Consider the following 461373-nt stretch of genomic DNA (forward strand, 5'->3'; position numbering starts at 1 on the left):
AGTTCACTCAAGCTTTTCCCAGGAATAACCACATTATAAGATGCTTCTGATGCTGTTTCGATCGTTGCTTTTCTCAATGCTAAGCGGTGGCTATCTGTTGCAATACAGGTTAAAGCACTTCCTTCAATCTGCCAGTTTACACCTGTCAAGATTGGGCGTGTTTCTGAGGTGGACACTGCGAAAACTGTCTGCCTAACCATTGCTTTTAGAAGGTCAGTCGGAATAGAAAAAACATTATCCTCTTCAATTTGTGGTAAATGAGGATATTCATCCGCATCAATACCGTTTAGATTGAATTGAGATTTACCTGAAGTAATAACTGTTTGTAAATGATTTTCTACATGAATTTCTACTTGGTCTGTTGGTAATTTCTTTACGATTTCACTAAAGAATTTTGCTTGCAATACAATTGAACCTGGTTGTTCAATGTTAACTATGACTTCATCTTCTTCAGTTTTAGGAATAAATGACTCAATAGAAATATCAGAGTCACTACCTGTTAAAGCTACACCTTCGTCAGATGCAACAATTTTAATTCCAGTTAAAATGGGAATTGTTGTTCTACTAGTAACGGCCTTCATCACATCTTGAACGCTTTGAACTAACCGATCTCTCTGAATCGTAAATCGCATGATTAACCTCCAATGTATATACATATATTTTTTATTTTAAAATAATAGAAGTATTAGTAGGGCTTGTTAACATGTGGATAACTAGAAAAATGAATGGAAACACAGCCTATCCACATGTGGACAGACTGTGCATAATCATTCGGTAGTTATTCACAATTATACTTTAAGTAATTCATTAATTTCTTTTAATTGCTGTTGAAATTGTGTGTCTGCATGAAGTAATTTAGAGATTTTTTCGTGGGCATGAATCACTGTTGTGTGATCTCGTCCCCCGAATTCCTCACCAATTTTCGGTAGGGAGAAATCGGTTAATTCTCTAGATAGGTACATAGCAATTTGCCTAGGAAAAGCAATAGACTTTGTCCGTTTCTTCGCACTGAAATCTTCTAATTTAACGTTATAATAGCCTCCGACAACCTTTTGAATCTCATGAATAGTAATAACTTTAGGTTTTGAACTCGGAATAATATCTTTTAATGCTTCTGCAGCTAAATCTGCATTAATATCTTTATTTATGAGTGATGAGTAGGCAACAACACGAATAAGTGCTCCTTCTAATTCACGAATATTAGAATCAATTTGATTGGCAATATATAACATGACTTCATTAGGAATGTCTAAACCTTCAGCTTTTGCTTTTTTACGTAAAATCGCAATTCTTGTTTCTAAATCTGGTGGGGTAATATCTGTAATCAGACCCCATTCGAAACGAGAACGCAGGCGATCCTCAAGTGTCGGAATCTCTTTCGGAGGTCGGTCACTCGAGATGACAATCTGCTTTGATTCTTCATGTAATGTGTTAAACGTATGGAAAAATTCCTCTTGGGTTGATTCTTTTCCGGCAAGGAATTGAATATCATCTATTAATAGCACGTCTACTTTTCTATATTTATTGCGGAAATCAATGGTTTTATTATCTCTAATAGAGTTAATAAATTCATTGGTAAATTTCTCAGAAGACAAATAGACAACTTTCGCATTTGGATTATGATCCAATACATAGTGACCAATTGCATGCATTAAATGTGTTTTCCCTAAACCAACACCACCATAAATAAACAGTGGATTATAGGCCTTAGCAGGTGCTTCTGCTACTGCGAGTGAAGCAGCATGGGCAAATCGATTCCCAGAACCAATAACAAATGTATCAAAAGTATTTTTCGTATTTAGCATATTGAAGGTAATGTCTTGGGATTCCTCTTCAACTGGCTTCTTTTTTGCCGGGCTGATGGCTTCAAGCTCTTCTTCGTTCTGGTTTTGCGGAATAATGAATTTAACTTCGAGTCGTTCACCAGTAACTTCTTTTATTGTTTCGGAAATTAAAGGAGAATAGCGCTCTTCTAGCCAATCTCGAGCAAATTCATTAGGTGCTTTGATCACTAATGTGTCTCCTTGAAGATTATGTGCTTTAGTTGATTTCATCCAGGTTTCAAAGCTTGGTTTACTAATTTTCTTTTCTATTTTTGCTAAAGCCTGCTGCCATAGGTCAGATATATTTTCCAATGATGATCCCTCCTTTTCTTTGAAAATAACGGCTGAAAATGCCCACAAAAATGTTTATATAGAAAAAATGAATAAAATAAGATGTGGAAAAATATATAATAAGGAAAAAAGGCGACATTTCGACAATATCCACCACCTGTGGACAACCTTTTCAAAGGGGCTGAATAACCTGTCCACATGATATCCACAATCTGTGGATAATAAAATATATACCGTTCAGTTATTAAGTGTGAAAACACAAATATGATAACAGAAATAACAAGAGCATGCAACGTTTTTTCAATGCTTATCCACAAGTGAAACAACCTGTTTATAACAATTGTCCACAGGTAGTGTTTTTGTGAAAAACTTGTCTATATGTAGTGTGGATAAAATAAATTTGTCGAAAAAAGTATCCACAAGTAAAATTATACGCTGAATGATAAATACGTGGATAAATGGATGTACGTCAGTCTTCTTATAAAAATGGAACATTTTAATTAATGGACGACAAACAATATGGAACTAAATTCTAGTGGATGTGGAAAAAGAATCATGAGTACAACAAAAATGGATTGCGACCATGTGACCTATCGAATGATCATGAAGGTAGTTTGTATAACCTGTTCGAATGGGAAAAATCGCAAATGCTCATAATCAGACATGGAACGAGAAGTGAAGTCTGACCCAAAAACGTGAGAATGAGGAGAGGTCTAAAGTCTAAGTCCAAAAAACTTGTGAAACAGTTTAAATCTCAAAACAGATAATTTAAAATCAGCTCTTAAAAAAAGTTATCAGTAAAATATCCCTACAATCATTGCTATACAGGCTCGTAATCAAGGGATTTCCCCAATAACCAAAAAATACTATTGAAATGAGGGTGACATTAGAGACGAAACAAAGTAAAATTCAGTACAGTACAGTGATGTTTTTTGAAAAAAGTTGCGCGTAAGGGTTAATCATCCGATGGATAGTTGACAATCTTTAGGTAGCATCTATATAATTAATAAGACTGTCTTTAACAGCTATTCCTCAGGGAGGTGTCATATAATGAAAAGAACTTATCAACCAAATAAACGTAAAAGAAGTAAAGTTCATGGATTCCGCAGCCGTATGAGCAGCTCGAACGGACGTAACGTTCTAGCACGCCGCCGTCGTAAAGGAAGAAAAGTATTATCTGCTTAGGCCACTGAAAATCAGTGGTCTTTTTTCACGTAATAGTGTAAAAATAGTGAGTAAACGCATGATTGATCGATTGCCCAAATAGAGAATATAAGACTTATTTATACATGAGCTGTTACGAACCGTGTATGAAAAAGAAGGTGTAAATGACATGAAGAAAGAATTTAGAGTAAAGAAGAATAAAGAATTTCAAGAAGCCTTTAAACAAGGTAAGTCATTTGCTAACCGGCAATTTGTTGTTTATTCTTTACAAAGAAATGACCAGACTCATTTTAGAATAGGATTATCTGTTAGTAAGAAGCTTGGTAACGCTGTCAAAAGGAACCAAATCAAACGTTATATTAGACAAGCCTTCCATGAGCTGGATCAAGAGTTAAAACCAAATTATGACTTTATTATTATTGCACGAAAGCCAACTGCTGAAATGAGCTTTTTTGAAATTAAGAAAAGCTTAATGCATGTTTTGAAGCTTTCTCGGGTTGTTAAAACACATAAACATGGAAATAATAAGTCATAATGTCATAAAAAGAGCTTTTTTTTATGAAATTTGGGAAAGACATCTTTTATTCATATGACATATGAGGAAAAGATGATAAAATACATACCATGAGTAAAATCAGTTTATTCGATTCTCAGTGAAAATGAAGAGATGATAGAAAAACTGTAACAATATTATCAAGGCATTAAGGAGGAAATAACGGTTGAAAAAGCGAATACCTTTATTGGTTGGTCTAATTCTAGTCACCGTACTTTTAGCAGGGTGTACGGAATTTAATGAGCCAATTACTTCCGAGAGTGAAGGCTTTTGGAACTCATACATCGTTTATCCGCTATCATGGCTAATTATTAAAATTGCAGGCCTTATGGGCGGAAGCTATGGTTTGTCGATTATTGTCGTAACAATTCTGATTCGTCTAGTAATTCTACCATTGATGATTAAACAAACAAAGAGTTCTAAAGCAATGCAGGCAGTACAGCCTGAGATGCAAAAGCTACGTGAAAAATATAGTTCGAAAGATCAAAAGACACAACAAAAGCTTCAACAAGAAACCATGGAATTAATGCAAAAACATGGTGTAAACCCATTGGCGGGCTGTTTACCATTGTTAGTACAAATGCCGATTCTTATTGGATTCTATCATGCGATTTCAAGAACGCGGGAAATTGCTAATCATAACTTCTTATGGTTTGATCTTGGCGATGCCGATCCATATTATATCTTGCCAGTTGTAGCAGGTATTACAACGTTCATTCAACAGAAGATGATGATGGCTGGACAAGACTTTAGTGCGAATGAAATGATGGCAACGCAAATGAAAATGATGTTATGGTTAATGCCAATCATGATCGTTATTTTTGCGATTAATTTCCCAGCGGCTCTTTCTTTATACTGGGTAGTTGGTAACTTATTTATGATTGTCCAAACTTATTTCATTAAAGGTCCAGATTTAAAAAAATCTAAAGAAACACAACCTGCGGGAGGAGCGAAAAAGTGAAAGAAATAACTGCTACAGGACAAACCGTCAATGAAGCAGTACATTCGGCTTTAGCTCAATTACAAACAACAGAGGATCGTGTAGAAATAGAGATTCTCGATGAAGGAAGGAAAGGGATCCTTGGTATATTTGGATCCCGTCCTGCAGTGATAAAAGCAACGATGAAAATGGATCCGATTGCAGAAGCGGAGAAATTTTTATTAGAGGTCAGTGAGAAAATGGGCGCGCCGGTTGAAATTGAAACTGTTAGAGACGGTAAAAATGTTGAATTTATTCTATCTGGTAATAAAATTGCTTTATTAATAGGTAAACGAGGTCAAACATTAAACTCTTTGCAGTATCTTACACAGCTTGTCGTCAACAGATATTCTGATCAATATTTTAATATTATATTAGATGCAGAAAACTATCGCCAAAGAAGAATTGATACGTTGGTGCAGCTTGCTGAAAGATTAGCAAGCCAGGCAATTAAAACTGGTAAAAAGGTCTCGCTTGAGCCTATGCCTTCCTATGAGAGAAAAGTGATCCACTCTGCTTTGTCTCATGATAAGAAAGTAGAAACGTATTCGGATGGCAATGATCCTCATCGACATATTGTCATTTCACCAGTTAAAAATTAATTTTTCTATAGAGAGTGTCCAAGCGGACGCTCTTTTTTTATGGATAAACACGCTATTTCTTCAGAACCATTTTCGGAACTTCCGAAACAGTTTAGAAAACATTCGAAGCTTTTTTCACAAAGAATTGGTCAAAGAGGAAAATAATGAATTCAGTATTGTATGATTGTTATTCACATGTGGATAAGTTAAAATGGAGCATAATACAACTTGGTTTCTGTGGATAATTTTTAGATGAAAAAAATTTGTCTATACTGTTGATAACAGGTATTTTCCTTAGTTGGAGGATTCTTAACGAGGATGATCCTGCTTTTAATAATTGTTTGCATATGATATTCTGTTTTTTTGGGAAATAATTTTTTTCATAGATTGAAGGATGAGTAATTATAGATAAAAATGAAATGAGGTGAAGCCGCTTGGAACTTGATACAATAGCTGCTATATCTACTCCCATGGGTGAAGGCGCAATTGCAATTGTACGGCTGAGCGGACCTGAAGCTTTTGATATAGCGGATCATTTATTTAAAAGTGTGGGAGATAAACGATTAAAAGAAGTCCCATCTCACACAATTCATTATGGCCATATTATTGATCCGAAGACTGACCAAGTTGCTGAAGAAGTAATGGTTTCGGTCATGAAGGGTCCAAAGACGTTTACAAAAGAAGATGTGATTGAGATTAACTGTCACGGTGGACTCGTTTCTGTCAATCGCGTCCTGCAATTGATGTTGACAAATGGTGCTCGCTTAGCTGAACCAGGTGAATTTACAAAGCGTGCTTTTTTAAATGGGCGCATTGATTTATCGCAGGCGGAGGCAGTGATGGATTTAATCCGAGCGAAAACGGATAAGGCAATGAATGTCGCCTTAGGTCAAATGGAAGGTAGATTGTCAAACTTAATTCAAAGGTTACGACAGGAAATTCTAGAAGTACTTGCCCATGTGGAAGTGAATATTGACTATCCTGAATATGATGATGTCGAGGAAATGACCCATCAGTTACTATTAGAGAAGGCCAGCTTCGTTAAAAGGGAAATCGAGCAGTTGCTACGTACATCCCAACAAGGGAAAATTTTACGTGAAGGTTTATCAACGGTAATCGTTGGACGCCCAAATGTTGGTAAATCTTCGTTATTAAATAGTCTAGTCCATGAAAATAAAGCGATTGTGACAGATATCCCAGGTACGACAAGAGATGTAATAGAAGAATATGTGAACGTAAGAGGCGTACCATTAAAATTAGTAGATACGGCTGGTATTCGGGAAACAGAAGATATTGTTGAACGTATAGGGGTAGAGAGATCACGACAAGTATTAAAAGAAGCGGATCTTATTTTACTCGTTGTGAACTATTCGGATGAGCTTACGGATGAGGATATGAATTTGTTTAAAGCGGTCGAAGGCATGGATGTTATTGTCATCGTGAATAAAACCGATTTAGAACAAAAGATTGATATGGAAAAAGTGAGACAGCTCGCAGCTAATCAGAAGCTCGTGACAACCTCTTTATTAGAAGAACAAGGAATTAACGAGCTTGAAGAGGCGATTTCTGAATTATTCTTTACTGGCTCCATTGAAGCAGAAGATATGACATATGTCTCTAACTCAAGACATATTGCTCTTTTACACCAAGCGATAAATTCAATTAATGACGCAATAGAGGGTGTTGATCTGGGCACACCGATTGACATCGTACAAATAGATTTGACAAGAACATGGGAAATTCTAGGGGAGATTATTGGAGATAGTGTACAAGATAGTTTAATTGACCAGTTATTCTCTCAGTTCTGTCTTGGAAAATAAGAAAAAAACCGTTGATATAAATATAAAAATAGAAAAGGGAGGTAAAATGAAATGGCTTATGAAGCAGGTTCATATGACGTTATTGTTATCGGTGCCGGTCATGCAGGAGTTGAAGCAGGTCTTGCCTCAGCTCGAATCGGGGCAAAAACTTTAATGGTCACAATCAATCTTGATATGGTTGCCTTTATGCCATGTAACCCTTCAATTGGTGGACCGGCGAAAGGAATCGTCGTACGGGAAATTGACGCATTAGGCGGCGAAATGGGGAAAAATATTGATAAAACCTATATCCAAATGCGTATGCTTAATACGGGTAAAGGCCCCGCAGTAAGAGCATTAAGAGCACAAGCGGATAAATTTACGTATCAGCATGAAATGAAAAAAACATTGGAAAACCAAGAGAATTTAACATTATTACAAGGTATGGTAGAAAGTTTAATTGTTGAAGATGGTGAATGTAGAGGTATTATTACACAAACAGGCGCTACTTATTATGCGAAATCTGTTGTTATTACTACCGGTACATTCCTCCGTGGGGAAATTATCTTAGGAGAACTAAAATATTCAAGCGGACCGAATAATCAACAACCATCCATTAAGTTATCCGAACACCTAGAAGCTTTAGGTTTTGATATGGTTCGTTTTAAAACGGGAACGCCACCGCGCGTAAATAGTCACTCAATTGATTATAGTAAAACAGAAATACAACCAGGTGATGAAGTACCGAGAGCATTCTCATATGAAACGACTAAATATATTACTGAACAACTGCCTTGTTGGTTAACATATACGAACGAAAAAACGCATACGCTCATCGACAATAACTTACATCGTTCTCCGATGTATTCTGGTATGATCAAAGGGACAGGTCCTCGTTATTGTCCGTCAATTGAGGATAAGGTAGTTCGTTTTAATGACAAACCAAGACATCAAATCTTCCTTGAACCAGAGGGAAGAAACACGCAAGAAGTTTATGTACAGGGGTTATCAACTAGTTTACCTGAAGATGTACAACAAGACATTTTGCGGACGATTCCAGGTTTAGAAAATGTGCAAATGATGAGAGCTGGTTATGCAATTGAATATGATTCCATTGTACCGACGCAATTATGGCCAACATTGGAAACGAAAAAAGTGAAAAACCTTTATACTGCCGGTCAGATAAATGGGACATCCGGTTATGAAGAAGCAGCCGGTCAAGGTCTAATGGCAGGGATGAATGCGGCGCTGCATTCACTTGGTAGAGAGCAAGTAATCTTAAGTCGCTCTGATGGCTATATCGGGGTCCTTATTGATGATTTAGTAACAAAGGGGACGAACGAACCTTATCGTTTATTAACTTCTAGAGCGGAGTACCGTCTATTATTACGCCATGACAATGCGGATCTTCGTTTAACAGAAGTAGGTTATAAAGTGGGCATGATTAGTGAAGAACGTTATCAAAAATTCTTGTCTAAAAAACAGCAAATTGAAGAAGAAAAAATGCGTTTAAAGAAGATTATTTTAAAACCGAATGCTGAGGTTCAAGGTTTAATTCAATCCCTAGGTGGAAGTGAATTAAAAGATGGGATACGTGCAAGTGATTTATTAAAAAGACCAGAAATGTCTTATGCTCATATTGAACAACTCGCTAAAGCAACGAGTGAGTTAGATGATGATGTAAAAGAACAAGTAGAAATACAGATTAAGTATGAGGGCTATATTGAAAAATCACTACAACAAGTAGACAGACTGAAAAAAATGGAAAACAAAAAAATTCCAGATCAAATCGATTATGATGATATCAATGGGCTTGCGTCTGAAGCACGTCAAAAATTGAAATCAGTGCGTCCTCTATCTTTAGCACAAGCATCTCGTATTTCTGGTGTAAACCCAGCAGATATTTCTATTCTACTCGTTTATTTAGAACAAGGAAGAATTGCGAAAGTGGCTAATGAATAAGAGAGGATTGAACGCATGAATACAGAACAATTTGTTCATTTGCTTGAGGAGAAGGGAATTTCCCTCTCCAAGCAGCAAATGGAACAGTATGAATTGTACTATTCGACGCTTGTTGAATGGAATGAAAAAATGAACTTAACGGCCATTACAGAAAAAGATGAAGTATATTTAAAGCATTTTTATGACAGCATCTCAGCTGCCTTTTATTACGATTTCAACCAGCCGTTAAAGGTATGTGACGTTGGAGCTGGAGCTGGTTTTCCAAGTATCCCATTAAAAATTGCCTTTCCTCAAATACAAGTGACCATCGTTGATTCATTAAACAAACGGATTGGTTTTTTAAATCATTTAGCTGAAGAACTTGGATTAGACCATGTCGAATTTGTACATGATCGCGCGGAGACGTTTGGCAAAAACAAAAAATACCGCGAAAGCTTTGATCTTGTCACAGCTAGGGCGGTAGCAAGATTGTCAGTACTGAGTGAATTATGCTTGCCCTTAGTCAAAGTCGGTGGTACCTTTTTAGCTATGAAAGGTGCAGGGGCTGAACAAGAACTAGATAAAGCAAACAAAGCGATAACAACCTTTGGTGGTAAACTGATAGATTCACACACTTTCACATTACCGGAAGAAGAAAGTGAAAGAAACATTCTAGTAATTAAGAAAGAAAAATCTACCCCTAATAAATATCCAAGAAAGCCGGGAACGCCTAATAAATCACCGATTGAATCGTGAGTTTGAGCGTATATGGTTTTTTATATCACTATAAATTGATAGACAATCGCAGGAATTGTCTACTTTGTAGAGAATAGGTTATAGGGAGTTTCGTAAAGGTGGTGCAGGGTGATGAAGCATTCTTTCTCACGCCTTTTTGGCCTAGGCGAAAAGGAAAAAACAAATGAAGACAAGCTAGACGAACAAGCAGATATGGAAATGGAAGAGGCAGAGACATTAGCAAGCAAGGAAGAGGTAAAGAAGATCCCTATCGATCAAATCGTTCCTAACCGTTTTCAGCCTCGGACAATATTTGATGATGAGAAAATAGAAGAGCTTTCTCGTACAATTCATATTCACGGTATTATTCAGCCAATTGTCGTTAGAGAATACGGTGACAATCAATTTGAAATTATTGCAGGTGAGCGTCGCTGGCGTGCAATGAATAAATTGGGTTGGGAAGAAGTACCAGCCATTGTCAAGAATATGAGTGATACAGAAACGGCCTCAATTGCGCTTATTGAAAACTTGCAGCGTGAAGAGCTTTCGCCTATTGAAGAAGCGGTTGCTTATGGAAAGCTACTAGAGTTACATAACTTAACACAAGAAGCATTGGCACAACGTCTAGGAAAAGGGCAATCAACAGTTGCCAATAAATTAAGGTTGTTGAAATTACCAGAAGAAGTACAAGAATCCCTTTTAAGAAAAGAAATAACAGAACGACATGCAAGGGCACTTATTCCATTAAAAAGCCACGAGAAGCAAGTTAGCTTATTAGCTGAAGTCGTTGAAAAACAGCTAAATGTAAAGCAAACAGAGGACCGAGTGGTAAAGCTATTAGAAAAAGATCAACCAAAGGCAAAACCAAGAAGAAAAGCATTTAGTAAAGATATGCGTATTGCTGTCAACACGATTCGCCAATCGCTCTCAATGGTCTCTGATAGTGGCATAAACTTAGATTCACAAGAAGAAGAATTTGATGAATTCTATCAAATAACAATCAAAATTCCAAAAAAGAAAAAATAAATGACCTAGCCAATCTCAAATCACCTTTTGCGAGATATGGCTCTTTTTTTATCCTGAAAATAGCATCTGGAAGATTTTCTTATTTTTCTTAAAATAATTATTCTTCCCCTCACGTTCATGATAAAATAGATTCGTGCGTTCGAAAAAGGGAATGCGCACTAAAACAATGATGTCTTTAATAGGGGTTTTTAATAGATTACATACGTAGAAAAACAAACATGTGAAGAAAGCAGGTGAGTTCAAGTGGGGAAAACGATTGCTTTAGCTAACCAAAAGGGTGGCGTAGGAAAAACAACAACAGCAGTGAACTTAGGTGCATGTCTAGCTTCTATGGGCAAAAAGGTGTTGCTTGTAGATATAGACCCACAAGGAAATGCAACGAGCGGTATTGGTATTGAGAAGGCAGAAGTGGATTATTGCATTTATGATGTATTAGTGGACGATTTAGAAGCAAGTAAAGCCATCAAACCAACAATTGTAGAGAAACTGCATATTATACCTGCTACGATTCAACTAGCAGGAGCGGAAATTGAACTTGTACCAACAATATCAAGAGAAGTTCGTTTAAAAAGAGCTTTAGAAGACGTGAAGGAAAACTATGATTATATTATTATCGATTGTCCCCCATCACTAGGATTACTAACGCTCAATTCTTTAACAGCATCTGACGCCGTATTAATTCCTGTACAATGTGAATATTATGCGCTTGAAGGATTAAGTCAGCTGTTAAATACGGTGAGACTTGTGCAAAAACATTTAAATCAAGATCTGCGTATTGAGGGCGTTTTGTTAACAATGTTGGATGCAAGAACGAATTTAGGTATTCAAGTCATTGAAGAAGTGAAAAAGTACTTTCAAGATAAAGTGTATCGCACGGTGATTCCTAGAAATGTACGCTTAAGTGAAGCACCAAGTCATGGTGAGCCAATTATCACATACGATCCAAAGTCTCGCGGAGCAGAAGTATACTTAGACTTAGCAAAGGAAGTGTTAACAAATGGCTAAGGGGTTAGGTAAAGGGCTTAATGCCTTCTTTACGAATGTGGACAAAGAAAGTGAAGAAATAATTGAAGAAATCAAACTTAAGGAAATACGTCCTAATCCGTATCAACCGCGAAAAATCTTCACAAAAGAGAGTATAGAAGAGCTAAAACAATCGATTCTCACACACGGAATCCTCCAACCAATTATTGTTCGTAAAAGTATTAAGGGTTATGAAATTGTTGTTGGTGAAAGAAGGTATCGGGCAGCAAAAGAGGCAAATATGCAGACGATGCCAGTCATTATTCGCGATCTATCAGAACAACAAATGATGGAATTAGCTATATTAGAAAACCTTCAAAGAGAAGATTTAACGCCGATTGAAGAAGGCGCAGCTTATCAATTATTAATTGAAAAACTAAAAATCACACAAGAGGAATTGGCTAAGAGGTTAGGAAAAAGCCGACCGCATATTGCCAATCATATTCGCTTGCTTTCACTGCCAGCTAAAGTACAAGAGATGATTGCTGATGGAAAATTAACGATGGGTCACGGTAGGACACTTTTAGGGTTAAAGAAAAAATCCCTTATGGATACGGTAGTAGAAAAAGTGTTAAAAGACTCTTTAAATGTAAGGCAGTTAGAACAATGGATCGGGCAATTAAACGAAAAAGTTCCACGTGAAACAAAGAAGAAGGAAAATAAAGATGTGTTTATTCAATCACATGAATCTTCGCTTAGAGAAAGGTTCGGCACGAACGTTCATATTAAAAAAGGAAAAAAGAAAGGGAAAATAGAAATCGAATTCTTTTCTAACGACGATTTGGAGCGAATACTGGATCTTTTAGATCAGCAAAAAGAATCCATCTAGCCGCTTAGTCGTTTGCTAGATAGACATCATGAAAAGATAGAAAGTATATTTGGGTAGCTCTAATGTTTTTATTAGGTACAGTAGTCAATTCACTATTAATTATTGTAGGTACATTAATCGGTAAGTTCCTTAATCGTATCCCTGAAAAAATGAAGGATACAGTGATGCAAGCTATTGGCTTGGCAGTAATGGTACTTGGTTTACAGATGGGGCTTAAGAGTGAAAACTTCTTAGTGGTCATTCTTAGCCTCGTTTTTGGGGCGATGCTTGGAGAATGGTTAAAATTAGAAGATAGACTCAATCAAGTCGGTATTCTATTAGAAAATAAAATTGGATCCAATCATCAAGGTAGCATCTCTCAAGGATTTGTCACAGCAACATTAATTTTTGTTATTGGTGCAATGGGTGTCATCGGTGCGTTAGATAGTGGGATTCGTGGAGATCATTCGGTTTTATATACAAAATCAATTATAGATGGCTTCACGGCTCTAATCTTAACGACCACTTTAGGTATCGGTGTCATATTCTCAGCCATCCCTGTCTTTATCTATCAAGGATTGATTGCGTTATTTGCGACACAGATTGATAAATGGATTCCCCAAGCGTGGATGGACAGCTTTATTCTAGAAATGACAGCTACAGGCGGCTTAATGATTTTTGCTATCGGCTTAAACTTAATGGGATTAACAAAAATCAGGGTAGCAAATCTTTTACCGGGTATTTTTGTCACAGCCCTTGTCGTTTCTTTCTATTACTTCTTTTAATTTAAGTAACGAACAATCCTTGATAGGCATGGATTGTTCGTTTTTCTTTGGTTTCAAGTCTTTAATATAGGGTTGAATGAGATATTCGAGATCCAATGCGTAGAAAGATTCATGGGCAAAAGCAGTTAGACTACTCAACCTGCTTCCTTTCTTCATCATGGTTTTATGCATTCCAGCCTCATCAAATCAGCTTTCCAAAATGTCTTTATTTATGTCGATTCCAAAGAAAATACGCGGCGATTTGCGTCTAGAAAAACGAAAATCGTCACGTATCGGTAGATCTCATATTTATTGTCAGTCGGAAACTCTTGGGTCATATTATAAAGTCTGCTCTTTCCCCCAGTCGATAGGGATAAAATTAGCTTTTTCCATCAAAGTTACTTCATGGATGCCATTGGCAATGGTTTTGGCCATATTCATGACTAAGCTCAGTCTTGTATTCTGTAATACCATAAACTCCATAAACCCGCTCACATTAACGATGCCAGCAATATGTATATCACCAACTTCAGGTAAATCCTTATTTACTCCAGCACCTGGTTTGACAGGACCATCAGCAATTTGAATAATCCCCACACTTTTTACACGCCCTAAGCAGGCATCAATGCCGATAATAAAAGCATTAGGAAATTGTTCTTCAATATATGACAGTTTTTCAGATAAATTTACTGCATGAATAGGGTCTTCTAATGTGCCGAATACATGAAGGTTAGGAATAGATCGTTCTTTTAATAAGGTTCCAACTAATGGACCGAGCGAGTCACCGGTAGAGCGGTCCGTACCGATACAAATAAGGACGAATGGTCTTTCTTGTATATTACTCGGGAGAAACTGCTTGATTTCATGAGCAAGTTTATTAGTAGCACTTTGTTCATCGTGTGGAATCCGAGAGGTTAATTTAGGTTTCTTATCAAAAATACGTGGATAAAAATTCATCAAGCGTCACTCCTTCAATGTCACTCTATAGAAAAGAGCGCTTTACTTTCTTTTTTAGCGATTGAATTGAATAGTAGTAATAGTATACGGAATATTCACTCATTCTATACGTGATTAGGACACGAAATATATTTTCCTCTGATGTTTATTGGAAATATATTAGTAGGACAAGGTATAATAGTGAAATAGAAGTTGAAGAAAAGGGTGATGAAATTGGAAGAAAAACAATTTGATCTTAATAATATTGTTGAGATGAAAAAGGCTCACCCATGTGGAGCAAATCGATGGAAAATTATACGTATGGGCGCGGATATTCGCATTAAATGTGAAGGTTGCGGTCATAGTGTAATGATTCCAAGAAGAGAATTTACAAGAAAACTAAAAAAAGTATTGGCGTAATCAATGGTAAAGGTTGTCTTTACCATTTTTTTGCAGATAAGAAAGTGTGTTTTTCAATGAGTTTTCATGTCTAGCTCCAGGCGCTATCGGCTTTATGGTCTAAGCCAATTCGTCAAAAAGGTTAAAGAACAACCTTTCCACCGGCTCGTCTTATGCTTGTCGCCGATAGACGGGCGCCTTGCGCTTTTCTTAGAACGCTTAGTGAACTTGCTTATTTTTATACAAATCTCTATAATTGTTAAAGGCTTGTATAAAAATCGATTAATAATTTTTCTTAGATAGATTAAATGATTAGGAGTGACCTAAATGGCATTAACAGCTGGAATTGTCGGTTTGCCGAACGTCGGTAAATCCACCTTATTTAATGCAATAACTCAAGCGGGTGCTGAATCAGCGAACTACCCGTTTTGTACGATAGATCCTAATGTCGGTATTGTTGAAGTACCGGATGAAAGATTAGCGAAGTTAACTGAACTTGTTCAACCAAAGAAAACGGTACCTACCGCTTTTGAATTTACAGACATTGCTGGAATTGTTAAAGGGGCAAGTAAAGGTGAAGGACTTGGTAATAAGTTTCTTTCACATATCCGTGAAGTGGACGCGATTTGCCAAGTGGTTCGTTGTTTTGCTGACGATAATATTACTCACGTATCAGGAAAAGTGAATCCGATTGATGATATCGAAACAATCAACTTGGAACTGATTTTAGCTGACTTAGAATCCATTGAAAAACGCATTGTACGTGTAAGTAAGCTTGCGAAACAAAAAGATAAGGAATCTGTTTTTGAATTAGAAATTCTTGAAAAATTAAAAGAAGCTTTCGAAGCAGATCAACCTGCAAGAACAGTAGAATTTACAGAAGAACAAATGAAATTGGTTAAAGGGTTACACTTACTAACGATTAAGCCAATGCTTTATGTAGCGAATGTTGGTGAAGATGATGTGGCTGATCCTTCTACTAATGAATACGTTCAAAAAGTAAAAGAATTTGCATCCGCAGATAATGCAGAAGTGATTGTCATTTGTGCAAAAATCGAATCAGAAATTGCTGAGCTTGAAGGAGAAGAGAAGGAAATGTTCCTTGAAGAGCTTGGTATTGAAGAATCAGGTTTAGATCAATTGATTAAAGCATCGTACAGCTTACTTGGCTTAGCTACTTACTTTACAGCTGGCGTACAAGAAGTACGTGCTTGGACTTTCCGTAAAGGAATGAAAGCACCACAATGTGCCGGTGTCATCCATAGTGACTTCGAAAAAGGCTTCATACGTGCTGAAACGGTTTCCTACGACGACCTAGTTGTTGCTGGTAATATGAATGCAGCGAAAGAAGCTGGAAAAGTTCGCTTAGAAGGAAAAGAATACATCGTTCAAGACGGAGATGTTATGCACTTCCGATTTAACGTTTGATAAAATCCCCAATGAATTCTTGTAACAAAGAATTTATTGGGGTTTTTCTATAGAGTTGCAGAGGCGTATCGTCATAATGCTTTAACCGCAAAAAATGTTTCATCGTATTCGTTTTTTTCTATTTATGTTTCGTCTCTCTGTTTTTCCTTTTGAGGCAATTGCATATTGACCAAACGTATGATATACTTTTACCTTGTGAGTAATGAATAATTGCTCCTTGCCCTCACACGGGCCGTTTAGACCAAAAGGAGGTGAAAGTGATGAAAAAGTACGAAGTTATGTACATCATCCGTCCAAACATTGAAGATGAGGCAAAGAAATCTGTAGTTGAGCGTTTCGACGCAATCCTTACTGATAACGGTGCTGAAATCAACGAGTCAAAAGACTGGGGTAAGCGTCGTTTAGCTTACGAAATCAATGATTTCCGTGATGGATACTACCAATTAGTAAACATTAATGCTGATTCTAAAGCAGTTGATGAGTTCACTCGTCTTGCAAAAATCAGTGAAGATATTATCAGATACATCGTTGTTAAAGACGAGAAATAATAAATATGCTTAATTTTATCGAAAGGAGTTGATTCTGATGATGAATCGTGTAGTTCTAGTGGGGCGTTTAACGAAAGACCCAGAATTACGTTATACACCGAATGGAGTAGCAGTGGCTACTTTTACTCTTGCTGTGAATCGTACATTTACGAATCAAAATGGAGATAGAGAAGCGGATTTCATTAATTGCGTTGTTTGGAGAAAGCCTGCTGAAAACGTAGCGAACTTCCTTAAAAAAGGAAGCCTAGCTGGTGTCGATGGGCGCTTGCAAACACGTAATTACGAAGGACAAGATGGCAAACGTGTATATGTGACTGAAGTTCAGGCAGAAAGCGTACAGTTTCTTGAACCAAGAAATGCTGCAGGCTCACAAGGTGGCTCGAATCAATATGGTGGCCAGAGAGATGATTATTCTTATGGTGGCAACAATAATCAGAATCAACGACCATATGATAATAACCGCAGCAACCAAGGCCAAACTCGTGTAGATCAAGATCCATTCGCTAATAACGGTCAAATCGATATTTCCGATGACGATCTTCCGTTCTAAACCAATAAGGCTTTGAAAAAATAATAGGAAAAGGAGTGACAAAACATGGCTGGTGGACGCAGAGGAGGACGTGCGAAACGTCGTAAAGTTTGCTATTTTACTGCAAACGGAATCACTCACATCGATTATAAAGATGTAGATCTTCTAAAAAAATTCATCTCTGAACGTGGTAAAATTTTACCTCGTCGTGTAACAGGCACAAACGCTAAATACCAACGTAAATTAACGATTGCTATTAAGCGTTCTCGCCAAATGGCTTTACTTCCATTCGTTTCAGGTGAATAATAAGTAAAAGTTCAAACACAGTAGGCTTCGTGCCTACTGTGTTTTTTTAGGTTTAATTTAGTTTGTTTGAACACATGTTTCAAACGAGTCGGAAACCTGGCGATGAGTAGAAACTTGATAGGGTTCGGGTGGAAACGCGTCAAAAACCTGGGTAAAGGTAGAAATTTGATAGGATTCAGGTGAAAACGCGTCAAAAAATGGGGGAAGGGTAGAAAATTGATAGGATTCAGGTGGAAACGCGTCAAAAAATGGGGGAAGGGTAGAAAATTGATAGGATTCAGGTGAAAACGCATCAAGAAATGGGCGCAGAGTAGAAATTTGGTAGGATTCAGGTGGAAACTCATCAAAAACCTGGCCAAGAGTAGAGATTTGATAGGATTTGGGTGGAAACGCGTCAAAAACCTGGGTAAAGGTAGAAATTTGATAGGGTTCAGGTGGAAAATCCATCAAAAACCTGGCCAAGAGTAAAAATTTGATAGGATTCGGGTGGAAACGCGTCAAAAACCTGACCAAGGTTAAAAATTTGATAGGATTCGGACAGAAACGAGTCAAAAATTGCCCCAAAGTAAAAAATCTGATTGGGTTAGAGCGAAAACAATTGGAAGATAGCTGAGTAAACCCAGTTAGCACTCATTATTTGTAGCGGTTAGAAACACAAAGCTTTTTATTTCCGCTCCTTGTGCTCATATAGAGTCTCATATGAATCAATCCGATGGTCGACATTCCCTGAGTTGAGATTATCCACATTTTTAATAATTAGAATATTTAAAAATATACCTTGCATTCTAAAAAGTTAGAACGTATTATTAATCTAGAACATACAATACAATTAGATAGGAGAGGTGAAAATGACATCTTTTGAATGGAAGTCCATGAATATTGATATACATCAACAAAAACTAATCTCTAATCCGTTGCGAATGAAAATTATCTTTTTACTGTCGGAACGTGCGCTCACAGCGAAGCAAGTAGCAGATGAGTTGGGGAAATCAGCAGGTAGTATCCATTACCATATTCAGCAACTTTATAAGGGAAACATTTTAGAGATTGAATCAACGAAGGAGTACAAAGGCATTATCGAAAAGTATTACCGAGCGAAGGCGAATCAATTTCATCTTAATCAAACAGGTGCGAATGTTGAGGATAAAGGAAAAAGCACAAGGGGAACGACTTTATCTTTAACCAAAGGAGAGCTGCAATTATTTCAAAATGAGGTAGATGAGCTGTTTTTGAAGTATTTTAAAAAGACGGTTAAACCTGATGAGCAGACAAAAAATCGTGATACTTATGAAGTGAATTGCTCGTTTAAGAAACTACCGAAAGAGGGGGAAAGTTAAATGCCATCGTCAGCAGCCATAAAAAAGAATTTGGTGCTGTTTCTCTTAGCGAAAGTAGTGATTGTGTTTGGGTCCTCTATTTATAGTTTCGCGATAGGATTATATGTTCTTGCGGTTACCGGTTCGGCCGTCAACTTTTCGATTACCCTCTTACTTACTATTCTACCTCGTATTATACTCGCCCCACTTGCTGGGACATTGAGCGACCGATGGAACCGTAAAAGAATCATTATTACAACCAATTTTGCTTGTGCCCTTTGGATTGCCGTTATTTGTGGTTTGTTTATTTTTGTCACACAGGACATTTGGCTACTTTATTTAGCGACATGCGTACTCAGTATCATCAATACCTTCTATTCTTCAGCAGTGATGTCCTCCATATACAATATGGTCGGTCCAGATTTCCTACAAAAAGCAATGTCTCTCAACCAGGCCGTGGCCTCCTTCTCCGTTATATTAGGGCCAATACTTGGAGGCATCCTTTTCGGACTATTACCTCTCTCAAGCTTCATGATGATCAACATTTGTGGATTTTTCCTTTCCGGTATAGCCAGTCTTTTTATTAACTATTACTTATTTGTCGAAAAAACAGAAAAACAACAAGCAGGAACGATTCAGACCGAGTTGAGAGATGGTCTATCCTATGTAAAAAAACAAACCTTGCTTCGGCAATTAATCTTTATGTCTATATGGGTGAATTTTTGGTTTGCAGTTTTTCCCGTAGCACTACCTTATCTCGTTCTTACGATTCGCCAAATGCCAACTTATCAATTTGGTCTGATTGAGGGTAGCTTTGCTGTGGGCATGTTAGTAATGAGTACGATTCTGTCGTTAAAAGCAGAGATGAAAAATAAATCATTAAGTATTGGAATTGGTATGGTGTGCTTGGGAATATTGTTAATGTTAATAGGGATGCCACAACTGATAGAGATTTCTAATCAAGTGGTCTTCGTTTATTTAATAGGGATTGTGCTACTCCTAGCGGCAGCAATCATGATTATTAATATTCCGGTGATGGTACTCATTCAAAAAAGTACAAAAGATGAATATCGGGGAAGAGTGATGGCCATACTCGAAACAGGTGCGAGTGCAGCAACACCTTTAGGGTATATCCTATTTGGTTTATTTCTTGAATGGTGGCCAATATGGGTGATCATGCTCGTTTCAGGAGGCAGTATTATTTGTATGATTCTTTATCATACAAGAAATAAACAGTTTTTTAACCTATTACAACAAACTGACCAAACCAAGGTCGTTTCAACCGAAGCATAAAAGGGAAAATCGTAATGAGAACCTTCTAGAATGATTGAACCTTCATTCTTGGAGGTTTTTTGCATGATTGCCTGTTTTCTATGATAGATAAGGATGATTTGGTTATGAAAGAATATATTTACACGAAATGAAGCATTCATTCAGTTGAATACCTATCCATGAGTGTATACAATAATAGATGCGGGCTTGTGCCCAATTTGAGAGGTGAATCTATTTGAAAAATGTACATAAACTTACTGAAGGGGCAGTTTTATTAGCTGCTTTTGCTGTGTTACTATTGATGTCCCTTTATTTGCCGATTATCGGAACGATTGTCACTTTCGGCTTACCGGTTCCATTTATGTTATTTGCCGCTAAAAATAAGCGTAGTGATGCGGCTATCTTTTTTGTTGCGGCTATTTTGATTTCATTCATTGTTGGAACCATTACAGCCATTCCATTAACCCTTATCTTTGGCTTAACAGGTTTAGTGATAGGAGAGTTAATTAAGCTGAAGAAAGAACGGACAGCGATGTTGCTCGGTGGTTCTTTAGCGTTTTTAGCGATGTTTTTACTCGTTTTTGCTGGCATGAACGTGCTATTGAATATCAATTTTGTTGAGGAACTAAAAGTAGTTCTTGAGCAATCAATGGATATGACAAAAAACATGTTATCTACGATAGATAATAATGAAGCAGAACAAATTATCAAGCAGTTAGAAGCGACAATTACTGCATTAGAGACATTACTTCCAAGTCTCCTTGTGCTTTCTTCTGCAATGTATGTATTTATTATTCAGCTGATTGGCGTACCCATTGTCAGGAGATTTGGTATTGAAGTGAAAAAATGGCGCTCATTTGCCGATATCAGTTTCCCGAAAAGTATTTTATGGTATTATTTATTAACCATCCTTGCCCAAATTGTCATGAGACCAGAGGAAGGTTCTTTTACAACGATGGCCATTATGAATCTCCTTTTCGTTTTACAGTTAATTATGGTGATTCAAGGGCTCGCCTTTATCTTCTTCTATAGCAGATTAAAGAATTGGCCAAAGATTGTGCCTATTGCCATCCTCATATTTACCTTTTTAATGCCAATCTTCCTTTATATTGTGAGGATATTAGGTATAATTGATATAGGATTTGATTTAAGAAAACGATTAGATAATAGGGATGCATAACACTACTGTTTAGGAGTTGAAAACATGCCCTCGTATTTAGAAAAGAAAACGATGCGTTATTGCCTGTTTGCTTTAATTGGTATAACCGTCGTTCTTCTAGCGATTATGGCGTTGTACAATTGGATATTGAGTCTCGTTGCGCTCCTCCTTTTCGGCATTCCTTTCTACCTATTATTTAAGTTTGATTATGAGCAGAGGAAGGAAACAGAGGAGTACATATCGACCTTATCTTACCGTGTGAAAAAGGTAGGGGAAGAAGCATTAATGGAGATGCCAATTGGAATTATGCTGATTAATGATGAGTATTATATCGATTGGACGAATCCTTATATGGCATCATGCTTTGGGGAAGATACATTGGTAGGGAGATCACTTTATGATGTGGCAGATGCCTTAATCCCTATCATTAAGAAAGAGATTGAATCAGAAACCATTACGCTAACAGATCGCAAATTTCGTGTGGTACATAAGCCTGATGAACGTCTGCTTTATTTCTTTGATGTAACAGAGCAAACGCAGATTGAAAAATTATACGAAGATGAACGTACCGTTATTGCTATTATCTTTTTAGATAATTATGATGATTTAACACAAGGAATGGATGACCAGACAAGAAGTAGTTTGAATAATCTTGTCACCTCTATTCTGAATAAATGGGCCATGGAAAATGGCGTTTTCTTTAAGCGCGTATCTTCAGAGCGGTTTATCGCCGTCTTTAACGAAAGTATTTTGGACCAATTTGAGAAAAGTAAATTCACCATTCTTGATTTTGTCAGAGAAACGACGGCAAAACAAAATGTGCCACTCACATTAAGTATAGGTGTCGGAGCAGGGGTTTCCGATTTGCCAGAACTAGGTGTCTTAGCTCAGTCTAGTTTAGACCTTGCTCTCGGTAGAGGTGGTGACCAAGTAGCAATTAAACAGCCAAATGGGAAAGTGAAATTTTTCGGAGGGAAGACGAACCCCGTTGAGAAACGCACGAGGGTGCGGGCACGCGTTATTTCGCACGCTTTAAAGGAATTAGTCTCAGAAAGTGATAAAGTCATCGTCATGGGTCATAAACGACCGGATATGGACGCAATTGGTGCTGCCATTGGTATTCAGAAGGTAGCAGAGATGAACCATCGTGATGGCTATATTGTCGTTAATAAAGACGAATTTGATCAAAGCGTAAATCGTTTAATGGGTGAGATAGAGAAAAAAGAAGAGCTTTATGCGAAATTCATCACGCCAGATCAAGCGTTAGAGCTGGCAACTGACGATACTTTACTTGTTGTTGTTGATACCCATAAGCCTTCTATGGTGATAGAAGAGCGATTGCTTGCTAAAATAGAAGATGTAGTTGTGATTGATCATCATCGTCGCGGCGAAGATTTTATAAAAAATCCGCTGCTCGTTTATATGGAGCCTTATGCCTCTTCAACAGCAGAATTAGTGACGGAATTGCTAGAATATCAACCGAAGAATCGTAAAATTGATATGCTTGAGGCGACTGCACTACTCGCAGGTATTATCGTTGATACGAAGAGCTTTACGTTAAGAACCGGCGCCAGAACCTTTGATGCAGCATCTTATTTAAGAGGACTAGGAGCGGATACAGTCCTTGTGCAACGATTCTTGAAAGAAGATGTCGACACGTATATTAAACGGGCGAAAATCATTGAAACGGTAGAATTTTACCGAAATGGCCTTGCCATTGCTAAAGGTGCTGAGGACGATATATACGACCAAGTGTTAATTGCGCAAGCAGCCGATACATTACTGGCAATGGACGGTGTGACAGCTTCATTCGTCATTTCTTATCGTGCTGATGAAATGATTGGTGTGAGTGCTCGCTCATTAGGTGATATTAACGTACAGGTCATTATGGAGGCGCTAGAAGGGGGCGGCCATTTGACAAATGCTGCTACTCAATTAGATGATGTCTCAATCAATGATGTGGAAGGTAAATTAAAAGAAGCAATTGATGAGTATTTAGAAGGGAGAAAAGAAGAATGAAAGTCATTTTCTTAAAAGATGTTAAAGGAAAAGGGAAAAAAGGTGAAGTGAAGAACGTAGCAGACGGCTATGCACATAACTTTTTAATTAAACAAGGACTCGCTGTAGAAGCAAATAACTCAAATGTGAGTTCATTGAATGCACAAAAAAAGAAAGAAGAAAAAGAAGCAGCAGCTGAGTTAGAAGAAGCGAAACAATTAAAAGAAACATTGGAGAAGTTGACACTCGAATTTTCAACAAAAGCTGGAGAGGGCGGTCGTCTATTCGGTTCGATTACAAGCAAGCAAATTGCCGAAGAATTAAAGAAGGCGCATGATATTAAAATCGACAAGCGCAAAATCGAATTAAGTGACGCCATTCGTACTTTAGGATACACAAAAGTACCGGTTAAACTGCACACAGAAGTATCAGCTACGTTAAATGTACATGTAAAAGAAGCCAATTAAAGAATTTAACAACGCATCAAAAGAATTCATGGTAAAATAATAGAGTGAAAAAATGTGATCGGTGAAGGCTGATCACATTTTTGTCATCTAACGTGTTTAAAATGTGTCAGTATGAGGGGGTTCTATTTGTTTTGAGTGAATTATTTGCTGATCGTCTCCCTCCGCAAAACATAGAGGCTGAACAAGCTGTTCTAGGCGCAATCTTTCTGGAGCCTTCCTCGTTAACAATGGCTTCAGAACTATTAATTCCTGAAGATTTCTATAGAGCGGCTCATCAAAGAATTTTTAATGTCATGCTGAAACTAAATGACAAGGGAGAAGCCGTTGATTTAGTAACAGTAACAGAAGAATTAAACGCAGCCAAAATGTTAGAGGATACAGGCGGAGTAACTTATTTAAGTGAATTAGCTGCATCTGTTCCAACAGCAGCAAATATAGAATATTATGCTAAGATAGTAGAAGAAAAATCGATCTTACGTAGACTCATCCGTACGGCAACAGACATTGCCCAAGATGGATATGCGAGAGAAGATGAAGTTGAATCACTACTTGGCGAAGCAGAAAAAAATATATTAGAAGTATCGCAACGTAAAAATGCAGGAGCTTTCCACAATATTAAAGATGTGCTTGTTCGTACGTATGATAATATCGAGGTCATGCATAACCGTAAAGGTGATATCACTGGAATAGCGACTGGGTTTGCTGAGCTTGATCATATGACAGCAGGCTTTCAACGCAATGATTTAATTATCGTTGGCGCTAGACCTTCCGTTGGTAAAACAGCTTTTGCCTTAAATATCGCGCAAAATGTTGCCGTAAAAACACAGGAAAATGTTGCGATATTTAGTTTGGAGATGGGTGCTGAACAGCTCGTTATGCGTATGCTTTGTGCGGAAGGAAATATCGATGCACAACGTCTCAGAACAGGTTCTTTAACCGATGATGATTGGGGCAAGCTGACGATGGCGATGGGGAGCCTATCGAATGCGGGCATTTTTATTGATGATACACCTGGTGTTAGAATCACTGAAATTCGTTCAAAATGTCGTCGCTTGAAGCAGGAACATGGCTTAGGCATGATCCTCATCGACTATTTGCAGCTTATTTTAGGTAGCGGACGTTCTGGTGAAAACCGTCAGCAAGAAGTCTCTGAAATTTCTCGTTCCCTAAAAGCACTTGCGAGGGAGCTGCAAGTACCTGTTATTGCCTTATCTCAGCTATCCCGTGGCGTTGAGCAACGACAAGATAAACGTCCAATGATGTCTGATATACGTGAATCAGGAAGTATTGAGCAGGATGCTGATATCGTTGCCTTCTTATATCGTGATGATTATTATGACAAAGAGTCCGAAGACAAAAATATCATCGAAATCATCATCGCAAAACAACGTAACGGCCCGGTTGGTACCGTCCAGCTCGCCTTCGTCAAAGAATATAATAAATTCGTCAACCTAGAAAAAAGATTTGACGATTCATTTGCTCCGCCTGGGGCATAAAGAGGGAAACAGCATTTGGCTGGTTCCCTCTTTTTTAATGGAAGTCGCGACAAATGGGTAAATATAAAAGGAGGGGTGAGATTTGCATGTGTTGTGAGATAGATATTGGTGAAAATGGTGGAGAAGGAGTGGTTTAGGGGCGAAAATTATAAAGATAAAGGGGCAGAAGTGAATTGCTTGTACATCAGTGGAGAGATGGGAAAGATAGCGGAGCAAGAGTGGATTGCTCGTTCATCAGTGGAGAAAATTGAAAAGTTAGCGGAATAAAAATGGTTAGCTTTTACATCAGGAAGAAAAAGCACAAACATATCCGAGCAAAAATAATCCCCCATATATTTAATAAAAATCAATACGATATAAGATAATAGTACAAAAACCACCTAACCTTTTTTTTATTTTCGTATATTTACTAATGGAGTTCAAATAACTGAGAAGCAGTAAAAACAGGTGTCATCCAACCCTTGATGGAAGATTACACAAATTGTTTCACGAACGTATTTTTCGTTGTATGAATAAAATGTTCGTGTTTTGTTGACTTTATCATAATAAAATTGTAGAATTAGTTTGTTTGATAAGGGAAAAAGAAACCTCGGAGGTGCATTCGTAATGTCATCAGTAGTTGTTGTAGGAACACAATGGGGAGACGAAGGTAAAGGGAAAATCACGGATTTTCTATCAGAGAATGCGGAAGTGATCGCAAGATATCAAGGCGGTAATAACGCTGGACATACAATTAAATTTAACGGTGAAACGTATAAATTGCATTTAATTCCATCAGGTATTTTTTATAGTGATAAAATTTGTGTCATTGGTAACGGGATGGTCGTTGATCCAAAAGCATTGGTACAAGAATTGGCTTACTTACATGAAAAAGGCGTGACAACAGATAATTTACGTATAAGTAACCGCGCCCATGTCATTTTACCTTACCATTTAAAATTAGATGAGGTAGAAGAAAACAGCAAAGGCGATAACAAAATTGGTACAACGAAAAAAGGAATCGGACCTGCTTATATGGATAAAGCCGCTCGTGTTGGAATCCGTATCGCAGATTTATTAGATAAAGAAGTATTTGAAGAGAAGCTAGCTCGTAACTTAGCGGATAAAAACCGTTTACTTGAAAGAATTTATGAAACTGAAGGCTTCAAAATGGAAGACATTCTTGACGAATATTATGAGTACGGTCAACAAGTGAAGAAATATGTATGTGATACATCCGTTGTATTGAATGATTCACTTGATGATGGCCGTAGAGTATTATTTGAAGGTGCACAAGGGGTTATGCTTGATATTGATCAAGGAACATATCCATTCGTTACCTCTTCTAACCCAGTAGCTGGCGGTGTAGCAATCGGTTCTGGTGTTGGACCAACAAAAATTAAACATGTTGTTGGGGTTTCCAAAGCATACACAACTCGTGTAGGAGATGGACCTTTCCCAACTGAATTAAATAATGAGATTGGTGATCAAATCCGCGAGGTTGGTCGTGAATATGGTACAACAACAGGTCGTCCTCGTCGTGTTGGTTGGTTTGATAGTGTCGTTGTTCGACATGCTCGTCGTGTAAGTGGAATTACAGACCTTTCACTTAATTCTATTGATGTTCTTACAGGTATTGATACTTTGAAAATCTGTACAGCTTATAGCTACAAAGGCGAAATCATTGAAGAATTCCCAGCGAGCCTAAAAGTCCTTGCTGATTGCGAACCAGTATATGAAGAGCTGCCAGGCTGGACAGAAGATATTACAGCTTGCAAATCTTTAGATGAGTTGCCAGCAAATGCACGTCACTACTTAGAGCGTGTCTCTCAATTAACAGGCATTCCATTGTCAGTATTCTCTGTTGGCCCTGACCGTACGCAAACAAATGTGGTCTTAAGCCCTTGGAGACAAAACTAAAAAATAAGCTTTTTAAGATCGTACCTTTAGAAGGTACGGTCTTTTTTTTCTACCTTCAACATTGTATAGGTGTTTGTACAAGCCGTTTTTATCTATTTTCATCTAGTGGGCCAATTCTTGTAACAGATAATGGTACATGTGAAGTCAATGAGTATTGTCAGCCAAATGATGAAGGAATTGCTACGAGAGCAACGGATGGGTTCCGCGTCATTAAACGGACAGGGGAGAACCAAGTATTAGTTTTGATCAAGCCGAATGATGATGAAAACCGAAAGTTAAAAAGAGACATAGCAGTGATAGAAGAGCTGCAAAAGCAAAGCGTTGTGACGATGCAGGAATATCATACGCAAAAAAGAAGAGAGTGACGTAAAGATGCAGGGCTTTACAACTGGAAAATGCAACAATTAGTCGTGAAATAAAAGATTTGAAAAATCAATTAGCTTCTCTAATGAGTAGATTGGATGGAAATAATCATCCTTAAAAATCTAAATAAACGACTTCACTATAAAGATGAAAAGGTGGAGTCGTCACTTTTACATAGAGTGATGTTGAGGATAGTAGAATGGTTTAGAAAGCAAAAAATTAGGGCATTGAACGTACAAAGGTGGTGGGAGAATTTGAAAATATTAAAAGGCATTTATTCATTGATCTTGTTTGTAGCAGGAGTCCTTCATTTTGTCCGAGAACGAAATTTTCGTAAGATTGTGCCGGAATCTTTACCGTTTAAAAAAGGGATTGTCCTCATTACAGGTGTGCTGGAGGTCGCATTTGCGATGTTACTTTGGGCGAAAAGAGGTCAAAGCCTAGTAGGTAAGCTGCTTTCATTCTTCATGGTGCTTGTTTTCCCAGCGAATATCAATATGGCAGTAAAAAATAATACTTTCTATAATGGTAAAAAGGTTCATCCGTTATTTTTATGGATGCGTTTACCGCTACAAATCCCACTTATTTTAGGGGCAATTAAACTCACACATCCATCTACTGAAAAAAAGACTAAATGACCCATGTTATTTAGTTTTTTTCTTTTTTATTAGATAAGTGATGAGAGGATTTTAACTAGAAAAAGTTTTTCTGAAAAAATATTAAAAAAGGAGTGTACAAAGCTATCACCCTATGATAATATAAAAAGCGTCGTCAAGAAAAGAAAACGCTTCAAATTTTAAAAAAGCGAGCCATTAGCTCAGTTGGTAGAGCATCTGACTTTTAATCAGAGGGTCGAAGGTTCGAGTCCTTCATGGCTCACCATTTTTATATTCGTATGGCCCCTTGGTCAAGCGGTTAAGACACCGCCCTTTCACGGCGGTAACACGGGTTCGAATCCCGTAGGGGTCATCTTTTTTAATAGTAGTAATCATAGGGATGCAAGCGCTCATTCTTTCATTGATTACGAATTTTATATAGATTTGGTCCGGTAGTTCAGTTGGTTAGAATGCCTGCCTGTCACGCAGGAGGTCGCGGGTTCGAGTCCCGTCCGGACCGCCATGATTCACTTGTATAGTGATTATGAAAATTGGATAAGCTGTTTTTATGGCTCAGTAGCTCAGTCGGTAGAGCAAAGGACTGAAAATCCTTGTGTCGGCGGTTCGATTCCGTCCTGAGCCATCAAAAAGGGAGTATGAATTTAATTCGTGCTCTCTTTTTTTATGTTTTTCTCCTTCCTCTATTACAATCATATGACAAAATGCCCCCTTTTCTATGTAGTTTTTTCCTATATTACGTCAAACTATGTCACCATAAATACAGTTTAATTACATTACAGAGACATCAAACGCGTAAAAATGACGATATGGTACATTAGTTAGGTGCAATAGTGATTAGTCTGATAGCACTAATAAGAATCAGAAGGTGTAAAGTAGTATAGGGGGAAGAACCATGAAGCAATGGAAGCAAAGACTGACTACATATACAGAACATACATCTAAGCGTGTTACACATAAATGGAAAAAAGCGGCCGCAATCGTTATGATTGGTGGTTGTTTAGCGTGGAGCGGATCCACATCAGTATTAGTAGAAGCAGAAGAGTCGGATTTGTATTATGTATATATCGGTGATCAATATGTGGGGACAGTTGATAATCCCCAAGTGATTGAAAATATAGTAGAGGATGAACTTGAAAACCAAGGGAAGTCCTATGAGGGCATACAAAAGGCGTTAGACCATGAGCTCTCCTATCTACCTGAAGATGAAGAGAAAGCCTTTAATGAAGCAACTGACAAAGAGTTAACGTCAGAAAACGCGCTGAGAGGGATCTCTATTAAAGCAGATGCTTTCGCACTAGAAATTGATGGTGAAACAGTTGCTTATGTAAAGAATCAAGAAGAAGCGAATGAAGTGCTTCAGCAACTACAGTTACAGTACATTTCTGAAAAAGACTATAAAGAGTTAAAAGAGCGCTCAGAAGAAGAAGAACCACTACCAGAATTAGCCATTGGTGATACCCGACTGTTGAATGCAAAATTTTCCGAGGAAATAGAATGGAAGAAAGAAAAAGTAGATCCGAACAAGGTGCAGTCTGTTGATGAGGTCATCAATTTCTTAAATAAAGGAACAGTAGAACAAGAGAAATATAGAGTTGAAGAAGGCGACTCTATTAGTACGATTGCTGACGAATATCATTTATCTACAGAAGAACTTGAAGACCTGAATGATATAGGTCAAGAAGATGTACTAAAGGTTGGTCAAGAACTTGTTGTTGAAACAATCGAACCGTACGTTGATGTGATTACGAATAGATCAGCATATATAGAAGAAGACATTCCCTTTCACACAAAAGTAATAGAAGATGATGATAGGTTGAAAGGGGAAGAGAAAGTAAAGCAAGAAGGGAAAAAAGGAAAACGTAACGTGTTATACCATATGAAAGAATCAAATGGTGAAGAAGTCGATAAAAGTGAACTAAAAGAGGAAATCATTGATGAGCCTGTAGAGGAAATCATTATTAAAGGAACAAAAAATCCAGATGTTGGCGATGGTGACTTTGCTTGGCCAGCAGTTGGTGGATATGTGTCAAGCGAGCTTGGTCATCGTTGGGGGAAGCTCCACAAAGGGATCGATATTGCCAGACCAAGTGATCGAACCATTAAAGCAGCCGATAATGGAAAGGTCATTTCAGCTGGCTTTAGTAGCAGCTATGGCTATAAAGTAGAAATAGACCATCAAAATGGCTACCGTACCTTGTATGCTCATTTAGATTCTCTCTCAGTGAGTACAGGAGAGACAGTTACGAAAGGCTCTAAGTTAGGTGTGATGGGCTCTACTGGTAACTCAACAGGTGTTCACCTTCATTTTGAACTATACAAAGATGGTCAGTTGAAAAACCCATTAGACTATATTAGTCAATGATCAAAAAAGCGCTGGGACATGAGTGTTTTAGCTAACATTAAGCACGAATAACTCTGCTTTGATAAACAGAAGTTATCGTGCTTTTTTGTGTGTATGACAAGGTTCCATCTAAGAGCGCTCGCAAAACAAAAAGCCCCTTCTATCTTGCTTTTCCATAACTTGTACATATATGATACATTACAAATGATGCGTACTTGTATGTAACGTGATAAAGTAGAGTAGGATACATGCTGACGAAATTTTACAAAATGCTTTTACAAGCCCAATAAGCTTAGATATGATAATCTTGAAAAAGATACATGATTGTGACGATAGTAGATAATAATTGGATAAAGGAGAACAACGATGGATAAGAAAATTCTTGTAGTAGATGATGAAAAACCAATTGCAGATATATTACAGTTTAACTTAAATAAAGAAGGCTTCGATGTAACTTGTGTATATGACGGTGTCTCCGCATTGGAAAAAGTAGAAGAAGTAAAGCCTGATATGATTCTATTAGATATTATGCTTCCACAGAAAGACGGCATTGAAGTTTGCCGAGAAGTAAGAAAGAAATATGATATGCCGATTATTATGCTCACAGCAAAGGACTCTGAAATTGATAAAGTATTAGGGCTAGAGCTAGGAGCAGATGACTATGTAACAAAACCATTCAGCACAAGGGAATTAATTGCCAGAGTAAAAGCCAATCTTCGTCGTCATCAACAAATTGCATCAAAAGTGGATGAAGAAGATGAAAGTAATGAAATTGAGGTCGGCTCACTCACGATTCACCCGGACGCATACATCGTGTCTAAACGCGGTGAAACGATCGAACTAACGCATAGAGAATTCGAATTACTTCATTATTTAGCTAAGCATATTGGACAAGTAATGACGCGTGAACATTTACTTCAAACTGTTTGGGGCTACGATTATTACGGAGATGTTAGAACAGTTGACGTAACCGTTAGACGTTTGCGTGAAAAAATCGAAGACAATCCAAGTCATCCGACATGGATCGTTACAAGAAGAGGTGTCGGATACTACTTGCGAAATCCAGAACAGGAGTAAGTAGAACATGAACAAGGTAGGATTTTTTCGATCAATTCATCTGAAATTCGTCATTATATATGTGTTGCTCATCCTCATTGCCATGCAAATTGTCAGTGCTTATTTCGTCAGGCAATTAGAGGATACGTTAAACGCTAACTTTAAAACAACGATTGAAAACCAGATGAAGCTGCTATCTTATTATTTAGAAGAACAATTTGTGAAAGAACGAGTGCCGGAAGACGGTGATGCCACATTGGAGGTGGACCTGCGCAGACTATTGCAGGACTACAACACTGATGATATTAGTGAAGTCGCCGTTATTGAGGGCACGTCTATGAGAGTGCTAGGGACATCGAATGTTTCTGATCAATCAAAGGTTGGTCAGAAGATGTCTAATGCGCTTATTCGTACGTCAATTAAAAATGGTCAACCGAATGAACAGGATAGTGTCATTAATGGCAAGCGAGTATGGATCTACATTAAACCAATTATTATTGATAATGACGTAAAAGGTGTGATTTATGTCACGTCTAAAATTGAGAATGTCTATACACAGATGAGGGAGATTATCAAAATCTTCTCAACAGGTACAGCAATTGCTCTTATTTTAACCGCTGTGCTCAGTGTGTTACTTGCGCAAACCATTACAAGACCTATCACCGATATGAGAAAACAAGCGTTAGCAATGGCAAAAGGAAATTATTCTAGAAAAGTAAAAATCTATGGCCAAGATGAAATTGGTCAATTAGCTATGACCTTTAATAGTTTGACTAGAAAGCTGCAGGAAGCACAAGCTACCACTGAAGGGGAAAGAAGGAAACTATCATCGGTCCTCACCTTTATGACAGATGGCGTTATTGCCACTGACCGCAAAGGGCGTGTCATTCTCATCAACGAACCTGCTGCAGAAATGTTGCATGTTTCACGTGAAACAGTCTTATCTAATTCAATTGTTTCATTATTAGGGTTGGAAGAAGACTACACATTTGAAGAGCTACTTGAAGAGAGAGAATCGGTTATCTTAGATTATAGTGATGAAAAGAGCAATCTTATTTTAAGGGCCAATTTTTCAGTTATTCAAAAGGAAACAGGCTTTATTAATGGACTTATAACCGTTTTACATGATATTACCGAGCAAGAAAAAATTGAAGAAGAGCGCCGCGAATTTGTGGCTAACGTTTCACATGAGCTAAGAACACCACTAACGACGATGCGCAGTTATTTAGAAGCATTAACAGATGGTGCGTGGCAGGATAAAGAGATTGCTCCGAATTTCCTTGATGTCACTCAAAATGAGACGGAGCGAATGATTCGCTTGGTCAATGATTTATTGCAGCTATCGAAAATGGACAGTAGCGATTATCAATTAAATAAAGAGTGGGTTGATTTCACACAATTCTATAACCGAATTATTGATCGCTTTGAGTTCACGAAACAACAAAATGTCACTTTCGAACGTAGGGTGCCAACAACGGCTGATTTTGTTGAGATTGATACAGATAAACTCACTCAGGTACTTGATAATATCATCTCCAATGCGATGAAATACTCACCTGAAGGAGGAAAGATTACCTTCAGTATTGAAGAACAAGAGGGGTATTTAATCATAAGCGTAGCTGATGAAGGCATGGGTATACCGAAAGAAAATGTATCAAAAATCTTTAATCGTTTTTATCGTGTAGATAAAGCAAGAACAAGAAAATTAGGAGGAACGGGATTAGGACTAGCGATTGCCAAGGAAATGGTAGAAGCGCACGGTGGAGAAATTTGGGCGGAAAGTATTGAAGGAAAAGGAACAACGATCTCCTTTAGCTTGCCGTATATCCGTTCCGAAGAGGATGATTGGGAATGACCTATGAGAAGATAAAGAATATCCTATTAATTATCTTAGTAGGTTGTAGTATCTTATTGACGTTTAATTTATGGACGTATCGACCTAATTTAACGCCTGTCGAGAACCCAGGACAAGCGATTGAACCGATAGGAGATGACAAAGAGTATAGTGAAGTCATTAGACCTAGTCAGCTTATTCATTTCTACGATGATAAGAAAATTGGAACAACCCTATCTGCGGAAATCGACCAAATCACTAATGATATGAACAAATGGGAACTATTAAATCTAGCTAATGTCTCCAACGATATCGGTTCATTACATGAATGGATAGAAGAGTCAGGACATTCTATAATGGTCTACCCAGATGACGTTTCACTTAATGCTTTTCGCGAAGTCATGCCCAATATTGATAAGAACGCTACCGATTTTTCATTTGACACAATGATGATTGACACGACTTCTATAGAGGATGATGTCGGTTTAGCCTATTTTATATCGAGAGATCAAGGTACGGTCTACCGTGGAGAAGTGCAAGGTCCATCGATGGCTGATTTCCGTACGAAGTATTACGAGACGGCCAGTGAAGATGAAGATTTCTATTCGCTTCTTGGTTATAAGGGCCAGAATGATCGCGTGATTTATGTACCGGATGAGCATATTCCTGTATCGACACAACGCATCTATTTAATGGATAAAATCAAACCACGTACATTGATGGAGTCATTATTTAGTGATCCATCTGTTGTACAAGAGAGTACAACTCAACCATCCATGATTGAATATACCGATAGTACGAGTATTATGCGTGTCTATGAAGATCGCAATATGATTTCTTATAAAAACATCTCTTCTGTTGTTGGTGATGAGTTTGTTGGGATGAATCTACTGCGACGAAGCATTGATTTTATGAATGCACATAAGGGCTGGACAGGCAATTATCGTTACTTTGAAGAGGTACCAGAGAGTAATAAGGTTGTCTTCCGATTATTTCATAACCAACAAGGAATTCCCATCTTTAGTGATTATCATCGAGCGAAGATAGAAGTAGAGCTTGGTGATACAGACATTAATGAATATACGCGTAGCAACTTCGCACTCGGAACGATTGTGAGTGGTGGGGAGGAAAGCCGTTTACTATCCGGTAAAGAAGTCATCGAAGAGATCGAGCAGCTACCTAATTTTGAGCGTGACTTGCTGCAAGATGTAACGGTGGCTTACGAGATGAAGGTAGAAAAGAATGTGGCTACAACTAATTCGGAAATCATCAATTTGCAGCCAGCTTGGTATTATCGTTATAATAATGAGTGGAAGAAGTTTACCAAGGATGAGTTTATACCAAATTGAGGCAGGAGGGGAAAGTAGATGGATTGGAGCAAAATAAAAACCATTTTTATACTGACCTTTCTTGTGCTCAATGTCTATTTATTGTATGAGTACTTTACTGTCGTCCAAGCAAAAGAACAAGAAACGGAATTTCCTTTATCAAGCACGTTAGAAGAAAAATTAAAGGATGATGACATTTCATATGACGCAAATATTTTTACGACAGAAGAAGTCAGTGGCCAGTTGTTACGGGCAACTCCTAAAGAGTTTGAAAAAGATGAATTGAAGAGCCTGAATGGAGAAGACATTAAGGTTGATGGCGGTGTCGAGTATATATTTGATGTCAATAAGCCATTGATGAAAGTAAGTGAAGACTTTGATCCAAAGGAATTAGAGTCCTTTATTCAGAGTCAAGTCTTATACGGTAATGAGTATCGTTTTTGGGAGAAGAAAGGCAATACCATTACGTATTATCAAACATACCAAGAGAAAATCATCTACCAAAATAAAAATGCTGAATTAACCTTCTTCTTAAATGAAAATAATGAAATTGTCTCTTATACACAAACATACTTGGAAACAATTGAACCAATTGAGGATGATCAAAAATTGATCAAGCCGCCATCTGAAGCATTATCTTCTTTATACAATAGTGGCAAGATCCCGTCTGGCAGTAAAGTATCAGAACCAGAGCTTGGGCTTCATACGTATGTCGATATGAGTAATCTTCAAGTATTAACACCAGCTTGGCGCTTCGTCATTGATGGTGAATACAGTCTATATGTACACGGATTCGAGCTAAATGTACTCGAACTAAATAAAAATGAGAATAAAACAATGGAGTGAGAGAAACCTATGTCTTTTCAATTTAGCGTTCTCGCGAGCGGCAGTACGGGGAATGCCATTTTTGTAGAGACCAACACCCACTCCTTTTTAGTGGATGCTGGCCTCAGTGGCAAGCAAATGGAAGCATTATTTAAAGAAATTGATCGTGATATGAGTCGTTTAGACGGGATACTTGTGACACACGAGCATAGTGACCATATAAAAGGTGTCGGTATTGTGGCAAGGAAATATGGGCTCCCGATCTATGCCAATGAAAAAACATGGCAGGCGATGTCTCCGTTAATTGGACAAGTCCCAACAGAGCAGAAATTCACCTTTGATATGGAAACCGTAAAAACCTTCGGCGACCTCGATATTCAATCATTCGGCGTCTCACATGATGCAGCCGAACCGATGTTTTACGTTTTTCATCAAGGCGAGAAGAAACTTGTGCTCATCACAGATACGGGGTATGTAAGTGATCGCATGAAGGGACTTATTTCAAACGCCGATGCCTATGTATTTGAAAGTAATCATGACGTGCAAATGTTAAGAATGGGACGTTACCCATGGAATATTAAACGTCGGATTTTAAGCGATGTCGGCCATGTCTCCAATGAAGACGCGGCGATTGCGATGAGCGAAGTGGCCGGTGATCGCACGAAAGGCTTTTATCTTGCCCACCTAAGTCAAGATAATAATATGAAGGACTTGGCACGCATGGCTGTCGCCCAAACACTTGAAACAAAAGGCATACGCGTCGGAGAGCGATTCCAGCTCTTTGATACAGATCCGAAAAAACCTACAGCTTTAACAGCTGTTTAAGGCAAGAAATAATGGGTAGAAGGAAGGGGAGGCTTAGATGCTACCCCTTCCTTTTTTGCGCTTTTTACCAAATGAGAAAGAAAGTATGAACAAATTCGTAAGATTTTCTTGTCTTATGCATTTTAGTATTTGTCTTTTTTCATCTATGCGTATAATAATAGTAGCGGAGTAAGCCTCTACACGTTTCATCAGGTAATCTTTCTCATTCCTAGTATGTTTCTAATGAAGAAGAGTTATGATAACACTAGGGAAAAAAGAGACCTCATTTTTTATAAAAATAGAAGGATATATCTTAAAAAAAGAAAATGGTATGAAAGGGTTGGTTGTGTAATGGGCTATTATGATGATCATTATAATCGTGAGGGACGCACCAAAAAGGGAAGTAAAGCAGGTTACATATTCTCTAGTCTTGTCGGTGTCATTATCGGTGCATTGCTCGTTTTATTCGTTGTTCCCCAAATGAACGGGGGCTCTAATGGGGGAGAAACATTAGGCTTATCAAACACAGATGAAAACAGCCAAGTAGAAACGAAAAAAGTATCGGTAGATGTGGAAACAGAAATCACATCAGCAGTCGAAAAGGCAAGAGGAGCGGTTGTTAGCATCTCCAACATCCAATCGGCAGGCATGTGGTCGAATGGTCAAAATGGTGAAAGCACACAAGGAGTAGAAGCAGGCTCTGGCTCTGGTGTCATTTATAAGAAAGAGGGGGACCATGCCTTTATCGTGACGAATCACCATGTCGTCGACGGTGCGGAGAGGCTTGAAGTCAATCTCTTCAATGGTGAGAAAATTGCTGCTGAGCTCGTAGGATCCGACGTATGGACAGACCTAGCTGTACTTGAAATAGATGGCTCGATTGTAGAGGATGTCGCAGAATTTGGTGATTCCGACGCTCTATCAATTGGTGAGCCTGCGATTGCTATCGGAAATCCACTCGGTCAATTTGAAGGCTCAGTCACTAAAGGGATTATTTCCGGCTTAAATCGGACCGTACCAGTCGATATCGATCAAAACGGTACAGTCGATTGGAATGCTGAAGTCCTACAAACAGATGCAGCCATTAACCCAGGAAATAGCGGTGGGGCACTCGTCAATATTAGCGGACAAGTCATCGGCATTAACTCGATGAAAATTGCTGAATCCTCTGTGGAAGGCATTGGGCTTGCCATTCCGATTAATTTTGCGCAAACGGTCATCAGTGACTTAGAACAGCATGGTGAAGTGAGAAGACCATATATGGGCGTACAAATCGCTTCAGTAAGTGATATCCCTGCCTATTATCAAGAAGAAGCGTTAAAACTTCCGAAAGATGTAGAAAATGGTGTAGTTGTGAGCGGAGTCGAGCCAAATGGTCCAGCTGCAGAAGCAGGACTGAAAGAAATGGATGTCATTGTTGAGCTAGATGGCGAAGAAATTACCGATGTCTTAGATTTACGCCACCATTTATATGGTCAGGACGTAGGAGATGAGATGAAGGTGAAGTATTATCGCGAAGGTAAATTAGCAGAAACAACCATGGCATTAAAAACCGAGAATACATTCTAAATTCATCCACAGGAAAGTGAAGGCATCACTTTCCTGTTTTTTTAAGTTTTGATAAGATGAGTTGTGGATAAATTATAAATAGATAAATGAGGAGGCACCGAAGATGATTTATAGCTGCGAAGAACATATTGATATCGCCATCGATACCATTGTAGACGAACACGAAACCTTCCCAGTGTTAACAAAATGTGCACCAGAAGAAAACTTATCAACAACCTGTGAATTTTGCCCCAACCCAGCCATATATATGGTGGCGAACAAATAATCCCATACAAGATGTGGATAGAAAATGTGGATATGTGGATAACTTCTGTGGATATTCTGTTTATGGTGTGAGGATGAGTTGTGTATATCTTTTGAGGGATGAAATGAGACTGGGACATAACTAAATGAGCTAACCTCAAAAAAGAACAATAACAAATTGATCTTAAAACATCATTTGCAAAAAAAGTCCGTTCCGTTGCGCTACAGTCACTCGCTTTCCGCGGGGAGGGGCTGAGCCTCCTCGGCATTGCCTGTGGGGTCTCAGCTTTCCCTCTATTTCCCGCAGGAGTCGAGTGTCTTCCGCTTCATTTCACTATTCTTTTCATATAAGGGTTCAAATCACACAAAAAACCGAATGATTAGATGCTAGAACTCCTAATCATTATCATTCGGATAAATCATTAGCTAGAATACTTATGTCCCAACCTCTTTCATCATTTTACTCATCTAATTCCTCTAGTCGTTTGATCATTCGTTGACTATGTTTATCCTCGGGATTTGTCTTGTACGCTTTTAATGCCTCAGTAAATTTCTTATCTAATAATAGTTGATCGGCTTCAGTTAGTGTTCTTGTTTTTAAGTAAAAAAAGGGAAGATGACCGATCGTATCATTACCTAAGCGGTACCCGTTGCTTCTCGTCAGTAATTCATCATGTTCATCGAAAGCGTCAACAGACCAAGAAAAGCGGTTGTTTGGGTTGGTGAAAGCGAGTAATGTAATAGGATCAACAGAACCTGGCCCATCACCTGACATAGAGAGTCCCACGGTATGGTTATATAAGTCTTCCACTGACCATCTATTTTGTTAGTTGCAATATGAGAGAGAAAGGGGCTAAAATCAAACCAGAATTTAATTTCATTTCCTCTTCTAGGAGCGGCAGCGTGAAGATGAATGGTTTCAACTTCGTCTCATCCTCAAGCTAATCTACCTTCTGAAAAGCAATCACAGGCGTATCTTAAACCATATTTTTCTACCAGCTGGTAATCCTTCATTAGCCAAAAAAGCAGTCCTTAGTAGATAATCACCATAGGGCATCCATCACTTCTAAATACGCCTTTTTATTCTGTTTTTAACGTTCTACAAGATGCAAGAATACGGCCCCTCCTCTCAAGATAGAATCGAGTTTAATACATAGATACTAAGAGATTTGGAAAGGTTGCGAAAAGAAGAAAATTTTTTCAGGTAACAACTAGGACCATCAATAAGTCTGCAGCGTTTATGGTAAACTAGGGAAAGAAAAAAGCACGGAAGGAAGGCCCAATATGAACATCACAATCGTATCCGTTGGCAAACTAAAAGAAAAATACTTAAAACAAGGTATCGACGAATATAAAAAACGCTTAAGCGCCTACGCCAAACTAACCTTAATCGAAGTACCAGACGAAAAAGCCCCAGAATCCATGAGTGCAGCCGAAATGGAAGAAGTCAAACGCAAAGAAGGCGACCGCATACTCGCCCACATCGCCCCAGACACCTTCGTCATCACCCTAGAAATCCAAGGCAACATGCTCACCTCCGAACAACTCGCAAAGAAACTAGACGACCTCGCCACCTATGGTAAGAGTAAGATTGCTTTTATTATCGGAGGATCACTCGGGACTAGTAAGGAAGTGGAGAGTAGGAGTGATCTGGCATTGAGTTTTTCGAAGATGACGTTTCCGCATCAGGTGATGAGATTGTTGTTGTTGGAGCAGATTTATCGGGGATTTCGGATTAATCGGGGGGAACCGTACCACAAATAGAGGCAAAAAAAGTTGAAGATAAGGTGGATATTTTCCATTTGATTCAGAAATAGAAGGTGTTGATAAGCCTTCTTTTTCTGTTTCTAAATATAGCATGTGGATAAGTGTAAATGTGTTTGAAAGGTTAACTTCCGTAAAATCAAATTCAAGCTCAACCTTATCAATTTGACGTAGCTGATCATTTGTTCGTCCAACAGTGATCTGTTTAACCAACAGCTGTAGCAATTGCTTTTGTTTATCTCTTGTAGAGGACTTATAGACTTCTACAAATTTTCCTAATAGAAGATGTACCAATTCTGGAGGAATAACTTTTGTATCAGATTTACTTATTTCCGTTATTAAGTTATTCCTCTTTTGTTCAATTGCACTCTTTTCAATAGCCACTTGCTGTAATCGTTCTTGCAAAACCGTAACAGGAAAAAGATTTTGTTCAAAAGCTTCTAGATATCTATTTTGAAGTGCTAGTGTTTCCTCTAACTTCGAATCAGTTTCTTCCAGTTCTTTTTTTAATTTTTTTATGGATTCAATTGAGGTTTTTGTTAGTGAGTTAATAGTTTCATAAAACTTTTGTTTATTGGATAAAAAGCTCTCTATACGTTGGAACAGAGCATTTTCAGCATCATAGGCTTTAACTGAATTGGCTTTACAGGCTGCTGATCCCTTGTTGTGAAAATCACTGCAAACATAATATCTGTGCTTTCTTTTGGTACCGTCACTTAAAGTGTAAGTAGTAATTGAAGGTACCATCCCTTGTCCGCAATCAGGACAGCGTAAGATACTGCTCAATAGAAACGGTTCGTTGGATTGTCTTTGCTTGAACGATTTACTTTTCCTACGAGATTGAACAAGACTCCAAAGTTCATCATTGATAATCGCTTCATGCTGACCTTCTACTAAAATAGGATTATCATTTCTGCCTCTTCTTCTCTTCTTATCCCAGTTTTCAACCTTTAACCAACTAATTTTTCCGTTATAGACCGGGTTGTCTAAAATAGTTGCCACTCCATTTATAGAAAAATGACGATCACGTTTGGTTCGATACCCATTTTTATTAAGCTGATTTGCAATGGCTTTTAAACCCTTTCCTTGGGAATAAAGAGTGTATATCAGTTTAACTACTTCAGCTTCCTCTTTATTTTTTACGAGTTCCTTTTCAATAGAATCATAACCAAAAATAACACCGCCATTCCATGAACCTTCTAAGGCTCGTTGTTTCATACCAAGCTTAACGTTCTCAGACAATGTATTTCGTTCCATTTCAGCAATAGAAGCCATCAGCTGAACGACTAGACGGCCTATTGGACTACTGGTATCAAAGTTCTCGGAATAAGAGATAAACTTTACTCCGTAATCTTCAAATTTGTCTAACAAAGTAAGAGTATCTAACATATTCCGCGATAAACGTGAGATTTTCCATACAAGTACCGCCTGAAATTTTTCCTGTTCAACGTCTGCTACAAGTCTTTGCATAGCAGGGCGGCCGGTGATATTCTTTCCAGAAATCCCTTCATCCACATACTCGTCGACGATTTCCCAATTATAAAGATTTGCGTATTGTCGAAGCGTTTGTAATTGAGCGCTAATGCTATATCCCTCAGATGCTTGTTCCTCGGTGCTAACACGTGCGTAAACAGCTACCTTTTGAATTTCCATTTCGTTACCTCCTTGTATTAATGATACAGCGAAAATAAAAAAAGGAGAAAGGACAGTTCTCCTTTTCTCCTATACTAATGACAAGTTATCGGGACTAAAATTATAAATTATGCTCTTTATTTTACGCTGTTTAGTCTTCTCTTCTTTAAAGATATGAATTTCCTTAATTATATAATGACACAGTGATTTTCTTTCCTCATCAGAAAGTACTTCATATAAATCTGAAAAATTTTTTACAGAGTAAGCAATGATTTCGTTGGAGATTTGACTTTTTTTAAATCTTATTTGAACATTAATTTCTTCTAGTATTAATTTTTGTTTATTTAACTGTTCTTGATAACCCAAAAGTCTATTTTTAAATACTTTCTCGTCGAATGGGACAGTTTCATCGTCGAGTAAGTCCATGACAGTTTCCATCTTTTTATTAATATGTTTTATTTCTTTTTCAATTTTCTCTGCCTCTTTATATAAAGGTTCGAGTTCAAAACACAGTAATGAATCTGTTGCAGATTTAATATAAGGTGCTAGATTGAGATTTTGGAAAAAATTGTTTAGCTCATGTAAAATGGTTTCTTCTGCATATTCCTTTTTTACAAGGTTTGATGAACAAGCTGCCTTGCCACTATTTTTATTTTTACTGCATTGATAATACTTATATTTAGAGCTGCTATTACCTTGAACCATAGAAGACCCACATTCAGGGCATTTTAAAAGTCCTGATAGTGGATAGGAACCCGGATGAACCTTTTCTTGTTTATAACTTCTTGTTTTCATTGTCTCTTGGGCTAGATCCCAAAGAGGTAATTCAATAATTTTCTTATGGACACCTTTTCGGTATTCTCCCCTCCACTTGGTATTTCCTATATATATTTGGTTTTCTAGAATCGTTTTGACAGCATTAATGGTCCAATACTGCTTATTTTTTGTTTTAATTCCTTGAAGGTTTAGATATGAAGCAATTTTTTTATAGCCCCACTTTTCAATTGCGTATTTTTTAAAAATAAATTGCACTACTTTAGCTTCTTTAGGTTCAATAACTAACTTTTTATTAGATGTTTTATAACCATAGACTTTACCACCTAAAAATTTGCCTTCTTCTGCTCTCTTTTCCATACCAGAGAAAGTTCTCATGTTAATAAATTCTCGTTCAAGTTCGGCTACTAATGCTAATATATGAACAAGAATTTTTGAAGCTGGATCTTCAGTATTAACATTGTCTTTAATTGATATAAGGTGTTTTCCTAATGAGTTAAGTCGTTTCATAATATACAAAGTATCTAATGTATCACGTGAAATTCGATCTTGTTTGAAGACAATGATATAGTCTACATTATCCTTCGATCTAATTACATTATTGTACATTTCTTTAAACCCATCTCTGCCTTCAAACGATTTTCCTGATTTTAGATCATCAGTAAACGTATCAACTAACTCAATATCATTTTCTTCACAGTATTTTTTAATTTCTTCAAGTTGTTTTTCAATTGATGTGTTATCAGTAAATTTATTGGGGCTTTTTCTCAAATAAGCATAAGCTCTTTTTTTTCTACGAACTTCCTTATTTCTCATGTTTTTTTTATTTTTACTCATTAACTACACTCTCTCCATTCATGAGTTTTTTTTCTAGGGTCATTGAATGTTTAATAATTAGTTCAGAAATATAATATAAAAAGTCAGAAGCATTTATTTCAGCTTGGTCCTTATCTATGAGAAATGAATCATAGTATGAATTATAGTCAGATGATATTTCCTTCTTCATAATTAATCTTCCTCGAATATAAAAATCCAAATAATTGCCGGCTATATCTGGTTGAAAGACATAGTACCTTCGAAATTTTAATATTTTAAGATATTAAGAATAAAAATTTTAAGTTTAAATATTCAGAAAAATATAATGGTATTTATGGGTGAAAAGATCGGTTAAGAATGTTAAAATAAGGAAAGTGAGGGATTAAATCCTTTGCTTCCACATGGCAAGGCCATTGTGGATTTAGAGCAAAATAATCCACCCTAACGGTTCACAGTGTAGCGGGGTGGATTATTTATTTACATCAATGTTTTAATATAAGCAAAATAACAAGATGTTTAATTCTATGAATTCTTTTTAGTATGAGGGGGGCGAATATGTATTTTTTACTATTTTTCTTAGTTCTTATGGTATTAATAATCCTAATTGTTATAAAGAGAAACAATAAAAAGATAGCCCTAGCTTTAGCTGTTATACTGTTTCTGCTTACTATTGGTGGAATTATGTTTATCAGAGATGTTGTGCAAAATTTTGCCCCATAGTTACTAACCGAGATAAGAATATAAACAGGAGTATGAAGAATGAAAAGCTCAAATAAAATAGTTGTTGCTCTTAAAGGTGTTATTGTAAATGAAGGCAGGGTATTAATAGTTCAACGTGCAAAAGAAGATAAAATCGGCGGCGGGACTTGGGAATGTGTTGGTGGAAAAATAGAGTTTGGAGAAGATTTAGAATCTGCACTCTTACGAGAAATTAAAGAAGAAGTAGGATTATCTGTTACAGTAGAGAAACTTTTATATGCTACTACCTTCATAACTGATCCAACAAGACAAGTTGTTATTTTGACTTATCTATGTAGTAGTGATAGTAGTAATACTATTCTTTCTAAGGAACATTCTAGTTTCAAGTGGGCCACTAAAGAACAATTGAAATTACTATTGTCTCCGGAAATAATAACTGATTTTGAGAAAAATAATGTTTTCTCAATAGAAGTTTTGAATTAAAATCACCTCCCTTGAAAAGTGACTGTTTCAATAAGTGGTTCACTTACCGTGGAGAAAAATCATAACAAATCATTCACTAAATAATCTAAGCTAGAACAAATAGTTAAGGGGGAAAACAATTGATAAGATATCTTATTAGTATAATTAGCTGCCTTCTTCTATTTTTTAGCGGGATGTACAATATAATTACTCATGGTTTTACATTTCCATTTCTTATTCTCTCATTGGGAGGTTTAATTGGTTTTATTGGTAGTTTATTTTACAAAGTGAAGAAAAAAGAAGCATAACAACCTTATGGACTGAAGCCTTTTCAGTCCTATTTTTTTGCTTATAACTTTTAAGAATTATAGTGAAAAGGATTCTACTTGATCAATAGAATTGCTCAAAACTCCAAAGTATTGAACATGATACCATAGTTCTATAAAATAAGGGGTATCAAGCTTAATCAATACTTATGTTCATAAATATATCTCAAATTTTAATAAAAAGTGGTGGTTATTTGAAATATGGGTATGCAAGAGTGAGTACGATGCATCAAGATTTACAGGTTCAACTGAAACAGTTAGAGAATGAAAACTGTAACAAAATATACTCTGAAAAATATACAGGGACAAACAAAAAGCGGCCTGAATTTCAGAAGTTAATTGATATGTTACAAGAAGGAGACACATTGGTCGTTACAAAACTAGACCGTTTTGCTCGGAGTACACAAGATGCTCTAGAAATCATTAAAGATTTATTTAATAGGAATATTAAAGTCCATGTACTAAATATGGGCATTATTGAAAATACACCAACCGGTCGTCTAATCTTTACAATTTTTTCAGCCTTTGCTGAGTTTGAAAGAGATATGATTGTAGAACGAACCCAAGAAGGAAAAATGTTGGCCAAGCAGAATCCTGATTTCCGAGAGGGAAGGCCAAAAAAATTTTCAAGGCAGCAAATTAATCAAGCCTTATCATTACTAGAAAATCATTCGTATAAGCAAGTTGAAGATATGACAGGTATTTCAGTATCTACGCTTGTACGAGCTAACAAGAAAAAAAGGGCAGAGAAAATTATAGAAAAGGAACTTATTTAAAAAGTACTATTGTACAGGTGTAAATAAATTTAATATAAACAAATTTAGAAGTGAGAACTTCCGCTTGATTTGATTATTAAATAATAAGTCGATTCATGTAAAATGGAAATTATAGATATGATTTACCTAGTGATTTTGAAACGAGGGATTTTTAATGGAATATTCAGCTGGTTTTACGAGCGAAGGATGGTTCCAACAGGAAATTGAATATGTTTTAGACCAACTTCACAAAGGTTTTAGCCGCAGAGAAATAAGAAGTAAAGTAATTGAGGATAATGTTTTCTTGTTAAGAAGTGAGTCGGCTATTAGTAAAAGGTTTCAAATGGTTTATCGCAGAGCAAAGACATTATATCCAACATTATCTGAATACTATTTCAATGGAACTAATTCTGATCAAAAAGTACTGCTATTATATAGCTTCCTTAAATGTTATCGATATGCCTACGAAAATTTCTATGAATTGATTGTTTATCGGTATCAACATAAGAATGGAACTTTACAGGTTTCAGATATGAATTTTTATATGGAAGAAAAGGAACAACAATCAGAGAAAATCGCAAATTGGCATATAGCTACAAAAAAGAAAATCAACAGTACTCTTCTATTATTTTACAGAGAAAGTGGTATGATTGAATTAATAGAAGATGAGTATAAAGTCTCTCCTTTACATGTGAGTCAAGATCTTAAACAGTATGCTGAAGAACAGGACACTTTGTTAAAAGCATTAATAACATTAAAGGCAGGTGGTTAAGAGTGACCATATATAAACGATTAGAACAATTGGAAGAACGTATAAATGAAGAAGGTTTTACGACACCAAGAGGGATTGGCAGTGAAATTCCACATTTTGTTTTTGATTACCCGGCTGAAGATGAATTAACAGTACGTACATATGTTGAGGGATTATTAAGAAGAACTTCATTAAATATTAAAGAAATCAATCTTTTTGAATTTCTTATCAGTTTATTCGAAGAAGATCTAGATGAACTAATCACTATTGCTGAAGAAGAAGGCTATGTTGAGCTTTCTCAAGCTATTCAAACTGTTTTAGAAGATCAAGATTTGTTGGTGAACGCATTCATTGAAAAAGCGGATAACGTGGAATTGATTTTTATAACAGGTGTAGGAACTGTACATCCATTTATTCGCTCCAGTCATTTACTTAAAAAACTATCTAATCATGCATTTAGAACACCGCTTATATTATTTTATCCGGGTTATTTTTCAGGAGTAGATTTACGTCTATTTAACAAATTCCGACATGAAGATGAATACCAAATTACAAGGATTTCATAAGGAGTGTGAATAATGATTATTCAAGAGATTTTTGAGAAGAAAATTGACCGACCAATTAATGGTGTTGTACAAGCAGGTCAAATTGATGAAGATACAATTCAAACCGAGTTAGAAGAATACGTTGTGACAGCAGAAATTTTAGATAGCTTAAAAGGATTTTATAAAAATTATGAGAAGGCGTATTCAACACCAACGAAAAATGTGGGTGTGTGGATTTCTGGTTTCTTCGGTTCCGGTAAATCACATTTCCTTAAAATATTATCTTACTTATTGGATGGTAAGAAAGTCGGGGGGGAAACGCCGTTTGAATACTTTAAAAATAAAGTTTCTGATACCGCACTTTTAGATGTAATGTCTCGGATAGAATCAAAACCCTCAGATGCATTGTTATTTAATGTTGGTTCTGAAGCAGGAGCAAGTGCAGCACGTGGAACGAAAGAAAGTATTATTGAAATTATCTTACGTATTTTTAATGAACATCTAGGTTATTCCAATACGCTGTGGGTAGCAGATTTTGAACGACAATTAGCAAGTGACCAAAAATACGATGCTTTCTGTTCGAAAATTGAAGAATTGTATAACGAAAAATGGCAAGATTTCCGTACTAAATTCCGCTTGAGATATGCAAAAATTATTGCTGCACTTTGCGAAATTGGCTATGAACAAGAAACAGCGGATTTCCTAGTCAAATCAGCACAAAAGGAATTTTCGATTTCAGCGGTTCAGTTAGGGGAGCTTGTTGCACAATATTGTAAATCTAAAGGCTCCGACTATCGCTTAATCTTTTTAATTGATGAAGTTGGTCAATATATCGGTACAGATAATAACTTGATGCTTGATTTACAAAACGCTGTTGAAGAAATTGGTGCTGCTGCGATGGGACAAGCATGGATTGCTGTTACTTCTCAGGAAAAGATTAAAGACGTCTCTAATATGAATGCAGCCAATACAAAAGACTTTTCGAAAATTCAAGGAAGATTTGAAACACGGATTAATTTATCGAGTTCAGATACAGACGAAGTTTTAAAACGTCGGTTATTAGAAAAGACAGAAACGGCTTCGAAAACATTAGAGTCCATTTTTGAACCGAATGAGCAATTAATTCGTAATCGCCTTTCTTTTGATAAAGATCGAACACAATATCGCTCAGGCTATCGTTCAACAAATGAGTTTGTTGAAACATATCCATTTGTACCTTATCAAGTAGATTTATTGCAAGCTGTTTTAGAGAAGATTGGTATACATGGTGAAGGAAGTTCTTACGCTTCAAGAGGGGAACGTTCATTATTAAAAGCTTTCCAAGAAGCAGCGATATATAATGGCCATGAAGAGTTAGGCAATCTAGTAACGATGGCGGAGTTTTATCCAACTATTCGTCAACATTTAGAATCAGCTATCGTACAGACTATTTCGAGAGCTGAAAACCGCGCAAAAAATTCGGAAGGTCTTGTTGAATATGATGTTGATGTATTAAAAGTATTGTATTTGATTAAAGGAATAGACCACATTAAAGCAACACCAAATAATATTTCAACACTTCTTTTAGAAAGTATTCAGGCTGAGAAAAATGAACTTATAATTAAAGAATCATTAAATCGTCTAGAGCAGACGATGTTTATTGAAAAGCACGCAGATGGTACGTATTCATTTTTATCAGATGAAGAGCAAGAAATAAATAAAGAAATTCGTAACGTTGATGTTAATGCTATCAAAATTAAAGAAAGATTAGGCGATACCTTCTTTGAGAAAATGTATCCAAACGCTAAATATAACTATCAAAAGGGAATGCTATTTGATTACAATAAACGTTTTGATAATTATTCAAAAACAAATATGAAGTATCCGTTAACGATGCAAGTCATTACGGGTGGGGTAACTACAACAGAAGCTGCTTTACAGGCAATAGAAGGACAAATGGTTATTTATTTAAATGAGGAATTAATTACAGAAGCAGAAGAAGCCATTCGTATTTCTGAACAAATACGTCGTTATGTGAATTTAAAACGCAATCCAAGTACAACGCAGGCACAGCATCGTATTTATGATGCGAAAATGGACAGTATTAGTGACTACGAGTTAAAGGCAGAAGAATTATTACGAAAAGCTTGTGAGGAAGCAATATTCTTCATTCAAATGCAGGAGCGTATCTTCCGAGGTAATTTTGAAAAGCAAGTATCGGATGCTTTTGATATGTTGATCCAAAATACATATAAGTATTTAGAATACATTGATGAACCAATTCAAATGAAAACATTCAAAGAACAATGGAGAAACCTAGCTGAGAAAGGTATTACAAATGATTTACTAGGTGAAACAGGTAATGTAAAAGCTTATAACGAAGTATTACGCTATTTAGATGAACTCATTCGTATGCATCAGAAACCATCGTTAAAGGATTTTATTGATAAATATAATCAGGTCCCTTATGGCTGGAGTGACTACGATACAATTGGCATTGTCCTAGCTTTAATGCAGTCCGGTAAAGTAAAGTTAATGATTGCAGATGAACACTTTACACCAACGACTTCATCTCAATTTTATGATAAACTTGCTCGAACAACAGAGCGAGATAAAATACGTGTTATTCCCGAAATTGAAGTGGACCCAAAAGTGCGTCGTGATTTCATTGGTTTATATAAAGATTTGTTTGGACGGATGGATATTGGGGATTCTTATCAAGAGTTCGCGAATGCAATTCAAACTGCAGTTAAGAATTATCTTATCCAACCATTAGAGGAAATTGATGACCGTCGAAAGAAAACTATATCTACTGAGTTCGCTTATCCTGAAGGAGCAAAAATTAGTTCTTTAAAAATTGATATTCTCCGATTAACACAAATTCGGGAACCTGAACAACTTGTAAAAGCATTTATTGATGCCGAGGATGATTTATACGATTGGCAAGATGCGATTGAACAGTTAGTTGGTTTCTATTTAAAAGCACCAATTGAACGGTTTGATGAAGCAGTATCGTTTTTAAATCAAGTTCAAAATGATTTACGTTATACTCAATCACAAAAGGTAAACCTGTTAAAGAAAAACATTACCGACATTTTAACCAAAGCATCACCATATAGTGAAATTCCGCAATTGCCTAGCTTAATTGAAAAACTTGATAAAGCAATTCAAGAAGAAGTAACAGAACAAAAACAAGGTCTTGCAAGTCAAATTACACAATTAGAGAAAAAGGTAGATGATTTAAAAGATTATTATTCAAATAATGAAATCATTACAGAATTAATAAATGATGGAATGCAGAACTTCAAAATGTTGCAACAAGAAATTTTAAATAGTAATAGCTTAATCACGATACAAATGAACTTGACCAAACTACGAACAGTAACAGAAACAATTCAAGATGAAGCAAAACGGAAAGAAAAAGAATTACTACAATTAAAACCACCAACTCCAGATACATCTGTTACGGTTGTCCGTGAAAAAGGAACAAAAATTATTTCTTCAAGCGAATTAAAAAGCATGATTTCACATACAAGCATCGAAACACAATCTGACTTAGATGCTGTACTTGCAGAGTTACGAACACAATTATTAAAAGAACTAAAAGAAAATACATTAAAAATTGAATTATAGGCAATGGAAGGGGCTTTCCCTTCCATTGTTGTAATGAGGTGGAAAAAGTGAACAAAACGGAATTAAAAAACTTTGCCATTCAATCACGTCGTCAACTAATCGATCAAGTAAAAACAAAGGCACTAATGTATGGTATTGATGAAAAGAATGGTTTAGAAATTCAAGAACAATTTGGGCAATTAATGATTAAAGATAAACCTTATCCAATGTATATGAAACCTGCGTTTAGCTCGTTAAAAAAGCAACTTGAACATAAAGGTTATAAACAGTTAGTCGAAGAAGTGGCTTACACATGGTTTAATCGGATCATTGCAATTCGTTATATGGAGATACATGATTATTTACCAGAACGAGTAAATGTATTATCAAGTAGTGTGGGACGAGTAGATCCAGATATTTTATTTGAATATGAAACGATGGATTTACCTGTTAAGAAAGAGAAAGTACGTGAAGCGTTAAATTTAGGAGATACAGAAGAAGCGTATCGCCAATTATTTATCGCACAGTGCAATGCACTAAGCACAAACTTACCTTTTATTTTTGAAAGCATTCAAAGTTATACAGAACTATTACTGCCTAACTTTTTATTAGACGTCGAATCAGTTATTGGAAAACTTGTAAATAATGACGAATTGACGAAAAGTTTCAATGAGATTGAAGTTATTGGGTGGTTATACCAATATTATAACTCCGAACCGAAAGATGTGGTTTTTGGAAATCTAAAAAATAATAAAAAAATACAAAAATACGATATTCCTGCTGCTACCCAACTGTTTACTCCTAAATGGATTGTAAAATATATGGTTGAAAATTCATTAGGGCAAATTTGGATTGAAAATAATCCAAATTCTGCTATAAAGAATGAAATGCCGTATTATATTGAACCTTCTACAAGCCCTGAATATAGAAATAGAGAAAATCACTCACTTGATTTACAAAGAATTACAATCATTGATCCATGTGTAGGTTCTGGACACATGCTAGTATATGCGTTTGAGCTTTTATATAAGATGTATGAAGAAGTGGGTTATCCATCGAGAGATATTCCCAAATTAATCTTAGAAAATAACCTGTATGGATTAGATATCGATCCTCGTGCGGTACAATTAAGTTCTTTCGCTTTAGTAATGAAGGCGAGAGAATATAATTCAAGATTTTTAAAACAAAGCTTCACTCTTAATATTTCTGAAATTCTCGAGTCAAATGATTTTATGGAAAATAACATAGCAGAAGTGTTGGGAAGTGATGAAAAGGAAATTAGTGAGTTAAATAACTTATTCGAAGAGTTTTATGATGCAAAAGAATATGGCTCTATTATTAAACCATCTGAAATTGATTGTAATTATTATCTAAGTAAAATTGAAGAACTCTCTAAGGAAGAGCTAACATTTGATTCAATATATTTCCATAATGCCACTACGGACCTAATAGAATTTTTTAATATGATCAAAATGTTAAAAAGTAATTTTGATGTAGTTATTACAAATCCTCCATATATGGGGTCTAGAGGAATGAATGACAGACTAAGGAAATATTTAGACAAAAATTATCCTCTTTCAAAGATGGATTTATTTTCTGTTCTAATGGAACGCTCTTTGAATTTTTCTAAAAAGCATGGATTTGTATCTATGATCACAATGGAATCTTGGATGTTTATTACAAAGTTTGAAAAGATGAGAGACTTAATTCTTGATAATTACAGCATTTATAATTTATTGCATATGCCTTATGAGGGAAAAGGAAAAACTAGTTTAGGAATTAATTTTGGTACGGTAGCATTTATTCTTAGAAATTCATTTGAGAAAAATTTAAAAGGAGTATACCAATCAGCGCGATATGTAGACATTGACGATGAAGGCGTTCCTTTATATTACCCACTAAATAATGATAGATTGAATGTAGTTTCTCAAGATAAATTTGATGTCATTAAAGGAAGACCTATGAGTTACTGGATGTCTGATAAGACAAGAGAATTATTTGCTGCTTCTCCTGTGTTAGAAGATATAATTGACATAACTGGAAGTCAGCATAAGACAGCGAATAATGATAAATATTTACGCTATTTTTGGGAAGTAAATAAAGAAAGATTAAATAGAAAGTGGGTATCTTATGCTAAAGGTGGCGATTTCCGAAAATGGTTTGGTAATAATGATTTAATAGTTGACTGGAGTGAAGATGCCCAAAGTTTTTATAAGAAAAATAAAACATCAAATTTATTAGAAGAAAAATATCGATTCCGTAAAGGTATTACTTGGACTGCTTCAACGAATGGTAAATTCTCAGCTCGCATTTTGGAGGAAAAAGGATTATTCGATATGAAAGGCCCAGCATTTTTTCCATATAATAAAGAAGATTTATACTATATTTTAGGGTATATCAATTCCGAACCAATTGGGCAAATTTTAGATATGTATAGTGGTACGTCGGATTATCAAGTGATAGATATAAAAAGAATTCCGTTTGTTAAAATTGATGAAAGTCTTAAAAATAGAATAAGCGAACTTGCTAAAGCAAATGTTGAATTAGCAGAAAGACTTTGGAATTATAACGAGAATGTGCCTAGCTTTTCATATCATTCTATATTAAATTTCAAATCGGTATTTAGTGTTGAAGAAGCATTTCAACAACTTGTTTCCCACGTCGATCAATTGGAACACGAAATTGAGAAGAATGAGGTAGAGATTAATAATATCATTAATACTATATTAGAATTTAATTTGAATTATACTGAAAATCATTTAGGTGAAAATTTGGTAGTCGATTATTTGAAGTCTTTTATGTCTTATTTTGTAGGGGTTTTGTTCGGACGTTTTAGGTTACCGAATGATTGTAAATATAGTCCAGCTAATATTGATCATATTCTTTTAACAGACACACATTATTTTAAATTTGATATCTATACACAATTTACGGATTTTATCAGCGGTATTTTTGGAACAACAAAATTAGAAGAAAATTTACATTGGATTGCAAACACTCTTAATACAAAATTAAACGAGTCACCAGAGATGCGAATTAGAAGGTATTTTAGTGAGGAATTTTTTGCGGAACATTATAAGATGTATAAAAAGTGTCCTATATATTGGTTGGTAGACTCCGGAAAAAATAAAGGATTACGTACACTTATTTATATGCATCGTTACCAAACGGATACAATGGCCACAATTCGTTTTGAACATTTGCAAGAAATTCAATCTAAGTATCTAAATGAAATAACGGATTTAGAAAATCGATTAGTAAATCCAAGCTTATCAGCAAGTGAAAAGAAAAAACTAACTGCAGAAAAAAATACTTTTGAAAAGAAAATGGATGAACTACGAGAGTTTGATAAACGTTTAGCTGAGATAGCTAACGAAGAGATTGAAATTGATCTAGACGATGGTGTGAAAGTGAACTATGAGAAGTTCTATCGTGGTGGCAAAGGTGTATTAGCGAAAATTAAATAAATCATGGCCTTCTTACTTTGGTAAGGAGGCTTGTTTCATAATTAAGGTATAATAAAAATTATTAGTAAATATTCATAATGAGGTGACACAATGAATGTCATTGAACTGTTAAAAGAGCGAATAGAGGACGAGCTATATAAAAAAAATAAGCCGCGCACGGTTATTTTTTGGTATGACGAGCAAGGGGAATATACTGTTTCTGATTTAATAGAGGCATTTAAAGAGCAACCGATTCATATTCGTCAATTAACGCGTAATAATTTCTTTACACTTAAATTAGAAATCGAGTTGGAAAAGAAAAAGGATTCTTTTTTATTATATGCTGATTTTGCAAAACCAGCGATAGAAGACAACTTTTTACTGGATATGGAGCTTTACGGTACAGAGTTTAAAGCTGATACGAACGCTTTACTTGCAGAGCAGTTGCAAGTAGGTGATGCTATTTTAAGACCTTTAATTAAGGAATATGAAGAGTTTTTTAAAAGTACAGAGCGTAAAAATAAATTAAAAAAGGTCTTACCACCGAATTCCACTGATCGCGAAATCGAGTATGCAATGTTAGCGGTACTAACAGGCGCACCGATTGCGAATATGGAAGAAATCACTCGTCATTTATTGGTTCGCGGTTTACAAGAAGATTCAAATGAAGTGTATAAAGCTATATCAAAACGCTTTAGCACGAATCGTATGTGGGAGCTTCTCACGGGATACTTTGGTTTAAATTACAATGATTTGACATTGCAGCATTTAATGGAACATGTACTGTATGCGCATTTTAAACGTCATGCACAATTTGAAGAACAGTCATTACATGAAAAATATGAAACAACACGCGGAAATGTATGTGCTTTATTCATTGATGACTGGCTACATACAAAAGAAAGCGACGTAGAAGTCTTAGAAACCTATATGAAGGAAATCGAACAAAGATTTTCGATTAATGAAGTCTTACACGAACGTCCAATCGAGCAATTTGCTGACATTTCAACTTTCCCAATAATTGATCATTTATTGATAAATAGGCTGACAGTGGAACTTCTTCATCAAACATCCAATTTTGATGCTTGGAAAGAAATTTTGAATAAACGTTTGAAGATGCATTGGGCGAAACGAAATGAACGAATCCTAAGCTTATTAAATGTAATGATAGATGCAATTGATTTGACAAAGTATAAAATGTACTTGAAGCAATATGATACTCGTGAGCCTTTATACGTCCAATACACAAGTGAACTTTACTTAATTGATCAAGCTTATAGACGCTTTATGACAGGGTTTATGCAATTAGAAAATAAAGAAATGCTTGAAGAACTAGCTGAGCAACTAACGAACTGGTATGAAAATAAATATTTATTGAAAATAGCTCAAGAGACCAATTATCTTTTAGAAACAGAAGAGGTAGGGAAATTACCTAAACAGGCTAAGTTTTATAAAGATGTCTTGCAGCCAATACTTGAGAAAGAATCAACACGCGTATTTGTAATTATTTCAGATGCTGTACGATATGAGGTAGGATCGGAATTAACATCTCAATTAAATTTACGTTCAAATGGGGTTGCCTCTATCAGTCCGTTAGTTGCGAATTTACCAACGTATACACAGTTAGGTATGGCTTCATTATTACCTCATAAACAATTAACAATTACTGAAAATGGGATAGTTTTAGCAGATGGTCAACCGACAAATGGACTAGCTAATCGTATTAAGATTTTACAAAATGCTCACCCAGAAGCAATTGCCTATCGTTTAACAGATTTATTAGATTGGTCAAGAGCGACAGCAGATGAAAATTTAAAAGGAAAGCGTCTCGTATACTTATACCATGATGTAATCGATGCAGCAGGTGATTCTGCAAAATCCGAACGAGATACTTATATAGCTGCAGAACGTGCAATAAAAGAATTATCAATTGCTGTTGATCGATTATCTAAATTGCAAGCAAAACGAATTTTTATAACAGCAGATCACGGATTCCTTTATCAGTATCCAAGAATTGAAAATGATATTAAAGTAGTAAGTGTTAAAGGTGAAATTATTGATTCGAATCGTCGCTTTGCTGTTGGTCATAATCTACAAATAGATGATGGAGCTATTAATGTGCCAGATGATTTTTCAACATTAGAAGGTGTTGAGAAAGTGATTGCTAAAGGCGTAAACCGATTTATTGGTGGTGGAGGATTACAGTTTGTACACGGCGGTGCAACACCTCAAGAAGTAATAGTACCACTAATTGATTATCGTCGTACTTCACAATCTCTTCCTGTTGAAATCAGTGTAGCCATGCCAAAACGTGTAATCACAGGTTACCGTATCCAAGTACCAATATATCAAGAACAAAGTATTTCACTGGAATATAAGGCACGTACAATTCGGGCTGCATTTTACCTGAATGATGAGCGAATTTCAAATGAAATTGAATGGACTTTTGATATGGTGGGAGAAAACCATGAACGTACGGAGCAACTAACGTTTAATCTTGTAGAAAACTATTATCCTACAGGGCAAACTTGTGAGCTGAGAATGGTAACCGTGGAAGATGACAAAGTCGCACCATATCGCGAGACAGAATTTACGATTCATATGTATAATGCGCTTTACTAAATAGAAACTAGAGAACTGATTATTCCGTTCTCTAGTTTTTTTGTCTTATATTTCTTCTAACAGTATCTGGGAGTTTACTATATAATTTAAACTAAGAGAACGTAAGTATTGAGAGGGATGTTATTTTGTTAAAGATAGGAGAAATTATTAAAGGATCTTTTTGGCCAGAAATTGTTGAAATTAAGCATTTTGAAGAAATTGACGATGATTTATTTTTAGTTGAATCAATTGGGCGTAAAACTAATAAATATTATGAGCAGTATTTAGATAGGGAGCAACTAGCACAATTAGAAAACATTCAAGATGAGGAAAGTTCATTTAATTCTGAAAGACTGCAACACTATTTACAATACTACATTTTAAAGACAGAGGATAAATTTTCGAAGGCTCGTGCGCGAGGAAACAAAAAGATTATCCCCCTTCCACACCAAATTGAAGCAGTGTATAGTCGCATGTTACAGTCACCTCAAGTACGATATTTATTAGCGGATGATCCGGGCGCAGGGAAAACGATAATGTCAGGTATGTTAATACGTGAGTTAATTGCAAGACAAGCAGCAGAGCGAATTTTAATTTTAGTTCCCCCGCTAGTATTGAAACAATGGCAGGAAGAGCTAAAAGATAAGTTTGGAGAAGAGTTTACCATTGTAAATCGAAGTTTATTAAAAAGCTCAAGTGAAGTAAATCCATTCGAATCACATGACAAAATAATTTCTTCAATTTATTGGGCTTCACGTGAAGAAATTAAAGCATTTATTTTAAAAGCACAATTTGATTTAGTAATCGTTGATGAAGCTCATAAAATGGCTGCATATACACATGGCGTCAAGAAACGTAAAGTGAATCGTACGAAAATTTACCAGCTTGGTGAGAGTTTACTTCGTCATACAGAGCATTGCTTATTACTAACGGCTACACCGCATAAAGGAGACAAAGAAAACTTCCGACATTTAATGAGTTTGGTAGACCATGATATTTTTTCACGTTTAAATACAGGTGATTCTATATATGAAAAGAGTAATCCTTTTGTTATTCGTCGTTTAAAGGAGACAATGAAAAATTTTGATGGTACTCCGTTATTTCCAAAAAGAACAACAACGACAATTACATTTGAATTAAGTTATGGCGAACGCGAGCTTTATGAAGATGTAACTGCTTATGCACGAGAGCATTTCAATCGAGCAAAACAAAATAATAAACCAAACGTAGCATTTGCGATGATGATTTTACAACGTCGGCTAAGTTCGTCTTTAGATGCTATCTATTTATCTCTTAAACGACGTAAAGAAAAGTTAGAAGAATTATTAGAGTCTGAGTTAACAGCTACTAAATCGATTGAGCCATTTGAATACGATGAGCTTTCAACAGATGAACAGGAAGAAATAGAGACTTTAGTTGAAGGTGAAACTGATGTTATTGATATAGAGGAACTAAAGTTAGAAATAGAAATTCTAGATGGATTAGTTCTTAAAGCAGGGATGCTCGTAAATCAAGATATTGAGCGTAAATATATAGAGCTAGAAAACACGTTATTTGGTCAGGATGGATTGCTTTCCAAAGGAGAAAAGATTCTTATTTTTACGGAATCAAAAGATACTTTATATTACCTTGAAAGAAAGCTCTTACAGCATGTCCCTGAAGTCACAAAAATCGTTGGGAACTATTCGATGGATCAACGTCGTGAACAAGTGGAGCGATTCCGAAATGATGTACAAATTATGCTTGCTACAGATGCCGGGGGAGAATCTATCAACCTTCAATTCTGTAATCAAATGATTAACTATGATATTCCGTGGAATCCAAATCGTTTAGAACAGCGTATGGGACGTATACATCGTATTGGACAAAAGAATGAAGTATTCGTCTTTAATCTTGTTGCGAAGAATACACGTGAAGGAGATGTATTGGTACGTCTACTTGATAAGATGGAACAAATGCGCACAGATTTGGGACAAGATCAGGTCTATGATTTTATTGGTGAAGTACTAGAAGAAAACAATATCGATTTATCTCACTTAATGGAGGAAGCGATTAGCGGCCGTGAAAATTTAGATGAGCTGATTGCACAAATGGAAAAAACATTATCTGAAGAACATGAACGATTATTAGAATTAGCTAAACAAGAACGCTTAGATGATTCCAGTTTTGATTTACCGGGTGCAAGACGTGCATATCAAGAAATTTCAATTAGCAGTATGCCATCGCGAGTCTATGGTGAGTTTGTAGTAAAACAGTTTGAAGAAACACGTATTAAAGTAAATATCTCAAATGATGGCAATACAGTTCGAATTGATCGTTTCCCTAAAAATATTCGTGAACTAATTAAGAAACGAAAATATTCTTTAAGAACTGATGAATCATTACGGTTTACATTAAGACCAGATAAACAAACAGAACAGTTATCTATATTACCGAATGACCATCCGTTAAAAAAATTAGCGATGGAATTAGCGAGTCAAGAGTTGCAACAAGTGGCTTTACCAATTTGCACAGTAAAAACATATGTTAGTGAACCTTTAACATTAGAAATTAGCCGTATTAGTGTAGTTGATGGTACAGGCCGGGAGTTAGATCAAGAATTAATGTTATTAGCTAAAAGGAAAACTGGGGAGTTCATTCAGGTAGATCCGTATTTCCTATTCCAAAAGCAATTTGAATTAATCAATACAGTATGTGCAGAGGATAAATCATTTAAAAAAGAATCTATTCTTCATGCGAAAAAGATACTTCAATCTGTTCAAATGAAACGCGATGATTATTTAAACCGAAAGAGTACTTATTTGCGTCGTTCGTTTGATGAACAAATGCAAACTCTACAGGAAAGAGTAACTAATTATCTAAGTGATAACTTAAATAATAAAAACAGCGCATTAATTAACCAAACCTATACTCAAATTGAAGATTTGGAGGAACGTAGTAAAGATCGACTTGAAAATATTGAGAGAGAAAGAAGTATTCAGTTACAATCCATTAAGCCGATTACACAACTGCATGTACAACCATTTGTAAGTGCAGCACGAGTTATTTCAAAAGATTTCTTAGAAGTTGTAAAAGAGTATGAATATCAAAATGGAAGATTAAACATCCGTGTTAAGAATGCGTTTGGCTTAGTCGATTTCACAAGTGAAGAAGCAGAGGGTAATACACGTTTTATTTTATTAACACCGTCTATAGAATTACTTTCACAACAATTGGAATTAAATGATTATCAAGAATTAAATGGATCGGTATATGTTTATGTGATAAATCAAGATAATATCGTGGAAGAAGTGAAGATGGAACAAATTATTGGAATTTAGTTAGAGAGATAGTTCGATATAAAAACTTCATTTTTCTCAAGAAGAGGTATTAAATAATCTAAAAATTTGAATCAATGCTTAGTAAATATTCATTTGATCAATTGTAGAGAAAGTAAATAATATTATCGAATTAATGCTGGTAAATTAAAAATTAGATTAAGAGTGCGAAAATTACCATTATCGCACTCTTTTTTTTATCAAATTAATGTTGAATTTGGATAAATATGTAATAATAGAATAAAAAAATGAATTAATACAAAATCGTTAACATGTAAGAGCTCCTTTATTTCTGCATAATTCGATAATTTTTTCTGATTGAAATTATAAGATTAATGGCTTAATTTAAATTAAATGAGAGGGGAATAACAAATGTCAGAGGAAGCAGAGGCTAATAACTTTGATAATGGTGGAGCAGAAGCTATTAAAGGATTTAATTTTCAAAAAGCAAATTTAATATTGCTTGCAGTTAACAATTATCAAAAGAACAATTTTAAGATTTTTATTGAGGCCGAAGACGACATTGTCGTCAGTTATGAAAATTATAAAGCGTTTATACAAGTAAAAAAACAAGTACATACTTTCAATAAAATTACCAAGAAAGGAACGAAGAAAATAAATGATCCGAGCGGGAAAAGTAAGAAGAAAGTAAGTGTACCTTCACCTTCAATATTGGAAAAAAATCTAAGTTCGGGAACAGAGGAAGATACATTTAAACTTATTGTAAAGGATATAGGACAACAAGATAAGAAGCAATTAAAAATAAAAAGACCGGGTTCAATATGCTCTGAATTATATGTATTAAGCGATAATGCAAAGGAAACACTTATCAAGTCTCTACCAGATGAATTAGTAAGGAAAATAGAAAACTTTTACTTTTTTATCTCTCCAGTCCATGAAGATCTTAATGAAGCGGAAAAATACTTGATAGGCAGTTTAACATCTGCAGGGATATCAGTTGATGATAAAAGAGGCAGGTTAATAATTGCAGAATTGTCTCTAACAATCGATCAAAAGGCACAATACGTTATTAATAATGAGCTCGATAAAGAGTTTAAATTAATGGATAGGAACTATTTTTCAAAAATTTTACAAACAAGTGAATCTTTAAAAAGGTTTGATAACGTTTTAAATTCCCTTGATTACAATATGATAATAAAAAAACTTGTAAAGAAAGAAAGATTAAAAATTGAGTTGAATAAGTCGGAATTAAAAGAAGAAATTAAGAAATCAATAACCGATTATATTGAGAATCGAGGTGAAATCCTGAAAATTTCCGATAAAGAGATAGTGGAACATATTGTGAACAAATTCAAATCTAGAAAGATTGAAGATGTTACATTAATCTCAGTTGCAATTGAGAGTTTGTGTGAGTTAGGGGATGAATTTTAGGTGATTATTAACAAAATAATAATTTATGATTATATAGACAAAAGAGTTCGAGAGTTTGTTTTTACACCTGATACTAATATATTTGTAAGCAAGCTCAATACCGTAGGGAAGTCTAGTTTAATAAAATCAATTTATCATTCTTTAGGATACAGCATAAAAATATGGCCGAGTAACTGGAATATAAATAATATGATGTTTCAAGTAACAGTAACGAACGGTGAAAGAAAACACATTATAACCCGCCATAAAAATTTATTTTATATCGATGGCAGAAAACAGATTCTCAATGAAAAGGAATATTCATCGTGGCTTCAAGACTTTTTAAAAATACATATAAAAATTAAAGATAAGAAAAATAAAACTTTATCTGATGTGTATGCAAGTGAGATTTTATTGCCCTTTTATATTGATCAGGATAAATCTTGGAATGGTTATATATATTCTAAATCAGCAGATTCTTTTGCTAGGTATAATAATACAGTAAAAAATATATTTGATTTTTATTTTAATATCGCTAACAAAAATATAATAGATTTAGAGATTAAAAAGAGTGGTATTGAAACTGAAATAAGTGTTATTGAGAAGAAGATAGAGGCCCTTAGTCTACTGGGGAAAGAACATAAAGAATTTTCAAGACCAATGCGTGTAATTAATATAAGAGATGAAAATGAGTTAAGTGAGAACCAAATTGATAAATACTTAATTTTTATTAACGAATTAAATAATGGTGTTGCTGATATAGATAATAAGATCATTGAACTAGATACAAAGATAAGCGAACTAAGCAGAGATAAAAAAGAATTTAATAAGCTATTTAGCTCATATGAAAAGAAATTTGCGGAAATTAAATATTCTTGTATCCATTGCAATTCAAAATTGACTCAAGAACAATCATTAACCAGATTAAGAATTAGAAATAATCAGTATGAAATTATTGAACAAATTGATAAATGTAAACATCAGATAGAAGCATTTGAGATGGAGAAGGAACAAGAGGTTTCGGAAAAAAATAAACTACTTGAGAAAATTAAAGAAACAGAAGAAACGTTACGAAAAACTAATGAGTATAAAGAAGTAGATGCCTATATAAATGATAGGGTCAATCAAGAAATAACTAATAAATATATTACAGTAGAACAAAAGCTTGTCAATGAAATATATCAAAAGGATAATAATATAAAAGAGGTAAATAAAAGTATTTCTAAGGAAAGAAAAATAGGAAATCAAAAAAAATCAGAAATTAAAAAGAAATATGAAGAACTATTAAATGAATACGAAAGGTACTTTAATGATATAAAGTTAGATGATATTAAGTTTTATAGTTTTAAAGAGGTTAAGGGTAGTGGGATTGCAGCAAACAAGAAAATGTTAGCATTATATACCATTTACACCAATTTAATAGCTAATTATGCTGAAGTGAAAGTGCCCTTTGCTATGGACTCTTTTATTAAAAATGAAACTGCTGAAGAATTAAAAAAACAAATGTTTGGTTTTTTATCAAAGCATTATCTGTCTATAAATGGACAAATTTTTTTTTCAATGATTAAAGAAAACGTAAAATACTTAGATCAAAGTATCGATTACAATTTCATCAATTTAGAAAAGCCAATTCTAGAAGAAATAAATTCAAAGAATGAAAACTTAATCAAGAATTTCAAAATAATTGATAATCAATAGTGTGCGTGTTATTTCAAACATAAATATTTACTGACTGTGGACTATAATAAAGCGGGAAGAATTTAATTTAAAAAAGAGTGCGAAAATAGATATTATCGCACTCTTATTTTATTCAGTTACATAAATTGTCTGTTAGCAATAAAACCTTTTAACGAAATACACAAGGTAAAGAGAGTACACTAAAATGGAGAACTTTTTAAGATGAATGCGCTGATAATACATATGTTTGGGGGGAAATCCATAATAATTGCTAACAGCGGATGTACATAAGGTAAAGAGAGTACACCAAAATGGAGAACTTTTTAAGATAAAATGCGCTGATAAGAGAGATCTTAGGGAAAAAACCTATTATAAATGCTATCAGCCGGATGTTTATAAGGTAAGAGAGTACACCGAAATGGAGAACTTTTTAAGAGAAAATGTACAAAAAGAGTACTTCATGGATAAAAAACCGTTCAACTACTACCAGCCAGCGAGGTGTTTACAAGGTAAGAGAGTACACCGAAATGGAGAACTTTTTAAGAGAAAATGTACAAAAAGAGTACTTCATGGATAAAAAACCGTTCAACTACTACCAGCCAGCGAGGTGTTTACAAGGCAAGAGAGTACACCAAAATGGAGAACTTTTTAGGAAGAAGTATATACAAAAGCCAGTTATTCATAAGACTAGAATAACTGGCTTTTATCGATTTGCTTCTTATTAGCATTGTAAAGAAGGAGTTTACCGTTGGATATTTCATCTATAGCAGCGAATACTATATTGTCTATATCCATTCCGTTATTATCAACTATTTCTCTCGTTATCTTATTGGTGTTTACTTTCTTTGTTTTCCTAATGACATCATTAAATAGTTCATCTTTTCTTTCATACAATGCCAAGATCTTTGCATTATACTTAAACCAGCCATTTGCTGTAGGAATTGTATAATAAGCCAACCTCTCCATGTCTTTTACGTTTCCTTCTCTAATAAATACAGGAATAAAGTATTGTTCGTATTTATCTTCTGTATCCTGATAGTATCTAAACAAAAAATCCGGAATGAAGTTTAGACTGTTTGTCGATATGCCAAGAGTTGGATAAAAGTGTTTACCGACAACCATAAACTTTAAATTTTTCCAATTCGGTTTCAACCCTGCCTTAATTAAAGTGATAAATGTTTTTTTGTAAACTTCATAGGAATATGATTTTATGTTATTGATCAGTTCTAGATATACTGCTTCAACAACTGTGTAAAATCTTTTCATACCGGTAACATAAACCTCAATTTTCCAGTCTTTGTAGTCGTTCATATGAGCAATTTCATGTTTTAGGTTGGCAATACGAATGTCTTTGTTGCTATGGATGTTCTTGGTTATTACCACATCACTATCATCCATTAAAGCGAAGATGACTTTGTGGTTATGCTCTCTATCGTTCTTAGCCAACTCTTCATATCGGTACAGTTTTCCTTCGATAGATCTAACATCATGCTTTTCGATTATCGTATTGGTATGATCACGTTTAGTTTTTATTTTTTCATTTCCACTATCCACTTCGATGTAGAGGTATGTTTCCCTAATTTTGAATATCCAATCTGGTATTAATCCAGTCTTTTCACCAAGTTGATTATTAATAAGGGTGAATTCCTGTGGGACAAAAGATTGCAGCACATCTAATTCTTTGTGTCTGTCGATGAATGTAGCCTTGTACTGTGATAACGATTTTAATGGAGGAATAAAATCATTACCGAAGTTTTGTTTCTTAAAGATAATGATAGGTTCTTCTAACTCTTCATCCTTATCTTCTCTGAACGGAATAACATATTTTCCTCCATCAGCAATATAAAAAGGCTCTTTTTGACTAACGCATTTTAAAACTTCTATAACAGATTGTTTAATAGCGAGGGTATGATCTAAGTTGCTTTTTGCTTGATATTTCAGTTTTTCTTCCATACCCAAGTAGCCGAGTTTTTTGAGAATTGTTTGGCCTGCAGGTGTTAAGTTGATAATTGCCATTTCATATCCATTTTGCATTTTTTCTTTACTTTTTTCTACAATGTTAGCATTGTCCCACCGACTCATTTTTCTACGGAAAGCAGCATCACTTATATGTTTTAAGAGAGAGTAAAATTCATAAAACTGAGGTTGTGATAATATGCCCTGTTCGTTCAAGAAAAGAAGTGCGTATATATCGACGCTTTCTAATTGAATACGCCGTTTTTTCGATTTAGATAAATAATAATATACTTTCAAATGCCTATTCTCCTTTTTTCCTTACAAAAGATAAAGGCACACTCTCTAGAGGAAAATGTGCCATCGGGTTATTCGTTCTCTATGAAGTTAGCAAGTGTTTGTTATACTGCTTTAAAAGCTCATAAAAGGTGTTATTATCCATTTCCTTTATGCTTTCAAATTCGCAATTTTTTTGTTGACTGTTTTCTTTATTGCTAAGGGATCTTGAATTATTGATGGCTTTTTTATCTTCAATAATTTCTTTGATAGAGAAGGTTTGACTGAAGATATCTATATTCCATTCGACATATACATTTGTGAATTTACTCTTTGCCTTCTCAATTTCAATATGGTCACCTAAAAATATTTTGTGGCTTACCTCAGTTTCAGTCTCGAAAAGATCGATAACATTTTTAAGTGAATATTCATGAATGAATCCAAGCCCAGAAAAACAGTACATGCCTTCCCCTTTCCAAGATATTTTCAAGGAAAGGTTCTCATCAATATCTTTGTCCTTCTCATCAAAGTAATTTTCATCTATTAAAAATTGCAACGCTTGCTCTTCTAGATCCTTAACATTTGTTACATAAAATTTTCCTTGATAATTCTCTTCATTAATTAGCATTAGCTCTTCGTAAAGCGCATCATAATCCTTTTTATTTAATATCACATAGATTCCTCCAATATATTTTAAGCAAAAATAAAAGCCCCATTGCTGAGTTTAAACGCAATAGTACGTTTGTTTAAACTCAGCAATGGGGCTTTCCCTTATTCCATTTTAAATTTATATAAATTACACGTAACGACGATTTTATGAATGGTTTAATTAAAATGACATGTCACTTAAAGGAAGTTAAAAAGTGTTTTACTTTCTTCTGCGGAGAACCACCTATCCCAAAGTTCTTGAAATAGTGTATTTCTTTTTATCATGACAACATATCCAATTGCAAGCATAGCAACAGCAACAGGCTGAATAGGGAGGCCAACGAAAATGTTAACAACAATTGTATATGTCAGAGCCACAGTAAAACAGATACCTAGGATGTTAGCGTATAGTATTATTTTGTTGAAGTCCATTAGCTGTCCTCCCTTAAATTATATCTTGACTATATTTCCCGATTATAAATCAGGAGCATCCTAGTAACAATCTAGTAAAGGTTATTGGATGCGATTAATTTGTGTAGGTTTAATTTATATCAAAAAGGTCTTTCTTTTTCTATATAGTCGGCATTTAAAAGGATTGTCCATATGGTACATAAACCATTGATATTACTGGTATTAGAGAAAGAAATAGTATACTCGTTGAACGGACCCCTTTAACGGATATACTTCAACGTGCATAGTTATCCTTTTTGTTGCTTGAAAAGCATGCTTGATTTAACTTTTATATGCCTCTTTGCACTATAAGTTTATTATTGGAAATTGCCATCATATAAATCTAAAAATGTCTCAATTGCTTTGTTAACAATGAATTTCTTCTCAAGTCCACTAGTGTTGGCAAAGTCGTCTAGTCGCTGCATTACATGCTCTTGGACTGGAACGTTCAGCTGTTTTGTTAAGGAATCTGTATTCCTATAAGCGGCATGTTCAAACAGAAGTTTTCCAAACAATTCGTATTTTAGCGTCTCAGTCTTCCTTTCATAATTCTCTTTTATATATTCTTCCGCAATTTTCTTTAGGGTGGTTATTTCCTGTTCATTCAAATCTAAATTATCAAAGGTGGTTTTTGATCTATCTTTTGAATAAGATATTGTCCAAAATGGCTTAGTAAGGATTCTTGGATCAATTTTGGTGAAGTTCCATTCGCCGTTAATATCACAGGTGGCGCCAACGGCTTTTAATCTATTAGAAACAGTAGAAGCAGCTTTGTAGCCTTTCGAGTTACAGATTTCTTGTTCTGTAGTTCCACCTTCAATTAATGAAATGATATCTTGTAAAGTTGCTTTGTCGATGTCCATCTCCATTTTAATTATTCCCTCCTTTCAATTAAAGGTAAAAACATTTTAGCTTGAACTTTTTCCAATTCGAATAGAAAAATAAAAATTATTTACTTAATCTTGAATTTTTATTGGTGTTTCCTTTTAATGAAGTTAAAACAAATAGATGTTAGTTTTTTCTAATGAAACTGATTAAGTTTTTGCTAAGTTTCATTTAAGTTAAAGTAGACTTTAATGAAATTTACATAGAACTTAAAATTTTTTTGATAAGGGGTTCGAATATCAAAAACAATAATTATAATATTTTAAGATTTTAGCTTGAAATTAAATTATCAAAAAGAAGGAGGTCCCCTATATAAGTTAGTCTAATGAATTTCTTGCTAAAAAAATAAATAAAAAAAGGGAAAACCCCAAACTTGGTTAAGAGTGGCCTTATGAGCATCTTTACTTGTTTGGGGTTTTTATTATGGAGGAAAAATATGAGTCAAAAAAACAAAGTTGCAATGGAAACTAAAAGTCGCAAAAAGTCCAAAGTAGGAAGAAGTATAGGTTTATACAATGATGTGATGGTAGGAATTGAAGATTCTTCGGCTCGTAATGAGAATGAAAATATTCAGCAAAACAATAGAAAACTTCAGTCTGATTTGTATCCAACAGGAGGATCTTTTCTCAATAGTGATTGTCTTCGAATCAATAAAGAAAAAAAGTATTATTATGTTCGAGTAAAGACAGGGGAAAATACGTATAAAGAAAATCCAATCTCTAACTTTATTGTTGTTCCGCTCTATACGACCAAAAGACAAGGTAGCAAACAGATTTATATTTTAAAACTAATCTCTGACAGTCAGACAAAAGTGGTCGAATTTGATGGTGAGACTTTAGCAATTCATACAGCTTTTAAAAAACATTGCATGAATAACGGAAGATTTAATTGGTTTGGTAAACAAACAAACTTAGATAGTCTGATAAACATGATTTTAAAAAGCCCTATGAAAGAACTTGAGTTTATATCATATATGGGGCGGAATGAAAAGGAGGATATGTGGATTTTTCCATCACATGCGTTTTGTCGTGATAAGGTAATTTTTGCAGATGAAGATGGAATTATTGCAGTGAACGGTAAGTATTTTAAAGTGGATATTGATAAAGACGACGAATATAGAATACATCCACATATTGATAAAGCTCCCACTAAGGAGGATTTAGTCACATACTTTAAATGCCTTAAATTACTCTATGGCCAATATTCATATCTTGCTTTCGGTTATATTGCTGGAACAATGAATGTCGATACCATTGTAAAGGAAACGGATTATTTCCCGTTTTTATACCTATACGGAAAACACGGTCAAGGTAAGAGTACAGCCATTAAAGAGTATACAAAAATGGCAGGTATTAATGTATCGTTGAATACTCCGCCATCGTTGGATAGTTTAAGAAAGGGTATGAGTCGAAAATCCTCTATGCCTTTTGTCGTAGACGAAGCTGAAAATAAAAATGACAGTAGCAAGGGGATGGATTTTATTAAAACCTGTTCAGATTCACTTAAAAATAATGTTTATATGAGGCAGGATTTCATTAGAGGGCATAAAGATGAATCTACTATAATTCGATTTCCCGTAAAGGCGACTTTAATGTTAAGTGGGGAAGTATTGACCAGCGTGCCATCAATAATTCAAAGATCAGTTTTATTTGATGCTTCAAAGATTAGTTTTAATGAAGAGGCTATTAGAAAGGTCAAAGCTCTTAAAGAAGTACCATATTGGGTAGGACAGTATTTAATGAGAACATCGTATAGATGGAAGCATAACTTTTTACGACTTTATCATGAAATCCTTGATTATTTTAGTAGTAGGGGATGGAGTAATATTCACATTCGAATTCGGTCGCATTATGCTATGTTTCTTGCTTCAGCTTTTGCAGCCTTTGCCCAATTAAATGACTTTTTAGAGGATGAAATATTTTTTTCTAATCCAGAAGATAGAATTGAAATTTATCAATTTGTATATCAGGAGATGAAAGAAACGCAACAACTGACAATCGAAGACCATCCTGCTATGGATTTTCTGCGCAAGATTGGTTTACTGGCTAAGAAAGGTCAATTACAGAATAATAGTGATTATAAGTGTGTAATAGAAGATGGTTCCACCTATTTATACTTGGCTCCATCTAATACCTATGAAGCTTATAGGATGTCAGAAAGAGTCCCATTCTACCCATCAAGTAACAAGGTAGTTAAAGACTTACAAACGTATTCATTTTTTATTAGGAGTGTTAAACACAGAATTGGTACTAGTAATCCTAGGGCGTGGTTAATACAATTATCTGATCCGAGTAATCCTGAATCAATTAAGGATGGCATTGTTCATCCTGAGTTGCCCGATACAATGATTTACTTCTATAAATGAAATCTGTAGAGAAAGTTCCAAATGACGTTCCGAAATTAACAGATAAGATGGAACGTCTAAAATTCAGTAATATCAAGGTTTAACAACATATTGTTCCAACGTTCCATTACTTTTGAGAGAGCGTTGGTATATAAATTACACCCTGTAGGTTATGCTTTCTTGCAAAAATAGTAAAAAAAATCAGTATTTCGGAACATAGTACTGATTTACTCATTAAAAACCTTTATATAAAAGGAAAAACAATTAAGGAATAATGTTCCGAATGGGATATATTATTCGGAACCTCTTCGGAACATAAATAGAACTGTAAAAATAATTGAGCAAAAAGTTAAGCAGTCCAATTCATAAAAGAGTCGGACTGCGTTTTTTTATGTATTTCATTCTCATTCTTTGATACTGGAAAATAAAAAAATGAACAATGCTTTTTTTTGTTCAAATGTCATCTTTGAAACTAATTCTCCGATTTTATGTTCAATTTCTTTGTCCGCATCGACAGCTTCTTCAAAATTTATATCCGAAGAAGTTTGGTGATATATACTATCCTTTTCAATCATTTGAAAAAATTGACTTCTTGTAATGTCAAATTCATGACATATAGATTCTAACAAGGAAAATGATACTTCCTGTCTTCCCGATTCAATCTTAGATAGGGACGGCTGGGATATTTTAATTTTTTTAGCGAAGTCAACCATTGTCATATTATTTTTCTTTCTAAGTTCCTTTATTAGTCTTCCAATTATTAAATCACTCATATTTCAACCCTCTGAAAATCGTCATTATTAGTAATCGTATCGTTATTGCATTTTACAATCAATATAAACCATGTTATATTCTAAATATAAATATATTCTTATTAAGAATAAAAGAGGGTGACAATAATGATCGATGGATTTCAAAAGGTAGTAAACAAGTTAATTGAAGAAAGACTCGAACAAATTATTACAAGTGAAGAGTATGTTATGTACTCGGAATTGCTTCATAAGGATCTAGATGAAAAGCTTGCACAATTTGAAAAGTTCGAGGATGAAACCAAAAAAGATGAATTCATTGATGATATTAGAGCTAACATTTTTGAGCAGGTACATATCCAAACGAAATTAGCATATCGCACTGCTTTTAATGATGCACTCGTGTTTGCAATAAACACCTTAGTAAATCCGCAGAAAATGTTTTAATGGGAGGCTCATCTTTGGCATATTCTAAACATTTAGGATTTATTCAAGTCGACTTATATAGAATTACAGAAATATATAAGGATCCTCGTACTGATATTTATGATGAACTTTTAAATGATATAATAACCGTCCTTGCAAAGTACGAGGTTGTAACTGATAACTTTATTTTTGACTTTACTAGTAGTGAAGATTGCGACAAAAAGGATATTTTTCACCTGTCACTTATAAAGGCAGGTAAGAGAATAGAGAAGGAAAATAACAGCTGAAAAAAGCAGTATATTCGCTATTAAAGGTGAGCGCTAGGGAGGACTAATAAATAGTTATAAGAGGGAGGCATCTGAGGTGCAGGTATATTCAGGAAAGCTGGTAATAGATTTAGCAACAATTGTTGATGATGCAGATGAAAACATTATGAAAAATAATGCTCATGAAGCATTAACTTCAGAAGTGACACACGAACTGCGAACGATACTGGGGGCAGCTGGATATTTTGCTGGAAGTGTAGGAGCAACATTGGAGAAAGTTGAAGATGCTAACCCGAACGATTATTCAATGATTAAGTCATATGTAGAACAATCAAAGAAAGATGTACAACGAGTATATAACAAAGCTAACAGATCTACTTTTAGAATTGAGTAACATGGTGCAATAATATAGGGCTTGCAGATTTTTATAATTCTGGGCTGTGCAGGCAATTCTAGAAAACAACTAAAAGGTTATCTTATTAATGTTGAGATAGCCTTTTTTTGGCGATATTAAAACATCGCAATAAAGGAGAAGCGAGTTCTCTTTTAATTGTAACTGAAAAAAAGGGTGTGGTTTTGGGTGGGTACTTATGTTCGTCTGTCTATTCTTCCTCATCAGATTTCACAACAAGATTGGATAAGTGTTTATAAAGAAACCGTGAAATTACTGAAAGCTTATGATTTTGCAGATTTAGGAGAAAAAAAGTTATTTGATATTCAGATCCCTGTATATGTTAAATCCGAAGAACATGAAGAGCCTTCTAGATTTTGGAGAACATGTGGGAACTTAGGCAGTAAGAAATTTGCAGAAACTTTCAGGCTTTACTCTGATATTAAAATGTATAGGGAGGCTGCGCCAGCTTTTAATAATGAAACAGATATTTTAAAGGGATACGAAAGCTCAGTTGTTGTTTTTAATGCTAAGACTCAAGGATATCCATACCATCTTTACATATTAGCCATAGCTATGCTAATTGAGAGCCGTTTCCCCAAGTTTGCTAGTGTAAGTGGAGATATAGATTATCTGCAGTGTGTAAAAGCAAAAGAATGGGCAAACACTCATCTCTTAACCCCAACAAGGTTACCGTTACGCGTTGATCCACAGCAGTTGCTTAACCGATCTTTTCCTAAAAGTGAACGTGAAAAGATAGAATTGATAGAAAGATGGACAATTGCAGATCAGGAAAAAATCATGGAGATAGTTTATAAGAACTCTGATAAAGAAACTTTCCATAATTGGATTAAGGAAAAATTAGTTAAGTACTCTTCTCCAACACAAATTGGAGCTGTTAAGCTCTTGGTCTATTATCTGAATCTAGTTAGGGACGTTAATAGTTTGTTTTCTATGGCTTGCAAGGAAGAAGATGGCCCCAAGTATATACCTGAAGAAATGTTAAGGGCAATTACTCTTACTTGGGTAAGTATCCCTCCACAAAACTATGATTTTTTGAAGGCATTTCGCAAAATTGAAGGTCATCCAGCTATTGTTGAAAGAACATTTGGAATGATGGTAATGGATATCAAATTTCCGGGCCGGGAAATTAAAACCTATATCCCTTTAACCGAGGTGGTGGAAATTTTCACCTCTTGTTTTCCAGATTGGGAGAAAAAAGCGAGACTTTTATTACAACAGGAAAATAGTAGGATAGAAGATGAACTTCTGGAATTCTATAAGAGTATTGCTCCTATATTGGCTCTAAATAATGAGAAGGAAAGCGAAGGTAGTTTTTTGGATAATGAAGATGCTTTTCTTTATTTTAATAATCATTCGGTTTTGCTTTCCGAAGAGCAGGACTTTCATTTAAAAACAGTAGCATATAGCATTGAAAAATTTTTAACGAAAAATCCTGAAATTAAAGAACGGTTGTATGGGTGTGATATTGGATCGATGAAGCTAATACTCGGAAAGATGCTTACTGAAAAGTTTCGGATGTTTCTCACAGAAGATGCTTGGCTATGGATTAAAGGAATTCGGGAAGAAGAGTTTATTATGACGTTACTTGCAAAGCTAATACTCGATGACTCTTATAATTTTAAAATGAAAGCTAATAACTATAGGCTGTTAAGAGGCATGTTTGAAAACAAGCTAATCACTGAAAAAATAACAGAGTATAGAAAAGACCCCAGAGTAATAACCCACATTCAAGAAATGATTGATAAGGAAAAGAACACTAATAAAGATTGAGGGATGCAAATGAAGCTTCTAATGTGCCTTGAATGTAATGATATATTTAATCTGGATCTGTCAGAAAAAAGCTGCAGCTGCGGAAGAAGTAAGGGGAAATATATAAATCAGCAACTTGCCGAATATACTGGTGAATTTGCATTGCCCCTTGGCTTTACTAATTCATCTTTGATACAGGCAATTAAGCATCAACCGAATGAAGGAATGGGTAAGGAATTCACCGCTTTTGTCATCCCTAAGAACTGTGAGACTTTTTTTAAGAGGTTCTAAGCACTATTTTTTTACTTTAGAGGTGTTAAATAGAGGAATAAAGATAAATTGAGCATAGTTCTAGCGATGAAAAAATTTTAATCATAGCAATTGGGTTGGCTAAGAAGGATTTCAATGAAAGTAATTCAATAGAAGTTTATTTTATCAGATGATGATAAAGATTTGATTGATTTCATTATTAATGAATTCTATTTGCTATAAGTAAAGATTTATCAACCGCATCGTTAAACAGACCCGAAAAAAAATGATTTGTTATTACGCAGTAGGTTGTAGGTGAATTTCAATGTCAGTTTCTTTATATGATAACCTGATAGAAGAGATAATCAAGAAAGGCGAAGTTAAAGTACCATTAACAGATTGTGATGCTCAATTTTATCTTGAAGATGTTTTAAGGGAGAAAGGAATACGATTTAAGAAAATTGTTCCTCTTAGAAATAGAGGAAGAGCGATTAAAACCCTAATTTTTAAAATTCAATAAAAATATAAATTAGCTATTGCAAAATGCTAATGTAGGTGTTATTATCTTTACAACTTAATAAACGAACAAGGGAAAACCCCAACAAATAAATTTACGATATTAATTAATTCGTAGGTTTATTCGTTGGGGTTTTTTGTCGTATTTAAGCAAAAATATAGAAAAGAGAGTGATTTATATGTCAAAAAGGGATAGTTTAGAGCAAGGAAACAATGAAAACTTATATCAGTACTTTTTAGAAGAAGAAAGAAAGTATAAAGCTGCGAGGATAGCATTAGGATTAAAAAGAGCAAGAGAACAAGGGCAGGTTATTATTAGCAGAGTACCTTTTGGTTACCGTTCCTCATATGGAAAACTACAAATCGATGTACAAGAAGCTAAAGTTGTAGAAAAAGTATTTCAATATTTAGCCGCAGAGAAATCTTATAAGAGGGTTTCTAACTTGCTTAATAGTCAAGGATATTCTTATAAGAAGAGGCCTTGGACTCCACGTGATATCAGATTAATAGCAAAATCTCCTATTTATATTGGGGAACTATATTTTAACAAGACAACAACTCGGTATTTAGATGACGGCAAATCTCAAATCATTAAAAATCCTCAAAGTGAATGGAAAAAAATAAGTGTGCCATCAATTGTGACACCAGAACTTTTCAACAGAGTTCAAAGGATTTTATCAATGAAGACAGTTAAAAAGATTAAACTGGAGGAAAATAATATGACTAGCAATAAGAAAATCGTATTTTACCATAGAACAAATTTTGGAAGTAAAGAAGATTACCAACCAAGCGCTCAAATACTAAAGAGTAGACTTAATAATATTGATAAATTTTATATTGACGATTCATGCTCAGGTACATCTGATCCTTTTAAAAGAGGTTCGTTTCAGAAAATGAAAAAAGACATTGAAGCTGGAATGATTGGAAAGATGGTAATAAAGGATTATAACCGTATTAGCAGAAAAAATGAGGATTTAGCTAAAGTATTAGACTTTCTTCGTACAAACGGTGTTGAAGTAGTCATCTGCAATTAATAAAAATTTTTGAGAGGTGTTATAAACTTGAGAAAATACACGAATGACATTGTATCGAAAGAAGGATTAGGCTATGTAAGAGTAAATGATAAAAGGAAGCTACAACAATTTGAAGATAAATTGTTAAAAGAGTTGAGATGCTTCTTAGAAGAATACAGGCGAATTAGAATAGCTACGGAAATTCTTCAGAATGGATACCAATAATGAATTAAAAACCGTCTTCAATTTAGACGGTTTTTTTAGTTTCATTAGGAATACCCCTATTTTTACCATTTTATTGGTGGATAACTAATTTTACTTGTGTAAATAATTCTACAAGAAAAATTTTAAAATTATTTGGATATTTCTGTTAAAATAAAAGGGATATTTATAATAAGTTAGGTTGAAAATCAATTTCATATATTAAGGGGGGACCATTGTAATGAAAATTACAAAGGGGATTATAATTGGAATTATTTTTGGTTTAATTTTATCGTTCTGTATTTCATTTATATTTATGTTAGTTGCACAAGGAATAGCAGGTGGCTTTACATCTTTATTTGGAGAGAGATGGTTATACTACGCAACGTTTATTCCCTTTGTATTAACCTTTTCAATATTAGGATCTTACTTTGCAAAACGAGAAAATGTAACAAACAAAAAACTTTGGTTATTGAGTCTAATATCGGCATTTTTTATAACCCTTTATAGTGGAACAATTGGGGCTTTATTTGGTGAGTATGTTGTAAGAGGGGGAAGTCTTAGAACTTATACAGAAAGTGGGTATACAGGTGTTAATGTAGAGGGTGTTTTAGTTTGGGGAACCATTTATGCATTTATTATGTTGCCTTTGACTGTACCATTGGCACGTTTGAGCATCCAAGTATTCTTTCAATTGCTTAGTAAATATAAAATACCGTGTTGAGCAGCAAAAAGTTATCTCTTCGGGTACTGTTATTAATTTGAAAAGGAGAAATTCCATTGGTGATGGTTGAAAAGTTTAACCTTAATGAAGAAACGTTAAATTTTATACTTGATTTTGAAAAGAAAGTTGAAAAGGGTAGAGTTTTTACAAATAAGGAATTGGTAAAGCTGTTTGAATCGTCCTCTTTCTACAACGAGGTGGTGCAGTCTTATTATAAGACGGCAATACAAAAATCTATCTGGTGGGCTGTTAAAAGGAGTAATAACTGGCTCATGGAGAGAGGGAAATATACGAAAATGTAATAGAGTTTAACTATGGGAAGATAGCTTCCAAAAAAAATCGTAGTGAAGCTACAGTCGAGAGATATGAAATGAATCTGTCGCCTTTCTTTACCTCTTACATAAAGAATTAATTGTATGTTTTCATAAACTAATTAATCCAGAAATATCTAGAGAAATAGACTCACTGCATTAAATAACTATTTAATGCAGTGAGATAGTTTTCAATAAGACCCGTCTTCCATAAACGTGCCAGATTGTGGAGTAACTCATGTATTACGTAGTAGACATATACTGCGAAGTAATGTTTTTGTGATTTTGGAATAAATAACCACATAATCGGTATCTTCTGTTATGATTTTAGTGTGGAGATTTGTGTATTGTGAAATGTTGGTCTTAAAATAACGAAGCAGGTTTGTTCAATAAGAAATCACATAAGGAACGAGCATATCAGTTTAAAATAGGATTAAACATTATTAATGTTCTAATAAAAAGTTATGTAAAAAATCGAGGTGATACACATTAGTTGTATTGAGTTCAACAGCAAGACAATTATAGACTAGTAATTGTTTATTTTACTGATAAATAGGAAAATATTGATTTGAAAGAAAGGTGAATACTATGGAAAAGAAACTTACTCCTGAATTAAAAAAATACAAAGAAGAATTTGATTTTCTTCATAAAAAGATTGGTGAATTAGAATGGGAAATTGCTACAATATCTTATGGGAGAAAAGCTTATCTTAGATCGGAGTTTGAGGCATTAGAAGATCGGCTTGAAAATTATAGACATAATATTGGAATATTAATAGAGAAGATCAGAGATGAAGTAGCATCAGCTAATAAATCCAATTAGCATGATAAATTCCAATTTGTAGTGTACCTATTACGTATAATTCTTATATTATGATATAGTGTCTAATTCACTTTAAAAACGATTTTGAGAAACATTATACTATAAACTATAGGTAGCGAATACTGAACAAGGGTATTCGCTTTTCTTTGTTGAATTGAAGGGCCAACAACGCTTTATGATGACGATAAACATCATTTTGGAGCTGCCATTCGTAAGAAAACATGGGAATGTATCTCGGCAGTACACATTGAAGCTTTTATTGAACGAGTGAGGGATGTAAGGAAGAAATTGTATTGTTTGTGCGATTTCAAATGGACAAAAGAATTTTTACACGATTATTTCAGTTAGACCCTTACTCCGATTAAAAGTTAGAAAAGAAAACTACAATATATAAGGAGCCAATAAATTGAATTTTTTAAAACGTATCAAGATTAGAAAAATGGAAAGTTGTCCTTGTGGAAGTGATGAAGTCTTTATAAACTGTTGCCACAATAAAGACTTTAATCCACCCATAGAAACTAAGAAACCACCTGAAGTATTGATTGGTGAAATGATGAGAAAATCAATGAAAAAGATCTGTATGCATCCAGATCAACAAAATTGTAAAGGGAAAATTAAGGGAGCTCATGCATTGCAAAATAATAAAATTATTTCTTTATTAGCAGGTGATGAAAGACATGTATACTTAATGGACACTAAAAGAAGTCCTTTAATAGTTCCGCTCAACAACGGTAAACAAGAACTTATTATCGAAATGAGTAGAACAAGTGCAAATGCTGCAACAACTGAAACTTGCTTTTGTGATCTACATGATAATATTGCTTTTGCAGCAATTGAAAAGGGAGCACCTGATTTTGACGAAACTAGTGAGATAATGAAATTTGTATATGCTTATAAGGCTTTTATATTTGAATATTATAAAATTTGGATGTCAATGGATATTTTCAGAACTCAATTTGCAAAGCATCCAACAGTATTTAGCAGGTCTGATATGGTTTCTAGGTACAGAAGTTTACAATTAAATATGAAAGAATTTGATTCTATAAAAGAACATTTCGATAAAGAAATCATTGCTGGAGAGCATACTGGTGTAACAACCTGTATTATTAAAATACCAGAGCAAATTAATTTTGCAAATTATGCATATGTTGCTCCTGACTATGATTTGAATGGAAAGAAAATTAAAAATAAGGTTAAAGGGGTTATCCATCGCCTTGCTATTACAGCAATTCCAAAGAAAGGACATTCTTACATCTTATTAAGTTGCTTAGACAGCGAAAAAGAAATTTACATAGACTTATTTAATCAATTACAAAGTTCACCCATAGATAAAGTGAAGTTTTATATATCTCTTATATTACCATTGTATTCTGAAAATATGGTATTAAGCCCAAGTTTATGGAACAGTTGGGACGAAGAAATACAAATGGCGTACACCTTCTATGCAAATTTGAAGGATAAAGATTTTATTATATATAATAAAATGAATGGAATGATACTGCGTAAAGCAGCTAAAATGCCGGGATTTAGCTACGGGGAAAGAAATAAAATAAACCTATTCTAGCTACTAAATTAGAGACAAATTGTGGACTTAATAGAGAAATTAGCCTAAAAACACCTGAGATTACAGGTGGTTTTTATGTAATTCCCCCATCGAAAATTTTCCCTTGAAAAGGTACAGGTAATAAAAGGGGTTAAATGTTAATTGGAACTACGTTAGAAGTACAATTAAAACCTTGTAACAAATAATGAAAAGATTCTCTTCTTCAACTAAACTTCTGTTGAACAAGAAAAAGAGAAGATAGATCTAGTTGCTGCGCAGTACAACGATACTATTCAATAGACTAATGTTATCTTCAACAATCGACGCGTTTGTGGAAAATCAAAAGCCTAATCCCTCGCAAAAAATATAGAGGGAATAGGCATTTTTTTCTTTCGAAATCCTTAACGTTGTAAATACGACTTTCCTGATGTTACCCATTGGTAACTGCATTGGTGATAAGTAGTAAATCTTCGAGAAAAAACAAGGATATTTAACATTATGTGGTAAAATTTACTTAAAGATTATGAAAACACTGTTATTCAACTAACGCCTTATTAGTTGAAAAGATATGGTGAAATATCTTGAAGAAAGGAGAGCTTTAATTGCGTAAATACTTAGGAATAGTATCCATCTTAATCTTAATTGCCACTTATTTAATTTTACAAGCTCTCGTTGGAAAACAAATTGGACATTTGTGGGTATTAATAATAGTCACTGGATATTTAGCTTCAGCAATTGCTTCTTGGTACAGTAAGAGCGGATTTTGGAGGAAGGCATCAGCGACTATTTTAATTGTACTTCCTTTGGGATATCTGGTCATTATCGCTTTATTTATATTTGGAATGTCTGACTTTTAGATATTTTCTTCTTGAACAAAGGGGAGGCTTAATGGAATAAGAGCACCCACATTTAAAACAAAAAGCTTGGGAAAAGCTTTTTTGTTTTAATTTATGTTAATTTACTTGCTATTTATGTGGAGAAATCACTTTTTAGTTAAAATTTTATGTTTTCTCCACGTTATCTGAACTACTTAATGAACTATCCATCTGTTTTTTTGCGTATTGTGTATTTTGTTTTATAACGGCATAACCTTCTTCATGAATTAGTTGCAAAAATAAATCGATAATTTCTTGCGCTTGAATTAAATCTATCCCTTTTTTATTGGATATTTCTTTAGCTAATCTATCGCGAGTATTTCTTATCATTACGTAACCCCCTATTGTTTTAGATAAAAGGCTGGAAGCTCAACATTTCACTCCGATTTTTGTAAGTAATTATTATTTTACTCCATTACTAATAATATGGAACACCTTGGCTGATTGACCTCTTACCTCCTAACATTGCTTTGTATGAAAAAAAGAATGGCTAACAAGAAAACTTGTCCTTGTGAATGTGGCAAAAGGTTAGGGTCCTGCAATTTTCACATTAGATTAAACAAATTAAGGATGGTGGCACCAAGATCATTTTATAAAAAACATTTATTAGAACTTATTTAGTAACCCTATTTTAACTGAGAAATATGAGAACCGTCCCCATGTATCTTGACTTTGTATCTCTAATTATTAGAAAGCGCAGACATGCAGCACAGACTGGAAATATATATCTGAAATGTAGTGAGATTTTAAATGATTATTAGAATGTCTCTTTATTAATTCAATCAAGCACAGACATAAAACTTGTATATAGATAATTATAGACCTGAATGTAAGGGGTATTGAAACTTGTTGGATTATATAAAGGCGTTAGAAGTTAATTATTCAGGTTGATTAATGAAGGTTTTTTTAGGGGTTATTTGTAAAAACTAATAAAAAGGAGTGTTTGGTATGAAAATAACGAAATTGATTATTAATAATTTTCGATCCTTTGGTCCGACTAATACTGAGTTAGAATTAGAAAAATTGTCAGTTCTAGTTGGAGCAAATAGCAGTGGTAAAACTTCTGCAATCCAAGCTCTACTTAAACTTTTTAGTCCGTATCAAAGAGATAGACTAATAGAAAGGTCAGATTTCCATATACCTGCTAATGAAAATCCATTAGATTATGATGAGTCTTCACTTTCTATAGAGGCTGTAATTGATTTTAAAGAACTGGAAAATGATGCTGAGAAGGTAAATACTACTATCCCCCCGCATTTTAATCATATGGTTGCAGGTGAAGTTGATGGAAGTCCTTATGTACGTATAAGGCTAAAAGCTGAGTTATCAGAAGGTAATACTTTAGAAGGAAATATTGAGCAAGCATTATATTATGTCCTATCTCCATTAGGAACGAAAGCAGAGGATGAAGATTTACAGCCAGTTAAAGCTAGTGAGCGATCCCAAATTCAAATGATATATATACCTGCAACAAGAGACCCGGCCGTACAATTAAAAAATGCATCAGGATCTATCTTAGGGAGGATTTTAAAAGGAATTAACTGGCCTAAAGAAATTAATAGTGACATACAAGAAAAAATGAAGCAAGTTGATGGGATTTTTGATGAAGTAAATGGTGTTAAACGGTTAAGAGAAATACTTAATAGTCAATGGAGAAAATACCATAATGATTTTCGCTATCGTTCAACTATGGTGGCTTTCAACCATGCAGATTTAGACTCAATTCTAAAAAAGGTAGAGGTTTATTTTGAACCAACTGAAACAGGAAGCAAATATAAGGTGGATCAATTAGGTGATGGGCTACGCTCAATTTTTTACTTAACTATAGTAAATTCTTTTTTAGAAATTGAGAATGAGGCATTACAAGATGAAGCTGAGGAAGATAAAAAAGTGTATAAACTTCAACCACCAGTGTTGACGTTACTAGCCGTAGAAGAGCCAGAAAATCATATTTCTCCGCACTTGCTTGGTCGAATAATGAAAGCCTTAACTGACGTTTCTGAAAATGATAATGCACAAGTTTTAGTTGCTACCCACTCACCTTCGATGATTAAAAGAGTTGACCCAAAGTCAATTCTCCATTTTAGAATCGATCAAAAAGCAATAAGAACTATCGTAAATTCAATAATACTTCCTGAGAAAGATAAAGAAGATGAATATAAATATATAAAAGCTGCAATTATGGCATATCCAGAACTGTATTTTTCACAATTAGTTGTTTTAGGAGAAGGTGAAAGTGAAGAGATTATACTTCCAAAGATAATTAACCTTTTAGATACTGATTTAGATCAAAGCAATATTTCTATCGTTCCATTGGGTGGAAGACACGTAAATCATTTTTGGAAATTACTACATCAACTGAATATCCCTTATTTAACTCTATTGGATTTAGACTTAGAAAGAAATGGTGGTGGATGGGGTCGAATTAAATATGCATTACAGCAGTTAATCCAATTAGGCTATGAAAAGCGTAAGATACTGTCTGTACAAAATGGAGTATTAAGTGATGAAGATTTCTCTAAGATGCACACATGGTCTATAGAAACAGAGGATGATAGAAAAGATCTCTATTCATGGGTTGAATTTTTAGAGAATTATGGGATTTATTTTTCGGCTCCACTAGATATCGATTTCCTAATGATTGAAAGTTTTCTCGAAGCATATAAAAAGATAATCCCTAAACATGGTGGTCCAAAACATGTAGATAAAAAGAAAGAGTCTATTGAATACAGAGACCGTTTAGAAAAAGGAGTAAGAACAACTCTAAAAACCGAGGGTGGTTCCGGAATTACATATTCAGACGAGCAGAAAGAATTAATGATTTGGTATGATTACTTTTTCTTAGGTAGAGGTAAACCAAGTACTCATATTATCGCATTAGAAAATATAGACCCCAAACTATTAAGTGAGCAATTGCCAATTCCACTAAAAAAGTTAATGAAGGGGATTAAATCAATTATTGATGGTGATTTTTCTGAATAACTTTGTAAAAAAAGAAGCTTGGATCTCAAAAGACGATGTAGTTTTAGAAAGCACTGCGGAAGATGTAGTAAAGTATGAGAAAAACGCTTATGTGTTAGCTGGTCCCGGAGCAGGCAAAACCGAATTGTTGGCACAGAAGGCTTGTTATTTGTTAGAAACAAACACTAGCAGATATCCTGCCAGAATACTTGCTATAAGCTTTAAGAAAGATGCAGCAAAAAATTTAAAGGAACGAGTTGAAAAACGATCTGGTAAAGAATTTTCTAATAGGTTTGTTTCCTTAACATATGACTCATTTGCAAAACAACTGATGGATAGATTTCGTTTAGCTATACCTCAATTTTATAGACCAACTCTAGAATATGAAATAGTTAATTTTAATAGAAGAGATGTAATCAAACTTAGAGAAGAAGCAGAAGAGCCTATTGAAAACAATGGTTGGAATTATTACTTTGATTATGATCTTTTTGCTAAGACATATGCAAATGATAAACTACCATTACAAACGGACAATATAGATTCAATAGAATCTTGGTATAAGTTTCAACTTTGGAAAAGTTATATTAATGATAAAGAAAATTCAATGTTAACATTTCCTATGATTTCAAGAATTGTGGAATACTTATTTAGGTCAAACCCTAAGATTTTAAGAGCAATCAGAGCTACATATAGTCATGTTTTTTTAGATGAATTTCAGGATACAACATTAATCCAATATGACTTAGTTAGAACAATTTTTATGGATTCAAATGTTTCAGTGACCGCTGTGGGTGACCTTAAACAAAAGATTATGGGTTGGGCGGGTGCAATGGAGGGCGTATTTAATCAATTTAAGGAAGACTTTGAGGCTAAAGAATTTGAGTTGGTTCTAAACCATAGGTCTGCTCCTAATTTAGTCCGAATCCAAACATCAATAATAAATGATATGATGGGCGGTTCAACAGTAATATCACCATCTGACAAATGGAAGAATGAGGGGGAGGGAATATGCGAGGTATGGAACTTCACCAAGGCTTCTGAAGAAGCAAAAACATTGGCATTAGAAATTAAAACATGGATTGATCAAGAAAAACTTGAACGAAGAGATATAGGTATTTTAGTTAGACAACGGGCAGATATGTATTGTGACATGCTTATAAATGAATTAAGTAATTTAGGAATACACTCAAGGATAGAGGATCAGTGGCAAGACTTACTAGCGGAAAATTTTATGAAATATGTAATCGACGTATTTTCTTTAGCTACAACAGATCGTGACCCTAATGCTTGGTCTAGTTTAATATCGAATGTTTTAAATTTACGTGGTGAAAATGAAACAGAATCTTATCAAGTAGAAATAGAAATTAATAGCTTTATAGTTCAATTTAAAAAGACTCTTAAAGATGAGACATTGAAAGTGACCGAAAAAGTAGTAGAGCAATGGTTATACAAAATTTTAACTTTGATAGGTTTAGATTTAATTAAAAGTAGCTATCCAGAGTATAGAAAAGGAAATTATTTAGAAATAAAAGTAAAACAAACTGCGGAGTTTCTTTTTTATTCATATGAAAAACATAAGGTTTGGAATAAAGCAGTAGACGATTTTCTGGGAATTTATTCAATTCCGATTATGTCAATTCATAAAAGTAAAGGTCTTGAGTTTGAAACTGTGATTTTATTGGGACTAGAAGACGGAGCTTTTTGGAATTTTGAGAACTTCCCAGATGACGAAACATTTACTTTTTTTGTTGCAATGTCTAGAGCAAAAACTCGAATGATTTTTACCTTCTGTAAAAACCGTTTCTATGGACAAGATAGATCTAAGATAAATGTTATTTATAAAATGCTGGAGAATGCGGACGTTAAACAATTCGAATGGACTTAAATCTGTTGATTTTAAAATCAGATAGGTTACTAATAATAAATAAAGCATTGTTAAAAAATAAGTTTACCAATGCTTTATTTTGCCCATTAAAATTGTATAACTAATTAAATCAAGTTTTTTTGAAAGAACTCTGTAATGTCCTCAAATGGGATGATATCAGTCTTGTCATACAAATCTGTATGACTAGCATTCGGAATCACCGTCAGTTCTTTATTATCACCTTTTAATTTATTAAACGCGTCTTGACTAAAGTATAAAGAATGAGCTTTCTCACCATGTATCAAGAGAACCGCATTACGAATTTCATTGCTATATTGTAATAGCGGCATGTTCATAAATGATAATGACGTAGTGATATTCCATCCATCATTAGAATTTAATGAGCGCTCATGATACCCACGACTTGTTTTATAATAATCGAAATAATCTTTTACGAACGATGGCGCATCTTCTGGAAGGGGGTCTACTACTCCACCGGCTCTTGCATACTCTCCATTTTTGTAATCTAAAGTTCTCTGTGCATTTAAACTTTTTCTTGTTTCATATCGTGCATGTTCATCCATTGCATCATGGTATCCTCGTGCCATCACACGAGACATATCATACATGGTAGAGGCCACCGTTGCTTTAATTCTTGTATCAATAGCAGCAGCATTTAAAGCCATTCCTCCCCAGCCACAAATGCCGATAATGCCTATTTTGTCAGGATTCACATTCTCTTGAACGGACAAGAAGTCTACAGCCGCTTGAAAATCCTCTGTATTGATGTCTGGTGATGCCACATAGCGAGGGGTTCCTCCACTTTCACCTGTAAAAGAGGGGTCAAAGGCAATGGTTAAAAATCCTTTCTCGGCCATCGTTTGAGCATATAAACCCGATGATTGCTCCTTAACTGCTCCAAATGGACCGGAGACAGCGATTGCTGGAAGCTTTCCTTCAAACTGTTTCGGTTCATATAAGTCAGCTACCAAAGTAATTCCATACCGATTGTGGAAAATAACTTTCCGATGATTCACTTTTTCACTTTTAGGAAAAACTTTATCCCATTCTTGTGTAATCGTTAACTCTTCTTTCATCTCTTATTCCACTCCTATACCTATTTGCCATGAATTTGTGAAGCACTATTAGGATAATCCCTAAAGCTAACTCTAGGTCAATAGATGTACAGGTAGGTTTTTATTTATTTATTTATTTGTAGGAATTTCAATACTATTCTGCTTATGAATATCTTCCGTTCCTGCATCTAATGCAGTCTTATAATACCAACATTTATGATCAATAAGTTCCATTGTTTTTTTTAGTGCTTCCATTTGAGCTTCCACACAGGATTTCCGTTCCATAAACATTTCATATCTTTGTTTTAAAGAAGAGTCTCCCTCAGAACACCATTCAAAGAAGGTTTTAATTTCCTTTATTGGCATTCCTGTAGACTTCAAGCATTCAACGATTTTTAAAGCCTCGATATCTGAATCCTTAAACACTCTTGTACCACTTGGCGTTCGTTCTACAAAAGGCATAAGACCTTCTTTGTCATAGTAACGCAAAGTATATACTGTAAGGTTCAATTCCTTTGCTACTTCCCCAATCGAATATGTGGCCATCATACATCTTCCTCTCTTTAGGATATAAACCTCTAGTTAACTTTATATTTTTGAAATGTATATTATCATGACCTATATAGAGTGTCAAAGTATAAAAAAAGGAATAATCTTTGATTTTTTGCTTTTCTTATATGTAATTATTGCAACCTAAATTGCAATATCAATTCGGTATCTTTACCACTTGACCTATAGTTAACTCTAAGATTTAAAATTGTATTTAATTGATAAGTATATAAGAGATAGTCTTAGTAATCGACAAGGAGGATTTTAATGAATATTCATGATTTTTTAGCACACTTGAACCGAGGTGAAGTGGTTGAGGGAGGGTCGGAGATGCATCAAGTAATGCACAAAGCCTCGCAAGAAGCATTGAAATTAACCGCTGAGTTGAATGGACGTTATCATACTCCACAAGAAGTTCAGGAACTGTTTTCCCGATTAATTGGCAAACCAGTAGACAAAACATTTGCCATGTTTCCTCCTTTTTATACGGATTGTGGGAAAAACATTAAGGTGGGCAAGAATGTCTTCATTAACTCAGGCTGTCGCTTTCAGGACCAAGGTGGAATTACCATTGGCGATGGTGTTCTCATTGGACACAATGTAGTTTTGGCTACTCTTAATCACGATATTGACCCTAGAAAGCGTGGCACAATGCATCCTGCCCCCATTACGATTGGTAATGATGTCTGGATTGGAGCAAATGCCACAGTCGTTCCCGGTGTAACCATTGGTGATGGAGCTATTATCGCAGCTGGTGCAGTAGTGACAAAGGATGTCCCCCAAAATGTTATCGTAGGAGGGGTGCCTGCGAAGATATTAAAGAAAATTGAAACCAGTCAGGAATAATTCTATGTGATTCCTTATGTTGGCGGTGCAAGTTTCCATCGTGAAACAGAATTAATTTTATTTGAGTAAAAGCATGTAGAAAGGATTACATAGAATGAAAAAATTCTTTTTTATCCTTTGTTTTATTTTTTTCTGTCTTGGTCTGACTGCCTGCGCTAATATTGAAACGAATGAAAGAGAAGAAACAAATCAAGAAGAATTGCCATCCAGTAACTCAATTCAAGAATCGAGGGAAATTGATATGTCAAACCCATCAACGATGATAGATTTAAACATAACAATAGGCGATCAGGTATTTTCTGCAAAGCTTTACGATAACCAAACCACACAGGCATTAATTAAAAAACTACCATTAGACATAAACATGAGCGATGTTAATAGTAATGAAAAATTCTATAGCTTCCAAGAAAAACTTCCAACAAATTCTGAGAGACCCGGAGAGATTGTAGCGGGAGATATCATGTTGTATGGGGATAATGGTCTGGTATTGTTTTATGAAACCTTCTCCAGTACTTATAGCTACACTCGTCTTGGGTATATTGAAGAGGCAAGTCGCTTTGCTGAAGCTGTAGGAGACGGTGATATAAATGTCGCTCTTGACTTGGCAGAAAATATTGAGTAAAAAACATGGAAAAGTCAGATTATGATAGTTGCTGAACTAACTGGGCAGGTTGAAGAAGAACAACAAACAAAGTTATTTGCTACGTAGTACAAATCCTTCATTGAATAAACGAAAACAGACAGGAAAGTATTGATCCTGTCTGTTTTTTTGCCTCTTAAATAACTACGGTGAACCGTATCATAAGTAATGAGGTTATTATTTAAATTGTTTAAAAGTTATTTCGACAATATAAGGTGATTTCTTTCGATGTACATTCCTTTTGTTTTATCTGCTCATACCCTTCACATTTATTACTATAATGTAAATGAAAGGACACATTTTATGCAAATGAATCTACAAATGACCCAATATTTTAGAGATAGTATTGCGGCCAAACTATCAATAGACTTCAAAAAGAGTTCATATGAGATTGTTTCTTTTGAAGATATTGGAATAGGTCAGATCTCAGAAGAGAGTTATCAAAATTTTTTTAAGGGGGCTAATAATTACTCAGGGGATAAAATAGAAATAGTAATTGTTCCAAAAACAATTAAGACCATCTTTGAAGGACAAGAAAGAGTTAATAACAATATCAAAGATTTAAGTGGGATATTTTTCATTCCAGCTTTGTTAGACGGGAGTGGAAGATTATTTCCTCCAGAGGTGAAAACTCCGTGGATACCCAGGGAATATTTATTTCCGTTAATTGATGAATCTTTAGCAGTTGGAAGTTTAGAGATTTTTGATGATTTTATGAGTGCTCATATTCATGAATTTAAAAACTGCCCTGACTGGGCATCTTACTTTGAATTGTGTAAAGGAATGTATGAGCAAATTACAGGATGTGAAATAACTGAACCTATAGTAGGTAGCATAGAGTTGGAGGATAAAATTTATTTATTTAAAGATGATACTATCATCGCAACCAGAAATATCTTGGCTTTATATGATGATTTGATAAAAGGAAATTATAAAAAATCTAAATTATATTTAAATTTCATTAAGCAAGAATTTAGTGTGTTAGAACCTTTAATTAAGAATTCTATAGAGGAGTCCCCCAAACATGTTGGCCAAATGGGGGGAGAATATGGATTATCCCCCTCACAAAGAGAATGTCTTATCCATTTTAATCATATGGAAGAAGGTGATATCTTAGCTGTTAATGGTCCACCCGGTACAGGGAAGACGACCTTATTACAAACACTTGTGGCAAATTTATATGTGAAAAGAGCTTTAAATAAAGAAAAGGCTCCAGTAATTGTCGCTTCTTCAACCAATAACCAAGCTGTTACTAATATTATCGAATCATTTGGAAATATAAAGAAAAAGTGGACTCGCAATAATTTAGAGAATAGGTGGGTTGAGGGTGTAAATAGCTTTGCTGTTTATTTTCCTTCTGCTAGCAAAGCGACTGAGGCAACAATAAAAGGATTTCACCATACGAATCCTAAAGGAGAAAACTTCTTTGAAGAAGTGGAAAGTGATGAAAATATCCAGAAATCTCAGGAGAAGTTTATAAAGGAATGTTCCACGTATTTTGATACGCCGATCCTCTCTTTAAAAGATTGTGAAGAAAAAATTTGGCATCGATTAAATGGAATAAAAAACAATAGTAATACTATTTTTAAAAATTTCAACGATTTTTTTGCAATGAATCATAATGAAAAAAGTATAGATATGTTTATTGAAGATATTAAAAAAGAGATAGAAGATGGAAAAGAAAATTTACAAAAGTTGCAAGCTAGAGTAAAAGAATGGCAAGAAGAATATAAGAAAATTCCTTTTTATTATCGTTGGCTTAAATTTTTACCAAACACTAAACATAAAGTCCAAAACAGAATAAGTGCCTTTATTAACTTAGAAGAAGCTTTTCTAGATGATAGTATGGGTATAGAAGAGATTATTTCAAATTATAGTTCGGTAATTAAAAATGTAAGAAACAGCATTCATGAAAAAGAGGAGTTAAGTAAAAAGGTAAAAGATATAAAGATAAATATTCAGCAAGTTATTGACCATTTAGTTAATTTAAATGTGCTTAAAACTGAAGATTTTGATATTTTTAGCGTAAAAAATATAGATGATTTGAATGGACTGTTGGATACTTCTTTAAGATATTTATCATTTTGGTTAGCGGTTCATTATTATGAATGTAGATGGTTAACTGCTAAAAAACTTACTGCTAAACAAAGGGGAAAAAACTTTCAAAATGTATTGACCCTATTCTATGACAATTTAAGTATGATCACACCTTGTTATGTTATGACATTTTATCAATTGCCCAAGCTTCTTCTTGCATATGATGAGGGACAGCAAAAATATTTATATAATAAAATTGATCTATTAATTGTTGATGAGGCAGGGCAAGTAACGCCCGAAATTGCAGCATGTTCATTTTCATTGGCTAAACAAGCAGTTGTAGTTGGTGATGTCCATCAAATAGAACCAGTTTGGAACATACATAGAAAACTAGATATCTCATTAGCAAAAACAGCTGAAGTGATTAAAGTAAAAGATGAATTTGATAATCTAACAACGTTGGGACTAAATACATCAGAGTCAAGTGTAATGAAGGTTGCATGCAAAAGCTGTAAATTTGAAAAGTTTGAAGAACGAGGGCTATTTTTAAGTGAGCATAGAAGGTGTTATGATGAAATCATTGATTACTGTAACAAGCTAGTCTATAAAGGGCATTTAGAGCCAAAACGGGGTCTAGGTGCAAATGATAAAGACAGTAAACTAAGTGAACAATCAATCCCTCACTTTGGACATTATCAGATAGATAGTATCCAATCTAATAAACGAGCAGGTAGTAGATATAATGAAGTAGAAGCAAGGGAAATAGCAAATTGGATAAGTGAGAATTTTGATAATTTAAAAGCTATGTATCCAAAAATTAATCATAAAAATATTTTAGGCATAATCACACCTTTTAAACAGCAGGTTTCAGAGATAAAAAAAGCATTGCCAGAGCATATAAAAAAACTGGTTGATGTGGGTACGGTTCATACTTTCCAAGGTGGAGAAAGACAGGTTATTATTATGTCGACTGTATATGGGAAGAATGATGGATGCTATTTTATTGATGCTAGTAAAAGTTTACTAAACGTTGCCGTATCAAGATCGAAAGATAGTTTTCTAGTTTTAGTGAAATAAATTGTCTCTCAAGTAGTGAAACTGCACCTAGTGGGCTATTGAGGAATATGGTAACGCAATTTAACATGGTAAAGATTTCTTAGGATTGTCACTGAGCTTCATCTCAGAATCTTATCACAATTAAATTTTAAAAAGGCAAAATAGTAACATTCTATTTTTAATGCCCTAATAAAGCCATTCACCCAATTGAATGGCTTTTTATTATAGTATAATATATACAAATAATTGGATCGATCTGTAAACGGAGTGAAGAAATGATTGAGCAACTTATTATTGAACTAGCAAAACGAATAAAATACATCAAAACCTCAAATATTCAAAAAATTACAAAGGTAGATAATCAAGGAATACATATAGAAACAGAATCATCTAGGGATGAATACAACAGAGGTAATAGTATGGTTACAAAGCACAACTTTAATTGATGAAGAGTGGAATCCAACAGAGCCTTATTTTGACACTTTAAATAAAAAGGAGCAGATCATGTCTCAAAATATACGAGAGAAATTAATCAGGATTGCGAATCAATATTTAGCTGCAAAGAGGGAAGCTTTCGGGGGGCACCAATTGGGACCCTTTGTTCGAAGTGAGGTGACTGCGGCTATACATAACCTTCCTTTTATTAACCCTTCCGAATATGTTGTGACTGGATCGGTGGGGCAAGGGAACTGGGCGGCTGTTCCTTGGATAGCGATCATGAATCGTAAAATTACTGTTTCAACGCAAAGAGGTTATTATATTGTTTATTTGTTTAGCGAGGATATGCAAAGTATCTATCTTACTTTGGGCCAGGGGGTAACGGAAACTTCTAAGGATGAGATGCTGAGAATTAAAGCTGAGATGAGGGAGTCTATTCCCGCAACTAGCAAGGTTAAGATTGATGATCATATTAATCTGGGAGAGAGTAAGAAGGCAAAGGGCTATGCGTTATCTACCGCAGCATATATTCGTTATGATGTGGATCAGATGCCAGGAGAAAATGTGATTTTAAATGATTTAAGAAGCATGATCGAGATATATGAGCATTATATTTCGTTGAATGACCGTACTATTTATGAAGACCCTTCAAACAATAGTAATGAGGAAATAATTAGGGAGACAAGCTATGAATTCTTGCCTACTAAGGATTTGATCAACCATATCTATTCTTACATACAAAACAAAGGGTTTTATTATCCGAAAGAGGAAGTCATCAACTTATATCTTTCTTTGAAAACCAAGCCGTTTGTGATTCTTTCCGGTATTTCTGGAACGGGGAAAACTAAGATGGTGCAATGGTTTGCTGAGAGTGTTGGTGCGAATGAGAAAAATGGGCAGTTTACGTTGATTCCTGTGCGGCCTGATTGGAGCGATGGTTCTGATTTATTAGGTTATGTAGATATTAAGGGAGATTTTAAAGAAGGTCCTTTAACAAAAGCCATTAAAGCAGCACATAGGCATCCTGACCTGCCTTATTTTGTTCTTTTAGATGAAATGAACTTAGCGCGGGTTGAGTATTATTTCAGTGATATTCTCAGTGTCATGGAGAGTCGTCGGTTGGAGGATGGGAAGGTGGTTACATCTGCTTTATTATCGGAAGAGATTGCGAATGGGGTGATTACACTGCCTAATAATCTATTTGTAATCGGGACCGTTAATATGGATGAAACGACACATCCGTTTAGTAAAAAGGTGTTGGACCGTGCGAACACAATCGAGTTTAATCGTGTGGAGTTGGATCATTTATCTTTCCTTCAAGACCTTGAAGAAGCCGAGCCTGTGGTGATAGGGCAGAGTCAACTGGCTTCAAGGTATTTACATTTGAAGGATCTTTATCGGGAAGATACTGAGATGATTGAGAAAGCTACAGCTGAGCTCGTGAGGATTAATCAGTCTCTCCAGCTAATTAATGCCCATATTGGTTACCGGGTGAGGGACGAAATCTCGTTCTATCTGGCGTATAACAAGGAAGGGGAGTTAATGACCTTTGAGGAAGCGTTTGATCATTGTATTCTTCAGAAGATCTTGCCACGTTTATCCGGAAGTGATGCTAGAATTGATCAGTTACTAAGGGAACTATATCAACTATTCACGAATACGGCGTATCAGGACGATGAAAATGCCATGTTCGACGTAGAGAGTGCTGCGCTGTACTCTAGAAGCGCCAGGAAGGTGGTTGAGATGCTGAGGAGGTTACAGGCAGATGGCTTTACATCCTTCTGGGTATCGTGATGATGTTGAACTGGTGAAGATCGAAACGGAGGATATGTCTCTTGTGGTGAAAGGTAAGCCGTATCACGAGCGATATGAAGGGTTGAAACAATACCGGGCAATGGATCGGCATGATGTCATGCAGTTTTCTGTTCATGGCGAAAAAGTAAGGCAGGTATTGATTTATAATATTGAAACGCAATTGCTTCAGGAATCTTCACAATTACGGCCGATTTTTTTCGAGAATGGTGTGTATCAAGTCATCGTTGTGCCGAAGACAAAGAGGGAATTGTCCTTTTACCATGAGCATCCGGGCTTAAGACAAGCCGTCGCTAAGGTAGAGATAGCTGGTACTTATATGTTGATGGGTAACTTACGATTCCAGAATGAAGTCGGGTTAACTCCTTTTGAAATTAGGGATGGTAGTCAAAAGCTGTTAGATGTGACGCTAGAGGTGTTTCCAGCAAAACTTGATTATCGAAATGACTATAAAAAGCTTCTAGAAGAGGTGAACGATGAAATTTATAATCTCGCCTTCCATTTCATTCGCAAAACTTATTTAGGGGCTAGATTAAAACTTGAGGGCAAGCCTTCAAGAAGTGAATTTTACCGTCTCATTAGTAAGCATTTTGATCAGTTCATTCAAGCTGTTAACCAGATTGAACGACAGCCACAACACCTCTTACACAAAACGTATGAAAAAGTAAGGGGAGACCAATTAAATAAATTAGACACGAGAAGTCGAACCTATTTGCAGAAAAGGCCGCATTTGTTTACGGAGGTTAACAAGGGCATCTCAATTCAGAACAATCATAAAACATTTATGCCTATCGAAGGTCTCCGGATGAAAAAAGAACTTACCTATGATACGTTGGAAAATCGATATGTGAAATGGATGATGCAACGGGTATCTCATAAGCTCTATGATTTACTGGAGACATTAAGACATAAAGGCGCGAGATGGGAAATCGAAGTGGATACAGACCTTTCTGACAAGTTGATTGAGATGATTAAGCAATTAGAAGCGAAGCAAAAAAGCCCCTTTTGGAAAGGGATTAAAAAACTGGATCGCTCCATTCATAGTTTAGTGCTGCAGATGGCACCCGGCTATCGAGAAGCATTTCAAATTTATTTGACCGTATCCAAAGGATTGATGCTACAAGGAAAACTGTATCAAATGTCGGTAAAAGACGTAGCCACGCTTTATGAATATTGGACATTCTTGAAGCTTGGGCAAATCCTTGATAAGAAGTATCAACTGATCAGTCAAGATATCATCCAGGTCAACAGGGACGGGTTGTTTGTTAATCTGCAAACGAACCGTTCAGCAACGAGAAAATACAAGCATCCTTTTACGAAAGAGGAGATTATTCTAACATACCAAAAGTACGAAAGCGGTTTGCCTACCATCCCTCAAAAGCCAGATACGATGCTTAGCATTGCGAAGAAAGGCAAGGATTTTACCTATAACTATGTATTCGATGCCAAATATCGTATCGATTACGCCCAAGAAGGCAGTTATTATCAAAATCGATATAAGCACCCCGGGCCACTTGAGGATGATATAAACACAATGCACCGTTATCGAGATTCGATTGTAGCCTATAATGAGGGGCCGTATGAACGAACAGCCTTTGGCGCCTACGTCCTTTTTCCGTGGTCCTTTGAAGAGTTGTACCAAAATCATCACTTCTATAAGAGCATTGATAAAGTCAATATTGGTGGCTTGCCATTTCTCCCTAATGCAACAGGCTTAGTCGAAAAATTTGTAGAGAGACTGATCGAAAAAAGCCCTGAAGAAATCCAACATGAAGGCATCTTACCAAGAGGGTCATTAGAAGAATGGCATTCCAATTTGGAAGAGAAAGTGCTTGTTGGCCTTGTGAAAGATCGAGAAGAGTATATTCAATCTAAACAGACAGGCAGCTATCGTATTCCTATCACTAAGCTTAAATCAGGCTGGCAAGAGACAAAGTATATCGCTCTTTACGTAAAAAAAGGTATTTTAGAACAAAACGGAGTCATCTGCTATGGCAGGGCCAAAGAAATAAGACCTGAAAAAGTAGGCAGCGAAGAATACATGCAATTTGAAGTGGACCATTGGATCAACTGCAACCCAATCATTAAACCTGTAGGCTACGGTGTGGCTGCCTATATGCAGACCACATTAAATCATTTGAAAGAGTCGACAGAGCTCCCAGAACTATTTATGAGATCGAAAGAAGAAAAAACGCTCTGGAGAATGCTAAGAAGGGTCTCCGATAAAATATCTATTGAACTGGACTCAGTAGAAATCGATATAGCAACTAAGGTAGAAGAATACAGGATTAAGAATGTTTTGATCAAAATCAATAAAGACAAAAGGGAACTGTCTCTGATAGGGAAAGATGATCAGAAAACAGTTAGTCTAGATACTTTGCAAAGGAATCCTTCTTTTGTTTTTAGGGAGTTGGTTGGTTTGTTAGGGAGGGAATCATAAACACACCAATCAAACTCTGTTTCAACATGAAATGGAAGGGAAATGAGAAGAAGCATTCCCACTATTAGTAGGAAACTTCTTCTCTTTTTTTGCACTTCTAATGGATTGTCAGGTTTATCTCCAAAACGAAATTTTGTCAGTACTTAATCGAATGGATTCGTATCCAGCTACTTTGGCTTTACCAATTGAAAGGATCATTACGGGAGTATATCGTTCTTCATCCAATTCAAAAGTTTTTGCTAGCTGATCTGCTTCAAATCCCGCCATTGGATTTGTATCATATCCGTGCGCACGAGCTACTAACATTAATTGCATTGCAAAGAGACTACTATCGATTTTTGCAATTTCAACTTTCATTTCTTTTGATAGTGTTGGATAGATTGATAGAATGGTCTCGAGTTGGCTATTTCTCACTTCAGGCGGCATTTTCCCTTGTTCTACAGCTGTATTAAATATTTCTTCTGCATACAAATAGCTTTTTGTATCACCAAAAATTAATAACATGGCAGAAGAAGTATCATTTTGTAATGTATTGAAACGTACAAGAGGTTTAAGTTTTTCTTTTCCTTCGGGAGTATCTACAACAACTACACGCCAAGATTGCATATTTGCAGAGGATGGCGCCAAACTAGCTTCCGCAATAATCTCGCTTAACTCTTCTTGCGATATTTTAAAATCTTCATCATAATGACGAACAGAACGCCTTCCTTTGACTATATCGACGAAATCGTTATTCAGAATATGGTTGAACATAAAATCGCTCCTTTTGATAACTTTAGATTATTTTGACATTTTATATGCCATTGGTTATCATAAGCACATTATGAACTATGAACCTAGGTTTATAGCAATAAAAAAAGAGGTCATATGATGAAAATAAATGAAGTTTCGAAATTAACGGATTTGCCCATATCCACATTAAGATTCTATGAACGCAAAAATCTAATTCCTGACTGTTATATTGAGCGAGATGTAAATAATTATCGCGTATATGCTGAAGAAATTGTGGAGTACCTTGAGGATGTAAAAGCACTTCTATGCGCAGATTTTTCAATAGAAGAGATAAGTATGATGGTCAATCAACAAATGAACTTATCATACGATGAAAAGAAAACAATCGTTGAACAAAAAATCAAAGAAATAGATGATATCAGGAAACAATTAACCAAATCAAAAAAGTTTTTGCAGGACATTTTGGAAGGGAAAGCAGCGTTTCAGACGAAATGTTGAGAAAATTGTTTTTTCTCAACAATTAATAGGCACCGCAAAAATTTTTCATGTCCAATTAATATAGAATGGCTCAAATTTTTCCGTTTTTTTCTTCTCGATGCTTTTTCAAACGTCGTGAAGCTTGAACCGTCTGTCCAATATAGGCGGACGGTCTCTTTTTCTCGTTATATAGTATATATAAAATCGGATAGTTATTTAGGTGCAGTGTCTTTACAGCATTTACATGATCACGAGTAAAACTTATCTTTTCAAATACTAATCCATTCATGTTTTTATCCTCAGTATGTCTTTTTTTATATATATTATCATACATTACAAATCAATTGTTTTATATTGGGGGTACAGTATTTGTGAAGCTATGTTAGGTTAAATGATGATTAACTATATATACGACACATTAAAAAACCATGAAAATTATGGATGAAATGCCGATAATTTTGATAGATAGGTTATTCCAAATACTGGATCGTTATATCCTGCTAAAAGGGTTTAATAAGGTTTTAACAAATATTTGATAATGGGAGTGAGAAGTTGAATAAAAGAGAAGATATCATAAATGCCTGGATTACAATAGAGCAGCTTTCTGAAGGTGATATTAATAAAAAAGACAAATCGCTAAAGCTGTTACATAAAAAGGAAGATGACTGGCATTATTTTTTCTCAGCCTTTTTAATTAAACAAAAAGAACAGCAAAATGTTTCAGAAAAGCAATTTAAAAAGTCAGGATTAGTATTTTATTTTGATATTTTTAATTTTCAAGAAGTTGTTGATATTTTAAGGGAAAAATACAAGATTGCTAATACATATGAAGAGGTAAGTAACTCAGATAAATTTACTTTCTCATTATTTTTTGATAATCAATTAAATTTCATAGCAGACAAATTGTTTTTTACTATGAGTGGCTATATTCATCAGCATGGTGTTTTGCCTGAAGATATTTCAAAAGTTGAAACCTCATTTAGAGAAAACTTGGTTAGGAAATTTCACGAAGATTTTAATGTCGCGATTTCCGAACTTTTACAAAAGTATCATGTATCCGAAGAGAACTTCCGCTATGCATTTGTGAAAAACTTAGATAATGGAGATGTCAATTTACATTCATTCTTTATTGAAGATCTAACCAAAGCAAAGACAATAACTAATGAAAACTTGAATCGATTTTTTAATGGTTTTTCTGGATATAGGGAAAATTTAGACGGGAATAAAAAATCAATTCACTTTAACTCAAATATTTTTGAGACAATTTTACAACCTAAATTTTATCCATTAGGGCGTTTCCCCAGTAATCCTGATTTTTCGCTTTCATTTATGCAACAAGTTGCTGTAAACCTTGCTTTAAATGATAAAAATGATATTCGAAGTGTTAATGGGCCACCAGGGACAGGGAAAACTACGCTCTTAAAAGACATATTTGCTGATTTAGTAGTACAACAGGCAGCGGAAATTATCAAGCTTCCTGATAAAACTATTCAAGGAAATCTGGTTTATTGGAAAAATGCAAGACTTGGAACATTACCCCAATCGATTTCAGATAAAAACATGATTGTTGCAAGTTCAAACAATGGGGCAGTCCAAAATATTGTGATGGAGTTACCAAAGAAAGAGGAAATTGATATTGCATTTCAAAAACAACTAGAGGAAGCGAATTATTTCAAAGATGTTTCTAATTCAAAATTGGACGGTAAAGGTTTCGGGAAGAATCGCGAAATTGAAAGTGAACTTTTAAATGATGAAAATTGGGGTGCATTTTCATTAGAAGGTGGTACGTCAAAAAATATTAATAAGTTACTTTTAAATATTGAAGTAATTGAAAAAGATCTGGAAGAAAATTATCAAGCAAATACAAGTGTAAGTGTATATCAAGAGTTCTTACAAAAATATGAAAAGATAAAAATTGTAAGAGAGAAAATACAAGAGTATAGTGAGAAAATATATTCTCTCAAAAAATTAAAAAATAAACATAAAGAGCAATCCATCGCTTTTGAACAGGAGAAACAAAAAAGAGAATCGATTTTGGAATCACAAGATAAAGAAGCTAGGCTTGAACTAGAAAGAAATAACCATGAAAGTGTAAATCTGCAAAAAGATTTATCGGATATTGTCATTGAACTTGATAACATTGCTAATATGTATACTCAAGCAGAACGGAATTTTGATGTTGTTATTTCACAAAAGCCAAGTTTTTTATGGGTTCAAAAGATATTTAAAAAGTCAAAAGTTGAACAATATTTAAGAGAACTCAATAATGCGAATGATCTTTTAAATGATCTTTCTCAACAGAAAACAAAAATTTTGAACGATCGCAAACTACTAGAAAATAGGAAAAAGGATAATGAGATAAAAGCTGAGAAGATTGAAAGAAAAATTCGGATCATTCAAGATGACTTCAAAAGATGGATGACTACTCAACAAAATAATATTAAAAAAATCGAAAATGAAATTAAGCTATTGGAAGAACTTAAGTTTCAAAGTGGAATAAGTGAACTGGATTTTTCACTCCCGTATGATGAACTACAAAAGTCTAATCCGTGGTTTACAAGGCAATTTCGAGTTTTACAATCAGAATTATTTATTTCTGCCTTGAAAGTTAGAAAGCAATTCTTGTATGAAAACAGAAAAAACTTAAAAGCTGCTAGGATTATTTGGAATAAGCAGTCTGAATACATAGGGAAACAGAATGGGTATCAGTTAATTTCAGAATCATGGCAATGGTTGAATTTCGCTATCCCTGTTGTTAGTACTACATTTGCTAGTTTTGGAAGAATGTTTAAAAATATGAATGAAAACTCAATTGGTAATTTATTTATCGATGAAGCTGGTCAAGCTTTACCACAAGCGAGTGTTGGTGCAATATTAAGAAGTAAAAAAATTATGGTTGTTGGGGATCCGTCACAGATAAAACCAGTAGTGAGTTTAGATTCAAATGTATTGACCTTGATTGGAAGACATTACAAAGTTGACGAGAAATTTGTTGCTGCTGATGTTTCTACTCAAACTATTGTGGATGACACAAGTCAGTATGGATTCAAAAAAAATGATGATGAATGGATAGGCATACCACTTTGGGTACACAGACGTTCAAACTATCCAATGTTTACGATTTCAAATGAAATATCTTATGATGGGTTAATGGTACAAGGTAAACCTGAAGAAAAGTCAAATGGTAAATCAAAGTGGTATCACTCAACTGGGAAAGCAAATGATAAATTTGTTAAAGAACAAGCTGATTTATTGAAAAATTTAATTATAGAAGGTTTGCAAGAAAGTCCAGCATTAGCAGACGATATCTATGTTATAACCCCTTTTAGAAATGTGGCATATAAACTTGCACGTGTATTAGATGAGATTAACTTCACGAAACGGGAAAATGGAAAAATAACCAATATCGGGACTGTTCATACTTTTCAAGGGAAAGAAGCAAAAATTGTCTATTTTGTTCTTGGAGCTGACTCAAATAGCAGTGGGGCAGCAAGGTGGACTGTTTCTGATCCAAATATGATGAATGTTGCAGCTACACGAGCAAAAGAGGAATTTTATATTATTGGAGATAAAAAATTATATGCATCCCTTGGTAGTGAAGTGGCAAATAAAACAATTTCTATTATTGATGATTATAATGAAACTGGAACAAAAGTTTTTTGACAAGAGAAAAATCCGAATTCTTAATCGAGAATCTTCATTCGGATTTCGAGTTAGCTCTGATTTTCTTTGTTTTAATTGTTTATCAAATCACCTTTCGGTTTTATAGTTGTGTCCTGTAGTTATGTCCCACCTCTTTGGAATAATCATATTATGATTCAATCTTTCCCCCTAAAACAGAAGTGTGGATGTTTGGTTATTGATATATGGAAAATGAATAGCCCTTTTGTTATAAAAACTACGCATTCTACTTAGGGGTGAAAGTGCTGGGTATTAAAGTTTTAAATTCAATGAAATAGATGGATAGAATTAGTATCATTTTTTTGAGGAACACCTATAACTAACAATTTCTATACTCAGGATTAGTTGATGCTGTTCTTAAAAGATATTTTTGGAATAGTAGTTAAAGACAGAAAAGAGGGGTACCGACATGAACAAACGCGACTACCTAATAAAAACTTTCTCAAGAACAAAAAGAAAAGACTATGAAAACTATATTTTAACGGCAATTTGGCATAAGTTAGACAATATGAATATTAAGCCGGTAAGCCAACAGTATGTGAAGCGGCAAAATGGCCGATATGCTTTGATGGACCTTTATTTTCCCCAATTAAAGATAGGGATAGAAGTAGACGAAGCCTATCATCTAAATAATCATACAGAAGACAATTTACGTATGGATGATATTATTTCGGCGGTTTATGAGGAATCCATTGAGGATTTTCAAGTGTATAGAATGGATGCGACGAAATCTATAGATGAGATAAATGCTAGAATCCACGAGGTCGTATCTATTATTAAAAATAAAGCGGCGGTAGTGAAAACGACATTGAATTGGATGACATATGAAGAAGAATTAAGCGAATTAAAACAAAAAGAATATCTCTCTATTCACGATAATGTGCAATTCAAGGACATAAAAGATATCGCCAATACTGTATTCGGTAAGAATGCTAAGAGGTATCAATTGAGCTATTTTCGAGTGATAGATAAAACCTGGTTATGGTGTCCGAAACTCTCCATCGTAGAAAACGGGGATACAAAATCAGTTGCCAGCGGTTGGTTAAATCTATTGGCAGAAGATTGGACTTACATAGATGAATCTCACCAGGACGTTGCCATCGCCAAAGAAAGAACAAAAAATTATATGGAAGAAATGAATGTTGGCCGAGAAAGAGCAGTATTTGCAAAATACAAAAATAATCTCGGCTTTAATAGTTATCGATTTGTAGGTGTCTTCAAAATTTCAGGGGTTTCACCTGATAATGACGAGTTTCTTAGGTATGATCGTATAAGTGAACGGGTTAGAATTATTAAATCAACGGTAAGTAAACAGTTAGAGTCGTAGAGGGGCAGATATCCCCTCTTTTCTAATCCCTTACAATATAATCCGGAAACGCCCGCTTCAAAGAATTCTCCTTAGCGCCTTCACCAGATTCCGCATGAATGAAATGATCATTTAAATAAAGGCTATAAGTTCCTTTAGGAATATTGTTCATTTCCTCGAGGTCACTTATCACTTGTGTAAAAATCTCTTCACTAGGTTCTGCTTGTTGCTCTTTCATAAACAATTGGATATTAATTTGGAAGTTTTCTTTATCAAATAAGCTTTCCTCATACGCATCTCTTAGCGTTTCAATATTCGAATCAGGGTTTTGTAAATAAAGGTCATACACGGGTTTGATGGCGGCATCATCAGGGTCAGTAGAAATAAAATAATAAGGCGTCATAAAGCCATGTCCACCAACATTCCCAAGCGCTGCTTCTGTTTTACCAACCACTTTTCCTTCTGCAACCAATGACTCAAAGTAATCATCAAGCTTCTTGAACTCATTGCTAAAAATCATATGATATAACCCGCCCTTCATAGCGTTTTCTACTTGAAAGGCATCGGCTGAAATATGCTCGGTCATTACTTTCTTTTCTTTTTCATCAATTGGTACAACAGCGTATGTATGAAAATGAGGTTCACCCACCGATTCCACAAAGACCGTGGCGGCATCTAATGCTCCGACTACATTGTGCACTACGACTTCGGTTTGGTAGTTTTCTTGAAAAAGTGCGACTGCGGCCTTTTCAATTTGTTCTCGATGATCTTCGGCAATCTGATCGGTTTCTTTTCCGTATGGTAAGGCATAGCCTTCACCGTTGTATTCCGCCACACTTACTAAGGCGTCATCAGAAGCATTTGTCTCACTCGTGTCAGTTGGATTAGAACATCCACCCAACATGATGATTATTCCCAGGCACCAAAGAGAAATCTTAGAGATAGGAACCATTTTTGTTTACTCCCTCCAAAAAGGTCTTCCTTTTATTGTAGCGAAGAAAGTTAGATATTTACAGATTGATAGGTGAAAAATTACCCTTTTTATGCAAAAATAGGAGATATGGAATAGAGGAACGAGGGGAGATTGTATGAATAATCAGAGGATTTTTATTACCACCGTATGGCTTTTATTATTGCTTATGATTTCGGCTTGTGGAACTACTGGTAATGACACAAATAAACAGTTGGATACGGAACAAATAAAACAAGTCCCTACCCAAAGCGAAAAGGAACAGCCTCCAATCACTCATAATGAGAATTCTTTAAAAGAAACCTATATAAAAGAGTTCAATCGTACGAAAAAAGAGTTGGAAGAAGTAAAACCAGCGGATGCATCCACTTATGCAATGAAAAAAGTAGAGGGTGATCGATATGATACTTGGGATGCGTTGTTGAATGAAGTTTATCAGGTGTTAGAGGAGGAACTTTCAACAGAAGAGATGGCCCATCTAAGAGAAGAACAACGAAATTGGCTTAATGATAGAGATGATACGGCAAAAAATGCGTCATTAAAGTTTGAAGGTGGAACACAGGAACAGCTAGAATATGTATCGGTGCTAGCCAATCTTACTGAAGAAAGGTGTTACGAGCTAATCAATACCTATTTGTAGTAGTAGGCCAAAAACTCCCTATACCCATCCCACGATATATCTGCTTTAATTAGTATAGTAGTGCAAATTGTTTGAAGTAGGTAAAGAATCGAGGAAGAGAAGTTGAAAAAGTTCAAGAAGTTTTATTTGGAGATTACGAGTGTTTGTAATTTGGCTTGTAGTTTTTGTCCGCCGACAGAACGGGCGAAGCAGTTTATTTCTTTGGAAGATTTTGCGAAGCGGTTGGATCAGATTAAGCCGCATACGGATTATATTTATTTGCATGTAAAGGGTGAGCCGCTGCTTCATCCGAAAATTGGGCAGTTGCTTGATATCAGTCACGAAAAAGGCTTTAAGGTCAATATTACAACCAATGGGACGCTCATTAATAAGAAGAGGGAGAAGTTATTGAACAAGCCGGCTCTAAGGCAGATGAATTTCTCACTTCACAGTTTTGATGGCCATATAGGTTCGGAGGATAAAGAAGGATATGTAAAGAGTATTCTTTCGTTTATTAAGGAAGCGACGAGTCAATCGGAGCTGATTGTGTCACTAAGGCTATGGAACTTGACGCAGGATAATGCGACGAATTTGGAGAAAAAACGAAATAGAGAAGTGCTAGAAATCATTGAAAAAGAATTTAACTTGGATTATCGCATTGAAGAAAAGGTCGTACCTGGTAGCGGTGTGAAAATTGCTGATCGCATTTATATTAATCAAGATTATGAATTTCAGTGGCCCGCTCTTCATGAAGAAGAGGATGATGGCAAAGGCTTCTGTTACGGCATGCGTAATCAAGCGGGCATCTTAGCCAATGGTACCGTGATTCCATGCTGTTTAGATGGGGAGGGTATCATCAATCTCGGCAATATTAATGAAAATTCTTTTTCGGAGATTATTGAAATGGATCGAGCAAAGAATCTCGTTGATGGTTTTTCGCGAAGAGAGGCTGTCGAGGAATTGTGTAGGAAATGTGGGTATCGTAAGCGGTTTGGGAAATAAAAAGGGAATCTAGGTCAGCCTAGATTCCCTTTTTTACCATTCCTTAGGCTCATAATTCAACTCTCTAAACAATTGATTCTTCTCTTTCTTAGACAAATCGCGCCATTGTCCAGGCGGGAGGGAACCTAAGTTGATATTCATGATGCGGATCCTTTGTAAACGTAATACGTCGTAGCCGAATTCAGCACACATGCGGCGAATTTGGCGGTTGAGACCTTGTGTTAATGTGATTTGAAAATCAAATTTGGATAAGGGGACGATTTTACAAGGTAGGGTAGTGGTCCCTAAGATTTTCACACCTTCTGACATCTGCTTCACGAATTCAGGCGTGATTGGTTTATCGACAGAAACGATATATTCTTTTTCATGCTGGTTTTCCGCACGTAAGATCTCATTCACGATATCACCGTCATTGGTCATTAAGATTAAGCCCTCTGAGTCTTTATCTAAACGGCCGATATTAAATATGCGTAATGGGTGATTCACGAGGTCAACGATATTCCCTTTGACACCCTTTTCGGTTGTGCTCGTAATCCCTACAGGTTTATTGAGCGCAATATAAACATTATTTCTGGCTACACGGATTTGATTACCGTCTACACGAACGTCATCGCCTGGTTCGACTTGAGTACCAATCGCAGCACGTTTCCCATTAATGGTGACTCTCCCGTCAGCAATTAATTTATCCGCTCCTCTTCTAGAAGCCTTTCCTGATTCACTAATATATTTATTAAGGCGCATATTGCCACATCCTTTTTAAATGATTCGTTAAGTACTAACTATACTTATTTTAAGGAATAATCACAAACGTTTCTGCTATTTTTTATTAAATTCTCCGTTTTTCTTATCGTTCTACATAAGGTGTTTACTGAATTTGATACTAACATAAACGCAAAAGAGAAGTATGATAGATTAAGAGTGTCACAAAACAAGGAAACTAAAGGACCCAATTTGTTTATGTAAGAAAGGTGGGTTGATTTTGTTAAAAATAATTCGTTATGTCTTATCTGTAGTTACTCTCTTATTTGCTACATATGGAGTAGTGACCGAAGATTTTACGTTTGTGGGTATCATGATTTTATTCTTAAGTCTTACTATGTTGGCTTTGGGGATCGAAGCATTTAAGAAAGAAGAGAAGGGAATGGGCGTATTTCTCATTGTTGTATTTTTATTTTCCTTTTATGTATCCATTGAAGGACTCTTATGAAGTAGGAGCCTATAAAATAAATTTTTCCATATCTTACCATTTTAAGCTTACCCCAAAATATTTAGTGGGCTAGGAGTAGGAAATAACGAGCCTGTGGTGATGAAAGATGTCATTAAGAAATATGTAAAGGAAGACCCTCGCAGTGATTTACCTACATACATTATCTTTTTTAGTGATGGCGGCATTTATTTGGATCATAAGATATCAAAAATCCTTATTGATTGTTCCAAGGAAAACTTATTTTGGCAATTCGTCGGCATTGGCAATGCCAATTATGGTGTACTACAAAAGATGGATCAATTACCTGGAAGAGTCATTGATAATGCCGGTTTCTTCGCATTGGATGATTTAGATAAGGTTACAGATGATGAATTATATAATCGGTTATTAGATGAGTTCCCATCATGGCTGACATCAGCTAAACACCAGGGCATGATTCAATAAAGTGATCGCGTTTCGAGGGTTGGATTATGTGTATGAACAGACCGGTTTTCTCTTTCGTATTTGGATACTGTATAATAGAAGTTTATGAACGAGAATAATAAGAAAAAAATGAGGTTTTCACATGACCAAAAAGAGTTTTTCAGATTATCCATTAAGCAATGAGATGATAAAAGCGTTGGATAGTTTAGATTATCATACACCAACAGAAGTCCAAGCAAAGGTGATACCGTTAATACTTGAGAAGATTGACCTTGTGGTGAAATCACAAACAGGGAGCGGGAAAACGGCTTCTTACGCTATTCCGATTTGTGAGTTAGTCGATTGGCAGGAAAATAAGCCGCAGGCGATTGTCTTGACACCAACAAGGGAACTAGCGGTACAGGTGAAAGAAGATATCATCAATGTTGGCCGTTTTAAACGGATTAAGGCCGCAGCAGTCGTTGGTAAACAACCGTTTCATATCCAAAAGAATGAGTTAAAGCAGAAAGTACATGTTGTCGTTGGTACGCCTGGGCGTGTGCTTGATCATATTGAAAAGGGTACGCTCGCGCTCGATGAAGTGAAATATTTAGTCATTGATGAAGCCGACGAAATGCTTAATATGGGCTTTATCGAACAAGTTGAAGCGATTATTGACGAGATGCCGAAACAGCGGAATACGTATCTTTTCTCAGCTACGCTACCTGACCGCGTAAGAACGTTATCACTTGATTATATGAAAACCCCTATAGATATTGAGGTCAAAGCTAGCGGGCTGACCACAAAGCAAATTGAACATAGTCTTTATACGGTATCAGAAAACGAGAAGTTGTCATTGTTAGCGGATGTGGCAACTATTGAAAATCCAGATAGTGCGATTATTTTCTGTCGAACGAAGGAGCGCGTTGACACACTTTGTGACGAGTTAACCGATAAAGGGTACGATTGTGATATGATTCATGGAGGTATGGAGCAATACGATCGTTTAGAAGTAATGGAAGACTTCCGCAGGGGCGAATTTCGTTACTTAGTTGCAACGGATGTCGCGGCAAGAGGAATTGATATTGATCAAATCACGCACGTTTTTAATTATGATATTCCGTTTGAGAAGGAAAGCTATGTGCACCGGACAGGAAGAACAGGGAGAGCAGGACATCACGGTAAGGCGATTACCTTTGTGACACCGCGTGAAGATAAATTTCTTAAAGAAATAGAAGCATATATTGGCTTCCAAATCCCAGCATCTGAAGCGCCTTCGAAAGCGGCAGTGTCAGCGGCGAGGCCGGCATTTTTAGAAAAGCTGAACAGCGAACCACCATTAAAAGAGGCGAAAAGCGAAAAGTTAAATAAACAGATCATGAAACTCTATTTCAATGGCGGTAAGAAAAAGAAACTTAGAGCAGTCGACTTCGTTGGAACCATCGCTAAAATAGACGGTGTCACCGCCGATGACATAGGGATTATTACTATCCAAGATACGGCATCCTATGTAGAAATTCTAAATGATAAAGGTCCGCTTGTGTTGGAAACAATGAAGCATACAACTGTCAAAGGAAAGCAATTGAAAGTCCATGTGGCGAGGAAATGAAGATAGAGAGGGGAAGAATCAGTCGGATTCTTCCCCTCTCTTTAGAATACACCCCATATGTATATAATTAAGTGATTTATTTCTGAAACAGTATTAGGGTGGGGTCTTTATTATCCATTTCTTCTCTCTCACACAATCTGTTATGATAGAGGTAAGAAGGTTTACGATGGAGGAGTTTGGATCATGCCTCGTTTTAATGATGCACAGTTAGAGTCGATACGGGAAGAACGTAAAGAGCAAATTATGAAAGCCGCTATGAAGGTATTTGCGGAGAATGGAATTAAGTTGACGAAAATTAGCATGATTGCCAAAGAGGCAGGAATTAGCCATGGTCTTGTTTATCATTATTTCCAATCAAAAGAAGAGGTACTATTTGAGAGTTTAGAATGGTCAGTTGCATTAGGAGAGTCTCAAGCATTCTTAGAAAAACTGAAACAAGAAGAACGAACGCCCGTTCAAAAGATACATAAATTTACTACCTTTGCACTGACTTCAGGATCAAATCATGTTTTTCGTGTGATTCAACATTTAGAACATAGTGAAAATGTACCTCAGCATATCCTTGCTGTATATAAAAATATTGGGCAAATGTATATTGAATTCTTTCTCCCTATCTTTATCGAGGGACAGCAATTAGGAGAAATCATGGCAGGGGACCCTGAAGAATTAGTTGGATTATTCTTAACGGTCATCTCAGGTATTATGGCAGACGACCCTGATTGGTGGAAGGATAACATTGATGAGAAGGTATCTATTCTATTGCGTATGATTACCTCAAGATAAGCAAATAAAAAAGCGTAAGGCATTAAAGAGAGAAAAAATCCTGAAATTCAGGATTTTTATTTTTTTTGACATGTATTTTGAGAAATGGTTATAAAAATAAAAGGGGGAATGAATTTATCAAAGGAATAGGGAATAAATTGACAAAATGATTAGGCATCTAGTATTATTGACTGAATGAATCAATCAATAATAAAATTAACATATAAACTATTCCTTGAATAAATTGCCCATATTATTTTTTAATTAAATATTGACTGATTAAGTCAATCATTAGGAGGTATTGTATGAACGAGACAGTTATTTCTGTTCGAAATCTAAAAAAAGCCTATCGTAATCAGCAAGTACTAGATGGTTTGAGTTTTGATGTAAGGCGTGGTTCTATTTTTGCGTTATTAGGTGAAAATGGGGCTGGTAAAACAACGACGGTTCGCATTTTATCAACATTAATTCAAGCAGATGACGGGGTAGCAATGATTGCTGGTTATGATACGAAAACCGAAGCTAATCATGTGAGACGGAAGATAAGTTTAACTGGACAGTATGCAGCGGTAGACGAGTTATTAACAGGTGAAGAGAACTTAGCGATGATGGGCAGGCTCAATCACCTAGATAAAGAACTTATAGCGAAAAGGACAGCAGAACTGCTGGAGACCTTTGAGCTCACGAAAGCAGCTCGTAAGAAAGTAAAAACTTACTCTGGAGGGATGCGGCGTAGACTTGATATTGCTATCAGTCTGCTTGCTGCACCAGAAGTGATATTTTTGGATGAACCGACAACTGGTTTGGACCCACGTAGCCGACGAAAGATGTGGGATATGATTAAATTACTTGCCAATCAAGGCGTGACAATTTTTCTAACGACACAATATTTAGAAGAGGCTGATCAGCTGGCAGATAAGATTGCTATTATTGCTGAAGGGAAAATCATCAAAGAAGGAACGGCCGAAGAACTAAAGGAAGTCATTGGAGAGGAGACATTAGAGTTAACCTTTGCCGATACAAGTGGGTACCATGAAGCACAGAATTATATGTCAGGTGAAGTAGATGAGGAAGCGAGAAAGATTTCGATACCTATACGCTCAGTGAGACAACTAAGAGAGTTGCTGAATGATCTATATGTAAAAGGAATTGAACCAGACGCGATTGTTATACGACAGCCTACACTGGATGATGTTTTTATTAAAATGACGGAGCATAATAAAGTGGAGGTGTTAGTAAATGGGTGATGCAAAGTGGATATGGGCATTAAGAGACGGTTTAACGATGTCAAAGCGAAGTCTTATGCATATTTTTCGTGATGTGGAATCATTATTAATGGCAATTGCCTTACCGGTTTCCATCATGTTGCTATTTGTCTATGTCTTTGGTGGGGCAATCCAAACAGGGACTGATTATGTAAATTACGTTGTTCCAGGGGTTATAATTACTTGTGCAGGGTTTGGCAGTTCTTTAATATCCGTTAGCGTGACAAAGGATATGAGTGGAGGCTTATTCGAGCGATTTCGCAGTATGCCCCTTCAACCTTCTTCTTTATTAGTAGGCCATGTTGTTGGAGGATATCTTCGTAATATGATTGCTACATTAGCAGTTTTTATCGTAGCTCTTCTGATTGGCTTTCGTCCAGAGGCTGGGTTGTTAGAGTGGCTTGGCGTTTTAGGGATATTAACGCTCTACATGATTTCGATTAACTGGTTATTTGTCGTCTTAGGTTTACTAACGAAAAATGTTGAAACAGCTGGTGCATTCACTTTCCCAATGTTATTCCTACCCTATTTAAGTAGTGCCTTTGTCCCAACAAATACAATGCCTGCATGGCTAGATGCCTTTTCCAAACATCAACCAATGACCCCATTAATTGAGGTACTAAGAGGGCTGTTAATTGGTACACCAATTGATTATAATCTTTGGTTAACGATCCTTTGGTTTAGTGGGTTGTTAGTGCTCTCCTATATAGCAGCAACTCTTTTATTTCGGAGACGGAAAAATGAGTAGAGTAAGTCTCGGTGGTTTGACGAAGCGCTTCTTAACAATGCCTATGATATTGATGATGTAAATCTACAAGTTCAATTTTAATAGATTAGGAGGGGGGAAAGCCCTCTCCTCTTTTCATACCCTTCTCCCAGGATAAAACCGAGCCTCCTCCACCATTTTATTCTCCTTCGCCGTCACCTCAGATGGTGTCAATTTAAAAACCAGCGTATAACTCCCTAAAGAAGATTGGTATTTTTCCACATGAGTTTGAGCCAGTTTTTTATCGTAGTATCCGGGGACGTATTTATCGAGCATGCCTTGCATAGCGGCGGTGGCTTCTGTTATGTCGGTTACGGCTTGAAGTTGCCCGAAAAGCATAACGCTCATATAGGCAGTGTCCGTTTTCGCCGGAATCGGGCTAACCATTGTACCGTAATCTTCTGCGATGGTGAAACAGCAATGAGGGTTCTCGCGGATTATTTCAATTTTTCTGCCGGCAGCAGCACCGTGAAAATAGAGCGATCCGTTCATCCAGGTATAGTTTAACGGAACGACGTAAGGATGATCACCATCAGTTAATCCCAGATAGCCTGTACGTGTATTACTGATTAGTTGTTCAATTAGGGCCTGATCTGTGCACGCTAATTTTTGATTGCGAATTTCATATGACATTTCCATCCCATCCTTCTTTGTAAATGTTAAAATAATCGTAAGAAAAATCTGTATTTAAGAAAAGTGCCAGAAAGGGAAAGTTTCTTAGGGACAGTTGGGGGTTATGTGGGATGGAAATCACACCATTTATTCACAGGGAAAAAACGATACCACTTTATAGTCAGCTTTATCATTGGATGAAGACAGAAATTGAAGAGGGACGGCTATTGCCGGGGACAAAGGTGCCATCGATTAGGCAACTGACCCATCACTTGCAGATTAGTAGAAATACTGTGGACGCAGCGTATCAGCAGTTACAAGCAGAAGGATATCTTGAGAGTATACCTCGCAGTGGGATTTGGGTGGCAGAAATAGAGGAACGACTCTCGCAATCTTCAGAAGAGGCATCACCAGCAATAATTGAAAGGAAGTCATCATCTAAGACGATGATTGACTTTGAATATGGGAACATCGATGTAGAAAAATTCCCTTTTAAAAGTTGGAAAAAATCTCTCTCTCATGCCATCGAAGAGGAAGGACAAACGTTATCTCAGTATAGCGACAAGCAAGGAGAGTGGTTATTACGGCAAGAGATTGCCACCTATTTATTGCAATCAAGAGGAGTTCATACGAGACCAGAGCAGATTTTGATTACGAGTGGCACACAATCAGCAGTAGAGATCATTTGTCGACTTTTGAAATTGCAGGGAAAAGAGGTGGCGATAGAAGAGCCAGGCTATAGTGGGGTGCGTACCGTTTTTGTTGATCAAGGCTGTGAGATGGTCCCTGTGCCGCTTGAGAAAGATGGTTTATCTATCTATCATCTACAGAAAAGTAAGGCAAAAGCCGTTTATGTGACCCCTTCCCACCAATTTCCGTTTGGGATGATTCTTCCAGTCGGTAAAAGAACGCAAATGCTTAACTGGGCTTATCAATCAGCTGGTTATATTATCGAGGATGATTATGACGGGGAGTTTCGTTATCAAGGTCAGCCTATCCCCTCGCTCAAATCGCTAGATGAAGAAGAAAAAGTCATCTACTTAGGAACTTTTTCAAAATCATTTCTCCCTTCCATGCGCATGAGCTTTATCGTTTTTCCACCTTCATTAATGAAGCAGTACGGACAGATGTTTCCTGATTATAATCAGCCAGTTTCACCAATGATACAAGTAGCTATGGCTAAGTTTATGCATGCAGGTGATTTTGAACGGCATATTCGGAGAATGAGAAAAACATATCAGAGAAAACATCAAACACTATTAAATAGTATTGAGCAACATTTAGGCAATAAAGTAAAAATTATTGGGGAAAAATCGGGCTTACATATCCTCCTAGAATTACAAGGGCAGGCAGCACCACAAGTGATTGAAAAAGGGTTAAAAAAAGGTGTAAAAGTTTACACCCCTTCACGTTTTTGGCTATATTCAATTAGCGACAGCCAAAGGTACATCATGCTTGGGTTTGGTGGACTATCCATTGAGGAAATTGAAGAGGGAATTGCGCTTTTAGCTAGTTGCATATAAACGAAAGTGATCCCACTTTAAAAGTGGGATCACCATACCTATTATTTTTTAACAACAGGAATCCACATTTCACCGTATACTGTACCGTTGTCCTCACTCATTTCCACTGTTGTGTTTGGTCCACCAACATAGGCATAGTCAGTCATTTCTACTAATGCTTGACCAAAGGCCACAGCTGTTAGTTGATTACTTAATTCTTGAGCGGAGTCAGCTTTCCCTTCGACAACGAGGTAGGGTCCTTTAGGAAATTGGATAATTCTCGTTGCATCAGGTAATGTCTTTTCTGTCATCACGCCTGCATAATGCATCATTTTGTTATTGACCGCTTCGTTGACTGCGAAAATATAATTATTGTCTGCCACGGATTTAAGCTGCTCAAGTGTGCCATCCTTTTTCACAGTTTCCCAGAAATCGCTTTTTTGTTGATTGATGCTTTCTTGGTCTCTATAGTCCGCTACAATTTCAATTCCAAAGCCTAATACGACGAAACCTTCTTTTTCTTGTAATGAGTAATTAGCCATTTTTATCGTCCTTCTTTCTTGAAATTTGACCAAATGATTGGTGTTTTCATTTGATGAGTTTATAATAACTTTAAATCATGTCAAAAAATGACACTGTTTAGGAGACTGAGATGAAAAAGGTTGAAAGAATTAATGTCATGATGCGATACATTAATAATCGTGCCCATTTTACGATTTCTGAAATCATGCAGGAATTTCAAATCTCTCGGTCAACAGCGATACGAGATATACGCGAGATCGAAAGTATGGGTGTGCCTCTTGTTGCGGAAGTGGGAAGAGACGGTGGTTATGCTGTCATGAAAAACGCTGTACTTCCCTCTGTTCGCTTCACTGATAACGAGTTAAAAGCACTATTTATAGCCTTTATGGCAACGAGAAACTTGCAATTACCTTATTTAAAGAGTCGCCAATCGTTAGCTGAAAAATTACTCGGTCTGATTTCAGAAGCGCAACAAGATGATCTCGTGCTTTTAAATAAGATTCTCTTATTTGAAGGAACGAACCCTCATAATCCTGAACTCTTAGAACTATCCGATTTACCTCATCCGATGTTAGAAAAACTGATTCAATTGATACTAACAGACCGTTATATGACCCTTTCTATTAAAGATGTGGACTATCCTATTTATCTTATGCACCTTTACCGTGAGAAAAACATCTGGTGGGTGGAAGGCTTTGATATAAGCGAAGAAAAGAAAAGACTGATAGCAGTCGATCATTTGACCGAAGTGAACGTCTTTCATACGAAAAAAAGATTTAGCAGAAACAGCATGCTAAAAAAGATGGCTGAACATCATGTGAAAGACAATATCGTCATGAAACTTGGACCAAAAGCCATTGCTCAATATAAAAAGTATCATCCTTTCAATGTGGCGCTTACCTATACAGACCCCTATCAAACAACAGCTATAGCAAAAATATATGTCACCATGGAGAAACGAGATCAACTAGAGGAAATAGCCAGTTGGTTGCTCTTTCTTGGAGAGGATGTAGAGTTGGTGGAGATGCCGAGAGAGGTTTATACAGCTTTAGAAGAGAGGCTCTATAAATTTCAGAAGAGAAAGAAAAGCTAATAATAACGCCAACCCAGCAATAAGCGAGATTGGCGTTCCGTTATGCGTATGATGTTTTTCGCCAAAAAGCACCTTTGTCACAAGAGCTAATCGGTGGGAAAACTTCTTCGGTTTCTAGTTGGATTTTCTTTTCCTCGCTGGTTGGACTAGGTGTACGTGTCCCATCTGTATAACCATCCCATTCGTAGTAAGCATGAGCAGTGGAACGTTGACCTGTTTTAAATCTTTCTCCAATTGCCATAAATCTTACCTCCTTTAGGGGTGTTTGTCTCTATTTACCCGCGTTTATACAGGCTAAACCAGAAGCAAGTTCAACTTTATTTCATTGTGGCTGTTGAGGAATTTTTTTCGAAGAAAACCTCAAAAGAACAAGCCAGTAAACGCAATGCTTCTGACTTATTCTTAACCACACAGTATGATTTTTTGACCATTTCGTTTCAATTTTTATTCTTAAAGTAAAATACAAAAACGATACTTGTAATCATATAATACAATCCGATGATAGATGTACCATCTGATAATACAGTCCATAAATGATTTTGTTTAACCAGATACATCCAAATAAAGAAACTAATTATAAATACTAAAGGGAAAAATATATAATATCCCATAAAATACAGCTTTAACTTCTTGTTCATATTCTACACTCCTTAACGTAGACATAGATTTAAGGACTTTGCCTTAGCATAATAAACATCTAACTCCGATTATGTCAAAACGGGAGTATCACTCAAGCTACTATTTATTGATTTTATGTTTAAAAATATTGCTTGTCCAAGGTCCTCATCCATTTTGCTGCTATATTTATGTGAAAATTTCTTAACGTATCTTTTCCATGTTTTGTTGGTAGAACCCCGTAATGAAAAAACAAGTAATCCATGCAGTTGTTGTAACGATTATAGCTAGAAATAACCCCATAGCCTGCATGAAAATATCCTCTCCTTGATAGGATGGCTCAAGAGTGATGTACAAAAAAGTAAATAAAACGGTTAATCCCATGTAGAAACTACTTCCAATAGTGGCTAACTTTAATCTATCCCCTTTTGAGCCCTGCCAGGCTTTATTTACTGACACCCATAAATAGATGCTTGTGCATACGGCTAAAACCATAAAAATTAAGTGAACATAGGGAATGACAAAATAGCCCACAATATAAAGAGCAAGAATGGTAGTAGAAAATAGGGCTGTATTCATGAAAAATAGGAGAATTCCAGCTCGCCAATGTGACTGGAACCATGGCGTCTTTTTTAAAAGATGCACGAATGGATTCCCTTTGCCAAGTTGAGAGAGGATGGGGTTTTTAAAGAATATAATAACTAACATGATGAGTGAACCAACAAATAATATTAAAGACATTGTAACCCTCCATAATAAAATTATTTCATATATAGGATACAAGGTTATTTATTGAAAAACAATAAAAATTTATCGATATATTCATTTTTCTCATATGGTATATTTGACAGAGGTAGAGGAGATGTGAATGATGAAACTCGTAGGTAGTCATATTTATTTAGCAAGTCCCCAATTGAAAGAATTTCCTTATGTTTGGAAAATGCTTAATGATAAGGATGCACGAAAGTTTACGGGAGGCATTCCTCAAATAAGTTATGTCGAAAGAGAGTTATTATATGCTGTGCAATGTCAGACCTTTGGTGAAAACGGTAATTGGGAATTATCCATTTATTCTAGGAAAAATAATGATTATTTGGGCTATGCAGGTTTTACTTTTGACGATGTCAATGAAAGATACTACCTCATGTATGGATTAGACAGGCAATATTGGGGAAAAGGTTATGCGACAGACGCAATCACCTTACTTCTAACATTTGCAAATAAAAAATTAAATATTTCTACTATTTATGCGAGTGTTCATCCTAAGAACGCTTCGTCTATCCATTTTTTAAAGAAATTTTCATTTGCAAAAAGGGATAACGAAGATCTTTATATTCTTAGTAGTTAAAGTTACAGGAAGTAAAAGAGGTTAGCTATTTTTTTATTTTCATAAAAGAAGAGATATAATAAAACAAATATGATACAAAAGGAGAGGCGATAAGAATGCCAGAAAGACATGTGTCAGGCTGGAATTTGCAAAATAGTTATAAGAAGCTGTCTCCCGGTCTTTTTACAGAAACAAAACCACAGCGAGCAAGTGATCCCGAGATGGTGCAATGGAATAAAGAAGTAGCCGAAAGTTTAGGGATTAACAAAGAGTGGTTACAGAGTGATGAGGGCATGAAGGTGTTAGCCGGAAACCAATTGCCAGAGGGCAGTGAGCCGATTGCACAAAGCTATGCAGGTCATCAGTTTGGTCATTTTAATCGCCTAGGTGATGGGCGCGCCATTCTTTTAGGTGAACAGGTGATGGTAAACGGTGATCTCGTTGATATTCAGTTAAAAGGTGCCGGTAGAACACCGTATTCTCGCGGTGGGGATGGCCGTGCGGCGCTTGGACCGATGTTGAGGGAGTATCTCATCAGTGAAGCGATGCATGGTTTGGGCATTCCAACAACGAGGAGCTTAGCGGTAGTCGAAACGGGTGATGATATTGCACGCGAAACTTTATTACCAGGGGCCATTTTGACACGAGTTGCGGCGAGTCACATTCGTGTAGGCACTTTTCAATTTGCAGCTACCTTCACGAAACCGGAAGAATTGCAGGCGTTAGCTGATTATACCATTGAGCGTCATTATCCTGAGCTTTTAAAAGAAGACCATCCATACGTGGCATTGTTGCGTAAAGTGATCGCAGTTCAGGCGGGTTTGATAGCTAAGTGGCAAGCGGTCGGTTTTATTCATGGTGTCATGAACACGGATAATATGACGATCTCTGGAGAAACGATTGATTATGGACCATGTGCCTTTATGGATACGTATGACCCAGCAACGGTATTCAGCTCCATTGATGTTCAAGGTCGTTATGCATATGGGAACCAACCTTATATGGCGGGTTGGAACTTGGCGCGCTTCGCAGAGTCACTGATTCCCTTATTACATGATGAAACCGAGGAAGCGGTGAAAATTGCGCAAGAGGAAATCGGCGAATACAATCGTATCTATATTCAGAAGTGGACCGGAGAAATGAGGGCCAAACTCGGTCTGTTTACAGCAGAAGAATCAGATAAGGCTCTTATTCACGATTTACTCGAAATCATGAAGGAGCAGGGGGCGGATTATACGAACACATTCATCGCCCTGACCTTTCGAACATTAGATCAGCCAGCGTTCAAAGAGTGGATAGCTCGTTGGCAAGAGCGGTTAAAGAGACAGGAAGCTTCAGAAGCGGAAGTGGAACAGTTAATGAAAAATCATAACCCAGCTGTTATTCCACGAAATTATTATGTTGAAAAAGCATTAACTGCAGCGGTGAACAAAGGGGATTATCATTTATTTGAGGAGCTATTAGCGGTGCTCGCTCATCCATATGCACATACGGCAGAGCAGGAGAAGTATAAAGAGGTACCGGTACAGGATGATAATTATCAAACATATTGCGGGACGTAAAAGAAGCGGGGGAATGTCCCTTGCTTTTTTTACGCATGTTTATGGGGATTTTTGTGGGGCTTGCAAAAATTGATCGGATACGGCGAGAAACCGAACGGGTCAAAAAACGGAAGCAGTAGGGAAAACTGGTTGGATTAAGCAGGAAACGCGTCAAAAAACGTAGTCGGTAGGAAAACCTGATAGGATTAGGCAGGAAACGTGTCAAAAAACGGAGTCAGTAGGAAAACCTGATAGGATTAAGCAGGAAACGCGTCAAAAATCGGTGACAGTAGGAAAACCTGGTTGGATTAAGCAAGAAACGCGTCAAAAATCGGTGACAGTAGGAAAACCTGATTGGATTAAGCAGGAAACGCGTCAAAAATCGGTGACAGTAGGAAAACCTGATAGGATTAGGCAGGAAACGCGTCAAAAACGGTGACAGTAGGAAAACCTGATAGGATTATTCAGGAAACGTGTCAAAAATCAGTGTCAGTAGAAAAACCTGATAGGATTAAGCAGGAAACGCGTCAAAAAACGGAGTCAGTAGAAAAAACAGATAGGATTAAGCAAGAAACGCGTCAAAAATCGGTGACAGTAGGAAAACCTGATAGGATTAAGCAAGAAATGTGTCAAAAAACGGAGTCAGTAGAAAAAACAGATAGGATTAAGCAGGAAACGCGTCAAAAAACGGAGTCAGTAGAAAAAACAGATAGGATTAAGCAAGAAACGAATCAAAAAACGGAGTCAGTAGAAAAAACAGATAGGATTAAGCAAAAAACGAGTCAAAAACCCGCGTCAGTAGCAAAAATTGCTTGAATCAGCAGTGAAACAGAAGTAACAGTCAATCACCTACCACAAAAAAACACACGAACATACAGCCCATGTGTTTTGCTAACCTAGTTCTTCTCCATCACCGCAAAATAATTCTCTTCGTTATCGGCAAAGTTGAATACTTTACCAAAAGGCATTTCAACGAGCTCTCCTACTGTGATTTCTTTATTCTTGTATGTTTGGTAGAGCTTTTCAATGTCCTTTGTATAAAACATTAGAGAGGGTGTTCCAAGGTTTAATTCCGGGCTCATCTTTGCCACGGTTTGTTTATCTTGAAGGACAATCGTTGTTTCTGTTTGTTCGGACGAAGCAACCTCATACCATTTAAATTCTCCTTCGTCATTTTCCGCAATCAGTTTGAAGCCGATTTTTTCTATCCAAAATTGCAAGCTTGTTTGTTGGTCGTTGACGTATAACATGATTTGTCCTAGTGATAGGGTCAAAATAATTGCCTCCTTTATCTTGTCGTTTGACTATCCATATATATGACTTCCCACGTATGTCCATCAAGATCTTGAAAGCCCATTTGATACATAAATCCAAAGTCTTTTGCTTCAGATGCCAATCTACCACCAGCATCTAACGCCTTTTTAATGATTTCATTGACTTGGTTTCTACTTTCAGCAGCAAAGGATGTAATGACCTCAATTTGGTCATTGGAATCAATGATGTTTTTGGCGGTAAAGTTTTTAAACTGTCCCTCTGTCATCAGCATGGAAAAAGTATGTTCATTGATGACCATACACGCGGCGTCATCGTTAGTGAAATCGTCGTTGAAAGTAAACCCAATTTGTTTAAAAAAGTCCATTGACTTCTTTAAGTCTTTCACAGGTAAATTAATAAATGTCATTTTAGGTTGAAAAGACATTTCTTGTCACCTTCTCTTTCGTAGTTAAATGGTAAGACTGATTTCACGTTAATTATAGAGACATGCTATGAGGTAGTCAATTTTAATTTAGAATATTCTGTAAAGAGAACATACTTCATTCCTTCTTATCATTCTTCATAACAGAGATACACCCCTTTTTATAAGTCTAGGAGGGGTGTATTAACTCGTTACATTTGCTTTTTTAATGCAATAACAATCTTTGTACCTTGATGCTGTTCACTAGTCAGATAAACGGTGCCACCGTGCGCTGTAATGATATCTCTCGCAATCGCCATTCCAAGCCCAGTACCTTGTGCTTTTGTATTAGTGCCACGGTAGTATCGGTCAAAAATTTGCTCTAAGTCGTCGGAAGCGATACCGTTTCCGTTATCCTCAATGATTAGTTTTCCAGCTTCTAGACGAATATGAACCTCAACGTCTGATGCATTATGCAGAAGGGCATTGTGAATAAAATTCAATAGAGCTCGTTTCATTAAATGCTGGTCGATGGACCAAATGAGTGCCGGATCATCACTTTCAAAACTGATATGATAGCCGTCATAACGAGGATCATTCAGAATGTCAATAACCATTTCCCGCGTAAATCGTTCTGCCTTTATCTCTTGTATGTGCAAAGGTAATTCTTGGTTGCGTAATCGCAGTGTAAGGTTAAAGTCATCTAGTAATTCTTTCATATAAAGAGATTGCCGCTCAATGACTTCTGAGTATTCCTGCCTCTCCGCGTGGGAAACTTGCTCCTCATTTAATAACTCGGCATAGCCGCGAATGGAGGCAAGTGGTGTTTTTAAATCATGGGAAACATTACTTATCCATTCGTTGCGCATATTTTCGAGTTTTTTACGTTCTTCCTCATGCGCTTGAAGGGTAGTGGAAACTTCATTCAGATTGGCAAACACAGGTTTATAAATACCTGCTCGTTTCGTCTTTTGAACAGCGAAATTTCGTGCTTTAAGTTGAGAAATGCGTTCAATCATATAATGAACAGGCTTGGTCAGTATTGTGCTAAAGAGTAGCCCAACAATAGCTGCGATAATCAAATCAACAATCGTTATGGCAATGATTGCTTTGAAGACGTACGTAATGACTGAAGTGGTATCCATCATGAAAGTAACGCGCTCCTCTTTACTTTGGGGGACACCTATGATGTAACTATATTCTTCGAATTCCCCGAGGAAATACGTATTAAAATGATCGTCCATATACTTATATTTATGTACAAGTTCTACAGGGCTATAATGATTTGCAACTCCATCTGGTGCAAATTTAGAGGAAATCACCTCTCCATTTTGATTTAAAATTTGCAGCCACGCACCGAATGATTCTAGCGCTTCTACTCCTTCAGCTGAAAGAGTTGGTTGTTCATCTTCTAATGTTAAATAGTTAGAAAAAGAACGGGTAAATCGTTCGGCTGAACCACTTTCTACTTGATCAATGCCTTGTTGTTGCTGATAAATAAGCAAACCAATTAAAACCATTGTATTAACAATGATGACGATGAAAACGATGCTTAAAATTGAGAATAAATACCTACCAGTTAATTTCCATTTCATTTGTCCTCACCTATTTTACATTCAGTCGATACCCGAGCCCTTTAACCGTCGTAATGAAGGTCGGTTTGGATGGATTATCTTCTATTTTCTCACGTAATCTGCGGATATGAACCATTAATGTATTATCTGCTCCGTAGAAGTCTTCACCCCACACGGTTTGAAACAATGTTTCCTTACTAAGTATTCGATTTGGGTTTCGGATAAAACAAGCCATTAACCCAACTTCCTTAGCAGTTAGTTCTATGCGTTGATCCTGCTTGTACACTTCTGTTTGTTCTTTATTTAAGGCAAAAGGACCGGCAGTCATCATCGTTGTTTCTATCATTGCTTGTTCAGATATCTGTTGTGAATAGCTGCCAGCACGTCGGAGTTGCGCTTTCACACGATAAGCAACTTCTTTTGGGCTGAATGGTTTTGTAATATAGTCATCTCCGCCAATTGCCAATCCTAATATCTTATCGACTTCATCTGTTTTGGCGGATAGGAATAAAATTGGAATTCTTGAGACTTCACGGATTTTTTTACATAAATCGTAGCCCTCACCGTCAGGAAGCATCACATCGAGAATCGCTAAATGTGGGGAGAAAGCCTGGAATTGTTCCCAACCATTCTTAACTGTTCCTGCTGTTTGTATGGATTGAAATCCTTCTTTTTTTAGAGAAGTTTGCATGAGCTGACATAAATCTTGTTCATCATCAACGATTAGAATACGAGGCTGTTCCACATTGATTCCTTCCTTTCATCTATCTATTAGCCTTATCTTAACAGTGTTTAACGATTATTATATACAATTTAAGGATTTTGTAAGGTAGAAGTGAATTTAGTGTAAGGATGGGGAGGTAAAGTAGAGACATAAGAAAGAGGTGCTTAATATATGGAATCATTATTAGTTGTAAAAAAGGTAGAAAAAATATACGGAAAAGGTGCAAACACATTTCATGCGCTTCAGAATATATCATTTGACATTAGCCATGGGGAATTTGTAGGCGTTATGGGGCCATCAGGAGCTGGGAAGTCTACCTTACTAAATGTATTGGCAACAATTGACTCTCCGACAAACGGTGATATTTATATTGAAGAAGACAATATTGCCAAAATGAAAGAAGAGAAGTTAGCGGATTTTCGCCGTGATCATTTAGGTTTTATTTTTCAAGACTACAATCTACTCGATTCATTAACTGTTCGCGAAAATATTGTCTTGCCACTTGCGATTGCTAAAAAATCAGCAAAGGAAATGGCTGAAAAAGTAGAGACATTAGCGCATACATTCGGGATTGCTCCTTTATTGGATAAATATCCTTATCAAATATCTGGAGGTCAGAAACAAAGAACGGCAGCTTGTCGTGCACTGATTTCGAATCCTAAATTGATTTTTGCTGATGAACCGACTGGTGCTTTGGATTCAAAGTCAGCAACAGATTTACTAGAAAGCATGAGCCAATTAAATGAAAAGCATGAAACAACGATTATGATGGTTACGCATGATGCTTATGCTGCTAGTTTTTGCCGAAGAATTCTTTTTATTAAAGATGGCCAATTATCAAAGGAAATTTATCGTGGTTCACATACCAGGAAAGAGTTTTTCCAAATGATCTTAGCGGAATTGGCACAACTAGGCGGTGACGATAATGACGCTATTTGATTTAGCGATCAAAAATATTCGTCGAAATGTGAAGAGTTATGGGCTGTACATCGGCTCGATGATTTTCTCTATTATCATTTATTTTACTTTTGTCACGTTGAAATATAGTGAAGACATCACTGCTTTGGCAGCAGTCTCAAAGCAAGTCAGTAGTATTATGAGTGCATCTGCATTTGTCCTGATTATTTTTGTTGCTGTGTTTATCCTTTATTCGAACTCTTTTTTTATGAAAAAAAGGAAGCAGGAAGTAGCGCTTTATTCCTTACTTGGGGTACGTAAACGCTCCATCGGTTTTATGCTTTTTTTCGAGAATATCGTTATTGGCGTAATTGCCTTAATTATTGGTGTTGGCTTGGGCTTCTTACTATCACAACTCCTCTTAATGGTTTTATTAAAATTAATGGGGCTTGAAGTAATGAGCAGTCTAGCATTTTCACCAAGTGCAGTTGTTAATACAGTCATCGTCTTTATGATTCTGTTTTTATTTACGTCATTACAAGGTTATCGTGTTATTTATCGTTTTAAGTTAATTGATTTATTTCACGCAGAAAAGAAAGGCGAGGAATTGCCGAAAGCACGTCTTATCTCGGCTGTATTAGGTGTGGCATCATTAGCAGGTGCTTATTGGTTGGCGTTGCAAGATTTGATGACTTCAGAAGTATGGCGCTTACTTAGTGTAGCTATGCCATTAGTGATTATTGGATTAACTGTGTTAGGAACGTATCTGATTTTTAATAGTGTACTTGTCTATATTTTATCGAAATTAAAAAATCAAAAGAACTGGGCTTGGAAAGGCTTAAATCTATGGACAACGTCACAGCTATTGCACCGCATTCGTGGGAATGCACGAACACTAACAGTAATTGCAACTTTAAGTGCAACAACAATTACTGCTGGTGGTGCGGTATTTGGGCTTTATTATAATGCGGACAAAGAAATAGAGACCTATACGCCTATTACATTTATGTGGGAGGGCGAGCCACAGAAAATTACACAAGACATTGTTGTGTATGAAGAGGAAATCAAAAGTAAAACTGTCCGTATAGCTGAAGGTGACATGGAAATTGACTACCAAGTAATGGATTATTCAACCTTCAAGCAATTGGCTACACAACAAGGGTGGGAGGGCCTCCCTACCATTAATCAGGAAGAGGCATTTATCCTGGATACGTATTATGATGAGCGTTGGTCGACGAAAGTAGATGAGGTTAAGCTTAATAAGCAAACATTAAACGTAATTGCTTACGAGGATCGATCCGTTGTTAATACCTTCACAATGGGAGGTAAATTATTAGTTGTAACAGATGCTTTTTTTGAACAAATTGACAGCCCTCAGGTGACCTACCAGGCAGTTCAAGTGGAAGATTATAAAAAGCAGCAAGCACTATCTGATGATTTAGCTTCTTCTACAGAACAATTTTCAAGTGCCACACAACAATATAAAGATTCCATTGAAGCTTCAGGCTCTATGCTATTTGTTGGAAGCTTTCTTGGACTCGTATTCTTAGTCGCTACGGGTAGCATCATTTTCTTTAAGATGATGACTGAAGCAGAAGAAGATAAAGGGAAATATCAAGTGTTATACAAAATTGGTGTGTCACAAAAAGAAATGAAACGAACGATTAGACATCAGGTGGGAATGATCTTTACGGCACCATTACTACTTGGATTAATGCATGGAGCGATCGCCTTAGTTGCATTTTCTAATTTGCTAATGATGAATCTGCTTATACCAGTAGTAATATGGATGCTAGCATATACAATAATCTATTTCATCTATTATTTCTTAACGATAAGAAGCTTTCAAAAAACGATATTTTCAATGTTAGGGGAGAGATAAATGAAGAAGACAACTGGGGTTATCGGGGGAATTGTCATCGTTTTTATTGTGGCAGTTATTCTATTAATGAATATGGATTTTAATCGTTTAGGCAAAGAGAACGCGTATGTTCAATTAAATGAAGAGCCGAGAGTAGAAGAAGAAACATTAGAATCAGGAGAAGTGATGAAAAGGTATTGGTATGAGCTTTCAGCTTATAATAAAGAGGGCAAAGCAATCGCAGTAGAATTCTCTTCTTCTAGAGCTTTGCGAGAGGGTGCCTACTTAATGCTTTATCTTGATGATAGTAATGAAGTCACGTCTTACGATGAAGTAAAAGAAAGTGATATTCCTTCAGAAGTAATAGAAAAAATAAATGCGTAAAGATAGGTCCCTGAAAATTTTTTTCGGGGGCTTTTAAGTATTTTGGAATAATAAATAATAAGAATGGTAAAGTTGAATAAAACAGCAAAATATCCGTTAAAAGCAAATAAAAGAATACCCACTAAGAAAAAATGCGCGGAACTTTCCAACTTTTATCTGTTTTCCATTATTTTTTTCAGTCAAATATCAAAAAATTTTATATAATATAAATAGGATTTATACTATTATAGAGGGAGAAGAATTTCTTCTATGATGGATAATTGCCAATTTTATAGTATAATTAGTATTGAGAAATATATATTTTGCAAAGATTGATGACATTTAATTTAGCGCATATTAAAGAGAAGGTGCCTGCACAATGTAAACGTTTGCCTACATCGACCAACAACTGGAAGGGTAGAGAAGCGTTTTTGGTGTAGGTTAGACTATTGTCTTATTTTCTCTGCAAATTTCACGGTATAAGGATGGTAAAAAATGAGCAACGGGGAAACCAAAGAAGTGATTTTAATTGGTGCTGGGATTATGAGCGCGACTTTAGGTTCGCTCTTAAAAGAATTAGTTCCAGACTGGAAAATCAAAGTGTTTGAGAAATTGGATAAAACAGGGGAAGAAAGTTCAAATGAGTGGAACAATGCAGGTACAGGTCATGCTGCATTATGTGAGCTTAACTATACGAAAGAAAATCCAGATGGTTCTGTTGATATTAAGAAAGCCATCAATATTAACGAGCAGTTCCAAGTTTCTAAACAATTTTGGGCTTATCTAGTTGATAGTCAATTAATTAGAAGACCACAAGAGTTCATTATGCCTTTGCCACATATGAGTTTAGTGCAAGGACAAAAAAATGTAGAGTTTTTGAAAAGACGTCATGAAGCAATGTCTAGCAATCCACTATTTGCTAGTATGGAGTATGCGACAGATCATGAAACATTAAAAAAATGGATTCCATTAATTATGGAAAACCGTGCAACTACTGATGCGATTGCCGCAACAAAAATCGATTCAGGTACAGATGTAAACTTCGGTGCTCTTACACGTTTATTATTCCAACAACTAGAGTCTCAAGGTGTGGAAATGCACTATCAGCATAGTGTAGATGATTTAAAACGCACAAGAGATGGCGGCTGGGAAGTGAAAGTACGTGACCATGCAGGTGGAAACCTGGAAAACCATAAAGCAGACTTTGTCTTTATCGGTTGTGGAGGCGGTAGCTTACACTTACTACAAAAATCAGGTATTCCTGAAGGGAAAGGCATTGGCGGGTTCCCTGTAAGTGGAATCTTTATGTCTTGTACAAACCAAGAGATCGTGGAACAGCATCATGCGAAAGTTTATGGTAAAGCGCCTGTGGGTGCACCACCAATGTCTGTGCCGCATTTGGATACAAGATACATTAATAACAAAAAATCATTATTATTCGGTCCATTCGCCGGCTTCTCACCAAAGTTTTTAAAAAATGGTTCCATGTTTGATTTAATCACTTCTGTAAAGCCAAGCAATGTGTTAACCATGTTATCAGCTGGTGTGAAGGAAATGGGCTTAACAAAATATCTAATTGAGCAAGTGCTACAGTCAAAAGAAAAGCGCATGGAACAATTACGTGAATTCGTTCCAAATGCAAAAAGTGAAGACTGGGAATTAGTCATTGCTGGTCAACGTGTGCAAGTGATTAAAGATACAGAAGAAGGCGGAAAAGGTACGCTCCAATTTGGTACTGAAGTGGTAACGGCAGGCGACGGTTCAATAGCTGCTTTATTAGGCGCATCACCAGGGGCATCGACAGCTGTTCCAGTTATGCTGGATATCATTGAGCGCTGCTTCCCAGAAAACATAAAAGATTGGGAGCCAAAAATTAAAGAGATGGTACCATCTTACGGCCTTTCTTTATCAGAAAATCCGGAGTTACTCCAAAAAGTAAATCAAACGACTGACCGAGCGCTCGGTTTAGATCAAAATAAAGCGATTCATAATTAATAGATGAGAGAGAAACCTGAACATCACAGCTGAAGTGTGGAATGTTCAGGTTTTTCTTTTTTGTGTTTATGAATGGTTATTGATTGGTGGGAAATCTGGTAAGCCTGTCCGATTGCGCAGACGCATGATAAATAGTTGAAAATCAGAAGAACCTTGATAAATGATTGTCATTAGTTACAAGTTCCAGAGTAGCGTATTTATGATTGTGCAAAGTGTGGGTATGACGAATTGTCCGCATAAACCGCGAAAACGGAGAGACTACTGTGCACATAGGCGAATTACCCACACAACCTGACAGAATAAATGTAACTATTGTGAGCACAGCCCTTTAGCTCACTTGCGTTTTCCATACAAACCCTTTTCGTCATTTTTCCTCTTCAGTTATCAATAAATCATTGATGAAATCCGTCCGTAATGTTGCTGTTCTAAACCCTATATTTGCCATGACGTGGAAGTATAATCTATTGTCAGATCCTAATATAATCTGATATGATTTATTCATAAAGTATTTAGATGTCTAAATATATTATTTTAATAAAGGGGTCTTTCTCATGAAATTGAATGGTAAGGTTGCGATTATTACTGGGAGTGCTTCTGGAATCGGAAGAGGAATGGCGCTTGCGATGGCGAAAGAAGGCGCGCATGTTGCCATTGTTGATGTGAATGAAGAAAAAGGGAAAGAGACATTAGCAGAGATTCGTGTTCACACAGAAGGTATGCTGTTTATCAAAGATATCACAGTACAAGAAAACATTACGCAAATTGTTGAAGAAGTTGTTAGGAAGTTTGGTAAACTTGATATTCTCGTAAATAATGCACATGTATCTAAACAGGTGCTCTTTAATGAAACAACTCAAGAACATTTTGACCTTTCTTTTAACACTGGTTTTTATCCAACGGTTCGCTTTATGCAAGCGGCGTATCCTGAGTTAAAGAAAAATAAAGGAAAGGTCATTAATTTTGCTTCAGGAGCGGGAATTGATGGACAAGTGACACAAACAGCTTATGCTGCTGCGAAAGAAGCGATACGTGCCATCACACGTGTAACAGCAAATGAATGGGGACCTGATTATATTAATATTAACTTGATTTCTCCAATTGCTTTAACACCAGGAGTTGAACAATGGAAACAACATGCGCCTGAAGCATATGATGCGATGGTAAATAAGATTCCATTACGCCGTTTAGGTGATCCTGAAAATGATATCGGGAAAGTAGCTGTATTCTTAGCAAGTGAAGATTCAAACTACATTACTGGACAAACTATACTTGTTGATGGTGGTTCAATAAAATTACATTAATTCAAGAATCTCCTACCAAAATAAATGGCGGGGGGATTTTTTTTGTCTCTAATCAGATTCCATCATTATAAGTAGACAGAATGTTTGTAAATGCCCGTCAAAATGACATTGTAGAGGGATTGAGCTATAATATATCCGTTATTGATTACCTTTCATAAATGGAAAGGGGGTTTATTTCATTTGATTCGAATGCATGATATAAGTAAACGCTTCGCTGATTACGAAGCGATTAAAGCGGTTGATATCGAAGTAAATGAAGGCGAGATCTACGGCATCATTGGTGCAAGTGGAGCGGGAAAATCGACATTACTACGGTTAATGAACTTGCTTGAAGTACCCGATTGCGGTGAAGTCGTTGTTGATGGAAAAAACTTGATGACGATGAAACCAAAACAGTTAAGAGAAGCGAGAAAATCAATGGGGATGATTTTTCAGCATTTTAATCTTGTGGCGAATTTAACTATTTATGATAATGTCGAGGTTTGTCTTCAGCTAGCAAACTACCCGAAGCATCAACGAAGAGAAAGAGTGATGGAATGCTTAAGGTTCGTAGGTCTTGCTCATTTGGAAAAGCAGTACCCACAAAGTTTAAGTGGCGGTCAAAAACAAAGAGTGGCGATTGCTAGAGCCCTTGCGAACGAGCCTAAGGTGTTATTATGCGATGAACCAACCTCTTCACTTGACCCTCATACAACAGCGGAAATTCTCGCTGTGCTAGAGGAGATTAATCGTACATTAGGGGTCACGATTGTCATTGTTAGCCATGAGATGGAGGTTATACAAAGCATTTGTCACCGCGTATCGGTTATGGCAGATGGCTCTGTCTATAAGACAATTGAGCTTGAACCGAAAGGCATCCCTGATGTGGACCACACCCCTGAATATTTTATTGAAAAATTAACAGGTGAGGTGAGCGGGGATGCCTGAAGTATTGCAGAGGTATGAGGCGGAAATATGGCAAGCGATTGGCGAGACTTTTGCGATGGTGGGGATGTCTATTCTTGCCGCTGTCATCGTGGGACTCCCTGTTGGAACACTACTTTTCCTTTGTAGAAAAGGGAATTTACTAGAAAGTCGAGCTGTTTTTTCGATTTTAAATTTATTGGTAAATACGATTCGTTCTTTTCCATTTTTATTATTAGTCGTCTTCTTGATTCCTTTTACAAGGTTCATTATTGGGACAGCGATAGGCACAGCGGCAGCAACTGTACCGCTTTCAATTATCGCTATCGCACATTATTCTCGCCTTGTAGAACAGTCTTTATTAGATGTCCCTAGAGGCGTAATAGAGGCAGCAAAGGCGATGGGCGCATCGGTTGTCGAAGTTGTCTTCAAATTTTTATTTGTCGAAGCACGTTCAGGGCTAGTCCTTGGCTTAACGACTTCAATTATTAGTTTTATATCCTATTCCACTATTATGGGGGTAGTAGGTGGTGGAGGAATTGGTGATTTCGCCATTCGCTATGGATATCAACAATTTATGACGGATTTAATGATATATATGATCATTATTATGGTCATTCTGGTACAGTGCATCCAGTTTATTGGGACAACTGTTGCGAGAGTGATTGATAAGAGATGACTACATACTGAAGGAGGACAATATGAAAAGACTATTTGCTTTAATGATACTAAGTATTTTGATGCTTGCTGCTTGTGGTCAAGAAACAGAAGATCAAGCAGACGATAAACAAACAAATGGTGGTGACAGTAAAGAAGAGGTAACACTAAAAGTCGCTTCACTTATTCCACCGATGACAGAGATTCTTGAGTTAGTAGCGCCACAACTGAAAGAAGAGGGCATTCATCTAGAGATGGTTGTGCTAAGTGATAATGTGCAACCCAACACAGCTTTAGCGGCAAAAGAAGTAGATGCAAACTTTTTTCAACATGTGCCTTATATGGAAGAGTACAATCGTAGTAATGATGCGAATTTAGTGGCAATACAAGAGATTTATTTTGCCAATTATGGTGTTTATGCAAAGAACTTTGAAGAAATAGCTGATTTACCTGAAGGAGCAACGATTGCCATTGCCAATGATGTATCCAATATTGACCGTTCACTCGCATTACTAGCACAACATGATGTGATTGAATTAAAAGAAAAAACAGGTCCATATTATACGAAATCAGACATCACATCTAACCCAAAGAACTATCAGTTTGAAGAGGTAGATTTATTAATGCTGGCGAGAATGTATGATGATGCTGATGCAGTCGTAATGACTCCTGCTTATGCTGCACCACTGGGCTTAACACCAAAAAGTGATGCACTACTAACAGAAGGTATTGATAATGACTTTGCCATTACACTTGTCGCTCGCGAAGATAACAAAGATTCAGAAGCGATTCAAAAACTTGCAGAAGCAATGACAAGCCCTGAAGTGAAAAAATTCTTAGAAGAAAATTATGATGAAACGGCGATTCCGGCATTTGAATAACAGATAGAAACGTGTATGATCTAGAAGCTGGAACAAAACTAAATTCTTCACTTCTAATTCTTAACTAAACTAAACACGTGAAAAATAATAAAAAACGAACTAATCTGAAGCTCTAAAATAGTGTTTCAAATATTAGTTCGTTTTTTTCATTTGCTGAAAACCATTTGTCCCAGCCTCTAGTTGCATTTTATGAATGTGTCTGTCTATGTGAGTCTGCTGCATTGAATCAGAACCTTCTTATTGAATTGGTTGGTGGGAAATGAAGTGGGATGATCGCGCAAAAGTAGGGGGAGAAAAGGAAAGAAGTGCGCATAAATAGGAGATACGCGCAAAAGTGATTAAGGAAAAGGAAGGAAGTGCGTGTAAACAGGGAATACACGCAAAAGTGAGTGAAGAAAAGGAAGAAAGTGCGCGCAAATAGGAGATACGCGCAAAAGTGATTAAGGAAAAGGAAGAAAGTGCGCGTAAACAGGAAATACGCGCAAAAGTGAGTGAAGAAAAGGAAGAAAGTGCGCGCAAATAGGAGATACGCGCAAAAGTGATTAAGGAAAAGGAAGAAAGTGCGCGTAAACAGGAAATACGCGCAAAAGTGATTAAGGAAAAGGAAGAAAGTGCGTGTAAACAGGGAATACACGCAAAAGTGAGTAAAGAAAAGGAAAGAAGTGCGCGCAAATAGGAAATACGCGCAAAAGTGATTAAGGAAAAGGAAAGAAGTGCGCGTAAACAGGAAATACGCGCAAAAGTGATTAAGGAAAAGGAAAGAAGTGCGCGTAAATAGGAGATACGCGCAAAAGCGAGTAAAGAAAAGGAAGGAAGTCCCTCAAACAGGAAATGTCCGGACAAAATCGTATCGAAAACCAGTGTGACTTTGCGTGCACATCTTTGCAAGTTTCTTTTGGAGGAGGGAGTTTCAGTTTCTGCCACTATTCCTAGGGTTACTTTGTTTTTCATTTTTTCCATCCCATTCAAGCTTTTATAATTTCGGATCGGCTTTTTGACACGTTAACGTTTCTCTCCGAAATAAAAAGCAAAAAGCCGAGTGAGTGGATCGTAACTCTCTCGTCTTTTTGCTCTTTGTCACTTAAACAATCAAGCTTAATAATAAAGTAAATACTAAGCCTGAAATGGAAATGATGGTTTCTAATAAAGTCCATGTAGCAAACGTTTCTTTCATTGATAAACCAAAATACTCTTTAAACATCCAGAAACCTGCATCATTGACGTGGGATGCAATTAAGCTACCTGCACCTGTTGCGAGTACAACGAGAGCAAGGTTAACGTCTGTTTGACCGAGTAAAGGGATAACAAGTCCAGCTGTTGTTAATGCTGCAACTGTCGCAGAACCTAAAGAAATTCTCAAGATGGCTGCGATGGTCCAGGCTAATAAGATAGGTGAAAGGGTCGTGCCTTCGAATAATTGGGCAACATAATCACCAACCCCACCGTCAATCAATACTTGCTTGAAAGCACCACCGCCACCGATGATCAGTAGCATCATTCCAATTTGTGTGATGGCTGTTGTGCAAGAGTCCATTACTTGTTTAATTGGAATATTACGGCCAATGCCCATTGTGTAAATGGCCACAAGTAGAGAGATCAAGATCGCGATTGAAGCATCACCAATGAACTTAATCACGATAATGATTATGCTATCGCTAAAGCCCATCGTTTCTTGAAGTAAAGTAACGATTGTTGCAATCGACATAAGGATCACTGGTAACATCGCTGTAAATACACTGATACCAAACCCTGGTGTGTCTTCAAGTTTAAATTGTTTTTGCTCACCTAAAGAAGCAATATTTCCGCTCTTTGTGAAAGAGTTGGGTACGATTTTCTTCGCAATTTTAGTGAAAACTGGGCCAGCAATAATCACTGTTGGGATAGCAATAATCATCCCGTATAATAGAACTTCACCGATATTTGCACCGTACTCCCCGGCAATGACGGTTGGACCAGGGTGAGGTGGTAAGAAACCATGTGTAACAGATAATGCTGCTGCCATTGGGATACCGAGGTAAAGAATCGATACTTTTAATTCTCTTGAAATCGCAAATACGATGGGAATAAGTAATACAAGACCTACTTCAAAGAATAGGGCAATCCCGATAATAAAGGATGATACGACAACTGCCCATTGGATATTTTTCTCACCAAACTTATTGACAAGGGTCATTGCAATTCTTTGTGCACCGCCAGCATCAGCGATTAATTTACCAAGCATAGCACCTAGACCAAAGATTAAGGCGATATGTCCAAGTGTTCCACCAAGACCGCTTTCAATCGTGCCAACAATTTCTGATGCAGGCATGCCAAGAGCTAGGGCAACACCAAATGAAACGATAATAAGTGAGACAAATGTGTTGAGTTTAAGCCCCATAATAAGGAGCAATAGGGCGATAATACCTAAAGCAACAATAAATAATGGCATAGTTTTCTCTCCTTTTTATTCGCTATCTTTTCCTATCAAGCCTCTTTGGTAGTTAGCGATTTTTGTATATTCCTCTGTTAATACTCTTGTCAGGTTGATAAAGCTAGGCATTAGTTGACGATACGCATTAGCTGCATCTTCATCTGGTGTATGTTTATGTGTGCTACCGATCATGTCAGAAGCTACTGCAAAATTTTCAATTTCTCCTGTAGCGTATAACCCAAGGATACATGCCCCTAAGCAGGAACTTTCATAGCTTTCAGGTACGACCACTTCAGAATCAAAAATATCCGCCATCATTTGGCGCCAAACAGCAGAGCGGGCAAATCCGCCTGTCGCTTGAATACGCGTAACAGGTTCGTCCATACACTCCATAAGTGCGAGGAAAACAGTGTATAAGTTGAAAATGACACCTTCTAATGCGGCGCGAATCATATGTTCTTTTTTATGTGAAAGGGTTAAACCAAAGAATGAGCCTCTAACATCTGGATTCCATACAGGTGCTCTTTCACCCGCAAGGAAAGGATGGAAAATAAGTCCATTTGCACCTGGTCTCACACGTTCAGCAATTTTCGTTAACACTTCATATGGATCGAGTCCTAAACGTTTGGCAGTCTCTACCTCGGATGAGGCAAATTCGTCACGAATCCAACGGAGGACAATCCCACCATTATTAACAGGGCCACCAATGACCCAGTGATCTTCCGTTAGTGCATAACAGAAAATCCGGCCTTTTTCATCTGTTTGCGGACGATCAATAATCGTACGAATGGCTCCACTAGTTCCGATGGTGACGGCGATTTCCCCTTTGCCAATCGCATTGACTCCGAGATTAGAGAGGACACCATCACTTGCACCGATAACAAAAGGGATATGAGGATCAAGTCCCATTTGTAAGGCAAGCTCACTGTCACAGTGTGTGAATATCTGAGTTGTGGGAACAAGGGTGGATAGCTGGTCCTCGCGAATGCCCGCTATCTTTAATGCTTCTTTGTCCCATGTTAATTCAGTAAGATTCATCATTCCCATTGCTGATGCGATAGAATAATCAACAACATATTGGTTAAAGAACTTCTTGAATATATACTCTTTTATCCCAATGTATTTTTTCGTTCTTTGGGCTATTTCTGGGCGTTCATTTGTAATCCATGTTATTTTACTCAATGGGGACATTGGATGAATAGGGGTCCCTGTACGTTTATAAATCTCATGGCCACCCCATTCATCTTTAATTTTATGTGCCCATGATTCACTGCGGTTATCGGCCCATGTAATACATGGAGTCAATGGTTGATCATTCTCATCGATAGCAATTAAGCTATGCATGGCACTACTAAAGGAAATGAATGCTGGCATCATTTCACTATTTTTTTTCATAATGTTCGTTATCGCCTGCTTGACCGCTTGATAGATTTCTTCAGGGTCCTGCTCAGCTGTAGACATATCTGGTGTATGCAATGGGTAGCCGATGTTTTCTTTTTGAATGACTTTCCCGTCTTTTGTAAAAAGAACAGCCTTTGTGCTGGTTGTTCCAATATCTACACCTAACATATAGGTTGTCATTTTGTTCCGCCCCCTTCTGCAAGAATTTCTTGGGATTTCCACATATCTTCAACTCTTCCTTGCACATCATCAAAATTTTGATGGAGAGATTGAATCATTAATGCTTTATCTTTTTTCTCAATCGCTTCAATATAGAGTGCGTGGTTTGTGAATATGCGTTCGAAATCGTGCTGGTTTTCTTTAAAACGCTTGCGCATGGATAATAGAATTAACCCCTCCATGACTGGTTTTAAATTATTCCAGATCATTAATATATATGAGTGATTAGCGGCTCGAATAATGGTCTCATGAAATTGTAAATCCTGAAGTGAGAATTCATCCGCATCATTATATTTAATAGAGACTTTCATCATTTCTAAAATCTTATTGAGTTCTTTTACAAGGTCTGTAATATCTGAACGTACAAGTCGTTGATAGATAAACGTTTCAATAAGAATGCGCACATCGTATATTTCTTCTATTTCTTTTTCGGATAAACCAATGACGACTGCACCCATTCGTTCTTGGCGAATAATATTTTCAGCAGAGAGAATTTTTAATGCTTCTCTTATTGGTGATCGACTTACTGAAAAGTCAGCAGCTAATTTATTTTCTGAAAGAATGGTACCGCTTTCAATACGTCCTGAGAGAATTTGCATCCTTAATTCACTTACAACGCGCTCACCTGTCGAAGCTTTCGTGAGCCATTTGGAAGGGTAGAGAAATTCTATTGGTTCGTTCATCATAACACCTTCTCATTTTAGTATACTTGTATACAAGTATTATATCTCGAATTTTCGATTATTCAAGGCGTTAATAAGAATTGTTTTTTTTCAGTATGGAGGAAATGGGGGAAGGGTGGTGGACGAATCCTCATAGAAAGGTATTCTTAGCTCAAATAAAGATTTAATTATTATTCACTATTTAAGATAAATCATTCGTCATTATTCCATTTAGGTTACATATAATGAAGCAATTTGATGTTGAAGGAGTGGGAAGGGTGTTTTGTAATGGTGAGAATATTATCTTATTGATTGTCTCCTAAGAGAAGGGTCAAGTGACACCCATTCAATGTCACCTGAATGCTTCTTCGCTCTTATATTGTGTACAGGGGCGAATAGAAGTATCATTTGTTTTACCAGATGTACATCAAATCAAGGTGTTCACTATTTCCCCCAACCAAGTAGTTAATATCCCCAAAGGATGTTGGCACCTTATACAAGCTAAAAAAGATAGCCAGTGGTTTAATGCTTTAGATTGTCCTCTACCTCAAACCATTTTTGCATCGCAGGTACAAGAGTTAAATGAGCATAGAATACTCACGTCAAAAGCACTTCGTCAACATACCGTAACGGCAATTGAAAGCGAACCCTACTATTATCATCATGGTAACTTATCATTTCCAAAAAAATAGAGCCATCGTTCTACCAGGATAAACAGGTGGGACCATGTAGGGCCCCTCCATAGAAAGCAAAGGTGAAGGCCGAACAAGTAGGATTTGCCCGTCACTTAGAGGATAAATACAAAGCGTAAAAAATACATATCCCATTAATCATTCGTACATACTATAATTAAAAAGGTACGCTGCTCTTATAACATGTACGGTTCGTGTTTGAGAAAAGCATAATGAAGGCCATCATATAAAAGAAGGAGGTGTGAGGCGTGGAAATTAAAAAAGCTAGCAATCGTCATTATGGTATTGATGATAGTGGGAAGGAACAAGGAGAAGTTACTTTTTCGGAAAGAAACGATCACACCATTGTTATTGAACATACATATGTAGAGGAAGAAGCGAGAGGTACTGGACTTGCTGAACAACTAGTGGATTCGGTTGTACAAGAGGTGAAAAGTCAAAACAAAAAAATTGTCCCAGCTTGTCCCTTTGTCGCTGCTCTATTTAAGAAGAAAGCAGAATATCGGGAAGTGCAAGCTTAAACCAAAAAAAGTAGGCGACCCCTACTTTTTTTATTTGCTTCAATCAGGTGATCCCTCCCATGTAATGTTCAAATTTAAAACACTATCGTTAGATATGATAGGAGGGTCTACCACTTATGTTTTTCATGAGGTGTTTGAATAAATACAACCCATTCTAGGTTCTTTAAAGGACTCCTATGGGGTAAATCACCTCTCCCTTAAGGCATTGTTCCCGCTTCAAAAGATTTAATTTTACAGTAATATATTCTTAAAACAAAAGTATTGGTTATTTGTTCGACAGAATTCATCATTATTTTGAAGAAAAAAGAGGTGATTCTTATATAAGAAGAGAATTATAGGCTAATAGTTTAGAATTTTTAGACTTTATAAGTTAAGTTAATTTTCTTACTATGATAAAAATTTAGAAAATGTTCAACAAAATAACGTGGTAATGCTTTAATTCGTATTTATTTTTTGTAAAGAATCTATTATAATATAATAATTCAATCTAATTGTTTATTGTTGTATAACAGAAGATTAAAGAGGAGGGAAAATGATGGAATGGCTACAGAACTTAATAAGCGTAGTAGGTAATTTTGTATGGGGGCCAGTAACCCTAGTATTGATAGTGGGAACGGGGATCTTCCTTACTTTTAGGTTAGGATTTATCCAAATAAGGGAACTTCCGTATGCCTTAAAGCTTACTTTTAGTAAAAGTGATAAAAACAATAAAGATAAAGGGGATATATCCCACTTTCAATCTTTGATGACAGCTATGGCAGCCACACTTGGGATAGGAAATATTACCGGTGTAGCGACAGCAGTGATGCTTGGTGGGGTCGGTGCTTTATTCTGGATGTGGTTAGCTGCATTTTTTGGAATGGCGACAAAATACGGTGAAGCCATTTTAGCAGTTAAATACCGTGTGACGAATAGTAAAGGTGAAATCTCCGGGGGACCGATGTATTATATTGAAAAAGGTCTCGGCTGGAAATGGTTAGCTGTATTATTTGCTCTCTTTGGATTTTTGGCTTCATTTGGAATTGGTAATATGACACAAGCAAATACTGTTGCTGGCTCATTTGAAGCTAATTTCGGGGTGAACCCATGGATTACGGGTGTTGTTCTAATGGTATTAACAGGATTAGTACTGTTAGGTGGAATTAAAGGAATTGGTCGAGTTACGGGGATATTCGTTCCTTTCATGGCATTATTTTATTTAGCTGGTGGACTTATTATTATCTTTATGAATATTACTGAAGTACCTCAAGCATTAGGTTTTATTATCTCTGAGGCCTTTAACCCATCCGCAGCAACTGGTGGTGCAGTCGGGATGGCCATTCGTTATGGTATCGCCCGTGGGGTATTCTCTAATGAAGCGGGGCTTGGTTCAGCACCCATCGCAGCTGCAGCGGCTAAAACAGATTATCCTGGTAGACAAGCGTTAGTTTCAATGACAGGAACATTTATTGATACAATTATTGTTTGTTCGATTACTGGTTTAACGATTGTATTAAGTGGTCTTTATGTGGGGCATGAAAATGCTTCTAGTTTAACGGGAGAAGCATTTGAATTCTTCTTACCTGGTGTAGGTAATATGCTTGTAGTTATTGGTATTATGTTCTTTGCTTATTCGACTATTATTGGCTGGTCTTATTATGGCGAGAAATGTTTTGGTTATTTATTTGGTGATCAAAATGCAGTGATATACAAGGTGCTGTTTGTCATAACAGTACTCATTGGCTCGGCTTTAGAGTTAGAAATGGTATGGGGAATTGCTGATATCTTTAATGCACTAATGGCCTTACCAAACTTAATTGCTCTCTTGCTTCTATCTCCAGTCATTGTGGCTGAATCTCGGAAATTCACTGAGATTAGAAAAAAAGAGAAACAAGAAGAGAAGAAACAATCAATGGCAGGATAAGTTGTTGTGTTTATTCATTGAAAGTTTAGCCTGACACCAAAATAATCATTTAAAAAAAATGCAACTGCTATCAATTAGAGTTGCATTTTTCCTTTATTTAGAAGCAATATCAAGAGCAGCTCTAATTGTACTAGCGGTTCTAAGCTTACTTGTAGGTCGATCGGCAAATGTAATTGATTTCTGTGCCATTGCCGGTTTGATTCCACATAATATCATAGACGTACCCATTAATGATAATACATTTGCTAGTTCAATAAATCTTTGCATAATTTCTTCATTATAAGTAGTTAATCCATTTACATCGATTAATAGGGTTTCAGCAAATGTATTCTCTAATGATTGCAATAATTGCGTTGTCATCTTATGGTAACGACTTTCATTCATCTCTCCAACTAAAGGGAGAACAGATACCTTATCTGTGAGTGGAATAATAGGTGTTTCAAGTTCTTCGATTCTCTGTAAGGACTGTAAATACTTTTGCTCGGCCTCTTTCTGTTCAGTTATATCATGTTGAACACCGATAAAAAAATGGGCTTCCTCCTCTTCCATATAAACCGAATCAATTGTTAAGTGATTCCAGAAAATATCGCCGTTCTTCTTATAATTTAGAACTTCACATTGTATGGATTCTTTTCTTGTTACTGCTTCTCTAATACGAGCAATGGTTTCATTACTTGTTTGCTCGCCTTGTAGAAAACGACAATTATTACCGATTACCTCCTCTTTGGTGTAACCTGTCATATCAGTAAAACCTTTAGAAGAATAGATAATAGGGTTATCATGCTGACTCGGATCGGTAATTAAAATACCAACGCGTGTATAATCAAGTGTCTTTAATATGAGTTCCATATTCATTTTATTCAGTGCTAACCCCACCTTTGGCAAATTTCCATCTATTTATTATCTCTTCCTTTTTGGCAAAAAACAAAGGAAAGACCTTTTTGTTTAAGTAGATGAAATAAAACGATATTCTGTTGTAGGTTTCGTTTATGTTTGATATGGGTAAAAAGAACTACTAGCGTATGAAAGGGAGCATGTATGAATACAACAATTGGTTTTCAGGAAAATCATCAAGTGTTAGATAATAATGAAGTGTTAGCATCACTTGAGAGAAATTTAGCCATGATTGAGTTTAATTTGGATAGAGAAGTGATATGGGTTAACGATAATTTTGCTAGAGTACTGGGGTATCAGTCAGGAGAAATGGTAGGAATGGATCATCAGAATTTCTGTACTATTGAAGAGGTGAATGGTTCAACCTATCTTGAGCTATGGCGTAATTTGAGAAGGGGAAGAAAGTTTCAAGAGAAAATCAAAAGAGTGGGTAAGTTTGGCCAATTATTGTGGTTAGAAGCGACATATATTCCTGTTATAGGAACGAAAGGAGAGGTAAAGGGAGTTTTAAAAATTGCCACGGACATTACTGAAAGGGAGCAGCATACAAATGAGATGATCTCAAAATTAAAAATGGCGCCCACACATCTTGTTGAACTGGTATTATCTAACTCTAATGAAAAGGTATTAGCTTTAGAAACGTTGAAACAACAAATGAAGCTAATCGAAGAAACATCTAAACTTATTCGAAATATTGCATCTCAGACGAATTTATTGGCAATTAATGCTGCTATTGAGGCAGCTCATGCTGGTGAAAAAGGAAGAGGGTTTGCCGTTGTTGCCAAAGAAGTTAAAAAGCTATCTGTCTCAGCTGATAATGCGATGAAAGAAGTAAATATAAATATTGAGAATATTACAGAGCAAGTCGTGAATGTGTATGAGATAACTGATGAGCTAAAAGATATTGTTTCACGGACAAAAGATGATATAGATGAAACTTTACAGTCGTTTGCGCGATTGTCTAATTAGTATGGTCCACCAGATTTCGGTTTTTCAAAGTATTGTATTTCATTAATTAGTAGATAGATTAGAAAAGCTCACCAGATGGCGAGCTTATTTTACTTGAAATCACAAATGGTATTTTTTACAAGAGTCAGAGAACATCCATCAAGTGAGGTATTTAACCAGTTACTCTTTATGCATTTGTCTAAGCCAAATCGCAAGTTGCAGTGTAATTGCATCGAGAGTATGCTGTGGGTTATATCCGGTTATTTCTTTGATTTTCTTTAGCCGATAAATGAGTGAGTTTCTATGGATAAATAAACTTTTCGCACATTCTCCAAGGTTTAAATTATTTGCAAACAAGCTTTCAAGTGTCTCAATTAGCTTCTCAGAAAGTCCATTCAGTACTCTTGTATAGTAGTAAGTTTTAGATGCTTCACTCAGTTCATTCAGTAATGCTTGTGCTTCAATATCTTTAAAAGTAGCAAAAATAGAAGACTCTGCACTTAATGTTAAAGCTGAAATGGATTGCTGATAGGAATGTTGAATGTTATTGACAGTCTTTACATTGGAACCCAACCCAATTCTTGCAGTAAGTTGATTTTCTTCTATAAATGAAATGAAACTTTGATACCGATGAATGATTTGTTCCTCTGTTAAGCCTGTATGAAGTATAAATTGTTGATTGATTCCTAGGAAACCAATCAATGTATTTTCTTTGGGAAAAAATCTTTCCACCCATTGGATGAAGTCATTTTTTTTCAATTTGGGCATATCTGTTTTAATGACTGACACTTGAAAGGGGGGCAAAAGATGAATCTCAAATAGTTTAAATCGTTGTTCAATCGATGAATCTTCAATTGAGTCCTGCAATAAATCATCGAATAAATGATCCTTCGCTTTTTGTTGCCACTCTAACTGATCTAAACTAAAGGATTGTTGAATCATCATCTCTGTAATCATTTTTACTAACTCACCAAATTCAAAAATTTCATCTGGGTCACCAGTAATGCCAATCACACCGATGATTTTTTTTTGAAAATGAATTGGTAGGTTAACACCGGGATATGAGTTTTTCCATTGTATATCCTTATCACTAATGGTGACAGCTCTACCAGTACGTAAAACTTCTGTTGCTCCCTCATGAATCATATTGATTCGATCGGGGTTACCAGATGCAATTATTTTGCCTCTATCATCCATAATGTTTATATTTCTATCCAGTCTAACCATGGTTTGCTTAACAATTTCTGCGGCAATTTCACGAGTTAACATATATGGCCCATCCTTATTCTCTTCATTTCGTTTGTTATATATCAGTAAAATAATATCACAATCTGTTTATAATAGATAAAAATTTAACCAAAATAATCTGTTTTTTTGTTCAATCATAACGATGACAAATAGTATGACACATAATTATAATAAGGATAACACAATAGATGTTAGGTGGCGAGTTTATGAAAGTAGTTATTGCACCTGATTCATATAAGGGTAGCTTATCGAGTGTTTCTGCTGCAGAAGCAATTGCTAAAGGTGTTAAGAAAGCGCTTCCTTCGTGTGAAGTTATTTCTGTGCCTGTAGCGGATGGTGGAGAAGGAACAATGGATAGTCTTGTTTCCGCAACGGGGGGAAAAAAGGTAAAAGTTAGTGTAATGGGTCCATTACACAAAAAGGTCGCGGCGGAGTATGGTGTACTCGGCGATGAAAAGACATGTGTTATTGAGATGGCGAGTGCCTCTGGTCTAGAGCTGATAAATAAAAGTGAACGCAATCCACTGATTGCTACAACTTTTGGCACAGGGGAATTAATTAAGCAAGCGTTAGATGATGGTTATCGTCATTTTATTTTAGCAGTTGGTGGAAGCGCTACCAATGATGGCGGAGCTGGTATGTTACAAGCTCTAGGGCTAAAAATGATGAACGATGCCGGAGATGAAATTGGTCTTGGGGGAGAAGCGTTAGGTGAGGTTACGTCTGTTCAATTAGACTCTCTTGATTCGCGGATTAAGGATTGTCAATTTCTAATCGCTTCTGATGTACAAAATCCGTTTATTGGTCCTAATGGTGCTTCTCATGTTTTTGGTCCTCAAAAAGGGGCAAGTCCTGAAGTAGTTGAGATGTTAGATCACTATATGGGTAACTGGGCAGATGTGATTGAGCATGCGACTAAAGTTCGCTTACATGATCGGCCGGGTGCAGGTGCAGCAGGAGGAATTGGTGGTGCTTTCCAAGCCTTTTTCAATGCAGATATGAAAAGAGGGATTGATCTTGTTATTGAGTACACTGGACTGAAGGAAAAAATGGTGAATGCCGATTGTGTATTTACTGGTGAAGGCCAGTGTGATTTTCAAACCGCCTCTGGTAAGACACCTATGGGTGTGGCAGAGGCAGCGAGAATCAATCATATTCCTGTCTTTGTTCTAGCGGGTTCTATTGGTAAAGGTATTGAAGAGTTATATGAATATGGCATTACTAGTGTCCACAGTTTAGTGACAAGCCCTATGGAGTTAGACGAGGCGATGAAGCGTTCAGCAGAATTGCTAGCGGATGCTGCTGAACGAGTAATGAGAACATTTATTGCGTTTCAAAGATAAATCCATTTTTAGGAGGGAAAAGAATGTTATTCTTCATCATTGCTATTGGGGTTTTAATTATCGTATTAGCGACAACAAAGTTTAAGATTCATCCATTTATGTCTTTACTAATAGGTGCTCTATTCGTTGGATTTGCATCAGGTATGCCATTTGATTTAATAGTTGAGAGCATTAATAGTGGATTTGGCGGTGTTATGACAAGTATCGGTCTTGTCATTGTGTTTGGAACAATTATTGGAGTGATCTTAGAAAAAGCAGGTGCGGCTTATCGAATGGCAGAGGTTGTGTTACGTATCGTGGGTCCAAAGAGACCACAGCTTGCCATGAGTATTATTGGTTTCATCGTCTCTATTCCAGTGTTCTGTGATTCTGGTTTTATTATTCTTAATAGTTTACGCCAGGCATTAGCTAAGAGAGCTAAAGTAACGATGGCTTCAATGTCTGTAGCACTAGCTACAGGATTATATGCCACTCATACACTTGTACCACCAACACCAGGCCCAATTGCCGCTGCGGGGAATATTGGTGCAGAAGCCTATTTAGGAACAGTGATTTTAATTGGTTTTATTGTAGCCATTCCTGCTGCTGCCATTGGTTATCTTTGGTCAGTTAAAGTAGCAACAAGAATTGAAGTTCCAGAGGATCGTAACACAGAGGAATTCGATTATGATAAGGTTGTCGCTTCATTTGGTAAGATGCCTTCGACTTTTCAAGCATTCTTCCCAATTATCTTACCTATTCTATTAATCGGGTTAGGTTCAATTGTTGCCGTTCTGGGATACGAAGGTTGGTTTGCACAATTTATTGGTTTCTTAGGTACACCAGTTATAGCATTGTTCATTGGTATTCTCGCTGCTCTACCATTATTACCTCAATTTAATGAGGAAACATTAACTAATTGGGTTGGTAAAGGATTATTAGATGCCGCACCTGTACTTTTAATTACTGGAGCAGGTGGAGTTTTTGGGACAGTAATCAAAAACTCTGGTGTTGCTGATATTATTCAGGGTTGGGACATTTCCGATATGTTTACAGGTGCGCTGTTCTTGATTATTCCTTTCATGATTGCTGCAGCATTAAAGTCAGCACAAGGTTCATCAACAACAGCATTAGTACTAACATCTTCATTAATTGCCCCAATGCTTCCGGTTGTTGGTATTGAAGGAGCAGTACCGCTAGCATTAGTTGTAATGGCTATTGGAGCGGGTGCAATGACCGTTAGTCATGTGAATGATAGTTACTTCTGGGTTGTTACACAATTTACTGGTATGAAGGTAACAGATGCTTACAAAGCTCAAACAATGGCGACATTATTACAAGGACTTGTTTCTATCATCGTAGCAATGATTTTGTGGGTTATTTTAGTATAAGAAGAAAATCCGAACAGTCACTCGAATGCTTTCTTTAGGGTGATATGCTCCCCTCTAGGTAGACAGATAAAAAAATAAAATCTGGCTACTAAAAGGGGAGTATATTTATGTCTAAAAGAGCTCATCCACTCGAAGTTAGGATAGAAGTAATAAATACATTAAAAGATGGTATTTTATCTGTAGCGGAGATAATAAAAAAGTATAAGGTTAGTAGAAGTGCCATTCGAATTTGGAAGTATAAATTTGATATGTATGGATTTGAAGGTCTTAAAGAATCGACATCCTGGAAAACGTACCCGAAGAATTTAAAAATATTAGCCATGAAGGACTACCTATCCGGCCACTATTCTTTAGAGGAAATTGCCAAAAGATATAAAATATCAGATGAGTCTGTCCTCAGGTTATGGTTGAAGAAGTATAATAGTCATAGTGAAATAAAGGATACGTCAAAAGAAAGGACGAGCTCTATGACTAAAGGAAGAAAAACAACTTGGAAGGAACGAATTCAAGTTGTACTTGATTGCTTGGGGAACGGAAAAGATTATCAGAAGACAGCTGACACTTTTCAAGTGTCTTACCAACAAGTCTATACATGGGTTAAAAAATATGAAGAAAGTGGAGAGGAAGGTCTTCAAGACAAACGAGGGAGGAATAAAACAGAAATTGAGTTAACACCAGAAGAAAAAATGAAACTCGAAATGAAAAAGCTAGCACAAGAAAATGAACGATTACGTGCAGAGAACTTATTCTTAAAAAAGTTGGAGGAACTCGAAAGGAGGCGGAAATAAGCAGGATTCGATTTAAAGATAAGTATGTCGCCATACAGGAACTACATAAGAAAGAGAATCTAAGCATAGTTCTTCTGTGTGATATCGCGGGCGTCACTCGGAGCGCTTATTATAAATGGCTAAGACGTCAACCGACTTCCCAAGAGATTCTGAATGAAGCTATTATGAAAGAGATGAAAATCCTCCATATACAAATGAAGGGGATTTTCGGCTATCGCCAAATGACTCTTCATTTGAATAGAAAATTTAATAAGCCACTGAATCATAAGAGAATCTATCGATTAATGAAAGTGGCTCAATTACGCTCGGTGATTCGAGTGAAGAAAAAACGATATAAACGTTCTATCCCCCAATATGTCACGGAAAATATATTAAATCGTGAGTTTACAGCTAATAAGCCGAATGAAAAATGGGTCACGGATGTCACAGAATTTAAATATGGTTCCTCCCAAAAAGCTTATTTAAGTGCCATTCGTGATCTCTATGATGGTTCTATTATTAGTTATGTTCTCGGGCATTCTAATAACAATGAACTGGTGTTCGATACACTTGACCTGGCGACAAAGCATTTAAAGGGAAAGGAGCCTCTCATTCATAGCGACCGTGGTTATCAATACACCTCCTATGGATTTAAAAGTAGGATAAAAAAGTTAAAAATGACTCATAGTATGTCTCGCGTTGGGCGATGTATCGATAATGGACCTATGGAATCCTTTTGGGGAACACTGAAATGTGAGAAATATTATTTACATAAATTTATGACCTATGAGGAACTTTCCAATGCCATAACGGAGTATATTCACTTCTATAATCATAATCGATACCAAAAACGACTAAACGGCTATAGCCCTATGGAATATAGAGCTATAGCCGCTTAGGTAACTTTTTATTATTTCCACTGTCTACTTGACAGGGGGCTGTTCAGGGTTCGTGTGCGTTCGGATTTTTACCCCTTTAAACCGATGTTCTTAGCCAATTTTCATTTCCTTATGCAGAGGACGTTCCTTTTCATAAATGTCACATCTCGTTTGATTGCGCAATAAGCTTATTCATTTCCTGGTTTAATGTTTCAAGGAAAATATCTGTCAGTCGGTTTATATGTTTTTTCTTTAAATGAACCCAGCCGTAGTGAACTCTTTCTTCTTTTAATTCTTGTATTTTCACCCCGGTAATCCCATCAATATGCTGAAATGAATAATCAAGTCCAATCGTTATCGCATTACCACTAGATACCCATTGGGTAATTGCATTTGTATGATTGGTTTTTACAACTAGATTTCTTTGGCTATTGTTATCAAGAAGCTGTTTGATCGTCTGATTAAGGTAAGCATCTTGATATAAAATAATGGGATATCTTGATAAATCTTTTTTTGAAATAAAAGGCTTTTCAGCAAGTGCGGAATGGGCTTGTACGCCAGCAACCATATAGCCTTCTAGCAGTGGTTCAAAGTGGAATTTATCTTCATTTACTTCAGAAGATGGCCCAACAACAAGCATACCCACGTCCATTTCTTCGTTGATTAGTTTTTCTGTTATCTCCTTTGGTCCTAACTCTTGAAGCTCTATGGAGACATTTGGATGTTCTTTCTTAAAAGAAAATACAGCGGCAAGTAAGGCGTTTGAAGGGCCTGGTATTGTAGAGATACGAAGATGCCCTTGGAGTTTTTCTGTTTGCGCTTGCGCGAATGTTTGAAACTCTTCCGTCATCTTCATGATTTCTTCTGCCTTTTCAATTAATAGAGCGCCTTCAGCAGTTAAATGGGCACCAGAACGGGAGCGTTTAAACAACATCAACCCTAGCTCGGTCTCTAAACTACTGATGGATTGACTTAATGCCGATATAGAAAGGAAAAGTTCATGAGCTGCCACAGTGAATGATTGTGTTTTTGCCACAGTTGAAAAATGTTTTAGTTGATCAAAGGTCATTTACTATCACCTAGTTTTTATGGATTCAAAATTAGTATACTGTTAATTCGTCCATTCTATCTATATATTTTTGAGCAGGTTTTTATAGAGCGTTTTGTGTTAAAATAAATATGTTATAGGTAAAAAGAATGTGTTTTGTTTTAATTAATTGAGAATTTAGAACTAGATTAGAGCAATTGTGTTTATAGAGAAAGTAAATAGATCCTAAAAAGGAGTAGAAAATTGAATGAAGCAACGAATAAGCAAGTAACCAAAACACGTGAGATTGTGTGTAGTGCTTTAATGGAATTGATGAATCAATTTCAATTTCGTGAAATAAAAATTTCAGCAATTACGAAACAAGCAGGGATTGCACGAATAACTTTTTATAGAAACTTTGGCACAAAAGAAGATATTATACGCATCTATTTACGTCAATTGTATAGAGATTTATTCAATATGAGGAAGAAACAAGATAATCTAACTATAGCGCAAATGATCCATATGATGTTTATGATCACAGAACTACAAAAACCAGTATTGAGAAAGCTATTTGCGCATGATTTGGAATACTTAGTTATGGAAGAATTCATTGAAATGATAGAAGAGGGGCTAGCGGAAGTATTCACTGACGTTGATATTGCAGAATACTTAATTCAATTTCAAATTGGTGGGTTCACCAAAATTATACTAAACTGGGTAAAAGAGGATTGCGAGAAAAATGCTACTCATTTTTGTAATCAAATCACGAACTTAATGAATCATTATCAATTAAATACAAAAAACTATTAAGCATTCATCAATAAAGCAACTCTAACAATCTTTATTATTGAAAGATAGTAAATATCGTTAGGGTTGCTTTTTATTTTTAATACTTTATTGTATTATTTAAATAAAATAATCTGTATAAATAGATTATTAGTATAATTGAATTTTTTACAAATAAACTGAACAGCTTAGATAAGGAGGGGTGTAAATTGAAATGGCACTTTTGTCCGTTGGGAGACCAAGCTCTTCTTATAGAATTAGGGGATCAGATTTCATCTGAAACCCAACAACAAATTCAAATGTTCTCGAATTTTCTCGAGGATCAACGCTTACCGTGGATGAAGGAATGCATTCCAGCTTACACGAATATTTCGGTATTTTATGACATTTGGAAGGTTAGTCAATTATGCGATAAAGAGCAACTGCCTTATGAATTTGTATGCGCAGAACTGAATGAATTATTAAAATCTGTGGATACACAAAATCGCCTATCTTCGAGGAAAATTGACATTCCTGTCTGTTATGGTGGGGAATTTGGTCCCGATTTACATGAGGTTGCCCGGTTAAATCACCTAACACCCGATGAAGTAATCGAAATTCATTCAGCTGGTGATTATTTGGTCCATATGATTGGTTTTGCTCCTGGCTTTCCATTCATCGGAGGAATGTCTGAAAAGATTGCGGCACCTAGGAGGAAATCACCAAGGCTACAAATTCCAGCTCGGACTGTTGGGATTGCAGGGATGCAAACAGGTGTATATCCTATTGAAACACCTGGAGGTTGGCAATTGATTGGAAGGACGCCAATCGAATTATTTACACCACAGGAAGAAATGCCAACTTTGTTAAGGGCTGGCGATCGCATTCAATTTAAGCCAATTAGCTTTGATGAGTATAAGCAATTGGAGGCTGAGCAGTCATGATAGAGATTAAGAAACCAGGTTTATTATCGACCCTACAAGATCTTGGCCGAACAGGATACCAGAAATATGGTGTAATCGCCAGTGGTGTCATGGATCAAGATGCGCATAAGATTGCGAATATGCTTGTCGGGAACACCGAAGAACAACCTACATTAGAAATGACATTAATTGGCCCACGCATTGTTTTTCACGAAGATTGTTTGATTAGTCTTTGTGGAGGAGATATCGGTCCGCAAATTAATGGACAGCAAGTAGGGCTGTGGAAACCTATTTGGGTAAATGCCGGAAGTGAGCTAACATTCGCTTCGTATAAAGAGGGCTGTCGTACTTATTTAGCCATTGCTGGTGGGTTTGATGTCGAGTTGGTCATGGATAGTTATGCTACTTATTTACGTGCACATATTGGCGGACATAATGGGCGCGCGCTTCAAAAAGGCGATCGATTAACTTTAAAAGAGAAGAGTAGCTTATCGAAAAAAATGATCGATTCATTAAAACAACCTAACAAGCCATTTGTTGAAGCAAAATGGCATATACCGGTTCAGATGAGAAGGCCCTCTAATCAAAGAATTAGGGTCATTGAAGGGAAGCAATTTTCTCTTTTTAATAAAGAAAGCAAAATAGCATTATTTAATAACCCTTATAAGGTAGCTTCACAGTCGGATCGAATGGGTTATCGCCTGAATGGTAGTGCACTCGCATTATCAGAAGAGAAAGAAATGATCTCAGAGGCTGTTGCTATGGGGACCATTCAAGTACCTCCTGACGGGCAACCAATCATCTTAATGGCTGATAGGCAAACGACTGGAGGATACCCGAAGATTGGACAGGTGGCATCCATCGATTTACATGTGTTGGCTCAAACAAAGCCTGGAGAAGAGGTGTTTTTTGAAAAGATATCTTTTACAGAAGCTCAAAAGCTCTTTATTCAAAAGGAGCAAAGGCTCTATGAGTATAAAAGGAGTATCCAAATAAAATATCGATAGGAGGATAACGATGATAAAGATTGATTTAAACTGTGATTTAGGTGAGAGTTTCGGTAACTATTCAATTGGTAATGATGAAGAAATTTTAAATTATGTGACCAGTGCAAATATTGCTTGTGGCTTCCATGCAGGTGATGCGACAACGATGCGTAAGACGGTGAAACTGGCATTAGAGAAAAAAGTGGGGATTGGTGCTCATCCAGGAACACAAGACTTAGTTGGCTTTGGTAGAAGAGAAATGAATATCTCCCCTCAAGAAGCGTATGATATTGTTGTCTACCAAATTGGCGCATTGTCCGCTTTTGTTCAGTCTGAGGGCGGAAAGTTGCAACATGTTAAACCACACGGAGCCCTTTTCAATATGGCAGCAAAAGACGCTCAGTTGTCTGAAGCTATTGCAGAAGCTGTGTACAAAGTCGATCCCGAATTAATTTTGTTTGGCTTAGCTGGTAGCGAGCTAGTAAAAGCGGGTGCGAAGATAGGTTTAAAAACGGCAAGTGAAGTATTCTCTGACCGTACGTATCAAGATGACGGTTCCTTGACTTCAAGGAGAGAATCAAATGCATTAATTACCGACCAAGAGGTAGCGGTCGCACAGGTCGTTCGTATGGTAAAGGAAGGGAAAGTAGCGTCTGTAAGTGGCAAGGATGTTGACATTTTAGCAGATACTGTTTGTATTCATGGTGACGGCAAACATGCATTGGCATTTGCTAAACTCATTCATGCGACTCTACAAAAAGAAAATATCCAAGTGAGACGAATAGGAGAAGCTTAATGAAAACACAATCAACTAGAAGTATTATTTTAGGTGCAGCCTTCCTAATGGCTACTTCAGCAATAGGGCCTGGCTTTTTAACACAAACAACTGTGTTTACAGAAAAACTAGCAGCAAGCTTTGGGTTTGTTATTTTAGTCTCGATTATCATAGATATCGGAGCACAATTAAATATTTGGCGAATTTTAGCCGTCTCAGAAAAGAAAGCGCAAGATATTGCTAATCAGGTTTTACCTGGATTAGGTTATTTCTTGGCCTTACTCATAGTGATGGGGGGACTGGCTTTTAATATTGGTAATATTGCTGGAGCTGGACTTGGAACGAATGTATTATTTGGTGTTTCTCCAGAATTAGGCGCTTTATTAAGTGGATTAGTTGCTATTGGTATTTTTGTTGTTCGAGAAGCAGGAAAGCTAATGGACCGCTTCACACAAGTGCTAGGGTTTGTCATGATTGGATTGATGGTTTATGTCATGTTTACTGCCTCTCCTCCAGTTGGTGAAGCTGTGACACGTACATTTGTACCAGAAACGATTGATATTTTAGCTATTGTTACACTAGTAGGTGGAACAGTCGGTGGTTACATTACCTTTGCCGGTGGGCATCGTTTATTAGATGCTGGTATTAAAGGGAAAGAAGCTTTACCACAAGTAACAAGAAGTGCAGTGAGTGCCATTGGAATTGCCTCATTAATGAGAATTTTCCTTTTCTTAGCTGCTTTAGGGATTGTTTCTCAAGGGTTAACTTTAAACCCTGATAATCCAGCAGCATCTGTGTTTCAACATGCTGCCGGCAATGTTGGCTATAAAATATTTGGTGTGATTATGTGGGCAGCAGCGGTTACATCTGTCGTTGGTGCGGCCTATACATCCGTTTCATTTATTCGGACATTCACCCATTTCATTGATAAAAATGCAAAATGGTTTACAGTAGGTTTTATCGCAATATCTACCCTTGTATTTGTTATGATTGGACAACCAGTGAAAATCCTCGTATTAGTTGGTTCATTAAATGGACTAATTTTGCCTATCGCTCTAGGTGTGATGTTAATTGCTGCACATAAGGCGAAGATTGTTGGCGATTATAAACATCCGTTATGGTTAACCTTGTTTGGGCTACTAATTGTCATTGTTATGGCATTAATGGGCGGTTACTCTTTAATTAATGGGATCCCACAATTGTTTGAATAATAGCTTGAAAGGTGTGAATAAGATTGAATTTAACAACAGTAAGTCCTGAAGAAGCACGTAAGCAGATTAGGGAAGGTTATTGGAAGCAGCCCACTGCTGGCATTGCTAATGGCTTTATCCAAGCGAATTTAGCTGTATTACCAAAAGAACTTGCCTTTGACTTTTTATTATTTTGTCAAAGAAACCAAAAGTCTTGTCCGATTATCGATGTAACAGAGGTCGGATCAGTTATACCAAAGTTAGCCGCACCAAACGGCAATATTATGACAGATATCCCTAAGTACCGTATATATAAGCATGGAGAACTTGTGGATGAGGTGCAAGATGCAACCGGTTATTGGCGTACAGATATGGTTGGCTTTCTAATTGGTTGTAGCTTTACTTTTGAAGAAGCGCTTTTAAATAATCATATTCCAATCAGACATATCGAAGAAAACTGCAATGTGCCGATGTATGAAACAAATATTGAATGTGTAAAATCTGGTATGTTTGAAGGGCCGATGGTGGTAAGTATGAGACCAATGAAAGAAGCGGATGCGATAAGGGCTATTCAAGTAACGAGTCGTTTTCCTTCAGTCCACGGTGCCCCGGTACATTTAGGAAATCCAGAAAAAATAGGGATTAAAGATATTAACAAACCTGAGTTCGGAGATGCGGTTACCATTAAAGATGGAGAAGTTCCTGTATTTTGGGCATGTGGCGTAACCCCACAAGCAGTGGCGATGCGGGCAAAACCAGAGATTATGATTACGCATGCCCCTGGTCATATGTTTATTACAGATGTGTTAAATGAACAATATGCAATCCTGTAAGAAAGGGCTTCTATGGAGTTATCAAACTATTTGCAGTCTCAATTTCCAGGATTAAAACTAATGCCAAGTATATATCAGCAATGGAACATCGGTATTCCTTTCACGTTCGCTGAAGAAATCTACCAATTTAACGAACAAGGTCAGTTAAATATGGATAGATTTGAGCTTGTTTATGAACAGGCAACAACCCTTTTTAAGGAGTTATTTGCTAGCGAGGATGAAGTGATGTTAGTGACTAATATGTATAAAATGGCTGAAAAAGAAAAGAGAACGAGAAAATTAAAGGTTTACCAATCTCATTTGAAGCAACGTAAAAAGTTGTATCAACTTCAGGTGGAAACCATGCCTTATCCTTTTGAAGTGGAGGATGCAGGCGCATACCAATTACAACAATTCTCTTTATTATGCCAGTGCCGAGACGTACAAATAGATTCACTTATAAAAGCAGCTGCTCATGAAGACTTTCCTTTAAAACCACGTTTTGGTGGTTATCATGTCAATTATCCAGATGTTTTCTTTATTAATTTAACGAGAGATGTCATCTTTTTCATATACGATGATCGTGGTTGTGAAGTCATTGCCCGCAATGTTCAGATTCTGAGACAGCTATATGAAAAGTATGGTAACTGGATTGATGAAGTCGATCGAGCAGATGTGGTTCGAAGATTGGGTTATTAAATGTTTATGGAGAAAGATGTATAATAACAACGGTGATGAAATCCTGCTTAATTTTACTCGAGTGGTGTGCATACTGAATTGTGCACACTACTCGAGTAATTTTCTTGTTTCTCATGTATTAGTATGGTCAAAGCTCTGTTATTTTTTTAAAGAGAGTAAGTAGTGACTATTACACCCTCTTTATTATCACCAGAAATGTGATAGTAATCGTCATCCGGTAAGGTAATAGTTTTGCCATCATGGACCGGGAAATATTGAATATGATAAGTTACATCACCTAATGTAAAGTCAATTGTCTTTTCTGTTTCTAGCAGTTTTAAATATTCCTCTAATACAAGATTTTTCTCATGCATTACTGCACTATGTGGTAAACCAACATAGCGGATATGCCATGGTTCATATGAAATGCCGGTAATATCACTTTTGTTTTCAGGGAATCGTAAAATAAAGCCATACATCCAAGCTTTCTCTTCTAACCATTGGGCTTCCTTTGCTTTATACATAGTGGTTGTTTGAGAACCGACATCAAGGGCTAGTCCGAAATTATGTTCACTATAACCAGCAGGTAGAGCGTAATCCGCCCCTTTTTCCTGATACAGCGTTTGTTGTGCGTCCCAGCTTCGATAGCCACTTGTTAGTAAAAATTGAAAATCTCCTTCTTTGTTAGCTGCATGTATCATATCATTAAATCGATATAATAAATCTATCGACAATTCGATATTAGTATCGATAAGACCAAACTCTTTCTCTAATTCATCATATTCAAATACGTTGACTACATCGTCTAGTATTGTATTTTTCTTCAATGGATGTACTTCATTAACAAGTAATAGCTGACCATCGTTTATCATATCTTCTTCTACAGATAAATTTCTATTAGAAGGTATGGGCTTGAAATCATTGTTTTCGTTCTCCTCATTGGCGTATTCAATATCATCCCTTAATAAATTGGCTTTATTCGAAGTAAGATATTGATTGATGGCTATTAATAAAAATAAAATGATGGCTAAAAAAAATCCCCACTTCTTCATACGTTTATTCCTCCTTCAATTCATAAAATTAAAGATAAAGAATAAAGCTTAAAAAAAAGTAGGGGTAAATATAAAGTTTTTCTTAAATCATCCCTTTAATGATTCAAAGTAGATGGATGAACGGGAAGTCTAATCTCAAAGCTTGTTTGTATGACGGTACTATTGACAGTGATACGACCGCCATGCTGTTCAACAATATTCTTGGCAATAAATAACCCTAACCCTGTTCCACCTTCTTGATGGGCGCGAGAAGGGTCGGATGTGTAAAAGGAATCGAAAATATAAGGTAGGTCCTTTTCTCTGATATCATCACCGTAGTTAATAATCTGCACAATCGCTCCTTCATCGTCTAATGAAGAGTGAATATCGATAAATTGTCCATCCACCCCATAGCGTATTGCGTTATTTAGGAGATTTTCAAATACACGTGCTAATTGTCTCCCATCTGCTTCAATCATTAAGGAGGGTTGTAAATGTAATCTTGCCTCTAAGTGATTCTTCTTTAGGGCAGGATACATTTCCTCACAGAGTTGTAATAATAACTCACTTAAATTAATTTCACTTTTGATAATAGAGAGTTTCCCATAATTTAATTTCGTTATATCAAAAAGATGATCAATTAATTCTTCTAACCGCCCAGCTTTTTTATAGACAATGTTTGTATAATGCTTTTTTTGTTCCTCGGTTAAGCTAGTGTCTTTTTTGATAATATCTAAATAGCCAATGACTGATGTGAGTGGTGTTCGTAAGTCATGGGCGAGATTGACAATTAACTGATCACGGCTTGACTCAGCAAAATCTCCACGCTCAATCGCCTCTTTTAGCTTGAGACTAGCTGTATTTAAATCCATCGCTATTTGGCTGAATTCATCGTTAGTAGAGATTATTGTTTCATATTGAAAATCACTGTTAGCTAATTGCTTTAAACCATGTGAAATATGACTGAAATAAGATGAAAATCGTCTTGTAAGTAATTTGAAAATGACGAGTGTAAATAGAATATATAGAATCGCAAAAATAATAAATAGACCCTTATTTCCTAATGCCCACCTGATTCGAGCTAAAGGATCATCGATGAACACAAACTGATGATAATAATATTGCATAAATGCAAAAAGTGCATAGGTGATTAAGCCAGCTAATATTATGCTAACGAAGACGAGTAGTAATAGTTTCGTTTGAAAATTAATTTTAAATTTAACCATGAAAGGCATAACCTACTCCCCAGACGGTTTTAATAAACTCGTTCTTGTCTTCCCCAAGTTTCTTTCTTAATGTGCGAATATGAACCATCACTGTATTTTGGTTGTCATAATATGCATCTCCCCATACAGTTTGAAAAATATGCTCTGCACTAAAAACCTTATTCGGGTGGTTAGCGAGTAAGAGGAGAATATCAAATTCCTTCGGGGTGAGAGAGAGGACCGTATCATATTTTGTTACTTTATGTTGATCAGGATCAATCGTAAGTCCTCGAAACTCTAAAATATTCTCTTTTGAAGCTGATTGATTATACAGCATTGTCCGGCGTAATTGTGATTTGACGCGTGCCACTAATTCCATAGGATTGAACGGTTTGGTCATATAATCATCAGCTCCAATGACAAGCCCGGTGATTCGGTCAAAATCAGATGTTTTAGCGCTCAAAAAGATAATCGGAAAAAGATAGTTTTGTTCGCGAATCATTCTAGTGACTTCATGTCCGTCTAAACGGGGCATCATAATATCTAAGACAGCCAAATCAATTGGCTGTGATTGTACAATTTTTAATGCTTCTTCTCCATCATTTACTTTGAAAATATGAAAGCCTTCTTTTTCTAAATGGAGCCCTACAAGGTCAGCAATTTCCGCCTCATCATCGGCAATCAAAATATTTACGTGCTTCACGTTGTACACCTCTAATTTTCAGTAAGAATCTCTTATAGTATAGCCGTTAACCCTGTATTCATCCAGCAAGAGAATGATCGTTGCTTTCCTTGAATTCTGTTATAATATGCAATATCTTTCGACTAGGGGGACTTTTTATGTATAAGGAGATTTTAAGCAAAATTGAACAGCCAGAAGCTTTTCAACCATCTGAAAAAATGTTTTGGCAAGATGAGTATATTGCAAAACAGCTTTTAAAAGCACATCTTAATCCAAACCATGAAGGAGCGAGTAGAGAACCGAAATTTATAGATGCTTCGGTAAGATTTATTTCACAGCTTATGAACAGTGGAGATAGAGTAGTTGATCTCGGTTGTGGACCAGGTCTTTATTGTGAACAGCTGGCAATGAGAGGCTATGCGGTTACCGGGATTGATTTCTCCGAGAACTCTATTGCTTACGCCAAAGCCCAGGCTAGTGAAAGGCATTTACCGATACAGTATCGCTTTGAGGATTATCTGAACATGGATGACGTAAATACGTTTGATTTTGCGACGCTGATCTATTGTGATTATGGTGCATTATCGCCAAAGAATCGCAAGCAGTTGTTAAAGAATATTTATCGCTGCTTAACTGAATCTGGACGCCTATTTTTAGATGTATTTACCGTTAATAAGTATCATTCTTTTGTAGAGGGAAAACAATGGTCAATGAATAATCAAGGGGGATTTTGGTCTGCCCATCCTTTCTTGGAAATCTCTCATAACAAAAAATATGATGAGGAAATTTCTCTTGAACAAACTTTGGTACTGACTGAAGAAACTGCTGATGTGTATCACATTTGGTATCAATACTTTACTAAGGAGCGGTTGATAAGAGAGCTCCGAGATGCTGGATTTAAAGTGATTAATGAGTATAGTAATGTGGCTGGAGAGCCTTACACTGATAGAAGCGAGACAATGGCTATCCTTGTTCAGAAATAATTTTTAAAAATATTCTATTTCTTTTCTTGCGAGAGGAGTACAATGGAAGTAATTTTAATACATGTATTGGTTGAGGGGGAAGATTAGATGTTTGGCATCACAAGTTTTACGGTGTTTTTAGCCGCCGCGATTATTATGAATATTACCCCTGGGACAGATACGATGTATATTGTCTCACGGAGTGTCTCACAAGGTAAGAAGGCAGGGTTATACTCTGTTCTTGGTATATCTACAGGAGCAATGGTGCATACATTTTTAGCTGCTATCGGATTATCTCTTATTCTTACAACCTCAGTCATTTTATTTACTATTGTAAAGATGATTGGTGCGGCGTATTTAATTTATCTTGGCGTACGTATGGTCATTCAAAAATCCTCACAATTTGAAGTTAAAAAGACGAAACCTTTAACTGCAAGGAAAGTGTTTGCTCAAGGTTTACTAACCAATCTAACCAATCCAAAAGTGGCGCTTTTCTATATTTCATTTCTACCCCAATTTATATCTGTAGACAATGGATATGGCCCACTTCCTTTTATCATCCTTGGTATGACCTATGTTGTAACAGGAACCATTTGGTGTTCGATAGTCGCGCTTTTTGCCTCTACAACAACGAAAAAACTTAGAAATAATCCTAAAGCAGAATTTATTATTAATAAGGTAACGGGCATGATCTTTGTCGGCTTAGGTATTAAGCTTCTCCAAACAAAGGCATCCTCATAAAGAAAGGAGCAGAACAAACTCTGCTCCGTTTTTTCATCCATTACAATATTCCCCATTTACAAAGAAGATTAAATAAATTATAGTTATTAAAGAGTGTTTATATCTATAATTAAAAAGGGGTTATTACTTATGAATGAAAAAGTAAAAAGAAAGATTAGTCATCTTGAAAATATTAATCGTTTTTCAGCTGAGGAATTATTTCAATACCTCCCCCTCAATCATAGTGACGTCGTATTAGATATAGGAGCTGGTGCAGGATACGTAGCACTACCTATAGCAGAAAGGGTAGATTTGGTTTATGCACTTGATTTGGATGAGGAAATTTTAAACTATTTGCAGCTAACAGCAGAGAAGAGAGGGATCACAAATATTCAGCCCGTAATAGCTAATTTTAAAGACATACCATTAGCAGATGAACAAGTAGATATTGCGATCGCTTCAATCTCGCTACATGAAGTAAAACCATTATCCGCTGTACTAGAAGAAATCAAGCGTACCTTAAAATCTCGAGGTACATTCTTATGCATTGATATTGAAAAAACCGCAGATGCCAGAGGACCGAGAGTATCATCTGGGGATATGATGAAGGCAATGGAAGATGCCGGTTTTAGCGATATGAAAATGACCGTTTCTCCACAGAAATTAGGAAGTGAGCCGGTTTATATCATTAGGGCAGTAAAAAAGTAATGAATGTTTACATTTAAAGCAACAGTAAACTAACATCCATTACAAATAGTCGTATATATAAAATAAGGCATGATTGAAACGTGAAATATCCGTATCCAACAAAGTTTTTTTAAACAGCAATTCAATAAGGAAAAGTAGTCCTACATCCCTTTAATTAAGAGGCACTTTTTTCTTATCTTAATTAGATAAGTCCCCACAAAAATTTCTCGTTCCACGTGAAACAAACGGTCCATCTTATGAGGGTTTTGTTAGCTGAAATGGTAAAATAGAGGCAGGGGAGAAAGTTTCTGTAATAATGAAGGTGGTTTGCTCAATTGCTCATTTTATATATACTTCTTATTTTAGTTGCATCTATATTACAGGCGAGTACGGGATATGGATTTTCTATTTTAGCGACGCCGTTTTTACTGCTGTTTTTTGAGCCGATGGAGGCCATTCAAATCAACTTAATCTTATCTTTGTTTATTTCGATTGTCATGATAGGGAAAGTCAAGGTCGATGTTGATCAAAAAGTGTTAAAACGACTCATCATCGGCAGTATTTTTGGTTTACCTTTAGGGATGGTCATTTTTCTTTGGTTACCGCTTAACTGGCTAAAACTAGGGATAGGTATTCTAATTTTGGTTTTGACTGTGTTGATGATTGCTCAATTGAAGATGAAGCAAACGAGAAATAGAGATTATGGCGCTGGTGGGCTATCTGGAACATTAACGACAAGTATTGGGATGCCTGGTCCGCCGTTATTATTGTATTTCTCGGGCACCAAAACGAATATGGAAATTCTCAGAGGAACGACAATTGCTTTTTATTTATATATTTATGTAATCAGTCTGACTATCCAAATGGTTGTCGCCGGTACCACACAAACAGTTTGGCTCGCTAGTTTGGTTGGAGCTCCTGTGGCACTAATTGGCATATTTTTAGGACAATTATTATTTAAAGTCATGAGCCAAAAGTTTTTCTCAATTATTTCATACTCCATCCTTTTATTTACTGGATTATACTTATGTATTAACCAATTATTTCTCTAATGCTGCATGGGAATGAGGAGGGAAAAAAGGCTGGTGAGGGGTTCGATTTCGCACGTCTCACTCAGCCTGTCTTTCAAGTATGGATTAATGAATGGCAAATTCTTTGTTTAATAGGGACTCAAATGCTTTAATATTTTCATTAAAGTCCGGCAGTTGTTTTGTTTCTTCTGCTTGTTTGATCAAGCTTGTGACAAGATCATTTACTGGAGTAGATACTTGTAGGGCGTTCCCTTTTGTTGAAATGTAACCATTAATATAGTCGACTTCTGTTTGTAATCCTTTTTCTAAATCTTGTAGCATACTAGCTTTGAGCAGTGCTTGAGGAGCAAATGCTTGTTTAGCAACTTGGATGACCATTGGTAGGTTGCTCTTGTCTTCGCTAATAGAGAAGATACCTACATTTACACCCGCTAGTTCGCTAAATTGAATGTTATTCGCGTATCCAACTTTTAACGTTTCATCAGCTAACATCACTGCACTTGTGACAGCTGCCTCGTTATTCAAAATATCTCCATATGTACAACCTAGTGCTGCCGACATACCGCTCATCGCTACATTAACAAGAAGTTTGGACCATTTTGTACCGATAAGATTATTTGACACGATTGTGCCACCGACATCTTCAAGAACGGTTTTTACTTGATTCACGCGATCAGTAATCTGTGCGTCTAACTCACCAATTTGAAACGCGTGAGCAGAGAATGCCTCTTTGTCTGATGTTAATTGTGATACACCTGGTTTTACCCAAGTTGCACCAAACTCAACAGAACCACCAATAATGTTGGATGAACCAAGTGATTCTACTAAACTTTCTTCTGGAACACCATTTTGTAAAGAGAGTAATATGCTTGCTTCGTTCATATGCGCTTGTAATTGTAGGAGCACTGATTCATTGTATACTTGCTTTGTTAAAAGTAAGACAAGGTCATAAATGCCATTCATTTCTTGTGGCGTGATGGCTTTTACAGAAGCCTGCAAGTTTACAGTCCCCACAACTGTTGCGCCGTTACTGTTTAAGGCATTGATATGATCAGTATTCACATCGATGCATTCCACATGATGTGTTCCTTTTGATAAGTGTGCCCCAATAATCGTCCCTAAAGACCCTGTTCCCATGATCGCAATTCTCATTATGTATCCTCCTAAAATATTTAGCTATAAAGCACTAACATAATAGTTAATCATACCGAAATAAATAAGAGAAATAAAAGAAAAAAAACCCAAATAATAGGCTTAAAGTCCTTGTTTTTGGATTAATTTAGGAGGAAAGATAATTGGGTACGCAAAAGAACGAATTATTAAGAGTTCATAAAGTGAATATGTGGGGATTGATGACATTAGCTGTTTTATTAGTCTTACCTATTGTTATTGACCGAGGTTTGAGCGATACAATTGTCATTATGTGTGCTGGGATTTCTGTCATTGTCATGGCTATTGTTCTGTACTTTTTGCGTATCAATGATTACGTAAAGGGCTTTTTGTATGCTGCTATACCAAACCTCATTGTGATGATGCTCTTTTTTGTGGACGGTTATGCTTTGAATAAGCATTATATTTTATTCTTAACGGTTGCAATGGTGGTGCTGTATTTTAAGAAAGAAATGATTGTTGCTTTTTCTGCATTCTTTAATATTAGTTTTATTGCTACCTACTTTATAATTGGCCATCAGTTATTAGGAGAAAGTAATAGTGTCCGGAGTATTTTTACTATTATTCTTGTCACCAACGGGATTTTGTACTTATTTTATTTATTAGCTAGTTGGGGTAGGGAATTGATTGACCAAGCAGAGCAAAAAGAAACGGAGTCAAAAGACCTTCTCATACAGTTGCAAGACACCTTTGGTTCAATAGATAAAGGTACAGTGACTCTAGAAAATCATATTGGACTTTTTAAGCAAAATATTGAAACGATACATGAGTCAAGCCAACAAGTATTAGAAGCTGCTCAACAGATGGCTACAAGTATTCAGGAAGAAGCGAACAGCTTAAATATTGTCAATGATTCTATGAGTCAGTCTTTACAAAATACAAAAGAATCTGTTGCCATTTCAGAAGGTGTCGTAGAAAAGTCGAAGAGTATGAATGAGAAAGTACAAGATGGTTTAACTAAGATAGTCGATGTTACATCGCATATGAATACAGTAAATACAACGATTAGTGTGACAGCATCGACGGTATCAGATGTTCATTCTAGTATGGAACAAGTGAATAAATTATTAGCAGGCATTAAACAAATTGCCGATCAAACTAATTTACTCGCATTAAATGCAGCAATTGAATCAGCAAGAGCCGGAGAGCATGGGCGAGGGTTTGCGGTCGTTGCAGATGAAGTAAGGAAGTTAGCTGAGCAAAGTGCTGAAATCACGGTGGCGATCTCTGAAGTGACGAATACTCTTTTCACTCAGTCTCTTGAAGCACGTCAAAGCTCTCTTGAAGGGGAAGGTGCTGTAAAGCAGGGACAAGCACTTCTAACAGAGATATCTGCCTTTTTCAACGAGATCCAAACATCATTACAAGAAAACAACTTAGAGTTAGTGAAAGGTGTCAATGAAGTGTCCGCTGCCACAGAAAAATTTGAGCAAATTCAAGAACAGATTGAAAATATGGCAAATATATCAGAGGAAAACGCTGCAGCTACAGAGGAAATCGTTGCCATCATAGAAGATGAACATGAGATGGTGTCAAAAGTAAACCATTCGGTAGCGGATATTAATCATTTGAGCATCCAGTTAAAAGAGTTAGCTTCAAGCAAACAAGCTTGACATTGGTAATTATGCTCTGATCAAAAGGTTGTGCGAAAAAAGGACCAATTTTCCATAGAGTTTATATTGACAGACGCTATTAAACTATTGTAGCCTAATAGATATCAAATTGAATAAACCTCACTTTTTCTGGTGGGGTAGAGGCGCGGTATTTAACAGTCTTTAGTAGAGTGATAAGGCATGATGAAACTAAAGAGAAGGAAATATCGCCGAAATGTGCTATATCCATTTGTATAGCATGTTGGGTCTGCAGTGAATAATTGCAGGACTGTCTTAATAAATTTACCCGGTTTATTAAGGTGCACTATCTCTAAAATGGGAAAAGTAGAGGATTTAGGCGGAAGAATAACAAGGACCTGAGTTCATCTCAGGTCTTTTTTTGTTATTCTTTTTCTTAATTCGGAATAGTTTAATTAGTAGAAAAATATATTAGGGGGAATAGAAATGAAAAAGAGATTTGCTTTACTAGCTATGGCTTTAGTAATGAGTATGTTTCTAGCTGCTTGTGGTTCAAATGATGAGGCTGAAGGAAGCACAGGTTCAGGTGGAGAAGATAAAGACGTGTTTCGTGTAGGACTAGAGGCGGGTTATGCGCCATTTAACTGGACGCAAATGGATGATAGCAACGGCGCAGTTGCAATTGAAGGTAATTCAGAGTTTGCAGGCGGTTACGATGTTGAGATTGCGAAGAAGATAGCAGAAGGTTTAGGAAAAGAGTTAGTAATTGTGAAAACAAAATGGGATGGTTTAGTACCATCATTAAGTTCAGATAAAATTGACGCCATTATTGCTGGTATGTCACCAACAGCAGAACGAAAAGAGACGATTGATTTTTCTGATAACTATTACGAATCTGATTTAGTCATGGTAGTGAAAAAAGGTAGCGATTACGAAAATGCCACATCCATTCAAGACTTCAGTGGAGCAAAGGTTACTGCCCAATTAAATACATTTCATTATTCAGTAATTGATCAAATTGACGGCGTACAACAGCAAACAGCGATGGAGAGCTTCCCTGCTATGCGTGTTGCATTAGAGTCTGGAATTATTGACGGTTATGTTTCTGAACGTCCTGAAGGTGTAAGTGCTTCAGCTGCTAATGATAACTTTGCGATGGTTGAATTTACTGAAGGATTTGAGACAAGTGAAGAAGATACTGCCATTGCAGTAGGGATGAAAAAAGATAGCGAATTAACAGATAAAATCAATGAAATCCTTGCAGATATTTCTGAAGAAGAACAAAAAGAATTAATGGATGCTGCTATTGAGAATCAGCCAGCGGCAGAATAACTAAATGAGCCGGCTGCATGAGATGTAGCCGGTTTTATATCGAGAAGAAGGTTAGGAGAGACATGAGAAATAAACAACTAGGGTAGCGCATCCTCTCCGTCGTATTAAACCTTTGAAGCGCAAATCCTTAGCAGATTGATTGGTAATGGCCAATCATGATGAGAGAAAAGGAGATCATTGTTATGAGTATAGAATGGATTATTCGCATCGTTGTCGAATATTGGCCAATGTTTTTACGAGGCGCCGGTGTGACATTAGTCATTGCCTTAATTGGTACCGTTTTCGGTGCCCTAATTGGTTTGTTGTCAGGCATTCTTCGAACAATACCAATACCGGAGAATGGTCCTAAACGGTTGTTATTAAAAATAGTGAATTTCTTGTTATCTGCTTATATTGAATTCTTTAGAGGCACACCAATGATTGTACAGGCAATGGTTATTTTTTACGGGGCAGCAATGGCCTTTGGCTATCAAATGGATCCGCTCATTGCTGGTATCGTTATTGTTTCCATTAACACGGGTGCTTATATGGCTGAGATTGTTCGTGGAGGGATTATTTCTGTCGACCCAGGTCAATATGAGGCAGCCCAAGCCATTGGGATGAACCATTTGCAAACAATGATGAATGTTGTTTTACCTCAAGTCATTCGAAACATTCTTCCAGCTACAGGTAATCAATTTATCATTAATATAAAAGATACTGCCGTGTTAAGCGTGATTTCTATATCTGAATTATTTTTCCAAACGAATTCAATTGCAGGGAATAATTTCCGCTACTTTGAGTCATTCTTTGTTGTTTGTATTATTTATTTCGTTATGACTTATACCGTTACATTAATTCTACGCTATATTGAAAGAAGAATGGATGGACCGGAAAATTACGTCGTTGCAGGTGAAATGGATACGGCAGAAGATATCAAAAGAAAAACAACAGGAGCATAGGTGGCGGAAAGGAGAGTTGGAAAAGTGAATACAGTTGTTGATATTCAAGGGTTAAGTAAGTCTTTTGGTAGTCATGAAGTATTAAAAGATATTAACTTCTCAGTGAATAAAGGAGAAGTAGTTACAATCATCGGCTCATCAGGGTCTGGGAAATCGACCCTATTAAGATGTGTCAATCTATTAGAAAAGCCAAGTGGTGGACAAATTATCTATAACGGTGAAAATATCCTCGACGATAAACATAATGTCCATCAATATCGTAAAAATCTCGGCATGGTTTTTCAATCTTTTAATCTATTTAATAACCATAATGTATTGGGCAATTGTGTTGTTGGGCAAATAAAAGTATTAAAGCGTTCAAAAGAGGAAGCAGAAAAAATCGCGAAGAAATATTTGCGTGTGGTCGGGATGGAGGCTTATGTAGAAGCTAAGCCAAGACAGCTTTCCGGAGGTCAAAAACAGCGTGTGGCGATTGCAAGAGCACTTTCAATGGAGCCAGATGTGATGTTGTTTGATGAACCAACCTCAGCACTCGATCCTGAAATGGTTGGCGAAGTGTTAAAGGTGATGAAGGAACTGGCTGGCACAGGCCTGACCATGCTTATTGTCACCCATGAAATGGAATTCGCCCGTGAAGTGTCGGATCGCGTTGTCTTCATGGATAAAGGCGTCATTGCTGAAGAAGGGACACCAGAGCAACTATTCAATAACCCCAAAATGGAAAGAACCAAAGCTTTCCTACAACGTACACGTAACTAAAAGAAGCTTGCCCGATTTAATAATTAAATTGGGTTGGCTTCTTTTAGTTTTAGCCTCTCGTACGGAACGTTGTTAAAAGCTTTGGAATTGGATCAGAAGTTTGTCGGACCTTTGGTAGAATTTGAGCTGCGACAAAGATGAATGAACCACATTCGTAAGACCAACTTATGCTGTCGTATTTCCGCTCCAGAATTAAGCTTATTCATGTCTAGCTCGGAAGGAATACTCTTTTTCCTTAGTTAATGATAAATTTTCTCGTCTATATTCACAGGTAAGACCTTTTTATAAATGGCTTCAATATCTTCTTTCACTGCTTTTCTTGGATTATAATGTACGGTTCCATGATCGTTCATTGCATCTTCTGCTAGTTGGGCGATATCTTCATCTGTAAAGTGGTGATCGAGATGCGAAAAATCTTGTGGAATATCAATAGAATGCATTAATTCTTCTACTAACGGAATAAGAGTTTTGGCTGCTTGTTGCATACTTACGGAATGTAAGGATGGATCAATCATGCGTGCAATTGTTGCATATTTTTCTGTTGATGCCGGAAGATTGTAGGCAATCACTTTTGGTAATATCACGGCATTCGCAAGTCCATGGGGGACACCGTAGCGTGCAGACATTGGATGTGATAAGGAATGAACAATCCCTAATCCACCAAGGCTAAATGACATGCCAGCCAATGTACTAGCAAGATGGACTTGCCCTCTTGCTTCTAAATTGTCTGCATGAGCATAGGTTTGTGGTAAATAGGTCCAGAGCATGCGAATCGCTTGAAGAGCAAGAGCATCTGTAAAAGGATTAGCAGGTAATGAAACATAAGATTCAATGGCGTGGACAAGTGCATCAGCCCCTGTAGCAGCCACATGCTTGCGTGGTAATCCTAGCGTGAGTGCCGGATCCACAAACACAACTTTTGGTACTAGATAAGGAGACCCTAGAACAAGTTTTCTACCACCGTCGCTATCTGTAATTACACTCGCAATCGTTACTTCAGAGCCAGTACCAACTGTTGTTGGAATCGCAAAAAGTAATGGTAGTTTATCTTCTATTGGCTTACCGCCAAGAGCGTATTCCAGTACATGTCCGGGGTGTGTGACTGCTACAGCCAGCGCTTTGGCAAAGTCCATAGAGCTACCGCCTCCAAGGGCAATAATCAAGTCTGCGCCTTCTAGTTGAAAGCTCTTCATGCCTTCCATAACGGAATGAGCAGACGGGTTAGGCTCGATTTCTGCATAAACTGCATATTCAATAGATGCATCTTCTAATACTTGGGTGACTTTTTCTACGACACCTGATGAAATCAGTCCTTTATCTGTACAAACGAAGACCTTCTTCTTTCCTGTCGCTTTAATTTTGTCTGAAAGCTCTTGTTGAACGACCTCATAACCAAATTTTAAATCCGTTTGTAGATTTAAGTGAAATGATGCGTTCAATAAACTCATTCGCTGATCCTCTCCCTCTAATATTTTTTTACTTATAAATAGTTAAGCGCTTACAAGGTGATTTCCTTCTTTCTATAACTAAATTTTAGAAAGAGTGTTAGAATACAAGTAAAAATGAGGGAGTGAGCTTGTTATGCAAAAATCGCTTGTACAAATAAATTCCCCTGTAGGTGTGCTATCAATCGAAGGAACAGAAAAAGCCATCACAGCTGTTCAATTTCTTGATAGAACGGAAATCGCAGAACCATTGAGGGATGACTCGCCAGATGTAATAAAGGAATGCGTACAGCAATTAGAGGAATATTTTCAAGGGAAGAGAGAAGCATTTGACATTACTTATGAGCTCAATGGGACAACCTTTCAAACGAATGTATGGCAAGCGTTAACAACAATTCCTTTCGGCGAGACTGCCTCATATAAAGACATTGCCGTCATTGTTGGAAATGAAAAAGCTGTCCGTGCAGTCGGGAGCGCTAATGGAAAAAATAAAATGGGTATCATTGTACCTTGCCATCGTATTATTGGCACAAACGGAAAATTAACTGGTTATGCAGGTGGGATGGAAAGAAAAGGCTGGTTGCTTGAGCATGAAAGAAAGTTCAGAAAATAGTATAATAGTTCTGGTAAGCAGAATGTTAGAAGAGGTGACTGGAAATGGAGAGAAAAATCGATGAAATCATCAAGGATCGCCGTTCGATTAAAAAATTCAAACAAGATCCTGTAAGCATAGATGAAATTGTAGAATTACTAGAGGTGGCAAAATGGGCACCAAATCATAAAATGACGGAACCATGGCGTTTATTACTATTCGCTGAAAAAGGGAAAGAGAAGTTTATTGACGCATTTTGCCAAACGCAAAAATTAAAGGATGGGACCATACCTGAAAAAGCACAAAATAAATCCGCTTATTTTCGCTCTATACCGTTGCACTTAGTTGTTGTGATGCCTGAGGACCCTCGTCAAAAGACATGGGATGAGGATTATGGTGCAGTGAGTGCAATGATTCAAAATTTCCAATTAGCTGCATGGGAAAGAGGCATTGGCATGATTTGGCGTACCAATGATTGGATCTATAATCCTGTCTTCCGAGAAGCGATTGGTGTAAAACCAGGGGAGAAAGTAGTAGCTACTTTAATGATTGGTTATGCCGATCATATTCCTGAAGCAAAGCCCCGAACAAGTATGAAAGAAAAGCTGCAAATTATTAAAGAGTAAAATAAGGTGACAATAAAGGCTAGGGCAGGTGCGAAAAGCAGTTCCTAGCCTTTTTTTAGCTGCTAGAATATATAATCCTTTTTTAAAGTCAATCAAATATGTTTGTAGGAAGAGTAGTTAGGTATACTATTGGTATATAAAATATCGATTAATGGCTGTTCATTTGTTAGGGGGACTAGAGTTGATTATTGCTATTATTTTTCTATTATTTGTTTCATTCTTTTTTTCAGGGAGTGAAACGGCATTAACTGCAACAAATAAGATGAGGCTGCGAACGAAAGCGAAAAACCATGATAAAAAGGCAGAAAAGCTTCTTAATATCGTCTCAAAGCCAAGTGAGTTTATTACTTCTATTCTCATTGGTAATAACATTGCTAATATCTTACTACCAACACTTGTAACAACCCTTGCTATTCAATATGGGTTTAATGTTGCGCTTGCTTCGGCCATTTTAACAGTAGTTATTATTATATTTTCGGAGGTAATTCCGAAATCCATTGCAGCAGCTTTCCCTGATCGTATATCGTATCTTGTATACCCTGTGATTCGGACCGTTATTTTTATTCTAAAACCAGTGACAGTCATTTTAAATGGCTTAACGGGGTTTATTACCCGCATATTATCAAAGGGGCAGAAACAAGAATCATCGATTTCTAAGGAAGAGCTACGGGCAATGGTGGAAATCGCTGACACGGAAGGCATCTTTAAAAAAGAAGAGTCTCATCGTATTAAAGGTGTACTTAATTTTCACAATTTAAATGTAAAAGACGTGCTAAAAACCCCAAGAATAGATCTTGTTGCGTTTCCTATTACAACTACATTTGAAGAAGTAAGAGATACTGTGATTCAACATCCGTATACAAGGTATCCTGTCTATCGGGAGGATATTGATCGTATTGTCGCAGTTTTTCATTCAAAGTACTTATTATCTTGGGCTGCGGAACCACATAAAACACTAGAGGATTATTGTGATACAGATCCCTTAGTTATTTATGAATTTGCTTCTCTTGAGCGTGTTTTTCGCCAAATGACAATGGAGAAAAAACATCTAGCAATTGTCTTGGACGAATATGGTGGAACAGAAGGAATTGTTACTCATGAAGACATTATTGAAGCCATGATTGGGTTAGAAATTGAAGATGAAATGGATCTTGATACTGAAAGGCATATTCATAAGCTGACTGACACAGAAATCATCTGTAATGGAAAAATTACATTATATCAACTCAATTCTGTATTTAAGACAGATATACCAGAGGAAGATGATGTACTGGCAGGTTACATACAAAAGCAAATAGACCATTTTCCGGCGGTAGGTGAAGTCATTGTACAAAACAATCTTACTTTTGAAATATTAGAAGTAAAAGGGAGAGCACTGACTAAAATAAAAATTACTAAAAAATGATGCTGTGCTTTTAAAGGAGTTTGAAAAAGTGAATAAGCATTCAGAATTGAAATCAATTAAAGAAGTTCGAGCATTTGTTCAAGAAAATAACTTTGCCCTCCTTTATATTTGGAGTGATCAATGTAGTGTATGTCATGCATTGTATCCCAAATTATTAGAGAGTGTGAAGGATTTTCAAAAGATAAAACTAGGAAAAGTTAACTATCAGGTTGTAAGCGAAATAGCCGGTGAGTTTTTGGTTTTTTCTGTACCGACAGTCATCCTCTTTAAAGAAGGAAAAGAGTACTTAAGAGAAGGAAGATTTTTGAGAGTACAGGAGTTTAACAAACAATTAAAGCATTTTATTCAAACTTTATGATGTAAAAAAATGCATTAAAAAGGCACCGTTCTTAAATGAACGGTGCTCTTCATTCATTACAATGCATCTTTGATCACTTTCTTATAATGTAAAATCGCTAATAATCCAAAGATGGAATAAAGCACAGTATAGATAACCATGACAATAATAGTTGGTGTCATCATTTCTGTTCCAAACAAGAACCAGCCCGATTTAACAGCGAAGTAACTATGAGACAGACTGAGAACAAGGGGGATACCAAAAGTGAAAAATTGTTTCACGCAAATGCCTTTTAGGAGATCGTTCTGAGTATAGCCAAGCTTACGTAAAATCGTATAGCCATTCTTTTCTTCTTCCCCTTCATCCATTTGCTTAAAGTAAATGATACAGCCTGAAGTGATTAAGAATGTAAGCCCTAAGAAGCCGGTAATAAATAATGTCAAACCGATAAATATTTTTACCCCTTCAAATTCTAATTGTAGGGACCAAGTATTGTGAGCGAAATCCATTGTTTCGTATAGATTATTCGCTTTTTCTATGTCTCCTGTGTTTTGCAGGTTTATTTTATAAAAATGGTTGCCTTGGTCTTGGAGATTTAATTGTAAATCAGCATTTAATTCATTTTGCAATTGCTTATATAGAGTGTCATCGACAACAGCAGTTGGTGAGCCACCGTTTGTGAAATAAAAGGGAATGACAGGTTCATCATTTAAACCAATAAAGTCTAGTTTGTATTCTTTTGCAGTTGTATGCATCACAATAGAGCTATCATGCTTTACTTTCATCAGTGAGTCATACATTGCTGGCCATCCAGCGAAGAACACTTCATTAGGCAAAACATCTAATCCTTCAACAAATTTATCGCTAACTACTGTAGATTCCATCTTCTTTACATCGACTTCTGCTAATTCGGGATCAACAGTTAGTTCAATCAAATCTATCATATTAAAGGTAGTAACTAAGACTTCCATTGTTTCTTCTGTATAAGCGATATTATGATCATTGAATGCCTCTGTTAGCATATTTGCTTCTTTTTCACTATTAGTAGAAAAATCCGCTTGTACACGTTCAAAAGCACTCTTTTCGGCTGAATAGTATTGGATATAAGATAAAGACAGTAAACCAATGGCAAGTGCCGATACCGTTGAAATAACCGTTAATAGTAACGCATTGGATTTCATGCGGAACATAATAGATGATAAGGACATAACATCTGTTATGCTCAAGTAACCACCTTTGCCTTTACGAATGACATTTCCTAAGAAGGTAATAGAACCACGGAAGAATAGGTACGTACCAACAATCACGCTCCCAAGGATGAAAATCATCACTATAAATAATTCATTTATTGAGGTGAAATCCCCACTGAACAGGCGTGATGAAACATAATAACCAGTAAGAATAAAAGCAATTCCTAAAATACCAATAATTATTTCCACAATTGTTACACGTTTGACGGTGCTTTCTGTCGTAGCTTTAACCTTAAACAGTGATAGGATGCTTTGACGATGAATAAAGAAAAGGTTGTTCGCCATAATGAGAAGGTAAATGGCAGCGAACACGATTAATGTCTGTACCAACGCCTGAGTTGAAAATTGTAATTCAGCTAATTCATCCATTGAGATTAACTTAAATAAAATCATTAGCACAAACCTGGAACAAAGAAAACCGAGAAAAATGCCAATGAATAGAGAACCGAAATACAATAAGAAGTTCTCTATTGTGAGTATGCGGAAGATTTGCCCCTTTGTCATCCCAATTAGTTGAAAGAGACCAATTTCTTGTCCACGTCGTTTAATAAAAAGGTTGTTAGCGAATAAAAGAAAAACAGCAACAATTACGATGAGTAGGACAGATGCTGCCCGTATAGCCGCTGCACCTTTTATTGTACCGCTCGCCTCATCTAATGCAGGGTCATATTGTAATGTAACAAAGGCAAAATAAAGACTAGAGCTAAAAGCAAGTGCAAAAACATAAAGGTAATAATTCTTCAAATTCTTCTTTAAATTACGCCAAATGAGCAAATTAATGTTCATTTTGTACACCGCCCAAAATGGCTTGCGTCTTCATAATATCCTTAAAGAAATCTTGCCTCTTCTCATCACCTTTGTTCAATTGGGTGTAGATATGTCCATCTTTAATAAAAATTACGCGACTGCAGTAACTCGCTGCAACAGGATCATGTGTGACCATGATAATCGTAGATTTTCTTGTTTCATTCAGTCGCGTTAATTTATTGAGTAAATCAGAAGCTGCTTTTGAGTCAAGGGCACCGGTCGGTTCGTCCGCAAAAATAATACTTGGCTCATGAATGAAAGCACGTGCTGCTGATGTTCGTTGTTTTTGACCACCAGAGATTTCACTTGGATATTTGTTTGCTAATTCTTCAATCCCTAATTCAGTGGCGATGTCAGAAAAGCGTTTATTGGCTTCAGTCCGTGATACTTTTTTGATTGATAATGGCAGTAAAATGTTTTCTTTTACTGTCAATGTATCAAGTAAATTATAATCTTGAAAAATGAAGCCAAGATAATGTTTACGGAATTCCGCAAGTTGTCTTTCTTTCATTTTCGTCATTTCTTTTCCTTCAATACTAATGGAACCAGAGCTTAAGTGATCAATCGTCGAAAGGATATTGAGCAAGGTTGTCTTCCCTGACCCCGATGCCCCCATAATACTGACAAATTCACCTTGCTTTATATGCAGGTCCAAGCCTTTTAAAACTTCTTGTTTATTCCCTCTACTACCGTAGGTTTTATGAATTTTATGTGCTTCTAATATATTCATGTGAATGCTCCTTTTTCTAAGCTTACCTACATTGTAAAGGGATAGAGGGACTTTCTCCTTCGATTCAGCGAACAAAATATCATTGTGTGTGACATTATTGTCACTTCGTTGTCATTCTTATATGAACGAAATCATTCATTTTAGGGAACACAAGTGTTACTGTCGTCCCTTCATTTATGATTGAGCTAACTTGAATGTTTATTTTTAATGTATCAGCTGCTTTTTTGGCCAAATAAAGCCCCATTCCTGTAGCAGCATGTCCTGCATGGTCAGCTGTTGAGGTGAATCCCTTGTCATATATACGCGGTAAATCTTTTTGTGAAATGCCTTTCCCTTTATCTGAAATGGTGAGAACGTTAATGTCACCAAGTGCCTGTGATTCAATGGTAATTTCGGATGAGTGACTGTATTTTACTGCATTAGATAAAATCTGCCTAATCACAAACCCAAGCCATTTACCATCACTTGTCACTTCTTTCACTGCAAGATCGAGTTCAAAACCAATCCCTTTTTGCATGCACCAAGATTGCAAGTCTCGTATTTCCCTAAATAATATTTCCTCAAGTGAGACCTTATCAATATAAAGATCATTTTCTAAAGTTGGCATACGCTTATGGTGAAGCTGCTGATCAAGCAGTAAATGAATGCGAAGCCACTCGTTAGCTAAAGCTGATTTCGAGCTTGGATGCTCTAGGCGATCAATGATGAGTTTCATTGCCGTTAAAGGGGTCTTTACCTCATGAATCCATCGCAATAATTCATCTTTCTCTTGTTCAATCTCCAATTTGATCTGTTGATTTTCCACATCTAATTGCTGCGTTTGTTTCTGAAGACTAGATTCAATGATTTTTTCAAAAGGTGAGCCGGCCTCTTCTAAATAGTGGAGATCAAGTCCAGGTGCCCAATTTTCTAATCGGCGGTAGTAGGAGGCCTCTTTTATAAACCGCAAGAATAGAAAGATAATGAAAATAACCAGCAGGATCCCAACCATATAGAGGGTCGAATACATTGATAATCCAGGATCAATATAAGCAAATACAATGATAAGCATCAGAGAGAAGAGGAAGAGAAGTATCCAACTTATTCGTTCTTTTAAAAAAGTAAACACCATATTAATAGTCCTCTTCCATTGCCATATAACCTTGTCCTACCTTTGTATGTATATGTTTGCCTAAATCGATTTCCTCCAGCCGTTTTCTTAGCCGGTTCACATTAACGGTTAAAGTATTGTCACTAATAAATCGCTCATCATCCCATAGAGCTTTTATAAGTTCATCACGGCTTAGTGTTTTATTTTTGTGTTGAAGCAATTGTTTAAGAATAAACATTTCGTTCTTCGTTAAGGTAATCTCACCGTGTTCGTTAGAAACCGCATATTTCTCATAATCGATTTTAGCTCCATACCATGTTTGTAGTGTCTGAGAATCAGCCGTATAGTTATAGGCTCTTCTTAATAAAGCTTGGATTTTTGCCACAAGCACATCGAAATGAAAAGGCTTTTGCACAAAATCATCCGCTCCAAGTTGCATAGACATGACCATATCTGTCGGGTGATCACGAGAAGATAAGAAAATAATTGGGACAGTAGAATGGTTACGAATCATACGACACCAATGAAAGCCGTCATATTTAGGCAATTGAATATCTATGATTACGAGGTCGGGCTTAACTTCTGAAAATCGTTCAATTACTTTTGAGAAATCATCAATTCCATTCACGTTATATGACCATTGTTCTAACCTTTCTCTGATCTCCCGATATAAGCTTTCATCGTCTTCTATAAGTAAGAGAGTAAACATCTTTTCACCACACTTGTTTTTCCATATATTATATTAAAAACGAAAGGGAGGACAACCTTCTAGAAAAAAAGAAGACCGTACAGCGACGATCTTCTTATCCGTTATTTTCCGATAGCTTCAACTGTCGTTGCTACTTTCCCGATAACGAGTTCGCTACCAAGCATTGGAGATTCTTTAGGCTCTTCCCCTTGTTTTGGTTCTGGGCGTTTATGTGCTTGTTTGAATATGTCACTTTCCTTCCAAGCTTGGAAGCTATCAAGGTCTTCCCAATACATATTCACATTCAATTCATCATGTTCTTCTAAGTTTTGTGTAATAACGGTTTCCACTTTAATGAAACCTTCCATTTCTTGTAGAGGACCTGGCTTGGTGAAGTTAGGTGCTAATCTTTCAGCAAAACCTTTTTTCATTTTAATGCGATTCGTTACAATATACATCATGATTCCTCCTTTTAGTGATCATGCTTTTATTATAAACTTACTTTCATCAATTCTGAAATTAAAGCCCTTCATTTGGTAAAATAAAGGCGAGAGGTGAGAGGGATGTATAGTGAAGCGTTATTAATTGATGAATTGGTGAAAAGAATCATTGCAGGTGAGTATCTATCGAATGAAAAGTTCCCATCTGAAAATCAATTAGCAGAAGAGTTTCAGTTGCCAAGAATGACTGTGAGAAAAGCGTTACAACACTTAGAAGGTCGAGGCCACCTTTATTCCGTTCGCGGAAAAGGGCGGTATTTAAAGCCTGAATCAGATGTGATTCATTTACACTTATCGGGGGGCGAAAGTTTTACAGATAAAATGCTAGCTTCCGGTTATGATTTGAAAACGGTGAATCTATTTTCCCCAGCTAATGAGATAGATAAAGAGAACCAAACCTATATGTTGTCGAGACTTCGCTATATTAATGGGGAGCCAATTGCTATTCATCAATCGTATGTCAATACAGAGGTTTTCCCTACTATTAAAAAAGATGCGCCGACAATTACATCCATGTTCGCCTATTACCGAGCTCATGGTTTTCATCACTTCACCAATAATGGAGCAGTATTAAGCGTACAATTTCCCTCCGCCTATGAGCAAGAGTTGCTCAAGTGCAATAATATCCTCCCACTTATTTGTCTTGAAAGTCATACCGTATGCGAAGACACTGAAAAAATACTAGAACGAACGTGCATTCTTTATAGAAGTGATAAATTTAAGTATCGGCTCCGTTAAAATGGGGCCGATTGCTTGGTTTTTAGATATATATAGCTAGAGAGAACGATGAGAGAGAGAGAAATAAACATGATTTGCGCGCAATACATAGTCAAATCTATAAGTATGTTGCGTGTAGCTAAGATTTGCACGCAGTACATAGCCAAATCCAAAAGAATGGTGCGTGTAACTAAGGTTTGCGCGCAGAACATAGCTAAATTCAAAAGTATGTTGCGCGAAACTAAGGTTTGCGCGCAGTACAAAGTCAAATCCAAAAGTATGTTGCGCATAACTAAGGTTTGCGCGCAGAACAAAGCTAAATCCAAAAGTATGTTGCGCGAAACTAAGGTTTGCGCGCAGAACAAAGTCAAATCCAAAAGTATGTTGCGCGAAACTAAGGTTTGCGCGCAGAACAAAGTCAAATCCAAAAGTATGTTGCGCGAAACTAAGGTTTGCGCGCGGAACAAAGTCAAATCCAAAAGTATGTTGCGCGAAACTAAGGTTTGCGCGCAGAACAAAGCTAAATTCAAAAGTATGTTGCGCGAAACTAAGGTTTGCGCGCAGAACAAAGTCAAATCCAAAAGCATGTTGCGCGAAACTAAGGTTTGCACGCAGAACAAAGTCAAATCCAAAAGCATGTTGCGCATAACTAAGGTTTGCGCGCAGAACAAAGCTAAATCCCAAAGCATGTTGCGCGAAACTAAGGTTTGCGCGCAGAACAAAGTCAAATCCAAAAGTATGTTGCGCGAAACTAAGGTTTGCGCGCAGAACAAAGCTAAATCCAAAAGCATGTTGCGCGAAACTAAGGTTTGCGCGCAATACAAAGCCAAGTCCATCATCCTCTTGCGTGAAACCATGTTTTACACACAGTCTCAGTTTTAAACGCTCATATAAGAATATATATTTTGATTGGATGAGGCTGACAACAGTTTGAAGGATATTGTCGCCAAATTTATATGGAAATGCGGACATGATCACCTTGCATGGTAGGGCGTACCAGCCTCTGATACTCCTGGCTTTTGCGGCGGAATAATTATACCCGTAGAGGCTCGATGTCAAAGGGTATCATGAAATTAAGCTCATAATTGAACAATAACCTTAACGGAATATGGTAGATAATCGCTTGATAAGCGAGAGCAACCACCGACCACCGATCTACTCACCCTACTAGCTGACAACCACATTAATAACCTCAAAAAAAGCAGCTCAAGCTCGAAACCAATATTGCTATATCCATTTTCAAAGACCCCTCACCACAAAAAGGAGAGGGGTTTTTTGCAAGGGTTAATTCTATAAAGGTGTCCGCCATGTAAATCCTTATTTACACAATATTAAAAATAAATTAAAACACAACAGCTTGGCGCCAAGTTACGATGAACTTGCGAGAGGAGGTAGGGAGATGAATCGAAAAAGAAGAACAACGATTTTAGTGAAGGCGGGAGCCTCGTTGGCTAAGGAGATGGCGAGAGAGGTGACCGAACATTACGACGTAAAAGAAATAGTTGCACCGAGAAACGGTTTAACAATGCTGAAGGTAAGAGAAACAGCCAAGCGATCCCTATTTTATCTAGGGGAAGTATTAATGACGGAGACGATGGTAGAAATAGAGGGCAGTATAGGTAAGGGAATGGTCATCGGTCTAGAAGAAGAGTGGTCTCGTGACCTTGCCATCATTGATGCCGCTTATGGAGCAAAATTGCCGATTATGGCGAGATGGAATCAACTTCTCCAAGCGAAAGAAGAAGCAATCATCAATCAGGAAAACAAAGAGCAGGCACAATTAATGGAAACAAAAGTGTCCTTTGAAACGATGTCAATTTAAGGGAGTGAAAATAATGCCACTTGATTATGTCCATGACACACAAGCTGTATTTCGCAAGGTAATGGATGGTATGGCACAGCCTGGTAAAACAAATAGTTTAGCTAAGCAAATGATTCAAATTGACCATCCAATTGATTGTTATCATTCTACCTTTTTAACGATGGTCACCTTACTCGATAGCGAGGCAACTTTCCATATTAAAGGGAACCATACGCCACTCGTCCAAAGAATCTCCCAACTGACATTAGCCAAGCATGTGGAGGAAAGTGAAGCCGATTTTATCATCATTACAGCTGATTTACCACAAGCTGGTCTAATAAGCGCTATCCAATCGGCGAAAAAAGGTAGTTTAATCGACCCTCAACTTTCTGCCACCATCATTATTGAGACCCCAGAGCTGTCATCAGGACAAGAATGGCTATTAAAAGGACCGGGGATCAAGAAGGATAAGCGTTTAAAGCTCGCTTATTCTCAGACAATCAACCAAGCACGTGAAGAGAAAAATCAGGAATTTCCGCTAGGAATCGATATCGTGATAACGGACCAAGTAGGTAAGCTTGTTTGTTTACCAAGGACAACAGTAATCAGTGAGGTGAGTAAGTAATGGGATATGTTGCCGTTAAAGGAGGGACAGAGGCTATCGAAGCCTCCATTGAACGCCTTCGTTATAACCGGCTGAAAGGTGAAAGGCATATAGAAATTGAAACAATTCTTGCCACGATGAAGGGTTTAGTAGATCAGGTGATGTCTGAAGCTAGTCTGTATGCGCCTATGTTAGCTGCGCTGGCTATTAAACAATCGGAAGGGAATATGGAGGAGGCCGTATTTACCTTGCGTGCCCATCGTTCGACATTACCACGATTGTATTATAGCGAAGCAATTCAGACAGAAGATATGCGCATTTCTAGGCGGATCTCTTCTAGTTTTAAAGATATCCCTGGTGGACAAATATTAGGAGCAACAACGGATTATACACATAGATTGTTAGATTTTGATTTATTAATAGAGAATCAACAAGAAGAGAAACAATGGTTGCAGCATTATAAAGAAAAAACCGATCAGCTGAGAGAGCAGCCATCATCACAAATTTTCCCTAAAGTTGTGGAATATTTAAGGAAAAACGGTCTTGTGCAAACTTATGTAGATGATAATCGCGAGCCTTTTGATGTCACAAAGAAGAGCCTCCAATTTCCTGCCAATCGAAGTGCAAGGTTGCAGACATTAACAAGGGGACAGACAGGTGCAGTTACTTCTCTTGGTTATGCTTCTATGCGGGGATACGGTCAAGTTCATCCCAATGTAGGGGAGTTGAGGGTGGGTATGATGCCTATTCACATCTCATCTCCACATGAATGTGAGGAAGAGCATTATTATATAGGTGCTATTGAAGTGACAGAAGTGGAATCATTTGTGCCGGTAAAGGGCGCGAGTGAGGAAAGTGAAGAAGCCCTCGACTTTGAAATCGGCTATGGGATGTGCTACGGGCAAAATGAGACAAAGGCGATAGCGATGAGTATTTTAGATCAATGCTTGCAGCACCCATCACCTGATTTTCCTACACATGACGAGGAGTTTGTTTTATTGCATATTGATTCCGTTGAATCGACAGGGTTCATTTCGCATTTGAAACTTCCTCATTATGTGACTTTCCAATCTAAGCTCGATCGTGCAAGAAAAGGACAGAAAGGAGAGTAATAATTATGACAAGACTCCATCATTTTGCTTTCTTCGATGAAGGCTCAAAAAAAGAGATTAGAAGAACGATCTTAAAAGCGATTAGTATTCCAGGTTATCAAGTGCCCTTTTCTTCGAGGGAAATGCCTATCGCTAGAGGCTGGGGTACAGGTGGATTACAGGTGACGCTATCCATCATTGGCAAAGACGATGTATTAAAGGTGATTGATCAAGGGTCAGATGAATCGGTTAATGCAGTCAATATCAAAAAACTAGTTGAAAAAACGACAGGCATTGCCATTACGGAAGGAACGGCAGAAGCAACGATTATTCAGTCAAGACATCGCATCCCTGAGCAGCCTTTAACAGAAGGTCAAGTGCTCGTCTTGCAGGTCCCTGCTCCAGAACCATTGCGGTCAGTAGAAAAGAGTGAAAGACAAACGAAAATTCTCCATGCGGAAGAAGAATACAGCGGTGCTTGGCTACAGTTATTTGAACAAATTATGAAATATGGTCAGACCAAAACAGGGGCGGACCACCCCGTCTATGTAGCTGACCGTTATGTCATGGCACCGAGTCCTATTCCCCGATTTGATAATCATAAAATGAATCATTCAGAAGCACTTATTTTATTAGGGGCAGGACGAGAAAAGAAAATTTATGCGGTTCCACCTTATACAGATGTCCGTTCATTAGCATTTGAGGATTACCCATTTACTGTCGAATCTTTCGCAGAACAAGCTTGTCATTTATGCGGGTCAACCGATACGTTTTTAGATGAGATCATAGATGCAGATAAGGATAAGGTGTATTACCAATGTAATGATTCTCACCATTGTTTAGCACAAGTAAATGGGGCGATTCAAGGAAAAGGGGATATAAGCTATGCGTGATGAACCTATCTTACAAGTCCAGCGATTAGAAAAAGTGTTTGGAAGAAGCTGTAGTCATTGTCAGCATCAAGATACGAGACAGTTAGAAAAGAATTTTTGCCCTTATTGTGGGACAGTGTATGCCTGTCGAAATATCTCGTTTGAATTATTTCCCGGGGAAATATTAGGGATTGTTGGCGAAAGTGGGAGTGGGAAATCTACGCTTATGCAATGTTTATATTTTGATGAGACTGCGACAGGTGGGGAAATGTTTATCAACCATGAAGATTTTAAGGAGAAAAACATTTTTGCTCTTTCTAATCAGCAAAAAAGATATGTGCGCAACCATATCCTCGGAATGGTTTATCAAAATCCAGCAAAAGGGTTGAAGATGAACTTTTCCTCTATTGGAAATATCGCTGAGAAACTCATTGCAGCAGGCAATCGCCATGTCGGTGAAATGGAGCGTGTCGGAACGGAATTGCTCGACAAAGTCCATCTTCCCCTTTTTAGAATGAAAGAAGAACCCAAGCGGTTCTCAGGGGGAATGCAGCAGCGTGTGCAGATTGCAAAAGCCCTTTCTAACTATCCTCCTATTCTTTTCTTAGATGAAGTAACGACCGGGTTAGACTTATCTGTGCAAGCCAGTGTCCTTGATTTAATTAAAACGATTCAACGTGAGATGGGTATCAGCATGATTGTGGTATCGCATGACTTAGCCGTTATTCGTATGCTAGCTGACCGCACAATGGTGATGTTAAATGGGGAAGTAATCGAAAAAGGGCTAACAGATCAAATCCTTGAAGATCCTCAAGACGCTTACACACAACAGCTTGTTTATTCGTTGCTATAAAAGAGGAGGGTGCATATGTATATTATTCATAACGGTGTGATTGTACTTGAAGATAGAATGCTAGAAAAACATGCAGTATTAGTAGAAGAAGAACGGATCAAGGCGATTGTAAAAGAAGATGAACTCACTTCATTTACCAATGTTGAAAGAATAGATGCAAACGGGGGTTATATTTCTCCAGGATTTATAGATATTCACTCTGATTATATTGAATCTATCATCTCGCCGCGACCGACAAGTATGATGAATGTCCAAATGGGCCTGCGTGAAGCAGAAAAGATCCTCATTGGACACGGGATTACAACGATGTTTCATTCACTTTCTTTCTACCGGGAGGATATTTTCACCCATAAGCCGATGCGCTTACCAGAAAATGTACAGAAATTAGTCGAAGCGATTACGGAAACATCCGAGCAGCAACATCTTATTCGCCATCGCCTACATGCTCGTTTTGAAATAGATAATCTGGAAGGTGTCGACCGTTTAATAGAGAACCTCCGTTCAGATAAAATTCACCTGCTATCTTTTATGGATCATACACCAGGTCAAGGTCAGTATCGTAATTTAGAAGTTTTTCGTGAAACGATGCGTGGTTATCGTGATTTAACTGAACAGGAGTTAAATCGTATTATCCAAGACCGCCTATCTTCAAAAGTGATGACGATTGACATGATGAAAGAGATTGCTGAAATAGCGATAGGGCAAGGGGTTAGCATTGCTTCACATGATGATGACCATAAAGGTAAGATTGACCTCGTCCAATCCATTGGGACCACAATCAGTGAATTTCCAATTACATTAGAGGTTGCTAAAAAGGCGAAGCAGAGCGGTCTATATACAATCGTTGGGGCGCCCAATATCCTTTTAGGCGGCTCGCACTCAGGCAATTTATCTGCAGCAGAGGCGATTCGCCATCAATGTGCAGATATTTTATGTAGTGATTATTATCCATCGGCCTTACTCCATTCTATCTTTACGCTCCATGATAAGTATGATCAGAACCTCCTAGATATGTTCCAAATGGTCACTTCAAAGCCAGCGAAGGCAGTAAACCTTGATCATGAAATTGGTTCTATCAAACCTGGCTATAAAGCCGATTTACTCATCATTGAGAAATTGGATGATGGTTTTCCAACTGTAACATTAACAATGGTTAATGGTGTTGTGATAACGACAACAAATTACCGAAAAAACCTGGCAATGGAGGAGGTAATACGATGACATTCTTAAAAATTGAAGGTCTGGAGAAGAATTTTCAAATTGTGCATTTAGGTCAGACGATTCATGCTGTGCAACAGTTGAACTTCTCAATGAACCAAGGTGAATTTATCGGGATCACGGGCAAAAGTGGCAGTGGGAAATCAACGATCTTAAAAAGTATTTATCGCACATATTTACCTGAAGCGGGGCGGATTTATTTTGACTCAGAGAAATATGGATGGATTGATCTGCAAAAAGCGTCAGAAAGGGAGATCATCTATTTACGAAAATATGAAATTGGGTATGTGTCACAATTTTTAAATGTCATGCCACGAACAACCGCCCGCGAATTAGTAGAGCAATCTGTTTTGGAGACGGGGCGGTCATTATTAGAAGCACAAAAAGAAGCAGAGGAAGTGCTTTCTCATTTTGAACTTGATCGCAAACTATGGGATACGTACCCTAATACGTTTTCAGGTGGGGAAAAGTTAAGGTTAAACATCGCCATCGCAGCCGTTAAAAAGCCAAGGCTACTCCTTTTAGATGAGCCAACAGCAAGTCTTGATCAACAGTCCAAACAAAAGGTGAAAGAAGTGATTCAAAAGTTAAAGGAAAGTGGGACAACATTGCTAGGGGTTTTCCATGATATCGAATTTATGGATGAATTATGTGATCATATTTTTGAAATGAGCCAGCAATCGTTCAAAAGGGCAGGAGCAGCCTTATGAGGAAGGCGGATTTACATGTTCATAGCGATTTTTCAGATGGCGCAGATTCCATTCAAGTGGTTATGGAAAAAGCTGCAGCGGCCGGTATCACACATATTAGCATCGTTGACCATGATACGGTAAAAGGGCAAGGGGAAGCCTTGAAATGGGCCGAAACATATCAGATTCAGCTTATTCCTGGGATTGAAATTTCCGCATTTGATTTCAAAAGAAACCGAAAAGTACACGTACTAGGCTACCATTATGATGCTAACAAAGGGCATATTTTAGCATTATGTAATGAAGTGCTTAAGCGGAGACAAGCCCATTCCATTTGGCAAATTGGGCAAATTCAACAGCAAGGCACCCATTTGTCTATAAAAGCAATATCGCAAATCGCCTTACCAAGTGAGACGATTTATAAGCAACATATTATGGCGGCCATTACGTCAGAACCTTACGACTCAGAAGCATATAAAAAGTTGTATCGTTCACTGTTTAAAGGAGGGGGAGTAGCTGCTGGGGATATTGCTTATGTGGACGTATATGATGCCATTCGAGCGATTAAAGCAGATGGTGGATTTGCTGTAATTGCCCATCCTGGTCAACTTGATTCCTATGATCTGATTGAAGAGCTTGTAGATAGTCAGATTGGATTGGATGGTGTTGAGCGTAATCATCCTGATCATAGTGAAGCGGATCACCAAAGAATTGATATCCTTATGGCAAGGTATGGTCTTCTTATGACAGGTGGTTCAGATTATCACGGTGCATTTGGTTCATCAGTCCGTATGGGGGACTATGAGTCGCCTCTAAACCGATTGTTAACTGATTATTTGGTTTGTAAATGATTAGTGAAAGCCGGTATATTTCGTGTAAAAAGACAGTAAATTCAGTCTTTTGTGTAGATTATTATGCTTAAATTAAAGTGAAATAAGTTAAATCGTAAATAAAGGGAGTGAATGAAAATGGGTAAAAAATCATATGGTTGGTTGCTGCTTGTATTATTGACTTTGTTACTTGGTGCTTGCTCAGAAGAAGGAAATAGCGAGGCTTCTGCAAGTGATGATGTTGTCGATATTGTTTGGTATCCAAGTGAATCAGGATCAGATATGAAATCATCAAGAGATGACATTGGTGAGGTAATTGCTGATGCAACAGGTCGTGAAGTAAAGCACCATTTAACAACGGATTATGCGATTTCTATTGAGACAATGGTAAATAACAATGCGGAGCTCGCTTTTATGGGTGCACAAGGTTATATAGAAGCGAAAGAGCGTAATGACTCTATTCAACCATTAGTTGTTTCAACAGGAGAATCAGGCACGTTAGACGATGCCGTTTATCATAGCTGGTTAGCTGTCAATGTTGATGATGTAAATAACTATAAAGAAAATGGGGAATTTTCTTTAGATACAATTGCTGATAAAAAAATGTCATTTGTATCAAATAGTTCCACATCAGGATTTAAAGTACCTGCCTCTGATTTGATTGCCCATTTTAGTGATAAAAGTTTAACAGAAGAAGATTTAATGGAAGGTGGCCCATTATTCTCTCAGGTATTGTTCGGCAATTCACATCAAGGGTCTGCGGTTAATTTGTTAAAAGGAAGTGCTGATGTAGCAGCTTTTTGTGATACATGTGTAGAAAATTATGTTGAGCTTGTGGAAGGCGAAGCGAATCGTCCGGGTTCGATTTATCGCGTAAAAGATAATGCAGCTGAGCCATTTAGTCTTGTAAAGGGTAAAGAATTTGTGCTCATTAGTGTCACACCGGTTTTAAATGCACCTTTTGTTGGCAATATCGACCTTTTAGGGGAGGATGGTTTTAAAAAGCTACAAGACTACTTATCGAGTGACGAAGTAGCAAATAATGAGAAAATCTTTGTTCCTGAGGGTTCAGATCAATCGGCTTTATTCTTTAAATCTGGTGAAGAAAGATTAGCGCCAGTGGATGATGAATGGTTTAACCCGATAAGAGAGCTATCTAAGTAATCTATGAGGAGGCGAAATCCTTTGGCATTATTAGAAATAAGGGGACTAAATAAATCCTATCAAGGTCACCGTGTACTAACAAATATCGATTTTACTGTTGAAACAGGTGAATTTTTATCGGTTATTGGTCCATCAGGAGCCGGAAAATCAACCTTATTGCGATGCATCAATCGCTTAGTGGAAGCGGATAGTGGCGAAATCCTTTTTAATGGGGAAAACATTCTTACACTTGGCAGAAAGTCATTGAGAAAAGAAAGAGCCAATATCGGGATGATCTTTCAACATTATAATCTTGTCCCACGTTTAACAGTTATCGAAAATGTACTTCATGGGCGCTTCGGATATAAGTCAACTTTACAAGGAATGTTCGGTATTTTTAGTGAAGAAGAAAAAGAAAGAGCTTTCTATCTCCTAGAGAAGCTGGGCATCGCTGACCATGCTTATAAACGCTGCGACCAACTAAGTGGAGGACAACAGCAAAGAGTAGGAATTTGCCGCGCACTTATCCAAGATCCGAAGCTCATCTTATGTGACGAACCGATTGCGTCATTAGATCCTCATTCTTCCAAGGTCATTATGGATTATCTGAAGTCTATTACCGAGGAAATGGGTATCACTTGTATCGTTAACCTCCATCAAGTCGAGGTAGCCCAATCCTATTCGAATAGAATTATCGGTTTAAATAAAGGACATTTAGTTTTTAATGGGCCAAATATACAATTAGACACTCATCATATTGGAGAAGTCTATGGTATGGATACAAGAGAGCTTATAACGGTATGAGGAAGGCGAATATGTTAACAGATCAAAAACGATTAAGTAGAAAATGGCAACATCTCTTCTTGCTGATTATCGTTTGTTGCTTCACATGGTTATCGATTGAGATGGTCCAATTTGACTTTTATCAAAGCTTGTTAGCTATTCCAATAGCTGGTCTATGGATGGTTGAAAATTTATGGATTACGGCGCATACTTGGCGTGAGTTTCCTGACATTATGTTGAAATTGGTAGAAACCATTCTCATGTCAGTAGCTGCGACAACGATAGCGGCATTCATTTCTTTCTCCCTCGGAATATCAGGTTCAACAACGACGAGGCGTAATGGTTTAATGGCGGGGTTATCTAGAGGGATAGCTTCTGTCGCGAGAAATATCCCTGTCGTAGCATGGGCGTTAATTCTTCTACTCTCATTTGGACAAAACTCATTAACTGGATTTCTTGCTCTATTTGTTGGTACAGTTGGCTTTTTGACGAGAGCGTTTATGGAAACGATTGATGAAGTGGGCTTAAAGTCTTTTGAAGCCTTAACGGCGACGGGGGCCACATATTTTCAAGGGATCTCTAAAGCCGTTATTCCACAGGCATTACCACAAATGTTGAGTTGGATGTTGTTTATGATCGAAACGAATATAAGAAGCGCAACTTTGGTTGGCATTTTGACAGGTACAGGTATCGGCTATACATTTGACCTGTATTATAAGACCTTAAATTATGAAGCGGTTGCGCTGGTGACATTATTAATTATCCTTACAGTCATCGCCATAGAACTCACATCGAACCGTATCAGGAAGGTGATCTTATAATGGGAATAGCCTATATAAAGCGAGATAAAACGGGTCGAATTAATATAAAAATAGGCAATAAGGTTGACTATACATTAAAGGCGATTCTATGGAGCCTCGGCATTGTAACTGTTGCTGCCTTCCTTTTTTTTGACTATACCGGCTTTCAGTTAACTTCCGCATTAAAGGAGACAATGACGAATTTACAGACAATGTTCCTTACGCCAGCTTTAACTCACTTTTCTTGGGGTGAAGCGTTGTATCAAGTTGGTGTTACATTAGCATTAGCCGTTCTATCGACAGTAATTGGAGCCGTAATTGCCTTTTTCCTTGCATTATTATCAGCGGAAAACTTATCAAATCAAGGTATAGCTAAAGTGATTAAAACGTATGTCGCGTTCATACGAGCGGTTCCAACGGTTTTATGGGTTTTGATTTTTGCTATTGCAGCTGGATTAGGGAGTACGGCTGCTGTTTTAGGCATGCTGTTCCATTCCGTAGCCTATTTGGTAAAAGCTTTCTCCGAATCATTTGAGGAAGTGGATAAAGGGGTGCTTGAAGCGTTACGGTCGACAGGTGCTGGCTGGTGGCAAACTATCGTTCATGCAGTTTTACCATCTACAATGACTTATCTTTTATCATGGACATTTCTTCGTTTTGAAATCAATTTTTCAGTTGCTGTTGCAATGGGGGCGGCCGCAGGGGCAGGTGGCATTGGCTTTGAACTCTTTATGGCATCGGGATTCTACTTTGATTTAAGAGAAGTTGGTTTTATCACCTATTGTATTCTCCTTGTTGCGATACTATTAGAACTTGCGTCGACACAGCTTAAAAAACGCTATTTCCCAAGTCAACATTAAAAGGCTGCCTTACATAGACAGCCTTTTTTAAGCTTCAAAGCTTTTTTTACCTGGTGCTTTCATACGGTAAACTTGAAATAATAATAATGCACAAACGGAAAGAATCATTCCTGAAATATAAGGAAATCCAATCGAAACAGTAAATAATAACCCGCCGAGAGGAGGACCAAGTATTCTTCCTAAGGAATCAAAAGAGGATAAAAGCCCTGTTATATTGCCATGCGCTCCTTTTGCTGATTTTGTTAATAGACTTGACACTGCAGGTCTTATCGCGCCATTGCCCATTCCGAAAATTGTAAGGAAGATTGCCGCGGTTAAGAAGGTATCTAATGTTAAAATAAGCCCCATACCAATCACACTGACGATTATGCCCCCTTGAATGACTGCTCCTTCTCCATATTTCTTAGAGAGCCTCCCGACTAACCCGCCTTGAACAAGAGCAGAACCGAAGCCCATTATCATAAAAATGATACCTAGTTCTGTTGGCTGTAGCCCTGCTTTTTGAAAAGCAAAATAAGCAAAGGTAGCCTCTAATCCTGCAAGAGACAGAGATACACACAGATTCAAGATAAATAAAATGGAGGTCGTGCCTTTAAACGCTTCCCAAAATGAAGGACGCTCTCTACCTTCGCCTGTACCTGTTGCAGGTAACGATTCTTTTAAAACAAAAAGGACGAAAAGACTCGTAATTAGCGAGAGAGTTCCTGCTACATAAAAGGGTGTACTTAAACTTGCTTGGGAAAATACCCCACCTATTGCTGGGCCAAATATAAAGCCTAAACCTGTTGCAGCGCCAATCATCCCCATGCCTTTTGCACGGTCCTCCTCTGTCGTGATATCAGCAACATAAGCCATCGCTGTTGGCATATTTGCTGCAGACAGCGTTCCTCCAATGATGCGTGCGACAAATAACATCCATAATTCACTAGATAAAGCCATTAAGAAGAACGAAAGTGAGAGACCTAATATGCCGATGAGCATGACTGGTTTCCTGCCATAACGGTCAGACACACGTCCCCATAATGGTGCGAAGATAAATTGCATAAGTGAATAAACGGCCATTAATAAACCTAATTGCGAAGGGGTTGCCCCAATTTCTTCTGCATAGAATGGTATAACCGGAATAATGACACCAAATCCGGACATAACGAGAAACATAACAGCAAACAAAATAGGTAAAGCTTTTTTCTTTTCGATCACAAAAGTCACTCCAATACTGATAACAGCTCTATAACATAAATATCATAAGGGCAGAGAAAAAGAAAGTGCTGTAGGAAATCAAAGTTATATACCTCTATTATGTCCAGTAATGCAGGATTTAGTGCAGATAATAAGAAGTATCTATTAATTATTATTCTTATAAAGTGATTTGGTGAGAAAATCTTTTACTAGCATAGCTTCTTGTGCATTCAGTCTATTATGAACCAATTAAATAAGTTAAAAGAACTTTTTTTAGAAAACTATAGATTTTTTTGTATAAATATACTATTATATTGAAAATACAATATTTTGATATTTCTTATAATTATAGGGAGGTGCTAGAATGAGTAAAGCTCAGAATAGAAAAGTATTAATTGCTAGCCTTGTTGGAAGCTCGATTGAATGGTTTGATTATTTTCTCTATGGTACGGTTGCTGCTCTTGTATTTAATGAATATTTCTTCCATAGTGATGACCCAACAGTCGGCTTAATGTTGGCATATGCTTCATTTGCGTTAGCATTCTTTATTCGACCACTAGGTGGAGTAATCTTCAGCCATATTGGTGATAGGGTAGGGAGAAAGAAAACATTAGTATTAACATTAACCATTATGGGTGGATCTACTGTATTAATGGGCTTCTTACCAACGTATGAAACCATTGGTGTCATGGCACCTATTCTGCTGATTATTCTTCGTCTTATTCAAGGAATTGGACTCGGAGGAGAGTGGGGTGGAGCTGTTTTATTAGCTGTAGAATATGCCCCAAAGGAAAAACGTGGATTATTCGGTAGTGTCCCACAAATGGGGGTAACTATCGGTATGCTTCTTGGAACGATTGCGCTGTCTATTATGACATTATTACCTGAAGAGCAGTTTCTATCATGGGGTTGGCGTGTTCCGTTTATCATGAGTGCATTACTCGTCTTCTTTGGTCTTTGGATCCGTAAAGGAATCGATGAAACACCATCGTTTAAAAAGGCACAAGAAAGTGGAGAGATTGCTAAAATACCAATCGTTGAAACATTTAAAACCTCTTGGAGAGAAGTACTCATTTCAGTAGGAGCAAAAGTAGTAGAAACCGCGCCGTTTTATATTTTCGGTACGTTTATCGTTTCATATGCAACGAGCGAATTAGGCTTTTCAAGAACAGCGACCCTAAATGCTGTGACAGTAGGAACCATTGTTACAACTATTCTTATTCCTATCATGGGGAGTCTTTCTGATAAGATCGGTAGGAAGAAACTCTATATTGGTGGTACAATAGCAATGGCTGTTTTTGCTTTCCCTTATTTTTGGATGTTACAGCAAGGAACGGTTACTTGGCTTGTCATTGCAACTGTCTTAGGATTAGGGATTGTCTGGGCACCGATTACAGCGGTCTTAGGAACAATGTTCTCAGAAATTTTTAAATCAAATGTTCGTTATACGGGTATTACATTAGGTTATCAAATTGGTGCTGCGGTAGCAGGTGGAACCGCGCCATTAATCGCTACTGCATTACTTGCCTACTTTAATGGTTCCTATGTACCGGTGGCATTATATATTATATTATGTGCTGCGATTTCTCTCATTGCCATGATTGCTGTACGTGAAAAAAGTAAACAAGAATTAGATCAAGATGTAGCCATGTAGTAGATTGTTAATTTAAAAGCTCGGTACGTCATCGTATCGGGCTTTATGAGATGTGGTCAATAGTTGTAAGGGAGATGTTTTTATGCTTGTTTTATCAGAGAAAGAAATTAAAACATTATATGTAATGAAAGATGCGATTGAGGATATGGAAGCAGCACTTGTTGCTCATCATCAAGGTAAAATCGCGAGTCCACAAAGAACTGTTTTAGATATTCCTTCAAAAAAAGCATCGGCATTATATATGCCTAGTGCAATGGAGACAATGAAGAAAGCTGCAGTAAAAATAGTCACAATCTTTCCTGAGAACCCTAAAGAAGGGTTAAAAACTACCCAAGGTGTCATCTTGTTATCAGATACAGAAAACGGTACACACGTGGCTTGTCTGAATGCATCTTATTTAACTAGATTAAGAACGGGAGCGCTTAGTGGCGTCGCAACAAAATACTTAGCAAAAAAAGACGCAAAATCTGTTGCCGTGCTTGGTTGTGGTGCAATGGCAGAGGAGCAACTACAAGCTGTATGCGAAGTCAGAAATATTGATCATATATATTTATACAACCGTACAAGGGAAAGAGCGGAGAACTTTTATAACCGAATGAGAGAGATCCTGCCAAATTATAAAGGGAAAGTGGAAGTGGTAGCAGATCCTGATGATGCTGTGAAACGGTCTGATATTGTCAATTGTAGTACACGAGCAGTGGAACCAATATTCAAAGGAGCTAGTTTGCAGCAAGGTACACATATCAATGGCATTGGATCTTATTTACCTAATATGCAAGAAGTGGACGTTGAAACATTAAAACGAGCGAGTAAAGTGGTTGCTGATACGATAGAAGGTGTAAAAGAAGAAGCTGGTGACTTTATTATTCCTAATAATAAAGGTGATTGGCATTTTAATGAGCTACATGGAGAGCTTACAGAATTAGCAGCACATACAATTAAGGGAAGAGAATCAGAGGAAGAAATTACTTTCTTCAAATCTGTTGGAGCTGCTTATTTTGACTTAGCAGCTGCAGCAGCTGTATATGATAAAGCCAAAATACAGGGAATTGGTACAGAAGTAGAAGTTTAAGCGAAAGAAAAAGATGAACCGTCGTATAGGTTCATCTTTTTTTTATGGATTTATTTAATTCCTCGCATTTTTTTCTGGATTTTTGGTGCAACCAAGAAAAGAACGAGTGAAAGGACAATGGATAAACCACCAATAATACCGAAGTAAAGTACTTCTGTTTCAGCTGAATAAAATCTAACCACTTGTGCATTGATGGCCTGAGCTGCTGCACTTGCTAAGAACCAAAGGCTCATTGTTTGTGCAGAGAATGCAGTTGGAGCTAGTTTTGTCGTTGCTGATAAACCAACTGGTGATAAACAAAGTTCACCAAGTACAACAATAAAATAACTTAATACTAACCAAAGTGGGCTTACTAATGCACCGTCTGCAGCGAAATATCCAGGTACAAGAATAACGATAAAAGAAAGACCTGCAAATAGTAATCCGAGAGAGAACTTTTGTGGAATCGTAGGTTGACGATCACCAAGCTTCACCCATAACCAAGCAAACATTGGTGCCAATACAATAATGAATAAAGGATTAAGGGATTGGAACCATGCTGGGGAAATAGTAATTCCCATAAATTCTAAATCCGTACGATTGTCTGCATAACTGGCTAAGATTGTTGAACCTTGCTCTTGAATTGCCCAAAACATAACTGCTGCAATGAACAAAGGTATATAGGCAATTAATCTTGAGCGTTCCACATCTGTCGTTTTCTTACTTCTGTACATAACAGTAAAGTATATAATTGGAATTCCTACTCCTAAAATTCCGACAATAAAGACAAGACTTTCAAATGTTAAATATCCAGTAGGAATACCTACAGCAACTAGAATAGCAACAATAAGGATACCTAATCCTATTTGTGTAAATACTCGTTTCTTTTCATTTGGTGCTAATGGGTTAGGTACCTGAGTACCTGCTAGACCTAAATATTTTTTCTTAGTTACTTGGAAAGTGACTAATCCAACAAACATACCAACCGCAGCCACACCAAATCCAAGATGGAAACTTGTATCCATTAGTGAACCAACGATTAGAGGAGAAAGGAAACCACCAAGGTTAATTCCCATATAGAAAATACTGAACCCTGCATCACGGCGACTATCATTTTCGCTATATATATCGCCTACAACACTTGATACATTAGGCTTTAATAAACCAGTTCCCAAGACAATTAATACCATGGATACAAAGAACATGGCAACGCTTCCAGGAATAGCCAATGCGATATGTCCAAGCATAATAAGGATTCCGCCATAGAAAATAGCTTTAGAAGTACCAAATATTCTGTCAGCGAACCAACCGCCAATGATTCCAGACATGTAAACAAGTGAACCATATATAGACATTATAGATAAAGCCGTTGTTTGACTAAGACCTAAACCGCCTTGTGAAACTTCATAATACATGTAGTAAACAAGGATGGCTCTCATTCCATAGTAGGAAAAACGCTCCCAAAATTCAGTGAAAAATAGTGTGAATAAACCTTTAGGGTGTCCAAAAAATCCCTTCTGAGGCACACTATCGACAATACGTTGTTTGTCGTCAGACATATAACTTCCTCCTTTTTTTACTTATACTATAATAATGTTTTTCAGATTTTTGTCAAATCAAAGATAAGTATATTTTAGCCATGTGAACGTATAAATATTGATTTAATGGGAATGATCCTTTTTGAAAAAAATTATATTAAGATTATTCGGATAATAAAATAATAATGTTTTAGGGAGAAGTATAATAGGTGGACTTTATCAAAAAGTCTAATCATGTTAATTACATTTCAGCAAATTTTGGTAATTATATGTAAATTCCGAAGACCCTCAAGTGGGAACTATAAAGCATTGATAGTATTTTCTGCTTAAATGATTCTCATACTTTCATTTATTCACTTTCAATAGACCTTCCTAAGGGCATGATAGTATCGTTCCCTTTAATATTTTTTATAAACAAATAGGAGGTAGGAAGGTTTGTGTTTACATGTATTCTGTAATTGAATGCATGTAAACGAAATAAGTGTGCAAGTTTACGTTATTGTTTACATATGATTTTTAATATGTGTGCAAGTATGCAAAAGTGTATACATATTGTTATATCAACGTGTGTGCTTGTTATGTATTCTTGTAAACATTAAAGTATACAAGTATGCGTAATTTTGCTGTTTGTTTACGTTTTTACGATTTGGTAACTTTTCACCCTGTTTCATTGCTTATTACTTCATTCTCTATTACTCTTAAACTATTAACTCAAATTTATGAGAATGAAAGGGTTGGATAAGAGATGACGAATACAAGAATTGCGGCTGTCGATGTTGGTAATGATTCGCTTAAAGCTATTTTTGGTAAGGTAGAGAACGAGCTTAATTTACCGAATGTCGTAGCAAGAGATATTGAGGATAGACCAGTCATTGGAATTGAAGAGCTAAATAGTAAGGATCCGCTAGATGGCATACATATTCGTGTCCACTCCCCTGCTTTGAAAGAGAATAATGCAATCTATCGTGTTGGGCATTTAGCAACCAAAAGTGATAACGCGTCAGAGCTTGATCCAGGCAGTAGTAAATCTGAAGAAGATCAAACATTGGTCATGTTATTTACAGCATTGGCATTGGATGCAGTTAACGAAGAAAAAGGAGCTACATTTAAGAGATCTGGTAATGTGGTGGATGCGAATTATTTATTAGGTACAGGCCTTCCATTGAGAGAAGCTAAAGAAGGTAAAGATTCAGGTTATCGTTCTAAATTAATGGGGTCTGTTCATCAAGTTGAATTTTTAATTACGCCTAAATATCAAGGGATAAAGGTTAATATTAAATTTGATGATGTTAAAGTTTATCCTGAAGGCTTTGCTGCATTCATTAATTTGGTGATGGACAATCAATTAAATATTATTAATAAAGACTTAATAGATAAACGCATACTTATTCAGGATATTGGTGGTTTATCAACAGATATCGCAGTTATTAAAGATCGAAATGTGGATGATGATAAAGCTCAAGGCTTTAATTTAGGTGTGTCTGAATCTTTAGAAGCGATTAGAGAAGAAATAAGATCAAAACATGGTATAGAGCTTGATAGCCGCCGCGATGTCGTAGAGATTATTACAAGAAAAAACAATCGCAACCATATTATGGTTAAAGGTAGCCGCACAAGCGTTCATGACATTACAGATCGCATTCTTTTAGACTTAGCGAAGAAGCAATACCGTTTATTAAGAAACGTATGGCAAAAAAATTCGCAAACCGAGATATGCTATTTTGTTGGTGGTGGCTCCATCGTCCTAAAAGATTACCTCAAGACATTGAATAATAATTTAGATGGCTTTAACATCGACTTTTTTGAAGATGAAAAAGAAAGCATTTGGATGATGGCGAATGCCTATTATAAATTGGTTGCAGATTATGCAAGAAGAACAAATAAAGATAAGCAGGATAAGAAACCTGTTAAATCAAACTAGGTGAGTTTTGATGAAAAAACCAGCTTCTTCGGAATTGAAAAGGGGTCAGTCAATTTCATTCCGAATACCATCTGATACACCAGATTATTTACTAAAAGAGCTACAAAGGTTAAAGACAACAGAGAGAAGAAATTTTTCTAGTAAGGTTGCAGAAATTGTCCTTGCGGGAGTCAATCAAAATAAGAGTAATGAGAGAGAAGCTATTACGATTCCACTTCCGAAACACTTAACAAAGGTTCAAAAGGATTGGCTAAAACACGAGCATTCTGAGGCACTACTTGGAAGTATTGTGTACCAGCTTATTTCCGACCCACTCAGAGCTACAGCATTATTAGCCTCTTTAAATAGTGGCTCAGCTAATATCGATGAAGCATTATATTTGCAGGAAGAATCAGGAGCTCGACCTGTTGATGAATGGCAGGAAACTGCTGCTGCGGAAGAACCTGCTGACGATGCGACGTTTGAAGATGAACTAGATAGTTTCGATTGGAATCAAGCGAAGAAAAACGAACCAGAACCACATAAGGAAGAAGCCGAAGAAGATATTGATGATTTATTAGGTGGTTTTTTGTCACATATGAATAAATAGCAGGAAGGTTGCCGACGTGGGTGGGCAACCTTTTTGTTATTTTTGAACCCATGTTGGGCGGGCCTGTGAAGATATGTCTTTAATTAGGGAACAAGAGAGAGAATCGCGACTAAAAAGAGAGCTCCTCAAGAAATGAGTAGGGAAAAAGGAAGAATCGCGACTAAAAAGAGAGCTCCTGAAGAAATAAGTAGGGAAAAAGGGAGAATCGCGACTAAAAAGAGAGCTCCTCAAGAAATAAGTAGGGAAAAAGGAAGAATCGCGACTAAAAGAAGAGCTCCCCAAGAAATAAGTAGGGAAAAAGGGAGAATCGCGACTAAAAAGAGAGCTCCTCAAGAAATAAGTAGGGAAAAAGGGAGAATCGCGACTAAAAGAAGAGCTCCTCAAGAAATGAGTAGCGAAAAAGGGGAAATCGCGACTAAAAAGAGAGCTCTTCAAGAAATGAGTAGTGAAAAAGGGGGAATCGCGACTAAAAAGAGAGTTTCCAAGAAATAAGTAGCGAAAAGGAGAGAATCGCGACTAAAAGAAGAGCTCCTCAAGAAATAAGTAGCGAAAAGGGGAGAATCGCGACTAAAAAGAGAGTTTTCCAAGAAATAAGTAGGGAAAAAGGGAGAATCGCGACTAAAAAGAGAGCCTTCCAAGAAATAAGTAGCTAAAAAGGGGAAATCGCGACTAAAAAGAGAGTACCCCAAGAAATGGGTAGCGAAAAAGGAAGAATCGCGACTAAAAAAGAGCTCCTCCAGAAATAAACAAAGTAAAAAGGAGTGTGCCGCAAGTCTGAGTAACTAAAAAGTTAAAAATCAAGTCACTTGAAAAGAATTTAAAGAATATTAGCACTTATCAACAGTTGTCCACAACAAAAAGTGGATAACTTAAAAAGGTGAAATGGATTCAAAGGAAGAAGTTATTTATATCACGGAGAAAAGCTATTAAACCAAGCGTTTGTTCGTATGTGTATAACCCTGTGTATATATATGGTTTATCCACAAGTTAATGTGTTTATTGTGGATAATAAGTTTTTGTTCCCCTTTTTCATTTTTTTCATCCGTTTGGAAACAATACGAAGATGAAAATGAGGAGGGATGAGGAGTATGAAATACGAATGCATCATTATTGGTGGTGGAATCGCAGGGTTACAGGCAGCGATTCAATTAGGTCGTTATAAACACCGGGTGTTAGTGCTTGATGATAATCAAGGTCGATCGTCAATCTGTCAAAGTTATCATAATATATTAGGTTATCCTAATGGCGTAAGCGGGCCTTATCTTAGGGAAATCGGGAGAGCGCATGGAGAACAATATGGTGTTCATTATCAAGATGAACGAGTGGTAGACATTGTATACGAGGAAGAGGAGTTCATTATTTGCACAAGAAGTAATAAGCAATATAGAGGCATGCGGTTATTACTTGCCACAGGAATCATGGACCATATTCCTCCTTATGAATCGCTAGGCCCATGTCTAGGTTTGACTGTGTACGTGTGTCCAGACTGTGATGGGTATGAGGTGAAGGATAAAACAACGGTTGTGATGGGTTCTGGGAACACGGGTGCTAATATGGCATTGACGCTTGCTTATTGGACGAATTCAATAATATTCGTTAATGATGAGAAAAAAGAGGTTTATCCACAAACTTATCAACAGTTAGAGAAATTAGGAATAGAAGTGATTGAAGAAAAAATAGCGGAAGTATTGGCAGAGGGCTCATCGTTTCGGGGGGTTCGATTGGAATCTGGGCAGGTGGTAGAAGGTGAGAGGGGTTTTATTGCTTATGGAGGGAATCAGGTGAAATCAGACTTAGCAGCAAAATTAGGTGTAGAACGTTTAGGTAATCAGCATATTATAACGGATGGGCGCTCGAAAATGACGAATGTCCCTCATGTTTGGGCTGCGGGTGATGTTGTGGCTCATTCAGAACAAGTGACAATTGCTATGGGTGAAGGCTCTCAGGCGGCCATATGGATTCATAAATCATTAATTAATCGTTAGTAGAAGGTGAGGAATGGGATGTGACTTGGTGGAAAAACGCAATTGCCTATCAAATCTATCCGCGAAGCTTTCAAGATTCAAATGGGGACGGCATTGGGGATATTCAAGGCATTATTCAACGTTTATCATATTTAAAAGAACTTGGGATTGATTTAATTTGGATTTGTCCGATGTATCAGTCTCCTAACGATGACAACGGCTATGACATTTCAAATTATCAAGAAATACTAGCTGAATACGGGACAATGAATGACTTTGATCAATTATTAGAAGAAGTGCATCAAAGAGGTATGCGACTAATTATTGATCTTGTTTTAAACCATACAAGTGATGAGCATGCATGGTTTATAGAGTCGAAAGCTAGCAAGGAATCGAAAAAACGAGATTGGTATATTTGGAGAAAAGGAAAAGATGGGCAAGAGCCGAATAACTGGGCCAGTATATTTGGTGGTTCTGCATGGACGTTTGATGAAAAAACGGATGAATATTATTTGCATATATTCTCTAAAAAACAACCAGATTTAAACTGGGAAAATCAAGCGGTGCGTCATGCACTATACGATACAGTCAATTGGTGGCTAGAAAAAGGAGTAGACGGTTTTAGAATTGATGCGATTAGTCATATCAAGAAAAGCCCGGGATTACCAGACATCCCTCCAACTAATAAAGAGACATATGTTCCTTCTTTCTCGAAGCATATGAATCAACCTGGAATCCATGATTGGCTTTTAGAATTAAAAAAAGAAACGTATGGGAAGTACCCTGTCGTTACGGTTGGGGAGGCAAATGGGGTTAGTGCAGAGGAGTCTCTTCTTTGGGTTGGTAAAGATCAAGGGAAAATGGATATGGTTTTTCAATTTGAGCATCTTGGTTTATGGGATGCAGAAGAAAAACCAGTCCTGGATATCATTGCTCTGAAAGAAGTATTAACAAAATGGCAAGTCGCACTAGCTTCAGATGGTTGGAATGCTCTATTTCTCGAAAATCATGATAAGCCGAGAATTGTTTCAACTTGGGGAAATGATAAAGATTATTGGTATGAAAGCGCCACAGCCTTAGCATGTATGTACTTCTTTATGAAAGGCACCCCCTTTATTTATCAAGGCCAAGAAATAGGCATGACGAATGTGCACTTCGAAGGGATGTCCTCCTATTATGATATCCTCACTCATCATCTATATAAGGACAAACAACAGAAAGGTTGGTCACACAAAGAGATTATGAAACTCATCTGGGCTTCTTCTCGTGATAATAGCCGTACACCTATGCAGTGGAGTTCTGATTCAAACGCAGGTTTTACGGAGGGCAAACCATGGATGGAGACAAATGAGAATTATACAAAAATCAATGTTACCCTCCAAAAGAATTCAAATCATTCTGTATTGCAATTTTACAAAGATATGATTACTTTAAGGAAAACTCACGCTACTCTTATTGAGGGTGAATATAATCTTCTTTTTCCAAATCATAAACAAATTTTTGCTTATACAAGAGAAGATGAAGAACAGAGGTTTCTGGTTATAGTAAACCTGTCTGAGTGTAGCGTAACTGTAAATTTAAATCACCAACTTGTCAGGGATAGTGCAAAGCTATTATTATGGAACTATCAAGCACAAGGCGATCTATCGCTATCTAAGAAAATGAAACTCCGTCCATATGAAGCTAGAGTTTATCGAACATAAGCAAATATAAATATATTTTTTCGTTATTTCTAGGAGTTGTAGATGAATGGCAAAAGGAAAAACAAATGCGATGCGGTTATTAGATCAGTCGAAAGTAAGCTATGAGATCATGACTTATGATGTCGCGGATGGAAAAATAGATGGTCTTTCGGTGGCAGAAAAAACGGGGAAATCAGGTCAAACGGTTTTTAAAACATTAGTGACAGCGGGTGCAAGTAAGCAAAACTATGTCTTTGTTATTCCAGTCGATAAGGAACTGGATATGAAAAAGGCAGCTAAGGCGTCAGGTGAGAAAAAAATTGAAATGATTCATGTGAAAGATATTCAGAAGATAACCGGCTATATTCGTGGCGGCTGTTCACCAATTGGTATGAAAAAACAATATCCTACCATTATCGATGCATCAGCAAAAGATTTGAAAAGTATGATTGTTAGTGGGGGTAAATTAGGTACTCAGATAGAATTAACGTTGCAAGACCTCATTAAAATGACAAGTGCAGAATTATACGAGATCGCTCAATAAAATACCAAATGCCTCAGAAGATGTTACTGCAGGCATTTTTTTGTTTTCTGCATAGGGATTATCGTGAATTTCTAAAGAGGTGTGAGGCCAAATAGTCATTTTTCACATAAGATGTGCATGAGGTGATTAATATGAGTCATTTTAACGTACATGAACCAAAAGGTATGAAAGGGAAGCTGTTAAAAAATATGGATATAGGTACATTCCAGCAAACCCCCTTCTTATAAACCGCCAAAAAAAATGCCCAATCTACCTGAAGAACAACCTGAATTCATTTTGAAACAAATTTGTGTGAAAGGATTATACCGTATTCACTGTATGGCGCTTAAAAATGGAGAACAACTATGGTTTTGTCCAACCTTCATAAAGGGACAAACGTTGTATGGGTGGAGGTATTATCGTAACCGATGGATCTTTTTAGTTATACATCTATCAAAAGTTCAATCAATTCAATGTATATAAAAACGCCACCTGTTAGGAATGACAGGTGACGAAAAATTATTTCCCGAGAAAGAATAACGGGTTAAAAAATAAAATGAGCAACCAATGTAATAATTGGTAAAGCAATAACTGTTCTCAGAATAAAAATGAGTACTAAATCAAAGAAAGATACAGGAATTTTAGAACCTAGTAGTAATCCGCCAACTTCAGACATATAAATGAGCTGTGATACGGATAGAGCAGCGATGACAAACCGTGTCATTTCACTTTCATTCCTGCCCCCATGACAGAAGGTAAAAACATATCTGCAAACCCAACGAATAATGTTTCAGATGCGGCAGCAGCTTCAGGTAGTCCTAAAAGCTCCAAAATAGGAATAAATGGAATTCCTATCCAAGTGAAGATAGGCGTATATTCAGCTAAAATTAACGCGAGTGTGCCGAGGGCCATAACAACCGGTGCAACACCCATCCACATATCTAAAATATTTTTAAAGCCATCGGTGAAGAAAGCCTTAACATCTTTATTTTTCTTTGCTCTATTAATAGCAGAATCAATACCCCAAGTAAAAGAATTATAGCCTTTAGGAATGTCCTCATCGGCTTCATTTGCTTTCTCTTTATAATAAGTATCCGCTTTTCTTGAAAGTGGTGGGATACGAGGCATAATAAATGCTGCAATAAGCCCTGTTGCTAGTATGGTTAAGTAGAAAGGAATAAAGTAATCCCCCAAACCAACTTGAGAAATAATAACAAGACTGAAAGTGATAGAACAACAGAAAAGGTAGTTCCGATAATAGCCGCTTCTTTTTTTGTATAATAGCCTTCTTCGTACTGCTTACTTGTTAAAAGCACTCCGATTGTGCCATCTCCAATCCAAGAGGCAACACAGTCGACTGCTGAACGACCTGGTAGTTTGAAAAGTGGTCTCATTACCTTGGTAAGTAAAGAACCAAATAACTCTAGTAGACCGAAATTGACTAATAACGGCAAAAGTAAGCCGGCAAATAAAAATACACTAAATAAAACGGGCAATAGATCAAATAATAAAAGTCCACCAGTAGCTGTAGACCAAACTGCTTCAACTCCCCATTGGAGATATGTTAGAACAGCAAATACAGCCCCGATAAAGCGGACAATTACCCATCCATATGTGACATTGAATAGGTTATTTAAAAAGGGTGAGTTTTTGAATATAGCAGGAGATATCTTGGCAATCAAAGTTCCTACTAAAGTAAGGACAATAATAACGACCATAATAAGTGGAATATATCCATTTAATAAATCCTGTATCCAGCCGGATAATATAGCGATAGGAATTGTTACCTCCCCATCAATACTAATAGGAATCATAAAGAATAGGATACCTAGAATTGACGGAATGAGGAAGGTCAACATATCCGATAATTTATATTTACGCATCAGTTGATGTCTCCTTCTAATAAAAATAAGTCAGACTACATTTTAATTCATTCTATATTAATTGCCAACCTTATACTTAAAAATGGTAGAGATGTTATTCTATTGTCAATTTTAATAATTGTCAAACTAAAAGGGGTGAGACTTAGTAAAATTATGTTAAAATGTTTGCAGATGACGTGATTTTTAAAGAAGCAGGTGGGAAGTAGATGTTCAATTATCGATTGTATTGGACGTTTGCCAAAAAGTCTTTTCTTCGTTCGGCTGTGTACCGGTTTGATGTCTGGTCTAGACTCGGTTCTAATGTGATCTTTCTTTTAATGTGGGGTTCTATCTGGACAGCGTTATATGCGGGTAGAGAAGAGGCTGGTGGCGTCAGTTTTCAAGCAATGCTTACATATATTGTAGTAAGTCAATTTCTCTCAGGTGTAAACGGGGCTGGGACTCCTCTCTGGGAAATACAAGAAAAAGTGCGTACTGGTGATATTTCATTGGAATTAATGCGTCCTTTTGATGTACCTTTACGTTATTTATTCGCAGACTTTGGCAGTGTGTTTTTCTATATGATTACTGCACTATTACCTTTGTATATTATATTATTTTTCTTCATGGACCTTTCATTACCTAACGATCCACTTATCTGGTTAGCTTTTTCATTTGCCGCTTTTATTGGGTTTTTAATTCGTTATTGTATTGAAATGGCCTTTGGATTATTAACTTTCTTTCTAGTAGAAACCGGCGGAGTGGAGGATATCTTTTATTTTGCGATGTCATTACTATCTGGTTCGGTTATTCCATTGTGGTTTTTCCCAGGTTGGCTCGCGAGCTTTGCTTCATACTTGCCCTTTCAAGGTATTTATTACTACCAAATGCGATCTTTATTGGTGAGATTGCAGGATATCAAATCCTTACTTCTATTGGGGTTCAGTTGTTTTGGGTGATCGTTACATATATCTTTTTAAGATTAGTATGGAATAAAGCATCGCAGAAGGTTGTTGTTCAAGGGGGATAAGTACATTCATGAGATATATTGATTTATATTTTAAGCTTGTTGCTGCTGGTATAAGGGCCCAGCTGCAATACCGATTTGCCTTCTTTATGAGGATTGTAGGGATGCTGACCTCGTATGCAGGAACGGCGATAACGATGTGGGTAATGCTTTATCAGTTTCAGGAGTTAGGTACATGGAATTTTTATGAGATGTTATTTTTATTTGCGATAGCTGTGCTCTCTTGGGGATTTTGCATTATTTTATTTTTCCATTTTCGTAGTCTTGATACATACATTTTGAACGGTACATTTGATCGTTTCTTAGTGCGACCGATTAATCCTTTTTTTCACTTTATGGCGATGAAATTTGATGTGGCATCCTTTGGACAGTTTATTTTTAGTATCTTTATTTTTATTTGGGTAAGTGTAGAATTACACATTCATTGGACCATTGCTAATGTCCTGTTTTTATTGGCCGCAGTGATTGGTGGAGTCCTTATACAAGGTGGCTTGCTCGTGATTATCTCAGCTTTTGCTTTTTGGACAACGAAATCGGAGCAATTTTATTGGGTAGTAATGTATCCAGCAAGAAACTTAACGAATTACCCATTAGTCATTTATCCAAAAATGGTGCAATGGTTTACGGCGTTTGTTGTTCCTTTTGGTTTTGTGAATTATTTTCCTGCAAGCGTTATCTTGGGTAAAGAAACGCCATACTTTCCAGAAAATATTGGTTATTTTTCACCATTGGTTGGTATTGTTTTCTTCATTATTGCCTATTACATTTGGATGCTAGGACTCAGCCGTTATAAGAGTACGGGCTCATAAAGCGTAGTGAAGGTTGGCAGTCATAAACAGAGTGGAGGGTAAAAAATGGCTATCATAGAAGTAGATCAGTTGATGAAAGAATTTAAAGTTGCGAAACGTGAGACCGGCTTTCTTGGTGCCATGAAAAGTCTGGTAAAACGTGAATTTTATACGAAGCATGCGGTAAAGGATGTAAGTTTCACTGTGGATAAAGGAGAAATGGTCGGCTATATCGGGCCTAACGGTGCAGGGAAATCAACAACGATTAAAATGTTAACCGGAATTCTTGTGCCTAGTGGAGGAACGGTTAAAGTAAATGGCATCGTTCCTTATGAAAACCGCCAAGCAAATGCAAAAAATATTGGTGTTGTCTTTGGGCAAAGAACGCAATTATGGTGGGATTTACCAACGATTGAATCATTCGAATTATTAAAGGAAATTTATCAAGTTTCGCATAGCCGCTATAAAGAAAATATGGATACATTTACGGAAATTCTTGGGTTAGATGAGTTCATCAATACGCCAGTCAGGCAACTTTCGTTAGGTCAGAGAATGCGTGCTGACATTGCCGCTTCCTTACTGCATGATCCTCCCATTTTATTCTTAGATGAACCAACGATTGGGTTAGACGTAGTGGCGAAAGAACGCATGCGTACATTTATAAAAGAAATCAATAAAGAACGCGATATTACAGTTATTTTAACCACCCATGATATGGAAGATATCGAGCAACTTTGTAAAAGGATGGTATTAATTGATCACGGGCAGAAAGTGTATGATGGAGAAATGGCTGTAGTGAAAAATCGATTTGGGAAAATTCGTACTCTTGTAGTAGATCTAGAACAACATTCTAAGCCATTGACGCTTGAAAAAGCAGAAGTGTTTAAAGAAGAAGCAGGTAAGTATTGGATACGCTTTAATCGAGAAGATATATCTGCTTCGGGTGTTATCACGCAAATTACACAAACACATAATATTAAAGATTTAACTGTCGAAGAGCCTGAAATTGAATCAATTATTAGTCGTATTTATCAAGAAGGCTTTGACGGTGTTGAGCAACCTATTCCTGTTAAAAGTGGGTCATAAAAGAAGCTGAGTAGAGGTATGCCTCTCTCTCAGCTTACGTTTGACTGATATTTAATTGCTTTGTAGCGAGTTGTACGTATAAAGGGTGTGATTGCAGCAATTCAGCGTGTGTCCCTTTTCCTGTGATTTTTCCATTTTCGAGAACAATAATTTGGTCGGCATCAATGATAGTTGATAGTCTGTGTGCAATGACGAGTGTTGTTCGGCCTTTCATTAAATTTTGGAGAGCTGATTGTACGAGTTGTTCGGATGAACTATCAAGATTCGATGTGGCTTCATCTAATAAAAGAATTTTTGGATCACGAATAATGGCCCTAGCAATGGCAATGCGTTGGCGTTGTCCACCAGAGAGTTTAATTCCTCTTTCGCCTACATCAGTGTTTAACCCATTTGGCAATCTCTCTATAAACTCTGCTGCATGAGCTTGTATAGTTGCTTGCCGTAATTCCTCTTCACTAATTTCTCTTTTCGTGCCATATGTTAGTTTTCTCGAATCGTGCCAGACATCAGCGGGCTCTCCTGAGAAACATAACCAATTTGTTCCCGCCAATTTTCAAGAGCATACTTGTCTGCAGGATGACCATTTAATAGAATAAGGCCACCATTAGGTTCATAAAAGCGTTCGAGCAGAGCGAATAAGGTTGTTTTACCGCTACCACTTGGACCGACAAATGCCGTCGTTTTTCCAGCTGGAATGTGTAAATTGATATCTTTAATGATCTGGTCATCTTTATATGAGAATTGAGTTGGTTAAAAGAAATCTCCTCTGGATGAATTATCCCTTTTGTTCCTTCATTCATATTCTCAGTAGGTGTATTTAACATATCCTGAATTCTTTCTGTTGCACCCATTGCTTTTTGATAAGCAGTAAAGAAGGAAGCCATTTGGGTAAATGGAACAACAATCTGGAACATATAAATAATAATAGCTACCAATGAACCTGCAGATAATTCCCCTGAAGCGACTCGTACACCGCCGTATCCAATTAGGACAACAAGAACAAACATCATAATAAAGGTCATAAATGGTGAGACGACAGCCTGGATTTTTGCTTCCTTTAAACCAAATTGGAATAAGCGCTGAATGTTTTTATTCCCTTTTTCAATCTCCGTTTTTTCAGCTTGATAAGCCTTCACAAGTCGAATATCTGATAAGACCCGACCAAGATTACTTGTAAAGTCAGCCATTTGATCTTGGGTAGATAAAGAGACTTTATATATTTTTTGCCCGAGCGGCATAATTATAAGAACGGCTAATGGAACAGCAATAAGCATGATGAGTGTCATTCGCCAGTCAATCATTAGTAGAATAATAATTGCCCCAATGATTGAAATCATTCCCGTTATAAAAGTAATAATATGTTGGGTAATCAACGTTTTTACTATATTTGTATCTTGTGTGATGCGGCTCATTGTTTCTCCTGATTGATGCTTATCAAAGAAAGGAATTGGGAGATGGATGGAATGTTCCCATAGTTTCCTTCGTAAAGAAGCAACCATTCTCTCTCCAATATAAGTCATTAAATAAAAGGAGAAACCTGAGGCAATTGTTTGGATAATGAACGCGCCTCCTAATAATGCAATGAGCGAAAGTTCAAGGCGAGATGTAGCTAACTGGTCGACCATATTAGCTGTGAATAACGGAACGACCAATCCTGCTGCGGTTTCAAGTAGGCTGAGTAGCAAAGCAACAATTATGATCCACTTTGGTACATTTGCGCCTTTTAATAATGACCACAGACTAGTCGTTTTCTTTTTTGTCTTCAATTTTTTCCATTCCTTTCTTTTCTAGATAAATGGAGATAGCTTGAGCAAGCCATTCTTCTTCTTCCACTGTAAATGGAGAGGGGAAAAGAACAGGAGCTTCGGCAAGATGGCGATCAATATCGTCATTTACTTCTGTTATGCGGAGAATGATTTCCTCTATATTGGGATAAAGGTCATAGAGGATATCCCAAATGGCTGCAACCACTGTTTGGACATGCTCATCATTATGATCAGTGCCCACCAACTTTTTTATGTTTGCAAATTCTTTAGCGACTCGTTTGTTTAGTTGTTGTTGTTTTTCATCAGAAATATTGTAGATATCTTGAATCATATGCTCAGGGATAAAATTCCTCATCCATTCTTTATGCTCCGCCTCCATTTGAATGGAGTTAATAAGCATAATGAAAATATTGGGATCAACTGTTTGATTTTCTTCTAAAATAGAAAGAGCATGGTCTAATGTTTTAATCATATGATTTATTTGCTGTCTTTTGATAACGAGCTCTTCTCGTTGAAACGAAAGAGATTGTCGCAGATCCCACTCATTGTTGTTGAGAAGTTTCTGTATTTTATTTAATGGATAACCCAAGTATTTTAAAGTAACAATCTTTTGAACTGTTAATATTTCGTTTGTAGAATAATATCTATCACCTGTTTTGCTAGTGCGTGCGGGCTTTAATAAGCCAATCTCATCATAATAATGCAATGTACGAATGGTCGTATTTGTTTTCTTAGCAAACTCTCCAATACGGTAATAATCATTTGTCATAAGAGGCCCTCCTTATGTAGTATTATAAAACCTCACGTTACGTTAGATACAATGGTAAAAATAAAAAACTTATTCGATGTTGCTCAACACAATAACTGGTCGAAATTATGGGGGCTTTTCTCTTCACTTATTGGAGAACTAGATGTAAGAAACGGTAGATGAGTTGTTAAACATATCCTTTGGTCTAATAAATATCCCTATAGGTGAGGATAAGCAGAGGATAGGATAAGCGTGCAGAAGTGATGTAGATGGAAGTGGCAGCAAAAAGAGGTGATGTTGAGCGTAAAAGGGTATGCACCAATAGTTGAAAATAGACTTTAGACAAATGATAATGTTACTATGGCGATTAACCAATCTAATTATCACACAGTCTGAAGCGATTTACATCACGAATTGCTTCAGACTGGTGCATAAATCCTCATACTTTTCGTAAATTTGTTTGTTTATAATAGTAAGAAACCTAACGAAATAATGATTCCACTAGCAATTAATGTAAGTACACAAAAGCCCATAATATCTTTTGCTTTTAGACCTGCGATGGCAAGAGCGGGTAAAGCCCAAAAAGGCTGTATTAAGTTCGTCCAAGCATCTCCCCATGCTACCGCCATTGCGATTTTAGGGATGGAAACATCTAATGCGATCGCTGCATCTAACATAACAGGAGCTTGCACAGCCCATTGACCCCCACCAGATGGTACAAAAATATTGACAAGACCTGCACTCAGGAAAGTAAATAATGGTAAAGTATGTTCATTAGCAATAGAAACAAATCCATTGGATATAACAGCCGCTAGGCCTGAAGCTGTCATCATACCAATAATTCCTGCATAGAACGGAAATTGAATAATAATGCCACTGCCACCTTTAACAGCATTCGTAACTGCCTGCAAGAAGTGACGAGGGGTACGATGAAAGAGAATACCAAGAAATAGAAAAAGAAAGTTTACAATATCTAAATTTAGGGCAAAACCATTAGTAACAAAATAATAAAATAAGAAGATTAATCCCATCACGCCAATAAGTAACGAGAGTATTTGGCTATTCTCTAATTTCTCTGCTGGTGTCATGGAATCTCTTTCTAATGTCGCTGCAGGTAAATCTTCTTTTAATAACGCTGGATCAACCGTAACAGTATCATCTTTAGCTGGAAGCATGAATCGATTGATAATAGGTAAAACAATAAAAAGTGCGATAGTGATAATCAAGTTAAATGATGAAAAGATGGTTTCGCTTGTTGGAATAATCCCAATCAAATCTTCGGAAAAATGACCTGGAGTGGCAATGGTTAGCGGTGTTGATCCTGAAATACCACCATGCCAAATAACAAAGCCTGAGTAAGCGCTTGCAATTAATAGACGATAATCGACTCCTTTTACATGGCGCGCTAACTCTTTTGCAAATAAGGCACCAATGACTAATCCAAACCCCCAGTTAATCCAACTGGCAAGTAAAGATATGATTGTTACAATAATAACAGCTTGCCCAGGTGTTTTTGCTTTTGAAGCTAAGGCACTCAGTCCAGCTTTGAATATAGCACTGCTTGCTAATACATGACCGGTAATTAACACTAGTACCATTTGCATAGCAAAAGATAATAATCCCCAGAATCCTTCACCCCAGAATTGGACCATTTGATATGGACCACTATCAGTAAATATGAGTCCAAGTGCAAACACTAAAAATGTTAAAATGATAACAAATAGAAATGGGTCTGGTAAGTATCTTTGCATTAGACGATTAAAAAAGCTAACAATTATTTTCATCTATCATTCCCCCTTTTGATAGAATTTTATCATATCATTCTGAAAATTATTACTTTAATATAACAAGATTTTTAAAAAAAGAAAGGATGTAGATTTAGTGAAGAAACTGACTATTTTATTTGTTGCAAGTTTCCTACTTATTCTTATGGGTTGTAATTCTAACAATGAAATGGATGAAGAACCAGAATCGGTAGATGTTTCGAATCAGCAAAAGTTAGAAGTGGTGGCAGAAGATCTTGATATCCCTTGGTCAATTAATAAGCGCGATGACGTATTCTATTTGTCGGAAAGAAAAGGGACAATTGCTAAAATTGAAGGGGGAGAATTAACTCGTCAACCAGTAGAATTAGAGAAATCATTATCAACGGCACAAGAAGCAGGATTACTTGGGTTTGTATTAATTGATGATGGTACAAAAGGAATTGCTTATTATACATATGAGCTCGATGGTCAACCGCTTAATCGTGTTGTCACATTATCATTAGATGATCAAAAACAAGTGTGGGTGGAAACGGATTTGCTTTTGGATGAAATTCCGAGTGGTGCTTTTCATCATGGGGGAAGACTAGCGATTGGTCCAGATGATAAATTATATGTCACTACAGGAGATGCGACAGAACCTGAACTTGCACAAGATCAAAATTCGTTAGCAGGGAAGATCTTAAGGATGGATAAAGATGGTAGTATTCCAGAAGATAATCCTTCAAAAGAATCTTATCTTTATAGCTATGGTCATCGTAATCCTCAAGGATTGGCATGGACAGATGAAGGAGACATGTACGCAAGTGAACATGGTCCAACAGCAAATGATGAAATTAATAAAATAACCGCAAATGGGAATTATGGTTGGCCTGAAATTACGGGCACAGAGGAAAAAGAAGGGATGATTGCCCCACTCGTCACCTCAGGAGATGACACAACCTGGGCACCATCAGGTATTGCTTATGCAGATAATAATCTTTATATAGCAAGTTTAAGAGGTACCGCAGTCATGCAGTTAAATTTAGAGACAAATGAAATGTCTACTTTAGTAAGTGACGTAGGTAGAGTAAGAGATGTTTATGTCGATGGCAATCATCTGTATTTTATCAGTAATAATACAGATGGCCGCGGCAATCCGGCAGAACAGGATGATTGTTTATATCGATTAAAAATCAAATAAGTAGCAAAACGATAAGCGAACAGCAGTTAATCTTCTATTCGTCTAAGATGACAGCAACCCCAACTTTATGGTAAGAATGAATGTAGATAGTTAACGAATGGAGTTGTAGAAAACATAATGTCTGACTTTCGCACAACCGTAATTATTCATAAACCAGTTGAAGAAGTTTTTTCCTATATGGTCGATATAGATAATATTCATGAGATCATGCCACTTGTAGTAAAAAGAGAAAAGGTCAATGACGAGCCATTAGCTGTGGGTTCAAAACTAAGAGAAACAAGAAGAGTTCGTGCTTCCGATATCACATCTGAAATCGAAGTATTAGCATATGAAACAAATAAGGTATTTGCAACTCGATCGAATTCCAACGGTTTAATCGCAGAATACTATTATCGTTTTGATGAAGTGGATGAAGGTACACAGGTTGATTTAGAAGCCAATATTAAAACAACAGGATTTAAAATGAAGCTTCTACGTAAATTTTTAGTGAACATGGTACATCGTGAAGATGGCTATCAATTAACGAATTTGAAAAATATGCTTGAAGGTACGAAATAAGTATCTGATGAAGATGTCTCCAAAGAAGGCGAACAGCTAGAAGAAAAAGTTGAAGAAAACCAAACAAAATAAGCTTTCAATAAAAAACAGAACTTCCAATGGTAAATGGAGGTTCTGTTTTTTTAAGTATTTATTCATCAAATTGATAGGTCCAAAAACGTTCTTGGTTAATTCTAGCCATCACAGCAGGGTCCTGTTTCTTAAGGTTTTCTTCCATTTCCTTAATCATTAACTGTGTTTGTGAGACATGGGCTTTTAATGTATTCAATTTAATGTCAGCAACTTCTGTTACATCATGAACAACATCTGCCGCACCGATTTCTTCCTCACAATTGTTAGAAAAAGCAACGCAATATACCTTTGGACGTTTTTCTTTTGGAAGGCTTTTAACGGCATGAATAACTGCCGCACCTGTTGCATCATGATCTGGATGCACTGCATAACCTGGGTAGAATGTAATGATCAAGAGGGGTTTAATTCTTCTATGATTTCACCCATATGATGTGCTAGTTTATCTTCTGGTTCAAATTCAACCGTTTTATCGCGGTAACCAAGCATTCTCAAGTCAGTTATGCCCATCGCTTTAGCGGCATTTTGAAGCTCTTGCTTTCGAATATGTGGCAATGATTCTCTTGTCGCAAAAGGGGGTCGCCCATATTTCTACCCATTTCCCCCAGTGTTAAGCATGCGTAAGTTACAGGTGTGCCATTTTGAATATGCTTGGCAATCGTGCCAGAAACGCCAAATGCCTCATCATCTGGATGAGGAAAAATAACAAGTACTTGTCTTTCTTTTTCCATCACTCTTCCTCCTTCCGCTATTTATTCAAAGGGTGTTTCGCTAATTTCTAAAGAAACCGCTAGTTTACCTTTAAAATCATGACCAGCCATTAATAAGCGATCATGTTCATCTATTTCATAATGGGTAATGCCCTCCGCATAGACCCAACCGATGTCAGTTTTTAACCGATTCGGTAAGGTCCGTTTCCGGCGATTTTACTATGAATGTATTTTAATTTGGCATTACGAATATAGGCACCTGATGAAAAGAAAGTCTCATCAAAGTGTGAAGCGTAAGCACCGTTTGTTGTTTCAAGGTGGATATAAACGTCCTTATTTGCACGTTCATCCAAAGCCAGCTGTACTTGTTCTTTCATAACGATATCCAAATTCATTTCCCCCTTTCGAAAAGCATTTCTATATAATTTGTCAAAATGAGAGTTAAGCTATCCATTTGATTCTTTTATTTTACTAGAAATAAAGTGGTTTTGCATAATGAGTGACTCAGGAAGCAGGATGATTAGAAGAATGGATCAAGAAAAAAGGAGAATGCTCACTCGAGAGACATTCTCCTTAAAATGTTATTATTGTTCAACCTTCGTACGATCCGCTCCAAAAGTACGGTAAGCACCGTGCATTGTTGGTCCAACATAATCATTTAGTTTGAATCCATGTGTAATGGCTGCAGTGATAAAATCTTTGGCTACATCGATTGCTTCTGTTACCGATTTGCCCTTTGCCAGTTCAGCAGTGATGGCACTTGAGAAAGTGCACCCTGCCCCATGGATGTAAGGCGTATTAATCAGTTCAGCCTGCAAGATTGTGAAATTTTCTCCATCAAATAAAAGGTCGACGGCTTTTTCAGATTGTAGCTTACTGCCACCTTTAATGATGACATATTTTGGTCCGAGTGCATGAATCTTTTCTGCCGCTTTTTTCATTTCTTCAATTGTTTTGATCGGTTTCACTTGTGCAAGTTGTGATGCTTCAAAAAGATTTGGAGTCACAACGGTAGCTAAAGGAACGAGTACCTCACGAAGGGCATCCGCTGTTTCAGGATGTAGTACTTCATCTTCGCCTTTACATACCATTACTGGATCAATAACGGCAGGAACGCCACTCTCTTTAATTGTTTTGGCAGCTGTTTCAATAATTTCCACTGAACCAAGCATACCTGTTTTCATTGCATCTATACCAACAGAAAGAATGGTTTCAATTTGAGCCTCTAATGTACTAATTTCAATTGGAAAAACATTATGATGCCAGTCGTTTTTAGGGTCCATTGTTACAATAGTAGTAAGTGCTGACATTCCGTACACACCAAGCTCTTGAAAAGTTTTCAAATCAGCTTGAATCCCCGCACCGCCGCTAGAATCTGATCCAGCTATAGTTAAGACTTTTTTCATAGTCATCTGACGTTTCCTCCCTGGAGTGATAGATTAGACATGCATTTTATCATCATTATAACAATTATTTTAAAAATGTATATGGTCTCTATTTTAATATAGTGAATATGGTTAAATTTTATTTATAATTGGTTGATTTTTATCAATTCTGTCGTAAAACATAATACCGTTTAGATGATCAATCTCGTGTTGCATAAGAATAGAGGCAAATCCTTTAAAAGAGAGCGTGACTTCCTCACCTTTTTCATTATACGCTCTAACTTTAATTTTTTAACGTGGCACTTGGCCGAACACTTCACGATTAACGGATAAGCAGCCTTCTCCTTCTGGAATACAAATAATATTTGTTGAATGACTGATAATCTTCGGGTTAATCAATTGGTATTCATATGATTGCCCTTTTTCATCTTCATATTTAGCAGCGAACATTCGTTTAGCAATACCGATTTGATTGGCTGATAAGCCAGTACCAGGGCGTAATTTGTATTTCTTAGCTAATTTCTCATCCTGGCTATTTCGTAAGTATACGAGCATCGCCTGTAGCTCCGCTAAATCTTCCTCAGTTGCCGGTAACCTTAAATCCTCTATTGGTTGATGAAGGATCTCATGCTTTTCATCGACAAAATCTTTCATGGTAATTATCGTATCTTTAGAAATTTTCCTCATAGTTAAAAACCTCTTCTACATTTGTCTGTAATGACCTTGCAATTTTGAAGGCGAGCGTTAAAGTTGGGTCATATTTATCGTTTTCAATACAATTAATGGTCTGCCTACTAACGTTGCATTCCTTTGCTAATGCCTCTTGTGTTAAGCGCAGCTGTATTCTTAGCGGTTTTATCCGGTTTTTCAAATCGTAGTCCTGCCTCTCTTGTCAAAGGTTTTGGACATTGTTTAAATTAACAAACATTTTCCCGTTTGTCTATCTTTCAGTTTTATCCATTGCATAGCCGTCGGAAAATCGCTTTAATGGTATATATAAACGTGAATGGTGAAAAAGGTGGTAGTATGCAGAGTACCGGAATTATATTAGCAGGTGGCAAGTCGAGTAGGATGGGGGAAAATAAAGCTTTGTTAGCGGTCAATGGAGAAACAGTAATCGAACGCCTAGTAAGGGAGTTGCAATCCGTAACGAATGATATTCTTATTGTAACAAATACACCAGAAGATTATCATTTTCTCCCAGTTAAAAAGGTAAGTGATCGCTACCCTAATAAAGGTCCGTTAGCTGGAATTGAGTCTGGCCTATATCATTCTACAAATGATAAAAAATATTATCGTTGCTTGTGATATGCCCTTTGTTGCGGCTGAAACAATGGAATGGCTTTTAAGCCATCTCGAAGGTTATTCAGCTGTTATTCCTGAAGTGAATGGTCAAATTCATCCACTTCTTGCTGTCTACCATAAGAGAGTAAGGGAAATAGTAGAGAAATGTTTAGAGGCAAATGATTTGAAGCTACAGATTTTCTTAAATCAGTTAAAGGTAAAAAAAGTAACAGAAGAAGATATGACTCGGCATCGTCTAGTCAATTTTGAACAAAGCTTCTTCAACATGAATGACCCGAGTGATTGGAGGAAAGCAATACAAATTTCTAGTAAGAATTGATAAAATAGAACTTAGATGAGAGGTGTTAAAATGAAGTTTGGAATTTCTAAAGAGCCAATCAATATACAAGAAGTAATTGATCATGTCGTACAAAGAAACGCAGGAGCTATTACGACGTTTATTGGAACAGTAAGAGAATTAACTAAAGGTAAGAAGACTTTGTTTTTAATATATGAGGCATATGAAAGTATGGCTATAAAAAAGCTTGAGCAAATTGGCACGGAAATTAGGGAGCGATGGCAAGGAGCCGAAGTAGCAATTGTGCATAGAGTAGGTAAATTAGATATAACTGACGTTGCTGTTGTCATTGCTGTCTCGACACCTCATCGTGCTGATGCTTATGAAGCAAACCGATATGCCATTGAACGTATTAAAGAAATCGTACCCATTTGGAAAAAAGAACATTGGGAAGATGGGCAAGAATGGATTGGCGACCAATTGGAAAAAGTATCTTATCTTGAAGGGAAACCGGAGGCGAAACATCTAGATGAATAATGTATTGTTTTTTGCTCATTTAAAGGATGAAGTTGGTGCAGAAAGTTTACAAATAGAGGCGAAGGGTAAGAGCGTATTAGCGTTAAAACAAGTAGTACATGATACGTATGGTTTATCATCAATTGATAGTGTCATGACAGCGATCAACGAAGAGTTTGCTGAAGATGATGATGTGATTCAAGAAGGGGATACGATTGCCTTTATTCCGCCAGTTAGTGGAGGCTAATGTCATGAATGATAGATACTCTAGGCAATTATTATTTTCTCCTATTGGTGAAAAAGGGCAATTACTCATTGGGCGTAAGCATGTCTTAATGATAGGGGCAGGGGCACTTGGTTCTGGCAATGCTGAAGTGTTAGTTCGCTCGGGTGTAGGCAAGTTAACCATCATTGACCGCGACTACGTAGAGGCAAGTAATCTCCAAAGACAACAGCTTTATACGGAAGAGGATGTAAAAGAAAAGTTACCTAAAGCTATTGCTGCTAAGAAGAGATTAATGGCGATTAATTCAGAAGTTGAAGTGGTGGCGATAGTAGCTGATGCTGTGCCGTCCTTGTTAGAAGATCTCGTGAGTGAAGTTGATTTAATTCTTGATGCGACAGATAATTTTGAAACGAGAATGCTCTTAAATGATATATCACAAAAACATCACATTCCATGGATTTATGGCGCATGTGTCGGCAGCTTTGGAATGAGTTTAACCATAATTCCAGGTGTGACACCCTGTCTGTATTGCTTGTTGAAGAAGATTCCTATTCAAGGTATGACCTGTGATACAGGTGGAATTATAGCTCCTGCTGTGCAAATGGTTATCGCTCATCAAACCGCTGAAGCACTCAAGATACTGGTAGGTGACTTAGATGCCATTCGCACGACTTTTACAAGCTTTGACATGTGGCGAAATCAATATTCGAATATAAAGGTTGCTAAAATAAAGGATACAGGTTGCTTATCATGTGGGGAGGCTCCGACCTATCCGTTTCTCCAACAAGAAAACTTAACAAAGACAACTGTACTTTGTGGAAGAGATACCGTGCAAGTGAGGCCATCGACTGCCCAGCAATTAGACTTGCAAAGGCTATCTCAACAAATGAAGGTGTCGGGCTATGACACGAAAGGGAATCCTTACCTTTTGTCAATTGATCTGAAACCGGAAAGAGTTGTGATCTTCCAAGATGGTCGGGCACTTATTCACGGAACAAAAGACCTGGCACAAGCACGCTCCATCTACCAAAAATTATTAGGTTAATAAGAACCGCATCTTCTGTTTGAAGAGCGGTTTTTCTTTTTTGTTTTTAAGGAGTCAAAAATAAACAACGTGGTGGGTGTTATTGCCGATATGAACATAACAAATAAGAAATCGAATAAGTAGTGTGGGGAAACGGGAAATCTCAACCAACACAGGTCATTTCAGATCGAAAACTGAATTGAGTGTTGAGCTAATGCGATTTGCAGTTCGGTTAGAAGTGAAAACAGGAAAGGAACAAAACGCAATCTGTACACTATATATTATTTCCGTGTTTACCGTCGGAGGTGGCATAATAAGAGATTGAATCATTGTCTCTCATATTGCTAATTGTGTAACGTTGTTTTCTTTAAAAAAATCTTTAAATGAGACAACAGTGTAAATAGTATTTGATAATTTATGTTTGATATGTTAATTAAATATACAGGTTAATCTCATTTTTTACATAGTCAAAAGAGAAGGTGGTGTTTTTTTGGATCAGGTCGATAAGAAAATATTAGATTTATTAATCGAAAATGGTAGAATGTCTTATGTTGATATTGGCAAACAATTAGGTCTTTCCCGAGTAGCCGTAAGGGAAAGAGTGTCTAAACTTGTTGAAGATGGTGTGATTGAACAGTTTACAGTTGTGATTAATAGTGGCAAGGCAGGGAAAGAAGTTTCCGCATTTTTTGAGATTGATTGTGAACCGAGTTCGTTAGTGAAAGTAGCCGAGGCGTTGGCGGAGAATGCAAGTGTCGCTAGTTGTTACCAAATGACCGGCCCCTCTACTTTACATACCCATGTGTTAGTAGATAACTTTGATGCACTTGAGCGGTTTATTAACGAAGAACTATATGCCCTAGATGGCATTACGCGTGTGGAAAGTAACATATTGCTGAGAAGATTTAAAAGTCGTCGCGGGTTAAAATTGTAGTAGCATTGCATAATTTGTATCGAATGCAAGCTGCGATAATAACAATTAAGCCAATTGGAACTTCTGATTAGACATTCTGGTAGATTGCGGAGGTAAATCCAAGTTACACGTCCAACTTCGGAACAACCGAAAAGATAGCTGAACAGCACCAACCAATTTGTCCGTCTTTCTGAAAAGAAAAACTCCTATCTTTGCTAGATTCCTGATTAACGAAATATGATACCCCCTTAAACTTAATATGTTTTAAAAAACAGGTACTCGCCACTGGCGGGTCTTTTTTTGTATTGGACAAGAAATTGGTAAATTACCTTTTGTTTTTGAAAACGCTTTACTCATCGATAACTAAAAGATGATAAATAATTATACTTAAGTTACATAATGAACATTTTTGTCAAAATAATGAAAACAAAAGGAAATAGAAATAAAAAATAATTTAAAAAAATGAAAAAATATATAGAATTTTGTATATTTATGTTTTATAATCATTTTTAAATTATTTTAAACATTTAGTAATTAAAAAAAGGAAAATGATTAACAAATGATTTCGAAGGAGGGGTGAAATTGGTCGGTTTTATATTCAGAAGATTTTTTCAACTTGTGATTCTACTATTTGGTATTTCCTTTCTTGTATTCTCATCCATGTATTTGGCGCCTGGTGACCCGGCATCAATGATTGGAGGGCCAACTGCATCAAAAGAAGATGTGGAGGCGATAAGAGATAATCTTGGTTTAGATGACCCTTTTCTTACACAATATGGTCGCTATGTAGTAGATCTTGTACAAGGTGATTTAGGATATTCTTATCAAAACCAACAGTCTGTAGCTGAGGCGATTGGGGTGAGACTGCCAAATACGCTAAAGTTAGCAATTGCTAGTATGATTGTCGCCATTGTTATTGGTATTTTAACAGGGTTGATATCAGCTCTTAAACAAAATTCTTGGCTAGATGTAGGGTCAACAACCTTTGCTCTTGCGGGTATTTCTATACCGAACTTTTGGATGGGTGCTGTCCTTATCCTTATATTTTCCGTTAACTTACAACTACTCCCGGTCGGCGGGTTATCTTCACCATGGTATACCATTGAAGGGATAAAGGAATTAATCTTACCTGCAATCACTTTAGGGACAGGGGCAGCTGCGATGATTGCTAGAATGACGAGATCATCTATGCTTGAAGTAGTAAGGGCAGATTATGTAAGAACAGCAAGAGCAAAAGGTGTAAAGGAACGCGAAGTTATATGGATTCATACATTAAAAAATGCGATGATTCCTGTTTTGACAGTGATTGGTGTGAACTTTGGTTCACTATTAGGAGGGACCATTATCACTGAAAAAGTATTTGCGATTAATGGTGTAGGTAGGCTAATGATTGACGCCATAGCAGCTAGAGATTTTCCGATGGTACAAGGCTCTGTTCTTTTAGTAGCTACACTCTTTGTTGTTGTGAATTTAGTCGTTGATGTGGTTTATACATATATTGATCCAAGGATTAAATATCAGTAATGACGAAGGGAGGAAAAACTGATGCCAGAGGTTGTTCAGGCAACGAATAGTCCAGTAGCAGTAACACCGAAAAAGGATAATGAGTGGTTGTTAATTATAAAAAGGTTGCTACGAAATAAGTTAGCGGTTCTTGGGTTAATCATTATCATTCTTCAAATCGCCATGGCGTTGTTGGCCCCTATTATTGCTACCCACGACCCCGTAAAGCAGGACCTATCAGCTAGTGAATTACCTGTATTTAGTGAGGATCATTGGTTAGGCACAGACAATTATGGAAGAGATGTTTGGAGCCGAATTGTCTATGGCTCCCAAATCTCTCTATTAGTAGGGATTGTAGCTGTAGTGCTCGGCCTTCTTGGTGGCGTTACGCTAGGTTTACTTGGGGGATATTACAAAAAATTAGATGGCATTATTATGAGATTTGTCGATTTATTATTTTCATTCCCAGGAATTTTACTTGCTATGCTCATTATTGCTGTACTCGGTACAAGTTTAGTAAATGTAGCTATTGCTATAAGTATTTGGTCGATACCTTCCTGTGCACGAATTGTACGAGGGTCCGTTTTATCGATAAAGGAAAAAGAATATATTATGGCCATGAAATCGGTAGGTGCTTCAGATCTTCGTATTATGATTAAACATATATTACCAAATTGTTTTGCGCCTATTATTGTTTTTGCCACAATGCGAATGGCTACGGCTATTCTTTCAACAGCTGCATTAAGCTATTTAGGCTTAGGTGCACAACCACCTACCCCTGAATGGGGATCAATGATTTCGCAAGGTCAAGCTTTTATGTGGTCATCTCCACATCTAACGATTGTACCTGGGATTGCCATCATGTTAACTGTATTTGCTTTTAATGTATTAGGAGATGGATTACGAGATGCCATTGATCCTAATATGAATGTTTAAAAATTGGGGGGAATTAAGAATGAGGAAAAAGTTATTAGCAATACTAGCGGTATTTACACTAATGATTGTATCTGCTTGTTCAAGCGGTAATGAACCGGCAAGTGGGGAAGGTGAAGGGAACGGTAAAATCGATACATTTACATATGCCTCACTATCAGATGCAGTAGGGCTATCACCTATCATGACAAATGATAGTGCATCAGCTAATGTGACTGACCATGTATACGAAAAGTTGTTTGATAGAAATACAGAAACAATGGAAATAGAACCTAAATTAGCTGAATCTTATGAGAATCCAGATGAGAACACTTGGCTGATTAAATTAAAAGAAGGAATAAAGTTCCATGATGGAACAGACTTTAATGCAGAAGCTGTTAAGTATACTTTTGATAAATTAAGAGATCCAGAGACAGCAGCCCCACGAGCTTCACTAATGGAGCCGGTTGAATCTATTAATGTGATTGACGATTACACAGTTGAAATCAAAACAAAATATCCATACGGTCCTTTTTTAGCGGCACTGTCACATTCTAACGCAGCCATTGTAAGCCCAACAGCAGATAAAGAGGGCGATTTAAATAAAGAGCCTGTCGGTACAGGGCCATTCAAATTTGCGAAATGGGTACCAGGGGATCAAGTCGTGTTAGAAGCAAATGAAGACTATCGTGATGGCGCACCTGCGATTCAACAATTAATTTTTAAAGTTGTTCCAGAGATATCAACAGCGATCTCGATGTTACAAACAGGAGAAGTACAATTTATTGATAACCTTCCTATGGAACAGATTGAAAGAATTGAAAGTCTGAAGAATGTAACAGTTGAAAAGGTGGATGGGACACCAGAATACTATTTCTCTGTGAATCATGGAAAAGAAGAATTCCAAGATGCAAAATTACGTGAAGCTTTTGCTAGCGCGATTGACCGGGATGCTGTTGTCTCAAAAATGAACGGGTTAGGCATTCGCAGTGATAGTGTCATAGGGCCAAAAGTATTTGGGTACGTAGAATCTGCTGCTGAAGCAGGTACACCTTATGATTTAGAAAAGGCTAAAAGTTTAGTAGAGGAAAATGGATTTGGAGAGAAAACGTATAAGTTATTAACACAAATAGAAGTAATTTCTTACTGATGGCTGAAATCGTTCAAGCGCAATTGTCAGAGGCAGGGTTTAACATCGAAATTGAGTCAATGGAATGGGCTTCATTCCTAGATACAGCAAGACAAGGGAACTTTGATTTAACCTTCTTAAGCTGGTCTAACTTAACAGCTGATGGTTCAGAATTATTTTATCCTAATTTTCACAGTGATAATGTAGGTGCTTCAAATAGAGCACAATATAGTAACGAAGCATTTGATCAATTAGTAGATGAATCGAGAACAACAACAGACCAAGATAAACGGTTAGAACTATTAGATCAAGCTAATCGCTTAATGTTAGATGAAGATGCAGTCGTGATTATGTATCACTCCATCGTAACAGCTGCAATGGATCAATCTTATGAAGGTCTACTTTTAGAAGCAACTGGTAAATGGAATCTATCAGAAGTAACAAGAAAGTAGGTGCAACAATGGGAGAGGCTTTACTAGAAGTGAAAAATATGATTACAGAGTTTCGGACAGCAGACGGGTATTTACCTGCTGTCCGCGATGTTTCATTCTCGCTAAATAAGGGTGAGACATTATGTATTGTTGGCGAATCGGGCTGTGGTAAAAGTATAACTTCTCTCTCAATTATTGGATTATTACCAAGCAACGGTAGAATTGCAAGTGGAGAAATTAAGTATGAGGGAGAGGCTATTCAAAGTCATACAGCTGAACAAATGAGACAGATTCGTGGCAACCAAATCTCGATGATTTTTCAAGAACCGATGACAGCGCTGAATCCTGTTTTAACGATAGGCTATCAGTTAAGAGAACCTCTAATGATTCATGAGAAATTATCTAAAAAAGAAGCCCATAAAAAGGGAATTGATCTTCTGAAAAGTGTGGGTATTCCTTATCCTGAAAAAAGAATGAGTCAATATCCGCACGAATTAAGTGGTGGCATGCGTCAGAGGGTAATGATTGCAATTGCTTTATCATGTAACCCGGGATTACTGATTGCGGATGAACCGACGACTGCGTTAGATGTGACGATTCAAGCGCAAATTCTAGATTTGATTAATGATTTAAAGCAAGAATACCATATGGGTGTAATCATGGTGACCCATGATATGGGTGTTGTTGCAGAAGTAGCTGACAGAGTAATGGTTATGTATGCAGGGAAGAAGGTAGAAGAAGGGACAGTAGAGGAGATTTTTAATCATCCAAAACATCCTTACACAATTGGACTGTTAAATTCTGTGCCAGATGTAGACAAACCGGACTTTGAACTTGAAGCTATTCCTGGTTCTTTGCCTAGTTTAAATCAACAAATTCAAGGTTGTCGATTCCACGAACGTTGTAAATTTGCCATGGAAACATGTAAACAACAAGAGCCACCTGCCTTTGATTTGTCTCACTCTCATTCGGTGAGTTGTTGGCTTGAAGCAGAGGAGGTAACAAATCCATGAATGTCGCAGATGGTAATGGAAGAAGAAAGACCCTTCTTGAAATCAACCAGTTAAAGAAGTATTACCCAATCAAGGGTGGTTTGTTGCAAAGGGTACAATCTCATGTGAAAGCAGTAGAAAATGTTTCTTTTAAATTATATGAAGGTGAAAGTTTAGGTGTTGTAGGCGAGTCAGGGTGTGGAAAATCGACGTTAGGAAAAGCCATTCTAGGATTAGAAGAATTAACGGGCGGGACAGTTAAATTCAAAGAGACCGAAATACAATCATTAAGAAAAAAGAAAAGCTAAAATTTGTGAAAGAAATGCAAATGATCTTCCAAGATCCCTTTGCTTCTTTAAATCCTAGACAAAAAATAGGTCCAGCTATAGCAGAGGTTTTTTCCATACATACATCTATGTCCAGTAAAGAAAAAAGTTAGCGGTTTTAGATTTATTAAAAGAAGTAGGTTTAAAAGAAGAGCATTATGATCGTTTTCCTCATGAATTCAGTGGTGGACAAAGGCAGAGAATTGGGATTGCACGTGCCATCTGTTTAAATCCATCCTTTATCATTTGTGACGAGGCAGTATCTGCTCTCGACGTATCTGTCCAAGCACAAGTGTTAAAGTTATTGAAAACCTTACAGCAAAAGTATCAACTATCTTATATGTTTATTTCTCATGACTTAGGTGTTGTTCGTTATTTTTGCGATAGAGTACTAGTGATGTATTTAGGGAATACGGTTGAGGAGGGAAAGGTAGAGGATTTATATAATGCTCCCCTACATCCCTATACACAAGCATTACTTTCTGCTATTCCTAGACCCTCTATTGAAAAGAAACGAAATAGAATAAGATTACAAGGTGATTTACCGAATCCGGCGGATCCTCCTTCTGGATGTCCCTTTCATACACGTTGCCCGATAGCGAGGACACAATGTATGGAAGAGAAGCCTCAATGGAGAGAGTACGGTGAGGAACATTATGCAGCTTGTCATTTTGCTGGGGAATCTATTTTTAAAGAAGCGAAGTGAAATTCCTTTGAAGAGCGAGGTGCTGTTAGCTAGCATCTCGTGTTTTTATTGTAGGTTAACATTTGTGTAAGAATAATCAAGATAATTCTACATATTGATTTTAGAGAATTTAAATATATTAGATTTAAATCCTATTATTATCACTAATTTTATTCTATAATCTGTAATGTGTAATATACATTACGTAAGTTAAAATTGATTTTATATTTACAAATGTAAAAGGAGAGGTTAATTTGGATTACTTACATCACCCATTTTCGGCAAAAAGACATACAGTGTTCGCTAAAAAAGGAATGGTAGCGACTTCACAGCCTTTAGCAGCACAAGCAGGTATTGAGATATTGCAAAAAGGGGGAAATGCGATTGATGCAGCGATTGCAACAGCTGCAGCATTAACAGTCGTTGAGCCAACTTCGAATGGAATTGGTGGAGATGCCTTTGCTCTCGTTTGGGTAAAAGATCAACTCCATGGATTAAATGCTTCTGGCCCTGCACCTCAATCGATTTCTGCTGATGAGGTAAAAAAGCGTGGATTCACAAAAATGCCAACATACGGTACCGTCCCTGTTACTGTACCCGGGGTACCAGCCGCATGGGCAACGTTATCGAAACGGTTCGGTAAACTATCTTTGCTTGAATCATTAAAGCCAGCGATTAGATATGCAGAAGAGGGCTATCCGCTGACACCGATTCTAGGGAAGTATTGGAAAAGGGCATATACGAAGTTTAAAGAAGAATTTACGGATGAAGCTTTCGAAGGATGGTTCGAAACGTTCGCACCGGGGGGAAGGCACCAGAAATCGGTGAATTATGGCGTTCAGAAGGGCACGCCAAAACCCTTCAAGCAATTGGGGAGTCGGAAGGCCGCTCCTTTTATGAGGGTGAATTAGCTGAACAAATGGATGCTTTTATGAAGAAACATGAAGGTTTTTTAACAAAAGAAGATTTGTGTAAATATGAGCCTGAATGGGTAAATCCTATCTCTACTCAGTACAGAGGTTACGATGTATGGGAGATACCTCCGAATGGTCAAGGTATGGTTGCGTTGATGGCACTAAATAATTTTGAGAGATTGTCAAAGCCACAATGGCAATCAGCACAAACGCTTCATGAACAAATTGAATCGATGAAACTTGCCTTTACCGATGGAAAAGCATTTATTACAGAGGCAGCAGATATGCCTATTGAAACAGAAGAGTTACTTTCTAAGGAGTATGCGGATAAACGCAGTCAAACCATTTCGGATATCGCTTCCAATCCGGAACCTTATGAGTTGCCGAAAGGCGGTACGGTTTATTTAGCTGCTGCGGATGAAGAAGGAAATATGATTTCTTATATTCAGAGTAATTACATGGGCTTTGGCTCAGGAATTGTGATCCCAGGTACGGGCATTAGTTTACAAAATAGAGGTCATGATTTCTCATTGGATGACAATCATCCGAATTATTTAAAAGGTGGCAAACGGACTTATCATACGATCATCCCTGGCTTCTTGACAAAAGATGGTAAGGCAGTTGGTCCATTTGGTGTAATGGGAGGCTATATGCAACCACAAGGTCATTTCCAAGTAGTAACCAATACGGTAGACTATGCCTTAAATCCGCAAGCTGCACTAGATATGCCAAGATGGCAATGGATCAAAGAAAAATCTATTTTCGTAGAACCAGAGTTTCCTAATTATATAGTGCAAGAGTTGGAAAGAAGGGGTCATCAAGTTACAATTACACCGGATGGAGGAAGCTTTGGGCGTGGGCAAATCATTTGGCGTAATCCTGAGACGGGTGTATTAATGGGTGGAACTGAATCCCGTACGGATGGTACGATTGCCGCTTGGTAGCATCAGCGAAAGAAAAACAACGGGAAGAAGCTAAGCCTCAAACACGCCAAGGCTTACGTTTACAAAAAGAATTAATGATTGGGAACTTCCGTACTGGAATGTTAGGGTTTGGCGGTGGACCATCCTCTATACCACTTTTCCAGCAAGAAGCAGTAAAGAAATATAAATGGATGACAGAAGAAGAGTTTGCCGATACTTTGGCATTGGCTAACACGATGCCAGGCCCAATTGCGACAAAGATGGCCGGTTACATTGGCTACCGTGTCGGAGGAATCGTAGGAATGATTAATGCCCTTGTTTCTTCCGTTCTCCCTACTGTTATTATCCTTATAAGTCTTCTGCAAGTTTTACAAGCTTATAAAGATATTCCATGGGTAAAGCATATGTCAGCATCGATTGTCCCGGTTGTAGCTGTGATGCTGGCGCAAATGACTTGGGAATTTGTAAAGAAATCGGGCACGACGCTTGGGTGGAAGAAAGCGATTATTCTCATATTAGCGTCTTTCTTACTTACAGAAGTGACGCACTTACATCCAGGTATTCTCATCATGATATTAATTATTTCCGTCTTTATTCCTTTTAAGAGGAAGGAGAATCCATCATGATTTATTGGGAAATCTTTTTAGCCTTCTTTATTCCAGGTATTCTTGGTTACGGTGGTGGACCTGCGACCATTCCCTTAATTGAAAATGAAGTCGTCGGTAAATATGGCTGGATGTCCACTCAAGAATTTAGTGAAGTCCTGGCGATTGGGAATTCCTTGCCAGGTCCGATTGCGACGAAAATGGCCGGTTATATCGGTTACGCAGAAGGGGGAATTGTAGGGAGTTTCGTCGCCCTCTTTGCTACCATAGCTCCTTCGATTATCTTAATGCTCGTACTGATGGCGATTTTAATGAAATATAAAGACACCCCACAAGTCAAAAATATTTCTAAAATTGTCCGTCCAGTGATTGCAGTGTTGCTAGCCGTCATGACCTTCCAATTTCTGAAGGATTCCTTTACTTCATTAGGGATGATTTATTCTCTTTTGATGGTCATAGGTAGTTATTTTTTATTAGAAAAAATGAAAATGCACCCGGCCATTGTTATTAGTATCGCTTTAGCGGTAGGGGCCATTTCGGGATTGATTATCTATTAGTCTAGGTGAGGGAGCGTAAGACCGAATGAAAAACTGTCTTTGGTTCAACTAGTTATCAGAGATATTTGCAGATGGATTCGTAGCTTCATTCTTTAATCTGAGAAGGACGATTGCCCTGTTTGCAAGATGCTCATGCTGAAATGAAGTCATCAATAGAAGGGAATATGAGAAAAATCTATTAATCTTTCATCCTTCTCTTTAATTATAAAAACCGGTAGCGATTCGCTACCGGTCATATATAGTGAAATGGGGGGAATGATATTAGACATAAGGATTAGTTTTTATTAGAACCGACAATAACAAGTTTACCTTGATCAAGTACTTCTTCATACCTCTCAGCTTCAACATCAGTCATACCAACTGATCTCATTTTAGAACGTAATTCATCGCCTCGGCTTTTGAAGACGTTTCCGATGGAGTCAAAAACACCTTGTTCTTTCATACCAATATCATTTGTATCTGTTGCATCAGTTAAATTTTCTGAGCGGTCTCTATCATGTGCGAATAAGTAGATATCCTTCTTAGTATAACCTTCGTTTTCAAGAGAGTTAATGATGCTAACCGCCTGTACTCCGTTTTCTACAACTTCGATTTTATACATAGTTTACATCCTCCTCTTTTTTGAAGAGTATCTTGTGTCTCTTCTTAGTGTATATATATCCGTTCTACAATAGATTAAACCTTATTGTTTATTGGCAAAAAATAGAATCATTAATTGATAGATAAAAATGTCCTTTGGAGCCTTGTGTTATGAAAGTGATTTATTTATTATTTAAATATAAAATATTTATAATTTTCTAACATAATAAGGAGATCATTTTGCGCAAAGTATTGCTCGTTTTCATGTTTTTCACTCTCTTCCCATTCACTCATGTCTTAGCAGAAGAACAAGTGTATCGAATAGGAGCAGAAAAAGCGTTTCCACCATTTTCTTATCTTAATCAAAACGGGGAGCTACAAGGCTTAAGCATTGCCGTCTTAGAAAGGATAGCCGACAAAAATGATGTGAAGTTTGAGTTTATCCCAATGGATGGAAAGCAAGCTGAGGAAGCGTTAAGAAAAGGAGAAATAGAAGGTGTTGCCGGGGTCACCTATAGTATAGACAAGGAGAAGTATATGGACTTTTCCACCCCTTATTTTACGATGTCGGATTCTTTAGTGATACCTAGGCGCTTGAAAGACGAAGTAGAGAATATAGAAGATTTGCGGGATACGCATATAGTTTTAAAAGAAGATACGGCTGGATTAAATACATTAATAAACTTGCGAAATAATAACTTTACCGTGACGACTAACCAATACAGCGGTCTATTTATGCTTTGGAATGGCCGCGCGGATGTTTTTATTGGCAACAAATGGACCTCCTATTTTTTTAGATCGTTATGAGTTAGAGAAACAATATGTTGTGTTAGATATCATTTTGGATCCTGCAGATTATGCTGTAGCCGTACAAGAAGGGGATGAAGAATTTCGACAGTTCTTAGATAAAGCCATCATTGATTTAAAGGCAACAGGGGAAATGAACCAGCTGGTTGATTTTTGGACGAAAGGTGAAAATGAAGAGGAAATAACAAGGTTAAAGGATTTTATTACCATTTTATCAATATTTATGGCCATTGGTGGTTTTATTCTTATTCTCATTTATATATGGAATTATCGGTTAAAATTAGCTGTCAATAAACATACGAAAGAACTGACCCTTTTGAATGAGGATTTGCATGATCAACGGCAACGCACTGCTGATAGCAATGCTTTTAAAGATCAAATAATCAATAATATAGATGCTGGTATTATTACTTTTGATTTGAATTTTATGATGACGAGTTGCAATCCAAGGGCACTTGATATTCTAGAGTGGCCCCAACAAGAGGGGGTTGAGCAGTCACCTGTTTTTAATGAAATACGAACGCATTTCTATCATGATCGTGCCAAACAATTCGTGTTTCACCGAAACGGTCAACGGAAAATTGTCTATTACTCATTGAACGATATGTATAATTCTTTGGAAAATCAAGCTGGGTATTTGCTGACTATTAGAGATGAAACGGAAAAGGTCCAATTAGAGCAGAAGTTACTCACACAGGAAAAGCTTCATGCGCTTGGACAGTTAGTCGCCGGTGTTGCTCACGAAATAAGAAACCCATTAACATCCATTAAAACATTTATCAATTTAATTCCAAGAAAAATAGCACAAAAAGACTTTCAAGAGATGTTAGTCGAACATTTACCAAAAGAAGTTGACCGGCTAAATCAGATTGTCACCGATCTTATTGATTATGCGAGACCAAGCACACCACGTATTCAGCCATGTACTGCATCGGAGTTAACCACTATGCTGACTTTCTTACATGTAACGATGAAGGATGAGCACATTGACTTTCAATTAAAAGTACCAGATGGGTTAGTCTTTTATATTGATCCGCAACAAATTAGACAAGTGCTTTTGAATATTTTACTGAATGGTGTGGATGCAGTAAAGAACGTTACTGGGAAGCGTATAGAGTTAGAGATTTATTATCTAGATGAAGAGTGTGGAGAGATTTCTATTAAAGATAACGGAGAAGGGATGAGTGTGGAGCAACAACATCATATCTTTGATCCGTTTTATACGACAAAAGCAAAAGGAGTCGGTCTAGGGCTTACACTTTCTTATCATTTAATACAAGAAAATAATGGGGACATTAGCGTAACAAGTACGAAAAAAGAAGGGACTAGGTTCGTCATTACTTTACCCATTTATCGAGAGGAGGATTCGCTCAAATGAAGCCAGGTCTACTCGTCATTGATGATGAAGCTGCGATTTGTATGTCCATTAAGTTTGCCTTAGAAGATGATTATCAAGTATATACAACTATAGACCCAGCGGAAGGGATAGAGTGGGTCAAAAATAAACGAATCGATATCGTCTTATTAGATTTAAGAATGGGGGATGTTAGCGGTTTAGATATTTTAAAGCAAGTGAAGGAAATACGTTCAGAGCTCACGGCCATTATGATGACAGCTTATGCTAGCATTGAGACATCGATTGAGGCAATTAAGCAAGGTGCCTATTATTATATTGAAAAGCCGATTGATATGGATAAATTATCTGTATTAATCATGCGCGCACTGCAATATAAACAATTCTCCAATCGGCTGGAGTCAAAAGATAAACAACTGGAAGCACGTGCATTTTTAGGGACAAGCAAGGCGATGCAACAGGTATTCTCAATGATTGATCGCATTAAGGACATCGATTCAAGCGTCCTTATTACGGGAGAAAGTGGAACAGGCAAAGAATTAGTTGCGAGGGAAATTCATTTTTCGGGTAGAAGGTATCAAGGTCCATTAGAGATTGTCAATTGTGCGGCTATTCCTGATAATTTACTAGAATCAGAGCTGTTTGGTTACGAAAAAGGAGCCTTTACTGGAGCCACTCAATCGAAGGATGGCAAATGTGTTGCAGCTAACGGCGGGACATTATTTCTAGATGAAATGAGTGAATTGCCTCTGTCTCTACAAGCAAAGCTTTTACGAGTCATCCAAGAGCGCGAAGTCACACCACTTGGATCAAATAAGAAAAAGCAACTCGACATCCGTATAATTAGTGCAGCCAACAAAAATATCGCGCAAATGGTCAAAAACGGTGAGTTCCGCGAAGATTTATATTTTCGCTTAAATGTGATTCCTATTCATATGCCACCGCTTAGACAAAGAAAAGAAGATATCCCGCTACTCATCAACCATCTGATTCAAAAATTTAATCAATCTATGCACAAACAAAAAGAAGGTTTGACCCCAAAAGCGATGGAAGTCCTTCTCCATTATCCCTATGCAGGGAATGTGAGAGAACTCGGCAATATTATCGAGTATGCCGTGGCATTATCAATGAATCAATTAATCGATGTCACAGACCTTCCGCATTTCGTCCAAGGTCACGCCGAACATCCGATTGAAGAGGATGAAATGATTCAATTACCACTTGGCATTCCGATGAAAGAGGTAGAGAAGCGAGTCATCACTGCTACCCTCAAGCACTATAAAGACCATAGGCAAAAAACCGCTCACTCCTTGCAGATCTCTGAGAGGAGTTTGCGGGATAAGTTGAAGAATTATGAGAAATAAAAGAACCGGCAATATTTTCTGCCTCATACGGAAAAAATTTCCGGTTTTTCTTTTGATAAAATTGTAAGCGTATACATAAAACAATATTATGAATTTTGGCATAATATTTGCATTAATAAAAATTAGGAGGATGTTAGTAGGGATGAAGTCATTTTTATGGGTGGCAATTATTTTTCTGTTAAGCGGTTGTTCAAATACTCATTCCGAGATCCGGTCTTCTTATGATCCAAGTAAGGCTCCATCAGAAGAACTAGCGGTTGGGAAAAAGTCAATCGTGCTGGCAACAGGTGATGTATCGGGTGTGTATCCGCTAGGTACGGGATTAATGGCGATTTTAGAAAAATATAATAAGGCTGCTTTTGGTACGAGAGTGACAAATGCTTCGATTCAAAATGCGAAGCTCGTAAGTAGTAACGAGGTAGAACTTGGGATATCGATGGCTGATGTATTGTATTCTGATGAACTATCACAAAAACATTTAAAGGTATTAACCAATCTTTATCGCAACTATATGCAAATCGTTACGTCAGATCCATCCATTGAATCCTTATCTGACTTAAAAGGGAAGCGAGTCAGTTTAGGTGCAGAAGGAAGTGGCACAAGATTTACGGCAGAAAGGCTATTAGAAGCAGCAGAGCTTAGTCAAGAGACAATGGATATTTCGTATTTATCCTTTACCCAATCGGCTGCGGGTATGAACAATGGTACCATTGACGTTGCCTTCCTCTCTTCCGGGTTACCTAATCCAGTGATCGAACAATTACTAGAGGAGGAGAATCTTACGTTAGTTAAGGTAGATGAGGAAACAAGTAAGCGCTTAAATCAGCAATACGAGGGTTATGAGTGGCAAGAAATTCCGAGCCATACATATGAGGGAATAACGGAGCCGACACCGACAGTTACAGTGCAAAACGTGCTGTATGCGAATGAAGAATTATCTAATGAGCTGGCTTATCATATTTTAAAAGGTATTTATGAGCACTTAGATGAATGGGCCGTCTATCATCCAGCCGTAGCAAATATGACGGTTGAAGAATCAGCAAATATAGCGATTCCGCTTCATCCAGGTGCCAAACAATATATAAACGAAGTAGGGGGAAAGTAAAATGAAAAAAATCATTACGGCATTATCTATTTTTATGTTGCTATGCCTAGCTGCTTGTGGGGCGCCAACACCACAAAAATCCGGTGAACAAGCAAGTTCAGAAGGCGGAGACTCAGATAGTAAGTCAATTACGGTAGCGGGCAATGGTGGCGTGATTGAACAAACGATAAGAGATGTAATCGCACCGAAATTTGAAGAAGAAACCGGTATTAAAGTGAATTATGTCCCAGGATTATCAGGAGAGATTCTTTCTAAAGTAGAGCTACAAAAGAATGCGCCACATATTGATATCGCTTTCTTTGTACCAACTGATGTTTATCGGGCGAATGAAAAAGATTTAACTGAGACATTAAGTGAAGAGAATGTACCAAACTTCTCCAATGTCATTGATGATTTCGTTTCTGTTGAGGGTGCGGGGGCACCAGTTTTTGGCTTAGCTATTGCCCCAGCATATAATACGGAATCATTCGAAAAAAATGGTTGGGGACCAATTGAATCTTGGAATGACCTTGTATCCGGAGATTATGAAGGAAAAACAGCATTTGTTGATATCACAAATGACTGGGGATTTAATACATTAAACGCGTTAGCAATGGCAAATGGTGGGAGTACAGATAACGTTGATCCTGGTATAGAAAAAGCGAAGGAATTGGCAGGTTACTCAACCACTTTCTATAAAAACTCAACACAAGTGATGCCAGCGATTCAACAAGGTGCTGCTGACCTATCTGTTTTAGGTTCTTATGTAATTAGTGATTTAGCTGAATCAGGCATACCAATTAAAATGGCGATACCAAAAGAAGGTGTTCCCCTACAAGCCTTTAGTGCAACTTTAGTGAAGAACACACCGAAAGAAGAGCAAGCTCTCCAATTTATTGATTATCTTGTGAGTGAGGAAGCACAATCGTTAATTGCAGAGGAAGGATTCTATCCAATTGCTGAAGGAGTAGAACTACCTGAAAAATATCAAGAATCTATTGGGATAGCAGAGGATGATCCAACATTTAAGCCAGATGTCCCTCAATTCGCAGAAATTAGAGCGGAATGGTCAGATCGTTGGAATAAAGAAGTCGTTCCTGAAATTGGCAAACTACTAGAATAATAGAAGAGGAGGCATAAGGAGATGACGACAGCGATAAGCGACGTAGAAATTAAGGGAGCTATAAAAAAATTCGGATCCAATATTGTTCTTAATTCCATCGATTTAGAAGTAAGGCAGGGTGAGCTTCTCACCTTGCTGGGCCCTTCTGGATGCGGAAAATCGACCACTTTAAATTTAATTGCGGGATTTCTTGAGGCAGACCAAGGAGAGGTATTTATTAAAGGAAAAAAGGTGACAAAGGTGCCTCCATATAAAAGAGATTTGGGCATGGTTTTCCAAACGTATTCTCTTTTTCCACATATGACGGTTTATGACAACTTAAGCTTTGGTTTAAAATTAAGAAAAATTGCCAAACCAGAACAAAAAAGAAAATCGATCGCGTCCTTGAACTTGTAAAGTTATCAGGGTTAGAACAACGCTATCCCAGGGAACTGTCAGGTGGGCAAAGACAGCGAGTAGCCATCGCTAGAGCGTTGGTTGTCGAACCGGAATTATTATTATTAGATGAGCCATTATCGAACCTTGATGCGAAGTTAAGGCATGAGCTTCGCTTAGAAATCAAAAGGTTACAAAAAGAAATCGGTGTAACGACTATCTTTGTTACCCATGATCAGGAAGAAGCTCTATCGCTTTCCGATCGTGTCGTAGTAATGAATGCAGGTAAGATTGAACAGATTAGTACACCGACATCCATCTACAAACATCCAAAAACAGAATTTGTTTTTCAATTTATCGGTAAATCTAACTCTTTTGAAGGTATTGTTATATCAACAGATCAAGACCGGATTATGGTTCAAGCGGGTCAAGAAGTCACATCAGTAAGTTGGGATAATGTGATTGGAGAGAATCGCACGTTCCAAAAAGGGGATGAAGTGAAATTATACATTCGCCCAGAAAACATTCATATTTCTGAGTCACAAGAGGCTGTTGATGGATATGAACTACATCGTGCGAAAATCACACAACTGAATTACTTAGGGACTTCTTGGGAAATAGATGTCGCATTTATGGGGAAATCTCTGCAAATATTAACAAATGAATACCGTTCATCATGGAAAGAGGGAAGCGAGGTGTTTGTAGGATGGATGCCGCAAGAGCTCAAAATCATCAGAAAAGAGTAGCACCTGAGGGACAACCGCCGCAACAAGAGAAGCGCGCGAAAAAACGGAAGCCATGGGCACCTGGCTTATTGTTATTAACACCTATCCTCTTGTTCTTATTCGGATTTTTTGTTGTACCGATGTTATATATTTTGTACTTAAGCTTTATTTCAACTGATAGCTTAAGTGGTGAAGGAGCTAGTTACAGTTTATCAAATTATATCACGCTCTTTACGGATAGCTATTATTTAAACTCATTATGGATTACGGTTAAGATTAGCTTATTATCTAGTCTGGTTGCGCTCATACTGGGTTATCCGATCGCTTTAACGATGGCAAAGGCTTCAGCAAAAATGCGCGCACTTATTACACTACTGATTGCTTCACCGCTTTTAGTTAGTATTGTTGTTCGTAACTTTGGCTGGTATTTATTACTTCTACCTAATGGGACCGTTAATACACTATTAATGGATATGGGTCTAATTAGCAAGCCTATGAATCTATTGTTTTCAGAGGTTGGTGTCATTATAGGTCTTTCAAACGCCTATTTACCATTTATGGTACTAGCTATAGTCACAAGCTTATACAATATTGACCCATCATTAGAGAAGGCATCGGCCATATTAGGTGCAAGTCCATTAAGAAACTTCCTTTCGATTACATTACCACTGAGCTTACCAGGTATTGTCTCTGGTTGCGTTTTAGTCTTTAGCTTATCGATGAGTGCCTACGTAACACCGGCACTTATGGGTGGAGAGAATGTGCCTGTGATGCCAGTTGTTGTATACGATCAAATTAATAATCTCCTGCAATGGACATTTGGATCGGCATTATCATACGTTTTGCTTGGGACAACGCTTCTATCAGTCTTTTTATTTACTCGAGGGTTTGAGAAGAGTAAATTCAAGGAGGTGTTCCGTTAATGAATGCCATTGGGAAATTACGCGGAGCATTGGCTGTTATTGGGATTATCTACATCTTGATACCACTAATCGCTGTCATCCCTGCATCGTTTACAAAAGCAAGCTATCCAAGCTTTCCGCCAGAAGGATTTTCGTTTCAATGGTATACGAAAATCTTGGAAAGACCTGAATTTATTGACGCCTTCATGAATAGTTTGCAATTTGCAGTGCTTGCAGCACTATTTGCCGTTATATTCGGCACACTAGGTGCGCTGGCAATTGCCAAGTATGATATTCCCGGAAAGTCAGCGATTACATCCTTTTTAACGGCGCCACTTAGTGTACCTCAGCTTGTATTAGGGATAGCGTTATTAATATACTTCACACCATTAATGCTTGCGGGTACGTCAATAGGATTCCTGATTTCACATATTATCATTTGTATTCCATACGTGATTCGTTTAGTGTTAACCGGCTTAAGCGGTTTTGATTATAATTTAGAAAAAGCGGGAGCAATCTTAGGCGCCAATCCATGGACCGTCTTCTGGAAAATCACGCTCCCATTAATCCGACCTGCAATTATCTCCGGTGGCCTTTTCGCTTTCTTAACCTCCTTTGATAATGTAACGGTCTCACTCTTTATGATCTCACCTGAAACACGCACTTTACCAATTGAAATATTCTCTACCATGCAAGATGCTTATAATCCAATTGTTGCCTCTGTATCCAGTGTTGTTATATTCATCTCCGTGATACTCATCGTCATCTTAGAGAAAATCCACGGTGTCGGAAAAGTTTTTGGTGGGGGCCATCATTAATTATATCTTTAGTCAGGATTAGCGCGCACATTAATATGTGCGTGCTTTTGCTCGTTCATAACAACAATAGCAGGAATAAACAAAGCGCGTCTTGAAAGTTAGACTAATCAATAATAAGGGTGAATATAAATGAGAAGATTAAAAGAGATTTATAGATATATATTATTTCGGCTGTTTGGGAGAAATTCTAGAAGAGCAGGATGGACATTATTTGCTCCACTAAAGATACTCCCTGAATATATAGTTGATACGGAAAATGGTCAAGTGACTGGGTTAGTCATGTATGATGAGAAGGTTTACTTGACCGTTGTTGTAGATGTTCTGAACGAAAAAACTTCCGTAAAAGGAAGCCTTAGAAGAATCCATAAACTTACGAAACCTTTTAAAAAGCACAACTATATAGAAATGATTGAAGAAGAAGCTAAATATTTGCTTGAAAATAAATGCCCAAATGAGTAATCTCCTCAGGAGGTCTAGAGTAAAGTGGGGGTGTGGTAATAATTGTATAATAAGATAATGGAATATAACCGATACGAACCTGGAAGTTTCAAGTTTCCCTTAACAGCAATTAAAAGAACAGATATTACTACAGTCAGTCATAAAGCAGGGCTTTTCATTATTAATAAAAAGAAATATTTTTATCCTATCATAACGAAGAACAAGTAGTACTCCTTCGTTTAAATAACTTGAATTTGATAGGTGAGTAATTGTAAAAGGTGATCCAAAAAAACTCGAGAAAAGCATGGTGAGGCGCTGTGGTCATATGAATAAATTAAAGTACTGTTTATTAAAGTAACAATCTAACAACTTAGAGAATGGGCAATGATAGATCTAAAGGTAGGAGAATGAATTTGAATAGGATTATTAGTATTATACTTGCCATAGTATTTTTTCTTTCCTCTTTGGATATGAACCAATACAACTTATTTTTGAAGATGTATTTGCATTGATGTACCCATATTTAATCTTAATAGGCTTTATCACATTAATCATTATTCTAGGTGTGTTTTTAAAATAGATCTGAAGATGGCATTCTATCTCTATAAGATTGATCCGGATGATTAGTGAACAGCCCCCTGTCAAGTAGACAGTGGAAATAATAAAAAGTTACCTAAGCGGCTATAGCTCTATATTCCATAGGGCTATAGCCGTTTAGTCGTTTTTGGTATCGATTATGATTATAGAAGTGAATATACTCCGTTATGGCATTGGAAAGTTCCTCATAGGTCATAAATTTATGTAAATAATATTTCTCACATTTCAGTGTTCCCCAAAAGGATTCCATAGGTCCATTATCGATACATCGCCCAACGCGAGACATACTATGAGTCATTTTTAACTTTTTTATCCTACTTTTAAATCCATAGGAGGTGTATTGATAACCACGGTCGCTATGAATGAGAGGCTCCTTTCCCTTTAAATGCTTTGTCGCCAGGTCAAGTGTATCGAACACCAGTTCATTGTTATTAGAATGCCCGAGAACATAACTAATAATAGAACCATCATAGAGATCACGAATGGCACTTAAATAAGCTTTTTGGGAGGAACCATATTTAAATTCTGTGACATCCGTGACCCATTTTTCATTCGGCTTATTAGCTGTAAACTCACGATTTAATATATTTTCCGTGACATATTGGGGGATAGAACGTTTATATCGTTTTTTCTTCACTCGAATCACCGAGCGTAATTGAGCCACTTTCATTAATCGATAGATTCTCTTATGATTCAGTGGCTTATTAAATTTTCTATTCAAATGAAGAGTCATTTGGCGATAGCCGAAAATCCCCTTCATTTGTATATGGAGGATTTTCATCTCTTTCATAATAGCTTCATTCAGAATCTCTTGGGAAGTCGGTTGACGTCTTAGCCATTTATAATAAGCGCTCCGAGTGACGCCCGCGATATCACACAGAAGAACTATGCTTAGATTCTCTTTCTTATGTAGTTCCTGTATGGCGACATACTTATCTTTAAATCGAATCCTGCTTATTTCCGCCTCCTTTCGAGTTCCTCCAACTTTTTTAAGAATAAGTTCTCTGCACGTAATCGTTCATTTTCTTGTGCTAGCTTTTTCATTTCGAGTTTCATTTTTTCTTCTGGTGTTAACTCAATTTCTGTTTTATTCCTCCCTCGTTTGTCTTGAAGACCTTCCTCTCCACTTTCTTCATATTTTTTAACCCATGTATAGACTTGTTGGTAAGACACTTGAAAAGTGTCAGCTGTCTTCTGATAATCTTTTCCGTTCCCCAAGCAATCAAGTACAACTTGAATTCGTTCCTTCCAAGTTGTTTTTCTTCCTTTAGTCATAGAGCTCGTCCTTTCTTTTGACGTATCCTTTATTTCACTATGACTATTATACTTCTTCAACCATAACCTGAGGACAGACTCATCTGATATTTTATATCTTTTGGCAATTTCCTCTAAAGAATAGTGGCCGGATAGGTAGTCCTTCATGGCTAATATTTTTAAATTCTTCGGGTACGTTTTCCAGGATGTCGATTCTTTAAGACCTTCAAATCCATACATATCAAATTTATACTTCCAAATTCGAATGGCACTTCTACTAACCTTATACTTTTTTATTATCTCCGCTACAGATAAAATACCATCTTTTAATGTATTTATTACTTCTATCCTAACTTCGAGTGGATGAGCTCTTTTAGACATAAATATACTCCCCTTTTAGTAGCCAGATTTTATTTTTTTATCTGTCTACCTAGAGGGGAGCATATCATAGAAGAATGAAGTGTCTAATCATTCGGTTTTTTTGTGATTTATATCCTTATATGAAAAAAATAGAGGAATAGAGCAAAAGACACTCGACTCCCTCAGGGAAATAGAGGGAATTTTGAGACCTCACAGGTAATGCAGAGAAGGCTCAAGCGTTCCCTCCCCGTGGAAAGCGAATGTCTGTAGTGCAATGGAACGGACTTTTTGGCAACTGATTTTTTATAGATTATGATTTGTTTTTGTTCGTTTTGAAGTTAGGTCATTTAGTTTTGTCCTACCTCGTTTTTATCCATTTAGTTCTGGTTTTTGTATCGCCGGTTTTATATATTTACATAGTAATTTCCTCGAGATAGGGCCAACGATTAATAACTGTGATGGAAGGGCCACAATAATATTTAAAGCTAATGTCTTTAGATAAGCGGTAAAGATAGAACCTTCAATCCCGATTGTTATCAAGGTCAAGATGATTCCGTATGCTGACATGATGGCAACCATTATAGGAACCATACAAAAAGCAAAAACAATAATAAAGTTGAATTCTTTTGATTGATCATAAGGTAGAGATCTTGCAAGTTTGTGTGCGACTGGCTCAACGAAAGACTCTGCGATAAAAGCAACAATAAACGTTATTGCAAATTGAATCAATGCACTACCTAAGCTATACGATGAAAAGCCGTGTAAAGCAGAGTTGTAAACGGACATGATTAAAACCATCCCAAAACACATGAATAGGCCAAAAATAAGGCCTTCTTTTTTATTACTAGGCAAATGAAAAACAACCTTTCTTTTAAGAGAATAAATGTAATTATATCGGTTCAAATTTTTCTTCATAAGTGACATATTTGTGAATTTTATTAAGAGATTTCATTTCCTTATATATCTTTTGGGGTTTATTAACGAAATTAGTTTTGCTAGTTTAAATTTAAAAACATATAAGTTTAACTAATAGGGCTCTCGTTAAAATCGTTCTTTTGAGGGCATTTGTCATTTGCCCATAGAAGGAGTGAAGTTGAAAAATTGTTTAATAAATAGGGATGGAAGCTTCTCATTACGAATATCCGCTTTTTTAACGAAATATTTAAAATTTATAAATAACTACTATATTGAATGTTGAGGAATATGTTATGGTAAAGTTACACAATGAAAAAATATTGCGAAATGAGAGGATGACCATTAAAAAGACTAAATATTGGACAGTTGGAGACTTATCAAAACTAACGGGGCTTACGTTTCGAACTTTACGATATTATGATCAAATTAGTTTATTATCTCCATCTGAATATTCCGAATCTGGACATAGGTTATATGATGAGGAAGACATTTTAATTTTATTTCAAATTCTTACTCTGAAAGATTTGGGGTTATCACTCGAAGAAATTAAATCTACTTTGAAAGATGAAGATTACACACCTAACAAAGTCATTAACCTTCATATAGAGCGGCTGAAAATTGCGATAAAAAATCAGGAAGGTCTTTTAAAAGAATTACAAAATTTATCTTCTCTTATGCAACTAGAACAACATATATCATTTGATGATTTAGCCCAGGTTTTAATGATGAAAAAGAATGCAACACCTACCCAGAGAAGAAGTAAAGCATTAACCTTTAAAGAAATCACATAGTATGATATTTGGTAGAAAGAAGGAGCCCATTTTTCAACATATGTATTATTACTTTGATATTTGCATGGTTTGAATCATAGGTTCAAAAAAGTAAGTAAAAAGCCCGATTACCCTCAAAAAACTGGTAAACGGACTTTTGTTTTATAAAGTGATGGAAAATCATTTCTAATTTGACGATGCGTGTTTTTTCGATTCTTTTGGAAAAATTGTGTAGGAAAAAGAAATTAATCCATCAATAACTAAAATAATTGTCCAAATCCTACTTAAGTTATTTGTTGCTGAATGATCAAAAGGGAACGCAGCGTTACTTGATGCAAACCATTGTTGAAAGAAGTCCCCTATAGAACTAATCGTGGAGAATTGGTTTGATAATCCAAGAAAAAGGGCTAAAAGAATATGCACACCTAAAAATATGAGAAGATGCATAAAAAAGTGTTTTCTTTCTACAGCAGCAAATTCCTTTCCATCCAACTCTTTTACTTGATCTTCTATATTAATTGTTTCGCCTCTCCAGTTTGCTACTTTTTTCTGTATAAATCGATCAAGCTTTCTGAAATCTGATTTCCCATAGGTAAATGCATATACAATCACAATTAATATAACAACCTGGTAGCTTGTAAATTCACCAGTTCTCATATAATCCATAAAGCCCATTGTGGCAATCCATAGGTCGTTCACTATAAAAATGCCGAAGAAAAGAAAACTGAGCTTATTTAACTTGAACCAATATCTTAAAATGAGAAAAGATAGTATTGAAATCCAGAAAATAACTTCAGCAGCAATAAAGAACTCCCATTTATGGTCTAAAATAAAATCCATTTAGTAAACCCTCCTAATTTTCTGTAAGCATTTCTATCCATTTCATGTCAGCTTCAAGATGCAGTATCTTACCATCAATTAAATAATGAATGGCCTCATTTTCTTCAGAAAATACGTGACTATTTCTTAGCTGTTGTAATTGAAAGATGTTTTTAATGATGAGTTCCTTATGTTGTTTAATCATCTCGCCAAGATTTTTAAATGATAGTTGTTTTGCACAAAGTAATTTAAAGTAAAACTCATCTTGAAGGAGAGAGCTTTCAACCGGTAGCAATAGCCATTTTTGAAGCTCAGCTTTCCCCTTTGGTGTAATGCGATAAATTTTCAGTTCTGACTCTTTTTCTTGTGCTTCTTGTACAAATTCATCTCTAATTAATCGATCAATCGTTGTATATATTTGTCCAGCGTTTAAATCCCACTGTTTATAAACCATAGATTCGAAAGAGACTTTTAAATCATAACGATGGCGAGGAGACTGGGATAAAAGCGTCAATATGGCATGCTTTACTGACATATAAATTCCTCTTTCCTCTTTTTAATAATATGAATGGGTAGTTGTAAAAATTCTACCCATCTAATCTTGTTTAAGTGATTTTGATATCGTTATTTTATTCACTGTATATGAAGGTAATACTGAAGCTGCTATGCTGACAATTAAGCCACAAATGATAGAAATAAGTATTGTCTCTAATGGTACAATAAATTCTATCAGTATATCCTCTGAGGTTTTGGCGTTTAAATAGATTGTGGCAATTCCAAGAAATATGCCAATCAAAATACCGTTTAACCCAATAATAAGCCCTTCACTTATGATGGTTTTATAGATTTGCCATCTTGTAAAAGCAATAGCTCTCATCACGCCAATTTCCCTAACTCGGTCCATTACATTCATTGTTAATGTGTTTAATATACCAATTCCCGTTATGATGATAGCAATCATTAATAATCCACTGAAGAGTGATTTTACGCCTGGAAGGGCACGCTCTTGTTTAGATATTTCCTCATTTAAAGTCTGTACAGAGCTTAAATCAAAAGGAAAAGTGTTAAGAAGTTCATTTTTTACAGAGCTTTCATCTGTATATTCATCTAAGAGTATTAATCCCTTAGAAGGAGACACATTGGGATGCAGTTGGTTGATATTCTCTTCTGAAATAAACGCAGTATAACCACCATATTGTGTTGTATTAACTTTCCCAACAACTCTTAAGCTGTTTTCTTTTCCGTTTTGATAAATAGTCATAGTATCGCCTATTTTTCCGCCCCACTCACGAAACGCATATTCTCCTAGTAAAATGGTATCTTTTTCTTCAAGGGCATCCAATATTTGCTTTTGCTCAGATGCATTAGCGTAAAATAAAGGATTATTACTATACCAATCATTCTTCACTTCTATCATTGTAAATTGGCGATTCTCATCGCCTATGCTCCAAGTGGCTTGGCTTTCGCTATAAGCCATAACATCTTTTACACCATCCATCTGACTTATCTGTTCTAGTTTTTCATTAGAGATCGATGTCTCACTGCTAAACTGAATATTACCACCAAAGGAACGGATGACATCTCGGCTTATGTTTTGTTCTAAAGAAGTAAAGATAGATGAAACGAGTAAGCCAAGACAAATAGCAATGGCAAGAATTAATGACATATTTGAAGAACGATTTAATGTAAGCAATGTGCTCTTTCCGGCAATACTTCCCTCGTATCCCAAAAATGAGGTTTTAGAAAGGAGAATCGTCAAAGCCTTCATCATTATAGGATATAAAAGGATAACAGCTACTAAAAGACAGACGATGGATATGGCATGAGGAATAAACACACCTAATAATACAATACACCCAATGATCGTTCGCTTTTTTTGACCGCTGACCTTTTCAGTAGGTATGGACTTTAAGCTACTAATCACATCTACTTTGCTAGCATAAGTAACCGGAATTAAAGATGCGAGCATAGGTATGATAATACCCAATAAAATGGAAAGGGGAAGTGCATACATGAATTGCATTTTGACTTCAATGTTTGTTTGGAAAGAACCGAATAACCCATCTTGGAGCAAGTTTGCTAGCATAAAACCTGATGGAATGCCAAGAATAAGTCCAATAATTACGAGATATAAGACTTCCATAAGAAATAGGATTTTGACTTGGTTAGGTGTATAGCCGACAGTCTTCATGATGGCTATTTCATTCTTTCGTTCCGATACACTAACATAAAGGGTGTTGTATAAAATGAAAGCCCCAATAAGCATGGCGAGTCCACCAATGGCATAAAGCATGAAATACAACTCTTCTAATTGATTGGTTTGTCTTTCATCTAAAACGACCTTTTGAAATATGAGTTCTTCATTTTGTAAGCTGTCCTTTATTGCTGTTATACTGCTTATTTGTTCCACATTCTCTTTAAACTTTATTCTTATTTCACCAATTTGGTTTGGTGCATGATACAATTCTTGAATATTATCTAAAGTGGTAAGAGCTCGCCAATTCTTATTACTTGCCTCATTCCAGCTTGCTGGACCTTCCAACAAAGCTGTATCAGCTACAATTGCTGATATGGTTACATCTTTATTACCTTTAGGAAGTTGGATATTCAATATTTCCCCTGCGCGTAGATTCCACAATTCGGCGGTAGTCTCTGATATAATAATGCCCTTTTGATCAAGGTTACCAGCAATGACATCTAATGATAATAACTCGTTATCAAAGGAAGAAAGCCCGGTTAATCTCAGATTGCTTTCAGCGGAATGATGTGCACTATCTAAATTAATTTTTGTTTGTCTATGGACTAGCCCTGTTATGCTACTAATATCTGAGTTTGTTTCAACTTCATCCAATATTTCTTCTGAAAAAGTATTGGATGTTGAATTTATGGTATAATCAGCGTTCCCTGTGAACTCCTTTAGTTGCTCCGTTGTAAGATATTTTGCCGTTTCGACAGTGCTGATAACTGCGAACATCGTGGTAATGCCAATGAGAATGGCCAATAAAGTAAAGAAGGAGCGTGATTTTTTACGAATTAAGTTTCGTAATGATGCTAGCCATAGCATTTTGATCCCCGCCTTCTGCTTGCTTAATATCCGATTCAATCATTCCGTCTTTTAACAAAATAATACGATTCGCAAAGCTTGCTGCATACATATCATGAGTAACCATGATAATCGTGAGTTTCTGGTCTTGGTGAAGAGAAGAGAGTAGTCTTAATATCTCTGTTCCCATTTTCCTGTCAAGATTGCCAGTCGGTTCGTCTGCGAGTACTAATTTTGGTTCCATTGATAATGCTCTTGCTATGGAAACACGTTGTTGTTGACCACCACTTAATTGCGAAGGATAATTTTTTTCTTTGCCTTCCAGTTTTGTGGATTGGATGAGATTAGTAACAGTTGTTTGAATACTCGCTTTTGGCAAACGATCGGCGTGCATAGGAAAAGCAATATTTTCTTCAACTGTCATGTTAGGAAGAAGCTGATAATTCTGAAATACAAATCCAATATTCTTTCTGCGGAAAAGTGTTCTTTCCTTTTCTGACATGTCTTGAAGTTTTGCATGATTAACTTGGATGTTACCAATATCCGCTTGGTCAAGACCACCAAGGAGGTTCAATAGCGTACTTTTTCCAGAACCCGAGGGTCCCATAATTGCAATAAATTCCCCTTCATTTATTGTTAAATCAATGCCCTTTAATACTTCGTATGATTCCTTTCCAATTTGATAAGTTTTCTTTATACCTTCTATTTGAATCATATAAAGCCTCCTATTCCGTATATACTCAGTATATATGTTGTATACTCAGTATATACCACTAATATATACTGAGTATACACTAAATGCCAATTTTTAATAAAAATAGTTCAATCTCCCTGTTAAAACATTTCACTAAAAGAATGAGTCATACTTATAAAAGAAGGGGGAGACAGGCTGTGATGTACAAAGCGACAATATATAACTAGAAAGAGTGTAAGTATTTAAAAATAATGAATCAGTAGGATAGTTTCTTAAACAAACATCCTTTGAAATGATGGTATGAATTAATTTAGGGTCAGTATAAAACCCAACACCTAATTGTTTTAGTATGGATTCCTTTTGTGTCCAGCAGTGGATGAAAGCTCGTTCGCCATCTGATTCTATTTTCTTCAACTGGTCCAATTCTGTATTGGACATGAATAGCTCAGCTGTGTCATTCATATCAGGTTGGTAAGGTTTGATTTCCTCGATATCAATTCCAACTGAATGGCTTAAACTAATTGCAATACAAGCCCAATCATTTGAGTGGCTTATATTAAAAGTATAAGGATGTTTATGCTTGTTAGATATGTACGGTTTGCCGTATTTAGAGTATTGGATATGGATTGAAGCAGGAGGAGTATGCAAATAATACCCGAGCAGATTTCTAAGTGCATATCTACAGGTTAAATAGCGATGTCTTTCCTTCTTATGTATAAATTGATTGGCTTTAGTGATTTCAACTGCTGAAAGTATACTGTATTGTTCCGTGTATATTTTACTCAGGTCAATTAACCATATGGCACATTCCCCGTCTATGATGTGATGCATCTTCTCTTTAAAAACAACCATTTTCCCACCTTCTCGTTTTTTTATTTACATTCTCATACTAATAACTTACTAAAATATGGCTATAACGCAATAGAATCAATTTAATTTTGCGTAAAATACGGATTTTTGAAACCCTTTAGACTATTAAACTTTAGGAGAAATAGTACAAGAAAAGGAGCCGTGATATGGGAAATGAGATGCATATATTTATAAAAATGTTAGTAGTTTTTATCCTAATATTGATTGCCTCCAGAAGTGTCGGAAGGTTATGCACTTATGTCGGACAACCACGTGTATTAGGGGAAATGTTAGCAGGGGTAATATTAGGACCAACATTATTTGGAGCAGTATTTCCGGGCCTGTATGCAAATTTGTTTGATGCTGATATTAAAAATATCCTGTACATGTTTAGTCATTTAGGGCTGGCACTTTATATGTTTCTAGTTGGTATAGAGGTTAATTTTAAAAAGTATGATAAAAAGTTTTATCGAAACTCAGCAAAATTATCGCTATCAGGTTTTTTAATACCCTTCGTAGCAGGAATCGCTTTGGCTTTTATTTTGAAGGATGCTTTCTTTCAAGGGGGGAATTTCCTCCATTTTGCATTGTTTATTGCCATTGCCGTTTCCATGACAGCTTTTCCTATGTTGGCACGTATTCTCCAAGAAAAAAACATGATGAAGACAAAAATAGGTGGAATTACACTTTTATCTGCGAGTGTGATAGATGTCTTAGGCTGGTTGTCGCTAGCTGCAGTTATTGCTTTAGTAGAGACAAATTCCCTCAAAGGTGGAGGCGTGACATTCCTCGGAACGATAATCTTTGTCATTGTTTTATTTAAAGTATGTAAACCATTACTAGAGAGAATATTTGTAAGCGTAGTAGAAACAGGAAAGATGCATCAGGGGCTTTTAGCGCTGATACTTGTCCTCGTTTTAAGTGCAGCAGCATTTACTGATTATATAGGGGTGTATTCAGTATTTGGTGGTTTTATGATGGGGCTTATTATGCCTAAGAATAAAGTGTTTGAACAGCAGGTTCGATCAAAATTAGAAGACATTGTAGTGGTCTTTCTTGTCCCCATTTTCTTTACGTACTCTGGGATCAACACGCAATTTACTACATTGAACATTTCGATGCTCATCATGTTTTTGATCATTCTTATTTTTTCTTCTATCAGTAAATATGCTAGCTGTTTGATTACTATGAGGGCAGCTGGATTTGGATGGAGGGAGTCATCAGGGGTAGGTTCTCTAATGAATGCCAGAGGATTAATGGAATTAATCGTACTTAATGTTGGCTTAACATATAACATTATTTCTCAAGACTTATTTAGTTTAATGGTTTGGATGGCAATTATCACGACTGCGATGGCGTTACCTGCTTATCATTTTTCGGAAAAATTTAAATTCAAGAAGGCGCTACCTTCAAATACTATCACAATAAAATAAAAGGAGAGATTTATATATGGAAGTAAAAATGGACAATCATATCTATGATGTATTGATTATTGGTGGAGGACCAGGTGGAATACAAACGGCACTTACTTATTCAGAGGTTTGCAGAGAGAATGGGACTGAACCTAATATGGTCGTCCTAGAGGCTTTTAACAGAGCTGGATATAGCTTCACAAAATATCCCGTTCACGAAAAACTGATTAGTAATAATAAATTGTATACCGGCAAACCATTTAAAAGCCGATATGCAGAAAGGTTTGATTGGAATAGCTTAATTACAAAAGAGAAGAATATATTAATGAGAAATTATAGCCAGGATTTTTATCCAAATAGGAAAGCAATTGTTGATATGTTAAATGATCTTATTGATGAATGTCATATTCCTATTAGTTATGATACTCAGTGGATTCAAACGAATAAAACAGAACAAGGGTTATTTGAGGTTGTTACTACTAAAGGAACCTTTACGAGCAGAACAGTTGTTGTAGCAACAGGTCTAAAACCTGTTATCCCAAAAATAGAGGGAATAGAGCATATAACTATGTATGAAAATATGAAAACAAAAGAATCATACAGAGACAAGCGTGTTCTTATCTTAGGGAAAGGCAATAGTGGGCTTGAATGTGCGCAGGAGATATTAAATGAAGCGAATGTGATTATGGTAGCAAGCCCTTCCTCAGCAAAAATGGCTTACAAAACCCACTATGTTGGAAATATCCGAGCGGTTAATTCGATTTTTGCAGAAAACTATCAACTTAAACATCAAGCAGCACTACTTGATTGCCATATAAAGAGTATAGAGAAAGTAGCAACAGGATTTAATGTAACCGTTGAATATATTCATGCAGAAGGTGAAGTTGAAACACTTTTTTTCAATGAAGTAATTGCAGCAACAGGCTTTAAGTCAAATATAGATCAACTGATAAAGGATTTTAACATCCAGTTGATGCATAAAAAATTCCCATCGATCAATGGGGTATTTGAATCAACAGAGGTATCTAATTTGTATTTTGCTGGGGCACAAACACATGGTCTGGATTATAGAGGATATTCTACAAGTGGATTTATTCACGGGTTCCGTTATAACTCTCGAATCCTTGCAAACCATCTAGCTGAAAAATTTAATATCAGTAAAATGGAAAAGTCATTAGTACAAGATCCATCCAAGAGGATATTAGATGAGTTGAATGAATCGCCAGAATTATGGCTTCAGCCTGGATATGTGGGCTACCAATTGAAATTTGATGGGCATCATTGGTATGAGAATGGTCATCGGACAATCAATGAATTTAAAGATTCAACATTGAACACTAATGAATTAACCTTCTTTATTTCGCTGGAATATGGGGACATTAGGAAATTTGAAGAAACATTTAGTATTCCAAGAGTACCAGGGGATGCTACACAAAGTGTGCATATTCATCCAGTCATTAGAGTGAAACAGGGCGACGAAATAATTAAATATGACTTAGAAGAACATTTGGAATCAAAATTTGATGATGATCTTTATATTCCAGTAATAAAAGAGATCGTGACAAATGCATTGGAAAAGGAGTCGTCATTATCCTACTAGACTATTGATTTTTTTTACCAGTTTAAAAATCTATTTTTGCAGTAATTAGGAGGATAAACATTGAAACAAAAAGCAGTTGTAACCGGGATGGGTGTTGTCACCCCTATTGGAATTGGGGTAGAGCAATTTTGGGCAAATTTAATTCGTGGTAAAAGCGGGGTAGAGGCCATTTCTAATTTTGATACGGAGCCTTTTACAACTAAGTTTGCAGCACAAATCAAAGATTACCAAGCCGAAGACTATTTTAATAGTAAGGAAATAAAACGTATGGATGCATATACTCAATATGCATTAATTGCGACAAAAGAGGCACTTAAACAATCACGTTTGCCCTTACAAAATATTGACCCCTATCGGATAGGTGTAATCGTTGGTTCGGGTTCTGGCGGGCTTAATACTGTATTAGAAAATGATAAAAGGCTGATTGAGCGAGGGGCTAAAAGGGTCAGCCCCTATCTTGTTTCATCTATGGTAGTAGATGCAGCCTCTAGTGAAATCACTTTATTAACTGGCGCTAAAGGGAAGAGTGGCGCATTTGTTACTGCTTGTGCCACGGGTACAAATTGTATAGGTGAAGGTTTAAGAGCAATCCAGTGGGGTGAAGCAGATGTAATGATTGTTGGCGGAGCAGAAGGAGATTTGACCCCATTAGATCTTGCGGGATTTTCTAATATTAAAGCACTATCCACTAGAAATGATGACCCACAAGGTGCAAGTAGACCATTTGATAAAGATAGGGATGGATTTGTACTAGGAAGTGGTGGGGGAGTTCTTATTCTTGAGTCTGAAGATTTTGCAAGAAATAGAGGGGCTACTATTCTAGCTGAAGTCGCTGGATATGGCTCTACTTCAGATGCCTATCATCAGACTGCTCCTGACCCAAGTGCTGAGGGAATGATGATGTCAATGAAGAAAGCTATTGAGGATGCTGGCGTAGAACTCTCTGAAATTGATTATATCAATGCTCATGGTACGAGTACAAAATACAATGATTATTATGAAACAATGGCCATTAAAAAACTGTGGGGGGAAGCAGCAACACATATTCCCATAAGTGCAACAAAATCAATGACAGGCCATTTACTAGGGGGAGCAGGAGCGGTTGAACTAGTAGCAAGTATCTGCTCTATAAGGGAAAATCTTATACATCCTACAATCAATTGTGATCATATTGATCCTGAATTAAATCTTAACTTTGTCCCACATGAGGCAGTAGCGAAACAGGTAAAAGTGGCTTTGAGTAACTCATTTGGGTTTGGTGGTCATAACGCCAGTTTAGTAGTGAAAGAATGGAATGTGTAAAGGGAGGGTGGATTATGGATATAACGAAGAAGGGTTCATCATCAATTGAAATAAATTTTCCGAATAGTGATAAATGTATACATGAATTAATTGAATTGCAAGCGATTCAAACACCTAACCTTCCTGCAATTATTTTTGAAAACAAAGCTATGTCATATGCTGATTTAAATCAAAAAGCAAATCAGTTGGCAAATTATCTACTCAGTGAAGGTCTTCAGCCTGAAGAACCTGTACTTGTATGTTTAGATCGTTCCTTTAATATGGTAATCACGCTTTTAGGTATTTTAAAAGCAGGAGGCGCTTATGTGCCGTTAGATTCAGATTATCCATCAGATAGGCTGTCATATATGGTGGAGGATATTCATTCGCCATTTTTAATTACCTCAAAAGAAAAAGAAAACTTATTTATAGCAATGAATAAATTAATAGATAAAAAAATTCTAGTAGATGAGGAGAAATGGAAAGTTCACTCTGGAGAATCCCCTTTGGTACAAGGAGATAATAATCGTTTAATGTATATTATTTACACTTCGGGCTCAACAGGGAAACCTAAAGGAGTGGCAAATACACATCAAGCATTAAACAACCGCTTACAGTGGATGCAGAATGAACATGTCTTAGGAACGGCCGATAGAGTACTCCAGAAAACCCCGTACAGTTTTGATGTTTCAGTATGGGAAATCTTTTTGCCATTAATGACCGGTGCTGCTATCGTATTGGCTAAGCCAGGAGGACATAAAGATCCCACTTACTTGTTGAATTTAATTAAAGAACAGAACGTAACAACCATACATTTCGTCCCGTCTATGTTATCTGTCTTTCTTGAAGTAATTCCAGCTAAACAGAAAACATCATTGAAAAGGGTGATTTGCAGTGGTGAAGCCCTAACAAAGAAAATTGAATTAGATTTCTTTTCTAAATATGAAAACACCAATTTATATAACTACTATGGTCCAACAGAAGCAGCAATAGATGTTTCATTTTGGAAGTGTACAGGTGATGAAAGTGAAAGAGTTGTACCTATTGGTTATCCGATAAGTAATACTCAACTATATATTTTAGACGAAAACCTCGCACCAGTTGTTCCTGGAGAGACTGGGGAATTATATATCGGAGGGATTGGCCTTGCAAGAGGTTATTACAATCGAGAGGAATTAACTAGACATTCCTTTATACATCATCCGAATAAAGAGAGGGGTCGTTTATATAAAACAGGGGACTGGTGTAAGGAAAGGTCAGACGGAGCAATAGAATATATAGGGAGAAAAGATTTTCAAGTAAAGGTTCGTGGTTTTCGAGTTGAACTCGGAGAAATTGAAGCTTCTCTAGAAAAAAGAAAAGAAATAAAAAGGTGCATAGCAACACCGTGGGACCAATCTGGAGAAATGAGTATAGTAGCATATGTGCAATTTAGTAAAGGTTTTGTGCTCGAGGAGTCTGAATTGAGAGATGATCTTAATACTAAGTTGCCTGAACATATGATTCCTTCCGTATTTATAGAAGTGGAATCTATCCCATTATCATTAAATGGAAAAGTGGATAGGAAGAAGCTACCAACGCCTTATAGAAGCAATATAGAAAGTGTCCCTACCAATGTAACAGAGGAAAAGGTGGCTGCGATTTGGAAACAACTTCTAAGCTTAGAGGTTGTTGATATGGATACGCCTTTTATCAAATTAGGTGGTAACTCTCTTTTCGTAGCAAGGTTAGTAGGAAGAATTAATGGAACATTTAACCTTTTCCTTACTTTAAAAGATGTTTTTGAAGCAAAGACGATAAGACAATTATCTATTCTCATAAATGAAAAGTATCAGGATGGTAAAAATGAGGAGTTGGCATGCAAAGAAGTACAGAAAGGCGAAGCATCTTGCCTATCTGATGCACAAAAACGTTTATGGTTTTTAAATAAATTGGATGGTGACAGTCCTCTATATAATTTACCTCATTATATAGAAATCAATGGGCTCTTGGATACTGCTGGTTTAAAGGCGAGTCTCCATCAAACATGTATAGAAAATGATATTTTTTCCTACCGGTTTGGTGACAAGGATGGAGAACCTTACCAATATAAAGATGTCATTGAAGGTATAACTGTATCGGAAGTTGATCTGTCAGACTATCCATTAGAATTGGCAAGAGAACAGGCAGTTAATTTTATGAAAATCGATGCAAAAATTCCTTTCTATATACAAAAAGAAAGGGTTTTTCGATTCAAGCTTTATAAATTAGCAGAAAATAAGCATATTTTTTATTTTAATTTCCATCATATCATTTCAGATGGTTGGTCTGATCATGTTTTTATTCAAGCGCTCTTTAGACATTATCAATCATTTATGCAAGAAAAAGAATTGAAAGAAAAAACGAAGGTAACATACCAAGATTATATTTCAATGCAATCTGCCCATTGGAATCAGCCATATATGGATGAGCAACTTGCTTTTTGGAAAAAGGAACTAGAAAAAGAGCAACCGATAGTAAACTTATCAGCTGGTAAGCAAAAGCAATCCAATTCAATGCAAGGAGAAGAAATTACCTTTTCATTACCAGAAGGAATAATAAAGGAGCTAAAAAACTATTGCAAGCATAAGGATGTAACGGTGTACACTGTATTTTTGGCTATTTATATTATATTTCTACATAGACTTTCAGGTGAACACGATATTTCTGTAGGGTCCCCTGTGGCCGGAAGAAAGCAAGCAAATTTTGAAGACATTATTGGCTTATTTGTTAATACGGTTGTGATACGAAATGAAATAGATAATGATAACAGCTTTGAACAATTCTTAAAGCAGATAAAAAATAAAGCGATGAATGTGTTTTCAAATGATGATGTTCCTTTTGAAAAGGTTGTTGAAGAGGTTAGGCCTAATAGGAAGTTGTTTGGAAGTCCTTTCTTTCAATATATGTTTGCTTTTGAAGAAATGCCAAATACAGATGTTACAGTTGAAGATTTAAACCTCAGCCCCATTAAATCTGTTTTTAATGGTTTATCGAAATTCGATTTAACATTATTTATTAAAAAAGAAGGGGCAGAATATCTAGGCAAGTGGGAATATAGAAGTGATTTATTTAGTGAAAAGATTATGAAGCAATATAACAATATCTTTCTTCAAATCCTTCAATCGGTGATGGAAAACACGCAGATCAAAATTAAAGATATTTCTATCATCAAGGAAGAGAGTAAAAGGGAGTTAATAGTAGATTTAAATAATACGAAGGTGGATTTTCCTAACTGTTGCCTACATGAGCTTTTTGAAGAACAGGTCAAAAAAACGCCTTCTGCTACTGCAGCAATCTTTGAGAATGAGATTTTAACTTATGAAGAACTAGATAAGCGCGCCAATCAATTAGCACATGTTCTGATAGAAAGAGGTGTGAAACCTGATCAACCGGTAGGGTTAAGGATGGATAGGTCCTTGGGGCTTGTGGTTGCTATGCTTGGTATTTTAAAGGCAGGAGGCGCCTATTTGCCAATCGATAAGGAAGCACCTGTACAACGTGTGTATAGTTTATTGAAAAGTGCTAAATCAATTGTTTGTATCACAGATGAAAAGGGATTAGCAGCTACAAATACTACATTTATAGAATATGAATTAATAGATTCTTTCAGTACCTACAAGAGTGAAAAGCCAACGGTGAAAATATCTCCAGATCATTTGGTATCTGTATATTATACTTCGGGATCCACTGGCGCCCCTAAAGGAGTGAGTAGTACACATAGGGGTTGGGTTAATCGTATGTGTTGGATGCAAAATAAACATAAACTACAAGAAAATGAAGTAGCCTTGCAGAAGACAACTTTAACTTTCGATGATTCAGCAGTAGAGTTTTTCTGGCCATTGATGATAGGAGGAGCAGTCGCATTCATTCCTGCAGGTGCACATCGTGAACCGACAAGTATTATCGAATATGCAATACGATACAAGGTGGCTCTGCTACAATTTGTGCCAAGTATGCTCAAGATGGTTATTGAGGAAATCACACCTTTGCAGAAAGAGAAATTATCTAATTTAAGGGTTGTTGTATCTAGTGGTGAGGCATTAAAGGCTTCATTGGTCAAAAAATTCTACGAAAAAATGCCTGGTAAATTATTTAATTCCTGGGGAGCAACAGAGGTATCTATTGATTCAACGTGCTATGATTGCACGCCTGATGACGAATTTGAAACAGATATTGTATCAGTTGGACGCCCTATTGATAATAATCGGGTATACGTGCTTGATCATCAATTAAATCTACTTCCATATGGGGTTCCAGGAGACCTTTATATAGCTGGCATTGGTCTTGCCAGAGACTATTTGTATGACCCTAAAAAAACAAATGAGTCCTTTGTTGCTGATCCTTTTTTTGAAGGGGAGAAGATGTATAGAACAGGGGACAGAGGATATTTAAATGAACATGGCGAGATTATGTTCCTCGGAAGAGATGATAATCAAATTAAAATTCGAGGAATGAGAGTAGAACTTGGAGAGATAGAAAGTAGTATTGCAGCTTTAGATTTTATAAAAGAAGCCATTGTCACTGCAAATGGACAGCAATTAAGTTGTTATTACATTTTAAATGTAGGTGAAGATAAACAGGCTGTTGATATAAGAGAACATCTAACAGAACACTTACCTTCTTATATGATACCTGCCTATTATATGAAGTTAGAGAGTTTTCCGCTGAATGCAAATGGAAAAGTAGACAGAAAAGTTCTTCCTCAACCCAATGCGGAACATCTTATGATTAATCAGGATTACGCAATCCCTGAAAGTGAGATAGAGAAGAAAGTAGCAGATATTTGGAGTGAAAGATTAGGCATTGATTCTGTTGGACTGAATGATCATTTTTTTGAATTAGGCGGCCATTCCTTATTAGGCGTACAGATTATCTCGCAAATAAACAAAGCCTTTCAAATCTCTTTAACCGTACGATCATTATTCGAAAATCCTACAGTTAAACAATTATCCAATTTGATTCAAGCTTCTACTTCTATTTCAGAATTGTCACCGATTGTTAAGGTAGCAGATAGACAAGATTGGCATCCTTTGACTGATGCACAGCAAAGAATTTGGTTTTTAGAAAAATTAAATACAGATAATACGAGTTATAACCTTCCGCTTATCTTAAAATCAACTGGCAGGTTTGATATAAATCGTTTAAATGATGCAATAAACAAACTTATTATTCGGCATGAATCATTGAGGACTCAATTTTTAGAAATCGATGGTTTTCCTTTTCAGAAGGTCATTCCTGGATATGAACAGTGTGTGAAGGTTATAGAGGCAAGTGAGGCTACTTTACAAGAGTGCATTAATCTTGAGATGAAAATGAAATTTAACCTAGAAGACCCGCCGTTAATTAGAGGAAGTGTTTTGCGATGTGAGGAACGAGATATCTTCGTACTAATACTTCACCATATTATTTGTGACGGTTGGTCTATAAATGTACTAAAAAATGAGCTTATTCAAGTTTATATGGGGAATGAGGATTGTTTTGCAGAAGAGCCAATTCAGTATTTAGATTATACTTATTGGTTGTCTAATAAGCAGAGTAAAATCCAACATCAACTAGAATATTGGAAAAAGATATTTAATGAAGATATTCCAATTATTCAGCTTCCAATGGATCATTTAGAAAATAACACAAGATATAATCATACGATTCACAAAAAAATTGATTTGAATAAAGCCAATGAAATTAGGGCTTTTGTTAGAAGCAATAAAGTAACCCCATTTATGTTTTTCTTGAGTGCATTTTATGTTCTTTTATCCCGCTTAAGTGGGCAAAAGGAAATTACTCTAGGTACACCGATTATTAATAGAAGTAATACCGAATTAGAAAAGGCAGTAGGGTTATATTTAAATACGCTACCACTTAAAGCGGATATCAATGAGCATTTGAGTTTTACCGAGTTTTTAATGAAGACAAAAGCAATTGTCTTGGGCGCATTCGAAAATCAAGATATTCCTTTTGAACAAATTGTTGAGGCTGTTCAACCTGAAAGAAATATAGACCGGAATCCGCTATTTGACATTTTAATAAATTATCGGAAGTTTGAAGAGCAAAAAACGTTCAGCGTTCATGGTGAGGAAATAGCTGAACTAGAAGTAGCGGATATAACGTCTAAATTCCTGATGACTTTATATATTGAAGAGACAGCAGATCAATTTAAATTCAGTATAGCTTATCAAAATCATTTATTTTCAGTTGAGCGAATGGAAGACTTTTTTGAACAATACTTGAGTCTATTAAATACTTTTATCGCTAACAAAGAACAATCGATCCTACAACCGAGTTTAATGACGGGAAAATCAAAAAAAATATTACCTAACCCAGAGAAACCACTGTACAAAAAAAGCTATCCTTCTGTTACCGAACAGGTTGAATATTGGGCAAAGAACACGCCCGAGAAAATCGCCGTGGAAGAAGGTAATAAATTTTACTCGTATACGAAATTATCTAATTATTCTAATAAAGTGAGCATTGGTTTACGAAGATGTGGCATTAAACCAGGGGATGTTATTGCTATTCAAGGCAAAAGAAGTTATTCGATGATAGGCACAATCGTAGGTGTATTAAAGGCAGGCGGAACGTTTTTAAATATTGATAATGACCTACCTGCACAACGGGTTACTCAAATGATTGAGCAGTCGAAAGCTAAGGCAATTATTCTTACTGACAATTTAGGCATTCATCAGAGCGTTTTTTCAATTAGTACTCTCGCTACATACCATGTAGATGAGTTTGTTAATAGGTTGGAGAATTCAAGAAGTATGAAACCTATCAATCATGACAATGCTTATATATTCTTTACTTCAGGTACTACAGGTCAACCGAAAGGAATATTAGGATCTCATAATAGCCTTTCACATTTTCTCAATTGGCAAAGAAACCATTTTAGTGTCAGTAATGAAGATAGAAGTGCCCAGCTGACTCATACAACGTTTGATGTATACTTACGTGATATATTTTTACCGTTAACAAGTGGATCTACAGTTTGTGTACCTGTAGAGGATGAGGAGGAAGATATTTTTCATTGGCTCAATGAGAAAAAAATCACGCTCCTTCACGCTGTCCCGTCTATTACCATGCACTGGTTTAGAAGCGGTTTGAAGATAAAATTGCCTTCATTAAGGCACATATTTTTTGCCGGTGAACCGTTACCTGATTATTTGGTAGAGAAGTGGAGAGAGGTAACATGTGCCCAGGTCAATAATTTTTACGGTCAAACGGAAACAACTTTAGCCAAGAGCAGTTGTCCCATCGATTCAGCATTACAAAGTAATACAGTAATGCCTATTGGTAGCCCTATTTCTGATGCTCAACTTCTTATTGTGAATAAAAGTGGTGATCAATGTGGAGTTGGTGAAATGGGTGAAATTACAATAAGAACACCTTATATGTCTAAGGGCTATATTAATTCCCGAGACAAGATATTTGAACAACATAAATGGTCAGGTTCTTCAGATGATGTGTTATATAGGACAGGTGATTTGGGGAGATATCGTCCAGATGGATTAATTGAGATTTTGGGTAGGAAAGATCATCAAATAAAAATAAGAGGTGTAAGAGTAGATAAGAATGAAGTAGCAGCGGCTATTGTTAATGAAACTCAAATTACTGATTGTGCAGTAATAGATGTAAATACAGATGCCGATGTTCACTTAATTGCTTTTGTCGTAGTAAACAAGGAAATGTTTAATCCGAATGAACTACGGATTCGGTTGAGAGAAGTACTGACATTGTCGATGATACCTAACAAATTTATATCCATACCAGAAATTCCTGTTACGAAAAATGGAAAAGTAGATGTATTGAAGTTAATGGCTTGGTCTAGTCAACAGGAACACACGGGCTCTTATTCTTTTCAAACAAAAATGGAAAAGGATATGAAAAGAATATGGGATCATCTTCTACCAGGAAAAGTGATACGTCCCGATGACAATTTCTTTGAATTGGGTGGCTATTCTTTGCTAATTGTACGTATGATTGCCGCTGTAAAAGATGAAATCGGCAAGGATTTATCCTTAATTGATATTTTTAAATACCCTACGATACGAAGCTTAACGGCCTATCTTTCTCTAAAAGCAGGTCAAAGTGATAATAAGACCGTAGCTGTGAGAAAAGTTGAGCGAATAAAAAGAACAGTTACTTATAGTGGAAAGGAGTGAAAAAATGGACGAGTCATTAGAAGAAAATGTGTATCTTCTCCCGGCTTCTTTTGGACAAAAGAGAATATGGTATTTTGAAAAGTTATTTCAAAAGAGTCCAACTTATAATATTCCTTTTATCTTTAAACTTAGTGGTAGATTAAATGAAAACATACTAGAACTTTCAATTATGAAAATGATTGAAAGGCATGAAATATTTCGAACGACATTTCTTGAAGTGGATGGAGAGCCAGTACAAAAAGTTTCTGTCTCTTCTCCAACTTTTAAATTGATAATGAAAAATAAGCAAGAAATTGAAGAAGAAGTAAAGTTAGAAGAGTATATACAGAGCTTTGCAAAAAAAGCATTTGATATCGAAAAGGGTCCTCTCATTAATTTTGAATTAATTAAAATCGATGAGCATTTTCATTACTTTCTTTTTAATGTACACCATATTATTTATGATGCGTGGTCCTTAGATATATTCAAAAAAGAACTACTAAATATATATACACACTTAGAAAAAGGGGATGAGCTTCAAATTAGCGATCCTGAATATCACTATGCGGATTTTGCTAATTGGGAAAGTGAGTCACTTCTTGATGGGAAACTAGAACAGAGTATTGGCTTCTGGAAGGAATACTTGAAAGATGCTTCTCCCTTTTTACAATTACAAGCTGATTTCCCAAGACCAAGAGAACAAACCTACAGCGGCAACAATATTAGGCTATCTTTTCCTAACGAGTTGGTAGGAAAGGTAAGGGAGTATACTCAAAAGAGTGGATCCACAATGAACGCCTTTTTTATGGCAGCCTATTTTATTTTACTTTATAGATATACCGGTCAAAAAGATATTGTCATAGGTAGTCCAATATCTAATAGAAAAGCAGCATTTACCGAAGATATGATTGGATTTATTGTTAATACACTTCCTATCCGTATGTCTTTAAAACCCTATAGTAAATTTTCATCCGTATTGAAAAAGACAATCAAATCTTTTCTAAATGTATACGAAAACAGTACGGTTCCATTTGAGAGAATTGTCCAAGAGGTTAACCCCAAAAGGGAAAACTCTTATCATCCGATATTTCAGGTTCTATTTACTTACCATGAGCAAGGAACAGAAGGTGAACAATGTTTAAAGGTCGAGTATGAAAAAATTAATACAGGTACATCAAAGTTTGATAAGGTCCTGTATATAAATGCTGAAGGAAATCAAGCATATGCAGAAATTGAGTACAACCCTGATATTTTAAGCAAGCAATCAATGGAAAGGTTCATTAATCATTATATTCAATTAGTTCAAGATATTATGGCGGATCCTAATAAGCCAATATCTAAATTGAGCTTTATGAGTAAACATGAAATTGCCGAATTAACAAGCTTTAATATGAAGGGAAGGCCGCCATCTTATATCCATGATAGGATTGCCTATCACTCTCTTTATAAGCCAAATGCCTGCGCTGTCAAAACAGATTCAGGCAGTTATACTTTTGCAGAATTGGAGAGAAAGAGTAATCAGATTGCAGCCATAATAAGAAGAAACGGTAGTAAACAAGGGAGCATAATAGGTCTTTCGATGAGTCGGACTTTAGATCAAATAGCGGCAATATTGGGAATTATCAAAAGTGGGTGTGCGTATTTACCAATTGATCCAGCGCTTCCTGTAAACAGGATGAATTATATGCTTAGTGATGCAAATGCCCCGCTTTTGTTGACTGATAAAGTAGTGAATCAACATGGGTTCCCTTATCAGATTATAAACATAAAAGAGGCAATGCAATCAGAGCTGGATAAACCACTCCTGTGTTTAAAGGAATTGCCTCCAGATGAGATGCTAGCATATGTAATATATACATCGGGTTCATCCGGCAAACCAAAAGGAGTTAAAGTTACACATGCATCATTGCTCAATCATATTGATGATTACTTAGAAGTGTTTCCTTATCAAGAAAGTGAAAGGGTCTTACAAAACATAAATTTTACTTTTGATGCGTCAATAACCGAAATATTTGGTTCGCTGATAGGAGGAGGTACATTGGTTCTCACGAAACAAGAGAATCAATTTGATATCGCTTATTTAGCGAATTTAATGTATCAAGAAAGAGTCACGAGAGCACAGCTGTTTCATAGTTTAATAGATAAATTGAATGATCAATCTCTATTTAATAATAATGACTCGCTTCGACTGGTTTTCACAGGAGGTGAAGCACTCAATAGGAGAATAGTAGAAAAATTCTATGGGTCGATTAATATCGATGCAACACTAGTCAACTTATATGGGCCAACAGAAGCGACTGTTGCGGCAAGTTATCATATATGTAGTAAAACATACCCTAACGTAACGATGCCAATAGGGAAAAACTTTGGAGGTTACCAACTAATAGTATTAGATGAGAATCTTCAACTCGTTCCTAAAGGCGTTGAAGGAGAATTGTTTATTGGTGGTCCAAGTGTATCACAGGGGTATATTAACAATGAAGAGTTAACAAAAAACACATTTATTACTTTAGATGTAAGTGGAAAAAATCAAATGTTTTACAAAACAGGGGACATTGTGAAGCAACTGGCAAACAATGAGTTTTTGTTTATATCAAGGAAGGATTCCCAAGTAAAGATTAGAGGTTTTCGAATAGAATTAAACGAGATAAAAAGTACAATTCTAGATTACCCTGAGATAACAGATGCTGCAGTCGTTACACATATAAATAATGGAGAAAATCAAATCTATGCTTTTCTTGTTAAAAATAAAGATAGTCAAATAATAGCTGCAAACATAAAACGGAGACTGCAACAAGTGCTTCCGCATTATATGGTACCAGCATCCTTTGTTTGGGTGGATGAAATTCCCCTCTCCTCAAATGGTAAACTTCTCGTCAACGAATTGCCTTTTGAGCGAAATGACCTTGTGAGCAAAGTGAAGTTAATGCCAAAGAGCCATGTGGAAATCAAACTTTGTCACATTTGGCAAGAGGTATTAGGTATTAAAGAATTGGGGGTTAAAGAGGATTTCTTTGATCTCGGTGGTTACAGTATAAAAGCCATTGAAGTAGTTGCTGCCGTTCGAAAAGAGTTTAATATCAGTATGACGATTTCTGATTTATTTAAGTATAGAACGATTGAACAATTGAGTGAATTTATTGAAGATGGCAACAAAGTGAAAGTTGATAATAATGTAGTTGTTTTAAAGCAATCAGATACAACTCACCCCCCATTATTTTTGATTCATCCTGGAGGTGGGGGGGCACTCTGTTATATGCCTCTCGTGAAAGATATGTCTATAAATCTTACTATATATGGAATAGAATCCATTGGATATGGAGATAATCAGCAACCATTAAGTACTATACAAGAAATGGCAGTTAAATATGTGGAGGAAGTATTAAAAATTCAAACAGAAGGTCCGTACAGAATAGCTGGTTGGTCCATGGGTGGGACAATTGCGGTAGAAATGGCAAGAATATTAGAAGAGCGAAACTATCATGTGTCATCAGTGATACTTTTTGATGCTCACCCTTTTCATAACTTGCAGTCAGTAACTAATAGGGATCCATTGATCGTATGGGCACATAGTTTAGGGATGGACTTAGAGGCATTTAGTCAACTTTCAAATAAGGATAAATATGCAGAAGTCTTAGAGAGAGCGATTAGAAAAGGTGTACTACCTAAAGGCTCAGAACAAGAGGATGTCAAAAGAATCATTGAAGTAATGGGGCAGAATAACATTGCATGTGAGTCGTATAAGTTTGTTCAAGAAATTACTTCAGATTTAATTCTTTTTAAATGTCAAAAGATTGATGAGACTCAGCCTCATGCACTTGTAGATGAAAACATTTGGCGGAATAGGACGTTAGGCAAGGTAACGGTCATACCAGTTGATGGTAATCATAATAATTTACTGGAATCTCCACATTCTGTAGTAATAGGAACAATGATGGATCAATTATTATCGTTAAAGGAGATGAAGCAAATTGAGAATGACAGGAAGAGTCAAGAGTCCCCCGCATGAAATCATGAATAAGCTTATATTATATCCGCAGCTATTGTTTGAGTCAGAAAACTATCTAGAACATTATCTTTCTATTGAAAAAGTGCTCATAAAATCTTATGAAGAAATGAATTTAATTAATACAACAGATGCTGTAAAACTCTTAGAAAGCGTAGAATCTGTACAAAAAGAAAATATTATTAAAAGCGCCTATTCTAATATGAATGATATTGCCTTTTCTATTGAAAAGGCAATTGATGAGAACTTGGGTAAGCCAGTATTAAATTGGCATTTAGACAGAAGCAGAAATGATTTACAGGCATGCGGACAGTTAATGTATGCAAGGGATTCATGGATCAGTCTCATTCAAAAATTTCAAAAGCTCTTGATAGAGTTATGGGCACTGGCTTCTAAGTACAAAAGGACGATTATGCCAGGCTATACACACTTTCAAACGGCGCAGGTGATGAGTGTAGGATTCTATCTGACTGCCATAAGCCGTCATATACAGAAGACATTAGAGAAAATGGTTCTTTGTTTGGAGTCTATAAATGAAAGTTGTCCATTAGGCTCTGGGGCAATGTCAGGTCAGGAGTATCCATGGGATTTGGAAATGATGGCAAATGATCTAGGTTTCGATTCATTTGGTGGACATGCTTTAGTATGTGTGGCATCACGGGATTGGATCTTAGAAATAGGAGAGAGTCTGGCATTCTTTGGTGTGAATATGAGCCGTTTCATGACAGATATGATGAACTGGGGGAGTAGTGAATATCAATTCCTTCATTTTCCTGATGAACTAGTAGGTATCTCTTCCTCCATGCCACAAAAAAGAAATCTTCCTATACTAGAGAGAATTAGAGGAAAAACAAGTCATCTAATTAGTTATTATCAGGATTTTATGTTGGGTCAACGGAATACACCCTTTAGTAATCTAGTGGAGGTTTCAAAGGAATCATCGAGCAACCTTCCACGGCTTTTCCAAACAGCAAATGACATTGCTGATCTTCTGCTACTTATTTTTGAGAATATTGATTTCAACATAAATAAGATGAAAAAAAGATGTGAAGAGGATTACCTTGGTGGATTTACGTTAGCCAATTATTTATCAGCTAAAGAAGGCATTCCTTATCGTAAGGCCCAAGTCATTTCAGGTGAATTCATCACCTTAGCAATCAATGAGGGAATTGCGCCAAAAAAACTACCTATTTTATTATTATCACAAGTCTGCGAGCGGTATGGCTATAAACAGCTTCAGATGAATCAAGCTACTTTAGTTGATATATTTGACCCAGAAAAGGCTTTGTTAGTAAAAATTACAGCCGGCTCTGTTCATCCTGAAGAAGTAAATGAAATCATAGAGTGTCAGAAAAGGCAAAACGCAGAGTTTATTCGTCGTTTTAATCGGATAACAGAAAAGGTGACCGAGGCAAAGCAGAGATTGAATAAATGGGTGCCCGGAAAGGAAAATGTAAATGATTAAGGAAGCCAAAATGGTATGTGATAACGAAGTGATTACCGGTGTTGGTAGAGCATGTGGTACCTTTGGAGAATTCCTACAAGGGATCCTACCAGATAATCAGGAATTTTTAGTCACTTTTCCGATTAATCGGTTTTCGACTTGCTATTTTAACTCATCCCCATCTGCTCAAGAGTTAGAAGTTTTTCCTCCCCATAAGAAAAAAACTAGACAATTAGCTATTAATATTTTGTCTTATTTTAACTTACCTACAGGAGGAAGACTGGAAATAGATAGTGAGCTTGTTGAGGGGAAAGGGTTGGCGAGCTCGACTGCTGATATGGTGGCAGCTATAAGGGCAATAGAAGACTGTTACCCAATTAAGATTCCTATTTATCTTTTAGAAGAGATGATGAGAAGAATTGAGCCCTCCGATGGCATAATGTATGAAGGCGTTGTGTCTTATTACCATCGCGAAGTTAAGATCAGAGGCAACTTTGGTAGTTGTCCACCATTAACCGTTCTTGCAATTGATGAAGGTGGGGTAGTAGATACAATTGAGTTCAACCACCAAATTAAACCATTTAATCAAAAAGAAAAGGTAGAATATGAACGTCTTTTACAACAGGCAGAAGGTGCTATTGTAGTAGGCGATGTGAACTTACTGGGGCAGGTAGCGACAAGAAGTACAGAGATGAATCAAAAGGTTAGACCGAAATTGTTAATAGATAAAATGAAAAGAATTAATCAAGAAATAGGAGGGATTGGTATAGTTACAGCTCATAGTGGTACTTATATTGGAGTTTTACTATCGGATACGGATCCCAATTATATAGATAAATTGAAAAAGGGTATTGAAAAGTTTAAATCCTTTGGACTAAGTGCTGAAGTCTTTCACTCCCTACCCTCTACAAGAGAAGGCGGGGGGTGGCTTTGGTGAATGATAGTATGATCAATCTGATAGGTAGGACACCAGCAGTCAGGCTACGGCTTGAAGCAAATAGTGTCGCACCGGTTTATGCAAAGTTAGAGATGAATAATCCTTTTGGTATGAAGGATCGAGTAGCAAAAAAGGCAATTTATGAAGCAATCAATGCGGGAATTTTAAAACCTGGAGGCGTCATTGTAGAAAGTTCTTCAGGTACATTGGCTATGGGAGTTACATTAGTAGGAACGTATCTCGGCTATGATGTGCATATTATTACGGATCCACGTATTGATCAGTTAACGTTGGCAAAAATGAAGGCTTTGGGAGCCCATGTTCATATTGTAAAAGAAATGGAAGAGGAGGGAGGGTGGCAAAGGGCGAGACTTAATTACCTTCATCGCTTTATGGAATCCCATCCCAATGCCTTTTGGCCAAGACAATATGAAAATCCTAATAACCCCCTTGCTTATGAGGATTTGGCCAATGACTTAATCAATGATATCGGTAGAGTTGATTATTTGGTAGCGGCAGTGGGAAGTGGAGGGTCCTTATGTGGAACGGCTAAAGCTTTAAAAAAGGAGAATCCCTCATTAAAGGTTATTGCAGTAGATGCAGTAGGAAGTGCGATTTTCCAACAAAAAGATCAGCCCCACAGACTGCAAGGAGGATTGGGGAATAGCTTGAAGCCGCAAAATGTTGATTACTCCATAATAGATAGTGTGCATTGGCTGAATGATCAGGAAGCTTTTTCATGGACTCTAGAACTTGCTAGACATGAGAAGATATTTGCTGGAAATAGCTCGGGGAGTGTTTATGCTGTAAGTAGATGGCTAAGTACACAAGTCAACAAAGACAATGTGATTGTTGGCATTTTTCCAGACAGAGGGGATCGCTATTTTCATTCAATATATGATGAGAAGTATTTAAGGAAACACGGTATCTTCAGCAATTGTTTAAACATGAATCCTGTCGAGGAAAAGGATATTAAGGATGTGTGTAATTGGTCATATACCCATATCAATCGAGGGGAGAAAGTGAATGAAGAAGTTGCTGTTTATTGAATCTAATACGACTGGTACAGGAATGCTGGCACTGGAAAAAACGGTGGAACTAGGGTTAAGGCCAGTGTTCATAACAAATAATTCTAGCCGTTATGAGCAATTGACATTAATTGATTGTGAGGTTGTTATAGCAGAAACGAATGATTTAGAAGGTTTGAAACATACAATTTTGAATCACTTTGCAATAGAAGAGATTGCAGGTATTACAACAACAAGTGAATTTTATATTTATACTGTCGCATGTTTGAATCGCTTTTTTCATTTTTCTGGGAATTCGCCGGATACAATCGAAATTGTAAGAAATAAGTCTGCTGTTAGACAGGTATTAAGAGAATGCTCAGAAGTCTATCAACCATATTTTAGATTAGTAGAATCAGAGCAAGACTTAGAATTATTAAAAGGTGAACTTATTTATCCAGTCATTGTAAAGCCAATTGATGATAGCGGGTCCAATTTCGTACGTAAATGTATGGACTATCCATCATTATCTGCATATGCAAAAGAGATAATGAGAATTACTCATAATGTCAGAGGTCAAATGAAAAAACAAGGAGCTTTGATCGAAGAGTATATAGAAGGGCAAGAATACAGCGTAGAAGTTTTTTCCGTTAAAGGTAAACATCATCTGATAGGAGTGACAGAAAAACAATTAAAGAAGGGCGATTTTTTTATAGAAAGTGGTCATGTATTTCCAGCTAGGATAGATGAAAATCTTAAAGGAATAATTGAAAAAGGGGTTTTACTTATTCTTGAAAGTTTACATTGGAAATCAGGACCTGCTCATCTAGAGATAAAGATAAAAGATAATAAAGTATTTTTAGTGGAGTTTAATGGGAGACTTGCAGGAGGTATGATACCTGAACTTATAAAATATGCAACTGGAGTGGATCTGCTTAAAGAACAATTAAAGAATGCATCAGGAATTGAACCGATAATTGAGAAAAAAAAGTCTTTAACTGCAGGTATCAAATTTTTAGTGCCTAGTGTGTCAGGGGAAATAAAAGAATGGCATAATGTTACATCTCATAGTGATATAAAAGAGATTCGTTATTCTAAAGTACCTGGTGACTATGTAAAGAAAGCGGAAAATGCGTATGGCCGAATAGGTTATATGGTGGTAGCCTCACAAACTTATAGTGAAATGAAATGTTTATTGGATGGTTTTGAACAATCAATGCGAATTGAGGAGTGTGTACATGATCAATTATTTAAGTGATACAATTACGTTGCCAACAGATGCCATGATGCAATCAATACAAGAAGCAAAGCTAGGTGATGATGTCTATGGGCAGGATGAAACAGTAAATCATCTTGAAGAATTTGCTGCAAAGTTAACAGGGAAAGAAGCGGCCTGCTTTATGCCAAGTGGTACAATGGCGAATTTAGCATCTATCATGGCATACTGCCCAAGAGGAACAAAAGCACTTGTTGGCGATGAATCTGATATCTATATTTTTGAAGCTGGAGGAGCTTCCGTTTGCGGGGGGATTATGTACGAACCTATTCGTACACAGTCAGATGGAAGTCTCTCTATAGAAGATTTAGCCAACGCAATTCCAATTGATAAGAACGATCCTCAATTTGCTCTGCCGGCATTAATTTGTCTTGAGAATACACATAACAGGTGTGGAGGGAAAGCGTTAAGCTTAGATTACTTAAGTAAGATAAAGCGTTTTGGGGATGAAAATCATATTCCTATCTATATGGACGGGGCCCGTGTTTTTAATGCAGCTCTCTCATTGGGTGTCGATATAAAAGAGATTACACAGCATGTGGACTCTTTACAATTTTGTTTATCAAAAGGATTATCGGCACCTGTAGGCTCGATTGTATCAGGAACAAAACAACACATTAACGAAGTACGAAGAATTAGAAAAATGTTGGGTGGAGGAATGCGCCAGGCGGGAATTTTAGCAGCTCCCGCCTTGGTGGCCCTTCAAACCATGATAGATAGACTGACAGAAGATCATCAGAAAGCGAAAAGACTTGCGAAAGAATTAGAAGCGATTGATGGGATTGAGGTTGAAACAAAGGATGTACATTCAAATATAATCATGTTCAAAATCAATAATGAAAATTTCACTTGGAAGTCATTTCTTGAGGCTGCAGAAAAAAATAATGTAATATTTTCTGAGATGGGATATGGTAGAATACGAGCGGTTATTCATAGACATATTACAGATGACGATATCACTTCAACAATTAAGATCATAAAAGAGATACTACACTCTACTATTATTAAATCCTACTAGCATACTGTTTTTTAGTATGCTTTATTTCTTTTTTGATGGCGTTAGATATTTCTTGATCATTAATTGAATCTGCTATGCTTAATGCTTTGTTAACATGTAACTCACCATTTCTGGAATCCCCTTTTAAATAGTGAATTTCTGCAAGGGAGTGTAGTGATTGGCTACAGAAAGCATATTTCCTTTCAAAAGAAAATATATTTACTGCTTCATCGAAGTATTGTTGGGCGATATCTAAATCGTTTTTTCGCTTATGTAGAATGCCCAATAGATATCTTACTTCTCCTGCACAATAAAATAAGTGATTAGATTGTAAGTAGTACTCTAGGCGATAACAAATATCAAAGCATTCACTATCTCTATGATTTTCATAGTAAAGACAGGCCAGATTATAGGCTACTCTAGGGAAGAGGGACTTATCCTCAATATAGGGACTATTTTCTAAAGCTTTGTATGACGAGCTAAAAAGACGAAGAGCCTCTTTTAATTTATTTTGTTCCAAGAGTAATAATCCAAGAGAATTCGTTATATTAATATCTATTTCGTTAATAATTTTACCGTTTTGGATGAGTTTTCGTAGCAGTATTTCAGCCTTTTCAGGGTTTTGATCTCGTTTATGATAAAGAACTGCCTCAATCCAGCTTAGAAATCTGAGGAATTGTCGGTTGTTTAATAAAGGGTTGTTATTAGAGAAATTTTTTGCCTCTTCATAGTGGTATTGTAAAGTGATAAAATCTAATTGATAGAGACTCTCACGGCAAAGCCTCTTAAATTTTTGTACGTAGGATATAAGTTCTGCTTCATCATTATCTGATAAAATGTATTCAATAGGGATATTAAGTTTCATGCAGATCTCTTTCAGTATATCCAATCTAGGCAGTTGCTGTCCTTTTTCGATACGATATAAAGTGGATTCATCACATATATTATCAGCTAAATATTGCCTAGAAAACCCGTTTTTCTTTCGATAATAGGCAATTTTTTCACCTGTTTTCTCCAAAAGACCAATCCTCCTAATGAAATATGTCTAAATATTGCGTAAATACATATACATTTTAACAAATTTTTGGGTGATAATGGTATTAGATAATCAAAAGGAGGGGAAAAAGAGGATGAAAGTCCTAAATAAATTTATTGTTGGTTTACTACTTACTATAGGCGTATTTAATGGAGTGATTAAATCTGAAGTAGTACAAAGTAATGGTGCTGATAACATCGGTATAGGTATATTCGAAGATAAACCTATCCCAGGCCATCACTAGGAGAAAAAGTTATGAAGCCTAAAAAAGTTTTGATTGTGGGGAAAGAGAAGGCGTTCAAAAAAGGCTCGATACATTCCGTATTATTGAATAAGGACAAATATCAGCTTCATTACTTAAACAATGAAAATCTTTTACAAGATCCACTATTTTTAAAGGGATTCTCCTTGGCAATTATTAATAAAGTTAAAAGCATTTATATAGACAGTCTTCTAGAAAATAAAGTTCCTAGCATTGTATTAATTGGAAAAAGGGAGCAGCATTTAATCTCTGTTGTAAGTAATGTCCAAGGAATCGTTTCAAAGGAAAAACCAGAAGAGATACATTTTGCTATTGAAATGATAGAAAAGGGCGGCTTTTACTTTTCGACAGCATTAAAGCAATATATCTTTCCTTTAATGGCTAATAAAATTCCGTTTGATCTTGACGAAGAGTTGAAGTATATACCTACGATTTTAACTGAAATGGAGTTAAAAGTCGTAGAAGAGTTAATAAATGATAAAACCAATCAACAAATCGCAGATACTTTGTATTTAAGTAAGCGGACAGTTGAATACTATATTACATCTAGTATGCAAAAATTAAAAGTAAACTCAAGAGTGGGTCTGGCGGTTAAGATGACGAAGGCCATACTATTGCAGAATCAATCAATAAGTATAAGAAAAGTTCAAACGGTATATGCATAGAGTCTGACCAAATGTCAGACTTTTTTTTATGGAAAAAATAGAGGGAAATAGTTCAAAAGTGAGGTTCACCTCCACTTTATTTATACAGTATACACATCCCAACTAGTAACACAGAACTAAGATAGGAGAATGTAAGAAGACGACTTACATTTGCGTGATTTACGGGTTCTTTTGACCCACTCCTATTTTATGATGAGCTTAATAAATACGATTAGGAGGAAATTATGAAAGGTAATTTTGTTAAACTACAGGCTCTTGAAGAAGAAGATTTTAAGTTGTTCTCAAAATGGGTTTGTCCATCAAAAGTAAGTGCATTGGCGAGAGGAGCCCAAGACTTTGCCACATTGGAGGACATTAAGGCTGATATTAGAACAGGGAATACAAATTATGCCACAGTGCTTACACATGACAATGAAAAGATAGGATTTATTTCCTGGCAGCCTCAGAAGTATGAAGGAAGTTATTTACTTGGTGGTGTAATAGGAAATCCCGATTTATGGGATATGGGTTACGGGGCAGAAGCCTCATTATTGATTTTAGATTATTTATTTCATTTTAAAAATGCTCACAAAGTTCAATTCATTAATGGTTTATACAACTTGAGGACTATTCGTTTTCTAATAAAAAATAAAGTCACAATAGAAGGGGTGCTACGTGACTATTTCTTCTTAGATGGAGAGTATCATGATGCTGTGGTTTCTTCTATTTTGAGGGAGGAATATTACTCTCAAGATGAGGGGAATCTGCCAGAGGATATGATCCCCAAAAGTGAAAAGGAGAAAACTAGAAAAGAATTATATGAATATCTCAATCATCAATGGAAGGATGAGTGCTTTCCAAGTTTGGTAAAAGGTGTTGGCGTTAATGTGGAGTGAAAAGGTAGTAGTCATAACAGGAGCTTCAAAAGGAATAGGAAAAAGTATGTCAAGGCATTTTACTGAATTAGGTGCAACTGTAATCATGCTATATCGATCTTCTTTATCAGAAATCAAACAAGTAGTTGAGGAGATAAAAAAAGAAACGGGTCATGAGCGTGTGTTTTTTGAAAAACTGGATGTCAATGATATTGAAATGGTCAAAAATGTTTTTCAAAATATAATATCCACGCATAAGCGAATTGATGTACTTGTTAATAACGCGGGAATCAGTTTTGGTGGTGCATTAATTCCAAGTAACCCGGTAGAGATGTGGAAAGAGATTGTGGACACCAACATTATGGGAACAATTAATTGCATTCATGCCGTTTCTTTTCACATGTTGTTAGCACAAAGCGGTTCAATTATTAATATATCATCCCTTTCAGGGTTGGTAGGAATAGAACGACTAAGTGCATATAGCGCAAGTAAAGCGGGAGTAATTGGTTTAACACGTTCACTTGGAAAGGAGTATGCCCCTTATAATGTCAGGGTGAATGCAGTTGCTCCAGGATATATTGAAGAAACTGGAATGGTAGATCGAATTCCAGAAAAGCAGATGACTGAGTTTCGAAAGAAAATCGCCATGGGCAGATTAGGGACTGCAAAAGAAGTTGCTGAAGCTGTATCATTTCTTGCTTCAGACAAATCAAGTTATATCACGGGGCAAACATTAGTCGTTGATGGAGGACTAATGTGAATGGATGGAGGTAGAAAAATTGAGAACAGCCATATTGTTTCCCCCTTTAATGAAACTTAAAAAGGGCGATTTCAAAAATTTATATGATTGTTTCCCTATAGTAAGAGAACAGTTTGAACAAGCAAGTGACATTATCGGTATAGACTTAGCAAAAAGTTTTTTTTTAGAAAATGAGGCCATGACAAATCGTGGGGATATTGCCCGAACGAGCATTGTAACAATCAGTTCAGCTTTATATAAGCTGATTAGAAATGAAATTAGTCAGCCAGATTTTTATTTAGGTCCAAGTCTAGGCCAAGTAAATGCTATTCATTGTAGTGGAAGTCTAGATTTTACAGATACTGTTAAAATGATTCAAGCTATGTGCTTAATGGAGGCTGAGGAGAAGAGTAATAAGGGCAATGGAGTTTATTTCTTCTACAACATTGATACCGAGGTACTGGATTACCATATTGCTGAATTACGTAATAAAGGCTGTACGCTAGAACCATGTATGTACGGAACTTCCAATCAAATGATTGTTAATGGAGATACCAAAAGTCTTGAGGAGCTAAGTAGCAAAATATCACCACTTGGGGGCCTTGGAATCACAATCCCTTATGGACCACCAGGTCATTGTTCTCTTCTTCAATCTGTCAAAGAGAGATTTGAGAATGAATTCATGCCCATGATCAAGCCGGTGAATCCCATTAAACCTTTGGTTAGTAACGTAACTGCCACGCCCTTATATACCGGGAAAGAGATAGCGAATGAGTTGGTTAATCAGTACACCAAACCTGTTCAATGGTATCAATCGCTAAAGTTTTTAGCAGAAAATAATGTGCAAAAGTTGATTGTGGTAGGCCCTGGGAATTTTGTAGCCAAATCACTACAATTTACGGATATTGATTTTGAAGTGGAATCATATCTTGTGGCGGAGGAGATCAATAAAATATGTACAAGAAGTAGTTCGTCTATTGGAGGTTAAAAGATGATAGGTCTAGTATTTCCCGGTTTAGCACCATCATACTACGAAGATATTAAAACTTTTATGCAAAATAGCCCATTTTCAAAAAGAAGATTTGAAGAGGCGAGTGAGGTTTTAGGTTTTTCATTGACTGAGGCTTTCAAAAATGTAGGAGATAAAGATTACGTAATTATGGAATGTGCCTTCCTTGCCAATACAATGGCAATGTTAGACCATTTCTATGAGGAATATCGCCTTTCTCCTCAAGTGGTCATTGGTCCGAGTTTTGGTGGAATTGTTGCAGCGATTTACGTGAAAAGCATTTCTTATAAAGAAGCTGTGTGGATAACAAAAGAATCCAATAAATTATCAGGTGAATGGTATGAACGGCTGGGGGATTTCAAAACTCACTTTGTTTATAATCTTTCATTGAATGAGTCCAATAAAATTATTGAGGATTTCAAGTCTAAAGGGCACTTTTTAGAATTGGTTGGAAATATGGAGAGTGTAATGTGTTTTTGCGGTAGCGCTTCTACAATTGATCTATTAAAAAGAACCTTGAATAATAAGCCAAAGTGTTTTTCTCTTCATACTATGGGACACCCCATCCATAGTGAGATATTAACTCCTTTACGACTAGATGTAGAAAGGGAAGTTTTTGCTAATGTTCAATTTAAGCCGCCTACTCTACCCATCATCTCGGATGTAGATGGAAGATTAATTAATCAGTCAGAGCAATTAAAAGTGATGATGTCGGAAGGATATGACCTCCCTGTACGTTGGGACTTAGTAACTAAACAGATGGAATCTCTCGGAATCAAAGAGGTATATGTTGTAGGTCCTAAAAATTTATTTTACCAACTTCTGAAAAATAAAATTAAGACCATTAAGGTTGATCCTGATTCGATAATTAAACAGGCAGTGACCCATTAAAGGACGGAATAAAATGATATTTACAGAGAGTGGATCCTATACAAAACAAATACTCTTCCATGATATAAGACAATCTATCGAAAGTTTATCTTTTCACAGTATCTCCAGTGGAGATCGAGTTGTAATTTCCGCAGAAAATTCTTATGAGTTTATTGTTACCCTATTTTCGCTAATCCATTTAGACTGCTCCATTATACTTCTAGATGGTCAGGTAGGGGAACAAAAAATTAAGAGAGTTATGGAAGAAACCAATGCAAAGATTTGCTTAATAGATCGTGATTTGCCTATCGTGAATACAATAAGTATAAAGCCATTGGCCTCACCAGATGAAATATCGTATATAGAATTTAAACTAAATATAGAAAAATGGAAATCGAGAAAGGATGCACTAATCCTATATACATCAGGTTCAACGGGCCAATCCAAAGCAATAATTAAGTCTGGGCAGTCCATGTTTATCAATTTAGAAAGTACGATGAAAAGCATGTGCTACCTTCGAAACGACATATTATTACCGGTTATCCCTTTTTCCCATTTTTACGGATTATCTTTGGTGTTCATTTGGTGGATGATGGATTGTCATTTGGTCTTATGTGACTACAAGAAAGTAAGGAAAATTCTAAAGGCTATCTCTGATTACAAAGTAACGGTTGTTGATGCTATTCCTTCTACGTATCATGTTTTAATACAGCTAATGGAAAAAAGGCAAGAGGTTAGAAATGATTTAAAAAGATCAAGTGTTAGATTGTGGTGTATTGGAGGTTCTCCATTATCGGCTAAATTAGCTGCTGATTTTGAAGGTTATGTAGGCAGGCCCTTGCTTGACGGCTATGGTCTATCTGAAGCAGGAAATATAGCTTTAAATACAGGTAACGAGAAAGGCTGCGGTAAAGCTTTAGAGGGTGTAAGAATAATGATAATGGATGAATATGGAAAAGAAGCTCAAGCTGGAAACATTGGTGAAGTGTTAATAAAAAGCCCAGGATTAATGGAAGGATACCTTGGTTTAAAGAAAGAAACAGAAAGAGCCTTTCTAGATGGATGGTACCGTACAAGTGATTTGGGATATATGACACCAGATCAGCATCTTTATGTAGTTGGACGAAAAGGGGAGGGGTTCCTAAGGAAAGGCTATCTCATATACCCAGCAACAATTGAAAAAGAAATATTTGATTCTTTGGGATATAGAGGGAAGGTCTTTTCCTTTAAGGACGAAAAGAAAGATTCATATGTACTTATCTTTATAGAGGAAGATCCTGCAAATATAGCTGAAATTAAACGAAATATTTATACACATATAGATCCATTCTATCAGCCTAATAAAATCTTAGTGTTAAAGGAATTTCCATACTTGTTAAATGGAAAGGTTGATCAGGTTGGATTACAAAAACTTGCATCACAATGGAATCAAAATAGAGAGGAGGATTCAAATTGCATAGCACTATCATAGTTGATCCTTTCCCATCTTTAGTTCTGGAGAGAAAGGAAGCGATTGAGCGTACAATTGAATATCTCGAAAAAAACAGAGAATGTATGATGGAAATATTGACAGAGGTTTCACCTTATCATACAGCTAAAGATGAAATAAATATATCTATTCAAGCTCTCACCCGCGCGATTGCAGAGGTTAATGAAAATAGGCCACCAACATTGAATAGTATGTCAGTATTTATGCCATCAAACGTTTTGTTATACTCATATGTCCTCTACTTGTTAATCCCTTCGCTTTATGTAGAAAAAATTGAATTTAGGGGATCAGGGCTTGTTATTGAACAAGTTAGACAGCTACACAATTTGTTAAAAGAAATACATCAGTTGCCTATTCAATTATTAGAATTGTCTCATCGAAAGTACATTAAAGAATCAGCTCTACAGGCGGAACTAGTCATTTTTACTGGTGCCTATAAAAATGCTGAGGAAATTAAATTCCAACTTTCAGAAGATCAATTCTTTGTTTTCTTTGGTCACGGAGTCAATCCATTTATCTTAACTGAATCAGCGGATGTAGAAAAATCCATTAATGACCTTGTTTCTATACGAACATATAATTCCGGGCAAGACTGCTTAGGTCCAGATGTTATTTATGTACCAGAACATTTGAAAGATCCATTTGTTTCAATGTTAAAACAAAGATTAGAGGTACTCAAATTCGGTAGCAATAAGGACGGAGCAATGGATTATGGCCCTATTCACTACCTATCTGCAATAGACGTTGTGGCCGTACATTTAAATCAATTTAGTAACTATATCTACTCAGGGGGTAATATTCATTATCGTGAAAGAAGAATAGAACCAACGATCTTGTTAAGCAAAATAGAGGATGATTTGCCAATGGCGGAATTCTTTTCTCCTATCTTTAATGTGGTTACGTATAAGTCTGAGGAGGAAATCTTGGAAGTTTTTAAAACAGGTTATTTTCTTGAGAGAGCGATGGGGGCAACGGTGTATGGAGACTGCAATAAAAATTTAATTGATGCATTACATAAGAGGCATACGGTATCAATAAATAAAACCTTATTAGATATAGAAGATGGAAATGCCCCGTTCGGAGGTTATGGACCGATGGCTAATTATGTTTCTTATAAAGGTCAATTAATCATTAAGCCTATTTTACTTTCGAAAATCCTCCATGATTATTGGGAGTCGAAGCATGACTAGTAATACAGTGTGGTATGCAATTACACAAGCTCTAAAATGCAATGGAGTAACTCAAGTTTTTGGTTTGCCTAGTGATGATCTTGCACTAATGATAGAAATAAAAAAGAATAACATTGATTTTTTAATAACTAAGGATCAAAGAAATGCGATGTTCATGGCAACTGGTTATAGTTTGGCCATGAATCAATTAGGTGTATGTGTTGTTGGAAAAGGACCAGCAATGATGAATTGTATGACGGGTGTCCTTGAGGCAGATGCACAATGTGCACCGGTTTTAATCATTGCAACTAGCACGAAAACAGAAAAATATGGCTTTAATAGGTCTTTCCAGGAAGCTAATCAATACGAAGTTGTGGCTCCTCTAGCAAAGTGGGCCCACCGTGTGGAGAGTGCTGATTCAATTCATTGGGTAATGAAGAAAGCAATATTTCTTGCCACATCAGGATCACCTGGACCTGTATATATAGAAATACCAGAGGACATTGGTTTTCAACAGATGCAGAAAAATGAAGTTTCCTCATATATACCTACCGTTCATTCAAAGCTTTCTGCAGATGTAGAAAATATAAACAAAGCAAGAAGGATGATTAAAGAATCAACAAAACCGATCATCATTTACGGGGGAGGAACGAAACGAGGAAGAGATAGACATCTATTAAAGGCATTTGCGGAATGGCTTAAAGCACCTATTTTTGTAACAGCCTCAGGACGTGGTGCGATTTCTGAAGAGGATCCTCTTTTTTGTGGTTTAGCAGGATTATATTGTCCAGCTCATATGATGGGACTTATCACACAATCAGATTTGTTTATATCAGTCGGCAGTAGACTCGAAGAAACAGCTACTTTCGGTTGGGAACCCTCACTAAGAGCAAATAAAATGATACAAATTAATATCAGTGAGCAAGGTTTCAATCTTTTGTATGATAGTTTCAATCTCCAGGGGGATGCAGAAGAAATTTTAAGTAAATTAATGGAGACTAGTATTCCAAGAGAAGATTCATATCAGTGGATTGAATTCACGGAAAATTTAAAGAATCATCTCTTTAGAGAAAAGGATGCAGTAACTTATCATTATAATCAATTAAGGGTTGCTGACATTCTTAAAGTGTTAAATAGTTATTTACCAAAAGAGGTTGTTTTTGTTCATGAAAATGGTTTGCAAGACATGTGGAGTTATTTCTATCCTTATCATGCTCTAAAAGCGGGTCAGGATGCTATTACTCCTAGCGAACAAACGCCCTTAGGATTTGGGGCAGCAGCAGCAGTAGGGGTTGCCCAAGCTCAAAAAGAAAAAATGGTTGTGGCTATAGTAGGAGACGGTGCATTTACTCTTTTCCAAAGCGATCTTTCAACTGTAGTACAGAATAAAATTCCCATCATATATGTTGTTTTAAATAATGGTGGATATGGATGGTTAGCTTATCAAAATAAAAATAATGGGGCATCTTCCGTTTTTATTCATGAAGAGGAATCGGCGCTTATAGGTGTACATTCAAATCTGCATCACCTACAAGTAAAATCCTGTCATGAACTAGTAGATTCAATTAAAGAAGCTATAGCTGCGTATAGAGTAGGTAAATCAGTTGTACTAGAATGCTTTGTACAAGTAAATGATGTAGCATCTGCTTTAAAAGATATATATGGGGATTTTCCACTAAAGGAGAGGTGAATAAGGTAAATGGAAGCATTACTCACTGAAAAAATATTGAATCAAACAGGGTTAGAAATCCCAGTTAATATTCAAGGGATAGGATTTCGTGTACCAGGCAAAATTGTCAAAAATGAAGATCTAGTGAAAGAACTAGATACAAGTGATCAATGGATACAGGACAAAACCGGAATAAAGGAAAGGAGGTACTTAGAAGAGGAGTATGTGACTTCTGATCTCTGTGCAAGTGCAGCGGTGGAGGCACTCCTGGATGCTGATATTCAAGCAGAAGAGATTGATGCCATTATTGTCACCACTACTTCACCTGATCAAACATTACCTTCAACTGCAATGATTATCAAAGAAAAAATAGGTGCAGAAAAAGCGATTCCGATTGATCTTACGCAAAGTGGCTGTGCAGGTGGGATTTATGCTATGTATGTCGGGACTCATCTACTCCAAAATAGCAATGTGAAAAATGTATTAGTGATCGGTTGTGAAATCCTTTCGAGGATTAGTGATCCAAAGGATCGCACTACACGTGTATTTTTTGGTGATGCAGCTGGAGCAATGGTGTTGCAAAAAACAAGAGAGGGTGGAGGCATTCTTTCCTTCCATTTAGATTCAGAGCTTAATTATGCAGTTCAAATCCCTGGAGGCGGGACAGTACCACTGGGTGAAAATGAAGATTATAGAACAAGCCAATTTGTTAAGATGAATGGTCGTGAAGTCTGGAATACTGCAACAAGAGTAGTTCCAACTTCTATAAGGGAAGCCATAGTATCTGCAGGATTAACAATAGGTGATATTGATCATTTCTTAGTCCATCAGGCAAATCTTAATATAGTAAAAGAAGTTATGCATGATTTAAATGTCCCACTCGAAAAAACGACCATAACTGTACAAGAATATGCCAATACTGGTTCAGCGACATTATATTCAGTTTTATATAAAGCCTTGAAAGATGGAAAAGTGAAAGAGGATGATACGATTGTTCTTTCAGCTATTGGCGCGGGTTTCTTATGGGGTTCTATCTGCTTAAAATATACTAAAAATGAGAAAAGGGGTTAGGAAAATGAAAGAAAAAATAAAAGAGAAATTTATTGAGGTCTATAAAATGGATATTAAACCGGAGGAATTATTGGATGATAGCTATTTATTTGGGCCAGATTCAGTATATGGTTTAGATTCTATGGATGTTTTGGTTTTCATTAATGAATTAAAAAAAGAATTTGGCTTAGAATATAGCACATTAGATACTGATTCCTTTATGACTATCAATAATATTATTAGTTTTATTGAGAAACAAAAAAAATCTGAATCTGTTTAAGGTTATGGAAAGCTTATCGTATTTACCGCACAAGTATCCTTTCCTATACGTAGATCGAGTAGTTGAAAGAGAACCGATGATGTGGGTAAAGGGTTATAAAAATCTAAGCTATAATGAATGGTTTATTAGTGAAAGTCAAAAAAGTATGCCTTCTACACTTATTATTGAAGCAATTGGGCAAATCGGCGCTTTTGTTCGCGTTGAAAAATCAGAAAAATATGAAATATTAGCCGGGATTAATGGCGCACAAATACATGGTTCAGCTTATCCAGGAGATAGGTTAGATTTGTACTTTGAGGTTACAAGAATAAGGAATGGATTAATGAAAGGGAAGGGTATTGCTTCAGTTAATGGTTCTGTAATTGTGTCTATAGAAGAAATTACAACTGTTTACCTATGAAAAAACCTCCTTTTTTAGGAGGTTTCAGACCGTAGACAAACCCCACCTTTGCATTATAGTGAAGGTGGGGTTTTCTGTTATTTTAAAAGATTTTTCTTCTTTTTCAGCTTGGACATGGTCCTCGCCATGTCCAGTTTGCCAATTTTTTTAGATTCATGGCAGCGAACGTAAGCATCGCCTGCATTGAAACTTTTTTAAGACCTCTTAAGGTCGTCCAACGCATGCCATGCTTTTCTTTTGCGTCCGCAAAAACTCGTTCGATTGTTTCTTTGCGTTTCGCATATAGAGTTTTATTAAGTTCGGTATGTCTCAAATGATCTACTTCATCTATGTAATCCTGCCATACATGTCTATGAATCATTTTGGTGTGATTCTTACTTTGCGTACAACGGTCTAACAGAGGACAGTCTTTACATTCCAAAGGATTTGAAGCGTATTGCTTGTACCCGTCTCTTGTCGTCGTACGGTAAGGTAGAATTTGTCCTTCGGGACATAGATAGCAGTCAAAATGTTCATCGTAAACGTATTCGTATTTTCTAAGATATCCGTCTTTCGTTCTCGGACGTGTATAAGGCATAACAGGCCTGATGTCTTGGTCCATTAAGAATTTAGCGATGTGTGGTGTTTTATATCCCGCATCAACAGCGATAGAACTGGGCTTACCGACTTTATCTGTGACTTGAGTGACGAGCTTGTCCAACATCCGACTATCGTGAACATTCCCTCCTGTGACGTGTGAACCTAAGATAAACCCCCGGGAGTCACTTGCCGTATGAAAAGAATACGCAAATAGCTTTTCGCGTTCATCTTTTACGTAATAACCACTTTCAGGATCTGTCGTGCTGACTTTTATTTCTTTTGACTCTTCTTTATTCTGTGGGGGGAAGGGCTTTTTTTCGTGTTTCTCACGGTCGATATTGATCTCTTCATCTAACTGATCCTGATACGTTCTGGTTTCGACTCGGGCTATTTTCTTTTCAAATTTCTTCTTATTAGCATTCGCTTTAACATGAGTAGAATCAATAAACGCAACGGATGGATCCACCAATCCCTTGGTCATCGCTTCTTTCAAAATGCGGTAGAAAATTTGTTCAAATAGATCTGTATCGTGGAAGCGTCGAGCGTAGTTTTTACCGAAGGTTGAAAAATGAGGAATCTTCTCGGTGAACCCATAACCAATAAACCATCGATAAGCCACGTTGGTTTCGATTTCCTTTATAGTTTGACGCATTGAGCGTATGCCGAAAAGGTATTGTATGAAGACCATTTTAATAAGAACGACGGGATCAATACTCGGACGACCATTGTCTAAGGAATACTTATCTTTCACCAGGTCATAAATAAATTCAAAGTCAATCGCTTGTTCAACCTTCCTAACCAGATGATCCTCTGGAACAAGTTGATCCAACGCTACCATTTCAATTTGATTTCTTCCATCCTCAACGTGTTTTGATAACATTTTATATCCCCTACATAAAATTGATTCCATTCAATTATACAAAAAAACTTGTAGACGTGGTCTAATTCTTAGACTTTGTCTACAAGCTGTAACCTCCTTTTTTAGGAGGTTTTTAGCATTTTTTAATAACAGGCGAAATTTGCGTGATACTCTAATCTTTTTGTTGTTCAAACTGAATACAATAGAGAGGTGTTTGTAGGTGATAATAAGTAAAATATAGAAGGAGTCGAAGAATGAAGTCAATTATTAATTTTTCAATTAAGAACAAGCTCGCAATTTGGATCGTCACAATCTTTATTATAGTCTTTGGTATGTTTTCTGCCTTTCAAATGAAAATGGAGCAACTCCCAAATATTAATGAGCCAATCGTTGATATTACAACTATTTATCCCGGTGCATCGTCTGAAGAAGTTTCGGATAAAATTACCAACCAGATAGAAAATGGTGTGCGGAATTTAGATGGGGTAAAAAATGTGGTATCAACTTCCATGCAAGACGCGTCATCGATCCAAGTAGAATATGGATTTGATAAGGATCTTAAGGAAGCAGAACAGGAAATTGAAGAAACGATAAAAAACCTGAATCTTCCGGAGGATGCCCAGACACCAAAGGTTGCGAGACTTAGCTTTAATGATTTACCAATTTTAGTTGTATCCGTATTAAATCAGAATAGTAACCTTTCAGAAGTAAGCAATCTCGTAAAAAATGAAATACAGCCGGCTTTTGAAGAAATTCAGGGAATCTCTACAGTAAATATCGTTGGGAATGAGTCGAAAGAGGTCAGAATCAATCTTTTACCGGAAAGACTACAAGAATATCAACTGCGTGATCAAGACGTAGCAGAATATTTGAATAGCGTGTTAAATGAATTTTCATTAGGCGTGAAAGAGGTTGATAATCAAGAAAAGGTCGTTGCGATTCAAAGCGAAGTGGATATAGAAAAACTAAAGGATATCAGTGTGCCAATTAATCCGCAATCTGTAATAGAAGGAGTAGATCAAACAGCAGAAGCAACACCTACCCTTAGTGATATTGCTGAAGTTGAGTTAGAACAAAGCTCATCGTCTATCTCTAGATTTAATGGGGAAGAGTCAATTGGTATACAAGTAGTACAAGGAGTAAACGGGAATACGGTTGAAATTATTGACGCAATAACCAATAAAATGGATGAGTTTGAAAAACAATATGACGGTTTAACATTTGAAACAGTATTGAATAGTGGCGATCCAATAAAAGATTCCATCAGTATGATGTTCAAAAAGGCTCTAATAGGAGCCGCATTTGCAGTATTGATTATATTACTGTTTCTGAGAGATATAAAATCTACCCTTATATCGGTTATTTCAATTCCACTATCATTACTCATTGCATTATTGTTACTTCATCGGATTGGAATAAGCTTGAACTTAATGACAATTGGAGCGATGACAGTTGCCATTGGAAGAGTAGTTGATGACTCGATTGTTGTTATTGAGAACATTCATAGAAAAATAAAGTTATCTAAAGAACCATTGAGTGGAAATGCATTAATTGTAGCAGCTACAAAGGAAATGTTTTCACCAATTATGTCCTCTACGATTGTAACAATTGCAGTGTTCCTTCCATTAGGGCTTGTTGATGGTCCAGTAGGAGAACTATTTTATCCTTTTGGATTAACAATCGTATTTGCCCTTTTAGCCTCACTGTTAGTTTCTATAACAATTGTGCCAATGATGGCTCATTTTATGATGAGTAGAAAAGTGGAAAAGCGTGCTTCTAGAGATAAGAAACATAGAGGAGAAACGTATAGAAAGATACTAAGATGGAGTCTTAATCATAAAATCGTATCTTTCACATGTATCAATATTCTTTTAATTGGTAGTTTGTTTTTGATTCCATTTATTGGCGTCACCTTCATACAAGAAGATGAAAATAACTTACTTATTATCACTTATGATCCAAAAACAGGTGATACAAGAGAAGAAATTAATGAGCAAGTAGAGACTGTAGAAGATTATTTGCTTGGTAGGGAACATATAGAGCTCGTCCAATCATCACAAGGTGGAGGAAATCCACTTAACCCAGCGGATACCCGACAAGTTCTATTCTTCATTAAATATAAAGGAAGCGTTGAAGACTTTGGAAAAGAGCAGGAAGTAATCTCTGCTGAAATTCGGAAGCAAACCGAGGGAGAATGGAGTTTTCAGGATTCTGGTTCAGGCAATAGTCAAATGAATATTTATGTTTACGGTAATAATTTTGAAGAGATTAATCAGTCAATAGGTCAGATTGAAGATAAACTATCAAATAGAGAAGAAGTAAAGAGCATAAAAACCAATGTCTCTGAGTTGCATGATAAGCTTGGTTTTCAGCTGAAACTGGATGAATTAATTAATAATGGTGTGCACCCAGAACAGGTTTATTCAGCACTAGGTGGAGGGGTGGATATGAGACTCACCACTATAAATGAGGAAGGAGACGACTTACCTGTTTACTTGAATACAGCAAAAACGATTGAAAAACAGGAGGATTATCTTAAGTTGCCTATCTCCACTTTGTCTGGTGAAGAGATAGAACTATCAGAGGTGACAGAACTCATTGAGCAAGAAGCTCCCTCAGCTATATACAATCGTAATGGCAAGCAATATGGTGAAGTAACGATTAATGTTCAAAGCAATGATATCAATAAGACAATCAAAGATTTAGAAAGTGAATTAAAAGGAATTTCATTTGGGAATGGAGTCAACCTCGAATTTGGCGGTGTTTCAGATCAAATTGAAGACTCTTTTAATCAATTAATTATTGCTTCAGGTCTTGCTATCTTCGTTGTATTTTTCGTTTTAATTGTCACATTTGGAGGTGGTCTAGCACCATTTGCTATCCTATTCTCCTTGCCATATGCAATTATTGGGAGTTTGGTTGGACTCTTGTTAACTAGAGAACCAATTAGTATTTCAGTAATGATTGGTGCCTTAATGTTAATCGGAATAGTTGTAACAAATGCGATCGTTTTAGTGGCGAGAATTATTCAGAATGAAAAAGAAGGTATTGATTTAAGGGAGGCAATATTAGAAGCGGGTACAACACGTTTGAGACCGATATTAATGACTGCTTTTGCAACTGTAGGGGCATTAGTTCCACTTGTGTTTACTGGTGAGACGGATGGAAGTGGCCTAATTTCGAGGGGATTAGGGATAACAGTCATTGGTGGTCTTACAACGTCAACAATACTCACTTTGATTGTCGTTCCAGTTGTTTATGAAGCTTTAATGAAGATGAAAAAGAAGTTTAAAAAGAAAAGAGCTCAAAAAGAAGAAGTAAACATTGAGGCTTAGTGGTGTTTTCACTAAGCTTTCTTTTTCTCAATTCTGTGGGTATTTTGGACGAGGATAAGATCTGTTTTTTAATGGTTATGATTTAATATTTAGGTGAAAGTATTCAAAAAGGAGAATGAAAGGTGAGTTCAATTTTTAAAAACCGCTTTATTTATTGTATCCTTTTCTCTGCCTTATTTCTTCAAATGGGTATTTGGATAAGGAACTTTTCGATATTACTATTTGTTACTGAACAAACGAATGGAAACGCTATAGCCATTTCTTTTATAATGCTTGCGGAGTATGCCCCCATTTTTTTGTTTTCTTTCCTAGGAGGAACATTTGCAGACCGTTGGCGACCAAAGAAGACGATGGTATGGTGTGATATTCTTACGGCAATATCAATTTTTGCTATTTTTGCTGCGCTACTTTTTAGTACTTGGAAAGTTGTCTTTTTTATTACTTTAATTTCTGCAGTGCTTTCCCAGCTTTCACAACCAGCGGGTATGAAGTTATTTAAGCAAAATCTCCCAGACAAACTATTACAGCCTGCGATGTCTCTTTATCAAACCTTATCTGCTGTTTTTATGATAATGGGGCCGGTCATTGGTACCATTGTTTATGAAAACTTAGGCCTTCTCCCTTCCATTTTAATCACTGGAAGTGCCTTTCTATTATCTGCTCTTTCGTTGGTTTTCATTACAGAGAGTAAAAATATTGAAAGGGAGTCGTCCATACATATAGCCAATATTTTGGATGATATGAGGGGTGGAATAAAATACGTCCTTAAAAATAATCAATTAAAAGCGCTGGGGGCATGTTTCTTATTTGCAGGACTAGCAGTAGGGCTCATTCAACCAATGAACATTTTTATTGTCATGGAAAAATTGTCATTAGGAACAGAGTATTTACAGTGGCTTCTAATGATAAATGGCTTAGGAATGGTGATTGGTGGAGTAATATCATTTACTTTATCTAGTAAGATACAACCGATGAAGTTTTTAGCAATAGGAGTGGCAATGACCGCAATATCTATAAGTATAATTGGCTATTCAACAGTACTTATGCTAACACTATTAGGACAATTTTTATATGGGGTATTTCTTCCGGTTATTCAAATAGGCATTCATACAATGGTATTAAAAAATACAAATGATCATCTTATAGGAAGGGTCAACGGTATTTTAGTGCCTCTGTTTAGTGGGTCTATGGTAATGAGTATAACATTAGTAGGCATATTAAAAAGTGTGGTATCAGTAACTTTTATCTTTCAAGTGTCTGCTTGTTTATTCCTTGTTGCTTTGGCGATTATTTTACGAAACACAAAGCAGCAGTCATTGAATGAACCAGGACAAGCTAGAAATGTTTAATGTGTGAAGCTACTAAATAGTGAGCAACTACTATATGAATTTATCATTCCTTGTGAATAGGTGGCTTCATTTGAATCCGTATCGATACAAACATATCTTAATAAAAATGAACAGTAGAGCAATTTAGTGAATAAAAGAAACAAGCAGTGATTATGCTTGTTTCTTAAATCATTTTTGCAGTATATATTGAAAACACCGTTTCGCAGTTGCTTCCGGTGCAACAAGAATAGGGGTGTTGGGTGTCACTTGGTTAGCTACATGTGCCATGCTGTATTGCGAGAGGACGATGACATCTACCTTCCCATCCATTTCCGCCACCATTCTCCTGACTCTTTCGTCATGTTCTTCTTTTTTTCCTTCAAAAAGTAGATGGATGATGCCAGGATCAACAACAGATTCAATGGCACAGTTCGGTTGACGTGCTTGTAGGTAATTAATTAGCGCTTCGGGTGTTTCTCTGACGGTAGAGATTAAACCGATTCGATTATACTCTAAAGCCTCATCTAGCATCGCTTCGTCTGAACGGAACATTTTCACTCGACAAAGTGGTTGAAGGATAGCTGTTAAAGGATTGAATGCCGAACAAGTTAGTTGAATACAATCAGGGCGAGCTTCCGCTGCTAAAGAGACAGATTTTGAAAAGCGCCGAGCAATTTCTGGTGTCAATGAGCCGCTTTCTTCAATCATCGTTAGTAAGTGAGTATCCATGAAATGTAATAATTCAACCTCAGGCGCCACTTTTCTAAACGCTTCTTCTATAGGCTTTAAAGCAGTCGTTGTTGCGTGTATTAAGGCAACCTTCATTTTATCTATCACCTCATCCTTTCCGCTTTCGTGCTTTCATTTCCGAGCAGTTAATTGTATTCTCTATAGTATATCTAATAATCAATGAAAATAGTATAAAAACTAATGAAGGAGAGAAAGAGATGAATTCGGATTGGCAGAAAAGACTTTCTCCGGAGAAAGAAAAGCCTTACTTCCAAAAGTTGATGAGCTTTTTAGAACAGGAATATCGGAATCATACGATTTATCCTGTAAAGGGAAATATCTTTAATGCATTGGAATATACAAGCTTTGAAGAGACAAAAGTGGTTATCCTTGGTCAAGACCCATATCATGGTGCCAATCAGGCGCATGGCTTAAGCTTTTCGGTACAACCTGGTGTGAAAATACCTCCGTCTCTACGAAATATATATAAAGAATTAGCAACAGATATTGGTTGTCCCATACCTAACCATGGCTGCCTCATTTCTTGGGCGAAGCAGGGGGTATTATTATTAAATACGGTATTAACAGTAAGAGAAGGAGAGGCCAATGCTCATCGTGGACAAGGGTGGGAAGAGTTTACGAATCATATTATTACTTCTTTAAATCATAGAGAGAAGCCTATTATTTTTGTGTTGTGGGGGAAGCCCGCGCAAGCGAAGTTAAAGTTAATTAATACAGAAAAACATGCCACTATCCTCGCGCCCCATCCGAGTCCGTTATCTGCTCATAGAGGCTTCTTTGGTAGCAAGCCATTCTCAAAAATTAATCAAAAATTATTAGAATGGGGAGAGAAACCGATAGATTGGAAAATAGACAATATATAAGACTTTTCGTCATGTTTCACGTGAAACGAGAGGGGTGCTGTCGAAATGCCGGAGAAAAAGGTAAGCTGTGTCAAATGTAAATATTTCTATGTTACATGGGATCAAAGATTTCCCAGAGGCTGCAAGGCATTTGGTTTTAAAACAAAAAAATGGCCGTCGATGGAGGTTCATACTGCGTCAGGGCAATCGTGTTTGCGTTTTGAAAAGAAGAACTGATACACTATAGGAAGAAAAAGATGGTAGATGAAGTAGGTGAATACATGAGTATTTCAATCGAGAAAATGCTAAGTAAAATGGAAGCTGAGATTATTGAGGCGAAAGGGTTAAATGAATCGGCAGTAAGAGAAAGAGTCCATGCTATTAAAACGTTGTGTGAAGTGATTCTTGATCAATCAACGGGAGTAGTACGGACTGCGCAAACGCAGCAACAACCGATGGTAACTCCTCAGACGAATATCCCCGGTCCTCAACAGGTAAGCCTGAATGAAAAACCAATGAAAATGGGTGATGAGGCAAACGGTGAGTCGATTTTTGACTTTTAAGGAGTAGCTTTACTTTACCTGTTATACTAAATACATACTTAAAAGAAAGAGGCTGAAAATAAATGAAGCTTTTCATCATTATTGGGGCGATTTTTGCCTTTCTAGCTGTTGCATTTGGTGCATTTGGAGCCCATGCTTTAGAAGGTAAAGTAGTAGGCAAGTATATGGATAATTGGCAAACGGCTGTACAATATCAAATGTTCCATGCTATTGGAATTTTTATTGTTGCTTTATTATTATCGAAAATGCCAGACTCTTCCTTATTAACTTGGTCTGGCTGGTTAATGGCATTTGGTATCTTATTTTTCTCTGGAAGTTTATATATCTTAGCATTAACGAAAATATCCATATTAGGCGCCATTACACCTATTGGTGGTGTAGCATTCCTTGTCGGTTGGGTACTTATTCTTGTATTTGCTGTAAAACACTTATAATATAATGAAGGGCTGAACATTTATGATGTTCAGCCCTTTTTCAACAGAAAGTATAAAATTTTTCAATGAGTTATCATGTCTAGCTCCAGCGGCATGGAGCTCGAGGTCATAAGTCAAAGCTGTCTATGAGGTAAAGGGCAACCTCAAAGCCATCTTCGTCTTATGCTTGTCGCTCCAGAGCGAGCCGCTTCCGCTTTTCTGCTTACCTTGGGTTGTATTGTGTTAATTGCGCTGGATAATAGTATTCAATCTCCTCAGGGAAAACAACATAATCTAAATAAATCATTGGGATTAAGTAGCGCTCACCCGTTTCGGGATCACTAATAATGACATGATCACGTCCAGCTGCTTCAATGATTCCTTTAAACACTTTGGCATTCCATTGTGAATTATTTTCAAATGTTGTATAGATGGATGCAAGCTTGCCGCGATTTAATCTGAGAATATTTTCAATAAAGGATTGTTCCATTGGCAGTTGACCTGTTGATTGACCTTGAACGTTTGTTGGCATCCCTTGTGTTGGTATGTTTACTGAAGGTGGTTGAGTGTTGAAATTCTGTTGAGGCTGCTGCTGATATTGGTTGTTGTATTGCTGTTGTTGTTGTTGTTGTTGGGGATTCCCACCATAATAAGGATAACCTTGTTGAGTCATTGCACTTCCCTCCAAATAAATTAATAAACAGATGGGCAATCTGATTCGGTAGGGATGTAGAAACAGTGTGATTTGAACCTACCTGAATTCCATTGGTTATACCATTGTGCTGGACAATCGCCACCTGGTCTAAAAAACCATAAAGCATTACTAGCAGGGTGTTGCCTTTCGCCTTTTAAAGCTCTTCTTGCTAAGTTCAATTCATTCGATCGTGCCGCTTGATAAAAATAGCCTTTCTGCGTTGCTTCAAACCCACCAGGATTTTGAAAAACCATTTGCCTAATGGATGTAATGTCTTTAAAATCCAAGCAATTACCAAGGACGCGATTGACGCCGACATTGCCAACCATTAACATACCAAGATTTCCTTCACCTTCTGCTTCTGCACGCAAAAGTCTTGCTAGTAGCTTTACATCTGCTTCTGTGTAGGCTATCACGCCCATACAATCACCTCTTAAAAAGTTTGCCATGTTGCTAGATAGAGGCTTATTCATAAACTCACTATTTATAACTATGTATAAGCCTTTTCATTTATGACAAAAAAACTCCCGCCAATAAATTGACGGGAACGATATCGATTAATTAACATGTAAAAACTTACTTAAACCATTTTCTGGTAAAATGTTACCTACATAGAAGGCACCGAACTCTCCGTAACGAGCACTTACTTCATCAAAACGCATTTCGTATACGAGCTTTTTGAATTGTAGCACATCATCGGCAAATAAAGTGACGCCCCACTCATAATCGTCAAATCCGACTGAGCCAGTAATGATTTGTTTAACTTTGCCAGCATAAGAGCGTCCGATGAGACCATGGCTGCGCATTAATTCACGACGTTGATCCATTGGGAGCATATACCAGTTGTCCTCACCTTGTCTACGCTTATCCATTGGATAGAAGCAAACATATTTCGCTTGTGGAAGTGTTGGATATAATCGACTTCTCACATGAGGATTCTGATAAGGGTCTTCATTAGAATCTCCTGCCATATAGTTACTTAATTCAACGACAGAAACGTAAGAGAAAGTCGGAATCGTATATTCTGCTAATTTTGTTTTATTGAATTCATTTTCTAGCTCATTTAATTCTTCCATTGTTGGGCGTAAAAGCATCATCATAAAGTCTGCTTTTTGACCGACAATTGTATATAGTGCATGGCTACCTTGCTCGGCAGCTTGCGTGGTGTTCCATTTATCAACCAGTGATAGAAATTCGTGAATAGCGGCTTCACGCTCATCGCTAGAAATCATTTTCCATGTAGTCCAATCGATGGCACGGAAGTCATGGAGACAATACCAGCCGTCAAGAGTTTTTGCTGCTTCGTTCATTGTCATCGCTCCTCATATATGTACTATTTACTTCATGTTTACTATACCATAGTTTAGCCAGCAAACCACACGATTAAAACCAGCTAGTTTTGATTAGTTATTTTGCTTAATGGATACGTTATAAGTATGATATGAATGAAGCGCTTCAGTGCACTGTTTTATTAAAAAGAATTCATTTTTTAGAATTAACCGACATTTGCCTTTTCTATTGCTATTTAACGAGCGGTCTATTGTAATGGAAGAAGAGAAGAAATAATTGTATTTTAAATGATTAATTGGAGGGGCTTAATATGAGCAACTTATTTGAAATATTGAAAGCAAAAATAAACGGGAAGAGCTTGAAAATCGTTTTTCCTGAAGGCACAGACGATAGAATTCTTGTAGCTGCCAGTCGCTTAGCTGAGGAAGGCATTCTTGTACCTATTTTACTTGGAGATGAAGAGGGAATTACTAATCAGGCCACTAAATTAGGGGTTTCTTTAGAAAATTGTACAATCATTGACCCGAAAAATAGTGAGTATATGGATGAATTGCTTCCTGTATTCGTCGACAGGAGAAAAGGGAAAGTAACAGCGGAAGCAGCAAAGGAAATTCTTTTGGATGGAAACTATTTTGGAACGATGCTTGTTTATGCAAACAAAGCGGACGGCTTGGTAAGTGGAGCGGCACATTCAACAGCAGACACTGTCCGACCGGCATTACAAATCATTAAAACAAAAGCAGGAGTGAAAAGGACCTCTGGTGTATTTATTATGGTTCGTGGGGAGGAACAATATGTCTTTGCTGACTGTGCGATCAATATTTCCCCTGATGCAGAAGGATTAGCAGAAATCGCTGTAGAGAGTGCAAAAACAGCAAAAATGATGGATATTGATCCTCGTGTGGCTATGTTGAGCTTTTCGACAAAAGGATCTGCAAATTCTCCAGAAACTGATAAGGTCATTGAGGCAGTAACTATGGCAAAAGAAAAAAATCCAGAGCTTGTCATTGATGGAGAACTTCAGTTTGACGCAGCGTTCGTACCTTCTGTCGCAGAGAAAAAAGCGCCGGGTTCGCCAATCAATGGCCAAGCTAATGTCTTTGTATTCCCAAGCCTTGAAGCAGGGAATATTGGCTATAAGTTAGCGCAAAGATTAGGCGGATTTGAAGCGGTAGGTCCGATTTTACAAGGTTTGAATCAACCGGTTAATGATCTTTCCCGCGGTTGTAATGAGGAAGATGTCTATAAGCTTGCGATTATTACGGCTAGTCAAGCTTTAGTCGAATAGTTCTTAAATGGTAAAGGAGCAGAAGGAATGGAAGAGGCTTTAAATTTATTAGAACAAAAAGAATGGCGTATAATTGATCAGTCGCAATCAGGGCGATTTGTCAGTGCACTTCACTCTTTCGGTATGGATGATACTTTATGCGCTTCGGTTGGAGCGGGACTCTCTCCTGCTACTGCGAGAAGCTGGGTGCATGACCGCACAATCGTACTTGGTATTCAAGATACAAAACTGCCTTTTATTAACGCAGGGGTTCAATTTTTACAGCAACAAGGTTATGACTGTATTGTGCGGAATTCAGGTGGGCTTGCGGTTGTTCTCGATGAAGGTGTCTTGAATATTACTTTAGTGCTGCAGGAAACGGAAAAAGGTATTGATATTAACCGTGGATATGATGCGATGTGGTTTTTAGTGAAAGAAATGTTCGCTGATTTTCCCGTAGAAATTGAAGCGAAAGAGATCACCAAGTCCTACTGTCCAGGGAGTTATGATCTAAGCATTGGTGACCAGAAATTTGCAGGCATTTCACAACGCAGATTGAGAAAGGGTGTCGCTGTGCAAATCTACCTTTGTGTAAATGGCAGTGGCAGTGAACGAGCGCAACTCATTCAAGAATTTTACCGTATTAGTAAAGAGGATGAGAAGACTAAGTTTACTTATCCTGACATTGATCCAACAGTGATGGCTTCGCTAGCTGAACTACTCCAAACGGAATTCACCATAGAAGATGTGATGCTCCGCTTCCTACAAACATTAAAGAAATATAGTGGCACGCTTCATTCAGGTCAGTTAACCGTTACTGAAGCACCAATGTTTGAAAACTATTTCGACCGTGTAGTCGATAGAAACGAAAAAATCATGAACAAGAAATAATATGAGTCCAGACAGCTCCCGAATAATTTGCAGATTTTAGAATGAAACAGGTGCTCTTTTGCTTGTTTTACCACTGGTGAAGAACTTATCAAATGTACGAATAAATCTTAATCTAGTAAGTCACGCTAAATAGAAAGAAAATAACTGAGTAAGCTGATTCAGCCTTTTACTCAGTTATTTTTATAAGTGATTGTGGTAAACCACAGTCTAATCATTTATTCTGCTAGTTTTTCTAAATTGCCATTACGATCCATTTTGAATTTAGTGGCGGTTCTTTCCTCATCATCTAAAATCGCTAATTTTCGAGCACGGTTCATAATATTCATTAATGTCTCGTAATCTTCTTGGATAGTGACACTATTCTGCTCTAGCTTGCTTACTCTTGCCGCTAATTCTTGGTTTCTAGCCTTTAAAGAAGCATTCTCGCGCTTAAGTCTTTCATTCTCATTTTTTAAGATATCCAGTTTAATACTTGAGTGACTTAATGATTCAAGGTATTGAATGACACTTGCCATCGTCATATTAGATGATGAAGTTTCCTCCGTTTTGAATACAGGTGTTTCCACTTCTTCAGTAGGAGTCGCATTAGTTGTTGTGACTTCAGGTTCTTCAAATAGCAAATCATTCATCGGCTCCATCGCTGTTTCTACGTCATCTAATGTAGGAACTGGTGGTGAATATAATAGTTTTTTCTTTCCACCTTGCTCTTTGCCAAGCATTCTTTGTCGTTGCTTTCGTTGTTTTTTTGCTAGTTGAAGGGCTTTTTCATATTGGTGCCGTACAACTGCATTCCAGCGAAACCCGCAAGCAGCTGATGTGCGATTCAACTTATCTCCAACTTCTTCAAATGCATTTAATTGCGTACTACCTTCACGTACATGCCTTAAAACCGTTTCTGCTAATAATAAATCATTTTCCTCTGACCATGCATCTTGACGTACTTTCATGATCTCAACTCCCTAAATTTTTATAATAGTTAAGCTTTAGCAATAGGATTGTCAAGAATAAAAGGTTTTATACATTCTATGTTTGAAAGGATAGTAGAAGATGATTTCTAATAGATACGTATGGTAAATCATGTTAAAAATGTCGAAAAAAATTCTCATTTCGCCAAAAAACAACTAGGACAGGGGTTCGTATGTGCAGGAGAGGTTGGTCTATTACATTCGGGGGGTGAAACAAAAGAAAGAGAAAGATATAATAGGGGAAGAAAAAAACAGATGAAGAGCAGTCAAATGTTTGAATGTAAAAAAAGAAGTTAATATATTGGTTATGTCTATATAAAAAAAGGAGGTGTCATGATGTCATATGCGACAGAAAAATTAACTGAAGAAAAGGTATTTAAAGATCCTGTTCACCGTTATATTCACGTGAAAGATCGTCTTATCTGGGATTTGATTGGTACTAAAGAATTCCAACGTCTAAGAAGGATTAAACAGTTAGGAACAACCTTTCTTACCTTTCACGGAGCGGAACATAGCCGGTTTAATCATTCGCTTGGTGTCTATGAAATTGTTAGGCGAATTGTCGATGATGTCTTCAAAGGACGTCCAGAGTGGAATGATGACGATCGTTTATTAACCCTTTGTGCAGCATTGTTACATGATTTAGGTCATGGGCCGTTCTCGCATTCTTTTGAAAAGGTATTTGGCTTAGATCATGAAAATTTTACAAAGAAAATTATTCTCAGTAACACAGAAGTCAACAATGTGTTAAGAAGAGTAAGTGATGATTTTCCAAAAAAAGTAGAAGAAATAATTGCGAAAACGTCTAAAAACAAATTAGTTATCAGTTTAATCTCTAGTCAAATTGATGCCGACCGGATGGATTACTTACAAAGAGATGCCTATTTTACAGGCGTGAGTTATGGTCATTTTGATATGGAACGTATTTTACGAGTGATGAGGCCAAGGGAAGACCAGGTTGTGATTAAACAAAGTGGCATGCATGCTGTTGAGGATTACATAATGAGTCGATACCAAATGTATTGGCAAGTGTATTTTCACCCTGTAACGAGAAGTGCAGAGGTAATCTTAACAAAAATTCTCCATAGGGCAAAGGCTCTATATGAAGCATCTTATCAGTTCAAACAAGCCCCTGCTCATTTTTATTCTTTATTTAAAGGCGAAATAACGGTGGATGATTACATTCATCTGGATGAATCAATTGTTCTATACTATTTCCAAATGTGGCAGTGGGAAGAAGATGAGATTTTAAGTGATTTAGCGCAACGTTTCTTAGACCGTCATCTCTTTAAGTATGTTGAATTTGACCCAGCCAAGGAATATAAGAAACTGTCAGAGCTGTCTATATTATTTTTAAAAGCGGGAATTGACCCTGAATATTACTTAGTTGTCGATTCTTCCTCTGATTTACCTTATGATTTTTATCGACCGGGTGAAGAAGAGGAGCGTTTACCGATTCATTTATTATCGAAAAATGGAGAGGTAAGGGAATTATCTCGGGAATCATCGATTGTTGATGCTATCTCAGGTAAAAGAAGGACCGATCATAAATTATACTATCCTGCCAATCTCCTTCATGATGAAGGGCCACATAAAGAGATTAAGAAACAAATACGAAAATTACTAGACTTAGAATAAAAAAGTTCGAATCGAACGTAATAAATAATTAGGAGATGAATCAATGTGCTGAAAGACCATGCAAAAATCATTCATGCCATTGCTGCCTCGGATGAAATTGTCGGCCGTAAAAAGCTACAAAAAATGATTTACATTGCAAAAAAAATCAATTATCCTTTTCATGAGAAATTTGCCTTTCACTTTTATGGACCTTATTCAGAAGAACTCACTCTTCGTATTGAAGAACTATGCAATATGGGATTCTTGAATGAAATTAAGGAAAAAAAAGGTGGATACTATCAATATCGTTATACACTAACCGAATCGGGAACAGAATTTCTAGAATTAAATGAAGTAAATATGCCTCATTTAAAAGACTGTCTCGTTGATATGAATGAACAATCAGCAAGATTTCTAGAGCTAGTATCCACTGTCTTATACTTCGAGGAACTGCCTAAAGAAGAAGTAAAGGAAAAGATCTTCACGCTCAAAAGCAAACAACGATATACAGAAGAAGAGATTAACCAAGCTTATCACTATATCGATGCCTTAAATACAAAAGCCGCTATCCTATCATAGGAGCGGCCTTTTTCATATTGAGGTTGTTTATATTTATGCTCGTGTGGAAATGATATTACGTGACTTAATCGGTAATAAAAATTGAGTGCTTCTGTTTTGATGGATTAGAGTTTGTGAGTCACTCAGAAAGAGAAAAGGAACTGAGTGCTTCGCAAATGAGGTTTGTGAGTCACTCAGAAAGAAAAAAGGAACTGAGTGCTTCGCAAATGAGGTTTGTGAGTCACTCAGTAGGAGAAAAGAGAATGAGCGCTTTGTAAATGAAGTTTGTGAGTCACTCAGAAAGAGAAAAGGAACTGAGCGCTTCGCCAATGAGGTTTGCGAGTCACTCAGGTGAGAAAAGAGAATGAGCGCTTCGCAGCTGAGGTTTGTGAATCACTCAGAAAGAGAAAAGGAACTGAGCGCTTCGCCAATGAGGTTTGCGAGTCACTCAAGGTGAGAAAAGAGAATGAGTGCTTCGCAAATGAAGTTTGTGAGTCACTCAAGGTGAGAAAAGAGAATGAGCGCTTCGCCAATGAGGTTTGTGAGTTACTCAAGGTGAGAAAAGAGAATGAGCGCTTCGCAAATGAGGTTTGCGAGTCACTCAAGGTGAGAAAAGAGAATGAGCGCTTCGCAAAAGAAGTTTGTGAGTCACTCAAGGTGAGAAAAGAGAATGAGCGCTTTGTAAATGAAGTTTGTGAGTCACTCAAGGTGAGAAAAGAGAATGAGCGCTTTGTAAATGAAGTTTGTGAGTCACTCAAGGTGAGAAAAGAGAGTGAGCGCTTCGCAAATGAGGTTTGCGAGTCACTCAAGGTGAGAAAAGAGAATGAGCGCTTTGTAAATGAAGTATGCGAGTCACTCAAGGTGAGAAAAGAGAATGAGCGCTTCGCAAATGAGGTTTGCGAGTCACTCAAGGTGAGAAAAGAGAATGAGCGCTTCGCAGCTGAGGTTTGTGAATCACTCAGAAAGAGAAAAGGAACTGAGCGCTTCGCAAATGAGGTTTGCGAGTCACTCAGTAGGAGTAAAGAGAATGAACGCTTCGCAAAAGAAGTTTGTGAGTCACTCAGAAAGAGAAAAGGAGCTGAGCGCTTCATAAATGAAGTTTGCGAGTCAATCAGAAAGAATAAAGGAGATGAGAGCACAACTAAATCGTAAAAATACACATATCTCATGCTGTATTTTTACGCTCTTACTTACGCGCATAAAATTTAATTTGTTCCGGCTTATCCTCACCCTGGGAAGTTTCTTCATGTCTGAAAAGAAAACGTTGTATTTCCCTCAGAATTGCGTAGTTCTCTTAAATCTAATGGGATCCGGAAGGCGGAGCGAAAATTTGATTGGATTCGGCCGAAAATGAGTGAAAAAAAGGATCCGAGAGGAAATTCTGATATGAAGAACCTAGGCAAAATCAATAATAGTGTACAAGAACAATAGAGAATCTTAAATGAAGGAATTCACCAGGAACACAAAAAAAATAACCGGCACCAACGAATAACTAACATTGTCAGTGCCGATATATTTCAATCTTGTATTTTATTGGTCGCTCAGACGCTTGCCACCAACAGCATAATGGTTCTTGCTCATTTCTTCTATAAATACAGTGATTTTTTCATTTGGAGCACCTGTTGTTTCGCTCACGGCTACTGTGACTTTTTCTACGAGTGCTTTCTTTTGATCTTCTGTACGTCCTTCAAGCATTTTAACAGTTACGTATGGCATAAGTTCTTCCTCCTAAATGAATTCGCGCTGTTTCTGAACAACGATTATTTTAAGTTTTCCATATTTTCTTCATTTAGACAAGCAAATTTATAGTAGCGCATGATTTCCTTATTGCAGGAATGATGCGTTATACTTTAATATGTATGACAAAGATAAGGTTTACATATGGTTAATGAAAAGGTATAAAACACTCATTCATGAGTTAAAAAAGGGGATTAAAGTGTGGAACAATTCTTAGCCTATCCACTTAGGGATATTCCCTATGTAGCTATCACGTTAATTATTGCCTTCACTCTTCATGAGCTTGCCCATGCGTGGGTCGCCTATAAATTTGGTGATCCAACGGCAAAAAATCAAGGCAGATTGACGTTGAATCCCATTAGTCATTTAGATCCAATTGGGACACTCTTAATTTTTATAGCGGGTTTTGGGTGGGCGAGACCAGTCCCTGTTAACCGCTTCTTTTTTAAAAATCCGAGGCTTGCTGGTGTATGTGTTTCTTTAGCTGGTCCATTGAGTAATTTTGTTTTGGCTACATTTGCTTTAGGTTTATGGTATTGGTTAATTGGAAATGGTTATACAGTGCCGGAGTCGTTGCTCGCGTTTCTCAATATTTTTATTGGTCTAAATATGCTTCTTTTCATATTTAATTTAATCCCTTTGCCGCCTTTAGATGGCTATCGGGTGATTGCAGATTTAGTACCAAATGATTGGCGAGCGAAGATGACGTCAATTGAGAATTATGGAGGTCTTATTTTTCTCATCCTTGTGATTACACCGCTCAGTCAATATACGATTAGCCCTATCCTGAATACATTACTTCCAGCGATTATGGAAAACCTAAGCGCATTCTTTTATACATTATTTGTGAAATCATAGATGAAGGAGGAGTTTCAAATGGCAGAGAATAAGAAAAAAATGGAGTTTAATATTATTAAAAGTGACCCAACCGAGGGGCATGGTGGATTCGGGGCCGGTGCTTTTAGTTTAGATAATGTTTCGCCGGTTATTATAGATGTCAATGAAAAAGAGGCTTCAATCGAGGTTGGGGCAATGCATGCCCGCAGCCCACAGGAAAAAGGCATTAAGTTTTTAAAGACAAAAGAAGAAGTCCCTAATGGAAAGCCGTACTGGTTAATCTGGGTAACGGTAGAACGTGGGGAAGAAGGTACGTATTATGCGGGTGTAACAGCTTGTGAGTTTACAGTTGATCGATCAATTAGAAGAGGGTATAAGTCACTTCCTGAACATGTGAATCGAATGGATAAATCAATTAAAGGTCAAGTAATCGTGGATCATATGGATGTTTCATCTAAAGAAGTATTAGCAAAATTCCTACAAGATTATGATGCAGGTATGTGGGAGAGATCATCAGAACAACTAAAAACAGATTTGCAAGCATAAGAGACAAATTCAGCCATAATTGTGGCGTATTTGTGACAGTTTATTGAAGGAATTTACAAAGTATTGCTTCAAGTGGATAAAAAAAGTAAACTTAATATTAGTGCGAAGCACTGTATAGAACTAGGACACGAAAAACCTCGGCAGCTACTGTCGAGGTTTTTCATTATTTCTACTATTGTCATGTTTGTGTGCGAATTATGAAGTCCATGGTAATATCTTCTTGTACCAAGGCTTTTTCTCCTTAGGGGTTGGCTCTTTCTCTATTTGTTTTTCCTCTGCATGGTATTCAGGCAGGTGAAGCGAACAGTATTCAGTTGGTTCGGTTCCCTTAATAAAGTAGGTAAGACGTTTGGCAGGGCAATTTTCTGTTGCTAGTTTGCCAGTGGAAGGTTCAACATAAACGCCTACTGTATTCTTTGTTGGTGTGAACTGGCGAATTGGAAGTCCCTGGTGGGCATCTTCCATATAATTCCCCCAAATTTCCTTTGCAAACGCCTTTTCCTTCACAAGGTCGATCGTTTGATTATCATCGTAACCTGTCCATACAGCAGTAACGAGCTGGGGAGAGAATCCAGCCATCCAGCTATCAGTCTCCGTCGAACCAGATTTTGCTGCGTATGGTCTTGTGAGTTGATTGCTAATAGTAGATCCAGTCACACTAGCATATCCATTTAATGTCTGATCAAAAATGCCCGTCATCATCTCTGTTACGACAAAAGCTGTATCCTCATCTAATACTTGCTCATTTGATCCCTTAGCCTCGTAAAGGACATCGCCTTTATAATCCTCAACTCTTGTTATAAAAACAGGGTCAGTACGCTTCCCACCATTAGCCAACATGCTGTATGCATTGGCAAGCTCTGTTACTCTTAATCCGGATGTACCCAGGGCGAGTGAAGGGACTTTGGCCATCTTAGACTGAATACCAAAATCTTTAGCGGTCTTAACGAGCGTTTCTTCACCTAAAAAAAGGTGGGTTTTCACAGCATATATATTATCCGAGAGCGCTAGTGCCTGCGCCATCGTTATATCTCCATCTGCATACTTATTATTATAATTATGAGGTGCATAGGTTGATTGTCCATCGTCAAACCGAAAAGTAGTAGGTTTGCTCATTACTGTTGATGCTGGTGTAAATCCTTGTTTAATGGCCGCGTAATATAAAAGGGGCTTCATCGTAGATCCAGGCTGTCTAATCGCTTGTAAAGCTCTATTAAATGAGCTCTCTTCATAATCTGTTCCTCCAACCATGGCTTCTACATGTCCATTTTTAGGATTCATTGATACGAGCCCGACTTGCATTGAAGTATCTTCTGTCATCACTTCTTCAATTGTTTTCTCTGCTATCTCTTGTTTTTGGCGATCTAGTGTTGTGTAAACTCGTAATCCACCAAGTTCAATCATTCTTTCATCAAGGTCTAATTGAGATTTTAGTACAGCTTTGACTGCATCCTGAAAGTAGGGGGCAATAGTGTTCACGTAATATTGATGCTCACCAACGAAAGTAAGCTCTTCATTAAAAGCATTTGCCATTTCCTTTTTCGTAATATATTGATTCCCTACCATAGAAGTTAAGATTAACTTTTGCCTTTGTTTCGCTTTCTCAAATGAGGCAAGAGGTGAGTAGGCACTTGGTCCTTTTGGAATACCTGCGAGCATAGCGGATTCGGCTAAAGTTAAATCAGCTGCATCTTTTCCAAAATAAAACTGACTAGCTGCTTGTGCACCGTAAGCCCTGTTACCGTAATAGATTGTATTTAAATAGCCTTCTAGTATTTGCTCTTTTGTGTAACTCATTTCTATTCTTAGGGTATAAAACGCTTCTTTTATTTTCCTTGTCCACGTTTTATCTTGATCGAGAAAAAGGTTTTTAGCGTATTGCTGACTAATTGTACTCGCACCTTGTACCTTTGCCATTGCTTTTAGGTCTGCCAGCAAGGCGCCAGCAATTCTTTTATAATCAAAGCCATGATGTTCATAGAAACTCTGGTCCTCAATCGCGATCGTCGCATGAATTAAATCTGGGGAAATATCAGTAATATCTGCCCAATACCTTTTCTCCCCTGTGTGACTTTCACCAATAATAGATTCGTCACTTGCCATATATAAAGTGGATTGTGGTACGGCAAGTGGTGGTGGACCTAAAATTTTGGCATAAATGAAAATACCGATGAGCAGGCAGACCACTAACGCTGAACCTATTAAGCTACAAATGACGAGTGCTCGCAAATATTTACCTGCATTTCTAAAGCGCTGATTTGTCATGATTTCCACATATACCACCCCCATTTTAATGTGCTTCGTTTACATATAGTATTGAAAACTATAGGGTATTTTAAACATGCATATTTGTGATTACACGAATCTCTAAAGGCTGCATGAAACCCCCGGAATGGGTCAAACATGAATAGTAAAGTCAAAGCCATGAACATAAAAGAGAAAGTCAGGTCATCAAACACCTAAATCGGTTCAATCATATAGCCAAAAAGTCAAAGACGGGTCCGATTTCATAATGAATGAGTGCGAAGATTCTATTAGCCCACTCTTCTTTTTAACGGGTATCTGCTTTTTAACAAAATTTTCACTTGCAATTTTGCTAGAATCCTCTATACTTTTCTCATGTTTGTCATTTTGCTTTTCGGGAACGATAAGGTTAAATGAGGCACTTTTTCTAATAGAAAGGATTGAAGAATAATGAGCATTTGGTTTACTGAAAAACAAACAGAGAACTTCGGTATCACGATGAAGGTGAATCGAACTTTACATACGGAACAGACAGATTTTCAAAAGCTAGACATGGTAGAAACAGAAGAGTGGGGCAATATGCTTCTTCTTGATGATATGGTCATGACTTCTGTGAAGGATGAGTTTGTTTATCATGAAATGGTCGCTCATGTGCCTTTATTTACTCACCCAAACCCTGAGAATATCCTCGTTGTCGGTGGTGGAGACGGAGGCGTTATTCGTGAAGTGTTAAAGCACCCTAGCGTGAAAAAAGCGACACTTGTAGATATTGATGGGAAGGTTATTGAATTCTCGAAAAAATACTTGCCAGAAATTGCAGGAAAGCTTGAAGACCCGCGTGTAGAAGTAAAAGTGGGCGACGGCTTCATGCATATTGCTGAAAGTGAAAACGAATATGACGTTATTATGGTCGATTCAACAGAACCAGTGGGTCCGGCAGTTAACTTATTTACTAAAGGTTTCTATGCAGGTATTGCTAAAGCATTGAAGGAAGATGGTTTATTCGTAGCGCAGTCAGATAATCCGTGGTTTAAAGCAGACTTAATCCGCAATGTTCAAAAGGATGTAAAAGAAATTTTCCCAATTACACGTCTGTATGTGGCGAATATCCCTACTTATCCTAGTGGATTATGGGCATTCACTATCGGTTCGAAAAAGCACGATCCACTAAAAGTGGAAGAAGAGCGTTTCCACGAAATTGAGACGAAATATTATACAAAAGAACTACATCAGGCTGCATTTGTACTACCAAAATTTGTTCAAGATTTAGTGGAATAAGGAGGACTCTCTATGCGTTTTGATGAAGCTTATTCAGGAAATGTGTTTATTAAAAGTCATCCGCATTATGAAGACAGCAGTGCTGTTATATATGGGATGCCAATGGACTGGACAGTCAGCTATCGTCCTGGTTCAAGATTCGGCCCAACAAGAATAAGAGAAGTGTCCATCGGCCTTGAAGAGTATAGCCCTTATTTAGATCGGGAACTAGAAGAAGTGAAGTTTTTCGATGCAGGAGATATTCCATTACCATTTGGAAACCCGCAAAAAAGTATCGATATGATAGAGGAATACATTGACGGACTACTTGCAGATAATAAATTCCCTATTGGTATGGGTGGGGAGCATTTAGTTAGCTGGCCAGTCATAAAGGCGATGTATAAGAAATACCCTGACTTAGCGATTATCCATATGGATGCACATACAGATTTACGAGACGATTACGAAGGCGAACCACTTTCTCATAGCACACCAATCAAGAAGGCGGCGAATCTCATTGGTCCAACAAACGTCTATTCATTTGGGATTCGTTCTGGTATGAAAGAAGAGTTTCAATGGGCTAAAGAAGTAGGGATGCATATTTCTAAATTTGAAGTGTTAGCACCTTTGAAGGAAGTTTTGCCACAATTAGCTGGTCGTCCTGTCTATGTGACAATTGACATCGATGTCCTTGATCCTGCACATGCGCCGGGTACAGGTACTGTGGATGCTGGAGGCATTACTTCTAAGGAGCTTTTAGCCTCTATTCATGAAATTGCTCGTGCCAATGTGAATGTGGTTGGATGTGACCTAGTTGAAGTGGCACCCATTTATGACCCATCAGAACAAACTGCCAATACAGCTAGTAAGCTTATTCGTGAAATGATTTTAGGTTGGGTGAAATAAATTGATGATGCGAACAAATTCTATTATTGGAGAATTTGTTCGTTTTTTATTTGGTTTTGTGTGATATCTTGTGTTTAGTTCAAAAATACAAACTACGTGAAAAGCTTCATCATACGCTTTTCATCAGAAAAGTCCTGTGGACGCCCGTGGTATACTAGTGGTCAAAGTTGTTATTGTATAATTATTCATGACTGGAAGATAACATTAATTTGTTTTATACTAATAAGGTTATAGAAATTTCGTTTGAAACGGTATAAAAGGATGTGGAGGGATTGTCGAAAGTTTTAGATGATCAAATTCCTGTAAAAATAAATGTGAAAACGACCATCCATGATGGGAATAGTAAGGATACTTTTGAATTAACGGCGGTTGGTCGATACTATAAAAAAGGAAATGCTAGATATCTTCAATATGAAGAAGAGATGGATGTAGGCATGGTGAAAACCATTGTAAAAATGACTGAGGATGACGGTTTAATCTTACGAAGTGGTTCGATAAAAATGCGCTTGCCATTTAAAATGCATCAGTCTTTAAGAGGCAATTATACGACCCCATATGGTGTATTTAATTTAAAAACTTTAACGAAGAGAATGGTGCATGAGTTTAAAGAAGAGACAAGCACTGGCTCTATTGATTTGATGTATGATTTAAACATGCAAGGAGCTAAAGCAGGAACCTATCATCTAACCATCGCATTTGAGGAGGAAAACTGAGTGAATATCGTTGAACAGGTGCAACACAATTTGAAACAGGAAATTAAACAAGCGGTCATAAAAGCTGGCTTAGCTGAAGAGGGACAAATTCCTGATGTTATTCTAGAAATACCAAAAGACAAAACGCATGGTGATTATTCTACAAATATGGCAATGCAACTTGCAAGAGTGGCAAAAAAAGCGCCAAAAATGATTGCTGAAGATATCATTACTCACTTTGATCAATCAAAAGCTTCGATTGAAAAGATGGAAATCGCTGGGCCAGGATTTCTGAATTTTTACATGGATAATCGTTACTTAACGAACTTAATTCCTACCGTGTTAGAAGCAGATGAAGCCTACGGTCAAACTAATGTAGGTAATGGCACAAAAGTTCAAGTAGAGTTCGTATCTGCTAATCCAACAGGTGATTTACACCTAGGGCATGCGCGCGGGGCAGCTGTTGGTGATTCATTATCCAACATTCTAGCGAAGGCAGGCTATGATGTTACGCGTGAATACTATATTAACGATGCCGGCAATCAAATTAATAATCTCGCTTATTCTGTAGAAGCCCGTTATTTCCAAGCGTTAGGTATGGAAAAAGAGATGCCGCAAGACGGTTATCATGGGGAAGATATTATTAATATCGGTAAAACACTTGCTAAAGAACATGGTAATGAGTATGTCGATTACGATGCCCAAAAGCGTTTTGACACTTTCCGTGAGTATGGTCTGAAATATGAAATGGAAAAATTAAAAAATGACTTGGAAGATTTCCGTGTTCCTTATGATGTATGGTATTCAGAGACTTCACTTTATCATAATGGAAAAATCGACCGTGCATTGGAAGCATTAAAAGAGAATGGTCATATATACGAAGAAGATGGTGCGACATGGTTCCGCTCTACTACTTTCGGTGATGACAAAGATCGTGTTTTGATTAAAAATGACGGCTCCTATACGTATTTAACACCAGATATTGCTTATCATAAAGATAAATTAGAGCGTGGCTTTGAAAAAATTATTAACGTTTGGGGTGCAGACCATCATGGTTATATCCCGCGTATGAAAGCTGCCATTCAAGCACTTGGCTATAGTAAAGATGCCCTTGAAGTTGAAATTATTCAGCTCGTTCATTTATATAAAAATGGCGAGAAAATGAAAATGAGTAAACGTACAGGTAAAGCAGTAACCATGCGTGATCTTGTAGAGGAAGTCGGTTTAGATGCGACTCGTTATTTCTTCGCGATGAGAAGTGCGGACACTCATTTAGATTTTGATTTAGATTTAGCTGTATCACAGTCTAACGAGAACCCAGTATATTATGCACAATACGCACATGCGCGTATTTCGAGCATCTTAAGACAAGGTGAAGAACAAGGGTTAGTTCTTGACGCCCAAGCTGACTTATCATTAATCGGAGCAGAAAAAGAACTAGATGTATTGAAGAAAATTGGCGAATTTCCACAAGCGGTAGCTGAAGCAGCTGAGAAGCGCATGCCTCATCGAATTACCAATTATATCTTTGACTTAGCATCTACTTTCCATAGCTTCTATAATGCTGAAAAAGTTTTAGATAGCGAACAGCCTGAAAAGTCAAAAGCAAGACTAGCGCTAATTAAAGCGGTACAAACAACATTGAAAAATGCATTAGCATTGATCGGTGTATCAGCTCCTGAAAAAATGTAAGTGCCGTACAGCAAGCGTCCCACTCATGTAGTGGGCGCTTTTTTTCTTGAAATAAAAATAGATTCACACAATATATTCAGGCTTTGTTGGTTGCTTGCAGAGTAGTAATAGAGGAGAATTAAAAAGTTTCATAAATATCAAGAGGTGCGAAGCGAATTGCACTGTAGAGGATTATCTATCATGACCAAATATGACCTTATTTTATATTAGGATGGGGAAACTACAGGTAGATTTCCTTAACCGAAAAAGGAAGTAGATGCTGGTAGACTAAATAACGCTATCATTCCCACCTCTTTATAAAATCTGAAGTTAGTAATTTTCAAAATATTGAAAGATTCACCTCGATTCAATAGAGTAACTAAGTTGTGTTTGCGTGCAAAAAGCAAAGGGAGAAGGAGAAAAATTGCGCGTAAGTCGTGTTTGCACGCAAAAGGTAAAGGGAGGAGATGAAGAATTGCGCGTAAGTTATGTTTGCGTGCAAAAGACAAAGGGAGAAGGAGAAGAATTGCGCGTAAGTCGTGTTTGCGCGCAAAAGACAAAGGGTGGAGATGAAGAATTGCGCGTAAGTTATGATTGCACGCAAAAGGTAAAGGGAGGAGGAGAGGAATTGCGCGTAAGTCGTGTTTGCGCGCAAAAGAACAAAGGGAGAAGATGAAGAATTGCGCGTAAGTTATGTCTCCGCAGTAAAAGACAGAAGAAAGGGGAGGATGTTATTAAGTTTTTACATGGCATTTCTATCATTACACATAGAAAGAACCTAAAGCAGATAAATAAGATCATTAGTCTACTTTAGGTTCTTTTATTTTTATCGGTATGCATCAGAGTATATATTGTCTTATCCGCTATTTCCATTCAACCGTTCCACCACCAACACGCTTTACCCCGCGAATGCTAGCGACATCTTCAACAAGTTGTAAACAGGCTAAGTTCTTTGCTTTCGCTTCAATCATTAAATCAACATCTTGTCCTATTTCATGGAGAGTCGAGAGCAGTGGCTTAACAAATTGGAAATCTACATAGTCAGCATGTGATCGGTAGGCTTTATCTGACTTAGGCGAAGACACATGAATTTTTGGTCGCAAACCAATATGGCTCCATGTTTGAAACACGCGAGGCAATAATTCTATTAAAGGAATGTCCACGAGATTAGCCATATGGTGATGATAATCAAAAATCATTGGCACCTTTTCTTCTTCACATACAGCAAGTGTTTCCTCGGCATTATAGGTTTTATCATCGTTTTCTAACGTCATTCTCGACTTGATATGAGTGGGTAAAGTTTTAAGGTTTTTCTCGAAACGTTCTAGTGAGGTTTCCTTATCACCGTAAGCACCGCCTATATGTATATTAATAATTGCGGTATCGCTTAGACCCATTGCTTGTAGCATGTCATAATGGTACTGCATATCAGTCACGGCATTCTCTGTCACTCCTTGTCTTGGAGAAGTAAACAAAGTAAATTGATTAGGATGGAAGCTTACCCGTAATTGATGGTCTGTAATTAATTTACCTAATGCATGCCACTCGTCCTTAAATGGAGTTTGGAAATCCCATTTCACATCAGGGTGTGTCGCAAGTGGCACGATCGAACTTGATAATCGGTATAATGGGATTTCATGAGCAATATTATAATGAACCATTCGCCTTGTGTGAGCAAGATTAAGTGCAGTAATTTCCTTGAGTTTATCTAATCTTTCATGAGCATTTAATTGTTGATAGCGGGCGTAAGTAAGTGTTTTTGCAGGGGAGGCATCCCATAATGTAATCGCATGAGATACATACCCGAAACGTATTGAAATCAATAGTTATCGGCTCCTTATAAAAAGAGATCTACACATCGTGCTAATAATTCTTTCCCTTGCCTCTTCAGGTTGAAACCAGAAATATCTTGATATTGTAGTTTTTCTGCATAGGCTAAATCCTTATGAAATACTTCACTTAGTTCTTTATGAAAATGAGGCTCCTTACTATAACAATTTATTTCATCATTAAGAAAGAAGCTTCTTTTATCAAAATTAGCTGTTCCGACAACAGCCACTTCATCGACGATCATTGCTTTTGCATGATAAAAACCTTTTTTATACTCATACACTTCTGCCCCTGCCTTCAGTAATGGACGTAAGTAACGATGGGAAGCTTCTTTGACAAGAAAGTGGTCGCTCGTATAGGGAATCATAATCGTTACTTTTACCCCTCTTGTTAATGCGGACAATAGATGCTGCATTACTTCTACACCGGGAATAAAATAGGGTGTACCAATTTCAATGAATTGTTCAGCATTTTCAATCAGTGTGATATATTCCTCTTTCAAGAATGCGCCATCAGTCACTTTAAACTGATGTTGTACACTGCCTTTTGTTATATCTTCTGGAAAATACTTTTCAGTTTTACTTATTAGTTGGTTGCTAGCATCTGCCCAATCCTGTAGGAAAACACTTTGTAAAGTATGTGCACCTTCTCCACTTACTTTTAAATGGTAGTCTCGCCATGGTGTGAGTTTACGGTCAAGGTTTATATACTCAGGGCCTACATTAAATCCACCTAAATATCCTACTTTTCCATCAATTACAGAAATTTTCCTATGATTTCTTGCTTGTACGTTGTAAAATAGAAAGGGAAACGTAGGTGTATGGGCAAAGGCTAATTGAATACCATGAGATCGTAACTCTTTTTTGAGTTTAAAATTCAGAATAATCGGTAAACTACCTGCCCAATCTAATAGCAGACGTACCTCTACACCTTCATTTGCTTTTTGCTTTAAGATAGTTAAAAATTCCTGTCCTATTCCTTCGTCTTTAACAATATAAAAGAGAATATGGATATGGTGTTTTGCTTTTTTTAACTCCGTAAAATAATCATCAAATAATGAAGGTCCGTCCGCAAAAAGGACAAAGTTAGCGAAAGCGGGGGAGGGGTTCATTCGGCTGACTGTTTTTAAATGTTTTTTACGACCAAGGGCATAATCGACCCACAGAAGAAAAATAAATACGATAGCAATCAGCAAGATGACCGCAACAGAAAGAAGGATTGTCAAGTTGATCATCTCCCAAAACAGTATGTTTAAATAGTATCTCCATAGAGACCTATTCTATTATCGCTTTTATTGACTGAAGAAAAAAGGATAAAATAAATAAAAAGTAGTTGACTGAATGCTCATTCATTATATAATGGAACTAAGATTTAAATTCAGAAAATTTTAATACGATAAAATTTTCTTTTTACATTGAATAATCTTCTTATACACATGGATTAGACGAGAAAGGAGTAGAACACACGTGAATGCATTATTATGGGTTAACCTTATTGCGACCGTTCTTGTAATCGCTTACGCACTTAGTTTGTTTGCTTATTTGCTCAAGACCAGATATGAGTACATTAAGCTTGGAAAGAAAACGGCATTTGACAATAATGTCAAAGAGCGTATGAACAAAATTTGGGTCAATGTATTTGGACAAAAAAAGCTTTTAAAGGATAAAAAAAGTGGCGCTATCCACGTCATGTTCTTCTATGGCTTTATTTTAGTACAGTTTGGTGCAATCGATTTTATTATCAAAGGAATATCGCCTGGATCACATCTTCCATTAGGTCCGTTGTATCCAGGATTCACTTTTTTCCAAGAAATCGTTACTTTAATGATTTTGGTTGCCGTCATCTGGGCATTTCACAGAAGATATGTTGAAAAGCTTGTTCGTTTAAAAAGAGGTTTTAAATCAGGGCTTGTTTTAATTTTTATTGGCGGCTTGATGTTATCTGTTTTATTAGGAAATGGCATGTCGATGATTTGGCACGGACATGACCCTGTATGGACCGAACCGGTCGCTTCGCTTTTCGCCATCGCCTTATCATGGATTGGTGAAACAGCTTCTATTGTAGTCTTTTATGTTTCTTGGTGGATTCACTTATTATTCCTACTCGCTTTCCTAGTCTATATTCCACAATCGAAGCATGCTCATTTGATTGCAGGACCAGTAAATGTATATTTCAATAGATTAGATAACCCAGGAAAGTTAAAACCAATCGATTTCGAAGATGAATCACAAGAGACATTTGGTGTTGGACATATTGAGGAGTTTTCGCAATTACAAATGATCGACTTTTATGCTTGTGTTGAGTGTGGTCGTTGTACAAATATGTGTCCGGCGACTGGAACAGGTAAAATGCTTTCTCCGATGGATCTTATCATTAAGTTGCGTGACCATTTAACATTCCACGGGGCAGCGGTGACTAGAAAACAACCATGGGTACCGACATTTGCCTTTTCGAATACGAAGGGAAATCAAATTGCTTTAGCAGCTGGGGCAGAGGGAGCTGAAGAGGCGGCAGCGAGTCTCGCTTATAGTCCGAGTTTGATTGGAGAAGTCATTACAGAAGAAGAAATATGGGCATGTACAACTTGCCGTAATTGTGAAGACCAATGCCCAGTTATGAACGAACATGTAGATAAAATTATTGACCTACGCCGATATCTTGTTTTAACAGAAGGTAAAATGGATGCCGATGCACAACGTGCGATGACGAATATTGAACGTCAAGGAAATCCATGGGGACTAAATAGGAAAGAGCGAGAAGATTGGAGAAGTCTTCGTGAAGATGTACATGTTCCTACAGTGAAAGAAATGAAGAAAGCAGATGAATCTTATGAGTATCTGTTCTGGGTAGGAGCAATGGGTTCTTATGATAACCGTAGCCAAAAGATTGCCCTTTCCTTTGCTCGTCTTTTGAATGAGGCAGGAGTTAAATTTGCTATCCTTGGCAATAAAGAAAAGAACTCAGGTGATACACCAAGACGTCTAGGGAATGAGTTCTTATTCCAAGAGTTAGCAACAAAGAATATCGAAGAGTTTGAGAAAAATGAAGTGAAGAAAATCGTAACAATCGATCCACATGCTTATAATATCTTTAAAAATGAATATCCAGACTTTGGGCTTAAGGCCGAGGTATACCACCATACAGAAGTATTAGCGAAATTGGTGAAGGACGGTGTGTTAAAACCACAATATGCCGTAGAAGAAACGATTACCTTCCATGATTCCTGTTATCTAGGACGCTATAACGAAGTATATGATCCACCTCGTGAAATTTTAAAATCGATTTCAGGTGTGAAACTAATTGAAATGGAGAGAAATCGCGAAAAGGGAATGTGCTGCGGTGCTGGTGGTGGATTAATGTGGATGGAAGAAGAAACAGGCAATCGTGTTAATGTTTCACGTACGGAACAAGCATTAGCGGTCAATCCAACGGTTATTAGTTCAGGGTGTCCATATTGCTTAACGATGTTATCAGATGGAACAAAAGCAAAAGAAGTAGAAGAAAATGTACAAACATATGATGTAGCTGAGCTTTTAGAAAAAGCTGTTATCGGTGAACAAACACTCGCTTCATAGAAATAAGGAGAGAGGAATTGAAACGTATAAAAATTCAGTAAAAATAAATTTTATGAATTTTTAGGATATTGTTTTAATTCTTCTCTTTTTTCGTGTAAAATAAAGTAAATAAAGCGCTTTCATGATATTTGCAGAAATTCTTCTTTTCTGTGGACATCCTTTGAGCGAGCGTTCAGTCAATAGCCTCTTTCGCTAAAAGAAAATTAATTGAATAAGAGATAAATAGGAATGGAGTGAAAGTTTTGAGTAAAACAGTCATTGTTGCAGGTGCAAGAACACCTTTTGGTAAATTTGCTGGTGGGCTAAGCTCTTTCACCGCTTCAGATTTAGGCGGAATCGTTGTGAAAGAAGCTCTAAAACGAGCGAATGTTGCTGGGCAAGATGTGGGCGAAGTAATCTTGGGCTCAGTCTTACAAGGAGGACAAGGGCAGCTCCCGTCAAGGCAAGCGGCGCGAAAAGCTGACTTACCTTGGGAAGTGAAAACGGAAACAATCAATAAGGTTTGTGCTTCAGGAATGAGAAGTGTGACCTTAGCAGATCAAATTTTGAGACTAGGTGAAGAAGAGATCATTGTTGCCGGTGGGATGGAATCGATGAGTAATGCTCCATATCTTCTGCCAAAGGCTAGATGGGGATTAAGAATGGGCGATGGCAAAGTGCAGGATTTAATGACATATGATGGTTTAACTTGCAGCTTTTCTGGCGTGCATATGGGCACTTATGGGAATGAAACAGCTGAAGCATTCAACATTAGTAGAGAAGAACAAGATAGATGGGCATTGAGAAGTCATCAGCGTGCAACAGAAGCAATTAAATCAGGTAAATTAGCTGAAGAAATTGTGCCAGTTGAAGTACCGCAAAGGAAAGGTGAGAGCATCGTCGTTTCAGAAGATGAAGCGCCTAGGAAAGATACATCCTTAGAAAGGTTAGCTAAATTAGGTTCCGCGTTTGGTCCAGGTGGAAGTATTACTGCAGGAAATGCTCCTGGTGTAAATGACGGTGCGGCTGCCCTTGTACTGATGAGTGCAGAAAAGGCAGAGCGTGAAGGAAAAGAGATAGGGGCAGTAATTCTCGGTCATACAGCAATTGCGGTAGAAGCAAAGGACTTTCCGCAAACACCTGGCTTAGTCATTAATGAGTTATTAAAAAAGACAGGTAAAAGCTTAGATGATATTGATTTATTTGAAATAAACGAAGCCTTTGCAGCAGTTGCCTTAACGAGTGGAAGAATTGCCAATTTAGATGAAGAGAAGGTAAATGTGAATGGCGGTGCGGTTGCCCTCGGTCACCCGATTGGTGCAAGTGGTGCAAGGATTATTTTAACACTCATGCATGAATTAAAGCGCAGAGGTGGCGGTATTGGCATTGCTGCGATTTGTTCAGGTGGAGGTCAAGGTGACGCAGTAATGATAGAAGTGGCCAAACAATAATTTTCTTGGAGGGGATAAATAAATGAGTATCAATACAGTAATGGTTATCGGTGCAGGACAAATGGGTTCAGGGATCGCGCAAGTTTGTGCGCAAGCGGGATTCAGTGTTTATTTAAATGATTTAAAGCAGGAATTTTTAGACCGCGGATTAAGTGTGATTAAAAAGAATTTAACGAGACAAGTAGATAAGGGTAGAATGCAAGCAGAAGAAATGGAAAAAGTTCTTGCTAATCTGATTCCCTCTACTTCATTAGAAGATGCAAAACTGGTTGATCTAGTGATAGAAGCAGCTGTTGAAAATATGGAAGTGAAGACAAAGATATTCAACCAACTAGATGAAATTACGCCAGCACATACGATATTAGCATCAAATACATCTTCTTTACCGATTACTGAAATTGCTGCAGCGACTAAACGTCCCGATAAAGTGATTGGTATGCATTTTATGAACCCTGTACCAGTCATGAAATTAGTCGAAATTATACGTGGTTTAGCAACAACAGACGAAGTGTATCAAGCCATTGAGGACATGACGAAACAATTAAACAAGGTGCCAGTAGAAGTGGAGGACTTTCCAGGTTTTGTTTCTAACCGCATTCTCATGCCGATGATTAATGAGGCTATCTATACATTATATGAGGGAGTTGCAACGAAAGAAGCAATCGATGACGTTATGAAACTGGGTATGAACCATCCAATGGGACCGTTGACTTTAGCAGATTTCATCGGTTTAGATACGTGTCTTTATATTATGGAAATTTTACACGAAGGCTTCGGTGATGATAAGTATCGTCCATGTCCTTTACTAAGAAAGTATGTAAAGGCTGGATGGCTAGGTAAGAAAACTGGTAAAGGTTTTTACGAATACGCTTAATAATTAAGTAAGTTAAATAATTAGTCGAAGTGGATAAAAATCTGTTTTGAACCTTGCTAAGACACATACAATTGACGACATCGGGGGTTAAGTATATGCATTTAAAGTTTACTGAAGAGCAAGAGATGATGAGAAAAATGGTGAGGGATTTTGCTCAAGCTGAGATAGCTCCATATGTGGAAAGGATGGAAGCGGGCGAATTTCCACGGGAAGTCTTGAGAAAAATGGGAGAGCTTGGATTAATGGGGATTCCCATTCCGGAAAAATACGGTGGCTCTGAAATGGATTTTATGTCCTATATAATTGCTATTAATGAAATCTCTAAAGTAAGTGCAACAATTGGTGTGATTCTATCTGTCCATACATCTGTAGGTACGAATCCAATTGTTTATTTCGGTACAGAAACACAAAAACAAAAATATGTTCCCAAGTTAGCTAGTGGAGAATATTTGGGTGCGTTTTGCTTGACTGAACCAAGTGCAGGTTCTGATGCAGGAAGCTTAAAGTCAAAAGCGGTAAAAAAAGGTGATCAATACATCATCAATGGCTCTAAAGTGTTTATTACAAACGGTGGGGAAGCGGATGTCTATATTGTCTTTGCTTCCACAAACACAGCATTAGGGACAAAAGGAATATCGGCTTTTATTGTTGACAAGGATACCCCTGGACTAGTCATCGGAAAAGATGAACATAAAATGGGACTTCATGGTTCAAGAACTTTACAGCTTAGCTTTGAAGATATGGAGGTACCTTCGGAAAACCTTTTAGGTGAAGAAGGTGAAGGCTTTAAGATTGCCATGTCTAATTTAGATGTGGGGAGAATCGGCATTGCTGCCCAAGCCCTGGGGATTTCTGAAGCTGCCCTTGACGCAGCCACTCTTTATGCTAAAGAAAGAGTCCAATTTGGTAAGCCGATTGCAGCCCAGCAAGGTATTGGCTTTAAGTTAGCAGATATGGCAACGGCAGTTGAAGGGGCAAGACTACTAATCTATCGTGCTGCTCATATGAGACAAAACGGTCAAAAATGTGGGAAAGAAGCATCAATGGCTAAATTGTTTGCTTCTAAAACAGCTGTTGAAGTCACAACGGATGCGATTCAAGTATTTGGTGGGTATGGCTATACAGAAGATTATCCTGTAGAAAGGTATTTCCGTGATGCAAAGATAACGGAAATCTACGAAGGTACAAGTGAAATTCAAAAGCTAGTAATCAGTAAACAACTTTAACAACTTATCTTGGAGGAATAATCATGAATTTTCAATTAAGTGAAGAGCATGAAATGATTAGAAAAATGGTAAGAGATTTTGCTCAAAACGAAGTGGCACCGACTGCTGCTAGTCGTGATGAAGAGGAACGCTTTGACCGCAATATATTCAATAAAATGGCTGAGCTAGGATTAACAGGTATTCCTTGGCCAGAGGAATATGGTGGTATTGGGAGTGATTATTTAGCATACTGTATAGCGGTGGAAGAACTGTCACGTGTATGTGCATCTACAGGTGTAACTTTATCTGCACATACATCCCTAGCAGGATGGCCAATTTATAAATTTGGTTCAGAGGAACAAAAACAAAAATATTTAAAGCCGATGGCACAAGGTGAAAAAATAGGTGCTTATGGTCTAACAGAACCAGGTAGCGGATCTGATGCTGGTGGCATGAAAACAACGGCGAGATTAGAGGGCAATCATTACATTCTTAATGGCTCAAAAATTTTCATCACAAATGGTGGTGAAGCAGAAATCTATGTTGTATTTGCTTTAACTGATCCTTCAAATAAACATAAAGGAACAACGGCCTTTATAGTCGAGTCTAATTATGAAGGATTCTCTGTCGGTAAAAAAGAGAAAAAGTTAGGTATTCGTTCTTCTCCTACAACTGAAATCATTTTCGAAGAATGCAAAGTACCAGTTGAAAATGTGCTCGGTGAAGTCGGTGAGGGCTTTAAGATTGCGATGATGACGTTAGATGGAGGTCGCAATGGTATTGCTGCACAAGCTGTTGGAATTGCTCAAGGTGCGTTAGATGCGGCAACTGCTTATGCAAAAGAGCGTGTTCAATTCGGCAAACCGATTGCGACTCAGCAAGGAATTGGTTTTAAGTTAGCAGATATGGCAACAAGTGTGGAAGCAGCTAGACTATTGACCTATCAAGCAGCTTGGTTGGAATCTGCCGGATTACCTTATGGAAAAGAATCAGCTATGTCTAAACTTTTTGCTGGCGATGCAGCGATGAAGGTGACAACGGATGCTGTGCAAGTATTTGGTGGCTATGGTTATACAAAGGATTATCCTGTCGAGCGTTACATGAGAGACGCAAAGATTACACAAATTTATGAGGGTACTCAAGAAATTCAAAGATTAGTCATTTCAAGAATGGTTACGAAATAACAAATAAAGAAATGGGGCTCCGATTATGTTTTGGTACGTATTTAGATCGTTGCCCCGCATTAAATGATTCTTCTCGTAGATCCATTAAGTAAAGAGAGGTTTATACAGTCATCAACATGGATGGAGGGTATAAAAGGACGGTAGATAATCATGTCAAAGAGAGAAGTACAGGCCTCTGTCAAAGATGAAAAGCTTGTAAAAAAAAGAAGAGATCAAATGATCAAAGGAGCGGTGAACTTATTCATCGAAAAAGGGTTCCACCGAACGACGACAAGAGAGATTGCGAAAGCTTCAGGATTTAGTATTGGTACATTATATGAATATATCGGAACAAAAGAAGATGTACTATATCTTGTCTGTGACAGTATTTATGATAAGGTTCGAGAGCATCTACAAAAGGGGCTAGACACAAAAAAGGGAACGATTGATAGCTTGAGACAAGGGATAGCAGATTATTTCCGAGTCGTTGATGGCATGCAGGATGAAGTGCTAGTAATGTATCAGGAAGTAAAGTCTTTATCGAAAGACGCGTTACCTTATGTTTTAGAAAAAGAAATTGAAATGGTGGCAATGTTTGAGAAAGTAATCGTTCTTTGCATAGAAAATGGAGAGCTTTCATTACCTGAGACAAAGGTCAAGATGATCGCTCATAATATTTTTGTCCAAGGACAAATGTGGGCGTTTAGGCGTTGGTCATTACAAAGAATGTTTACGATTGAGGAATATATTGAACTACAAACAGATTTACTTTTTCAAGCAATACATGCAGAGAAACGAGAATAGGTTACCTGTAAAGATAACTGAAAATAAAATATTTTCACAACTAAGTTTGCCTTCACCGAAAGAAAGAAAAGTGATGATTAATGCTGTATGAAGAGGAGGATTTATCCATGAGTACGATAGAGGTTTATAAACCAAAGAATCATGTCCGATTTGTAACCGCTTCAAGTTTATTTGATGGTCATGATGCATCTATTAATATCATGAGGCGTATTATTCAAGCGAGCGGGGCAGAGGTCATTCATCTTGGGCATAATCGGTCAGTTGAAGAAGTAGTGAATGCCGCGATACAAGAGGATGTCCAAGGAATTGCCATGTCGTCCTATCAAGGAGGTCATGTTGAATATTTCAAGTATATGTATGACCTCTTACAAGAAAAGGGAGCCCCTCACATTCGAATCTATGGTGGCGGTGGAGGCGTGATTATCCCACGTGAAATTAGAGAATTGCACGAATATGGCATAGCAAGAATTTTTTCACCTGAAGACGGCAGAAAGAATGGCTTGCAAGGAATGATTAATGAAATGCTACAAGAATGTGATTTTCCTACGTTTACTCAACAAGATGATAACCTAGTTAAGAAGCTTCCAGAAGGCAATGTGAACTCGATAGCAAGGTTAATTACAATCGCTGAACATCACATTAGTTTAGAGAAAGAACTTGCGGTCAGTCTGGATCCCGTAATGGATAAAGTGAAGAAACTAGAGAAACAAGTCCCGGTCGTTGGTATCACTGGAACAGGGGGAGCGGGTAAAAGTTCATTAACGGATGAACTAATTAGAAGGTTTATTCATGATATCCCTGATAAGAAAGTAGCTATTCTTTCAGTTGATCCGACAAAACAAAAAACAGGTGGGGCATTACTCGGAGATCGGATAAGAATGAATGCGATTTTTCATCCGAGAGTCTATATGCGAAGCCTGGCAACGAGAAAAGCGAGAAGTGAATTGTCACTGGCCATTAAGGATGCGATTTCAGTAGTAAAAGCTGCTGGTTTTGATTTAGTTATTGTCGAAACAAGTGGTATCGGTCAAGGGGATGCAGGTATCACGGATATTTGTGATGTCTCTATGTATGTGATGACTAGTGAATTTGGCGCTCCTTCACAGTTAGAAAAGATTGATATGATTGATTATGCTGATTTAATTGTTATCAATAAATTTGAACGTAAAGGGTCGGAAGATGCGAAAAGACAAGTGCAAAAGCAATATCAGCGCAGTCACATGCTATTTGAAAAAGAACTTGATGACATGCCTGTCTTCGGTACGATTGCCAGTCAATTTAATGACCCGGGCACGAATGCCGTATTTGCTAATCTCGTTGAAATCATAAATAAACAAGCGGGTTTAAATTGGGTAACCACTTACGAGAAAACGGCTGATGTAGAAAAACAAAATGTCATCATTCCGAATGATCAACGTTACTATTTAAGAGAAGTTTCTGATACGGTACGCACCTATCATAAAAAAGCCGAAGAACAAGCGGATTTAGCAAGAAAGCTTTTTCAGCTAGAGGGTGCAATGACCATGTTATCTGAAGAAAAAGATACAAGTGCGCACAGTGCCCTGCAAATGTTAAAAGATAAGACATATGAACAATTAACGATTGAATCTAAGAAGATATTAGAAGGTTGGGAACAGTTAAGAGAGCAATACAAAGGCGATAGGTTTGTCACGAAAATAAGAGATAAAGAGATAGTAACCATTCTGCGGACGAAGAGCTTATCTGGCTTAGAGATCCCGAAAGTAGCTCTACCGAGTTATAAAGATTACGGGGAAATTATCAAGTGGGTTTATAAAGAAAATGTACCAGGCTCTTTCCCTTATACAGCTGGTGTTTTCCCTTTTAAACGAGAAGGAGAAGATCCGAAGAGACAATTTGCAGGTGAAGGTACACCTGAAAGAACCAACCGTCGTTTTCATTATTTATCTAAAGATGACGATGCGAAACGATTAAGTACAGCTTTTGATTCAGTTACTTTATATGGAGAAGACCCGGACTATCGCCCAGATATATATGGAAAAGTAGGAGAGAGTGGCGTAAGTATTTGTACACTTGATGATATGAAGAAGCTCTATGCGGGCTTTGATCTTTGTCACCCAACGACTTCTGTCTCTATGACAATAAATGGTCCGGCCCCTATCATCCTAGCGATGTTTATGAACACAGCCATTTCTCAGCAAGTTGAAAAGAAAGAAAAAGAACTAGGTAGGGTTCTCACAGTAGAAGAGTGTAAAGAAGTCAGAGCTTTCACTTTACAAACTGTACGCGGAACCGTTCAGGCTGATATTTTAAAAGAAGACCAAGGCCAGAATACTTGTATATTCTCCACTGAGTTTGCCTTAAGAATGATGGGAGATATTCAACAATATTTTATTGATCATAAGGTTCGAAATTATTATTCTGTTTCAATATCTGGCTATCATATTGCCGAGGCGGGAGCGAACCCTATCTCTCAATTGGCGTTTACTTTAGCCAACGGTTTTACTTATGTGGAATATTATTTAAGTAGAGGGATGAATATCAATGACTTTGCGCCAAACCTTTCATTTTTCTTCTCGAACGGTTTAGACCCAGAATACACTGTTCTCGGTCGAGTCGCGCGACGTATATGGGCGACAGTTATGCGCGACAAATATGGTGCAAATGAGAGAAGTCAAAAATTAAAATACCACATTCAAACATCTGGTCGTTCTTTACATGCACAAGAAATAGACTTTAATGATATTCGTACAACGCTTCAAGCGTTAATGGCACTCCAAGATAATTGTAATTCTCTTCATACTAATGCATATGACGAGGCGATTACAACACCGACAGAAGAATCAGTTAGACGAGCGATGGCTATCCAAATGATAATTACAAAGGAACATGGATTGTCTAAAAATGAAAACCCTTTACAAGGTGCATTCATTATTGATGAATTAACAGATTTAGTCGAAGAACAAGTATTAGTTGAATTTGAGCGAATGAATGATCGCGGTGGCGTACTAGGTGCGATGGAGACGCAATATCAACGCGGTAAAATTCAAGATGAATCGATGTATTATGAAATGAAAAAACATACAGGAGAGCTGCCGATTATTGGTGTCAATACGTATATCAATCCAAATCCACCAGCAGATGATGCAGTTGACAGTATGGAGATTGCCAGGGCATCTAAAGAAGAAAAAGAAACACAAATACGAAATCTGCAACTTTTCCAAGAAAGAAATCAAGCAGTTGCTCAAGAAGCACTGCAACGATTAAAAGAGGTTGCAGTAAGCGGTGGGAATATTTTTGACGAACTAATGGAAACGGTTAACGTAGCAAGTTTAGGACAGATAACAAATGCATTATATGAAGTGGGCGGACAATACAGACGGAATATGTAAATTGTCATAACTGAATAATAACCCGAACCATCTAAAAATGTTAAAAGGTGAGTTCGGGTTTTTAAACGTCTAGAGAGGATATTTTATTCATTGACTTTTCCGGAATGAATAAATTGGGTACAATGGAGTAAAGTGATCGTATTCAACAAAATTTCTTGAGTAAATAAGATATACAATTGCTAACCATCATCATATAATAGTATCGGTATGGATTTTGTTTTTTAAGGTGGGTGCGAGTGTGAAGCAAATTATGATTGTTTTTGCATTCATAGTGTTTATCATATGTGCACGATATCTTTATTCAATACAACTAGGGGCCATCCCCTTCTTTTTGTTGTCTGTCTTTTTTACACTTTTAGCAATAAGATTGTATCAAAAGGAGAGACAACTCGAAGGTCAATGTAAAAAGTAGGAAAACTTATCGTTAAAGGTAGCATAAACACTAATAATTTGTTTATAATGAAGAATATGCGTTTTTTTCTTTTAAGAAGGCACCGCTGCTTGTAACCTAGAGATTGGACGAGTATGTTTAGGTTGTCTTTTTTATTTTTAGCGTTATACTATTAGGCACGAAATATTTGATTACATGTTGCTAATACATAGCTTGATATAGGGAAAGGAAGTGCTGGTCTTGAGTTTAAAAGGATACTCAAAAGAGCAATTAAAAGAAATGGCATTAATTGAAGTGGCTCATGAATTATTAAATGAAAGAAAAGAGCCTTTGGCGTTTGCTGACATTGTGAGTGAATTAAAAAACCTTTTGGATCTTAGTGAAAAAGAATTCCAAGAGAAGATTGCCCAGTTCTATACAGATTTAAATATCGAAGGGCATTTCATTGGTCTTGGAGACAATCGTTGGGGACTGCGTGCATGGTACCCTGTAGAACAGTACGAAGAGGAAGTTGTTACAGTTATTAAGCCGAAGAAGAAAAAGGCGAAAAAATCTGTAATAGATGAGGAAGAGGAAGATTTTGAAGAAGAAGACATCGATTACGATGATTTAGAGGATTACGATGATCTAGATGAAGACGACGATGTGGATGATCTTCTTGATGATGAAGACGATGACGATGAAGATATCGAAGAGGATTTCGATGAAGACGATGAGCTCATCGATGATTTAGAAGATGATGATTTAGATGAAGATGAAGACGATGAGGACAGAAAATAATAGCCTTGACTTTTTTCTTGTAGCCTTGTAGAATCATTTTTGGGCTCCTTTAAAAAGGAACGATCATAAATTGATACGCTAAAAGCGCTCCCTTACTTAAGTAAAGTAAGCGGGGCGCTTTTTATTTTTTTGAGTAAGGCTTGATAGTTGAGCATATGTTGCTTCTACCAAGTTTTTCAAATAAAAGGTCGTGCATGGGACAATTTTTTATGAAAGATAAGATTCATCTTTTTAAACAAAGGATAAATGCACAAGCTATGAATAGTTAAGGGGGAATCATTCATGACAAAATATATTTTTGTTACAGGCGGCGTTGTTTCGTCATTAGGTAAAGGAATCGTTGCAGCATCTTTAGGACGTTTGTTAAAAAATAGAGGGCTTAGCGTAACGATACAAAAGTTTGACCCGTATATCAATGTGGACCCAGGTACAATGAGTCCTTATCAACACGGTGAAGTTTATGTAACAGGAGATGGCGCAGAAACGGATTTAGACTTAGGTCACTATGAGCGTTTCGTAGACATAAACTTAACTAAATACAGCAGTGTAACAACTGGGAAGATCTACTCAACGGTTCTACGTAAAGAGCGTCGTGGAGATTATAACGGAGGAACGGTTCAAGTAATCCCTCATGTTACAAATGAAATTAAAGATAAAGTTTTCCGTGCGGGACATGAAACGAATGCAGATGTCGTTATTACTGAAATCGGTGGAACTGTCGGTGATATCGAATCATTACCATTCCTAGAGGCGATTCGCCAAATTAAGAGTGATATCGGCCGAGATAATGTTATGTATATTCATTGTACATTGGTACCGTATATTAAAGCGGCTGGAGAAATGAAAACAAAGCCGACACAACACAGTGTAAAAGAATTAAGAAGCTTAGGTATTCAACCAAATGTTGTCGTTGTCCGTACAGAAATGCCTATCTCTCAAGAAATGAAAGACAAGCTTGCACTTTTCTGTGATATTGATAAAGAAGCAGTTATTGAATGTAGAGACGCTGAAACACTTTACACTATTCCATTAGCTTTACAAGAACAAGGCTTAGATAAACGTGTATGCAAAGAAATGAAATTAGATTGTGCAGAAGCAGATATGACTGAGTGGAAACAACTTGTAGACAAAGTGCTTCACTTAACGAAGAAAACAAAAATTGCACTTGTAGGGAAATACGTTGCTCTTCAAGATGCTTATATTTCTGTTGTTGAAGCATTAAAACATGCAGGTTATGCACATGATGCAGATATTGATGTGAAATGGATCAATGCAGAGCATGTCACTAAAGAAAATGTTGCTGAACTTTTAGGAGATGTTGACGGTGTTCTTGTACCAGGTGGATTTGGGGATCGTGGGATTGAAGGAAAAATCCTAGCAACACAATATGCCCGTGAAAACAATAAACCATTCTTAGGCATTTGTCTGGGTATGCAACTTGCAACTGTTGAATTTGCTCGTAACGTCCTTGGATTAGATGGTGCACACTCAGCGGAAATCAATCCTGAAACGAACCACCCAATCATTGACCTTTTACCTGAACAAAAAGATGTTGAAGATTTAGGTGGTACACTACGTTTAGGCCTACAAGCATGTAAACTAGAAGAAGGTACAGCTGCTTATGAAGCATACCAAGATGAAGTCGTTTACGAACGTCATCGTCACCGTTATGAATTTAATAATCACTACCGTCAAGAAATGGAAGAAAAGGGTCTTGTCTTCTCTGGTACAAGCCCAGATGGTCGACTAGTAGAAATCATTGAATTGAAAGATCACCCATGGTTCGTGGCATCTCAATTCCATCCAGAATTCACATCTAGACCAACACGTCCACAACCACTTTTCCGTGACTTTGTCGGTGCTACAATCAATATCAATGAATAAATTGTTATAAGGAGGAGATTTCCGGATCTCTTCCTTTCTTTTTGTGTAAAATCAAGAATTCAAAAGGGTACAAAAATAAAATTTGGTATTTTTATTATAATCAATCTTCATGAAGCTAGCTTCTGTAAGTGGTTTGACGTTACTCAGAAGGAAAAACCAAAGGTGAGCGCTTAGCAAAAGGGGTTTGCAAGTCACTCAGAGAGAAAACCAAAGGTGAGTGCTTCGCAAAAGGGGTTTGCAAGTCACTCAGAGAGAAAACCAAAGGTGAGCGCTTCGCAAAAGGGGTTTGCAAGTCACTCAGAGAGAAAACCAAAGGTGAGCGCTTCGCAAAAGGGGTTTGCAAGTCACTCAGAGAGAAAACCAAAGGTGAGCGCTTCGCAAAAGGGGTTTGCAAGTCACTCAGAGAGAAAACCAAAGGTGAGCGCTTCGCAAAAGGGGTTTGCAAGCCACTCAGAGAGAAAACCAAAGGTGAGCGCTTTACAAAAGAGGCCCGCATGTCGTTCAGAAAGAGAAACATGTATCAGTGTATATCGTAAATTTGTCACTGGAAAATGTATGAACGAAACAAAAGTTCACAGTAAATAATTTAGAATCGCTTCACACTTGCAAAGAAAAGTAATATTCGTTTAAAGAGACAATAAAACAAACACTAATCATTTATTTCAAAGCCGTTGTGTAGTTAAGAATATATGCGCCCGAGAAATAAGCCCTTCTATAACATATAAAAAAAAGCAAGGAACCCCGTCAAAACGGAACCCCTTGCCTCATATAAATACACATTTTAATAATCTGCTAATATCTCGTCTAACGTAAATTTAATTCCATGATAGATAAATAATGCTCCAATTGCAGATGGATAACCAACTCGTTCCCCGCTTTCATTTGGAACAAGTCCTTGCTTCAGTTGTAAGTCGAAATGTACATCGGAATAGGAGGCTAATTGTTCCGTGCTATCAGATGGAAGGGCACTTATTGTTGCAAATGGTATGAATTGATTACTCAAATGTTGTGCTAATAGGAGTGCTTCCTGGTCATCACTCTCTCTAGTGATAATGAGAAAACGGTCACTAGCTGAGATATCGTCAAATGATGCAGAAGAATCCCAGACTTTTGCGTTTGCCAGTGCGTCTACTCCCTCAGTTGCTTCGATACCGACAGCTTGCATCTCCTGTTTTCCGTAAATATATATATGGCCCTCACCGACACTCGCTTGAGCTAAAATTCGAGCAGCATCTTCTATTGATTCTTCATGACTGTCTTGCCATTTTTTAAATAAGCCGAATAATTGTGTAGAAAAAATCTTTAACATTAATAATTCCTCCTGTACTTCTCCCAATATTATCATTATATTGAAATAAGACGAAATCACAAAATAATCAGGCTGCACACTTTGGTATTTAGTGCGACAGTATTTGATTGATCACAACGAAAAGAGAACCATCAACTTGTCGAAATATAGCAATTAACGGCGATGACTCATTCTAGTTATTTTCCTAACAAATGCAGGAAAAAAACACTTAGGGTCGAATTTAAAAACATTAAGTATTCTTGATTAAACGAGAATGGGGTGTATTATGAAAGGGAAAATATTGATTGTCGATGATCAGTTTGGTATAAGGATTCTATTAAATGAAGTTTTACAGAAGGAGGGCTATGAAACGTACCAAGCAGCAAACGGAATTCAAGCCCTTGATATTGTAGCGAAGCATGACCCAGACTTAGTATTATTAGATATGAAGATCCCAGGTATGGATGGGATTGAAATTCTAAAGAGAATGAGAGAAGGGCATCATGATATAAGAGTCATCATTATGACTGCTTATGGAGAATTAGATATGATTCAAGAGGCAAAAGATTTAGGTGCTTTAACACATTTTGCTAAACCATTCGACATAGATGACATTCGGGCGGCGGTCAAGAAATATTTACCAGTACCTAAATAAGGTTATACAATTATGCCTTTTTTTATTAATAGTACATCTTATTTATGAAAAGTTATAACCTAATCATAGATTTTCTCTGCACATTTTGGTATGATACAAATGGAATTTATATGTTCATTTCATTTTTTCCGTTTGATCGAGAGCTATTAGGGTACATAAACATGTAGCTGGAAGGAAATCCTTTAAAAGGAATGACTGAAGTGAATAAGACAAGGAGGATTTTTACATATGCCTTTAGTTTCTATGACTGAAATGTTGAAAAAAGCAAATGCAGAGGGCTATGCAGTTGGTCAATTCAACTTAAATAATTTAGAGTTTACACAAGCAATTTTACAAGCAGCTGAGGAAGAAAAATCACCTGTAATTCTTGGTGTTTCTGAGGGTGCAGGTCGTTATATGGGTGGATTTAAAACGGTTGTTAAAATGGTAGAAGGTCTAATGGAAGACTATAATATTACTGTTCCAGTAGCCATTCATCTTGATCATGGTTCAAGTTATGATAAATGTAAAGAAGCAATCGATGCTGGGTTTACTTCTGTTATGATTGATGCTTCTCACGATCCATTTGAGCAAAATATCGAAATCACTTCTAAAGTAGTAGAATATGCGCATTCAAAAGGCGTATCTGTTGAGGCTGAGCTTGGCACTGTTGGTGGACAAGAAGATGACGTTGTTGCAGATGGCGTTATTTATGCAGATGCAAAAGAATGTGAAGAATTAGTTCAGAGAACAGGGATTGACTGCTTAGCGCCTGCTCTTGGGTCTGTCCATGGACCATACAAAGGTGAGCCTAACTTAGGGTTTACAGAAATGGAAGAAATTCGAGGATTAACAGGTGTGCCACTTGTATTGCATGGTGGAACAGGTATCCCAACAAAAGATATTCAAAGAGCAATTTCTCTAGGAACAGCAAAAATTAACGTAAATACAGAGAACCAAATTGCATCTGCGAAAAAAGTACGTGAAGTCCTTGCAGCAGATGAAAAAATGTACGATCCACGTAAATATTTAGGGCCTGCTCGGGAAGCGATTAAAGCAACAGTAATTGGCAAAATGCGCGAGTTTGGTTCTGCTAACAAGGCATAAAATAGAAAAGAAGCCGTTGTTCATTCAACGGTTTCTTAAGCTTATTTAAAGCAACTTCTCAATTCAATCCCTCTTGACTCTCGGAAAACTCATTAGTCAACAATTTCCATCGGTGAATGAATCCATGATGCAAATGTTTCCTTAAAATTTTCATATTCATAACAATTCGAAACAACAACTACATTTCCAATTGTTATGGTGTAAAATAGAAGAAGGAAGATGCATCTAAATGCCTATCATATGTGAGCTTTTTAAAAATTGTTAGACATGTTAACATAAAGATGCTTATTTTTTCAATAGATAGACAACAATGGTAATGTAGATTACACCTGTGTTTTTTTAAAAATGCGGGTTTGTTTTATGACTGATAGAGCAAAGATTCCACATAGGACAAGCTTATTCTTATAGAGCATCCTCTATAAAGGGGTTGCGTTAACGGCTTAGAAGGGAGTTCAAAATGGAAAAGCTTATGATTGCAGGCGGATACCCATTAAAAGGAACAGTGAGAATTAGCGGCGCGAAGAATAGTGCAGTTGCTTTAATACCGGCAACAATACTGGCAGATTCGCCTGTAACAATAGAAGGTTTACCAGATATTTCGGATGTGCAAATCTTAAAAGGTTTACTAGAGGAAATCGGTGGTGAAGTAACATTCGCTGATGGAGATATGCAGGTTGATCCTTCTGCAATGATCTCGATGCCTATGCCTAATGGCAAGGTGAAAAAGCTTCGTGCTTCTTATTATTTAATGGGGGCCATGCTTGGACGATTTAATAAAGCAGTCATTGGACTTCCGGGTGGTTGTCATTTAGGACCGAGACCGATTGATCAGCATATTAAGGGTTTTGAGGCACTCGGCGCAAGTGTAACAAATGAACAAGGCGCGATTTATTTACGTGCAGATGAACTAAGAGGTGCACGTATTTATTTAGATGTCGTCAGTGTTGGTGCAACCATTAATATTATGCTCGCTGCTGTAAAGGCAAAGGGTCGTACGGTTATAGAAAATGCGGCTAAAGAACCTGAAATTATTGATGTTGCTACATTGCTGAATAATATGGGTGCAAAGATAAAAGGCGCGGGTACTGATGTAATCCGTATTGATGGTGTAGATCAGCTCCATGGATGCCAGCATACAATTATTCCTGACCGTATTGAAGCTGGGACTTATATGGTGCTTGCTGCAGCTTCTGGAGAGGGCGTTTTAATTGATAATGTTATTCCCCATCATCTTGAATCATTAACGGCAAAGTTAAGAGAAATGGGTGTGCAAATTGAAGCGGGTGATGATCAAATTTTTGTCGGTCCCGCTGAAAAAATGAAGGCAGTAGATATTAAGACACTTGTATATCCTGGTTTTCCAACTGATCTCCAGCAACCATTAACGGCATTGTTAACGAATGCAGAAGGAACAAGCATGGTAACTGATACGATATATGGGGCTAGATTTAAGCATATTGATGAATTGAGAAGAATGAATGCCAATATTAAAGTGGAAGGTCGTTCGGCTATTATTAACGGCCCTATGAAATTGCAAGGTGCCAAAGTAAAGGCAAGTGATTTACGTGCTGGAGCAGCGCTAGTCATCGCAGGCCTTATGGCTGAAGGGGTAACAGAGGTTACTGGCGTTGATCACATTGATAGAGGTTATAGTCATTTAGTTGAAAAACTCAATGGTTTAGGAGCAACGATTTGGAGAGAAAAGCTAACTGATCAAGAAATTGAACAAATGAATAATGCTTAATGATGAATTGACAATGTTATAAATGTACATCTAGATTCCGCATCGATTTCAGTACATACTGAGACGAAGTGAATATTGGGGAGGAAGTAAAAATGGAAAGAAGTTTATCAATGGAGTTGGTTCGTGTTACAGAAGGTGCAGCACTAGCATCTGCTCGTTGGATGGGCCGTGGATTAAAAGATGAAGCAGATGGTGCAGCAACTGAAGCAATGAGAGATATCTTTAATACAGTTCCTATGCAAGGTAGAGTAGTGATTGGTGAAGGTGAAATGGATGAAGCACCAATGCTATATATTGGCGAAGAGCTTGGAACAGGTTCTGGCCCTCAAGTTGATATTGCAGTCGATCCTGTCGAAGGTACAAGTATTGTTGCCTCTGGTGGTTGGAATGCGCTTGCGGTTCTGGCAGTGGCAGATCGAGGTAACTTACTATATGCACCAGATATGTATATGGATAAAATTGCCGTTGGACCTGAGGCGGTTGGGCAAATCGATATCAATGCTCCAGTGATTGATAACTTGAGAGCTGTTGCGAAAGCAAAAAACAAAGATATTGAGGACGTTGTTGCAACTGTACTTAATCGTGATCGCCACCAACATATTATTGAACAATTGCGTGACGCTGGCGCTAGAATTAAGCTAATTAATGAAGGTGATGTAGCAGGAGCCATTAATACGGCGTTCGATCATACAGGCGTAGATATTTTATTTGGAGCAGGTGGTGCCCCTGAAGGTGTTGTTGCAGCTGTAGCATTGAAATGTCTTGGTGGTGAATTGCAAGGTAAACTGCTTCCCCAAAACGATGCGGAACTAGAAAGATGTATTAAAATGGGATTAGATGTTAACAAAGTATTATTGATGGAAGACCTAGTTAAAGGTGATGACGCAATCTTTGCTGCGACAGGTATTACGGATGGAGAACTTTTGAAAGGCGTTCAATTTAAAGGATCTTACGGTTCGACGTCTTCAGTCGTTATGCGTGCTAAATCGGGCACAGTAAGGTTTATTGATGGTCGTCATAGCTTGAAGAAAAAACCTAATCTTGTAATTAAATAATTGATGATAGACCTAAGAAGTGCATCCTTGCATTTCTTAGGTTAAATTAAAATAGAAAGAATCCTTCCAAATATCCTACTATAAAATGTAGTTGCCTAACATAGAGGTTAGGGGTAAAATAAAAGATATTTTCAAAGGAAGACCAATCATTCCTCTATTACAAGGAGAGTTGACTAAATCAAACTCTTCGTTTACTTCAGGAAGCCTCAAACATACTTTCCTTTCCAACCATATTCGAATATATAATGAATCTTATTTTTTTAGCATATGGGGGAAATAATCGAAAAATCTAAAGAGTGGTGTAGAAATGGGACTAAATATTTCAAGTCTAGAGAATATGAAATTGAAAGAACTTTATGAACATGCAAGAGAATATAAAGTTTCTTATTATAGTAAATTATCAAAGAAAGAACTTATTTTTGCGATATTAAAAGCGAGAGCGGAACAAGAAGGATACTTCTTTATGGAAGGTGTTCTAGAAATCATTCAATCAGAAGGTTTCGGTTTCTTAAGGCCGATTAACTATTCGCCAAGTTCAGAGGATATTTATATCTCTGCATCGCAAATTCGTCGTTTTGATTTAAGAAATGGTGACAAAGTTTCTGGTAAAGTTCGTCCGCCGAAAGAAAATGAACGTTATTTTGGTTTGCTACAAGTGGAAGCGGTTAACGGAGATGATCCAGAGACATCAAAGGAACGTGTTCATTTCCCAGGTTTAACGCCTCTATATCCTGATCGTCATATGAATTTAGAGACAAAAACAAGACATATTTCCACTAGAATTATGGACTTAATTTCACCAGTTGGTTTTGGACAACGTGGCTTAATCGTCGCTCCTCCAAAAGCAGGGAAAACGATGTTGTTAAAAGAAATTGCCAACAGTATTACAACGAATCATCCTGAAGCAGAGCTTATCGTATTACTTATTGATGAAAGACCGGAAGAAGTAACAGATATTGAACGCTCTGTTGCTGGTGATGTTGTTAGTTCAACATTTGACGAAGTGCCGGAAAATCATATTAAAGTGGCAGAGCTCGTATTAGAGAGAGCGATGCGTCTAGTTGAGCATAAGCGCGATGTTGTCATCTTAATGGATAGTATTACACGTTTAGCTAGAGCTTATAACTTGGTCATTCCTCCAAGTGGTCGTACGTTATCAGGCGGTATTGACCCAGCCGCATTCCACCGTCCGAAAAGGTTTTTCGGTGCCGCAAGAAATATTGAGGAAGGCGGAAGCTTAACTATCTTAGCTACTGCTCTGGTTGATACGGGATCACGTATGGATGATGTGATTTATGAAGAGTTTAAAGGAACGGGGAATATGGAGTTACATCTTGATCGTTCGCTTGCTGAAAGACGAATTTTCCCTGCAATTGATATTAGACGATCTGGCACCCGTAAGGAAGAATTGTTGATTCCTAAGGATCATCTTGATAAACTATGGGCAATCCGTAAATCAATGACTGATTCTCCTGATTTTGCGGAAAAACTCATGAGAAAATTAAAGCAAACGAAATCGAATGAGGATTTCTTTGCCTTATTGAGTGAAGAGATGAAAGCAAAGCGCTCTCATTAGGTTTGGAATCAAATGGTAAAGCTCATTCGTAATCGATGATTGCAAATTAAGCTCGACCTTGTTATAATGATTCCAGTGCGTTTCTAAGATTACGGTGAATCCGTAACTATATAACTCTGTTTCAGAATGATTCAGGGCGGAAGGAGATGAAAAGAATGAAAGCAGGAATTCATCCTAACTATAAAACAGCAATGGTGAAATGTGCATGCGGTAACGAATTCGAAACGGGTTCTGTACAAGAAGAAATCCGTGTAGAAACTTGCTCAGAATGCCACCCATTCTATACTGGACGTCAAAAATTCGCTGAAGCTGGCGGACGTGTTGACCGTTTCAATAAAAAATACGGCATCAAACAGAAGTAATTTAAATAACAATCAAAGCAGGCAAGTCATGATACTTGCCTGTTTTTTCATGAATGTCGAAAAATAGTGGTGCACACCACCACTATTTTTCGGCATTTAACATAAGAATGTTTCTTTTGTGAGACCTTAACAGTAAGGACTGTAATAGGTGTTTAGAGATAGATTAGATTGTTGCGGAAGGAGAGACCTTTCATGTATGTTATCAATCATCATGGATGGGTTGAGGTAATTTGCGGGAGTATGTTCTCTGGTAAGTCAGAGGAGCTTATTCGCAGAGTAAGGAGGGCACAATTTGCCAAACAGCAAATTGCTGTATTCAAGCCTCAAATCGATAAACGTTATAGTGAAGAATCAGTTGTTTCTCATAATGGGGCATCGTTTATTGCTCAACCTGTAGCCTGCTCAGAGGATATTTTGTCATTTGTTACGTCTGATACAGAAGTCGTAGCTATTGATGAAGTTCAGTTTTTTGATAATCAAATCATTGAAGTTGTAGAGATGCTTGCGGGAAACGGTCATCGCGTCATTGTGGCTGGGTTAGACGTTGATTTTCGTGGTGAGCCTTTTGGTCCAATGCCAGATTTAATGGCTACTGCTGAGTTAGTGACAAAACTACAAGCCGTTTGTGCTGTTTGTGGATCACCTGCTAGTCGAACACAGCGTTTAATTGATGGTAAACCGGCATCTTATACAGACCCCACTATTCTTGTGGGCGCATCTGAATCGTATGAACCTCGGTGCCGTGAACATCATGAAGTGATTGGCAAACCAAAAAGTATTAAAAATCACACGGAAATGATGAAGTAACACATTTTTGATTGGAGACGCTAACTTTGGCGTCTTTTTTGGAACGAAAAACTCCTTGTCATACATTTTTTTACATAGGAAAAATTGCTTGCTGAAATTTTAAAATGAATGGGCATTTTATTTAGTAGGGGGTGCCATTCATTCATGAAAAAAACCATTACAGGTGTTTTGTTAATCAGTCTACTAACTGGTTGTTCTTATAATTACGGTGCAAATGCTGATAAAACTTATGATATCAACAAACATACCGAAACCGTTAGAATAAGCAGCCCTTCTGGTCATCGTTCCGAAGATGTTCAGGAATGGTCAATGTATGAACAAAATCCCAACTTATTAAATACCAATGGCGATAAAAAATCTGACCGTAGCGATATTAATCAAGCAAGATCAACGATTAATAAGCTTACTGATTATGAACCAGGTGGTATATGGATTGACGGGGAATATATGCATGTAACTGTGTATACGAATAAAGACTTTTCCTCAAAAGCGGAACGTGAAAAAGCTGAGGAAAGTTTGCAAAAAAAATTAGTTGGTGCGGTGCCGACCTATTATATAAATGTGAAAATTAGAGAAGATCATACAGAATAAAGAGACGGTGAATTAAACCGTCTCTTCTACCTTTTTCTTTTTGAATCCCTTTTGAGGTAAATTGGATACATAACTATGAAGTGCCATGCCGAGTATTACTAAACTGATCCCAACCGTAGCAGTAGCAGAAGGAAGAGGAGCAGATAAAATGATCACTTCACCAATCATTGCGAAAAGCACTTCAAAGGACTGTGTTGCCTCCACAGCTCCAAGTTTTTGCATGTTGCCTTGAACGAGATCGGTGGCAGCAAAGAATAGTACTGTTGCAAAAACACCGGAAAATAAGGCTACTAACCCCGATTGATAAACTTGACTCATCGATGGCATACCAGCTGTTTGTAAACCAATAAATGCAAGTAAGAGCCAAAAGGGAAGGCTAGCTATTGTCATACCAAGCACTCTTTGATAAGGATCTAAGCGCTTGTTTGTTAAGGCCATCATTTTTCGATTCCCTAGAGGGTAAGCAAACGATGCAATAAGAATGGCTAAGGTGCAAATAAATGTATCTTTCACCGATACAACAGAGGCATGGTCCCATTGGATAACAAATACGCCAACTAAAATAATGAGACTCATGAGTAGTCCTCTAAAAGGAATTTGCCCTTTTATGCGAATGACTCCTTTAGAAGTCTGGCGCATTTCATAAAATAATGGGGCAAGTAGACTGCCAGAAATAATTGTGATTTGCCAGGTGGCAGCAATTAGCCAGCCGGGACCATAGGCAGCAGCAAAACATATAGGGGCATAAAATAGCCCAAATCCAATTGTGCTCCATAGTATCCATTTTCCAGGGGCTTTTTTCATTTCAATCATAAGTGCACGTAAGCTCTTACGGTATAAAACAATGATAAGTAGAAGTGGGATCATAAAGAAGTAACGGAGCGATGCACTCCAATACCAGCTTCCTCCATTCATTTCCATAGCTGCATTTAAAACAAATGTAAAAGCAAAAAAGAATGCGGAGAGTATTCCAATCATAATGGCTTTCATGTGCTGCACCTCATTTTTAAGTAGATAACTTTACTATAGTAAACGATGAAAGATTCATCAATCGAATAACAGAAATTTCTAAAATAATCTAAAGTGGTTTTGACTGAACAAGGCGGCTATACTATAATTAGAATGTTATACGTTGGAATTGAAACTGCATACTGATAGCAGTGATAAGATAGATGCATGTTAATAATGAATTAGAGGTGAATAACCGTGTTTGATCGTCTTCAATCTGTAGAGGAACGCTATGAACGTCTTAATGAATTGCTTAGTGATCCAGAAATAGTAAATGATCCAAAAAAATTACGTGAGTATTCAAAAGAACAGTCTGATATCCAAGAAACAGTGGATACATATCGTGAATATAAAGAAATACATGAACAATATACAGACGCAAAGGCCATGTTGGAAGAGAAACTAGATGCTGAAATGCGTGATATGGTGAAAGAAGAGATTTCTGAATTAGAGGAAAAAGTGGAGCAATTAGAAGAAAAATTAAAAATCCTTCTCATTCCAAAGGACCCTAATGATGACAAAAACGTTATCGTAGAAGTTCGTGGTGCAGCTGGTGGAGATGAAGCTGCACTGTTTGCGGGTGATTTGTACCGTATGTATAGTCGCTATGCTGAAGTCCAAGGTTGGAAAATTGACGTCATTGAAGCAAGTAGTACAGGGGTCGGTGGCTATAAAGAAATTATCTTCATGGTAAACGGCAACGGTGCATACTCTAAATTAAAATATGAGAATGGTGCGCATCGCGTGCAACGTGTACCGGAAACAGAATCAGGCGGTCGCATTCATACGTCTACGGCAACAGTAGCGGTGTTACCTGAAGCAGAAGAAGTGGAAATTGAGCTTCATGATAAGGATATCCGTGTGGATACTTTTGCTTCTAGTGGACCGGGTGGACAAAGTGTTAATACGACTATGTCCGCAGTAAGACTTACCCACCTTCCTACGGGAACTGTCGTTTCTTGTCAGGATGAAAAGTCGCAAATTAAGAACAAAGAAAAAGCGATGAAAGTTTTGCGTGCACGTGTATACGATAAATTCCAACGAGAGGCACAAGCTGAATACGATCAGCAGCGTAAATCAGCTGTAGGGACAGGGGATCGTTCTGAACGTATCCGTACGTATAATTTCCCACAAAACCGTGTAACTGATCACCGAATTGGTTTAACTATCCAAAAGTTAGACCAGATCCTACACGGTAAGATTGATGAAATTATTGATGCTCTTATTTTAGAAGAGCAATCGGCTAAACTAGAAAGTGCGACTAATGAGTAATCGCAGAGTATTCGAAGCCCTTAACTGGGCTTCTTCTTTTTTAGAAGAAAATCAACGGGAAGCATATGCTGCTGAAATTTTACTAAGACATTATATGAAGATGAGTCGAGCTGAATTCTTAACAAGATTACGTGAAGAACTTCCTGAGGAGATCGATCAACTTTTTTCAAAGGCGATACTCACTCATATTGCTGGTGAGCCTATTCAGTATATTATGGGCTATGAGGAGTTTTATGGTAGAAAATTTATGGTGAATAAGGAAGTTCTAATTCCTAGGCCAGAAACAGAGGAGTTAGTCCTTGCTACGCTTGAGCGTATTCGTGCACGTTGGCAAGACGATACAGGATTAAAAGTGGCCGATGTTGGTACAGGTAGCGGTGCAATCGCTATTACTCTGAAACGAGAAAACCCTCAGCTTGATTGTTTTGGAACTGATCTATATCCTGCAAGTTTAGAAGTAGCTAAGGGTAATGGGGCTTATTTAGACGCAGACATAAATTGGATAGTAGGGGACTTGCTGCAGCCTTTTCTCAACTCTGGAGTAAAATTAGATGTAGTTATCTCCAATCCCCCTTATATTCCAACTGCAGATCGTTCGTGGATGTCAGAGATTGTAACTGAACATGAGCCTAATCGTGCCTTGTTTGCTGGAGAGGATGGTTTAGACATCTATCGCCGTTTAGTAAATGAATTACCACATGTACTAAACGAACAAGCACTTGTTGGATTTGAAGTAGGTGCAGGGCAAGGGGAATTGGTCGCAAACTTATTAAAAGGTGCCCTCCCACAAGCACAGGTCGAAGTCGTCTTTGACATCAACGGGAAAGATCGAATGGTTTTCGCTGAAATAAGTGGCTAATGTGAAGAGAGTTTATATCATTAGGAACTAAGTGAAATGTTAAATGGTGTCTGTGTAAAAACCACCGCTCTCTGTAAGGAAATAGGAACAGAGCGCGGTGGAAAAAGAAAAATGACGGCACTTGGTGAAACGTCCAAGAGTAAGACCGTTGCAAAATGAACGGTCCTAGGTAAAAAAGCCAACAGCGGTACAAATGTAAAAACCCCCCAAAGATATTTTCTGCAAGCTTCTCCCATTATAAAAGAAAAAAGACCCGCCATGGACATATGTATGGATTATTAACATAGTAACGCTTGATACATGTTAACTTAATCCGTTTACCATCTAAATGGGGTCTATCTTTCCTTCTTATTTTATAACTTTTTAATTTTAATAGTTTAAGATGTTCTCTTTCTGACCACACTGTGGATAGTGAAGGGATGGTGCAGGAAGATGAAAACGAAATCGATTGTGAACTTATATATCTTAATTTTATCATTAGGTACTTTATTTAGTTTATATATTCCGCAAACAGAGGTAGTGGCTGATGAATCACTAGTCATTCCTAACGAAGCAATCCGTTTAAGAATTCTAGCGAATAGCGATATGGAGAAAGATCAAAAGATTAAACGTGCGGTGAGAGACGAAGTAAATGCAAATATAACAGAGTGGGTATCTGATTTAACCTCTTTAGAAGAAGCAAGAGCATTGATTCAATCAAAATTACCAGAAATCCAAAAAATAGCCGAACGAGTTGTAGCAGAAGCGGGCTCTAAACAAACAGTTAAGACGGAGTTTGATAAAGTAGATTTTCCGACGAAACTTTATGGCCAGTTTTTATACCCTGCTGGTGAGTATGAAGCGATTCTAATTACGCTTGGTGATGGAGACGGTGCGAACTGGTGGTGTGTTTTATTTCCACCATTATGCTTTCTTGATTTTTCAAATGGTGTGGCTGTGAGCGAAGGGTTTAGTGATGAAGAACAGCAAGAGGAAGAATTAGTAGTGGAAGAAGAGAATGTAGAGGAAGAAATGACCGGAAAAGAAGAAGACCCTGTTTATGCAGGTGAACAAGATGAAGAAGAAGTGGAAGTAAAATTCTTTTTAGCAGAGATATGGGATAAGCTATTCGGATAATATTTTAACTCTAGCAAATTTTTAGTTCTATCAATTTCAATTAACTCATATTCATAGACTATAAAATGAGTAGAGGGTGAAGTGAATGAAAACAAGTATTGTAAGAGTTGCACAGAAGCAAGATGAAAACGAGCTCATGAAATTTTTAACAGAAGCGTCAGTTCGATCGGAAGGTGTGGCGGACTTAATTGATTACTTTTTAATTATGGAAGATGAAGAGGGAGAAATAAAAGCGACAATTGGCATCGAACCTTACGAAACGGTTGGTTTGTTACGCTCGCTTGTTATGAAGTCAGAAACAACCGTTCAGACAGATTTATTGTATTTATTGCAACAAATTTTTCTATTAGCAAAAGAAAAAGGGTTATCCACAGTATATTTAGGATCAAATCGCAAAAGTACACTACAATTATTTTTATTAATGGGTTTTCAACAAGTGGATAAATCGGAATTGCCAACATTTTTAGTAGAAAAAGAACATATTAAAAATGTCCAATCTGTGGATAACTCTTTCTTTTTGAAATATTCACTCGAATAATGTGGATATATCCACAAAGTTATACACAAAAACGATGTGTTTATTCACAATTTGTGGATAATACCTTGAGTTATCACCTTGCTTCTTTTATACTGTCTTAGATGATAGACTGAAAATAGGGGGATTTCTCCTATTTAGAATGAAAGATATTGAAGGTGGATAACAATGAAAACAATTAGATGGTCAGTGGATAATAATGTGGATAATTTGAATAGTTACCCACAAATTGTCCAAGCCTCTGATTTACTAAAAGAAAATGAGGTTGTTGCTTTTCCAACTGAAACCGTATATGGGTTAGGTGGGAATGCAAAAAGTGACGGTGCCGTAGAGAAAATCTTTGCTGCCAAAGGAAGACCGGCAGATAATCCCTTAATTATTCATATAGCAAAGAGAATGCAACTGCAGGAACTGGCTGAAGAGATTCCATTAAAGGCAGAGCAATTGATGGATGCCTTTTGGCCAGGACCATTAACGATTATTCTTAAGAAAAAAAGGGGTAGCCTTTCTGATTTAGCAACAGCAGGATTACAAACCGTTGGCTTCCGTATGCCGGATCATCCTGTAGCGTTAGCCATTCTTGCCCAAACGGAATTACCAATAGCTGCTCCAAGTGCAAATAGCTCGGGAAGACCGAGTCCAACAACAGCGGATCACGTGTGGGAAGATTTAGAAGGAAAAATTGCTGGTGTGGTAGACGGAGGAGCTACTGGCGTTGGTGTGGAGTCAACCGTTATTGATTGCACAGAAGAGATACCTGTTATTCTACGGCCGGGTGGTGTGACCAAGGAACAGATGATTGCGGTGATAGGTGAAGTAAAATTAGATCCCGCGCTACATAATCAACAAGCCAAACCAAAATCGCCTGGTATGAAATATACACATTACGCACCAGATGCACCATTAACATTAGTCGATTCAACTCCGATGCAGTTGCAACAATTGATCAATGAAAAAAGGGCAGAAGGACTGCGAGTAGGTGTACTGACAACAGATGAAAATAAAGATTTCTATGAAACGGATGTTGTCCTTTCTATGGGTGCGCGGGAAGCGCTAGATACGGTGGCTGCAGGTTTATACTATGCCTTGAGAGCATTTAATCATGAGAATGTCGATATCATTTTAGGTGAGGTTTTCCCATATGAAGGTGTCGGTGTGGCGATTATGAATCGCTTAGAAAAAGCTGCAGGCCATCGGCGCATTCAATTATAAGTAGACTTGAAGATGAGTGTTTCAGGACCTGAACGAAAATTGTTCAGGTTCTGATTTGTTATCCCTTGTTACCTTAAAAACTAAAACAGAAGCTCAAATGTTGGTTACTAAGATTTTTTCAATGATTCCTATAGCGTGCTATTTCATTAGAAACCCGATAAGTTGTGTGGGTAAAATGATCATATTCCGATTGTATTACTTATTAGCGGAGCATTTTTATTTTGTGCGACTAAAAAAGGAGAACCGTCCTTGATAAGTCGCGAAAAGAGGAAAATTGAGACTAAAAAAGGAGAACCGTCTAAGATAAGTCGTGAAAAGAGGAAATACGCGACTAAAAAAGCAGTGAAACTTTTTATAAGTCGCAAAAAGGCAAGAATCGCGACTGAAAAAGGAGAACCAACTAAGATAAGTCGTGAAAAGGTCAAATACGCGACTAAAAAAGCAGTGAAACTCTTTATAAGTCGCAAAAAGGCAAGAATCGCGACTAAAAAAAGAGAACCGTCTAAGATAAGTCGTGAAAAGAGGAAATACGCGACTAAAAAAGCAGTGAAACTCTTTATAAGTCGCAAAAAGGCAAGAATCGCGACTAAAAAAGGAGAACCAACTAAGATAAGTCGAGAAAAGAGCAAAAGCCCTACTAAAAAAGAAATCTCATGCCAAATCATTCGCGAAAAGCCTACTAAAAATGATTCACCCTGCAAATAATTTACATTTCATCATCTATAAACAACGTTTGTTTCCTTCTTTACTATAAGATATCCACCGCAAGCAACTCTATTGATGCATCTTTGCTAGTGAAGATCACTATGAAAACAGAAAAAATCTACCTTAATTGTGAATCCTCTGGCAAAACAACCATACAAAAAGTCCCCGTATATATGCATTTTGCATGATCCTGCCGCGTAACTACATCTCCCAGCCTATAGAGAGGCGCTGAGTTTTTAACCATCATATTTGATTCTATCGAAGCTGTTTTGTTTTCGCCTAAAAAAACAATTCTAATTCTCCTTGGACATGCATATCTTCAAAAGAGCAAGTCCCGAGGAGGCTAAAGAGATGACGTTGTTAGTAGGTGAAGTCTTAACTTTAAGTTTAATGGCGTTTGCCTTAGGAATGGATGCATTTTCAGTTGGATTAGGTATGGGGATGTACAAATTAAGGTATCGGCAAATATTATATATAGGCTTTACGATTGGAGTATTTCATGTCATCATGCCATTGTTAGGAATGATGGCAGGGAAGTTTTTATCGGTTTATTTTAGTGAGATTGCTACCTATATTGGTGCCGGTTTGTTGATGCTTTTGGGCCTGCAAATGTTCTGGTCAAGCTTAAAGGCTGAAAAAGAAAGTCTGTTAACCCCTGTAGGTTTTGGCTTATTAATTTTTGCTTTAAGTGTAAGTTTAGACAGCTTTTCAGTCGGGCTTACATTAGGTGTATTGGGGGCAAAAACGGCTCTTGTTCTTACATTATTTGGTGTAATTGCGATGGTTCTTACTTGGGCAGGATTAATGATAGGAAGAAGAATGCAAGGGTGGTTCGGTAAATATAGTGAGACACTTGGAGGGGCGATTCTTTTTGCTTTTGGCGTCAAAATGTTATTCATGTAACATGGTTAAAATTTCCTAATAAAAAGCAGTTAAGGTGCGTATTATTGATGTATTTCGACAAAAAATTCTTAAAATTGTCGAAATATGTCGGTGATAGACACCTTATTTTGTCTATATCAAATAGGAGTTTTGGATTATAATGTAAGAGAAGGAGGCGAGCTTTATGGCTCACGTTTTATTTATTTGTACAGGTAACACTTGTCGAAGCCCCATGGCTGAAGCGATATTACGTCATATAGACATTCCTGATGTGAAGGTGAAATCTGCGGGGATTTTTGCAAGTCAAGGTGGACCTGCATCTGCTTATACATCGCAAGTTTTAGAAGAAGAGGGCATAAGCATCAATCATCAATCAGCTCAATTGAATGAAGAGCTTATTCAATGGGCGACACATATATTAGTGATGACTAATGGACATAAACATGCGATTTTATCACATTTTCCTAATGCTAAGGGAAAAGTTTTTTTAATAAAAGAGTTTGCTTATGATGGTAAACAAGAAGATATCATTGATCCATTCGGGGGTACGTTGCAACAATATAAAGAAACCTATAATGAACTACAGGGAAGCATAAGAAAAATAGCAGAAATATTAAAAGATAGGAATCAAGATAAACAAAGATGAACAGGTTGAAGTAGGGGGCAATCATGGAGACGCGTAAGATGAAATTTAGTTTAAGAAAAAAATTGGTTCTTCTCATCTCAGTATTAGCCGTTATTACATACTCAATAAGCGCGATATGTATTCAGTTCGTATATCCTTTAATGGGAAATATGCCGATAAGTAAAGAATTTTTTACGATTATTGTCCTTTTGCTTGGAGCGATATGGTCTGCGATCTTAGCGTTTATTGCAGCAGGGTTTATTACAAAACCACTTAAAGACTTAGAGCATTCTGCTATAAAAGCAGCGAATGGTAATTTACAAGAAAAGGCAAAGGTGTCGCGTTCGGATGATGAAATACGTTCTTTAGGATTAGCCTTTAATCAAATGCTAACGAGTTTAAGAGAAATGATTGAACGAATTGATGAGAACTTTGCTATGACAAATAAAAAAGTGCACGAAATTTCCTCGGAGTCTTCGGTTGCTAATGAGCAGGCTGAAGCAATTGCTACAACTATCTCAGAAATATCTCAAGGAGCAGAAAACTCAGCGGTCGCAACTCAATCTGTTGCCGAACTTGTTGATGAAGTCATTCGAATTGCTGAAGAAGTTCAGGTGCAGGCAAAGCAATCTGAGCAAGTATCTGAAGAGCTTTTCGGTGATCTGAATAAATCCAAACATGCCATGCATTCACTTATTTCTGGAATAGAAAAACTAGCAGTAGGTAATCAGAAATCGTTAGAGACTGTAAAAATTTTAGAAGAAAATGCAGTCAAAGTAGAACAAATTATCCAACTTGTTGGCGATATTGCTACGCAAACAAACTTATTAGCATTAAATGCTTCTATTGAAGCGGCGAGAGCAGGAGAGCATGGGAAGGGCTTTGCTGTAGTAGCCGAAGAAGTGCGCAAGTTGGCTGATGAAAGTGCGAAAGCTGTGCAAGGAATATCGGAATTAATTAAAAACATTCAAGAAGAAGTGCGTAATGTGGTCAGTCAAATTTCTAATCAAGTGGAGTCTGCCAATCAAGAAGCACAAAAAGGGACCGAGACACATGCCGTCATTGAAGAGATGACGCAAACTGTAGATCAAATGAATGCTGCAGTGACCATGATTAAAGATCTAGTAGATAAACAAATGCATGCCATGCAGGAAACTTCAGCCCAATCGCAGCAAGTAGCAGCGATTGCGGAGGAAACGTCTGCTGGTGCACAACAAGTTGCTGCTTCAACTGAGGCTCAAACATCTGTGATTGATACAGTCGACATACTAGTAAAAGAATTACAAGAGCAAGCAAACCAGTTAAAAACAGATATGAATAAATTTAAAGTGTAGCCTACCCAACTGAAAAGTAATTGCATCTTTATAATTTTTAAATTTTGTGTCAAAATAAAGTGATAATCATACAATCAAGTTTGATTGGAGGCATAAAAAAATGAAAGTTGCAATTGCATCAGATCACGGTGGATTAAACATTCGTGCGGAAATAAAATCATTATTAGAAGAACTCAATATTGAATATGAAGATTTTGGTTGTGAGTGTAGTACTTCTGTAGATTACCCTGATTATGCTTTGCCGGTTGCTGAAAAAGTAGCGAGCGGTGAATTTGATAAAGGTATTCTCGTTTGTGGGACAGGGATTGGGATGTCTATAGCAGCCAATAAAGTGAAAGGTATTCGCTGTGCGCTTGTTCATGATACTTTCAGTGCGAAAGCAACCAGACAGCATAATGATAGTAATGTGTTAGCGATGGGAGAAAGAGTCATTGGCCCAGGGCTTGCAAGAGAGATTGCCCAAGTATGGCTTGGCACGGATTATGAAGGCGGTCGTCATCAGAACCGTATTGGGAAGATAGATCAATACGAAAAAGAAAATTTATAAAACTTTGTTGCATATGTTGACTTCATGAAAGGAAGGAAGACATATGCATCTTTTTTATCTATTAGCTAAGGTTATGAATAAATCTGAGAAGAGAGGGAGCATCTGACGATGGAAGAGTTAAAACAACAATGGCGGGATATTTTAACAGAGTTTACACAAAAAGTCTCACTAAACGAAGACAAATTAATTGTTATTGGCTGTAGTACGAGTGAAGTGATGAGTAATCATATCGGCACGGCTGGTTCAGAGGGAGTGGCTGAATTCATCTTTTCAGAACTAATGAACTTACAAAAACAAACAAATGTTCAAATCGCTTTTCAATGCTGTGAGCATTTAAATCGCGCCATTGTTCTCGAACGGGCATCCGCTAAGAAGTATAACTTAGAAGAGGTGAGTGTTGTGCCAATCCGAAAAGCGGGTGGTGCGATGGCGACTTATGCGTTTCAACATTTGGATGACCCTGTTGTAGTCGAGCATATAAAAGCTGATGCAGGGATAGATATCGGTGATACCTTCATTGGCATGCACTTGAAGCATGTGGTTGTACCTATACGTCTTTCATTAAAAGAAGTAGGTGGTGCACACGTCACATTAGCAACGACTAGGCCGAAGTTGATTGGAGGAGAAAGAGCGGTCTACCAATAGAAATAGTCATTGTCTGATCATGTGCCGCTAGCGATAAGTAGATAAATGTCGTATGTTACTCATTATTTCTGCACACCTTTTATTCAAAAATACCAACTTTACCCTCTATTTCATAATCATTTACATGTAACCGTTTTCCGTTAGTATGGATAATTTTTTTCTCTCAATAAACAGTAAGCTTGCCTGTATCCTCCCGAAAAAACATGATAGAATAAAGGAGAATTTTCATAATAGCTATTCATTTTTGATAGTGTGGTAGAGATAAGGGAGGATTATTGTATGAAGCATTTAGCGCAGCAGGACGAGCAAGTTTTCAAATCAATTCAAGATGAATTAGGACGTCAAAGAAGTAAGATTGAATTAATCGCTTCAGAGAACTTTGTGTCAGAGGCGGTAATGGAGGCACAAGGATCTGTTCTCACGAATAAATATGCTGAAGGGTATCCTGGTCGTCGTTACTATGGTGGCTGTGAGCATGTAGATGTAGTGGAAGATTTAGCTAGAGATCGTGCGAAGCAAATCTTTGGAGCTGAGCATGCGAATGTTCAGCCTCATTCAGGTGCGCAAGCGAACATGGCAGTGTACTTCACGATTTTAGAACAAGGTGATACTGTCCTTGGTATGAATCTATCCCACGGTGGCCACTTAACGCACGGGAGTCCTGTAAACTTTAGTGGTGTCCAATATAATTTCGTTGAATATGGTGTAGACGAAACATCTCATACCATCAATTACGATGATGTATTAGCAAAAGCGAAAGAGCATAAACCGAAGCTAATTGTAGCAGGTGCAAGTGCGTATCCTCGTGTAATTGACTTCAAGCATTTCCGTGAAATTGCAGATGAGGTTGGCGCTTATTTAATGGTCGATATGGCTCATATTGCGGGCTTAGTGGCAGCTGGTCTTCACCCTAATCCAGTACCATTCGCTGATTTCGTAACAACAACAACTCATAAAACATTAAGAGGTCCACGTGGTGGTATGATTCTTTGCAAAGAAGAATTTGCGAAAAAAATCGACAAATCGATTTTCCCAGGTATTCAAGGTGGTCCATTAATGCATGTCATTGCCGCTAAAGCTGTAGCTTTCGGAGAGGCATTAGAAGATAGCTTTAAAGAATATGCGGAAAGCATTATCACAAATGCTAAGCATTTAGCAGAGTCACTTAAAAAAGAAGGCATCGACTTAGTATCTGGTGGAACAGATAACCATCTTTTACTTGTAGATGTTCGTTCATTAGGTTTAACAGGTAAAGTAGCAGAAAAAGTACTTGATGAAGTAGGTATTACTGTTAATAAAAATACAATTCCATTTGATCCAGAAAGCCCATTTGTGACAAGTGGGATACGTATTGGTACAGCTGCAGTTACTTCTCGTGGATTTGCAAAGAACGATATGGAAGAGATTGCTTCTATTATCGCGTTCACGTTGAAAAATGCGGAAGACGAAGAAAAGTTAGCTGAAGCTTCACAACGAGTCGAAGCATTAACAAGCAAATTTATTTTATATCCAGAAAGATAATCATCTAGTTTATCCAGCCTTCTCTTGCGGGCTGGATTTTTGTTAAGTTATGCCATCTATAACGAATGTTCTAAAAGCATCTTCAACATTTTCTTTTCTTCCAATGGCAATAAATGTTTCTATGTCAAGAATCGTAGTTGCCCCACAAACATTTTTTCTGTAAAATAGTACGAAGTGTGATTTGTACAATCAGTAAAAGGAGAGATATTTATGGCAAAAGTATATGTTTTCGATCATCCATTAATCCAACATAAGCTTACATACATTCGTGAAAAAAATACAGGTACGAAAGAATTCCGTGAACTCGTTGATGAAGTATCAACTTTGATGGCTTTCGAAATCACGAGAGATATGCCTTTAGAAGAAATTGAAATAGATACACCGGTTCAAAAAACAAATTCAAAAGTGCTTTCTGGAAAGAAAATGGGAATTGTACCAATTTTACGTGCGGGTATTGGGATGGTAGACGGTATTTTGAAATTAATCCCTGCAGCTAAAGTAGGACATGTTGGCCTATATCGTGATCCAGAGACTTTAAAGCCAGTTGAGTACTATGCAAAATTCCCTGGTGATATTGAAGAGCGTGATTTCATTGTTGTTGATCCAATGCTTGCAACAGGCGGATCTGCAATTGAAGCAATCAATTCATTGAAAAAACGCGGTGGAAAAAGCATTAAATTCATGTGTTTAATTGCTGCACCTGAAGGGGTAGAAGCATTAAAAGAAGCCCATCCAGATGTGGATATATATATCGCTGCATTAGATGAAATGTTAAACGAAAAAGGCTACATCGTTCCTGGTCTTGGGGATGCGGGAGATCGTTTATTCGGTACGAAATAATAAAATAAAGTTAATTATAGAAAATGAGCCCGTCCTTGGACGGGCTTTTTTACAAGAAGTGGATCTGATAAAGATCTGTTCGACAGCTGTTTGTCGGAAGGTGAGTGCAACCAGCACTTCATTTAGAAAGGTGGACGAGTGTTTTATGCAAAGACCGATTAAGGTAATGAGTATATTTGGAACAAGACCTGAAGCGATAAAGATGGCACCGCTTATTCTTGAGCTCAACAAGCACCCACAAGACTTTCATTCTATCGTTACAGTGACTGCTCAACATCGAGAAATGCTTGATCAGGTGCTTAGGATTTTTCAAATAGAACCGGATTTTGATTTAAATATTATGAAAGCAAGACAAACGTTAGTAGAAGTGACAAACCGTGTATTGTCTGGTTTAGATGAAGTAATGAAAGAGGTTGAACCAGACATTGTTCTTGTTCATGGGGATACAACAACATCATTTGCGGCCAGTTTAGCAGCTTTTTATAACGGGATTACTGTCGGTCACGTGGAGGCAGGCTTACGCACTTGGAACAAATTTTCTCCTTACCCAGAAGAAATGAATCGTCAGCTGACAGGTGTAATCAGTGATCTTCATTTCTCGCCAACAGAGAAATCGGCCGATAATCTATTGCGGGAAAATAAATCTGCAGAGCAAATATTCATTACGGGTAATACGGCGATTGATGCGTTAAAAACAACAGTTCGACCGGAATATCAGCATGAGATTTTAGAGAAAATTGGTGACGATCGCTTAATCTTGATGACAGCCCATCGCAGGGAAAATCTTGGCGAGCCGATGAGACATATGTTTAAAGCGATCAAAAAAATTGTCGAAACGCATGAAGATGTACAATTAGTATACCCTGTTCACCTAAACCCTGCTGTAAGAGAAGTCGCGAATGAAATTTTACAAGGGCATCCTCGGATTCATTTGATTGAACCACTAGGAATGATCGACTTTCATAATTTTTCCTCGCGTGCCCATTTAATTTTAACTGATTCAGGTGGTGTACAAGAAGAAGCACCATCGCTAGGAGTGCCTGTGTTAGTGTTGCGTGATACAACAGAACGCCCTGAAGGTATTCAAGCAGGTACATTGAAACTCGTTGGTACAGATGAGGAAGTTATCTATGCAAACGCTCATGAACTATTAACTAGTAAACAGGCGTACGATGCGATGTCGAAAGCTTCTAATCCATACGGGGATGGTCACGCTTCTGAAAGAATCGCAGAGGCCATTAGGTATTATTTTCGTGAAGGTTTAAAGAGGCCAGCTCCATTTAAGCCCTTAATATCATAACGCTATTTTTGTAACGGATGTAGCTTTTAACTACTTATGACACTTGATTCTTTTCATTGTGCACTAGACACTCGCTTTTTCGCGAAGATCATATAAGCATCCTCGGATTTTGCCTGCACGGTAACTCGAGGATTTCTGCTCCATTCCACATTGGTTTTAAACACCCTATAATAAAAAAGGTGATTGCCTAAGTTTAAAAAAGGTATTCACCTTTTTTATTTGCGCTTCCCATTAAATTCCGTAGTATAGGGAGGCAAGAAATCGAAGACGCTAACATAAAAAAGGAGGCGTCGTAATGAAGAAAAATCTATTTATTCTCGTTATTATTCTTTTTCTTTTTCCTTGTACGTTAGGTATGAGCGCATCTTCATCTCAACTAATAGTGCCTTCCTTGGATGAAATTCAAACAGAAGAACAAGTAGCTATCATCGTTTATAGTGATGACGCTGACTTACAAGTAGAAAAGGAGAAGCTTAAAGCACAAGGTGTCGCAATAAGATACATATTTAACTATGCCCTCAAAGGATTTTCAGTTGAAGCAACAAATGATAAGTTAGCACAAATAGAAGGGAATCAACCAATTCATCACCTTACGACCGTACAAAATTATACTGTGCAAGCAGAGAATGACAATATTCAGCTGATTGGTGGAGAAGCCATTAGAGGATATTTTGATGATGATAATCACCGCCTCACTGGAGAAGGTGTTAAGGTTGGCGTCATTGATACGGGAATTGATTATCGTCACCCAGATTTACGCATTAGTTATGGTGGTGGGAAAGACCTCGTGGACCAAGATGACGATCCGATGGAAACAGTGAATATGGGACGGTTGGATACATTGCACGGCACCCATGTGGCAGGTATCATTGCAGCCAACGGAAAAGTAAAAGGTGTGGCACCAAAAGCAGAGATTATTGCCTATCGTGCTTTAGGCCCAGGAGGAAGCGGGACGACAGAGCAAGTGTTACAAGCAATAGAACAAGCAATGAAAGATAAAGTAGATGTCATTAATCTTTCATTGGGAAATAATGTGAACGGACCTGATCTCCCTATTAGTCTTGCTTTAAATAAGGCAGTCGATAGTGGAATTGTTGCTGTTACATCATCGGGTAATTCAGGGCCTGGCATATGGAGTGTTGGCTCACCGGGTACGGCTGCCAAAGCTATTTCTGTAGGAGCTTCTACCCCTACATTAAAAGTACCTTATTTACATATTGGTAAAAAAGAAATGAAGTTGTACCCAATGCAAGGAACGATTCCATGGGATTTAAACAAATCATTTGAGTTATATAACGGTGGCATTGGTAAAGAGGAGCAATTAAAAGGGGCTAATGGAAAAGTAGTTATTGTTGAGAGAGGGGAATTAACTTTCACGGAAAAAAGTAAGAATGCCAAAGAAGCAGGAGCAATTGCTTTGCTCATTTACAATAATACACCGGGCTCCTTCATGGGCAATTTAGAAGAGCTGATAGATATCCCGGTTGTGTCCTTAACGAAGGCAGATGGGGAAGAGATTAATCAAGAGCTTTCACAAGCTAAAAGATTATATGGACAAACAGTGATAAAGGAAGAAAAAGACATCTTAGCTGAATTTAGCTCAAGGGGTCCTGTGACTTCTACTTGGGAAATAAAGCCCGATGTGGTTGCACCAGGAGTAGCCATTAATAGTACGGTACCTGGTGGGTACACACCATTACAAGGAACAAGTATGGCAGCGCCTCATGTGGCGGGGGCAGCTGCTTTGTTAATACAGGCTCATCCTGATTGGCGACCTGAACAAGTAAAAGCAGCACTCATGAATACAGCCTTATCTATGGTGAATGAAGATGGTACACCTTACCGGACTTTTGAACAAGGTGCGGGCCGGATTCAATTGAAGGAAGCATTAATGACATCCACATTGATCTATCCATCGTCCATACAGTTTGGTAAGTTTAAGTTATCAGAACAACATCATGACCATGTAGCAAAAATTACGGTAGAAAATACAACCGATGAAAAGCAGTCCTATGCTTTTGAAATCCCGAAAAAACAAAAGGGGATTGAATGGCGTCTACCATTATCATTTATGCTTGAGCCTAAGGAGAAGAAAACCATTCGTTTACATATGATCGTTAATCCGAAAGAACTCACTGAAAAACTGGCAGACGGTACGATTCGATTGAATAGTAATAAGCAAACGATTCAGCTTCCTTATTTATACGTATTGGAAGAACCGGATTATCCCCGTGTCATGGGCTTTAGTTTTGGTAAAGGTGATAGTAAGAAAACGTATCGCTATGAAGTATATTTACCAGGTGGAGCTGAAGAGTTTGGGATTGCTTTATTCGATTCAACTTCATTAACTTTTATAGGCATGCTCGATTGGAAGAAAGATGTAAAGAAAGGCCAGGTAGAAGAGGATTTAGTCATAAGCGATTTACCACAACCTGGTTTGTATATTGCAAAAGTATTTGCTCGCAAATCTGGACAAGAAGATTGGATAGAGACCCGTTTATTCATTGGGGCTAATGGTGAATTAGAAATGATAGGGAATTAAGCAGTATAAAATTATTATAATTGAAAAACAATTGGCAAAAATAACGCATAAATTTTCTGAATTTGCAAGAAAAATCTAGTGAAGATTTTATGAAAAAAGTGTGAACATCCATATTTTGCCCAAAAGAGAACTGGCGAAATTCCCATTAAACGCATTGACATTGACATGCCCCTATTGTATGCTTACAAAGGGTATTATTGATAAGGTTTTCATGAGCAGATTTTATAGTTTTATATCATATGAAATTGACGATTTAACATACTGCTTTCCTCAGAAAACCTCTTACCATTCTCGACTGAGAGGATGCGTTTTAATGCGTCATAATGACCGTCGCCCTTTTAAAGCGATGGCACTCATGTCCGCCATTCTTTCCCAATTAGTAGGCGCCATCCTTCTAGGTGTTTTTGCTGGAAGATGGTTCGATCGGTTACTAGAGACCGAACCACTGTTTCTAATAATCGGTTTATTACTAGGTTTGACCGTGGGCATTTATGCCATGCTTCGTTTAATCCAACAATTTTTTTCAGGAGAATAAACAAATATGCCGGAAATACAAGAAAGATTCAGTAGACAACGTAAATACATGCTTTTCTTGTTGTCGTTCTTTGTACTCGGCTGGGGCTTTACGTCTTATCAATCTATCTTTCTTGGCCTGATTTTGGGAACCGTTCTCAGCTTCTTTAATCTTTGGTTAATTGTAAGGAAGATGATTCAGTTCCGAGAAGCAGTAGAGAAAGAGCAAAAGGTGCGTTCACTAGGAACAATGTCGCGAATGGCATCTGCCGCTTTGGCAGTTATCATCGCACTGGAGTATCCAGCGTATTTTCACCTTATAAGTGTAGTGTTGGGATTAATGACGTCCTATTTAGTCATTATGATAGATTTTTTTCTTCAATCTTTTCATTTACGTAAAAAGCGGGAAGAGAGGTGAATAATTTATGGATCATGGAGCTCCATTGAGAGAATTTATGGGGTTAAACTTCAACTTATCTAATATTCTGATGATAACAGTAGCAAGTGCGATAGTTTTCTTAATTGCTGTCATTTCAACTCGTCGTTTAGCAATGAAGCCGACAGGCATGCAAAACTTTTTTGAATGGGTGATGGACTTCGTTAAGAACATCATCAACAGCAACATGGCATGGAAAGATGGTGGTAGATTCCACGTGCTTGGAATTACACTCATCATGTACGTATTTGTATCGAACATGCTAGGACTTCCATTTGCAGTCACCTATAACCACGAGCTATGGTGGAAATCACCAACAGCTGATCCGGTCGTAACGCTTACACTAGCAGCGATGGTGGTAGGTCTTTCACATTATTATGGTGTGAGAGTGAAGGGTCTGAAAGAATATGGGAAAGATTTCTTCAAGCCAATGTGGTTTATGTTCCCATTGAAAATCATTGAAGAGTTTGCCAACACATTAACACTTGGTTTGCGTCTTTACGGTAATATTTATGCAGGGGAAATCCTACTGACATTACTTGCAGGATCACTTGCAACAGGGTTCTTAGGACATGCTGTAGCAGTATTACCAACATTATTATGGATGGGATTCTCCGTATTTATCGGTGCTATCCAAGCATTTATTTTCTGTATGTTAACAATGGTTTATATGTCTCACAAAGTGAGTCACGACCATTAATATATACCTGTTCATTACATGAACAAAACATGTTTGTTAAAAATAATTATATTCCAAAATTTTAAGGAGGAAACAAATAATGGGTCTTATAGCAGCAGCAATCGCAATCGGTTTAGCAGCACTTGGTGCAGGTATTGGTAACGGATTAATCGTTTCAAAAACAGTTGAAGGTATGGCACGTCAACCAGAAGCTCGTGGTATGCTTCAAACTACTATGTTCATCGGGGTAGCGTTAGTTGAGGCGATTCCGATCATCGGCGTAGTTATCGCATTCATGGTTATCGGTGGCTAATTTTTTGTATTTGTAAAATGGCGAAGATCATCACAAGTGGACCTTCGCCTTTCCTTTATGTGAAAATCAATCGAATGACTTTAAAATAGTTTGACCTTAAGTGAACGTCTCTTGAAGGGAGTGAATCGAGGGTGTTATTAGATAGTTATGTATTAGGTGCATCTGGCGGCTTTAATGGTGGCGACATCGTATTCCAATTGATTATGTTCATCATTTTGTTAGCTTTAATTAAAAAGTTTGCATGGGGCCCACTTATGGGAATCATGAACCAACGTGAAGAACATATCGCTGGTGAAATTGAAGCAGCAGAAGCAAGTCGTGTAGAGGCGAAGAAATTACTAGAAGAGCAAAAACTTCTATTAAAAGAAGCGCGTACAGAAGCGCAAACGTTAATTGAAAGCGCGAAAAAGCAAGGTGAAGCGCAACGCGAAGAGATAATTGTTGCGGCACGTGCTGAAGGCGATCGTTTGAAAAATTCTGCAAAACTTGAAATCGAGCAGCAAAAAGAACAAGCTGTATCAGCTATTCGTGAACAAGTTGCTTCATTATCTGTCCTAGTTGCTTCGAAAGTCATTGAGAAGGAATTAAGTGCAGCCGATCAAGAAAAACTAATTAACGAATATATTCAAGAGGCAGGCGAGAAGCAATGACGAGCTCAATAGTGGCAAAACGTTACGCGTTAGCTCTATTCCAGCTTGCGAATGAACATCAGCTTCTTGACCAAATGGAAGATGAGCTTCGTGCAGTGAAAGACGTAGTGAATCATGACTCTGAATTTAAAGCAGTGCTAAAGACTCCTAAGCTCTCTATTCAAAAAAAGAAAGAGATCGTAAAAGAAGCTTTTGCATCTGTTAACACATATGTGATAAACACTTTACTCATCATGGTGGAGCGTCATCGTGAAGATGAAATCACCGGTATGGTCGAGCATTTCTTAGACCTATCTGATGAGCAAAAAGGAATTGCTGAAGCGAAAGTTTACTCTGTTCGTCCTTTAACTGATGAAGAGAGAAGCGCTTTATCTGCAACATTTGCAGCTAAAGTGGGCAAGCAATCCCTTCGTATAGAAAATATCGTTGATTCAAATTTATTGGGCGGTGTCAAGCTTCGCATAGGAAACAAGATTTTCGATGGCAGCTTACGTGGCAAGCTAGATAGACTTGAGCGACAATTGTTAGGCTAAGATTCGTAGATAGGGGTGAAACTCATGAGCATCAAAGCTGAAGAAATCAGTGCGCTGATAAAAAAGCAAATTGAAGGTTATCAGTCGGAAATTCAAGTGAGTGATGTCGGTACAGTTATCTCAGTAGGTGATGGTATCGCGCGTGTTCATGGTTTAGATAACGCCATGGCTGGCGAACTTGTTGAATTTTCGAATGGCGTTATGGGTATGGCGCAAAACCTTGAAGAAAGTAACGTCGGTATTGTTATTTTAGGACCATTCACAGAGATCAAAGAAGGCGATGAAGTACGCCGCACAGGACGCATCATGGAGGTACCAGTAGGTGAAGAACTTATTGGCCGTGTTGTAAACCCTCTTGGACACCCTGTTGATGGAATGGGACCAATCAATACAACAAAAACTCGTCCGATTGAAGGACCGGCTCCAGGTGTTATGGATCGTAAATCTGTACATGAGCCATTACAAACAGGTATTAAAGCGATTGACGCATTAGTGCCAATCGGTCGTGGTCAACGTGAGTTAATCATCGGTGACCGTCAAACAGGTAAAACATCTGTTGCAATCGACACCATTTTAAACCAAGCTGACCAAGATATGATTTGTATCTATGTTGCAATTGGTCAAAAAGAATCAACTGTACGTAATGCTGTTGAAACATTACGTAAAACAGGTGCACTAGATTACACGATTGTTGTAACTGCATCTGCATCTCAACCAGCTCCATTACTTTACTTAGCACCATACGCTGGGGTAGCAATGGGTGAAGAGTTCATGTATAACGGTAAACATGTACTAGTTGTTTATGATGACTTAACAAAACAAGCATCTGCTTACCGTGAACTTTCATTATTATTACGTCGTCCTCCAGGTCGTGAAGCATATCCAGGGGATGTATTCTACTTGCACAGCCGTCTTTTAGAGCGTGCAGCTAAACTAAGTGACGCAAAAGGTGCCGGTTCAATCACTGCGCTACCTTTCATTGAAACACAAGCAGGTGACGTTTCTGCCTATATTCCAACAAACGTTATTTCTATCACTGACGGACAAATCTTCCTTCAGTCTGACCTATTCTTCTCTGGTGTTCGTCCAGCGATTAACGCAGGTCTTTCTGTATCACGTGTTGGTGGTTCTGCACAAATCAAGGCAATGAAAAAAGTAGCTGGTACATTACGTCTAGACCTTGCTTCATTCCGTGAACTTGAATCATTCTCTCAATTTGGTTCAGATTTAGATGCAGCAACACAAGCGAAGTTAAACCGTGGTGCTCGTACAGTTGAGGTTCTTAAACAAGACCTTAATAAACCACTTAAAGTAGAAAAGCAAGTTGCGATTCTTTATGCGTTAACTCGTGGTTTCCTTGATGATATTCCAGTTGAAGATATCCGTCGTTTTGAAGAAGAATATCTTACTTGGTTAGATCAAAATCATAAAGAATTGCTTGACCATATCGCTACAACTCAAGGTCTTCCGGCTGATGAAGATATGGCAGCTGCAATTAACGAATTCAAGAAAACGTTTGTGGTTTCTGAATAATCATTGCAGAGTTAGACAGGATGGGATTGTTGTCCCTTCCTGCCTTTTCATGCATTGTTTTTACAGGATCTAATGATATATAAGGGTTGGACAGCCTACGCGCTAACCAATCAAACACACTTAAGTATAAGGGTGGTGAGAACCTGTGGCATCATTACGTGATATAAAGAACCGAATCAATTCTACGAAGAAAACAAGTCAAATTACTAAAGCTATGCAGATGGTATCAGCTTCAAAGATGACTCGTGCGGAAATGAATGCAAAAGCATTTGTACCTTATATGGAAAAAATCCAAGAGGTAACAGCTTCTATTGCACTTGGTAGTGCAGATGCATCACATCCAATGTTAGTGAGCCGTCCGGTTAAGAAAACGGGTTATGTCGTCATTACATCTGACCGTGGACTAGCTGGGGCATTTAACAGTAGAGTTCTAAAAGCCGTTAACCAAACAATTCAACAAAGACATAAGTCTAATGATGAGTTTGCGATAATAGCGATTGGTAGAATGGCTGTTGATTTCTTTAAAGGAAAAGGGATGAATGTAATCGTCGATATCGTCGGCGTAGCAGACCAGCCATCATTTGCTGAAATCAAAGACTTAACAACTAAAACGGTTGGTATGTTCTCTGATGAAACATATGATGAGCTATACATTTATTACAATCACTATGTCAGCGCAATTACTCAAGAAGTAACATCGAAAAAAATCTTACCACTAACAGACATTTCTAGTGGATCAGACCAGTTAACTTCGTATGAATTTGAGCCTTCCGCTGAAGAAATTTTGAAAGTATTGCTACCTCAGTATGCTGAAAGCTTAATCTATGGTGCATTATTAGATAGTAAAGCTAGTGAGCATGCCGCGCGTATGACAGCGATGAAGAATGCTACGGATAATGCGAAAGATCTAATCAATGCATTAGACTTAAGCTATAACCGTGCGCGTCAGGCTGCAATTACTCAAGAGATTACTGAAATTGTCGGTGGAGCAGCTGCTCTAGAATAATTAAATAGCATTTCTTATTAGGAGGGAAAAAGATGAACAAAGGACGCGTTCTTCAAGTTATGGGTCCGGTTGTTGACGTAAAGTTCGAAAACGGTCAATTACCAGCAATCTATAACGCATTGCAAATTGATAACACTTCGCGTAACGAATCTGAAGTTGGAATCAACTTAACCCTTGAAGTTGCCCTTCATTTAGGTGATGACACTGTACGTACAATTGCTATGTCTTCAACAGATGGTTTACAACGTGGAACTGAAGTATTAGATACAGGTGCAGCCATCTCTGTACCAGTAGGTGATATCACTCTTGGCCGTGTATTTAACGTACTAGGTGATACAATTGACCTGGATCCAGCCATTACGGGTGATGCTCGTCGTGACTCTATTCATAGAGAAGCACCTACATTCGAAAAACTTTCTACAGAAGTAGAAATTCTTGAAACAGGAATTAAAGTAGTAGACTTACTTGCTCCTTACATCAAAGGTGGTAAAATCGGTCTATTCGGTGGTGCCGGTGTTGGTAAAACCGTTTTAATTCAAGAGTTAATCAATAACATCGCTCAAGAGCACGGTGGTATTTCTGTATTCGCTGGTGTTGGTGAGCGTACACGTGAAGGTAATGACCTTTACTATGAAATGACTGACTCAGGCGTTATTAAGAAAACAGCAATGGTATTCGGACAAATGAATGAGCCGCCTGGAGCACGTATGCGTGTGGCCCTAACTGGTTTAACAATGGCTGAATATTTCCGTGATGAGCAAGGACAAGACGTTCTTTTCTTCATGGATAACATCTTCCGTTTCACGCAAGCAGGTTCTGAGGTATCTGCCCTACTTGGTCGTATGCCATCTGCCGTTGGTTACCAACCAACACTTGCTACTGAAATGGGTAAATTACAAGAACGTATCACTTCAACGAATGTTGGATCTGTTACATCAATCCAAGCGATTTATGTACCTGCCGATGACTATACTGACCCGGCTCCAGCAACAACTTTCGCTCACTTAGATGCGACAACAAACTTAGAGCGTAAATTATCTGAAATGGGTATTTACCCTGCCGTGGATCCATTAGCATCTACATCACGTGCACTTTCACCTGAAACAGTTGGTGAAGAGCATTATGAAGTAGCTCGTACTGTACAACAAACATTACAACGTTACAGAGAGCTTCAAGATATTATCGCGATCCTAGGTATGGATGAGCTTGGAGACGAAGATAAGCTTATCGTTGAACGTGCGCGTCGTATCCAATTCTTCTTATCTCAAAACTTCCACGTAGCAGAGCAATTTACAGGCCAACCAGGTTCTTATGTTCCTGTAAAAGAAACTGTTAAAGGATTTAAAGAAATCCTTGAAGGTAAATATGACCACCTACCAGAAGATGCTTTCCGTCTAGTTGGTCGTATTGAAGAAGTAATTGAAGCTGCTAAAAAAATGGGCGTAGAGGTATAATTTAGGACCAGGAGGGTAAAAAATGAAGACGATTAAAGTCAGTGTTGTTACTCCCGATGGCCCGGTGTATGAATCCGATGTGGAAATGGTAAGTACCAAAGCTGAAAGTGGAGAGCTAGGTATTTTAGCAGGTCACGTCCCTATGGTTGCACCGTTACAAATTGGAGCTGTCCGTCTAAAGAAAGAAAATCAATCTGATTTGGTTGCTGTTAGCGGTGGTTTCCTCGAAGTACGTCCGGACCAAGTAACGATTTTAGCGCAATCTGCGGAACAAGCGACTGATATCGATCTTGATCGTGCCAAACGTGCAAAAGATCGTGCAGAACAACGTTTGAATGAAACAAAGCGTGAAAACGTCGACTTCAAACGTGCAGAACTTGCACTAAAACGTGCGATGAATCGTATCAATGTTTCGGAGAGAAATATATAATCATCACGAACACGAGCCAAAATGCTGCTGCTGAAGCAGGATTTGGCTCGTGTTTTTTTATGTACGAATTAGTGCGACTAAATATTAAATCCCTTCATATGATGAAATCCCTTTGGTTTGAGGATTTCTTAAAAGAGTCTAAAATCAGTTCCCAACCCTGTTTCCTTCGTTCATCCTTGACACAAAGCTATATTCGAACGATTTCCTCCCAACTCTATCCATCATTCACATTCTCATTTCAAGATAACAAAAGCAACAATCAATCATTTTTTCAAATAAGATTGAGTAAAAAAGATATATCCTAAACAACTTGTCATATAAATGAGTAAGGACAGGTGGAATTGATCTTTGGATTATCGACAGAATATGGCAGGAATGTTATAATGTATCCGATTACATTTTAAAAATTATGAATAGTTTTATTATTGCAGGGGGGATGATATTGGAATTATGGCATCTGTATCAAAATAATTATTTGATAGTCCTTTCTTTTATAATTATCGGTGTGCTATTACCATTAGTTGCTCTATTTTTCGGGAAATTATTGCGACCATATCAACCAAATGAGAATAAGTATACTACTTATGAAAGTGGAATTGATCCCTTTCAAGACTCATGGGTACAATTCACGGTTCGTTATTACATGTTTGCTCTTCTTTTCGTCATTTTTGATGTGGAGACTGTGTTTTTATATCCATGGGCCGTAGCATATGAAAAATTAGGCATATTTGCTTTAATAGAGATGCTGATTTTCGTGTTTATGTTAGTGATAGGTTTAATATATGCTTGGAAAAAGAAGGTGCTGAAATGGATTTAAAATTAGACCAAATGAGTGAAAAAGAAATGGCTGAAATTCAGCGTAATATATTCATGTCTACATTAGAGCAGCTAAAAGGATGGGCTAGAAGTAATTCATTATGGCCGATGACGTTTGGGCTCGCCTGTTGTGCCATTGAAATGATGGGTGTGGGTTCTTCTCACTATGATCTCGATCGTTTTGGCTCTTTTTTCCGCACTTCTCCACGACAATCTGATGTCATGATTGTATCTGGTACCGTCACGAAAAAAATGGCTCCAGTCATTAGGCGGCTTTACGATCAAATGCCTGAACCGAAGTGGGTGATTGCCATGGGCTCTTGTGCGACTGCAGGTGGTCCATATGTTTATTCTTATTCTGTTGTAAAAGGGGTAGACCAAGTGGTCCCAGTTGATGTGTACATACCTGGTTGTCCACCTAATCCTGCAGCACTCATTTACGGTGTCAATAAGTTAAAGGCAAAAATCCGTTATGAGGCGAAAACAGGAAAGCGGGTGATCTGACTTGGATGAAAAAGATAAAGAGCGTTTAAAAAAGGAAGCAGCGGAAAAAGCAAGAGCAGCTGCACAAAGAAAACGGGAAGAGAGGGAAAAGAAAAAAGAAGAATCGCATGACTCAGTATCGGAAGTGAACCAAACAAAAGATGATGTTACATCCAATCAAGATCTAGAAAAACAAAAGGCAGCGGCCGCCGCCAAGGCAAAAGCAGCCGCAATAGCAAAGAAAAAAGCAAAAGAAGCAGAGGGAACAGAAACAGAGCCAACCTCCAATCAAGATCTAGAAAAACAAAAAGCAGCGGCCGCCGCCAAGGCAAAAGCAGCCGCAATAGCAAAGAAAAAAGCAAAAGAAGCAGAAGGAACAGAAACAGAGCCTACACCCAATCAAGACCTAGAAAAGCAAAAAGCAGCGGCCGCCGCTAAGGCAAAAGCAGCCGCATTAGCAAAGAAAAAAGCAAAAGAGACAGAAGGAACAGATTCAACATCAAACCAAGACTTAGAAAAACAAAAGGCAATCGCTATTGCCAAAGAAAAAGCAGCCGCTGCAGCGAAACGAAAGGCAAAGAACGCGAATGAAAGTGGCGATTCAGAGAAGGCTAAAGCGATCGCAGCCGCTAAAGCAAAGGCAGCTGCAGCAGCAAAGGCAAGAGGGAAAACAACTCAAGCAAAAGAAACAGAAGAGCCAGAACCTATCACACCATCACCTCAACAACCAATCTTAGATCGTTACCTCAACATTGTAAAAGAACACTACAAAGATGATATTTTAGAAGATTCCTATATTAATCGTATGAGCAAGCATGTGCCAACTATTGTTGTTAAGCTAGAACATTACTATTCCCTTGCCTTGTTATTCAAACAACATAGCGGTCTTCATTTTGAATTTTTATCAGAACTACATGGAACTGATTTTGAAACATATATGGAGATTTATGTTCATTTATACTCCTTTAAAAATAATCAGTCTGTCGCTTTGAAAGTGAAAATGGATCGTGAAAATCCAAGGGTTGATTCTATTGCATCTATATGGCCAGGTGCGAACTGGCCAGAGTGTGAAGCATATGACCTCCTTGGTATTCAATTTACCAACCACCCTGACCTACATCGCATTATGCTTGGGGAAGATTGGGTTGGTCATCCTCTCCGCAAGGATTATGAACCTTATGATGTGGAGGTGTAAAAGGCAATGATTAGAACAGAAGAGATGTTATTAAATGTGGGACCACAGCATCCCAGTACACATGGCGTTTTTCGTCTTGTTATCAAAATAGATGGAGAAATGATTATTGATGCCAAACCAGTCATCGGTTATCTCCATAGAGGAACAGAAAAAATAGCTGAAAACCTGCAATATACACAAATCATTCCCTATACAGATCGCTTAGATTACTTGGCAGCGATGACAAATAATTATGTGCTTTGCCATGCAGTTGAAACGATGATGGAGCTAGACATTCCTGAACGAGCGGAATACCTTCGCATCATCACGATGGAACTCGGTAGAATTGCTAGTCATCTTGTTTGGTGGGGTACATATTTGCTTGATTTAGGGGCGACAAGTCCATTTTTATACGCTTTTAGAGAAAGAGAAATGATCATTAATTTATTAAATGAAATCTCAGGTGGCCGTCTGACATTTAATTATATGAGAGTAGGCGGAGTGAAGTGGGATGCACCAGACGGTTGGATAGAAAAAGTGAAGGCGTTTATTCCTTACATGAGAGAGCAGTTAGCGGGTTACGGAGATCTCGTAACCGGGAATGAAATTTTCCTTAATCGTGTAAAGGGTATCGGTCAATACACAAAAGAAGAGGCAATGGACTATTCCTTAAGCGGAGCCAATTTACGTTGTACTGGGCTTGCTTGGGATTTACGGAAAAGTGAACCTTATTCCATTTACGACCGTTTTTCTTTTGATATATGTACAGCAGATACAGGTGATGCATGGGGAAGGTACCAAGTGCGTATCCAGGAAATAGAACAAAGTTTACGGATACTCGAGCAAGCAGTGGAGCAATTCCCTGAAACAGGTGAAGTCATGGGTAAGGTTCCTAAAGTCATTAAACCGCCTAAAGGAGAAGCATTTGTACGCATTGAGTCTCCTCGAGGAGAGATCGGTTGTTATATTGCCAGTGAAGGTAAGAAAGAGCCATATCGTCTGAAATTTAGGCGGCCGTCTTTTTATAATCTACAGATCTTACCGAAGTTACTAGTTGGTCAGAATATGGCTAATTTAATCGCGATCCTTGGCGCAATTGATATCGTGCTTGGGGAGGTGGACGGATAATGATTGAGGGATTATTAACCTCTGAAGCGACATGGCTCCATTTCTTCATTTATTTTGCATTAACGGTTCTGCTGTTATTTATTGTTTTAGGCTTTGTCACTTATGCCATTTTAGCAGAAAGAAAGGTTATGGGCTTTATGCAATTGCGACATGGGCCTAACCAAGTAGGAGGAAGATGGGGGCTATTACAAACAGTTGCGGATGTCTTGAAACTACTGATTAAGGAAGATGCCATTCCGCGGGCAGCAGATAAACCATTATTTATTCTTGCGCCGTTAATTGCTTTTACACCTGCTTTTATGGTTTTAGCAATCATTCCATTCACTGATCGATTTCAATTCGCTGATATCGGTGTTGGTTTGCTTTATTATATTGCTGTCTCTGGTATTACGACTGTCGGAGTTGTGACCGCAGGGTGGGCTTCGAATAATAAATATGCATTAATGGGGGCAATGAGGGCAGCCGCACAGATGATATCATATGAAATTCCACTAGTTATGTCGGTCATTGGTGTCATTCTCCTGACAGGAAGTATGAATTTAAATGATATTGTGTTAGCACAAGAAAATGGCTGGTATATTCTTTGGCAACCGATTGCCTTTATCGTCTTCTTTATTGCAGCAGTAGCTGAATTGAATCGGGTGCCGTTTGATTTGGCTGAAGCGGAGTCGGAACTTGTTGCAGGTTATTTTGTTGAGTATACCGGTTTTCGTTGGGCGTTCTTTATGTTAGCTGAGTATGTGTATATGTTCGCAATGTCAGCGTTAATAACTGTCGTCTTTTTAGGTGGTTGGCTACCATTACCCTATTTAGGGTTTATACCGGGAGCCGTTTGGTTTGCGCTTAAATTTATGGTTGTTATCTTTCTGCTTATTTGGTTCCGTGTTACTTTCCCAAGGATACGTGCCGACCAACTAATGGAGTTCGGCTGGAAGGTATTATTGCCAGTAGCAATTGTGAATATCTTCCTCACTGCATTATTAAAAGAATGGATCAATCTATTTTAAAGGGGTGACAAAGGTATGTTTGGATTAGCAAAAGGATTGAAATACACGTTGAAAAATATGACGCGCAAGAAACTAACCTATGATTATCCTAATGAACCCTTACCACTTCCCGATCGCTTTAGGGGAATTCAAAAATTTTACCCAGAAAAATGCATCGTCTGTAATCAATGTGCCAATATATGTCCGACAGATTGCATTACACTCACGGGGAAAAAGCATCCCGATTCAAGTAAGCGGGGGAAAATTATTGATACGTATGATATAAATTTCGAAATTTGTATTCTATGTGATTTATGTACGGAAGTTTGTCCTACTGAGGCAATCATTATGACAAATCAGTTTGAACTCGCAGAATATAGCCGTGATGAATTATTTAAAGATCTTGTGTGGTTGGATGAAAATGATACCCAATTACGAAAGGAGAATAAGGCATGAGCGGCGAGTTTTTCATATTTATTGTTTTATCACTCATCGCTATAGGCGGTGGGATCATGATGATCAACTTAACGAAGGTTGTTCATATGGTCGTCGCTCTCGTCTTTACTTTCATTAGTATTGCTGGCATTTACGTCATGCTTTCTGCAGAATTTATTGCAGTAGTTCAAATCCTCATCTATTCAGGTGCAATCACAATTATGATGCTTTTTGGCATTATGTTAACGCGTCATAATGACAAGAGCGAGACGAGTGGAGGAGGCTTTAGAAAATTTCTCACCTTTCTTGCCATCCTTGGGTTCGGGCTCGTCTTCTACTTAGGTATATACCAACTTGAACTTGGGGAACCATCCACTTCATTGCATGAAAATAATACAGAGCAAATAGGGATTGCCCTTTATTCGAAATATATTATTCCTTTTGAATTAACTTCGGTTATTTTACTCGTCGCTCTTATTGGTGCGATAGTGTTAGCGAAACGGGATGATGAGGAGGGGGAAGAACGTGAGTAGTGTGCCGTTATCTGCCTATTTAACACTAGCCATTATCCTCTTTTGTATCGGATTATACGGGGCATTAACGAAGAAGAATACTGTCATTGTACTTATTGCCATTGAATTAATGTTAAATGCGGTTAATATTAACCTCGTTGCTTTTAGTAAGTATGGCATGATGCCTTCAATAGATGGTCAAATATTTGCCCTTTTTGCCATTGCAGTTGCTGCGGCTGAAGCGGCAGTTGGGCTCGCTATCCTCATTGCTATCTATCGAAACCGTAAATCCGTCAATGTAGATGATTACAACTCTTTGAAAAATTAGCTTGAATGAACATACGTCATTCGTATGAATAAAAGGGGACATGAAGAAATGATGGAGATTGCATGGATCATACCGCTTTTTCCGCTTTTCTCCTTCTTAGTGCTACTTATTTTTGGAAGGAAGTGGCGGAGAGGGCAAATTGATTTCGCAGTAATTCTTTCCTTGGTTAGTTTTATATGTGCCTTACTGGTTTTATTTGCGCGTTTCACACAGGAAAATGTAAAGGTAGAGTTCATATGGCTAACCATAGGGGAGACTCAATTGACTGCAGGCTTTGAGGTCAATCAATTAAATGCCCTAATGCTTGTCATTGTTTCGCTCGTTAGCTTCCTCGTACATATGTATTCAAAGGCATACATGGAGGGAGATGAGCGCATAACAGTATTTTTCTCCTACTTAGGACTATTCACCTTTGCGATGCTTGGACTTGTTCTTTCTCCCAATCTATTACAAACATATATATTCTGGGAGCTTGTGGGCGTTGGGTCATTTCTATTAATCGGTTTTTATTTTTATAAAGAAGAGGCAAAAGTAGCTGCCAAGAAAGCATTTATCATGACGAGAATTGGTGATGTCGGCCTTCTCATTGGTATGATTCTTCTCTTTTGGCAAGTAGGGAGCTTTGAGTATGATGAGATTTTTGCTTCTATCTCAGCGGGTGATCTATCAGAAACGATGGCTACCTTAACAGCTATTCTTATCTTTATCGGAGCCGTTGGGAAGTCTGGTCAGTTCCCGTTGCATTCGTGGTTACCTGATGCGATGGAAGGACCTACGCCTGTATCGGCATTAATCCATGCTGCCACAATGGTAGCAGCTGGTGTTTACCTTGTAGCAGCGCTTTATCCGTTATTCGCCTATAGTGAGGTGGCCATGCTTACCATAGCTATTGTGGGTGGTTTTACCGCCATTTTTGCTGCAACGATTGGGATGACCCAAAAAGATATTAAAAGAGCATTAGCGTATTCTACTGTAAGTCAGCTAGGTTATATGATGCTTGCATTAGGGGTGGGAGGTTACGTGGCAGGTGTTTTCCATTTAACAACACACGCCTTTTTTAAGGCACTATTGTTTTTAGCTGCTGGTAGTGTCATCCATGCTGTTCATACCCAAGATATTGAGAAAATGGGTGGCTTATGGAAGAAGATGAAATGGACTGCGCCATTCTTTCTAATCGGGACAATGGCGATTAGTGGAGTACCTTTATTATCAGGGTTTTTTAGTAAAGAAGAAATATTAGTGTCTGCCTGGGTGAGTGGTCATTACTTATTATTCACACTTGCAATCGTTGCTGCTTTCTTCACTGCATTTTACATGTTCCGCCTATTTTTCTTAGTATTTGGTGGAGAAGAAAAGAAAGAGCATTCAATGGTAAAAGAATCATCCAATTGGATGACTGTTCCCATGCTGGTTCTTGCTTTGTTAGCGATTGTTGCTGGTTATATACAAACCCCTTGGTTCGGAACATTTTTAGGAGATTGGTTAACAACGGGCATAGCTGCAAATGTACATGGTCATCTTGATGGTCCGCTTTGGGTGATGATTGTAGCCACGGTTGTAGCATTCTTAGGTATCTTGCTTGCTTGGTTAATGTATAGTAAGAAAGTTATTTCCCGAGATTGGTTTACATCAAGAGCTCCTTATACGTATCAGCTGGTAGTGAATAAATATTATATCGATGAAGTGTATCAGTATATCTTTGTTAAAGGTAGCCGCTTCGTAAGTCAAGTACTACATTTCGTGGAGGTTTATTTGATTGAAGGTCTCATTTCTCTCGTAACCATCACAATTAGACAGTTGAGCATGCTTGGTTCAAAGTTCCAAAATGGGCAGACTCAATTGTATGGGACGGTTGCTTTTGTTGGGTTAGCCATTCTGATTGTAGTGTTTGCATTGACAGGAGGTGGCTTATAGTGGGATTTCCGTTTATATTGAGCATTATTGTATTTGCGCCCCTTCTCGGTCTCTTATTATTAACACTGGTTGCAAAAACGAAGGAGAAAACGATTAAAACAGTCGCTATACTTAGTACCCTTCCTTCTCTTTTTCTATCAATCTACTTAATTATCTCATCTAAGATGGGTGTAGAATTAGTTAGTTATTCCGGGAAATTAAGTTGGATGCAATTTGGTAATCCCGAAGTCTTTGGCAAATTATACAGTATTGATTATGAATTAGGAGTAGACGGTTTTTCTCTTACTCTATTGTTATTAACTGCCTTACTCTCTACGTTAGCCGCTTTTGCTTCATTTCAGATCAAAGCAGGGTGGAAAGGATATTACATGCTATTTCTATTATTAGAAGTTGGCATGCTCGGGGTGTTTGCTGCTGAGAACTTAGTTTTATTCTTTATCTTTTTTGAAGTGACATTAGTGGCAACCTTCTTTTTAATAGGTAAATGGGGGCTATATGAAAAAGAACGAACAGCCTTCTCTTTGCTCATTTATAACGGGATTGGGTCAGCAATCCTTTTAGTTGTCATCATGGTATTGTTTGCCAAAACAGGTACAGCGAATATCGAGGCTTTAATGTCTATTTTAAGTGCGGATGATGGAACGGTTTTTTCGCCAAAAGTGAAAACGGGCTTGTTGCTTGCGTTATTCATTGCCTTTGGGATTAAGCTTCCTATTTGGCCGTTTCACAGCTGGATGGTTAAGGTTCATTCTGAAGCGCCAGCAGCAATTGTCATGCTTCATGCAGGTGTACTATTGAAAATTGGCGCCTATGGTCTCATCCATTTTGGTTTAGGTTTCTTTCCTAACCAGTTTCAATCGCTCACTTTATGGCTGGGGATACTCGGTGTAATCAACTTGCTTTATGGTGCATTTTTAGCATTATCCCAAAAAGAACTGAGAAAAATTTTAGCTTACTCATCGATTTCGCATATGGGTATCGTGCTTATCGGATTGGCTGCATTAAATGAAGCGGGGATACAAGGAGCGATGTTCCAAGTGGTCTCACATGGGTTAATTGCCGCCTTATTCTTCTATCTTATCGGCATCTTTTATGAAAGATATCAATCTAGTTCCATGGATGATTTAAATGGGCTAGCGAAAACAATGCCAATTGCTTCAGGTTTTTTGTTAGTAGCAGGTCTCGCCTCATTAGGTTTACCCGGTATGTCAGGGTTTGTCGCGGAATTTCTCGTGTTCCTAGGTCTATTCCAAGAATGGCCAGTGCTTGCAGTAATCGCATGTTTAGGCATTATATTGACGGCTGTATATATATTACGAGCAGTGCTAGGGATTACTTTTGGCCAACAAGAGAAGGCGAAAAGGGTAAGAGATATGACGCCATTAGAGATTTGGCCAGCAATTATTTTGCTTTTGTGTATTGTTGGTATTGGTGTTTATCCGGATATTATCAGTTCAACTTTAAAATCAATCATCATTGGATTAGGGGGGTGAAATAAAAATGGATCTTGATACATTATTATCATTTAGTTGGCATGCGATGGTGCCAGAATTTATTATTCTTGGTACAGCTACTCTACTATCCCTCCTAGATTTATTTCTACCGAGATCGTTTCATCGGAAATGGCTCGGTTGGCTTGGTGTAGGAAGTATCATTGCAGCTTTAATCTTTTTACTTACACTCATAGGGGACACACCTTTTGCGATCCTTTATGACACCTTCCGATTAGATTCCTTTGCGATTGCTTTTAAATTAGTGTTATTAGTTGCAGCAGGCTTTGTGTTGTTGTTAGCTATTTCTTATGAACCGAAAGAAAAATTAACGGAGTTCAGGGGAGAGTTTTTCTATTTATTTTTAGTGGCATTACTTGGTGCGATGATTATGTCCTCCAGTGCGGATTTAATTACTCTTTTTGTAGGTTTAGAGCTAATGACCTTATCATCCTATATATTAGTAGGAATAAGAAAGAAGCATCTCCCTTCAAACGAGTCAGCAATGAAATATGTCATTAATGGAGGAATTGCCACAGCTATTACCTTGTTCGGCATGAGTTATTTATATGGTATTGCTGGGACAACCAATATTTTAGAAATGACTGGTAGGCTTCAAGAGTTAACGAATACTCAACATCTATTTTTATTAGCACTAGCTTTTCTAATGATTTTAGTTGGTTTATCATTTAAAATCGCTGCAGCACCTTTTCATATGTGGACACCAGATGTTTATGAAGGAGCGCCGATACCAGTTACCGCTTTTTTGAGTATTATTTCAAAAGCAGCAGGGTTTATTTTAATCATTCGAATGTTCATCACGGTTTTTTATCATATTCCGGATGTGAGTAACAATTCTTCTTTATTAATGGCGCTGCAGAACTTTTTAGCCGTTCTTGCTGCCGTGACGATGATATGGGGGAATTTAGTGGCTCTAAGGCAAACGAAGATTAAGCGGATGCTTGCTTATTCAAGCATTGCGCATGCGGGATATTTATTAGTTGCGGTAACAGCTTTCTCAGCCTTTATGGTAGAGACGATTTGGTTTTATTTAACCGCCTATTTATTTATGACAATCGCTGTTTTTTCCTTATTACAATTAATGAATATTGAAGAGTTAAAGCAATTGTCTGGGCTTTCCAAACGCGCTCCCCTTTTAGCTGTTGCACTCGCACTTACTATGCTAGGGTTAGCGGGAATACCTGGAACATCAGGGTTTATTGGCAAACTGAATATTTTTCTAGGCGCATTAAGCACAGAACCAACGCATTATCTATTAGCTGTTATTCTAATCGCCACTACGGTGATATCTTATATATATTATTTTAAGTTGATTGTTTACGCCTTTTTCCGAGAAGCGAATCATACTTTTCAAATGAGTGGGAAGAAGTTGAATGGCGTTATCATAAGTATTTGCGTGATGATGACAATACTACTTGGCGTTTTTCCACAATTAGCTTATGATTTCCTCCATCAAAATTTTTTATCATTTTATGATTTCTTACAGTAGAAACGGGTATAGAAGAAGGGAGAGCTCCTTCTTCTTTTTAATTTATGGAAAGCAAAGGGCTTAAAGTAAAGTAAATTATGGAAAAATAAATTTAGGTGAAACGAAAAGTGAAACAAAAACGTCAATTGTTAAGAGGGTGTGTGCTATCTTTCTGAAGGTGATTTGAGTTAAAATAAATGGTGTAGTTTTTGATTGAAGGAGTGGGTCATGTGATCTCTGGATTTGGCCAACAGGCATTGGTTAGTATTATTGTACATTTAATATTTATTGCTGTAGCTTGGTATGCTTTGCAAGCGATTAAAATTGATACGTGGATCAAGGCGAACCATGTTTTTCAAGCAAGGGTATTATATGTATTGTTATCGATCGCACTTGGATCGATTGTCGGTAACTTTGTGCTTGATTATCTTCTTTGGTCTCAACAACTTCCATTTATTTTGCAATAATCCATTTGTCAAAAAATAGACCTGAAATATAGGTCTTCGTACATGTTTTCATTTGCTCAAAGTTTGAGTACAATGCATGATGTTGCTATAAATTTTCTTAAAACTATACATATAAACTGACTTAATCTTCACTCAACTAGTGGATGTCAAAATGTGACGATAATTCCCAAGTATGCGGATCTCTCCTTTGGTAACAATGGTAGTAAGGGAGGGAGTTTAAATGAAGAAGTATTCATTTATATTTTCTATAATGGGAATTGTCGGGTTAGTTTGGATTATTTTCGGCAATCATTCGGATGCAGCATCTGTAGAAGAGCTTTCACTAATACAAATCGCTCAAACTGTACAGGACGAGAATATTTTAATTCAAGAATGGTCAGTTCATGCAAGGGAAAACTTGGAAACATTACAAACCTTTGCAGAAGTAAAAGCATATACTAAAGAGATGAAAAAGAGTTTTACAGACTGGAAATGGTCTGTCCAAAAGGAATCTCAAGAAAGATATGAAGTCATCGGGACGCTTAAAAAAAATGATCTGACTGAAACGATAAAAATACTTTCAACCGACACAAAAAACAATGTACAAACGTATGTCATTTATGAGGCGAAAGGTGCTGGCTACAAAGGCAGTATCCAGGAAAATATGGGGAACTATATGAAAAGTCAGATGTCTGACATTTTTACTAAAAAACCCAATATTTTCTCTTGTATCATTGGTCATTATGATGGTAATATGAGGGAGTCTATGCTTGAACAAATGAACGGATTATTGTCCACATTTAATGCGAAAGAAATAGAAGCGTTAGAAGAAGAGCAATTTATTTCGACATCGGCATATTCACCTATGTTCAAAGAGTCTGTTACAACGGATGGCAAAGATATGAATTTACAAATTGGCTTAAGAAAAGAAGGGTTGGGCGCTAAGACAACTATTGTTATCGGCACACCCATCATAACGATTGAATATTAATATAGAGAAAATGGACGCGGAGGGGAATACACTTTGGAAAAAATCATCGTCCGCGGCGGAAATCGGTTAAGTGGCACAGTCAAAGTAGAAGGCGCAAAAAATGCTGTTTTACCGGTAATCGCTGCAACATTGTTAGCAAGTGATGGAAAAAGCGTAATTCGTGATGTCCCAACTCTCTCCGATGTATATACAATTAATGAAGTATTACGTTTTTTAAACGCCGAAGTGGGGTTTGATAACAATACAGTAACTGTTGATGCATCTAGAGAGTTAAAAGTAGAAGCACCATTTGAATATGTTCGAAAAATGCGTGCATCTGTTTTAGTCATGGGTTCACTATTAGCGAGAAATGGAAGAGCAAGAGTAGCATTGCCAGGCGGTTGTGCGATTGGTTCACGCCCGATAGATCAACATTTAAAGGGTTTTGAAGCAATGGGTGCAACAGTTAAGGTTGGCAACGGTTTTATTGAAGCAGAAGCTCCAGAAGGAAAACTGCATGGTGCAAAAATATATCTTGATTTTCCTAGCGTAGGCGCAACAGAAAATATTATGATGGCCGCTACATTAGCAAAGGGTACAACGATTCTAGAAAATGTAGCAAAAGAGCCAGAAATTGTGGACCTTGCGAACTTCCTTAATAAAATGGGTGCAAAAGTTCGTGGTGCTGGAACAGGAACGATTCGTATTGAAGGTGTGGATGTATTATTTGGTGCTGAGCATCATATTATTCCAGACCGAATTGAAGCAGGTACATTTATGGTAGCAGCAGCCATTACAGGCGGCGATGTTCTTGTCAAAGGTGCTGTACCAGAACATGCGACATCTTTAATTGCAAAAATGGAAGAAATGGGCGTTCAGTTTATCGAAGAGGAAGAAGGCGTTCGCGTCATCGGCCCGTCAGAGCTTAAAGCTGTAGATATCAAAACGATGCCTCACCCAGGTTTTCCAACAGATATGCAATCTCAAATGATGGCACTATTGCTTCATGCCAAAGGCACAAGTGTTATTACGGAGACTGTATTTGAAAACCGCTTCATGCATGTGGAAGAATTCCGTCGCATGAATGCAGATGTGAAAATCGAAGGTCGCTCTGTTATTATGGAAGGACCATCCAACCTACAAGGTGCAGAAGTTGCCGCAACCGATTTACGTGCTGCAGCTGCTCTCATCTTAACAGGACTTGTAGCAGACGGCATAACACGTGTAACAGAATTAAAACATCTTGACCGTGGCTATGTCGATTTCCATAAGAAACTAGCGAGCTTAGGTGCAGACATTGAACGTGTGACTGAAGCAGACGAAGATATGTCTACAACTGAACAAACCATCATTACTGATTTGAATGCCTAAAAATGGCTGAACCACTCATCTTTTTAAAGATTAGTGGTTTTTTTTTGGGCTAAGGATGAAAATGCAGATGTACATATATGTGAGATAAGTAATGTGTGGGCGCACAGAGTGTATAAAACTGATGAGATGTGTGGCAAACAGGAAATGCGCACAAATAGAGTTCACAAAACCATCAATTGTGTGGGCGAAAAAAGACAGAAGTTCATCCACAAATTTTTTTTAAGTGTTGTAGGACTCTATCTATGATTTGGTTGTGGACTCAAAACTATTCATTACCATAGTGAAGGTGAACATTTACCTCTCGCAAAAAGCCCTCACTCCATTTTCTCTTGGTTCTCTATCTCTACCATTACATACGAAATAGCTACTTTACTAGAGAAATTCAATAGTGGGATTTTGTCATAATGGCTCTATTTCGACCATATGATTGAATGAGACGTGAATCTTGATGGAGGCTAGCATATGACAAAATTCAAACCATTCATCGTACTATCAGCAGTACTCTTTACACTTGTATTAATTATTCCAGCCTTACTAGTAGTTCTTCCTTTCGGAAATGATGAGAAGCAAGAGAATCGGGAGGCTGTGACTGCGGAGAAGAAGAAGGAGGAGGCAACGCCTTTCACCTCGATGGAACCTGCAGTTGATGTGGCAGTTTATCGCACCGATGCCAAAAAAGTGGAGACATTTGCTTTTGAAGACTATCTTATTGGGGTTGTTGCTTCTGAGATGCCTGCTGAGTTTGAGTTAGAGGCGTTGAAGGCACAAGCACTAGCAGCGCGAACGTATACCATGCAGCATCTACTGGCAGATGAGGGCTCATTACCAGATGGTGCCATGATTACTGATTCCACTGATGATCAAGTTTTTAAAAACAAAGAAGAGCTCAAGAAAATATGGAAGTCGGATTATGATTGGAAAATCGAGAAAATTACGCAAGCAGTTCAAGAAACAAGTGGGCAAATTCTTACCTATGATGGTAATCCTATAACAGCAGCGTTCTTCTCAACAAGTAATGGCTATACGGAAAATGCAGAAAATGTTTGGGCGAATGCCACGCCGTATTTAAAAAGTGTCAAAAGCCCCTGGGACATTGATACACCAAAATTTGCTGATCAAATCTCTATCCCTGTATCCGAATTTGAAAAAAAGTTAAATGTGAAAGTACCTTCGGGTCAAACTGTTGCTAAAATTGTTGAGAAAACAGATGGTAATCGAATAGGGAAAGTAGATATTAATGGAACCATGATTAAAGGAACAGATGTTAGAATGAAATTAGGGTTGCAATCAACTGACTTTACCCTGAAGAGAAATGGTGATCAGATTAATATACAAACAAAAGGGTATGGACATGGGGTTGGCATGAGTCAGTATGGTGCAAACGGTATGGCGAAAGAAGGTAAATCATATAAAGAAATTGTTTCTTATTACTATAAAGGAATCGAAATTAGTGAATCTGATACGATGGTGGCAAAATTAACTGCACAAAAGTAAGTTTAAACAAACAGCTTCAATCGGAGCTGTTTGTTTTCTGTTTGAATATAGACCTATTGGTACTTCAGTATTCAGAATATAATTATTTTGATAAAACATGTATATAAAAATCGAGTTAGTAAAAAATAAATCCAAAAAAATATTTAGATGATGTATATATCTTCTGGAATCTGTTCAAACTGATGCCAGAGGTGATGAAAAATGAGAGAGGAAGAAAAAAAGACTTCTCAAGATTCTAGTTTTAAAAAGTTTATGAAGAAACGTTGGGCTTATCCAGCAATTTACATCGCGAGTGCAGCACTCATACTTAGTGGTGTTCTATGGTTCCAAAACAGCAATGAAAATGCTTCAGACACAGATGGATTCGATTACGGTGAGACAGATCTTACTGGCAAAGGTAATGAGGATGCAGTTGAAGTGAATAATGCAATGGAGAACTTTGTGCTACCGGTAGAAAAAGCGGACGGAGCAGTAATCCAAACTAAATTCTATGATGTACATGGTGAGGAAGCGGCTCAAGAAGAAGCTTTGGTATTCTACAATAACACATACCAACCAAATGCAGGTATTGACATTGTTATGGAAGATGGGAAAACATTTGAAGTTCGTGCAGCATTAAGTGGAACAGTGACTAAGGTGGAGGAAGATGCAACACTAGGAAATGTCGTTGAAATTCAGCATGCTGAAGGAATTGTGACACGCTACCAATCCATTACTGATATGAAAGTAAAAGAAGGTAGTGTAGTGGAGCAAGGAGATACAATTGCTCAATCTGGTCAAAGCCAAATTAACCAAGAAGCTGGAGAGCACGTACACTTTGAAATCCGTAAAGATGGTGTAGCTGTAAACCCAGAGGAGTTTGTTGGTAAAACGTTAAGTCAATTGGAAAAAGCTGAAATAGCTGAAGAGAGTACACCTGCTGAAGATGCAGCCCAAGAAGGTTCAACGGAAAGTGCTGATGATGAATCAGATGCTGCGCCAAGTGATGAAGGCCAATCAGAAGATGATGGTGCAAGCAATGAAGATGAAACAGACGCTGATGCTTCTTCAGATACACAAGAATCATAAATAAATGTTGAGACAAAAATGGAAAAGTTTCGACATTTCTCGGGAAATATTCATTCGTGAATATTTCCCTTTTTATTTCTTATGGAGTTTGAGTAGAATGTATTGATAGTAATGAATTTCTCTTATATGTAATGAATAAATCTTGTCCAGTAAATGCTTGAAGTCTAGAAGCAGACTGTAGAGGTGCCAGTAAAGTGAAAAACTCTTCATCGTCTTGGAATTCGAGCACACGATCATCTGCAGCCCCAATAAGTTTAGCTTGCGATGTATACATTTCATCAATGATGGTTAATGGTTGAAAAGCGTAAATATGATTATCCTTAAGGTTGTTGAGAGCTTTTAATTCTTCAACGCTTAATCCGTATCTACCGGCAATTCTCCATAATGTTTCCCCAGGAGCGACAATATGTATAAATGGTTCACCTGATAAACCTTGATAATTTGTAGGATATGGAATGTCTAGCGATTGCCCTACAGTAATATAATTGTCTACAAGTTGGTTATGTATCTTTAATTCTTCGACAGAAAGATTATGTTTTTTGGCAATACGATAGAGTGTGTCATTTTTTTGAACTTTATAAGTAGCGGCTTCTGATGATTGCTCATTCAAGCTGAAAATGACAGCAAGGATAATGACTGTAGCAGCCAAGATGCCTGTTAATTTCATTCTTCTTAATTTCATCCTTCTTTGTCTCGCTTCAAAGATTCTCTCTTTCCGTGGCTTTAACACTGTCAAAATAAATCACCCTTCAATTGGAAAATAATTGTTATATAACCATGTTTTATCTATTGGCTCGAATTTTAGTGTAAGTCAGGGATGGATTAAACAACAATAGGAATAAAGAATCTCTTGTTCATTATAAAGAATTGGGTATTTGGTTTTTATGTATAGACTTTTATCACTTTTCGTTGGTTACTGAAATACATTTAATTGAGTGATTAGAACTAAAAATTCTAATTTGTAATATAGCGTAAGAAAAAGGGTTTGCGAAACTTGTCGAAAAATAAGTATTTATGATCAGGTCTAACAACCCTTTTGTAAGTCATAAGTCGCAGGTATTAAATAACAATCATGTTATATAGAGAATGTCTTCTTAAAAAAGATTGCTTAAAATGAAAAAAACATACCGTTACTTGTCCTACTTGTGTTTTTTGTGCATATATTTTAATCCAAGCTAATAAACTGTTACAAACCTTACAAAGAGAATGTTTGAGGTGAGGGGTCGTTTGTTTAGTAACAGCTGTATAATCTCTAGGATATGTTTAGCTACTGCTCGGCAGGTTTACCTGCTACTCTTTTAACAACTAGTAAAACACACACTATAAGACAAAGTAAAAACGAGTCTCATTTCACACTTCTCACATCCAATTTAGGGAGGGCGAGTAGTGTGCACGATTACATCAAAGAGAGAACCATCAAGATTGGAAAGTATATCGTGGAGACGAGAAAAACGGTTCGCGTAATTGCGAAGGAGTTTGGCGTATCCAAAAGTACAGTCCATAAAGATCTTACAGAAAGATTGCCTGAAATAAATCCTGACCTTGCTAATGAAGTAAAAGAAATATTAGATTATCATAAGTCCATTCGTCATTTGCGAGGGGGAGAAGCAACAAAGTTAAAGTATAAGAAAGAAGAGCTTGAAGAAGAACCCATCAAATAATGTATGAAGCGGGCAGAGGGAGGTAAGGTACAACCATCTGCCTGTTTAACCTTACTCCTTTATTACTTCAAAGTGTTCCCGCAGCTTTTATCCCAAGAATCAACCATTTCAACAATTTCTCCTTAAAAAGTCACAATATATTTTGACAAATAGTTATTTATTCTCCTAGAGATGTGCTAAAATAATTAACTAGGATATAATGAACTTGATATGTGCTTTTGTTAACGTGGAAGCCCTAGAATATACATAAAATAACTCTTTTCTCAGGTTGCTTGAGAAAGGCTTTTGTATGGGGAAATATTCGTGCGGAAACGAAAAATCAATGATAGATTGCTTACATAAGCAAAAAACACAAAAGGCATTTTACTTGCCTATTAAGCCATTTGAACTGTAAAAAATGAGAAGAAGATTAGTTGCGAGGAGGAAGTTAGGAACAATGTTTGCAAGAGATATTGGAATTGACTTAGGTACGGCAAATGTACTGATACACGTAAAAGGAAGAGGGATCGTTTTAAATGAACCTTCTGTTGTAGCCATTGATAAAAACACGAATAGAGTACTAGCTGTCGGTGAAGAAGCACGCCGTATGGTGGGGAGAACGCCTGGAAATATTATTGCTATTCGCCCGCTAAAAGATGGTGTAATTGCTGACTTTGATGTAACGGAAGCGATGCTTAAGCACTTTATTAACAAATTAAATGTGAAGGGTTTTCTATCTAAACCGCGTATTCTTATTTGTTGCCCTACCAATGTAACGAGCGTTGAGCAAAAGGCGATTAAAGAAGCAGCAGAAAAAAGTGGCGGTAAGAAAGTCTATCTTGAAGAAGAACCGAAAGTTGCCGCAATTGGTGCGGGAATGGATATTTTCCAACCAAGTGGTAATATGGTCGTAGATATTGGTGGAGGAACAACGGATGTGGCTGTTCTATCTATGGGTGATATTGTTACATCTTCTTCAATTAAAATGGCCGGTGATAAATTTGACAATGAAATTCTCCAATACGTTAAAAAGGAATATAAGCTTTTAATTGGTGAGCGTACGGCTGAAGATATTAAAACTTCTATTGCAACGGTATTCCCTGACTCTAGAAATGAGAGCATGGAAATTCGTGGTCGTGATATGGTTTCTGGATTACCTCGCACAATTACTGTTCACTCAAAAGAAATCGAACAAGCTTTAAAAGAGCCTGTAGACGTGATTGTCCAAGCTGCAAAAAGTGTTTTAGAACGAACACCACCTGAACTATCAGCAGATATTATTGATCGTGGCGTTATTCTGACTGGTGGAGGAGCATTGCTTCATGGTATCGATATGCTTCTTGCTGAAGAATTAAAAGTACCTGTTCTCATTGCTGAAAATCCGATGGACTGTGTCGCAGTTGGAACTGGAATTATGCTTGATAACATTGATCGTTTACCACGAAAAAAATTAAGTTAACAAATGAGTAAGGCTGACCTAATGATCTTCTATAGGCCAGCCTTTTCGTTGAAGAGCAATGCATTTACCTCTAAGTAAATAATGCTAATTAATTATGCACCCTTTCCGATATAAAAGGGAGACGATAATATACGGGAGTGACCGATATGTTTAGAGGGTTTTACACTGCAGCATCAGGTATGTTAACGCAGCAAAGAAGAACGGAAATGTTAGCTAATAATATGGCCAATGCAAATACACCTGGTTTTAAAGCAGATCAAACAGCAATTAGCAGTTTCTCTGATATGTTACTGCAAAGAATAGATAGTCAAAATATCCCTACAGAAAACGGGTTTCGTATACCAGTTAACGAAACAGTTGGAAGTATTAGTACAGGTGTATATTTACAAGAAGCTATGCCTTTATATACCCAGGGTGATTTAAATGAAACAGGTCTGGCTACAGACTTATCGCTTGAAAATGGTAATCTTCCGGACGGTAGTGCATTGTTTTTTACTGTTGCTGGTGAAGATGGCAATACAAAATATACACGCAATGGTAATTTCACATTAGATAGCCAAGGATATTTGACTTCAGCAAGTGGTCTATACGTTTTAGATCAAAACGGGAACAGAATCCAACCGGGTAGTGAATCATTTACCGTTAATGATGAAGGGTATTTAACAGATGCAGCTGGAAATACCACACGCATTGGCGTAGCTTATGCGGAAACAACAGAAAATCTTCTAAAACAAGGAGATGGGCTCTTCGCTACGGAAGATAATACTGCTTTGCAAAATGGTTACGGTAATGTTGCCTTTCGTATCCAACAAGGTTTCTTAGAACGTTCCAATGTTGATACCTCAAGAACGATGACAGATATGATGGCAAGCTATCGTACGTTTGAAGCCAACCAAAAAGTGTTACAAGCATACGACCGCAGTATGGAGAAAGCAGTAAACGAAGTTGGCCGTCTTGGATAACAACTAGGAAGTTATAAGGAGGCGATGAAATGAACCGTGTAATGATTACAGCAACAAACACCTTATCACAATTACAAAAGCAAATGGATATACATGCCAATAATATGGCGAATGTCGATACTACAGGTTTTAAAAGAAGAGAAGCGTCTTTTGGTGAACTTCTCGTTCAACAATTTAATAATCAACCTGCTGAAGAACTAATGGGCGTACAGAGAATGACTCCAGAAGGTGTTAGACAAGGTGTAGGGGCTAAACTTGCCCAAGCTAAGCTAGTGAGCACACAAGGCAGTCTAAAATCAACTGATCGGGCATTAGACTTCGCTTTAACAGGAGAAGGTCAATACTTCCGCATTCTTCAACAAACCGAAAACGGTGCTGAAATCCGTTATACAAGAGACGGTTCTTTCCATCTTACGCCGTCAGGGAATAATGAAGTGATGCTCGTAACTGGGAATGGTGATGCCGTTTTAGGACAGAATAATGAACCCATTACTTTTTCGTCAGATGTAAACCAGTTTACATTATTGGAGCAAGGCAGACTCCAAGCTCAGACTGCTAATGGAGGCACTCAAACGGTAAATCTTGGGATTACGGTCGTCCATAAACCACAATATTTAACACAAATCGGTGAAAATATGTTAAGCTTGCCTGCAGAGGCTGAAATGGATGGCATTGATATTTATACTGATTTAGCTGGGCAGTTTAGTGGCGATATTTCACTGTCACAAGGTGTCCTAGAACAATCAAATGTCGACCTTTCAAAGGAAATGACCGACCTAATGAACACACAACGTTCATACCAATTTCAATCACGTTCAATAACGATGGCTGATCAAATGATGGGCCTCATTAATGGAATTCGTTAAAGGGGAAGAAAACGATGTCACTTAATAACGAGCAAGATTCGTCAACAAGAATAACTAAACAAAAAGCGCAACATAATTCAACTACTACACGTGAAGATAAAACCACAGTGAACCGAATTAGAGTGCGACTTATACCGATCTGGCTACGAATTATTATTGTGCTAGTTTTACTTGCCATTTGTATCATCGCGGGTGCAGCGTTTGGATATAGTGTGCTTGGTGATGGCCAGGCAACAGATATCTTTAAAAAAGAAACGTGGATGCATATGATTGATTTGGTTAATAAAGAGAACTGAAGAATGGGGAGCGCATTGATATGCCTCCTTTTTGTTTTGTCTTATTTGAAGAATTTGAAAATGAACTTGTTTTATCTTTGCATTTGGCCTTTTTTTTAGTACAATAATAATTAATATTATACCTATTATTAGTAGGAGGTACTAAAAATGCTTGATATTAATGAAATAAAAGAAATTATTCCTCATCGTTATCCCTTTTTATTAGTAGATAAAATCCTTGAAGTAGAAGAAGGTCAACGAGCTATTGGCATTAAAAATGTAACGGCTAATGAAGAATTCTTTAATGGCCATTTCCCTGATTACCCCGTCATGCCTGGTGTTTTAATTGTTGAAGCATTAGCACAAGTAGGCGGAGTGGCAATGCTGAAAAAAGAAGAAAATAAAGGCAAGCTCGCTTTCTTCACTGGGATTGATAAATGTCGATTTAAAAAACAAGTGAAGCCGGGCGATCAGTTACGATTAGAGGTCGAAATGACTCGTGTGAAGGGCCCGATTGGTAAAGGAAAAGGTGTAGCAACCGTCGACGGCGAACTAGTTTGTGAAACAGAAATGATGTTTGCATTGAAATAACATCAAAAGAAGTAATGCCCACTTTATATAGGGCATTACTTCTTTTTTTTCGCTGCAAGGCACTTAACAGGCGGAAAATTTTACAATTAACCAATTTGAAATTTTGTTCAGGTTTTCGGGAACGATAACAAAAGACCACAATAGAGGTCAAAAATTTTTGAAATTGGAAGGGAGTTTTACCCATGAATACAAAATTGTTAAAATTACTGTCTGCATCTGCTTTAGCGGCGACCATGCTTGTAGGTTGTGGAGCAAACAACAATGAGCAAGATCCACCGCCAGAAGATAATGAAAATATTGAAGAGCCAGCAGAATTAGAGGATGGAAACGACATTAATAATAATGATCAAGACGATCTAAACAATGATGATGATGGTATGCTTGAAGAAGACAATAATACAGATGAAAATTTAAATGAAGAGGCACCTGCGGACGAAGAAAACAAAGATAATATGTAAATAAAAAAGAGGTTCCGATTAATCAATCGGAGCCTCAAAAGTTTAAAGATATCCACGCGAATATTTCGAGTATGTACATCTCAAAAAATCGGGTAGAGATCCTCGGAGAAAGCATATATTAGCTTTTCCTTATTTTTTATTACTCGTCAATCTTTGCGCTCTTTTCATTTGTCCTTTAAATTCAGCAAGAAGTTTTTCGCCGCTTAACCCTTTAGAAACGAGATCACTAAGTAATATCTCTGCGAATTCATTTCTTTTATGACGAATGCTCCCTAAGAAAAGGACACTCATATGTTCTTCAAATTCATTAATGGATGCAATTTTAGTTATGAAATGTGCTGGATCATTATCTTTTTTCGTAATTACTACTTGTAGCGGCACGTCGATTTCTTTTTTGCGGAGATTGGAAAAGAAGGAAAGGTGCTTTTTATCAATAAAGGCCTCGAGTAGCCACCGACTATTCTCATCCTCTTTATTAATAATGAGTCCGTCCTCCAATTCGACATCTACTAACTCATCCTCATCCCAAACCTGCATGGAAACTAGCTTAAATGTCTTCATGCGACCCCTCCCTTTCTCAAAAGTTAACTGAGTTGTCTAAATTATATCATAGAAGATATACAAAACGAAAATATCTTACAAAAGGTAAGTTATAGATTATTTACCCCTTTTTAGGTCCCCTTCACACTTATAAAAAGAAATAGTATATGCTTAAGGAAAACAGATTGAAGGAGATAAAAGTTGGAAAAATATCGGACCAATACCTTACATTTTACATACCATTTCACATGCTCTCCCAATGAAATAACAGCAAGCGATAAACGTGATACTGCAAAAATTCTGTCGATAAATATTTTTTTTACAATAAAGATTAACAATCAATTATATTTCCAAGCAGATTTACCTGCCTTTGAATTTTATAAAGCATTGGCGAAATGGCAAAAGAAATGGTTGAAAAATCAACAAGCGGCATTTTATTATTTTTCAATTGAGTATGATGAAGGAGCTATTTTAGAAATGATTCCTTTTCATCAGTTAGCACGATTGAACACTAGCTGGCCAGAAGCTGAGATTTATCATGTTTTTGCCCACCAATATCTTGTAAACGAGCTAAGCTTATTAGAAGGAAATTTAAAAAACGATATAGAACGTTATTTTGATATTAAAATAAGTTCATTTATGCCTCATATTCCTTATAGAGAAGAATGTTGAAATTTGTCGAAATTTATCTTACCTTTATTGCAAAAGTTAATTTTTTGGCCTATTTTTATGGAAAAATTTAAATTCTGACCATCTATCCGCAGTTTTGAAAGCCTATCGTAAACGAAAATTATTTTTCCGTTTTTTTACAAGTGATACAAGCTATATTAACCTAGTGTCAGAAAGGAGGAGGATGATGAATCAAGTTGGCATTGTTGGAAGGTTGACGAAAGAGCCGGATTTAAGACTTGTATCAGATGGAAGGTCAGTGGCAAATATAACGGTTGCGGTCAATCGTCAATTTCGCAATCAAAATGGAGAGGTAGAAACTGATTTTATTCAATGTACACTTTGGCATAAATCTGCGGAAAATCTCGTTCAGTATTGTACGAAAGGGTCACTTATAAGTGTTGCTGGCAGATTACAATCAAGATCATATGAAAAGGATGGAAAAAGAAAGTATGTGATGGAAGTGATCGTCGAGCAAGTGCGTTTCCTCGATAATCGAAAGAAAGAAAAACAACAAAGAGAGGAGATGAATCCAGATGACTCAAGAACAAAAAGTGATGGAAACACTCATAGAGAGTCTTATCAAAATGCTTGGTAATGCAAACTATCGAATGAGTGAGATGGAGAGTAGACTGGCACAATTAGAATGTATATTGAAAGAATCGTATGATAGAGGAAGAAAAAGAGCTTAAAGGAACCTCAATTTACTTATATCCCCTTATTACCCTCTATTAGAAAGAATCAATGAACATCCTCATCATATCCCCAACTTGAAGCAGTGCCTATCGCACTGTTTTTTTCTTGTAAGTATTAGGATGACAAAAAAATAGCGTCGTTTATAGGATATTTAAAAGTAAGATGAAGTTCAACAAAATAAGAAAGCAAGTGGAGAATGGAGAAATCTACACTTAAATAGGAAGGCTAAGTCATTGTAGCAAAAGGGTGCTATAAAAGACTTAGCAGTATAGAACCATGACAATATATCATTTTCGTTTTCTTTACCTTTTTATGCTGAAAAAAAGTGCGCTTGTTATAGTTACATTTCTCCTCTATACCATTTATGATTTCCCGTTTGTTTTTATTTTGAGAGAGGAAAAAGTGGGTATATGTGAATGGTTCATTAATAAAAAATATTTCGAATTATAAAATAATTATATTTTACTAGGCAAATTAGCATAAATTGGTACTTTAGTACTCTAAAACTAAATTTTTCCTTATGTTAATTTAATAGAGAAACAAAAAATTCTGAATTTTATTTACAGAGGGGGAGTTGAATGTTGAAAAAAAGCAGGATTCTTGTCGTATTAATGGCCTTTTTACTTATTTTCTCTGGATCAGTGTCAGCGGCAGTACCTGAGAAGAAGGTAGAAAATACTAAAGGGAAAGAAAATCAGCTCAATCTACAAAAAATAGAAAAAACGGATGCAGAGGAACAATATAAGAAGTCTGATATTGTTCGTGTAATTGTCGAAATGGATAGTGAGCCGACCATTGCATACGCACAGAAAACAAAAAAAACATTTAAAGAACTACCCGCAGCAACTAAGAAGAAACTGACAAACGAGAAACTAGCAGAACAAAAAGCGGTGAAGCAAAAAGTTAAAGACAACAAAGTAAAGCTCGTCGAACATGAAAGTTTCACAACAGTTGTGAATGGATTTAGTGCAGATGTAATGTATGGGGATATTGAGAAAATTAAAGAAGTAAAAAATGTATCCTCTGTTGAAATAGTGAATGAATATGAACGCCCAGAGGAAAAACCTGACATGGTTTACAGTAAAGAATTGGTACAAGCTCAAGAGGCTTGGAGAGAATATGGTTACAAAGGTAACGGTATGGTTGTCGGGGTTATTGATACAGGTATTGATCCAGATCATCAAGATATGATTTTATCAGATGAGACGGAAGTCGATTTAACAGAATCTAAGGTTAATAGAATAAAAGCAGATAACGAGCTACCGGGAAGCTATTATACTGAAAAAGTTCCATATGCTTACAATTATATGGATGAAGACGAAGTAATCGGTGATGTGGCTGAAGGAGCAAGTATGCATGGTATGCACGTATCAGGGACAGTAGGCGCAAATGGGGATGAAGAAGATGGTGGAATTAAAGGTATTGCACCGGAAGCGCAAATTCTCGGTTTGAAAGTATTTGGTAACGATCCTGAATTCGGTTCTACATATGGAGATATCTATGTAAAAGCCATTGATGATGCGATTATTTTAGGAGCGGACGTATTAAATATGAGTCTTGGATCAACAGCAGGGTTTGTTTCGCCAGAATCTGCTGAATATAAAGCGATTGAGCGAGCAGTTGATAATGGCGTCCTGATGTCTATTTCAGCTGGTAACTCTGCTCATTTTGGAAATGGCTTTGCCAACCCAACGCCAGAAAATCCTGACTTTGGTGTAGTTGGTTCACCAGGAGTATACACAGATTCATTACAAGTGGCATCTTCTGAGAATTCATTTATGGATCTCGATGCCATTAAGGTGAATATAAATGGCGAAGAGGTGGATGCTCCATTTCTTTCAGCTGGTGACAAGCACCCTAACGATGTCGACACAAAAACGTTCGATGTTGCAGATGGAGGACTTGGTTACCCTGAGCAATTAACAGACGTTGCAGGAAAATATGCAATGATTCAACGTGGAGAATTGTCATTCGTTGATAAGGCGGTAAATGCACAAGCGGCAGGTGCTGTTGGCGTAATTATCTATAATAATACAGATGGTTTCGTCAATATGCAGACAGATCCAGCTATTACAATTCCACAATTATTTATGCCAAAAGTAAATGGTGATCCAATTGTTGAAGCGCTTCGTGCTGGAGAAGAAGTAACATTTACTTTTACTGGTGAAAAAACAACAGCACCAAACCCTGAAGCAGGCAAGATGAGTGCCTTCACTTCTTGGGGAGTGACACCGAACTTAGACTTTAAGCCTGAAATTACGGCGCCTGGTGGGCAAATTTACTCGACATTAGAAAATGGCCAATACGGCATGATGAGTGGTACATCCATGGCAGCTCCACATGTGTCTGGTGGTGCAGCACTCGTTCTACAAAGAGTAGATGCTGACTTTGGTTTAACAGGTTATGATCGTGTATATACAGCGAAAAATATTATGATGAACACCTCTCAACCAATCGATGATCAAGGCCTTGTTAATGAGTCACTTGAGTGGGATGTTCCTTATTCCCCCCGTAGACAAGGGTCGGGCATCATGCAATTGCACTCCGCTCTTTCTACACCAGTCGTTGTAACAGAGGTAGAAACGGATGAGGCAAAGGTGGCCTTAAAAGAAGTTGGGGATACTTTTGAGTTCACATTGCAAGCAGAAAACTTTAGTGATGAAGACGTCACTTATGACGCAGCTGCAAATATCCAAACGGATTTTGCTGCATATGGAGAATTAGGTTGGAATCCAAATGAAATTGAAGCACAAGAATTATTAAATGTTGAGGTTACTGTTGATAATCAAGAATCGGCTGAAATAACTGTTCCTGCAGGAGAAACAGTTACGTTTACCGTTCAAGCAGATGTAAGTGATGCACAAGTAGTTGAACCGAGCCAAACGGGTAATTGGACAACACCAGTTGATGTTGATGAAGTATTTCCGAACGGTTATTTTGTAGAGGGGTATGTGACATTAACTGATTCAGCAGATACTCACCCAGAACTTTCTGTACCATATGTAGGATTCAAAGGTGAATGGGATCAATCCCCAATATTAGATGGATTAAAGTATGATGAATCATCCTTCTATGGTATGGGTGGTGCTGTTTATGAATCTGGCGACAGTTACTATTATCTTGGTTATGACCCTATAGCTGATGCGTATAAAGCAGATAAAGTAGCAATTTCTCCAAACGGAGATGGTGTGCAAGATGCCATCATTCCTGCCCTATCATTCTTGAGAAATGCCCATCAAGTGGTATTTAATGTATTAGATGAAGATGGTAAGCAATTGCGCAAGCTGAGAACAGACAATGATCTGAGAAAAGACTATTATGACGCTGGTCAAGGTAGTTATTACAAAATTAACTCAGCATGGAAATGGGATGGAAAAGTCAAAAATAAACTTGCTGCAGATGGTAAGTATTATTTTGAAATTAAATCTGTCATTGACTTCCCTGATGCTGAATGGCAGTCAGTAAAAATTCCGGTTATCATTGATACAGTGGCACCAGAATTGGCATTCAAAGTGACTGAGGGAAATAAAAAGTTAACGATTAATGCATCGGATCATGAAAAAGGTTCTGGCGTATCTTATCTTGATATTTTAGTAGATGGTGAGTCTGTATTAGAGACACCGCTTGCAGGGGATACAAAGGAATATACATTCTCAGAACCATTAGAGGTTGGTTCGACTGTAACCGTACAAGCATTTGACTATGCGGGCAATGTAACAACGAAGGAGCTAGAAGTGAAACCTGCCGATCAAAAGGCACCAACTGTTCGTTTAACGACTCCTGAAGCTTTAAGCACAGTGAATACAAATGATATTCAATTTACTGGTACCATTACTGATGAATCTGAGATTAGTGAATTTTCTATTGCAGGTGAGGAAGTAGAACTGACTTATGATCAAGAGAAGAAACAATATACTTTTGATACAATTCTTCATTCTGAAGACGGTGCACCTTCCTTTGCCATTAAGGCAGTCGATGCAGCAGGGAATGTGGCCCAGTTCAAACGAACAGTTTTAGTAGATGCAACCGCACCAGAGGTTGAGGTACTTGGATTACCTGAAAGTGAATATATTGAACATGATGCCGAAAATCCAGTTGTGGATGTAAGAGTAGCCGATAACTTTGATCAAATTCGTCTTTATTTAGATGGCGATGAGATTTATTTCAAAGAATTCCAAGAACCTTATGAAATGAGAAGCTTTGAACATGTTGTGGCAGATATTGAGCTTGAATTACAAGACGGAGCGAATGAATTTACGTTCGAGGCAACTGACATTGCAGGCAACAAAACGGTACAAACAGTTGAATTATACAAATTAGGTGAAGGGGAAGAAGCACCTAATGGAGACACACCAAACAACCAATTCCCGATTTCTCCAGAAAAGCCTGGAAATGTTGTGAAACCAACACTACCAGGTAGCGGAGGTGGCATTAAAGCACCGAATCCACTACCAACAAATCCAATTGCACCAGGAAAACCTGTGATTGGTGGTAAAATAGGATTCTAAATGAGCGTAAGAGTCTAGCAGATTGCTAGGCTCTTATTTATTTGCGTATAGAAAAGACTAGAAATGGGTGAAGGGGTATTCAGTAGTTAAATGAAAGTAAGGGCCAGTGGGGTTAGCAAGTCCCTCAGAAGGGAAACTAGAGATGAGCGCGTAGCAAATAGTGTTTTGTGAGTCATTCAGAAGGGAAACTAGAGATGAGCGCGTAGCAAATAGTGTTTGAGAGTCATTCAGAAGGAAAACTAGAGATAAGCGCGTAGCAAATAGTGTTTGAGAGTCATTCAGAAGGAAAACTAAAGATGAGCGCGTAGCAAATAGAGTTTGTGAGTCCCTCAGAAGGAAACCCAGAGATGAGCGCGTAGCAAATAGAGTTTGTGAGTCCCTCAGAAGGGAAACTAGAAATGAGCGCGTAGCAAATAGTGTTTGAGAGTCCCTCAGAAGGGAAACTAGTGATAAGCGCGTAGCAAATAGAGTTTGTGAGTCCCTCAGAAGGAAACCCAGAGATGAGCGCGTAGCAAATAGAGTTTGTGAGTCCCTCAGAAGGAAACCCAGAGATGAGCGCGTAGCAAATAGAGTTTGTGAGTCCCTCAGAAGGGAAACTAGTGATAAGCGCGTAGCAAATAGAGTTTGTGAGTCCCTCAGAAGGAAACCCAGAGATGAGCGCGTAGCAAATAAGATTTGTGAGTCCCTCAGAAGAAAACCCAGAGATGAGCGCCTAGCAAATAGAGTTTGTGAGTCCCTCAGAAGGAAACCCAGAGATGAGCGCGTAGCAAATAGTGTTTGTGAGTCCCTCAGAAGGAAACCCAGAGATGAGCGCGTAGCAAATAGTGTTTGTGAGTCCCTCAGAAGGAAAAATGAAAATGAGCGCGTAGCAAATAAGATTTGTGAGTCCCTCAGAAGAAAACCCAGAGATGAGCGCCTAGCAAATAGGTTTACAAGTCCCTCAGAAGCAAAAACAAAATGAGAGCGTAACACAACCCATACAGACATGTCATCACATTTGCGAACGGCCATCCGAACGGCCATCCGAACGGCCATCCGAACGGCCATCCGAACAGCCATCTAATTAAAAAAAAGTAAAAACAACCATTTTCCAAAAGGATATTCAGCAAACTTTGTCGAAATGGTCATAAATACCTATAAAGAGGAGGTGAAGTCATGAATAAACCTCTTGTCTACCAAAGAAAAGAAGTTCTATGTCCGATTAGTTTTTACGATGCCCTCCAATTAATCTCAAATCCAACCTCTAAAGATTTCCACCGTGTTTCCTTCCAACAACACACATCCATCCAACGAATTACTCCCATCAATGATCCGTTATTGAAGCAAACGCTATTTATGTGTAACGAAGCGGTTATCTTCTTAAGTAATCATAAGAAAGATAAGCAGGAATTAAAGGCTTAAAAAGAAGAAGCTGCCCGAATAAGGCAGCTTTCTCAACACACTATGAAAGCAAGATCAAATCGCGTAACTCATCTGTAGATAATTCTGTTAACCAGGCTTCACTTTGAATAATTTGTTCATTAAGTGATTGCTTCTGATCAAGCATGCGGTCAATTTTTTCTTCTAATGTTCCTGTGCATATTAACTTATGGACATGGACAAATCGTTTCTGCCCAATTCGATAAGCGCGGTCAGTCGCTTGATTTTCAACAGCAGGATTCCACCAGCGGTCATAATGAATGACGTGGTTTGCAGCGGTAAGGTTTAGCCCCGTTCCACCAGCTTTTAATGATAAAAGAAAGACCGGGAACTCCTTGTTTTGGAAACGTTCAATCATGATATCACGATTCCCTTTAGGCACACTGCCATTCAAAAAAGGGACTTCAAAGCCATATTTCTTCTCAAGCAGTTGTTGAATCATGTGCCCCATCTCGATGTATTGCGTAAACACTAAGCAGCTTTCTCCTTGCTCGTGGACAGCAGCAATTAATTCATCAAGTTTCTCTAATTTTGAAGAGCGGGAAATTAATGCATGATTTTCGACTTTTTCCTTTAAATAGAGAGCTGGGTGATTACATAATTGCTTTAGGCGACTAAGTAACTGTAAGATAAGTCCCTTTCTTTCAAAACCAGTTAGCTTTTCAATCTGTGCAAATGTATCTTGCACTAATTGCTCATAAAGAGCAGCCTGTTCTGAAGTGAGTGGACAATATTCCTTCTGTTCGAGCTTGTCGGGCAGATTTAACGCCACTTCTTCATCTTTCTTCGTTCTGCGTAAAAGGAAGGGACGAATATATGCTTGCAGTTGTTTAACTTTTTCCTCATCCTGGTCTTTTTCAATCGGAAGAACAAAGCGTTTATGAAAAGCACCTAGACTACCAAGGTAACCATGGTTGGTAAAGTCAAAAATGGACCAAAGCTCAGAGAGACGGTTCTCCATGGGTGTTCCTGTTAAGGCGATATGATGCGTTCCCTGTAATTGCCTGACGGCTTGCGATTGCTTTGTTTGGGCATTTTTAATATTCTGTGCTTCATCAATACTTACAGAACTCCATTCGATTTCCTTTAGGCTATCAATATCTAAGTGAGTTAACCCATACGAAGTAAGCACAACATCTGCTTCCTTCACTGCTTTTTCTAATACTTTCCCTTTGGCCCGATAAGAACCGTAATGAAGATAAACATTTAAATCAGGAGCAAACTTTTCAAATTCCTTTTGCCAATTTCCTAAAACAGAAGTAGGACAGACAATAAGGGCAGGTTGTGTATGATTTCCGTCCTCTTGCTCTTTTACAGCCAGTATATATGAAATTAATTGGATCGTTTTTCCAAGTCCCATATCATCAGCAAGGATGGCACCAAATTTAAACGAACGTAAAAATAATAACCAGCTCATGCCGAGTTTTTGATAGGGCCGTAAGTCGCCAGCCAATCCAGCTGGAATAGGTTCAATGGGGATATCATGAATATTCCGTAGTTGATTAACCATTTTCCTCCATTGACGATTTAATTCTATTTGTACTTTGGCGAATGCCCGCTGGCTTTGTGCTTGATCTTCATCATTTTCCCCACCAAGCAATTCTTGTTCGATTAAATCCCGGACATGAAGTCCTTCTTGCTCGGCTTTCTTCATTAAACTTTGAATATGTTTTACGAAATGGGGATCAAGCTTAATCCATCGGCCGCGAATATATACAAGGCGACGTTTTTCTTCAACCATTTGCCGAAATTCTTCTTCAGATAGTTCGACACCATTCATTGAGAAGCGCCAATCATAATCAAGCATAGCCTGCAATCCAACAAAGGATGGCCTGTGACTGCTTGATGCTTTAACCTTTGCCTTTACATTCATGCTTGCCTTTTTCATTGCTTGCCACCAAGAAGGAAGAAGGATTTCAACGTCAAGAGCAAGTAAGGTCTCACTCGCTTCAGTTAAGAATAACCATGCTTCTTCCTCTGTAAGTTGAGTGGTCAATTGTTGTTTCTTTCCTTCTAACCATGGAAACATCTCGAGAATACGGATTATTTCCTTGTCTACTTCCCTCTCATAATCGAGCCAACCAGGAGGATAATTCCCTTCATCTTTGTAATCAACAAAGAGATCTGGATTTTCTTTTCCTCTTAAAAATACCGAAAGGGACCATGTGAGGTCATCTTCTGTTGGCTCCTCAAGTTTAATCCCGAGTGAAAATGGTGTAAGAATTTCTTTTATCCCTATCCATTCCTGCCACTTTTCTTCATCAAAATACGCAGCTAATGCTCTTGCAGAGAGATGCTCGTTGCGTAAAGCAAGTAGCTTCTCTCCGAACGCCGCTTTCGCCTGCTTGTTTTTTTGTAAATAATGGTCAAGGGCATGATGGAAAAGCTGCTGAATCATCGGTTTGATTGGTTCACCTAACAATGACTGTTCCCAAAAATCAGGGTGAAATTCATTAATGACGTCAGCTGGCAATGCCCAGCGAAAGTGGTCACTTTCCCAAGCATCAAAATCGGGCATCCATTGACGCTCATCGATGCAATCTTTGAGGATAGGAGCAGCAGCTAGTAGAATCTCTGCTGTTTCATCCCATTTCCAATGAATAAAACGATTAAACTGCTCGTTAGAAAATAATGTAACAATCTCCCAACTATCTAAAAGAAAGCCACTGATACCCTCGATAGTTTTTTCATTAATCATCGTACCAAAGAAGCTTTCGCGATGAGAGTAAAAAAGCATGGGCTTCCAGTCAACAGGAGGTATCGTTCTTTCCTTATCATCTTTAGCGAAAATGAAAAAGGCATCCGCTTTAATCATATTTATTTGTATGGAGATCATCCTCGTTTTAAGCATGAATTAGTTTCCCTCTTTTACATTCTTCCTGAAAAGCACGTAGTCGTTTTGTACTTTCTAACAGCTCCTCTAGGAATTGTTCCCATTCACTAGCCAATGATAATTTTTCATAAAGTGAACGAAGTTTTTGCATTTTCTTCACTGCTTGACGGTATTGCTCACGACTTTTTAAATGGATATCGTGTTGGATTGCTTGATGGTATAAGGGAAGTAGCAATGTGGGCTCTGCTTTTTCAAGACGCTCTAGCCGCTCTTGTGAAATGTCAGTGAGTCGGATGCTGAGCAGTGCTTGGAGATCCACCCATTTCTCCCATTGTTCATATTCATATAAGAAATCATCGTAATAATAAAAGCTATAAGGTAAAGTTTCAGTTAAAACTTTTTCGTATAAGTCATTCCGTTTTGTTTGTTGGCAATAAGGTGTAATGACCTCTAAAACCATTTTTACGAGGTCTGAGCATTTATGAAAATCATCTTCTTCCTCTAAATATTTAATTGCATAAGGAAGAAGTGTTTCGATATATTGTTCTGCACGTTTCCATTCTTTTTGAGCATTTAGTTGATATATCCAATAAAAGAAATAAGGTGTATAATCATAATCGCCCTCATCGATCAATTGAAACACTTTTTGATCATCATGTAGTAAAAAATGTAAATGAACCATGCCGATAGTACATGATAGCGAGGCATCAGTTTCATACAGTGTACGTAGTTTCTCTAACTCTTCTTCACGCCAACTCTTTTGTTTGAAAAATTGTGTCCAAAGTCTACGGTATAGTTGAATTCTTTCAAATTGAACAATCTCAGAACGATGGTCTATTAAGGCTGTTGCTTCATTTCTTAACCGTTCGATAAATGGATCAAAGGCAAATGGGACTGTTTGCTGGGAAAGTCTTTCCATCATGACAGAGGACTCTTCCATTAAGTCTTGAAAAAGGTGGAGATAATGGCGTTCTATCTCCTTTTCACTATGTTTACATTCATTAGCAAATCGTTCGAGTAGCAGAAATGTATGCATGCTACCAATTAATTGGTATAGCAATTTCCATTCTTTTTTTATAGGGGCATAGGCATTTATTTTTCGTAAATATATATAAAATAAATCAGAAACGACGTATGGCTTTGGATATTGTCCAGATTGATACATAATTTGCTGGAAATTCTCTGTAAAGGTACGAATCCAATTATCATAATCAGGTTGTTTTGTTGGATTCGTTTGCATAAGGTCACGTGCGCGCTTCAAGCCAAGGTCAGCTAAGGTCTTCCGTTCCTTAATGGGGGCACGCCAACTCTCTATCCAATTAGAAACACTGTTATTTTTCGCTAACAAATAAAAGAATACCGCCATCATATGTCTACAAGTACCTTCTGCAGGACAAGAACAACGACTTATGTGATAATCTTCTATATTAAGGGACACTTGGACTCGGTTTACATCTAATACAGCTGCTGTGATGGAGTGTGACTCATAGCGAATCTGCTTCACGAGCCCTTGACGGTATAGAATTAACCCTTTTTGCACAAGTGCTTGATCAGTAGCTGCGTGTGCGTCTAGCTCTTCCTTCACTTTGCGTGCCATATCCTCTAACGGCTCTAAAAAACGCTCAGGAATCCCATTATCCATAGCCTTCACTCCATTCACATCAATTTTTGTACCTTTTTAGCATTCCTCCATTATACCATTTTCTAGGCAAAGGTTGAAGCCGCCCGCAGGATTATGGAAAGAATGGCTTTCGTAAAAAAATACCCTTTAATACAAACGAAAATATCCATTTCTTAATCGGTCTATTTATGTAAAAAGAACGATAGATGACGAATCGTGTCGAACCTTGACATAAAAGGGTTTTTCGTGCCTTAATGGTACCTTTAAACTATTCAAATATATGATTTTTCAGTTACAATATAAATAGACTAGAAATTTTTGGCTTGGGGGACATAGTATGAGTGAACGAGTACCTCTTTTCCGTGGATTGAAACAGCCGCAATTTGTCGCATATCAATTGGGAAAAGAGGAGGAAGTTGTCGGTTTATGGAAACCGGTTGTTTGGCTTACTTTAGCGAGTATCATTATTGCAGGCATTTCAGCTTTTTTCGGTATAGGTAGTGAGTATGTTTCAAGATCATTGCCAGATTTAACGAGGAGTGGATATGAAGCCTATCAAACTCTTTTTGCTGCGGGACAGGTAACATGGGGACTCATCTGGATATTATTAGCTATCTTTATCCCTTCACTCTTTTTTTGGACCATATTAGAAGTAGATTATCGTAAATTACTATTTGTGCAACTGATTATTACGATGATATTTTTAATAGAAAAATTAGTTTTCATTCCAGTACATTTGTTTTTAGGAATCAGTGCTGAATCGAATATATTTTCACTAGGAATTATCGCCCAAACGTTTACTTCGATTGAGCTCATTATATTCTTACTAGCCAATATTACGTTATTCAAAGTATGGGCTATCATTCTTACATATAAGTATTATCGCCACTTATCTGAGCGGTCCCCACGTTTTATTATTTGGACTTTAATAGGTTTTTATTTATTTGTTGCCGTTATATCATCCTTACTTTCATACATTAAATTCGAAAATATTATTTAAGAAGGGGTTCTCTCATGAAGCTGAAATGGAAGCTTTTGATAGCAGCAGTGATTACGTTGTTCATTGCTTTGAATATCACACTTATATTTACAAGTGAAAAAGAGATTAACCGCGTAAACTATATTTCAAAATGGACCGTTGCCAACGAACAGGATTTAATAGAAACGCTACCTGTTGCTGGTATGTTTATGCCAAAGGAAGAGCAGATTTTCTACCACGATCAAGATAAAGGAAGTTTTCAGGGCTTTCTTGTGGAGAAAGGTCAGGCAGTAGAACCAGGCACAGCCGTACTTGAATATTCCCCACAAAATATTAATGAAACAAAGAGTGCTTTTCAAATGGAAATCGATCGTCTCAATCAGGAAGTGGCGAGTTTAGATCAGCATATTTCTCAGATGGAACAGTTACTTGCCACATCGAACACAATGCCAGCTTCGTCAACAGGAACGAGTCAGAGTCAGCAATTGCAGACCCCAAATGATGATTCAATTATTGTACAAGTAGAGCCATTTGATAGCACAGCGTATATACAACAATCGATCGCTCGCGATATAGAGAATAAAGAATTGGATAAAAGTAAGTTGGAAAGCGAAATCGAGAAATACGAAGAAATGTTAACCGCAGCTGACTCAAGCATGATAGAACTCACTGCAGAAAGCATGATTTCAGGAACGGTAAAGGAATTGAAGCATACGCTTGAAAATCCCATTCTCACAATCATCTCTAACGAGCAAAAAATCGAAGGGGAATTAACAGAGGATGAAGTGCAACAAATCTTACCGGGCATGAAGGTCCTGATTACTTATGAAAATAGTAATAAACAATTAGAAGGGACTATTGATACCGTTTCCGTATATCCAGAAGAAACACCAGAGATTGGCAAGGAGAATAGCTACTTGTATACGGTACAATTAACCGAGCCAGAAGATGGAACAAGCGTTTTTGGCCAGCATGTCAACGTAAAAATCGTTACCAATGAAGTACAGGGAGCAACGACTGTTCCGGTAAAAACGATTAAACACACAGATAAAAAACAAGTGAGTTATATCCTTGGTGCTGGAGGTTATGTCGAACGAAGACAGTTGGATACCGGGATGAAACTCGACCATACAGTAGAGGTACAAAAGGGAGTAGAAGCAGGAGAACTAATTGTACTCGACCGTCCACTACTAATGAAATCTAACCACCCGTTCATTACACCACTCTCGCCAACCAAAAACACAAAGGCCAGCTACGGGGCTATGTCAGGTATGGAGATCTTTAAAACAATCTCTAAAGGATTTTTATCTAGATAAATTGGAGGCACGAGCAATTTTTTGTTCGTGCTTTTTCGTGGTACCAGCGGGTTCTAAAAAGGGAGGTTGGCAAAATAAAATAAGTCAAGAGGTAAAGAGAGATAAAGCCAAGCGGGTAGACTGATCAAGGGGAATGGGAGTGAGCACACAATATGAGTCGAAATTAGCAGTAAGTATGACGAATAGGTAATGGCCACACGAGAGGGTAGAAAATGAGCAAAAAGTATGGCAAATTGGGAATGCCCACACAAGAGGGTACAAAATGAGCAGGAAGTGTGGGCAAACAGGGAATGCCCACACAAGTGAAAACAAAATGATTAACAAGTGTGAGCAACTATTTTTAGTTTTCTCCTAATCTGTTAGAGTGAAGGGATTCATAATCATCCACTTTTAATCGGATGGTAGGTTGCTTTTCCTTCACTCTTTTCAAAGTCGCGACAATCAGAAAACTCACGATAACAAGTAAGAGCCATGAACTTACTTTTCCTAAATGAACCAAACTCCATGCTTCTGTTTGGTTTGGATATTGCCACGCCCCAAAGTAAGTGGCAATATTTTCAGCAATCCAAATAAAGAAGCCGATGAGTACAAACGAGAGGGCCAGTGGCATATGGTAAAACTTTTGACCAACTTTATACGCTACCGAAGTCCTGAAGAATACAACTATTACAGCCGCGCCTAACCACCAACGTATATCAATCCAGAAATGATGAGTGAAAAAGTTTAAATAGATAGCTGTAGCGAGTGGCACTGACAATATAAAAGGTGGCCATTTGATTAATTTAACATCTAGTCTTCGCCAAGCCTGACATAAATAACTCGCCACACTTGCATACATAAAGCCACTATACAAGGGAACCCCGAAAACCTTCGAGTAAGCTTCCTCTGGATAAGCCCATGACCCCATATGTACTTTGAAGATCTCCAATGCCAACCCAATGATATGAAAAAGAGTGATGACTTTCAACTCATCTTTCGTTTCAAGTCCAGAACGAATCATTAACCACTGAGTCACTATACAAATGAGCAGGAGCCAATCGTATCTTGGTAAGAGAGGGAGGGGGATGATCTGCGTAATTGCCAATGATGCAAAAATAACAACTGGAAAAATACAAGATAACGCCTGTGACCAACCAAATCGTACGAGCTGTTGTATGGAAAAAAACATGAATGGATACCTCCGAATTTTGTTAATGTTACTTTAACAGGTTATTTATTGTTTTTCAATAAAAAAATAATGAAATAAGAAAAATAATTATTCTTTTGCTTCGTACTTAATTAGTTTCAACAGCGTATCTGATAATGAAAGGTTCTACTAAATCACATCAAGAAAGACAAAATCTATTAAAGTCGAAAGTCAAGCTATCAAGTCACCATCTTCAATTACTTAAGAATGTGTAAATAAAGTTAGGTGTTAGGTCGAATATTTATATAACTACAACTTCATTAGCCATCTCCAAGACCTTTTGAGCGTGAATCCGACTTGCGCGCAAAACATAATCGATTGGCAAGCAGAATTGCGCGAAAAGCTCAAATACGCGCAAAAGCGGAAGGGTGTCCGAGCAGAATTGCGCGAAAAGCTCAAATACGCGCAAAAGCGAAAAGGTGTCCGAGCAGAATTGCGCGAAAAGCTCAAATACGCGCAAAAGCGAAAAGGTGTCCGAGCAGAATTGCGCGAAAAGCTCAAATACGCGCAAAAGCGAAAGGAAATCCGAGCAGAATTGCGCGCAAAACCAAAATACGCGCAAAAGCGGAAGGAAGTCCGGGCAGAATTGCGCGCAAAACCAAAATGCGCGCAAAAGTGGAAGGAAGCCCGAGCAGAATTGCGCGAAAAACTCGAATACGCGCAAAAGCGAAAGGAAATTCGAGCAGAATTGCGCGCAAAACCAAAATGCGCGCAAAAGCGAAAGGAAATCCGAGCAGAATTGCGCGCAAAACCAAAATACGCGCAAAAGCGGAAGGAAGCCCGAGCAGAATTGCGCGAAAAGCCCGAATACGCGCAAAAGCGAAAGGGTGTCCGAGCAGAATTGCGCGCAAAATCAAAATGCGCGCAAAAGTGGAAGGAAGCCCGAGCGGAATTGCGCGAAAAGCTCGAATACGCGCAAAAGCGAAAGGAGGTCTGAGCACAATTGCGTGAAAAACCAAAATACGCGCAATACATCAATAGATACATTTGTTCTTTTGCGTGAAAGCAGTAAATCACATGAGAAAAGGAAGGTTATCTGCCAAAACTCCTAGCCTAAAGTAAGCCCAGGTTCACTGAGGTGAAGCGACCGGCACGATAAAACCACTCACAATATCTTCATCCATTTAATTCATTCCATTCCCGCAAAAATAGGGGTTCTGTGCTCACCGAGATTTCATTATAACGGTGTATGTAGTACACAAAACGATCAATTGTACCTTGCTCTGCATAATCAAATATTGTAAAGTAAACTTAACATTTAATATGGCTAAACAAATACAAGATTATCTAGATTGTTTTGTTTTGAAAGGAAGTGGCGCAGGTGGTAGGTAAGGCGAAAGAAAATCGTTATCTGTACTTAAGTTTAGGTGTGTTATTAACTACTTTAGGTATTTATTTCTCTTATGAAGATTTTATTCGAGGGGAGTTTGTTGATTCTGTCATGATCTTGGCATTGGGTGTGAGTCAACTTTTCTTTGCATATTTATCTCCGCAGATTTTTCCTAGGGATGAACGAGCGAAAGCAATTATTGGTAAGGCAATGACTGCGAATTATTTTATTTTGTTTGTTGTTATTTTGATATTATTCTTAATTACTGGACAAGGGTCTTTAGGTATGTGGCAATTGAGCGCGAACCAAGTATTAATTGTCCTTTTCAGTACAATGATTATCGCAATTCCTGGGACAATGGTTGTTTTTACGAGATTGATGTAATAAGAGAAATTCCCATAGTTAAATGAACTTCAGGTGAATTCAGCTCGTCGAGAGGCACCCATCTAATAAAATGAGTGCCGTTCGTCGATCGTTTAATCCTTTCTCTTTTTCATTAAATCAGTAATTAGTTAACTTTTGACTGAAGATTTATACTAAAAATAAAAAGGAGAGTCAATGATGACAAGTTTCATCATTTATATCATCATCCTTATCCCATTCCTTATTTTCGCTATTGTTCTATCAAAAGGAAAAGGTGCATGGTTAATTGCGGGTTTTAATACAATGTCGGATAGTGAGAAAGCTAAATACAATCGGGTTGCTTTGTGTAAATTCATGAGCAAGGTGATCTATGGTATCTGTTTAAGCATCCTATTATGGGCATTAAGTGATCTATTGAAATTAACTTGGCTCTATATACTAGGTATGGTTCTATTTGTAGCCATTCTTCTTTTTACCATCATTTATGCAAACACAGGAGATCGTTTTAAAAAATGAAACTTTATTCCATTTAAAACGTAAAGATATCATTAGAACCTTTCCAAGGGGGATGGCAATGTTTCAAAATATTAATGAGCGTTTAGCTATAACGAAGGATAATCAAAGAAAGAAACAAAAATACGAAATGCATATAGAACGTCTGACAGACCACTTACGAGAAGAGGGCCTGAAGAAGGAACAATTACAAATTCAGTTAGAAAAAGAAAAAGAAGATGTGAAAAAGCTAGAAGGATTTAGTTTAACAAACATTTTCTATACGATTACAGGGCAGAAGCTCGAGAAGTTAGATAAAGAACAACAAGAGGTGTTAGCGGCCAAATTGAAATATACTGAAGCGATTGAAGCGATTGATGATATGAATGCAGAGCTTATTGAATATAAAGGGAAGTGGCAAGAAGTAGCCGATGCAGATGTGCAATATAAGTCATTATTAAAAGAAAAAGAGCGAATGATTCATTCTCATGATGAGATGGGAAGTAAGCGATTATTTGATTTGGCAAATGAAGAAGCGGAAGTGCACGCGAATTTAAAGGAATTTGAAGAAGCGATTGAAGTTGGTAGCAGGACCGTAAGAGCATTTGATCAAGCTTTAGATTCACTCTCTTCGTCAAAAAGTTGGTCCACTTTTGATATGTTCGGTGGAGGAGCCCTTTCTACTGCGATGAAGCATAGCCATTTAGATCAAGCGAAATCAGCGATTCATATTGCACAACGGTTGTTAAGACAGTTCCAAGAAGAGCTTTTGGATATAGACAATCATTTTTCCTCTCAACATGAGATCGGTAATCTGTTAACCTTTGCTGATTATTTCTTCGATGGTATTATTGTTGATTGGGTCGTTCATGGAAAGATTAATGATAGCTATGACGAGACAGAGAAAACAAAAAGAAAAGTGCAGGCAGTGCTTCATCAAATTAGAGGTGAAAAAGATGTCATGCAGAATAAACTACAGGAAATAGAGAAAAAGCGTATGCAAATATTTGAGAGATAACGTTATAGGTCTCTTCTATTGTGTTTTTGCACATATATTGCACTTGTTTGGTTCGCATATTGACCCACAATACTAGCGATGCATATGAATAACCCTCCAACAAAAAAACCGACAAAGTAATATCCGATAAAGAAGAGTACAAAAGAGGAAACAAGTGAGGCAACCATTATTAAGATGATAGCAATTTTGAATTTTTCTTTCATCTGTATTTCACTCCTTATGACTAATAGGTAAAGAGTATAAAACTGAATGTTGATACAAACAAATAAGGAAATCAATAGAAGAAAGGGCAAGAGTGGATGATTTCCTTAGTTATTACAATTGGTCGACTGCTTTCGGCAGTGTATCGAGCAATTCACACTGCTATTTATTCTTCTTTCTGGTACGATGTTTTATCACAAACAAGAGGGTGGAATTGGATTGATTCTTTTTTTATGCATTTGTCAGTCTCATTCCTTCCAGTGTGAATACAGGTCTAGTGCCAGATACAACAATAAGTAATGGGTTTACGATTCTCTATATAGTCATAGGTGTAGGGGTTATATTGTTGCTATTAGTAACAATTGGACAAGCTGTGATCAAATTCGAAAAGAAGGAAGAACAAAAACGGCACAAATAAGCATGGCGTTTCTAGTTAGCTGTTATAACCTCCTCCTGTTTCATCTCTTTCCACTCTTTATATATATTGATGAAGGCGATGATGCTTGAAAACCAGAAGAGATAACCATCAAAAGAAAAGCCAATTTGAGATTTCCCCCCTAGAAAAGTGAATAGACTCATTAAAAAGATCATATAAAGAAAGGAAATGATTTGATCTTTCAGACTGTAGGCATGTTTGTCAAGATACCCCTTCCCAATTAGGATGCCAATTAACAAAAGGAGTAAGATGCCTTGAGGTATTGTCTCTGCTACTATACTTTTAGGAAAATAATCAGCAAAGAAAAGAACGGTGAATAATATGAGTGTCAGACTATTTAATACAGTTATCCATTTCATTTCTTCATCCCTCAATATGAATTAAGACCAAGCTGGATTCCATACAACTTCCCAAAGATGTCCATCCGGATCTTGAAAATATCCAGCATATCCGCCCCAAAAAGTCTCATGCGCTTCCTTTGTAATCGTCGCACCTGCTTCTTTTGCACGCTGCATGATTGTATTTACTTCTTCCTTACTATTCACATTGTGACCAAGTGAACATTCCGTGGCACTAGCTGGCCCCTGCTGAATTTGAGCATCATGAGCCAAATCCTCCCGTTTCCACAATGCCATTTTCAAACCTGATTGTAAGTCAAAGAAAGCGACAGCACCATGTTCATATTCTGTACCAGCAATTCCATCTGTCGGAAATCCAAGACCATGATGATAAAAATAAACAGCCTTCTCTAAATCATCGACTCCTAGTGTAATCACAGTGATTTGAGGTTTCATGCACATCACGTCCTCTGCTAGATTAATAGTAAGATTTTTCTTAATTGTACTAAAAATGGATAAAAGAAACAATAAAAGATAGATGATAAATGGAATTGAAAAAAAGAATTATTAGATGTGAAAGTGATTTTTACTATCATTTCACCCTCGGACTCTTTCAAATAGAAAATAATATAATATCGTCTAAACATCGTTTTTTTCTAAGATAAGTAGCGCAAAAGCGAGAATCACGACTAAAAAAAGAAGAAAGGAGAAGATAAGTAGCGCAAAAGCGAGAATCACGACTAAAAAAGAAGAGAGGGAGAGATAAGTAGCGCAAAAGTGAGAATCGCGACTAAAAAAAGAAGAGAGGGAGAGATAAGTAGCGCAAAATTGAGAATCGCGACTAATAAAAGGAGAGAGGGAAAGATAAGTAGCACAAAAGCGAGAATCACGACTAAAAAAAGAAGAGAGGGAAAGATAAGTAGCGTAAAAGCAGAAATCCAGACTAAAAAAAGAAGAAAGGAAAAGATAAGTAGCACAAAAGCGAGAATCACGACTAAAAAAAGAAGAGAGGGAAAGATAAGTAGCGCAAAAGCGAGAATCGCGACTAAAAAAAGAAGAGAGGGAAAGATAAGTAGTACAAAAGCGAGAATCGCGACTAATAAAAGAAGAGAGGAGAAGATAAGTAGCGTAAAAGCAGAAATCCAGACTAAAAAAAGAAGAAAGGAAAAGATAAGTAGCGTAAAAGCGAGAATCACGAATAATAACAGAAAAGAGGTTTATGGAGAAATGACCACAGCGCGAGTATATGAGATTCAACAAGCTCAGATTCGTTATAAATGCGATAAATTTGTCCAGTTTCATCAATGTCCATTTCCAAAACTGTTGACGATAAAATGGTTGGATGCATTGAAAACAGATCAAAGCTTAGTCATTTAATTAGAAAATCGCTACCAACAAACAAGTAGAACTTGTAGATTAGTAGCGAACGAATCATATTTATATCACACCAATGACTACAGCAGTCAGAACGAGCACAATACTTAGTCCCCAAAGCCAGAAGAGAGAATAGCGTAAATGTTTGCCCATCTCAAGACCAGCAAGACCTAGGGCAAGCCAAACAGCTGGAGCAAGTGGACTGACAAAGGTACCAACAATATTACCAATAATCATAGCATAAGCCGTTGATAAAGAAGCGACTCCGTATGTGGATGCAATTTGATCAACTACTGGTAATAAAGCAAAGTAATACGCATCAGTACTCAACACTAGATCAAAAGGAACACCAAGTATTCCAACGATAATATGGACAAATGGGCCAATAAAGGCAGGTAAAATACTAGCTGCATCCTCAGCGATAGCTGTTAACATACCGGTTCCATTGAGGACACCTAAAAATAGACCTGCTGCGATGATAATGGATGCCATTGTCATTGCTCCTGGTGCATGAGCTTTAACTCTCGCCATTTGCTCATCGACTGTTCTAAAGTTAATAGGTAAGATGATACTAACACCAATTAAAAAGGCCAGTCCTGCAGGGATAATACCTGATACGAGAACCCCTAAGACGAGCAGGGCTAAGATTGCATTCACCCAAATTAGCTTGGGTCTAGCGAGGTGATTTGCTGCTGCCTTTTCTGCTTCTTGATCATGGAAGTCTTCAGCAACTTCAATCGCAGCAGCTGCTTCTAAGGAACCATACATTTTTGTAATACGTTTCTTCTCCCTTATACCCATATAAACGGCCAATGAGAGTATTAATACAAATCCAATAAGTTGGATAGGAATAAGCGGTTGCCAAAGCTCCGTTACATCCATTTCTAATACCGACGCTGTTCTTCCCAAAGGGCCGGCCCAAGGAATCATATTGACAATCCCTGCACTTCCCGCAATTAACAGAAGTAATAGGTAAGGATTCATTTTTAATCGTTTGTACAGAGGTAATAGTGCAGGAATGGTTAATAAAAATGTTGATGCACCAGAGCCATCTAAGTGAGCAACTGTTGCTACCAATACAGTACCGACCGTTACAGCGATAATATTTCCATTTGAAAAGGAAACAAGCTTATTAATTAACGGATCAAATAGGCCAACATCTTGTAATATACCAAAGAAAATAATAGCAAACATAAACATGACTGCGACGTTAATAACAGAACTTATACCGCTTTCAAAAAATCCCCCAACCTCAGCAAAACTATATCCTGCAAGCATAGCGCCGATAATTGGTGGAATCACCATCGCAACAATCGGACTGACTTTTCCACTAATCAGTAAAGCGACAATAATTATAATTGTAATAATACCTATTAAACTCAAACTCAATTTTTTCCTTCCCCTCTTCGTTCATTCATTGATGAATGCGTTTTCAAATATCATAAAAATAAGATTAGTATGAAAATAACACGAGGAGAAAAAAGAAAGAATATTTTGTTCATAATCTGAATATTATTCTTTCTTATCTATTTTGTTCATAAGTTTCATGAACAGATCACGTACTTTCTTTGTGGTCGACCGACACTACCGTAAATGAGTCTCGTCTCTACCCGATTCATAGATACGAGATATTCTAAATATCTACGAGAGGTTGAGCGACTTATACCAGTTTGCTCACTTAATTCAACTGCTGTTAAACCTTCTTCTACTAACCCTTCAAACAAGTGTAAAATCTTTTCTAGCGTAATTGCATCAATGCCCTTTGGGAGTAATTGCTCTTCTTCCACAGGGGTAGGATGAATATGAAATACGTTTGTTAGTTCATCCACTTGTTCTTGATCTAATTGCTCATCTGTCCATAGTTGTCTAAAACGTTCATAGCGATTTAAACTTTGGAGGAGTCGATCCATACTAACGGGTTTCACTACATAATCAAATACCCCTGCTCTTAATGCGATTCTAACAGAGTGGGCTTGTTTCTCAGCACTAATAATAATGATATCAATGGATGGATAAAGCGAACGTATTTTCCAAAGTAATGACATACCCTCCACATCAGGAATATATATATCTAGAAAAATAACATCAATTTCATGAGCATTCTTTTCTAAATAAAGTAGTGCATCCGCAGCGCTTCGAGCAACCTCTTTAACGGAGAATTGATGATTTTGCTCAATATAACTTTTGTTAATATCTGCTACTCGGAAATCATCTTCAATGATGAATACGTGGTATTTTTCCATCCTTACTCTTCTCCCTTCTTTGGTAAAATAATGATAAAACTCGTTCCACTATTTTCCCCACTTTCTACAAGAATCTCGCCGTCTACGTCGTTAATCATTTTTTTAGAAATAGCTAAGCCTACCCCACGATAGTCGCCTTCTTTCATCGTAAATCCTTGATCAAAGATTTTCTCCAGCAACTTGTCTTCAATGCCAGTACCTGAATCTTGAACCTCGAAAACACAATCATTTCCGATATCTGTAAAATAAATACTTACTTCGCGCACGCCATTTTTTTGGCCTCTTACAGCTTCTAAGGCATTTTCAATAATATTCCCTAGTGCTGTTAAAATAGCATTCTGTCTTTCTAGCGAAAATGATATCATCATTCTACTCTCTTCATGGATAGTCATCTCGATGCCCCACTCATTTGCCTGATTGTACTTACCTTGTAATAATGCTTGCAATAGGGGATCAGCAATCCTTTTCGTTAAAAAATTTAAACGGGTCATTTGCGAATGATTTTCTTTACGAATAAAGGACATCGCTTTTTGCGTTTCATTATTTTGTAATAGTCCAAGAATGATATGCATTTTGTTAGAAAATTCATGGGTAAATGCCCTTTGTGCATGAGCATATTGTTTAATTCGACTCAATTCTTTGACTACGCCTGCTAACTCTGTTTTTTTCCTAAAGGTATAAACGGCCCCAGGCTGTTCTCCTTGAAGGGAGACTCCGTTTAGGAGAATAATCGTCTCACCTAATATTAATTCTTGATCACGAATAAGTCCTGTTATCTGCTGAGGAACTGGCAGTAATGCGCGAATCTCGCGCCCTATAAATTCGCTCTCTTCGGCATCTGTCCCGATGATCTCTCTCGCATTCTTATTAACGGCAGTGATGTGTCCTAAATGATCAACAGCGATCATTCCTTCATGTGTGGACTGTAGAATCGCCTTATTTTGATAATATAATTGAGAGATCTGCTCCGGCTCCATATGAAATAATATTCTTTTTATATAGTTAGTAATTAAAGCGGCCCCAGCCATACCTAATAAAATCGCTAATAGGAGTGCAACGAATAGTGGTTTGCTTTTATCTTGAATAATTTCCTGAATATTTCCGTTAAGAAAACCAACGGAAACGACACCAACGATTTCCCCATCCTTTTTAATCGGTACTTTCCCCCGAATAGATAATCCCAATGTTCCCTCTTTTTTAGATTGATAAGATTCACCGTTCAAAATCGCCCGTTTATTATCGCCGCCAACCATTTTCTTCCCAATAAAATCAGGGTTAGGGTGAGAATATCTAATGCCCTCTCTATTGCCAACAACAATAAACTCAGCTCCTGATGCCTCTTGAATAGGTGTAACGATTGTCTGAATAGTAGAAGCGGGATTACTTAGCTCAAAGGCATCCTGAATTTCAGGTATATTGGCAACTGTATGTGCTAAGCTTAACGCTTTTTGTCCAGTTTGTTCTTCTACCATATCGGAGAGGTAGCGAAATAAATAAATAGTAAAAATCAAAAATACAAGCAAAATGAGTAAGCTAATTAAAACAATCATTTTTCTCTTTAAGCCAAAGTTTCTCCACTTCATTTGCTCCGCCCCTAGTAAATTTGTAATAGTGAAAATAATGATATTATAACACGAGATAGTCGTTCCTTTAACAAATAGAAAGCGCCCGAAAATGGACCTCGGGGCGCCTTCTATTTATTATCAATTTCCCTTACAACATCTTCAAGCGTCACATTTAAAAGAACCTTTTCCATGGCAAGCTGTGCTGAGATAAAAATAGGTTCTATCGTTTGTTGAATATTTCTCCCTACAAAACAATCAGGGTTCGGGTGGTCATGGAGACTGAATAATTCATTTTCCGAAACGACTTCAACGGCTTGATAGACGTCAAGTAGAGTAATGTCTGCTAAGCCCTTTTTAAGTTTAGCCCCAGCTTTCCCAGGGTGGACTTCAACGAGATCGGCTTTCTTCAGCATCCCGATAATTTTGCGAATGACGGCTGGATTTGTATTAACACTGCCTGCTATTGTTTCAGAGGTATTAATCTCTTTATTCAATTCAAGTAATGTTAATATATGAATTCCCACAGCAAATCGACTGCTTATGGTCATGTTTATCACCTTTCTTTAAAAGGAAGAATCATAGTGAATATTATTATACCGCAATCACAAGAAAAGGAAAAAGGTGAGAATTGACAAAAAAGATACCTGTAACTATAATGATTACATGTAATCAACTTAATTACAACAAGGAGGTATCTTTATTATGAAAATAGGCATTATTGGGGCAAGTGGAAAAGCAGGTCAATTCATTTTGGATGAAGCAGTAGCCAGAGAGCATGAAGTAACGGCAATCGTTAGAAATGCAGAAAAAATAAGTAATAGCCAAGTAGAAGTGATAGAAAAAAACATTTTCGATATACAAGCTAATGACGTAAAAAAATACGATATCATTGTGAATGCTTTTAAATCACCTCAAGGTCAAGAGGAACAACATGTGGAAGCAGGCAAAGTACTGATTGATGCGCTAAAAGGTCAGCAATCTAGGCTAATTGTTGTGGGTGGTGCAGGCAGTCTATATATAGATGAAGAAACTCGTTTATATGAAACAGCAGATTTTCCTAAATCTTACCTGCCAACTGCTACACAAATGGGGAAAGATTTAGCGCAACTTCAAAACAGCCAAAACGTCAACTGGACATATATTAGCCCAGGTGCTTTCTTCGACGCAGAAGGAAAACGAAGCGGAAGCTATCAAAAAGGTAAAGACAAACTATTCTTCAACAATCAAGGAGATAGTTATATAAGCTATGCAGACTTTGCTATCGCTGTCCTTGATGAAGCTGAACAAGGCAAACATTTAAATGAACGCATTGCTGTTGTTGGCGACAGAGCATAAAGGAATCGAGAACAATGAATTTACCCCTTCTATATAGATGGGGTATTTTTTATGAGCAAATGAAGATGCGAACACAAGAGAGGAGAAGAAACAAAATAGCCCAGGTTAGTCGTGAAATGTAAATTCAAGTTGTAAGGTGTGTATGGAGCTTATCCTCTTTTCCTAGGTGTTTAAATTGATTTTCCAACAAACGGACGTGAAAGTAGAGGAGCTTGCGCGCAAGTCACTAGTTGTACGTATATAAATAAATCCAGCCCATCTCAATAGCGAAAACTCATCACATACTCACAATCCCGCACCTTCAAAACCCTGTTGTTGTTATTGTAAATGGGCAAGTATCTTTCATTATGATTTCCCTGTTCTGGCGATAAAAATTAGTACTTACTGGCAGGATTCGACATGTTTCTACCGAATGTATAGCCTAGACATAGCGATAAAGTGAGGAAAGAATAACATGGAATTAACCATTTGTAAGTCTACGTTGCAGCGCATACTAAAAAATATTAGTAAGGTGTTAAAAAATAGTCAATCTCCTATGAAAATAATTGTAAGCAATCATCAAGTCACATTCATTGCTGGAAATGAAGATGTGCTTATGGTAATAAATATACCCTCCGAAACAGAAGAAGGGCTCATCATTAAACGCACAGGCTCAGTTATTATTTCTGCCAAATACTTTTCTGATATTATTAAGAAGTTACCAGCCAATATACATATTTACTTGAGTGAGCACAGTACGATTAACATTCAATCAGAAGATATTCATACGAGAATTTTCGCTTTAATAGACGTAAAGACACTAAATATTCCTGATGTGCCAGCAGAAGGGGTCCTTTCATTGAATGCAGCAGAACTTCATGCGCTCATCCGGCAAACAGTGTTTGCTGCTGCTGTTCATGACAATCGTCCGGTCTTAACTGGTGTTAAAATCGTTGCTCGTCATGGCGAGCTCACTTTCATAAGTACAGATGCTCATCGTTATTCTATTAGTTCATTGGCGATAACTTCACAGTTAGAAACAGAAATGATTGTTCCAAGTGAAAGTCTACTTGAATGGTCGAAACTTAGCTTACATACAGAGGAAGAGGTTGCATTATCGCTTTCTAAAAACCATCTAGCTTTAAAAAGTAAACATTGTCATTTTTATATAAGACTTATAGAAGGACGATATCCGGCCACAAGTGATTTTATTCCAAAGCAAAAGGTCAGTTCTTTTCAAATCCATACTGAAACCTTTCTACAAGGAATTGAGCGAGCAGCACTCTTTTCGGATGCTAAGAAGAATCATCATATTAAATTACAAATACAAAATGGGAGACTGCGGATATCTTCCAACGCCAAACAAATAGGTATGATTGAAGAATGGCAACCAATTGAAGAGTTATCAGGGAAAGGTGATGTAGAAGTATTTCTTGATAATCACTTTTTATTAGATTATTTGCGCGTAATAGATGATAAATATATTTGCTGTACATACAGTGGAACGATGAAGCCCGTTTTATTTGAACCAGTGAAGGGTTCTCATTTCCAACATCTGATATCGCAAGTGCGATCTTTTTAAGAAATCATGTTCATTTACCTTTTAATAACCAAAAACCAACCAATATCACTACAATTCCGAACCCTGTCCGAAGAGTAGGTGTTTCTTTAAAAAAGAGATAGCCAATGATTAGACTAACAAGAATCTCAATCCCTTTAGAGGCGATGAGGGAAAAAGAGAGGTTATCGACATGTTTGCTTAAAAACTTTACACCATAGCCAATCATTAAACTGGCAGCAATAAATAAAGGAACAAGTTTAATATAATACCAAAGTGTAGAAAGAAAAAAGGCATCAATGTGCTTCGTTTGATAGGCATAAATGCCATTGATAATAAATAATCCACAAACCATCAATAGAATCGCTAAGAATATCATATGTTGAGCTCCCTATATAAAAAGAATACTTTAGTTTGCTCAGTTTGTTATTTAATTATGTGCTTGAGTAAGGAGGGATGAAAATGCAAAAAGACAAGGTGAAATTACTTATATTATTATTAGGAAGTGTGTTTATCATGGGTGCTGCGATGGTTATTATGCTCAAAATATATAACCAACATGTCGAAAATGAACAGATTATTGAGCGCTGTTATGAGGAGTCAGGTGACCGATCATTGACGATTGAGAAGAACGGTGTATTTTCAAAAGTATCTTGCAAGTATCATTAAAGTAGGGATGGTGGAGAAGGATGTGGAAAAGAAAAATGCTCCAAACCCAAAGAGGTGCGTTTGAAATCTTTCAAAAGGGAGTTGGAAAGCCTTTATGCGTTGCGCAACTTTATGCCGTCTTTAATGAAACAGGAGACTATTTTGCTCATACATTCTCTGAACGTTTTTGCGTAACGTTAATAAATTTACGCGGGGTGGGAGAATCAGAGCAAGCACATGAGCCGTATGAATATAGTATGGTAGATAGCGTATTAGATATAGAGGCAATAAGAGTAGCATTAGGGTATGAAAAATGGATTTATGCCGGTCATTCAACAGGTGGAATGATTGGCCTTCTTTATGCGCTGCTTCATCAGTCTTCGTTGGAATCACTTGTTATCGTGGGTTCAGCAGCAAGAGACTACACAGAGTCCTCAGCATGCATCTATAATGAAAAACATCCCAAATTTGCTGAAATGCAACAGTATCAATTTGCATTGACTCAGCCAAATATAACGGCAATAGATAAAGAACAGTTAAAAAAGAAACGTATCCAGCTTTCTCTATTTGAACCCGAAAAATATACCCAATATTTTACGGGCAACATATGTAAGGGTATGTCAGGGGCGAGGTTGAATTTTTTCAGTAGAGAGACGGTTCTTTTTGATATAACAAGGAAATTAAAGCATATCAACATACCGACGAGCATTTGTTGTGGACGTTATGATGTCCAGTGCCCGGTTGAGTATTCGAAGGAAATCCACCAAGAAATACCCCAATCACAGCTATTTATTTTTGAAGAAAGCAATCATTATCCATTTTTGGAGGAGAAAGACTTATTCCAGAAAGTGATCGATCAAGCTTTGAATTAATGACGGTACATCTCACTTTCTTCGGAAATATTCACACGGAAACGAAAGAAAATACCTCCAAGAAGTGTAATGACAACTAAAGTCCAAGTAAGAAAAAAGACGGTTCCGATTGTTGAAAAATCAATTAGATAATTCGTTGTTCGCACTTGGTACATCACAGAAAACAGAGGAAAAGAGACGGCACCGAAAAGTAAAATCAATAGACTTAATCGTGTAGCTGTTTTTCGATAGAGCTTTGAAAAGATCAGTAGAAAACTAAGTAAAAGCAATATCAATGTCATGATGCTAATAAACATAAAGATACTCAATTCGATTCACCTCTTTTAGAAATTGAAAGGGGGTGAATTGACATGGACCCCCCTTTTATTTATTTACCATTAACGGTAAAGATAAACTTGTTTAATAAAGTCGCTTGAAACTATCAAAATGTTTGCTCCAATAAGGGTTATCTAAGCTGGTAATCATAACACCACTTGATGAAGCATGGATGAATTGATTATTTCCGATATAAAACCCTAAGTGAGAGATTCCTTTTTTATAAGTACCCTCAAAGAAAACAATATCACCCGGTACAGGGTCGTTTACATAATACGAACGGCTAAAATAACCCTCGGCGTTTGTTCTCGCAATGTTTGTTCCTGTTTGCTTCAGTACGTAATAGATAAATCCACTACAATCAAACCCACTTGGTGTTGATCCGCCCCAAACATAGCGCGTATTTAAGTGCTTCTTAGCCTCATTAATTATGGCAGCGGCATTTCCTGAGATATTGTCATTTGTTGGATTAGACGGCTTCGTCTCTGTATCCTTACCAGCATTATTACTCGTTACATATAATTTTTTTCCGGCAAAAATTAAATCTGAACTTAACTGATTCCACTTTTTTAAATTGCTAACAGTTGTGTTTGTCTTTTTAGCGATGCCACTTAGTGTGTCTCCAGGCTGAATAACATATGTATCCTTCTTGGAATTGGAATTCCCGCTACTTCCATTTGAACCGCTTGATGGTTTGGAAGAAGCATTTCCAGAATTACTTGAGGATGAACCATTCACTTTAAGTGCTTGTCCTGGGAAAATGAGATCGCCTTTTAAATTATTGAGATCTACTAAAGCTTTGACAGTCATATTATGTTGGCGTGCAATCTTAGATAAAGTATCTCCTGACACCACTTTATATGTACCTGAACTAGACTGATTAGAAGAACTATTCTCTTTTGCAGGTGCTGAGTTTTCACTAGAAATAATGAGCTTTTGGTTAATTTGTAAGAAGTCTGAGTTTAAATCATTCCATTTTTTTAGCTGAGAAACAGATGTATTGTATTTCTTAGCTATATCCCATAATGTATCTCCTTGTTTTACAGTATGAGTTGAGTCAGCGGACGCTTGAGCGGCAAAAGCAGAGGAAACGACAGCAATCGTGGCCATCGACACCATATGTTTTTTCACGTCTAGTAATCTCTCCTTTACTCCAAGATTTCGTCAATTCTATCATAATATCGTCTATAGAATTATATTTTTTACAACCTTTTACAAAATAAGATGAAAAAACATTAATTTCGAGGACTTTCGACTTGGTTCTTGGAACATATGACATAATGTGACAGCTTATGCTAAAGTTCTTGTCGAAGAAAAATGTCGACTATCATCGAATGGGCAGACATATGTCAAATGATGTTGAAAAATGGGGGCAAATTAGGTGGAAGGATATATGTAAATAATTTTATATAAGTCTATTTACAAAAACGGAAATTTTTTGACAATTTTATATTGATTCATATTGGGAATTTTAGTATAATATTCCTAAGAAATACTAGGAGGATAGTTTGGTTTGGATGCAGAAAACCCTATTAATCTACTAGAATTATTATTGAAGGCGCACGAAAATGGAATGAGTCAAGGGGATGTAGATGTAGAGAAATATGTCGAACAATTGGCAGTGGACCTTAAACACTTACTAAGCCCGAGGCGTTCCTTTTAACAAGAAAAAGCACCTTCTGGCGGGAAAGTGCTTTTGCTCAAACCTTATTAATGTTGGGTAGGTAGTGGTGCACCATGTTGAGTCGGCAGCGGTTCAGCGCCATGTTGAGTTGGTAGTGGTGAAGATCCGTGTTGAGTTGGAAGCGGCTCAGCACCGTGCTGAGTAGGAAGTGGTTCAGCGCCATGTTGGGTCGGTAGTGGTTCAGCTCCAACAAATCCTCCGAAAGCAACCATTGAAAGTGCAACAACTGATGCAGAAACGAATTTTTTCATTTCTCTTTCTCCTTTCAATATAGAAATATCTTACAATACAAATATTAACACTTTTCTAATAATTTATCTAGCTCTATCCCTACTAATTTGGCAAATTTTTCATCATTTTGTAGTAAAAAGATAGATTTTGCCCGATTAATATACTCCGTACCTATATCTATCTCACCAATTTTGATGTAACTTTCGCCCGATTGGAAGTAAAATTCCCCAAATAAATAGAGAATCTCATTATTAATGCAATAATTAATCCCTAAATTACTATATTTCAACGAGTCCTCATAATTATTCATTGCTGCTAATGTTTGTGATAGCCCATACAAAATCCGCAATTTCACTTTCGGATCCAGTATATGCGGAAGCGAATCCAAATTATCTAACGCATCCTCAAACATATTAGAGGCAAATATGAAGTCCTTTTCTTCAAGCTTAATAATCGCTAAGCTCGTAAGAATTTCAATTTCGTTCTCTGTCAGTCTACTTCTATCAGGGTTCGTTAAATCGATTGCCTGATAAAGGAGTTTTACCGCATCATCCTCATTTTGGTGTAAATAATACTCACAAATCCCCTCATGCCAAAGCATAAATTGCATAGAAATCCGCTGCTTAAATAAAGGATTGTCTCTCTCTTGTTCAATAATCCCATAAATCGCTTGATAATCGCGTTCGCGCTTATACTTCTTAATTAATAAAAAAACAGCCGTAACATAATTGAAGGTACTTGATGATGCATAGTCAATGAAATGGCTGACTTCTACATTCAACCGTTCAGCCAATTCATATAACTGATCTAATGTTGGATACTTCTTGCCTTTTTCATATTCGATGATTTCTTCTGACGAACAAATTCCTTCTGCTAAATCCTCAATTGATAGTTTTTTAAATTGCCGAAGATCGCTGAGAATTTCTCCAAAACTTACTGGTGCAAGGCTCATAAACATACCTCCTTTTCCTTTTATAATAAGTAAATTTTGTATATTTATCAATAATTTTAAATGTTCAGATATAGGTAAAATTAAGTATTTTTTCGATTTTTTTCATTAAGTATGAAATTATATTGCGGTGGATAAACTGTTAGTCGGGTAAGAATACCAAAAAAAGGTCAATAAATCGACATTATTTCCTAGCGTTTTTTTGTTATAATACTGTCAGTAAGAAAATGGTGTAAAAAACCTATTGAACCATTATATCTTGCAAATATAAAAAGAATAGGTGAAGAAAATGGAAGAAAAGAATAACTATCGCGTATTGTTATACTACATGTACGTACCAATTGAAAACGGAGAAGAGTTCGCGATTGAACACAAAGCATTTTGTAACGAACTAGGATTAAAAGGCCGTATTTTGATTGCAGATGAAGGAATTAATGGGACTTGTTCAGGTACTGTAGAACAAACAGACCGCTACATCGAGCATATGAAAGCAGACCCACGTTTTGCTGATATGATTTTCAAAATCGATGAAGTAGATGAACATGCGTTTCCAAAAATGAAAGTACGTTATCGTCCAGAGCTAGTTACTCTTCGATTAGAAGACGATATCAATCCAAATCAATTAACAGGTAAACATTTAAGCGCGAAAGAATTCTACGAGAGCTTAAATGATGAAAATACAGTTGTTTTAGACGCAAGAAATGATTATGAATATGACCTAGGTCACTTCCGTGGTGCCATTCGCCCAGATATTACAAACTTCCGCGACCTCCCTCAATGGGTAAGAGATAATAAAGAATTGTTAGGCGAGAAGAAAATTGTCACTTATTGTACTGGTGGTATTCGTTGTGAAAAATTCTCTGGCTGGTTACTTCAAGAAGGCTTTAAAGATGTAGGTCAACTGAATGGCGGTATCGTCACTTACGGAAAAGATCCCGAAGTCCAAGGCGATCTATGGGATGGCCAATTATATGTATTCGATGAAAGAATCGCAGTACCCGTCAACCGCAAAGAACATGTAGTTGTAGGGAAGGATTACTATTCTGGTGAGCCATGTGAACGTTACGTCAACTGTGCCAACCCAGAATGTAACAAAAAAATCCTTTGTTCTGAGGAAAATGAACACAAACATTTACGTAGCTGTTCCGAAGAATGCCGTTCACACCCACGCAACCGCTACATTGCAGAGCACGGGTTAACTGAAGAAGAAGTTAAAGAAAGATTAGCAGTATTATCATAATTAGTGGAAACCCCCGCAGGCTTTGGTCTGTGGGGGTTTTTTGGTGTGATTTGGTCTTACTAGATGAATGTTTGAAAGATGCAATCAACCCATTTTGTGTGGAGAGGTGGGTATGATAGTCTTCGAGGACGTACTAGCCTTGTACGGAAAAGTTTTTTATGCTGAGTATTTATGTTCGTAGAGTATCCGAACGTATTAGTATCATGAAAATAGGATCACAATTGGCCATTAGTAGGCAATTAATACTGTACATGATAGATAAAACTCAGTGAGATGTGTTGGTAAAACGGAAAAACGAACATACTGGAGGTGCAAACCAGTGAGATGTGTTGGTAAAACGGAAAAACGAACATACTGGAGGTGCAAACCAGTGAGATGTGTTGGTAAAACGGAAAAACGAACATACTGATGCTGGATACCAGTGAGATGTGTTGGTAAAACGGAAAAACGAACATACTGAAGCTGGAAACCAGTGAAATGTGTTGGTAAAACGGAAAAACGAACATACTGAAGCTGGAAACCAGTGAGATGTGTTGGTAAAACGGAAAAACGAACATACTGATGCTGGAAACCAGTGAGATGTGTTGGTAAAACGGAAAAACGAACATACTGAAGCTGGAAACCAGTGAGATGTGTTGGTAAAACGGAAAAACGAACATACTGATGCTGGAAACCAATGAGATGTGTTGGTAAAACGGAAAAACGAACATACTGGAGGTGGAACTCAGTGAGATGTGTTGGTAAAACGGAAAAACGAACATACTGAAGCTGGAAACCAATGAGGTGTGTTGGTAAAACGAAAAAACGAACATACTGAAGCTGAAAATCAGTGAGATGTGTTAGTAAATCCGAATAACGAACATAAAAGTGCTAAAGATCAACAAGATGAGTTTAAAAGGCTACACATTATCAATTTTACCTATTTTATGAGCTGAATTTTACTTCAATATGAATGAGTTATTTATCTGTTTTTATATAGTGGGTAGATTTACCTTTTCCTGTTCTCTCAAAGTTATTATAAAGGATTTTCTTTATGGCATTTGCACTAACCTCCCCACCAACCCATTCAAAAATACTTGCCGTAGTTACCTTGCGTTCCGGAAATAGAGTCATATAATCCTGAATATTACACAGAACAATATTGTTCACCGAGGTTGGGTGATGACATCCCGAGCAGGAGAAAATCATTTTATGTGTCCTGTTCATTTTTTCTCCACAAACCCCGCAAAATAGCCCCTTCTCCATCTGATCAAAGTGATATTGAGGTTTATGGAACAAATGGATACCGTTTTTGTGATTAGTTAGTAAGGTATCAATAATGTTTGTGTGCATCCATTGGGGTGAAAAGGTTTGTTGTTTGAGACCATCCAAGAATTCAGGGATTTGCCCTGGAAGAATGAGTTGTTCTTGATGAGAAGCACCATAGAGGATAAAGGTAGGGTGGACGAAAATAAGGTAATAGTCAAACGGTATGTTAAGTTGGTGCTTTTTTAAGAATTGATGGAATATGGGTTCGGCACGTTTGATCTGGTTGAGGGGATTCTTCATTTCTTTGTGAGAGGGGCTATACCACTTATCTCCATCTACTGAAAAATTCCCTTGGAAGTTTTTTACTTCAAAAAGTACTAGTTTGTTTTGGAGAATACAGAGGGCATCAATTTGAATAGTAGATTGGTTCACTTCAAATTGAAGGTCGTATAGAATCGGGATGTTCTCCGGGAGTTCATTCAAATAGGTGGCCCAATTCTTCTCACCATTATAGCCCTTTTGTAAAGATTGAAGATAGTACGCAGATTCTGGAGGTAATTCGGTGCGAGTGTGGATTGCACGATAAAAACGAAGAGTAGTCGAAGCTTCGAGTGGTTTATAAACAGTCAAAAACATCATCCTTTCTTTTCCAAAATTATAACCGATAAGAATGCCACTGTCATTCCTTTTCATCAGTAAGTCCAGTCCTTCATATGTTATAAAAGGACATGCAAACGTATACAGCCTCAGAACTGCCAATTATTTTAAATCCACCAGGACCAGTACGTGGTTACCGATTTGTGAATTGGTCTAATACTGCGGGGCAGTGATAACGGTTATTCTAGCAGGGACAAAGGGGATCTTATTCTCTATGCAAGGTGGGCTCCATCTAGTGATATGTTATAATCCACTTCTGATGTTCGATTGAAACAACATCATTCCAGTGCTAAAATAAATCATCGCTAAAATCAGACGAAACAGGAGATAGAATAAAAAATGTATCATGCAGAAACGTGGAATGAGAAAATTAAGCTATTTTTGCAAGTGCTATGGCCGATTATGGTGACGCAAATAGGGCTATATGCAATGAATTTAACGGATACGATGATGTCTGGCCGCGTTGGAACGGATGATTTGGCTGGAGTGGCAATTGGGTCCAACATATGGATGCCGGTATTTACAGGGATCAATGGGATTATGCTTGCTGTAACCCCAATTGTGTCGCATTTACTAGGACAAGGCAAAAAGGAGAAAATATCCTATAGTGTGACACAAGCGTTATACTTAGCTGCTATTATTGCTGTTATTATACTTTTAATCGGTATTTTTTTCTTGGAGCCGATTTTAAGTTTAATGAGCTTGGCTCCAAATGTTGAATATATTGCTTTTCATTATTTACTTGGCTTATCAATCGGGATTGTGCCGTTATTTTTATACAATGTGCTAAGGAACTTCTTTGATGCACAAGGATTCACACAAATCACGATGATCATTACCATATTAGCGGTACCAGTAAATATATTCTTGAACTACTGCTTAGTGTTTGGTCACTTTGGTTTTCCAAGGCTCGGCGGAATTGGTGCAGGTTATACAACGGGCTTTACGTATTGGTTCATTCTAATCATTAGTATATTGATCAGTTTTAAAATCGAAAAAATTAGAAACTACAAAATTGGGAAAGTTTGGTTTAAACCATCAATAAAAGCATGGAGAGAACAATTATCCATTGGAATCCCAATAGGATTAACAATTTTCTTTGAATCTAGTATTTTTGCGGTTGTGACCCTTTTAGTTGGTATGATGTTTTCAACGATTACAGTAGCAGCCAACCAAGTGGCGTTTAGTTTCACTTCCTTATTATTTATGATCCCTCTTAGTCTATCAATGGCGATGACAATCATGATCGGGTACTCTGTTGGGGGCAGACGCTTAGATAACGCGAAAAAATATAGTTTGCTTGGGGTTGTAGGTGGAATGGCATTTATGGGCGTTGCTTCTATCTTCTTGTTGTTCTTCAAAGAACAAATTGCCGCCATCTATTCGAATGATCCACAAGTGATTTTACTTGCGGCTAACTTTTTTGTGATTGCTATTTTTTATCAGATTTCAGATGCTGCTCAAGCGGGATTACAAGGTGTCTTACGAGGCTATAAAGATGTGAAAATACCATTTATCATTGCTTTTATTTCCTATTGGGTGATTGGTATTCCAGTTGGCTATAGTTTAGCTGCCTTTACAGAGCTTGAGGCATACGGTTTTTGGATTGGTATTTCCGTAGGGCTAACTGCAGCGGCAATCGGTTTCTACATTCGTTTGAAAAGCATTCATCATAAGGAAAAGGAAAAACAAGTAGGTATATCCGAGCTGTCATAAAGGCACGGATTTTTTTGTTCATAAAATGTTCGCATGAAACCGTTGTTCTATATATGGTATGAAAGTGACCGTAGTGTTAAAATGGTTGATGAGGGGGAGAGACATGAAAAAGGTAGTCTATTTATTTGTGGCCATTACGGTTTTAGCCATTCTTAGCGCATGCAATAAAGAGGTTGATCCAGAACAACGGTTATCTCAATATATAGAATATTGGAATAAAGAAGAGTTCGCAAAAATGTATGGCATGCTCTCAAAAGAGGCAAAGGAATCAGTTAGTAAAGAAGACTTTGTCAGTCGCTATGAAAAAGTATATACAGATTTAGGCATTGCTAACTTAGACATTTCACATAAAAAATCAGAGAAAGAACAAGATACAGATCAGCAATCATTAAAACTACCATTTTCGGCAAAAATGGACAGTTTAGCAGGAGAGATTGCCTTTGATCACCAAGCAACATTAGTGAAAGAAGAGAGAGACGATGAGGAAAATTGGTATATTGAATGGGATACGACTTATATTTTCCCTGAACTTGGCCCGAATGATGAAATTACATACAACACAGTGAAGGCAAAACGGGGAGAAATTGTCGATCGTTCAGGCGATCCACTTGCTTTCAATGGGACGATTTTAGAAATCGGCATTGTCCCAGAACAAATGGACTCTGAAGATGAAACGGTTAAGCAAGTGGCAAAATTACTTGAGATCTCAGAGAACTCTGTTAAGGATAAACTAGGCGCGAGTTGGGTGCAGGCAAATCAATTTGTGCCAATCAAGAAAATTGCGACGAATCAAGAAGAACTATTAAATAACTTGATGAGCATACCAGGTGTATTAAAAAAGGATATTGAAGGTCGAGTATACCCTGGCGGCGAGGCGGCCTCACACTTAATTGGTAATGTCGCTCAAGTGACGGCTGACGACTTGGAGGAACACGAAGGAAAAGGATATGGCAGTAATGATGACATCGGACGCCGCGGCTTAGAGAAAGTATATGAGGAAAAGCTGCGTGGTTCAAATGGTGTCTTAATAGGGATTAAGAAAGAGGACGGTTCAGAGGTAGTAGTGGCCGAAACACCAGTAGAAAATGGTAGCAACGTTCAGTTAACCATTGACCTCACATTACAAGAGGACTTGTATAAAGAACTGGATCATAAGCCAGGCACTGCGGCCGCCATTGACCCTGTTACTGGTGAAACATTGGCCCTTGTCTCTAGTCCAGGGTTCGATCCGAATCAAGCAACACTTGGATACTCTGCCTCTCAATTAGAAGAGCTAGAAGAGAGTGGTGATAATCCATTCTTGAATCGTTTTCAACACACGTTTGCACCAGGTTCCGTGATTAAACCAATAACAGGTGCGCTTGCATTAAAAGAAGGAGCCATTAAACCTGATGATACAATAGAAGTGAAGGGCCTGCAGTGGCCGGATGATAATCGCTGGGGTGATTACCGAATCACAAGGGTAAGCGATCCTGGAAAGCCAGTCAATTTCGATTTAGCGATGATGTATTCGGATAATATTTACTTTGCAAGGGCAGCATTAGAGCTAGGAAAAGACAAATTAACTGCTGGATTAAAAGAATTTGGCTTTACAGAGGATATTCCCTTTGCCTATCCACTCGAATCTTCTACAATCGGCGAGCTGGATAAAGAAACATTAATTGCCGATTCCGGTTATGGGCAAGGACATGTTGAAATGAGCATCCTTCACTTGGCTACTTCTTATACACCTTTTATCAATAATGGGTCAATGATTAAACCGATCTTGCTCCTGAATGAGGAAGAAAAGAGCCAAGTATGGAAGGAAAATATAATTGATGAAGCTACCGTTAAAACTGTAGCTGAATCGATGAATAAAGTAGTGAATGAACCAGGCGGTACAGCACGTACGGCACGTATTGAAGGCTACCCGCTAGCAGGGAAAACGGGGACGGCGGAACTGAAACAGACCGCTGATGAAGAGGGTAAAGAAAACGGTTGGTTTGTTGCCTATAACCCGGATGACCCCCATCTCCTTATCTCAATGATGGTTGAAGGTGTCGAAGAACAAGGTGGCAGTAAAATCGTCATCGAAAAAGTGAAAGATACATTTGAGAAAAACAAAGATCGTTTCTAATAAAGAATAAATACTGAAGGCTGGGACTAAATAGTTCCAGCCTTTTATTATTTTTAGATGCTTGATGTAATAACATGAGGGTGTAGTGGTAAGGAGAGGAGTGCTGCGTTGAGGGTGGTTTGAGTGGAAACACGTACCAAAAATCGGAGTGAGTATGAAAATATGGTAGGAAACGCCGAGAAGTGTACCAAAAATCGGGGTGAGCATGAGAATATGGTAGGGAACGGTGAGAAGCGTACCAAAAACCGGGGTAAGCATGAGAATATGGTAGGGAAAGACGAGAAGCGTACCAAAAATCGGAGTAAGCATGAGAATATGGTAGGGAAAGTCGAGAAGCGTACCAAAAACCGTAGTGAGCATGAGAATATGGTAGGGAAAGTCGAGAAGCGTACCAAAAATCGGAGTAAGCATGAAAAGATGGTAGGAAACGCCGAGAAGTGTACCAAAAATCGGAGTGAGCATGAAAAGATGGTAGGAAACGCCGAGAAGTGTACCAAAAATCGGGGTGAGCATGAGAATATGGTAGGGAAAGTCGAGAAGCGTACCAAAAACTGGAGTGAGCCGAAAAATATGGTAGGAAACGCCGAGAAGCGTACCAAAAATCGGAGTAAGCATGAAAAGATGGTAGGAAACGCCGAGAAGCGTACCAAAAATCGGAGAGAGCATGAAAAGATGGTAGGAAACGCCGAGAAACGTACCAAAAACCGGAGAGAGTCGAAAAATATGGTAGGAAACGCCGAGAAGCGTACCAAAAACCGGAGTAAGCCGAAAAAGATGGTAGGAAACGCCGAGAAACGTACCAAAAACCGAAGAGAGCATGAAAAGGTGGTAGGATTCGTCTAGAAACGTACCAAAAATCGGAGTGAGCCGAAAAAGGTGGTAGGATTCGTCTAGAAACGTACCAAAAATCGGAGTGAGCCGAAAAAGATGGTAGGAAACGGTGAGAAGCGTACCAAAAACCGGAGTAAGCCGAAAAATATGGTAGGAAACGCCGAGAAACGTATCAAAAACCGGAGATAGCATGAAAAGATGGTAGGATTCGTTCAGAAACGTACCAAAAATCGGAGTGAGTCGAAAAATATGGTAGGAAACGCCGAGAAACGTATCAAAAACCGGAGATAGCATGAAAAGATGGTAGGATTCGTCCAGAAACGTACCAAAAATCGGAGTGAGTCGAAAAGTATGGTAGGAAACGCCGAGAAACGTACCAAAAATCAGAGTGAGCAAGAAAAAATGGTAGGATAACGGGGATAATCGCCACAACAGAGCTTATCCCTATGGCTACCAACTCGACCCACGATTCTCCTTTCTTGAGGGGTTACCTTTCAAAATTTCTATCACCCCTATAACCATCCCCAACCGATCAAATATCAAATCTCCGGAAGAGACAAGCAGCACATGACATGACCTACATCGCAAATCAACGCTCAAACATTAACTGACGTCTCCCCCGCAATGGCTTATCAAACAAGCTTAGTCTGGTGATGGGGATAGCAACCCAGTCTAGTCAACTTTCGACAAAAACCTCATTTTTCCTCAAGAGATGATGTCGAAAAATATTCTATCGTAGTATCTATACAAGCCCATCTATTCGTTATATGATACATCTGTATTGAAAGGAATATATTTCTAAAAATAGAGAGAATAGGGGAATTGGGAATGAAAAAAGCTATCCATCTACTTTTATCCATGATGCTCGTTTTTTCTTTCATCCCTGCATCCGTCCTAGCGGAGACAGAGAGTACGGAGGAAACACCGACATCACCAGAAACAACTGATGTGGAACAACCATTAGATATTCAATTGCAAAATCCAGAATATATTGATGGACAAGTGAAACTGAAATGGCGAGTGAAATATGAAGAATCTGCAAATGAGAATGCAGAATTGTTCACCCTCGTTAAAAACGGAGAACGCTCGGTTCTTGCCAGCCAACCTGAAATGAGTCAAGAACAGTCTGGGGAGGATGGCGTTTATCGTATATATGAATTGATTGATTCTGAGGTGAAACCTGGAGATACAGTGACTTATGCGATTGCGCAAGGTAAGGCGCAAAGTAACGAAACAACGTTAACTGTTGAAATGCCGGTTGTAGAAGAGGAAGCTAGCGAAGAGTCACCAAAAGACGATGAAACGGTTGTTGAGGAAGAAGAACAAGTAGCGGATGAAGAACCAGCAAAAGATGAACCTGTCCCTACAATAAATATTGTTGCTCATAAGATAACTGATACAACAGCTGACATTTCGTGGAGTTTAGTGGATGTTGATGAATTTAGATTATACGTTGATGGCCATTTAAAAGAAGTCGTTTCACCAAATAAAACAACCTATGCATTAACGAAATTAGCCCCTGCTACTACATATAAAGTGAAAGTAGAAGGTGTGCAAAAAGGTAGTGTAGTATCTTCAGCAGAGGTAGAAGTAACAACATCGGCAGTACCGACAGGAGACGTTATTCCATTCGAAGACAGTGCCCTTGAGCAAGCAATTAAAGATGAATTAGGGTTAAAGCGCGCTATTTATCAAGCTGACTTAGACCGTTTAACAAGTCTATCAATCTCGAATTTATGGGTAACATCTATTGAAGGATTACAATTTGCGACAAATTTAGAAACATTGCATCTCGGTTATAATGACATTACTGATTTAACACCAATCAAAGCATTAACAAAGTTAAAAGACCTTGATGTCACAGGATTAGCTATTACAGATACAAGTATTTTTAGTACAAGTTTAGTGGAATTAAATATCTCTCATACTTCCCTAGCCAACCTGGACTTTCTTAAAAAATTAACGAATCTTCAAACAGTTTATGCTTATGGCCTGCCTTGGATTGGTGAAAATGCTGGGGCACAAGCTGTACTGAAAGATTTAACTGCAAAAGGCGTAACCGTGTACAGCAATGAAGCAGATGATGTAAATATGATGGTAGAGCGTGGATTTGTCAATGAATCAAGTATCCAAGTGTATTGGAGTTTCTGGCCTGAAGCCAATATCAATTTGTACCCAGATCATTATATTGTTTCTATTGACGGGAAAGAAACGAAAGTATCTGGTTTAGAAGAACATGTATTTAAGAACTTAAAGGCAGATACAACCTATGATATCGTTATTAAGGCTTACGACGGTAAACAATTAATTGGTCGGGCAACAATGGATGTGAAAACGGCAAAATTACCTGAAGGAAAAAAAGTGTCGATTAAGGATAAAGGGTTAAGAGACATGATTAAGATGACTCTTGGCATTAGCCGTGACATATATGAAAGTGATATGAAAAATTTAACTTCACTGTATGTTGATTATGAAGGTGTTCGGAATTTAGCTGGGCTAGAGCTGGCTACAAACCTTGAAGAGCTATCGATAACAGGGAACCCAGTCAGTGATCTAACAGCGATTAAAGGCTTGAGTAAATTATCGGTATTATATATTGATGACACGAAAGTGAAAGATTTAAAACCATTGTCGGGCTTAACAAACTTGAATATGCTTGTTGCTTCCTACAATCCTGGACTCGATTTATCACCAATACAAGGTTTACCTAACTTACAATCGCTTTCAGCTGATAGCAATGGATATAAAAAGCTCCCTGCTTTGCCAAGTAGCTTAATCGAATTATCACTATATGATAATGAACTAACAAGTCTTAAAGGAATTGAAAAAGCAACCAATCTGCAATACTTAATCGTATCGGATAATCCAATTAGTGATTTCAAATCACTAGCGAAATTACAGTTGTTATTTTTACTTGCAGATTATACAAATATGACGAATCTTGATTGGTTAAATTCTGAGAATGCCCATGTTTTACAAGGTCTCATTATTTCGGGTAATGCTATTACTGACATTACGCCACTTAAGAATGGTAATAATCTATTATTCTTAGCAATGGATGAAACAGCTATTACGGATATTTCGCCATTACTAGATTTACCTTACTTAGCTGTTGTCTCTTTCATCTCGGTCCCAACGCTTGACATTTCGGAAGGCTCGAAAGCGATGGAAGTGATTAAAGAATTAAGAATGCGCGGTGTGGAAGTTTTCTATGAAGAAGAAATGGGGAACTTAAGCTTTACCTCTTTAACAGCGACGCATGATTCGATCTATGCAGAATGGGAATATAATGGAGAAGAAGAAGTAGCAGCTTATGAATTGTATATAGATGGTGAATCAGTAGATACAGTATCAGGAACAGAATCTAGTTACGTATTTACTGGACTATCTCCGGGAACGCCGTATGAAGTTGCTATTGCAGCACTAAATGCGGATGGAGAAGAAATTGAAATTTATTTCGATTATGTATTCACGATTAGTGAAGATCTTTACTTCACAAAAGTAGAAGCAACAGAAGACTCTATTGAAACAGAATGGATATACGATGGTGAAGGAGCAGTCTATGAATATGAAATCTCTCTAAATGGAGAAGAGTATGAAATCGTGGATGCAGATACACTCTCGCATATTTGGACAGAACTTGAAAAAGATACAACATATACTATTGAATTGATGGCATATGACGAAGAATATGAAATCCTTGGCTATACTTATGCAGAAGCAACAACAACAGTAGATGAAGATGGAACGGGCGAGGGCAACACCCCTCCTCCACCAACGAAAAAACCAGACCCAGGCAATGGCAATAAAAAACCAAATGATGGTAAAACACCAGCAGATGTCATCAAAGGGAAAAAAGAACAAATGAAATCTGGCGCCAAACCAGAGGAGAAAACAGGTAAGTCTCTACCAAATACGTCAACCAACAGCTATAACTATTTAGCAATGGGTATGACAATCTTACTAGCAGGTACCATCATGTTATTCCTTGCAAGGAAAAAACAGCCGTCATTGAAATGATGAACAAAGAGTGACACTAAAATGGTGTCACTCTTTATTAAGTTCCGGCGAACAATGTGAGGAAAATTAGTTTCTATTGTGTTTGTTTTGCTCTAGCCTCTTTACAACCAAACACATGAGCATAAGTTATACCTATACCTTTGGGGAAAAGGTATGGGCAAAGCCAAAATGCGAACAACAGGTATGAAGATGTGCAAGTTACCTAGAAACAATTGGTTTGAATCGGATAGGAAATCATGGCGCGAATTTCCTTAAACTTCTTTCATGCCATAGAAATGTATAAATACTTAAAGAATAACCTCAAAGGGTCCGGTCGACTTTCATTACTTCCACCTGCTATTAGTGTCTTTTCTGTCATTCTTTTTATGGTAATATTTGGTTGAAAACTTCTCCGCCATTACCGTGAATTTTTATCACTTTAAGTCGATTTGTTTTCTTGATGAAGATAGTTTTATATTGTTTTTCACCATTTTGCTCAATAATAAACACGCGTTTACTTCCAGTATCTGATTCTTTTGTGAAGAGATAATCTTGATCACCGATTAGTTCTATAATTTTGCCGTATTCTGGTAATGAAGACAAATCCTTTTCGTTAGAAATCTTATCATTTGCTATGTTTTGTACAGGGACTGAATGGTTACCTGAGTTTGAGTTTGCCTCTTTTTCATCAGATGATTGAGACACTTCGTGGGTCTTCTCTTTATTCATGTCCGATTCCTCAACGGAATTACTGTTACAAGCAGAGAGGAGCAGTATCCCAGTAATTAGTGCAAGTTGCCATTTATACATGATGCAATTTCATCTCCTGTAAATATAATTTTAATTAACCATAACAAATGCTCCGGTTAAATTCATCCAATAAAAGTCTCAATTCAAAAACAAACAATTGTACTAGATAAGTCCTTTCAAAAAGGAAAGCTCATATTTAATTGCCTCTTTTAAAAAATGATGAGAAATGAGCCATTTGGCCGTTTAATAAACACGATTTTTAACAGAAACTGGGGTTGAAAGGTATTAATATAAATATATTCATAAAGTAATAGAATCTTAATAAAAAGAATCTACAATCAATCATAAAGTGGATTGTAAAGGGTGGGTATTTAATGGACAAAAAATCAATTCTCGTCATTGAAGATGAAGAAAAAATTGCACGGTTATTAGAATTAGAGCTGGAATATGAAGGATATAAAGTGACAAAAGCGCTTGATGGGTTAGAAGGATTCCATACTTATAAAAGCAAAATATGGGATCTCGTATTATTAGATATTATGCTTCCGGGTATTAGCGGAATAGAGTTGTTAAGAAGAATTAGGGCTAATGATAACCATACACCGGTCATTCTTTTAACTGCGAAAAGCTCAGTTGAAGACAAAGTCTCTGGATTAGATTTAGGTGCGAATGATTATATAACAAAGCCTTTTCAAATAGAAGAGTTGCTGGCCAGAGTCCGTGTGGCATTCCGAAATAAAGTCACTGAGGAAGTAGAAAATGAAGAAGATGTGCTTACGATTGCTAATTTAAAAGTGAATGAGAAAACAAGAGAAGTTTTTCGTGGGGATACATCTATTGAATTGACACCGAGGGAGTTTGATTTGCTTGTTTATTTATTGGTAAATAAACGACAAGTACTGAATCGTGATCAAATTGTTGAAGCAGTCTGGGGATATGATTTTATTGGTGATACAAATGTTGTTGATGTTTATATTCGTTATATAAGGAAGAAAATTGACGTTGAAAATCTCCCTGCGCTTATCCATACGGTACGAGGTGTAGGTTATGTAATAAGGGAGATGAAATGAAGTTAAAAAACAAAATCAATCTATATACTTCTATCTTGTTCATCATATTACTAATCGTCATGAATATCTCTATTTATTTGCTGTTTAGCAATATGATGATGAATAGTGAACTTGACCGTGGGAAACTGGAATTGGAAAGAAATGCTGCTGAAATCGATCAGTCACTTGCCACGGTACCAATGGACACGTTACTTCGGGCTTATATTCCTATCGACGGTATGGTTCGTATCGTTTATGAGGATAGCCAAAAAGCAGCTAGTACATTTGTGGATCCTTCTTTTAATAAAGAGGCTCATAACATAGAGAAATCATTTAGTTCCTCATTAAATGTCGAGATTAAAGAGGGTGAAACCTCATATACTTTTGGTTCGATTCCGATTATTTTGAGCAATGGTGAAATAGCTAACCTGCAAATCGCCAAAAGCATTGTAAGAACGACAGAAAATTTAAAAGTATTACGGTTGGTTTTAATCATTGTAACCTTAGTTGCAATGATTCCAGTTATTATTTCTAGTAGGTTATTAGGCAACCTTATTATTGCGCCGATTACTTCAATGATTAAGACGATGAGTGAAATTAGAGAAAGTGGGAAATTTAAACGGCTGCCATTAAATAAAGATTCCAATGACGAATTGCATGAAATGGGTACGACTTTTAATCATATGATTGATTTACTCGAAGTCAACTTTGATAAGCAAAAACAATTTGCTTCAAGTGCTTCCCATGAACTAAAAACACCACTAACTGTAATTGAAAGCTATACCAGTCTTTTAAAAAGACGAGGATTGCATGATGAGGAACTTTTTAAAGAATCAATTGAAGCGATACATTCTGAAGCCATTAGAATGAAAAATTTGACAGAACAACTATTACTCCTAGCACAACATAATCAACAATGGAATATAGAAACAACCAAAATTAGCCTAAGCGACTTTTTGGTAGATTCAGCAAAAGCTTTCCAGAACGGCTACAATCGAAGGATTATTTTTGAAAGTGAAATTGATGGCAATGCGTCCATTTACTCAGATGAACAAAAGTTAAAGCAATTACTTTTTATATTCCTTGATAACGCAAGAAAGTATAGTAATGATGAAATTACAATCACTTTGAGTGAGAATAGTAACGAAGAAATACTTATTCATGTTTCTGACCGTGGAATAGGTATAGATGAGAATGAGCTTCCCAAAATATTTGAACGTTTTTACCGTATTGATAAAGCAAGGTCCAGAAAAACAGGAGGAGTCGGACTTGGACTTTCTTTAGCGAAGGAAATTGCCGACGCTTTAGCCATTGAGATAAAATTACAAAGTGTTGAAAATCTAGGAACAACGGTTACTATGGTGTTTAATAACGAACATAGGAAAACAAAAATTAATTAATCGATCAGTGCTTTCTCATTTTCTTTTAATTTTTTTATTAGATAATAAAGGAAAGGGATATAGAATGGAGGATAATAATGAGAAGAAAAGGGTTATGGATTACTCTTGGGTTAGTTGTCATCGCAACCTTTATTATTATTGTTACATGGCAAGGAGTAACTACTTCTGCGAAAACAATTACTAAAGATGACGCCCTTTCCTTAATTGAGGAAAGGTATAAAGGCAGCAAAGTAACAAATATCGAATTACAACAAAGTGCTTATCACATAAAAATGACGAGAGAAAGCGGAATATATGAAGTTTCTTTAAATGCAGAAAATGGAGATATAATATCTTTAAAGAAACTTGGAGATAACTCAAGTGGCGGTGATGATCGTAATAAAATGATAAAGAATGAAAAGGAAATAGAAAGTATCTTATTACTGTCAAGCGATAATATTTTATCTATTAGTAAAAAAACCGAAAATCAGAAAGATGTTTATGTAGCTAAAGTTCTGGAGAATAAAGAGGAGTATATTGTTAAAGTAGATGCAGTAACAGGTTCAATTGTTTCAAAAGATAAAGCTGAAAAACCTAAAGAAGAAAACCCGGAAGAAGGCAAACAAAAAGAAGAAGATCGTCCAGTGGCTATTTCTAAAGATGAAGCAATTAAAATCGCGTTGGAAAATGTAAAAGGGGCAGTCGATGATGATATCGAAATTGAAAATATTGGAGGCCAAACTTATTATCTCATTGAAATTGAAACCGATGATGATAATGAGGCAACCGTACAAGTTCATACCTTAACAGGGAAAGCTACTATTTCATTTGATGATTAATCTTACTTTTTAGCAAATTCTAATGTTACTCACCTCATTCCTTAATCTTACGCGATTATATTATAAGTAATCAGAAGATTAAAGGAGGATATTAATCATGAAAAATAAAATTTTTGTTGGTTTAATCATAACTGGTGTAATTATGGGTGGAGCGGTTGCTGTTGGGGCTACAAATAATGATGAAACAAATGCTACTTCTATCAATACAGAATTAGATGAAAAAGTATCTCAGGCCGGAGAGGCGGATGTCATTGCCATCAGTAAACAAGATGATGGGGAGAATCAATCTGACGATAGGGGATACGATGACGATAACGATGATGTACAGGACGTAAAAGTAGATGCCTCTTCAGGTGATTCTATCCAAAGGGATCAAGGTAATGAAGATGATGATATCGAAAGAGATAGAGACGACGCTAACGATGATGATAAGCAATTAATCAAGCAACGGATCATACAAGAAAAAGATGCGATAGCAATTGCAGAAAAGGCTTCTAACGGTAAAGTGAATGAAATTGAACTGGATGAAGAAGATGGTCTCATTGTTTATGAAATTGAAGCTGATTCCAAAAAAGGCGAAGTGGAAATAGAGATGAATGCAAAAACTGGAGAGATAATAAAAAAAGATTTGGATTAATGAGGCCTGGCATGTATTTGGTGAGAACCATTTACATGTCTTTTTTATTTCGGTTGATTATTTGGGTTCATTCTTATTGATTTCTAATCTAACTATCATGGTTCTTACATAGAGTTCTCATCTTCAAAAACTAGTATAGAAGATAACAAGGAAAGTGAAAAAGCTTAGAAGTGACGGATTTAAATGGAAATGGCTCATTTTCCTAAAAAAAAAATGACTTGGAGGCAGTAAAATGAAAATAGTGATTATCCCATCTGGTTTTAAGGAGTGTTTGGAAGCTGAGGAAGTAGCGAGTGCGATTGATAAAGGGATCAGGCGTTTTGATTCCGCTGTGGATACGCATGTTATTCCCATGGTTGATGGTGGAGAAGGTTTTGTCAAAACAATTATTAAAATTAAGAAAGGTGAACTTAAATTTATTGACGCCACAAATCCTGTAGGTGAAAAAGTACAGACATACTTTGGGTTGTATGAGGAAAACAACGTAAAAACAGCCGTAATTGAAATGGCCGCTATTGCTGGGCTTAGAATGGTTCCTCTTCACAAACGTAACCCTTTAAATACTCATACTTATGGTGTAGGTGAATTAATTTTAGCTGCCTTAGATTCAGGAGCGACTCATATTTTATTTGGCTGTGGTGATTCGGGTACATCCGATGGTGGAGCGGGTATGGCACAAGCGTTGGGCGCTAAATTTTATTCTCAAAATCATCAACCAATAGAAATAACGGGAGGGGGCTGCTTAAGTGATATTGCATATATGGATTTAACCAATATAGACCCTAGATTATCTCAAGTACAAATGCATGTCGCGTGTAATTGGCATAATGTACTTTGTGGTCCAAAGGGGGTGGCGCACGTATTTGCACCCCAAAAAGGAGCTTCCTTACTAGAGGTAGAGATATTGGCTAATGGTTTATCGCACTTTGCTAATTTAATAGAGAAGGCTACGGGGCATGATGTGAAAACGCTACCAGGTAGTGGCGCATCTGGGGGGTTAGGGGCAGGTTTAGTGGCATTTGCAGGTGCAAAACTATTTCCACGTTATGAAATTATTATGAAATATATTCAAATTGAAGAACATCTAGAAGGTGCTGACCTTGTATTAACAGCGGAAGGGTGTATAGATAGACAGACACCAAACGGGAAGATTCCTGCGGAAGTTGCTAGATTAGCAAAACAATTGGGCATACCGGTGATTGCAATTACTGGGTCCATTGGAAAGGATGCATGGGTAAATTATACAAGTGGGATTGATGCTTATATGAGCATTATTCAGAAGCCAACTTCATTAGAAAAGGCGATGGAAGACGCAGCAAATTTAATTGCTGATTGTGCAGAGGCAGCTGTACGTCAAATTCAGGTTGGCTATCGTATTGCTGAAAGGAAATTGGGTAAAGGTATCATATGAAATCTAATCGTTTACTAGAAAACAAGCAACAATCTACTAAAACATACTTAACTAAGCTGCCAAATGTAACACAAATCATCGTCATTCTTCTCTCATTTGTGTGTTCATTTATTGTTTTCACAGACAATATAGCTTATGATGCAAAGGTTTCTATGATTGTTTTCATTATTACACTAGCTTTATGGGTATGTACAAAACTTCCTGCCGCCTATGTTGCTTTAGGTGCATTACTATTACTCATTTTATTAAATGGGGCAAATACAGATGTGCTCTATTCATCTTTTTCTTCGGAAATCATTTGGTTGATGATTGGCGCTTTTATTATTGGAGAAGCATTTAGTTCTTCTGGTCTATCTCTTCGAATGACGCGAGTGATCATTCATAAAGCTAAAAACACAAACCAACTATTATTGTATTTGATGTTGTCTCTGTTTCCATTGGCTATCTTTATTCCTTCCACTTCCGGCAGGGCGGTACTCATGTTGCCAATTGTAAGAGAAATAGCGAATCTTGTTAAGAATAAGCAACAAAGAGAAATCATTGCATTGTTCGTACCAGTCATCATTTTAATGACGACCTCTTCGACATTATTAGGAGCAGGTTCACATTTAATCGGGATAGAAATATTAGAGAAGACGACAGGAGATAGTATCTCTTATATAAATTGGTTGATATGGGGCCTCCCTTTTGCCTTCATCATCAGTTTCATCACTTATTTTGTTTTTAAACTATTTTTTTCAAAGGAATTAACTGCAGCCCCTTTTGAAGCGAGCAATGTCAACAATATATTTGAAGTAAAGCCTGTTTCCAAAAAGGAGAAGCAAACACTTATCCTTTTAACTGTCTTGATTTTGTTGTGGCTAACAGAAGCACTTCATGGCTATGAAATAGGTTTAATCACAATTGTGGGTGCCTTTGTTTTTATGCTGCCTAAGTATGGCGTCATTACCTGGAAAAAAGGCTTACAGGCTGTTTCGTGGAATTTGATTTTATTTGTCGCTGCTGCAACAGCATTAGGTAAGAACTTAGTGGAAACTGGTGCGGTAAGCTGGATAGAGCAGGAAGTATTCAAGCTAATTGGTGCTTTTCCACCTATCCCTGCATGGGGTCTTGTGAGTCTTATCATCCTTATCGCTATTACCAGTCACATTTATATTACCTCTCATACGACAAGGGCTGTAGTGATGGTGCCAGGTATATTAATGCTTAGTATGACACTTAATTTAGAGCCATCCTCCATGCTCTTTTTAAGCTTAGTAGGGATGAACTATTGCTTAACTTTCCCGGTCAGTTCGAAGGCACTATTAGTATACTATGAGCATGACACGATGAGTTATCGTGCCAATATTTTATTAAAGTTAAATATGTTCTTAATGCCGATTTATTTTATATTGATGATTTTGTTTTACTTTACTTATTGGAACTGGACAGGGTTATAAGTGTAAAAAAAGGAGCCTTCATTCGGCTCCTTTTGCATTATATTAGTAAAGCTATAATCATTGAGCGTGAGATGTATGTACAGTTTTAATCACTCTTCTGCTATAAAATATTCTCGTAAATATTCTACCCATAGATGATGACCTTGTTCATTCGGGTAGTAATCTTCCTCCAAGTACTCTCGTATGAATGGATCATTAGTATTTGGCCATGCTTCCCAATGGACGAGATATGTTAAATGATTTTCCTCAGCAAAGGCTTTAAGTGCCTTGACTTGCTCGTTATATTTTTGTGGAAAATAAAATGGGTTAGCTGGCTGAAATATAACAGTCGTTGAGGGTTCACTTCTTCTAAAGCTTCTAGCCACTTCTCAATGTGATGTATCGGTGCTTCTACATCCTCTTACCAATTATTATCCCTCTTTAAGAAGGGTTTTAATAAGACAAGGTCAGGTCCAAATTTGCTTACATCTGCGATATCAAATTCACCTGAAATACCATCAAAAGGAACAATCTCGACTGTTATTGTCTTTTGATAGGCTTGATTTATTTCTTGTTCTAATTGATTTGTCCAACTTTTATCTTCCTCGATCGTTGATGGTGATCCAAATCAAGGTTTTTATTAAAGTAGTTTAGAGTTCTTTCGCCTATTTGGTATAGTAGAAAGCTAACGTTATTTGATTTGACTATAAATATTTTAGAAAAGATGAAAAATTTACTGGAAGAGGTATCTAACATTTCTCTATGTTGACCTGTAACGCAAACAACAGTATTCAAATTTTCTCGTGATTTTAATTCCTTTACAAGGGGATACATTTTAATAGCCTCTGGTCTTATTCTGAATACAACCATGACTTCCTCCTCAAATAATATAATAAATAACTAAGCCAGCAAAAATATTTGGCCAATAAAAACTTGATAGCTGCTTTTTAGTGATACTTTGTCTATGAATTATTGCATTAGATATTCCCATATCAGCAAATGCTTGTGAAACAACTATAAACAATCATGATCCTACCCATTAAACCTAAAGCTGATGGTCCTAATATCCTACGATTAGTGGAAAATAGGAGTAAATCATGATCCGGAAACCAATAAATTAATTCTTGAATCTTTGGCTCTTGGTAAAAGGATGCGACAAAAGGAGAGATTAAGAACAAGAGGGTTCATTTAAACAGTTTTTTTGGAGATAGAAGATTTAGACGTTAAGCATGTAATTTTTCATAATGTAACACAAAAAATTATATCTAATTTATATTCTTACAGAGGATGGTACTTGTATCAGAGATTATATTCATGTAATGGATTTAGCATCTGCTCACTATTTAGCTTTAGAATATTTAAGAAAAGATAACACAAGTGATATTTTTAATCTAGGTAATGGTAGTGGCTACTCAGTTAAAGAAGTAATTGAGGTAGCAAGAAAGGTGACTAATCATCCGATTCCTGCGGAAGTAAAAGAGAGAAGAGCGGGAGATCCAGCTGTACTAATTGCTTCATCGGAAAAAGCAAGAAAGGTATTAGGATGGAAACCACAATTTAATTCATTAGAAAAAATTATCTCTGATGCATGGAATTGGCATAAGAGTCACCCCAATGGTTATTCAAGCAATTAAATATCTGTGTGAATAAAAATTACCCGCTGGCTCTAATGGCTCGGCGGGCTTATTTGTGTTGTTTACTGTTTCCTGAAAATGCACTCCTCAATATCACTTTTCCTGTAAAAAAATGATACTCGCCTCAATGTCTAAATGAACCCGTTTAATTTGAATGAATTGCTCTATTAATACACGTTTACATAACTATCGAGTATTTTGTAATTGGTTTATTATATACAGCAAGCCTTCCCAAACTTAGAAGTAACTATTGTCGTCTCATTACAGTTGGATACTTACTAACATCTCTGGTATAAAGAAATTTAATATGCCATATTTCTTTCCCCCTGTTTGCAACAATAGCTCCTACAGTGCCATATATCCCTGTGAAATTAAGTTTGGAGTTACATATAAGTTTATATAGTTACACCGGCACCTCCACCCCCAACAAAGGAGGATACTGCTGACACCCAAATATATCTCCTTCACCTGGACTACCGCTCGGGGCGGTTCTGCTGATTGTAAATTTAATGGCGTAGGCAGGGTCAAACTCTACTAAATCAGTGATGCGATCTTTGTTGATATGGAAGAGTGCGGCAATGCTTTCTTTGTTTATGACACCGCTTTTTTTGACTAAATCATAGTTTTCTGGTTCTCGAAAAATAATGTCAAATGTGATGCGATCGGTTCCTGCGTTTTTACTTCGAATGGTCTTGGCTAATTCAGCTAAGGGTTTTGTGTTCATGTTATACTCACTCCTCCTCATTACACTTTAATGGTTTCTTGGATTGTTTCAATGTTTAGTTCGAAAAGGGACATAGGGTCTTTAACTGGTAACGTATGATTAATGGTCCATGAATAAGAAGCGGTGGAAGGAAGGACCTCGTCTACAATAAATGCAGCTGTACCAGCCGTTCCCTTTACTTCTGGTAAGCGTGCGTAGAAGATTTGTCTTGTGCCCATGAGTGTAATCGCTTCGGCTAGTTCTTTTGTGTCTGCGATCCCTTCGACTACAATGCCGAGTTCATGTGATTGAATATCTCGAATAGGTTCCATTTCACCCATCACCCCATTTTTGCCGAATATACGGTAGTTCAGATGATAGTTTGTAGTTGGGAATTCTTCTTTTACTTGTTCTTTGCTTAACTGTATGACTTTATCAATATGTTGAATGGTATAGGGGTCACGAACTCCTGCTATGCCAATATATTTTTCACCGACTTTACCAGAGCCTTCTATTTTTATTTTTGTGTCTCCCTGAATAGGTATATATTTTTGCCCTGTAATTCGTGTTGTTTTTTCATCATATTGTTCGTACTTGCAATGGGTCATGTCAAGCATACCCCCGGCAAAGTATTCAAAATAAGGATTTGACCTCTCATACATTGCATGGCCCGCAACGCTAGCAATGGTACATTTTTGATGCGGTGCCATTGCAGTGACCTTTACATCATTATGTGTAATCGTACCAATTACACTTTCTTTCGCCCCGTAAGGTTCTGCACAAAATGAGGCACATTCGAGAACTTTACCTAAATAATAGGCATGTTCCTCTGGGAATCCTTCAAAAATAGCTGGCGCTGCGAAAACAGCGCAATCGCTTGAGCGGCCACCAATAATAACATCTGCCCCCATTTCTAAAGCCTTTACATAAGGGTGGATGCCTGCTACTGCTACCGCCCTAGTTGTTTTCTCAACATCTACTTTTGTTAAATCCTCTCGATTATCTAAACCTTCAATTCTAGTACCTTCTTTGATTCTGTCAGCTAAATATACAGTGTCTACATCAGAGTAGAAATAGGCAATCTTGAAAGGTGGAAGTTGGTGTTCCTTTGCTAAATCCTTTATGATCTCTACATATAAATCTACTCTGCTTTTCGTACCGCAATCACCCGCAGAACCGACAATCATTGGTACATTTTGTTCACGTGAGGCGAGCAACATTAGTTCAAGATCATGCTTTTGCCATTGGTACATACTTACTGACCGGTCTGCACCTAAAGCTGCAGCTCCAATATCGTCGCTTCCTGAATCGCAACAATAATAATCAGGTTTTGTAGCAGCTGCAATATGAAAGCTCTCCTCTTTTGTTGGGGCAAATCCTAAATGTCCATTTGGACTAACAATTCTTAATTGTTCTTTTGTCATAAAAATTCCTCCTTGCGCAAAATTGTTATAACCACTTAATACAATATAATACACTGATAAAATTATTTGTCAATTCAGAATATAATCAACAAATAAAAAAAGCCAACAAAAAAGTTGGCTAGGGAGGTTTCACAGTTTTCTTTTTATAAAAAAGCGATATTGGTCACCGCGATAGTAGGCTTCCCTATATTCTAAAGGATAAGCATCTTTATACATGATAGAAGTTACTTGGAAAATGGGCCAACCTTCTTCAATTTGCATTGTAGATGCAAGTTCCTTATTTGCTGTATGAGCTTCAAATGTTTGTTCTAAGTGAGTCGGCTGATATGTATTTGTTAACTGATAGAGATCCAATGTTGAAAAAGGTTTACCTTGTTTTTCCATTGCTTGTGCATTTGGCATGATGGTTTGACCGACAGGTATAGAAAAATAACTATTATAATAGACCATTGGTTGCTCATCACCGTATCCGATGAGTTGAAGATTACTTACATAATCGGTCGGTTGAAGATTAAGTATTTTAGCCATTTGGACAGAACTGAGTACTTGTTTGTTTGCTAATATTTTGGTTGAAGCAATAACCCCTTGTTGCTCTAACATTTGTTGAAAACTATTGATTTGCTCTAAAGGTTGTTGTAACTTGGTTTTTCGTGAAATAAAAGTGCCCACTCCATGTGTTCTATAAAGAATACCTTGGTCTTCCAATTGTTTAATAGCTTGACGAATGGTAATGCGGCTTACAGCAAAAAGTTCGCAAAGTTCCCTTTCGGAAGGGAGTTTTTTACCGGCCTGCCAAGTTTCTTCATTTACTTTTTCCTGAATAAGCTGTGCAACTTGTTCGTAGAGTGGTGTAGAACTATGACGATTAAGCATTTTTAACACCTTCCTGATCCAACTTAGTTTATGTGATTATAACATCTAAAGGGAAATAACTACCATATTTTAATAAGATTTAGAAACTTCTGAATACTTATTGAAAAAATAAAAATACCTGCTATAATATCAAATAAATTGATATAACCACTTATGACAAATTGGGGAAAGAGGGATGTTGATGCCTGCTGCTTTATGGATACTATTAGCATTATTAGTCTTTGTAGCTGTATTTTTTGTGGTTTTTAAGCGACCTATGTATGAAATAATGGCTCTTACCTTTGTTTTTATCATTGCGATTACAGGACAGTGGAATAAGTTTTTAGAGTATTTATTGTATCCTTCCACAAGTAGTTTATTTTATGTGATCTTTGCTTTTATGGTCATTGCTGTACTTTTCGATGCAACAAATGTTGTTAATAGAATTGTGCAGATTATAATTTCCTTAGTTGGAAGATTTAGAGGAGGAGCAGGCTATGTTGCCTTATTAGGGAGTACATTTATGGCATCATTGTCGGGGACAGGTCCAGGTAATGTTGCAACAACCGGTGTATTTACGATTCCGATGATGAAAAGGACAGGGTTTCCTCCGCATTTTGCAGCAACAACAGAGATGTCAGCAAGTATGTTAGGTAATATTATCCCTCCAGCAGGAATTATTGTTTTGACATATGGTGTGCTTGAAAAAGTCTCCCCTGGTAGTATCACATTAAGTGGTTGGATGGTGGCAGCATACAGTATAGGTGTTTGGTTCTTTGTCCAAAGATGGTTAACGTTGTATGTGCTTTGTCGCGTTTATAAAGTACAGCCGATTCCTGCTACAGAAATTCCTTCATTCAAAAAAAGTTTAAAGTCGGGTTGGGCTACTTTATTCATTCCAATCATCATATTCCTCCCTCTTTTCTTAGATGCACAGGCAAAAGATTGGTTATTAGGTAGACTTGGGGAAAGTGGTAGTGGGGCCTATTCTAGTTCGGTATTAATGTTTACCCCTGGTTTAGCTGGAGCTTATGCTGTTTTTATCGGTAGAAAGTCGTTTGCTAAAAGAAAAGAATTTCTATCAAAAATGTTGTCAACTTTTTCAGGCTCACTTCAACAAGTAGTACCTATTGCGGTTACCATTTATTTTGCTTATGCTACTTCACAGGCTTTCTCTGGAATTGGTGCAGAAAAAGCAATCGAAGAATGGTTTGTTTCATTAGGTTTAAGCATTACGCTCCTTATTATTATTATTCCAATTTTCTTTATGGCTCTTGGGATGGTATTACCTGGAACTGCGCAAGTAGCTATTCTTGGTGGTGCTGTAATTGCAGCCGCCAGTGCACTTGGAGGCGACCCTATTCTATTTGCAGCATTATTACCAGCTATGACAGGTGCGCTTGAGGGAATGACCCCTCCACTCGCATTAGGCATGTACGTGGCGATGGGGATAGCAAACTCTGATTTTACAAAAACGGTCAAACTCTCAATAATATGGGTTATTCTTCATTTAATATTGTGTATGATCTTACTAACTGGCATACTACCAATCTTAGGGTTATAGGGGTGTTGATATGAGTCTATTTAAAAAGATATATGGAATGCTTGCATTGATTACATTAACTTTGGGGTTCATTGTGGCAATCCTTTTTCTAATAGCTATTGTTATGGGTGGGAATCAGGGAGAATTAATAGCCATTTTTGCTGGTGAAGTGATGAATTGGTGTATTAAGTTAGTGGCGATAGCAGTATTGTTCGGCATTATTGATATATATATACGAAAAGAACACTCATTAACGATGAAGAGTGAAGGGAAGAAGGAGGAGGAAAAGTTATATATGTGAGGTTTATGGATAATAAGCCTATTAGCAGAGCCAACAAACCATAGGAGATTTTGTCTTTCTTACCTTGATAGTGTAGTAGGAAAGGAATGTTCAAGAATATTTTACAAAAGGCTGCCAACCGGCAGCCTCTTTCATTTTATTCTCCGCAACTGGTATTGTGATGTTTAGATGTTTACCGTAATTCTCTTTACAACTTTCACTTTTTTTGTTGCTGAAGCTGTGCTTAGTTGTATTAGTTATTAGTTATAAAAATGGGAGCTGTGTTTGACAAATTTTTTCCTTATTTCCCGAGAAATGATTAATGATGTCGGAATTTGTTTAGAATTTATTGGCTATTTAGAACATAATATGAGAAATAGTACTTGAAAAGAAGTCATATGGATAGTCCAAAAAATTCTTTAAATCCAGATTTCCCCTCGGTAGTTATAACAATTTCCCTCGAGTTTTCTCTAGATTCTAACCACCCCAATTCGATATATCTTTCAAATAGACCATTCCCTAAAGCGCCGCCTAAATGGTGTGTACGTTCACTCCAGTCCAGACAAGCATGGCAGAAGGAGCGGCGTTTTCTAGATAGAGCAATTAAATCTATTCCTAATTCTTTGAAAAAGTGCTCGCCTTTTGTTGTTATGATAAACCTCTTATTGGATTTCTCAATATATCCTTCTTCTTGCATGATATTGGTTAATGTCACACTCAGACGTCCAGCTAAATGGTCGTAACAAGTTCGGGCGTTTTCTAATCTTTTTAGTTGGCTTGATTGTTTTAAAGAGCGAACTTCAGGTGGAGGGGAGATGGACATAAATATTTCTAGTGTGTTGGCCACTTCCTCGTTTGCTAAGCGGAAATAGCGAAATCGGCCATTTTTTTCACTGATCACGAGATTGTTTTCTATTAGTTTGGCAAGATGAAAGCTGGCTGTCTGGGGTTTAATGGTGGCCATATAGGCTAGTTCGCTTGCTGTATGGAATTTTCCATCCATTAAAGCTGCCAGTATCGTGGCTCTAGATTTTTCAGCAAGTAGGGCTGTTAGTGCCGTAATATTCGGATGTATACTCATTTTTTCACACCTCTGTATTCCATACTTCGATAAGTATCGTATGATATAGGTTTTATAATAATACGAAGAAAACCTATTTACAAGGTAGGTGGGGGTATTGTTTGGGAGGATAATATACATGAAGAAATTCAACTTTTTTACTTTAATTATGTTGACTACAGCACTAATGGGTTCATCTTTTGCGATAGGGAAAATAGGGTTAGGTTACTCATCCCCTTTGTTATTGGCAGGTTTACGCTTTTTTCTAGCTGGTTTAATCATGATGGTGATTGTGTTGATACAGAAGAGAGAGCACCCTCGTAGCATGAAAAATTGGGGGAGAGTGCTATTAATAGGTTCTTTTCAAACAGCTGGGGTCATGGGATGCATATTTATCAGTTTAAGAACGATAACAGCAAGTGAATCTTCTATTTTAACTTTTATGAATCCGCTATTAGTCATTGTTTTTGGCACTATTTTATTGGGTCACCGTTATAAATGGTATCAGTGGAGTGGTGTTGTCTTAGGTTTCGTAGGCGTAGGAATTACATTAGGGGGCATTAATGATTTTAGGGTTGGTCTAGTGTTTGGCGCTTTTTCTGCTGTTTTTTGGGCTATTTCTACTTTATTAGTTAATCGCTGGAGTGGGCGTTTCGATACGTGGGTGCTTTCTGCTTATCAGATGTTGTTTGGTGGCGGCATTCTCCTATTTTTTAGTAGCGTATTTGAAGAACCATACTTTCATGTGACGAAGCATTCAGTGCTTATTTTGGTATGGCTAAGTATCATGTCCTCTATTGTGCAATTTGCGGTTTGGTATTTCCTTTTACAAAAAGGCAATCCAGGGAGGACGAGTTCCTATTTATTTTTAGCACCATTCTTTGGTGTTTTGACTGGATACGTCTTGCTTGATGAACCTATTTCTTTTTCACTTTTAGTTGGGGGTTCATTTATTTTATTAGGCATTTATCTGGTAAATAATAGCTTCAAAAAAGAAGTTGTAGGCGAAACTTCTTTCGTACAAAATAAAACAAAAAGTGGATAATAGATAAACAAAAAGGCCGCCATCCCGAGGCGACCTTTATTCACTCATTCTCTGCAACTATACCCTGAAATATCACTACTTCCAAATGCACCATACCGGCCAGATGGCCAAAATATGCCTTGTGTTTGCCCGTTTGCGTCGTGCCCTGTAATATGCATTAATAGGATTTGCCCATCCGTTAGTTGGATGATGCTCCATTTGTTTACACAGGCGGAACCTTTGCTTTGTAGAATGTTTTTGGCGGTTTGTGGATTTTTTAGTAGAGAGTGATATTTGTTGACGGTATAGTGTGATGGTGGTGCGGGTAAGGCAGGTGCTGTTGATCCTTCCTCACCAGCGTTTTCACCTGATTGTCCGTTGCCATTTGTCCCACTACTGCCTTCTGATTGCCCGTTTTGTCCGTTTGACTCGTTCGGTTGCGGGATAAGTTCGGTTAGATCCTCTAAGCTTGGCATACCGCCATTTGATCCAGACCCTCCCTGTCCAGGGAGGATGTCTTGTAAGTTTGGTAAACCTCCACCATTACTGTTGGATCCGTTTTGTCCTGGTAATAATTCTTGTAAGTTTGGCATGCCGCTTCCATTTCCATTTTGTCCTGGTAGGAAATCAGCTGGATTGGGTATACTACCACCATTATTTTGTCCGGGCATAAAGTCCCCTAAGTTTGGCATACCGCCGCCGTTATTTGGTGAGCCTTGGCCAGGCATGAAATCATCTAAGTTTGGTGCACCTCCTGATGGGGGCCCATCTCCTCCTATAAAGCCGCCAGCGCCAGGAAATCCTCCCGGTAAGCCGCGAACGTTATGGGTATAGCTCTGAGGTTGATAATAAGGTTGTGGCCCGAATGGACCGTAATAAAAATACATACTGTGCCTCCTCATGCAAATCTCCGTATAGTGTCTTCATAATTTATGATGAAATCACCCAATTGTGCTTCGCCAAATAAAAAAATTTTCTATTATAGTCATACAAATCATATATTTTCCTTGGATGGTATTCTTTTGAGCATTTATTTTATACAAAGGATGCGTTATTCGTGGATAGAAGTTTAAAAACGGGGTGGTAATAGCGAAAACCACTTTATATTCTGAGTAACGGATTCTTCAAAAAGAAAATAAGGTCCCAAAAGGAGAGAAAAATGGCAGGCAAGTAAAAAACACGACCAGCCCTTAATGTTAAAGGGATGGTCGCATGTTGTATCTTATTGACAATAAGGGTGCCACGGCATATATGCACACCAAGGTGGTTTTCCACCAGGTGTTCCGCCGCCTGGATTAGGCATCCCGCCACCGCCGCCAGGTGCACCGCCTCCCGGTTGTCCGGTTGGTCCTCCAGGTGTTCCGCCACCGCCGCCTGCACCACCAGTAACTTCAGGTGGTGGGGTAAATCCAAGTGGTGTTAACCCAGTTAGTTCTGCGCGATTAATCCTCATAAATTCTGGCACATGACTACCAGGGCGATAGACATTTAACGTCACCACTCCTGTAGCTGCATCAAAACCTAATAATTGAGCAACAACCCATCCAAGCCCGGTGATGTGCACTCGAATATATTGATTTTGAAATTGATTAAGATTCTGAGTGGCTTCACCTGGTGACCAAAGAGTGGGTTGTGTTCTATACACATGATAATAATTATATGGATACATACCTAATCTCTCCATTCCATTTTTCTTCAGCATAGTGTATGCCTAGATAGCTAGCATGGTGAAGGGAGATTTTGTAAGGATAAATTATCAGAAAACATTGACAAATAAAACAAGTCAGCTTAAACTTATGATTTATAAAGTTATAATATTATAATCTGAGGAGTATACATATATGGAAATTAATAAAGATTCACATCTCCCATTATATCGCCAAGTGGAGCAGGTGTTGGAGTATAAAATAAGTTCAGGTCAGTGGGATGAGGGTTTTCAATTGCCCACTGAACAGGAGTTGGCTACATTATTTAATATTAGTACGATAACAGTAAAGAGGGCAATTATTGAGCTGGTCAATAAAGGCTTTTTGATGAGACAACGAGGGAAAGGGACATTTGTTTTAGGAAAAAGAAAAGAACAAGATATTAATCAATTAATCTCGTTAACAACTGACCAATCGGAATCGCACCCCCATGAATTGTTACACTTTGCTATAGAGATTGCTTCTAGTGAAATGGTTGAGAAGATGAAGTTGAACCATGGCAATCAGGTGGTAAGAATTGAACGTTTAAAGCTTGTTGATGGTGAACCGATATCGCTGGAATATACATATTTACCATATGTTCATTGTCATGGAATAACAAGTGAAGATATTAATAATGATTTAATTTACAACATGCTACGCCATAAGTTTCATATCAATTTAGGAAAAGCTAAGCTTTTTATAAAGCCTTATATAGCTACAGGTAAACAAGCAGAGGTATTAGGTATTTCTGAGAATACAGCCGTATTTGAGTGGGAACGATTTACATACTCTAAGGAAAAGGAAATCGTGGAATACTCAATGTTTTATGTGAGACCGGACAAAGAAACTTATTTTACAGAAGTTGATTTTAATTAATGGAGAGAGACGTTTGCTTGTTTCTTCTCCTTTACCCTATAAAAGTTATAATATCATATTATTATATTTTTATTATTAAATTACTGAATATTTAAAATTAAAAATCTATTATAGGTAATTAGGCAATCTAATTATAAATGAAGTCAATCTAATGATGGGGGTATGGAAGTGATGAAGAAATGGATGGTTATCGTAATCGTTGGACTGTTACTTTTGGTTGCAGGATGTGGTGGTTCGACTGAGTCAAGTGGTGAGGAGAAACAACAGACACTTGTATTAGCTGCATATGGTGGTAGCTATGAACAAAAGATGAAGGAAGTGTTGATTCCTAAATTTGAAAAGGAAAATAATGTGAAAGTGACTTACATTACAGGTAGCTCTGTTGATACGCTATCCAAAATTCAGGCACAAAAGGATAATCCACAAATTGATGTTGTTTTTCTTGATGATGGACCACAGGCACAAGCAAAATCATTCGGGTTATTAGCTCCTTTAGATGAAGAGATCGTTACGAATTTAGCTCATTTATATGATATTGCTAAGGACAAAGATAATATTGGGGTTGGGTTTGGATTTATTACTACAGGTCTTGCATATAACAAAAAGTATTTTGATGAAAATGGCTGGGAACCCCCAACTTCATGGAATGATTTAGCTGATCCTAAGTATAAAGGCAAGTTAGTATTGCCTTCAATTGCGAATACTTATGGCGTTCACACATTATTAATGGCTTCACTTGCCAATGGCGGAAGTATAGAAGACATGGAGCCAGGTTTTGAGAAGATGAAAGAAATCGCGCAAAACACTATTACTTTTGACAAAACAGCCGATGTTTCTAATTACTTCTTACAAGGGCAAGCGGTAGCAAGTGCCTGGGGGAGTAGTCGTGTCCTAACATTACAAGATTCGGGTTTTCCAATTGAATATGTTACCCCGGAAGAAGGGGCGCCAGCCTTAATGGCAACTGTTAGTGTTGTGAAAGATGCCCCAAATCAAGAGTTAGCACAGAAGTTTGTTAATTTCGTTTTAGATGAGGATGCGCAGCAATTATTTGCAGCTGAGTTATTCGATGGCCCAGCTAATAAAGAAGTTGAGTTAGATGAAGAGGTAGCAAGTAAAGTCGTGTACGGCGAAGAAGAGATTGCTAAGCTCATTAAAGTTGATTGGGAAGTAGTGAATAGTAAGCGTGCTGAATGGACAGAGCGTGCGAATAAAGAAATTGAAGTATCACATTAAGGAGGTGAATCAATTATGGGTTACTTGCGGATAAACAATTTAGTGAAAACATTCAATCGTACAGAAGTAGTGAAGGATCTAACCTTAGAAATTAGTAAGGGGGAGTTAATTTCTTTTCTTGGTCCATCTGGATGTGGGAAAACAACGACATTAAATATGATTGCTGGCTTTCTGGATGTCGATGGAGGACGAATAGAGGTAGATGGACAAGCCGTTCATCTGCTTCCTGCTAACAAAAGAGAAATGGGGATGGTATTTCAGAATTATGCGTTATTCCCACATATGACTGTGTTTGACAATATTGCATATGGGCTCAAATTGAGAAAAGTATCAAAGGTAGAAGCAAAAAAAAGAGTGTTAGAAGCATTAGACATGGTTCGGTTAGCTGGCTATGAGAAAAGGTATCCAAAGGAATTATCAGGTGGGCAACAGCAACGGGTATCATTAGCGCGCGCATTAGTAATCAAGCCAAAAGTTTTGTTGCTTGATGAACCTTTAAGTAATCTGGATGCGAAGCTAAGACAAGAAATGCGTGAAGAGATAGTGGATATTCAAAAGCAAGTAGGTATCACGACTATTTTTGTTACACATGACCAAGAAGAGGCCTTAGCCATATCTGATCGGATTGCCGTGATGTATGAAGGGCGAATTGAACAAGTCGATGATCCAATAACCATCTATAATCAACCTAAAACGGACTTTGTCTCTCAATTTATTGGAGAAGTTAATAAAATACAAGGCGTAGTAGTAGGCGGGGAGAATGGGAATGAAAGTAGAGTTAATTTCTATGGAGATGAACAGTTACTTCCTTTCCAACTCCGAACGAATGAGAAACTTGATTTTTTTGTTCGACCAGAAAAAATTGTCATTACTCAAAAACATGAGGGAGAGGGATTTCAATCGATCGTAATGAAGAAAATGTTCTTAGGTGCTAAAACAAGGTATTTCCTTAAAGTAGAAGATAAAGATTTAATTGCAGACATTCCGAATACAGCTTTAAATCCACACTCAATTATAGAAGGCAGTAAAGTGCAAACCTTCTGGCAAGCAGAGGATATCCTGCCTTCTAGGAATGTGAGGTGAGGAAATGGAGTTAAATACACGCGTAGATAATGAAATCTTCCTTATGCAAAAGAAAAAGAACTTTAAAAAACGGAGAGATACATGGTTATTGCTCATTCCTACACTAGCTATCTTTCTTTTCTTTTTCTTGCTCCCCTTGTTCTTTTTATTTGTTACTAGCTTTAAAACGTTTGATGCTGGTACTGGGATTGGCAATCAGTGGACGCTAGCGAATTATATTCAATTTTTGTCTGATCCTTTTTATATAAGTGTGCTTTGGCGAACAATAAAAATTGGTTTTATTACGACAATCATTACAATTATTATTTCTTATCCTGTTGCCTACCAAATAACGAAGGCCAAGCCTCGGATGAAAAATTATTTAACATTGCTGGTTCTGTCTCCTTTGTTAATTAGTATGGTTATTCGTTGTTATGGTTGGGTCATCTTACTATCGAATAATGGGGTGATTAATCAAACCCTAATGACAACGGGATTGATTAATGAACCGGCTCCCTTACTTTATAGTGAATTTAGTGTAATTGTCGGAATGGTACATGTGCTGTTTCCTTATATGGTGTTAAGTATTATGGGGGCTTTAGAGAGAATTGATCCTTCTATTATTCGCGCTTCAAAAAACTTAGGGGCAAGTAACTTGAGAACGTTTGTGTCGATTGTATTGCCATTAACTTTACCCGGCATTTTCGCAGGCTCGGTAATGGTCTTTAGTTTAAGCGTTAGTTCCTTCGTTACTCCATCTATTCTAGGGGGACCACAAGTGAAAGTGATGTCCTATATTACTTATGAACAGGTGGCTGTTATGATGAACTGGCCTTATGGTGGAGCGATTGGCTTCTTATTGATCTTAGTTGCTACCATCACCATCCTTATATACAGTAAAGTCCTTAGCAAATCGGAAAAAGGGGTGGCGATCCAATGAAGAAAAAGTTACCGAGCATATTACTAAGTCTTTCTTGTTTAATAGTGTATTTATTCTTATTGGCACCCATTGTCGTCGTTTTATTATCATCTTTAACCACGACAGAATATATCGTTTTTCCACCTGAAGGCGTTACTTTGAGATGGTATATAGAGTTAATCGAACATCCGGAATTTATCGATTCCTTCATCTTAAGTATCAGTGTAGCTTTTGGCACAGCAATCATTGCAACAATCATTGGTACCATGTCTGCTTTAGCAGTTGTTCGAAGGGAGTTTAAGGGGAAAAATGCGATTGTACAATTAATTGGTTCACCCTTACTTATACCTTCAGTTGTCTTTGGTGTGGCGCTATTACAATTTTACTCATGGATTGGACTAGCAACAAGCCCACTGTCATTAATCCTTGGACATATTATATTAACTGTTCCATTTGTAATGAGATTAGTTGTTGCTAGTTTAGTAGGGTTTGACCGAGTGATTGAACAGGCTGCAATGAATCTAGGCGCCAGTTCTATTCGAGTGTTTTTTGAAATCACTTTACCGGTGATTAAGTCCGGGGTTATTGCGGGAGCCATCTTTGCATTCATTACATCGTTTGACGACTTAACCGTAGCCCTCTTTATCGTAAGTACGGATGTAGTGACATTACCGGTACGAATCTATACGTATATGCAATATCAATATGATCCCATTATCGCCTCGGTGTCTAGCATCATGATCATTATGACGGTCGTTCTAATGATTATAATTGAGCGGGTGATGGGAGTAGGGAAAATATTCTCTTCTAAAAATTAGAGAGGTGAAAGTCGTGCATATAAAAGAGCATCCAATATTAGGTGAGCAATTGAACAAACCCATTACTATTTATTTGAATGAGCAACCTCTTGAAGCCTATGATAACCAATCGATTGCTGGTGCATTAATGGCCAATAATGTGAAGAAGCTAGGGCAAAGTAGGAAGCTCGTTCAAGCAAGGGGAATGTTTTGTTCAAAGGGTAGATGTTGTAGTTGTTATATGACTGTGGACGGAGAAGATCACGTGAAAACCTGTATGAGGAAAGTAAGAGATGGGATGAAAATAAGTGAAGGGCTAGAAGACCCCGAATTAAGGAGAGATATTGATGAAGGCTGACGTATTAATTATTGGAGCTGGTCCCGCCGGTTTAACGGCAGCCTATGAAGTAGCCAAGACAGGTCTATGTGTTCTAATCATCGATGAACATCAACAAGCAGGCGGGCAATTATGGCAACAAAGCCAAATATTAGCTTTACCCGATATATTCCCAAACATGAGAGGTTTTGAGCTTGCTCAATTTTTAGTGGAACGGTTAGAAGGACTGGCAGTGGAGTGGTTGTTAGGTCATCGTGTCATTGGTGTATATGAAGATGGACAGATTGGTGTGACAAATGATAAAGATGTTTTCCCGGTATTTGCTGAAAAAATCATCATCGCAACAGGGGCAGCTGAAAATGCGATACCTTTTCCTAAATGGACCTTACCAGGTGTGATGACGATAGGAGCAGCACAAAGTGTAGTGAATCGGGATCGAGTAAAACCAGGATCTTCAGCAGTGATTTATGGTGATAACTCCTTTGCCAGCGATGTTTGTGAACTTCTGCTTAGTGTAGAAGTAAATATCGTCGCTATAGTAAAACAAAACAAACAGTTAGGAAACTCCACTTTCGGGGATATGAATATACCGTTGTATGAAAATAGCTCAATTATTGAGGCTAGAGGCAATGGGAAGCTAGAAGAAATTGACATACAAACTCCTCATGGGATGATCACCTTAAAGCCTGACATCGTTCTAATAGATGGGGGACAATCTCCTATATTAGATATCGTGTATCAATTGGACTGTGCTCTTAGATATCAAGCAGAACTCGGGGGCTGGCTTCCTGTTTACAATCATCAACTTCAAACAAGTAAGGATCATGTATATGTCACAGGAAATGCAGCTGGAGTCAGTAATCATTCCGCTCTTATTCTAACGGGAATGTTAGCGGCTGCTAGCGTGTGTGAAGCGCTTCAATCATTACCGCCAGAAGAAACTGAAGTAGTAAGGAATTCGCTATATAGTAAGTTAGAGAATGAAGAAGAGAGCGATACATTTTCAGCAAGAAAAGAGCATATTAAACAATTTTCCACACCACAATTAAAAGATCAATTTATTTCTTAGATTATTAAAATTGAAGATAAGAAGGGGATTGAATGGATAAGTCAGTAATTGTCTGCAGATGTGAAGAAATAAGCTATGAAGAAATAGAAGAAGTAATCACTCAGGGCGGAAGAACATTCGATGATATTAAAAGAATAACCCGTTGTGGAATGGGTGCATGTCAGTCAAAAATATGCAGTAAATTAGTAGCTGAAGTGATACACAAGCAAACAGGGTTGTCGATGGAACAAATTTATCCACCTCGTTTTCGGATGCCCATTTCGCCTGTCAGTTTGGAGGCATTAGCGACAGATAGCCAACAGTTTTCTACAGTCAAGTCTGTACTTGATGAAATAGAGCTGACAGATGGGAAGGTGAAGTGATGAACACTCAATTCGATACAATTGTGATAGGTGGAGGAGTCGTGGGTAGCGGGATTGCCTATCATCTTTCAGAAAGAAGCCAAGAAAGTATATTAGTCATTGATCGAAAATACCCTTTAGCAGGTACTTCTGGCTCTACTCAGGCATGGGTATGGGTGCATAATAAAACACCTTCATGGTATGCAGAATTGAATTATTATAGTGCTGAGTTATATCCTTATCTATCGAAAAAAATTGGTGATGTCGAATATAAACGAACAGGCGGACTATCACCATTTTTTCATGAAAAGGATAGAGTGAAGGCAATGAAACTAGCAGAAGCATATAAAGAAATTGGCATAGATATTAAAGTATTATCAAAAGAAGAGGTATTGGAAAAAGAGCCATTCATGAATCCGGATGTCGAAGGAGCCACCTATAGCTCCATAGATGGAAATGTAAATCCTTTTCGACTCATAGATATGTATATGAGAGCAGCTAAAAGAAAAGGAGTGCAATACTCAACATATAACCCTGTTCATGGCCTTCAGAAAATCAATGGCGGGTTTATCGTAGCTACAACGAAGGACACTTATCGATGTAAAAGGCTTATTCTAGCTGGGGGAACATGGTCCAGAGAATTGGGGAAAATGATTGATGTTCATATTCCAATGAATCAAGTAAGAGGACAAATTTTAGTTTCTGAACCGCTTAAACCTTTTCTGAATCATACAGTGAGCGGTCTTAGACAAGCAAATAATGGTGAGGTTTTGATGGGGTATTCCATGGAAAATAAAGGGTTTAATCGCTCCACCACACTTAATGTAATGCAAGAAACAGCCAATATGGCCATCCGTTATGTGCCAGCCATTAAAAAAGCAAAAATTGTTCGTGCTTTCTCTGGCATACGTGCCATGCCGGAAGATGGATTTCCTATCATTGGTGCCGTGCCTAATATTGAGAACTTATATGTAGCAGCTACCCACAGTGGTGTAACCCTATCACCGCTTATAGGCACATTAATTACGGAGTTAATAATTGATAAGGAAACCTCAATTCCGATTGAGAGGTATGGGATTAGTCGGTTTGCCTGAAGAGAAGAAACGGAACAACAACGGTTATTTTTGCGCAATCAAAGTTGTAATTACCATATTTCTCCTGATTCCCTAAGGCGTTTTTCCTTTTTGCATATGATGTGTGAAATATATTTAATTTCTTGCTTCTTAACCTTACGGAAAATAATTGTTTCTAGTCGAATGCTTATCTTATTTCCCGGAAAATGATTGGAAATGTAGAATTTTGTTGAAGAGAGGAGGGAGACGCGACTAAATAGGGGGAATGTGATTGAGGTAGTCGCGCAAATCGCAATATTCCTCTTAAAATATAATGAAATGATTCTTAATCAATGGATTTTCTTACGTAATATTTCCCCGGCGCAGGCTGTTAGGAAAGTAACCACGTTTCTCTTGCTAATCCATAGCCACTAGCAGGTTCTAATTTGGATATATATAGGGAGTCAGTGTTCGTGAAGCTGAGACTTGGGAGCAATTAACGGTTATTTTTCAATATTGTTTATTTCCTTAAAGAAATGTGGTGAGATAGTAAATCGATCTTGCCACATGGTATCTCAAAATGTCCTTTTCTCTGTGCCATTATCTATACTTGATCGTTATAATATGAGCCATCTTCTGCACCCCCTTTTTTATTCTTTACCGGAAGGAGTCAAAATTTCCCCCACTTCTCCAATCATATTATGATGAAATTTCGGCTAACTGATCGCGTACTCCCCTTTAGACGACCAGTATGTCTCACAGCTTTCATCAAGGTGAAAAAACAGTTCATTCCTTATAATTTCCTTCAATACAATAAAGTATATGTTTTATACACCGGGATAAAATGAATGACCACTCGGTGAGGCGTAAATAATAAAAGGATGAGTTTAACCAAGATTTGCTCCCTTTTCGTTTGCTTTTTCCTCTTTTTCGTTCATTATGAAGGTACCACTTCTAGAAATCCGTCATAATAAATAGGTTCAGAAGGAGAAGAGTGTATATGTCATTAATTTTTGAAGGTTTTGGGAAGGTCGTTAGCAATACAGTTGTCTTGCCTTCTATACAATTGACCATTGAAAAAAAAGATGTGGTTGCGATTCAAGCAGACATGGAATATATGCATGCATTTTTATCCTTAATGGAGGAAGATAGAAGTTATATGACAAATGAAATCCGTCTCTCAGACGGTGTTCTCCGTGGGGTGGAGGATTTATTCTTTTACCGGACGAATATGGGCGAATATAAACGGTTAACCCCCGAGCAAACGATTCGTTTTTGGTGTGACTTGTATGGTGTAAGAGTAGATATAGAGAGGATTTTAGCGCTTGCTGAATTAAATGAAGTCCGTAATAAGAAAAACAAAGGACTAACATTCTCAGAGAAAAAACGATTACAATTTGCACGCAGTTTGATTCAACCTACGACCATTTATATTTTTCAAGAACCTACTTATCACATTGATCTCCAATCGAAGCAGGTATTGAATCGTATTCTTAATGAATTGTTGAAAAAGGATAGTTTCATTATTATTCTTACCTCTTCTTTAGAAGAGAGCATTCGTATAGGGACAAAAGTATTCCGTTTGACCGATAGAGGACTACAGCGGCTTGAATATAATGAGGAAGCCGAAGAAGAAGTAGAGGAAAAAGAGGCTAGTGACACAGAAGACGAAACGATATACCAACAAAGATTCGAGAAAATATCAGCTAAATCAGACGATAAATTTATTCTATTTGACCCATTAGAGATTGATTTTGTGGAAACGAGAGATAGACAAACGATTCTCCATGTAAATAATGAAGAGTTTATATCAACTGTTTCAATGAAGGACATTGAAACGAGATTACATATTTACGGTTTTTTTCGCTGTCATCGCTCTTACTTAGTTAATTTGCAGCGTGTTAGGGAAGTTGTGGTATGGAGTAAGAATAGTTATAGCCTCACATTGGAAAATGAAAAGACGGTTCCTTTATCCAAATCACGATATGGGGAGTTAAAAGAACTGTTGAACTGGTAAAAGGGGTGATTTGCATGAATGTACAGCAAATTAAGGTCTTAATGATAAGGGAACTAAAAGATTTGCGCTTTAATGGGCAAGTATTATTACTCTTTTTCACTGCCTTCGCGATGATTTTTTTCATTTATGTATTAAATAATTTGACCATCACCTTTTCAAATGAACAGATTACCTTTTTCAAAGGCATGACTTCACTACTTAGTTTTATTAGTATTTTGGTGACAATGTATACACAAGGGAACTTAATGGTTGAAGAAAAAGAGCAGGGGACAGGCATATTATATCGTTTGATGAAGATAAGGCGAATAAATATTTTCTTAGCTAAATCCATCGTTACCTATAGTATATCTTATCTTTTGTTCACTATTGGTATGATTATTTATGGTTATAGTTTAGCGCAAATACTGATGGCCAGTGTATTTACCATCCCATTTTTCTGTATGTGGCTTTTAATAGGGACTGCTATCGCTGAATATGCAAAAAATACAATTGATGTAAGTTTATATGGATGGCCAATTATGATTGTTTATTTCTTAATAGAAGGATTGGTTTATTCTTCGCTCCTGAATAAGTTAACCATTCTTTTTCCCAATTATCACATCGAACGTGGTCTTACTCTGATTGAAAATGAGGACTTTACCTCTGGATTGAAGTTTATGATTGTGCCATTCATTTGGGGTGGCATTGCTTTGCTCTTTCTCATAAAGAGAAGGCAAAAAAAGGTCTCCATTGAGGCATAAATCGTCTCCACTCGGAATGAATTTCCCTCCTTTCATGCAGAAGTTGCTGATATAGAAGGGATTATCCTTCATACTAAAAGTAGGCAAACATGAGAGGGGAGAAAATATGCAAGACATACAAGAATTCTATTTAAATTTAATGCCAGCACTAGAAGATAATTTATTTCTACAGTTACTGAGTATTTTTGTTTTATCGCTCATCCCGTTTTTTGAATCATACGGTGCCATTCCATTTGGGTTTCTTTTAGGATTTCCTGGAGTCCCTGTTATTTTAGTAGCGATATTAGGTAACTGGGTATCAGTCATGGCTTTTATATGGGTCATCAATGCGCTGAGGTCAAAGTTGATGAAAGGAAAGGAAAAGGAGAAAGAACCAAGTAAACGCATGATGAAAGCAAAGAAATATTTTGAAAAGTATGGTGTACCTGGCGTTTCTTTAGCAGGACTTCTATGGGGATTTCATATTTCGGCAGCAATCGGATTAGCAGGAGGGGCAAGAAAAAGCTATGTCAGTTTATGGGCAACCATTGCTATCATAGCACAGGCACTTGTTATTGGAATTTTAATCATGTCTGGTATTAATTTGTTCTCCTAAAATGAAATACTTCCACTTACTATTACAAATACTTTTATCAGTATGCTTTGTATTATGGTCAATCATCTTACTAAATACGATGATCATGAATTTTTGTAAGGAGTGTTGATGTGTTTAAAAAAAGAGAGACCCGTTTTGTAGAAATATTGAAAGAAAGTTACTCATCAGGGCTGCTTTCTATCCTCGTTGATCGTGAAACCGGGGTCCATTATGTTCATACATGGGCAAGTACAGGCGGAAGTGGACTTACACCGTTGTTAGATGAAAACGGGAAGGTTGTTGTAAAGAAACCAGAGTAATCTCTTATGCGAAAAAAGAGTTAGAAACAGTCGTTTCTAACTCTTTCATTTAAATATTTATTTCCATTTCTAATAGGGCACTACTGATACTTTTTCCGTGAGCATCCCATGCGATGGAAGTCGTCACACCACCGAGGAGGGCATTTGTGCAAACGAAATTAAAAGCATGTAAGTTGGGCAGGTCATATCTGATTACTTCGCCCTTGATGATTGCTTGTAAATGGTCTTTCACTTTCTCACTTGTCACCTGTTCGGCGATAGAAGCGTAATCTTTTTCGTTATAGGGGATGAGGGAGAAGTTCAATGTATCCCCTTTATCCCCTGTTCGACTATGTGCAATGTGCAATAATTTAACTGTTGCCATCTTATCACTCCATTATTTCAGTATGAATTGTTATTGCTGAGCGATCAATAAAGGTAGAAACGATTCCTATCACTTCTTCTGTTTTTTTCCGTGCCCCGCCCCCTCCAGCAGGTCCGTTTGTATAGAGTGCTTCAACTTCATGTCCAATCATTTTGGCTGTCTGCTCTTCTTTACATAAAGCGGCAGCTCTCACAGTGACTTCGTAAGGTGTTGTGTGAGTATAAGTTGTATGATGGAGAGCCGTTAAGCCGATTAGGTCTGTTCGTAATTGAGGTACATTGGCACGTAATCTCTCGTTTATCACCCATTCTGCCAGTTTGGCGCGATTGACGGCAGTTGATCCGGCATAGGAAATCATACCTTCTCCAAGATAACCTGCATGGTAACCAATAGATACTTTCAGTGTATCTGGTTTTCTTTTACCTGTAGCTCCCCAAACAAGCACTTCGTTTGGCTTTATTTCTTCCATTTGTGCTGTACTAAAATTCGCAATACAATCAGGGGTATAGTACTGACTTGGGTCATGCACCTCATAAAGTAATTGCTCTTTTACTGTTTGAGTATTGACGACACCACCACTATTAGGGAGTTTTGTAATTATCGCCTTGCCATCTTCAGCTACGATGGCGAAGGGGAATCCAAGATCTGCTAGGTTATTTACTTCTTTCAGGCCAGGATCAGCAAAATATCCACCTGTCACTTGTCCAGCACATTCAAGTAAATGTCCAATTAAAGTGCCTTGCCCCATCAAGTCAAAGTCATCTTGATTCCATTGAAAGTGATGGATGAGTGGCGCTAAAAAAAGGGAAGGGTCAGCCACTCTACCTGTAATAATCACATCTACATCTGCTTCTAAAGCAGGTAAGATCGCTTCAATGCCAAGGTAGGCATTAGCCGAAACAATGGGTTCAAATGTCATTAAATTTTCTCCGTCTTCTGTTTCGAACTGATGAAAGTTTAAATCGTTTAAGACATCGTCGCCTGAAACAGCTGCAACTTTACATGTAAGGTTTAAATCTCGAGCCATTTGTAAAATAGTCTTTGCTGCGGCAATTGGATTAGCCGCCCCCATATTTGTGATAAGTTTGACTTTATTTTTTAAAAGAGAAGGGAGTAGTGGGCGAACTCTGTCTTCGAGATATTCGTTATACCCTTTGTTGGCATCCTTCTGTTTCTGTTTTTGAGATAGCGCAATGGTTCGTTCTGCTAATCCTTCCAGTACTAGGTAGTCAAGTTGTGCATTTTCTATTAAAGAGATGGCAGGATCAATACGGTCACCCGCGAATCCTGCTCCTGATCCAATTCGAAGCAAGTCGAACACTCCTTTTCATATAAAATTAGATGGCAATTGCACCAGTAATAAGAGCAACAATTGTCATTACAATGGTTGTGCCAAAAGCCCAGATGAAAATAAATCGTTGATGATCAGCTAACTCTACTCTGGCTAATCCTAGTAGCAAAAAGGTAGCTGCCGTTAAAGGACTGAGAGGGAATCCAGTTGTCATCTGCCCTAATATAGCTGCACGACCAATATTTTCAGCGGCTACCCCGTAGTTGGCGGCTGTTTCACTTAGAACGGGTAGGATACCGAAATAATAAGCGTCTGGTGTAAATACGAGACTGAGGGGCATGCTTGTAATGGCAACAATGAGGCCCATAAAGGAACCAGTACTTTCAGGTATTATGGATACAAGTGTATTTGCCATTGCTTCAATCATGCCTGTGCCTGAGAGAACACCAGTGAAGATACCCGCAGCGAATATAATGGATACCACTGTGACCATGCCTGTAGCTTGTTCAGTTATTCGTTCTTGTTGGTCTTTAGGGTTCGGGTAATTTAGAATTAGAGCTAGAGCAAAGGCAACCATAAAAATCACGGGTAGAGGGAGCCATACCTTTACTAATGCAACAATGGTTAAAATAGTAAGAAGGAAGTTGAGCCAAAGAAGTTTAGGTCTTCTTGCCTTTTTTTCCTCTTCGCTTAATTCCTGATTAAAATCATATTGAAAGTTCTGAATACCGATGCGATTCCTTTCCTTCTTACCGAAGTAATAACTAACAAATAGCACCCAAATAAGCCCAGCGATCATAGCGGGAATCAGGGGATTGAATAATGTTGCCGTATCTATACCAAGTGCACTTGATGCGCGTGCAGTTGGACCGCCCCATGGAACGATATTCATTGTCCCAGCACTAAGGGCCACCACACCTGCGAGCACAAGTCGGCTCATTCCTAAACGTTCATATAAAGGAAGTAAAGCAGGAATCGTGATGAGGAATGTAGAGGCACCCGAGCCATCTAAATGTGTGACCATTCCAATAATGGCTGTACCGATGACTATTTTTAACGGATCCCCTTTCACAAGTTTTAATATTCTAGAAATAATTGGATCGAAAAGACCTGCTTTACTCATGAGACCAAAGAAAAGAATGGCAAAAGCAAGCATAATCCCTGTTGGTGCCACAGAAGTAACTCCTTCAAGAATCATCGCGCCGAGACTGTTCAAGTCAGTTGTGAAAAGCCCAAAGAAAACTGGGACTAATATTAAAGCGACAATCACAGACACTTTTTTCGATAAAATTAAATATAGAAAAATTGCGATGGTTAAGAACCCCATGATGGATAACAAATAAAAACCTCCTTAACTGTATTAAGCGCTTACATTTCGTTATGCATGATTTATGCCAAAAAATAAGCCTTGATAGGAAAGGGATTTTTTAAAATGATGGATTGTCATTTCTAAAGAATTAGAAACATGAAGGTTTAAAAGAGCCCTTCATATCAGTGATAGCGTAATTTCTAGAATGTTAGAAAAGGGTTTATAATTTCTAATTCCTTAGAAAGCAGGCTTAAATATGATATTTCGTTAATTTGTTATATAAGGAAGCAAGTGATATACCTAAGATTTTTGCCGCTTTCTTTTTTCCTTTCACTGTCGTCCCTGTTTGATTAAGTACACTTTGTATGGCTGTTCTCTCTGTATCATTCAGTATCTTTTCTAGCGGCTGGAGCGTTATTGATTGTTGTTGCGTTGCATTAAACGCTTTCTTGATTGTGTCAGGTAGATGTTCCTGGCGAATGACTTGATGATCACACATGCTAATGGCGTATTGAATCGCATTCTTCAATTCTCTGATATTCCCTGGCCAATGGTAGTGTTGAAGGATAAAAATGGTTTCTGGATCAAAAGTAATGTGTGCTTCATTTTTTAATAAAAAGGCGATGATTTCTGTAATATCATTTCTTCTTTCCCTAAGAGGCGGTATGGTTAAATGAACCGTATTAATTCGATAAAAAAGATCTTCGCGGAATCGTTCTTTTTCTACCATGCTTTGCAATTCTTTATTCGTTGCTGCAATTACTCGAACATCAACCGTTTGTTCCTCGAGACCACCAATTTTTCTAAAAGAGCCCTCTTGTAAGACCCGCAAAAGCTTGGCCTGAAGCTCAAATGACATATCACCGATTTCATCGAGAAACAGCGTGCCGTGATTGGCAAGCTCAAAGAGCCCAATCTTTCCGTCGCGGTTAGAGTCAGTAAAAGCTCCCTCCTCATAGCCAAAAAGCTCGCTTTCTAATAAGGAGCTTGGGATAGCAGCGCAATTAACTGGAACAAAGGGTGCTACACGTCTCTTACTTTCATTATGGATGGCCTGTGCGAAAAGCTCTTTGCCAGTACCAGATTCACCGGATAATAAAATATTCATATCTGTTTGTGCGGTTCTTTTGGCTTGTTCTATCGTCTGCTTTAATTGGACATCACTACCGATAATATTTGCAAAGGTGTATTTTGCCTGATGAATTCTACCAACAGCTCTCTCAAGCATAGTGACTCGTTTACGACTTTTTTTCAGCTCTTTATTTAATCGATAAACTTCAGGAATACTTTTACAAACAGAAACGGCACCAATGATTTTCCCTTGATCCCAAATGGGAGCCATATCCACAACATATTCCATTGTCATTTCTTTTCGGAATACACCTTCTCGTGCCAAGCCGTCTTTTAAAACAGTGGGCAGAAGTGCTCCTGGTCGTACCTCTTGTAATAGCTTTCCTACTATCTGTTCTGCACTGACACCTGTAATATGTGTATACTCCTCATTTATTAATTGCACCACACCAACGTGATCGATTACCAGAATTCCATCATGAATGGCCTCAATAATCCCTTCAAGCCAGCCAATCTTATTATTTTGTAATTGCATGATTCTCAACTCCTTAAAAAATACGGAATATTTAAATTATATGGTAATTGGAGAATTTGTACTACCTACGAATCTAGTTGTTTAAAACACCATAGAAAATTCCCTGAGAATGAGATGAAGTCAACGCAATTGTTTTAATGGGACGCTTTTCTGCTAAGAAATATTTGCAGACTTAAGATAGCAACCTGCAAATGAGGGTACTATTTGAATAGTGATGGGTTTGACAGATGAGAAAACACAAAGGTTTGTGATACTTATGGTAAGATTTCAACATACGTAAGAAAATTTTAAATATAAGATTGAAGTGTTGGAGGATTAATTTATATATGAGTAAACTGCATTTTAAAGATATAGATGTTACGAATGAATTTAACGTTAGAAATATAAAATTAAAGTCTGGACAAGAAAAGTTCATTGAAACCGTAGATGAATGTTTAAATGAAGCGAATGCCCATCGAGAGTGGCATCCAGTGGCTATATATTTGGATGAAGAAATGATCGGATTTGCTATGTACGGTTCTTTTGGTCCTAATAAAGAGACTTGGATTGATAGAATAATGATCGATGAAAACTATCAAGGCAAAGGCTATGGGAAAACTGCGATGAAGAAACTTATTGATATCGTTTCAAAAGAATATGGGGTAAACGTGATATATTTAAGTATCATTGATGAAAATAAAACGGCCTATCGCTTATACGAAAGTATTGGGTTCGAATGTATGAATGAAAGGGACCCTGACAATGGGGAACTCTTATTTAAGTACACAGTAAATGAGAGCAAATAAAATCTAAACCCTTTGCTTTAAATGTAGAACAACCTCTTAAAGACACAAAAAAGCTTTGAAATTGTTAATGTCCCCTTTAAGTAGACATTCAAAAAAACCTTCATGTTACCATGAAGGAAAGAATGCTACTTGGAGGGGATTTTTCTATGGCAAAGAAAGGACAAACTTTTAATAGTTATTCGGAAGAGTTTAAACATAATGCCGTCATGAAATATGTGAATGGGTCTAAAAGTTATAAAGCATTGGCAGAGGAACTGGGAATCCGTCACTGCAGCCAGCTTAAAGTGTGGGTTAAGAAATGGAAAGAAGGAGCCCCGTTTGATGAGCGTAAAGGAGTTTCTAATCCTTTAAAAGGCAGGCCTAGGACTAAATTTAAGTCGGTTGAAGAGGAAAGGGATTATTTGAAAGCACAAGTTGAATTTCTAAAAAAGCAGTATCCAAATCTGGTAAAGGAGGAGAAAACCCCAGACGAATGAAATATGAATTGGTGGATGAGTTAAGGGTTACCTATCCGGTCTCCTGGCTGTTGGAGATTGCCTATATCAAACCGGCAAGCTACTACAAATGGAGAAAAAACAATCATAAACGAGAAGAAAAAGTTAGGGATGAACAAGAGATTCGAGAGCACATTTTGGGCATACATTTCATGCATCCCGAATATGGACGACCCCGTATTACAGACGAATTAAATGAAAACGGGTATTTAATTAATCACAAAAAGGTCTACCGATTGATGGCGGCAATGAACATCCAATCAGTCATCCGAAAAAAGAGAAAACGACATGGTCATATTCCTTCTAACCTCTTTCCTAACCGTCTGAAAAGGAAGTTCAAGGCGGTAGGACCTAATCAAAAAATGGTAACGGATATCACATTTGTGTCTGTTGGCGAAGAATATTATTATTTATCGGTCATACAGGATCTCTTTAATAACGAAATAGTAAGTTGGGAGCTAGCCCAAAGAAATGATTTGGAACTTGTGTTAAAAACGGTAGAGAAATGGACAAAGAAAAAAGACGTGGCTGGAGCCGTTCTCCATTCGGATCAAGGCTTCCAGTACACGTCAAAAATATACAGCAACCGATTAAAGGATTATGGCATCGAAGGCAGCCACTCTCGCAAAGGAAACTGCCTGGACAATGCCTGTATAGAATCATTCTTTTCACACCTCAAAACCGAGAAGCTGTATATAAGTAAGTGTAAGGGAGAAGTAGAGCTAGAGCAAGCTCTTGAGGATTACATTTACCATTACAATTACAAACGAAGACAAAAAAAACTAAAGAAACGCGCGCCGATTGAATATCGACACGCGCTCACTGCTTAGCTTTTTATGTTGTCTACTTGACAGGGGCAAGACCAAATCCAAAGCTTTTTTGTGTACTAAATATTTTGTTACTTCACTTGATAATTGATGTGCGAAGTCATTTGCAATTTGGGTTGGGATATCAGCTCTTACTTAGAAAGGCATAGGTTCTCAACAGGTTCAGCCTCTCTCATTCTCGATTTCCATTTTAATAGGGCGCTACTGTAGTTAAAATAGTATAACTTGTCATATCTTATTCTTAATGAAAAACTTGAAATAAGCGATTGACAGCTTCTTTTATTTTATCCTCTGGCAAATTAGCAAAGCCAATTACAAGGTTAATCAACCCGCTTTTTTGTTTGTTTTCTGTTAATAGGAAACGTTTCATTGTATAGATTTCTAATCTTAGTTGTCGTGCTCTTTCCTCGATTTCCTCATAATCTTTATTACTCTTAATGTGAATGAAAATATGAAGTCCTGCTGGGATATTATCGATTTGGAGATTGTCTCCAAATCGATTGGCTAGCTCTTTTATTAATATTTTTCTCTTTGTTTCATAATAACTATTCATTCTCTTCACATGTTTTTGATATCCTCCACTTTCAATAAAATAATGCAAGGCAAATAGGTTAAGGGTGTTACTAGGCTGCATTAGATCGGCATATTTGTGGCGATAGATTCTTAAGAGTTTTGGTGGTAACACCATATAACTAATACGTAAGCCGGGTAGCATTGTTTTTGAAAATGTTCCTATATAAATTACGCGCTGATTTCTATCTAGGCTTTGTAGGGATGGGATATTATCTGTTTCATATTTGAACTCACTATCATAATCATCTTCAACGATATAACGATCCTCCCCTTCAGACGCCCAATTTAATAATTCAATTCGTCTAGAAATAGGCATGATGATACCTGTAGGGAATTGGTGGGATGGGGTGACAAAAACGAAATGAGAGGGTTGGATTTCCTTGATTTTAATTCCTTTATTATCCATGTTTACTGGAAGTACTTGAAATTTCATTCTTTCTAGTAATTTATATAATCGCTGATATCCTGGGTTTTCTATACTTATTACAGAATTTTTATTCTGAATATCCATTAATTGTCTAATTAAAGAAATTGTACCATCTCCAATCACGACCTGTTCAGGTTCACAAATAACTCCTCGGTTGAAGGCAACTAAGCGAGCAATTGTTTCTCTAACAATATAAGGACCTTGGGGATGAATAATTTCTGAAAGCTCATTTTGATGCACTAAGATGGCTTTTTGTTGACTTCTTATCCATTCTTTAAATGGAAAATCCGAAGTATTAGCTGTCATATGGGACAGTGAAATCCAACCGCTTTTATCGGTTACACTTTCTTTTAAATCTGCTGGTAAGGGGTTAAGTATTTCTTCTTGACTGACAAATGCCTGTATCCGTTCGGCAAAGTATCCCTTTCTTTCTAATGTGTATATGTATCCTTCTGCAAGTAATTGATCATAGGCGTTTATTACAGAGTTTAAGCTTACTTTTAGTTGATGAGCTAGAACTCTTTTAGGGAGCAATTTTTCATTTGGTTGAATTCGTCCGATTAGTATGTTTTTTTTTATTTCTTCATAAATCTGTTGATAGATGAACTTTTCTTTTACCTTCTTATCAATCGACAAATATATCATATGATCCTCCTTGAATATTTGGTACCATAATTTTTTCATTTTTGGTTCTTTTTATTATACCAGTAAGGTGTCAGACTATTGATATGATTTAATCAATTATTTAATAAAAAAGGAGGATTTATATGAATTCGACTGATTCAATAACTAAAGAATTGCAAGATAAACGTATGAAGTATATTCCAAAAGGGGTAAGCAATGGGAACTTAAGTATTGCCCAAAAGGCCTCGAATGCCACAATTATTGATATGGATGAAAAGGAATGGATTGATTTTGCCGGGGCGATTGGCACGCTAAATGTTGGTCATTCACATCCGAAAGTGACAGCAGCGGTGAAAGAGCAAGTAGACAAATTTTTACATCCTGGTTTCAATGTTATGATGTATGAGGGATATATTCATCTTGCAGAAAAGCTCTGTAAACTCACTCCTGGAACCTTTGAAAAGCAAGCTATTTTATTTAATTCAGGTGCTGAAGCAGTTGAAAATGCAATCAAAATTTCACGTCGATATACTGGAAGGCAAGCTGTAGTGTCATTTGTTAGAGGTTATCATGGGAGAACAAACCTTACAATGGGCATGACAAGTAAAGTTAAACCCTATAAATTCGGTTTTGGACCTTTCGCACCTGAGATCTACCAAGCTCCATTTCCGTACATGTATCATAAGCCTAGTGAGATGACAGATGAAGCATATATTCAGATGGTAATTGAAGAATTTAAAGACTTTTTCATTGCAACTGTTGCACCTGAAATGGTCGCTTGTATTGTGATGGAGCCAGTCCAAGGTGAAGGGGGATTTATTGTTCCACCAAAACAATTTGTACAAGCAGTATCTGACTTTTGTAAAGAACATGGCATCGTTTTTGTAGCAGATGAAATTCAGACGGGGTTCGGTCGTACAGGAAAATTATTTGCTATTGAACATTTTAATGTCACTCCGGATTTAATCACCGTTTCTAAATCTCTTGCAGGTGGACTCCCACTAAGTGGTGTAGTTGGTAGAAAAGAAATGCTAAATATTGCTGATCCAGGTGAATTGGGGGGGACTTATGCAGGAAGTCCGGTGGCTTGCGCAGCTGCGCTCGCTGTCATTGACATATTAGAAGAAGAGAACTTAGTTGTAAGAGCCGAAATATTAGGTCAAAAACTAGAAGCAACTAGTAGAGAGCTTGCTTTAAAGCATGAGTATATAGGAGATATCCGCCGTTTAGGAGCAATGGTTGCCATTGAAATTGTTGAGAACAGAAGGAGTAAAGTACCAAACAAAATAATAACAGCTGAAATTATAAATTATGCAAATCGAAATGGCTTATTACTTCTTTCGGCAGGATTAAAAAGCAATGTCATTCGCTTTTTAGCGCCATTAGTCATCACGGATGAAGAGTTAGAAAGAGGACTGTCTATTTTAAAAAGAGCTTTTCAATCAGTAGAGTAACGTTATATAAAAAATTTAAAATAAAGGTGAGCAAAGTGAAAAATACTTACAAAGTGAATAACCCTGCTACAGGAGAGTTCATATCAGAAATTGAAATGAATACAAAAGAAGAAATCAATCTCGCATTGAAAAAAGGACATAATGCCTTTAGAAAATGGTCACAGGTGAATGCTCATGAACGTTCAGATTTATTAAAGAAATGGATGGATAACATTCAAGCACATAAGGCGGAAATTGCAGAATTGATGACTCGTGAAAACGGTAAACCGATAAAAGAATCATTAGGTGAGGTAGATTATGCATCTAGTTACATCGCTTGGTATGCTGAGGAAGCAAAGCGCACATACGGACGTACGATTCCATCCCATAATGAATCCAAAAGAATTGTTGTGACGAAGCAGCCAGTAGGGTTAGTTGCTGCTATCACCCCTTGGAATTTCCCAGCGGCAATGATGACAAGAAAAGCGGCACCTGCTCTAGCTGCTGGGTGTACATTTATCGTCAAACCTGCAGAAGATACACCATTAACGACGATTCGACTAATCGAACTGGCCCATGAAGTTGGCATTCCTGTTGACGCTATACAATATGTCATCGGTGAAGGAAAAGAGATCGGTGAAATTTTCACAAATAGTGAATTTGTACGTAAGATTACTTTTACTGGCTCTACTCCTGTCGGGAAAACATTACTTAAAAATAGTGCGGATACAATAAAGCATGTGACGATGGAACTAGGTGGGCATGCGCCACTTATTATTGCCGAAGATGCTGATTTGGATTTTGCCGTTTCCCAAACCATCGCTTCTAAGTTTCGAAATGCTGGACAAACTTGCGTCTGTGCCAATCGAATCCTCGTGCATGAAAATGTAATGGATGAATTCGCAAATAAACTAACAACAGAAGTGACGAAGTTAAAAGTAGGTAACGGATTGGACGAGGGCGTAGACATTGGGCCGATTATTAATGAAAAAGGCTATACAAAAATTATTGCTCAAGTGAATGATGCGATTAGTAAAGGTGCAGAGGTATTAGTGGGCAATGAATATAATGCTAATCATCAAATCAATACTTACTTTGTCTATCCAACTGTTCTCAAAAATGTACAATTAGATATGAAAATTACACAAGAAGAAACATTTGGCCCAGTAGCACCACTTATCTCGTTTAAAGAGCTTGAAGAAGCGATTGAAATCGCAAATAGTACACCATATGGTCTTGCTGCCTATTTCTTCACAAACAATTATAAAACGGGTATCTATTTACATGAACGTTTGAACTTTGGCATCGTTGGCTGGAATGATGGTGCTCCTTCTGCAGCACATGTTCCTTTTGGTGGGATGAAAGAAAGCGGACTGGGGCGTGAAGGGGGCACTGAAGGGATTGAACCTTATTTAGAGACGAAGTATTTGTCTATCGGTGATTTATAGATTTTCTATCAGGAGAAGAAATTGAAAGGTGTTTTTTGGCAGAATACGAAAACGAACAAAATTTTTTGAAGTGCCCCCTAAAAGTTAGAGACGGTTATTTCATTAAGGTAGCTCGGTAGAAAATGGGTTCGGTATTACACCGGACTCATTTTTCAATTGTAGCTCAGGTATCTAACAATTGGAGTACAGTTCATTTTATTTTTGTTCGTTTTATTAGAGTGTTGGTGTGATTTTAAAAGAATCATCGTGAGATATTTATGTCGTTTAGTTTAATTGGTTTTAGGCAATCCGTTTTCATTTGGTCAAGCCACTTCTTAATTTTGACACCCGATATAATGTCGCCGAATACCACTCCTTTATAAACAGAATTCTCATACAAGTACCTATTTAAGTAATTTAATATTATATTTTCGTATACGTCTCATTAATAGAGATTGGGTAACACCTAATGCTTTTGCTGCTTTTCGAGTAGATTCTTCTTGATCTAATGCTTTAAGAAGGATATCTTTCTCAATCATTTCTAAATACTCAGGCATCGTTTGCCCTTTGACTGGATAAGTGAATGAAGTAGAATCTAAGGTTTTTTGCAACATTTTTCTTGGTAAATCATTCATAGTGATATTTTGTTCAGACAATACAACTAATTTTTCTATTAGGTTTTCCAATTCCCTCACGTTTCCGGGCCATTTATAGGAATGAAAAGTCTTTAAAACATCTGGCGAAAAAATCTTATTGGTATGATACTTTTCATTAAATTTCCTTAAATAATAGAAGGATA

Annotated in this window: 420 protein-coding genes, 4 tRNA genes, 14 pseudogenes and 1 riboswitch (2 of these 439 running past the window's edge); of the genes and pseudogenes, 327 read left to right on the top strand and 111 right to left on the bottom strand. The window is 37.2% G+C overall.

Features of this window, described 5'->3' with window-relative positions; genetic code table 11:
• Together dnaN (MKX29_RS09125) and dnaA are read right to left on the bottom strand one after the other, a co-directional pair.
• Positions 1 to 632, bottom strand: the 5' portion of a protein-coding gene (gene dnaN / locus MKX29_RS09125; protein WP_095371328.1) for a DNA polymerase III subunit beta. 505 nt of this gene lie to the left of the window's left edge; only the first 632 of its 1137 coding nucleotides appear in the window; it begins with the start codon at positions 630 to 632; its stop codon lies off the left edge, out of view.
• A gap of 156 nt (positions 633 to 788) precedes the next feature.
• A complete protein-coding gene (gene dnaA / locus MKX29_RS09130) occupies positions 789 to 2135 on the bottom strand; it encodes a chromosomal replication initiator protein DnaA (protein ID WP_095371329.1) in 1347 nt (448 codons plus the stop codon).
• A 1029-nt stretch (positions 2136 to 3164) separates the two neighbouring features.
• On the opposite strand from dnaA, the gene rpmH reads away from it, so the two are divergent.
• The 11 genes from rpmH (at position 3165) to MKX29_RS09185 (ending at position 13508) form a co-directional block, all read left to right on the top strand.
• Entirely contained in the window at positions 3165 to 3299 is a 135-nt protein-coding gene (rpmH, locus tag MKX29_RS09135) for a 50S ribosomal protein L34 (RefSeq protein ID WP_016201470.1), read from the top strand.
• Between the two features lie 148 nt (positions 3300 to 3447).
• Positions 3448 to 3813 (top strand): ribonuclease P protein component, encoded by a 366-nt coding sequence (gene rnpA / locus MKX29_RS09140; protein WP_224937012.1) that lies wholly within the window; start codon positions 3448 to 3450, stop codon positions 3811 to 3813.
• 184 nt (positions 3814 to 3997) lie between these two features.
• Positions 3998 to 4792, top strand: a complete 795-nt coding sequence (spoIIIJ, locus tag MKX29_RS09145) for a YidC family membrane integrase SpoIIIJ (protein WP_095371331.1) — start codon at positions 3998 to 4000, stop codon at positions 4790 to 4792.
• A complete protein-coding gene (gene jag, locus MKX29_RS09150) occupies positions 4789 to 5412 on the top strand; it encodes an RNA-binding cell elongation regulator Jag/EloR (RefSeq protein ID WP_095371332.1) in 624 nt (207 codons plus the stop codon). Before spoIIIJ ends, jag begins: the two co-directional genes overlap by 4 nt.
• 413 nt (positions 5413 to 5825) lie before the next feature.
• Positions 5826 to 7211 carry a tRNA uridine-5-carboxymethylaminomethyl(34) synthesis GTPase MnmE gene (mnmE, locus tag MKX29_RS09155; RefSeq protein ID WP_224937010.1) on the top strand — a complete coding sequence of 462 codons (1386 nt, stop codon included), beginning with the start codon at positions 5826 to 5828 and terminating at the stop codon, positions 7209 to 7211.
• A gap of 51 nt (positions 7212 to 7262) precedes the next feature.
• Positions 7263 to 9152, top strand: a complete 1890-nt coding sequence (gene mnmG, locus MKX29_RS09160) for a tRNA uridine-5-carboxymethylaminomethyl(34) synthesis enzyme MnmG (RefSeq protein WP_224937009.1) — start codon at positions 7263 to 7265, stop codon at positions 9150 to 9152.
• Between the two features lie 15 nt (positions 9153 to 9167).
• On the top strand, positions 9168 to 9887 hold the full coding sequence (gene rsmG / locus MKX29_RS09165) for a 16S rRNA (guanine(527)-N(7))-methyltransferase RsmG (protein ID WP_224937008.1): 720 nt from the start codon (positions 9168 to 9170) through the stop codon (positions 9885 to 9887).
• Positions 9888 to 9998: 111 nt separating this feature from the next.
• Complete coding sequence (noc, locus tag MKX29_RS09170) at positions 9999 to 10892, top strand: nucleoid occlusion protein (RefSeq protein ID WP_224937007.1); 894 nt, start codon at positions 9999 to 10001, stop codon at positions 10890 to 10892.
• A 243-nt stretch (positions 10893 to 11135) separates the two neighbouring features.
• Positions 11136 to 11897, top strand: coding sequence for a ParA family protein (locus MKX29_RS09175; RefSeq protein ID WP_095371337.1), 762 nt, complete (start codon positions 11136 to 11138; stop codon positions 11895 to 11897).
• Positions 11890 to 12744: a ParB/RepB/Spo0J family partition protein gene (locus MKX29_RS09180; protein WP_095371338.1), complete on the top strand. Its 855-nt coding sequence runs from the start codon at positions 11890 to 11892 to the stop codon at positions 12742 to 12744. The genes MKX29_RS09175 and MKX29_RS09180 overlap by 8 nt, the downstream gene beginning before the upstream one ends.
• A 62-nt stretch (positions 12745 to 12806) precedes the next feature.
• A complete protein-coding gene (locus MKX29_RS09185; RefSeq protein WP_095371339.1) occupies positions 12807 to 13508 on the top strand; it encodes a DUF554 domain-containing protein in 702 nt (233 codons plus the stop codon).
• A gap of 318 nt (positions 13509 to 13826) precedes the next feature.
• Here the strand turns inward: MKX29_RS09185 and yyaC are convergent, their stop codons facing one another.
• Entirely contained in the window at positions 13827 to 14444 is a 618-nt protein-coding gene (gene yyaC, locus MKX29_RS09190) for a spore protease YyaC (RefSeq protein WP_224937006.1), read from the bottom strand.
• Between the two features lie 207 nt (positions 14445 to 14651).
• Here yyaC and MKX29_RS09195 point away from each other — a divergent pair, with 207 nt between their 5' ends.
• The 5 genes from MKX29_RS09195 (at position 14652) to rpsR (ending at position 17633) form a co-directional block, all read left to right on the top strand.
• Positions 14652 to 14843 carry a DUF951 domain-containing protein gene (locus MKX29_RS09195; RefSeq protein ID WP_180317033.1) on the top strand — a complete coding sequence of 64 codons (192 nt, stop codon included), beginning with the start codon at positions 14652 to 14654 and terminating at the stop codon, positions 14841 to 14843.
• A gap of 306 nt (positions 14844 to 15149) precedes the next feature.
• Positions 15150 to 16250 (top strand): redox-regulated ATPase YchF, encoded by a 1101-nt coding sequence (ychF, locus tag MKX29_RS09200; protein ID WP_341105128.1) that lies wholly within the window; start codon positions 15150 to 15152, stop codon positions 16248 to 16250.
• A 260-nt stretch (positions 16251 to 16510) separates the two neighbouring features.
• Positions 16511 to 16798, top strand: a complete 288-nt coding sequence (gene rpsF / locus MKX29_RS09205) for a 30S ribosomal protein S6 (RefSeq protein WP_095371343.1) — start codon at positions 16511 to 16513, stop codon at positions 16796 to 16798.
• Positions 16799 to 16835: 37 nt separating this feature from the next.
• Positions 16836 to 17348, top strand: coding sequence for a single-stranded DNA-binding protein (gene ssb / locus MKX29_RS09210; protein ID WP_095371344.1), 513 nt, complete (start codon positions 16836 to 16838; stop codon positions 17346 to 17348).
• Between the two features lie 45 nt (positions 17349 to 17393).
• A complete protein-coding gene (gene rpsR / locus MKX29_RS09215; protein WP_095371345.1) occupies positions 17394 to 17633 on the top strand; it encodes a 30S ribosomal protein S18 in 240 nt (79 codons plus the stop codon).
• Between the two features lie 57 nt (positions 17634 to 17690).
• Here rpsR and MKX29_RS09220 read toward each other — a convergent pair whose 3' ends face one another.
• Positions 17691 to 18185 (bottom strand): hypothetical protein, encoded by a 495-nt coding sequence (locus MKX29_RS09220; RefSeq protein WP_341105129.1) that lies wholly within the window; start codon positions 18183 to 18185, stop codon positions 17691 to 17693.
• A gap of 296 nt (positions 18186 to 18481) precedes the next feature.
• Between MKX29_RS09220 and MKX29_RS09225 the strand changes: the two genes are divergently transcribed.
• From MKX29_RS09225 to MKX29_RS09330, 22 genes and pseudogenes are all read left to right on the top strand, one after another.
• Positions 18482 to 18970, top strand: a complete 489-nt coding sequence (locus tag MKX29_RS09225) for an ArsR/SmtB family transcription factor (RefSeq protein WP_224937004.1) — start codon at positions 18482 to 18484, stop codon at positions 18968 to 18970.
• Positions 18971 to 20242 carry an MFS transporter gene (locus tag MKX29_RS09230; RefSeq protein ID WP_224937003.1) on the top strand — a complete coding sequence of 424 codons (1272 nt, stop codon included), beginning with the start codon at positions 18971 to 18973 and terminating at the stop codon, positions 20240 to 20242. It begins immediately after the preceding gene.
• A gap of 214 nt (positions 20243 to 20456) precedes the next feature.
• Positions 20457 to 21401 (top strand): YybS family protein, encoded by a 945-nt coding sequence (locus MKX29_RS09235; RefSeq protein ID WP_224937002.1) that lies wholly within the window; start codon positions 20457 to 20459, stop codon positions 21399 to 21401.
• A 24-nt stretch (positions 21402 to 21425) separates the two neighbouring features.
• Entirely contained in the window at positions 21426 to 23399 is a 1974-nt protein-coding gene (locus MKX29_RS09240; protein ID WP_224937001.1) for a DHH family phosphoesterase, read from the top strand.
• The gene (rplI, locus tag MKX29_RS09245) at positions 23396 to 23845 is read left to right on the top strand and encodes a 50S ribosomal protein L9 (RefSeq protein WP_095371350.1); all 450 of its coding nucleotides are present in this window, start codon (positions 23396 to 23398) and stop codon (positions 23843 to 23845) included. Before MKX29_RS09240 ends, rplI begins: the two co-directional genes overlap by 4 nt.
• Positions 23846 to 23976: 131 nt before the next feature.
• A complete protein-coding gene (gene dnaB / locus MKX29_RS09250; RefSeq protein WP_224937000.1) occupies positions 23977 to 25341 on the top strand; it encodes a replicative DNA helicase in 1365 nt (454 codons plus the stop codon).
• Positions 25342 to 25449: 108 nt separating this feature from the next.
• Positions 25450 to 25608, top strand: a complete 159-nt coding sequence (locus MKX29_RS09255) for a hypothetical protein (RefSeq protein ID WP_341105131.1) — start codon at positions 25450 to 25452, stop codon at positions 25606 to 25608.
• A gap of 339 nt (positions 25609 to 25947) precedes the next feature.
• The gene (locus MKX29_RS09260) at positions 25948 to 27240 is read left to right on the top strand and encodes an adenylosuccinate synthase (RefSeq protein WP_224936998.1); all 1293 of its coding nucleotides are present in this window, start codon (positions 25948 to 25950) and stop codon (positions 27238 to 27240) included.
• 107 nt (positions 27241 to 27347) lie between these two features.
• A pseudogene (locus MKX29_RS09265) lies at positions 27348 to 27491 on the top strand (peptidase G2 autoproteolytic cleavage domain-containing protein); the annotation flags it as partial.
• A 366-nt stretch (positions 27492 to 27857) separates the two neighbouring features.
• Positions 27858 to 28241 (top strand): DoxX family protein, encoded by a 384-nt coding sequence (locus MKX29_RS09270; RefSeq protein WP_224936997.1) that lies wholly within the window; start codon positions 27858 to 27860, stop codon positions 28239 to 28241.
• Positions 28242 to 28409: 168 nt separating this feature from the next.
• Positions 28410 to 28485, top strand: a tRNA-Lys gene (locus MKX29_RS09275).
• 15 nt (positions 28486 to 28500) lie between these two features.
• Positions 28501 to 28572, top strand: a tRNA-Glu gene (locus MKX29_RS09280).
• A 73-nt stretch (positions 28573 to 28645) separates the two neighbouring features.
• Positions 28646 to 28722 (top strand) — tRNA-Asp (locus MKX29_RS09285).
• A 47-nt stretch (positions 28723 to 28769) separates the two neighbouring features.
• Positions 28770 to 28842: transfer RNA gene (locus MKX29_RS09290), tRNA-Phe, on the top strand.
• Between the two features lie 270 nt (positions 28843 to 29112).
• On the top strand, positions 29113 to 30582 hold the full coding sequence (locus MKX29_RS09295) for a M23 family metallopeptidase (RefSeq protein WP_341105133.1): 1470 nt from the start codon (positions 29113 to 29115) through the stop codon (positions 30580 to 30582).
• 345 nt (positions 30583 to 30927) lie between these two features.
• On the top strand, positions 30928 to 31638 hold the full coding sequence (gene yycF, locus MKX29_RS09300; protein ID WP_095371356.1) for a response regulator YycF: 711 nt from the start codon (positions 30928 to 30930) through the stop codon (positions 31636 to 31638).
• Between the two features lie 7 nt (positions 31639 to 31645).
• The gene (walK, locus tag MKX29_RS09305) at positions 31646 to 33472 is read left to right on the top strand and encodes a cell wall metabolism sensor histidine kinase WalK (RefSeq protein WP_095371357.1); all 1827 of its coding nucleotides are present in this window, start codon (positions 31646 to 31648) and stop codon (positions 33470 to 33472) included.
• On the top strand, positions 33469 to 34800 hold the full coding sequence (locus MKX29_RS09310) for a YycH family regulatory protein (RefSeq protein WP_224936995.1): 1332 nt from the start codon (positions 33469 to 33471) through the stop codon (positions 34798 to 34800). Before walK ends, MKX29_RS09310 begins: the two co-directional genes overlap by 4 nt.
• Positions 34801 to 34818: 18 nt before the next feature.
• Complete coding sequence (locus MKX29_RS09315) at positions 34819 to 35625, top strand: two-component system regulatory protein YycI (RefSeq protein WP_095371359.1); 807 nt, start codon at positions 34819 to 34821, stop codon at positions 35623 to 35625.
• 9 nt (positions 35626 to 35634) lie between these two features.
• The gene (locus MKX29_RS09320) at positions 35635 to 36429 is read left to right on the top strand and encodes an MBL fold metallo-hydrolase (RefSeq protein WP_095371360.1); all 795 of its coding nucleotides are present in this window, start codon (positions 35635 to 35637) and stop codon (positions 36427 to 36429) included.
• Positions 36430 to 36759: 330 nt separating this feature from the next.
• Positions 36760 to 37977 carry a S1C family serine protease gene (locus MKX29_RS09325; protein ID WP_224936994.1) on the top strand — a complete coding sequence of 406 codons (1218 nt, stop codon included), beginning with the start codon at positions 36760 to 36762 and terminating at the stop codon, positions 37975 to 37977.
• A 103-nt stretch (positions 37978 to 38080) separates the two neighbouring features.
• Entirely contained in the window at positions 38081 to 38242 is a 162-nt protein-coding gene (locus tag MKX29_RS09330) for a CxxH/CxxC protein (RefSeq protein ID WP_224936993.1), read from the top strand.
• 438 nt (positions 38243 to 38680) lie between these two features.
• Here the strand turns inward: MKX29_RS09330 and MKX29_RS09335 are convergent, their stop codons facing one another.
• Positions 38681 to 38995, bottom strand: coding sequence for a hypothetical protein (locus MKX29_RS09335; protein WP_341105135.1), 315 nt, complete (start codon positions 38993 to 38995; stop codon positions 38681 to 38683).
• Between the two features lie 509 nt (positions 38996 to 39504).
• Here MKX29_RS09335 and rlmH point away from each other — a divergent pair.
• Positions 39505 to 39984 carry a 23S rRNA (pseudouridine(1915)-N(3))-methyltransferase RlmH gene (gene rlmH / locus MKX29_RS09340; RefSeq protein WP_191817394.1) on the top strand — a complete coding sequence of 160 codons (480 nt, stop codon included), beginning with the start codon at positions 39505 to 39507 and terminating at the stop codon, positions 39982 to 39984.
• Between the two features lie 603 nt (positions 39985 to 40587).
• Here the strand turns inward: rlmH and MKX29_RS09345 are convergent.
• Together MKX29_RS09345 and MKX29_RS09350 are read right to left on the bottom strand one after the other, a co-directional pair.
• Positions 40588 to 41637 (bottom strand): annotated as a pseudogene (locus MKX29_RS09345) (recombinase family protein); the annotation flags it as partial.
• Between the two features lie 69 nt (positions 41638 to 41706).
• Positions 41707 to 43227, bottom strand: coding sequence for a recombinase family protein (locus MKX29_RS09350; RefSeq protein WP_341105137.1), 1521 nt, complete (start codon positions 43225 to 43227; stop codon positions 41707 to 41709).
• A 738-nt stretch (positions 43228 to 43965) separates the two neighbouring features.
• On the opposite strand from MKX29_RS09350, the gene MKX29_RS09355 reads away from it, so the two are divergent.
• The 10 genes from MKX29_RS09355 (at position 43966) to MKX29_RS09400 (ending at position 62768) form a co-directional block, all read left to right on the top strand.
• Positions 43966 to 44388, top strand: coding sequence for an NUDIX hydrolase (locus MKX29_RS09355; RefSeq protein ID WP_341105138.1), 423 nt, complete (start codon positions 43966 to 43968; stop codon positions 44386 to 44388).
• Between the two features lie 499 nt (positions 44389 to 44887).
• Positions 44888 to 45469, top strand: coding sequence for a recombinase family protein (locus tag MKX29_RS09360; protein ID WP_341105140.1), 582 nt, complete (start codon positions 44888 to 44890; stop codon positions 45467 to 45469).
• 154 nt (positions 45470 to 45623) lie between these two features.
• Positions 45624 to 46220 (top strand): BrxA family protein, encoded by a 597-nt coding sequence (locus tag MKX29_RS09365; RefSeq protein ID WP_341105142.1) that lies wholly within the window; start codon positions 45624 to 45626, stop codon positions 46218 to 46220.
• Between the two features lie 2 nt (positions 46221 to 46222).
• Positions 46223 to 46765: a BREX protein BrxB domain-containing protein gene (locus MKX29_RS09370; RefSeq protein ID WP_341105144.1), complete on the top strand. Its 543-nt coding sequence runs from the start codon at positions 46223 to 46225 to the stop codon at positions 46763 to 46765.
• 12 nt (positions 46766 to 46777) lie between these two features.
• The gene (gene brxC, locus MKX29_RS09375) at positions 46778 to 50356 is read left to right on the top strand and encodes a BREX system P-loop protein BrxC (RefSeq protein ID WP_341105146.1); all 3579 of its coding nucleotides are present in this window, start codon (positions 46778 to 46780) and stop codon (positions 50354 to 50356) included.
• A 47-nt stretch (positions 50357 to 50403) separates the two neighbouring features.
• Positions 50404 to 53802 (top strand): BREX-1 system adenine-specific DNA-methyltransferase PglX, encoded by a 3399-nt coding sequence (gene pglX, locus MKX29_RS09380; protein ID WP_341105148.1) that lies wholly within the window; start codon positions 50404 to 50406, stop codon positions 53800 to 53802.
• Between the two features lie 90 nt (positions 53803 to 53892).
• Entirely contained in the window at positions 53893 to 56403 is a 2511-nt protein-coding gene (pglZ, locus tag MKX29_RS09385; RefSeq protein ID WP_341105150.1) for a BREX-1 system phosphatase PglZ type A, read from the top strand.
• 125 nt (positions 56404 to 56528) lie between these two features.
• A complete protein-coding gene (locus tag MKX29_RS09390; protein WP_341105152.1) occupies positions 56529 to 59702 on the top strand; it encodes a DEAD/DEAH box helicase in 3174 nt (1057 codons plus the stop codon).
• A gap of 369 nt (positions 59703 to 60071) precedes the next feature.
• Positions 60072 to 61091 carry a dsDNA nuclease domain-containing protein gene (locus tag MKX29_RS09395; protein ID WP_341105154.1) on the top strand — a complete coding sequence of 340 codons (1020 nt, stop codon included), beginning with the start codon at positions 60072 to 60074 and terminating at the stop codon, positions 61089 to 61091.
• Positions 61092 to 62768, top strand: coding sequence for a hypothetical protein (locus MKX29_RS09400; protein ID WP_341105156.1), 1677 nt, complete (start codon positions 61092 to 61094; stop codon positions 62766 to 62768).
• Positions 62769 to 63434: 666 nt separating this feature from the next.
• Here the strand turns inward: MKX29_RS09400 and MKX29_RS09405 are convergent.
• The 4 genes from MKX29_RS09405 to MKX29_RS09420 all read right to left on the bottom strand — a co-directional run bounded on the left by MKX29_RS09405 (position 63435) and on the right by MKX29_RS09420 (position 66943).
• Entirely contained in the window at positions 63435 to 65000 is a 1566-nt protein-coding gene (locus MKX29_RS09405) for a replication-relaxation family protein (RefSeq protein WP_341105157.1), read from the bottom strand.
• Positions 65001 to 65079: 79 nt separating this feature from the next.
• Complete coding sequence (locus MKX29_RS09410; RefSeq protein WP_341105159.1) at positions 65080 to 65649, bottom strand: hypothetical protein; 570 nt, start codon at positions 65647 to 65649, stop codon at positions 65080 to 65082.
• Between the two features lie 173 nt (positions 65650 to 65822).
• Positions 65823 to 66056 (bottom strand): hypothetical protein, encoded by a 234-nt coding sequence (locus tag MKX29_RS09415; protein ID WP_341105161.1) that lies wholly within the window; start codon positions 66054 to 66056, stop codon positions 65823 to 65825.
• A 335-nt stretch (positions 66057 to 66391) separates the two neighbouring features.
• On the bottom strand, positions 66392 to 66943 hold the full coding sequence (locus tag MKX29_RS09420; RefSeq protein WP_341105163.1) for a hypothetical protein: 552 nt from the start codon (positions 66941 to 66943) through the stop codon (positions 66392 to 66394).
• 452 nt (positions 66944 to 67395) lie between these two features.
• Between MKX29_RS09420 and MKX29_RS09425 the strand changes: the two genes are divergently transcribed.
• Positions 67396 to 69324 (top strand): hypothetical protein, encoded by a 1929-nt coding sequence (locus MKX29_RS09425; protein WP_341105164.1) that lies wholly within the window; start codon positions 67396 to 67398, stop codon positions 69322 to 69324.
• A gap of 383 nt (positions 69325 to 69707) precedes the next feature.
• Here MKX29_RS09425 and MKX29_RS09430 read toward each other — a convergent pair whose 3' ends face one another.
• Positions 69708 to 70076, bottom strand: a complete 369-nt coding sequence (locus tag MKX29_RS09430) for a helix-turn-helix domain-containing protein (RefSeq protein ID WP_019154249.1) — start codon at positions 70074 to 70076, stop codon at positions 69708 to 69710.
• A 126-nt stretch (positions 70077 to 70202) separates the two neighbouring features.
• Between MKX29_RS09430 and MKX29_RS09435 the strand changes: the two genes are divergently transcribed.
• From MKX29_RS09435 to MKX29_RS09495, 13 genes are all read left to right on the top strand, one after another.
• Positions 70203 to 70499, top strand: a complete 297-nt coding sequence (locus tag MKX29_RS09435) for a hypothetical protein (protein ID WP_016201520.1) — start codon at positions 70203 to 70205, stop codon at positions 70497 to 70499.
• 14 nt (positions 70500 to 70513) lie between these two features.
• Positions 70514 to 70765 carry a hypothetical protein gene (locus MKX29_RS09440; RefSeq protein WP_019154248.1) on the top strand — a complete coding sequence of 84 codons (252 nt, stop codon included), beginning with the start codon at positions 70514 to 70516 and terminating at the stop codon, positions 70763 to 70765.
• Positions 70766 to 70841: 76 nt separating this feature from the next.
• Positions 70842 to 71138, top strand: coding sequence for a hypothetical protein (locus MKX29_RS09445; RefSeq protein ID WP_019154247.1), 297 nt, complete (start codon positions 70842 to 70844; stop codon positions 71136 to 71138).
• Between the two features lie 186 nt (positions 71139 to 71324).
• Positions 71325 to 72929 carry a hypothetical protein gene (locus MKX29_RS09450; protein ID WP_341105169.1) on the top strand — a complete coding sequence of 535 codons (1605 nt, stop codon included), beginning with the start codon at positions 71325 to 71327 and terminating at the stop codon, positions 72927 to 72929.
• 9 nt (positions 72930 to 72938) lie between these two features.
• Entirely contained in the window at positions 72939 to 73199 is a 261-nt protein-coding gene (locus tag MKX29_RS09455; RefSeq protein WP_016201524.1) for a hypothetical protein, read from the top strand.
• Positions 73200 to 73482: 283 nt separating this feature from the next.
• Positions 73483 to 73677: a hypothetical protein gene (locus MKX29_RS09460; RefSeq protein ID WP_341105172.1), complete on the top strand. Its 195-nt coding sequence runs from the start codon at positions 73483 to 73485 to the stop codon at positions 73675 to 73677.
• A 175-nt stretch (positions 73678 to 73852) separates the two neighbouring features.
• On the top strand, positions 73853 to 74707 hold the full coding sequence (locus tag MKX29_RS09465) for a recombinase family protein (RefSeq protein ID WP_341105174.1): 855 nt from the start codon (positions 73853 to 73855) through the stop codon (positions 74705 to 74707).
• Positions 74708 to 74734: 27 nt separating this feature from the next.
• Positions 74735 to 74911, top strand: coding sequence for a hypothetical protein (locus MKX29_RS09470; protein ID WP_341105176.1), 177 nt, complete (start codon positions 74735 to 74737; stop codon positions 74909 to 74911).
• A 217-nt stretch (positions 74912 to 75128) separates the two neighbouring features.
• Positions 75129 to 75611 carry a hypothetical protein gene (locus MKX29_RS09475; protein ID WP_341105178.1) on the top strand — a complete coding sequence of 161 codons (483 nt, stop codon included), beginning with the start codon at positions 75129 to 75131 and terminating at the stop codon, positions 75609 to 75611.
• 62 nt (positions 75612 to 75673) lie between these two features.
• Entirely contained in the window at positions 75674 to 75913 is a 240-nt protein-coding gene (locus MKX29_RS09480; protein ID WP_026041794.1) for a hypothetical protein, read from the top strand.
• 597 nt (positions 75914 to 76510) lie between these two features.
• The gene (locus MKX29_RS09485) at positions 76511 to 76744 is read left to right on the top strand and encodes a hypothetical protein (protein ID WP_262175506.1); all 234 of its coding nucleotides are present in this window, start codon (positions 76511 to 76513) and stop codon (positions 76742 to 76744) included.
• A gap of 406 nt (positions 76745 to 77150) precedes the next feature.
• A complete protein-coding gene (locus MKX29_RS09490) occupies positions 77151 to 78308 on the top strand; it encodes a hypothetical protein (protein WP_341105184.1) in 1158 nt (385 codons plus the stop codon).
• Positions 78309 to 78889: 581 nt separating this feature from the next.
• Positions 78890 to 79144 (top strand): hypothetical protein, encoded by a 255-nt coding sequence (locus MKX29_RS09495; RefSeq protein ID WP_078989023.1) that lies wholly within the window; start codon positions 78890 to 78892, stop codon positions 79142 to 79144.
• Positions 79145 to 79288: 144 nt separating this feature from the next.
• On the opposite strand, the gene MKX29_RS09500 is transcribed toward MKX29_RS09495, so the two are convergent.
• A complete protein-coding gene (locus tag MKX29_RS09500; protein ID WP_078989024.1) occupies positions 79289 to 79492 on the bottom strand; it encodes a hypothetical protein in 204 nt (67 codons plus the stop codon).
• Between the two features lie 618 nt (positions 79493 to 80110).
• Between MKX29_RS09500 and MKX29_RS09505 the strand changes: the two genes are divergently transcribed.
• Together MKX29_RS09505 and MKX29_RS09510 are read left to right on the top strand one after the other, a co-directional pair.
• Positions 80111 to 82144 carry an ATP-dependent nuclease gene (locus MKX29_RS09505; RefSeq protein WP_341105189.1) on the top strand — a complete coding sequence of 678 codons (2034 nt, stop codon included), beginning with the start codon at positions 80111 to 80113 and terminating at the stop codon, positions 82142 to 82144.
• Entirely contained in the window at positions 82125 to 84008 is a 1884-nt protein-coding gene (locus MKX29_RS09510; RefSeq protein ID WP_341108240.1) for an ATP-dependent helicase, read from the top strand. Before MKX29_RS09505 ends, MKX29_RS09510 begins: the two co-directional genes overlap by 20 nt.
• A gap of 104 nt (positions 84009 to 84112) precedes the next feature.
• On the opposite strand, the gene MKX29_RS09515 is transcribed toward MKX29_RS09510, so the two are convergent.
• Together MKX29_RS09515 and MKX29_RS09520 are read right to left on the bottom strand one after the other, a co-directional pair.
• Positions 84113 to 85084 (bottom strand): alpha/beta hydrolase, encoded by a 972-nt coding sequence (locus MKX29_RS09515; protein WP_341105191.1) that lies wholly within the window; start codon positions 85082 to 85084, stop codon positions 84113 to 84115.
• A gap of 108 nt (positions 85085 to 85192) precedes the next feature.
• Positions 85193 to 85609, bottom strand: coding sequence for a MerR family transcriptional regulator (locus MKX29_RS09520; protein ID WP_341105193.1), 417 nt, complete (start codon positions 85607 to 85609; stop codon positions 85193 to 85195).
• A gap of 270 nt (positions 85610 to 85879) precedes the next feature.
• Between MKX29_RS09520 and MKX29_RS09525 the strand changes: the two genes are divergently transcribed.
• The 5 genes and pseudogenes from MKX29_RS09525 (at position 85880) to MKX29_RS09545 (ending at position 94881) form a co-directional block, all read left to right on the top strand.
• On the top strand, positions 85880 to 86458 hold the full coding sequence (locus MKX29_RS09525; RefSeq protein WP_341105195.1) for a sugar O-acetyltransferase: 579 nt from the start codon (positions 85880 to 85882) through the stop codon (positions 86456 to 86458).
• A gap of 94 nt (positions 86459 to 86552) precedes the next feature.
• On the top strand, positions 86553 to 87080 hold the full coding sequence (locus MKX29_RS09530) for a cyclophilin-like fold protein (RefSeq protein WP_341105196.1): 528 nt from the start codon (positions 86553 to 86555) through the stop codon (positions 87078 to 87080).
• A gap of 246 nt (positions 87081 to 87326) precedes the next feature.
• On the top strand, positions 87327 to 90212 hold the full coding sequence (locus tag MKX29_RS09535; protein ID WP_341105198.1) for a DEAD/DEAH box helicase: 2886 nt from the start codon (positions 87327 to 87329) through the stop codon (positions 90210 to 90212).
• Positions 90213 to 90728: 516 nt separating this feature from the next.
• Positions 90729 to 91994, top strand: a pseudogene (locus tag MKX29_RS09540) (MrcB family domain-containing protein); the annotation flags it as partial.
• A gap of 400 nt (positions 91995 to 92394) precedes the next feature.
• On the top strand, positions 92395 to 94881 hold the full coding sequence (locus tag MKX29_RS09545; protein ID WP_341105202.1) for a restriction endonuclease-like protein: 2487 nt from the start codon (positions 92395 to 92397) through the stop codon (positions 94879 to 94881).
• Between the two features lie 114 nt (positions 94882 to 94995).
• Here MKX29_RS09545 and MKX29_RS09550 read toward each other — a convergent pair whose 3' ends face one another.
• Complete coding sequence (locus MKX29_RS09550; protein WP_307318977.1) at positions 94996 to 95634, bottom strand: nitroreductase family protein; 639 nt, start codon at positions 95632 to 95634, stop codon at positions 94996 to 94998.
• Positions 95635 to 95751: 117 nt separating this feature from the next.
• Between MKX29_RS09550 and MKX29_RS09555 the strand changes: the two genes are divergently transcribed.
• A complete protein-coding gene (locus MKX29_RS09555) occupies positions 95752 to 96111 on the top strand; it encodes a MerR family transcriptional regulator (RefSeq protein ID WP_095371373.1) in 360 nt (119 codons plus the stop codon).
• A 70-nt stretch (positions 96112 to 96181) separates the two neighbouring features.
• On the opposite strand, the gene MKX29_RS09560 is transcribed toward MKX29_RS09555, so the two are convergent.
• On the bottom strand, positions 96182 to 96379 hold the full coding sequence (locus MKX29_RS09560; protein WP_341105204.1) for a hypothetical protein: 198 nt from the start codon (positions 96377 to 96379) through the stop codon (positions 96182 to 96184).
• 263 nt (positions 96380 to 96642) lie between these two features.
• Here MKX29_RS09560 and MKX29_RS09565 point away from each other — a divergent pair, with 263 nt between their 5' ends.
• The gene (locus tag MKX29_RS09565; protein ID WP_341105206.1) at positions 96643 to 99753 is read left to right on the top strand and encodes a DEAD/DEAH box helicase; all 3111 of its coding nucleotides are present in this window, start codon (positions 96643 to 96645) and stop codon (positions 99751 to 99753) included.
• 427 nt (positions 99754 to 100180) lie between these two features.
• Positions 100181 to 101098 carry an AbaSI family restriction endonuclease gene (locus tag MKX29_RS09570; RefSeq protein WP_341105207.1) on the top strand — a complete coding sequence of 306 codons (918 nt, stop codon included), beginning with the start codon at positions 100181 to 100183 and terminating at the stop codon, positions 101096 to 101098.
• 22 nt (positions 101099 to 101120) lie between these two features.
• Here MKX29_RS09570 and MKX29_RS09575 read toward each other — a convergent pair whose 3' ends face one another.
• Positions 101121 to 101981, bottom strand: coding sequence for a DUF1672 family protein (locus MKX29_RS09575; protein WP_341105209.1), 861 nt, complete (start codon positions 101979 to 101981; stop codon positions 101121 to 101123).
• Positions 101982 to 102165: 184 nt separating this feature from the next.
• On the opposite strand from MKX29_RS09575, the gene MKX29_RS09580 reads away from it, so the two are divergent.
• Together MKX29_RS09580 and MKX29_RS09585 are read left to right on the top strand one after the other, a co-directional pair.
• The gene (locus MKX29_RS09580) at positions 102166 to 102687 is read left to right on the top strand and encodes a lysozyme inhibitor LprI family protein (protein WP_251162441.1); all 522 of its coding nucleotides are present in this window, start codon (positions 102166 to 102168) and stop codon (positions 102685 to 102687) included.
• 102 nt (positions 102688 to 102789) lie between these two features.
• Positions 102790 to 103668, top strand: coding sequence for a radical SAM/SPASM domain-containing protein (locus MKX29_RS09585; RefSeq protein WP_095371383.1), 879 nt, complete (start codon positions 102790 to 102792; stop codon positions 103666 to 103668).
• Between the two features lie 33 nt (positions 103669 to 103701).
• On the opposite strand, the gene rluF is transcribed toward MKX29_RS09585, so the two are convergent.
• Entirely contained in the window at positions 103702 to 104409 is a 708-nt protein-coding gene (gene rluF, locus MKX29_RS09590) for a 23S rRNA pseudouridine(2604) synthase RluF (protein ID WP_095371384.1), read from the bottom strand.
• 238 nt (positions 104410 to 104647) lie between these two features.
• On the opposite strand from rluF, the gene MKX29_RS09595 reads away from it, so the two are divergent.
• The 6 genes from MKX29_RS09595 to MKX29_RS09620 all read left to right on the top strand — a co-directional run bounded on the left by MKX29_RS09595 (position 104648) and on the right by MKX29_RS09620 (position 109661).
• Complete coding sequence (locus MKX29_RS09595) at positions 104648 to 104875, top strand: DUF3953 domain-containing protein (protein ID WP_341105212.1); 228 nt, start codon at positions 104648 to 104650, stop codon at positions 104873 to 104875.
• A 57-nt stretch (positions 104876 to 104932) separates the two neighbouring features.
• A complete protein-coding gene (locus tag MKX29_RS09600; protein ID WP_224937013.1) occupies positions 104933 to 105319 on the top strand; it encodes a VWA domain-containing protein in 387 nt (128 codons plus the stop codon).
• A gap of 121 nt (positions 105320 to 105440) precedes the next feature.
• Positions 105441 to 106886: a DEAD/DEAH box helicase gene (locus MKX29_RS09605; protein WP_224936957.1), complete on the top strand. Its 1446-nt coding sequence runs from the start codon at positions 105441 to 105443 to the stop codon at positions 106884 to 106886.
• Positions 106887 to 107069: 183 nt separating this feature from the next.
• Positions 107070 to 107669, top strand: a complete 600-nt coding sequence (locus MKX29_RS09610) for a TetR/AcrR family transcriptional regulator (protein ID WP_224936956.1) — start codon at positions 107070 to 107072, stop codon at positions 107667 to 107669.
• A 284-nt stretch (positions 107670 to 107953) separates the two neighbouring features.
• On the top strand, positions 107954 to 108895 hold the full coding sequence (locus tag MKX29_RS09615; RefSeq protein ID WP_224936955.1) for an ATP-binding cassette domain-containing protein: 942 nt from the start codon (positions 107954 to 107956) through the stop codon (positions 108893 to 108895).
• Positions 108888 to 109661 carry an ABC transporter permease gene (locus tag MKX29_RS09620; RefSeq protein ID WP_224936954.1) on the top strand — a complete coding sequence of 258 codons (774 nt, stop codon included), beginning with the start codon at positions 108888 to 108890 and terminating at the stop codon, positions 109659 to 109661. The genes MKX29_RS09615 and MKX29_RS09620 overlap by 8 nt, the downstream gene beginning before the upstream one ends.
• Before the next feature lie 114 nt (positions 109662 to 109775).
• On the opposite strand, the gene MKX29_RS09625 is transcribed toward MKX29_RS09620, so the two are convergent.
• Positions 109776 to 110312 (bottom strand): pyridoxamine 5'-phosphate oxidase family protein, encoded by a 537-nt coding sequence (locus MKX29_RS09625; RefSeq protein WP_224936953.1) that lies wholly within the window; start codon positions 110310 to 110312, stop codon positions 109776 to 109778.
• A gap of 110 nt (positions 110313 to 110422) precedes the next feature.
• Between MKX29_RS09625 and pdxR the strand changes: the two genes are divergently transcribed.
• A complete protein-coding gene (pdxR, locus tag MKX29_RS09630) occupies positions 110423 to 111814 on the top strand; it encodes a MocR-like pyridoxine biosynthesis transcription factor PdxR (protein WP_341105217.1) in 1392 nt (463 codons plus the stop codon).
• Positions 111815 to 111855: 41 nt separating this feature from the next.
• Here pdxR and MKX29_RS09635 read toward each other — a convergent pair whose 3' ends face one another.
• Complete coding sequence (locus MKX29_RS09635; RefSeq protein WP_095371390.1) at positions 111856 to 112335, bottom strand: GyrI-like domain-containing protein; 480 nt, start codon at positions 112333 to 112335, stop codon at positions 111856 to 111858.
• A 110-nt stretch (positions 112336 to 112445) separates the two neighbouring features.
• Here MKX29_RS09635 and MKX29_RS09640 point away from each other — a divergent pair, with 110 nt between their 5' ends.
• Positions 112446 to 113408 (top strand): helix-turn-helix transcriptional regulator, encoded by a 963-nt coding sequence (locus MKX29_RS09640; RefSeq protein ID WP_328198312.1) that lies wholly within the window; start codon positions 112446 to 112448, stop codon positions 113406 to 113408.
• Between the two features lie 40 nt (positions 113409 to 113448).
• Here the strand turns inward: MKX29_RS09640 and MKX29_RS09645 are convergent, their stop codons facing one another.
• Positions 113449 to 113649 carry a YjzC family protein gene (locus tag MKX29_RS09645; RefSeq protein WP_341105219.1) on the bottom strand — a complete coding sequence of 67 codons (201 nt, stop codon included), beginning with the start codon at positions 113647 to 113649 and terminating at the stop codon, positions 113449 to 113451.
• Positions 113650 to 114227: 578 nt separating this feature from the next.
• The gene (locus MKX29_RS09650; protein ID WP_341105221.1) at positions 114228 to 114764 is read right to left on the bottom strand and encodes a hypothetical protein; all 537 of its coding nucleotides are present in this window, start codon (positions 114762 to 114764) and stop codon (positions 114228 to 114230) included.
• Positions 114765 to 114891: 127 nt separating this feature from the next.
• Here MKX29_RS09650 and MKX29_RS09655 point away from each other — a divergent pair, with 127 nt between their 5' ends.
• The 4 genes from MKX29_RS09655 (at position 114892) to MKX29_RS09670 (ending at position 117707) form a co-directional block, all read left to right on the top strand.
• Positions 114892 to 115371, top strand: a complete 480-nt coding sequence (locus MKX29_RS09655) for a GNAT family N-acetyltransferase (protein WP_341105223.1) — start codon at positions 114892 to 114894, stop codon at positions 115369 to 115371.
• 95 nt (positions 115372 to 115466) lie between these two features.
• A complete protein-coding gene (locus MKX29_RS09660; RefSeq protein WP_341105225.1) occupies positions 115467 to 116912 on the top strand; it encodes a protein adenylyltransferase SelO in 1446 nt (481 codons plus the stop codon).
• Between the two features lie 262 nt (positions 116913 to 117174).
• The gene (locus MKX29_RS09665; protein WP_341105227.1) at positions 117175 to 117330 is read left to right on the top strand and encodes a hypothetical protein; all 156 of its coding nucleotides are present in this window, start codon (positions 117175 to 117177) and stop codon (positions 117328 to 117330) included.
• Positions 117327 to 117707 (top strand): hypothetical protein, encoded by a 381-nt coding sequence (locus MKX29_RS09670; protein ID WP_341105228.1) that lies wholly within the window; start codon positions 117327 to 117329, stop codon positions 117705 to 117707. Before MKX29_RS09665 ends, MKX29_RS09670 begins: the two co-directional genes overlap by 4 nt.
• 80 nt (positions 117708 to 117787) lie before the next feature.
• On the opposite strand, the gene MKX29_RS09675 is transcribed toward MKX29_RS09670, so the two are convergent.
• The 4 genes from MKX29_RS09675 to MKX29_RS09690 all read right to left on the bottom strand — a co-directional run bounded on the left by MKX29_RS09675 (position 117788) and on the right by MKX29_RS09690 (position 120885).
• Positions 117788 to 118165 carry a VOC family protein gene (locus tag MKX29_RS09675; RefSeq protein ID WP_341105231.1) on the bottom strand — a complete coding sequence of 126 codons (378 nt, stop codon included), beginning with the start codon at positions 118163 to 118165 and terminating at the stop codon, positions 117788 to 117790.
• Positions 118166 to 118179: 14 nt separating this feature from the next.
• Entirely contained in the window at positions 118180 to 118590 is a 411-nt protein-coding gene (locus MKX29_RS09680; RefSeq protein ID WP_224936929.1) for a VOC family protein, read from the bottom strand.
• A 188-nt stretch (positions 118591 to 118778) separates the two neighbouring features.
• Positions 118779 to 120161 carry a sensor histidine kinase gene (locus MKX29_RS09685; RefSeq protein ID WP_341105234.1) on the bottom strand — a complete coding sequence of 461 codons (1383 nt, stop codon included), beginning with the start codon at positions 120159 to 120161 and terminating at the stop codon, positions 118779 to 118781.
• Between the two features lie 10 nt (positions 120162 to 120171).
• Complete coding sequence (locus MKX29_RS09690; protein WP_224936927.1) at positions 120172 to 120885, bottom strand: response regulator transcription factor; 714 nt, start codon at positions 120883 to 120885, stop codon at positions 120172 to 120174.
• A 150-nt stretch (positions 120886 to 121035) separates the two neighbouring features.
• Here MKX29_RS09690 and MKX29_RS09695 point away from each other — a divergent pair, with 150 nt between their 5' ends.
• The 9 genes from MKX29_RS09695 to MKX29_RS09735 all read left to right on the top strand — a co-directional run bounded on the left by MKX29_RS09695 (position 121036) and on the right by MKX29_RS09735 (position 130398).
• A complete protein-coding gene (locus MKX29_RS09695; protein WP_341105237.1) occupies positions 121036 to 121803 on the top strand; it encodes an ABC transporter ATP-binding protein in 768 nt (255 codons plus the stop codon).
• Positions 121790 to 123643: an ABC transporter permease gene (locus tag MKX29_RS09700; protein WP_341105239.1), complete on the top strand. Its 1854-nt coding sequence runs from the start codon at positions 121790 to 121792 to the stop codon at positions 123641 to 123643. Before MKX29_RS09695 ends, MKX29_RS09700 begins: the two co-directional genes overlap by 14 nt.
• On the top strand, positions 123644 to 124006 hold the full coding sequence (locus tag MKX29_RS09705; protein WP_224936924.1) for a YxeA family protein: 363 nt from the start codon (positions 123644 to 123646) through the stop codon (positions 124004 to 124006).
• Between the two features lie 474 nt (positions 124007 to 124480).
• The gene (locus MKX29_RS09710) at positions 124481 to 125980 is read left to right on the top strand and encodes a malate:quinone oxidoreductase (RefSeq protein WP_224936923.1); all 1500 of its coding nucleotides are present in this window, start codon (positions 124481 to 124483) and stop codon (positions 125978 to 125980) included.
• A 551-nt stretch (positions 125981 to 126531) separates the two neighbouring features.
• Positions 126532 to 127281 (top strand): SDR family NAD(P)-dependent oxidoreductase, encoded by a 750-nt coding sequence (locus MKX29_RS09715; protein WP_341105241.1) that lies wholly within the window; start codon positions 126532 to 126534, stop codon positions 127279 to 127281.
• Positions 127282 to 127461: 180 nt separating this feature from the next.
• Positions 127462 to 128208: a methionine ABC transporter ATP-binding protein gene (locus MKX29_RS09720; RefSeq protein ID WP_341105243.1), complete on the top strand. Its 747-nt coding sequence runs from the start codon at positions 127462 to 127464 to the stop codon at positions 128206 to 128208.
• Positions 128201 to 128863 (top strand): methionine ABC transporter permease, encoded by a 663-nt coding sequence (locus tag MKX29_RS09725; protein WP_095371406.1) that lies wholly within the window; start codon positions 128201 to 128203, stop codon positions 128861 to 128863. Before MKX29_RS09720 ends, MKX29_RS09725 begins: the two co-directional genes overlap by 8 nt.
• Positions 128864 to 128885: 22 nt before the next feature.
• Positions 128886 to 129722 (top strand): MetQ/NlpA family ABC transporter substrate-binding protein, encoded by an 837-nt coding sequence (locus MKX29_RS09730; protein WP_224936919.1) that lies wholly within the window; start codon positions 128886 to 128888, stop codon positions 129720 to 129722.
• Between the two features lie 538 nt (positions 129723 to 130260).
• The gene (locus MKX29_RS09735) at positions 130261 to 130398 is read left to right on the top strand and encodes a hypothetical protein (RefSeq protein WP_341105246.1); all 138 of its coding nucleotides are present in this window, start codon (positions 130261 to 130263) and stop codon (positions 130396 to 130398) included.
• Positions 130399 to 130803: 405 nt separating this feature from the next.
• Here MKX29_RS09735 and MKX29_RS09740 read toward each other — a convergent pair whose 3' ends face one another.
• The 3 genes from MKX29_RS09740 to MKX29_RS09750 are packed head-to-tail and all read right to left on the bottom strand — an operon-like array spanning position 130804 to position 134435.
• On the bottom strand, positions 130804 to 132150 hold the full coding sequence (locus tag MKX29_RS09740) for a GntP family permease (RefSeq protein WP_224936917.1): 1347 nt from the start codon (positions 132148 to 132150) through the stop codon (positions 130804 to 130806).
• A gap of 15 nt (positions 132151 to 132165) precedes the next feature.
• Entirely contained in the window at positions 132166 to 133713 is a 1548-nt protein-coding gene (gene gntK, locus MKX29_RS09745) for a gluconokinase (RefSeq protein ID WP_341105249.1), read from the bottom strand.
• Entirely contained in the window at positions 133710 to 134435 is a 726-nt protein-coding gene (locus MKX29_RS09750; protein ID WP_224936915.1) for a GntR family transcriptional regulator, read from the bottom strand. The genes gntK and MKX29_RS09750 overlap by 4 nt, the downstream gene beginning before the upstream one ends.
• A gap of 314 nt (positions 134436 to 134749) precedes the next feature.
• On the opposite strand from MKX29_RS09750, the gene MKX29_RS09755 reads away from it, so the two are divergent.
• The 3 genes from MKX29_RS09755 (at position 134750) to MKX29_RS09765 (ending at position 137530) form a co-directional block, all read left to right on the top strand.
• A complete protein-coding gene (locus MKX29_RS09755; RefSeq protein WP_341105253.1) occupies positions 134750 to 135106 on the top strand; it encodes a cupin domain-containing protein in 357 nt (118 codons plus the stop codon).
• 248 nt (positions 135107 to 135354) lie between these two features.
• Complete coding sequence (locus MKX29_RS09760; RefSeq protein ID WP_224936913.1) at positions 135355 to 135627, top strand: GNAT family N-acetyltransferase; 273 nt, start codon at positions 135355 to 135357, stop codon at positions 135625 to 135627.
• A 532-nt stretch (positions 135628 to 136159) separates the two neighbouring features.
• Positions 136160 to 137530, top strand: a complete 1371-nt coding sequence (locus MKX29_RS09765; protein WP_095371414.1) for an alanine/glycine:cation symporter family protein — start codon at positions 136160 to 136162, stop codon at positions 137528 to 137530.
• Between the two features lie 93 nt (positions 137531 to 137623).
• On the opposite strand, the gene MKX29_RS09770 is transcribed toward MKX29_RS09765, so the two are convergent.
• Positions 137624 to 138385 (bottom strand): STAS domain-containing protein, encoded by a 762-nt coding sequence (locus MKX29_RS09770; protein ID WP_224936912.1) that lies wholly within the window; start codon positions 138383 to 138385, stop codon positions 137624 to 137626.
• Between the two features lie 183 nt (positions 138386 to 138568).
• Between MKX29_RS09770 and MKX29_RS09775 the strand changes: the two genes are divergently transcribed.
• Complete coding sequence (locus MKX29_RS09775; RefSeq protein ID WP_095371416.1) at positions 138569 to 139393, top strand: methyl-accepting chemotaxis protein; 825 nt, start codon at positions 138569 to 138571, stop codon at positions 139391 to 139393.
• Positions 139394 to 139552: 159 nt separating this feature from the next.
• On the opposite strand, the gene MKX29_RS09780 is transcribed toward MKX29_RS09775, so the two are convergent.
• Entirely contained in the window at positions 139553 to 140641 is a 1089-nt protein-coding gene (locus MKX29_RS09780) for a CdaR family transcriptional regulator (RefSeq protein WP_095371417.1), read from the bottom strand.
• 185 nt (positions 140642 to 140826) lie between these two features.
• Between MKX29_RS09780 and MKX29_RS09785 the strand changes: the two genes are divergently transcribed.
• The 3 genes from MKX29_RS09785 to MKX29_RS09795 all read left to right on the top strand — a co-directional run bounded on the left by MKX29_RS09785 (position 140827) and on the right by MKX29_RS09795 (position 144999).
• A complete protein-coding gene (locus MKX29_RS09785; RefSeq protein WP_341105256.1) occupies positions 140827 to 141963 on the top strand; it encodes a glycerate kinase in 1137 nt (378 codons plus the stop codon).
• 23 nt (positions 141964 to 141986) lie between these two features.
• On the top strand, positions 141987 to 143333 hold the full coding sequence (locus tag MKX29_RS09790; RefSeq protein ID WP_224936910.1) for a GntP family permease: 1347 nt from the start codon (positions 141987 to 141989) through the stop codon (positions 143331 to 143333).
• 107 nt (positions 143334 to 143440) lie between these two features.
• Positions 143441 to 144999 (top strand): IS3 family transposase gene (locus tag MKX29_RS09795; protein WP_224939358.1). Its coding sequence is split into 2 segments (ribosomal slippage): positions 143441 to 144095 and positions 144095 to 144999, totalling 1560 coding nucleotides; the frame shifts between segments, so codons are not numbered across the junction.
• Between the two features lie 139 nt (positions 145000 to 145138).
• Here MKX29_RS09795 and MKX29_RS09800 read toward each other — a convergent pair.
• Positions 145139 to 146047 carry a LysR family transcriptional regulator gene (locus tag MKX29_RS09800; RefSeq protein ID WP_281202847.1) on the bottom strand — a complete coding sequence of 303 codons (909 nt, stop codon included), beginning with the start codon at positions 146045 to 146047 and terminating at the stop codon, positions 145139 to 145141.
• A gap of 222 nt (positions 146048 to 146269) precedes the next feature.
• On the opposite strand from MKX29_RS09800, the gene MKX29_RS09805 reads away from it, so the two are divergent.
• From MKX29_RS09805 to MKX29_RS09835, 7 genes are all read left to right on the top strand, one after another.
• On the top strand, positions 146270 to 146818 hold the full coding sequence (locus tag MKX29_RS09805) for a TetR/AcrR family transcriptional regulator (protein ID WP_281202846.1): 549 nt from the start codon (positions 146270 to 146272) through the stop codon (positions 146816 to 146818).
• 185 nt (positions 146819 to 147003) lie between these two features.
• Positions 147004 to 147717: a 5-oxoprolinase subunit PxpB gene (pxpB, locus tag MKX29_RS09810; protein ID WP_341105262.1), complete on the top strand. Its 714-nt coding sequence runs from the start codon at positions 147004 to 147006 to the stop codon at positions 147715 to 147717.
• Positions 147714 to 148703, top strand: a complete 990-nt coding sequence (locus MKX29_RS09815) for a 5-oxoprolinase subunit C family protein (protein ID WP_341105264.1) — start codon at positions 147714 to 147716, stop codon at positions 148701 to 148703. The genes pxpB and MKX29_RS09815 overlap by 4 nt, the downstream gene beginning before the upstream one ends.
• Before the next feature lie 10 nt (positions 148704 to 148713).
• Complete coding sequence (locus tag MKX29_RS09820) at positions 148714 to 149478, top strand: LamB/YcsF family protein (RefSeq protein WP_251162410.1); 765 nt, start codon at positions 148714 to 148716, stop codon at positions 149476 to 149478.
• Positions 149478 to 150668, top strand: a complete 1191-nt coding sequence (locus MKX29_RS09825; protein WP_224936904.1) for an NRAMP family divalent metal transporter — start codon at positions 149478 to 149480, stop codon at positions 150666 to 150668. The genes MKX29_RS09820 and MKX29_RS09825 overlap by 1 nt, the downstream gene beginning before the upstream one ends.
• A gap of 23 nt (positions 150669 to 150691) precedes the next feature.
• Complete coding sequence (locus MKX29_RS09830; protein WP_281202844.1) at positions 150692 to 151480, top strand: putative hydro-lyase; 789 nt, start codon at positions 150692 to 150694, stop codon at positions 151478 to 151480.
• Positions 151481 to 151492: 12 nt separating this feature from the next.
• Positions 151493 to 152158, top strand: coding sequence for a DUF3885 domain-containing protein (locus MKX29_RS09835; protein ID WP_341105270.1), 666 nt, complete (start codon positions 151493 to 151495; stop codon positions 152156 to 152158).
• 146 nt (positions 152159 to 152304) lie between these two features.
• Here MKX29_RS09835 and MKX29_RS09840 read toward each other — a convergent pair whose 3' ends face one another.
• The 3 genes from MKX29_RS09840 to MKX29_RS09850 form a co-directional block, all read right to left on the bottom strand.
• A complete protein-coding gene (locus tag MKX29_RS09840) occupies positions 152305 to 153189 on the bottom strand; it encodes a M15 family metallopeptidase (RefSeq protein WP_341105272.1) in 885 nt (294 codons plus the stop codon).
• A 95-nt stretch (positions 153190 to 153284) separates the two neighbouring features.
• The gene (locus MKX29_RS09845; RefSeq protein ID WP_341105274.1) at positions 153285 to 154394 is read right to left on the bottom strand and encodes a HAMP domain-containing sensor histidine kinase; all 1110 of its coding nucleotides are present in this window, start codon (positions 154392 to 154394) and stop codon (positions 153285 to 153287) included.
• On the bottom strand, positions 154387 to 155076 hold the full coding sequence (locus MKX29_RS09850) for a response regulator transcription factor (RefSeq protein ID WP_224936899.1): 690 nt from the start codon (positions 155074 to 155076) through the stop codon (positions 154387 to 154389). The genes MKX29_RS09845 and MKX29_RS09850 overlap by 8 nt, the downstream gene beginning before the upstream one ends.
• A 137-nt stretch (positions 155077 to 155213) precedes the next feature.
• Between MKX29_RS09850 and MKX29_RS09855 the strand changes: the two genes are divergently transcribed.
• From MKX29_RS09855 to MKX29_RS09870, 4 genes are all read left to right on the top strand, one after another.
• On the top strand, positions 155214 to 156038 hold the full coding sequence (locus MKX29_RS09855; RefSeq protein ID WP_341105277.1) for a methyltransferase domain-containing protein: 825 nt from the start codon (positions 155214 to 155216) through the stop codon (positions 156036 to 156038).
• Positions 156039 to 156125: 87 nt separating this feature from the next.
• A complete protein-coding gene (locus MKX29_RS09860) occupies positions 156126 to 156758 on the top strand; it encodes a LysE family translocator (RefSeq protein WP_224936897.1) in 633 nt (210 codons plus the stop codon).
• 129 nt (positions 156759 to 156887) lie between these two features.
• The gene (locus MKX29_RS09865; protein ID WP_341105279.1) at positions 156888 to 157445 is read left to right on the top strand and encodes a class I SAM-dependent methyltransferase; all 558 of its coding nucleotides are present in this window, start codon (positions 156888 to 156890) and stop codon (positions 157443 to 157445) included.
• A 314-nt stretch (positions 157446 to 157759) separates the two neighbouring features.
• Complete coding sequence (locus MKX29_RS09870) at positions 157760 to 158476, top strand: sulfite exporter TauE/SafE family protein (RefSeq protein ID WP_224936895.1); 717 nt, start codon at positions 157760 to 157762, stop codon at positions 158474 to 158476.
• Positions 158477 to 158560: 84 nt separating this feature from the next.
• Here MKX29_RS09870 and MKX29_RS09875 read toward each other — a convergent pair whose 3' ends face one another.
• Complete coding sequence (locus MKX29_RS09875) at positions 158561 to 159607, bottom strand: ketopantoate reductase family protein (RefSeq protein ID WP_341105281.1); 1047 nt, start codon at positions 159605 to 159607, stop codon at positions 158561 to 158563.
• Positions 159608 to 159750: 143 nt separating this feature from the next.
• On the opposite strand from MKX29_RS09875, the gene MKX29_RS09880 reads away from it, so the two are divergent.
• The 4 genes from MKX29_RS09880 (at position 159751) to MKX29_RS09895 (ending at position 164228) form a co-directional block, all read left to right on the top strand.
• On the top strand, positions 159751 to 161238 hold the full coding sequence (locus MKX29_RS09880) for a methyl-accepting chemotaxis protein (RefSeq protein ID WP_224936893.1): 1488 nt from the start codon (positions 159751 to 159753) through the stop codon (positions 161236 to 161238).
• A 130-nt stretch (positions 161239 to 161368) separates the two neighbouring features.
• Positions 161369 to 161553: riboswitch (Lysine riboswitch) on the top strand.
• A gap of 129 nt (positions 161554 to 161682) precedes the next feature.
• Positions 161683 to 162528, top strand: a complete 846-nt coding sequence (locus MKX29_RS09885) for a transporter substrate-binding domain-containing protein (RefSeq protein ID WP_341105284.1) — start codon at positions 161683 to 161685, stop codon at positions 162526 to 162528.
• Between the two features lie 182 nt (positions 162529 to 162710).
• Positions 162711 to 163469, top strand: a complete 759-nt coding sequence (locus MKX29_RS09890; protein ID WP_095371435.1) for an amino acid ABC transporter permease — start codon at positions 162711 to 162713, stop codon at positions 163467 to 163469.
• A gap of 24 nt (positions 163470 to 163493) precedes the next feature.
• Positions 163494 to 164228 (top strand): amino acid ABC transporter ATP-binding protein, encoded by a 735-nt coding sequence (locus MKX29_RS09895; RefSeq protein WP_095373573.1) that lies wholly within the window; start codon positions 163494 to 163496, stop codon positions 164226 to 164228.
• A 239-nt stretch (positions 164229 to 164467) separates the two neighbouring features.
• Here the strand turns inward: MKX29_RS09895 and MKX29_RS09900 are convergent, their stop codons facing one another.
• Positions 164468 to 165676: an iron-containing alcohol dehydrogenase family protein gene (locus MKX29_RS09900; RefSeq protein WP_341105286.1), complete on the bottom strand. Its 1209-nt coding sequence runs from the start codon at positions 165674 to 165676 to the stop codon at positions 164468 to 164470.
• Between the two features lie 133 nt (positions 165677 to 165809).
• Between MKX29_RS09900 and MKX29_RS09905 the strand changes: the two genes are divergently transcribed.
• From MKX29_RS09905 to MKX29_RS09920, 4 genes are all read left to right on the top strand, one after another.
• Entirely contained in the window at positions 165810 to 166286 is a 477-nt protein-coding gene (locus MKX29_RS09905; RefSeq protein WP_341105288.1) for a methylated-DNA--[protein]-cysteine S-methyltransferase, read from the top strand.
• 44 nt (positions 166287 to 166330) lie between these two features.
• Positions 166331 to 166891, top strand: coding sequence for a nitroreductase family protein (locus tag MKX29_RS09910; protein ID WP_281202835.1), 561 nt, complete (start codon positions 166331 to 166333; stop codon positions 166889 to 166891).
• A 181-nt stretch (positions 166892 to 167072) separates the two neighbouring features.
• Positions 167073 to 168296 (top strand): hemolysin family protein, encoded by a 1224-nt coding sequence (locus tag MKX29_RS09915; protein ID WP_224936887.1) that lies wholly within the window; start codon positions 167073 to 167075, stop codon positions 168294 to 168296.
• 28 nt (positions 168297 to 168324) lie between these two features.
• A complete protein-coding gene (locus MKX29_RS09920; RefSeq protein ID WP_224936886.1) occupies positions 168325 to 168654 on the top strand; it encodes a thioredoxin family protein in 330 nt (109 codons plus the stop codon).
• 56 nt (positions 168655 to 168710) lie between these two features.
• On the opposite strand, the gene MKX29_RS09925 is transcribed toward MKX29_RS09920, so the two are convergent.
• From MKX29_RS09925 to MKX29_RS09945, 5 genes are all read right to left on the bottom strand, one after another.
• A complete protein-coding gene (locus tag MKX29_RS09925; protein ID WP_224936885.1) occupies positions 168711 to 170669 on the bottom strand; it encodes an ABC transporter permease in 1959 nt (652 codons plus the stop codon).
• A complete protein-coding gene (locus MKX29_RS09930; RefSeq protein WP_251162398.1) occupies positions 170659 to 171420 on the bottom strand; it encodes an ABC transporter ATP-binding protein in 762 nt (253 codons plus the stop codon). The genes MKX29_RS09925 and MKX29_RS09930 overlap by 11 nt, the downstream gene beginning before the upstream one ends.
• 100 nt (positions 171421 to 171520) lie before the next feature.
• Positions 171521 to 172531 carry a sensor histidine kinase gene (locus MKX29_RS09935; RefSeq protein WP_341105294.1) on the bottom strand — a complete coding sequence of 337 codons (1011 nt, stop codon included), beginning with the start codon at positions 172529 to 172531 and terminating at the stop codon, positions 171521 to 171523.
• A gap of 1 nt (position 172532) precedes the next feature.
• Positions 172533 to 173219, bottom strand: coding sequence for a response regulator transcription factor (locus tag MKX29_RS09940; RefSeq protein WP_224936882.1), 687 nt, complete (start codon positions 173217 to 173219; stop codon positions 172533 to 172535).
• Positions 173220 to 173320: 101 nt separating this feature from the next.
• Positions 173321 to 173656, bottom strand: a complete 336-nt coding sequence (locus tag MKX29_RS09945) for a heme oxygenase (RefSeq protein WP_341105296.1) — start codon at positions 173654 to 173656, stop codon at positions 173321 to 173323.
• A gap of 105 nt (positions 173657 to 173761) precedes the next feature.
• Here MKX29_RS09945 and MKX29_RS09950 point away from each other — a divergent pair, with 105 nt between their 5' ends.
• Positions 173762 to 174436 (top strand): GntR family transcriptional regulator, encoded by a 675-nt coding sequence (locus MKX29_RS09950; RefSeq protein ID WP_289434967.1) that lies wholly within the window; start codon positions 173762 to 173764, stop codon positions 174434 to 174436.
• A 36-nt stretch (positions 174437 to 174472) separates the two neighbouring features.
• On the opposite strand, the gene MKX29_RS09955 is transcribed toward MKX29_RS09950, so the two are convergent.
• Positions 174473 to 175387, bottom strand: coding sequence for a hypothetical protein (locus MKX29_RS09955; RefSeq protein ID WP_341105299.1), 915 nt, complete (start codon positions 175385 to 175387; stop codon positions 174473 to 174475).
• 427 nt (positions 175388 to 175814) lie between these two features.
• On the opposite strand from MKX29_RS09955, the gene phnG reads away from it, so the two are divergent.
• The 12 genes from phnG (at position 175815) to MKX29_RS10015 (ending at position 185959) form a co-directional block, all read left to right on the top strand.
• Positions 175815 to 176237, top strand: a complete 423-nt coding sequence (gene phnG, locus MKX29_RS09960) for a phosphonate C-P lyase system protein PhnG (RefSeq protein WP_251162395.1) — start codon at positions 175815 to 175817, stop codon at positions 176235 to 176237.
• A gap of 13 nt (positions 176238 to 176250) precedes the next feature.
• Positions 176251 to 176841, top strand: coding sequence for a phosphonate C-P lyase system protein PhnH (gene phnH / locus MKX29_RS09965; RefSeq protein ID WP_251162394.1), 591 nt, complete (start codon positions 176251 to 176253; stop codon positions 176839 to 176841).
• On the top strand, positions 176841 to 177932 hold the full coding sequence (locus tag MKX29_RS09970) for a carbon-phosphorus lyase complex subunit PhnI (RefSeq protein WP_341105302.1): 1092 nt from the start codon (positions 176841 to 176843) through the stop codon (positions 177930 to 177932). Before phnH ends, MKX29_RS09970 begins: the two co-directional genes overlap by 1 nt.
• Before the next feature lie 5 nt (positions 177933 to 177937).
• Positions 177938 to 178804 (top strand): alpha-D-ribose 1-methylphosphonate 5-phosphate C-P-lyase PhnJ, encoded by an 867-nt coding sequence (locus MKX29_RS09975; protein ID WP_224936876.1) that lies wholly within the window; start codon positions 177938 to 177940, stop codon positions 178802 to 178804.
• Positions 178797 to 179636, top strand: a complete 840-nt coding sequence (locus MKX29_RS09980; protein WP_224936875.1) for an ATP-binding cassette domain-containing protein — start codon at positions 178797 to 178799, stop codon at positions 179634 to 179636. Before MKX29_RS09975 ends, MKX29_RS09980 begins: the two co-directional genes overlap by 8 nt.
• Before the next feature lie 15 nt (positions 179637 to 179651).
• Complete coding sequence (gene phnM, locus MKX29_RS09985; protein WP_341105305.1) at positions 179652 to 180857, top strand: phosphonate metabolism protein PhnM; 1206 nt, start codon at positions 179652 to 179654, stop codon at positions 180855 to 180857.
• Entirely contained in the window at positions 180854 to 181564 is a 711-nt protein-coding gene (locus tag MKX29_RS09990; protein WP_095371454.1) for a phosphonate C-P lyase system protein PhnL, read from the top strand. The genes phnM and MKX29_RS09990 overlap by 4 nt, the downstream gene beginning before the upstream one ends.
• Positions 181561 to 182394, top strand: a complete 834-nt coding sequence (locus tag MKX29_RS09995) for a PHP domain-containing protein (RefSeq protein WP_341105308.1) — start codon at positions 181561 to 181563, stop codon at positions 182392 to 182394. Before MKX29_RS09990 ends, MKX29_RS09995 begins: the two co-directional genes overlap by 4 nt.
• A 117-nt stretch (positions 182395 to 182511) precedes the next feature.
• Positions 182512 to 183537, top strand: coding sequence for a PhnD/SsuA/transferrin family substrate-binding protein (locus tag MKX29_RS10000; RefSeq protein WP_341105310.1), 1026 nt, complete (start codon positions 182512 to 182514; stop codon positions 183535 to 183537).
• Between the two features lie 21 nt (positions 183538 to 183558).
• Positions 183559 to 184320 (top strand): phosphonate ABC transporter ATP-binding protein, encoded by a 762-nt coding sequence (gene phnC / locus MKX29_RS10005; protein ID WP_341105311.1) that lies wholly within the window; start codon positions 183559 to 183561, stop codon positions 184318 to 184320.
• An 11-nt stretch (positions 184321 to 184331) separates the two neighbouring features.
• The gene (locus MKX29_RS10010) at positions 184332 to 185120 is read left to right on the top strand and encodes a PhnE/PtxC family ABC transporter permease (protein WP_341105314.1); all 789 of its coding nucleotides are present in this window, start codon (positions 184332 to 184334) and stop codon (positions 185118 to 185120) included.
• Positions 185120 to 185959, top strand: coding sequence for an ABC transporter permease subunit (locus MKX29_RS10015; RefSeq protein WP_251162386.1), 840 nt, complete (start codon positions 185120 to 185122; stop codon positions 185957 to 185959). Before MKX29_RS10010 ends, MKX29_RS10015 begins: the two co-directional genes overlap by 1 nt.
• Before the next feature lie 27 nt (positions 185960 to 185986).
• Here the strand turns inward: MKX29_RS10015 and MKX29_RS10020 are convergent, their stop codons facing one another.
• Positions 185987 to 187156 (bottom strand): MFS transporter, encoded by a 1170-nt coding sequence (locus tag MKX29_RS10020; RefSeq protein ID WP_224936944.1) that lies wholly within the window; start codon positions 187154 to 187156, stop codon positions 185987 to 185989.
• 346 nt (positions 187157 to 187502) lie between these two features.
• Here MKX29_RS10020 and MKX29_RS10025 point away from each other — a divergent pair, with 346 nt between their 5' ends.
• Both MKX29_RS10025 and MKX29_RS10030 read left to right on the top strand, forming a co-directional pair.
• Positions 187503 to 188792 (top strand): MFS transporter, encoded by a 1290-nt coding sequence (locus MKX29_RS10025; RefSeq protein WP_095371459.1) that lies wholly within the window; start codon positions 187503 to 187505, stop codon positions 188790 to 188792.
• 82 nt (positions 188793 to 188874) lie between these two features.
• Complete coding sequence (locus MKX29_RS10030) at positions 188875 to 189864, top strand: ornithine cyclodeaminase family protein (RefSeq protein ID WP_251162385.1); 990 nt, start codon at positions 188875 to 188877, stop codon at positions 189862 to 189864.
• A gap of 50 nt (positions 189865 to 189914) precedes the next feature.
• Here the strand turns inward: MKX29_RS10030 and MKX29_RS10035 are convergent, their stop codons facing one another.
• Positions 189915 to 191402: a peptide MFS transporter gene (locus MKX29_RS10035; RefSeq protein WP_224936867.1), complete on the bottom strand. Its 1488-nt coding sequence runs from the start codon at positions 191400 to 191402 to the stop codon at positions 189915 to 189917.
• Positions 191403 to 192126: 724 nt separating this feature from the next.
• Between MKX29_RS10035 and MKX29_RS10040 the strand changes: the two genes are divergently transcribed.
• The 6 genes from MKX29_RS10040 to ybaK all read left to right on the top strand — a co-directional run bounded on the left by MKX29_RS10040 (position 192127) and on the right by ybaK (position 198081).
• Positions 192127 to 193302 (top strand): ParM/StbA family protein, encoded by a 1176-nt coding sequence (locus MKX29_RS10040; protein ID WP_224936866.1) that lies wholly within the window; start codon positions 192127 to 192129, stop codon positions 193300 to 193302.
• Positions 193303 to 193312: 10 nt separating this feature from the next.
• A complete protein-coding gene (locus tag MKX29_RS10045) occupies positions 193313 to 193891 on the top strand; it encodes a hypothetical protein (RefSeq protein WP_289434951.1) in 579 nt (192 codons plus the stop codon).
• Positions 193892 to 194023: 132 nt separating this feature from the next.
• Complete coding sequence (locus tag MKX29_RS10050) at positions 194024 to 194383, top strand: hypothetical protein (RefSeq protein ID WP_341105321.1); 360 nt, start codon at positions 194024 to 194026, stop codon at positions 194381 to 194383.
• Positions 194384 to 194979: 596 nt separating this feature from the next.
• Positions 194980 to 195876, top strand: coding sequence for an NAD(P)/FAD-dependent oxidoreductase (locus MKX29_RS10055; protein WP_281202821.1), 897 nt, complete (start codon positions 194980 to 194982; stop codon positions 195874 to 195876).
• Between the two features lie 20 nt (positions 195877 to 195896).
• Positions 195897 to 197558, top strand: a complete 1662-nt coding sequence (locus tag MKX29_RS10060) for a glycoside hydrolase family 13 protein (RefSeq protein ID WP_281202820.1) — start codon at positions 195897 to 195899, stop codon at positions 197556 to 197558.
• A 46-nt stretch (positions 197559 to 197604) separates the two neighbouring features.
• Entirely contained in the window at positions 197605 to 198081 is a 477-nt protein-coding gene (gene ybaK, locus MKX29_RS10065) for a Cys-tRNA(Pro) deacylase (RefSeq protein WP_251162380.1), read from the top strand.
• Positions 198082 to 198604: 523 nt separating this feature from the next.
• On the opposite strand, the pseudogene MKX29_RS10070 reads toward ybaK, so the two are convergent.
• A pseudogene (locus MKX29_RS10070) lies at positions 198605 to 199943 on the bottom strand (YjiH family protein).
• A 206-nt stretch (positions 199944 to 200149) separates the two neighbouring features.
• On the opposite strand from MKX29_RS10070, the gene MKX29_RS10075 reads away from it, so the two are divergent.
• The 3 genes from MKX29_RS10075 (at position 200150) to MKX29_RS10085 (ending at position 202823) form a co-directional block, all read left to right on the top strand.
• A complete protein-coding gene (locus MKX29_RS10075; RefSeq protein ID WP_341105326.1) occupies positions 200150 to 200881 on the top strand; it encodes an ABC transporter permease in 732 nt (243 codons plus the stop codon).
• A gap of 79 nt (positions 200882 to 200960) precedes the next feature.
• Positions 200961 to 201758 carry an ABC transporter permease gene (locus tag MKX29_RS10080; RefSeq protein WP_095371471.1) on the top strand — a complete coding sequence of 266 codons (798 nt, stop codon included), beginning with the start codon at positions 200961 to 200963 and terminating at the stop codon, positions 201756 to 201758.
• 45 nt (positions 201759 to 201803) lie between these two features.
• Complete coding sequence (locus MKX29_RS10085; RefSeq protein ID WP_224936859.1) at positions 201804 to 202823, top strand: ABC transporter ATP-binding protein; 1020 nt, start codon at positions 201804 to 201806, stop codon at positions 202821 to 202823.
• Positions 202824 to 202857: 34 nt separating this feature from the next.
• Here the strand turns inward: MKX29_RS10085 and MKX29_RS10090 are convergent.
• The 3 genes and pseudogenes from MKX29_RS10090 to MKX29_RS10100 all read right to left on the bottom strand — a co-directional run bounded on the left by MKX29_RS10090 (position 202858) and on the right by MKX29_RS10100 (position 207121).
• Positions 202858 to 204589: pseudogene (locus tag MKX29_RS10090) on the bottom strand (ABC transporter ATP-binding protein).
• Positions 204564 to 205358, bottom strand: a complete 795-nt coding sequence (locus tag MKX29_RS10095; protein WP_289434941.1) for a MerR family transcriptional regulator — start codon at positions 205356 to 205358, stop codon at positions 204564 to 204566. Before MKX29_RS10095 ends, MKX29_RS10090 begins: the two are co-directional and overlap by 26 nt.
• A gap of 443 nt (positions 205359 to 205801) precedes the next feature.
• Positions 205802 to 207121 (bottom strand): short-chain fatty acid transporter, encoded by a 1320-nt coding sequence (locus MKX29_RS10100; RefSeq protein WP_224936856.1) that lies wholly within the window; start codon positions 207119 to 207121, stop codon positions 205802 to 205804.
• Positions 207122 to 207218: 97 nt separating this feature from the next.
• On the opposite strand from MKX29_RS10100, the gene MKX29_RS10105 reads away from it, so the two are divergent.
• Both MKX29_RS10105 and MKX29_RS10110 read left to right on the top strand, forming a co-directional pair.
• Positions 207219 to 208283, top strand: coding sequence for a PQQ-dependent sugar dehydrogenase (locus MKX29_RS10105; RefSeq protein ID WP_341105330.1), 1065 nt, complete (start codon positions 207219 to 207221; stop codon positions 208281 to 208283).
• A 117-nt stretch (positions 208284 to 208400) separates the two neighbouring features.
• Positions 208401 to 208841, top strand: coding sequence for an SRPBCC family protein (locus MKX29_RS10110; protein ID WP_341105332.1), 441 nt, complete (start codon positions 208401 to 208403; stop codon positions 208839 to 208841).
• A 130-nt stretch (positions 208842 to 208971) separates the two neighbouring features.
• On the opposite strand, the pseudogene bshB2 reads toward MKX29_RS10110, so the two are convergent.
• From bshB2 to MKX29_RS10135, 5 genes and pseudogenes are all read right to left on the bottom strand, one after another.
• Positions 208972 to 209641 (bottom strand): annotated as a pseudogene (gene bshB2, locus MKX29_RS10115) (bacillithiol biosynthesis deacetylase BshB2).
• Between the two features lie 21 nt (positions 209642 to 209662).
• Positions 209663 to 210009: pseudogene (locus MKX29_RS10120) on the bottom strand (YojF family protein).
• A 195-nt stretch (positions 210010 to 210204) separates the two neighbouring features.
• Positions 210205 to 211032 carry a pyridoxine/pyridoxal/pyridoxamine kinase gene (gene pdxK, locus MKX29_RS10125; RefSeq protein ID WP_341105334.1) on the bottom strand — a complete coding sequence of 276 codons (828 nt, stop codon included), beginning with the start codon at positions 211030 to 211032 and terminating at the stop codon, positions 210205 to 210207.
• 105 nt (positions 211033 to 211137) lie between these two features.
• A pseudogene (gene def, locus MKX29_RS10130) lies at positions 211138 to 211692 on the bottom strand (peptide deformylase).
• Positions 211676 to 211876, bottom strand: a complete 201-nt coding sequence (locus tag MKX29_RS10135; RefSeq protein WP_251162373.1) for a helix-turn-helix transcriptional regulator — start codon at positions 211874 to 211876, stop codon at positions 211676 to 211678. The pseudogene def and the gene MKX29_RS10135 overlap by 17 nt, the downstream one beginning before the upstream one ends.
• A gap of 116 nt (positions 211877 to 211992) precedes the next feature.
• Between MKX29_RS10135 and mobA (MKX29_RS10140) the strand changes: the two genes are divergently transcribed.
• From mobA (MKX29_RS10140) to MKX29_RS10205, 14 genes and pseudogenes are all read left to right on the top strand, one after another.
• Positions 211993 to 212313, top strand: coding sequence for a molybdenum cofactor guanylyltransferase (mobA, locus tag MKX29_RS10140; protein WP_341105336.1), 321 nt, complete (start codon positions 211993 to 211995; stop codon positions 212311 to 212313).
• Positions 212285 to 212629 carry a molybdenum cofactor guanylyltransferase gene (mobA, locus tag MKX29_RS10145; protein WP_341105339.1) on the top strand — a complete coding sequence of 115 codons (345 nt, stop codon included), beginning with the start codon at positions 212285 to 212287 and terminating at the stop codon, positions 212627 to 212629. The genes mobA (MKX29_RS10140) and mobA (MKX29_RS10145) overlap by 29 nt, the downstream gene beginning before the upstream one ends.
• 30 nt (positions 212630 to 212659) lie before the next feature.
• On the top strand, positions 212660 to 213124 hold the full coding sequence (locus tag MKX29_RS10150; protein WP_341105341.1) for a molybdenum cofactor biosynthesis protein MoaE: 465 nt from the start codon (positions 212660 to 212662) through the stop codon (positions 213122 to 213124).
• On the top strand, positions 213117 to 213350 hold the full coding sequence (moaD, locus tag MKX29_RS10155; RefSeq protein WP_224936849.1) for a molybdopterin converting factor subunit 1: 234 nt from the start codon (positions 213117 to 213119) through the stop codon (positions 213348 to 213350). Before MKX29_RS10150 ends, moaD begins: the two co-directional genes overlap by 8 nt.
• 4 nt (positions 213351 to 213354) lie before the next feature.
• Positions 213355 to 214374 (top strand): thiazole biosynthesis adenylyltransferase ThiF, encoded by a 1020-nt coding sequence (locus tag MKX29_RS10160; RefSeq protein WP_341105343.1) that lies wholly within the window; start codon positions 213355 to 213357, stop codon positions 214372 to 214374.
• A 469-nt stretch (positions 214375 to 214843) separates the two neighbouring features.
• Positions 214844 to 215287, top strand: a complete 444-nt coding sequence (locus MKX29_RS10165; RefSeq protein WP_224936847.1) for an Lrp/AsnC family transcriptional regulator — start codon at positions 214844 to 214846, stop codon at positions 215285 to 215287.
• A gap of 561 nt (positions 215288 to 215848) precedes the next feature.
• Positions 215849 to 216790, top strand: coding sequence for a nickel ABC transporter permease (gene nikB, locus MKX29_RS10170; RefSeq protein ID WP_224936846.1), 942 nt, complete (start codon positions 215849 to 215851; stop codon positions 216788 to 216790).
• Between the two features lie 21 nt (positions 216791 to 216811).
• Complete coding sequence (locus MKX29_RS10175; RefSeq protein WP_289434930.1) at positions 216812 to 217705, top strand: ABC transporter permease; 894 nt, start codon at positions 216812 to 216814, stop codon at positions 217703 to 217705.
• 19 nt (positions 217706 to 217724) lie between these two features.
• Positions 217725 to 219262: pseudogene (locus MKX29_RS10180) on the top strand (ABC transporter substrate-binding protein).
• Between the two features lie 8 nt (positions 219263 to 219270).
• On the top strand, positions 219271 to 220254 hold the full coding sequence (locus MKX29_RS10185; RefSeq protein ID WP_251162492.1) for an ABC transporter ATP-binding protein: 984 nt from the start codon (positions 219271 to 219273) through the stop codon (positions 220252 to 220254).
• Positions 220251 to 221265, top strand: a pseudogene (locus tag MKX29_RS10190) (ABC transporter ATP-binding protein). Before MKX29_RS10185 ends, MKX29_RS10190 begins: the two are co-directional and overlap by 4 nt.
• Before the next feature lie 233 nt (positions 221266 to 221498).
• Positions 221499 to 223102: pseudogene (locus MKX29_RS10195) on the top strand (gamma-glutamyltransferase family protein).
• A gap of 74 nt (positions 223103 to 223176) precedes the next feature.
• A complete protein-coding gene (locus MKX29_RS10200; RefSeq protein WP_095373579.1) occupies positions 223177 to 223707 on the top strand; it encodes a chromate transporter in 531 nt (176 codons plus the stop codon).
• Positions 223704 to 224243, top strand: coding sequence for a chromate transporter (locus tag MKX29_RS10205; protein ID WP_224936841.1), 540 nt, complete (start codon positions 223704 to 223706; stop codon positions 224241 to 224243). The genes MKX29_RS10200 and MKX29_RS10205 overlap by 4 nt, the downstream gene beginning before the upstream one ends.
• Before the next feature lie 274 nt (positions 224244 to 224517).
• Here the strand turns inward: MKX29_RS10205 and MKX29_RS10210 are convergent, their stop codons facing one another.
• The gene (locus tag MKX29_RS10210; protein ID WP_341105348.1) at positions 224518 to 224844 is read right to left on the bottom strand and encodes a general stress protein; all 327 of its coding nucleotides are present in this window, start codon (positions 224842 to 224844) and stop codon (positions 224518 to 224520) included.
• A 218-nt stretch (positions 224845 to 225062) separates the two neighbouring features.
• Here MKX29_RS10210 and MKX29_RS10215 point away from each other — a divergent pair, with 218 nt between their 5' ends.
• The 10 genes and pseudogenes from MKX29_RS10215 (at position 225063) to MKX29_RS10255 (ending at position 233833) form a co-directional block, all read left to right on the top strand.
• Entirely contained in the window at positions 225063 to 225629 is a 567-nt protein-coding gene (locus MKX29_RS10215) for a transporter substrate-binding domain-containing protein (protein ID WP_341105349.1), read from the top strand.
• Positions 225589 to 227007: an ATP-binding protein gene (locus MKX29_RS10220; RefSeq protein ID WP_341105352.1), complete on the top strand. Its 1419-nt coding sequence runs from the start codon at positions 225589 to 225591 to the stop codon at positions 227005 to 227007. The genes MKX29_RS10215 and MKX29_RS10220 overlap by 41 nt, the downstream gene beginning before the upstream one ends.
• Positions 227004 to 228347 carry a sigma-54-dependent transcriptional regulator gene (locus MKX29_RS10225; RefSeq protein WP_341105354.1) on the top strand — a complete coding sequence of 448 codons (1344 nt, stop codon included), beginning with the start codon at positions 227004 to 227006 and terminating at the stop codon, positions 228345 to 228347. The genes MKX29_RS10220 and MKX29_RS10225 overlap by 4 nt, the downstream gene beginning before the upstream one ends.
• A gap of 142 nt (positions 228348 to 228489) precedes the next feature.
• On the top strand, positions 228490 to 229452 hold the full coding sequence (locus MKX29_RS10230) for a TAXI family TRAP transporter solute-binding subunit (RefSeq protein ID WP_341105356.1): 963 nt from the start codon (positions 228490 to 228492) through the stop codon (positions 229450 to 229452).
• A 1-nt stretch (position 229453) separates the two neighbouring features.
• Entirely contained in the window at positions 229454 to 230554 is a 1101-nt protein-coding gene (locus tag MKX29_RS10235; protein WP_251162363.1) for an ABC transporter substrate-binding protein, read from the top strand.
• A 21-nt stretch (positions 230555 to 230575) separates the two neighbouring features.
• Positions 230576 to 231009: pseudogene (locus MKX29_RS24485) on the top strand (ABC transporter ATP-binding protein); the annotation flags it as partial.
• An 18-nt stretch (positions 231010 to 231027) separates the two neighbouring features.
• Positions 231028 to 231675: an ABC transporter ATP-binding protein gene (locus MKX29_RS24490; RefSeq protein ID WP_445662705.1), complete on the top strand. Its 648-nt coding sequence runs from the start codon at positions 231028 to 231030 to the stop codon at positions 231673 to 231675.
• Positions 231636 to 232577, top strand: coding sequence for an ABC transporter permease (locus MKX29_RS10245; protein WP_341105358.1), 942 nt, complete (start codon positions 231636 to 231638; stop codon positions 232575 to 232577). Before MKX29_RS24490 ends, MKX29_RS10245 begins: the two co-directional genes overlap by 40 nt.
• Positions 232577 to 233374: an ABC transporter permease gene (locus MKX29_RS10250; protein ID WP_095371498.1), complete on the top strand. Its 798-nt coding sequence runs from the start codon at positions 232577 to 232579 to the stop codon at positions 233372 to 233374. Before MKX29_RS10245 ends, MKX29_RS10250 begins: the two co-directional genes overlap by 1 nt.
• A gap of 129 nt (positions 233375 to 233503) precedes the next feature.
• Entirely contained in the window at positions 233504 to 233833 is a 330-nt protein-coding gene (locus MKX29_RS10255; protein WP_224936833.1) for a hypothetical protein, read from the top strand.
• Between the two features lie 652 nt (positions 233834 to 234485).
• Here MKX29_RS10255 and MKX29_RS10260 read toward each other — a convergent pair.
• A protein-coding gene (locus MKX29_RS10260; RefSeq protein ID WP_224939358.1) for an IS3 family transposase occupies positions 234486 to 236044 on the bottom strand; the annotation gives its coding sequence in 2 pieces (ribosomal slippage) (positions 234486 to 235390 and positions 235390 to 236044; 1560 coding nt in all).
• Between the two features lie 348 nt (positions 236045 to 236392).
• Positions 236393 to 236833: a DUF2798 domain-containing protein gene (locus MKX29_RS10265; RefSeq protein WP_224936941.1), complete on the bottom strand. Its 441-nt coding sequence runs from the start codon at positions 236831 to 236833 to the stop codon at positions 236393 to 236395.
• Between the two features lie 398 nt (positions 236834 to 237231).
• Here MKX29_RS10265 and MKX29_RS10270 point away from each other — a divergent pair, with 398 nt between their 5' ends.
• Positions 237232 to 237729, top strand: a complete 498-nt coding sequence (locus MKX29_RS10270; RefSeq protein WP_224936831.1) for a MerR family transcriptional regulator — start codon at positions 237232 to 237234, stop codon at positions 237727 to 237729.
• A gap of 165 nt (positions 237730 to 237894) precedes the next feature.
• Here the strand turns inward: MKX29_RS10270 and MKX29_RS10275 are convergent, their stop codons facing one another.
• The 5 genes from MKX29_RS10275 to MKX29_RS10295 all read right to left on the bottom strand — a co-directional run bounded on the left by MKX29_RS10275 (position 237895) and on the right by MKX29_RS10295 (position 243116).
• Positions 237895 to 238548 (bottom strand): hypothetical protein, encoded by a 654-nt coding sequence (locus MKX29_RS10275; RefSeq protein ID WP_251162356.1) that lies wholly within the window; start codon positions 238546 to 238548, stop codon positions 237895 to 237897.
• A gap of 13 nt (positions 238549 to 238561) precedes the next feature.
• Positions 238562 to 239062 carry a PadR family transcriptional regulator gene (locus MKX29_RS10280; RefSeq protein WP_095371502.1) on the bottom strand — a complete coding sequence of 167 codons (501 nt, stop codon included), beginning with the start codon at positions 239060 to 239062 and terminating at the stop codon, positions 238562 to 238564.
• Positions 239063 to 239122: 60 nt separating this feature from the next.
• A complete protein-coding gene (locus MKX29_RS10285; RefSeq protein ID WP_341105362.1) occupies positions 239123 to 241591 on the bottom strand; it encodes an ABC transporter permease in 2469 nt (822 codons plus the stop codon).
• Positions 241554 to 242285 (bottom strand): ABC transporter ATP-binding protein, encoded by a 732-nt coding sequence (locus MKX29_RS10290; RefSeq protein ID WP_224936829.1) that lies wholly within the window; start codon positions 242283 to 242285, stop codon positions 241554 to 241556. Before MKX29_RS10290 ends, MKX29_RS10285 begins: the two co-directional genes overlap by 38 nt.
• A gap of 132 nt (positions 242286 to 242417) precedes the next feature.
• The gene (locus MKX29_RS10295) at positions 242418 to 243116 is read right to left on the bottom strand and encodes a 4'-phosphopantetheinyl transferase family protein (RefSeq protein WP_281202806.1); all 699 of its coding nucleotides are present in this window, start codon (positions 243114 to 243116) and stop codon (positions 242418 to 242420) included.
• 164 nt (positions 243117 to 243280) lie between these two features.
• On the opposite strand from MKX29_RS10295, the gene MKX29_RS10300 reads away from it, so the two are divergent.
• Genes MKX29_RS10300 through MKX29_RS10345 form a run of 10 tightly spaced genes read left to right on the top strand, consistent with a single transcriptional unit; the run spans position 243281 to position 265250 of the window.
• A complete protein-coding gene (locus MKX29_RS10300; RefSeq protein ID WP_341105366.1) occupies positions 243281 to 244546 on the top strand; it encodes a cation:proton antiporter in 1266 nt (421 codons plus the stop codon).
• A gap of 16 nt (positions 244547 to 244562) precedes the next feature.
• Positions 244563 to 246125, top strand: coding sequence for an NAD(P)-binding domain-containing protein (locus tag MKX29_RS10305; RefSeq protein WP_224936826.1), 1563 nt, complete (start codon positions 244563 to 244565; stop codon positions 246123 to 246125).
• 60 nt (positions 246126 to 246185) lie between these two features.
• A complete protein-coding gene (gene fabF / locus MKX29_RS10310) occupies positions 246186 to 247427 on the top strand; it encodes a beta-ketoacyl-ACP synthase II (protein ID WP_251162352.1) in 1242 nt (413 codons plus the stop codon).
• 14 nt (positions 247428 to 247441) lie between these two features.
• A complete protein-coding gene (locus tag MKX29_RS10315) occupies positions 247442 to 255583 on the top strand; it encodes a non-ribosomal peptide synthetase (protein ID WP_341105373.1) in 8142 nt (2713 codons plus the stop codon).
• 4 nt (positions 255584 to 255587) lie between these two features.
• Complete coding sequence (locus MKX29_RS10320; protein WP_341105375.1) at positions 255588 to 259571, top strand: amino acid adenylation domain-containing protein; 3984 nt, start codon at positions 255588 to 255590, stop codon at positions 259569 to 259571.
• Positions 259540 to 261033, top strand: coding sequence for an argininosuccinate lyase (locus MKX29_RS10325; RefSeq protein WP_341108246.1), 1494 nt, complete (start codon positions 259540 to 259542; stop codon positions 261031 to 261033). The genes MKX29_RS10320 and MKX29_RS10325 overlap by 32 nt, the downstream gene beginning before the upstream one ends.
• Complete coding sequence (locus MKX29_RS10330; RefSeq protein ID WP_224936822.1) at positions 261026 to 261949, top strand: GHMP family kinase ATP-binding protein; 924 nt, start codon at positions 261026 to 261028, stop codon at positions 261947 to 261949. Before MKX29_RS10325 ends, MKX29_RS10330 begins: the two co-directional genes overlap by 8 nt.
• Positions 261943 to 262998: a PLP-dependent cysteine synthase family protein gene (locus MKX29_RS10335; protein ID WP_341108248.1), complete on the top strand. Its 1056-nt coding sequence runs from the start codon at positions 261943 to 261945 to the stop codon at positions 262996 to 262998. Before MKX29_RS10330 ends, MKX29_RS10335 begins: the two co-directional genes overlap by 7 nt.
• Positions 262976 to 264214, top strand: coding sequence for an ATP-grasp domain-containing protein (locus MKX29_RS10340; protein WP_341105377.1), 1239 nt, complete (start codon positions 262976 to 262978; stop codon positions 264212 to 264214). The genes MKX29_RS10335 and MKX29_RS10340 overlap by 23 nt, the downstream gene beginning before the upstream one ends.
• Positions 264195 to 265250 carry a GntG family PLP-dependent aldolase gene (locus MKX29_RS10345; protein WP_341105379.1) on the top strand — a complete coding sequence of 352 codons (1056 nt, stop codon included), beginning with the start codon at positions 264195 to 264197 and terminating at the stop codon, positions 265248 to 265250. Before MKX29_RS10340 ends, MKX29_RS10345 begins: the two co-directional genes overlap by 20 nt.
• Here MKX29_RS10345 and MKX29_RS10350 read toward each other — a convergent pair.
• Positions 265237 to 266247, bottom strand: coding sequence for a helix-turn-helix domain-containing protein (locus tag MKX29_RS10350; RefSeq protein ID WP_341105381.1), 1011 nt, complete (start codon positions 266245 to 266247; stop codon positions 265237 to 265239). The genes MKX29_RS10345 and MKX29_RS10350 overlap by 14 nt on opposite strands.
• A gap of 112 nt (positions 266248 to 266359) precedes the next feature.
• Between MKX29_RS10350 and MKX29_RS10355 the strand changes: the two genes are divergently transcribed.
• The 12 genes from MKX29_RS10355 to MKX29_RS10410 all read left to right on the top strand — a co-directional run bounded on the left by MKX29_RS10355 (position 266360) and on the right by MKX29_RS10410 (position 276721).
• The gene (locus tag MKX29_RS10355) at positions 266360 to 266509 is read left to right on the top strand and encodes a hypothetical protein (protein WP_224936817.1); all 150 of its coding nucleotides are present in this window, start codon (positions 266360 to 266362) and stop codon (positions 266507 to 266509) included.
• Positions 266510 to 266520: 11 nt separating this feature from the next.
• Complete coding sequence (locus MKX29_RS10360; RefSeq protein WP_224936816.1) at positions 266521 to 267192, top strand: response regulator transcription factor; 672 nt, start codon at positions 266521 to 266523, stop codon at positions 267190 to 267192.
• 224 nt (positions 267193 to 267416) lie between these two features.
• The gene (locus MKX29_RS10365) at positions 267417 to 268067 is read left to right on the top strand and encodes a GNAT family N-acetyltransferase (RefSeq protein WP_095371516.1); all 651 of its coding nucleotides are present in this window, start codon (positions 267417 to 267419) and stop codon (positions 268065 to 268067) included.
• On the top strand, positions 268057 to 268806 hold the full coding sequence (locus tag MKX29_RS10370; protein ID WP_341105385.1) for an SDR family NAD(P)-dependent oxidoreductase: 750 nt from the start codon (positions 268057 to 268059) through the stop codon (positions 268804 to 268806). The genes MKX29_RS10365 and MKX29_RS10370 overlap by 11 nt, the downstream gene beginning before the upstream one ends.
• A 19-nt stretch (positions 268807 to 268825) precedes the next feature.
• The gene (locus MKX29_RS10375) at positions 268826 to 269773 is read left to right on the top strand and encodes an ACP S-malonyltransferase (protein WP_224936814.1); all 948 of its coding nucleotides are present in this window, start codon (positions 268826 to 268828) and stop codon (positions 269771 to 269773) included.
• Between the two features lie 3 nt (positions 269774 to 269776).
• Positions 269777 to 270685, top strand: coding sequence for a hypothetical protein (locus tag MKX29_RS10380; protein ID WP_224936813.1), 909 nt, complete (start codon positions 269777 to 269779; stop codon positions 270683 to 270685).
• A 13-nt stretch (positions 270686 to 270698) separates the two neighbouring features.
• Positions 270699 to 272135 (top strand): class I adenylate-forming enzyme family protein, encoded by a 1437-nt coding sequence (locus tag MKX29_RS10385; protein ID WP_224936812.1) that lies wholly within the window; start codon positions 270699 to 270701, stop codon positions 272133 to 272135.
• Positions 272117 to 273343: an aldehyde dehydrogenase family protein gene (locus MKX29_RS10390; RefSeq protein WP_251162345.1), complete on the top strand. Its 1227-nt coding sequence runs from the start codon at positions 272117 to 272119 to the stop codon at positions 273341 to 273343. Before MKX29_RS10385 ends, MKX29_RS10390 begins: the two co-directional genes overlap by 19 nt.
• Positions 273336 to 275012, top strand: a complete 1677-nt coding sequence (locus tag MKX29_RS10395; protein ID WP_341105389.1) for a thiamine pyrophosphate-binding protein — start codon at positions 273336 to 273338, stop codon at positions 275010 to 275012. Before MKX29_RS10390 ends, MKX29_RS10395 begins: the two co-directional genes overlap by 8 nt.
• 9 nt (positions 275013 to 275021) lie before the next feature.
• Positions 275022 to 276062, top strand: a complete 1041-nt coding sequence (locus MKX29_RS10400; RefSeq protein WP_341105391.1) for a 3-oxoacyl-ACP synthase III family protein — start codon at positions 275022 to 275024, stop codon at positions 276060 to 276062.
• Between the two features lie 4 nt (positions 276063 to 276066).
• The gene (locus MKX29_RS10405; RefSeq protein WP_095371523.1) at positions 276067 to 276321 is read left to right on the top strand and encodes an acyl carrier protein; all 255 of its coding nucleotides are present in this window, start codon (positions 276067 to 276069) and stop codon (positions 276319 to 276321) included.
• A 4-nt stretch (positions 276322 to 276325) separates the two neighbouring features.
• A complete protein-coding gene (locus MKX29_RS10410; protein ID WP_341105393.1) occupies positions 276326 to 276721 on the top strand; it encodes a 3-hydroxyacyl-ACP dehydratase FabZ family protein in 396 nt (131 codons plus the stop codon).
• 103 nt (positions 276722 to 276824) lie between these two features.
• Here MKX29_RS10410 and MKX29_RS10415 read toward each other — a convergent pair whose 3' ends face one another.
• The gene (locus MKX29_RS10415) at positions 276825 to 278180 is read right to left on the bottom strand and encodes an IS1182 family transposase (protein ID WP_251161429.1); all 1356 of its coding nucleotides are present in this window, start codon (positions 278178 to 278180) and stop codon (positions 276825 to 276827) included.
• A gap of 233 nt (positions 278181 to 278413) precedes the next feature.
• On the opposite strand from MKX29_RS10415, the gene MKX29_RS10420 reads away from it, so the two are divergent.
• Positions 278414 to 281494: an efflux RND transporter permease subunit gene (locus MKX29_RS10420; RefSeq protein WP_341105395.1), complete on the top strand. Its 3081-nt coding sequence runs from the start codon at positions 278414 to 278416 to the stop codon at positions 281492 to 281494.
• A 122-nt stretch (positions 281495 to 281616) separates the two neighbouring features.
• Positions 281617 to 282843, top strand: a complete 1227-nt coding sequence (locus MKX29_RS10425; RefSeq protein ID WP_224936806.1) for an MFS transporter — start codon at positions 281617 to 281619, stop codon at positions 282841 to 282843.
• Between the two features lie 168 nt (positions 282844 to 283011).
• Here the strand turns inward: MKX29_RS10425 and MKX29_RS10430 are convergent, their stop codons facing one another.
• Positions 283012 to 283647 carry an aspartate/glutamate racemase family protein gene (locus MKX29_RS10430; protein WP_095371527.1) on the bottom strand — a complete coding sequence of 212 codons (636 nt, stop codon included), beginning with the start codon at positions 283645 to 283647 and terminating at the stop codon, positions 283012 to 283014.
• A 122-nt stretch (positions 283648 to 283769) separates the two neighbouring features.
• On the opposite strand from MKX29_RS10430, the gene MKX29_RS10435 reads away from it, so the two are divergent.
• From MKX29_RS10435 to MKX29_RS10445, 3 genes are all read left to right on the top strand, one after another.
• Positions 283770 to 284435 carry a uracil-DNA glycosylase gene (locus MKX29_RS10435; protein ID WP_281203338.1) on the top strand — a complete coding sequence of 222 codons (666 nt, stop codon included), beginning with the start codon at positions 283770 to 283772 and terminating at the stop codon, positions 284433 to 284435.
• A gap of 236 nt (positions 284436 to 284671) precedes the next feature.
• Positions 284672 to 284977: a YwdI family protein gene (locus MKX29_RS10440; protein WP_251162341.1), complete on the top strand. Its 306-nt coding sequence runs from the start codon at positions 284672 to 284674 to the stop codon at positions 284975 to 284977.
• Between the two features lie 62 nt (positions 284978 to 285039).
• Positions 285040 to 285411, top strand: a complete 372-nt coding sequence (locus tag MKX29_RS10445; RefSeq protein WP_095371531.1) for a DUF423 domain-containing protein — start codon at positions 285040 to 285042, stop codon at positions 285409 to 285411.
• Positions 285412 to 285613: 202 nt separating this feature from the next.
• Here the strand turns inward: MKX29_RS10445 and gerQ are convergent, their stop codons facing one another.
• The 3 genes from gerQ to hemQ form a co-directional block, all read right to left on the bottom strand.
• A complete protein-coding gene (gene gerQ / locus MKX29_RS10450) occupies positions 285614 to 286063 on the bottom strand; it encodes a spore coat protein GerQ (protein WP_341105399.1) in 450 nt (149 codons plus the stop codon).
• 20 nt (positions 286064 to 286083) lie between these two features.
• A complete protein-coding gene (locus tag MKX29_RS10455) occupies positions 286084 to 286506 on the bottom strand; it encodes a cell wall hydrolase (protein ID WP_224936800.1) in 423 nt (140 codons plus the stop codon).
• A 135-nt stretch (positions 286507 to 286641) separates the two neighbouring features.
• Positions 286642 to 287394, bottom strand: a complete 753-nt coding sequence (hemQ, locus tag MKX29_RS10460; RefSeq protein WP_224936799.1) for a hydrogen peroxide-dependent heme synthase — start codon at positions 287392 to 287394, stop codon at positions 286642 to 286644.
• A 290-nt stretch (positions 287395 to 287684) separates the two neighbouring features.
• On the opposite strand from hemQ, the gene pta reads away from it, so the two are divergent.
• Together pta and MKX29_RS10470 are read left to right on the top strand one after the other, a co-directional pair.
• A complete protein-coding gene (gene pta / locus MKX29_RS10465) occupies positions 287685 to 288662 on the top strand; it encodes a phosphate acetyltransferase (RefSeq protein WP_251162339.1) in 978 nt (325 codons plus the stop codon).
• Between the two features lie 27 nt (positions 288663 to 288689).
• Positions 288690 to 289532: a lipoate--protein ligase family protein gene (locus MKX29_RS10470; RefSeq protein WP_224936797.1), complete on the top strand. Its 843-nt coding sequence runs from the start codon at positions 288690 to 288692 to the stop codon at positions 289530 to 289532.
• 215 nt (positions 289533 to 289747) lie between these two features.
• Here MKX29_RS10470 and MKX29_RS10475 read toward each other — a convergent pair whose 3' ends face one another.
• Positions 289748 to 290479 carry an RsfA family transcriptional regulator gene (locus tag MKX29_RS10475; protein WP_263624192.1) on the bottom strand — a complete coding sequence of 244 codons (732 nt, stop codon included), beginning with the start codon at positions 290477 to 290479 and terminating at the stop codon, positions 289748 to 289750.
• Between the two features lie 354 nt (positions 290480 to 290833).
• Here MKX29_RS10475 and MKX29_RS10480 point away from each other — a divergent pair, with 354 nt between their 5' ends.
• From MKX29_RS10480 to MKX29_RS10495, 4 genes are all read left to right on the top strand, one after another.
• The gene (locus tag MKX29_RS10480) at positions 290834 to 292135 is read left to right on the top strand and encodes an HD domain-containing protein (protein ID WP_224936796.1); all 1302 of its coding nucleotides are present in this window, start codon (positions 290834 to 290836) and stop codon (positions 292133 to 292135) included.
• Positions 292136 to 292180: 45 nt separating this feature from the next.
• Positions 292181 to 292693 carry a YwgA family protein gene (locus MKX29_RS10485; RefSeq protein WP_224936795.1) on the top strand — a complete coding sequence of 171 codons (513 nt, stop codon included), beginning with the start codon at positions 292181 to 292183 and terminating at the stop codon, positions 292691 to 292693.
• 113 nt (positions 292694 to 292806) lie between these two features.
• The gene (locus MKX29_RS10490) at positions 292807 to 292950 is read left to right on the top strand and encodes a hypothetical protein (protein WP_341105406.1); all 144 of its coding nucleotides are present in this window, start codon (positions 292807 to 292809) and stop codon (positions 292948 to 292950) included.
• A 73-nt stretch (positions 292951 to 293023) separates the two neighbouring features.
• Positions 293024 to 293824 carry a hypothetical protein gene (locus MKX29_RS10495; protein ID WP_341105408.1) on the top strand — a complete coding sequence of 267 codons (801 nt, stop codon included), beginning with the start codon at positions 293024 to 293026 and terminating at the stop codon, positions 293822 to 293824.
• 378 nt (positions 293825 to 294202) lie between these two features.
• Here MKX29_RS10495 and MKX29_RS10500 read toward each other — a convergent pair whose 3' ends face one another.
• On the bottom strand, positions 294203 to 294388 hold the full coding sequence (locus tag MKX29_RS10500; RefSeq protein WP_095371543.1) for a 2-hydroxymuconate tautomerase: 186 nt from the start codon (positions 294386 to 294388) through the stop codon (positions 294203 to 294205).
• A gap of 222 nt (positions 294389 to 294610) precedes the next feature.
• Between MKX29_RS10500 and MKX29_RS10505 the strand changes: the two genes are divergently transcribed.
• Together MKX29_RS10505 and MKX29_RS10510 are read left to right on the top strand one after the other, a co-directional pair.
• Positions 294611 to 295267 carry a site-2 protease family protein gene (locus MKX29_RS10505; protein WP_341105410.1) on the top strand — a complete coding sequence of 219 codons (657 nt, stop codon included), beginning with the start codon at positions 294611 to 294613 and terminating at the stop codon, positions 295265 to 295267.
• Positions 295268 to 295285: 18 nt separating this feature from the next.
• Complete coding sequence (locus MKX29_RS10510) at positions 295286 to 295792, top strand: YwhD family protein (RefSeq protein WP_224936792.1); 507 nt, start codon at positions 295286 to 295288, stop codon at positions 295790 to 295792.
• A gap of 195 nt (positions 295793 to 295987) precedes the next feature.
• Here the strand turns inward: MKX29_RS10510 and MKX29_RS10515 are convergent, their stop codons facing one another.
• A complete protein-coding gene (locus tag MKX29_RS10515; RefSeq protein ID WP_341105413.1) occupies positions 295988 to 298066 on the bottom strand; it encodes a transglycosylase domain-containing protein in 2079 nt (692 codons plus the stop codon).
• A gap of 420 nt (positions 298067 to 298486) precedes the next feature.
• On the opposite strand from MKX29_RS10515, the gene speE reads away from it, so the two are divergent.
• The 5 genes from speE (at position 298487) to MKX29_RS10540 (ending at position 303238) form a co-directional block, all read left to right on the top strand.
• Positions 298487 to 299314: a spermidine synthase gene (gene speE, locus MKX29_RS10520; protein ID WP_224936790.1), complete on the top strand. Its 828-nt coding sequence runs from the start codon at positions 298487 to 298489 to the stop codon at positions 299312 to 299314.
• A gap of 12 nt (positions 299315 to 299326) precedes the next feature.
• Entirely contained in the window at positions 299327 to 300199 is an 873-nt protein-coding gene (speB, locus tag MKX29_RS10525) for an agmatinase (RefSeq protein ID WP_224936789.1), read from the top strand.
• 272 nt (positions 300200 to 300471) lie between these two features.
• Positions 300472 to 300912: a DUF1934 domain-containing protein gene (locus MKX29_RS10530; protein ID WP_224936788.1), complete on the top strand. Its 441-nt coding sequence runs from the start codon at positions 300472 to 300474 to the stop codon at positions 300910 to 300912.
• Entirely contained in the window at positions 300913 to 302583 is a 1671-nt protein-coding gene (gene argS / locus MKX29_RS10535) for an arginine--tRNA ligase (protein ID WP_341105418.1), read from the top strand.
• A 403-nt stretch (positions 302584 to 302986) separates the two neighbouring features.
• Positions 302987 to 303238, top strand: coding sequence for a hypothetical protein (locus tag MKX29_RS10540; RefSeq protein WP_341105421.1), 252 nt, complete (start codon positions 302987 to 302989; stop codon positions 303236 to 303238).
• A gap of 187 nt (positions 303239 to 303425) precedes the next feature.
• Here the strand turns inward: MKX29_RS10540 and uvsE are convergent, their stop codons facing one another.
• Together uvsE and cls are read right to left on the bottom strand one after the other, a co-directional pair.
• Positions 303426 to 304382 carry a UV DNA damage repair endonuclease UvsE gene (gene uvsE / locus MKX29_RS10545; protein WP_224936938.1) on the bottom strand — a complete coding sequence of 319 codons (957 nt, stop codon included), beginning with the start codon at positions 304380 to 304382 and terminating at the stop codon, positions 303426 to 303428.
• A 17-nt stretch (positions 304383 to 304399) separates the two neighbouring features.
• Positions 304400 to 305617, bottom strand: a complete 1218-nt coding sequence (gene cls, locus MKX29_RS10550; RefSeq protein ID WP_224936784.1) for a cardiolipin synthase — start codon at positions 305615 to 305617, stop codon at positions 304400 to 304402.
• Between the two features lie 241 nt (positions 305618 to 305858).
• Here cls and MKX29_RS10555 point away from each other — a divergent pair, with 241 nt between their 5' ends.
• The 10 genes from MKX29_RS10555 (at position 305859) to MKX29_RS10600 (ending at position 320454) form a co-directional block, all read left to right on the top strand.
• The gene (locus MKX29_RS10555; protein ID WP_224936783.1) at positions 305859 to 307967 is read left to right on the top strand and encodes a heterodisulfide reductase-related iron-sulfur binding cluster; all 2109 of its coding nucleotides are present in this window, start codon (positions 305859 to 305861) and stop codon (positions 307965 to 307967) included.
• A gap of 242 nt (positions 307968 to 308209) precedes the next feature.
• A complete protein-coding gene (locus MKX29_RS10560) occupies positions 308210 to 309397 on the top strand; it encodes an acetyl-CoA C-acetyltransferase (protein WP_341105423.1) in 1188 nt (395 codons plus the stop codon).
• Positions 309398 to 309419: 22 nt separating this feature from the next.
• The gene (locus MKX29_RS10565; RefSeq protein ID WP_341105424.1) at positions 309420 to 310271 is read left to right on the top strand and encodes a 3-hydroxybutyryl-CoA dehydrogenase; all 852 of its coding nucleotides are present in this window, start codon (positions 309420 to 309422) and stop codon (positions 310269 to 310271) included.
• Positions 310272 to 310366: 95 nt separating this feature from the next.
• Positions 310367 to 311497 carry an acyl-CoA dehydrogenase gene (locus MKX29_RS10570; RefSeq protein WP_224936780.1) on the top strand — a complete coding sequence of 377 codons (1131 nt, stop codon included), beginning with the start codon at positions 310367 to 310369 and terminating at the stop codon, positions 311495 to 311497.
• Positions 311498 to 311520: 23 nt separating this feature from the next.
• Positions 311521 to 312660 (top strand): acyl-CoA dehydrogenase, encoded by a 1140-nt coding sequence (locus tag MKX29_RS10575; protein ID WP_224936779.1) that lies wholly within the window; start codon positions 311521 to 311523, stop codon positions 312658 to 312660.
• Positions 312661 to 312810: 150 nt separating this feature from the next.
• Positions 312811 to 313443 carry a TetR/AcrR family transcriptional regulator gene (locus MKX29_RS10580; protein WP_224936778.1) on the top strand — a complete coding sequence of 211 codons (633 nt, stop codon included), beginning with the start codon at positions 312811 to 312813 and terminating at the stop codon, positions 313441 to 313443.
• Between the two features lie 107 nt (positions 313444 to 313550).
• A complete protein-coding gene (gene icmF, locus MKX29_RS10585) occupies positions 313551 to 316814 on the top strand; it encodes a fused isobutyryl-CoA mutase/GTPase IcmF (protein ID WP_341105425.1) in 3264 nt (1087 codons plus the stop codon).
• A gap of 631 nt (positions 316815 to 317445) precedes the next feature.
• On the top strand, positions 317446 to 317985 hold the full coding sequence (gene rpoE / locus MKX29_RS10590; protein WP_224936776.1) for a DNA-directed RNA polymerase subunit delta: 540 nt from the start codon (positions 317446 to 317448) through the stop codon (positions 317983 to 317985).
• Between the two features lie 282 nt (positions 317986 to 318267).
• On the top strand, positions 318268 to 319869 hold the full coding sequence (locus MKX29_RS10595; RefSeq protein ID WP_095371561.1) for a CTP synthase: 1602 nt from the start codon (positions 318268 to 318270) through the stop codon (positions 319867 to 319869).
• A gap of 213 nt (positions 319870 to 320082) precedes the next feature.
• Positions 320083 to 320454, top strand: coding sequence for a hypothetical protein (locus MKX29_RS10600; protein ID WP_341105427.1), 372 nt, complete (start codon positions 320083 to 320085; stop codon positions 320452 to 320454).
• A gap of 196 nt (positions 320455 to 320650) precedes the next feature.
• Here the strand turns inward: MKX29_RS10600 and MKX29_RS10605 are convergent, their stop codons facing one another.
• Positions 320651 to 321178, bottom strand: coding sequence for a DUF2529 domain-containing protein (locus MKX29_RS10605; protein ID WP_289434883.1), 528 nt, complete (start codon positions 321176 to 321178; stop codon positions 320651 to 320653).
• A gap of 265 nt (positions 321179 to 321443) precedes the next feature.
• Between MKX29_RS10605 and MKX29_RS10610 the strand changes: the two genes are divergently transcribed.
• The 8 genes from MKX29_RS10610 to MKX29_RS10645 all read left to right on the top strand — a co-directional run bounded on the left by MKX29_RS10610 (position 321444) and on the right by MKX29_RS10645 (position 329033).
• Entirely contained in the window at positions 321444 to 321812 is a 369-nt protein-coding gene (locus tag MKX29_RS10610) for a response regulator (RefSeq protein WP_095371562.1), read from the top strand.
• Positions 321813 to 322040: 228 nt separating this feature from the next.
• Positions 322041 to 322898, top strand: coding sequence for a class II fructose-bisphosphate aldolase (locus MKX29_RS10615; protein WP_095371563.1), 858 nt, complete (start codon positions 322041 to 322043; stop codon positions 322896 to 322898).
• Between the two features lie 457 nt (positions 322899 to 323355).
• The gene (locus MKX29_RS10620) at positions 323356 to 324642 is read left to right on the top strand and encodes a UDP-N-acetylglucosamine 1-carboxyvinyltransferase (RefSeq protein WP_095371564.1); all 1287 of its coding nucleotides are present in this window, start codon (positions 323356 to 323358) and stop codon (positions 324640 to 324642) included.
• A 92-nt stretch (positions 324643 to 324734) separates the two neighbouring features.
• A complete protein-coding gene (gene glpX, locus MKX29_RS10625) occupies positions 324735 to 325697 on the top strand; it encodes a class II fructose-bisphosphatase (RefSeq protein ID WP_095371565.1) in 963 nt (320 codons plus the stop codon).
• Positions 325698 to 326004: 307 nt separating this feature from the next.
• The gene (gene rho, locus MKX29_RS10630; RefSeq protein WP_095371566.1) at positions 326005 to 327273 is read left to right on the top strand and encodes a transcription termination factor Rho; all 1269 of its coding nucleotides are present in this window, start codon (positions 326005 to 326007) and stop codon (positions 327271 to 327273) included.
• 155 nt (positions 327274 to 327428) lie between these two features.
• Positions 327429 to 327635, top strand: coding sequence for a 50S ribosomal protein L31 (gene rpmE, locus MKX29_RS10635; RefSeq protein WP_095371567.1), 207 nt, complete (start codon positions 327429 to 327431; stop codon positions 327633 to 327635).
• A gap of 192 nt (positions 327636 to 327827) precedes the next feature.
• Positions 327828 to 328442 (top strand): thymidine kinase, encoded by a 615-nt coding sequence (locus MKX29_RS10640; protein ID WP_095371568.1) that lies wholly within the window; start codon positions 327828 to 327830, stop codon positions 328440 to 328442.
• 144 nt (positions 328443 to 328586) lie between these two features.
• A complete protein-coding gene (locus tag MKX29_RS10645; RefSeq protein WP_224936772.1) occupies positions 328587 to 329033 on the top strand; it encodes a hypothetical protein in 447 nt (148 codons plus the stop codon).
• A 12-nt stretch (positions 329034 to 329045) separates the two neighbouring features.
• On the opposite strand, the gene MKX29_RS10650 is transcribed toward MKX29_RS10645, so the two are convergent.
• Positions 329046 to 330023 (bottom strand): DMT family transporter, encoded by a 978-nt coding sequence (locus MKX29_RS10650; RefSeq protein WP_224936771.1) that lies wholly within the window; start codon positions 330021 to 330023, stop codon positions 329046 to 329048.
• Between the two features lie 216 nt (positions 330024 to 330239).
• Here MKX29_RS10650 and prfA point away from each other — a divergent pair, with 216 nt between their 5' ends.
• From prfA to MKX29_RS10855, 41 genes are all read left to right on the top strand, one after another.
• The gene (gene prfA / locus MKX29_RS10655) at positions 330240 to 331313 is read left to right on the top strand and encodes a peptide chain release factor 1 (protein WP_191816256.1); all 1074 of its coding nucleotides are present in this window, start codon (positions 330240 to 330242) and stop codon (positions 331311 to 331313) included.
• Positions 331306 to 332172, top strand: coding sequence for a peptide chain release factor N(5)-glutamine methyltransferase (gene prmC, locus MKX29_RS10660; protein ID WP_281203259.1), 867 nt, complete (start codon positions 331306 to 331308; stop codon positions 332170 to 332172). Before prfA ends, prmC begins: the two co-directional genes overlap by 8 nt.
• 432 nt (positions 332173 to 332604) lie before the next feature.
• On the top strand, positions 332605 to 333288 hold the full coding sequence (gene spoIIR, locus MKX29_RS10665; protein WP_341105433.1) for a stage II sporulation protein R: 684 nt from the start codon (positions 332605 to 332607) through the stop codon (positions 333286 to 333288).
• Positions 333289 to 333373: 85 nt separating this feature from the next.
• On the top strand, positions 333374 to 333826 hold the full coding sequence (locus MKX29_RS10670) for a GNAT family N-acetyltransferase (RefSeq protein ID WP_224936767.1): 453 nt from the start codon (positions 333374 to 333376) through the stop codon (positions 333824 to 333826).
• A 165-nt stretch (positions 333827 to 333991) separates the two neighbouring features.
• The gene (locus tag MKX29_RS10675; protein ID WP_251162317.1) at positions 333992 to 335035 is read left to right on the top strand and encodes an L-threonylcarbamoyladenylate synthase; all 1044 of its coding nucleotides are present in this window, start codon (positions 333992 to 333994) and stop codon (positions 335033 to 335035) included.
• Between the two features lie 249 nt (positions 335036 to 335284).
• Positions 335285 to 335740: a hypothetical protein gene (locus MKX29_RS10680; protein ID WP_341105436.1), complete on the top strand. Its 456-nt coding sequence runs from the start codon at positions 335285 to 335287 to the stop codon at positions 335738 to 335740.
• A gap of 351 nt (positions 335741 to 336091) precedes the next feature.
• A complete protein-coding gene (locus MKX29_RS10685) occupies positions 336092 to 336643 on the top strand; it encodes a manganese efflux pump MntP (RefSeq protein ID WP_281203295.1) in 552 nt (183 codons plus the stop codon).
• 163 nt (positions 336644 to 336806) lie between these two features.
• Positions 336807 to 337268: a low molecular weight protein arginine phosphatase gene (locus tag MKX29_RS10690; RefSeq protein WP_224936764.1), complete on the top strand. Its 462-nt coding sequence runs from the start codon at positions 336807 to 336809 to the stop codon at positions 337266 to 337268.
• Positions 337269 to 337291: 23 nt separating this feature from the next.
• Complete coding sequence (locus MKX29_RS10695) at positions 337292 to 338581, top strand: methyl-accepting chemotaxis protein (protein WP_281203296.1); 1290 nt, start codon at positions 337292 to 337294, stop codon at positions 338579 to 338581.
• A gap of 100 nt (positions 338582 to 338681) precedes the next feature.
• Positions 338682 to 339128: a ribose 5-phosphate isomerase B gene (gene rpiB, locus MKX29_RS10700; RefSeq protein ID WP_281203297.1), complete on the top strand. Its 447-nt coding sequence runs from the start codon at positions 338682 to 338684 to the stop codon at positions 339126 to 339128.
• Between the two features lie 108 nt (positions 339129 to 339236).
• The gene (locus tag MKX29_RS10705; protein WP_281203298.1) at positions 339237 to 339773 is read left to right on the top strand and encodes a TIGR01440 family protein; all 537 of its coding nucleotides are present in this window, start codon (positions 339237 to 339239) and stop codon (positions 339771 to 339773) included.
• Positions 339774 to 340052: 279 nt separating this feature from the next.
• Entirely contained in the window at positions 340053 to 341294 is a 1242-nt protein-coding gene (gene glyA / locus MKX29_RS10710) for a serine hydroxymethyltransferase (RefSeq protein WP_341105442.1), read from the top strand.
• 210 nt (positions 341295 to 341504) lie between these two features.
• Complete coding sequence (gene upp, locus MKX29_RS10715) at positions 341505 to 342134, top strand: uracil phosphoribosyltransferase (protein WP_095371583.1); 630 nt, start codon at positions 341505 to 341507, stop codon at positions 342132 to 342134.
• 145 nt (positions 342135 to 342279) lie between these two features.
• Complete coding sequence (gene wecB / locus MKX29_RS10720) at positions 342280 to 343434, top strand: non-hydrolyzing UDP-N-acetylglucosamine 2-epimerase (RefSeq protein ID WP_224936760.1); 1155 nt, start codon at positions 342280 to 342282, stop codon at positions 343432 to 343434.
• 295 nt (positions 343435 to 343729) lie between these two features.
• Complete coding sequence (locus MKX29_RS10725) at positions 343730 to 345976, top strand: S8 family serine peptidase (protein ID WP_281203300.1); 2247 nt, start codon at positions 343730 to 343732, stop codon at positions 345974 to 345976.
• A gap of 313 nt (positions 345977 to 346289) precedes the next feature.
• Complete coding sequence (locus MKX29_RS10730) at positions 346290 to 346511, top strand: AtpZ/AtpI family protein (protein ID WP_095371586.1); 222 nt, start codon at positions 346290 to 346292, stop codon at positions 346509 to 346511.
• 6 nt (positions 346512 to 346517) lie between these two features.
• Complete coding sequence (locus MKX29_RS10735) at positions 346518 to 346907, top strand: ATP synthase subunit I (protein WP_095371587.1); 390 nt, start codon at positions 346518 to 346520, stop codon at positions 346905 to 346907.
• Between the two features lie 7 nt (positions 346908 to 346914).
• Complete coding sequence (gene atpB / locus MKX29_RS10740; protein WP_281203301.1) at positions 346915 to 347625, top strand: F0F1 ATP synthase subunit A; 711 nt, start codon at positions 346915 to 346917, stop codon at positions 347623 to 347625.
• A 79-nt stretch (positions 347626 to 347704) separates the two neighbouring features.
• The gene (atpE, locus tag MKX29_RS10745; protein WP_095371589.1) at positions 347705 to 347917 is read left to right on the top strand and encodes a F0F1 ATP synthase subunit C; all 213 of its coding nucleotides are present in this window, start codon (positions 347705 to 347707) and stop codon (positions 347915 to 347917) included.
• A gap of 131 nt (positions 347918 to 348048) precedes the next feature.
• Positions 348049 to 348567 carry a F0F1 ATP synthase subunit B gene (locus MKX29_RS10750; protein ID WP_224936757.1) on the top strand — a complete coding sequence of 173 codons (519 nt, stop codon included), beginning with the start codon at positions 348049 to 348051 and terminating at the stop codon, positions 348565 to 348567.
• Entirely contained in the window at positions 348564 to 349100 is a 537-nt protein-coding gene (locus MKX29_RS10755; protein ID WP_224936756.1) for a F0F1 ATP synthase subunit delta, read from the top strand. Before MKX29_RS10750 ends, MKX29_RS10755 begins: the two co-directional genes overlap by 4 nt.
• 24 nt (positions 349101 to 349124) lie before the next feature.
• A complete protein-coding gene (atpA, locus tag MKX29_RS10760; RefSeq protein WP_095371592.1) occupies positions 349125 to 350633 on the top strand; it encodes a F0F1 ATP synthase subunit alpha in 1509 nt (502 codons plus the stop codon).
• 145 nt (positions 350634 to 350778) lie between these two features.
• The gene (locus tag MKX29_RS10765) at positions 350779 to 351639 is read left to right on the top strand and encodes a F0F1 ATP synthase subunit gamma (RefSeq protein ID WP_224936755.1); all 861 of its coding nucleotides are present in this window, start codon (positions 350779 to 350781) and stop codon (positions 351637 to 351639) included.
• Between the two features lie 32 nt (positions 351640 to 351671).
• The gene (gene atpD, locus MKX29_RS10770) at positions 351672 to 353093 is read left to right on the top strand and encodes a F0F1 ATP synthase subunit beta (protein WP_224936754.1); all 1422 of its coding nucleotides are present in this window, start codon (positions 351672 to 351674) and stop codon (positions 353091 to 353093) included.
• Between the two features lie 22 nt (positions 353094 to 353115).
• The gene (locus tag MKX29_RS10775) at positions 353116 to 353523 is read left to right on the top strand and encodes a F0F1 ATP synthase subunit epsilon (protein ID WP_224936753.1); all 408 of its coding nucleotides are present in this window, start codon (positions 353116 to 353118) and stop codon (positions 353521 to 353523) included.
• Between the two features lie 442 nt (positions 353524 to 353965).
• The gene (locus MKX29_RS10780; protein ID WP_341105445.1) at positions 353966 to 354340 is read left to right on the top strand and encodes an NADH-quinone oxidoreductase subunit A; all 375 of its coding nucleotides are present in this window, start codon (positions 353966 to 353968) and stop codon (positions 354338 to 354340) included.
• Positions 354331 to 354843, top strand: a complete 513-nt coding sequence (locus tag MKX29_RS10785; RefSeq protein WP_157733862.1) for a NuoB/complex I 20 kDa subunit family protein — start codon at positions 354331 to 354333, stop codon at positions 354841 to 354843. The genes MKX29_RS10780 and MKX29_RS10785 overlap by 10 nt, the downstream gene beginning before the upstream one ends.
• A gap of 1 nt (position 354844) precedes the next feature.
• Positions 354845 to 356017: an NADH-quinone oxidoreductase subunit C gene (locus tag MKX29_RS10790; RefSeq protein ID WP_341105447.1), complete on the top strand. Its 1173-nt coding sequence runs from the start codon at positions 354845 to 354847 to the stop codon at positions 356015 to 356017.
• 6 nt (positions 356018 to 356023) lie between these two features.
• The gene (locus MKX29_RS10795) at positions 356024 to 357124 is read left to right on the top strand and encodes an NADH-quinone oxidoreductase subunit D (RefSeq protein WP_341105450.1); all 1101 of its coding nucleotides are present in this window, start codon (positions 356024 to 356026) and stop codon (positions 357122 to 357124) included.
• Positions 357124 to 358131, top strand: a complete 1008-nt coding sequence (gene nuoH, locus MKX29_RS10800; RefSeq protein ID WP_341105452.1) for an NADH-quinone oxidoreductase subunit NuoH — start codon at positions 357124 to 357126, stop codon at positions 358129 to 358131. The genes MKX29_RS10795 and nuoH overlap by 1 nt, the downstream gene beginning before the upstream one ends.
• A 15-nt stretch (positions 358132 to 358146) precedes the next feature.
• On the top strand, positions 358147 to 358566 hold the full coding sequence (gene nuoI, locus MKX29_RS10805; protein WP_224936750.1) for an NADH-quinone oxidoreductase subunit NuoI: 420 nt from the start codon (positions 358147 to 358149) through the stop codon (positions 358564 to 358566).
• Complete coding sequence (locus MKX29_RS10810; RefSeq protein ID WP_341105456.1) at positions 358563 to 359078, top strand: NADH-quinone oxidoreductase subunit J; 516 nt, start codon at positions 358563 to 358565, stop codon at positions 359076 to 359078. Before nuoI ends, MKX29_RS10810 begins: the two co-directional genes overlap by 4 nt.
• Entirely contained in the window at positions 359071 to 359385 is a 315-nt protein-coding gene (gene nuoK / locus MKX29_RS10815; protein ID WP_095371603.1) for an NADH-quinone oxidoreductase subunit NuoK, read from the top strand. The genes MKX29_RS10810 and nuoK overlap by 8 nt, the downstream gene beginning before the upstream one ends.
• A 48-nt stretch (positions 359386 to 359433) precedes the next feature.
• Positions 359434 to 361299 carry an NADH-quinone oxidoreductase subunit L gene (gene nuoL, locus MKX29_RS10820; protein WP_289434862.1) on the top strand — a complete coding sequence of 622 codons (1866 nt, stop codon included), beginning with the start codon at positions 359434 to 359436 and terminating at the stop codon, positions 361297 to 361299.
• On the top strand, positions 361299 to 362792 hold the full coding sequence (locus tag MKX29_RS10825) for a complex I subunit 4 family protein (RefSeq protein WP_341105460.1): 1494 nt from the start codon (positions 361299 to 361301) through the stop codon (positions 362790 to 362792). Before nuoL ends, MKX29_RS10825 begins: the two co-directional genes overlap by 1 nt.
• A 7-nt stretch (positions 362793 to 362799) precedes the next feature.
• Positions 362800 to 364299 (top strand): NADH-quinone oxidoreductase subunit NuoN, encoded by a 1500-nt coding sequence (nuoN, locus tag MKX29_RS10830; RefSeq protein WP_341105462.1) that lies wholly within the window; start codon positions 362800 to 362802, stop codon positions 364297 to 364299.
• A gap of 209 nt (positions 364300 to 364508) precedes the next feature.
• Positions 364509 to 364745 (top strand): DUF1146 family protein, encoded by a 237-nt coding sequence (locus MKX29_RS10835; protein WP_224936937.1) that lies wholly within the window; start codon positions 364509 to 364511, stop codon positions 364743 to 364745.
• Between the two features lie 220 nt (positions 364746 to 364965).
• The gene (locus MKX29_RS10840; protein WP_224936745.1) at positions 364966 to 365715 is read left to right on the top strand and encodes a YwmB family TATA-box binding protein; all 750 of its coding nucleotides are present in this window, start codon (positions 364966 to 364968) and stop codon (positions 365713 to 365715) included.
• 33 nt (positions 365716 to 365748) lie between these two features.
• The gene (murA, locus tag MKX29_RS10845; RefSeq protein ID WP_095371609.1) at positions 365749 to 367065 is read left to right on the top strand and encodes a UDP-N-acetylglucosamine 1-carboxyvinyltransferase; all 1317 of its coding nucleotides are present in this window, start codon (positions 365749 to 365751) and stop codon (positions 367063 to 367065) included.
• A gap of 462 nt (positions 367066 to 367527) precedes the next feature.
• Positions 367528 to 368559, top strand: coding sequence for a stage II sporulation protein D (spoIID, locus tag MKX29_RS10850; protein WP_281203266.1), 1032 nt, complete (start codon positions 367528 to 367530; stop codon positions 368557 to 368559).
• Between the two features lie 201 nt (positions 368560 to 368760).
• The gene (locus MKX29_RS10855) at positions 368761 to 369627 is read left to right on the top strand and encodes a M23 family metallopeptidase (protein WP_224936743.1); all 867 of its coding nucleotides are present in this window, start codon (positions 368761 to 368763) and stop codon (positions 369625 to 369627) included.
• Between the two features lie 79 nt (positions 369628 to 369706).
• On the opposite strand, the gene MKX29_RS10860 is transcribed toward MKX29_RS10855, so the two are convergent.
• Positions 369707 to 370363, bottom strand: a complete 657-nt coding sequence (locus tag MKX29_RS10860) for a LysM peptidoglycan-binding domain-containing protein (protein ID WP_263624189.1) — start codon at positions 370361 to 370363, stop codon at positions 369707 to 369709.
• Positions 370364 to 371015: 652 nt separating this feature from the next.
• On the opposite strand from MKX29_RS10860, the gene spoIIID reads away from it, so the two are divergent.
• The 7 genes from spoIIID to MKX29_RS10895 all read left to right on the top strand — a co-directional run bounded on the left by spoIIID (position 371016) and on the right by MKX29_RS10895 (position 375878).
• Positions 371016 to 371288 (top strand): sporulation transcriptional regulator SpoIIID, encoded by a 273-nt coding sequence (gene spoIIID / locus MKX29_RS10865; protein WP_095371613.1) that lies wholly within the window; start codon positions 371016 to 371018, stop codon positions 371286 to 371288.
• Between the two features lie 436 nt (positions 371289 to 371724).
• Entirely contained in the window at positions 371725 to 372726 is a 1002-nt protein-coding gene (locus tag MKX29_RS10870; RefSeq protein WP_224936742.1) for a rod shape-determining protein, read from the top strand.
• Between the two features lie 146 nt (positions 372727 to 372872).
• Positions 372873 to 373688, top strand: coding sequence for a flagellar hook-basal body protein (locus MKX29_RS10875; protein WP_224936741.1), 816 nt, complete (start codon positions 372873 to 372875; stop codon positions 373686 to 373688).
• A 29-nt stretch (positions 373689 to 373717) separates the two neighbouring features.
• A complete protein-coding gene (locus MKX29_RS10880; protein ID WP_224936740.1) occupies positions 373718 to 374554 on the top strand; it encodes a flagellar hook-basal body protein in 837 nt (278 codons plus the stop codon).
• A gap of 14 nt (positions 374555 to 374568) precedes the next feature.
• Positions 374569 to 374850: a DNA-directed RNA polymerase subunit beta gene (locus tag MKX29_RS10885; RefSeq protein ID WP_095371617.1), complete on the top strand. Its 282-nt coding sequence runs from the start codon at positions 374569 to 374571 to the stop codon at positions 374848 to 374850.
• Positions 374851 to 374997: 147 nt separating this feature from the next.
• Positions 374998 to 375420: a 3-hydroxyacyl-ACP dehydratase FabZ gene (fabZ, locus tag MKX29_RS10890; RefSeq protein WP_095371618.1), complete on the top strand. Its 423-nt coding sequence runs from the start codon at positions 374998 to 375000 to the stop codon at positions 375418 to 375420.
• Between the two features lie 182 nt (positions 375421 to 375602).
• A complete protein-coding gene (locus MKX29_RS10895) occupies positions 375603 to 375878 on the top strand; it encodes a hypothetical protein (protein WP_224936739.1) in 276 nt (91 codons plus the stop codon).
• Positions 375879 to 376007: 129 nt separating this feature from the next.
• On the opposite strand, the gene MKX29_RS10900 is transcribed toward MKX29_RS10895, so the two are convergent.
• Entirely contained in the window at positions 376008 to 376439 is a 432-nt protein-coding gene (locus MKX29_RS10900) for a YwpF-like family protein (protein WP_095371620.1), read from the bottom strand.
• 180 nt (positions 376440 to 376619) lie between these two features.
• Between MKX29_RS10900 and MKX29_RS10905 the strand changes: the two genes are divergently transcribed.
• The 4 genes from MKX29_RS10905 (at position 376620) to MKX29_RS10920 (ending at position 383692) form a co-directional block, all read left to right on the top strand.
• Entirely contained in the window at positions 376620 to 377090 is a 471-nt protein-coding gene (locus MKX29_RS10905) for a DUF7878 domain-containing protein (protein WP_341105467.1), read from the top strand.
• 184 nt (positions 377091 to 377274) lie between these two features.
• Positions 377275 to 377685, top strand: coding sequence for a single-stranded DNA-binding protein (locus MKX29_RS10910; RefSeq protein ID WP_373370929.1), 411 nt, complete (start codon positions 377275 to 377277; stop codon positions 377683 to 377685).
• Positions 377686 to 378361: 676 nt separating this feature from the next.
• Complete coding sequence (locus tag MKX29_RS10915) at positions 378362 to 382291, top strand: S8 family serine peptidase (RefSeq protein WP_341105469.1); 3930 nt, start codon at positions 378362 to 378364, stop codon at positions 382289 to 382291.
• Between the two features lie 1155 nt (positions 382292 to 383446).
• Entirely contained in the window at positions 383447 to 383692 is a 246-nt protein-coding gene (locus MKX29_RS10920; RefSeq protein WP_251162297.1) for a hypothetical protein, read from the top strand.
• A 40-nt stretch (positions 383693 to 383732) separates the two neighbouring features.
• Here the strand turns inward: MKX29_RS10920 and MKX29_RS10925 are convergent, their stop codons facing one another.
• Complete coding sequence (locus MKX29_RS10925) at positions 383733 to 386561, bottom strand: DEAD/DEAH box helicase (protein WP_341105472.1); 2829 nt, start codon at positions 386559 to 386561, stop codon at positions 383733 to 383735.
• The gene (locus tag MKX29_RS10930; protein WP_341105474.1) at positions 386554 to 388185 is read right to left on the bottom strand and encodes an SWIM zinc finger family protein; all 1632 of its coding nucleotides are present in this window, start codon (positions 388183 to 388185) and stop codon (positions 386554 to 386556) included. Before MKX29_RS10930 ends, MKX29_RS10925 begins: the two co-directional genes overlap by 8 nt.
• Positions 388186 to 388501: 316 nt before the next feature.
• On the opposite strand from MKX29_RS10930, the gene MKX29_RS10935 reads away from it, so the two are divergent.
• A complete protein-coding gene (locus MKX29_RS10935) occupies positions 388502 to 389164 on the top strand; it encodes a hypothetical protein (protein WP_341105476.1) in 663 nt (220 codons plus the stop codon).
• Between the two features lie 14 nt (positions 389165 to 389178).
• Positions 389179 to 390459, top strand: coding sequence for an efflux RND transporter periplasmic adaptor subunit (locus MKX29_RS10940; protein ID WP_341105478.1), 1281 nt, complete (start codon positions 389179 to 389181; stop codon positions 390457 to 390459).
• 340 nt (positions 390460 to 390799) lie between these two features.
• On the opposite strand, the gene MKX29_RS10945 is transcribed toward MKX29_RS10940, so the two are convergent.
• Positions 390800 to 391627: a DUF817 domain-containing protein gene (locus MKX29_RS10945; RefSeq protein WP_251162292.1), complete on the bottom strand. Its 828-nt coding sequence runs from the start codon at positions 391625 to 391627 to the stop codon at positions 390800 to 390802.
• A gap of 304 nt (positions 391628 to 391931) precedes the next feature.
• Between MKX29_RS10945 and MKX29_RS10950 the strand changes: the two genes are divergently transcribed.
• The 4 genes from MKX29_RS10950 (at position 391932) to MKX29_RS10965 (ending at position 394848) form a co-directional block, all read left to right on the top strand.
• Complete coding sequence (locus MKX29_RS10950) at positions 391932 to 392582, top strand: hypothetical protein (RefSeq protein WP_341105480.1); 651 nt, start codon at positions 391932 to 391934, stop codon at positions 392580 to 392582.
• Positions 392583 to 392966: 384 nt separating this feature from the next.
• On the top strand, positions 392967 to 393359 hold the full coding sequence (locus tag MKX29_RS10955) for a hypothetical protein (RefSeq protein WP_341105482.1): 393 nt from the start codon (positions 392967 to 392969) through the stop codon (positions 393357 to 393359).
• Positions 393360 to 393536: 177 nt separating this feature from the next.
• Positions 393537 to 393854: a DUF3784 domain-containing protein gene (locus MKX29_RS10960; protein WP_341105484.1), complete on the top strand. Its 318-nt coding sequence runs from the start codon at positions 393537 to 393539 to the stop codon at positions 393852 to 393854.
• A gap of 58 nt (positions 393855 to 393912) precedes the next feature.
• Positions 393913 to 394848: a hypothetical protein gene (locus MKX29_RS10965; protein WP_341105488.1), complete on the top strand. Its 936-nt coding sequence runs from the start codon at positions 393913 to 393915 to the stop codon at positions 394846 to 394848.
• 2 nt (positions 394849 to 394850) lie between these two features.
• Here the strand turns inward: MKX29_RS10965 and MKX29_RS10970 are convergent, their stop codons facing one another.
• The 3 genes from MKX29_RS10970 to MKX29_RS10980 form a co-directional block, all read right to left on the bottom strand.
• Positions 394851 to 395051 (bottom strand): hypothetical protein, encoded by a 201-nt coding sequence (locus MKX29_RS10970; protein ID WP_341105489.1) that lies wholly within the window; start codon positions 395049 to 395051, stop codon positions 394851 to 394853.
• 427 nt (positions 395052 to 395478) lie between these two features.
• Positions 395479 to 395844 carry a hypothetical protein gene (locus MKX29_RS10975; RefSeq protein ID WP_341105491.1) on the bottom strand — a complete coding sequence of 122 codons (366 nt, stop codon included), beginning with the start codon at positions 395842 to 395844 and terminating at the stop codon, positions 395479 to 395481.
• A gap of 21 nt (positions 395845 to 395865) precedes the next feature.
• Positions 395866 to 396279: a VOC family protein gene (locus tag MKX29_RS10980; RefSeq protein WP_224936723.1), complete on the bottom strand. Its 414-nt coding sequence runs from the start codon at positions 396277 to 396279 to the stop codon at positions 395866 to 395868.
• 321 nt (positions 396280 to 396600) lie between these two features.
• Here MKX29_RS10980 and MKX29_RS10985 point away from each other — a divergent pair, with 321 nt between their 5' ends.
• The gene (locus MKX29_RS10985) at positions 396601 to 397200 is read left to right on the top strand and encodes a hypothetical protein (protein ID WP_341105494.1); all 600 of its coding nucleotides are present in this window, start codon (positions 396601 to 396603) and stop codon (positions 397198 to 397200) included.
• Between the two features lie 60 nt (positions 397201 to 397260).
• Here the strand turns inward: MKX29_RS10985 and MKX29_RS10990 are convergent, their stop codons facing one another.
• From MKX29_RS10990 to MKX29_RS11005, 4 genes are all read right to left on the bottom strand, one after another.
• Positions 397261 to 398586, bottom strand: coding sequence for a CitMHS family transporter (locus MKX29_RS10990; protein ID WP_224936721.1), 1326 nt, complete (start codon positions 398584 to 398586; stop codon positions 397261 to 397263).
• Between the two features lie 155 nt (positions 398587 to 398741).
• Positions 398742 to 399440 carry a response regulator gene (locus MKX29_RS10995; protein ID WP_341058027.1) on the bottom strand — a complete coding sequence of 233 codons (699 nt, stop codon included), beginning with the start codon at positions 399438 to 399440 and terminating at the stop codon, positions 398742 to 398744.
• 2 nt (positions 399441 to 399442) lie between these two features.
• Positions 399443 to 401023, bottom strand: a complete 1581-nt coding sequence (locus MKX29_RS11000; RefSeq protein WP_341105496.1) for a sensor histidine kinase — start codon at positions 401021 to 401023, stop codon at positions 399443 to 399445.
• Between the two features lie 110 nt (positions 401024 to 401133).
• A complete protein-coding gene (locus MKX29_RS11005) occupies positions 401134 to 401553 on the bottom strand; it encodes an Rrf2 family transcriptional regulator (RefSeq protein ID WP_251162284.1) in 420 nt (139 codons plus the stop codon).
• 154 nt (positions 401554 to 401707) lie between these two features.
• Here MKX29_RS11005 and MKX29_RS11010 point away from each other — a divergent pair, with 154 nt between their 5' ends.
• A complete protein-coding gene (locus MKX29_RS11010) occupies positions 401708 to 402340 on the top strand; it encodes an NAD(P)-dependent oxidoreductase (protein WP_341105499.1) in 633 nt (210 codons plus the stop codon).
• A gap of 454 nt (positions 402341 to 402794) precedes the next feature.
• On the top strand, positions 402795 to 403901 hold the full coding sequence (gene dnaN, locus MKX29_RS11015) for a DNA polymerase III subunit beta (RefSeq protein ID WP_281203159.1): 1107 nt from the start codon (positions 402795 to 402797) through the stop codon (positions 403899 to 403901).
• Between the two features lie 10 nt (positions 403902 to 403911).
• Here the strand turns inward: dnaN (MKX29_RS11015) and MKX29_RS11020 are convergent, their stop codons facing one another.
• Positions 403912 to 404256 (bottom strand): hypothetical protein, encoded by a 345-nt coding sequence (locus MKX29_RS11020; RefSeq protein WP_281203160.1) that lies wholly within the window; start codon positions 404254 to 404256, stop codon positions 403912 to 403914.
• Between the two features lie 83 nt (positions 404257 to 404339).
• Here MKX29_RS11020 and MKX29_RS11025 point away from each other — a divergent pair, with 83 nt between their 5' ends.
• Positions 404340 to 404546 carry a hypothetical protein gene (locus MKX29_RS11025; RefSeq protein ID WP_281203161.1) on the top strand — a complete coding sequence of 69 codons (207 nt, stop codon included), beginning with the start codon at positions 404340 to 404342 and terminating at the stop codon, positions 404544 to 404546.
• Positions 404547 to 404566: 20 nt separating this feature from the next.
• Positions 404567 to 405397, top strand: coding sequence for an alpha/beta fold hydrolase (locus MKX29_RS11030; protein ID WP_341105503.1), 831 nt, complete (start codon positions 404567 to 404569; stop codon positions 405395 to 405397).
• Here the strand turns inward: MKX29_RS11030 and MKX29_RS11035 are convergent.
• Positions 405394 to 405705 (bottom strand): hypothetical protein, encoded by a 312-nt coding sequence (locus MKX29_RS11035; RefSeq protein ID WP_281203163.1) that lies wholly within the window; start codon positions 405703 to 405705, stop codon positions 405394 to 405396. The genes MKX29_RS11030 and MKX29_RS11035 overlap by 4 nt on opposite strands.
• A gap of 91 nt (positions 405706 to 405796) precedes the next feature.
• Positions 405797 to 406843 carry a C40 family peptidase gene (locus MKX29_RS11040; protein WP_281203164.1) on the bottom strand — a complete coding sequence of 349 codons (1047 nt, stop codon included), beginning with the start codon at positions 406841 to 406843 and terminating at the stop codon, positions 405797 to 405799.
• Positions 406844 to 407225: 382 nt separating this feature from the next.
• On the opposite strand from MKX29_RS11040, the gene MKX29_RS11045 reads away from it, so the two are divergent.
• Positions 407226 to 407375 carry a hypothetical protein gene (locus MKX29_RS11045; RefSeq protein WP_281203165.1) on the top strand — a complete coding sequence of 50 codons (150 nt, stop codon included), beginning with the start codon at positions 407226 to 407228 and terminating at the stop codon, positions 407373 to 407375.
• A 47-nt stretch (positions 407376 to 407422) separates the two neighbouring features.
• Here MKX29_RS11045 and MKX29_RS11050 read toward each other — a convergent pair whose 3' ends face one another.
• A complete protein-coding gene (locus MKX29_RS11050) occupies positions 407423 to 407647 on the bottom strand; it encodes a hypothetical protein (RefSeq protein WP_095371652.1) in 225 nt (74 codons plus the stop codon).
• A 44-nt stretch (positions 407648 to 407691) separates the two neighbouring features.
• On the bottom strand, positions 407692 to 408579 hold the full coding sequence (locus tag MKX29_RS11055) for a helix-turn-helix domain-containing protein (RefSeq protein ID WP_224936710.1): 888 nt from the start codon (positions 408577 to 408579) through the stop codon (positions 407692 to 407694).
• Positions 408580 to 408865: 286 nt separating this feature from the next.
• Here MKX29_RS11055 and trhO point away from each other — a divergent pair, with 286 nt between their 5' ends.
• Complete coding sequence (gene trhO / locus MKX29_RS11060; RefSeq protein ID WP_224936709.1) at positions 408866 to 409816, top strand: oxygen-dependent tRNA uridine(34) hydroxylase TrhO; 951 nt, start codon at positions 408866 to 408868, stop codon at positions 409814 to 409816.
• Positions 409817 to 410773: 957 nt separating this feature from the next.
• On the opposite strand, the gene MKX29_RS11065 is transcribed toward trhO, so the two are convergent.
• The gene (locus MKX29_RS11065; RefSeq protein WP_341105508.1) at positions 410774 to 411757 is read right to left on the bottom strand and encodes a nuclease-related domain-containing protein; all 984 of its coding nucleotides are present in this window, start codon (positions 411755 to 411757) and stop codon (positions 410774 to 410776) included.
• A gap of 303 nt (positions 411758 to 412060) precedes the next feature.
• On the opposite strand from MKX29_RS11065, the gene MKX29_RS11070 reads away from it, so the two are divergent.
• Both MKX29_RS11070 and MKX29_RS11075 read left to right on the top strand, forming a co-directional pair.
• Positions 412061 to 413437, top strand: a complete 1377-nt coding sequence (locus MKX29_RS11070) for an MATE family efflux transporter (protein WP_341105510.1) — start codon at positions 412061 to 412063, stop codon at positions 413435 to 413437.
• A gap of 103 nt (positions 413438 to 413540) precedes the next feature.
• A complete protein-coding gene (locus tag MKX29_RS11075) occupies positions 413541 to 415553 on the top strand; it encodes a penicillin-binding transpeptidase domain-containing protein (RefSeq protein ID WP_341105512.1) in 2013 nt (670 codons plus the stop codon).
• Here the strand turns inward: MKX29_RS11075 and MKX29_RS11080 are convergent.
• Positions 415458 to 416816 carry a hypothetical protein gene (locus tag MKX29_RS11080; RefSeq protein WP_341105514.1) on the bottom strand — a complete coding sequence of 453 codons (1359 nt, stop codon included), beginning with the start codon at positions 416814 to 416816 and terminating at the stop codon, positions 415458 to 415460. The genes MKX29_RS11075 and MKX29_RS11080 overlap by 96 nt on opposite strands.
• Before the next feature lie 396 nt (positions 416817 to 417212).
• Between MKX29_RS11080 and MKX29_RS11085 the strand changes: the two genes are divergently transcribed.
• Positions 417213 to 420404, top strand: a complete 3192-nt coding sequence (locus MKX29_RS11085) for a leucine-rich repeat domain-containing protein (protein WP_341105516.1) — start codon at positions 417213 to 417215, stop codon at positions 420402 to 420404.
• A 363-nt stretch (positions 420405 to 420767) separates the two neighbouring features.
• Here the strand turns inward: MKX29_RS11085 and MKX29_RS11090 are convergent, their stop codons facing one another.
• A complete protein-coding gene (locus tag MKX29_RS11090) occupies positions 420768 to 421193 on the bottom strand; it encodes a hypothetical protein (protein WP_224936702.1) in 426 nt (141 codons plus the stop codon).
• A gap of 314 nt (positions 421194 to 421507) precedes the next feature.
• Between MKX29_RS11090 and MKX29_RS11095 the strand changes: the two genes are divergently transcribed.
• The 6 genes from MKX29_RS11095 (at position 421508) to MKX29_RS11120 (ending at position 427887) form a co-directional block, all read left to right on the top strand.
• Positions 421508 to 422203, top strand: a complete 696-nt coding sequence (locus MKX29_RS11095; protein ID WP_251162269.1) for a response regulator transcription factor — start codon at positions 421508 to 421510, stop codon at positions 422201 to 422203.
• Positions 422200 to 423582 (top strand): sensor histidine kinase, encoded by a 1383-nt coding sequence (locus tag MKX29_RS11100; protein WP_224936700.1) that lies wholly within the window; start codon positions 422200 to 422202, stop codon positions 423580 to 423582. Before MKX29_RS11095 ends, MKX29_RS11100 begins: the two co-directional genes overlap by 4 nt.
• Positions 423583 to 423659: 77 nt before the next feature.
• Complete coding sequence (locus MKX29_RS11105) at positions 423660 to 424400, top strand: PepSY domain-containing protein (RefSeq protein WP_341105518.1); 741 nt, start codon at positions 423660 to 423662, stop codon at positions 424398 to 424400.
• 97 nt (positions 424401 to 424497) lie between these two features.
• Positions 424498 to 425037: a PepSY domain-containing protein gene (locus MKX29_RS11110; RefSeq protein WP_289434819.1), complete on the top strand. Its 540-nt coding sequence runs from the start codon at positions 424498 to 424500 to the stop codon at positions 425035 to 425037.
• 232 nt (positions 425038 to 425269) lie between these two features.
• A complete protein-coding gene (locus tag MKX29_RS11115; RefSeq protein WP_341057994.1) occupies positions 425270 to 426448 on the top strand; it encodes a glycerate kinase family protein in 1179 nt (392 codons plus the stop codon).
• Entirely contained in the window at positions 426445 to 427887 is a 1443-nt protein-coding gene (locus MKX29_RS11120; RefSeq protein WP_341105519.1) for an SLC13 family permease, read from the top strand. Before MKX29_RS11115 ends, MKX29_RS11120 begins: the two co-directional genes overlap by 4 nt.
• A gap of 89 nt (positions 427888 to 427976) precedes the next feature.
• On the opposite strand, the gene MKX29_RS11125 is transcribed toward MKX29_RS11120, so the two are convergent.
• From MKX29_RS11125 to MKX29_RS24495, 3 genes and pseudogenes are all read right to left on the bottom strand, one after another.
• Positions 427977 to 428252 carry an SGNH/GDSL hydrolase family protein gene (locus MKX29_RS11125; RefSeq protein WP_251162264.1) on the bottom strand — a complete coding sequence of 92 codons (276 nt, stop codon included), beginning with the start codon at positions 428250 to 428252 and terminating at the stop codon, positions 427977 to 427979.
• Positions 428253 to 428613: 361 nt separating this feature from the next.
• A pseudogene (locus MKX29_RS11130) lies at positions 428614 to 428736 on the bottom strand (UDP-N-acetylglucosamine 2-epimerase (non-hydrolyzing)); the annotation flags it as partial.
• Positions 428737 to 428746: 10 nt separating this feature from the next.
• Positions 428747 to 428890: an oligosaccharide flippase family protein gene (locus tag MKX29_RS24495; protein WP_373370928.1), complete on the bottom strand. Its 144-nt coding sequence runs from the start codon at positions 428888 to 428890 to the stop codon at positions 428747 to 428749.
• Positions 428891 to 429146: 256 nt separating this feature from the next.
• Between MKX29_RS24495 and MKX29_RS11135 the strand changes: the two are divergent.
• A pseudogene (locus tag MKX29_RS11135) lies at positions 429147 to 429500 on the top strand (GDP-mannose 4,6-dehydratase); the annotation flags it as partial.
• Between the two features lie 403 nt (positions 429501 to 429903).
• On the opposite strand, the gene MKX29_RS11140 reads toward MKX29_RS11135, so the two are convergent.
• From MKX29_RS11140 to MKX29_RS11150, 3 genes are all read right to left on the bottom strand, one after another.
• Complete coding sequence (locus tag MKX29_RS11140; protein WP_341105520.1) at positions 429904 to 430224, bottom strand: DUF4387 domain-containing protein; 321 nt, start codon at positions 430222 to 430224, stop codon at positions 429904 to 429906.
• A 20-nt stretch (positions 430225 to 430244) separates the two neighbouring features.
• Positions 430245 to 431627 (bottom strand): acyclic terpene utilization AtuA family protein, encoded by a 1383-nt coding sequence (locus MKX29_RS11145; protein WP_095371667.1) that lies wholly within the window; start codon positions 431625 to 431627, stop codon positions 430245 to 430247.
• A 129-nt stretch (positions 431628 to 431756) separates the two neighbouring features.
• Complete coding sequence (locus MKX29_RS11150) at positions 431757 to 432500, bottom strand: GntR family transcriptional regulator (protein ID WP_341105521.1); 744 nt, start codon at positions 432498 to 432500, stop codon at positions 431757 to 431759.
• Positions 432501 to 432681: 181 nt separating this feature from the next.
• Between MKX29_RS11150 and MKX29_RS11155 the strand changes: the two genes are divergently transcribed.
• Both MKX29_RS11155 and MKX29_RS11160 read left to right on the top strand, forming a co-directional pair.
• Positions 432682 to 434043, top strand: coding sequence for a TRAP transporter large permease subunit (locus MKX29_RS11155; protein ID WP_341105522.1), 1362 nt, complete (start codon positions 432682 to 432684; stop codon positions 434041 to 434043).
• Between the two features lie 10 nt (positions 434044 to 434053).
• Positions 434054 to 434323, top strand: coding sequence for a hypothetical protein (locus MKX29_RS11160; RefSeq protein ID WP_251162261.1), 270 nt, complete (start codon positions 434054 to 434056; stop codon positions 434321 to 434323).
• 373 nt (positions 434324 to 434696) lie between these two features.
• On the opposite strand, the gene MKX29_RS11165 is transcribed toward MKX29_RS11160, so the two are convergent.
• On the bottom strand, positions 434697 to 435383 hold the full coding sequence (locus tag MKX29_RS11165) for an ArsR/SmtB family transcription factor (RefSeq protein ID WP_341105525.1): 687 nt from the start codon (positions 435381 to 435383) through the stop codon (positions 434697 to 434699).
• A 118-nt stretch (positions 435384 to 435501) separates the two neighbouring features.
• Here MKX29_RS11165 and MKX29_RS11170 point away from each other — a divergent pair, with 118 nt between their 5' ends.
• Positions 435502 to 436407 carry a DMT family transporter gene (locus MKX29_RS11170; RefSeq protein WP_341105527.1) on the top strand — a complete coding sequence of 302 codons (906 nt, stop codon included), beginning with the start codon at positions 435502 to 435504 and terminating at the stop codon, positions 436405 to 436407.
• Between the two features lie 44 nt (positions 436408 to 436451).
• Here the strand turns inward: MKX29_RS11170 and MKX29_RS11175 are convergent, their stop codons facing one another.
• Positions 436452 to 437273: a hypothetical protein gene (locus MKX29_RS11175; RefSeq protein ID WP_341105529.1), complete on the bottom strand. Its 822-nt coding sequence runs from the start codon at positions 437271 to 437273 to the stop codon at positions 436452 to 436454.
• A 335-nt stretch (positions 437274 to 437608) separates the two neighbouring features.
• Positions 437609 to 438055, bottom strand: a complete 447-nt coding sequence (locus MKX29_RS11180) for a hypothetical protein (RefSeq protein ID WP_341098047.1) — start codon at positions 438053 to 438055, stop codon at positions 437609 to 437611.
• A 172-nt stretch (positions 438056 to 438227) separates the two neighbouring features.
• Here MKX29_RS11180 and MKX29_RS11185 point away from each other — a divergent pair, with 172 nt between their 5' ends.
• From MKX29_RS11185 to MKX29_RS11245, 13 genes are all read left to right on the top strand, one after another.
• Entirely contained in the window at positions 438228 to 438950 is a 723-nt protein-coding gene (locus tag MKX29_RS11185; RefSeq protein WP_341105531.1) for a GntR family transcriptional regulator, read from the top strand.
• A 171-nt stretch (positions 438951 to 439121) separates the two neighbouring features.
• Complete coding sequence (locus tag MKX29_RS11190) at positions 439122 to 440186, top strand: ABC transporter substrate-binding protein (protein WP_251162487.1); 1065 nt, start codon at positions 439122 to 439124, stop codon at positions 440184 to 440186.
• Positions 440187 to 440201: 15 nt separating this feature from the next.
• The gene (locus MKX29_RS11195) at positions 440202 to 441269 is read left to right on the top strand and encodes an ABC transporter ATP-binding protein (RefSeq protein ID WP_224936671.1); all 1068 of its coding nucleotides are present in this window, start codon (positions 440202 to 440204) and stop codon (positions 441267 to 441269) included.
• 4 nt (positions 441270 to 441273) lie between these two features.
• Positions 441274 to 442188, top strand: coding sequence for an ABC transporter permease (locus MKX29_RS11200; protein ID WP_341105533.1), 915 nt, complete (start codon positions 441274 to 441276; stop codon positions 442186 to 442188).
• Complete coding sequence (locus MKX29_RS11205) at positions 442185 to 442985, top strand: ABC transporter permease (RefSeq protein WP_224936669.1); 801 nt, start codon at positions 442185 to 442187, stop codon at positions 442983 to 442985. The genes MKX29_RS11200 and MKX29_RS11205 overlap by 4 nt, the downstream gene beginning before the upstream one ends.
• Before the next feature lie 13 nt (positions 442986 to 442998).
• Positions 442999 to 443322: a (2Fe-2S)-binding protein gene (locus tag MKX29_RS11210; RefSeq protein WP_224936668.1), complete on the top strand. Its 324-nt coding sequence runs from the start codon at positions 442999 to 443001 to the stop codon at positions 443320 to 443322.
• Complete coding sequence (locus MKX29_RS11215) at positions 443312 to 444370, top strand: NAD(P)/FAD-dependent oxidoreductase (RefSeq protein WP_341105535.1); 1059 nt, start codon at positions 443312 to 443314, stop codon at positions 444368 to 444370. The genes MKX29_RS11210 and MKX29_RS11215 overlap by 11 nt, the downstream gene beginning before the upstream one ends.
• A gap of 32 nt (positions 444371 to 444402) precedes the next feature.
• Positions 444403 to 444732 carry a (2Fe-2S)-binding protein gene (locus MKX29_RS11220; RefSeq protein WP_251162254.1) on the top strand — a complete coding sequence of 110 codons (330 nt, stop codon included), beginning with the start codon at positions 444403 to 444405 and terminating at the stop codon, positions 444730 to 444732.
• Complete coding sequence (locus MKX29_RS11225) at positions 444732 to 445805, top strand: NAD(P)/FAD-dependent oxidoreductase (protein ID WP_341105538.1); 1074 nt, start codon at positions 444732 to 444734, stop codon at positions 445803 to 445805. Before MKX29_RS11220 ends, MKX29_RS11225 begins: the two co-directional genes overlap by 1 nt.
• 958 nt (positions 445806 to 446763) lie before the next feature.
• Positions 446764 to 447780, top strand: coding sequence for a LytTR family transcriptional regulator DNA-binding domain-containing protein (locus MKX29_RS11230; protein WP_341105539.1), 1017 nt, complete (start codon positions 446764 to 446766; stop codon positions 447778 to 447780).
• A 14-nt stretch (positions 447781 to 447794) separates the two neighbouring features.
• On the top strand, positions 447795 to 448520 hold the full coding sequence (locus MKX29_RS11235; protein WP_341105541.1) for a hypothetical protein: 726 nt from the start codon (positions 447795 to 447797) through the stop codon (positions 448518 to 448520).
• Between the two features lie 106 nt (positions 448521 to 448626).
• Positions 448627 to 449115, top strand: coding sequence for a small multi-drug export protein (locus MKX29_RS11240; RefSeq protein ID WP_224936662.1), 489 nt, complete (start codon positions 448627 to 448629; stop codon positions 449113 to 449115).
• A gap of 110 nt (positions 449116 to 449225) precedes the next feature.
• Positions 449226 to 449414 (top strand): DUF6440 family protein, encoded by a 189-nt coding sequence (locus tag MKX29_RS11245; RefSeq protein ID WP_095371690.1) that lies wholly within the window; start codon positions 449226 to 449228, stop codon positions 449412 to 449414.
• Positions 449415 to 449463: 49 nt separating this feature from the next.
• Here MKX29_RS11245 and MKX29_RS11250 read toward each other — a convergent pair whose 3' ends face one another.
• From MKX29_RS11250 to MKX29_RS11265, 4 genes are all read right to left on the bottom strand, one after another.
• Positions 449464 to 449778: an AtuA-related protein gene (locus MKX29_RS11250; protein ID WP_095371691.1), complete on the bottom strand. Its 315-nt coding sequence runs from the start codon at positions 449776 to 449778 to the stop codon at positions 449464 to 449466.
• A gap of 4 nt (positions 449779 to 449782) precedes the next feature.
• Entirely contained in the window at positions 449783 to 451099 is a 1317-nt protein-coding gene (locus MKX29_RS11255; RefSeq protein WP_404292776.1) for an acyclic terpene utilization AtuA family protein, read from the bottom strand.
• Positions 451100 to 451115: 16 nt separating this feature from the next.
• Complete coding sequence (locus tag MKX29_RS11260) at positions 451116 to 452408, bottom strand: CitMHS family transporter (protein ID WP_224936659.1); 1293 nt, start codon at positions 452406 to 452408, stop codon at positions 451116 to 451118.
• A gap of 220 nt (positions 452409 to 452628) precedes the next feature.
• Positions 452629 to 453984, bottom strand: a complete 1356-nt coding sequence (locus MKX29_RS11265; protein ID WP_341105547.1) for a sigma-54 interaction domain-containing protein — start codon at positions 453982 to 453984, stop codon at positions 452629 to 452631.
• Positions 453985 to 454310: 326 nt separating this feature from the next.
• On the opposite strand from MKX29_RS11265, the gene MKX29_RS11270 reads away from it, so the two are divergent.
• The 3 genes from MKX29_RS11270 to MKX29_RS11275 all read left to right on the top strand — a co-directional run bounded on the left by MKX29_RS11270 (position 454311) and on the right by MKX29_RS11275 (position 456093).
• Positions 454311 to 454769, top strand: coding sequence for a GNAT family N-acetyltransferase (locus tag MKX29_RS11270; RefSeq protein WP_251162246.1), 459 nt, complete (start codon positions 454311 to 454313; stop codon positions 454767 to 454769).
• 146 nt (positions 454770 to 454915) lie between these two features.
• Positions 454916 to 455245 (top strand): transposase, encoded by a 330-nt coding sequence (locus MKX29_RS24500; protein WP_251161713.1) that lies wholly within the window; start codon positions 454916 to 454918, stop codon positions 455243 to 455245.
• On the top strand, positions 455242 to 456093 hold the full coding sequence (locus tag MKX29_RS11275) for an IS3 family transposase (RefSeq protein ID WP_445662694.1): 852 nt from the start codon (positions 455242 to 455244) through the stop codon (positions 456091 to 456093). Before MKX29_RS24500 ends, MKX29_RS11275 begins: the two co-directional genes overlap by 4 nt.
• A 238-nt stretch (positions 456094 to 456331) precedes the next feature.
• Here the strand turns inward: MKX29_RS11275 and gabR are convergent, their stop codons facing one another.
• Complete coding sequence (gene gabR / locus MKX29_RS11280) at positions 456332 to 457735, bottom strand: MocR-like transcriptional regulator GabR (protein ID WP_341105549.1); 1404 nt, start codon at positions 457733 to 457735, stop codon at positions 456332 to 456334.
• A gap of 122 nt (positions 457736 to 457857) precedes the next feature.
• On the opposite strand from gabR, the gene gabT reads away from it, so the two are divergent.
• Both gabT and MKX29_RS11290 read left to right on the top strand, forming a co-directional pair.
• Positions 457858 to 459168 carry a 4-aminobutyrate--2-oxoglutarate transaminase gene (gene gabT / locus MKX29_RS11285; RefSeq protein ID WP_341105551.1) on the top strand — a complete coding sequence of 437 codons (1311 nt, stop codon included), beginning with the start codon at positions 457858 to 457860 and terminating at the stop codon, positions 459166 to 459168.
• Between the two features lie 35 nt (positions 459169 to 459203).
• Positions 459204 to 460595: an NAD-dependent succinate-semialdehyde dehydrogenase gene (locus tag MKX29_RS11290; protein ID WP_289434780.1), complete on the top strand. Its 1392-nt coding sequence runs from the start codon at positions 459204 to 459206 to the stop codon at positions 460593 to 460595.
• Positions 460596 to 460978: 383 nt separating this feature from the next.
• Here MKX29_RS11290 and MKX29_RS11295 read toward each other — a convergent pair whose 3' ends face one another.
• Positions 460979 to 461373, bottom strand: partial view of a sigma-54 interaction domain-containing protein gene (locus tag MKX29_RS11295; RefSeq protein WP_224937295.1) — the 3' end only. Its footprint extends 1009 nt past the window's final position; only the last 395 of its 1404 coding nucleotides appear in the window; the start codon falls outside the window, past its right edge; it ends in the stop codon at positions 460979 to 460981.

The organism is Cytobacillus sp. FSL R7-0696 (genome assembly GCF_038006865.1).
GTDB classification, from domain to species: domain Bacteria; phylum Bacillota; class Bacilli; order Bacillales; family Cytobacillaceae; genus Cytobacillus; species Cytobacillus kochii.

What these genes read in the sequence shown, in the direction of transcription:
- MKX29_RS10730 (WP_095371586.1), top strand. Translation starts at nt 346,290, where the DNA reads ATGCGTCATAATGACCGTCGCCCTTTTAAAGCGATGGCACTCATGTCC.
- phnM (WP_341105305.1), top strand. Translation starts at nt 179,652, where the DNA reads ATGTATATTATTCATAACGGTGTGATTGTACTTGAAGATAGAATGCTA.
- MKX29_RS09535 (WP_341105198.1), top strand. Translation starts at nt 87,327, where the DNA reads ATGTACATTCCTTTTGTTTTATCTGCTCATACCCTTCACATTTATTAC.
- MKX29_RS10940 (WP_341105478.1), top strand. Translation starts at nt 389,179, where the DNA reads ATGAAGCTGAAATGGAAGCTTTTGATAGCAGCAGTGATTACGTTGTTC.
- rluF (WP_095371384.1), bottom strand. Translation starts at nt 104,409, where the DNA reads ATGCGCCTTAATAAATATATTAGTGAATCAGGAAAGGCTTCTAGAAGA.
- MKX29_RS10885 (WP_095371617.1), top strand. Translation starts at nt 374,569, where the DNA reads ATGTCACTTAATAACGAGCAAGATTCGTCAACAAGAATAACTAAACAA.
- MKX29_RS09240 (WP_224937001.1), top strand. Translation starts at nt 21,426, where the DNA reads ATGCCCTCGTATTTAGAAAAGAAAACGATGCGTTATTGCCTGTTTGCT.
- MKX29_RS10915 (WP_341105469.1), top strand. Translation starts at nt 378,362, where the DNA reads ATGTTGAAAAAAAGCAGGATTCTTGTCGTATTAATGGCCTTTTTACTT.
- MKX29_RS09195 (WP_180317033.1), top strand. Translation starts at nt 14,652, where the DNA reads ATGAAATTGGAAGAAAAACAATTTGATCTTAATAATATTGTTGAGATG.
- gntK (WP_341105249.1), bottom strand. Translation starts at nt 133,713, where the DNA reads ATGACAACCTATATGTTAGGTGTAGATATTGGAACAACCAGCACAAAG.
- MKX29_RS10000 (WP_341105310.1), top strand. Translation starts at nt 182,512, where the DNA reads ATGGGTAAAAAATCATATGGTTGGTTGCTGCTTGTATTATTGACTTTG.
- MKX29_RS09940 (WP_224936882.1), bottom strand. Translation starts at nt 173,219, where the DNA reads ATGTTTACTCTCTTACTTATAGAAGACGATGAAAGCTTATATCGGGAG.
- MKX29_RS09610 (WP_224936956.1), top strand. Translation starts at nt 107,070, where the DNA reads ATGCCTCGTTTTAATGATGCACAGTTAGAGTCGATACGGGAAGAACGT.
- MKX29_RS09575 (WP_341105209.1), bottom strand. Translation starts at nt 101,981, where the DNA reads ATGTTGGGTGGATGTTCTAATCCAACTGACACGAGTGAGACAAATGCT.
- MKX29_RS10970 (WP_341105489.1), bottom strand. Translation starts at nt 395,051, where the DNA reads ATGAAAGAAAAATTCAAAATTGCTATCATCTTAATAATGGTTGCCTCA.
- MKX29_RS10920 (WP_251162297.1), top strand. Translation starts at nt 383,447, where the DNA reads ATGAATAAACCTCTTGTCTACCAAAGAAAAGAAGTTCTATGTCCGATT.
- MKX29_RS09950 (WP_289434967.1), top strand. Translation starts at nt 173,762, where the DNA reads ATGTATAGTGAAGCGTTATTAATTGATGAATTGGTGAAAAGAATCATT.
- yycF (WP_095371356.1), top strand. Translation starts at nt 30,928, where the DNA reads ATGGATAAGAAAATTCTTGTAGTAGATGATGAAAAACCAATTGCAGAT.
- pta (WP_251162339.1), top strand. Translation starts at nt 287,685, where the DNA reads ATGAGCAACTTATTTGAAATATTGAAAGCAAAAATAAACGGGAAGAGC.
- MKX29_RS10430 (WP_095371527.1), bottom strand. Translation starts at nt 283,647, where the DNA reads ATGAAGGTTGCCTTAATACACGCAACAACGACTGCTTTAAAGCCTATA.
- MKX29_RS09975 (WP_224936876.1), top strand. Translation starts at nt 177,938, where the DNA reads ATGACAAGACTCCATCATTTTGCTTTCTTCGATGAAGGCTCAAAAAAA.
- MKX29_RS09230 (WP_224937003.1), top strand. Translation starts at nt 18,971, where the DNA reads ATGCCATCGTCAGCAGCCATAAAAAAGAATTTGGTGCTGTTTCTCTTA.
- phnG (WP_251162395.1), top strand. Translation starts at nt 175,815, where the DNA reads ATGAATCGAAAAAGAAGAACAACGATTTTAGTGAAGGCGGGAGCCTCG.
- MKX29_RS10435 (WP_281203338.1), top strand. Translation starts at nt 283,770, where the DNA reads ATGAATTCGGATTGGCAGAAAAGACTTTCTCCGGAGAAAGAAAAGCCT.
- MKX29_RS10210 (WP_341105348.1), bottom strand. Translation starts at nt 224,844, where the DNA reads ATGTATAAAATCGAAGTTGTAGAAAACGGAGTACAGGCGGTTAGCATC.
- MKX29_RS09980 (WP_224936875.1), top strand. Translation starts at nt 178,797, where the DNA reads ATGCGTGATGAACCTATCTTACAAGTCCAGCGATTAGAAAAAGTGTTT.
- MKX29_RS10160 (WP_341105343.1), top strand. Translation starts at nt 213,355, where the DNA reads ATGAATGATAGATACTCTAGGCAATTATTATTTTCTCCTATTGGTGAA.
- MKX29_RS10880 (WP_224936740.1), top strand. Translation starts at nt 373,718, where the DNA reads ATGAACCGTGTAATGATTACAGCAACAAACACCTTATCACAATTACAA.
- MKX29_RS10295 (WP_281202806.1), bottom strand. Translation starts at nt 243,116, where the DNA reads ATGGTTGTTTTTAAAGAGAAGATGCATCACATCATAGACGGGGAATGT.
- MKX29_RS11075 (WP_341105512.1), top strand. Translation starts at nt 413,541, where the DNA reads ATGAAAAAGGTAGTCTATTTATTTGTGGCCATTACGGTTTTAGCCATT.
- MKX29_RS11160 (WP_251162261.1), top strand. Translation starts at nt 434,054, where the DNA reads ATGAGTCTATTTAAAAAGATATATGGAATGCTTGCATTGATTACATTA.
- MKX29_RS11195 (WP_224936671.1), top strand. Translation starts at nt 440,202, where the DNA reads ATGGGTTACTTGCGGATAAACAATTTAGTGAAAACATTCAATCGTACA.
- MKX29_RS10050 (WP_341105321.1), top strand. Translation starts at nt 194,024, where the DNA reads ATGAGTAGGGAAAAAGGAAGAATCGCGACTAAAAAGAGAGCTCCTGAA.
- MKX29_RS09605 (WP_224936957.1), top strand. Translation starts at nt 105,441, where the DNA reads ATGACCAAAAAGAGTTTTTCAGATTATCCATTAAGCAATGAGATGATA.
- MKX29_RS10360 (WP_224936816.1), top strand. Translation starts at nt 266,521, where the DNA reads ATGAAGCCTAAAAAAGTTTTGATTGTGGGGAAAGAGAAGGCGTTCAAA.
- MKX29_RS09570 (WP_341105207.1), top strand. Translation starts at nt 100,181, where the DNA reads ATGAACAAACGCGACTACCTAATAAAAACTTTCTCAAGAACAAAAAGA.
- MKX29_RS10085 (WP_224936859.1), top strand. Translation starts at nt 201,804, where the DNA reads ATGGCTATCATAGAAGTAGATCAGTTGATGAAAGAATTTAAAGTTGCG.
- rpsR (WP_095371345.1), top strand. Translation starts at nt 17,394, where the DNA reads ATGGCTGGTGGACGCAGAGGAGGACGTGCGAAACGTCGTAAAGTTTGC.
- MKX29_RS11155 (WP_341105522.1), top strand. Translation starts at nt 432,682, where the DNA reads ATGCCTGCTGCTTTATGGATACTATTAGCATTATTAGTCTTTGTAGCT.
- MKX29_RS10010 (WP_341105314.1), top strand. Translation starts at nt 184,332, where the DNA reads ATGTTAACAGATCAAAAACGATTAAGTAGAAAATGGCAACATCTCTTC.
- MKX29_RS09555 (WP_095371373.1), top strand. Translation starts at nt 95,752, where the DNA reads ATGAAAATAAATGAAGTTTCGAAATTAACGGATTTGCCCATATCCACA.
- pglZ (WP_341105150.1), top strand. Translation starts at nt 53,893, where the DNA reads ATGAATGTCATTGAACTGTTAAAAGAGCGAATAGAGGACGAGCTATAT.
- MKX29_RS11165 (WP_341105525.1), bottom strand. Translation starts at nt 435,383, where the DNA reads ATGAGTATACATCCGAATATTACGGCACTAACAGCCCTACTTGCTGAA.
- walK (WP_095371357.1), top strand. Translation starts at nt 31,646, where the DNA reads ATGAACAAGGTAGGATTTTTTCGATCAATTCATCTGAAATTCGTCATT.
- MKX29_RS09790 (WP_224936910.1), top strand. Translation starts at nt 141,987, where the DNA reads ATGTTATTCTTCATCATTGCTATTGGGGTTTTAATTATCGTATTAGCG.
- MKX29_RS10645 (WP_224936772.1), top strand. Translation starts at nt 328,587, where the DNA reads ATGAAAAAAACCATTACAGGTGTTTTGTTAATCAGTCTACTAACTGGT.
- MKX29_RS11270 (WP_251162246.1), top strand. Translation starts at nt 454,311, where the DNA reads ATGAGTAAACTGCATTTTAAAGATATAGATGTTACGAATGAATTTAAC.
- MKX29_RS09935 (WP_341105294.1), bottom strand. Translation starts at nt 172,531, where the DNA reads ATGGTGTTTACTTTTTTAAAAGAACGAATAAGTTGGATACTTCTCTTC.
- MKX29_RS09785 (WP_341105256.1), top strand. Translation starts at nt 140,827, where the DNA reads ATGAAAGTAGTTATTGCACCTGATTCATATAAGGGTAGCTTATCGAGT.
- MKX29_RS10570 (WP_224936780.1), top strand. Translation starts at nt 310,367, where the DNA reads ATGCATTTAAAGTTTACTGAAGAGCAAGAGATGATGAGAAAAATGGTG.
- MKX29_RS09680 (WP_224936929.1), bottom strand. Translation starts at nt 118,590, where the DNA reads ATGTCTTTTCAACCTAAAATGACATTTATTAATTTACCTGTGAAAGAC.
- MKX29_RS09860 (WP_224936897.1), top strand. Translation starts at nt 156,126, where the DNA reads ATGTTTGGCATCACAAGTTTTACGGTGTTTTTAGCCGCCGCGATTATT.
- MKX29_RS09645 (WP_341105219.1), bottom strand. Translation starts at nt 113,649, where the DNA reads ATGGCAATTGGAGAAAGATTTAAAACAGGTCAACGTTCCACTGCTCAT.
- ybaK (WP_251162380.1), top strand. Translation starts at nt 197,605, where the DNA reads ATGGCAAAAGGAAAAACAAATGCGATGCGGTTATTAGATCAGTCGAAA.
- dnaN (WP_281203159.1), top strand. Translation starts at nt 402,795, where the DNA reads ATGGAATTAACCATTTGTAAGTCTACGTTGCAGCGCATACTAAAAAAT.
- ychF (WP_341105128.1), top strand. Translation starts at nt 15,150, where the DNA reads ATGGCATTAACAGCTGGAATTGTCGGTTTGCCGAACGTCGGTAAATCC.
- nuoI (WP_224936750.1), top strand. Translation starts at nt 358,147, where the DNA reads ATGTTTGGATTAGCAAAAGGATTGAAATACACGTTGAAAAATATGACG.
- gabR (WP_341105549.1), bottom strand. Translation starts at nt 457,735, where the DNA reads ATGATATATTTGTCGATTGATAAGAAGGTAAAAGAAAAGTTCATCTAT.
- MKX29_RS09820 (WP_251162410.1), top strand. Translation starts at nt 148,714, where the DNA reads ATGATAAAGATTGATTTAAACTGTGATTTAGGTGAGAGTTTCGGTAAC.
- MKX29_RS11030 (WP_341105503.1), top strand. Translation starts at nt 404,567, where the DNA reads ATGTGGAAAAGAAAAATGCTCCAAACCCAAAGAGGTGCGTTTGAAATC.
- nuoN (WP_341105462.1), top strand. Translation starts at nt 362,800, where the DNA reads ATGGATCTTGATACATTATTATCATTTAGTTGGCATGCGATGGTGCCA.
- brxC (WP_341105146.1), top strand. Translation starts at nt 46,778, where the DNA reads ATGATTATTCAAGAGATTTTTGAGAAGAAAATTGACCGACCAATTAAT.
- MKX29_RS11090 (WP_224936702.1), bottom strand. Translation starts at nt 421,193, where the DNA reads ATGTATAAATGGCAACTTGCACTAATTACTGGGATACTGCTCCTCTCT.
- MKX29_RS09900 (WP_341105286.1), bottom strand. Translation starts at nt 165,676, where the DNA reads ATGAGTTTATTGAACGCATCATTTCACTTAAATCTACAAACGGATTTA.
- MKX29_RS10270 (WP_224936831.1), top strand. Translation starts at nt 237,232, where the DNA reads ATGGTAAAGTTACACAATGAAAAAATATTGCGAAATGAGAGGATGACC.
- MKX29_RS10725 (WP_281203300.1), top strand. Translation starts at nt 343,730, where the DNA reads ATGAAGAAAAATCTATTTATTCTCGTTATTATTCTTTTTCTTTTTCCT.
- MKX29_RS11140 (WP_341105520.1), bottom strand. Translation starts at nt 430,224, where the DNA reads ATGAACACAAAACCCTTAGCTGAATTAGCCAAGACCATTCGAAGTAAA.
- MKX29_RS11065 (WP_341105508.1), bottom strand. Translation starts at nt 411,757, where the DNA reads ATGAAAAGGAATGACAGTGGCATTCTTATCGGTTATAATTTTGGAAAA.
- MKX29_RS10095 (WP_289434941.1), bottom strand. Translation starts at nt 205,358, where the DNA reads ATGACAAATGATTATTACCGTATTGGAGAGTTTGCTAAGAAAACAAAT.
- MKX29_RS10840 (WP_224936745.1), top strand. Translation starts at nt 364,966, where the DNA reads ATGAAGAAGTATTCATTTATATTTTCTATAATGGGAATTGTCGGGTTA.
- MKX29_RS09885 (WP_341105284.1), top strand. Translation starts at nt 161,683, where the DNA reads ATGAAAAAGAGATTTGCTTTACTAGCTATGGCTTTAGTAATGAGTATG.
- MKX29_RS09955 (WP_341105299.1), bottom strand. Translation starts at nt 175,387, where the DNA reads ATGTCCGCATTTCCATATAAATTTGGCGACAATATCCTTCAAACTGTT.
- MKX29_RS11200 (WP_341105533.1), top strand. Translation starts at nt 441,274, where the DNA reads ATGGAGTTAAATACACGCGTAGATAATGAAATCTTCCTTATGCAAAAG.
- MKX29_RS09395 (WP_341105154.1), top strand. Translation starts at nt 60,072, where the DNA reads ATGTCAGAGGAAGCAGAGGCTAATAACTTTGATAATGGTGGAGCAGAA.
- MKX29_RS09625 (WP_224936953.1), bottom strand. Translation starts at nt 110,312, where the DNA reads ATGTCATATGAAATTCGCAATCAAAAATTAGCGTGCACAGATCAGGCC.
- glyA (WP_341105442.1), top strand. Translation starts at nt 340,053, where the DNA reads ATGAAGCATTTAGCGCAGCAGGACGAGCAAGTTTTCAAATCAATTCAA.
- MKX29_RS11095 (WP_251162269.1), top strand. Translation starts at nt 421,508, where the DNA reads ATGGACAAAAAATCAATTCTCGTCATTGAAGATGAAGAAAAAATTGCA.
- MKX29_RS09855 (WP_341105277.1), top strand. Translation starts at nt 155,214, where the DNA reads ATGTATAAGGAGATTTTAAGCAAAATTGAACAGCCAGAAGCTTTTCAA.
- rpmH (WP_016201470.1), top strand. Translation starts at nt 3,165, where the DNA reads ATGAAAAGAACTTATCAACCAAATAAACGTAAAAGAAGTAAAGTTCAT.
- spoIID (WP_281203266.1), top strand. Translation starts at nt 367,528, where the DNA reads ATGACAAAATTCAAACCATTCATCGTACTATCAGCAGTACTCTTTACA.
- MKX29_RS11190 (WP_251162487.1), top strand. Translation starts at nt 439,122, where the DNA reads ATGAAGAAATGGATGGTTATCGTAATCGTTGGACTGTTACTTTTGGTT.
- MKX29_RS09510 (WP_341108240.1), top strand. Translation starts at nt 82,125, where the DNA reads ATGGTGATTTTTCTGAATAACTTTGTAAAAAAAGAAGCTTGGATCTCA.
- MKX29_RS09365 (WP_341105142.1), top strand. Translation starts at nt 45,624, where the DNA reads ATGGAATATTCAGCTGGTTTTACGAGCGAAGGATGGTTCCAACAGGAA.
- MKX29_RS10795 (WP_341105450.1), top strand. Translation starts at nt 356,024, where the DNA reads ATGATTAGAACAGAAGAGATGTTATTAAATGTGGGACCACAGCATCCC.
- MKX29_RS11250 (WP_095371691.1), bottom strand. Translation starts at nt 449,778, where the DNA reads ATGGCAACAGTTAAATTATTGCACATTGCACATAGTCGAACAGGGGAT.
- MKX29_RS09710 (WP_224936923.1), top strand. Translation starts at nt 124,481, where the DNA reads ATGAGCAACGGGGAAACCAAAGAAGTGATTTTAATTGGTGCTGGGATT.
- MKX29_RS10175 (WP_289434930.1), top strand. Translation starts at nt 216,812, where the DNA reads ATGCCAGAGGTTGTTCAGGCAACGAATAGTCCAGTAGCAGTAACACCG.
- MKX29_RS24500 (WP_251161713.1), top strand. Translation starts at nt 454,916, where the DNA reads ATGGCAAAGAAAGGACAAACTTTTAATAGTTATTCGGAAGAGTTTAAA.
- spoIIR (WP_341105433.1), top strand. Translation starts at nt 332,605, where the DNA reads ATGAAAACGAAATCGATTGTGAACTTATATATCTTAATTTTATCATTA.
- MKX29_RS10470 (WP_224936797.1), top strand. Translation starts at nt 288,690, where the DNA reads ATGGAAGAGGCTTTAAATTTATTAGAACAAAAAGAATGGCGTATAATT.
- MKX29_RS10100 (WP_224936856.1), bottom strand. Translation starts at nt 207,121, where the DNA reads ATGAAAATAATTGTTAGCTTTTTTAATCGTCTAATGCAAAGATACTTA.
- MKX29_RS11220 (WP_251162254.1), top strand. Translation starts at nt 444,403, where the DNA reads ATGGATAAGTCAGTAATTGTCTGCAGATGTGAAGAAATAAGCTATGAA.
- MKX29_RS09180 (WP_095371338.1), top strand. Translation starts at nt 11,890, where the DNA reads ATGGCTAAGGGGTTAGGTAAAGGGCTTAATGCCTTCTTTACGAATGTG.
- MKX29_RS10930 (WP_341105474.1), bottom strand. Translation starts at nt 388,185, where the DNA reads ATGGATAATGGGATTCCTGAGCGTTTTTTAGAGCCGTTAGAGGATATG.
- MKX29_RS09520 (WP_341105193.1), bottom strand. Translation starts at nt 85,609, where the DNA reads ATGGCCACATATTCGATTGGGGAAGTAGCAAAGGAATTGAACCTTACA.
- MKX29_RS09315 (WP_095371359.1), top strand. Translation starts at nt 34,819, where the DNA reads ATGGATTGGAGCAAAATAAAAACCATTTTTATACTGACCTTTCTTGTG.
- atpA (WP_095371592.1), top strand. Translation starts at nt 349,125, where the DNA reads ATGAGCATCAAAGCTGAAGAAATCAGTGCGCTGATAAAAAAGCAAATT.
- mnmG (WP_224937009.1), top strand. Translation starts at nt 7,263, where the DNA reads ATGGCTTATGAAGCAGGTTCATATGACGTTATTGTTATCGGTGCCGGT.
- MKX29_RS09295 (WP_341105133.1), top strand. Translation starts at nt 29,113, where the DNA reads ATGAAGCAATGGAAGCAAAGACTGACTACATATACAGAACATACATCT.
- upp (WP_095371583.1), top strand. Translation starts at nt 341,505, where the DNA reads ATGGCAAAAGTATATGTTTTCGATCATCCATTAATCCAACATAAGCTT.
- MKX29_RS11185 (WP_341105531.1), top strand. Translation starts at nt 438,228, where the DNA reads ATGGAAATTAATAAAGATTCACATCTCCCATTATATCGCCAAGTGGAG.
- MKX29_RS10895 (WP_224936739.1), top strand. Translation starts at nt 375,603, where the DNA reads ATGAATACAAAATTGTTAAAATTACTGTCTGCATCTGCTTTAGCGGCG.
- MKX29_RS10595 (WP_095371561.1), top strand. Translation starts at nt 318,268, where the DNA reads ATGACAAAATATATTTTTGTTACAGGCGGCGTTGTTTCGTCATTAGGT.
- MKX29_RS10340 (WP_341105377.1), top strand. Translation starts at nt 262,976, where the DNA reads ATGAAGAAGTTGCTGTTTATTGAATCTAATACGACTGGTACAGGAATG.
- MKX29_RS09780 (WP_095371417.1), bottom strand. Translation starts at nt 140,641, where the DNA reads ATGTTAACTCGTGAAATTGCCGCAGAAATTGTTAAGCAAACCATGGTT.
- MKX29_RS09430 (WP_019154249.1), bottom strand. Translation starts at nt 70,076, where the DNA reads ATGAGTGATTTAATAATTGGAAGACTAATAAAGGAACTTAGAAAGAAA.
- MKX29_RS10620 (WP_095371564.1), top strand. Translation starts at nt 323,356, where the DNA reads ATGGAAAAGCTTATGATTGCAGGCGGATACCCATTAAAAGGAACAGTG.
- mobA (WP_341105339.1), top strand. Translation starts at nt 212,285, where the DNA reads ATGATAAAAAATATTATCGTTGCTTGTGATATGCCCTTTGTTGCGGCT.
- MKX29_RS10265 (WP_224936941.1), bottom strand. Translation starts at nt 236,833, where the DNA reads ATGTGTTTTGGGATGGTTTTAATCATGTCCGTTTACAACTCTGCTTTA.
- MKX29_RS10975 (WP_341105491.1), bottom strand. Translation starts at nt 395,844, where the DNA reads ATGAAATGGATAACTGTATTAAATAGTCTGACACTCATATTATTCACC.
- rsmG (WP_224937008.1), top strand. Translation starts at nt 9,168, where the DNA reads ATGAATACAGAACAATTTGTTCATTTGCTTGAGGAGAAGGGAATTTCC.
- MKX29_RS10500 (WP_095371543.1), bottom strand. Translation starts at nt 294,388, where the DNA reads ATGCCATACGTAACTGTTAAAATGCTTGAAGGACGTACAGAAGATCAA.
- MKX29_RS09995 (WP_341105308.1), top strand. Translation starts at nt 181,561, where the DNA reads ATGAGGAAGGCGGATTTACATGTTCATAGCGATTTTTCAGATGGCGCA.
- MKX29_RS11145 (WP_095371667.1), bottom strand. Translation starts at nt 431,627, where the DNA reads ATGACAAAAGAACAATTAAGAATTGTTAGTCCAAATGGACATTTAGGA.
- MKX29_RS10185 (WP_251162492.1), top strand. Translation starts at nt 219,271, where the DNA reads ATGGGAGAGGCTTTACTAGAAGTGAAAAATATGATTACAGAGTTTCGG.
- MKX29_RS10900 (WP_095371620.1), bottom strand. Translation starts at nt 376,439, where the DNA reads ATGAAGACATTTAAGCTAGTTTCCATGCAGGTTTGGGATGAGGATGAG.
- MKX29_RS10280 (WP_095371502.1), bottom strand. Translation starts at nt 239,062, where the DNA reads ATGTCAGTAAAGCATGCCATATTGACGCTTTTATCCCAGTCTCCTCGC.
- MKX29_RS09525 (WP_341105195.1), top strand. Translation starts at nt 85,880, where the DNA reads ATGAATATTCATGATTTTTTAGCACACTTGAACCGAGGTGAAGTGGTT.
- MKX29_RS11110 (WP_289434819.1), top strand. Translation starts at nt 424,498, where the DNA reads ATGAAAAATAAAATTTTTGTTGGTTTAATCATAACTGGTGTAATTATG.
- MKX29_RS10945 (WP_251162292.1), bottom strand. Translation starts at nt 391,627, where the DNA reads ATGTTTTTTTCCATACAACAGCTCGTACGATTTGGTTGGTCACAGGCG.
- MKX29_RS09545 (WP_341105202.1), top strand. Translation starts at nt 92,395, where the DNA reads ATGGCTTTACATCCTTCTGGGTATCGTGATGATGTTGAACTGGTGAAG.
- MKX29_RS11150 (WP_341105521.1), bottom strand. Translation starts at nt 432,500, where the DNA reads ATGCTTAATCGTCATAGTTCTACACCACTCTACGAACAAGTTGCACAG.
- MKX29_RS10965 (WP_341105488.1), top strand. Translation starts at nt 393,913, where the DNA reads ATGTTTCAAAATATTAATGAGCGTTTAGCTATAACGAAGGATAATCAA.
- MKX29_RS09435 (WP_016201520.1), top strand. Translation starts at nt 70,203, where the DNA reads ATGATCGATGGATTTCAAAAGGTAGTAAACAAGTTAATTGAAGAAAGA.
- gerQ (WP_341105399.1), bottom strand. Translation starts at nt 286,063, where the DNA reads ATGACTCAACAAGGTTATCCTTATTATGGTGGGAATCCCCAACAACAA.
- MKX29_RS11240 (WP_224936662.1), top strand. Translation starts at nt 448,627, where the DNA reads ATGCAAGACATACAAGAATTCTATTTAAATTTAATGCCAGCACTAGAA.
- MKX29_RS10395 (WP_341105389.1), top strand. Translation starts at nt 273,336, where the DNA reads ATGACTAGTAATACAGTGTGGTATGCAATTACACAAGCTCTAAAATGC.
- MKX29_RS10925 (WP_341105472.1), bottom strand. Translation starts at nt 386,561, where the DNA reads ATGCTTAAAACGAGGATGATCTCCATACAAATAAATATGATTAAAGCG.
- MKX29_RS10690 (WP_224936764.1), top strand. Translation starts at nt 336,807, where the DNA reads ATGGCTCACGTTTTATTTATTTGTACAGGTAACACTTGTCGAAGCCCC.
- MKX29_RS10400 (WP_341105391.1), top strand. Translation starts at nt 275,022, where the DNA reads ATGGAAGCATTACTCACTGAAAAAATATTGAATCAAACAGGGTTAGAA.
- MKX29_RS10255 (WP_224936833.1), top strand. Translation starts at nt 233,504, where the DNA reads ATGAGAAGATTAAAAGAGATTTATAGATATATATTATTTCGGCTGTTT.
- MKX29_RS10025 (WP_095371459.1), top strand. Translation starts at nt 187,503, where the DNA reads ATGAGTAAAGCTCAGAATAGAAAAGTATTAATTGCTAGCCTTGTTGGA.
- glpX (WP_095371565.1), top strand. Translation starts at nt 324,735, where the DNA reads ATGGAAAGAAGTTTATCAATGGAGTTGGTTCGTGTTACAGAAGGTGCA.
- MKX29_RS09225 (WP_224937004.1), top strand. Translation starts at nt 18,482, where the DNA reads ATGACATCTTTTGAATGGAAGTCCATGAATATTGATATACATCAACAA.
- MKX29_RS09515 (WP_341105191.1), bottom strand. Translation starts at nt 85,084, where the DNA reads ATGAAAGAAGAGTTAACGATTACACAAGAATGGGATAAAGTTTTTCCT.
- MKX29_RS10615 (WP_095371563.1), top strand. Translation starts at nt 322,041, where the DNA reads ATGCCTTTAGTTTCTATGACTGAAATGTTGAAAAAAGCAAATGCAGAG.
- MKX29_RS10870 (WP_224936742.1), top strand. Translation starts at nt 371,725, where the DNA reads ATGTTTGCAAGAGATATTGGAATTGACTTAGGTACGGCAAATGTACTG.
- MKX29_RS09475 (WP_341105178.1), top strand. Translation starts at nt 75,129, where the DNA reads ATGAAAATTACAAAGGGGATTATAATTGGAATTATTTTTGGTTTAATT.
- MKX29_RS09770 (WP_224936912.1), bottom strand. Translation starts at nt 138,385, where the DNA reads ATGAATATGGAACTCATATTAAAGACACTTGATTATACACGCGTTGGT.
- MKX29_RS09560 (WP_341105204.1), bottom strand. Translation starts at nt 96,379, where the DNA reads ATGAATGGATTAGTATTTGAAAAGATAAGTTTTACTCGTGATCATGTA.
- MKX29_RS09925 (WP_224936885.1), bottom strand. Translation starts at nt 170,669, where the DNA reads ATGAACATTAATTTGCTCATTTGGCGTAATTTAAAGAAGAATTTGAAG.
- MKX29_RS09500 (WP_078989024.1), bottom strand. Translation starts at nt 79,492, where the DNA reads ATGATAAGAAATACTCGCGATAGATTAGCTAAAGAAATATCCAATAAA.
- MKX29_RS09420 (WP_341105163.1), bottom strand. Translation starts at nt 66,943, where the DNA reads ATGGAGATGGACATCGACAAAGCAACTTTACAAGATATCATTTCATTA.
- MKX29_RS10235 (WP_251162363.1), top strand. Translation starts at nt 229,454, where the DNA reads ATGAAAAAAATCATTACGGCATTATCTATTTTTATGTTGCTATGCCTA.
- MKX29_RS11265 (WP_341105547.1), bottom strand. Translation starts at nt 453,984, where the DNA reads ATGCAATTACAAAATAATAAGATTGGCTGGCTTGAAGGGATTATTGAG.
- MKX29_RS10910 (WP_373370929.1), top strand. Translation starts at nt 377,275, where the DNA reads ATGAATCAAGTTGGCATTGTTGGAAGGTTGACGAAAGAGCCGGATTTA.
- MKX29_RS11205 (WP_224936669.1), top strand. Translation starts at nt 442,185, where the DNA reads ATGAAGAAAAAGTTACCGAGCATATTACTAAGTCTTTCTTGTTTAATA.
- MKX29_RS09505 (WP_341105189.1), top strand. Translation starts at nt 80,111, where the DNA reads ATGAAAATAACGAAATTGATTATTAATAATTTTCGATCCTTTGGTCCG.
- atpD (WP_224936754.1), top strand. Translation starts at nt 351,672, where the DNA reads ATGAACAAAGGACGCGTTCTTCAAGTTATGGGTCCGGTTGTTGACGTA.
- MKX29_RS10040 (WP_224936866.1), top strand. Translation starts at nt 192,127, where the DNA reads ATGACGAATACAAGAATTGCGGCTGTCGATGTTGGTAATGATTCGCTT.
- MKX29_RS11000 (WP_341105496.1), bottom strand. Translation starts at nt 401,023, where the DNA reads ATGAAGTGGAGAAACTTTGGCTTAAAGAGAAAAATGATTGTTTTAATT.
- MKX29_RS09335 (WP_341105135.1), bottom strand. Translation starts at nt 38,995, where the DNA reads ATGTCAGGTGATGGGCCAGGTTCTGTTGATCCTATTACATTACTCGCT.
- MKX29_RS10875 (WP_224936741.1), top strand. Translation starts at nt 372,873, where the DNA reads ATGTTTAGAGGGTTTTACACTGCAGCATCAGGTATGTTAACGCAGCAA.
- MKX29_RS09465 (WP_341105174.1), top strand. Translation starts at nt 73,853, where the DNA reads ATGTCAAAAAGGGATAGTTTAGAGCAAGGAAACAATGAAAACTTATAT.
- nuoH (WP_341105452.1), top strand. Translation starts at nt 357,124, where the DNA reads ATGATTGAGGGATTATTAACCTCTGAAGCGACATGGCTCCATTTCTTC.
- MKX29_RS10575 (WP_224936779.1), top strand. Translation starts at nt 311,521, where the DNA reads ATGAATTTTCAATTAAGTGAAGAGCATGAAATGATTAGAAAAATGGTA.
- MKX29_RS10365 (WP_095371516.1), top strand. Translation starts at nt 267,417, where the DNA reads ATGAAAGGTAATTTTGTTAAACTACAGGCTCTTGAAGAAGAAGATTTT.
- rho (WP_095371566.1), top strand. Translation starts at nt 326,005, where the DNA reads ATGGGACTAAATATTTCAAGTCTAGAGAATATGAAATTGAAAGAACTT.
- MKX29_RS09480 (WP_026041794.1), top strand. Translation starts at nt 75,674, where the DNA reads ATGGTTGAAAAGTTTAACCTTAATGAAGAAACGTTAAATTTTATACTT.
- MKX29_RS09320 (WP_095371360.1), top strand. Translation starts at nt 35,635, where the DNA reads ATGTCTTTTCAATTTAGCGTTCTCGCGAGCGGCAGTACGGGGAATGCC.
- MKX29_RS11235 (WP_341105541.1), top strand. Translation starts at nt 447,795, where the DNA reads ATGAATGTACAGCAAATTAAGGTCTTAATGATAAGGGAACTAAAAGAT.
- ssb (WP_095371344.1), top strand. Translation starts at nt 16,836, where the DNA reads ATGATGAATCGTGTAGTTCTAGTGGGGCGTTTAACGAAAGACCCAGAA.
- MKX29_RS10685 (WP_281203295.1), top strand. Translation starts at nt 336,092, where the DNA reads ATGACGTTGTTAGTAGGTGAAGTCTTAACTTTAAGTTTAATGGCGTTT.
- MKX29_RS10775 (WP_224936753.1), top strand. Translation starts at nt 353,116, where the DNA reads ATGAAGACGATTAAAGTCAGTGTTGTTACTCCCGATGGCCCGGTGTAT.
- atpE (WP_095371589.1), top strand. Translation starts at nt 347,705, where the DNA reads ATGGGTCTTATAGCAGCAGCAATCGCAATCGGTTTAGCAGCACTTGGT.
- MKX29_RS09725 (WP_095371406.1), top strand. Translation starts at nt 128,201, where the DNA reads ATGCCTGAAGTATTGCAGAGGTATGAGGCGGAAATATGGCAAGCGATT.
- MKX29_RS09905 (WP_341105288.1), top strand. Translation starts at nt 165,810, where the DNA reads ATGCAAAAATCGCTTGTACAAATAAATTCCCCTGTAGGTGTGCTATCA.
- MKX29_RS10380 (WP_224936813.1), top strand. Translation starts at nt 269,777, where the DNA reads ATGATAGGTCTAGTATTTCCCGGTTTAGCACCATCATACTACGAAGAT.
- MKX29_RS09485 (WP_262175506.1), top strand. Translation starts at nt 76,511, where the DNA reads ATGGAAAAGAAACTTACTCCTGAATTAAAAAAATACAAAGAAGAATTT.
- MKX29_RS09350 (WP_341105137.1), bottom strand. Translation starts at nt 43,227, where the DNA reads ATGAGTAAAAATAAAAAAAACATGAGAAATAAGGAAGTTCGTAGAAAA.
- MKX29_RS10650 (WP_224936771.1), bottom strand. Translation starts at nt 330,023, where the DNA reads ATGAAAGCCATTATGATTGGAATACTCTCCGCATTCTTTTTTGCTTTT.
- MKX29_RS09840 (WP_341105272.1), bottom strand. Translation starts at nt 153,189, where the DNA reads ATGAAGAAGTGGGGATTTTTTTTAGCCATCATTTTATTTTTATTAATA.
- MKX29_RS10035 (WP_224936867.1), bottom strand. Translation starts at nt 191,402, where the DNA reads ATGTCTGACGACAAACAACGTATTGTCGATAGTGTGCCTCAGAAGGGA.
- MKX29_RS11085 (WP_341105516.1), top strand. Translation starts at nt 417,213, where the DNA reads ATGAAAAAAGCTATCCATCTACTTTTATCCATGATGCTCGTTTTTTCT.
- MKX29_RS10330 (WP_224936822.1), top strand. Translation starts at nt 261,026, where the DNA reads ATGATTAAGGAAGCCAAAATGGTATGTGATAACGAAGTGATTACCGGT.
- atpB (WP_281203301.1), top strand. Translation starts at nt 346,915, where the DNA reads ATGGATCATGGAGCTCCATTGAGAGAATTTATGGGGTTAAACTTCAAC.
- MKX29_RS10440 (WP_251162341.1), top strand. Translation starts at nt 284,672, where the DNA reads ATGGTAGATGAAGTAGGTGAATACATGAGTATTTCAATCGAGAAAATG.
- hemQ (WP_224936799.1), bottom strand. Translation starts at nt 287,394, where the DNA reads ATGAACGAAGCAGCAAAAACTCTTGACGGCTGGTATTGTCTCCATGAC.
- moaD (WP_224936849.1), top strand. Translation starts at nt 213,117, where the DNA reads ATGAATAATGTATTGTTTTTTGCTCATTTAAAGGATGAAGTTGGTGCA.
- MKX29_RS09835 (WP_341105270.1), top strand. Translation starts at nt 151,493, where the DNA reads ATGGAGTTATCAAACTATTTGCAGTCTCAATTTCCAGGATTAAAACTA.
- MKX29_RS11050 (WP_095371652.1), bottom strand. Translation starts at nt 407,647, where the DNA reads ATGAAAAAATTCGTTTCTGCATCAGTTGTTGCACTTTCAATGGTTGCT.
- MKX29_RS09700 (WP_341105239.1), top strand. Translation starts at nt 121,790, where the DNA reads ATGACGCTATTTGATTTAGCGATCAAAAATATTCGTCGAAATGTGAAG.
- MKX29_RS10345 (WP_341105379.1), top strand. Translation starts at nt 264,195, where the DNA reads ATGATCAATTATTTAAGTGATACAATTACGTTGCCAACAGATGCCATG.
- MKX29_RS09865 (WP_341105279.1), top strand. Translation starts at nt 156,888, where the DNA reads ATGAATGAAAAAGTAAAAAGAAAGATTAGTCATCTTGAAAATATTAAT.
- MKX29_RS10045 (WP_289434951.1), top strand. Translation starts at nt 193,313, where the DNA reads ATGAAAAAACCAGCTTCTTCGGAATTGAAAAGGGGTCAGTCAATTTCA.
- MKX29_RS11180 (WP_341098047.1), bottom strand. Translation starts at nt 438,055, where the DNA reads ATGTATCCATATAATTATTATCATGTGTATAGAACACAACCCACTCTT.
- MKX29_RS10030 (WP_251162385.1), top strand. Translation starts at nt 188,875, where the DNA reads ATGCTTGTTTTATCAGAGAAAGAAATTAAAACATTATATGTAATGAAA.
- trhO (WP_224936709.1), top strand. Translation starts at nt 408,866, where the DNA reads ATGGAAGAAAAGAATAACTATCGCGTATTGTTATACTACATGTACGTA.
- nuoL (WP_289434862.1), top strand. Translation starts at nt 359,434, where the DNA reads ATGATGGAGATTGCATGGATCATACCGCTTTTTCCGCTTTTCTCCTTC.
- MKX29_RS09800 (WP_281202847.1), bottom strand. Translation starts at nt 146,047, where the DNA reads ATGACCTTTGATCAACTAAAACATTTTTCAACTGTGGCAAAAACACAA.
- MKX29_RS11020 (WP_281203160.1), bottom strand. Translation starts at nt 404,256, where the DNA reads ATGATATTCTTAGCGATTCTATTGATGGTTTGTGGATTATTTATTATC.
- MKX29_RS09730 (WP_224936919.1), top strand. Translation starts at nt 128,886, where the DNA reads ATGAAAAGACTATTTGCTTTAATGATACTAAGTATTTTGATGCTTGCT.
- fabZ (WP_095371618.1), top strand. Translation starts at nt 374,998, where the DNA reads ATGCTTGATATTAATGAAATAAAAGAAATTATTCCTCATCGTTATCCC.
- MKX29_RS09715 (WP_341105241.1), top strand. Translation starts at nt 126,532, where the DNA reads ATGAAATTGAATGGTAAGGTTGCGATTATTACTGGGAGTGCTTCTGGA.
- MKX29_RS10420 (WP_341105395.1), top strand. Translation starts at nt 278,414, where the DNA reads ATGAAGTCAATTATTAATTTTTCAATTAAGAACAAGCTCGCAATTTGG.
- MKX29_RS10475 (WP_263624192.1), bottom strand. Translation starts at nt 290,479, where the DNA reads ATGAAAGTACGTCAAGATGCATGGTCAGAGGAAAATGATTTATTATTA.
- MKX29_RS11005 (WP_251162284.1), bottom strand. Translation starts at nt 401,553, where the DNA reads ATGACCATAAGCAGTCGATTTGCTGTGGGAATTCATATATTAACATTA.
- MKX29_RS09620 (WP_224936954.1), top strand. Translation starts at nt 108,888, where the DNA reads ATGGGTGATGCAAAGTGGATATGGGCATTAAGAGACGGTTTAACGATG.
- MKX29_RS09825 (WP_224936904.1), top strand. Translation starts at nt 149,478, where the DNA reads ATGAAAACACAATCAACTAGAAGTATTATTTTAGGTGCAGCCTTCCTA.
- MKX29_RS09930 (WP_251162398.1), bottom strand. Translation starts at nt 171,420, where the DNA reads ATGAATATATTAGAAGCACATAAAATTCATAAAACCTACGGTAGTAGA.
- MKX29_RS10785 (WP_157733862.1), top strand. Translation starts at nt 354,331, where the DNA reads ATGGATTTAAAATTAGACCAAATGAGTGAAAAAGAAATGGCTGAAATT.
- MKX29_RS10810 (WP_341105456.1), top strand. Translation starts at nt 358,563, where the DNA reads ATGAGCGGCGAGTTTTTCATATTTATTGTTTTATCACTCATCGCTATA.
- MKX29_RS09615 (WP_224936955.1), top strand. Translation starts at nt 107,954, where the DNA reads ATGAACGAGACAGTTATTTCTGTTCGAAATCTAAAAAAAGCCTATCGT.
- MKX29_RS09640 (WP_328198312.1), top strand. Translation starts at nt 112,446, where the DNA reads ATGAAAAAGGTTGAAAGAATTAATGTCATGATGCGATACATTAATAAT.
- MKX29_RS09635 (WP_095371390.1), bottom strand. Translation starts at nt 112,335, where the DNA reads ATGGCTAATTACTCATTACAAGAAAAAGAAGGTTTCGTCGTATTAGGC.
- rpiB (WP_281203297.1), top strand. Translation starts at nt 338,682, where the DNA reads ATGAAAGTTGCAATTGCATCAGATCACGGTGGATTAAACATTCGTGCG.
- MKX29_RS10315 (WP_341105373.1), top strand. Translation starts at nt 247,442, where the DNA reads ATGGATATAACGAAGAAGGGTTCATCATCAATTGAAATAAATTTTCCG.
- pdxK (WP_341105334.1), bottom strand. Translation starts at nt 211,032, where the DNA reads ATGACTATGAAAAAAGTCTTAACTATAGCTGGATCAGATTCTAGCGGC.
- MKX29_RS09945 (WP_341105296.1), bottom strand. Translation starts at nt 173,656, where the DNA reads ATGTATATTGTAACGAATCGCATTAAAATGAAAAAAGGTTTTGCTGAA.
- MKX29_RS10755 (WP_224936756.1), top strand. Translation starts at nt 348,564, where the DNA reads ATGACGAGCTCAATAGTGGCAAAACGTTACGCGTTAGCTCTATTCCAG.
- MKX29_RS11010 (WP_341105499.1), top strand. Translation starts at nt 401,708, where the DNA reads ATGAAAATAGGCATTATTGGGGCAAGTGGAAAAGCAGGTCAATTCATT.
- MKX29_RS10640 (WP_095371568.1), top strand. Translation starts at nt 327,828, where the DNA reads ATGTATGTTATCAATCATCATGGATGGGTTGAGGTAATTTGCGGGAGT.
- wecB (WP_224936760.1), top strand. Translation starts at nt 342,280, where the DNA reads ATGCAAAGACCGATTAAGGTAATGAGTATATTTGGAACAAGACCTGAA.
- MKX29_RS09705 (WP_224936924.1), top strand. Translation starts at nt 123,644, where the DNA reads ATGAAGAAGACAACTGGGGTTATCGGGGGAATTGTCATCGTTTTTATT.
- MKX29_RS11105 (WP_341105518.1), top strand. Translation starts at nt 423,660, where the DNA reads ATGAGAAGAAAAGGGTTATGGATTACTCTTGGGTTAGTTGTCATCGCA.
- MKX29_RS09550 (WP_307318977.1), bottom strand. Translation starts at nt 95,634, where the DNA reads ATGTTCAACCATATTCTGAATAACGATTTCGTCGATATAGTCAAAGGA.
- MKX29_RS10250 (WP_095371498.1), top strand. Translation starts at nt 232,577, where the DNA reads ATGAATGCCATTGGGAAATTACGCGGAGCATTGGCTGTTATTGGGATT.
- MKX29_RS11275 (WP_445662694.1), top strand. Translation starts at nt 455,242, where the DNA reads ATGAAATATGAATTGGTGGATGAGTTAAGGGTTACCTATCCGGTCTCC.
- MKX29_RS09695 (WP_341105237.1), top strand. Translation starts at nt 121,036, where the DNA reads ATGGAATCATTATTAGTTGTAAAAAAGGTAGAAAAAATATACGGAAAA.
- MKX29_RS10670 (WP_224936767.1), top strand. Translation starts at nt 333,374, where the DNA reads ATGAAAACAAGTATTGTAAGAGTTGCACAGAAGCAAGATGAAAACGAG.
- MKX29_RS10150 (WP_341105341.1), top strand. Translation starts at nt 212,660, where the DNA reads ATGAAGTTTGGAATTTCTAAAGAGCCAATCAATATACAAGAAGTAATT.
- MKX29_RS11055 (WP_224936710.1), bottom strand. Translation starts at nt 408,579, where the DNA reads ATGAGCCTTGCACCAGTAAGTTTTGGAGAAATTCTCAGCGATCTTCGG.
- MKX29_RS10225 (WP_341105354.1), top strand. Translation starts at nt 227,004, where the DNA reads ATGAAGCCAGGTCTACTCGTCATTGATGATGAAGCTGCGATTTGTATG.
- MKX29_RS09425 (WP_341105164.1), top strand. Translation starts at nt 67,396, where the DNA reads ATGAGTCAAAAAAACAAAGTTGCAATGGAAACTAAAAGTCGCAAAAAG.
- MKX29_RS09890 (WP_095371435.1), top strand. Translation starts at nt 162,711, where the DNA reads ATGAGTATAGAATGGATTATTCGCATCGTTGTCGAATATTGGCCAATG.
- MKX29_RS10300 (WP_341105366.1), top strand. Translation starts at nt 243,281, where the DNA reads ATGGGAAATGAGATGCATATATTTATAAAAATGTTAGTAGTTTTTATC.
- MKX29_RS10480 (WP_224936796.1), top strand. Translation starts at nt 290,834, where the DNA reads ATGTCATATGCGACAGAAAAATTAACTGAAGAAAAGGTATTTAAAGAT.
- MKX29_RS10605 (WP_289434883.1), bottom strand. Translation starts at nt 321,178, where the DNA reads ATGTTAAAGATTTTTTCTACACAATTATTCGGCTTATTTAAAAAATGG.
- MKX29_RS09775 (WP_095371416.1), top strand. Translation starts at nt 138,569, where the DNA reads ATGAATACAACAATTGGTTTTCAGGAAAATCATCAAGTGTTAGATAAT.
- MKX29_RS09815 (WP_341105264.1), top strand. Translation starts at nt 147,714, where the DNA reads ATGATAGAGATTAAGAAACCAGGTTTATTATCGACCCTACAAGATCTT.
- MKX29_RS10230 (WP_341105356.1), top strand. Translation starts at nt 228,490, where the DNA reads ATGAAGTCATTTTTATGGGTGGCAATTATTTTTCTGTTAAGCGGTTGT.
- MKX29_RS10355 (WP_224936817.1), top strand. Translation starts at nt 266,360, where the DNA reads ATGAAAGTCCTAAATAAATTTATTGTTGGTTTACTACTTACTATAGGC.
- MKX29_RS10055 (WP_281202821.1), top strand. Translation starts at nt 194,980, where the DNA reads ATGAAATACGAATGCATCATTATTGGTGGTGGAATCGCAGGGTTACAG.
- rplI (WP_095371350.1), top strand. Translation starts at nt 23,396, where the DNA reads ATGAAAGTCATTTTCTTAAAAGATGTTAAAGGAAAAGGGAAAAAAGGT.
- MKX29_RS10325 (WP_341108246.1), top strand. Translation starts at nt 259,540, where the DNA reads ATGACAGGAAGAGTCAAGAGTCCCCCGCATGAAATCATGAATAAGCTT.
- prmC (WP_281203259.1), top strand. Translation starts at nt 331,306, where the DNA reads ATGAGTAATCGCAGAGTATTCGAAGCCCTTAACTGGGCTTCTTCTTTT.
- MKX29_RS11115 (WP_341057994.1), top strand. Translation starts at nt 425,270, where the DNA reads ATGAAAATAGTGATTATCCCATCTGGTTTTAAGGAGTGTTTGGAAGCT.
- icmF (WP_341105425.1), top strand. Translation starts at nt 313,551, where the DNA reads ATGAGTACGATAGAGGTTTATAAACCAAAGAATCATGTCCGATTTGTA.
- MKX29_RS10405 (WP_095371523.1), top strand. Translation starts at nt 276,067, where the DNA reads ATGAAAGAAAAAATAAAAGAGAAATTTATTGAGGTCTATAAAATGGAT.
- MKX29_RS09765 (WP_095371414.1), top strand. Translation starts at nt 136,160, where the DNA reads ATGATGGAATGGCTACAGAACTTAATAAGCGTAGTAGGTAATTTTGTA.
- MKX29_RS11215 (WP_341105535.1), top strand. Translation starts at nt 443,312, where the DNA reads ATGAAGGCTGACGTATTAATTATTGGAGCTGGTCCCGCCGGTTTAACG.
- MKX29_RS09530 (WP_341105196.1), top strand. Translation starts at nt 86,553, where the DNA reads ATGAAAAAATTCTTTTTTATCCTTTGTTTTATTTTTTTCTGTCTTGGT.
- MKX29_RS10695 (WP_281203296.1), top strand. Translation starts at nt 337,292, where the DNA reads ATGGAGACGCGTAAGATGAAATTTAGTTTAAGAAAAAAATTGGTTCTT.
- MKX29_RS11070 (WP_341105510.1), top strand. Translation starts at nt 412,061, where the DNA reads ATGTATCATGCAGAAACGTGGAATGAGAAAATTAAGCTATTTTTGCAA.
- MKX29_RS10200 (WP_095373579.1), top strand. Translation starts at nt 223,177, where the DNA reads ATGATTGGGAACTTCCGTACTGGAATGTTAGGGTTTGGCGGTGGACCA.
- MKX29_RS09310 (WP_224936995.1), top strand. Translation starts at nt 33,469, where the DNA reads ATGACCTATGAGAAGATAAAGAATATCCTATTAATTATCTTAGTAGGT.
- MKX29_RS10855 (WP_224936743.1), top strand. Translation starts at nt 368,761, where the DNA reads ATGAGAGAGGAAGAAAAAAAGACTTCTCAAGATTCTAGTTTTAAAAAG.
- speE (WP_224936790.1), top strand. Translation starts at nt 298,487, where the DNA reads ATGAGCATTTGGTTTACTGAAAAACAAACAGAGAACTTCGGTATCACG.
- MKX29_RS10580 (WP_224936778.1), top strand. Translation starts at nt 312,811, where the DNA reads ATGTCAAAGAGAGAAGTACAGGCCTCTGTCAAAGATGAAAAGCTTGTA.
- MKX29_RS09845 (WP_341105274.1), bottom strand. Translation starts at nt 154,394, where the DNA reads ATGGTTAAATTTAAAATTAATTTTCAAACGAAACTATTACTACTCGTC.
- MKX29_RS09910 (WP_281202835.1), top strand. Translation starts at nt 166,331, where the DNA reads ATGGAGAGAAAAATCGATGAAATCATCAAGGATCGCCGTTCGATTAAA.
- MKX29_RS09685 (WP_341105234.1), bottom strand. Translation starts at nt 120,161, where the DNA reads ATGAAATGGAAATTAACTGGTAGGTATTTATTCTCAATTTTAAGCATC.
- rpmE (WP_095371567.1), top strand. Translation starts at nt 327,429, where the DNA reads ATGAAAGCAGGAATTCATCCTAACTATAAAACAGCAATGGTGAAATGT.
- MKX29_RS09185 (WP_095371339.1), top strand. Translation starts at nt 12,807, where the DNA reads ATGTTTTTATTAGGTACAGTAGTCAATTCACTATTAATTATTGTAGGT.
- MKX29_RS11100 (WP_224936700.1), top strand. Translation starts at nt 422,200, where the DNA reads ATGAAGTTAAAAAACAAAATCAATCTATATACTTCTATCTTGTTCATC.
- MKX29_RS09415 (WP_341105161.1), bottom strand. Translation starts at nt 66,056, where the DNA reads ATGGACTTCAACAAAATAATACTATACGCTAACATCCTAGGTATCTGT.
- phnH (WP_251162394.1), top strand. Translation starts at nt 176,251, where the DNA reads ATGCCACTTGATTATGTCCATGACACACAAGCTGTATTTCGCAAGGTA.
- MKX29_RS09355 (WP_341105138.1), top strand. Translation starts at nt 43,966, where the DNA reads ATGAAAAGCTCAAATAAAATAGTTGTTGCTCTTAAAGGTGTTATTGTA.
- MKX29_RS09330 (WP_224936993.1), top strand. Translation starts at nt 38,081, where the DNA reads ATGATTTATAGCTGCGAAGAACATATTGATATCGCCATCGATACCATT.
- rlmH (WP_191817394.1), top strand. Translation starts at nt 39,505, where the DNA reads ATGAACATCACAATCGTATCCGTTGGCAAACTAAAAGAAAAATACTTA.
- rpsF (WP_095371343.1), top strand. Translation starts at nt 16,511, where the DNA reads ATGAAAAAGTACGAAGTTATGTACATCATCCGTCCAAACATTGAAGAT.
- MKX29_RS11120 (WP_341105519.1), top strand. Translation starts at nt 426,445, where the DNA reads ATGAAATCTAATCGTTTACTAGAAAACAAGCAACAATCTACTAAAACA.
- mobA (WP_341105336.1), top strand. Translation starts at nt 211,993, where the DNA reads ATGGTATATATAAACGTGAATGGTGAAAAAGGTGGTAGTATGCAGAGT.
- MKX29_RS10445 (WP_095371531.1), top strand. Translation starts at nt 285,040, where the DNA reads ATGAAGCTTTTCATCATTATTGGGGCGATTTTTGCCTTTCTAGCTGTT.
- MKX29_RS10565 (WP_341105424.1), top strand. Translation starts at nt 309,420, where the DNA reads ATGAGTATCAATACAGTAATGGTTATCGGTGCAGGACAAATGGGTTCA.
- MKX29_RS10960 (WP_341105484.1), top strand. Translation starts at nt 393,537, where the DNA reads ATGACAAGTTTCATCATTTATATCATCATCCTTATCCCATTCCTTATT.
- MKX29_RS10245 (WP_341105358.1), top strand. Translation starts at nt 231,636, where the DNA reads ATGGATGCCGCAAGAGCTCAAAATCATCAGAAAAGAGTAGCACCTGAG.
- pdxR (WP_341105217.1), top strand. Translation starts at nt 110,423, where the DNA reads ATGGAAATCACACCATTTATTCACAGGGAAAAAACGATACCACTTTAT.
- MKX29_RS09740 (WP_224936917.1), bottom strand. Translation starts at nt 132,150, where the DNA reads ATGCCATTATTTATTGTTGCTTTAGGTATTATCGCCCTATTGCTCCTT.
- MKX29_RS10385 (WP_224936812.1), top strand. Translation starts at nt 270,699, where the DNA reads ATGATATTTACAGAGAGTGGATCCTATACAAAACAAATACTCTTCCAT.
- speB (WP_224936789.1), top strand. Translation starts at nt 299,327, where the DNA reads ATGCGTTTTGATGAAGCTTATTCAGGAAATGTGTTTATTAAAAGTCAT.
- MKX29_RS10110 (WP_341105332.1), top strand. Translation starts at nt 208,401, where the DNA reads ATGTCTGACTTTCGCACAACCGTAATTATTCATAAACCAGTTGAAGAA.
- MKX29_RS11025 (WP_281203161.1), top strand. Translation starts at nt 404,340, where the DNA reads ATGCAAAAAGACAAGGTGAAATTACTTATATTATTATTAGGAAGTGTG.
- MKX29_RS09455 (WP_016201524.1), top strand. Translation starts at nt 72,939, where the DNA reads ATGAAGCTTCTAATGTGCCTTGAATGTAATGATATATTTAATCTGGAT.
- MKX29_RS10415 (WP_251161429.1), bottom strand. Translation starts at nt 278,180, where the DNA reads ATGTTATCAAAACACGTTGAGGATGGAAGAAATCAAATTGAAATGGTA.
- MKX29_RS10290 (WP_224936829.1), bottom strand. Translation starts at nt 242,285, where the DNA reads ATGATTCAAATAGAAGGTATAAAGAAAACTTATCAAATTGGAAAGGAA.
- MKX29_RS09460 (WP_341105172.1), top strand. Translation starts at nt 73,483, where the DNA reads ATGTCAGTTTCTTTATATGATAACCTGATAGAAGAGATAATCAAGAAA.
- MKX29_RS10370 (WP_341105385.1), top strand. Translation starts at nt 268,057, where the DNA reads ATGTGGAGTGAAAAGGTAGTAGTCATAACAGGAGCTTCAAAAGGAATA.
- MKX29_RS10510 (WP_224936792.1), top strand. Translation starts at nt 295,286, where the DNA reads ATGGCAGAGAATAAGAAAAAAATGGAGTTTAATATTATTAAAAGTGAC.
- MKX29_RS10455 (WP_224936800.1), bottom strand. Translation starts at nt 286,506, where the DNA reads ATGGGCGTGATAGCCTACACAGAAGCAGATGTAAAGCTACTAGCAAGA.
- MKX29_RS09875 (WP_341105281.1), bottom strand. Translation starts at nt 159,607, where the DNA reads ATGAGAATTGCGATCATGGGAACAGGGTCTTTAGGGACGATTATTGGG.
- MKX29_RS09260 (WP_224936998.1), top strand. Translation starts at nt 25,948, where the DNA reads ATGTCATCAGTAGTTGTTGTAGGAACACAATGGGGAGACGAAGGTAAA.
- MKX29_RS10705 (WP_281203298.1), top strand. Translation starts at nt 339,237, where the DNA reads ATGGAAGAGTTAAAACAACAATGGCGGGATATTTTAACAGAGTTTACA.
- MKX29_RS11230 (WP_341105539.1), top strand. Translation starts at nt 446,764, where the DNA reads ATGTCATTAATTTTTGAAGGTTTTGGGAAGGTCGTTAGCAATACAGTT.
- MKX29_RS09325 (WP_224936994.1), top strand. Translation starts at nt 36,760, where the DNA reads ATGGGCTATTATGATGATCATTATAATCGTGAGGGACGCACCAAAAAG.
- MKX29_RS11175 (WP_341105529.1), bottom strand. Translation starts at nt 437,273, where the DNA reads ATGTATTTTTATTACGGTCCATTCGGGCCACAACCTTATTATCAACCT.
- MKX29_RS10205 (WP_224936841.1), top strand. Translation starts at nt 223,704, where the DNA reads ATGATTTATTGGGAAATCTTTTTAGCCTTCTTTATTCCAGGTATTCTT.
- MKX29_RS09650 (WP_341105221.1), bottom strand. Translation starts at nt 114,764, where the DNA reads ATGTCTTTAATATTATTTGTTGGTTCACTCATCATGTTAGTTATTATA.
- MKX29_RS10080 (WP_095371471.1), top strand. Translation starts at nt 200,961, where the DNA reads ATGAGATATATTGATTTATATTTTAAGCTTGTTGCTGCTGGTATAAGG.
- MKX29_RS10320 (WP_341105375.1), top strand. Translation starts at nt 255,588, where the DNA reads ATGGACGAGTCATTAGAAGAAAATGTGTATCTTCTCCCGGCTTCTTTT.
- MKX29_RS09990 (WP_095371454.1), top strand. Translation starts at nt 180,854, where the DNA reads ATGACATTCTTAAAAATTGAAGGTCTGGAGAAGAATTTTCAAATTGTG.
- MKX29_RS09580 (WP_251162441.1), top strand. Translation starts at nt 102,166, where the DNA reads ATGAATAATCAGAGGATTTTTATTACCACCGTATGGCTTTTATTATTG.
- MKX29_RS10935 (WP_341105476.1), top strand. Translation starts at nt 388,502, where the DNA reads ATGAGTGAACGAGTACCTCTTTTCCGTGGATTGAAACAGCCGCAATTT.
- MKX29_RS09750 (WP_224936915.1), bottom strand. Translation starts at nt 134,435, where the DNA reads ATGAACGAACCAATAGAATTTCTCTACCCTTCCAAATGGCTCACGAAA.
- MKX29_RS09660 (WP_341105225.1), top strand. Translation starts at nt 115,467, where the DNA reads ATGCCAGAAAGACATGTGTCAGGCTGGAATTTGCAAAATAGTTATAAG.
- MKX29_RS10275 (WP_251162356.1), bottom strand. Translation starts at nt 238,548, where the DNA reads ATGGATTTTATTTTAGACCATAAATGGGAGTTCTTTATTGCTGCTGAA.
- rnpA (WP_224937012.1), top strand. Translation starts at nt 3,448, where the DNA reads ATGAAGAAAGAATTTAGAGTAAAGAAGAATAAAGAATTTCAAGAAGCC.
- noc (WP_224937007.1), top strand. Translation starts at nt 9,999, where the DNA reads ATGAAGCATTCTTTCTCACGCCTTTTTGGCCTAGGCGAAAAGGAAAAA.
- MKX29_RS10610 (WP_095371562.1), top strand. Translation starts at nt 321,444, where the DNA reads ATGAAAGGGAAAATATTGATTGTCGATGATCAGTTTGGTATAAGGATT.
- MKX29_RS10735 (WP_095371587.1), top strand. Translation starts at nt 346,518, where the DNA reads ATGCCGGAAATACAAGAAAGATTCAGTAGACAACGTAAATACATGCTT.
- yyaC (WP_224937006.1), bottom strand. Translation starts at nt 14,444, where the DNA reads ATGAATTTTTATCCACGTATTTTTGATAAGAAACCTAAATTAACCTCT.
- MKX29_RS11170 (WP_341105527.1), top strand. Translation starts at nt 435,502, where the DNA reads ATGAAGAAATTCAACTTTTTTACTTTAATTATGTTGACTACAGCACTA.
- MKX29_RS10305 (WP_224936826.1), top strand. Translation starts at nt 244,563, where the DNA reads ATGGAAGTAAAAATGGACAATCATATCTATGATGTATTGATTATTGGT.
- MKX29_RS09655 (WP_341105223.1), top strand. Translation starts at nt 114,892, where the DNA reads ATGATGAAACTCGTAGGTAGTCATATTTATTTAGCAAGTCCCCAATTG.
- MKX29_RS10980 (WP_224936723.1), bottom strand. Translation starts at nt 396,279, where the DNA reads ATGAAACCTCAAATCACTGTGATTACACTAGGAGTCGATGATTTAGAG.
- MKX29_RS09970 (WP_341105302.1), top strand. Translation starts at nt 176,841, where the DNA reads ATGGGATATGTTGCCGTTAAAGGAGGGACAGAGGCTATCGAAGCCTCC.
- MKX29_RS10995 (WP_341058027.1), bottom strand. Translation starts at nt 399,440, where the DNA reads ATGGAAAAATACCACGTATTCATCATTGAAGATGATTTCCGAGTAGCA.
- MKX29_RS10410 (WP_341105393.1), top strand. Translation starts at nt 276,326, where the DNA reads ATGGAAAGCTTATCGTATTTACCGCACAAGTATCCTTTCCTATACGTA.
- MKX29_RS10285 (WP_341105362.1), bottom strand. Translation starts at nt 241,591, where the DNA reads ATGCTATGGCTAGCATCATTACGAAACTTAATTCGTAAAAAATCACGC.
- gabT (WP_341105551.1), top strand. Translation starts at nt 457,858, where the DNA reads ATGAATTCGACTGATTCAATAACTAAAGAATTGCAAGATAAACGTATG.
- MKX29_RS10075 (WP_341105326.1), top strand. Translation starts at nt 200,150, where the DNA reads ATGTTCAATTATCGATTGTATTGGACGTTTGCCAAAAAGTCTTTTCTT.
- MKX29_RS11225 (WP_341105538.1), top strand. Translation starts at nt 444,732, where the DNA reads ATGAACACTCAATTCGATACAATTGTGATAGGTGGAGGAGTCGTGGGT.
- MKX29_RS10015 (WP_251162386.1), top strand. Translation starts at nt 185,120, where the DNA reads ATGGGAATAGCCTATATAAAGCGAGATAAAACGGGTCGAATTAATATA.
- MKX29_RS10675 (WP_251162317.1), top strand. Translation starts at nt 333,992, where the DNA reads ATGAAAACAATTAGATGGTCAGTGGATAATAATGTGGATAATTTGAAT.